The organism is Methanobacterium subterraneum, assembly GCF_002813695.1.
GTDB lineage: Archaea > Methanobacteriota > Methanobacteria > Methanobacteriales > Methanobacteriaceae > Methanobacterium > Methanobacterium subterraneum.
The window spans coordinates 1-461,373 of record NZ_CP017768.1; the positions used below are offsets into that span (position 1 = coordinate 1).

Sequence of the window (461,373 nt, forward strand, 5' to 3'; positions counted from 1 at the left end):
ATGGGAAATGAACACCTAAAATTCATGATAGAGGCTCAAAAAGAGGCTGAGAAGAGTTTAAGTGATGGTGGAATTCCAATTGGTTCGGTTCTTGTAAAAAATGATGATATAATAGGCAGAGGGCATAATAAAAGGATTCAAATGGGGTCCAGTATTCTCCATGCTGAGATGGATTGCCTGGAAAACGCAGGTAGGCTGAAATCAACAGATTATAAAGACTGTGTAATTTATACCACCCTCTCACCATGTGCCATGTGTTCCGGGGCAATAATTCTCTATAACATCCCAGTGGTAGTTATGGGGGAGAATGAAAACTTTCAAGGACCTGAACAGTATTTAACAGACTCCGAAGTGGAGTTGATAAATCTAGACCTAGATTCGTGTAAAGATCTGCTGGGAAACTTTATTGAAAACAATTCTGAATTATGGGATGAGGACATTGGGGTATGATTTGAAATTCATTAATGGGCGTAAGTGGATCCAAGGTAGGTTTTTTTTTGTTTGGATTTTTTTCGGAACTATCTATATTAATATTAATAAAGGAAAATTATTTTACAAAAAAATAACAACAATATATTATTGTAATGAATGTTTGGTATGCCTTGAATTTCAGTAAAAAAGTTTCATTAAAAGAAATATGAAAAAACCGAGATTTGGGACAACTAAAAAAAGGGCATAGAAAAATATGGGGTGATAGAAATGGTTAAATGGGGACCAGTAATTGTGGGATTTATTTTAGCAATTATTCTGGGTAACTTATTTGGGGTTTATGTGAATCAGTACTGGGGTGTGAACCTGGGATTATTCATTGCAGGATTCATCGTTGGATACTGGGTACACGAGGGGACAATTGGTGGTTTGTGGAATGCTACTGTAGCTGGTGCACTCGGATCCATAATACTGGCCATTCTACTCATTGTGGGAGGAACTATCTTTGGTGGTATTGCTGGATTTGCAGCAGGAGCAGTAACTGGTTTCACCATTGTTATTGTATCTCTAATCGCCAACATTGTTTTCATGGGTGTTGGTGGTGCCATTGGCGGATTGATCAGTGGAAGTTAAGAAAACTAATCAATTTAATTATTTTCTTTATTTTGTTTGGTCGTGATATTCTTGGATCGCTTATAAATCGTTTTAAAAGTTAATACAGCCTATATTCACGATTTATATATTGAAATTAAAATTTTGGGGTATTGAGATTTCATCAGAGATTTTCAAGGCATTCGTCCATTAAAATCTGTGCATCTTCATTTTCAGGGTTTATAATAAGGGTTTTTCTGAAACATTTTGCTGCGTCTTCGAACTGGTTTAGTTCCATGAATGCCACGCCTTTGTTACTCAGGAAGATCTCGTTATCGGGTTCCAGGAGTAATGCTTTGTTATAACATTCCACAGCTTCATTGAAACGGTTTAATTCCATTAAAGCGTTACCCTTACGATTCCAAGTGGAAGAATCTGTTTCATCATCCAGGCACAGTTCAAGGGAACGATCGTAACAGTCCAAAGCATCTTCGGCCCGGTCAATTTGGGATAAGAGGTTTCCTTTAGCGTTCCATGCTTCGGAGTCCTGTGGGTTTAATTTCAGAATTTTATTATAGCAGTTCAATGCATCACTGAAACGTCCCAGCATCTCAAAAATGAAACCCCTCCAGTACAATACCAACACATTTTCATCGTTGATCTCCAGAGCCCTATCACTGGTTTTAAGTGCTTCTTCTGGGCGGTTGGAGTTTAAAAGAGCTATGGCCTTATTATTTAACACATATTCGTTATCTGGTTCCAGTTCCAGGGCCTGATCATAACATCTCATGGCTTCAGGAAACTTCCCAAGTCTTGAAAGATTATCTCCCTTTCGATTAAGGAGGTAAACATCGTTAGGGTCAATCTTTAAAGCAGCACTGTAACATACCACTGATTTATCGAATTTACCTACATCAAAGAGTATGTCTGCTCTTTTGGTTATCATTGCCTTCTCATTTATTTTAGCCCCTTCCCATTCATCCATGGGAAGTTTACGGAATCTTATAACTTGAAAAAGGGACTCTGCGCTGGTATGTTCGGGATACATCTTGCGGAATTCGGCTTCAAGTTCCGAAGCATCATGGAAACCTTCTTCACGGGCGAGTTCATCATTTTTGATTAAATCAGAGAATTTAATCACATCCACTTCGGTGACTTCTGCTTCAAATAGTTTTTTACGCTCTTTGGAAATTAGATTCCAGTAACAGTGCAGACGGTCTCCATGGGATAGTGGGTTTTTCCATAACTTGCGGATGGTGGTGGTTTTCTGACCGGTAATAAGGTCCAAATGACGGCTTCCAAATAGCAGGATCGGTATTTAACACCCTCCATAAGGTTATTCATGAGAAATGTAAAATTTTAAAGTTTTATTTTGAAATAAATAGATTGTTAATAATTATCTAAAGTTTTGCTTAGAATTCTTTGACTAATACTCTTTTTCATGGGTAAATATCATTAATTTATTATTTATATTATCTCATCACCAAATTCGGAGGATTTAATCTTTACTTTTCCTAATATTGGTTTAATTTTTTGAGCTATTTCTCGGAGTTCTTGGGGGTCAGTGTTTGGTGTTTTTTTCAACTTATCATCAAGGACAGTTTTGTTACGGAATTGCTGTAGGGTGTAAATGTCGCATTTTATGTTTTCAGCAATATTCTTCACATCTCCAGGTTCCAGGAGTCCTGGTACGAAGGTGGTTCTGCATTCCAGGAAACAGGTTGAATTGGCCACCACTTCCATACTTTTTTCCACTTTTTCACCAATCCGGGCACCAATAACTTCCTGGTATTTGTGGAAGGGGGCTTTAACATCCAGGGCAACGTAGTCCACTAATTCAATTATTTCAGAGAGCCGTTCGGGGTAACATCCATTGGTGTCCAATTTGGTTTTCAAACCTTTCTGCTGGGAATACTCCAAAATTTGGCGGACATCTTCAATCTGCATCATTGGTTCTCCCCCGGTAACCACCACGGCATCAATGAAGTCCTGGGCGTTATCAATCTCACTTTTTATATTTGATAATGAAACACTCTCTCCCCCATCAATAATCTCTGGATTGTGACAGTATGGGCATCTTAATTGACAACCACCGGTAAATATAACCAGGGACATTTTACCGGGATATTCAACCGAAGAGAATATTACCCCTCCAATTATCATGAAATCTCCCCATAGGCACTTATTTCCTGAGATCTGCCTGTGTTATGATCTTTTATATTCATTAATCCCTTAATCCATTTTTCCGATAATGCTTGTGTATCTTTGGTTTTTCTTGAAAATTTCACCCTTTCATCCCCTAACTCATAATTCAAATTAACGAATCCGTTAGCAGTTTTCACAGAATTTAAACCTCTACTGGACTGTTAGTGTAATACTTATATTAGAATGTCCCTTAACACATTTATAAATCGTTCATCCTCTTCCAGAGTGGCTACACTCACTCTTATATAATAATCATCCAACCCACGGAACGAACTACAATCCCTGACTATTATACCATTTTTCATGAGTTCCTCTGAGATTTCCTTGGAATTCATCCCGGTCCCACGAACATCTACTAAGATATAGTTGGCCCGGGACGGGAAAACCTTCAACTCTGGGAATTTGGACATTTTCTGGTAAAGGTAATCCCTGCTCTGGATGGAAAGCTGGGTGGATTTAGCGATGTAACCAGGATCATCTAGGGTGGCTGCTGCAGCGATGTAAGATAGTCTAATAAGGCTGAAAACAGGTTTAACACGGTGCATGTACTGGATGAATTTTTCATCTCCAATTCCATAACCAATTCTCATACCTGCCAGTCCCATTACCTTGGAAAAGGTTCGGAGGATGAATAGGTTGTCATAGTCTGCCAGGAGTTCCAGATTGTTAACACCGGAAAACTCCCAGTAAGCTTCATCAACCACTACTAGAGCATCGGTACTCTCTAAAATGGTTTTAATATCCTTTTTATCAATCAAACCTCCGGTGGGGTTGTTGGGAGTGCACAGAAAGATTACTTTTGTCTGGGGAGTGATAGCTTCCAGTACTGAATCAACATCCAACTGGTTTTTGCCAATATCCCAGCGGGCATAAACTGGAACTGCCCCGTGTATGTTGAAGGTGAATTCATAATACATGTAGGATGGTGGATGGATAATGTACTCATCACCGGGTTCCATCAGAGTTTTGGCCAGAACATCCAGGATCTCATCTGCACCGTCTCCCCCTATGATAATATTTTCAGAATCCACACCGGCATATTCTGCGATCTTACCCTTCAAATCATCAATATTGGATTCAGGATAGGTGTGAATTCTGTGGAGATTCTCTTCCAGGGCTTTAATAGCTTTGGGTGAGGGTCCCATGGGGTTTTCATTGGAACCCATTCTAATTATTTTAATAGGATCAAGACCGTAAGCACGGGCCAGATCTGCATTGGACCGGCCAGGAACATATGGATCAAGTTCATTAACTGTTTTTTTCACATTAACCATTAAAATCAATCCAGCAACGTTTTTGTCATTTATACCATTGTTATTAATGTAAATGATGATATTCCATTAAATATCATCCATTATTGACAACCTACTTTTATAGGTCCACAATTATTCTTTACTTTGACGAGACAGCTTTAAATAACGTAGGGCATTTTCTTTAATCTGTTCTATTTCTTCTTCGGTAAGTTCGCGCACAACCTTGGCAGGAACACCCATTATTAAACTCCCCTCCGGGAAAACCTTCCCTCCAGACACTAATGATCCCGCAGCCACTATACTGTTTTTATGGATGTGGCTACCATTGAGTAAAGTGGCATTCATGCCAATAATGCAGTTATCATCAACACTGCAACCATGAAGCACTGCTGCATGTCCCACTGAAACATAATCTCCTAATTTAAGGGGGAAATCTATTGAAGAGTGCAGCACAGAGTTATCCTGTACATTGGAAAACTTACCAATGGTTATGCTTTCTATATCTCCCCTGATCACCGCATTATACCAGATGGAAGATTTCTCACCTATATCCACGTTTCCAATGGTGTGAACACCAGGAAAAATCTGAACACTGGGATGTATCATAGTCTAAATTATGATTTCTACTCATAAAAACATTTCACAAAAGGGGTAGTGATTGTAATTATTATTCTTAGAATTCATTTAATAGTATTTCAGTATTCTAGTTTGTAATATTCATTGAATTCATGAGTATCCATAAATTTCATTAAGTATTCGTATATTATCAGTTAAAAAAAATTACTGGAATTTTATCGTATATACACACTTTAAATGAAATCCCCTTCTTAAAATTGATACAAGATACGTAAAAAAATATAAATATTTAATGATGTGGTTTACAGGAGAAATCTACTACTTTTTATCCTTTATTTCCTGTTTCTGATGGTGTATGACTATCTTATTATCGGGTATGTCACGGTAGATTATAGCCCCAGATCCAACTGAGGTGTTTAAGCCAATGGTCACCCCTGGATTGAAACTGGAATTTATACCAGTTTTAACACCATCTGCAAAGATAACACCCATTTTACGCCTTCCACTATTGATTCTTTTTCCCTTAACCGTTACCTTCACCCCTCCATCATCGAAACGGAGGTTGGCAATGTTAGTACCTGCAGCCAGGTTGCAATCGGCTCCAATAATAGAATCTCCAACGTATGAAAGGTGGTTTACATTTGTTCCATCCATTATTATCGAATTTTTGATTTCAACAGCGTTTCCAACGTTAACATCGTTACCGATGGAGGTGTGTTTACGGAGGAAGGTGTTAGGGCCAATATCGCAGTTTTCTCCAATGTAAACCGGGCCCATTATGTAGGTTCCAGAACGGATGATACTTCCTTTTTTGATTATTACCGGACCGTGAATAGTAACTCCTTCCTCAATTTCACCCTCAACCTGTTTTGGGGATGCCTCTAAGTAGTGTTCATTTAATTCCAGGAATTCCCAGGGACGTCCCACATCGATCCATTTATCCTGGGACACCAGGCCCAAAACCCGTTTATCCTCTTTGATCTGGATTTTAAGGGAATCTGTTATCTCATATTCACCCCGTTCAGATTTTTCGGTTTTTTCAATAGCCTGGAAGATACTGTGGTCAAACAGATAAATTCCCGCGTTTATAAGATTACTGGGGGCCTCACCAGGGTTGGGTTTTTCTACTATATCTTTAATACAGTCTCCTTCCAGTTTTACCACTCCAAAAGCAGAAGGATCCTCGACTTCAGTGAGAACCAGAATTGATTGGGCCTGGGATTGGTGATATTTATCCATCAAACTTTTTATTAATTCATTTTCCAGGATTATATCTCCATTGGTAACAATAATGGCATCGCTATCTTCTCCTACCAGATCTGCCACCTGCCCTATGGCATGGGCAGTGCCCAGACGTTTTTCCTGAGTTACATAGTTAATGTTAACTCCTATGTTCTTTCCATCCTTAAAGTGTTCCATAACAGCTTCTTTCTGGTAACCCACTATCATGGTAATGTTTTTTATACCCGCATCTCGCAATGCTTCCACATTATACTCCAGGAGAGGTTTTCCACCTACGGGGAGCATTGTTTTTGGCCGGGTGAGTGTCAGAGGCCTCATACGGGTCCCTTCACCTGCTGTAAGTATAACTGCCCTCATTCAAACTCCTCTTTAAATTCTTTCTATTTTCAAATGCTCTTTTTAGCTGGTCTTTCCAGTTAATCTGAAACATCAAATAATATTTATAAGATCATTGATGAAATTTGCTGCTTTTCCATGTATCATCATTGCATTGTCTTCGGTTTTCCCTTCTAAAGTAATCCGGATGAATGATTCAGTTCCGGAAGGTCTTACCAGAACCCAGCTTCCATCGGTGAATGATATTCTAACTCCATCTTTAAGGTTAATATCTGCCACATCTTCGTAGACAAGGGAAAGATCAGTTTCGGCTTTCTGCATTATTGGATCCTTTTGATCTTCCTTGCAGTCGATTTTATCCCTTATGGTGGGATAACTGGGAACCTGGTCTAAAAGTTGGGAGAGGGGTCCTTTACTTTGAACCAATTGTATAACCCTCAGGGCGGATAATATTCCATCAGGACACATGCAGAACTGGGGATGTAACCATGTGCCGGATGGTTCACCTCCGAAGTTGGCATTAATGGTGTGGATCATCTCAGCCACATGCACATCGCCTACTTTGGTTCTTTCTACTTTCCCCCCTACTTCTTCCATGGCACGGTCAATACAGGCCGAGGCATCCACGGTTGTAACCACACAGCCACCTATTTCTGCTGATACCAGTGCCAATATTTTGTCAAAATCAGCCATTCTTCCCTTATCATCCACGGCTATCATGCGGTCGGCATCACCATCATGGGCTATCCCCAGGTCTGCTTCAGTGACCTTTACCACCTTCATTAATTCCTGGAGGTTGGCTTCTGATGGTTCTGGTTTCCGTCCAGGGAAGAAACCGTCTGGCTGAGCATTAAGACTAATAACCTTACAACCGGCCTTTCGGAGGATGAGTGGAGATAGGTGTGATGCAGCGCCATTGGCACAGTCAACAACCACCTTCAATCCAGGTTTAATATCAATTAAACCCAGGAGATCTTCAATATAATCATTAACAACTGGACTTATATCGGTGATTTTGCCGATATTTTCCCAGGATGTTTTATAAAAATTATTTTCATGGATTATTTTCTCGATAGTCCTTTCTTGTTCCTGAAGGTATGCCATTCCATCAGGGTTCCATAGTTTAATCCCATTATCTGGTGAGGGATTGTGAGAAGCAGTGATCATTACTCCGGCATCGGCATTCAGTTTCATGGTGGCGTAGCCCACCACTGGTGTGGGTACCATTCCCACTGTTAAGACTTGGCAGCCACCCTGTAGGATACCTGCAGTGACTGCTCTTTCCAGCATCAGGTTGGAAGTTCGGGTGTCATATCCCACTACTACTTTATGTCCTTTTCCCAGGTAAGTTGAAATGGCTTTCCCGACATTTAAGGCCAGTTCGGGGTTATTTCTTCTGCTATTTTTCCCCGTATTCCAGAGGTGCCGAAGAGTTTGGGAATCTCCTGATCCATGTCGTTACGCTCCGAATTTGGTGGATCGGTTCATGAGATCCATAAGTATATTCATAATATCGCTGCCTCTGATCCTGGAAAGACCACCACTGGCAGCGGCCCGTTCATTGAACTCTTGAACCTGGTCCACCCGCACATCCGGACCTTTGATCACCAGGGGAACCGGGTCTCCAGTGTGATCCATCACTGAGATGGGAGTGGAGTGATCGGCAGTTAGGATGAAGTAAACATCCTCCAGTTCCATTACCTTGCCAATAACTACATCAACCTTTTCAATAAATTCAACCTTCTCCTTCAAGTTACCATCATGGCCTGCTTCATCAGCACCATCAATGTTTATGAGTAGGAAATCATATTCAAGGGAAGCATTTTCCAGAATGCTGCTGGTGATACTATTCAGATCAGTGTCCACTCCACCAGTTGCCCCTTCTACTTCTATTATATCCATGCCTGCTATCAGGGCAATGCCCTGAATAAGGCCGGTTTCAGCTATACATGCCGATTTAACACCATATTTTGCATTGAATGGTTCTGCATTTGGCACGGCACCAGCACCCCGGGGTAAGGTGATGTTGGCAGGGGGTTCTCCATTTTCCATACGTTTAATATTAACCGGATGATCCTTTAATATTTCATAGGATTTCAGGATCACTTTATTAAGGATTCGGGCGGTTTTATCAGCCTCAGGAGAGCCATCCAGACCCACCACTACTTTAGGTTTCTTTCCATCATGTTTAGGGTCAGCATCAGAGATCTGATCCGATAGTCCTTCTCCCCTTAAGACCAGAACTGCACGGTGACCAGTGGATTCTTTAAATATGATCTCCACGTCTTCTTCCAATTCCATTGAGTTTAAGGTTTCTGCCAGTTCAGGGGTACCTTCCCTGATTCTTCCTGCTCTGCGGTCAGTGATGATGCCTTCTTCATTGGCGGTGGAGAAGTTACAGCGGAAGGCTATATCTCCAGGCATTACTTCCACTCCCACTCCTGCAGCCTCGAAGGGACCTCTGCCGGTGTAAACTTGATAGGGATCATAACCCAGAATGGACAGGTGGGCTGTGTCACTACCTGGCCTTATTCCTGGTCTTATGGAGTCCATAATTCCATTAACCCCTAACTGCGCCATTCGATCCATGTTTGGGGTTTGAGCTGCTTCTAGGGGGGTTTTATCTCCTAGTTCCTTAAGGGGGCGGTCTGCCATCCCATCAATTATCATTATGATTCCCTTCATGCTATCACCATACCATGATATTGCCTATTAAAGCTCCTGCCATAGTGGCCAGAAGATTCACATGCTCGTTAGTGAGATATTTTGATTCGAGGACTGCACCCAAGATACTATCCACAAAACAACCAACAGTACCTGCAATAATTGCAATTTCCATTGTCTTAACAAGATCAGGATATATGCCCAGAATGTAGGCTGCCAGTCCAATTAAACCTGCGCCCATAATCCCTGCAAAGGTTCCCAGAACTGAAATTCCTCCATCAGTACCTGGGGGAACTTTTTTAAGGTTGGTTATAAGACGAGGAGTAGTAGCTACTCCTATCTCACTGGCCATGGTGTCAGCAGTGGCAGTGGCTATGGAACCTATGAATCCGGCGTAGTTACCGAAGGCAGCCATTACAAAGGCCACGATTCCATTGGAGACCACGTTTTTGATGGTTCGGGTCCCTTCATAAATTCCGATTTCCTTTTTGTAATGGTGTTTGTACCGGGTGAATGCAACTCCCAGAATGAGAAATAAAAATATTAATAAAAGCCAGTTTACACCGGCGGCGAAGATGATGATCACACCCATTATGATCATGAAAATGGATCCCAGGAGATCCAGGGCTTTTCTCACATAAGTGATGAGCCCTATGATCACCAGGAGGACCACATATTCCCAGCTAATCATCTATCTCCCAGATTTAGGACTTTTTTTCGTCAACTACTTTAGTTTTAATTACTTCCACCCTTTTAAGGGGGTAGATTTTCTTGGTTTCATGGTAAACATAGGAGGCCATTTTTCCACCGATTATGTCTTCCACCAGTTCCACGAAGTTTTTCTGAGCTGCGGCATCCACAACCAGTTTTTCAACGGTTTCCCGGATGTAACGCTGTTGGGATGATTTTGCCCTTTTAATGGTTATGGCCAGGACGTGGATCTTCATTTTCTGCCCATCTTTACTCTCAGCCTTTACTATGGAGTCGATACGACTGGTTCCTCTCCTGATCATACTTCTTACATAGTCACTGGTAACCTGGTGACCTATGAAACGGGTGGTAGCGGTGTCTCCAGCAACTTCACTAATCTGGAATTTAAGTTTCACATACTGTTTACTAAAGTCACCAGTAAGCTCTCTCATGGTGGATTCCACTCTTCTTTTAAGAAGCATATCCGGTTCCCGGGCAGGGGTGGTGCCTATCTCAGCATCTCCGAATTCTTTAGGAGTAGTAATAGTGTACCATTGTTTATCTTTCCATGTATCTCGTACTCTTCTGCGTCTTGCTTTAGCCATACTAATCACTTATTATTACGTATTATATTTGCGTATTATCTCGTAAGATTTCTATTTTTATAGAACTCGCAGTTCTAGATAAATTCGAAAAATCACAAACTAGTCTAAAAGTTTAGAATCATTTATTATAAATCTCATTCATGGTTTATAAATATTGCCAAAGGTTGATGGATGCATAAAAATCATTCATCTAGGGGTTACTATTGATAGTACCAATGCTTCACATGCCTTTCATTCACTTTTTATATTAATTTTAGATTTTTCTCCATCTATACTATAATTTCACCGTTCAATTTCTGAGAAAGAGATTTTATAATTTCGGGGGAAAAACTAGTATAAATTCATTGTAACCCGGAAGGTAAAATGTTTTCGGTGAGAAGTTTTTCAAAATTGTTTCTCTAAATTCCTTCCTACTTACATAGTCCTTGGTGAGATAATAACCTTCGGAGTAGATGGCCATATAGGATATCATGATTGGTATTTTTATCATTTCCATAGAGATGAAGATGTTCGGTGGATACCACCCATATTCCCTTCAGATCATTTCACCCCTGCATAATATTGTCATGATAGATAAGTAAAAGTTTTTATCTAAGCAATAATAAAATCTTATTTGATATTTAACTTAATTCAATCCTGGAAATTTAATCTGAAATAAGAAATTATTTGAAATCTTTATTGTGATTGATATTTTTCAAAACTGGAAGTTTTTGTTGGCAGAATTTGGGGGGACAGGGGTATGTGGAAAACATCCAATAAAATATGGATAATAACCACTGCACCACTGGTGATAGTGGGGTTGGGGTTTATTATTTTTGGAGTTATGGCCTCTCCAGAGGCTCTTACTGATGATGGATATTCTCTTAAAAATTTCTACTACTTCATGGGTGGTTCTTTTATTATTTTCCCACTTGTAGCTGCTCTTGGAGTTTATTACTACTACAAAAGGATTAATGATCGTGAAGTTTTCCTTATAAATGAGGGTATAAGGGGTGAAGCAGAGATATTAAGCAGGGAACAAACTGGAACTTACATTAATGAACAGCCACAAGTTAAATTCAAACTCCTAATCACCACTCCCGACATGGCACCATACGAGTTGGAACATAAAGAAATAGTAAATTTACTGGACATGGGTTCAATCCCGGAGGGTAAGAAAATGCAAGTAGTAGTGAATCCCAATAATCCCCAGGATATCATGTTGATTTTTGATTGATTGGAGCAAATATTGGTCAATTTAGATTAATATGAATTTCTTTTATGGGTATAATCAAGTTAGTTTAAAATATAATTCATAGATTACCCATGAACCTTTCATGTTTAATGAAACGCTCTAAAACCTCTTCCACAGTTCCTTCATCCTCAACTAATTTCAGATTAGCTTTTTTTATCCCGTATTTGGCTTTCATCCCTGCTTGAGCTACTATAACAACTTCACAGTCCTCCAGGGTGCTGAGATTCTTAGACCATTGGTGTTTTTCCTCAGGGTTAATGTTGGTTTCAATGTATTCTACAAAATCCGCTTCATCTCCATTCCACTGGTATATGATGAATCCTTTAGCCCGGCCGAAGTGTTCAGTGTTTATCCGGTCTGATGTTCCAATTGCAATCCGCATGATGAATTCCTCCTCCTATCTAAATTTGATTTGGACCATTAATGGTAGTGATATTCTTATTTGAATAGAATATGGATTTTTTCATGGTTTTTTACATACAAAAACTGGTCTTTCATCAGATTCTGCATCCCATGGAAGGTCGTTGTAGTTACTGTAAATACGGGTTTCAAAGCCAGTTTTTTCCAGTATACTTTCAACATCAATGGTTTTGAACACGCCAAGCTGGTGTTGGTCAACTTCAAAATCCATTATACCATTTTCCTTAATCAGAAAAACGAAGTTGGCATTGAAAACACCATCGTATAATCTGCTCTGGGATATCCGGGCCAGTTGAAGATCACCATCCACCACCGCATCCACCAGCATCCTCCCTTCTTCCCAGTTCTCAGTGCAAAAGCCCAAGTCGAATATGAGAACTCCTCCCTGCTTCAAGTGGTCGTGAAATCTTCTAATGGTTGATTCCAGCTCTCTAAGGTTGGTGTGATAATTGATAGATGAGAATAGGCAGATAATAACGTCAAAATCCTTTTCCAGATTCATTTCCTTCATATTTCCCTGGATTAATTCCATTTCTGGGACCTTTTCATTGGCTATTTCCATCATTTCAAGATTTAAATCCAAACCCACCACTTGGAAGGAGTTCGTAAGGTATTGGGCGTGGTTACCAGTACCGCAGGCCACATCCAGAAGATCATTTCCACCAGAACCTTGGTACAGATCAACCATCTTTTCAACGAATTCCACTTCACCAGGGTAATCCATCCACTGGTAGATTAAGTCATAGTAACGGGCGAATTTACGATAAAGTTCTTGTTCTGGCATTTTTAGGATCCTTCTATTTTAATAGGTATTTTGGGGGAAAGGGGGCTTTTTCACCCTTTATTAATGTTTTGTTGTTTTCATTTTATTATTCTTTTATTTAATCTTTAATATGAGTTTAGAAACATTATCTGCAAAACGGGTTGCTGTTTGGATTCCTTCGGTGTCTTCTTCTGCCTTTCCGGGCTGATTGGCAAAGACCATGTTCCAGTAAGTACTTCCCGGGACGATCATGTCATTGATGAAGAAGAACATGAGCATTTCCTGTATGGTGGCGGTGTGTCCACCTCTCCTGGCCACAGCTATGGGACCGCCTACTTTCCAGGATAGGAAGTTTCCGGAGTTCATGCTGACCATTCCAATCCTCTGCAGGGCAGACATCAAATCACCACGGGCAGTTCCAAAGTACACCGGGGAGCCAATTATAAAACCATCAGCGACCTTTAACTTTTCTATTATGTCGTTAAGACCGTCCTTAAGGGCACACTGGTGCAATTCGGCACACTTGCCACAGGCAATGCAGGAACGGATTTTCATCTGACGCAGGGATACTATTTCAGCTTCCAAACCATTTTCTGCAATGGTTCTAGCACATTCTTCCAGAACTTGCATGGTATTACTCTCTTTCCGCGGACTGGCACATAAAATTAATACTTTTTTCATAATAGATTACCTCCTAACTAGATTAATAAAATTCAAGGAATACAGTTAATGGAATGTTACGATTAATTCAATTTATTCCCTTTATTCCCTTTATTCCCTTTATTTTGGATGGTTTCCAAATTTCCTTTTATCTCAACATTTTTGTATCCATGATAAAGTAGTTAAATTGGTTATTTGGGCTATTGGGTAAGTTTGGGTTATTTAGGCTAAATAGGGTCTATTTAGGATTATCATATTGTAATCTAGGTGAAATCACCCGTCCTTTGGCATCAAATGTGATTCCCTCTTTTTCAAGCAGGGCCTGCTTCATCTCCACTCCTCCCTGAAAACCACCAACGTAACCATCGGACCTGATTGCCCGGTGACAGGGAATTACAATGGGGAATGGGTTTCCTGCCAGAGCATTACCCACTGCCCGCGCTCCCCCAACCCTACCAATATGCTGTGCAATGAGCTTATATGTGCTGACATTTCCTCGTCGGATTCCATATTCGGCAATTAGGACTGCTTTTTGAAATGGAGAACAGCTATCCATGGCTACAATATCAAGGGGGAACTGGATGTTTTCTCCTTCAAGAAAAGCATGGATTGAAGTGGCTAATTCGTCAACTTCTTCGCAGGAAGAAAGCTCATAATTAGGATACGCACTGATTAACTGATATTCAGCAGATAAATCTGGTTTGGATATAATTATCTTGAGGATCTGAGGATATCCATTTAACCAGGACCATACTAATGCTACAGGGCCGAAAGGGGTGGTTTTAATTATTTTTACATTCATTTTTGAAATCTCTCTATTAATCTCTATATTAAATCATATTCTATTCTAACACACCTTCCTATTCTTCCATTAACAATCGTCCAATATCTTTCTTTATTTCATTATTTTCCCTTCTGATTATTGAATAAAATAATTTAGTATTTCCCCACGGGTGCTAAATAAATGCTGAATTCATCTTTCCCATCTAGACGTAATAGTTCATCCAGATATTCCTGGTCATAGGCCCCTATGGCACAGGTTCCAGCTCCAATGGCCTCACAGGCCAGATACATGTTCTGACCCACATGACCTGCGTCCATGGCAATGACCTTATGGGAGTCCAATCCATAGCGCCATTCCATACGATAGGGTATTGCACTCCAGATGAAGGTCACTGCAGACTGCCCGGCAAAGTTCTGACCAAAGGTGGCCATGATCATCTCATCTGACAAGTTTTCTTTTGAAAATTCAAAGAGAAGTTCATGGGTTAGGGGGAGGTAACGGTATAACCCTGGTTCAAGTTCCTTCCCAGTTTGAGAACTTTCCACATTAAAGACTGCCAGATAAGTCTCCAATGCATGGCGACAACCAGCTGAAGGCACATTACGGAAAGCATAGTTACCCGCGTAAAGGCGCACTCCCTGGGTTGCCCATAGAAGAAATGACAACTCCATAAGTGTGAGGGGGTCTTGATTATATTTCCTCCGACTTTCACGATTCTTAATCGCTTCCGAGAGGGTAATATCATATATTTCATGCCAATCTGTGGTAATCAGTTCTATTCTTTTAGCATCCGGGGAGTAAGGCTTCTCAATAGGTGGTGTGTCTATTCCCTTATTCTGGTCAGTTTTTGAAAAATCTATGGTTTTTCTAATGGAGTCCTTTAGAAAATAACGATATTGATTTAAGTCCATTTTCCCATCCCTCTAATTGGTTTTTTCCAAATCTACAATCTATTACAAAAATTATCTATTTCCCATATTTCGTACTTTTATATTCCAAAGCTAATGCAGTAATTCTTATTCAAAACTTAACCCCTTAACAAAATCCCCAATACTCCTCAATGATCCTTCACTCTCAGGTAGGTGGGAATAAAATAATTGCCAGGAGTGGAACATGCCCTGCCAAACCTCCAGATTTACTTTAACATCTTTTTCAATCGCTAAATCTCTGAAACGATTCACATCACACAGAAGAAGTTCACGGCTACCGCATTGCATTAATAAAGGTGGGCTTCCCTCTAAATTTCCATATATTGGTGAAGCCAGTGGATTGGATGGATTTTGCCCTTTAAGGTATGATTTTTTAAAGTTTTCTAACATTTCATAGTTGATCCAATCATTAACATCCTTCAGATGATTGTAAACAACTGGAAACTTCAAGTCCACCACTGGTGACATGCAAACTCCACATAGGGGTAGTTTTTCACCCATCTTTTTCAGGGCGAGTAGGGTGGATAGGGCTAAATTTCCCCCGAAAGATATCCCTACAATCACCAGTTCACTGGATTTAAAACCTTCGTCTCGTAACCAGAGATATGATTGGATGCAATCTTCCACTACTGCAGGGAAGGGATTTTCAGAGGCTAAACTGTAATCCACACTGAACACTGAGAAACCAGTGTGTCGGGATAGCCGCTGGCAGAGATCCCGGTGTCCGTGACTGGTTCCGTGGTTTAAAACACCACCATGGAAAAATAAAATAATCTTCTGGGGGCTACTTTGTGGGGTTACAATCCAGTAAGAATCTACCGGAGCATCTGGTTCTTCAATGATCTTCAGGGGACCATTGGAACTGAAAGAAAGATAAAATTCATCAAAATCTGGATTAACATGGTCCAGTTCCTGGTTGAATTGGTTGGTTATGATCTTAAGCAAATCATCAACTTTTCCGGCCATTTTTTTTTATCCTATATTACGTTAATTAATATGTTAATTTTCATTCAATGGGTTGATTCTATTGAGAATTTGATGGGAATTATATTGATTGTATCTTCATTTTTTGTCATACCTACTTACTAACCATATGATTCTTGGATAATTTTAGTTTTTCCCAGAAAATGATGATTAAATCTCTTAATTGGATTTTCCCTGTTTTTCATACCTATGTTTTTCATATTTTTAGAACAAAGATTTTTGCAGAAATTTTCAATTAGTCTTTGGATTAATTTCAAATAAGATTATTTCTGTGTAATAGAAATTAATAATTTATAGGGATGACAAATATTACACAACCATGACTTTCATCCAAGTAGATCACTTTAAGATCCCTTCCATTATTTCAGGAAACCTGAAAGTTTATCATTATAAAATGATTAGGGAATAGAATAAGGATGATAAATTCACTGGAGTAAAATGAAAAAGGATATAATCCATATTTAGCCATTTATATAATATGAAATTGAATATAATCATTAATATTCAGTCATTTATATAAATAAATGAAGTTTTAATATTAAGGGGGAACTGGATGCCCGATACAAGTATCATGCTGGTGGAAGACGAGATTATCGTTGCTGCTGATGTAAAAAATCGACTGGAAAATATGGGATATGAAGTTCTGGGGATTTTTGACACAGGTGAGGAAGCCATTGAAAAGGCAGGAGAACTGAAACCCAACTTGGTTTTGATGGATATTGTACTCAAAGGAGATATGGATGGGATAGATGCAGCCCAGAAGATACGGGAGCTATTTGACATCCCTATAATCTATTTAACAGCTTATTCTGATGAAAAAACTCTGCAAAGGGCTAAAGTCACTGAGCCGTTTGGTTACGTCCTCAAACCATTTGAGGATCGTGAAATCCAGAGTGCCATAGAGATGGCCATATACAAACACAAGATGGAACAACAGTTAAAGGAAAGCGAAGAGAAATATCGTAAATTAATCGAAAAGTTCCTGCAGGTCTCCACTGAGATATTAAATGAGCTAAGCAAGCCTAAATAAGGTCTATTTTTGGTTAATACTCTATTTTTAATTTATTTAATAATTTATTCCTATTTTTAATTATTTTTAACTTTTAATTCATTTATTTTAATTCTTTTTTTGAAATAAATTTTTTAAACGGTCTTAATTGGGAGGGGGTATATTAATTTAGATTTATTTTAGGTAAAAGATTGTTAAAAACATGTTTTTATGGGAACAAATAATATGTAAATCATTATTTACTTTTAGTAAAGTTTATATAACATAATGTATAGTTTACTTTACATCAGATGGTATTGTGATATTTAAAATTTCGAAGTAACCTTAGAATTCTCAAATCATGTGTACAAGGATACATTGAATGGTTGAGGGAAAATAAATGAATAAAGTTCTTAAAATGAACAAAAAGAAAATTTTTATAATTTATATAGTTCTAGATATGTTCTATGTTGGAATAGGGATGGGTGTACCCGTATTTTGCATATTGTTTGGATTTCCAGTGGGTTGGTATCTATCTGAACGATTAACTCTCCCTGAAAAAAATTTAAATAACATATTTAACCAAATTTTAAAATGTGCATTTTATACTTCTCTTTTCACATTTATCTTAATGCTGGTTATTTGGGTGCCGGTAAGTGCAACGTTATTTGATCCTGCTGCAGATTTTGCAAATTTTGGAATTCCAATGATTCTTTATGATCCTAAAATAAGTTTCATTGGATGGATAATTCTTATGATATTTATATCTCCATTTTTACAGTTACTTACCACAGTTTTTGCTTCAAATATGGTTTTGTGGAGATTATCTAAAAAAATTGAAGAAGGAGGGAAATTATGAAACCAAGTGGAATTGTGATGAAAATACTGTCAATTTTTGAGTCCGGTTTATTTATTAAGATATTATCAGTCTTTACAACCGGTTTATGGATTGCAGGGTTAATATTAGCGAATATTTATGTTATTATAGTGGCAGTTATACTTTTAAGTGCCATTGGTATTGTTTTGTACATAAAAAGAGATAATTTAGAAGTAATATTTAAAGGTGATAGTTCGGTTATTGTTGAAGATGAAAGAACTCAATTAATTAACGAAAAAGCATCTACAATGACTTTAGGAATCCTTATTGCTGTTACGATATATGTGGGGATAATTTTAGTTGCTTTACGGAGTAGTTATCCTCAACTCTTACAAGCGGGGTACACAATGTTTGCAGTAGCAGTATTCTGTTTTACTCTGTACTTCACATCTCGTGCCTACTACACGCGGAAATATTAACCTTAAGGAAACTAATGAAGGGGATATAATGAAAAATTATCAGATTTTAAGAATAACTGTTGCCATGTTTGTGGCAATAGTAGTGGGACTATCGGTTACCATTGGAACCATCCTCCCAGCCATCCTGGCAATCGTAATTGGAGCTATGGTATCTTATATTTATAAAAAGAGTACTGACGAAATTTTGGAAGATGAAAGAATAACTAAAGTTAGTGAAAAAGCATCTCGCATCGCAATAGTGGTGTTTTCCATTTCTATAACTTTTATTGGAATGTTCCTGATCACCTTGAGAAGTGAGTATCCGGATTATACTCAGGCAGGTTTTACTCTTTCTTATTCGTCAGTTGTCCTCTTAACTCCATATTACATCTTCTACGGATATTATGATAAAAAATACGGATCCTGATTTATATGAAGAACAATCTCAAGGTTTATCGAGCTATGCAGGATTTAACTCAGGAAGAACTCGCCAGGGAATTGGACGTAACCCGACAAACCATCATCGCCATAGAAAAAGAAAAATACGATCCTTCACTGATTTTAGCTTTTAAGATAGCTGAATTCTTCAAAGTGCAGATTGAGAATATTTTTATCTATAAAGGTGATTGAGGTGTCATGTGAGGATGAAAGTCCCTCTGAGAATATTCCTCCTCTTAAAGGTAAAAAACCCTTTCTAATATCGTATTCTTATTCAATATGGGCTGATAATGTGATTGGTATAAAAAATAGAATTAAAAATAGAAGATATTGGACAACTTATCTCAAAAACAGATTATATATTGCTGCCTTTATTCTAGCCCTAGTGGGATGGTTCATATTGTTTGTTTATCTCTTTGGCCCATTTTTTGAAAAAGAACTTCTGGCTTTAGAAGTAACCATAGAATCTCCTTTATTTACATGGGGGTTGCGAATTTTTATCATCGCACTTGCAATTATCTTAATTAAAGGGAAGGAAAGAATACAAATATTCTTTGCCCATAGAAGTATTCAATGGGTGATATATCTTATACTTTCTGTAGGTGCCGTAGAATGGCTGGCTTGGTTTATAAGTCTCTTCTTATAAGTTAAAAAGCCAATATTTAACTTTTAAAAATTATTTGATCTTATTTTTTAACACCAGTGATCTTCTTTATATATCTAGAAATATCCTCTTTTATCAGGATCTTGACTGCAGGAACTTTTTGGTGCCAGTTTTTTAGCTTCTTTAAGTCTCACACCCATTTTTTCCAGAACCGCACGGCTGTCTACTTTAGTATTAACACAGCCATCCCTGAGGAGAGGTACTCCCTGACAGGAGAAGTTGGAGAGTTTCATCATGGCTAGATTAAGGTCCTGGAAGCAAGCCACACCAATAACTGCCTTGAAACTGTTTTGTTCCACTATTTTTGTGAGGAAGGTTGAACCTGGGATTATGAACACCTTGTAACCCATTTCTTCACCTTTGTTTTTTAAAACACCGATCACGCAACGGTTACAGTTTTCACAAACCAGGCCTGATGTGTCCAGTTTCGCTTCGCACTCAGTATTGCGAAGACAGTGAGGTAAAACCAGAATGGTATCTTTAGGTTTAATTTTATTGAAATCCTTTTCATTAACCTTATTTCGAACTTCTACTCCAATGTTGTCCACAATTTTGGCGTCAACACCCACATTCTCAGCGAATTTTTTGAAAAGCCCATAAAACACGTCCATGGTGAAAAGCAGCAGTTTGGGAAATACAAGGCGGTCTTTTTCAATTAGCATGCGACCCAGTATAAGGGTCACTGATAAAAGAATCAGAAGGAGAATTCCAGCCACTAAAACAACTTGGCCAAATATCTGGTAAAATGCGGAAATAGTCATATCAATCATCTAATATTTATCTCTTGTTAGATTTTTTTAGGAAATTTTTTAAGAAATTATCATTCTTGCACTCTTTTTTAGAATGTAATTTGTTTAAGGATTAATTGGGAATATCCTATATCAGGAGACACTGCCTCCTAAATCCATTGTCTATATTTAATCCTGGAAAAAATATGAAATTAAATTAGAATTTTTAGTAACTTATTTTCTATTTATTATGTTATATTAAACTGCTTATTAACTAACCTTCAATTTGTAACATAATAAATTGGAAGGGTTACCGGTGGATAAATGGTGATTATAGTCAATTTCCAGTGATTATAGGTTAATCTAAAATTTTTCTTTTTTAAATTCATTCAAATAGCCATTTATTTCTAATCCACCTTCAATTGCTTTAATTTCCACGCCAGAGAGATCATTACCGGCACATAGTATGTCCTGTTCAGGATGTGTCCCGGGGGTAATGTTACAATCTAGCCGTACCGTTTCCCCACAACTGGCCACCATAGGAAGTCTTTTGGAAGTGGGATGATCAGAAGGTAAGACCACTAAAGGTGTCCCCACGTCCCTTAATAAGAAAATCAATGATTTTATTCCATCTTCACTATGAGGGCTATCTTTTAAAGAAGAAACGGCTATAATATCTTTAGATTCTAAAAAAATAACAATTTCATCTTCATCGGGAGTTCCAATAAATATTTGTCCGTTTTTTGCAAATTTAGCCACTCCCACGGTCCCTGATTTCCCCTTTAAAAAAATTATTTCATTGTACTGAAGGGGAATTTTTACCATGCTTACAGATTCCAACCTGATTAATTATAGTTCTTCCACATTATCTGACTGACATGATGGGCAAACGATTCGCCTACCAATCCCTTTAAACTCGTTATCACAGTCCAAACAACGATATCTCTTGGTTTTAAGTTCTTTCATTTTAATGTCAGCCATTGGTCCGCCTACAGTGCACATTAATATCACCAATCTTGTTATGTTTCTCTATGTATATTTAGTTTTTTGGATTCAGGGATAACTCTGGAAAAAGTATTAAAAATGAGAAATAAGTATTAAAATCCATGATACATATTTATCCTATTAAATCAAATATTAATAACAATTTAAACAGTTCAATATTCAATAAATTTAATTAATAGAACTTATATTCCTGTTGTGATGGTGAGACTATTGAAAAACCTGATTTTCCCATTTTCAGCTATTGTTGGTCAAGAAAGAGTTAAAAAAGCCCTGGTATTAAATGCTATTAATCCATCCATTGGTGGGGTGTTGATTAAGGGGGATAAAGGTACTGGAAAGACCACAGCGGTAAGGGCCCTTGCCGACCTTTTACCTCCGCTAAAGGTTATAAAGGGATGTTCATTTAACTGTGATCCTGATGATCCTGTTTCTTTCTGTGATTCATGTAAAGCTGATGAATCCGGAGAAATCCAATTTGAGGAGAAAAAAATGAGGGTGGTGGAATTGCCCCTAGGAGCCACCGAAGACAGGGTGGTTGGGTCAATCAACATTGAAAAAGCACTTAAAGAGGGAACAAAAGCGTTGGAGCCAGGTATACTTGCGGATGCCAATCGAAATATCTTATATGTTGATGAAATAAATCTGCTGGATGATAACTTGGTTGATGTCCTTTTAGATGCTGCTGCCTACGGAATAAACACGGTGGAGCGCGAGGGTATTTCATTAGCCCACCCTTCCAACTTCATACTGGTGGGAACCATGAACCCTGCCGAAGGAGAACTTCGCCCTCAATTGTCAGATAGGATCGGTCTGCAGATATCGGTTCAGAGTATCATGGATATTGGGGACCGGGTGAAGATCATGGGACGAAGAGAGGCCTTTGAAAATAATCCCAATGCTTTCCGGGAAGAATTCAGTGAATATCAGAATCAGATACTGGAGAATATCATTGAAGCCAGGAAACTCCTCCCTAAGGTTAAGGTTTCACCAGACATGATGAAAGTAATAGCTCAACTCTGTGTTGATATGGGGGTAGATGGTCACCGGGCGGATATTGCCATTTTAAAAACTTCAAAAACCCTTGCAGCATATTACAAGCATGAGGAAGTTGAATCAGTAGATGTGGAAGAAGCCGCAGCTCTGGTTCTGGGCGAGAGGTTCCATAAAAAATCATTGGACGAAGAAAAAATAAAAAAACAAATAAAAAACGCTGAAAATGAGATTTCACAGGAAAATACTGGGGATGATAAAAAAAAGCCCCAAAAAATGAGGAAGGTGAACAAAAAAAGAGGGGAATGAAACTTAAAACTCTTAAAAAAGATGAACAGGATGTTGAACCTCAGGAAGAAGATGTGGATGTGAAAAAACTCCTCAAAATAAAGGGAAAAAAGAAAAAGCGCATCTACGGTAAAAGAATAGATTCCAAGACTGAAAAAGGTCGTTATATTAAAAGTAAACTTCCAAAGGATTATTATGGGGATATAGCCATTGATGCAACGCTTAGAGCAGCTGCTTTAAGTTCTGATGGGGAAATAAGTGTTAAAGGTGAGGATTTACGTCATAAAATTCGTAAACATGGTGCCAGGGCATCTATTGTTATGGTGGTGGATATCAGTGGATCCATGTTCTCCGATAGAAAGGCAAACCGGTTGAAGGGTATATTAAACAGTGTTATTGAGGATACTAACCGTCATCAGGATCGAATAAGTGTTATTGGCTTTAAGGGGGAGGAAGCAGAGATAATTATTCCAACAACCCGTAGGGCTACCTCTTTCCGTGAGCAAGTGGATAATATTAAGGTGGGAGGAACCACTCCTCTGGCTGCCGGGATGAAGAAAGGTTTAGAAATTCTAAAGAAAGAGAAATTAAGGGCAGAATTTGTACCCCTCCTTTTAATACTCTCTGACGGCATGCCTAATGTTGGATTGGAAGGAGGGCCAATGAAAGATGCCATCATGATGGCGGAGAAGATTAAAGAAAAGGAAATACACACTGTGATCATAAACTTTGAAAAATCAGTGCGTTATGGGCATGAAGTGAATATGGAGATTGCCCTGGCCTCAGGGGGACGTTACTATGATCTGGAAGAATTAAAGGATCCTGGTGGGGTTATGGCCAAAATACTGGATTATGAAAGGGAGGAAATTTAATATTTATTTTAGGTCTATTCTTTTTAATTTTCCTTTGGGATGCATTTGTTTTTTTTAAATAAGAAATTAAAGGTTAAAAAGAAGAATAATATTTGGTTTCAAAGAACAATTGTTTACAATTCTGGTTAAACAATTCTAAATGTCTTTAAAATCTGGTTATATGCTTCTTCGGTCTGATTCAATGAGGAAGGAAGGCATATGTACTCAACAGTGTAGTAGTAGTTATTTTTTTCAATAACTGTTGTTTTCTGGGCTATGTTGGGACTGTAACTTCCTATCTGGATGGCTGTAAGATTAGATACTCCCACAGAAACTTGTGACGAATTGCTGGTATTGGTTACCAAGGATGTTGCATTGGGTGTGTTAATTAAACCCTGAGATTTTGGTCGCATGTTCAGTATAATAAAAGCAGGTTGATCTTGTCCATTGGTACCGGGGAAACTGGATTTTAATGTAACCTCTGAATAAAAGGTATCATTACTGAAATTTCCAATAACATGGTCTTGACTCCAGGCACGGGGGTATTCAAAGTACAACTGACCATTCTGGAAGCTGTTATTTCCAGATAGACTCATGGCAATAATAAAAGCCAATAATATCACCAGTATAACCACACCTGCCATTATAATATTTTTTCGTTCCATGTTATCCCCTATCCCTTTATAAACACATGATTCTTCTATACTTTCCTAAATACTAATTATTTATTTTGTGTTTTAAGTTGGAAATACCTTTGGGATGAAACAGGTAACATCCTTTAACATAAACTAAAATAGGATTAACAACATATATTACATAGAATTAGTGGATTGGGGTTTTGATTGGAAGATAATTAAAAAAAATCGGTTAAGGGATTAAATCTGGAGATTACTGGTTCATTAATAGTTGAAAGTCATTGATCTGCGGATAATTATAAATCAACTGGTTGTAATCTGGGCGGTGGTTTTTTTTGGTAAGAAAAAAAATTCTCCTGGTGGAAGATGATGGGATAGAAGCCATGGATATTAAGCGCACCCTGGAATCTTTTGATTATGAAGTTCCATATGTTGCTTCTAGTGGTGGGGAAGCCATAAAAAAAGCTTTAGAAATACAGCCTGATCTTATTTTGATGGATATAGTTCTCAAAGGGGAAATTAATGGTATCGATGCTGCGCATAAAATAAAAGAATTATCAATACCATTGATTTATTTAACTGCTCATTCTGAGGATTCAACAGTACAAAAAGCTAAATTCACCGAGCCTTATGGATATATCATAAAGCCATATGATTCTTCTGAACTCAAGTATGCAATAGAACTCGCTCTTTATAAAAGTAAGATGGAAAAAAGGTTAAAAGAAAGTGAAATGCGTTATAGGTTTATTGTTGAGGCTGCTAATGAAGGCATATGGAGTATGGGTGCTGATTTTAATACCACTTATGTTAACCAAAAAATGGCGGAAATGCTGGGCTATAATGCAGAAGAAATGCTGGGAAAACCTGTAACATCATTCATGTTTGAAGAAGATATCCCTGACCATGAAGAACATATAAAATCACGTCTTGAAGGAGTTTCTGAGAATTATGAACGACGATTAAAGCATAAAGATGGTTCAGAAGTTTTCACACTAGTCGCGGCCACTGTTTTGAAGGATATTAATGGGAATTTTAATGGTTCGTTTGGAATGTTCACCGACATCACCCATCGCAAGGAAATGGAAAAACAGCTTAACGATAGTACAAGTCAATTATTTCACATAATTGATAATTCTCCCATTTTACAGTTTGTAATTGATAAAAATCACCGTGTTCTTTACTGGAACCAAGCCATGGCATCTTACAGTGGAATTTCTCCTGAAGAAATTATCGGCACCGACCAGCACTGGAAGGCATTTTACAATGGTAAAAGACCTTGTTTGGCCGATTTAATATTGGATGGGGATATTTTACCCGTTGAAAAATGGTATTCTGGGAAATATAAAGAATCAGAATATTTAAAAGGAGTATATGAAGTTGAAGATTATTTCCCATCCATGGGAGAAACTGGGAAATGGTTGCATTTCACTGCTGCACCTATAAAAGATTCTGAGGGAAAAATAATTTGGGTTTTGGAAACATTAGAAGATATTACTGAACGTAAAAAGGCGGAATATGCATTAAGGGAAAGTGAAGAAAAGTTCCGAGTGTTGGCTGAGAATGCCCCGGTATCAATTGTTGTTTATCAGGATGATAAAACAGTATATGTCAATGACTATGCTGCTAAAATAAGCGGATACAGTAAAGAAGAATTATATGTCATGAATTTTTGGGATGCTTTCCATCCTGATGACCAGAAATTAATAAAGCGTAGAGGGAAGGCTAGATTACGGGGAGCAGAAGTATCTAAAAAATATGAGGTTAGATATATCACTAAATCTGGTGAACTACGTTATATTGTTCTCTCCGCAGGAAAAATCATATATGGGGGAAAACCTGCAGTTTTAGCTATTTTGGTGGATATTACTGAGCACAAAATAGTTGAAAATAGGCTTAAAAAGAGTGAAGAATGTTTGATGATGGGTATGGGTATGGCAAAACTGGTTTACTGGGAATATGACATTAAAAATGACCTATTTACTTTTGACGACCAGTTTTACTCCCTTTACGGCACCAGCACGAAGCAGGAGGGTGGTAACAAAATGTCCTCCCAGGAATATGCCAATCGTTTTGTTCCTACTGAAGAACGTGCTCTGGTGGGAGAAGAAGTGGCCAAAGCTCTGGAAACAGATGATCCTAACTACTCCAGCGCCATCCAACACAGTATAATACGTTCTGATGGAGAAAGAAGATTCATAATAGTCCGTATAAGAATGTTACTTGATGATAATGGTCAAAAAATCGGAACTAGGGGTGTTAATCAAGATATCACTGAACTTATACTGGCAGAGGAAAAATTGGCTAGATCTGAAAGTAAATATCGGGCTATATTTGATAATATTAAAAGTGCAGTGGCAGTTTATAACGCTATTGATGGTGGTTCCGACTTTGTCTTTAAAGATTTTAATCATGCTGCAGAAGAAATTGAAAAAATCAAGATGGAAAATGTTGTGGGTAAAAAAGTTACCGAAGTTTTCCCTGCAGTTGTTGAATTTGGGCTTATGGAAGTCTTCAAAAGGGTATGGGAGACAGGAAAACCAGAAAAACACCCTGTTTCCATTTATAAGGATGAAAGAATTGGGGGATGGAGGGAAAACTACGTATACAAACTGCCCTCTGATGACATTGTGGCAGTTTATGATGATTTGACTGAAATTAAACAGTACGAAGAGGAACTCGAGCAAAACCAGAATCGTTTAAGGAGTTTAGTAAGGATACTTCAGTACCGGGCAGAATCTGTGCAGGACTTCCTGGACTATGCAGTGGAAGAGGCAATAGGATTGACTGGGAGTAAAATTGGATATATCTACCACTACCATGAAGAAAGGGAGGAATTTATTCTTAACACCTGGTCTAAGGATGTAATGGATGAGTGCAGCATCACGGATCAACCAACAGTATATAAACTGGAAAAAACTGGTATTTGGGGAGAAGCAGTGCGCCAAAGAAAACCCATCATGTTAAACGATTTTCAGGCCGAAAATCCTCTTAAAAAGGGTTACCCTAAAGGTCATGCTCCTATACATAAATTCATGACTCTACCATTATTCGCTGGTGGTAAAATTGTTGCCGTGGTAGGGATGGCCAATAAAGAGACAAATTATACAGAAACGGATATACTACAACTGGAACTATTAATGGATGGGGTCTGGAAGGTCGTGGATACGCAAAGAGCTGAAGAAGCTTTAAAAAAGTCTGAAATTAGGTATAGAGCTATTTTTGAGAATACTGGCACTGCTACTGCAATCAGTGAAGATAATACTATTCTATCCCTAGTAAATGAAGAATTTGCTAATCTCACCGGATTTTCAAAGAAAGAAATTGAAAATAAAATGACATGGGTCCATTTTTTTGTAGAAGAAGAAATACCTCGAATGAAAGAATACCATAAACTCCGCAGAGTCGACCCCAACGCGGTTCCCCGAAATTACGAGACTGTTTTCAAGGATAGGTGGGGAAATACCAAGGAAGTGTACATGAGTGTGGCTATGTTACCGGATACCAAAAAGAGTCTGGTTTCAGTCCTGGATATAACTGAAAAAAAAGAGTCACGGAAAAAATTAAGACAGGAATTAAAAATCAATCAATCTCTGGCTAATGTATATGTTCCATTAATTTCACCCTTAACCACTATTCAAGATATTTCTATTGTAATCTTAAAGGAAGTCTTATCCCTTACTGGGAGTGAGCATGGTTTTGTGGCCACAATTGATCCTGAAAACCAGGATCTTCTCAATCAAACACTCACCAGAATGATGCACGGGTGTGAAGTATACGCTGATGGGGAAATCCCTGAAGAAATAAGATTCCATGTAGGGGTAGATGGGAAGTATCCGGGCCTTTGGGGGCATTGTTTAAATATAAAAGAAGCATTCTACACCAATAACGCTCAAAAACATCCATCATCCAAGGGGGCACCTTCCGGTCATGTGAAAATTGATAAATTCCTGGCTGTCCCTGTATTTATTGATGATGAGCCGATGGGTGAGATTGCCCTGGCAAACCCGCTGAAAAAAGATTACTCAAAACATGACTTGAAAGCAGTGAAAAGAATTGCCGACTTTTTTGCCTTAGCCATTCAACGTAAAGGATACGAAGAACAGATCAACCGATCCCTTGATGAAAAAGACCTGTTACTTCGAGAAATACACCACCGGGTAAAAAACAATATGCAGATCATATCCAGTATTTTAAATCTACAATCTTTCACTGTAACTGACCCTGAATTGTTGGATATACTGAAACAGAATCAGAACCGTATCAAATCCATGGCCATGATCCATGAAAAACTGTACCAATCCCCCAACTTATTACAGATCGACTTCAGTGATTATCTTAACAGTTTAACTGCAGATTTGGTTTACACCTACCTTATTAAAGATAGGGGTATTGAGATAGATTTTAGACCTGGAGAAAGATATCATGTTAAATATTGAAACATCTATTCCATGTGGCCTGATCTACAGTGAATTACTGTCTAACAGTATAAAACATGCATTTCCCGATATAAAAGGAAGGATAAAAGTTAAATTAAAACGATTAGATGATTATATAATGCTTAACGTGAGTGATAATGGTATTGGTTTACCACAAGAAATTGATTTCATTAAAACAGACACATTAGGGCTTCAACTAATTAATAGCTTGGTTAAACAGATAGATGGGACCATAAAACTTGATAGGGTCAACGGTACATCATTCACAGTCAAGTTTCAAGAACTTAAATATAAAGATAGAATGTAACTTGATAATTGGAAAAGTAATTTTGATAATATTTTTTTTGACTTTTTTTTAAAAGACTAAATACCAGTAGTTTCAAAATACATAAATCAAGGTTGTTATTGAAAATTTATTTAATGAACTATTGGTAACTCCCTTTAAAATAATAATCCAATAATAGTTAAAATCTTTAAATTTTGATTCTATGCCTCATAAAATAGTTATATACCACGCAGAACAGTGCGATCCCAAAAAATGCACCACAAAAAAATTAGCAAGGCAGAAACAGATCCGAATGGTCAACCGCCTTAACCATATCCCTAGAGGGGCTTTGGTGCTGGATCCATTCTCACCCCAATCAGTGTCACCTGAAGACCATGATTTGGTGGTTGAGAAAGGTATTGTCGGCCTTGATTGTTCCTGGAAACGTATTAACAAGTCCTCAGCCATGTTCAGGGGTACTGCAACTCATCGTTCCCTTCCTTTCCTGGTGGCAGCCAATCCCACCAACTATGGTAAACCCTGTATTCTGTCCACTGCTGAAGCTGTGGCAGCAACCTTATATATAGTGGGGCTTAAAGATAATGCTATTCAGATTATGTCCCACTTCAAGTGGGGACCTCATTTTCTGGAGCTCAACCATGAGCTCTTAGAGGCTTATTCTCAGGCTAGTAATAGTCGGGAAGTTGTAAATATTCAAAATGAATTCATAGGAGGCTAAATAATGGCTAGATTTGAAGAAGCAGAGAACAGGATATTCAAGATTAAAATTTGTCTCAAATGTAACGCTCGAAACCCCCCAACCGCTAAAACATGTCGTAAGTGCGGATACAAGGGATTGAGGTTCAAAGCCAAAGAACCAAGAGGATAATTTTTTCCCTCCTATCCTCCTTAAGTCATTAATTCTCGAGGATTGGGAAAATACATAATATTATTTTTTTATAAATTGTTGAAGTAAAAATCGTTTTATAAAGTTTCAAGTGAAGATTATTATAATTTTCATTGTATAATTATCTGTTTAGGGTGTGATCTTGATGAAAGTAGAAGAATATTTAAGAGAATCCCTGAAAAGGGGGAAGGTTCATTTAACTCTTCTTGATCCAGAGGAACAGAACCCTCAAAAGGCCCTGGAAATTGCTACCGAAGCGGTTGCTGGGGGTACTGATGGCATTATGCTGGGTGGATCCACCACTGACTCTCAGGATCTGGATGCTACTGCGAAAATACTCCAGGAAAACCTGGATGTTCCCATCATACTATTTCCGGGTAACACTACCGGGGTGAGTAGTTATGCTGATGCCATATTATTCATGAGCCTACTGAACTCCAACAATCCCTACTGGATTATTGGTGCCCAGGCTTTGGGTTCACCGAAAGTTAAAAAAATCGGAATCGAAACCATACCCATGGGCTATGTCATTGTACAGCCTGGTGGAACCGCTGGATGGGTGGGTGATGCTAAATTAATCCCCAGAAACAAGCCAGATATTGCCACGGCTTATGCAATGGCTGCAGAGTTTTTAGGAATGAGATTCTTCTATTTGGAGGCAGGTTCCGGGGCAGAACAGGTGATACCTGGTGAAATGATTCAGAAAGTAAAAATGTTTACCAACCATGTGGTAATAGTTGGTGGGGGTATCAGAGCCGGTGAAGACGCTAAAAAAGTAGCTCAAGCCGGTGCAGATATCATTGTCACCGGTACGGTAGTTGAGAACACATCTCATATAAAGGAGAAGATAGCTGGAATTGTGGAAGGTATTAACTCCATCTGATCCTTTTATCCATTTATTTATTTATTTATTTATTTATTTATTTATTTCTGATTCTATTTTTTTTCTTATTTTTCCAAGTTTTTTCGAATATTTTCAACATCAATACCCAATTGAAAAATTATATTTTCTATGAACTCGTATACCAATAAATTAGAGGTGAATTATATGTGTGAGTCAAATGGATACGATTTCATAGCTGATAAGTTAAAGGAATATTTGGGTCTTAAGAAATCCCCGGTTGCCATAAAATTTGTTTTAAGAGAAGATGATATTCCGGAAGGTGTTCCTAAGGCGGATGAAAAATTACGTCACTGTCAACTGGTGCAAAAAGCCAGTGGAGGAAGTGTTTTCTACGCCACTGCAGAAGAACAGATGTGTAAAGGGGGAGCAGCTGCGCTCGGTCTTCAAGAAGCACCTGAAAAGGTAAAAACTGGGGAATTTTATTATGGATTGGGAAGATTTTCCAGTCTAGGATCAGCCAGAAAAACCATGGAATCCATACCTAAAATAGACCCAATAATGTATGCCCTGGTATACGCACCTCTGGAAAAGGCGAACTTTGACCCGGATGTAATTATAGTCATCGCTAACCCGGCCCAGGCACTGAAATTATCTCAGGCACTTGTTTACACCATGGGTGGTCGTGTAGAAGCTGATTTTGCAGGTATCCAGTCCATATGTGCTGATGCTGTTGCAGGCCCATTCCTTCGCCGCAGACCTAACATTACCCTAGGATGTAGTGGATCCCGTCAGTACGCAGATATAAAAGAGGATGATGTTATTGTGGGACTCACTGGGGAAAATATTGGTTGCGTGATCAATGCACTGGAAAATATGAGTTAAAAGGATATTATCCCCACTTAAGATATAATCCCATTTAATATTTTTATAAAACTTCTATTCAAATTATCTTATTCTAATCCCTATCTATTTCTAATCCCTATCTATTTACTGTCCATTCTTTTTTCCCACATTTTTAGAACTTTAAGATAATCATTGTAGCGATTAATGTTAATTAATTCCAATTCATTCTGTCCAGACACACCATAAAGTTCTACTCCATCTGATACCATCCTCCTCAAAATAGGATTCAAGTTGTCTTCTTCACCGTGAAGATAACGTTTCAAGAGTGAGGAGTGACAGGCAAAGGGCATGCCCAGTCCCAGAGCACTATCCAAGTATCCGGTTTTGCCACGGGAGAGAATAGTCACTGTGTTCTCGGGATGGGGGCTATTTATCAATTGGTCCATCAGGTTTTGCATAGTTTTAATGGTAATTGTGGGCTGATCACCTGCCAGACACAAACAATAATCATATTTGGAGTTAGCAACTCCATTTAGAAGGGTTTGGGATAGCTCCACATCCACATCAGGGTTTTCAATGATATGAAGTCTATTGTCATTTACATCATTTAATGCAGGGTATAACTCATCCATGAAATGTCCAAGAACTACTATACATTCCTTTAAATCGGTTTGGAGCGCATTTTTAACGGTGAAATTGATTAGGGGATCTTCGTTGATTTCAAGGAGTAGTTTATGTTTTATTTCCATTCCTTTACTTTTAAGGTCTTCCCTCATCCGCCGGTTCTTACCGGCTGCAGTTATAATACACGATACTCCTTTCATGGGTTAATCTCCTGTAAAAAAGAAAATAAATATGGAAAAGGGCAATTAACTGAGTTTAACTACTCTGGAGTTAATCACCAATCCTGCTCCACTTCCTTCAGTCCACATCACCAGTTTAATGGGGTAATTATGGTTGTTATAAACCTTAACTCCCACAGTGGGGCTGGTGTCGTAGGCAATGGACAGTTCACCCCATCTAATTCCACTGGGTAATGGTAAACCAGCAGCAGCAGTGGCTCCCCGGAGTGACCTGCCAGCAGGACAAACCCCGTGAACTGCGGATCCACCGGTGGCATTGGGATCTGGGCATGGATCAAAACCAATATTCTCCTTTCCATTGGATCCTGTTTTGGGGGGTATTATGGTGCCATTCCAAGCCCTGGCAAATTGCATGGCATTGTAAGCCCTGGCTGCATCACCATATTCTGGATGGGAACCTAAAGATTCAGCAGAACTGGCAGTAACATTTTCAGAGTGGGGCCCCATATAGGCCATCACTGGTGAACCAGAAGGATAATTTTTCATATAGGTAACCACTGACTCTCCGAAAAAGGTTTTTATCTGGCTAGGGGGAACCTGGTTCCGACCATCATTGAATCCAGTTAGGGAATAATCCAGATTGATATAATCTCCCACATCTGATCTGTTGTACCATTTCTTGAAGGTGGTGATGGTAACGTATTCATGGGGAATGGTTTCATTTTTAATATCTGAGGAGGATACAGTTTTCACCAATTCACCTGATTTACCCCCTTCCCTTATCTCCAGGCCATCTTTAGTTTTAACTCCCACAGTGTAACCGGTCTTGTAACCCCACACAAATGTTTGAGGGGGTTAACTACCAGTTGTTGTCCCTGTACACTTAAAAAGCCTGGACCTTCAAATCCATGGGCCACTCCCTGGGCTGAGATACTGCCACTGGCCAGCTTAGCCAGAGGTGTTTCCACTGATCCAGTTAAGAGTCCGTTAATGATTTGCAGGTACTTTTCTTCCTGTAATAAATTCTTTAAATATTCAAAATTATACAAAACTGGCACTTTCCTGATTTTGGTATCATCAACCACTTTCATACCAGAAACTACAGTATCTCCAATGGACATGGCGGTGATTTCTTCTGGTTTTTGGGGAGGGAAATAGCCTTCAATGGTGTCACCAATATAAATAAAACCCATCATCAATATTATCAAAACACCAAAGGCCAGTATCGGATTCAACAAAGATCTACGCATTTTCTTAATCCTCCAAATAGTATATTATTTTTATTTTGCCGAAATGGCCTCCTTTAAACTGTCAGTTATTTCAATGATCTTGCGTTGTCCATTGCCGCCAATGAATACATTAGGATACTTTTCTGAGCATTTGAGTGCAAATTCGACCACTTTTTTCACATCGTCCAAATTATGAATTGTTCCCGTGTAGTTTTCTTCCTCCAGCACCCTTCGAACTTCATCCCGAGTATCTTCCAGGCCCGGGAAAATAGCAATGATCTCTGAATTTGTTTTAGAAGCTTCTCTGAATATGTCTAAACGACACATTTCACCTTTACGTGGAGTTCCAAGAATTATGACTGGAAAATCTGCTTCGTTAAATACTGCTGCTGCAGCATCTGCATTATCAGTTTTACCTACCACTATCTGGGAGTGGGGGAGATCAATGATTGTAGCCCTGCCAGGTAAAACATTGAAATTTTTAAGGCTAGTTTCAATGGTATTATTTGATATTCCCACTATATCCGCAGCTTTTGAAGCAGCAGCTGCATTTTTGCGGTTGAAATCTCCGAATAAATTCAATTCATACGGAACTCTGGTGAAAAAGTGAATTTCATCTGCTTTTCCTTTGAAATAACCTAAATTTTCAGTTTCCTGGTTTAGAACAACCCTCTTACCCTCAACAAATTTTCCCAGGGATTTAAGATAGTTCTCGAGTGATTGGTGGAATTCAAGGTGATCCCGACCCACATTGGTCACCACAACCAAGTTAAAATCAAAATTATCCTTACAGAAATCCAGAGTCATATCACAGACTTCCACCAGGAGAATATCATAATCCATGGATGCAGCTTCTAAAATTACCTCAGTGTAACCCTTAAAACCTCCACCAGCATTTCCTCCAGTTAGAACTTTCATACCTGCCTTCTGCAGTATGCTGGCAATCATCATGGTGGTGGTGGTTTTACCGTTGGTACCAGTGACTCCTATGGTAAACAAAGAGCGATGAGAAGTTATAATGTCTGATAAAAGTTTTCCATTAGACTTAATTTTATTAAAAACAGGTCTATTCCATAATCCCGGACTTAAAACAATCACATCAGCATTCTCTATTTTTTGAAAATCGTGAAATCCCAGATCAACATCCAGGCATCTATCAACCTTTAATTCAACGTTGAAATTAATATCTGAAGCATAAACTTCATAACCATGATTAAGAAGAGATTCAACGGCATTCATGCCTTCTACTCCCAGCCCAACCACAGCAGCCTTCATTTTAACAACCATTATCCGATTTTCCAAAAGTACATCATTCAATTGTAACCTTAAAAATAAGTTGATAGTTTACATATATAACTATAACCCTAATACTCCCCTTCCCTTTTGAATAATTATTTCAAGGGATTATAAGCTTATTTGGGGTTTAATAGACATTTATATTGGAATAATAGTTTTATTAATTCTTCAATTTCATAAAATAATCATTTAAAGCCGATAATAATAGTGGTTTTGTTGTTTTTAGAAGTTAATGTATTATCCTTAATTTTGTAACTAGATTCATACTAAAATTTTAATGTTATTGTTCCCATAACCATAATAACAGTATCAAACCTATATTTCAAACAGATATGGGAATATATCACTGGTAAATAATATTGTTTAAAGCCATTAACATTTTTAAATGGATTAATACGTACTCATAGTCGGTATCAAGAGTATCAGGTGTCACTCATGAACACAATGAAAGACCTCTCCAAGGAAATAGTAAAACGCATCGAAAACATAGCCCAACCCGTAAAGATAATGCACGTATGTGGATCACACGAACATACCATAATGCAGCACGGTCTCCGAACCCTATTACCTCCAGAGGTAGAAGTGGTTGCTGGGCCAGGATGTCCAGTATGCTGCGTACCAGCACGTGAAGTGGAAGAATGCCTGGAACTAGCCCGGCAGGGAGTAACCATCGCAACCTTTGGGGACATGTTAAGAGTCCCGGGTGGAAGTGGATCCCTGGCAGAGGCAAAGGCAGAAGGAGCAGATGTCCGGATCGTTTATGGTGTGAATAATGCAGTGGAACTGGCTCAAAACATTGATAATGAAGTGGTATTCATGGCAGCGGGATTTGAAACCACCGCACCAACCACCGCCGCGGAGATAGTTTCTGGCCCCCCAGAAAACTTTTCAGTCTTATCTTGTCACCGGATGATACCCCCAGCTCTCAAATTCCTTATTGAATCGGGTGAAGTGAATCTTAATGCCCTCATAGAACCGGGGCATGTTTCAACCATCATTGGGAACAGACCTTATGATCTTTTCTCAGAAAAATACGGAATTCCCCAAGTAGTAACGGGCTTCAACCCCATGGACGTTTTAATAGCTGTATATTTGATACTTAAACAGCTTGATGAGGGTAAGGCATTTGTTCAGAACGAATATAAACGAGCAGTGAGGGAAGAAGGGAATATAAAAGCCCAAAAACTTCTTGAAGAAGTGTTTTACATCACTACTAAAGAATGGAGGGGCTTCCCACCCATACCGGACTCAGTTATGGATATAAAAGATGAATTCAGTGATTTCAATGCTCGGGAGAAGTTTGACATTGAAGTGGGCAGTATCCCAGAGGTAGTTTCGGGTTGTATCTGTGGAGCCATACTCCGGGGAGTGTCCCGACCAGAAGACTGTAAATTATTCAGAAAAGAATGTAATCCCACCAACCCCATTGGTGCATGCATGGTTAGTAAAGAAGGAACCTGTAACATTGCCCATAGATATGGTTCATTTTAAACCATTTAATCTACCTATAGGAATCTATTAACTGTGGAATAATGGCAATAAAGTATTAACTGTGGAATTATGGAAATAATGTAATAACTGGTGGAATAACTTGATTAAAGCAGTAGCAGTAGATGTTGATGGCACCATAACTGATGGTAAGAGGAGGTTATGTTGCAGTGCCATGGAATCAATCCGAGCAGCAGAAGAAAAGGGCATAACAGTTATCATCGTGACTGGTAATATCCTACCAGTTACCAAAACCCTTTCTATATTCATTGGAACTTCAGGTGGGCTGGTTGCAGAAAACGGAGGAGTTATAGAATCATCTAAGGGTAGGATGGTGCTTGGAGATATTCATAAGTGTAAAGAGGCCTATGATTTCTTACTAACTAAGCATCCCGTTGAAAAAGTTGATTTTTCCCATCAGAGGATTTCAGAAATTGCATTCTACAGAACCATTCCTGTGAAGACGGTTAAAGAAGCCCTGAAAGATTTTGATGTGAAAATATACGACACCAATTTTGCACTACACATCACTGATCCTGCAGTGAACAAAGGAACTTCCCTGGTGCGAGTGGCGGGAGATATGGGTATACTGCCTGAGGAGATCCTGGCAGTGGGGGATAGTGAAAACGATCTGGAATTTCTTAAAGTAGCGGGAGTGAAAGTGGCAGTGGCCAACGCAGAACCTGAACTAAAGGCCATTGCAGATTATGTAACAAAGAAACCATACGGAGACGGAGTTAAAGAGGCATTAGAGAGGTTTTTATCATGATAAAAGATTTAGCCAACCAGGCACTGGATCAGGCTCTTAAAGGCGCTGATCAGGCTGAAATATATTTGGAAATCACGGAAAATGTGGATGCCACCATACAGAATGACCAGGTGGACTTTGCCAAGGAAGCCTATTCTATGGGTGTGGGCATCCGGGTTATCTGTGGGGATAGAATGGGTTTTGCCTACACCACCCAAACGGAAAGAATAACAGAAACAGTTGCCCGGGCAGTTTCCAATGCCCAGTCCAATCTTGTTGATGAAAACTTTGCATTCGCATCTAAATCGAAATACCCTCAAATTAAAGGTGTTTTTGATAAAAAAATTGATACCCTAGAACTGGAAAATACCATTGAACTGGGAAAAGTAATGATTGGAACAGTTATCGACAATAAATGTCAGCCAACATCCGGTGGGGTCTCTGCTGGATGTGCTAAAACTCTGATCATGAACTCAGAGGGAGTGAACTGTGAAGATACTTCCACCTATTTCTCGGGCTTCGTAGCAGTAAACATTCCTGATGGGGAAGGTGTCTCCACTGCCAGTGAATCCGATTCATCCCGAAAACTGGACATAGATCCAGAGAAAGTTGCCAATAAAGCCTGTGAAATTGCTTTAAATTCCAGGGGAGGTAAATCAGTCCAAACCGGTGACATGGAGGTTATTATGGATCACCATGCCGCAGCAGGTCTTCTTTCAACGTTCTCCCAAGCAATAAATGGTGACAATGTCCAGAGGGGAAGATCAATCTACTTTGATAAAATGGATACCAAGGTTTCATCATCTTCCCTGAGCATCTATGATGACGGGACCCTCAAAGGAGGCCTTTACTCTTCCCAATGTGATGGAGAAGGAACACCCACCCAGAAAACAGCCATAATCGAAGATGGAATCTTACGAAACTTTTTGTATGACATACACACTGCTAACAAGGGAAATGTACAGAGTACGGGTAATGGGATGCGGGCTTCCTTCAACGACATGCCTTCAGTAAGTTTGTCAAATCTTATCGTTAATTTTAAAGATTTTAAAGAAATTTCAGAAATAAAAGATGGTCTGTTGGTTACCGATGTTCTGGGAGCGCACACTGCCAATCCCATATCTGGAGATTTTTCAGTGGAAGCAATGAACGCCTTTAAAATTGAAAACGGGGAATTAGTTTATCCAATTAAAAATGCCATGCTCTCAGGGAATATTTTTTCACTTTTGAAGGATTCAAAGGCAGCTTCCCAGCAAACACGGCAGTTAGGGCCTTTTGTTGTACCTCCTCTTAATGTGTCCAGTCTACGGGTTGTTGGGTAATGTTTTGTAAGTTAATTTTACCAACTATATGATAAGCGGTGCCAGAGGGATAAGTCAACAAAGGGTTAATAAGAATTTATGAACCAGTTGGATTATAATTAGTTGAAAATGATGGAAAGGAGTAAAAAATCAGCTATCCCTAACTACATGGCTGTGATGGCTAATCAGCAGTTATCAAGGTGTAAAATAGCTTCTATGATGGCTGTTGAGGATAGTGATGAGGATGATGTTATATGGGCTGAACATGAAATTCTGAGAAAGGATTTCAACAAATTTTATGAGGAAAATTCTCAACTAAATAAAATTACTGCCAATAAAGAGTTTAATACTGTTCTAGATGCTCTTAAAATTAACTCCACTCAAATAAATAATTATAAACCCTCCTTCTCCTACTTGGATCTCAAGGTGAAACTCGCCGAGAGAGTGTCAAGATACTGTCATTTCTGTGAAAAGGCGTGTGGTGTTGATAGAAGATATGAAAAGGGTGGATGTGGCGTGGGTGATCCTTTAATTGCATCAGAGTTCCTGCATGTGGGTGAAGAACCACCATTGGTCCCCAGCCATACTGTTTTTTTTGCAGGGTGCAATTTCAACTGTGTTTACTGTCAAAACTGGGATATCAGTCAGCAACCAAACCGGGGCATCCCCATAAGTGAGGAAAACCTGGCTTTGATCGTTGGAAAAAGGAGAAGTGAAGGCTCCCGGAATGTAAATTTTGTAGGGGGCGATCCCACTCCCAATCTGCCCTACGTCATCCGCACCATGCAACTGGTAAAGGAAAACATACCTGTGGTATGGAACAGTAACTTGTACCTCTCCCTGGATGCCATGCATATTCTGGATGGATTTGCTGATCTTTATCTGACGGATTTCAAATATGGTAATAATGAATGTGCCCAGAGACTTTCTGGAATCCCGGACTATTTGGGTCGTAATCACCAGATGGCCTGGAAGGCAGGGGATATGATAATCCGCCATTTAGTTCTACCCAACCATATGGAATGTTGTTCAAAACCCATCTTAAATTGGATATCCGAAAATCTGGGGCTGGAGGTAGTGCTTAATTATTATGGGACAGTATCGTCCAGTTTACCATGCATCCGATTATGGAGAAATCTCCCGACATCTCCTTCAAAGTGAATTAGGGGAAGTGATTCAGCATGCTCAGGATTTAGGATTTAAAAATCTTATTTAGAATATAATTGCCTTTACTACTGGTATTAATCTTACTAATACCATTATTTTTGTTTTTACTATTGCCATTATTCTTACTATTTCCATTATATTTCCATTACCTTCATATGGTTTAATAAAATGGAAGATAATAGTATTAAGATATTAAATTGAAATTAAAAGATTATATTAGTAAATAAAATAAATTTAATTTAAATTAATTAAAACCATTAATGTTTAAGAAATCAATTTTATAATATTTCTAAGGATATTTTAGGGGATTTATATGGAAAAAATTGAAAGTAACAAACCAGTTTCGGCTGATGACATTTTTAATGATATTAAGGAAGATTTCCCGGGTGTGGAAAGGGTAGTTATGGAAGACGAGAATGAAACAGTTTTTTGTATCTACGCAGCAGACGATGTACTCTGGGAAATATTTGAAGATTGGTTGGAACTGGTGAGCAGTATTGAGTTCAACGCTGGAACCAATGAAGAACATTACTTGCGAGTGATACCATAAATCTAATATTCACTTTATTAAATGTATTATTTTCAAGTTTAGTTTATTTTAATTAATTAGCTCTAGATTATTTTCAAATTCTAGTCAAATTTTTCAAATTGGGTTGATTTTGGCTGTTCATAATTGTTTATCCACAAATCAAATGGTTTTGAGAAATTGAAGTATGGCCTTAATGGTCTGATTCTGTTGCTCTTCTCGGGTTATGGTACTGTTGTTATCTCCTGCCTGGATCCCGTAATCCCCATAGTTGTAATGATTTCCACCCTCAATGGTGATGAAAGTGGTGTTAACCGGGAATTTACCAAGATTAGCAGAAATATCCTCAGACAGGGTAAACCCATCCAGTGATCCTCTAATTGACAGAGCTTTAAATGTAGCGTTTGATGCATTTGATGAGGGATAAGCCGCTAAATAAATGACTCCATTAATTTTATCCGGATTATTCACTGCATAATCGGATGCAAAAACACCACCTAACGAATGACCACCAATCACCCAGGAACTTATCTCCTGATAATTTTTGATTACATCATCTGCTTTGTTCGTACCAAAAAATGCTAAATTAAATGGCATTTTCACAATTATAGTAGTATAACCATTATTAGCTAGTTGGGATGCTATTACAGAGTAAGATTCTGCTTGTACCTTGGCCCCGGGATAAATTATTACCCCTGTGGTGCTCTGGTTACTGTTGGGGGTGAATGTAATAAAATCAACGGTATTCTGTACAATGTAAGTGTCGGTTGAGTTTAATGCAACCATTGCCCGGCTATCTGCATGATAATAATCAGAAACATAATAGGTAAAGGCACCTACCCCAATAAAAATAATTATTAAAAGGGTAATAATGATTATTTTCTTTTTATATTGCAACATACTCATTTAATTGACCGTTTATTATTTTTTTAGATTAAATTCAAAAAAATAGGTTAGTAATCTAGTTTTATTATCCACCAGATTACTATTCCCAATTCACATTTTTTTCATGGTGCGAAAACCCCCACAAACGCCAGCCAGGCCAGTGCAGTTTTGGCAATCAGACTGAGGATGATGTACACCCTTTCACCGTAGAGATAGTCCTTCCATTTCCCAACACCCTTGTACTGCAGTACCATGTTAATGGAGAATGTGTTGAACATGATAAAGTAGATGGCCAGTATGGCGTAAACAAATGTGGGCGGGTTGGTCTCAGTGGATCCCAGAGCAGCTATGAAGTAGGCAGCCAGGACCACCCATGGGGTGAATCCAGCGAGGGCTCCAAGTAGATATGCGGACCAGTCAGTTTTTTTGGTGTAATAGTTGATCTTTTCCATTAAAAAGCCGCACATGATCATCACGGCATTCAGGACGAAGATCATTACCAAGGACCATAAATCCCAAACTCCCACGAAGGTGGCGATTATAACCAGCATGATGGAGCTGGAAAAGAAATACTCATACCAACGGTAGGGATTCATACCCTTCATCAGATTATCATTGTAATTTTTAGTCTTTACAAAGGCAATGGTAAAATGGGCAATGGCTGAAATCAACAGGAATGAAGAAAGTATCACTCCCAAGTAACCAACAGTATATGCCACCGTGGGATCTGGCACGATCTCGGCTACAAAGGGTCTAACTGATATTATATTAAATTTGATGTAAAATGTGTAGATATTCTGGGTCCAGGTAAGCCACAAACCCAGGGCGATCATGATTATTCCCTGGATGAAGTGCAGTGCACCTGCTCCAATGTTAAGTTTTCTCAACCCCTTCAAACTTATGGAAGACTTGGCAATAAGTTCCCTTCTCATTTCATTATCCATTATCAACCCCCCTTTGTTACTATAATATTTATCCAGTAATGTTATTAAATCATGTGGGGGGTGGGAATTAAAGAAAATAGAACAGCAGATATCTATGTGATGATCCAACATTACTTCATTTCCCAATCAGAATTTCTTTTGCCACATATTTTTCTTTATTTGCACTGGAAAATCATTTAAGTAAGTTTAGAGAAAGTAATAATCTGATTATAGTATCAAACAGTGAAGGGGGCCTGTTAGAATAACTGAAAGTCCAGCATATACTGTTGAAAGTAAGGATGGTGACATTGAAATCAGAGTATATCCGGGTTATATCTTAGCCCAGGTGGATGTGGTGGCAGATTATGATCAGGCCATTGGTATGGGATTTTCCATACTGGCAACCTATATTTTTGGAGGGAATAAAAAAAGTTCCAAAATACCCATGACTGCACCAGTATCGGGGGAAAACATATCTAATTCTGAAAAAATTCCCATGACTGCCCCGGTTACAGAGGAAGCTGTTGAAGAAGTAGATGATGAATCTGAAAATATTCCACTGTATGCCCCAGTAAATGGGGAATCAGGGGAGCATACTTATAGAATATCATTTACCATGCCTTCCAAGTACACCCTGGATACACTCCCTATTCCTGATGATGAGCGGATCAAATTTAAGGAAATACGTAACCAGAAGATGGCTGTTTTAAGGTTCAAAGGCCGGGTGAATCATAAGTTAGCCAATGAAGAGATGGTAGAGTTAAAGGAATGGCTTAATAAAAATAATATCAAACCGAAATCAAATTTCATAGTGGCACAATATAATAATCCCGCAGTACCCGGATTTTTTAGAAGAAATGAGGTCATGGTTGAAGTTTAGGATTGCTGTGATACAAATTAAGATTAAGAGTAATGATTGAGATTCAATTGGGGTTTAATCAAATGATATGTGAAAATTGTGGTGCTCGAATAGATAAAGGGGAGAGTCAATGTCCTAAGTGTGGGATGGAACTATTTAATCCCAACCACAAACCCCTGCAGAAGAAGTATTTAAGGGGAGAATACTTGCAAGGGGATGAAAGCTCACCAGAACCCTACTACTTGGAAGAGGAAAACCTTTCCAGGGACACATATCAACCGGAACCATACCAGAATTGGGATGATTATGATAAGGATCCTCATGAAGAAAACCATCAAAAAAAGGATTATGAGGGGGTAAATGATCCAGAAACTGCGTATGATAATGAATTTGAACCTAATAATAACCCTAATCCTAATGTGGCGGATATAAACCATAATCAAGATATTAGTAGGGATACTAATCACAGTAAGCATTACTCTGAAAGGAGTTATAATAAAAAATATGATAGGGAGAGGGGTTACGATAATAAATATGGTAAAAGTAAAGGTTATAAAGGGAAATTTAATCAAGAAAATTACCATCAGAAAAACAAATCAGTGAGAAGAGGGTATGATCTAGATGCATATTATGGATCTGAGGAAAAAAAAAGTTCAATACTGACAACTGCCATCCTCTTTTTAGTTCTGGCACTGATCATAGGATTCGTTATGGGATTCATTTTCTTTTCAGGGAAAATTCAGAATCTCCTCACCTGAAACACTCTTTTTTTAATTTGGACTTAGAAGTCTTAAAATATCATTAACCAAATTTTAAACCATTTAACCGAGGTTAAACCATTTTAAAACTCAGATTAATATATCCTCCAGTGATATTATGAATATTTTGATAACCGGACCACCGGGTATTGGCAAAACCACTATCTTGAAACAGATAGAACGGAAAATTCAGGATCAGGGACATGCTATTGGGGGGATGTATTGTCCGGAAATAAGAGAAAATGGTCGGAGAACTGGTTTCAACATCATCGATATTGCATCCGGTCAGAAAGGAATCCTGGCAAGCATACACAATACCACAGGTCCGATGGTGGGCAGATATAAGGTTAGTCTCAATGACATCCAAGAAATAGGCATATACTCCCTGGAAAACGCCATGGAAACCTCTGATTACGTATTGATTGATGAGATTGCACCCATGGAACTTAAAAGTAGTAACTTCTCCCAAACTGTCTGGAGGGTGATGGAAAGTGAAAAACTGGTAATTGCAGTTATTCATCAGCGTTCCAATCACCCATTTATTTTAAAGGTTAAAAGTAGGAAAGATGTGATGATTTTCTGTTTAACCCGGGAAAATAGGGATAACGTTCTGGAAAATATTATGGAATCATTAGGATTGTAAAAAAAACATTGAGATGGTTAAAAAATTCTATTTATTAATCTAATAAAAAATTTTTCCTCAAATAAAATTAATAGGAGGATTAAAAAGAGTCAAGTAGGAATGTTCCATTTTCAATCCTCTTCTTAAGTTCACGAGCCATTTCACGAGCCCTTTTAATATCCGATTGTCGGCAGCTCACTTCCAACTCCTTCACCCCACCTTCCCAGTCCATTACGACCTGTCCCCTTTCCATCCGGAAGGTGCCGAAGGGACAGGAGTAGGCACACATACCACAACCGAAACACTGAATAGTGTTCAATTCATGGTTAGTGAAGGCCATGGTGGGACATCTTTTTTCAACCAGACAAGTAGTACATTTTTGGCATAGTTCCTTTTCATAGGTTGGTCGCTCATCAGTACCCCTCCAAACTCCATAGTTTGTCTGGCTCAGGATACTGTGACGACCCCGTATATCGGCAACAGGAAGACTTATGTCCTCATTTTTGATGAAAGTTTTTTGGAGGATTTCATCATCCAGTATGGGTATGGATGTGGCCACACTGTTATAAACCTCTGGGCCGGCTCCGGTACGGAATCCACCCAGATAATGGGGATCCATATCCTTCATATCTGCAGTAATCATCATATTAGGTTTTTGAGGACTACTTCTGGTGCCGACGTTAATGAACAATCCTTCTGAATTGTTGATAAGTAGTCGGGTACCTTTACCAATGGAATTTAATAGGGGGTCATTCTGGAGTGGGTTGAGTTCACCGCAGCCTGAGAATGAAATTCCTTTAAAGGGCCCATCCATATCAACTGCATTGAATATGGATGAAACAGGTTCTGATGCTGGATTGGTGAATGCAGTATAATTTTTAAAGGCAAAACGGGTTCCGATCAGTTGAGCAGTTCCAAACTCATCCATTGAAACACTGGATTTGATAATTTTACCCTCAATATCTTCCACTACTATTTCAATTTCTTCACCACGCAGAAGGTCCTTGAACAGGAACCCTCCACCGTACTGGGGGTCAGTTATGCTGTGGGAAGTTCCGTAAACCATGAGATCCACTGAACCTAACCATTCATTGGGGCAGGGTCCGGGGAATCCTGGAACGCCGTTTAGGGTTATCTTATGGGCTTTTTTGAATGTTCCGGGTTCTGCAACTGGTAGGTGGAATATGGCTGCTGTTCCAGACATTATACCGCAGGTGCCGGTGGTCACCACATCCACGTCTTTTACAGTAGGTTCTTCACCATCCATCACCAGATGGGTTACTTCCTCTGCGGTGAGGATGGTGGCTTCACCTTGCTTGATCTTCTGATTTATATCCTGGATGCTCTTTTTCAATTAGATTCCCCTTAATTCCAAGCAATTGGATAATTATGATATATAACTGAGTTTAGTGTTGATTATACTTTAATTGGATTAGGTTGAATTTTCAGGGTATTATCCGAATCCATTAAGGTTTTTCTGGGCCATTTTATCCTTGACGGTGGCACGTACAAATTCCAGGGCGTCATTGATCTTATCCGCATCGCTTCCTGCTCCCTGTGCCAGGTTAGGTCTTCCACCACCCCCACCACCCATGATGGCAGCGGCTTCTTTGATGATCTCGTTGATCTTGATATCTCTCTTTATTGCCTTAGATGATGCGGCACCGGCAATTTTACCCTCTCCATTACCCAGAACAACCAGATCCACTCCCCCATCATCAGTAAGCTGGGTTACCATTTTAACCAGTTCACCTATCTCTGCATCTACCTTATCTGATAAGAAGGACAGTGAATTTATTTCTTCGGTCTGATTAACCAGGGATTCAGTTTTAAGTTTGGCCACCTCTTTTTGCAAACGTTTAATATCATTTTTGAAGGCCTTCCATTCACTGAAGAACCTTTCACTGGTTTTGGGAAGCTGATTGGCTTCCACCTTAAACACGGCAGCACTGTCATGTAGCAGAACATCGTTGGTCTGCATGGACTCCACTGCTGCTTCACCAGCTGAAAACTCCAGACGTTCCACTCCGTCCTGTATCCTTTCGGTTCGGTTAACTTTCACCAGGCCGATTTCTCCTGTGTAGTCGCAGTGTGTTCCAGCACAGGCCTGCACATCCACACCATGTATCTGAACTACCCTGATGCTTGTTCCCGGCACAACTCCACCCTGGTACAGTATGAATCCATATTTCTTTTCAGCATCAGTACGGTCCATCCACTGGGTTTTGAGGGGGATGTTCTCCATCACCCAGCGGTTAGCTATAATTTCTATTTTATGGAGTTCTTCTTGGCTGATGCGCTGATAATGGGATAGATCTATCCGGGACTTTTTAACACCTTTCTGTGCTCCAGCCTGCCAGATATGATCTCCTAAGACTTTACGGGCAGCTGCCACCAGAAGGTGGGTGGCGGTGTGATTACGGGCCAGAGCAATCCTACGCTCCCAGTCAATTTTCCCTTTAAGTGTTGATCCGGTGCGATGTTTAAGTTTCTCCAATTTTCCTTCTTCCACACGGTGCAAAACGACTCCATCCAGTTTTTCGGAATGAAGTACCCTGATCTTCTCTTCCCCAGTGTCTATGTGTCCAATGTCGGAGGGTTGTCCTCCTCCTTCCGGGTAGAAGAGGGTCTGATCCAGTATGATATTGTTCTGGTATGATCCCAGGTATCGGGCTTTGAATTCTGTTTCCAGAGGTTCATCATAGAAGGTGAGGATGGTTTCTGGAAAGTCCAGTTCAACTGGTGTTTCCTCTTCCACTGCTTCTTCTGAGTGTTCGGCTGCTACCAGGGTGTAGAAGTTATCTGGTACATTCACGTTGAAGTCCATTTCCCGGGCCACTTCTTCCACAGTATCCGGGGGTAATCCCTGGGAATCATACAGTTTAATGAGCATGTCCAGGGGCATTTCATCCTTTTTATCCTTTTTCAAGTATTTGATACTTTTTTTAACCATCTGATGTCCTTTTCTGATGGTTTTCTGGTATCGTTTTTCTTCCAGTTCGATGACACGAAGAATGTGTTCCTGGTGGTTGCGGATTTCGGGGTAGGTCTGGGAGAGGAAGTTCAGTTGAATGTTCATGATGTCTCCCAGTGACTGGTTAAGCCCCAGTTTTTTTATGAAACGGATGGTCCTCCTGAGGATTAAACGGGCCAGATAACCTTCTTTGACATTGGATGGTATGACTCCATCGGCCAGCATAAAGGCCAGGCAGCGGGTGTGATCAGCAATGACGTAGATGGCTTCCATGGGTTCAGTTGCTTCTTTCAGCTCTTCCAATGTGATTCCCAGTCTCTCTGCCACCTTGGTGCGCAGAACCTTTAGATCAGCGATGTCTTCAATATCCATCATCCCGGCAACCTGGGCGTTTTCACCCAGTATCAGGTGGTTAAGTTCTACTCCAGCCATTTCCTGTAATTCTTCTATGACCGGTCCGAATGAAGCATCATAGGCAGTGGGTGTGCCCTGGCTTATCCAGGCGAATCTTTCCAAACCATAACCAGTGTCCACGATCTTTAGGGGTATCTCTTCCTTCTCCCCTCCAGGTAGGGTGCGGTACTGTATGAACACCAGGGTGGCCAGTTCCACCCCCCTTACACAAACCTCATAGCAGGGCCCAGAGTTACCTCCACCTTCCCACCAGGATTCAATGAAGGTGATCTCCTCTTCATCTATCCCCAGGTGAGTTATGAAATCGTGGCAGTGTTTAACGGTTTCGTCTTCCCAGTATACCTGGTTGTCTTCAGAATTAAATGCATGGTGTCCGCCCATGGTGAAACAGGTCATGTGTCTGCCGGTTCGTCCCACATTATCCACGTCGTTTAATCGGATGGATGGTTGGGCCACTACCAGTGGGTTGGCAGGGGGTTTAACCTGTCCGGAGGTTACCCATGGCTGGAAATTGTAGATGGATGCTCCAACCAGGAAAACATCATCTCTCCAGCGTTTGGCCAGCACGGGGTATCTTCTGATGGGTGTGTGACCCCTTTCCTGGAAAAATCGTATGAAAAGATCATGTATGGAAAATAGATCATAGCTTTCTTTAGTGGCTGGATTTCCAATGAACTGGTATTCATCACAGGGTGCATCGCCACAAGTTTCACGTTCACCTATGGACCAGAAATCATTACCACAGGTTTTACATACTTTTTTGGTGTAACCAAGTTTTTCCAACTGGACAGACATAGTAATCATCAATATAATTTCTAAAAAACTTTGTTGTAAACTTAATAATGGAGGTATGATATAAATATGGTTAAATGTCCCTCGTTTAAGCTTATATTATAATATAAACTTTGTTTGCCTTTGATTGGATATAAGTTTAATCAATAAATAATTATAAATAATGATTAAAGTATTATTTGCGTGGTAAAAAAAATATTAAAAAGCCAAAGCCCCGAAGGGGCTATTGGCTTAGAAAAGAATTTATCCGAAGAGTGCGCCGAGACCGGCGGCAGCTTCTTCTTCAGCTTCTTCTTCGTCTTCTTCTTCTTCAGCTTCTTCTTCAGCTTCTTCAGCTGCAGCTGGAGCTGCTGCTGCAGGGGCTGCTGCTGCTACAGCAGTTTTTTCCATAGCTTCTTCGATGTCAACGTCTTCTAGGGCTGCAATTAATGCTTTTACCCTTGCGTCGTCTGCATCTGAACCTGCTGCTTCTAAGATTTTCTTTACACTTTCTTCATTAACTTCCTGACCTGCTGTGTGCAATAACATTGCTGCGTATATGTATTCCATGAGATCACCTCAAATTATATCCGTTTTAACTTCAAACCACTTGAATCGATTTTCAATTCAATTCGAGTTTTATTCAATGTATTAAGTCAATCAGATGACTGATTATCCGAAGAGAGCACCTAAACCAGCGGCCGCATCCTCTTCGTTATCTTCTTCCTCTTCTTCCTCTTCTTCTTCCTCTTTTTCTTCTTCAGCTGGTTGGGCTGCTGCTGCACTGGCTGTTGCATTTAACTTCTCGCGAAGTTCATCATCAACAGACTCCGCATTTTGTGCTGATGCTTCAGAGGCCACTGCCAGCATCTGTGAGTAGGCTTTGGCCAGTAAGAGGTCGGTTGTTTTGGAGGTGAGAACTTCTGCATTGAAAGCCAGATTCAGTGCTTCTCCTGCTGCTTTGGATATGATAACAGGTGTGGATGCACTGTTGAACACCACGGCATTCACTGAAAGGTTCAGTGCCCGGGTGTATGCTTTCTGAATGTCAGATATGGTTTCTTCCTCATCTATGAATAGGATGTCAGAGGTGTAAACTGTTTCATCTTCATAAGCTGCTTTAAGGTCGATTCCCACTTCCATGGGGTAGATGTCCAGACGGGTTAACATGCTGGCCACATCCCTTGAGATTTCCTCTCCCTCTGCAACTATGGTTTTGTCTTCAGTTATAACTATTTTACCCTTTTCTATCTTGGCAGGGATACCGACTTTTTGCAGTTCTCCCAGTATGGGACCAGGCATGAAACCAGTATCACCTTTGGGTACTACAATATCTGCAATGGCTATACTCCCAGCTTTAGCAGGAGCCGGAGTTTTACTGCCCTCTAAGATTTTGTAGAGCTTGAAAGGGTTCATATCTGTGAATATTAATGCTGGTTGACCATCCATATGATCTATAAGCACTTCAACATTGGATTTTCCCGAGTCATTCAGGGCCAGATCCATCAGGGTCTTCCTGGACATCTTGAGCTTTGCACTTCCGCGCAGGCTCTGACGCATTTTCTGGAGCTGAGGAGCTGGTATATCGGAAAGATCAGCCATTCCTACTACAGGATGGCTTTCGATCATGTCTTTAAGCTCTTTAACCTCTTCCTTTTTCCATTCGGCTACATGTGGCATTTTAGATCACCCGCGTTACAGGGCCCATGGTGGTTTTCACGTACATGGATTTAATCTGGCTACGCCCTTTCTCCAGTTTCTGATCCAGCACTGCCAGAACTGATTCTATGTTGGCTGCAATGAGCTCATCATCCATGTCCTGTGTGCCGACTAATGCCTGTATAACTGGTTGGTCTTTTATTCTCACTTTTACTGTGCTTTTAAGCCTCTCCATGATGGGTTCGGGTTTGATGGTGGCTGGAACTGGTTTAGGCATTTTCTTCCGTGGTCCCAGTACAGGTCCCAGGAATCTTCCTACCAGGGGCATCATATCGGCCTGAGCAACAAAGAAATCATGCCGGTTGGCAATCTTCTTGGCTTCTTTTCGATCTTTGCCCATTTCTTCCAGTTCTCCTTTGTTGATCACCAGGTCTGCTCCGGCGTTTTTGGCCAGCAGGGCCAGTTCACCGTCGGCAATAAAGGCGATTTTAACATCTTTACCCCGTCCATTAGGGAGAAGAACTTCCTCGTCTATGCGGTTTTCAGGTTTTTTCACGTCTAAATCCTTGATGGTTATAACCACATCAACGGATTGTGTGAAGTTTCTCGGCTTGGATTCCTCCTTAGCCTTCTTCACCGCTTCTAAGATCTCTTGTTTCACGTAAATTCCTCCGAACTCTTCTAATTGTGAAAAGTTCAATCTAATGGTTTGGATTTCGTTGTGTTTGTATCTAAGTCGTGTTTACTTTTTTAGAATATAATTGGTGATGTATTGTCACCAGAATTATAAATTTAACAAGTCATCAAATCAGGTTTTTTCTACTAACTGTTCGTCGTAGATTCCCTGACTGATTTCTTTCTGCACTTCCCGTGGATCTTTACCTTCCACAGTGATACCCATACTTACACAGGTACCCACAACTTCTTTGGTGGCATGTTTGTAGTCTGCGGAAAGAAGAGCATCGAATTTCATCCGGGCGACTTTAAGAGCTTGTTCTATTTTTAGATCAGCTACTTTGTCCATTCCAGGATCCTGGGAGCCCTTCTCTATTTTTAGCTCGTCCATGATCAGTGCGGTGGTTGGTGGTGTTCCCACTGTAACCTCGAACTCTTTGGTGGAGGTGTCCACTATGATCTTCACCGGTACTTTCATGCCTTCGAAGTCTGCTGTTTTTTGGTTAATCTCTTCCACCACTTGCATCATGTTGATACCTAGGGGTCCGATTGCTGGACCTAATGGTGGGCCGGGAGTGGCTTTACCGCCATCTATGAGTATTTCAACGGTTTCTGTTGCCATTAATCTGCCTCCTTCTGTATTAATCTAATCTGATCACCTTTAACGGTAACTGGGATGGGAACTGCTGCTTCAATAAGTTCCAGAACCACATCTTCTCTGGATTCATCAATACGAACCACTTTGGCTTTTTCTCCTTTGAATGGTCCGGATATCAATTCCACAATACTTCCCTTCTGTATGGAAGCTATTATTGGTTCCGGCTTTAAAAAGCTTTTTATCTCTTCGTATGGGATGTCTCCTTCTATGGCTCCTTTCATATGAGGCACTTTAAAGGCCGGATTCTGCAGATCAAGCTTGGTGGATGATTCAACAAGGATATATCCACGTAAACTTTCTGGAACCAGCACGGCACTCACTCCAATCCCACTGTCTTTAACATTCCTGGCAATTATTCGGGCCACGTTTTTTTCCTGACCAACCAGGGTTCTTATTGCATAGATCAAAATATCACTAACCTGACAAAGCTTTATCCAGTACCTTGAATCAGTTGACCAATTATACTGATAATGAAACCGATAACTCCAATGAGGATGATTCCAATACCGGTTACTTTAGCCACATTTATGTACTCTTCTCTATCTGGTTTTTTAGAGACTTTTAGTACTCTTTGGCACTGTTTTATAAAATTTGCCATTGATTCTTTGTTTAAATTCATAAAAATCCCACTTCACATAGTTATCAATAGAAGGAGAAAGTAAAAATTTAGATTATATTAAAAATAGGTTATTGCCCTGAGGACATATAAACCTTTGCATGGGGAAGACAGAACAGACTAGGGTCAATGTTGGGGGGTTAGAGAAAGATTAAACTCCCTAATCAATTACTTCCCCTTTTAGAAAGGATTTGTTTAAAAAACACCGTCGATGAATTCTTCCAGGGATGATTCTGGTACTTTTTCTTTTTGTCTTTCTTCAATGTACTCTGGTTCACCATGTATACCAAATATGTATGGTGATTTAACTCCGGCTACCACAATGGTGGTGCGTATGGTGTTTTGCAGTTCTTCCTGGATCTGGGTACCCCAGATGATGTTGGCATCAGGGTCCAGTTCATCGGCCACGATCTGCACTACCTTTTCAGCTTCGTTCAAGGTCAGGTCAGAGCTTCCGGAAATATTTATCAGGGCTCCTTTAGCATTGGATATGTCCAGATCTAGGAGAGGACTGTTTAGAGCTTCGTGTACAGATTCTATGGCTCGGTCTCCTGAATCTGATTCACCCATTCCAATCATGGCCATGCCGGACCCCATCATAATACTCCGGATGTCAGCAAAGTCCAGACTAACCAGTCCGGGTTTGGTGATGAGTTCAGTTATTCCCTTAACTGCCCTTCCCAGGAGTTCGTCAGCCACCATAAATGCTTTGTTAATAGGTAGGTTGGGAGCTACTTCCAGGAGTTTATCATTAGGGATGACTATGACTGTATCTGCGGCGTTCTGGAGTTTTTCCAGTCCTTTTTCCGCATTTTCCCTGCGACGCAGTCCTTCTGCACTGAAGGGCATGGTTGCCACGGCAATGGTCAGTGCACCGATCTTTTTGGCCATTTTTGCAATGACTGGTGCAGAACCAGTTCCAGTTCCACCACCCATACCACAGGTCACAAAGACCATATCTGCTCCGTCGAGTTTTTCCTTTATTTCCTCGTCACTTTCTTCGGCGCATTCTTCTCCGACTTCTGGCATTCCTCCGGCACCCAGTCCTCCGCAGGTACTTCTACCTATTAATATTTTTTTATCGGCGACTGAGTAAAAGAGATCTTGAGCATCAGTGTTCATGGAAATGGTTTCGGCACCTTCGATACCGATCTCAGTTAATCTGGAAACGGTATTGTTTCCACCTCCTCCAGTTCCAACTACACAGATCTTAGCTCGACTTCGTTGAATGATGTCTTCTAACTCTTGGTCGATGCTACCATCATATCCACGACGCTCTTCGGATGCCTTCCTATCCCTTCTTTTTTCGGATTCCTTTATGGTATTGTCTATAATAGATTTCAATCTCTACCCCCACAGCAAATGTTGGTTATCTTAAATGTGTTATTGTACTAACTTATATTTAAAAGCAACGGTTATTTAACCAATAATTCATCACCAAGCAAAGAATTTTTGACTAATATCCAAAGATCATCTCCAACATCCAACCATGAAGTGATTGTGAACTCACCCATTTCATAACCTTGGCAATGGAACCAGTGGGGGTCAACATCACCAGTTGGAATCATTAGAATTTAAGGTCGGGGCATAGCAATGATTTCATTTATCTTTAGGTCAAAGAAGTTTCCCATGTGTGCGGGCTTCAAAACCACAGCAGTATCAACACCTTTAGCAGTACCACCTATGGCTATAACTTCTTTATCTGTGGGTAAAAGTCCTGCATCAGCTGCCATGACACTTATCTCCACACAGACCTTCACTCCCTGTGAAAATAGTCTTAAAGTACCGGCAATAATTTCAACAGGGGTGATGCCTCCAAATTTATTACTTATTCCCCTACCCACACCGCTGAGGGAATGGGATCCTATGTATATGGGTACACCTGCATCTTCCAGCTTTTGGGCATGTTCTCTTTCCAGTTCTAACTCATCTCCGCCCCTGAATCCCGCATGGTGAGTGACACTTACTATCTTTGCATCAGGCATGCTTTCCAAGACTTTCACAGTGGTTAGTCCAGATACTGAGGCTACAACAATGTTTTCAATTCCCAGTTCTTCTTTCCTTTCCTTAACCAGTTCTATTACTTTATCTGTATTTTCTGCACCGGAATTTTTGAAGTAAACTATTTTCTTTTCCATTATTTCCCTCCGTTAATCAATTTTTCAGTAATTATTATGATCTGTGTATATTTTGATATATTAGTCTGATCTTCATTATATTAGTCTGATCTTCTTACAACAATTGCCTTTTTTAAAGTTGTGGGATTTAATGGAATTGGAAGGCTCCTTGGTTAAAAATTCATATTTTTTCCATCCTTTTTTCGGTGTTTAAAATACTTTAAATATAAACGACTATTAATTATGTGATGAATTGATAGTGAGAGTGAAATGTGGATGAAAATAAATTAAATCATCTAAATTGAATAAAAAAAATCTGAGGTATTATTAATTAAATCATGTAATTAGGAATTATTAATGATTGACATGAGTAAAGATTAATAAAAAAACCTGTTTAAAAAAACGTGATGTTTATGAATGCTTTTGATTTTCTAACCCCTCAAAGAAACCCTAAAATTGGCACTGGAATTACTATGATGCTAGACAAGGGAATGGGCCCGGTTCATGTTATAGATCTCCTTGAAATATCTGGCCAATACGTGGATCTGGCTAAGTTTGGATGGGGAACTTCTGCCATCCACAACCGGGAAATCATCCAGGAAAAAGTGGAAATATACCAATCCTATGATGTTAATCCTTACCCTGGTGGTACTTTATTTGAAATTGCCTATCTTCAGAATAAATTCGATGAATTTTTGAATGAAGTAGATGAACTGGGATTTGGTGCGGTGGAAATATCCGATGGAACCATTGAAATTTCTCCAGATGAAAGGGAAAGAATCATATCAGTGGTGAAGGACAATGGATTCCTGGCAATAACTGAAGTGGGAAAGAAGGATCCTGCTAAAGATCATTTACTTACTCCTGAAAAACGGCTTGAAATTGTTAACCGTGACCTGGAATATGGGGCTGACCTGGTAATTATGGAAGCCAGGGAAGGGGGGAAAGGAATAGGTCTTTTTGATAGTCATGGGGAAGTTAAAGAAGATGATTTACAAATATTAATTGAAGGCACTGATGTGGAAAAAATAATATGGGAGGCTCCCCAGAAAAATCAGCAAGCATATTTTATTCTAAAGTTCGGTGCCAATGTTAATTTAGGTAACATACCTCCTGATGAAATCACGGCCCTGGAAACCATGAGACTGGGACTAAGGGGAGACACTTTAGGAAAGGTGAATCTGGGATGATAGAAGAAATAACCATTTTAGGGGGTTTTGATAAGCAGGAAACCCCCGAGCCCGTGAAGAAAGTAGTAATAAAGAAGGGTGAAATATTTGGGGTGGTAGGACCCACTGGAAGTGGAAAAAGCTCCCTTATAGGGGATATTGAACAACTCTCCCAGGAAGACACCTTCTCCCGTAGAAGAATTCTGGTAAATGGTGAAGAACCCAGCTATGAGGATCGAACCAACCCCCGAAAAAAGATGGTGGCCCAGCTATCTCAAAACATGAATTTCCTGGCAGATATGACAGTTGGAGACTTTTTAAGCTTACACGCCAAATGCCGTGGGGCCAGCAGTAAATGTGTAAATGCAGTCATTGATCTGGCCAATACTTTAACTGGGGAACCCATAAAAAAGGACCATGATCTCACCATATTAAGTGGAGGTCAATCAAGAGCCCTCATGGTGGCAGACGTGGCCATAATCAGCAACTCCCCAATTGTACTCATTGATGAAATTGAAAATGCAGGAATACGAAAACACGATGCCCTGGAAGCACTGGCTGGTCACGGTAAGATAGTAATGGTGGTAACTCATGACCCGGTACTGGCCCTGATGACTGATAAAAGAATTGTAATGAAAAATGGGGGAATGCAGACAGTAGTAGCTACCAGTGAAGGAGAGAAAGCAATATCTCAGAAATTAAATAAGATAGATGAGTTGATGTTAAATTTACGTGATAAAGTCCGTAATGGGGAAATTATTCAGGATATTGGAATGGAAGATCTGGAATTTTAAATGGAATTATTGTAATTGGGGTGCCAACCAAGGAATTCTTGGAATTCAGCACCCTAAAATCACGATAATTAAAAATAATTCCCATCTAAGTTTCAATTGTCATTTATTTGTTCATTTTTAACTTTATAATAAGAATGTCTAACAGGGATCAATCATTATTTTCTCGAAAAAAACTTTAAGCACTTCATTCTACTTAGTTGTATAAAATTTATTCTTTTAGAAAAACTTACTTTACATAACCTGAATTACAGATCAATTGTAATGATATAACGCTTTAAATTCAATATATAATTGAAATCAAATGTGAATTGAATCCTTACAATAAAATTGAGTTAATTAATAAATTAAAATTAAATATATAAATGGTGATTTTTCATGAGAATGGTAATTGTTGCCGGAACACCTGGTTCTGGAAAAACAGCTGTTTTAATCCATGCATTGCGCAGCTTAAATGAAATGGGATTAAAATCAGCTGTGGTGAAAGTGGACTGCCTCTACACTGATGATGATCGTAAATTTGCAAAGATAGGAGTACCAACCAAGGTTGGATTATCCATGGACATGTGCCCTGATCACTATGCCATCTACAATCTGGAGGAAATGGTTGACTGGGCAGATGAAAATGAGGCAGAACTCTTAGTAGTTGAAACTGCTGGCCTATGCCACCGCTGTGCACCGTTCACAGTGAATTCACTGGGAGTTTGTGTTATAGATGCCACCAGCGGACCTAACACTCCCCTCAAGGTAGGGCCGTTTTTGAGTACTGCCGATATAGCAGTAATTACTAAGGGAGACATGATATCCCAGGCAGAAAGGGAAATATTCCGTGAAAGAATCCTGGAAGTAAACCCTAAATGTAAAATAATAGAAGCTAACGGTTTAAGCGGACAAGGATGCGCTGAACTAGCAGATGAAATTATAAAATCCCCGGACGTCACCCTGGAAGGTGAGAAGCTCCGACACTCCGCACCATTAGCAGTGTGCACCCTGTGTGTAGGAGAGACCAAGGTGAACAAAAAATACCACCGGGGTATCCTGCGCCGTATTGATGGATTCCAGAGCTACGAAGGAGAATAATTGGCTGATAAAGGGTGTTATGTGATGAGTAAAGTTCCCATTGATATTGGTCAGAAAAACGAAGTCTTAATGCTGCTTCCCGGTTACAACTGTGGGATCTGTGGATATGCACGCTGCGATGAATTTGCAGGAGCACTCCTCAGAAAAAGAGCACCACTTGAAAAATGCCGTTTCATGTACCAGGAGATGTTTCAGGATGATCTGGCCAAACTCAAGGAAATATTAAAGGAAACCAAAGTAATTCCTGAGAAAGAGAAAATTGTAGGGGTTATGGATGGATATGAGGCGGATATCATCCTTAAACCAATTCCCGGGGAAGATTCATGCCGGGAAACCCTATTTCCATTCACCAGGGAAAAGATAAAACCTGGGGAAATCATAAGGTACCGTCCCCTGGGCTGCCCAGTCACCCATTTTGCCAAAGTCTTAGATGAAAACCATGGATTAATCACTGTCCACCTTGTGGGACCATGTCACCGCCTGGATCCAGAGGCTGACTTTGAATATAGGGAGGTAGGTGTCTGTATGGTGGGTGGATTTGAAGGATTTATTGAAGGTGAACTACCTCGGGTAGGTGAAACAGTCCGGTTTCTACCCTACCACTGTATGATGCAGAAAGTTCATTCCGGAGTAGTAGTTCAACTGGAAGGTAGAAGGGCTATTATTGAAGGTATTGACCTAAAAGTTTGGGCTCCTCCAGTTAAGGGATAAAAAAACCTTAACTGGGTTTACCTAGTTTCTATAAAAATTTCCCATGTTACTAAAAAATTTTTATTATCTTTATTTTTAGATATCATGAATCAATCAAAACCTGAAATCTTTCAGAAACAGGAATATATGGAATATTCCATAGATAAAAGCAGTTATAAACTAATACCTGTTCAATCAGGTTATATTAAACCTGGAGAACCCTATGATGTTATAATTGAAAATGCTGTGGATTTTTTGGAGGATGGTGATTTTTTGGTGGTTTCTGAAACTCCTCTGGCTGTGTCCCAGGGGCGACTGGTGGATGAAGCTGAATTTAAACCATCCTTCAGTGCTTATATCTTGGCGGACCTATGGTCCAAGTATTTATGGGGTTACATCCTGGGTCCATTATTGGGCATAAAAAAAAGAACCATTAAAAATCTTAGAAAACTTCCTCCTGAGGCTCGTTCTCATAAAGAAGTAATCTTAAATTACTATGGTTGGAAACACGCTCTTAAACCAGCTTCTGAGGCTGGTGTTGATTTGAGTAATGCACCTGGAACTTGTGTTTCACTTTTACCCCATGATCCTCAGAGTCTTTCAGAGGATATGGCTGCTAAAATTAAGAGCATATGCAATAAAAATGTTACTGTGATGGTTATTGACACCGATGCAACTTATAAAATTGGGAAAATGAAATTCACATCCCTTCCCATTTCTATAAAGGAGATTAGAAATAATTGGGGAATATTCGGCTATTTGTTAGGTCGATTGGGCAATATAATTGGCCCCACTCCATTGGGTGTTTCCAAACACCATGAACTTGATGAAATTTTTCAAATTGCTCAGGCAGCAGAAGAATGCCAGAAAATCCATGAAAACAGTATGGAAACAGTTTATGAAATGCAAGAACTACTTGATGGCGACGTGACTACCATAACCATAGATATGTTAGATTCAATAATTCACAGCCCTGCAATTATAGTTAGAAAATCATAATAAAACGATTTTAAAGTTTTTATCAATATTAGTTAAAGGAATGATTCGGTTTTGTAGGGACATTAACAAAATATAAATACTATCTTGGCCCATATAGATAGTTAACCCAAGATATTTTTAACACCCAAAGATAAGCTCTATTTCAGTGATAACTAGCTAAAGCGTGGGTATTGTTATAACCCGAAGGGGTTTTGGGGGCGGAGAAAGACATTTTAGCTTTTCAAATTTAGGCGGCTACTTTACACCACGGCGGGTGATATTTAGCATTGCTTGGTTTGACCTATCAGTTTTATGGTTGATTACTTTCTCTAATTTGAGGAATTGATTGCTTTAACTGAGAAGATTGATTGCTTAAAATTATTAGATCCCGAAACTTAATAGATCCCCGAAAATATAAGAGCTGCTAAAAATGTCAAAATATGAAGGAGGAGACGAGATGCTTGCAGATCCTAACGTGCAGGAGATTCTCATTGATGTTACTAAAGATGATGAGAATAGCATCCCCATTATTCAATGTTTATTGAATGGCAAAACAACCGATGAGGAAATTGCTGAAGAAACTGAAATTCGACTTAACATTGTAAGGAGAATACTCTACAAACTATACGATGCTGGTGTGGCCAGTTACAAGAGAAGTAAGGATCCTGAAACTCAATGGTATACTTACAGTTGGAAGTTTGAGGAAGATAAAATCGCTGAGATTATATCGGAGAAATTTGAGAAATTCTCCATGGAAATCCACCAATCTCTGGAATATGAAGAGGACAACATGTTTTTTGTCTGCCCCAATGGTTGTCGATATAATTTCGAAGAAGCTTCTGAAAGAAACTTCATATGCCCTGACTGCAATACAAACATGGAATTCCAGGACAATTCATCAATAATAACTGAGTTAAAGGAGTTAAAGGAAAGAATGAGTTAATTACTCTCCCTATACTTCCCATATCCTGCAATTATAAATCCTAAAATTAAGATTTTAATCATTTTTCATGATTTAAATCGTACAATCTCCATATATTGTTTTAGTAGATAAATTAATTTTAGAATATAGAAATCATGTGGTTATGATTAAATTTTTACTCCCACTAATGTGTATCTACCAGTGATTGTTAATTATGCCAAAAAAAGTTTAGGTGAATACTTGATTTTGAATGAATATCCATCTTCTGATATTTTAGAAGAATTTAATTGTTCTTTTTTTGTGATTGAACATTCTCAAGCAGTCATGTTAAAGGCAAACCAGCTTGCAATGGATTTTGAATTGGAAGTAGACTTGGACCTGGTTAAAAAAGGAGCTATTCTCCATGATGTCGGGCGTTCCAAGACAAATGGCATAAAACACGCCATTGTGGGAGCAAAAATCCTTAAAAATGAAGGTTTCCCCCCAGAAGTTATCAAAATTGTGGAAAGACACATCGGGGCTGGGATTACTAAAGAAGAAGCTTTAATTCTAGGATTACCCCCTAAAGATTATGTTCCAATCACTTTAGAAGAAAAACTTGTAGCCCATGCCGATAACCTGATACATGGCACTAAAGAGGTTGACTTGGATTTTGTGATAAAGAAATGGAAAAAAAACTTGGGAGAACACCATCCCTCAATACCTAAATTAATGAAACTACACTATGAAGTTACCGGAAAAATCCAGTACCCTATTTAACAATCGTTAATTAAACCTTTCTTGTTTTTAGCTATACTTTAAACTTCTGATTTATTTAAATAAGATTTATTAATACCTATTTTGTCATATTAAAATATATATTTGATTGGAGTGTTTTCAGGGGTTATCAAATTTAATCTTTATATCCTAATTGATACCTTATAAGATTGATACCTAAGGATAACCTTCTGAGAAAAATGGGACCAAGTGTACTAAACGTATAATCCAATTAATAATATTAAATCAGAATGAAATTTTATATAGCTGTGATTTTTAAAAAGTTAATATACACATTTAAGTAGAATATTTGGTGGTAATTTGGATAAAAAACGAATAGTGGTGTTTATTGGACCTTCACTTTCTTTAAATCAGGCCCGGAAGATTTTGGATGCTGAATATCACCCCCCAGTAGCTAGGGATGATGTGGCTATCCTTTTAAACGATCCTCCAGATATCATTGGAATAATTGATGGTGTTTTCCACCAGCAGCCTGCAGTATCCCACCGGGAAATACTTCATGCCCTGGAAGCAGGGGTAATAATTGTAGGGGGATCCAGCATGGGGGCCCTTAGATCGGCAGAACTAGATTATGCTGGCATGATTGGAATTGGAAAGGTTTACCAGAATTATCGGGATGGAGTAATAGAATCTGATGATGATGTGGCCATTGTTTTTAATCCAGAAACCCATGAACTCCTGTCTGAAGCTCTGGTTAGCATGAATCACAACTTCCAAATGGCTGAAAAAGATGGCATAATCACATCTAGTGATGTAAAAAACTTATACGAAACAGCAAAAAAAATTTATTACCCTCAAAGGACATACACTCGTGTTTTAAAGGATTCTAAGCTGGATAAAGAAAAGAAAAAAACGCTTAATAGTTATTTGGACAATAAAGGAATTGATATCAAGGAAGAGGATGCTAAGAAAGTTTTGGAGTATATTAAAGAATTAATTTAATGAACCCCCAGACTCCATCTTTCAGACCGGTGATGGGTTTAATTATTCAATAGAATCTATCCGCAGTCAGGTTGATGTTTCTCTGCACATAATTGCTGTATTATAATATTAGGGAATTCGTGATGTTTTATGGATATCCAAAGAAAAATTGACAGTTTAAGGAACTATCTGAATGGTAAGAAGGTTCTTGTTGCATTTTCCGGGGGTGCTGACAGCACACTTCTGGCTTTGATTGCTAAAGAAGAGGCAAAAGATGCCCTGGCAGTCACTATTGATAATGGGGTTATGCCTGATGAATGTATCCAGGAAGCAGAACAGATCGCCCAAAAAATAGGAATCAAACACCGTATTGTACGTGAAAACTATTTAAACGATCCTGCCTTTGAATTAAATCCGCCTAATCGTTGTTACATCTGTAAGAAAAAGATGTACCAAAAGATGGAGAAAATTGCAAGGGATGAGCAGTACGATGGGGTGATTGATGGGACCAACATCAGTGATCTAATGGAAGACCGACCAGGAATAAGGTTTAACTTGGAAAAGAATATAGAAATGCCATTGATAAAGTCTGAAATCACTTCTAAAGATGTGAGAAAAGTTTTAAATCAGTTAAATATTGATTATAATCCTTCAACCACCTGTCTTGCCACTCGCATCCCTACTGGGAAGACTATAACTCCCCATAAGATCAACCGTATAAGTTATGCTGAAAATCTCATTAAAAACCTCACCAGTTTAGATGTAGTTAGGGTGAGAGATGATGAAGGATTGGCCCTTATTGAAGTGAAAGATATTGATAAACTTATTGACAAGGATTTACTAGATCATATAGTTTCAGAACTCAAGGCAGTGGGCTTTAAGAGAGTTACCCTAAATATAGGTGGTTATGGGGATGTTAAGGATGAAATGGTAATATATAAGCCGTGTAAAGATGGGAAAAATAAAATAATGTTTGAAACAGAACTTCCGTACCAGTTAAACATCCCTCTCACTTGTCAGGAACTGGGAAAATTGGGAAAGGTTAACTGCTCTAGGGAGATGGGTATTGCAACGCTGGAAATGGGAGAGAAAAATATTACCATTTCCTCCAATGGCCAAATTGTGGCCCGCAGAGTCAAAGACCGTGAGGATGCACAAGAATTACTGTTGAAGGTTTTACCCTGCCTTCGCAGATAAAAATGAATAAAGTCGGAATTTAAAGTTAAATTAAAGATTTCAAAAAAATGGTGTGGAAATATTCCTGGATTAAAACTGATGGAATATTGATTAAATTGATTAAAAAAGGATTTGAATATATGATGATTAAATAGTGGGAATATTAAAGTGTAAATTGAATTTTTTCCCATTAAACAGTTCTTTTCAATCAAACAATAATCAAATAATATAATTAAATTTCATGGTGCACATTTTCTTTAACTTTACGTCTGGAGGCGGTGAGTTTCTTGAAAAAGCCCCGGTTATCGTTTCCAGAAAGGACAATAATATCCCCTTCCACTTCCAGTACTGCCCCATCAGCTTCAATGTTCTCAATCTCAACCATGATCTGGGAAGCATCTTCCAGTGTGTCATTAGCAGTGTAGGAATAATCTATTACCATTTTTTCATGGGGATGAACCTCTTGTAAGGCTCTTTTAATGGTTAATTCCAATATCTGGAAGAATGTTTCCAGTTGAGGTTCTCCTTCCCACCACAATGTGGCCAGGATGAGTTTAGTGTTAATATCCTGGAGGGAGACCTCCCCACCTTTTTTACCCACGATACGGACAATTTCAGGATCTGCTTTTATTTTAACAATTGGTTTAACTATGGGGGTTGTTTCTGACATTTTAATCTTTCATTCGTGTTTTTAGTTATATCTAGTTGAATCTTTAAGTAAAGGACCTGATTGAAACTAATTCTGGTAAAAAATAAGGAATAATTAATCTATTTATTTTAATCAATGATTGATTTAATGAGGTCACCTGCTCTTATCAGCCCAACCAGCTCTCCTTCCACATCAATGACTGGCATCTGTTCAATGCCTCTTTGCCTCATCTTATTGGCACAATCCTTAACCGGAGTTTTGGTGGTCACGATAGCCAAGTCACTGGTGGCCACATCTCGCACTTCCTTATCCGCGAACTGTAAGTGGTTTTTAATTACGTAAAGGACGTTTTTACTATCCCATGACCATTTATCCCCTTCGGTACCCACAGAAGTGTTGTGCACAGTTTGTTCTGATACCACTTCACTTTCATCCAGGAAATCGGTTTCAGTTAATATTCCTGATGGTTTTCCTTCGTTATTAAGGGCTAATAGTACCTTAAGGTTGAAGTAACGCATTATGGGGAAGGCAACGTTCAGGGGAGTTCTCTCCCAAGTGGTGGGCACATTACGGAGTATGTAGTTCTCAGCAGGGTCATTAAGATCCATCTTCCACAAAGCCTTGTTAATGAGATCGGATGCAGTTACCAAACCCACTAACTCTTCCTTCTCCACTACAGGAACTCTTCGAATATTATTTTCAACCATTTTTTTGGCTGCATCCCTAATATCATCATCAGGACTAACAGTTATCATGTCCCTAGTCATTATAAGGGCAATCTGCTCTTCATCGGGGTTTTCTACCAGATCAGTTCTGGTGAGTATACCTACCAGTTTATTGGTGCCTTTTTTCACCACTGGTAAACCTGATACATTGGTTTTTCTCATGAGGTCCAGTGCATTAGCACGGTTTCCAGGTACTTGGATGTAGTGTATTTCCTCTGACATTATGTCCTTTATCTGCATTGTCTCACCAGCTATTAGCTGCAAACTAAGAAATATAAAAATAGATTATTCAGTGAACGGCTAAGACCGGGCACTTTGCTGATCTAACCACTTTTTCAGTTACACTGCCCAGTAAAAATCGGTCTAAACCGTGTTTTCCGGAGGTTCCCATAACCACCAGATCCACATCTTCTTTTTCCACAGTTTTCAAGATGGCATCAGCAGGGGATCCTTCCTCAGTTTTAAGGGTTATTTTGATATCTTCTATGTTGTGTTCCTTTTCTTCCTCGGTAACCATTTCTGAAATTCTTTCCAGGGATCTTCGCCCTTCTTCTTTGAGCATTTCCTTGATTCGTACGATGAGGTCTTCTGCAGGGAGCCCCACTAGTGATGATGTTTCGATTACGTTTAGAACGATAATTTCAGCGTTGCTTTTGCTTGCTATCCAGATGGCGTGTTCAGCTGCCTTTTCAGCAAATTTTGAGCCATCGGTAGGCAATAATATTTTGTGGTACATAGTTTCACCTAAGGTATACTAAGTTACCATCTGTCATGAGACCTATTATGTTTTTCGATTCAGTGCGGTTAATCAGGGACAGTATGGGATTGTCAGATAACTGTTCCACCATCATAATGTCGGCCAGCATACCTTCTTCAATACACCCAATTTTTTGGTTCAGAGTCTGTCCAGCATTCACAGTGGCCATCTTCAGTATTTCCACTGGGGGAAAATATTCCTGATAGTGTCCTCGGGTAACCTTTAAGGCGTATTCCATTTCTCTAAACATGTTGGGTGAATTGAACATTAAGTTATCAGTGCCCAGTAAAATGTTTATTCCCTTATCCCACATATCTCTTATGGGTGGTATTCCAACGGAAAGCGCACCATTGGAACGTGGACAACAAACAACAGATTTACCAGTTTCGGTTATTAAATCCAGGTCCTGGTTTAGGGGTGCTGTGACATGGATAAGAATATCAAAACCAGCTTCCAGGGCCCTTTGAACTTCAGTTTTACCGGTGCAATCAAGTGAATTATGTTGTACTTCTTGGTATTCTGCAACATGAATTGCGGATAGTTTTCCAGCACCGGCACAGGTCGCGGTGATAATATCCACTACATCATCGTTGATTTCACCAAAACCACTCAAACCAATACCATCTGAGGATTCAAGTATTTTCTGGGTGTTTTTCATTATTTCAGTCTCAATATTCTGAGTCAGAGGATGGGGTAATGGTTGGAAAAAGGAATCATGACGTCCTAAAATTACCTTCCGCATGGGAATTTTTTCACCCGCTTCTTTAAGTAGGGATACTCCCCTAACCCCTCCTTCTCTGAAATCAACTAGGGTGGTGGTTCCAGTGTCCATCATTTCATGGAGAGCGTTTTTCATGGAGTTAATAATATCCTGAGGGTTGGCATTGGCAAGTAGTTGATGTTTCAGGCCATGGGGTGGTTTTACAATAGTTTCAATGGACTTCCCGTCACCAATATCTTTAACCACCGAGTCCCCAATGTGTACATGGCTGTTTATTAATGAAGGGGAGACAATACAACCGTTAGCATCAATTTCTTTACCTCCTGACGCATGGGGGGAAACTTCTACAATTTGATTACCTTCAATTAGGATATTAGCCTTCGTGGGTTCCATTTGAGGACCGTATAATACCAGGCCATTTTTGATGTTAAGCATACAGGGAAAAGTATGTTCAAGTGGTTATTTAATTTTTCGAACAAACAAAAATTCATTCTTTAATATTTCATCCTGGTAAAAAAATCAACATCTTAATAAAAAAAATTCTGGATAATGTTAAATCTCCAAATAATCAATAATCCCTTTTATTCAATAAATCGCTTGAAATGAAAAACAATAATTAAATTTAAAAAGATTAAAAATATGGTGAAAATTAAAATCAGGTAGGTTTATGGTATTCGTTGAGGGATTTAACTCCAATTTTTCCTTTCTCAACATTTTCAATGGCATTTAAAGCTGCCCTTGCCCCGGCAAGGGTGGTGACATAGGGTATTCCCAGTTCAACTGCCATTCTACGGATGTAATATCCGTCATCTGCTGATTGTTTGCCAGAGGGAGTGTTGATGATCATGTCAACTTCCTTGTTGAGGATGGCATCACGTATATTAGGGGAACCTTGGCTGACTTTGCGAATAATATCAATCTCCACCTGATCCTGAATTGCTAGTGCAGTTCCACGAGTCGCGATGAGCTTGAAACCCAATTCTTCGGCTTTTTCAGCTATATCCTGAATTTTATTCTTATCTGCATCACGAACACTAATAAATATGGTGCCTTTCTGAGGTAAGTCCATTCCTGCAGAAAGCTGTGCTTTGTAGTAAGATACTCCAAAATTTTCATCAATTCCCATACTTTCCCCGGTTGACTTCATTTCGGGACCAAGTACTGAGTCTGCTTCTGGTAATTTTATAAAGGGGAAAATGGATTCTTTAACAGCCACGTGGTTTATCTTTACTTCATGGGATAGTCCGAAATCTTTGAGTTTTTTACCCATCATCAATTCCGCTGCGATTTTGGCCAGGGGCACACCCATGGCTTTACTAACAAAAGGAACAGTTCGACTAGCCCGGGGGTTGGCTTCCAGTATGTAAACCTTAGGATTATCTTCATCCATTTTAAATGCATACTGAATGTTCATGAGACCCACTACATCCAGTTCCAGTGCTAACTTCATAGTATATTCTTTGATGGTTTTAAGCACCTCTTCAGGGATGCTCTGTGGGGGTATAACGCAGGCAGAATCTCCGGAGTGTACTCCAGCTTCTTCAATATGTTCCATTATTCCCCCAATGAAAACATCTTCCCCATCAGAGAGGGCATCCACATCAATTTCAATGGCATCTTCCAGGAATTTATCCACTAATATGGGGTGTTCTGGTGAGATACGTACTGCTTCCTTCATGTACTCCCGGAGTTCGTCATCATCATACACTATTTGCATGGCCCGACCACCCAGAACATAGGAGGGTCGTACCAGCACCGGGAATCCAATATGCTCAGCTACTTTACTGGCATCTTTGAAGGAATGGGCAATACCATAATCTGCCTGTGGTATTTCCAGTTTATTTAATACTTCAGTGAATCGTTCCCGATCTTCAACCCGGTCTATGCTTTCGTGGGGTGTTCCCAGTATACGCACTCCCTCCTTGGCCAGGGGAACTGCCAGGTTAATGGAAGTCTGGCCTCCGAACTGTACCACCACTCCGTAGGGTTTTTCCTTATTGATTATGCCCATAACATCTTCCAGGGTAAGTGGTTCAAAGTATAGTTTGCTGGAGATATCGTAATCAGTACTAACAGTCTCCGGGTTATTGTTCACGATGATGGTTTCAATACCAGCATCTTTTAGAGCCATAGCTGCATGAACACAGCAGTAATCAAACTCAATACCCTGACCAATCCTGATGGGTCCAGCACCAATTATTATAACCTTTTTCTCATCAGAAACAGTTACTTCATCTTCATTCTCATAACAACTATAATAATATGGAGTTTTAGCTTCAAATTCCGCTGCACAGGTGTCAACCATTTTATATGAAGGTATTATTCCATCCTTTTCCCTAGTCTTTCTAATGGTGTTTTCTTCTAAGCCAGTTATCTGGGATATTTTACGGTCAGAAAAGCCCATCTTCTTGGTTTCGAGCATTAGGGGAGGTTGGAGGATGTTTTCAGCGTTTATCTCTTTTTCCCATTCCACTATGTTCAGTATTTTATGGAGGAAAAATGGATCAATTTGGGTTATCTCCAGGATACGTTCCACACTCATCCCGGACTTTAAGGCACTGTAAACTTGGAATAAACGTTCATCAGTGGCATTTTTTAGTTTTCCTTCATCGAATTCCACGGTGTCAAATCCAAAGCTTCCCACATCCAGACTTCGTATGGCTTTGTGCAGGGATTCCTCCAGGGTACGGCCAATGGCCATAACCTCACCAGTGGATTTCATCTGCACTCCTATCTCCCTGCTGATGCCTTTGAATTTGTCGAAGGGCCAGCGCGGTATTTTGGTGATTATGTAATCTAGGCTGGGCTCGAATGATGCCGGTGTTTCCTTGGTAATATCGTTCTGAATCTCATCCAGGGTCATGCCCACTGCGATTTTAGAGGATATTTTGGCGATTGGGTATCCGGTGGCCTTGGAAGCCAGGGCACTGCTCCTGCTCACCCGTGGGTTCACTTCAATGACCTTGTATTCTCCAGTTATAGGATGTACCGCAAACTGTATGTTACAGCCGCCCTGTATCTCCAGGGCGCGTATGATCTTAATGGATGCATTCCGGAGGCGCTGATTATCCACATCAGACAGGGTCTGTGAAGGGGCCACCACAATACTTTCTCCAGTGTGGATGCCCATGGGATCCAGGTTCTCCATGTTACAAACAATGATACAAGTATCATTCTTATCCCGCATCACTTCATACTCAAATTCCTTCCAACCCATTACAGACTGGTCAATGAGCACTTGGTTAATGTAACTCATATCCAGCCCCCTGGTAGCGATTTCTTCCAGTTCCTGGCGATTATGGGCCACACCGCCACCAGTTCCACCTAAGGTAAATGCTGGTCTGACAATAACCGGGTATCCTATCTTTTTAACCGCTTCCAAGGCTTCTTCTAAAGTTGACACTGCTTTGGCTTTGGGTACTGGTTCATTGAGCTTCTTCATGAAACTGTCAAATAGATCCCGATCCTCAACATTTTTAATGGTCTGGACTGATGATCCAATTACTTTAATTCCTTCCAGTGCACCTATTTGTTCCAGTCCTGTGGCTACGTTCAGACCAGTCTGCCCCCCCATAGTGGGGAGCACAGCATCAGGTTTCTCTTTTTCAATGATCTGAGCCACAATTTCCGGTGTGAGTGGTTCCACGTAAACTGAATCAGCCATGTCCACATCAGTTTGTATGGTGGCGGGGTTGCTGTTAACCAGCACAGTTTCAATACCCTCTTCCTGGAGGGATTTACAGGCTTGAGAGCCCGAATAATCAAATTCTGCGGCCTGGCCAATCTGGATGGGGCCTGATCCAATGATGAGTACCTTGTTAATGTCTTTGTCCCGTGGCATTTCTAATCCTCTTTGTCATTATGTCACTTCTATAAATTTAAGCAAATATTTAATATATCTGAATCCATCTGGACACTTAAAATTAAACAACATCCATTTCAATATTTTTTAAGAGTTTCCAGGAAGTTGTCAAAGTAGTAGTCAGTGTCATGGGGTCCTGGCCCTGCTTCGGGATGGTACTGTACACTGGAAATAGGGAGTTCTTGATGTTCTATTCCTTCTACCGTACCATCGTTAAGGTTTATCTGGGTAACATCGATGGGTAAATCTGCACAAGTATCCAGATCAATGCTAAAACCATGATTCTGGGAGGTTATGGAAACTTTACCAGATTGGAGATCCTTAACTGGCTGGTTAATTCCCCGGTGACCAAATTTCATTTTGTAGATCCTGGCACCAAAGGCCCGAGCAATAATCTGCTGACCTAAACAAATACCAAAGATAGGAAGTCTATTTGAAAGTTTCTGCACAGTTTGGATGGCCTCTTTCACCCGACTGGGATTTCCAGGTCCGCTTGAAACTAAGAGCGCTCCTGGTTCGTAGTCCATAACTTCCTGGGGTGAAGTGTTATATGGGAGGAGAACAACACCAATTTCTCTTTTAAGAAGGGCGTTGATACTGTTATTTTTTATCCCACAGTCCAGGATAACCGCCCGGCTTTTATATTCTTCACCTAAAATTTTAGGTTGGGTTACTGATACTTTATCCACCAAGTCTATATCTTCAATTCCTGGCTGATTTTGGGCCATGGCCATAAGTTCATCATCATCAATCTCTTCAGTAGACAGGGCTCCTTTCAGAGCTCCATATTTCCTGATTTTTAGTGTAAGGGAACGGGTGTCGATTTTACTGATCCCAGGGATTTTATATTCCTCTAAAAAACCGGATAAACTATTTTCAGAGTGACTATGTGATGGGTATGGGTTTTCTTCTCTCACCACGTATCCTTCGGCTTTTATCCCCTTGGACTGGAACCATTCCTCTGATACCCCATAATTTCCCTGTAACGGGTAGGTTGACATGAGGATCTGGCCCTTATAGGAGGGATCAGTAAGGGATTCCACATAACCAGTCATTCCAGTGGCAAAAACTACTTCACCTGTCTTAATTGTTTGGTAACCGAATCCTTCTCCTTTAAGTATTGTACCATCCTCTAAAGCTAATTTGGCCTCTTCTTGCATTCAATCACCATGTTATTAAATATCTTAGGCATTATTCTTTTACTTAATATATTATATTCCAGTTATTTCCAATTTTGGCTAAAATGGGTAAGACTAATTTTACGCTAATTTATTTAGATTCAATGCTTCTCAATTAATATGCCAGTTCTAGTATTTTATCATTATGAATTTCACAATCTGATGTATCTTTATTCTAGATATGATTTGGCTAGTCTATGATATGTAACTGATTATTTATTCAAATTACCCACATGGGATAAAATGTTTAAAAATTCTAAAACTCAACCAGTATATGATGACTTCATATTGGATCTGGTATCAATATCGGGGTTCTTTATATCTGGATTTTTTATGTTTTTAGGAATTTTTTTAAGCGGCGGTTAAATCATCAAAATCTTCCATTAACTTTTCCATAATTACCGCATCTTCCCCATCCTCATAATAATCAATTAAAGGAGTTTTTTCAATAAAACCTAATTTTCTATAAAATTTACGAGCTTTACGATTTCCCTTCCTTACTTCAAGGTGAATGTTTTTTACATTATATTTTTTGAAGATTTCCAGTGCTGTCCCCACCAGCTGGGATCCAATTTTCCTTCTATGGTATTTTTGGTCTACAGCGATGGAAATGATATGACCTTCATCTTCAAATCTGATCCAAAATATAATATACCCCACCACAATATTATCTTCCTGAGCCACTAGAAAACCAGCCCCTAAATTGTAAATATCCACCAGAACATTGGCTGGGTAAGGGTCATTAAAGGATGATAATTCAATTTCCAGGACTCTCTTTAGATCTGGACGTTTGAACTCTCTTATTATCATGAAATTCTCCATTTTGAAGTGATAAAAAATGTGGAGTGACTTTACAGAATACATTATAAAACATTATTCCCAATCTTCCCGTATTGTGGAAGTGGCAGTGGGACGCTTCCCCGAAGTGGGATGTAAGTTAAAGAAGCATCTTAAAGGGGATATTATTTTAACTGATATTAAACCTTACCATGATTGGATCATCCTAGATGATATTAGACAACCTGACTTAAAAATATATAAGGATGCCGGACTTATCTATTCCATAAGACCCCCTGAAGAATTACACCCTTATCTGGAGAACCTTTCTAGAGAAACAGGGGCTGATTTAATCATTAAACCCCTTTCCACGGATTCTATCAATACTAAAGAGAAAATGAATCTAGTTAATTTTAAAAAAGCAGTTTTTTATAAAAAATCTTTTAAATAGAGTTTATAAAGGTAGAACTAATAAAATATAATGTTCAGTTCAAGTCCAAATTATTGCATAAAATAATAAACTTAACATTATAAATCATAATACTAAAAAAATAATATTAATTTTATATTAGATGTTTAGGTGCATTTCCCATGAAATGGAAAAAATTAAGTGCAGATGAAACTTTAAAAACCCTTAATACAAGTATTAATGGTTTAAGCAGTTCTGAAGTTCAAAAACGTATATCAGAACATGGTAAAAACGAACTGGTTGAGGAAAAAAAGGCCGGACCCATCCAGATATTCCTGGGGCAGTTCAAGGACATACTCATAGTGATCCTGCTTATCGCCGCTGTTGCAGCATATTTCGTTGGAGACACCCTCGATGCAATTGTAATACTTATCGTGGTGTTTATAAATGCAGTGGTCGGATTCATCCAGGAATACCGTGCTGAAAAAGCAATGGAAAAGCTTAAAGGCCTTATTTCCACAGAAGCGGTGGTTTTGAGGGATGGTCAGGAGAAGAAGGTACCGGCAGGAGAACTCACCCCTGGAGATATTGTCCTTTTAGAGGAAGGGGATAAAGTACCGGCTGATCTCAGGATAATTGAAAGCTACGATCTTCTGGTGGATGAATCAAGCATGACTGGAGAATCCCTACCAGTTGAAAAACATCCCAACACCCTATCCACTGATGATCACGGCACGGAGAACATGGCCTTCATGGAGACTAATGTTGCATCTGGCCGTGGGAAAGGTGTAGTTGTAGAGATTGGTATGGACACCGAGATTGGTAAAATCGCGGAGATGATTCAGGGAGAAGAAGAACAAACTCCCCTACAACAAAAAATAGCTGGTCTCGGTAAGACTTTGGGGTTATTGGCAGTTTTAGTCTGTTCAGTGGTGTTTGTACTGGAGTACCTGCAGGGAATACCTCTGGTGGAAACATTCATGACTGCGGTTTCCCTCGCAGTGGCCGCGGTTCCCGAAGGGCTTCCCGCTATTTTAACACTAACTCTGGCCCTGGGAATGCAGAGAATGGCTAAAAGTAATGCCATTGTCCGAAAATTACTGGCAGTAGAAACACTGGGCTCATGTAATGTGATCTGTACTGATAAAACCGGAACACTAACCCTGAACCAGATGACAGTTAGGGACGTCCGTGTAAATGACCCAGAAATGGTTTACACCATATCTGCCCTCTGTAACAATGCCACTCAATCAGAGGGGAAACTCTTAGGAGATCCCACCGATGCATCACTCTTACTCTATGCTGATGAAAATGGTCACAACCGGAAGGAACTGGAGGAAAAATATCCCCGTTTACTGGAGATACCATTAGACAGCACACGAAAAAGGATGACCACAGTCAATCAGATAGGTGCGGACAGATACATCCTGATAAAAGGAGCACCCGAGGTTCTTCTCCAAAAATGTTCCCAGATAAAGGGGGATAAAGGAGTTTTTTCCATCAAACCTGAAGACGTGGATAATGCAATGAGAGACCTTAAGGCAATGACTGGAAACGCACTCCGTGTTCTTGGATTTGCCTACCGCAAACTGGGTCCTGACGAAGATTTGGAAGATAAAGAGGCACTGGAAAAAGACCTCATATTCGTGGGATTGGTGGGCATGATGGACCCACCAAGGGAAGAAGCCAAACAAGCCATTGCCCAGGCTAAAAAGGCAGGCATAAAGGTAGTGATGATCACTGGAGATCACAAGGATACTGCGGTGGCCATAGCCCGTGAAATAGGTATTACTGAAGGTGAAATCGTTGCACTCACTGGCAGTGATCTAGACCAGCTCAGTGATCAGGAATTTGAAAACCTGGTGGATGATGTCAGTGTGTACGCCCGTGTGTTCCCAGAACAGAAGGTCAGAATTGTGGAAACTTTAAAGAAAAAGGGACATGTTGCCTCTATGACTGGAGATGGGGTAAACGATGCCCCTGCCCTCAAAAAAGCTGCTATTGGTGTGGCCATGGGAAGTGGTACTGATGTAGCTAAGGAATCCTCAGACATGCTCCTTCAGGATGATAACTTCGCCACCATAGTCAAGGCAGTGGGTGAAGGTCGTACCATATTTGATAACATTCGCAGGTTTGTTCGATTCCAGCTTTCCACCAACATTGGAGCCATACTAACCATAACCTCAGCCTCGGTAATGGGACTGCCAATTCCCTTTAACCCTATCCAGGTTTTGTGGATAAACATCATTATGGACGGACCTCCAGCCCAGTCTTTAGGTGTGGAACCACCTGAAAAGGGTGTTATGGAACGCCCACCCCTCAAGGAGGAAATCATTCCCCGGAAAAACCTAATTAAAATAGTAGTGGCCGGGGTGGTCATGACTTTAGGTACACTGGCCCTGTATTATTACCTGTTATCTGGTGGTGCCGACTTAACCAAGGCCATGACCATGGCTTTCACAGTCTTTGTAATGTACCAAATATTCAACGTGTTCAACTGCCGTTCTGATGGAGGATTCTCCAACAAATTCCTCTTCATAGCAGTAGGGGCTTCATTCCTGCTACAACTGGGAGTAATATATTTACCATTCCTCCAGGGAATCTTCCGCACCACTTCACTCGGTGCATTTGACTGGGTTTTAGTCCTGCTGATTTCCTGTACCATATTCATCAGTGACTGGCTGGTTGGAAAGTTCCTTAAATGAATCAATCCATTCAGGGTGTTTTATTCCTTTGAGTAGAGTCCAGAAATTTATAAAATCAGGTAAATATTCTAAAATTAAAAGAATCCAGGTTTAGAGGTTAAATATGAATGTGTTGGTAATGGCAGGAACCAGTGATGCCCGGAAGATCATCACCGATCTTTCAATGGCCGGAGGGATCAGTGTTCTAGCCACTGCCACCACACCTCATGGGGTGGAGCTGGCAAAAAGTTCCGGGGCAAAACAAGTTATGGAAGGATTCTTTGATGATGAAAAACTGGCAAATATCATAAAGGAAAATGATATTGAACTTTTAATTGACGCCACCCACCCTTTTGCATCAACAGCCACTAAAAACGCTATTAAAGCTTCAGATGTTGAGGGTGTTGATTATATTCGTTTTGAAAGACCTTCTACTTTAATTCCAGATAGCCAACTCATTCATCAGGTTAATTCTTTTGAAGAGGCTGCCGTAGTTGTCCGGGAGATTCTTAATATAAATGACAGTCTTAAGGAGGAAAATCCTTTAACTGGTAATGTGTCTCCAAAGGGTAAAATTTCTTCAAAGGGTAAAGTTTTACACCTGGCAGGGGTGAACACTCTCCATCATCTTACCAAGGTAATATCTCCAGATCTGATTGTGGCCAGAGTACTTCCAATGGTTTATTCAGTAAGGAAGTCTCTGGAACTGGGCATACCTTATGTTAATATATTGGCCATGGAGGGAACCTTTTCCCGCCGCTTCAATGGCATTCTTATGGAAGAATTCCAGATAAAAGTAGTGTTAACCAAGGAAAGTGGTCCAAGCGGGGGGACCATGTCCAAGATCCAGGCGGCACTAGACTTGGAGGTGCCGGTGGTGATTGTGATGCGCCCGGAAATAGATGAATTGAATGGGAAGATGGTGTTTGGTGAGGTGGAACTTCTCATTGGTGAGGTCTTTTCCAGATGTCAGACTCAATCAGAATCTGGTTAAAAATATTTTTTTTATGGGATTTCTTTTAAAGGAAATTTTAGGTAACTAAGTAGTTGAAAAATCGATAAGAAATTAATGTAAGCCTCAGCTCGCCCATCAGTCATCATCAGTTCAGAGCTCATAGGGTTCATCATTGGCTTGTATACTAATTTAATGTTTATTTTTTATTAGTTTTATATTCTTTCAATGAAAAAATTAATTAATATAAACATGGAATTCACATTTAAAACAGCAGACCCACAAATAGGAGATTGTAATAGCAAAACTATATTATCAAGTATAAACTGGGCAGCAGAGGTCTATGGCGCTAAATAGTAAATATTTTCCTTTTATTTTTCCTTCATTTTCATGCAATAATTTATATTCCAATATTTCTTATTTAATATGGTTCATTCAACAATCACTTTATCGCCTAGAATGAGGGGTATACTCTGTTGGAATTGTTTGTATTTGTTGTAATCCATAACTATAAAAGTGTAATCAGCGGAGGTGGTCTCAACTTTTATTGAAGGGGCTAAAAGCATTCTTTTTTTCCCCATTACTACGTTTATTATTTCATTATACGGTATGGTAATTACATTTGAATTTCTAGCTGCCATTTCCTTGAAGTTCATGGTACGAGCTGCTTTTTCTCTGTCAGAAAGGCTCTTTTTTTCCACATAATGGCCTATAATTCCTCCGAATGCAAATCCCATTCCACCAGTTAAAAAAGATCCTTCAGCAACGTAGAGGTTTTTATCAGTGAAGTAGAGAGTTTTCCGGTTGGTAAGACCAGATTTCCATGTAACGTTAATCATTTCCTGAAGTAATTCGTTTTCACCATGGGAAACTTGTGGTTCGCTTTGACTCTGAGATTTTAGAGTTTCGTTTTGATCATCTGATATTTTTTGCAATTTCTGACCACAATTAGAACAGTAAACTGCACTATCCCCATTTTTATTACCACAATTGGTGCAAAAAACCATTTTTTTATACACTCCTATTAATATTAAATTACTCTCTTTTTGAAGGTATGATTATTTGTTATATTTTATTATAACAGCGTCAATATAAGTCCTAAAATCATGCTTATGCCCGCTATGATAACTATGTTCCGACCGTGAAACTTTGAGCTGGGGTTATCTTTAGATAATAAATACAAACCAATTAAAATCCCAAAAAGTCCACCTAAAATAGCTAATATGTATCCCAAAATTACAATCAAAATAGAAGGTTTTTTTGCATCATAATAATCAAATGATTGGTCTTCAGTGTTATTTAATATTTTACCGCAATTTTGACAATACTGGGCATTTTCAAGGTTTTCAGTTCCACAATTCGTACAGAACATGCTCAAGTACCTCCTTAAAGTTAATTATACATAGAAATCAAGGGACTGCAGTGATTTTAAACTATTTATTAATCTTTTTTATTTCTCATTTACACCTTACCTTTATTATTGGATTAACCCGCCCAATCAAAAGATTTTATTTATAATCTAATTTTTGGATTAATAAAATTTATAGGATAGATATTATCCTCCCCTTAAGTGAAATTAGTATACATTCCATTGGCAGGGGAGGAATTATACCATTATCCAAATTCAGTTAATATACTAACTCCCAGTCTTCAGTGGTTCCATCACCATCTACATCATAATCAATACCAGTTTCTTTGTGGGCAGAACTTGATTTCGTCTCTGTGCCTTGAGTTGGGGTCTGAGTCGCTGTTTCAGTTGCAGTCGTTGTTTCAGTTGTGGGTGGTGCTTCAGGTAAAACTCCAGGTGTTACTATCACAATAGTGCCAACACCCTGGGTATTGCTGGAAATATCTATGGTGGCACCATTGGGCAAAGTTAATGTGACCTGAATCTGACCATTGGCATCTTTGGTACCTCTTGTTGGTATAAAAACACTTTTTCCATTGAATACGCTGGCAATATTTGGATTTGTCCCAATGTATTTCACAGGAACTTGCCATACGGTTTTCCCATTTTGTTTAACCTTCGTTGGTTTACTGACCACAAAATTTTTGGCCTCCCCTGGATAATTGTTGGTGGTATTGTTCACAATATTGTTCACAATATTAACAGCACCCTCCTCTGAAATGGCTTCCTGGGCAAACACGTCTGTTCCAAATATAATGTATGCTCCAAAAACAGATACAAGCAGGATAATCACACCTATCAAAATAAAAACAGTACCTGAAACTGGATTCTTATCATTCGATGAGTGTCCAGATGAATTTTGTGCATACGGTCTTTTTACAGGTTTTTCAACACCCGAATCCATTCTATAGCCACAACTTTCACAAAATTGGGCATTTTTTTGGTTTTGAGTTCCACATTTCGGACAGAACATTTCCTAACAATCCCCTAATTATTATTAACCAATAACTTAATTCAATCTCAATATTTATCCTGCTGTTGATTATTATTATAAAAATTATCTGTGAAAATAAAACAAAATTATGTTATTTTATGATTTCTGGGGGGGGGAATAAACTTTCAAATGAATCCAATTTTGAATATTAAATTTAGAAAAAGTAAATAGGGAGATTTAATTTGTATGTAGTCCAGAAAAATATTTTTACTAGGTGCTGAACTTTTCTGATACTAAAAAGAAGGAATAAATGGATATAAGTTCCTAAAAATGGAACTTTATCCGTACATCACTCCAGCTTCTTTTCGCATTTCCTCGTCACGTTCCATGCCGATGATCTTATCCACTGCATCCAGGAAGTCGTTCATAACCACAATGGGTCTTTCCTCCCTTATGGCGAACATACCTGCCTCGGTACAGATTGCTTTAAGATCTGCTCCGGATGCACCTTCACTGAGGCTGGAGACGAGTTCAACGTCCACATCTTCTTCTAAATTCATGTTTTTAGTGTGGATCTTAAGTATTTCTCTCCTACCATCCTCGTTGGGTATGGGCACTTCGATGAAACGGTCGAACCTTCCGGGACGGAGTAGAGCAGGGTCCAGTATGTCAGGTCGGTTGGTGGCAGCAACTATTCCCACATCTCCCCTTCCCTCAAACCCATCCATTTCTGCTAAAAGCTGCATTAGGGTTCTTTGAACCTCACGATCACCGCTGGTGGAACTTTTAAGTCTTTTAGCTGCAATGGCGTCTATTTCGTCTATGAATATTATGCTTGGGGCTTTTTCCTTGGCCAGTTCAAATACACCACGCACCAGGCGGGCTCCTTCTCCAATATATTTCTTCACGAATTCAGAGGCCACGATTTTAATGAAGGTAGCATTGGTTTCATGGGCCACGGCTTTAGCCAGTAAAGTTTTACCAGTACCTGGAGGCCCGTAGAGGAGCACTCCTTTTGGTGGTTCTATTCCGATATCGGTGAATAGCTCTGGTTTTTTAAGTGGTAATTCAACGGTCTCCTTGATCTCCACGATCTGTTCTTCGAGTCCGCCGATCTGTTCGTAACTTACATTTGGTTTTTCTTCAACTTCCATACCAGTTACGAGTGGATCTTTTTCAGATGGTAAAACACTGACGATGCTGAATGTCTGCTGGTTAAGGGCCACTCTGGCTCCGGGTTCCAGTGACTTTTCATCTAAGAAACGAGAATAACCAATTACAAAGTGGGGTCCGGTACTGCTTTTTACCACAACTTTCCCCTCATCTAAAACTTCAGTTACAGTTGCAATTACCAGTGGTGGTGATCTAAACCTTTCGATTTCCCCACGTAGGGATTTCACTTCACGGTCCAGTCTCATCTTCTCGTTTTCAATCAGGAGCTTGTCTTTTTCCAGTTTCCTGACCTTCCACATCAAATTTCTCTTAGTTTTGGCGTTATCCTCTTTCAGGATTTTTATCTCTTTTTTTAGGTCTTCTATCTTTTTTAAGATGTTTTGGGATGTTTTTTCCATCTTACAAGTTCACTCCTCATTAGGTTGGTGAAGAATAATATCAGCTTATATTGATATTATTTATTGGGTTTATTGTCTCTAATAATATTTAAGTATTGAGGTATTCAAATATATACCAATTAAACTATAAAGATTACCAATTAAAACTAAAGGGATCAGCATGAGATGTGAGATATGCGGAAAAAAGGTTATTGGAAAGCCAATTAGAACGAAAATCGAAAATTCAATTATGTTAACCTGTAATGATTGTTCAAAATTTGGTAAAGTACAGAGAGAACCCCCAAAACCACAACGTGGCCCTGGAAGCAGGGCTCCGGCAGGTAGAAGACGATCATATAGATCTCAGGAACCAACACATGAGGTTATTGAGGACTACCAGACTGTTATAAGGGAAGCCCGTGAGAAAAAGGGTTGGTCCCGTGAAGATCTTGGTGAAAAAATATATGAAAAGGTTTCAGTGATACACCGTCTTGAATCAGGGAAAATGGTTCCTGATCTGAAACTGGCGAGGAAACTGGAAAGAATCTTAAAGGTAACTCTCCTGGAAAAAACAGAACAGGCACAAATGGATGACCAGAATGCTGCCCATATACGAAGAGCTACTATTGGTGATATAGCAAGGATCAAAAAGGGTTGAAAGACTTTTATCATTCATTTTTTTTTATTTTTTTATTCGTCTAACCATATTTTTTCATGACTAAAATCTCCCCAAATCTAAGTAAATTTTATTTTTACTGGTAGTTTTTTCTTCATATAATAGTCAGTTAAAAATAAGACAGTATAAAAAATAGAAGGATTTAAAAAAAATAATTCTAAACAAAAATATCTTCCTTTCATTTATAATCTTATTTATGCGATGGAGGATTTTTTGCACTGTTTGTTTTCTTCTTGGAAGAGTAATATCCTTTGAGTGGGGGGAGAGTGTTGAATATTTTCTTAATCTCTTCCCACTGACGGTATTCTTCGCTTATAACCACTAAATGTGCAGGGGGGTGTATCTTTCTAATCTGGAGAATACTAAGGGTAGCATCTTCCTTTACAGATACTAAAACTGCAATTTTAGATTTTGACCTTAATCTGTCTTTCATTATGCTTTTAGCATATTTATCGGCTAGATTATTGTCAATAATCCTCGGGGTTCCGTTAATCTTAAGTCCGGCGTGTCTTTCAATATCTGCCAGACTGTTAAGGATTTTTGTCTGGTTTTCAGCACGAATAAGTACAATGGTCATGGGTTATCGCCTTTTTTTAAGGAATGAACTGATTAGTGTGCTTCTGAATAGAACTAGAATTATTAGTATCAGTCCAATTGCAGTTTGTATACTTCCCACAATGTCCAGTATGGATGTGCTTATTGGCAGGTTCCATGGTGGTGAAGTTCGGTGGTCTGGTAGGGGTTTGAAGTAAACTCCCACGGAACGTGTGTTTTCCACTATGTTTATGTCTTTGGGTTCGATGTAATTCACTCCCACTAAAAGACCATTATCAATGGCATTGTTTATGGACTTGGCGATGGTTGCACTGTTGTAGCCGGTTTTCTTAACGGAATACTGGACAATTTCTTGGGTTGTTTCATAAACACCAGGAGCATCAGTTCCGTACACAGATACAGTGGTGCTGTTACTGGTGACCGTTATTTTGTTCGCCAGAGCCTCATAGGCGTAAACAGTTTTTAGTGCGGTGCCATCGTAGGGACAGGTCTGATAGTTCTCTGCTGCTGGGTATGCAATGCTCCAGCCATCTACAGGACATTCTTTAGAATAGGGTTCATCCATAGGGTAACCGGTGGTGTTTAGTTTGGAAGGAGTGAACATATCACCACTGGTAATGGAAGATACCAGGTTATTTCCCCCTCCACCATATTTTTCACCTGAATCCTTAGCCACTTCCTCAAATGCCGCACCTAAAATCTCAGTGGCAGGGTAACCGTCACGAATCATTTTACCAATCATGATTGCAGTTTCCTGACGCACAGTTTCAGCAGTCCCGTACTGGGGGTTACCATGAGTGTTACGTAGGTGTATAATGGCTCCTTTCTGTCCTGCGGGAAGTGTGGCCAGTCCTCCAGAAGCTGGAGTGGCGGTTATGGTTCCGTCACCAGCAACTGAAACAACATAAACATCAAAGGATCCTCCTACTGCAGCCCCAATGGTGGGTCCTCCGGTCATTACCCTTATGCCTGAGTAACTACTGGCTGCACTGGCAGCTTCGGATGCTGTTGCACCATTATTAAGTCGTTTAATAGTTTCTACAATGGCTGCCAGTCGAGGAGTTTCATTTCCTTCACCTCCAGAGAGAACGGTGAAATGTTTCTCTTTGGACATGATGAATGTTGATTGGAACATGTTATCTGCAAAGGACATACTACCTGCTGCTGCTCCATTGGGGTCTGTTCCAGTGGGGTCGGTGATAATCACCATGTTACAGGTTGCGGCTGAGGTGTTAACCAGTAACACCAGGGTTACCAGAAGCACCAGAATTCTCTGTAAATTGTTCTGAATCATCTCGGTTTCACCTTAAAATTATTTTTACCATTTTCCTCAAGCTCAATTTCAGCCAACCTGATTTATCTCTACAGTAGAAAAATCTTCGATAACGTTAACCGTCAATATACCAGTTTGTTTATCCAGTTTCACATCAACCGCTTTAATGGGAGTTGCTTTTGTTCCCGGAACTGTGGAAAGCATGGCTGCCTGACGGGCATTTTCCAGAGCTTCATTCAAGGGGACCTTTCGTTTACTGGTTATAAGAGTATCTCCCTGGATATAACTACCAGTTCTAAAACCAACATTGGCAATGTTGGTCCGGATGGAATCTGTGGGAACAATATCATTCCCTTTCACTATAACCCCTGCAATGGGAATACCCTGTTCTGATTCTGTTGAAGAAGCGTAGGACATGTATGACATCAGTCTTCCAGATGTGATAAGAATAAATGCCAACATTAGAATTATCAGGGTATCTCTTCTTACCTTAATGAACATGTTTTTCACCTGTATTCAATAATCTCATAAATTATCTTTTGAATCTGTTAATATCCTCTGAATTTACAAAAATTTTTATATTTTCTTTATATTTAACGGCAGCTTCGCCAATGCATACTAGTGCATCCGCATCACATCTTAATCCTTTTTTAAGGCCTTCAATTACCTGTTCAGCAGTGGCTCCCAAGGTGCCATCACGGAATTTCTCAGGTTCAACTGGGGGTAATATGATCTTCCCTGATGAAATAAATTTTTCTGAAGCCAGTCTGGAATAATAGGATGCTGGTATAATAAAATCCGCGTAATCAATGGTTCTTTCTATAATATCCAAATCTCCAGTTTCTCCAGATTCTGATGAAATGGTTATTACCACTGCTAATTTATCATAGGTTTTATTAAGTTCTCTGAGTACTGTTTCAACTCCTGAAGGATTGTGAGCATAATCTACAATTAAGTTCATATCTTTATCCTTGTGAATGTATTCTAAACGTCCTGGAACTCCTTTAAATGTTTTAAGATATTTTTTAATATCTTCAAGAGGTATTTTTAATATTTCATGCCCGGTAGCAATGGCTCCCAGGGCATTGTAGACATTGTGTAATCCTGTGATGCTCATTTCCATTTCAATTTTATTGTTATCAGTTTCCAGGATGAAACTATTACCCTCTACATTGGTGGCTAAATAATTTGGAATCGGACGTTTCAAACCACATTCACAGAGGTAATACCCTACTCCTGAGATTGTTTCATTTAGATCGATTTCTCTTCCACAACAGCATTCTTTTTTACTTTTACCCTGAGGAGGATGGTCAACTCCAAAGCTTACTACTTTCCCGTCATAATTCTTATTGGATACCAGTCCCCATACTGCAGGATCATCTCCATTAATCACCACAGTTCTTCCCCTAAGCTCTTCTAATAATTCACCTTTGATAAGGCGATAATGCATGAAGTCCTGGTTGTGGTTCAAGTGATCTGGATTTATATTGGTTATCAAACCACAGGAAGGATGACAACGGTCTAATATGAACTTCAAATCTCCCTTATTCCCTTCAGTTCCGGTTTCTACCACAGCAACATCCCCATCCAACCTGCACTGTAATGGGGGTATGTAATCCACATTCCCCTGGAGAGTCATGAATCCATGTTCGGTGGGTTTAAATCCTGCGTTGTAACAGAAATGCTTTAGTAGAGTGGTGGTGGTTGTTTTACCATTGGTTCCAGTTATACAAATCACTGGTTTATTGGGGGTGATCTCCAGTATAAGATCATCCACCTCCATCAGTTGCGCAGGGCTGTCTTCTATTTTCTGGAACAACTTCGAAGATCTTTTGAGGCTGGGGGGTGGGATGATATAATCTGATGATTTAAAAAAGGATTCCGGATGTTCATTCAGACAGATTTGGGTATTATAACCATTCAGAGTATAAAGGAAGGGGCAATTATCCGAACTGTGGATGTCTGTACATATTACTTGATGACCATGGTCCATCAGAACCCTGGCAACCAGGTTTCCCACAACTCCACATACACCAATGACTCCATAGGTTTTCATTCTCTTTTGAGGAATCTTATCAACCTCAGATGAATGCTTATCCATATCAGTACTCATTTTATTTAACACCAGTTTATTATAATACAGTTATACCAGTTAACATGTCTAATCATCAGATTTTAACTTGTATTATCTCTCTAAAATTTCAGCTTTTACGATAAGATCATTTTTTTTCAAATCTTAATTGAGGTTCAGTAAATGTTTAATGTAAAATCCTTGAATTAAACACTGTAATTAATCAGAAGGTTAATCTGGACTATTAGTTAATGTTTTTGATTTTTAGTCTTACAGGAAGTTATCAAGGCTATTTTTATTATTTAACCTTAATAAATTCATTTATAATTTATTAATAAGATGAATGGAATTTGGATAAATCTACATCATTTTTCAAGTTAAATGATGTGACTTAAGAAGGCATAATGAATGATAATCAATTATTTTGATAAAATGTATAGGTACGTGATTAAATATTGGGGAATTTCAAGTATGGGATTATTATCTGATCGTTTATCAGCAATGTTTTAATTTTTTAACATCCCAAGTTATAATACCATTAACTAAAATATCAGGACTATTCTTAAGTTATATTCTGTAAAACATCTGATGCGGGGTCCATACCTTGGGCACCAATAAGTAGTATGGTTTCATTATTTTTCGCTGATTTTAAAGCCTTTTTTAATGCTTCAATCAGGGTGTCATAATGGATGTAATTAATTCCTTCCTTTTGCAGTACCTCTATAAATACCTTTTTCTCAGAGGGTTTAACCCAGTTAGCATTATCCACCACATCTTGACTACTGGTTATTATCAAGTTATATTTCACCTCTTTAATGGACTTAGCAACAGCCTGGGCATTTAATTGGTTAAGGGATTCACCTCTGGAACCTCTAATGGCACAGACCAGGTGAAATTTTCCTGATGCTAAACCAGCAGCACTTTTTATGGTGGCTTTAATACCCTCAGGATTATGGGCAAAATCATCAATGATCAAAGGATCAGTACCCAGCACAGTGAACCTGCGTTTTAATGGTTGGTATGATGACACAGCTCTTCGAATAACTTCTGGCGTGATTTTAAGGGCCAGGGCCGTACTAACCGCGGCTAGAGTGTTCTGGATGAAATGTGGGCTCTTAAATGGTAGGTCTTCCAGGGGGATAAGCAGTTTTCCTTGGAAAAATATTCCTTCTTTCCTAAATTCAACGTTGGTTCTGGAACCATAGAATACAACTTTTGAAGTTGATGGAACCATACTCTGCATATCCCTTATTAATGGATCATCATGATTTAAAACAACACAATCTCCTTTGAATCCCTTTAATGCACTTGAAATTTCGCGGGATGCTTCTTCCAGTGAATTAACCAGCCCAATGTGGTCCAGGGCCACGTTAGTGAGAACCACTACCTGGGGCTGGATGGCCCTGGTCATAAGATGGGCATGATCCTCCATGTTCCTATCATCCCATCCTTGCACCTCAGAAACCTCCAAAACAACGGCCTCTAAATCTCCCTCAAACTCTGCAATCTGCTTGGCTACCATGGGATCTATTAGGGTGTTGAACTCTGATTCTGAATCAGTATTGGTGTGGGCAGTGTAACCTGCTTCTTTAAGAATAGTATGGATCATATGGGTGGTTGTGGATTTACCGTTAGTCCCAGTTACCACTATTCTAAGGGTATTTGGGGCATAGGTCTCAAGAGCCCAGCGAATGGCTAAGGCATTGATCAATTCAATCCTTTCAGTTAAAATAATGGGAATTTTGAATTTTTCAGCTATCTGAAGGGCATTCCCACGTGTATTCTGGGTTATAATGCAGGAAGCACCATTACGCGAGGCTATCTCCACACCAGTTTCATCAATCCAGTGGCGGACTACCATATCTCCTTTTCCAGCATCCTTCAAGATGTTAAATTTACCATTCACAATTTGATTAATACCAATTAACTTTCCCTGACACTTTTGAGCGAGTTTAAGGGTGGTGAGTTCTTTCATTATCCTATTCCTGTCCTTTAGATTTATCCCATTATGTTAAATGCATATTAATTTTCCTAGTCCTAAATTTATTGGCATATATGGGTTATTGAGTAAATTTTAAAATATGGCTACCACATGAATTGGTAGACTAAAATAGCTGCTAAGCATATTATAAATGTGATTGACCAGTAAAGAGCTATTATCTTTTTCTCAGAGAGGCCCTTGTAATGTAAAGTATGGTGTAATGGTTCAACAGGTAATTTTATAATATGGGAGCGATGCATGAGACTGACCACCACTGAGATAATCGGTATGGCCAGGGCGATAACTGCAAAGTAGATAACGTCCCCTAGGAAACCAGCAGTTATGTATCCGGCTCCCAAGGCAAAGGATCCGGTGTCCCCCATGATAATACTAGCAGGGTAATGGTTGAAAACCAGGAAACCAAGAGATACTCCGGTTAAAACTCCGAAAGGAATGGTCGCATTAGGATTACCGTTGATCAGTGAAAAAATAGCACAGGAAGCTGATGCAATGGTTAGTATGCCTGCTGCTAGACCATCCATTCCATCGATGAGGTTTACGGAGTTAATGGAACCGATTACTCCGAAGATCACCAGGGGGATTATGAAGATCCCTGCTTCAAATCCTAAAACAGTACTGCTCACTGCACCGGTGGCTGCCAGGAAAATTCCAAGAACTATTTGGGCAATTATTTTATTTCTTTCTTTTCCTTCGGTTTTTATGGGAGTTGCACCGGTAATTTCGACTTTGCCATTGCCTAATAACTTTGGAAGATCTTCTTTAGCTTTTGGTGTTGCAACCCGCGCTTCTTCACCCGGATTAAGGGTCAGTCTGCCAATGTTTAGGGGTTGGGTGGTGATGTTACGTGCTACCTTCTGCACTTCCTTGATCTTCAATCCTAGAAGATCATCCAGTAATCCCACTAAACCTGCACTTAACATTATCAGCACGGTTAGTACCAGGTTTTTTTCATTAAAATAGACTGATGCAGCCAGTGCTGCACCCAGAAGCATGGCCAAACCTCCCATGGTGGGGGTTCCGGTTTTATGTTTGTGTTCAGTTACTATGGGGCTGTCAGTTACATCGGCATCCTTCAATATCTTACGTACGAAGTAAGTGAAGAATATCGTTGCTAAAACGGTTAGAATAAATGCTAAAATCAGTGTCTCTACTATGCTCAATGTACCACCTTATAATAACGAAATATGCATGAATTTCAGTAAATGATTCATTTAACTAATAAACTATGGCTGTGAATTCATCAGATTGTAAATTGATATTTGAATATCTTTATTATGAATATCTCTTTTTAAAGATTACTTGTATTTAAGCAGTCTATTTATTTTAAGTTTTTCATGGATTGAAATATATCTTAGCCCCAATTTGTGGTAATTTATAAGTCCTTAAAACATCAGAAAAATCTTGATCCATACTGATTTCTAACCCTTAATTTATTATGGAATATTAGAGTTTACCAAACTCAATATCTAGATTTTCCGCAGTTTTAAAGGCATCTTCTTCATCTTTACCCCTGATCGTTATTCTTTGATGGTTTTCAGGGCCGTGAATTATCCAGTCATTATCTGCCTGGAATTCTCGGAACTGGTAGTTGTTCCTAGCGCTCGTATAATCCCCTACAGGTATTTCCAGGGCGAAATAGTTCTTCATCCGTTTAGCCACATTACGGGCATTCCAGGAACCAGTGGCCATTTCCACCATTTCCCATAATGGATTTATGTCACAGGAGGCTGTGGTAAGGTAACGGGTGCCGCTAGGGCGGGTGTTTATTTCTAAAACATAAGTTGCACTGTCTTCTTTATTCAGTATGAGATCCAGGTCGGATGTACCCTCAACACCCATTAGTTCACCAATATCCTGAGCAATCTTTCTGATGGCATCCTGAATTTCACTACTGCCATGGTCATCATTTAAAGTGAGTGGTGCTTTCTTTAATTTATGAAGGGGATGAATACATTCGAGGGTGGTTCTGCCTTTGTATACAGGGACCAGAGGGATGGATTTTCCTTTCCACCTTAAGATTTCCACAGATATTTCAACCCCCTCTAGGAACCTTTCCGCCAGGGCACGGTCATAGTTTTCCAGGTAGGTGTGCACATCTTCACTGGATAATGCAATTTTAATATCTTTCCCACCCTGTCCCTGAGCCTGTTTAAGAACCATGGGGAACTCGTTCAACTCTGTTTGATTTGATTTGATTATGCTATATTCTGGGGTTTTTATATTGTTCTCCACCAGAAATTTTTTGGTCTTAATTTTATCTCCTGATATTGAAACGGCAGCAGGGGGTGATGCTACTACAGGTAAACCATAATCTCGTTCCAACTCCTCCTTAAGCAAAGCCACATCAATAAGAGGGCCATCAATCCCTATAAGGGGAACTACTCCATCCACATCTTCTTTAATAGCAATATCTTTAGGTTGATCCATACCACGGGGGACAATATAATGGGAATCCGCCAGACTCAAATTTGATGATTCAGGGTTGGATTCTGTGAGAACAGTGGTTATTCCATTATTTTTAGTATAAAGAGCCACATCATCAAATAGACGTGCCCCAATAAACAGTAACTTCATTTTATAGCCTATTTTTTACTTAATAATGTTTGTATAATAGAGTTATTGAATGTAATGACTTAATTAAGGAAGTAATAAGGTTAAGTGTTTTCTAGTTTAGATTGTTATGATTATTTGATTGTGCTTAATAAAATTTTGTTTATATTACTTTTTATATATCAACCTTTCATCCAGATCTTCGATTAAAATATTACAATGGTTCGGTTAGTATTATGAACTATTTAAACACAGAATTATTGAAAATATAGGGTTCTGGATATCAAAATAAATTTAATATAGGATTTTTTTAACTCATTATCATTTCACTATTTATCTTATTATCACTAATTTATCTTGAATTGGATATCTTAAAATTTTCTAGAGTATATTTAAATAACTCTAAAACCTTATTTAGGCTTTCCTGAATTTCAGGAGATATTTTGTCAATTAAATCCATATTTTTGGGCTGTATCCCCATTAACATAATCTTGGCAGAAGTGGTTGTTTCAAGATAATTAATGAGGAATGATAGGGGCATGGCATGGGTGGATATGCTGTAATTGGCAATTTCTTCTTTAAACACCAGTTTCACATGTCCGGGGGGTTCATCCATTTCCACGGCATCTAAAATGATTATATGGCTGGGATTTTCTCTTTTTATGGCACCTGTGAAATTTTCAGGTACAGTTTTCCCATCAAAAATAGTGATATTGTTGTCTTCGAGGTTGGACAATTCCTGGGCCAGAACCGATCCCAGACCATCATCCCCCCTTATTTCATTACCAATTCCCAGTATCACTATTTTCTCTGCTTTATTAAGAAAATGCTTCAAATGACGCTCTAATTGTATCTAACCCACCTCCCATGATATATTTTAATTTTAGAATAATATTCTCTCCCCCTTTAACCTTCAAATGGTTAGTGGGGATTAGAAGAGGAGGATTCATCATGGGTGTTGGTCCGCAGATAAAGTCAGGTGTTAAAAGAGTGAAAGTAGTGATTTTGATAGCTGAAACTGTTCCTTCATTTTTAACCGGTATAATGATATCGTAATCAATTTCAGGTTCAATATATTTTTTAAAATCAATTTTATCATATATAATTAGTTTGCTCATTAATTCAGTGTGTGGAGTCTCTTCCTCCTGGTAACAGGGATGGTTAATGTTTGTGTTTACAGCTTCCACTCCGTTAAACACTCCACAGGGGATGATATCCCCATCTTTTTTCAGATATTCTCTTACAGAATTAATTACTGGGACCTGGTCCTCATCGATCAGGGCGGTGTCCATCATTTCACAGATTATAATATCTGCTTTCTCAGGGAAAAAAATAGATTTTGCATCGTTTACCATTAGGGAAACGTTTTTAAATTGGCTTAGATTTTTTTGGGCTATCTGGGCCGTTAATGGATCTTTTTCTACGGCATAGACAAAACGAGACAGTGGAGCAGCCCAGGAGCTGAGTACTCCTGAACCAGTCCCCAGATCGTAAATAATACCCTTGGATTTCTCACTTATTACTTGGTGAAATGCTGTCAGTCGTTCACTGTCTGAGAGCAAGTTCTGTTGATAGGATGTGATTTTCATCCTGTTAATCTTGGTTTGGAATTATATTATTATTTATGGATTAATTTTGTCCGCTGGCAGTACTGGTTAGTTTAACGTGTTCTACTCCTTTGAGTCTCATGATTTTTTCGGTGAGGTCTCGGATGTATTTAACGTCTCCTTTAACAACTACTACTTCCAGGCAGTGTTTTTCAGTCATGTGCACGTGCATAACAGCGTTGATGTATTCTCGGAAGTCGTGCTGGATGTCAGTAAGGTCTTCCATTACTCCGGTATAGTGGTGGTCGTAGATCACGGCGATAATTCCGATACGGTCCCCTTCCATTTCTTTCATCCACTGGTATCTGACGATATAATCTTTTAATGCGTCTCTGATGCCTTTGGATCGGGATTGGTATCCTCTATCTTTTAATACTTCATCGAATTCGTTTAACAACTTTTTGGGTAATGACATGCTTATTCTCATCAATTTATTCCCTCCGGATTTTTTTAATATTATATTACAGTTTTATAGTATTTAAATGTTGCAGAATACTTTAAATATTGTTCATGGTCAACAATTTTTAAGAGTAAAACATAAACTTTTTAGTTTTATATAAAAATCTTGATATATAAACCTTAGCATAACTTAATAACTTCATACTCTGCCTCCCTGATTTTAGGCCTTAAATCCGTTTGGAGTCTATCCGCTGGTTATGAGGAGTTTTTTGACTTTAAAATAGTTATCATGCCTGAAAATTTAATTTAATAATCCTTATTGTTGTCCTGATCTTTTTTAATGGAATAATATTAAAATTAGATCATTTTCAAGCTGAATTAGGGAAATTTTTTTAAAAACTATTTCATACTAAATTTGCATACTATTGATTTTCGGGGGAATTATCTAATTTCATCAGACGTAGTATTCACCAAGGATTTATTAGTTATATTTAATTAAGTTATTTCGTGTTCTCTTCGACGATAATTTAATAACTTAATTTTTTAAAATATTAATGTTTTTTTAAAGAATATCTTTCCTCAAATTAATTTGTAACTGAACTTCTACATACTAAACTTTACCAATAATGTAATGCATAGTAAACATAATTAAAAATGATGGATAAATTAAGAGTAATTATCTAATTAGTAATATTCTGTCAAATGGTGAAAAAATGAAAGTTAAAGAGGCAATGAACCAGGATGTTATAACCATCACTTCCAGTACCCGTCCACCAGAAGCCTTTCAAAAGATGTACAAGGAAGGGGTGCGGAGACTTTTTGTTATGGATGATAATGGTGAACCGTTGGGTGTAGTTTCTTATTCAGATCTTATTGGAGTTCTGGGAACTATCAAACCTTCAGCCAAAGATGCAGTTTCACTCCAGATCACGGATATAATGTCCAAGGAAGTCATCACCATTTCTGCTAATGATGGTATTGAAGATGCAGCAAACCTTATGTTAAGGGCAGACATATCTGGTTTATTGGTACTTGACGATGATAAACCAGTGGGAGTAATTACCAAAACGGATATTTGCCGAATGGTAGCGGCAGAACTTTTAATACCAGTTTAAAAAACATTTTTTTCTAACATTTTTGTGATTTTTTTTTATTCTCTTCAGATTCGTAATTTTTTTTATTCTCTTCTTTATTGTTAGAATCATCAATGATTGTTCCACATGAATAATAACTGGGGCTTTGTAGAAACCCTTTTTTTAGTTGATTTGTGTTGTTCTGTAGATGTTGTATATTGTGTTTTTGAGTTTGGTTTCTTTGTTTGATAGTTGTGTGCTTCTGCTGTGGTTTGTGCCATTGAATTTTCTTTTTATTGTTGAAAATATGCTTTCTATGTTGTTTCTTTTTTTGTATATTTTGTGTCGGAATATTGTTGGGCTTTTTAGTCTGTATTGTCCTTTTTTTGCTCTTTTTTTGAGGGGTATTTGGTCAAATGCTTTGAGTTCTTCATTTATGCATTTTCTTATTGGTTCTGTGTCATATGCTTTGTCTGCTACTATGTAATCTGGTTTATATTTTTTGATTTGTCTTAATGCAGGTTTTGCAAATTGTGTATCATATTTTGGTCCGCGCGAAGTTTGATAATATAAAATAAGACGTGTTTTCACGTCTATTGTTAAATGGTTTTTTATGTAGCTTTTTCTTTCTTTTTGCCGTATTTTTGCATAATATTTGTCTGCATAATCATTCGTAAAACCAGAGCCGTCTAATGCTATTATATCTGCTTTAATATCGTTTAATAATAGTATTAATTGGTTAATTTCCCTAATTTGTTCTGAAGGTAATCGTTTGAAGAATTTTTGGATTGTTGTAAAGTGTGGAACCTTTTTTATTCTCAAATATCTCTTAATTACGTCCGATACATCAATAACATCAGTGATTTCACGATATGTTGATTTTGTGTAAATTTTCATTGCTAATATCGTGAATAAAGTATGTTGTGAATATAAATGGTTTGAAAAGGCATTAGAATACTTGTTTATCGCTATTTTAACATAATAGTATGTCCTTTCAATGAATTCCACCAGTTTATTTTCTTTAAATTTGCTATTCTTGTTTAAAAATCTTTTTAAACATTGAATATTAGAATTTTTAAAACCAAAATCCGAAAGATTTAACTGCTTTGAAACCCCAATATGAACAGGGGAATAATAGATTTTGCGAATCATAATAATATTATTCCCCTTTATCATTATAAATACTTTAGCAACCGTATTTAAAAATATGCAAGAGTAATTTCAAGTGAAAACTGGAAAACACAACTTAAAACTTACAAATTTTTTTTATTACAAAAAAAAATCCAAAAAAAACCTGTCTTCAAATAAAAAAAAATATGGTTTCTACAAAGCCATAACTGGAATATTTTGTATCACTGAATTGATCTTGGTTCTGAACCATAGTTACTAATCATTAAGATAAAAATTGATATTAAAAAAAAACTTTGATGATTAAAATCTTTTGATGATTTTCGTTAGTAAAACAGTCGATCAATCATTCAATGTAAATTGCACTTTTTTAAAATAGAGGAAACAGTGGGATCCTTAAAATAAATGTTAAAGCTCTTTAGAGTGGTAATTATTATAACAATAAGGGGGTAATGCGGCTGCCGGGATTTGAACCCGGGTCGTAGGCTTGGAAGGCCCAAGTCCTAACCAGACTAGACTACAGCCGCGATGCGGCGTCCGGGATTTGAACCCGGGTCGCTGGCGTGGCAGGCCAGAGTCTTAACCAGGCTGGACTAACGCCGCATGCTGTGTGCATACCGTGATTTTCCGTTCATCCTATTTATATCTTTAGGTTTAATGTGGGGTCCTCCTGAAAATTTTAAGTGATTGTTAACTCAGGGACAGGTAGTGACACCTTCAAATTTAACTTTGATAATTCTTAGAAGGATTATTGGAATTATTAATATTATATAATCTATTTGATCTTATAAAATTTAATTTGCACTGTTTATACAACTTTATCTTGTTAATAATTGATTTTAATCATTTAAAATTTATAAAATTTGAATTTTACCATAAAAATTAGTTATGATCATTTATGGTTAAAGAAATGGGAAATAAAGACATTATTTTTATCCAAAGCGTTATAATGGATTATATCATATTTCATAAAATTTTATAATTAAGTGGGTTAAGACTATAAATCCTTAAGAGTTACACATTACTATCAGGAGGAATGGTCCGTGTATAAAAAAATATTAATACCCACCGATGGCTCGGAATATTCTGAAAAAGCTGGAGAGTATGCTATATGGATTGCTAATCAAAGTTTTTCCCAGATTATGGTTTTAAATGTAATTGATACTTCTTACCTTAGATCTATACCTCAGAAAGATCTAGAATTGAGTTTGGAAGATCAATTTAAGGCAGAGGGTAACATGGCAGTGCAAAAATTTTCCAAAAAACTGGAAGAAAGTGAATGTAATGGTAAATGTAAAAATATCCTGTTTAATACACTGATTAAAAAGGGTAAACCTGCTGATGAAATATTAAAAACTATCAAAGAAGAAAAAATTGATCTGGTGGTTATAGGAGCTTCGGGTAAACACGGATTGAACCGCTTATACCCGGGAAGTGTTACTGAAAGTGTAGTAAGATCTGCCAGTTGTCCAGTTTTAGTGGTAAAGTAATAAGGAGGGGGGTGTGATATCAATTCACTTTCTTTTTTTAACTTTAATAAAGCAATTAAATTGTTACATTTGAGAATGTATAATTATCCCTATTTTTTCTCTTAATTAATTTTTAAAACTATATCAACCACCAAAAACCATAAAAATAAACATATTGACTCTAAAAATTGATGAAAAGGAAATTATGTTTTAATGTAATAATTTTATTCAATTTATTTTTTCTACTTCCGTAATCTTTATATTATAGATGTTTCTATCAATACAAGTTGAATTAGAATTATGTTAGAAGTTCCGATGTGGCTTAAAATGTTTATTGCTGTTTAAAATATAGGCCACGGGAAAAATCAGTTCCAGATATGAATTCATGAATTTACATATGAATTATAAAAATTAAACAAATCAATTATTTCAACAAATAGAATCAATTAATCCGTAGAATCAATTAATTTGTAATATCGTGTAAAGGAAATGATTAGTAGGATGTTATTATTATGTACATAGTTATAATGGGAGCCGGAAGGGTTGGTTTAACCCTGGCCAATTACCTGGTGGGATCTGGAAATGATGTATCTCTTATAGACAGTGACAGTGGATTATGTGGAAATGCAGCTGCAGAATTAGATGCCTTGGTGATCTGTGGAAGTGGTACTGATGTAAAAACGCTTGAGGAGGCGAATATCTCTGATGCAGATGTTTTTGTTGCTGCCACAGGTCATGATGAGGCTAACTTACTCTCCTGTATCCTGGTAAAAGAGTACCAGGTTCCCAAGATTATTGCCAGGGTAAGTAATCCTGATCATGAAGAGGCATTCAAAAAAGTGGGCATAAATCATGTAATAAGTCCAGAACTCACTGCTGCAGGTTACTTGGAAAAACTTATTAACCGCCCGAAAATTGCAGATTTAATAGTAGTGGGTAAGGGAAATGCAGAGCTCCTAGATATCAGTATTAAGAATTCCCGAATTGTGGGCAAGAGAGTGAGTGATCTGAGCCCCACTGATGATTATATTATCGCGGCCATCCATCAGAATGGTGAAATGTACATCCCTCGAGATGATTGGGTTCTAGAAGAAAACGAAAAAATATCAGTACTGGTGAAAACCAAGTCAGTTAAGAAAGTTACTTCCATTTTTATTTAATTCATTCAATTTTCATTTTCCCATGTTGTATTATCTCTCTATAAAATCTTAAATTTTTATTTACAATCTTATATTTATTTGATTATAATGTCTTTAAAATCTTCTTTTGATGTAGATATCCCTCTTATTATATAAAAGCATTAAAATCCTATCTAAACATTTTAATCAATCAAATCAGGTTATTATACGCATATTGGACTTAGGGGCTTTGGTCATAATATAAAGAAAATCTGAAAAAAATAGAAGGGAAAAAATAGATATCCGGATTTAGATCATGGATTATTTCGGGATTACTATTCCTGAATTATTCTGGAATTAGATTCATGGTTTATTCCCGGATACTGGTTTGATGTTGTAAAAAAGTTCAGATATTTAAATGCAATACGTCCTGGAATGAATCCATATCCAGATTATCTTCAACCAGGTCTGATAAACGTTGGATTGAGAATTTTTTCAGCTCCTGGAAATGGTCCTCCTGGTATCCTATGGTTTCCAGACCCTTAACTTCCCTTAGATAATCTGTGAATGATCTGCGGAAATGGAAATTGTGGAATATTCCATGGAAATAGGTCCCGGCAGTTAAACCGTACTGGGCACCATCAAAACCAGATTGAGGGTAGTTTCCACAACCCTGCAGAACCCTGAGGAGGGGTTTGGATTCCCCCAATTTTGAAATTCCTTCATGGAGTTCGTAACCCCGCAATATTTCACCTTCAGATCCTTTGAAAATTCCATTACCTCTAATTAAAGTACCCTGGCTCTGGCTGATGATTTTTTCAATTTCCCCAAAGCTGGTTTTAACATCCAGAATCCCCATACCATCAATACTACCAATACTGGATTCTTTAAGGGAATTATCCATGATCTTCGACCCTAACATCTGGTATCCTCCGCAAATACCAAAAACAGGTATTTCCATGGCCAGGTCCTTGATTTCATGGGCAAGCCCGGCTTCATCCAGGGTCACCATATCACTGATACTGTTACGTGTCCCCGGGATGATCAGGGCATCAACCTTACCTATCTCATCCCCTATCTCAATAAGTTTCACCCCCACTTCAGGTTCGTATTCCAGGGGATCAATGTCAGTGAAGTTGGAAATACGGGGCAATCTCATCACCCCAATGGTAATCTTTCCACTGCTACGGTATTTACGTTCTGAAAGTGATGCTGAATCTTCTTCAGGGAGTTTAAGCTCCTGATCGTAGGGTAACACCCCTAGCACTGGAACACCAACAATATCTTCGATCTGCCTGATTCCAGGCATTAGAATCTCCAAATTACCTCTGAATTTGTTTATGATAATTCCTTTGATCCTCTGACGATCTTCTGGGGGTAATAACTGGAAAGTCCCGGCTATTGATGCGAAAACCCCTCCCTTATCTATATCCGCAACCAGAATCACGTCAGCATCAGCCAGGCGGGCGATCTGCATATTGGCCAGATCCACATCCAGCATGTTTATCTCCGCAGGTGAACCTGCCCCTTCCATAACAATAATATCATAATCTTTCTTCAGAGCATCTAGAGATTCTTTAATGGCTTTGAGAGCTTGATTCCTGAAGTTATGCTGGTAATGGTAGAAGTTCATGTCACCAGCGGGTTTACCCTGAACTATAACTTGGGAGGTGAAATCCTCTTTGGGCTTAAGTAAAACTGGATTCATATGGTGGTGGGGTTCTACTCCGGCAGCTTCGGCTTGTAAGACTTGTGCCATGGCTATTTCCCTGTTTTCCCTGGTGGTGAATGAATTCAGGGACATATTCTGTGATTTGAAAGGACTAACGCGGTATCCTCGCTGGGCGAACATCCGACAGAGTGCAGCCACCACCACACTTTTACCTGCATTTGAAGCAGTTCCCTGAACCATTATGCATTTAGTTTTATCTGAAGACACCATTTTTCATCACTAAATTCCTATGAAGTCTGTTTATTATAACCCGATTAATTTTATTAAACTCAATTAATACAGTTATTCCGAGAATTATGTTGGGGGCATATGTTTTCATAAGTTAATTGTCTTTTGGTGTAACTAATCGTCGATTTATACTTTTTTTCAATTTTCTTTTCTGAAGCATAACGTAACCTTAAAGTGTATGCAAGTAATTTTTAGGTAACTCTTATATTTTTTAAGGAAACTTTTATATTACATGAAAAGATGAGATTTAATGCAACCAAAGCAAATGTTCTTATACAACTTTTACTATAGTCATTAGAGTATATACCATTTTAAAAACAGGTTGATTTTTTATAAATCTAAAATTATGGAGGTTACAAAAGCCTATGGCAAATTATAACCCAGATTCTGAGGTTTCTCCCGATGAAACCCTCAAACTTCGCAGTTACAAAACTTCAGGAGACATTGAGGTCCCTGATAGAATCATAGATCAGATCATTGGCCAGAAAGAGGCCGTGGAAACAGTTAAAAAGGCAGCAAAACAACGCCGTAACGTTCTTCTAATTGGAGAACCTGGTGTTGGAAAATCCATGCTTGCCAAGGGAATGGCTGAACTACTTCCCCCTGAAGAACTTCAGGACATATTAGTATATCCCAACATGGAAGACAACCACAACCCCCTGATTGGTGTAATGCCGGCTGGTGAAGGAAAAAATGTGGTGACCAATTACAAGGTCAAGGCCAAAGGACAGGAAGAACGTAAAAACATGTTCATGATCGCTATAATCAGCCTGATACTGGTTATCGGTTTTGTAATGCAACAATTCCTGGCAGCCATCATCGCCGCGGGCATAGTATTCCTGGCCCTGCAGCAGATGAAACCCCGCAGCACAGTAATGGTGCCCAAACTACTCATTAACAACAACAAAAATAACATGGCCCCATTCATTGATGCCACTGGAGCCCATGCTGGGGCCCTTTTAGGGGATGTCCGACACGATCCTTACCAGTCTGGTGGATTGGGAACCCCTGCCCACGAACGGGTGGAAGCAGGAATGATTCACAAGGCTAATAAGGGAGTGCTTTACGTTGATGAAATAGGTTCCATGCATATGAAAACCCAGCAGGAACTATTAACTGCAATGCAGGAGAAGAAATACCAGATTACGGGTCAGAGTGAGACCAGCAGTGGTGCAATGGTTCGTTCCCAGGAGGTCCCCTGTGACTTTGTATTGGTGGCTTCTGGAAACCTGCACGTACTGGAAGGAATGCACCCTGCACTCCGAAGCAGGATCAGAGGTTACGGTTACGAAGTGTTCATGAAGGACTCCATGAAGGACACTGAAGAAAACCGTGATAAACTGGTTCAATTCGTGGCCCAAGAAGTTAAAAAGGATGGAAGAATACCTCACTTCAGTAAAGAAGCTGTAGCTGAGATAATCCACGAGGCCCAGCGCCGAGCTGGTAAAAAAGACTCTTTAACTCTAAAACTAAGGGATCTCGGTGGCCTGGTAAGGGCTGCTGGTGACATAGCCAAAGGGGAAAAAGCAGATTACGTAACTGTAGATCACGTTCTCAGTGCGAAAAAACTGGCTAGAACCCTGGAGCAGCAAATAGCCGATCGTTACATTGTCCAGAAGAAACGTTACCGGGTTTTCAAATCTGAAGGTGGTGAAGTGGGTAAAGTTAACGGTCTTGCAATCATTGGCGACCGTAGTGGTATTATCATGCCCATTGCAGCTGAAGCAGCACCAGCCCAAAGTAAAGATGAAGGTAAAATCATAGCCACAGGTAAACTGGGAGAAATTGCCAAGGAAGCAGTTCAAAACGTCAGTGCCCTGGTTAAAAAGCACACTGGAACCGACATATCCAATTACGATATTCACATTCAGTTCCTCCAGTCCTACGAAGGAGTGGAAGGTGACAGTGCCAGTGTCTCAGTGGCCACTGCAGTTGTATCTGCACTGGAAAACATACCAGTTGACCAGTCAGTAGCCCTAACTGGATCATTAAGTATTCGTGGGGATGTGCTACCTGTAGGTGGTGTAACCGGTAAAATCGAAGCTGCGGCCGAGGCAGGAATTCGTAAAGTTTTAATTCCTAAATCTAACATGGAAGACGTGCTCATAGAAGAACGGTACCGTGAAAAGATAGAAATCGTACCAGTGGAAACTTTAAGCGAGGTACTGGAACACACCCTCAGTGGTAAGGGTAAAAAAAGCCTCATGGACAAAATGCAGAAGATCACAGACATGGTACCTCATGGTATCCTGCAAAAACCTGCAACCCACTAAAGAGATCAGTAGAATTTTTTAGGGATATTTTTTTCCCTAATTATTTCAATTTCTTTTAAATTGCTATTTTTTTGAAAACTTTTTTTTAAGAATTATGGTAAGATTAGGTGTTGACCCTTCAAAATACTGAAGTTTTATATAGTAGTTAGGACCATATTTATACTTAAGGGGATGTGTTTTTATGGGTGTTCGTGGTCCTAAACCTGGTTTTGTGGATGTGGCTTGTCCTAACAAGAGCTGTGCAGATTACGGGAAAACTGAAAACGGTAATATTGTGGGTAATGGAACCTACCAGACAAAAAATGGTCCTGTTCACAAATTTATTTGTCGAACATGCTCTAAAAGTTTCACTTCACATTCAAATACAATATTACACGATTTAAGAACAAATGAAGAGACAGTTTTTTTGGCTTTGAAAATGATTTTAAAAGGCATGAGTTTACGGAGCACAGCAGAAGTTTTAGGTGTTAAACTGGATACTGTGCGCAGATGGCTGCGCATAGCTTCTGAACACAGCGAAGAAATAAACAAAGTCCTTATGAAAGACATAAAAGTTGATAAAGTGGAGTTAGATGAGTTGTGGACTTTTGTTAAAAAAAAACAGTTCCGAGAATGGAGCATGAATCAGAAGATGAAAGATGGATCTGGTTAAGCTTCGCACCTGAACACAGACTAATCCTAGCAGCCTACGCAGGTGCCATGACTCAAGATGCGGCTGATGAGATTGTTAAACAAACATGTGATCGAATAAACGAAGAGGAATTACCTTTATTTGTCACCGACGGAAGAAAATACTACGCACAAGCACTATTGGACAGATACAGCTATACAAAGGAGTTTTCAAGGACCGATAAACGAGGACGTCCACGAAAACCGAAACAAATGCCATTGCCTGAGTTAAAATATGCTCAAGTAGTGAAGGAGCGAGAGGGAAGTAAAGTGGTTAATATTGAAAAACGCATTATATATGGTATGGAAGAAGATATTGACTTTAGTTTCATCTCTACTTCTTACATAGAACGAGAAAATTTGACTTTAAGACAAGATAACAACAGATTAACAAGAAAAACATTAGGATATTCCAAAAAAGACGAATGGCTCCAACACCACGCCACACTACAAATGACAGACCATAACTTCGTACGAACACACGATTCCCTGAAAAAACCTTGCAAAACACATTTAAATGGTAAATTGTGGAGAAAATATCAAAAAAGAACACCTATGATGTCCGTAGGAATCACAGACCATATCTGGACCCTGGAAGAATTACTAACATTCCCATACCACAAAAACATCAACACATAAAAGGGTCAACACCTAAGATTAGAATAAGGGAAAATAACAGATTACTATAAATGTCAATAAAGACAAAGAATATCTAAGAAAAGTAAATGTGGATTTTTTGATTATTTCAGCTATTTTTTTACGTGACTGATTGTATAGCGTTATAATTGGATAGCCTGATTTTACTTATGTATTTGTTAAATTAATTTAGAATATTTCTTAATTGAATATTTTAGTTGATAAAACAAGGAAAACAACTAAATAAAGAAGATAAAGTAAGGAAGATACCATGGAAAGTTTATTATTTGAAGATTTGAAATTATCCCGTGAAATGAAACGAGCCATTGCTGATATGGGTTTTGAAGAAGCAACCCCTATACAATCACTGGCTTTACCCCACATATTAGATGGTAAGGACGTTATTGGCCAGGCACAGACCGGAACCGGTAAAACTGCAGCATTTGGAATACCCGTGCTGGAAAACCTGGACTCCTCGGTTAAAGGTGTGCAAGCAGTAATCCTCTGCCCCACCAGAGAACTGGCCATTCAAGTGGCAGAAGAGATTAAAAAGTTATCTAAATACAAAAAAACCACAGTTCTACCTGTCTACGGGGGACAACCCATCGAAAGACAGATTAAAGCTTTGAAAAGAGGAGTGCAGATCGTTATTGGGACTCCGGGGAGGATGATGGATCACATCCATCGACGTACCCTTAAATTAGATCAAGTGAAGATGATCATCTTGGATGAGGCCGATGAAATGCTGGACATGGGTTTCAGAGATGATATAGAATTTATACTACAACAGATACCTCATGAGAGGCAGATGTTACTATTTTCAGCCACTATGTCTCGGGAGATTCTTGCTTTAACCAGAAAATACCAGAACAAGCCTGAAATGCTTAAAGTAGCCCATCAGGAATTAACTGTTCCTGAAATCGAACAGATCTATTTCGAAGTCAAAGAACAGATGAAACTGGATGTTCTGACCAGACTTATAGATATGCACAACCTTAAACTTGCACTGGTCTTCTGTAACACCAAAAGAAGGGTAGATCGTCTTGTAGGCCACCTTCAGACCAGAGGATACTTTGCTGATGGACTGCACGGAGACATGAGTCAGAACCAGCGGGACAGAGTCATGAATAAGTTCCGGAAGGGTCAGATAGAAATATTGGTAGCTACTGACGTGGCAGCCCGAGGAATAGATGTGGATGATGTGGAAGCAGTTTTCAACTACGATGTTCCTAACAATGATGAGTACTATGTCCACAGGATAGGTAGAACCGGCCGTGCAGGCAAGAAGGGACAGGCATTCACCTTTGTATCTGGAAAAGAAATCTACCAGTTACGGGATATCCAGCGTTACACCAAGGTCAGAATTGAACAACAGAAGATCCCATCCCTCCGGGAAGTGGAAGAAGTCAAAAGAGACCTGTTCCTGGAAAGACTCCGGAAAGAGATAGATGAAGGAAATATCGATCGGGAAATTCACCTGATAGAACGATTAATGGAAGAAGATTACAGTTCAGTGGACATAGCTGCTGCCCTCCTGAAGCTTTACGTGGGAGGAAAGGATGATTCTTCTTCCAGCCAAACTTCTGACTCTAAATATGGAGAAACTGGAGCACAACCCGGAATGGTCAGATTCTTCGTAAATGTGGGCCGTAAACAGAAAGTTAAAGCAAAGGATATAGTAAAGGCAATTGGAGAAGCCTCAGGACTATCTTCAACCAGTATTGGACGTATCGATGTTTTAGAAAAGTTTTCATTTGTTGAACTCCCTCAACAACACGCCCGAGAAGTAGTCGGTGCTCTGCAGAGAAAAGGAATAAAAGGACTCCGGGTTAATGTGGAACCTGCCAATAAGAAGATGTAATTTCTAAAAATCTTCTTATACTTTTTATTTCATTTTACTTTTTCATTCTACTCAATTCATTCCCATAATTATTATTTTTTTAAGATCATTTGTTATTTTACTGAGTTTAGTTAAAACTGTTAGTTGCTTCCTGTTCATCATTGTAGATCTGGAAAAGTTTGGTGAAACCAGCAATTTTAAAGACTTCCATAACGTATGGCTGTAGGGATGACAATTTTAGATTTCCTCCCATTGCATTCAACTTTTTCAGGGATGAAAGCATCACCCTTAGGCCGGAACTGCTGATATATTCCACTCCGGATAGATCCGCAACAATATTGGTCTTACCAGAATCAATAAGTTTATCTAACTTTTCTTCAACTAGGTTTGAGTTGTAGGCATCCAGCCGACCATTTATAAACACTATTTCCACATCTCGCACTGTTTTTCCAGATATTTCCATTTCCACACCAATCCTTAATAACTTAAATCATTTAACCAGTTTATTAGAACTATTCTTTATTATTACCATTTTGATAATGTTTACTCCACTCACCCACCACGTAATTAAATATTTCCCAAGCAAATTCTGAATAAACATCCACGCTTTCAGGATCAAAGGCCACATTATTGAGGTACTGTAGTCGAATTGAATCTCCATCCAAGTATTCTGGCATTATGCCGCAGAAGAAAAAGTTCAACTTCTCAATCTCAGGACATAAAATAGCAGTGCTGGGATCTTTCAGTGGTAGATCCAGGACTATTAATTCAATTTTTCTCAGGCTTAAATCCTGGACCTGGAGTCTCAGTTCATCAATAAAATCCACACCATATTCATTAACCCTCAAAAATGCACTGGCCATCTCTGGTAAAACATGAGAATAAATATGGGAATGTGGGGCTAACTTCACATCACCAGGATTTGCTTTTTTGAATAAACGTGGTATTTTGGCGTGTTTGTAAATTTTGTTAATGGTTTTTTTGTGTGAGTAGGGTAAAAAGACAGTTTGCTCCCTGTCTGGAACCACTGGCACGTAGAAGAGAGCCACAGTTCTGCGGATGTTGGCAGTTTCAGTTTTCATTTTCTTGAAAATCGCGGTGGGAGGAGAATGTGCTAGTACAAAACCGGTTTCTTTAGCACCCATTTTAACATTGGATTTTTGGGATGCCACATGAACAGTAACCGCCCGGCTGTAAAGGCCAAGCATGCCTTTTGATGCTACTTCTTCCATCATCATCTTTTTCATCTTGGGGAACAATCCCCTTCCCCTGTAACGGGGGTCAACTGCGGCTAGAGCAGATTCTCCCACATGATCTGTAGGGGTTTCCAGGAAAACTCCCAGATGGCCAACGATTTCATCTAGTTCATTCACTGCCACACAGGAGGTTACCAGTCCTGATTCTATAAGGGAGGCGAATTTTTCAGGATAGTATATGTCTTCATGGGGATAGCTGTAACCGTAAACCCGGTATATCAGACGGGCCAGTGATACTGTTTCATCTGAACGCATCAATCGCAGGGTTACTATTTCAGATGGAGGTGCCAGATCCAAGGAACTGGATTGGATCTTGGTGGGTGATTTTTCCATGTTATTCACGGATTCAAAGGGGAAATTTTTAACCAGTTCCACCACTTTTCCTCTTTTCCCCAGATATTTACTTCTAATTTCATCAGTACACGCTCTCATTAACCGGACACCAATGTCTGAGGGTTCTTCTTCATTTAAACGATTTAGGTTGAAGGGTATTCCTTGGTCTCGTACTGTTATCCGGAAACAGGTTGGTTCTCGATGAATTTTTACCTTATAATAACCCTCTTCACCTGGTTCATAGGCATGTTCAATAACATTATGACAGGCTTCCTCAGTAGCCAGTTCTAAATCCCTCACTGAATCCTCATCAAGACCATACCTGCAAGTAACATCTCTCACTGCCTTTAAGACTATGGGAAGTAATTTAAGTTCAGCTTTGAACTTTAATGAAGCCAGAGTCTCTTTATCTACTTTTTCTTTGCCAACTGCATCAGGGTTCATGATTTAAGCCCCGGTTAATCCATTATTAATTCATTTAACCATCATTTTAATTCTTCATTTAACCCTTTAATTTGAAATTGTTTTGAAATTGTAAAAAATGGGGGAAGTAGTGGTGCTAATTTGTAATTCTGAGTAGGGATTTGGATTGTAAAATTCATAAAACTCTTTTTCATAGCAAAAAATTCCAAAAATAAGGTATTTCCTAAAAAGTTCCATTTTCACACTCCCATGGATAGCTATTGTCCTCAAAAATAGGCCTCATCAAGACAACCCCTCCATATATTTACTTTGAGACATGTTTTATAATATAATTTTGGATTTTCTCTGTAGGATAATAAATGCTTACTCAATGGACAATGTATCTTAATTTATGGTCTATATCGATGTTTAAATAGTGTATAATAAATTGGGTCTGGAATGATCAAGAAGGGGAAAACTGATATTATTTGATGTTTCCTTAAAATATGGAAAATTAAAATAAGGAAAGTAATGAATAGATTAAAAAAAGACAATAAATAATAAATAATTAAATAAATAATTGACTTGTTTTTTGCACGCCAAGAGTCTCAATTTATTCCGGAGAAGGTTCATCTTTGCCTTTAGGTTTTCCTTTGGCCAATATTCCTATTAAACCACCAATAATGCCCAGTATTCCACTGGTAATAAAGCTAATCACGGCATTTTCTGCGATAAACATTAAACTTCCGGGGAGGAAGATAATGGCTGCTATTAAAGAACCCAATCCACCGGCAAGCCCACCATTTATAATACCTTCTTTATAAATTCCGCCAGCCCAGTATGCTGCTATGAAACCCCCTATTATAGGTGCAAAAATGCTTATAAATATAGAAACTGCGGTATCCATAGATATGAAAAGAATTCCAATTGTTTCCAGTACAACCGTTGCCACAAAACCAATAGCCACTGCTGTCCAATTGACCATTATTTTATCCCTCCATCACCATTTTATTTTATAAAAATTTGTATAGGATATTAAGTATAGGTTATTCAATTAATTCCCATATTCCTAAGCCCCAAAACTTCCTTTAACTACAATTCCAATTGTTCCTCCGATAATTCCAAGTATAAGGCCAAATATAAACCCTATGGTTAGACCGCCAATAATTGCGGTGAATGCACCTAATAAAACCAATCCCAAGATCGCTCCTCCGAAGGCACCGGCAATTCCACCATTAACCGCACCATCTTTGTAGTCCCCACCTACCATATAAGCTGCAACAAAACCCCCTATTATAGGGGCTAAAATGCCTAAAAATGGTAAGAAAATCCCAATTAATCCGATAATCACAGTTATAACAATTCCGATAATTACAGGGGTCCAATTGGTCATGATAATCACCAATTAATGAATTATCAGTAACTTTCAGTAGATGTTACTGTATGTGAATGTTTATGTTGCGATAATAATATTATGGTAATTTTATCCATTAATTATTATTCTTTTTTTTGGAGGGTCATGATCCTATCCCAGATTATTATCCATTTTCAATGCATCAGCCACCAAACTGGCCACAGAAACATTACTAACTTCAGATTTAAGGGTGTTTGTTCCCACCACATCATCTGCTCCGGCAGAGAATATTTTAAGCAGGGCATCACCCACCAGCACCGGGTGCACACAGCCAACTATAATCTTACTGGCATGGTGTTCAGTTAGGATCCCACAGGCATTAACAATGGTTCCACCAGTACTAATTATATCATCGATGATAACCGCGTCTCTACCATCCACATCCAGATTTTTGGGTTTCGTCTCCACCTTCTCCGGGGATAAGCGTATTTTCTCCAAATAATCTGATTCACAGTTAAGGATTTGTGCTATTTCCTGGGCAAAGCCTAGAGCGCCTTTATCTGGAGCTATAATTACTGGGTCTTCCACATTATTCTTCACATAATCCGCAATGGCAGGCATAGCTGATAGATTGTAGGCGGGAATGTTAAATAGATCACAGATGCCTTGTTCATGGAGGTTCATACTGTAAACCGAACTAGCACCAGCAAATTCTATTAACTGGCAGACCACCCTGGCAGAGACTGCTTCACCTTTATTAAAACTTTTTTCCTGCCTACCGTAACCAAAATAGGGGATCACGGTGCGTATGTTAGTAATATCCATTTCACGGAGGGTTTTCAAAATGAGGAAGAGTTCCATGAGGTTTTCATCCTGAGGGTAGCCAGTGGACTGTACCACCACCACATCATCCTCCACATCTCCCTTAATTCTTAAGTAACGTTCCCCGTCAGGGAATTTCCGGGTTTCTATTGGGCAAAGTACATCATCCATTTCATGGGCAATATTAGCAGCCAGTTTCTGGGAAGAAGATCCTCCAATTATCATTAAAATCACCATAAATTTATTTAAAATATTACTAAAGATTTCAAATAGCTTATTTCAACTTCCGGGGCGATAATCGCCATGGGAAGAAACTACTAGTTTTTTACTTTCACTTTTAATTATTTGTTAACTTTATTAATAAGCTTCCCATAACATAGGTTAAATACAAGCTTAGAGAGGTAGTCCAATGCACGAATTATCCATGGCCCAGGCCATAGTGGACACAGTACTAGATGCTGCAGAGAAAAACAACGCCACAGAGGTAGTGGAAGTCACTATTGAAGTGGGAATGCTCACTATGTTAAATCCTGAGCAGTTAAAATTTTTATTAGATGTCATAGTTGAGGATACAATTCTTAAAAACGCAGAAATCATTATCGAAGATGTACCTGTGGAAATTGAATGCCGAGGCTGTGAATTTACAGGACTGGCCAATACTGATGGTTCTGACCATTATCTGGCCATAGTAGTATGCCCTGAATGTGGGGAAAGAAATGTGGAAGTTTTAACTGGAAAAGAATGTAACGTTAAAACCATTAAAATAGAGAAGAGTGATGAGGATGCATAAAGTTGCAGAAGTGGAAGTTCAACACGATATAATGGTGGCTAACCGTAAATTAGCCCGGAGAAATCAAAGAATACTTGATAAGGACCGAGTTTTCTCAGTGGATGTGGTGGGAGCCATAGGATCCGGAAAAACATCCCTTATCGAAGCTATAATTGATGCGGTGGACTATAGGATAGGGGTTATTGCCGGGGATGTCATCAGCAAATACGATGCCGGCCGGTTTGAAAAACATGGTGTGCCTGTGGTGGGATTAAACACTGGTAAAGAATGCCATTTAGATGCTCACCTGGTGGAACATGCCCTGCATGATTTGCCCCTGGAAGATATTGATGTATTGTTCATTGAAAATGTGGGTAACCTCATATGTCCAGTGGACTTTGACCTGGGCAGCCATATGCGTATGGTGGTAATCAGTGTCACCGAAGGAGACGACACCGTGGAAAAACATCCATTGATATTCCAGGATGCAGACCTGGTGGTTATCAACAAGGTGGACCTGGCTGATGCAGTGGGTGCTGATTCTGATAAAATGGTCAGTGATGTGGCAGAGATAAACCCTGAAGTTCAAGTTATCAAAACCAGTCTTAAGACTGGAAAAGGCTTTGATGATGTCATTGGGGCCATTAATATATTTATAAACGAAAATTAATAGTAAAATGTTGGATTGTTAAAGATAAAACGGTTAAAATCAGGAAATCAATTCAAGGATATATTCGAAGGGATTCACATTAAATAAAGGGATTTTAAAAAGTCAAAATTTTGTTAGCTGGTGATGGGTTGAAGATTTGGATAGACATTGTTAACGCCCCCCATGTGCGGTTTTTCCACAGTATAATCCGCTACCTGGAGAATCAGGGTGAAGAAGTTTTTATAACTGCTCGCCGCTTTGGTGATGTGCACCGACTACTTGATCTATTCGGGATCGAGTACAACCTGGTGGGATGGCACGGGGTGAGTCTGGAGGAGAAACTCATCCGAAGTACTCAGAGAGCCTACGAGCTTTCTCAGATCATAAGCAGGGAAAAACCAGATGTTGCTGTTTCCAAACATTCCATTGAACTTCCCCGTGTTTCTTATGGTCTTAAAATCCCCAGTGTCTATGTTCTGGATAATGAACATGCCATAGCTGCTAACAAACTGACCTTACCCCTCTGTGACCATATTATATTGCCAGAAGTAATTGAAAAAGAGGCAGTGGTTGGTTGTGGTGCAGACCCCAATCACCTGTACCCTTATAATGGAACATCAGAGATCACTCATCTGGTGGATTTCCAGTACAACCCCAATATATTTCAGGACCTTAAATTAGATCTTGACAAAGAAAAAACAATATTGATGAGGCCAGAACCTGCATTGGCTTCTTATTTGGATGCTGACTGCCGTAAAACGGTCCTGTCTCCCATCGTTGATGCCCTGGAAGATCAGGCCAACATCCTGGTGATTCCACGTTTCAGGGAACAGCAGCAAATATTTGAGGATGATGAACAGATTACCTTGATAAAACCTCCTGTGGATACATTTAGCCTTATGAAGGCTTGTGACCTGGTGATAGGGGCTGGTGGAACCATGAACCGGGAAGCCGCTCTGCTGGGAACTCCGGTGATATCATGTTATCCTGGTAAACTGCTCTCTGTGGATTCTTATTACATTGAAAAAGGACTTATGAAACGATCCACCCGTCCTGAGGAAATAGTGGGGATGGCCCGGGAGCTACTCAAAGATGACCATCAACATGGTAAACTTCCAACTGATGACCTGTTTAAGATCATCATTGACCACATTTACCAGATTGTCACGGGTTAAAACATGTAAAAGCCTATTATAAATGGGATAACCCGTTATAATCCATTAAATTCATTATTTTTTTTTTTATTCTTATGATCTTTTATCATCATTTAAACATTCTAATTATTGGCTAAATGATTTTTATCTAATAAATTATCTAATAAATTTTAATTCTATAATTAATTTCCATCAATCATTAAATTTTTAATATGTTATACAAATCATAAAAATAGATTTTAAAATAAATGGATTATTGTGGTTAATATAATGAGAAAAATAAGATTATTGATAACGTTTTCAACAACGTTTTATTCCACAGCTTAAGGATCAATTAGAAATATACAATATCAAAAATTCTACAAACAAAAAAAATATACGATTAAAGTACTTTAATGCTAAAAATAATCTCTAAATAATGGACTGGCCGGGATTTGAACCCGGGGCCTCCGCCATGCCAAGGCGACGCTCTACCAACCTGAGCTACCAGCCCTCTACTACACTTATCTTTTCCGGTATTTAAACTTAATGCTGTTTTTTTCAAGGAAAAGTATTACTGGGTGCATTGGGTTATTGGTAGTATGTCTAATGAGTTCTGGATCAAATTGTTATTTTTCAATGTTGGCACTTCACAAAGATTTTAAATACATGCCTTATAAAGTATATAAAAATAGGATTAGATTTGCAATAGACGAAATTTTATAGACTTAAAAATAATACATAACAAATTGTTATAGAAATTAATAGATGTACAAACCACTTACAGATTAATCCTAATTGATATAATATATACTGAATTTATTAATATATGAAAAAAATAATCAGATTTATCTAGAAATTAACTCAAAATCAGGTATTTGAAATATGAAATTATCCTGATATGATTTTTTATGAAATTTCGAAACTAGAAAATATCCTTAGAACTATCCTTTTGGTAAATAAAGTCTAAAATTGGAGGAATTATATAATATGGCTTTAATTGCTCAGAATCACCTACAGTACATTATAGAAATCGCGGTCATACTTCAACTGGCGGTTTTCTTCATATTAAACCTGGCACCCATGGGTTTGAATCTGGTTCTCCTGGTGGCCATGATCGTGGCGGCAGGATTTGCCCTAATGTTCGGAGTTGATGCTCTGTTCCTTTTTGTACCTGGATTTACCCATTCGGAATTCACCCATCCCTATGGGCCCCTGGCTTTACTGGCAGTGGTAACCATAATGGCCGCCATTCCCATTATGAAAAAGTCAGGAATAAACACCCGAAGTCTTCAACTGTATATGGGTGGGATAATACTTTTCATCACCATTGCTGGGGGATTGATGCACCGGTCTTTCCTTTTGTTTTGGATATTTGGACTTTTCATAGGATTTTTCATAATTTCCAAATCCTTTAGGCAAAAATCCATGTTTACCGTCCGTCGAATTGCTCTGGTTGTGGTGGCAGCCCTGGTTGGTTTTGGATCTTTGGAACTACTTTCAAGGGCCTTGGACATGAGCGTGTTAAGCCCGCTCCTCAGATTTTCCAGGATAGAAAATTATGCCACCGCCAGTATTGAAATGGTGATTAAAAACACCACACTCACAGGACACCAGTTAGGGTCCTGTTTCTGGCAGGATGCCTGCCTGGCAGGATCTGACGGTTACATATCATTACCAATAGCCTTAATCACGCTTTTTAGCTTACCTTACCCTGTATTTTACGGAATACTGGTAACAAAAAAGGATGTTATCGACTACATGCTCCCAGGTATATTCGGTGTAGCATTTGATTTCGGCTATTTATTCCTGGTATTTTTATTAGGATGGTGTGCACTGGTGATGTACCTGGGTTTCAGAATCCTACGAACTTACCGCAGACGCAGGGAAGACGGAGATAAAAGTTGTTTAGGTAGAGAAGCCCTATTGATTGGATCTTTAACGGCTTTCATTGCCCAGGCTACCATGGGGCTCTTCCTAATGAACAGATCCATGAATGGAACCGCTCTATTAACCTTCCTACTCCTGAGTGCCCTGGTAGTGGGACACGTGGTACTTGTCAGGAAAAAATAAGGACATTATTCGGAATAAATCACAAGATAATTGGGGAACCAACTATGAAAAAAGCCATAATATTATTGGGATGTCCAGAATCACCTTCACAAACTCCCTTAGCAATTTATGCCACTCAAAAATTAACTGGAATAGGATACCAAGTCACAGTGGCCAGCACACCATCAGCCAAGAAACTGTTAGAAGTATCCGACCCTCAAGAATACTATGTCCAGAACAAAACGGACATAGAATCATGCCTGGATGGGTTAGAAGAGGGTGATTATGATTTTCTCTTAGGTTTTGTGGCTAAAGATGCGGCGGTTAGTTATTTCGTAACTTTTTACCACATCCTTAATACACAGAGCTTGGCATTAGTGTTCCACCGTGATCAGGAAAAACTGGAACACTTCGAGAATGCGGTCAGGGAAAGTACACAGGCAGACATTACCTCGGCAAGAGCATACCACAATCCAACACCGCTCAGGGTACGTTTGGACCGAGCACTGGATAAATTAATAGACCCTGGGCCTAACAAACAAGATAAAAAAGATAATGTGGATGAACCGGAGAAAAATCCTAAACTGGATGAACAGGAGGATTCCTGAATGTTTTGCCTTGAAACTTACCTTCGCGAATCAGAAGACTATGAAATACACATGACTCGGTCCGGGTTCAAGGACTGTGCCCGTTTTATAGAAAATAATGCCCCGGAAGTGGTGCATGTTAAACCGGGTGAAAAAATAGTGGGAGCCCGTATCATAGGCGTACCTCCCGTCCCCATTGGCATTAATGATGAGAAGGGCACTATAATGTTACCCTACACCAAACCATGTTACGGATCAGCCACAGTGGAAATACCAGTTCCAGTGGAGGAAAGAGAGAAAATAAGGGCCGTGGGTATTGATTAATATATTTTTAATAGTTAATATTCCCCTCCAAAAAATACCATTCAGGGTTAAAAATTTAAAAATTTAGATTAAAAAAAAATAAAGATAATAAAGATTCAAAAATGATTTTGGGGTAATATTAACATTTTGAATCATTTAAAAGAATTTAATTAATCGCCAATTTAATCCCCAAACTCAATGATCTCTTTTGGTTTAAGATTACTCTCCCAGTCCCAGAAGTGAGCTTCACCATTGGTTATTCGGAATACTACCAGTTCTGGGCCTTCAGCAGTCAAACCAAACTCAGCTAAGAATGGGCGGTCAGCTAAAACTCTCTTTTTAACTTCCACATCATCCAAGAATTCAACCTCACCAGTAACCCTTAACATGGTCCCCACTGCATCATCAGGACGGTAGAATGCAAATTCTACTTTACCATTATCAGTAATCTGGCGGACCAGATCCTTCATGGTTGCAGTCTGGAAGTAAAAACCAGTTTCATCTGCATACCACATCCCCATACCCCTCACACGGGGCTGTTTCCCATCGGCAGTTGCCAGCCAGGCAACCGGGTTTTCATTGGCAAATTCAATACAATCTACAAAATCCATGTAATTCATCCCTCCTGAATATTCTAATACCCATATTCTTACTTAATATATTAATGACTGAGTTTATAATCATTTTCTGAGATTTATTTATGGGAATATTTACTTCAGATTATAGTAGTGGGAATGAGGGGGGAATTGGTATATGGCGTGTTATTATATATGTCCCAAAAACCATATTCAGTGATTGAACAATAATAAAAAGACCATAAATAAAGATATAAGATGATTTTATGTTAACTACTGTCGTTGGAAGTTACCCTTCACCACCACAGGAACCCCAATCCCTCGGTTCCAAAATCTCTGCTTTAATGGGGAATTACGACCCCTACAAGTCTGCTGTGGAATATGCTGTTTCTAAACAGATAAAAGCAGGTGTGAACATCATATCCACTGGACAAGTACGGGGGGATATGGTGGAAATATTCGCACGTGACATCACGGGAATGGCCTGGGAAGAGGGAACATCGAAAATCAAGGGCAAAATCCTCCCCCTAACCTATTCAATAGGTGCAAATGACGTTAAAATCGCCTTAAAAATTGCAAATAACATGTCTGAAGAGTTTAAGGCAGGGGGGGCTATTCTCTTCGATGGTAATTTCCAGGAAGATGTTCGGGGTGTTAAGGGTATCATTACTGGTCCCACTACACTGGTTCTATCATCAAGAATGGAAGGATTTTATACCCTGGATAAACGTGATAAAGCAATTATGGACTTGGCACAGGCCCTTAAACGTGAAGCTAAATACTTGGAAAATGCTGGGGTGGCCATGATCCAGTTTGACGAACCATTCCTCTCCACCGGAATGGCCAATATCAAAACTGCCTACAGAGCCATAAAAATAGTTCAAGATGGCTTGAAGGTGCCATTGTCCATGCACGTATGTGGAGATGTAAGTCATGTACTGGGAGAACTCCTTAAATTCCCGGTGGACATTATTGACTGTGAATTTGCAGGAATTGGTAAGAATCTTGAGATTCTCCAAAACACAGATCTTAAGGGTAAGAAGATTGGTTTTGGGTGTGTGGATACCAAGACAGAGAGAGTAGAAAGTCCAGAGGAAATTCTCACCCTGATTAAAAAAGGAATAGAATTAATTGGAGTAGAAAACATGATTGTTGACCCTGACTGTGGAATGCGCATGCTACCATCAGATGTGGCTTATCAAAAACTTAAAAACATGACGGAGGCAGTCCGATGGCTATCCTGATAAAAACATCCACTATAAAAAATGGATGGGAAACCCTGGTTAAGCGAGTAATGCAAAAAGGTGCGGAAATAAAGGATGAAAGAGGATCACTAACCCTGGAACTTCGCAACACTGTGGTTACCATGAACCGACCACTGGACCTGGAGATTCCCCCTGGGTATTTCTGGAGTGGAGAAAAACTGGAAATATACGCTGAACAATTCCTGAGTGATGATAAACAGGGATTCGTCTACACCTATGGCAACCGCCTGCGAAAACATTTCAAGGGCATCGACCAGATAGGAGAAGCTATAGGGCGCCTTAAAAATTGTAAAGAGTCCAGAAGAGCCATATCTGTTACTTGGGACCCTCCCACCGACACCCAACATGAGGAAGTGCCCTGTATGATCCTGGTAGACTTTAAAATAAGGGATGGCAAACTTCACACCACCGGGTTATGGCGTTCCCATGACATTTACGGTGCATGGTTCCCCAATGCAGTGGGATTAACTCACCTTTCCAAGTATGTTGCCGGGGAAGTGGGGGTAGATGTGGGAACTCTTACCATACACTCCATCAGTGCTCACATATATCAGGTGAACTTTGAAGAAGCTTTAAAGGTGTAAAAAGACTATCCACAGTGTATATGGTGATAATCTTTTTTTTCTGTAAGTTTGGATGTTGAAATATCCATGGTTACAGATTGTTTAATGGCTCGTAGAGGGTCGTAAAAAAATCAAATAAAAAAACTTAAAAATCCATACGGATTAAAGGAATTTAATGGATAACTTTCAGTGGATATCCATTGGATCTCACTTTCATTGGAGATGATCAGATGGTAAGTGTTAATTTAGAAGCTAAAAAAACAGTAGATTTAATGATTGAGAACGCAGACGACCTTAATATTGCAGTTCACAAATTGGAAAACGGTTCAACAGTTATAGATGCGGGAGTAAATGTAGCTGGAAGTTTTAAAGCAGGAGAACTCTACACTAAAGTTTGTCTTGGTGGGCTGGCTGAAGTGGGAATATCCATACCTGGTGACCTCTCTGAGAACTTTGCAATACCCTCAGTGAAGATAAAAACTCACCAACCAGCAATTTCAACCCTAGGATCACAGAAAGCAGGATGGTCTGTAAGTGTGGGTGACTACTTTGCCCTGGGCTCGGGTCCGGCAAGAGCACTGGCCCTGAAACCAGAGGAAACCTATGAAGAAATTGGTTACATGGATGAAGCAGATCTGGCCATTATCACTCTGGAATCAGACCAGCTTCCGGGTGCAGATGTGATGGATTACGTGGCTAAAGAATGTAAAGTAGCACCTGACAATGTTTACGCCCTGGTGGCTCCCACATCCTCTCTGGTTGGTTCCATTCAGATAGCTGGAAGGGTGATAGAAAACGGAACTTACAAGATGCTGGAAGCACTGCACTTTGATGTTAACAAGGTTAAACATGCAGCAGGTATAGCCCCTATAGCACCTGTGGATCCTGATGGTATGAAAGCCATGGGAAAAACCAATGATGCCGTTTTATTCGGTGGTCGGACTTACTACTACATTGAATCCGAGACCAAAGATAACCTTAAAGAACTGGCAGAAAAATTACCATCATCTGCTGCGGATGGATATGGAAAACCATTCTACGATGTCTTTAAAGAAGCCAACTTTGACTTCTTCCAGATTGACAAGGGAATGTTCGCACCAGCAGAAGTAGTCATAAACGACCTCACCACCGGAGAATTATTCAGAGGTGGATACGTCAATGTGGAATTATTGAAAAAATCCTTTGGATTGTAGGGCGAATTAACTCTCTCCCTATTTTTTTATATTTTTCTATCCTTTTCTGATTATCCCTCACGATGTCGGGGGTTTTTTAGAAACTCGATTTTAGAGTTATGTTATCCTATCTTTCTCCTTTTGATGAATTTCACCAAAAATTTTTCCACTTCTATCACTAAAAACCCGGGAAGTGCGAATAAGATGATGAGTGGCCACCAATCCAGGGGTATGGCAGTAGTTCTGAAGATGAATTCCAGTGGTTCTAAGTAAATAATCATTAGAAGGGATGCTAAAATAGCAGTTATCCCTAATAAAATCCATTTATTTGAGAAGGGACTGAAGTTGAATGCAGAGTCATGTATGGATCTGGCAGTGACCAGATAGAAGACATGAACCAGTATAACTGTGGCAAAGGCAGCAGTTTGCGCCTGATTTATCAGGAGTTCATTCATGGAATTATTTAAAGCTGGCATTCCGAATATCAGGAATATGGATAGAGCTCCGGCAGTCATGGCCAGAGAAACTAAACCCACCTTTCTCAGGAATAATAAGTTAACAATCTGTTCATCAGGATCCCTAGGGGGATTATTAAGTAAACCTGGTTCTTTAGGCTCTTTAATCAAAGGCAAAGCCAGAAATAATGAGTCGAAAAGGTTAATCCATAAAATCTGCACAGGTTCTAGGGGTAATGTGACTAAAAAGAGGGGTATGAATGGTGTTAAAAGTACGGAGCCTACAATTATCAGGCCTTGCCCTCCATTGGCTGCCAGGGCGTATAGAATAACCTTTCGTATGTTTTCAAAGATATGACGTCCTTCTTCTATGGCCTTCACTATACTGGCAAAATTATCATCTGCTAAAACCATATCTGAAGCTTCTTTACTCACATCAGTTCCAGTGATTCCCATGGCAATACCTATATCTGCCGCTTTCAATGCAGGAGCATCATTAACTCCATCCCCGGTAACCGCCACAATTTCTCCCCGTTTTTGCAGTTGGGTGGTTATACGGTATTTGTGTTCAGGGGCTACCCTGGCATAAACTGAAACATGTTCCACATTATCATAAAGATCTTCATCACTCATTTTCGATAATCTTTTACCATTAACCACTTCTTCCTCTTGTGAAGCAATACCTAGTTTTTGGCTAATGGCCTGGGCAGTTAGGGTATGATCCCCGGTGATCATCACTGTCCGTATCCCAGCCCCCCTTGATCGTTCGATGGCATTCTTAACCTCTTCTCGAGGAGGATCCATCATTCCCTGCAGCCCTAAAAAAGTCAGATCTTCCAGATATTCTGATCTGATCTTAGTTACATCTGATGGGAATGGTTTATAAGCAAAACCAAGTACTCTTAATGCCTCACCGGCCATTTCATCCGCTACAGTAGAAACCGCCGCCGATAATTCCTGTAGTTCTCCTTCAACCATTTGGGTTTTACACATTTTCAGTATTTTTTCTGGAGATCCCTTGACATATAACCAGTTTTCATTATTCCCTTTATTCAGAGTAGCCATATACTGGTTTTCAGATTGGAAAGGTATCTCATCCATCCTGGTAGATTTTTCAGTGACACCGGCCTTGTAAGCAGAAACAATCAACGCACCCTCAGTGGGATCTCCAATGATCTTATAATGACCATCTTCCTTAACTAGGGATGCATTGTTACACATTAAACCGGCTTTAAGTGTTTCTGAAAGTTCTTCACCTTCCTCAGAAACTTTGACCACTTTATCCTTAAGAATGTAATCTCCTTCAGGCTCATATCCTGTTTTACTGATGTGGTATGTTTTATTACCGCAGAAGATGTTTAAAACCGTCATCTCATTCTTGGTAAGGGTCCCGGTTTTATCGGAGCATATTACTGTAGCCCGGCCCAGAGCCTCCACTGAAGGAAGTTTCCTTATTAATGCTTTATGTTGGGCCATTTTTTTAACTCCCAGGGCCAGGGTGATGGTTAAAACAGCGGGAAGACCTTCAGGGATAACAGCAACTGCCAGGGAAGCTGAAGCCATAAAAGAATAGATGAATCCGAAACCAAACCACATAGAAAATGCAAAGTTTACAATGGCAATAATAATGATACTGACCACCAGGATCTCCGTGAATTTTTCAATTTTTTTGGTAAGGGGAGTTACTATTTCACGGGTTCCCTTCATAATTTCTGCAATCTTACCCATTTCCGTGGATTCGCCTGTGGCTACCACCACTCCCCGACCTGAACCCTGGGTAATGAATGTTCCACTGAAAACCATTGATTTTTGATCAGCAGGGGGAAGATCAGAGTCAGATAATGCCTTAGAATTTTTATGCACCGGTAGAGACTCACCAGTAAGTGGAGCTTCATCTGCATGTAAATTTTTAGACTGAATAATCCGTAGATCAGCCGGTATTTTGGTACCACTTTCCACTAATACCATATCACCTGGAACCAGAAGACGGGAGTTAACAACTACCTTTTCACCATCCCGCAAAACAGTGCACTCCTGGACCATCATTTCCTCCAGAGCTTTAATGGAAGATTCAGCTTTACCCTCCTGTATAAATCCAATGGAAGCATTTACAATTACCACACCAACAATGACAACGACATCAATTATATCACCTAGAAAAGCTGTGACTATGGCGGCAACAATTAAGACGTAAATCAGGGGATTATTAAAATGTTTTAAAAATCTGAAAAATGGGTTAATCTTCTTAAAACTCAACTCATTGTAACCATATTCTCTAAGCCTATCTTTAGCCTCTTCTGAGGTAAGTCCATTTAAATTTGATTTAAGTATTTCAAAGGTCTCCGCTGATGACAATTGATACCATTCATCTTCATTGGACATGATATTCTATTTGTCAATTGGTTGTAATATTTTTATAGGTAGTATTATTTTTTGCAATGAAATCTGATATTTGAAGTAAAATCTCAAATAAACTCTTAATAATTATTCTTGTAGACATATATGGATGAATTTATTGTATCATTAAAAATAGACCATATTCCATCGCAATAACCATTTTTTTTATCAGAAGCCAGTTATCCCTAAACAGTAACTTTTATATCAGTAAAAATTTTCGTAAGAAAAGAGTGAATAAAAAAATAAGAAATTGGGGATTTTTAAGAGGTTATCTGTTTCACTGAACTGCCGCTACTGATTTGCTGATTGACCTGGGGGCTTCCTAAATAATTCAGATTCCCTGCACCATTTATCATTGCGTTGAGAACTTTGCTAACGTTTACGGTGCCTTTGCCAGCTCCGTCAATGTTTATGGTGGTGGTTTCAGTTGCCAGTTCTTTGGCTTCGTAGTTACCAGCTCCACTGATAGTCACGGTCTGTTCAGTGGCTTTACCTGCTAAAACCATCTTTCCAGCTCCAGATATGATTACGGTGAGTTTTTCCAGATTCAGCCCTGCCAGGTTACCATCTCCTGCACCCTCCATGTTTATGCTCATGGTTTTGGTGTTGAAACCAGTGGACTGGATCTTCCCGGCACCAGAAATACCTATGGAAGTCATGTCTTTGACAGTTAGATAGAATTTAACATCCTTGGTGGGTGTAGGGGTGTTGGTATCATAACTTATAATAAGTTTATTACCTTCCACCTTGCTCTGGATGTGAGGCAGGATATTATCCTCAGCTTCAATAGTCAATGCTTCCTGGTCTCCCTGCTGAAGTACAATGGTCCCAATTCCATTAAGTGTCACCTGGTTAACTCCATTAACCTCTTTTGTCTGGTTAATCATATTCCCCGAACCCCAACCACTCATGGTACATCCCGATGCAGCAACAACCAGGCCAAGAATGAAAACTAAAAACACGTATATTTTCACTTCAATACTCCCTCCTAATCATTTTTTAGAGTAAATTAAGCATTATTATAGACTTAATGGTTAATATAATTATTGAAATAATCTCTGAAAATAGGGATTAGTCCTAAGGGGCTGGGCACTATGGCTCAATGTGCTCACAGATTCATATTCATCATCACCTACTGATTCACATTCAGTTAAATAATTCATTTCTACAAAAAAATTCATATGAAGCCAGTGCCAACAAATATGCAAAGAATAAAATTAATTCAATATCCAGAAAAATCCATACCTTCTAAAATCGAAAACTTAAGTTAAAATCAAAAAGACATAACTTTCATAATCTTACAGTGTGATAAACATGAAAATTGGAATCTGCGATACTACCTTTGCCCGTTACGACATGGCCTCTGCAGCTATTAATGAGATAAAACAACATGTGGGCAACAATAAAATAATCAGAAGAACTGTTCCTGGTGTTAAGGACCTTCCGGTGGCCTGTAAAAAGCTCATTGAAGAAGAGGGTTGTGAAGTGGTTATGGCACTGGGAATGCCCGGACCTGAGGTTATGGATAAAACATGTGCCCATGAGGCATCAACTGGACTTATACAGGCTCAACTCATAACCAACACCCATATACTGGAAGTATTCGTCCACGAGGATGAGGGAGTTGATGAAAAGGACCTTAAATTCCTGGCTGATAACCGGGCCCGTGAACACGCCCAGAACCTGGTTAAAATGTTCTTTAAAAAAGGTGCACTGGAAAAAGAAGCAGGAATGGGAATGAGGGAGGGGCATCCTGATAAAGGGCCATTATAACTGTTTAGACCATAATCCTTTTACATCGAACTAGAAGAAAAAAATAGGGAAAATAAATATATTCTAAAATTATCAAGCTGGACTTTATTTTTCTCAATTTCGGACTTATTTCATCAAATTCTGTTTTAATTTCCATTAAGTTTTTATTTTCCCATCCAAGACTTCAATGGTCCTTTCAGCCAATGCAGCCACATTCAGGTCATGGGTGACCATGATCAAGGTGACTTTCTCTTTATCATGGAGATCCTTGAGTAGTTTCAGGATCATTTGGCCGTTTTTAGAGTCCAGGGATCCAGTGGGCTCATCAGCCAGAATTATGGATGGATCATTGGCTAGGGATCGGGCAATGGCCACCCTCTGCCTTTCACCACCGGATAATTCAGTGGGTTTTCTACTGGCTTTATCCGAGAGATTCATGTTCTCCAAAAGCTTCAAAGCTTTTTCTCTCATATTTTTACCAGATAATCCACTTTCAAACATGGGTATCTCCACATTCTCCACCACACTAAGATTGGGAATTAGGTTGTGAAGTTGGAAAATGAAACCAATCTCCCTGGAACGAAATTCACTCAGATCCTTTTTACCCTTGAGATCATATCCAGCCACTTTTATCGTACCTTCATCAGGCCGGTCCAGGGCGCCGATCATGTTAAGGAGAGTGGATTTCCCAGATCCTGAGGGGCCAATAATGGAAATGAATTCTCCTCTTTTTATATTAAGGTCAATACCATTTAAGGCAGTTATCTTTCCTTTATCAAACCCTTTTTTGAGATTTTTAATCTCCACAATGTTCTCATCATTCATAGCGCAACGCCTCGGTTGGTGCCAGTCTGGATGCCCTGTATGCGGGGTAGAGTCCTCCTATCACTCCCACCAGGAATGCGATTCCCAGTGCTTTCAGGAAAAGTTCTGCAGAGTAAACTGGCTGGATAAAACTTCCCATGGAAGGTGATGATAAGATGAGTTCAACCACCCCCACCCCAATAATTAATCCTATGATATAAGATACCAGGGTTAAAACCACGGATTCGCCAATGATCATCATCATTATCCTATGATTCTTCCATCCTGATGCTTTTAAGACACCTATCTCTCGGGTGCGTTCGTAAACTGACATTACCATGGTGTTAATCACGCCAATACCTCCTATTAGGATTGCTAGGAGTGATATGGCCCACGCTGCACTGTCAATGGTTTCAAGTCCCTTGTTCACCCGGTTGAAGTCTTCAATGGTTTTAATGGTTACCAGTTCATCAGTATAATTACCCTCCACCTTACTGGTAATTTCCTCCAGATTAGAGTCTGGTTTTATTTTTACAAAGATCATGGAAACCTCATCTGGCTTTTCAGCAAGCTCCTGGAGAAGGGGAAGAGACATGAAGGATCCGGCATCTTCCCACATACTACCAGTTTCAAAGATACCAACGATTTTGAATTCCTGGCTGAAGAGTTTAACTGTATCCCCCACAGTTTTGTTAAGACTTGGGGATGCTCGTTTACCGATTATAATCTCATCACCATTTTCTGAAAATTCATTACCATCAATGATGTTGATCTCTCCCACTGTGAGGCTCTGCTTCTCAATTCCCATCACTGTGAACAGATCTCCACCCACCACCCGATTGACTATGAGCACTCCCACTGCATCATCCACCCCTTGAAAATTTTTTAGATCATTCACCCTGCTTTCATTGATCTTACTGGATCCCAGGCCTGGAGAGTTGGCTTCAGTAACTGTGAAATCAGATCCACCCGATTTGAGGGTGCTTTGAGTGGATTCCTTTAAACCATCTGTTACTATTCCCAGGGCAATGATGGTGGCAATTCCAATGGCAATTCCAACAATGGCCAGAGCACTGCGAGTCTTGTTGCGGAAAGGATTTTTAAGGATGAAGGTTAGAAATGACATACTACTTTTTTTTTTGTTCATAAAGTTTATAGATGATGAACCTGAGAAAATAGGAATTTTTTGTAAATATTTTTCTTTGACATCTCTTTTTTTGGATATCTCCAACTTTTTTTAGATATCCTCCAATAATTTTGAAGATACTTGATAAGGACGGGATAAGGACGGCAATTTTAGAAAATTCGGAAGTTATATATGAAAAAAATTACATATTTTAAAGGTGATAAAGTTATATTCGGAGGGAAAAAGATGAAAGAAGACGTTTTTTATGGTAAAGGAATGGCCCATGTTAAAAAAGACTATCCAGATATCTTTAAAGCAGTAGTTCAGCTTAATGAAGCAGCTTACACGGGAAAAGTATTAGACTATCGCACACAGAAACTCATAGCCTTAGGGATAACTGCAGCTGCCTCTGATGACCGGGCCATGAAGAAGCAGATGATAAGTGCCATGAAAGAATTTGATATAACCAGGGATGAGATTGTGGATGTTTTGCGGGTGGTTCTTTTAACTTCAGGAAACCCTCCATTCACTAAGGCCATGAAAATACTCTACGACATCACTGAATAATTTTTATCTTTTTTTGGGACTGTAAAGTTATTGGGTGTTGATATTTTTTCCATGTTTAGCTGTCCATTTTTTCATTTTTTGGTTTAGGTAGCTGAGTATTCCTTTTATTGTTTTGTAAATTTTCTTTATTTGGTTGGGGTCTGTTTGTCTGTAGTAATTTTCTACTTTGTTGGATGTTCGTTGTATGAATGGGCTTATCATGAAGTGTGTGAGTCTTTGAAAGTCTGGAAGTATCTTTTTAGTGAGGTATCGTTGTAAAACTTTTGGAATATCTTTGAATTTGTCCAGTAGTGTTTCTAGTCTGTTTATTGATGTTTCTTCGTTGTATGTGCGGAATATGTTTTTTATGTCGGTGAAATAAAGGCATAATGTTATTTTTTCACGTTTGGAGACATTTTTGGACTTTAATATTTTGTGTACACTGTTTCCTATCATTTTAAATAGGTGAAATATGCATAATTGGTGTTTCACACCAATTTTGTCCATTATTCTTTTGTATCTTCGGAAATGATCGGTTGTAATTGCTATCAGTGGTTGATTTTTTGTGGATTCTTCAATAAATCTTTTTATGGCTTCTGTAGTTCTTTTAGGAGCTATTTCTTCTGCTATTGGTATGTTGAGTATGGTGTCGTATAATGTTAAACGGTAGTGTCTTTTACCGTTAAGTCGAATATACTGCTCATCATACGCGTAGTAACCTGAATAAAGTGTTATTGTGTTGGTTATTCGTTTTTCAACTTCTATGGTTTGCCATTTTTTAATGGTTGTGTGTGATGGTGAGTTTCCAAAGAACGTTTGAAAGTCTTCCCCCAATTTACGCAGCGAACGATAGCCTGTTTGAATCAAAGACTCTAATTTATCACTGTAAATATTAACGTATCTGTGATGAGGTTTTATAACTGAATCTAAGCTTGTTGTGAACTTTTTACTGCAACTTTTACATTTATATCGTCGCAAATAAATTTTTTGAGGTCCTGAATCAGCCAATATGGGGTTTCTTTCATGATATTCCTGTTTAATCACATGATTTGAATTACAATTAGGACAAATTGGGTTTAAATATTCGAAATGATTGTTTGAAAGTAAATTCAGGTTTTTATTCACGTTTCGAGTGATTTCAGACCTTTGAAATCTTCGTGTTAAAACTTCATCAAATTTTGGTTTTTCCACAACAAAATCGAAAAGATTAAGTTGCATGGACGCAATACTAGAACTGAGAGTAGTTATAATTTCATTAGGCATGTTATTATATCTATTCTCACTTTATACTTAATTTTAACGGTTTATAACTGGAATTTGATTTAAATCTGAAGTTTTTTAAATTTTTGTGAAATTTGCTTCAACACCCAAAAACTTTACAGCCACCTTTTTTTATTTCAATTTCTATTTTTTGGTGAGAGAATTAAGTTAAGGATTAAGTTATTAGGGATTAAGAGTTATCCTGACTAACTCCTAATTTAATCTGCTAATAATGAGGGCTTTATTTAAATTATCTGCTTAAATATCACATTAAAAATAAGATTAATCCTTCTTTTTGTTTCGTTCTAAAAAGGACATTGAGAGATTTTTACGTTTTTTTGATTCAGTTATCTGCATTCCTAACATTTGGCTGGTTTTATAAGCATTTCCAATGGTTTTTAAGTATTTTTCTCCATCTTCAGTGAGGCAGTAGGTTCCGTGCTGGATTTTTTCAATTAGTCCGGTGTTCATTAGTCTGCTGAGATGGTTAGCCAGGGCAGATTTTTTTAAATCTGTTTCATCAAGGAGCATTTGGAAGCTTGAAGGACCATCTAACAAGTAAATAAGAATTTTAAATCGATTGAGGTTTCCAATGGCCTTTAAAATAGTTACTATCCCTTCTGTGGAATTCAATAGAAACTCTTTCGAGAGGTTTGAATCTATTTCTTTATCCATAAACTTCTTTTATCCTTTTTTAAAATAAATAATTTTCTTTAAACTCATCAATTTCTTTAACCTATCATTAAAAGAATCAATAATTGGTATTTTATTCACAGTTTTCCCAGATTTATTGGTTTACTTTTCTTTTTGGTGTTTCGAATGTTTTTTTTTTGATTTTAGGTTTCTTTGATCCATAATTGTTCATTAAAACATGGAATACTATTCCGTAAAAAATTAAATATATATGGGGTGGTATCCAAATTATACTAAAAGGCAGTTAGGAGAAAAACCATGAAAATTGATTCAAAAACCATTGAGGAAAAGCAAGTGGCCAGTATATCCTATGTAGGGTCAGTGGAAGATATGGGGGAACTTATCGGTGAATTAGCTGATTGGGTGATGAACAGAGGGCTCCAAATCACCGAACCACCCTTTGTTGTTTATTACACCAGTCCCATGGAGGTTGCTCCAGAAAAAATGGAATACGATGTGGGAATACCCTTTGAGGGGGAGGTGAAAGGTGAAGGGAGGATTAGCATAAAAGTAATGCCCCAACACCAGGTTCTTTCCACCCTTCACCAGGGACCCTATCATGAAGTGGGCTCTGCCTATGGAATGATGATGGAGCACATCATGAAAGATGGCTATGAAATGATCGGTGTCCCTCGAGAAATTTACCTTAACAGCCCCCAAGAAGTACCTGAAACCGAACTATTAACTGAAATACAGTTTCCCATCATTCCAGAGTCATGCATGGATGAGTCCGGCTCAGGCATAGAATTCTTCGACATTGAACAAGAACCGGAAAATTTTAAGATCTTTAAAATTGGCCAGGTATCAATAAAAAATTCCAAAACCTATCTTGAAATTTCAGGATCCTATCGTCCTGGGTTAAAGAGTTTAGGTGAATTCAGTCATGTCATGGTGTTTTGGTGGGCTGATAAGTTTGATAATGCCCATTACAGAACTGCATTGCGCACTAATCCACCATATGCTACCAATCACCCTACCGGGGTTTTTGCCACCCGGGCAGAGTACCGGCCTAATCCACTGGCACTGACCACCTGCAAAATAGTTGAGGTTAATGAAGAAGAAGGGATTATAGAAGTTTCGGGTATGGATGCCTTTAATGGCACACCTATTATCGATCTAAAGCCATACACGCCGTCATTTGACCGAGTGAAAGAAGTTGAGATACCAGTATGGCTTTCTTTCCTATGGCCTCAATGGAAAGGAGAATATTAAAATTAAATGAAAAACAGGATTAGAGTTAATCTACTCCAGGATTACTTTTTAGAAATCAATCTTTAGATCAACTGTGAGAACAAGATTTAGATCTAACCTTTGAGAATAAAATAATAAAGGAGATGAAAATAAATACTATTTATATCAAAGTTCCCTAATCAAAATTCGTTTTCATGACTGATTATGGGATTTTACAGATGATTGGCCACACAAAAAAACTTTTAAGGGCAGAAAAGATGAACTCCAACCAGGACCAGCCAAAACCTCAAAAAATCAAGATAACCGGGGAAATCAGTTTAAAATTAGTTGGTTGTGTCTATTATGGGGATCCTTTTCATTCAAATGAAGAATGGAGCGTAAATAACGAAATTGGGGTTTTATGGGGTCGTTTTTATAAATTATATGGGGAATTAGGGGATGTACTGCAGAAAGGGGCTGTAGGTGATGTGGCCTATGAACTCCACCTACAACCAGAAGATTACCCTGAAACTGGGAAATTCTATGTGTACGTGGGGATCGAGGTTGAAAATCTGGATGAAATGCCAATTGAAATGTTCTGCAAGGCTTTACCCCCAACAAAATATGCAGTTTTCACCTTCAAAGGAGAAGACATGTTCAGTGGCGGGGAATACATCTGGAATGAATGGCTTTCCCGCTCCAAGTATGATGAAGCCCATCCATTCATGATACTTGCCTACCATAAAAACCGATATAAGGGCATGGAGGATCCTGAATCTGAAGTTGATTTTTTGGTACCTATAAAGAATAAACCTGATGAATAGCAGGAACAATAATTAACAAGAATGACATGAATTTCAACAAAAATCTTTTGGTGTGCTCTTTTAATGGTTCAGATAAATAAATGATTAAATATTTAGGGGGGATTTTATCGGTCTTGAATTACCTGAAATATTATGTTTGTCTCTTCAGATGGAAAAAACCCTAAAAGGTAAAGTTATAACCCAAATCGTACTGGGGGATAGTTCCAAAAGCCTAATTAAACAGGGAATGTGCAACCTGAATGAAAGGAGTGGGGAAATATTAAATACACCCCTAAAATCCATTAAAAATCAGGGTAAATGGATTTTTTTGGAATTTAAGAATGGAAAATTCCTGTTATTGGGGGAAATAATTGGAAAATTTATTTATCACCTGGAAAATGACCATGTACCCTCAAAATTCCACATTCTTTTTAAATTCCAAGATGGGACATTTTTAACATTCCACTCGTCTCTTTACGCATTTTTACTCGTAGCAGACAAAAAACAGTTAGAAGAACATAAATACGCGGGAAATCAGGGATTAACTCCTATTAGTGGGGAATTCACCTATGATTATTTTGCTGATATCCTGTCCCGCTATAAAAACCGGGGAATAAAGGGAGTTCTTAACCTGCAGAGTGAAATTTCAGGATTGGGTAATGCATACATCAACGATATTTTATACCAAGCTCAGATACACCCCAAAACTAAAGTTTATGCCCTGGATGAGGATAAAAAAAAGAAAATATATCAATGTATTATCAGTACCATCAACCAGGCCGTGAAAAATAGGGGAAGTTCCAGTGAATATGATTTATTTGGCAAAAAGGGAAATTACATCCGGATAATGGATCGAAAAACTGAAAACAGGAAATGTGAGCGATGCGGTGTGAAAATCGTGAAGATGAATGTTTTAGGATCTTCTTCCTATCTGTGTCCAGAGTGTCAAAAACTGTAAAAGACCTTTCCAAAATAGAAAATAGGGATACAGACAAATATTTGGTCTAAATGGTGGAAAAAGAACAGTAGATAACTTTAAATGAAGATTATCGGCTCAGAATACATATGCAGTGCAATAGGTAATGATAAAAAGAATCAAAAACGTTCCAGTGTTAAGAAAGCCCGGTTAAAAGATTAGATTACTCCATTAAGGGATTAAATTTCAGATAATCTTTGAAGAAAAATTAGAATATTCAATAATAATAGTTATTATTAATTTATTCCTTTAAATATAATCAATTTTCTTTTAATATCCATTGGTACAGGTTTTTACCTTTCTACAAATTATGATAATGGTAATCTGGTAATTATACCCTTTAGTTGTGGTGACAATTGTTGCATTGACAACATATTTATATGGCATATGATCCAATGTTAATGAAGATAAGGAATATTCGATTCTCCTTGATAATCCATATTTTCATGCTTTTATACTCATTTCTAACATCTTTTGGGTTTATAATTCTCTTTAGGATATTTTAAGTTTGTAATAATCCCTAAGGACGTTTTTGAATAGTCCTGAACAATTATTCTTATTCATAAAGGTTTAATTATTGAATTTTTTAAAAAAAGTATTGGGTGAAATTATGTCTTTAAACATTCCATTTAGAGGAATTCTATCAATCATAATCCGAAATCATTTCATATTCATGAACCGGGAGTTAAAACATCTGGAACTTACTGAAGGGCAGGTACCCTGTATTATAGCCATTTCCAAGCGGCCTGGAATTACCCAGGATGACCTGGCCAGAATGTTCCACATTGACAAAGGAACTATAGCCCGTGCAATCAGGAAATTAGAGGAAAAAAATCGAGTTAGTAAGGTTCCGGATCCGGAAAATCGTCGAAGATATCTACTTTCCCTAACCAAAGAAGGGGAAGAATTAATACCTGAAATCCTCCTAGCTGAGAAAAAATGGGAAAATATAATCTTTAAAGGCTTTTCAGATGAAGAACGTGGGGAACTATTAAAGGGAATGGAAAAAATGGCTGAAAATAGTCTTGAAACATGTAAAAATCAATGCAAAGAGAGTGAAAATTGTGAAAAAGGATAAATTATCTTTATCAAATGATAAATCATCATCAAAGGACAAACCTTCATCATCAAATCCTAGTGGGAGTTGGGGAGATGAAAAAAAAGAAACAGATGAAGACTTAGTGGAAAAAACTGAAGGTGTGGCCTTAATCACCGGCGAACCTAAAAAAGCCATAATAAAACTATCCGGACCACTCATTGTGGCCATGATACTCATGTCTGCCTATAATCTGGTGGACGCCATCTGGGTATCCGGCCTTGGTGGAAATGCCCTGGCGGCAGTGGGATTTGTAACACCACTATTCATGATACTGGTTGGTCTGTCCAACGGTATAGGTGCCGGTGCAACCTCAGCTATCTCCCGCTGCATAGGTGCCCGAAACACCCAAGGTGTCAACAACACTGCCATGCATACTTTGGTTATCACTATTATTATTTCCGTGATCCTCACGATTCTACTGGAGCTATTTTTACATCCTCTTCTTTCAGTTCTAGGGGCAGGGAACACCATTGACCTGGCAGTTTCATATGGTAGAGTCACTTTTGCCGGTACCATACTCATGCTTTTCACTGGTGCTGCCTACGGAATCCTACGCTCAGAAGGAGATACCAAGAGGACCATGCATGCCATGATCATATCTTCAGTGGTAAACATGGTTCTGGACCCCATACTCATCTACCTGGCAGGTTGGGGCATTGCCGGAGCAGCATGGGCCACCCTCATCTCCCAGGCAATAGTTGCAGTGATTATACTCTACTGGTTCCTTAAAAAGAAGGATACCTTTGCCACTTTATCCTGGAAATACTTCAAACCAGATTTAAATGTTTCTAAATCTATTTTAGGAGTTGGACTGCCTGCCAGTGCCGAATTCATGGTTATGTCTGCAGTAACTGCCATTTTAAATGTAATACTGGTTAAAGTTGCCGGAACTGATGCCGTGGCCGTGTATTCAGCCGGGTGGAGGGTGGTGATGATGGCCATAATACCAATGGCTGCAGTGGGAACCGCAGTGGTCACGGTTAGTGGTGTGGCCTACGGAGCGCGAAAATATAAAAACCTGCGCATAGCTCACAACTACTCTATAAAGGTGGGGTTAGTGGTGGCAATTATCACCAGTATCATAACTTATGTATTTGCACCCCAAATCTCCAAAATATTCGCCTACTCACCAGAAACAGCCTACCTAGCACCTACCATTGCCGCTTTCCTACAAGTGATGTGTTTATTTTACATATTCGTACCCCCAGGACTCATGTCCAGTTCCGTTTTCCAGGGAGTGGGAAAGGGAATCACATCCCTCATCTTCACCGTGCTGAGACAGTTACTCTTTGTAGCCCTATTTGCCTACATTCTAGCCATAACCCTTAATTTTGGCCAGCAGGGTGTATGGTGGGGTATTGTTGCAGGAGATATTGCTGGAAGCGCAGTTGCCTATACTTGGGCACGATTGTATATAAGCCGGATTCAGAAACAAGTTTAACAGTGTGGGGATCATCATCACCAATTATTTTCACCCCTGGGAGCACAACCTTTTTAAGGACATATGATCAACATTGTGTTACCGCCAATCTGGCGAGTGTGACCTACTTTTTTTGGGACCAATTATGATCCCATGGATGTGGCGAAAGCTGAACAAAAGAGGTGTATATTAAATGTACAGTTATATAAAAGAAGCCTGGAAAAATCCAGATAAATCTTACGTAAAAGAATTAATGCAACAGCGAGCTCCCCAGTGGAGAAAAGAAAGCGTAATTACCCGGGTCGAACGACCAACCCGACTAGACCGTGCACGATCCCTTGGATACAAAGCTAAAAAGGGATACGTAGTTGCTAGAATCCGTGTACGTCGTGGTGGGAGGCGAAAAAGCCGATTCACTGCAGGTCGCCGGCCTAAAAGGCAGGGTGTTAAAAAAATAACCCCTAAAAAATCCATCCAACGCATAGCTGAAGAAAGGGTAGCTCGCAGATACCCCAACCTGGAAGTTCTAAACTCCTACTGGCTCTGGGAAGATGGGAAGTTCAAATTTTTCGAAGTGATCCTGGTGGATCCTAACCACCCGGTAATCAAGAACGACCCTAAAATCAACTGGATCTGTGATAAACACCACCGTGGAAGAGTATTCCGTGGATTAACCAGTGAAGGTAAGAAAAACCGGGGTCTCAGGAATAAAGGTAAGGGAGCGGAGAAATTAAGGTAATGATACATAACCTCTCCTACCGGGTCTTTGTTTACGGAACAGAAAACGAAGAGAAGGTGAGGGAGGCTTTATTTACCCTCCTCCCCACAGCCCAACCAACCAAGGAAATAACCGAAGGTTACCACAAAAACCAGGTTACCATTCTCCAGGGAAAAATCACCAAAAAACGGGAAATAAAAGATTTCCTGGAAAAACTAGGTGCACTAAAACCCACATCTAAAAAAAGGATTTTAAGAGAACTTGAACACCGAATGGATGATAGAGGAAACCTTTTTCTAAGATTTGATAAACAAAGCGCCTACCTTGGTGATTTGAAAATAGTGGAGCATGGTGATTCCCTGCACCTGAAGCTGAAAATAGCTGCCTACCCTGCTCGTAAGGAAGAGGCCCTGAAAGTAGCCAGGCAGATATTCCAGGAATAAGGTGGAAAGGATGTTTTTTGATTTTCACATCCACGGAGGCCCTGAAGTTGCCCTAAATGCGGGGAAACTGGGATACCGTGGAGTGGTGTTGACGGTCTGTTCACGAGATTGTATTAATCAGCCGGAAACCATTAAAAATCTGCGTAAACGCGTGGAAAAAATAAAATCTGATAATGGGGAAAACCTCCCATCTATCCAGATTGGTGTGGAAATTGAGGCCCGAAATCCGGAAGACTTTAAAAAACAGGTTAGTAAATTCCGTAAGAAGGCCGATGTTATCCTGGTTCATGGTGGAGATCTTAAAATAAACCGAGCAGCCACAGAGGACCCTAGAGTTGATATTTTAAGCCATCCCTACCGTACCCGCTTTGACAGTGGCATAAACCACGTTTTAGCAGTTAAAGCCACTGAAAATAGTGTTGCGGTAGAATTAAACCTGAAATATTTCCTTTTAACCAGTCCAAACCACCGTTACCGAGTTTTAACCCAGTTCAGACAGATAATGAAATTGCATCGCAAATACAAGTTCCCGACCATAATAACCAGTGATGCCGGTACCAATTATGATCTACGCAACCCACTGGATGTGATGGCACTGGCTGCATGTTTTGGGATGACGAAAGAGGAGGCCTTTGAGGCGCTGTCCAAAACTCCACAGGAAATCATCAAAAGAAATGGAATCCGGGGTAAAATCATAGTTCCAGGGGCACGTTTTGTAAAATGATATCCATGATATTCAATAAATTCATGTCAATCTGCAGATCTTTCATGGGAATTAGAAAGAATTCTGGATGAATATCCAAATGAAAAATAATTATTAGGGATCAAATCACCTATTATGGAGAAATAAGGGTTCATGAAGCTCAAAATATTACCCACCCACCTTCGGGATAAAAAAAGATATCTGGCATTCCAGGCATTCTCAGAAATTCCACTGGAGAGGGATGACGTGATATCTATGTTCACAGAGTCATCCGGAAATCTTTACGGGGCATGTGGAACCAGCCAACTGGGATTGTGGGTGGTTAAAGTTTGGAATTATCCTGCACCTGAAAAGAACATGGTCAGGGGGATCATCCGCTGTAATCGGGAAGAAGTTGACCGAGCAAGAGCTGTCATTCCCACCATAACCAACTTCCGGGGAAAAAGGGTGGTTTTTCAAACCCTGGGAATTTCCGGAACCATCAGAGCTGCAATAACAAACTTTATTAAATTGAAGGCATCAGATGATTAAAATGTATAAATGGGTTTTAAATTCCAAACTAATAATTTTACTTAACTTCATTATTTTATCAAAAAATTAAAAGAGGTATAAGATATGCAACCGTTCCCAGCAGCAGGATATGATAAAGGTATATCTATTTTCAGCCCAGATGGAAGGCTATTTCAGGTTGAATATGCGAGAGAAGCTGTAAAGAGAGGTACAACTTCATTAGGTGTCAAATCATCAGAGGGGATTGTGCTGGTGGTAGATAAAAGACCCAGCAGCAAACTGGTGGAACCCACCTCCATTGAAAAGATATTCCAGATCGACGAACACATAGGGGCCGCCACATCAGGACTGGTGGCTGACGCCAGGAAACTCATTGAACAGGCCCGGATGGAGTCCCAGATCAACAAGATCACCTTCAACGAACCCATACCAGTTGAAATGCTGGCCAAAAAGATCTGTGACATGAAACAGATGTACACCCAGCACGGTGGTGTTCGACCATTCGGTTCAGCACTGATAATTGGGGGAGTCAACGATAGCGGATGCCGATTATTCGAAACAGACCCCAGCGGTGCTTTAATAGAATACAAGGCCACTGCCATCGGGGCAGGAAGAGCCATGGCCATGGAAGTCTTTGAAAAAAGTTACAGTGAAGACATGAAAATCAACGAAGCCATGGAACTAGCCCTTGATGCCATCTACGAAGCAACCGAAGGCAAAACCACCAAAGAAAGTGTTGAAATCGCGGTCATTGAAGAAGCCAATCATAAATACCGCAAAATCACAGAAGATGAAATTGAAGAACATGTAGAAGAACTCCTCATCCGCAAATCCAAGGAGGGTGAGGAAGAAGAGGAATAATCATGGTCACCCTGGAAGATGCTGTTATAGCCCGCCTGGAATACTACGGGGAACGATTCGAGATACTGGTGGATCCAGATCTAGCATCTGATTTTAAAAGGGGAGAAGATATCAAAATTGAAGAGATATTGGCTGTTGAAGAGGTTTTCAAGGATGCCAAAAAGGGGGATAAAGCATCAGAAGAGGCAATGAATAAAGCCTTTGACACCACTGATCCACTGGAAGCTGCCGTCCTCATCATCCGCAAGGGACAGGTCCAACTCACTGCCCAACAACGTAGGGATATGCAGGAGGATAAAAGGAGGATGGTGGTGGCTAAAATAGCTCGTGATGCTATAAATCCCCAGACAAAGCTTCCTCACCCTGCAAGAAGGATTGAAATAGCTATGGAAGAGGCTAAGGTCAGGATAGATCCCTTTAAAAGTGTGGATGAACAGGTGAACATCACGCTAAAAGCCATCCGCAGGTTAATACCCATCAAACTTGAAAAAGTACGTGTAGCCATCCACATACCTGGAGAAGACACGGGGAAGGTCTATGGGGTCATACCCGAATTTGGAAAAACCCTGAAAGAAGAATGGCAACAGGATGGATCATGGGTTGCTGTAGTGGAGATCCCTGGAGGTATGCAGGATAATTTCTATCAAAAACTTTCAGAGATTACCCACGGACAGGTGGAAACCAAACTCTTATAATTAAAACTTCTTTTAGCCTATAAAGGAGGCAAAACGTGTTACTAGTAGAAGATAAACAGATAGTAGTTCCAGGTGAGATACTGGCAGAAGGGGACTATCACTCCGGAAGAGGAACTTTCAAGGAAGAAGACAAAGTATGCTCTTCCCTGGTTGGTCTGGTGGCTGTTAGGGATAAAAAAATTAGTGTAATACCCTTACAGAGTAAATACATTCCTAAACGAGGAGATGTGGTCATTGGTGAGGTAACTGACATTCGATTCTCCATGTGGAATCTGGACATAAACTCACCTTACTCCGGGATATTGCCTGCAGCAGAAGTCTTTGGTAAGGAAAAAAGAGAACTGAACCGGGCATTCAATGTGGGGGATGTGCTTTTCCTGCGAGTTGTGGATGTTGACGAAGTGAAAAAGGTGAAACTGGGTCTTAAAGGAAGAGGACTAGGTAAATTCCGTGGCGGAATTCTGATTAACATAACTCCCACCAAGGTACCCCGACTCATAGGTAAGAAAGGATCCATGATCAACATGATCAAAGACCAAACCCGCTGTGAAGTAGTGGTAGGTCAAAACGGAGTGGTCTGGGTTAAAGGAAAACCAGAAATGGAAAGAGTGGTGCAAAAAGTTGTTAAAACCATTGAAAACGAAGCACACACCTCCGGCCTCACTGACAGAATAAGGGACATGTTACTGGAACTTCTCGGAGAAAAAACCGAAAAGACAACAGAACAACAAGAAAATAAAGAAGAAGATGAATTTGAGGAAAAATTGATTCAGTAAGGGGTGATTATTATTCTAACCAGCAGATTAATTGGAGATAGTAATAAAGGAAGTCTAATAACTTCTGGCACTAAAAAAAGACCAGATGGAAGAGCTTTCGATGAACTGAGACCCTTGAAAATAGAAGCCGGAGTTCTGGAAAGAGCCGATGGATCTTCCTATGTGGAAATTGGTGACAACAAAGTTTTAGCAGCTGTTTACGGGCCCAGGGAATTGCACGTCCGTCGATTGTTAAAACCTAATATGGCCATCCTCCGTTGCCGTTACAATATGGCACCATTCTCAGTGGAAGACCGTAAAAGACCAGGACCAGATCGTAGATCAGTGGAAATATCCAAGATCACTGCAGAAGCACTTAACCCTGCAGTATTCCTGGAAAAATTCCCAAGATCAACCATTGATATTTCCATAGAAGTCCTGCAAGCAGAAGGAGGAACCAGGTGTGCCGGTATCACAGCAGCCTCAGTGGCCCTGGCCGATGCAGGTATACCTATGAGGGACATGGTGGCAGCCTGTGCCGCTGGTAAAGCCGATGGTCAAGTGGTAATGGACCTCTCTGAATGGGAGGATAAGGAAGGAGAAGCTGACTTACCCATTGCCATGATGCCCCGAACAGGGGACATAACCTTGTTACAAATGGATGGACACCTAACCTCTGATGAATTCGAGAAAGCACTGGATCTGGCCATTAAAGGATGCAAGATCATCAGTGAAGAACAGAAAAATGCCATAAAGAACAGGTACGGTGATTAAAATGGTGCAGAGCATAGTACCACAGATCATAAAGGAAAGTGTTGCCAACCTCATCAAAAATGGAGATAGGGCAGATGGAAGAGCCCTGGACCAGTACCGGGAAATAAGTCTGGAAACAAGTGTAATCAAGAAAGCAGAAGGTTCTGCCCGGGTGAAAATAGGCAACACCCAGATAGTGGTGGGTGCCAAACCCCAGATTGGTGAACCATTCCCAGACACACCCAATGTAGGTGTTCTAATAACCAACTCCGAACTCCTTCCAATGGCCGCTCCTAACTTTGAAGCAGGACCACCCAATGAAACTTCAGTGGAACTTTCCAGGGTAACTGACCGTTGCATCCGAGAAGGAAAAGTGGTGGACCTGGAAAAACTGGTGATCATACCTGGTAAGAAGGTCTGGATGATCTTCCTGGATCTACACATTGTGGATTACGATGGCAACCTCATGGATGCCGCAGTTCTGGGTAGTTTAGCTGCCCTCATGAACACTAAAATACCAAGCACCACCATTGAGGGTGATGAAGTTGTAATTGACTACGAAACAATGGTCCCTATTCCCATAAAGGAACAACCCCTCATGTGTACCCTGGCCAAGATCGGCGGAGAACTGGTGGCAGATCCTTCCCTGGAGGAAGATGATGTGTTGGATGCCAGAATATCCATTGGAGTGCGTACAGATGGAAGCATATGTGCCATGCAAAAAGGAGGATCAGTCCCCCTCACACGTGAGGAAGTCTTAAAAGCGGTTGGAATGGCTCAAACGAAAACTAAAGAACTTCGAGTGAATATTTCCAAACTCTAGACAAGACATTCTATAGTCTGGAGACATTTTATAGTCAAACAAGACCTTCCACAAAAATCAAAAATATTACAGTAAACTATAGAGTTACAGTAACTAGGTAATTAGGGTGATATCATCCCTATTCCTTTCAATTTCAATAAAAAAAATTCAATATAACAAAAACAATAAGGTGATAATTATGGCAAGAACTAAAAAAGTAGGTATAACCGGAAGATTCGGTGCCCGGTACGGTAGGAAAGCAAAGAGAACCGTGAAGTCCATCGAAGAAAACATGAAAAAAGATCACACCTGTCCTAAATGTGACCGTCCTGGAGTTAAAAGGACTGCCGCCGGAATATGGAAGTGCCGTAAATGTGGTGCTGTATTCACTGGTGGAGCATACCTTCCCCACACCCCAATGGGTAAAACCGCTACCAGGAATATAAAGAGGATCGTTGGAGGTTTATAATTGTACAAATGTGATAAGTGTGGCACACTGGTAGATATCAAAGGTTACACCGAGTCTAAATGTCCCAGCTGCCGTTACAGGATACTCTTCAAGGAGATCCCCACGGTTCGGCGACAAGTTAAAGCTCGATAAAATCCTTTTTTTGATGGTGTCTTCTTTGAAGATATCTTTTTCATAGGAGATCCTCTCCATAAGAGGCACCCCTTCATAAAATACTGGTAAATGTATGTTGATCACCACTTCACGAAAACCATCCCAAAGAACCAGAACCTTCTGCCGCGGTCTGGAACGAGCATTGGATGCTCATGTTGTAAACCGGGGAAAAATGAGCCTTCGGGATGTCTTTTTAAAGGCAAAAGAAATGGAAAAAGACCGAGTGGCAGTTGTGTCTGAAAGGGATGGAAACCCCAATGGAATTGAGATTTATCACCATGGAGAACTCTTTATCAGCCTCCAATTAACAGTGGACTTCTCCCTTCCCAAGGGAAGCATGAACAAGGATAAAATTCACCTAAGATGTGAAGTGGATGAATTAACAACCCTAGCACCTAAGATTTTCCCCATTCCCCTGGAAGACTCCAAGAAACCATCTGATCAAAATCTGGTAATCATCAGGAGCAGTATGAAAAAATCCATACCTCTAGTGGAGTTTTTCGATAAAAATGGTCAAGCCACCGGACCACGCATTTACCTCCAGGGATGGAAACTAACAGGTGATGATGATACTTAAACAAGTTGAAAGTCAGATAGAAATTGAATTCGATTCTAAAAAAGAAGCAGAAATCATTTTAAGATCGATAGAACCTGAATTAATGGATTCACCTTCGGAGAGAACCCAGACTTTGGTGGAATGTCAGGAAAACATTCTAAAGATTACTATCACTGCCATGGATTCTCCATCCATTAGAGCATCCCTGAATTCCTACCTGCGATGGATAATGCTTTCCCAGCAGATTATAGAATTGAAAAATTAAACTCCAGATTCATTGAATACTTCTAATTAAGTGAGTAAAGGATTTAAAATTCATTGAATTATAAATTAAATAGGTATCATAGATTATATTTAATAAGAGGTGAAAATATGGAAGTTCCCCAAAATATCCAACATCAACTAGCACAATTCCAGCAGATGCAACAACAGGCCCAGGCCATAACCATGCAGAAACAGAGCGTGGATCTCCAGATAAGAGAAACTGAAAAGGCCCTGGAAGAACTGGAAAATGTGGAAGATGATGCTGAAGTTTACAAAACAGCAGGAAATTTGTTAATCAAAGTACCCAAACCGGAATTGACCGAAGAATTGACCGAAAAACTGGAAACCCTGCAGCTAAGGGAAAAAACTGTCGCACGGCAGGAAGAAAGGGTCATGAAAAGGTTACAGGAAATGCAGGAAACCTTACAAGGTGCCATGCAGATGCAACAGCCGGGTATGGGCAATTAAGTCTATGAATTGAACTAAGGTTAAACTGAGGTTACCAGTTTGAGAAAATTAACTGACCAGGAGATGGAAACCATCTCCGAAGCTGCGGCAGTAGCCGCAGAAAACTATATTTTTTCCAAGATATCCAAAAAAGAAGTCCTGGACATGGAAGTAAGGGTAGAATTCCTTGAAGAAGACGTTCTTGATGTGGATGTTGAGGTAGAACTCTTTTTAGATGAGTTATCCCAGGCAGAAGATAGTTTAGCAGACGAAGCAGCTGAAGCTGCCTTAGAAGAGATTGACAGACAGGTTGAAAAGTTGTCTGAGTAATTTTTTTTATTTTTTTATTTTGATTGTAATATAATAATTATCATTATTTGTCACTTAATATAATTATATTTTAGAATGCGTCTTTACTTTCCTATATTATCGCTAAGAAAAAACTAAGGTATATGTAAACCAATAATCTTTTCCCTTTAGGGGGCTATTTATACTGATTTTTGACAAAAGAAAAAAAGATTTCTGTAATCATCTTATGTTTTTTCAATATAACCCGCTTTTATTCCTACCAAATCTTGGTTAGATAGTTCTGGGAGTGAATTGATACTGGTGGGGAACATGTATTCTCCGTAAACAGTTACCGTATCATTGGTATTGTAAGGTAGGGTCCCAGTATATGAAATAATCATATAAGGTTCTGAAAGCCCTGCAACTTTAAGAATGATGTTACTTCTCGTTTTGTCGAATTGGATATATTCTTCTTTTTGATATATTTGGCCTGTTACTTTTACATTTTTGCCATTTAAAGCATTATAATTTTTAGATAGATCCGTTAATTTAAGTTCAGCGCATGAATTTTTATATGCTGAGATATTATCTCCCGTAACCGGGGTGGCATAAAAATCACTCTCTTTGCCTTCAAAAACTAATCCAAATCCAGAAACAAGAAGACAACTTATAGTACTCACGGCTATGATCAATAGCACGATTATAATTTTGTGTTATTATTCATGGTATCACATTTTTCCTTTAAAAAGTAAAAAGAGATTGTCAATTGTGGATCATTGGTGTTATTCATTAATACTATTGCATTCCCACTATAAGTTGCATTGAATCCTCTATTCTTTTAATGTTCCCAAGAATGGGGGGGTCTGCGAGATACACTGGGGTATTAGTTTTGTTCTGTATAATGTATTTATTTTCTCCATTCATCACTAAAAACACGATTTTATTAGGTCTAAGCTTATTAATGTGGATTGTTTTATTCCTTTTGCAATTAAACCTTTTGGTTGTGCTGTTGGGCAAGTCTATACATGGTAATTCCACTTTCGTCTGTTCCAGATAGAGTTGCAAGCTCTTCTTGTGTTGTTCGGTATTATATTGTTTGTTGAATTTACAAGGTATATTACATAGCTGTTACTGGATATGTTGTTACCAGTGATAATGTAACTATTAGTGGATAGATTGTTATAATAGTATATTTATATAAATCAGTATGATAGAAAAGTATATAAGCATATACTTATATAACATGTGTTATGCTTAGGATTAATTCCAAGTCAACATTGGAGTCTACCGAAGAACTGGAGGAAGTGCTTAAAGCCCTGGCTAATGTCAACCGGTTACTTCTGATTTATTCACTAGCCTCAGGAGAAGTGGATAAAATCAGTGTAACGGAAATGTCGCAGAATATGGGCATAACCCAACCCGCAGCATCGCAGCATCTGAAAATCCTAAAGAATGCCAACATACTTGTTGCCAAAAAAGAGGGGAACTACATTTACTACCGATTCAACAGACCCTCCATGGAAAAACACCAGAAAAGAATTGATTTTATATTTACATGTGCATTTGCCAAGTGTAGTCAGCTGGAAAGATCCAGTTGTAAACATTTGGAAAAAAAGGAAGAATAAAGGGCCAATAATTTTGGTCTGGATTTTTTAAAGTTCTTCCCTTAAATCTTTCCAAATTTAATCCAACATTTGGATAAATTCAATATTTGGATAATTTAAAGCAAAATTATGAGTATTTAAGTCATTATTAAAATTTAAATCATTTAACCAAGCTCTATGAGTGATAAAATGAACGAAATAAACGCAAATGAAGAATTATCTGTGTTAGTTTTACCAGACATGGTTTTATTACACGAAACTAACATGAACCTTAAAATTGGTAAAAAACATGGGAGTGAAGTACACAACCGAGTTAAAGACGATGATTACTACGGTATCGCCGTAGCCTCAAAAGAAGGAACACCTGCCCGGTACTATGCTGAATCTGATATTTACAAAATAGGAACACTAATCAGGGTGGAAAATGCCAAGGAAATGAGAGACTTCTGCCATCTGAAGGTAGAAATCCTGGAAAGAGTCCAGATCACAGAATTGATTCCGGATGGTATAAACTACCGTGCTAAATATGAGTTAATCCCTGATGAAATAGACATCGACCCGGAAGACCAGGCAGAAATGATGAAACATGTCCGGTACCTGGTTTCTGAAATCAGTGAAAATTTCAAAGACTCCCAATCATTCGTGGACCAGATGAACCAACTGGATGATCTTCGGAAGATTATTGCTAACATATATCCCTACATGAGACTCACCCATGAAGAAAAACAGACCCTACTGGAAACCCGTTCCCTGAAAGAGAAGAGCCTGAAATTCCTGGAAATCCTCATTGAACAGAAGGAATCCATAAAATTCCAGATGGAAATGGCTGCCAAATTCAACGAGGAAATGAACAAGAAAAACCGGGAAAACATGCTCAAAGAACAGTTAAGAGTGATACAGGATGAATTAACTGACTCTGAAGGAGGGCATGGTAAGAAGGATTATCGGGAGTTAATTGAAGAAGCAAACATGCCCTCTGAGGTTAAGGAGATTGCCCTGGAAGAAGTGCACAAACTGGAACGCCAGGGACCACACAGCTCAGAAGAAAACGTCATCCGCAATTACCTTGATCTTTTAACCAGCCTACCATGGGGTGAAAGCCAGGTCAAGGACATTGACATTGAAGCCGCACGAAAAATCCTTAACCAGGAGCACTACGGTCTGGACAAGGTCAAAGACCGTATCATCCAGCACCTCACGGTGATGAAACTCAAACAGAACAAACAGGGCTCCATACTCCTACTGGTAGGCCCACCAGGAACCGGTAAAACCAGTCTGGGTAAAAGCATTGCCGAAGCCCTGGAAAGAGAATACGTTCGCATCAGCCTGGGTGGTGTGAAGGATGAATCCGAAATCCGAGGACACCGCAGAACCTACGTGGGGGCACTACCCGGCCGGATAATCAAGGGAATGAAACGTGCCGGTACCCGAAACCCAGTATTTATCATGGATGAAGTGGATAAACTAATGGCCTCCTACAGCGGAGACCCGGCCAGCGCCCTATTAGAGGTCCTGGACCCTGAACAGAACAACACCTTCTCTGACCATTACCTGGAAGTGCCCTACGACCTTTCTGATGTATTCTTCATAGCCACCGCCAACTCCCTCAAGGGAATACCCGGACCTCTACGTGACCGTATGGAGATCATAGAAATAGGCAGTTACACCAGCCACGAAAAATTTCACATCGCCCGAAACCACCTCATAGACGAGGTCTTAGAAGACAATGGTCTGGATGAAACCCAACTACAGTTTGATGATGGAGCAGTAAAAACCATCATTGAAAAGTACACCAGAGAAGCAGGGGTACGTGGACTCAAACGTCAACTGGCCACAGTGGCCAGGGTGGCCACCGAAAAAATCGTACTGGGCAAAGTGGACTTACCATACCTGGTTAAAGAAGACATGCTCTACGACCTCCTGGGCCATGAACTCATCCAAGTGCACCTGGCCGGTCAAAAGAACCCGCCAGGAGTGGTAACTGGACTGGCCTGGACACCGGTGGGTGGAGACATACTGTTCATCGAAGGTGCCTTCATGCCCGGAACCGGTAAACTACTCCTCACTGGACAGTTAGGGGATGTGATGAAGGAATCCGCCAAGATATCCCAGAGCCTCATCCGCTCCAGACTGGCCTTCAACCTGAAACAGGTGGAATTCGATAAACAGGACCTGCACATACACGTACCCTCCGGAGCCATACCCAAAGACGGGCCATCCGCTGGAGTGGCCCTACTCACCACCATAGCCTCCCTGGTAACTGGTCTTAAAGTAGACCCCAAACTGGCAATGACCGGTGAAATCTCCCTACGGGGAGCAGTGCTACCGGTGGGAGGTATCAAAGAAAAGATACTGGCCGCCCACCGAGCCGGAATAAAAAAGGTGATACTACCTGAAGAAAACCTGAAGGACCTGGACGATGTTCCAGACGATGTCAAGAAAGAAATGGAATTCCTACCAGTTAAAACCGTGGAAGATGTTATAAAAGAAACCATCGGCATTGAACTACCCAAACCGTTGCTGATGGAGATGTCTACCGACACTTTAACTGGGGGAGCAGGTACTTAAACCAAGTATAACAGAGTACTATAAAGGCTCTAAAATAATATACCCTAATCTACGAGGACTTCCCCTATCTTCAGGGGACCTCAGGATTATTCCACTTCCCACCCCTTCCTGGGATGGGATGTAAACTTTTTTTCTATTTATTTTCCATTTTTTTAGAATTTAAACGATTTTTACAAACTTCTCATTTAACCCAAATTTTATATTTCAGAATAAAGAAACAATAGAACAACAGGGGGGGTTGTAATGCCAGCAGAAGGTGCTCATTATTATATTGAAAAAGGCATAGAGACTTGGTTGGATCATAAAAACTATTTTGAAGCCATTGACCTTTTTTCCAGAGCATTGGACTTCGAACCCCACAATCCAGATGCACATCTATTACGGGGAGCAGTATACGTTGATGTTGGTGACCTGCACCTGGCACTGAAGGATTATAATAAAGCTTTAGAGTACAGTCCTGAAAATATTGGACTATTTTTTGATAAAGGAACAGTTTTATTCTATTTAGGGGAATATAATGAGGCTATACGTTCTTATGAACAATTTCTCAAAGAAGAACCCACCGATGTTGATGCACTGTATTTCAATGGTTTGGCCTATCATTTCCTAGGAAAAAACGAAACTGCCCAGAAATTCATTGACAATGCCCTGGATTTGATTGACAGATCTGATGATCTGTACCCTGATCTGTGTAATGCCAAGGGAGAAATACTTTTTGATCTTAAGGATTATCAGGGTGCCATTGATTATTTTAACAAGGCTGCTGAATCAGATCCCACATCATTTATTGCCCTCTACAATATAGGGCGTGCCTTGTATGAAATGGGAAAACTCAAAGAGGCACTGGAATACATTGATGATGCCCTAAAAATAGAGCCGAAAGAGTGGGATCTCCTTAATTACAAAGGACTTATATTGATGGATATGGGTCGGGAGGAAGAATCTATTCAATGCTTTGATAAGATCATAGAATTACATCCCATTTACTTCCCAGCATGGTACAATAAAGGAGTGGCTTTAAGACAACTTAAAAGAACTGAAGAAGCCCTGGAACACTTCGATGAGGCAATAAAACTCCTCCTGGATAAAAAACCCGGCATAACCCTGGGTATGTGTTTGAAAAACTTAGAATAAATAGGGGCAGTTAAAAAAGAATAAATTAAGGAATAAAATTGCCTTAAGAGTAGATTAATAATATTACCTTAAAAATTCGTTTTTCTTCACATAAACTCCTAATTATTTGATTATTTCTTTTTCAATTCCACCACAATGATCTGGGGTCTAGCAAAGAACCTTACTGGAAGTATGGTAGTTCCCAGACCATTGCTCACGATCAGGGTGCTGTTATTTTCGGTGATAACTCCAGTCCGGTAATCATTACCATAATCCGAATGAGTGGTGGGTGCCCATAATCCGAAGAAAGTCACCTGTCCTCCGTGGGTATGTCCAGAGAAAACCAGATCAACCTTGGATTTATTTACTTCAGGGAAGTAATCAGGGTTATGAGTGAGTAGAATAACAAAGTCCTGTGGAGTAACCACTGAGGTGGTGGCACTCTGGATCTGCATACCATTATTGTAGTCCCCTACTCCACCCAGACGAATACGGGAACCATTCTCTTCAATCCAGGTTCCCTTATTCCCAATGTAAGTAATTCCATACTGAGGGATTGCATCCAAAGTCTCGTATTGCGGATCCTTATTCCCTAGAACTGCGTAAACACCTAGAGGTGCTTTCAATTTGGAAAGGGATTCAAAAGTTGATGAAATGTATTGGTTATCCCCATCGATATAATCTCCTCCCAGAAGGATAAGATCAGGGTTCAGGGCATTGACCTGGCTAACCACACTATCAACTCTTTCCGGACTAAAGCTAGGGCTGGCGTGGATATCGGTGAGAAAAACAATTTTTTTACCATCGAACTCGGCAGGGATCTGGTTTGATTCAATGGTTATTTGTTTAGTTTCAATCCAGTAGGGCTCAATGAACATGTAAGCAAGTATCAGGAATACTATTCCCAGGAATAAGTAACGTTTTTTGAGCAAAATAACACCTATAAATGAGTTTATTTTATTTAAGCAAAATGTGATTATATACAATTGGATTTGAAAAATATTGTATTGATTTTATAAAGAGTTGTACTTGGAATAGATAAGATTTTCAAGTAAATAAGGGTTTCGACTTCCCAGAGATGATTTAGAATATTTATCTAACAAATCTAATTTCAATGAACTATTCATAAGAATATTTTTAGGGACAAACACTAAAAATTCACAGTATAATATGTTAATTAAGTAATTAATCTGGTTATGCTTTGTATATGCTATTCCCATGCCGGATGTGTATCGAATTGTTTATAAAAACTCGTTTATCACATTTAACTAGTAATACTTTAATTTAAAAAATTATTTATACTAAGGGGATCATATTATTATCAATAAAAGTAGGAGGTCAAAAATATGGAAAAAGATCTAAAAAATCTGGTTTTAGGATTCAGGAAACACACAGGAAAAACTCAACATGAACTTGCCCATGAACTGGAAGTACCCATGGACATCGAAACTGCCCTGGAAATGGGAACCTACCGACAACCCACGGAACGCCTTAAAAGAAAAATAAACAATTTAATCACTGGTTTTGATGAAAATGAATTGATTAACATTGGAAAGGGTTACCGGATCATGGATGAATTGGGCCCAGACTTCAAATACTACATTCGTGGCCTGGAACAGGCACGGGGTATCAACTCAGAGGAACTCCACAGCCTACCAGAAGAAGAATTCTACCGGATTATAGGAAGTGTTAATCTGGATGAGTTTGAAGTGGTTGATGTGGGTAGAAAGGCTTAATTATATATTAAGAACTTTTATTTTTCTTTTCTTCTTCAAGGATGTGGAGCATCTGGTGATATTTCTCCTCCCCCAGGGCATGTAGTAATTTATGGTGGCACTGATCTTTAACCATATGCAGTAGATTGTGATAGGCATCTTCACCCATACCGTGAAGGATCTCATGATAGGCTTCTTCAACAGTTAATTTAACACCAACTGACATACCATTGGTCTTAAGACGATGTAAAAGGGCGGCAGCAGTGGGCTGTTTCAGCTGGGCTCGTTTAATGGTTTTTGGATCATTGAATATATCCTCGGGAGTGCCCTGGTGGATGATCTCACCCCCGTGGAGTACGAAGATCTTGGTTGCAAATTCAGTTACCATCTCCACGTCATGGGAGGATATGATAATACTCATATTCTTCTTCAAGTTAAGATCGTAAAGGATGTCCATAACCTGTTCCACTCCATGGGGGTCCAATCCGGTGGTTGGTTCGTCCAAAACCATTATATCTGGCTTCATGGCCAGAATACCGGCAATAGCCACTCTCTTCTTCTGACCGCCACTGAGGTGGTGGGGAGCCTTTCTCTCTGATCCCATCATCCCCACAGCTTCCAGGGATTCTTCCACTCTTTTTTCTACTTCCTCATCAGGAAGACCCAAATTCATGGGTCCAAATGCCACATCTTCTTCTACTGTTGGTGAGAAAAGCTGGTCATCTGGGTTCTGGAATACCATGCCCACTTTCTGTCTGATCTTTATGAGATCATCCTTCTTGTAACTGGCTGGTTCACCATCAATTTTAATTAAACCGGAGGTGGGTCTTAAAATACCGTTAAAATGAGAAAATAATGTTGATTTACCCGCACCATTGGATCCAATGATGGCTGCTCTTTCACCCTCTAATATTTCCATGTTTATGTTTTGGAGTGCAGGAGTCCCATCGGGATAGGCGAAACTCATATTTTCAGTTTTAATAACTACTCTGGTCATTGAAATTTCCTCAAATAATAGACAAATTAAAGTACCATTGTAGTCAGTAATTGTAAAGATAATAATATAAATATGGTGGTTCCCATAAAAGCAAAATCTTTCTTATCTAACTTAACTTTAGCCCGGTAAATACGAGTATTTTCAGAATAACCTCGACACATCATACTCAGGTAAACAGTCTCTCCCTGTTCAAAAGCCCTGAGAAACATCATAGTGATTGTTTCTCCTACTTTTCTCAACCTCCACTTGTATGGGGTTTTTTTACTGAATATGTCAAAACAACGGGTGGACTGGGCATTTAAGATGTTCATCAGTTGATCGTAAAAGAAGAACAAATAACGAACTGTTAGGTTTAACAGCATGGCTAACTGATGTGGTACTCCCAGTTTTTGGGCAGAAGCCACCAGATCCTGCATGGATGTGGATGAAGATAAGAAAACAATGGAGGTGACTGAAACCGTAACTCTGAAGAGGAGTAATGCTCCGAAGTAGAGACCATAATCAGTCATGTGTAACAAACCGAATGCCCCGGTCCAGATCACATTCCCTGGTTGGAAGAATGGTTGAATAAGAGCAACAAAACCTCCAAATGGTATAATGAGGGCTATACGTTTGAGTGCATAGATGGGGGTTACATTGGATAGTGAAATCAGGATTAAAAGGTACATCTCCATTATGACCAGTATCATAAGGTTAGTACTGGAAACTGCGTAAATGATGATCAGCAGGGAGGATATTAGTTTTATCCTTCCGTCTAAACTGTTCATGAAACTGTCTTTACTTGCTTCCCTATCGATTTCAGCTAGTCCTTGCATATTGTGGTTCCCAATTAATTAGTCTTTATTATCCCCATTGATTGTTAGTTTTAATATGTTTAATCTTTTAAAATAAGGAAAGTTGGAGCTTAAAAAAAAGCTCCTTATTTAATTTTATTCATTGGTCCCGTTTTTCTTTCGTTTCCCAATTATGGTTGCCACTCCAAGTACCACTAGGAGAACTACAATAGTTCCCACTATCAGGGCAACAACACCCCCTAAGGGGTTATCTTCCATTCCAGGTATGGCATAGTCAGGTAATGGTGCTGTATAAGCGGCTTCTGATTCTGGTACTTCGAGGCTTTCTGCTGAACTTTCCAATCCATCCGGATTACTGGATGCCAGGAAAGGTGCCATAACAGCGATTATCAGGGCAATGATCAGCCCACCAATAATCAGGTTCCGATTTTTGGTGTTCATTCTACTGCCTCCTGCTTTCTACTGCTTACCCATGCCGGTAACAGATCAGGTCGCACATTATCAATACCCAGAATCACCACTACGGTGATGATACCTTCGATACAGCCGATCACTGCATGGTATAATCCCATGAATATGAGTCCTTCCACCAGGGGGAAAGTACCAGCCAGGGACATTTCAATGGAACAGGCTAGTGCTGCCAGGAATATGGATGCCCAAGCTGCAACAAAGACTGCCGGTATCCTACCAATTCCTTTAAGGACCTTATAGGCATAAAATCCAACAAAACCACCTATAATCCCCATGTTAACTATGTTGGCTCCGAGGGCGGTCATTCCACCGTCCCCAAATATTAATCCTTGTAGTATCAGTACTATAGATAAAACCAGCACTGCAGCCCATGGGCTGACGAATATAATTGCTATTAATGCTGCGCCTACCATATGTCCACTGGTTCCCCAAGGTATAGGTATGTTCATGGCCTGAATGGCGAATATACCTGCTGCCAGTACAGACATAAGGGGTATGTTTTTTTCATCCAAGTTTTTACTCGCCCACTTTAGAGAATAACCAAGTGCTATTAGGGCAATGATCCAGTATATGGCGCACTGCCATAGTGGGATAAAACCATCGGGTATATGCATATTTTGCCTCCTTTCTTCAATAATGGCTAATGCTATTGTTAGTATTATTTTACTTTTGTTTTCCAGGCAGAAAGTAATACTAGTTTTAGTTTAAGCCTTAAATTCTATAATTGTGTACGAAGACTTATAATATAAACGTTTGCATCAGTATTACAAATAATCTGATTTTTTACTTGTTGGTAATAAAAATGACTAATTTGTATTCTTATAACTGGTTGTTAGTTTGAATACGGTGCATCTTGTTACTCATTTACCATCAGAAGATCACTACTTAGAGAGGGAGTGTTAGAGTTAATGTTAGGTGAATTTTAAGAGGGCATCATGTGGTTGATACATTTGAGCGGTTTGTACAAGGGAGTTTGATGCCCTCTATAAAGTGCCGGAGGGATCTTGAGGATCCCTCTGGGGACGTCTTGCAGGAGGAAAATGGCAAGTTCATCACTTTTAATACAAAAACACCGTTTAGCACCCATTTAGTAATACTTTATTTGGCGTTATTCGTACAATCATGGGATGAGACTTGCTTCTATTTAAGACTTTCTATTTGTTTTTTATTATTATTATTCCTGGAGTGTTCAGACTACTTCCAAAAAAATATAAGGTTATCATGTACTATCTGGGCCTCAGGTCTGGAAGTTCCATTTAAACCAGAACCTACTGGACATGAGGGACTTAAGGTAAGGATAATCTCATTTTAAACTATATGGAATTTCATTATGTTTCTTTAATCTGCGTTATGAATTTATTTTGACTTTAACTCCACCAATAATATGTTTGATAATACTTTTTTGCTGATTTTAAGGATTACAGTAATAACACAAATCATATATATGATATTACTATTATTTTTTTATACACAAATTGAAGGAGATGATGATGATTAAACAAGTAAAAAAAGAACTGATTCTTCTGATATTGATTATTTCCATTCCTTTAATGGTCTGCGGAGTAGTTACAGCGCACCCGGGACATGGAACTCCCATAGAAGAACCTTCAGATCCTGGAACTGGCACTTCAACTGATACTGGCACTACTAACAAGGGATCAACTAGTTCTTCAGGAACTTCTTCAGCCTCAAGTTCATCGGGTTCAGATTATACTTCTACTTCATCCAGCAGTAATTCAAAGCCTTATGGGAGCACAAATGGGGGAAGTGGTACAGAACAAACAGTAACCGACACATCGACAACTATCAACAATGCCACCACTACTTCTAAAAGTGGTCCTGAAAAAGTTACAGGAAATACTAGATCTTCAAATAATTCACCTGGGGGGCCAGTTGCTATGATTGGTTTAATGGTGGTTGTTGGTTTAATTGCAATGTCTTTCCCTTACCAAGAAGGTGGTACTTTAAAAAAGTTACAACTGAGTCTATTTGGAAGATAATATTCTATTTATATGATTCTTTAGGTACTGGAATGACTAATTGTCCGAATACTGGGAGTAAAAATTATCAAAGGAGGTTATAACTTTGCATTTACCTGATGGTCTGTTAACATTGTGGCAGGCTGCAATCTACTGGATTTTAACCATTGTCTTTATGGCAGTGTACATGTACAAACTTTCAAAAACCGAGGAAAAGGAAAAAATAATCGTAAACACTTCCATCCTGGCAGCAGTAACTATAGCTGCATCATCAATATCCATACCCTCACCATTCGGGGTTCCCATACACCTATTCCTAATACCACTGGTGGTGATTATATTAGGGCCTCTAAGTGGGGTTACAGTGGCGTTTTTATGTTTCCTACTACAGTTTTTCATACTGGGAATGGGAGGTATCACCTCTTTAGGTGCCAATGTAGTGACCATGGGAATTGTGATGAGTTTTACAACCTACTACTTCTACAAATTCACAGCTGAACTGGATGATCGGCTGAGCATATTCTCGGGAACCTTCATGGGAATCATCATGGCCACCATAGCCCAGGTTCTAATAATGTTAGTGGCAGGTGTTGCCACTCTGGAAGTTTTAATAGCCACTCTTTTGCCGTTTTATCTATTTGTAGGGGTGATAGAAGGTGTTATAAATGTTTTCATCATCCTGTCACTATTTAAACTAAAACCAGAACTGGCACAGGTGGAACAAATTTAAAGTGAGGTTACTTAAGATGATTAATCTAAAATCAAGCGGTATATCCATTGGTATCTTCATTCTGATAATAGTGGCATTCATAGTTCCGGTGAGCGCTCATGGCGTGCATGTAACCACCAATGAATCAGCATTTATCATAGCTGATGACTCCACAGGTAAACTGGCCAGATCCGTGGTGGATGACTTGGGAGTTAACGTTACTGTCTATAAATTTGTCTCAGCCGAAGATGTGGCCCACGAATTGGAAAGCACGCTGACCAACCCTAATCAGAAGATTCTGGCAGTGTCTTACACTGGCACGGTTCAAAACTTTATAAACCAGCATCCTGAAGTTTCCAGCCGAATTGTAGTTGCCAGCGCCAATGAAAATGCCATACAACAGGGGTTATCCAAGTTAAATCTTGTGGGATATAATAGTGCAGGGTTTATGACTCCTTTATTGTCTGGTCTTCTAATTGGTTTAGTGTTCGGTCTGGGAATCGGTGCAGTGTGGATGAAAAGGAAACTTAGTTGAATCTGACTTTAACTTGACCCTATTGTTCAAATTTTTATTCTATTTTGTTATTATTGGAAATATTTCTTTTAGTATTAAAGAATCAACGCTCAAACTGTTTTTATAATAATTTTATTTAAAGTATTACGATAATTTGGAGATATCGTCCTTCAGTAATAACACAAAACATATATATGGTATTACTACAAATCTGGTTTGACAGCAATCTGTCAAAAAATGAAAAAGGAGGTGAAAAGATGAGAAAACAAGGAGTAATACTTGTAATAGCGACATTGATGGCAGTAATTTTATGTGGGGCTGCATCAGCTGCAGATTCATCTACAACTGGGGGTGAAGGATTAAGTGACGTTAATGGATCAGATGCATCACCAGCAGAAGCAATAGATCCCACTATCTGGGTCCAGGTTAACTATGAATATGCTCAGGATGATATTAATCCGGGCATAACTGTTAAGGACTCCAGCAACAATAGTGTGGTGTTTGACAAAACTGAGTACCCAAATAATCATTTTAAGATTAATTTCACTTCTCCGGGGGTGGCCAATGGTACCAAGTTTCTTTTGACTGTGACTGCACCGGGTTACATCACTCAGACTCAGAAAGTGGATGTAAACCAGGCAGGCACTGATCCAATGTTCTATGGGGATGTAACCTTTGATATGAAGGCTACCGAGAACTACAAACTGGGCCGCGAAGTCACTGCAGCCGCCGACAACCTACTGAACTTTGCAAACGCAGATGAAGTGCTGTGCATAACCACAGCTGGTTTGGCTTACCGTAACGGTACCACCACTGAAGACTGTTTGGAAGGTGTTTTAAACGGTTTGCATGGTAAAATCAGTTATGGGCAGGGTAACATTTTGACATTCCAGTCAACACGAACAGATCCTGTGGATTTCTGTTTCATTGTAAGAAATGGCAGTGCACTCACTGCTGCGTTCTTCAAAAACGGTTCACTAACCCCTGCTTACCTGGGCACGTTCTCGGCTATAAACCAAGCCTTATGGGACAACACCATAAAACCAACTTTAGGTGACAATGCCTTTGGATATGTCAGTCTGGCCAACGCCTGGAAAGAAGGACTCTCCACAGATATACTAAGACAAGCCGCCTATCACGGCCACGTTTGTCTGGGAACCATCAGTGGACAGGCTATGATCAGTCTTCTCTTGAAGTACTACCCACATGGGGTGTATGGAAATGCCGGAGAACTGGAAGCAACAAGTTATAGGGCTGTAGGTGTGCCTGGTAACTCAGATGACGATGCATACATCTACTCTCTGGACTTGACCACTGGAAAACGTTCATGGGTAGGTTACAACACTGCTGAAGACAACATGGTTGGATTCATCCGATGGTGTCCATCAACCAATCTAGGAACTCTCATAATAATGAGGTTCAATGAAGAAGCAGTGGTCCAGTTATACAAACAACAAACTGGCAATACTGCTTATTCAGGTATAGCTGGTGAATTAGCTTTCAATACCTGGTTAATCAACAAGTTAGAAACTGACCCCGACTCCCTGGTGGAGATCCTGTACGTCTTTGACAACATAACCCCTGCAATTCACAACAACTTAACTGGAGGAGTTGACTCCAAAAAAGTTGTATGTGATGCACTGGGACTGGACATGGACTACATACTGGGCCTAGGTTTAACCAACATTGCAAGCCAGAGAGTTGCCACTAACTACGCCACTGGAAACCTGACTCCTGAGCAGATCAAACAGATCGGTATCGATGCTGCCAACCAAGCCATTGCACTATTCGCCGTGGAGGGAATAAACTTGGAAAAAGATGACTATGACCTTACAGTCTTCACCACTGCAGGTTACGTACGAGTAAATGAGCAGGTAATGGATATGGCCATGGATGGAATCTACCAGATCTTAGGATCCAGACTATCCAGAGCAACCCTACTACCAGTGCACAACGCCCGATACAACCCATTATACTTCCAGTTCAGTCTGGAAACTTTGGTGAACGGAACTAAAACTGTCATCAGTAAAACCCTAACTTACAATCCAGAAAATGGCACATTCACAGCCAAAAACGAATCTTCATGTATCATTGACCAGGTAATACTGTACGACCCACCTTACGATGCTTTAATGGCTTGGTTATGGCATAACCACGTTTGTGGTGGTAGTTCACCAGGATACTTAATCACCAATTACATCTACGATAACTTCCCAATTGGGGAAGACGAAAGTTACGCACTTATTGGTACTTCCATCAGCTGCAGAGATGACATATATTCCTACCTCTTAGGGATTTCCCCAGGAGCAGGAACCTATTTCAGCCAGAGAATGACCAGTGATACCAATGGTAAGTCCGTCCTAATTCTAAGTGTCTTTGACAGTGCAACCAACACCCGAAGAGTAGCCATCATAGACTGGGAAGGTCCCTCATTTGCTAAAGGTTCTAACTCTTATGAAGAATACATCAAACTGTATAAGGGAGATTATTCCTCACCGAACCTGATTTCTGCACCGACAATTACTCTGTCTGCAGATACTTGGGTAACTGAAGAGGAGTGGCAAAGAATTATAGCTGGAGGAGATGCAAGAGGTGATTCCTTGAATTATATTAAAGGATTACCTGTACGTACTAAGGATGACCTGATAAAAATCCAGGGCGGTACTGAAACTCAAGATGGAGATTCAAACCAGGGAACTTCAACTGGAACTTCAAATGGATCAGTACTGGTAACTTCAACTGGAACTGGTGGAACTGGTGGAACTGGAAGGTTCTCCACAGGATCTGTAGGTACTACTGGTGCTGCAGTGAATGCTGCAACCGAGACCACCACCACCGAAGCTGGAGCTCAGCCTGCAGGTGATACTGGAAAATCCTACGAAGTAACTCAGGCTGGAACCGAGAACAATGACAACACCCCGTGGGGTACCTACGCAATTGTGGGAATTGTATCTGTCCTGGCATTAGGTGCAGTTGGATTCTTCTTCAAGGGCAGTCTGTTTGGTAGATAATGAAAAAACTTTTTCCCCATTTTTTCTTTTTTTTAATTCAGTCTTCTGTTGATTATTTTTCGGAATAAGTGTAAACATATTTTGTGCCGATAAATTATTAAAAAATAGATATTTTTAATATGCTTGTTTTTTCAGATTAAAAGCTCTTAGTGGCTTCCTTGAGTAATTGGTTACCCTTGGTGGTAATAAAAAACCGCCATGAATCATGATCTTTGTATTAATTATTAATTTTTTATTACTATTAAGTTCAAATTACATTCATTTGTAATAACACAAATGTTATATATAGTATTATTATAAATTCAGTCTGACAATTAATTTGTCATGATAAAAAATGTAAAAGGAGGTGAAAAGGATGAGAAAACAAGTGACAAAACGAATAGTTCTAATAACAACGTGTCTTGTTTTTGCATTGGTGCTATCAGGAACTGTAGCGGCAGAAGATACTACGCGGGTAGGTGATTCAGGAGGAGCTGCAGAACTTTCAGAAACTCAAAACCAGAAATATTTAGAACAACAGAATTCAAGCTCTGAAAATGAATCTCAGACCATGAAGGATCCGCAAGTGTTAATTATACACTCTTCTGAAAGTACAAGGATGACTAACGATGCAGCTCATCATATCATGGACCTTATCAATCCAACTCAATTGGGTTATAAACCTAATGATAAGAGTACATGGCTTGTAAAATTCGATATAAGAACTACAACTCAGATAGGGCAAATGTCAACTGTTGATCTCAAGGCATTAATCGAAAACGCAGACATAATAATAGCGGAATGGATATTTGAACCCGGAATGAGTAATTTCAAAAATGTAATATCCGCAAACCCAGAAATACTCAAGAATAAACCCAACAAAATATTCCTAATATTGGAAAGTGACCCCTCTGTAACAAAACTTAGCCAGATAAATGGACAGTATATATTCCAGAAATCTGATGGAACTTGGATATCTGATGGAGTTATTGGGGATACAAGCACTAAAAATACTATTCTTTATGACCTTAAGAATGGAAACATTCAGAGAATAAATCAGTATAAAGCAACTTATTCTAAAGCCAACGGATATCTCTGGTTTGAAGAATGGATTGATTCGGGAATTTATTATGCCAATAAAGGTACAGAAAACTATGAAAATCAGTATAAGTGGGTCTTAAAGAAGTTTGCGGATTTGAATGGTAATCCATGGACTTGGACACCTGCCCCTGCAAGAATATTCTCAAAGGAGATGCTATATAGGGATGGAGTTATTTACACCACTTTAAAAAGTTACTTGGCACAATACCCCCTGGATCCATCTAAACCTACTGTTGGTTTGGTATCCAGTGAAGGATCATTACTTTCAGGTAACATGGATTTCTTCCAGACAACTATCGAAAAAATGGTGGCACAGGGTATGAATGTAATACCTGTAGTTGGTTACTATTCCGGAACTAATGGAACATTACCGACCAATGTTTATTCGGCAATGATCAAATTCTTTGTTTACGATCCGGCAGAAACAACCCATGTAGTAACAAACACAGATTACGAAGCTAACCCATCCAAATACAAGTATAGAATAGATGCTCTGGTGAGTTTTTATACCTTCACTCTTGGTTCAGGCTTCCTAGAACAGACCAACAGTTTCTTAAGCAACATGAACGTACCAGTATTCCGTGCCATGACTTCCACTAAAAGAAGTGAGGGGGAATGGCTTACTTCAGATGATGGTCTAATGTGGAGTGATAGTTACTATCAAATAGCCATACCTGAAACACAGGGAATAGTAGAGCCCATATTTGTCGCTACCACTGAAACAGAGATGGACACAGTTACCGGAGCAATGATCGGAAGTTACAAAGCCATAACAGAAAGAATAGAAAAATTAGCCAGCAGAGTAAAAAACTGGACTGATCTAAAATACATGGATAATGCCAATAAAAAGATCGCTTTGGTTTACTACAACTACCCACCAGGAAAACAAAACATTGGAGCTTCCTACCTGAACGTCCCGGACACCATAGTTGGAATTTTAAATAGATTAAAATTGGACGGATACACTGTAGAGGACATTCCACAGAATGGTGATGCTCTAGTTAGCTTAATGATCGAACGCGGAATTAACGTTGCAAATTGGGCTCCAGGAGTCTTGGAAGAACTGGCTAATAATCCTAACACCATCCTCTGGGATGCCGACGAGTACATAGCTTGGTTTAATACACTACACCCGCTAGCCCAAAAACAGGTAACTGAAGGACCAGTAGGATACATCGAAGAAGTAACTAAACTGGGAGTATCTTATGGGGCAAACAATGATGTTGTAAAGGCTATGACCATTAAAACCATTGATAAATGGACTGAGGAAATGATCTCCCTGGCCAACACATATCCTGAAAAGGCAACACAAGCGATTGGATTCATAAAAGACATGGGCAATGCCTTGAAAGAGGTAATAGGTGGAAATACAGATGCTTGGATGGCATTTTTCAATGCAAAAACAGCATTCCAGTCTCTGTCTATCCCTGGACTAAATGGATGGGGGCAGGCACCAGGAAATATAATGACAGTTACTCGTAACGGTAAAAAATATATTGTTATTCCTGGACTTCGGTTTGGAAATGTTTTCATAGGTCCTGAACCACAGAGAGGATGGGAAGCAGACGCCAGCAAATTCTATCATAGTACCGTAGTTCCCCCAACTCACCAGTATCTAGCGTGGTATGCTTACATCAACCAGCAGTTTAATGCCGATGCACAAGTACACGTGGGAAGGCACGCCAGCTATGAATGGTTGCCCACTAAACAAGTGGCACTATCTCAGTTTGATTACTCAGACATAATGGCCGGAGACATACCCTCTGTCTATCTGTACATCATGGATGGAGTTGGTGAAGGAACACAGGCTAAAAGAAGAGGTCTGGCTGTGATTGTCGATCACCTGACTCCACCACTTAAAACTGTAGTTTTATATGGAGGATTACTAGAGTTAAAGGATCTTCTAAATCTTTATGAAACAGCAGCTCAAGATATGAAGGAACATTACCGAAAGGCTATTGCAGATAAAGTAAAAGAGATGAATCTGGCTACAGATCTGGGAATCATCAATCCAGATAACATCAACGATGCAGACATAGAAGAGATCCATGACTACTTGGTGAATTTGCAGGATACCCTGTTACCCTATGGTCTTCACACTTTCGGACAATCATGGACTGACCAGGAAATAGCACTTCTGGCAACTTCCATTGTTTCAGTTGACAGTTCCACCAGTTCATCACTTCAGAAACTAATCTGTCAGGTTATGCATCCTACCTGGAACTATAATGATCTAACCATAGAACAGGCAGGACAACTGAACCAGGAAGCACAGAATTGGATACTGCAGATCATTACCGGCCAAAAAACGGCAGCAGAATTAACTACAGATGCTACCTTACAAGCAAAACTCAATGATGCAAAGTCATACGCTGATAAAATCAGGAACAGTTTCACATCAGAGATGGATTCCCTGGTTGAGGCACTTTCTGGAGGATATGTTACTCCAGGCAAAGGAAACGATCCCATTAAGTCTCCTGAATCACTCCCAACTGGTATAAACTTTTATGCCTTAGATGAGAGTAAAATGCCTACCCAGGTTGCCTGGGATCTTGGTAAAAAACTGGCAGATATGGCCTTAGCCCAACTGGATAATATTCCGGAGAAGATAGCAGCGGTAGTATGGTGTGTGGAAACAGCCCGTGATGATGGTACCATGGTATCGTTTGTGCTTAGAATGCTGGGGATACAGCCCTGGACGTACAACACAGTCAGTAAGAAGTGGGAAATGAAATACACCGCCACTCCAATGGCAACCCTTTTAAGCGATCTCAATGCAGTAAGGACTGCTAATGGTTTAGCAGCAGTAACCAAAAGACCAAGAGTTGACGTGGTTGTAACTACCAGCGGCTTATTCCGTGATCTATTCCCCAGACTCTTGACCAACATGGACCGTTCCTATCGACTTGCTCTAGCAGCATCATACAACCAGATCGTTGTACAGTATCCTCAACTGACTACTGCCCTTGATTATGTGCTGCTAACACTGGTAGATGCCAAATACACCAACTTCAAAGGAGATGAATCCCTGGATCAGAACTATATAGCCAAACACTGGATTGAATCCACTTTAGGATTTATAGGTCAGGGAATATCATCTAATGAGTCTGGAGAACTCGCCATAACTCGAATATTCGCACCACCTGTGGGTGAATACGGTGCTGGTGTTAACAAGGCAGTTGAACAGAGCTGGACTTGGGAGAACAGGGAAGAAGTAGCGGATGTTTATATCAACCGTATGAGTCACTCCTACACCGAGCGAAACTGGGGCATCAGCAACCCTGATTTATTCAGAGAACTTCTTAAAGGCATCGAAATAGCATACCACAGTCGATGCACAAACTTATATGGTGTACTCGACAACGACGACTACTACGATTACTATGGTGGATTATCTATGGCCATTGAGATGATGAACAATGGAAAAGCACCAAACCTCAACGTACTGTACTATGCCAACACCAACAACCCTCAAATATACTCACTGCAACAGTTCATGGCGCAGGAAATGAGGAGTCGGTACTTCAACCCTGAATGGATACAGGGAATGATGGGTGAAGGTTACAGTGGGGCTAGATACATTTCCAACAAGTTTGTATCATACTTGTGGGGGTGGCAAGTTACCAGTCCAAGCACAGTCAAGAACTGGATGTGGGAGGAAGTAGCCAATACCTATGTTAAGGATCAGTACAATTTAGGAGTTACTAAATGGCTTTCCACGGGAAACAATGCCTATTCTATGATCAGCATCACAGGAACTTTGCTCACAGCAGCATACGAGGGTTACTGGAAAACTGATCAAGCTACTCTAAATATGGTGAAAAATACTTGGGCTCAGTTGATAGCCACCAATGGTGTGGCCTGTTGTGACTGTAGCTGCGGAAACCTGGCCATGATAGAATGGGCTTCTAAAAACTTGAATCCTGATCTTCTAGCCAAGTTGAATTCGGAGATTTATAAAGCAACAGGTAATTCTCAGTTTGCACCCGGCCAAATTCCAAGTCAAACCCAACAACCTGCCACCCGGTCTCAAACTACTGGTTCAACTGCCAGTGCAACATCTCAGAGTATTAGTGATTCTGATGGTTCTAGTGAGCGGCCCAAGTCCGAAGAAAGTACCAGCCCTGGTGATATTGGACATGCTAAGGCATATGAGGTTAGTGATGGGGGTAATTCGGGATCATCAGATTCGGGATTGCCTTTAGCTGCAATAGTTGGGGTCATTGCTTTGGTTTGTCTAATTGGATATGGATATTTCCGAGGCCGGTAAATAATATCTCCCCTATTTATTTTTTCGGGGTATATCATTTTTTTAAATATTTTTCTTTGCATAGTTTTTGAACTCATATCTGGTTTTTGGGGAATAAGGCGACTTATGATGTATAATTCCATCAATTCGGCACTGTTAGGAAAAATAAGGAGCTTTAATGGATTAATGGTTTTAATATGTTGTAGTTGTTTTCGATTATCCATTGAGTTATTTAATTTTACTTGATTAATAATAAAGTAAAATGGAAATATTTATATTCTGAGAAATCAGATAAAATAATGATCATTTAATCTAGACACGGAGGTGTTATATTGGTTGAAAAGAAAGAACCAGCAGAAGGATGGCCAGTTATAAATGGAGATTACATAGTGGGGGATCCAAAAAGTTGTGTGGCTGGTGCTACCCTTGCTTCCCATATTGAAGAAGTGCTGGTGGATGGAGGGGCAGCAATTGCCGGGCCCTGTAAAACCGAAAACCTGGGAATTGAAAAGATGGTGGCTAACCTTATTTCCAATCCCAACATCAGATTCCTGATCCTTTGCGGTTCAGAGGTGCAGGGGCACATCACCGGTCAAAGTATTGAGGCCCTCCATTCCAGTGCTGTGGATCCGGAAAAAAGGAAGATAGTAGGGGCCACTGGTGCCATCCCTTTTATAGAAAACTTACCGGATGATGCTATAGAACGTTTCCAGCAGCAGTTGGAGATAGTGAGCATGATCGATGTGGAAGATGCAACGACAATCCAGTCAAAGGTCAAGGAGTGCATTGAAAAGGATCCCGGAGCTGTAGAGTCTGAAACAATGGTTATAGAATTGGAAGAAGAGGGGAGTGATGTTGGAATGATTACCCAAATAGAAGATGGATGTGAAGGGGTTGGATCACTCTATCCCAAACCGGTTTTAAAGATATGTATGGAGGAAAAAACATGAAAAAAGAACATTATTTTTTAACATTAATTTTTTTTAAATAGTATTTACTTCTATTTTCTCTGTAATTAGTACAATACATCATGAACTAACTATAATACAGTTTGGATAATAGACTCATTTTGATTCACCACTTCACTGAAAACTGGATTATATACATTTAATGTGATATTATGCCAATTTAAGCATTTAAATTTATTTAAATAACCTTAATTTTTGTTATTTTTATAAATACAAGTGTTTGGTTAAATTTTGTGCAATGTTTTTAAGAGTCAAAACATTTATAAAGGATGAAAAAGTTAGGTATACCTAAGAAAGTTAGGTAATCCTAATAAAGTTAGGGTTTCCTAACTTTAGACTTGGTTACAAATAACAAAAAAAAGTGAGGCACTTTAACATGATTAAATCGTTAAATAATTTAAAACAAGGCGAAATCGGAGTAATAAAAGCCTTTAAAGGTAAAGGTGAAGTCAGAAAACATTTAATGGAAATGGGTTTTGTTCGTGGGTCTGACATTAAGGTGGAAAGAGTAGCACCTCTGGGAGATCCAATTGAAGTAAAAATAAAGGGATATTCCCTTTCCCTACGGAAGGAAGACGCAAAACAAATTGAGATCGAGATAAAATGATGAGCTTAGCAATGGCTACTGAAAATGATAATCTGAGAATCGTCCAGGTATGGCACGGTGGAAAATTTAAAAAGAAACTCTCAGAGATGGGGATATACAAAGATTCCCAGATAAAGGTCATAAAAAATGACATCCCAGGACCATTAATTGTGGATGTTAAGGGGTCACGACTTATCATTGGACGAGGACAGGCACAGAAGATAATGGTCGATTTTAGTTAAAATAATCTCATGAATGACTAAAGGTAGTTAAAATGGATAAAATAAGAATAGCCCTAGCAGGAAACCCCAATGTGGGAAAAAGTACCCTTTTCAACCGTTGGACTGGGATGAGACAGCATGTTGGGAACTGGCCTGGTAAAACCGTGGAAAAAAAGAAAGGAACCTTCCAATACAACCAGCAGGAAATAGAAGTGGTTGATCTTCCAGGAAACTACAGCCTCACTGCCTACTCAGTGGAAGAACTGGTTTCCAGAGATTACATTGTGGGTGAAAAGCCCGATGTCATTGTTAATGTTATTGATGCTGCTAATATTGAGAGAAATCTTTATTTAACTGTTCAAATGATGGAATTAGGTGCCAACCTGGTTCTGGCACTTAACATGAATAAATTCGCCCGGGAAAAAGGGCTGAAAATCAACAAAAAACAACTTTCACAACTTTTAGGAGTACCAGTAATTGAAATTGAAGCAGTGGATGAAACTGGTAGTGAAGAACTCCTTAAAACTATATTAAAAATTTCAAAATCTCCAAACATTGTCTTGGGTAGATTAGAATACGGGAATGAAGTATCTGAACACGTAAAACAGATTGAAAATATCATTAACCAGGACCTCACTGGAGCAGATAATAAATCAATGTTTGATGCTCCTTCAAGCTGGATCGCCCTTAAATTACTGGAGGATGATCCAGAAATCATTAAAAAAGTTGAAGAATCTGGTAAGGGGCAGCGGGTTCTGAAAAGTGTTAAAAAGATCCAGAGGCATTTTAATAATGTTTTTGGGGATGATGCCGATGCTGCCATAACCGATGCCCGCTATGGATTTATAGCTGGTCTGGTTTCAGAATCAGTTAAAAAACCCAAGATCGATAAAGTCACCCGATCTGATCTAATAGACAGAATCGTGACCCATAAATATTTGGGAATACCCATATTTCTCCTGATAATGTGGTTAACATTCCAGATAACCTTTACTGTAGGTGATCCGTTAGGTGGCTACATTGAAGGGGCTTTCGTCTGGCTGGGGGAAACAGTATCTGCCAGTCTGGGAGAGGGATTCTTAACTTCATTTATTGTGGATGGAATAATTGGTGGGGTTGGTGGTGTACTGGTATTCGTGCCCATAATTTTCATCTTATTCCTGGTACTCAGTTTACTTGAAGACAGTGGTTATCTAGCCCGAGCAGCATTTGTAATGGATCGTTTCATGCACAAACTGGTGGGTTTACATGGAAAATCTTTCATACCCATGATACTGGGTTTTGGATGTGCAGTGCCGGGAATAATGGCAACCCGGACACTGGAAAATGAGAGAGATCGGTTTTTAACCATGTTAATCGTCCCCTTCATGTCCTGCAGTGCACGGTTACCAGTTTATGCCCTGTTAGCCGCAGCATTCTTCTCCGCATACCAGGGATGGGTTATCTTTTCCCTATACATCCTGGGAATAGTGGTGGCGATTGTAATGGCAGCTATATTCAAAAAAACAATATTCAAGGGAATGTCCGCACCATTTGTAATGGAACTTCCCCCTTATCGAATACCTACGGCTAAAGGGGCCATCATCCACATGTGGGAAAGGGGAGTGCTCTTCTTGAAAAAGGCAGGAACCCTCATTCTAGCACTATCTGTGGTGATATGGGCATTGAGTAGTTTACCCGTGGGAGTGGAATATGCTTCACAGGAAAGTATCACTGGACAAATAGGCACTGTATTATCCCCAGTATTCGCACCCCTTGGATTTGGTGAATGGCAAGCCACAGTGGCCATAATTTATGGTTTCGTGGCCAAGGAGGTGGTGGTAAGTACATTTGGTATTCTGTATGGTGTGGGGGAAGATGGATCTGGGGGAACAGCTGATGAAGCAGCTACTGCGGAATCTTCTGGTGAAATATCAAGTAAACCCGCATCTGGTGAAGTTTCTGTTGAATCTTCTGATGAAACAGCATCTGCTGAAGCTGTTGAAGAAGTAGCACCTGAAGAAGATCCAGGGTTCATTGCAGCCATACAGGAAGTATTCACACCCCTGTCGGCATATGCTTACATGGTATTCATCCTGTTGTACATACCCTGTCTGGCCACCCTGGCCACCATCAGGAGGGAAACCAACTCCTGGAAATGGCCGGCATTTGCTGCAGGATATACCTTTGTTGTGGCATATGTAGTCTCATTCGCTGTGTACCAGGGAGGATTAGTCCTGGGATTCTGAAGAATATGATTAATAAAAATTATGTTAAATATTTAGGAGGTGATTTCGTGAGTTGTCGATGTGGAATTCGTGGTAAGAGTTGCAAGGAAGATAAGGATGTTAAATCTTCCAGTGTAGATCCAGACCGGAAAAAAGAAAAATAAACCTTTTTTCCCATTTTAATATCAGTTAGGGGGTTAATATATTACATCATCCTCTGCCAATTGAAAACCTCTTAGTTACCCCCTAACTGTGCTTTTTTTATTTAAATCTTTAATTAATCTTTAATTGAACTTTTAAATCTTTTCAAGGAGTTCAATTTTTAGGAGTGTAATACATGAAATGTAAAATTTGTGGATATGTGTTTGATGAGAATGAAAAAAATGCCACTTGCCAGGGATGCCCCACCCATAACTGTAATATGATAAGATGTCCTAACTGCGGTTTTGAACATTTACCGGAAAGGAAAACCGAATCAAAAATATTTAAATTTTTAAAAAAGGGTTTTAATTTGGTAAAAAATTAAAATTAAATCCATCTGGATATTCCTAGTTTTTTCACATCTAAGGTAATGAATATAAATTGAGTGTAACATAATTAAATATATCAATTTAAAATATTAAATGTATGTTATAATAGCTTTAGATATCATTTAAAACGTTTTAATATCATAATTTTTAGAGATAGGGTCTTAATTGGGGTAATGGTGAACTATGGATTTCTTGGTTACGTTCTTCTATTTTTTCTACCAGATACTCCTTGAGAATTCCTTTTTCATTCTCTTAGGTTTTTCACTGGCTGGTTTCATTCACGTACTTCTCCCTACCCATTTACTTGAAAAACTGGTGGGAACTTCAACCTTTGGCGGAATATTAAAGGGGATTCTTATTGGTCTACCTATCCCCATATGTGCCTGTGGGATTGTACCAGCACTCATAATACTTAAAGTTAAGGGGATACGGGATTCAGTTGCAGCATCTTTTCTGGTTTCAACATCTGGATTCAGTGTGAGTTCGATTATACCCTCATACTCCTTTTTAGGTTTACCTTTAACACTCATGCGACCAGTTTTAGCTGCATTTTCTGGTTTAACTGCGGGAATTCTGGTACATCTACTTGGAGATAATCATTCCGCATATCGAAATACAACACATTCTAAGGATTCTATTAATAAAATTCACAATGATCATAATGGTTACTGCTCAATTGAAGATTTAGATGGAGTTTATTGTGGGGTTTGTAATCCAAAGGTCATTAATTCTAGTGAAAAAACGGCCGATAATTCTTTTCGGGGGGCATATAAATCTACGGAACATGATCAGGATTGGACGGATGAGATATATGATAAAGTTAAAGAAGCCATTAGATACTCTTTTAAAGATACATTCCTGGAAATATCCGCCTCAATTTTCATCGGACTGCTTTTTGCTGCATTGGCCGGTACTTTGGTGAGTATGGGGATGCCCTGGGACTTTTTAAGAACATTTGCATCTGATCCTGTGTTATCCCTCTTTATACTGCTTTTGGTTGCTATTCCACTTTACGTCTGCCCAACAGCTTCCTTACCTCTGGCATTGGCATTTATTTTCATGGGGTTCACCCCAGGTAGTATACTGGTTTTTGTCTATGTTGGTCCGGCCACCAACATGGTGGCAATGTCCATGATACTTAGTAAATTTAAAAAAAGATTTTTCACAATCTACCTATCATCAATTGTAGGTATGTCGCTTATTGTGGGATATATCGTTAATTTATCCAGCGATTTCTTCGTGCACGCAGTTAACATAACTGATTTGGATTTATGCATTGAATTTATTCCATTTTCAGCCAAACTTTTATCGGCGGCCTTGCTGGTAGTGTTGTTGGTATATGGAATGTACCGGAGTAAATTTTCTATTGGATTGAATTGTAAAAAGAAAGATTCCCGTTAAATAATGATTATTATGATTTTAGATTATTCTGATTATTTTATAGATGGATTTAAGTTTATTAATATAACTAATTTTGAAAACTCCTATTGTTTATAATTAAGCTAAAATTAGATTTAAAGGACCTATTGGGTAATAGGTCCCCTTTTGGCACCTTTAGGAAAACTACGGAGGTTTACTGGACCCTATTGGTGTCAATTTTATAGGTGTATGGATTGTCAACCATTCTTTGAACTTCATCTTATATAAAGTTTACTTGATTTATTTTAAACCATTATGGAAAAATTTATATTAAATTATATTTTAATTAATTTCAAGCATTATTGAATTTATTCAGTTATGCTCAAAAAAACAAAAAGGAGGTGAAAATATGAGAAAACAAGCGATTTTAATAGTAACAACAATTGTTTTCTCATTGCTCCTGTGTGGAGCGGTATCAGCAGAAGATTCACAGGAGGTAAATCTAACTATAGACTCAAATCCCAATTCCAATGAAAATTGTTCAGTAATTGATCCAGAAATAACTCTAAACATTAACTTGGAACATCCAGAAGCTCTCTCAGGAGATAAACTCCCTGATGTAACGGTGGAAGATACTGGTGGAAATGTTATTAATCAGATAGCAGTCACAAAAAATGGAAATAAACAGTATAAAGTGAATTTTATCAGTGATAAAACCCTCTTCAAACTTACAGTTGGTGCACTGGGGCATGTTAATCAAACAGTGACTATCCCAGTTAGTCAAATAAATCCTATGAGTCCAGTTTTATATGGAAATGCAACTGTAAATCTTAGGGCTTACAATCTACTGATAATCAGCAGCTCAGAAACTTTCGTTCAAAATTTTGTGGACTCCTATAAAAAACTCAAAAATGAGGGTTACTACTTTAACCTGTATTATTTTGGCTTGGATGAAGTAACTGACACCGAAAAACAGGAAAAAATCAGAGCAGCGGCAAACAAAGCAGACCTCATAGCGCTGCAGATGATAAGCAGCTCTTCGAAAGTTGATATTATCAAAGACCTGATTTCCGCCTCTCCAGCTCAAAAAATCTTGGGAATTCGCAGTTCCAATCTGAACATACCTGGAATTGACCTCAATGATACAGTAACCAAACAGTACTGGGTTCAGGCCGGTGAAGAAAATGTACGTAGATTCCAGTTATACCTTTTACAATCCGTGGGAATGAAATTAAAACCTGGTGAAAATGTGACAGTTGTAACCTGGCCAGAACAGGTGGTTTTCCATCCGGAAGCAACCTTCCATGATGCATCTTTAATTGGAGGGATACCTCTTTTTAAAACATGGGATGAGTACCTGACCTGGTACCAGAACAAAGGTCTTTACAAGGAAAATGCCCCATGGGTGGGGATCGTTGCTTATGATTCCAGTCTTAAGGGAGGCAACTGCCAAATGCAAGTAGAACTCTTGAAAAGTCTGGAAAGCAAAGGACTTAATGTTATATTAATCTTTGCAACCACCAATGGGAGGCTTAACCTGGCTAAAATGTTCTTCAAAGATGGTAACAACAACACCCGAATTGATGCACTTATCACCAGTTTAGGTTTTACCTACGTGTCTGGAAACTCAAGCAAGTCCATATTACTATTTGAAGACTTGAATGTTCCAATATTTGCTCCAGTATACACTTCCGACCTGGAAGGATGGGAAGACAGTTCCACTGGTATCACCAGTGAAGTTTACTGGCAGATTGCCCAGCCAGAACTGGAAGGCAGAATAGAACCCGTCATCATGGGCGGTATAGAAACATTGGGAATAGATCCAGAGACTGGAATTGTCCTGAAAAGTTATAAAGCCCTACCTGACAGGATCGACCGAGTAGCTGGACGAGTGGCCAACTGGGTGCAACTGAGAACTTTGCTGAACTCAGATAAGAAGCTGGCACTCATCTATTACAATATCGGCGGGGGTAAAGATGGAGTAGCTGCATCCTATCTGGATGTGGTCAGCAGCATTGATAACATCATTAAATCCCTTAACTCTGCTGGTTACAATGTACCAGCCAATTTCTCGTCACAGGATATTGTTAACCTGATGCTCAACGCCGGAAACAATGTAGGCTCCTGGGCTCCAGGGGAACTTGAAAAACTGGTGAATGCCGGGGCAATAACCATACCTCTGGAAACCTATCTGGCCTGGTTCAACACCCTACCTGAAACTCTCCGGAATGAAGTAATTGCAGAATGGGGGCCCGCGCCGGGAAATGTAATGGTCTACAATAATTCCATTGTAATCCCTGGAATAATGTTGGGGAACCTATTTTTAGGGCCGCAACCTATGCGTGGTTGGGGTGAGGATCCCGATAAGATCACCCACTCTCCAAGTTTACCACCAACCCACCAGTACATTGCATTTTACATGTGGTTACAGAACCAGTTCGATGCCAATGCAGTGATCCACCTGGGAACACACGGAACCCTGGAATGGCTTCCAGGAAGAAGTGTGGGGCTGGGGATTGATGACTGGCCAGATGTTCTACTGGGAAACATCCCCAATATCTACCCTTACATTGTAGAAAACCCTGGAGAAGGAACACAAGCTAAAAGAAGAAGTTATGCAGTAATCATAGACCATATGATACCACCAATGGTATTGTCGGAACTCTACGGTGATCTGGCAAGCCTCAGTGATCAGATAAAGTTCTACCACGATGCTACCACTGACCAAAGACGACAGGAACTTGAAAACATCATGATGGGAATGATCAAGGATATGCACCTGGATGAAGATCTCCAGTTAGACTTGGAATCAACACCATTCAATGAAGTAGTGGACAAAGTGGAACACTACTTGGAAGAACTGGCCAAGACCATGATGCCTTATGGTCTTCACACATTTGGACAGGCTCTGGAGGGAGATTTACTGGAGCAAATGATAGAATCCATCGTGAGTTTTGACCCGGTTAACCGGGATAACCAGGCTTACCGAGATGAGCTACGTCAGAAGCTCAGCCAGAACTATGAAATGGAAAATTTATTAAGGGCTTTAAATGGGGAGTACATCTCCGCATCTCTTGCAGGAAGCCCCATACGTAAAACTGATGTCATACCAACTGGTATGAACTTTTACTCCTTCGACCCACGTTATGCGCCGGATAAAGCTTCATGGGAGATTGGAAAGAAAATGGCAGATGATCTGTTACAGGATTTCTACAACGCCAATGGCCATTACCCTGAAAGCGTGGGGGTGGTTTTATGGGCTATTGAGACCATGCGTACCAATGGACAAACCATAGCCATGATCCTACGATTAATGGGTCTTGAACCGACTTATGCCTCTTCAGGATACTTCAATGGAGTCAAAGCTACACCTTTATCAGAACTCAACCGCCCACGGGTGGATGTAATGGTATCCATGAGCGGTCTATTCAGAGACACCTTCTCCTACACGGTAGAACTTTTAGATGATGCTTTCAGAATGGTTTCCAAACTCGATGAAAGTAACACCGACAATTACGTCCGGAAACACTACCTTGAAGATCTTGAAAAGTACCTAGCTCAAGGAATGAATACAGAGGACGCTGAATTATATGCTATGGCCCGTATTTTCGGACCACCGGCAGAAGCCTATGGAACTGGTTTAAGTGAATTAACCACCACCACCTCGGGGTGGGATGATTTGTCAGATCTGGTGGACACCTACTTAGCACGGAATTCCTACTTCTACGGGCGGAACATCCAAGCCAAGAGTGGGTTAAACGCATTTATAAACCAGTTAACCCGTATTGAAGCAACAGTCCAGGTTAGGGATGGTTTATATGGTGTATTTGACAATGATGATGTTGTCCAGTATTTGGGGGGCCTTACTATGGCTGCTAAATATTTATCAGGCCGTGATGTGCAAGTATATATTGCCAACACTAGAACGACACCCAAAATCGAGACTCTCTCCACTTTCATCAACAATGAAATAAGAACACGCCTTTTAAACCCTAAATGGGCAGAAGGCATGCTCAAAAATGGTTTCTCGGGTGCTCATGAAATCACCGACCATATGGAAAATATGTTCCGATGGAATGCCATACAACCGGATTCAGTGAAAGAGTGGATGTGGCAATCGACAGTTGAAACCTACATGTTTGATTCAGCCATCAGGAGCCAGTTTTTAAGTGCCAATCCCTATGCTTTTGCTTCTGCAGCTGCTTGGGCTTTGGAAGCTATCCGCAGAGGTATGTGGGCGCCAGATGCTGCAACCACCACCCAGCTCAAGGACATTTATATGAATGCCATTCGTGAGTACGGTGTTGTCTGCTGTCACCACACTTGTGGTAACGTTGATTTCACCAATTTTGTGGTAGTGGGTTCTTCTTTGAGTTCAGAACAGCTTCAAGAGTTTGCTGCTATTATGGAAGCGGCTACTGGTGAACCTGTAACTTTGGGTTCTACTGGAACTCCTTCTCAGCCAACAGCTTCAGCATCTTCCAGCGGGGCATCATCTTCAGTTGGTGGATCATCTGGGGGTGAACCAGCCACTGAAAGTGGAACTCAGAGTGCATCTGAATCACAATCCTCATCTGATGAATCTGCAGGTACTGATGGATCTTCCAAGTCTTATGAGGTGTCTGAAACCAGTTCTTCATCCCCTCAGTCCAGCATGCCTATTGCAGCTATTGTGGGAGTGTTGATACTGGTTGGTCTGGTAGGATTTGGTTACTTCCGTGGAGCTATCTTCAAGAGATAAAAATATTTTTAACCCATTTTCTTTTTTTGGGAAATCCCATTTTTGGGAAAAATTAAGTTTTCACATTAAAAAAATTTCTAATGGTGATCCAATGTGTATTACATTTTCGATTCAAAATGGCCATAAAGTCCTAAATTCATTTAAAGTATTACATAATGTTTGGATTTATTCTGAAAAGTAATAATACTTAATAGATCGAAAATATTATAAGTTATTTGACTACAATTCTTAGTGTGGTTAACATGAGGCAGTGTGATTGAAATGATGGAATTATTATGGAAACTGGGAATACTCTCAGTAGTAATGGTTTTTGGAATTAAAATAGGACTAGCAATGGGTTTTGCAGGTCTTTCCAAGAAAGTAACTGCAGCTATAATTCTGGGTTATGGTGGTGGAATATTATTGTTGACCTTTATTGCGGGTAATTTTGTGGATCAGATCCAGGGGTTTGTTTATGATTACAGTTCTGTTTTAGGTATTGTAATGGCAGCTGTTATTCTTTATGCTGGATTCCACACCCTCAAGGAATTTAAAATACACCAAAAGGATAGTATAACTGCAACCTGCATGGCAATGATTGCTCCTTGTCCCTGTTGTTTTGGGGCAGCAGTAGCGGCTATTATTATTGCCGCACCCATGATTGGTGCTTCTGCTTTTGCTGTTGGAGAGTATGCGGCAGTTTTTCTAATGATAACCATGACCGTATGTTACCTGATTTCGGGAATGATTGGGCGTGCATTGAACCAGCCTTATCCTGTTTTGTTGGGCAATTTTATGTTGTTTGCTGGTTTTTACTTTTTAACTTCAGCTATAGTTATTCCTAATATTAGCACAGTTTTAACTCAACAGATGAGTCCTATAGATATTCCTGATATATGGACATTTGCTTATGCTCTGATAACGGTTGTTGTGCTTACAGTAGCTGGTTATTACATAGCTCGCAATCGAAGTCCTTTTGTAGATCAGACATCAGGGACTGACTCAAAATAACAGATAGATATCAATAATTTCAAAAAAAAAAATTAGGTGAATGAACATGGTAGCGATTCCAGGAAGTGAAATGTTAAGTTCAGTGTTGCACGTTATATCACAAAGCCTTCTCATACCGGTTATTGTAGGGCTTTTGGCTTTTATGCTTTATGCCATCATAAGCTTTGGGGGTCTTATATCTGAGTATACCAGTAGAATACGGATAAGTACAGATCAGATAGAAAAAATTATCAGTGATTTTACTAATGTCGGCACATCTGAAGGAATTAAGGAAATAATGGAGAAAAGTGATGTTCCAACTGGTTATAAGAATATCATTATCAAAATTGCATCCCATCCTGATATGGGCAGTAAATCCAGGGAGGCTTTAGCCCGGAAACTCATTGAACAGGAGGAAACCCTGGCAGCTAAAAGTTTGGAAAAAACAGATATCGTGACTCGTTTAGGTCCAACCTTAGGTTTGATGGGTACATTAATTCCTATGGGTCCTGGTCTGGCAGCACTTGGAGCAGGAGACATAAACACACTGGCCAATGCACTTATAATAGCATTTGATACAACAGTTGTTGGGTTGGGAGCAGGAGCCATAGCTTATGTTATATCAAAAGTCAGAAGAAGATGGTACGAGGAATACTTATCTAATGTAGATGCTCTTTGCGAAGCTGCACTGGAGGTGATGGATCATGGTAAGGCGCAGACGCCGTATGTTGGATGATAGCCAGGGAGAAGACCCCGCAGCAGGATCCGCCAACCTGGTGGATGCAATGTTAGTACTGGCAGTTGGATTTCTGATATTTCTGGTAATGTCCTGGAACATGCAAAGCGTGGTTTTTGCGGACATGTCTCAGGAAGAACGCCAGAAGACCATGGAAGCCATGAAGAATGTGGCGGAAGTCCAGCAGGGCCGTGAACTTAATGATACGCCTCAGTCTCAGTCTGGCTCAGGACAGGGATATGCCAAGAAGGGAACGGTTTATCAGGATCCCCAGACTGGAAAATTGATAATGGTAGAGGGTTGACCATTAGGTGGGCTTACCATCCCACCAAATACTCTCTAATTTTTCCTTTTTTCTTAAATCATGGTTATGCCTATTATTCGCATTATTTTTAAGGCAATGTCCTCCTTATTCAATTAGTTTCAATTATCCCAAATATTATAGCATGGGATAATATTTCTTAATCTCATAATCAGTTACCTGCCGGTTGAATTCAGCACACTCCATTTTCTTCAGGGTTATAAAGCGTTTAAATGAGTGGGGGCCTAAAGTTTCCTTCATTAAGTCTGATTCTTCAGTGTAGCTGATTGCTTCCTGTAGACTGGAAGGTAAGGTTTCTATTCCCTTTCTCATTCTCTCTTCCTCATTTAAATCATACAGATTTAGTTCCATTGGCTCGGAGAGATCACATTTTTCTTCAATTCCATGTAATCCTGCCATGAGGGTGACTGCGAGCTGTAGGTAGGGGTTACCGGAAGGATCGGGGCAGCGGATCTCTATACGGGTGGCTTCTTCTCTCCCTGGCTGGTACTGGGGAACTCTAACCAGTGCCGAGCGGTTACTACGTGACCAGGCAATGTAGACCGGGGCTTCAAAACCAGGCACCAGTCGTTTATATGAATTGACCCAAGGGTTTAGTATGGATGTTATCTCCTTGGAATATTTCAGTACTCCTCCCAGATATGCTCGAGCATATTCTGAGAGATGGTATGGATCTTCTGCATCGAAGAAAACATTCTTATCCCCATTGAAGAGGGATTGGTGGGTGTGCATTCCAGAACCATATTCATCATTGAGGGGTTTGGGCATAAATGTAGCGTAAACTCCGTGTTTAGTGGCTATCTCCTTAACAGTGAGGCGGTAGGTGACCATGTTATCTGCCATACGCAGGGCATCATCATAGCGTATGTCTATCTCGTGCTGGGAAACTGCGGCCTCGTGATGGGAATATTCCACCCGAATTCCCAGCTTTTTCAGTGCCAGGACAGTGTCTCTTCTGAGATCCGATGCCAGATCAAGGGGTGTGAGGTCAAAGTACCCACCGGTGTCCAGTGGTTCCGGTTTAACTGGTGATTTGAAGTAGAAATATTCCAGTTCCGGGCCAACATAGAAATGGTCAAAACCCATTTTTTCCATCTTATCCAGCGCCCTCCTCAGGACGTAACGAGGATCCCCTTCATAGGGTTGGCCATCGGGCTTCAGGATGTCACAGATCATCCTAGCCACTGATTTTTCCTGGGGCCTCCATGGTAAAATAGCGAAGGTTTCCGGATCAGGCATGGCAATCATGTCTGATTCTTCAATATCCTGGAAACCAGTGATACTGGACCCATCAAAACCCATCCCTCTTTCAAGTGCGTTTTCAAGCTCTTCATTGGTGATGGCGAAACTTTTGAGGATACCATTTATATCGGTGAACCACAAACGGATGAATTCAACGTCTTTATCCTGAACCTGTTTGATTACTTCATCTTTACCCAACATATTAATTCCCACAGAGTTTAATGTTTTTATCCTGTAAATTATCTAATAATACAAATCCTTAATGGTTAGAACTATTTATTTTAGATGGACACCAATAAATTATTTACATTACAATAATTTATATCCTTATTGGTGTACTGGTCCAATTAATAGTATATTTGGACTCATATTTTTTAAAGTTATGGTATTTTATATGAACAAAATTTAATAAACTTATTAAAAAAATGAAAGAATGGTGACTTCAGTGATTATACCAGTTTTAGATATAAAAAAAGGTTTAGCAGTTTCTGGAAAATCTGGAAACAGGGAGACTTACCAACCACTCCAAACAGTTTTTCATCGCTCCTCGGATCCGGTTGAAATTGCGGGTTCTCTTCGTAGTGCCGGGGCCAATGAAATATACATTGCTGATTTGGATGCCATTGAAAAAAGGGGTTCAAATATGGATATTGTGCATGAGGTTAACCAGATTATTCCAGTGATGCTGGATTGTGGTGCCAGTGATCTTGATTCAGTAACTGAAGCCCTCCAATTTGCGGATAAAGTGATCGTGGCCACTGAAACCCTGAAAAGATTGGAAGACCTTTACGAAATATTTTCCAGGTTTGATGGGGAACAGATTGTTATAAGCATTGATGTTCTCCAGAATAAAGTTCTAAGCAAATACATGGAACTTGATTTTAGCATATTGAGGGAGAATTTAGTAAAACTACAACCCACCCAGATAATTCTTCTGGATATTTCCAATGTAGGAACCGAAGGTGGGGTTAACTGGGAACTAGTAGATGAGTTTCCTGGCCTGGAAAGTTCTTTCATTTTAGGGGGAGGTATAACTGGGGAAGATATGGGTCAGCTGGATAAAAGAGGTGCGGGTAAAGTTCTGGTGGGCACCGCACTCCACAACGGTCAGATAAAACCTATTTTTTGATTTTAGTTAATTTTTTGACCATATTCATCCTTACATATTTTTCACCCTCATTTTTTATCCCTTTTTGTCTCAGTCATTACCCCATTATATTTTATGCACCATTTAGGGGGTGAATCCGTTTAATTGACTCAAAAGACCGGCACAAATCAACAGAATTAAATGTATATTGTTATCCCTAAACTTATTAATTCATCACACCAAGATAATCTATGGTTAAATTTTTGATTATGGGGCCGGTGACCCGTGACACCATCTTAAAAAGTGGTTCAACTTGCAAAGGGATTGGAGGTCCGGTTTATTATCAAGCTGCAGTCTTATCCGCCCTTAAAGCAGATGTAACAGCGTTAATAACTATGGGAAAAGATGATAGGGAGTTACTTGATCATTTTCCTCAAGATATAGGTTTAAAACCTATATGGGGTGGGGAAACCATGCAATTTGAGAATTTTTATCCGGATGATGATCCTAACCACCGGTTGCAGAGGGCCTGCATACCCTCCAATCCCCTTGAAGTTTCCCATTTATCATCCATGGACTGGGATACCTTCGATGCAGCGCTGGTCTCACCACTCTCACCAGATGATGTACCTTTGAAATCCCTAAAATATATATCAAATCAGGGGTTACCAGTTTATTTGGGAGTTCAAGGGTATCTCCGTCATCTTGACGGTCAAAAAGTTGTTTTAAAACCCTTAAGTAATTATAATAAATTTTTATCCTGTGTTGATTTCCTTTTTCTGGATGAAGTCGAGGCTGGTGTGATAATCGGGGATTCATCCCTTTCTCTGGATGAGATCTCCCGGAGACTTTCTCTTCTTGGTCCGGGGGAGGTTATTATCACCCAGGGAGATAGGGGATCCCTTATTTACTCCAGTGACCAGGATGATGTCTGGAATATCCCTGCTTTCCCTTCCAAGGAAAGGGTGGATCCCACTGGTCTTGGTGATAGTTACCTGGCGGCCTATGCATTTAGAAGACAGGAAACATCAGATCCCCATGAATGTGGAATTTTTGCTTCTCTGGTATCATCCCTGAAACTTGAAAAAAAAGGAGCCTTCCAGGGTGATAGGGAATTAATAGAAAATAAACGCGCACATTTCATCGAATAATGGGATGATTTGTTGTTAAAAAAGAGGTTTATAGTACTTTGGAATAATTAAAGGATTAAAAGGTTAAAAAAGAATGATTAAAAAAGAATTTTTTTATTCAAAAAAAATATTTAAATGAACTGTACTCCCTAAATCCATTATGTGCCTAAAATCACCGGCAGTATCAGGAAGGGCAGTAGGCCCGCGGCAAAGAAAAATACAATTCCTGCAATGGTGTAATTTCTTTTACGGTCCATAATTCCACTACAAAGTAGAATCACTCCTATAAACGCCAGTACTGGTGGAATTATGTGGGAATAAAGTAGTGATCCAAATATAACTGTATCCGCCATGTTTATCAAATCTCCATCTGGATTCTAGATTTAAGTAATTAGCCTAATTGTGATTAATCCTAATTGTGATTAATTATTTTTTTATACCCCAACTATTAACAACTTTTGGTGAACTTCTCCACTTGGGTAATTCCTTTATTTCAAAATGAATTTTCACCAATTGAATTAAACACCCTAATTCAGGTAGTAAATTCTCTCCGGACCGATACTGTATAAACCACTACTGTAGGGATAAAATGTATTGAGAATGGTATGTATATTGTAGTAAACCTGAAATGCACTTTTCTTTTTGGCAGCGTATTTATTAACGTTTATATCAGCGTAGTTCTTGGTTAACGCAGTGGTGGTTGCTCTATTATAATGGTAATAGTAGATAGGAAATTGTCTGTATTTCAAGTCCGGATATTTCTCTTTCATCTTCTGCATTCCCTGTTGACAGGCCAGATGGTCCCGGTTCCCATCTCCAGTGGTGGTGTAAAACACGGTGTAACCCTCCTTGAGATATAGATTCTCCATGGTGGTAAATACAACGTCAGAGTTCAAGGCACCATCATTAAAACTATGTATATTGTAACTACATCCCAGAATGGCCATAACTCGTTTAAAGGAGTCTTCTCGGATTAATTTCTTCCGGTAATCTGCAGTGGCATTTGAAGGAATTTCTATATTGTAATAATTAGTTACCGCGAGTAATTCGGCTGTTATGGCATCACCAGCGGTCATAAGCTCGCAATGAACCGTAGAACCGTTTTCCATGATTCTTTGGATTGTTCCCCCTACACCTATGGTTTCATCATCAGGGTGGGGAATTATGAAGGCCACCTTTTCAGGGGAAGATGCATTAGCCGTCCCATTTTGACTTTCATTAACCGCGGATCTATTGGTATCGTTCACTGAGAATATGGGATATAATGCAATAAATAAAATCAAGGGTATTGTTAAGAGTAAAATGATCTTTGTTTTCTTCATTTTCATAACCTTAAATTTATGTCAATCTAAACTATCTAGAGCCAATTAAATATAAATAAGTTATTATATTCATTCTAAGATGCATATTCTTTTGATACCCATCGATTACCTTCTGATTATCATATAAACTATTTTCTAGAAATAAAAAAAATATAAAAAATAGTTATGATCCCCTCTAATTCAGGGGATCTACTGCACTTAATTGGCAGTGGGTATATCTCTCGGCTGCGGTAAATCCTTCTGGCCAGCAGGTTCCAAGTACCAGTTCCTTATTTCCAGCCGGGAACTGGATTAAATTGGTGGTGTAATCATATCGTATATCGTTATTTGAGACCACCTTGTAAGTGTACTTCTTCTGGGTTAGATGATCATTGATAATTACAATATCACCGGTTTGAAGCTTATCTATATCGTCAAATGGTGCTGAGAAACGAGTGTGGTGTCCTAATAGTCCCATCGATCCTTTTTCACCAGGATAGAAGCTTTTTGGCAGGGAACTTTCTGGTGCGGAATAATGGTAAACAGCACCCATTGCATTTAAAGTGTCGGAGCGTATATTCCAGGTTATTCCCAGTTTAGGTATGGTTACTGTTCCAAAGGTAGGCATACTGGCCAGTTTGGTGGAGTTGATCTTCAAACTGTTTCTAACCGCATCGAAGGCCGCACTACTCTCGGATCCTTTAAAACCTTTCATTAATGATTCTATCTTAAATCCTTCCTGAGGATAATTGAATATAACACTGTAAAGAGCTCCATTGGTGTTCACCCATACTTCCCTCTGCTCGGCATTGGAACCATTTTTCTGGATTTGGTAAGTGTTGGCGTAACCCTCGTTCCCGTTAACATCGATTTTATTGCTGGAGGTGAGTTTAATATTACTCTCAGACTCCTTAGTAAGCTCGGGTACAAAATCTTTGGCAACATTGTATCCAGGGGGTGTAACCTGGCGGTTAACAGTGACATTCATGCCAGTTTCCGGGTCTTTAAAGGCAGCTACTTGAGCCCCCTGGGGGGAAACCTGTTGCCAGTTAGCCGGATAATCAAAAGAGATCTCACCATTCTGATAATGTTTAGTTTCGATATTGGCACTGCCAAATGGCACGTTGAGGACCAATAAAACTACTGCCAGAATAGCAATCCCCATAATAATGTATTTCTTCAAATAAAAATCTCCTTAAAACTTTTTTAAAATATTTAATAATTTGAATTATCTGTAAATTGAGAAATTAACTTAAATAAAAATCCCTTTACTTATCTAATGTTTTGTATTGTAGTACCATATTGGATTAAAAAGTATAATTGATGTGGTATTGATGTGGTGTCTTTTTGCCATATTCAATAATACTATTTGTGTGAAGTAATATTAACTTAGCGTGTTTTTCCCTCAATTTGAGTTTTACTTATATTAAAAAACAATTCCTTATAAATGTGTTGTTATTCCACATCTGCTATTGGTCTTAATCAAACTTACTTTCAATGTATTTTTTCATACCATTTTACGACTTATCCCTTACATTTTTTTCTCTTTTTCGTACGACATTTACCAGCATTATAATTATAAATTGTAAAAAATGTGCCACCTATAAGTCTAAATTTGATATAAAAAATATTTAAAAATTATTAATCCTTACCTTTCGGTTTATCTCCACTAATCATACTTACTCTTTGTATTTCTACATCCTTTCAATCATTTAAAAATCTCTCTTGAAGCTTTTCGGAAACTTGATAAGTGTTACCGGTGTATGAATGGACTATAATTCCTATTTTAATTTAAATCCCTCCTTTTTTGTCTAGCAATATCCTTTGCCGTGGCATAAGGATGAGGATACCTTCCATTTTCTCGGGTATATGATTTAACAAATGGTATGTCATTTACTTGTATTGATTCAGCGGGACAAAGATTAACACATGCGAAACACATGTAACAGAAGACATTTTTCTGCCATGTCGGTTTGCCATCAACCATTTTAATCTTCCCTGATAAACAGATCTTTTCACAGGTTCCGCATCCATTACACTTGGAGTCTGAACAAAAGTAATTAACCCCTCCTGTATACTCGGAAAATGACATACCTAAAAGAACCAGTTTCTCTGATATAAAATTGAATAAACGATTGTAAGGGAATTCAATAAAGTATTCTGAGTCTTTTTCTCTCGAAATTTTCTTATTAACTACGATTTTTTCAATTGCATCCAATCGCTCCTGAATTACCGATTCTATTCCTGAAAGCTCTCTTTGGGATGGAACAACATAGCCTTTCTGTGCTCGTGGTGCCTCGTTGTGGCCCATATTCAGTATGAAATGCGAATTAAGATGCTTATTTTTTTTCTTTAATATTTGATCTATTTTTTCAAAACCTCTAAATATAGTGCCGTACCGTGTTGCTACTGCAAAAATATATTCTGCTGAGTTTAAATCAATTTTCATCAAGAATTTTTTCACGGCTATGGGAATAGTCAAGGCATGCACCGGGAAAACAAAGCCTACAGTTTTTGCACTGGTTTTTATAACATCAGTATTTAAAAGACTTACTATTGGTATGAGATCTGTTTCTGGGATTCTCTTTTGCAGTTCTTTCGCCACGTGTAGTGAATTTCCAGTGCCTGAAAAATAATAAATTTCTGTACTCATATGCCCCACCACATTTTTAACTTAATTTGTTTCCTCCTCAATTTTTATAGCTTCTAACAGGAATCGTGTATGGTTAATCATTTTCTCCAAACCGAGATTCATGAAAGAGTCAAAATCTTCATCATATTTCAAGATAAAATATTCAAAAACTAGGAAAATTGCATAAGACCAGTATTCATAGGCTAGTGTTCTGGGGTTTACTGGTTTAATCATCTTTTTTTCCATCATAATACTGAATATATTTTCCCATCCTGCCAGTGGTTCTTCTAGTAGTTCTTTCTTGAAAAATTCCCTTATTTTTGCATTGTGATAGATTTCGATGCAAACTAAGCGCCATATTTTTTCCATTTGGGGGATGTTGATGCGTGCCATGAACATTTTGACACCACCCTCAAAATATGCTTCAGGGCCTTTATCTATTAAATTTGTGGTTTCTTCCGCTGGAATGTTGCTTTGGGTGATTTCTGATTTGAAATAGTCTATTATGGCATCTAAAATGGCTTCTTTGTTTTTATAATGATTGTATATTGAACCTTCTCTTATTCTGGCTTCTTTAGCGATTTCTCGTACTGTTACATCGTTAAAACCTTTTTTAGAGAAAAGATCAACTGAAGCATCAAATATTTTTTCTTTGGTGGTTTTTTTAGCTTCATTTTCGGAATTTGAAGATTTTATTTCTTGATTTGCCATATGATGAATTACTCCTCAAATTAATTTTTTGAACAAACATTTGCTCAATCTTGCAATACTATGCAAATTCTACTATAAAAAACTAACGTTTGTTCAGAATTAGGAATGCTACGAATGCGCTGTCTTTGGTAAACCTACAAAAAATGAAGTCAGGATTGTAACTAAACCAGCTTTAAGAGCACTAATGATATCTGGAAGATCATTCCACTGCTTGCTATTGTTAATATGATGGCAGTCATCCGAGGTTTGGCAAACTGAAGAGCGTATTTAATTTCATTTATACCAGGAGATCGCTTACTGACTACTTTGGAAGCGGTTTCGATTTCCACGTACTGAAAACAGCATTCTAGGTAGTGGTATTTCAAAATGAGAATAAAATGTCTAACTGCAGTCACAGCTTCCTTAACTGTGGACTCACTATACTTTTTTTCTTTAAGGTTTTCTTTGAATCCTTTAATTTTTCCCTTAAAGCTCCGTTTCCATGGTGGAAGGTCGTTTTTTGACTTTTTACAGACTTATTTTATAAGTTTGGCTGGCTTTGTTCTGTGTATTTGCAATAGTTTTGTATATGGATTCTGGTTCTTTTTTTTAGCAGATTTTGTTCGTTTTTAAGATAAAAACTCTTGAATTAATGGGTCTGAAAATATTTCTATGATTTATTGGCTTGTTTAACCAATATTTATAGTTAACCACACTAAAAGAAAAAGTATGAAGTGGGTACTCCACATTTAAATAAGTTCTGATCATCACCAGTTCAACAGGGTTTTCCTAAGTTCCTTCTCTGATTCTGCGATTAATTCTATTTTTTCAACGTTAATGCCTCTCTCATGTAGGTAATCTGCTAATTCCACGGGACTGGTGCTCTCATCCACATCGACAATTATTGAATTATTTTCCCGACATATCATGCTGGCCCCATAGTGGGATAATTCCTGGTAAGTTTTTTCCTTATCATCAGTATTCAAACGGAAAGAACGTGTTTTATGGGAAATCTGGGCTAGGTCAATATTCATTCTTTGTAAAACTATCAGAACGTGCTTATCTAGGGCTGCCTCCAGAACTTCAACATCTATGGTGCCTTTTCCCATGTTAATCCGGACAGATTGGCATATCTGGGCCAAATCACGAGAGTGGGCAAAGCTAGGTTGCAAGCCTTCACCATCTTCCTTTTTAGGCTGGTACACTTTCATGAATCTGCCCAGGACATCCGGTTGGAAACTTTCTTCAAGATCCTCCAGATTTCTACGGAAAACCTCGGTAACTTCTTCCACTTTTGGATTTTTAAGGAAAATATGAAGGGGGGCACGTCTAAGGTGGGCTTCATCCATGATACTGATGTCCAGGTTGGTGGAGAATGCCGGTATGAAATGTGTGTGTAGGATAACCGGGATACCACGCACATAAACCACGTCTTTCTTGTTTTCCATGGGCACAATTAGCCGGTTTAGGATGAGTTCATGATCATCACGCTGTCTTCCCAAATCGTCAATAAGCAGTATCCCTCCATTGGCTTTAATCAGTGGTGATGTTTCATAAACACCCTTATTTGGGTCGTAATTAGTTTCCAACTTGTTTAAATTAAGTTCAGCACCAGTTAAAACAAAAGGAGCGTGAATTTTAACCCAACGTGGGTCGTGGGGCTGTTCTTCGCACAGCTTATGGAAATCAGGATCATAGAGTTGTATGATCTTCCCACCGAACTCTATGTACTTGGGCATTACCAGTGGAGGTAAAAGGTCAGGCATGGTGCTAACGATAAATGTTTTACCGGTTCCTGGGGGGCCGTACACGAAGATTCCCTTACCAATTATGCAGGATTCAATAATGGATTCTTTAGCATAATCCACTCCCACCACTTGATGGAAAGTTTCCTCAATTACTTCCGGGGGTATTTTGAGAGGATAACGATGGTGAAGCTGTATTTTCATGATCTGAAAGTATTCTTCATAGGGTACTGGGGCAATACCAATATAAGGATTATCTTCAGCAATCCCCCTTACCTTCTCTCGTCCTTTCTTGGTTATGGTGTATTCAACACTGGAAAAGAGGAACCCTCCACTTACCGGCGCGCAAAAACCGCTCTTTTCCATTTGACTTAAATTTTCCTCGAGAATATCCCAGTGGATACCTGTTAATTCATTAATGGTACTGGTTTTCACAGTACCGTAGCTACTGATGATTTTAAGTATTAATCCCTTGACAAAGCTGTCTGAAAGTTGCAGATCATCCAGGTTTTTAGGTTGTTTCAGTGCTTTGAAAATCTTTTCCATCTTTTCATCGTGATAATAACTCATTCTTAACCACCGAAAGTTTTATTCGGATTTTTCCAGATTTAGTATTTTTAGATTTATTTAGCTTAATATTTAGCTTCGGTTATCGTGATCTGTCCAATTAAAGGATAGTATTCACCTGGCCAATATCTGAAATCACATCAACTTTTAAACCTTCTATTTCAATAATTTCCTTTTCATTTTCGGTCAATTCCGAATTTACCAGTATAGCTGACATACCTACCTCAGTTGCCCCTAATATGTCTTCACTAAATTTGTTTCCAACCATAACTGATTCTTCAGCCTTACATCCCATACGTTCCAATGCCAGTTGGAATATTTCACTGTCTGGTTTCTCAGACCCTGCTTCCTGGGATGTCACCACCTCATCAAAAAAATGGTAGAGACCTAAGCGAATGAGCTTTTCCCACTGTTTAATGGTTAAGCCATTGGAAATAACTCCCATCTGATAATCTTTTTTTTTCAGGTATATGAGGGTGGACATGGTATCAGGGAAAAGTCTTAAAAGTGCAAATTTAACGTTATGGTATGTAATCATTCCCACAGCAATGAGCAGTGGGTTTTCATCCCCCATAACTCTTTTGGTTAAAATGTTGAAGTGTTTATCGTAGTTGGATCCCTTCTCTTTGATGATCTCCCTCAGAAGAAGGTAGGCTTCCTGTTGAGATAATGGTAAACCAGCATCTATCATGGCTTGTAAGGCAGCCTTACGGGCTAACTTGGCAAAACCTGATGTATCATACAGCGTATCATCTATGTCAAAAAAAACAGCCTTGATCATTTACCCACTACCTCTTTACCATCATTTGCACTAATACCCATTTTTATTTTACTTAAATTTAAACCAATTCATGATAGTTCATAACAACATATAATAATAATGATTTTAAGGTTGGGATTTGAATAAAAGCCATCAGTTGAAAAAGGCATCTAAACTACTCTGCTTTTCCTGATGAACAATTTCATCCTGGGAATAGCCCAGTGAGTCAATTATTCTGGAAACTGCAGGCAGGACCTGGTTATCAATATAATAATTTGGATCGTAGTTGGCCACATCAGCATCTTCCAGGGGCTCTGCTCGTTGGCTTATGGGTCCTTTCCCCTTAATAACAATATAACGTATTATGGAGCCACGTCCAACCTTTCGCCCTCTTTCAATGGCTTTTTTAGCAGCAAGAACATGTGGTGCTCTCTGCTTGTATTTATCTGGATTTTTGGTAAGCTGGGTGTGAATCACCAGATCTTCCAGGGGTGTTTCCCCTTTTTTAATCTGGTCAATAACTTCTTTAATTATTTTAGCAGCTTTATCCGGAGATGCGTCCTTCAAAATGGCCATCATCACCTTTTCCTGAGTTTTTTTGGCTACTGGGGCCCAATCTCTCCGAACTAACTCCAAACCCTTAACTACAATTTTATCATCCTGGATAAGGGCGTACCGTTTTTTGGTGACAAAAAAACCCCTCTCATAGAATCCTTCAAATTCCAGTTCCATCCCCGGGGGTAATTCCTTATTAACTGAAAGTAGAAATTTGTCCACGTTCTCTTTAATTGATTCGTGCAATGGTCACACCCAATAATTAAAATTCAAGTTCACCTCAAATCATGAGGCAGTGTATAAGTATAAATGATAATTTGGTCAGTTAATTCACTAAAATTATAGTTTAAAAAAAAGTATCAAATAGGATTAAACCTATTCTTCAACAATAATACCGTTGATGATACCATCCTGCCCAGGTCGGGAGGTTACTTTAACCTTACCTGCGCTGGTTTCAACAACAGCACCCTTGGTGATAATATTTCTCCTCACAAAGTGAGTGTTGGCATGGTTTTCCACCACACTGGTAATCTCAGCTACTTCCACCTTTTGGGTTTTAGGATCAACCACGTTGATCTTCTGTTCATTGGTGAGACGTATTTTTTCATTACCACCTTTGGTTCTTATGGTTTTGATTTTACGGTCTCCGATTTTGGTTTCTGCAGCTTCCCTACCGAATTCCATTTTTCTCTTGTTACGATTACTCTTAGCCCGTGCACCAGTAGCTTTTCTCACGGATCTTCCTTGCCAAATTGCCATTTAAATTCACCTCTATTAGCTTAATCTCTATCTATTCTACAATAAGTTACGGAAATATCATATTATAATATGTTTCCTATTGGAGCGTAAAAAAGTCTCAACTTAAGTCTTCATCTCCAGATGTAATGATTTTACAGAGTATGATATATTAACCTTTCCCCTATATTATATCCTTGATTTACACCAACATCAAAAACAATCGTTGAAACAATACATTTCCACTAACAATTAAGTATCCGTCAAATGGATTAAAAAGAATATTAGTATGTATCTATAAAACTATTGTTAATTCACAGTTTAAGTAAGATCGTTAGAATAATTTTAATTCATTTGAATAATATTTTAAATAAAAATAACGATAACATTGATTTATTTTGGGTTGGGATAACCATGGAACGGGTATTGGAATTACGGAAATTTGTGGCCCCAGAATTTATTTTTGGTTCAGGTGCACGATTACTGGTAGGAAGATATGCTAAAAATTTCGGAGCTCGCAAAGTGTTGATTGTAACTGACCCTCAGGTGATGGATGTAGGTCTGGTTGCTCCGGTTATCAATGCTCTGAAAGAGGAGGGGATTGATTACCAGATATATTCTGACATTAAATCAAATCCCACAGCTTATCAAGTTACTGAAGGTGCTGATCTATATTTAAATGAAAATTGCAACTTCATAGTGGCAGTTGGTGGTGGTAGTCCCATGGACTGCGCCAAAGCTATAGGGATAGTCAGCTCCAACCAAAAAGAGGTTCACGAATTTGAAGGTGTGGATAAGGTTGCTGTTCCATCCCCACCCTTAATCTGCATCCCCACCACAGCCGGAAGTGCCGCAGATGTCTCTCAATTTGCCATTATAACTGATTCAAGGCGTAAATTAAAAATGGCCATAGTCAGCAAAACTGTGGTGCCTGATGTGGCCCTGATTGACCCTGAAACAACACTTACCTTGGATAAATCTTTAACCATTGCCACAGGCTTTGATGTTTTAAGCCACGCTGTTGAGGCATATGTCTCCAATGCCAGTTCTCCCATCACTGATCTTCATGCGCTGGAAGCTATTAGGTTGGCTTCACAGAACCTGATCCCCACCAGCAATGATTTGGAAAACATTTATTTAAGGGGTAAAATGATGTTCAGCTCTTTAAATGCAGGATTAGCCTTTTCTAATGCTAGTTTGGGGTTGGTGCATGCAATGGCCCATAGTCTCGGCGGATTTCTGGATTTACCACATGGTGAATGCAATGCATTACTCCTGGATCATGTGGTTGAATTTAACTTTGAGGCAGAAAGCGGGAAGTACAGAGAAATTGCCAAAGTTTTTAACCTGAAAATTACTGGAATGGATGATAACGAAGTTCAATCGGCCTTAATAAAGAAAATTAGGGATTTGAAGGCTGAAGCTGAAGTTGATTATTCCCTCCACGATGTTGGGGTTACCTCCAGTGACATTCCAGAACTTGCAGCTAAAGCCATGAATGATGCATGTATAATAACTAATCCTCGGAGACCAACCCCGCAGGATGTAGAGGAGATCTTTAAAAATGCACTCTAATTCTGAGGATAATTGGGATTCCATACGTGAGAAAATAATAGGATTAGGTGAACAATCAATCCGAAAGAGTTACTATCCTGAATTACAGGAGAGACTTTCTGAACTGGAAAGATTCAGGGCACTCCTGGATGAAACTAATGAAGCAATATTCCTTTCAGAAGTCCCATCTGGCCATTTCACCGATGTTAATAATTCGGCCTGTCAACAACTGGGATATTCAGCTGGAAAAATGCTGGAAATGAATGTGGAAGATATAATAGCCCCGGATAAACTGGATGAAATGAGAACAATAATATTCAGTTTATTTGATGGGAAACATCTCCAGAACCGTAAAACTATTGAAACAGTTCTACAGGGGAGTGATGGATCTCAAATCAATGTGGAGATGAGTATCAGTCTGGTGAAGTTTAGTGATGCATTTTACACTGTAATGGTGGCCCGTGATATTACCGAGCGAAAATTATTCGAAGATGCCCTGAAATCTTCACTTAAGGAAAAAGAAGTTCTAATCCAGGAAATCCACCATCGGGTTAAAAATAACATGCAGATCATTTCCAGTTTACTCAACCTCCAGAAGCAGTATGTTAACGATGAAGAAGCCGTTAATGTCCTTAAAGAAAGTCAGAACCGGGTTAAATCCATGGCCATGATCCATGAAAAGCTCTATAAGTCCCGTAATTTCTCGGAAATCAACTTCGCAGAATACATCCGCAGTCTAGTTTCTGATATTTTCTATTCCTATGGCGTGGATTCCAACCGGATAAAAACCATCATTGTACTGGAGGAAGTGATGATGGGGCTGGAAACAGCCATCCCCTGTGGCCTGATCATCAGTGAACTGGTAACCAACACTTTAAAATATGCATTTCCCCATACTGAGCCGGGTGAATTCAAGATAGAACTTCATTCTTCCAGTGATAGGTGTTACAATTTGATTATCAGTGATAATGGTGTGGGAATACCGGAAAACATCGATTTTGACGAGACTGATACATTAGGCCTGCAACTGGTGAACAGTTTGGTGAATCAACTGGAAGGTACCATTGAATTGACCAGAAAGAATGGTACTGAGTTTAAAATTAAATTTAAAGAATTGCAATATGAAGAAAGAATGTAATTGGATTAAAAAAAAAGAATGAGTACACTATGTGGACTAGCCTAATTAAAAAAAGGTAGTTCCTGTATAATTACAGGTTGTCTGGATTAATCAAACTTCTTCTTTAGTTTTACCTTTTATTTCCCCTTCCTTTTCCTTAGATTTTCCTTTAAGTTCTCCCTTTAACTCTTTAATTTTACCCTTAACTTCCCCTTCTTTTTCTTTAATTTTACCCTTTAGTTCCCCCATAATCCTCACCTCATTAATTAAAATAATTTCCCTTTAATCAGTAATTTATCGCCAATGGCTTCGATCATATCGTAACTTACAATCTTCTTATCACCCAGACCTATTTTGGCAGATATGCCCCCTTCTTTAAGGATTATGGCTTCAACTTGGTTACTTTTAAAATTCCATTCAACATCGTCTACTATGCCTACTTGGTCTCCTGATTCATCTACAACTTCTTTTCCAATTAAGTCGTTTTTTATTTTCATTTAAAACCCCCGAGGTCATCAATCTAAATAATTAATTATAATTATATTTTTAATAACTTAAATATATTTTGAATTATTAAGATAAACTAAAATTTTATATCATTAATTCGTATAAAATATGAATATTGTTCAATATTTCCATGTTTTGTTAAAATTTATTACTAAATTGTATGCATATAAATCGGGTAATGCATGTAAACCGAACCCTCTAATCAGGGAGTAATTCCAGGAAATCAATCTAAAATATCCCAGTCTCTAGTTTCCAGGTTCAAACCTTTTAGCTGATCTTCAACAGAGTCTTCACTACTGTAGGGGAGTATCTGCCCATTCATGTATGGTTTGGATTGTTTTAATGATCTTAAGTTCTTATTAGCAACTTTTTGCCAGAGTTTCAACCAGCTATTGTCTGCTCCTGTGATGGGGGCATCTTCCGTCCCCAGATGTTCTCCCCACAGGGTGTTTCGCAGTTTCACAATCTCTTCACCGGAATTTTGGTGCAGAATGGCATTCATTTCCATGTTTCTGTGGAATTCCATGTCAAAAACTCCTTCCAGTTCATTGACGTAGGTGAGGGAGGAACCATCCAGGTTTGCTGTGCCCACCGTGGCCCAGATATCATCTACAATAGCCACCTTGGTGTGCACATAAATGGGTTGTATTCTGAATTTTTCTTTCTCACACCGGGTAGACCATAGGGTGAAAAAGCCAATTTGAGGATGGTCCAAAATATCTTGAAATGTGGTTATTCCCATTTTCTTCAGGCACTGGTTTTGCCATCTCTTATATCCAGGGTTATCCGGATTCTCGTTCATCACCACGATGACTTCCAAGTCATGGTTACCATTCATCACATTTTTCAAAGCTTTAATTATGCTTTTATTGGTTAAAAACTGGTTTTCAAGGTATATGAATTGTTGGGCTTTTGCAAATGCCTTACGGTAACCTTCGAAGATCCCCAATTCACCATCCCCAGTAAATGTTTCGGGAGTAACTGATCGGACAATTTGAACCGGTGTTTTCCCGGCCGGACTTGAAACTGGATTCCTGGTGTGGGGTTCTATTTTTCCCTGTCCATGGTATTCTTCCTGGGTAATGTAATTCCACATCTGGCAGAAAAATTCTTCCACATGGTAAACAGCCCCTCCCTTCAGTTTAATGGACACATCGTGAACTGGTCGAACACCAAGGGGTTTTCGCCGAGAGTCATGAATTCTATGCTGTGCTGAGTCCCAGTAATCCTTTTTAAAAGGGGATCCTATCACGTAAGCCTCTTCACCATCAATTACCAGGGTTTTGGCGTGCATCACATGTAGGCCATGGGACTTAAATTCACGGATCTCAACTGGACTATCCTGGAAAAATTCTTCCATTTGTGAGAAACTATCAGGCACTGCCAAGTTTTCATTTAAAATTATTTTAACATCCACTCCCCTTTCTGCTGCTTCCTGAAAGTTACGGGTTAAAACACTTTGAGGACGAAAACCATCCCCTTCGCTGGTGAAAGTGGCGGTGAAATCCGTCTCAAACTCAAATTGGGTGAGGTAAATGTGGGACTGTGCCTTTTCAATGGATTCAACCACACTTTCCAGTTCTATCTGGTTATCAACCAGGACCTCAACCTGATTATCATCCGTGAACCGTGACTTCCGGGAGCCTCCCAGGGTAACGTACCATCCCTCTGCCCAGTTACGGGGGATGATAATATCCTCCATGTCCTTTAAGGTTTTAGATACAATGGTGTACTTATCTGTCCTTTTAAGCTCTGAAACCCCCAATACATCCTTAACTAACACTTGGATGGTGGGTTCATCATCCAGAATGTTTTGGTAACTGCTGGGGGGATACAGCACTTCATAAAAACCATTTTCATCAGTTTCAGACTCACCTAACACTGGATAGTCTTTAAGTGAAACAGGGGATATTTTATCCAGTACTTCCAGGGCATGACTATCTTTCAGGATTGATTTCCTCTTTCCAGCACCCTCCACCTGAACCACCAGGCCCTCCATGGGATGACTATCCCTATCTAAAACCCTTCCTCTAATCCCTATATTTGGCTTTTTAACATTCATTCAAACCACCTGAACTTTTTATGCATTGAAGCCATGTTCATTCCCCCTCATTTTTCATAAAAATCAAATTTAACAATACATATTTATGTTCATTCCAGTTGTTAAATGGTAATATTTCACTCTTAATCCGTGAAATTTCATTCTTTTTCCATTTAAGACTCACTAAATGACTCTAGGGGGCCTTTGAATAAAGGGGTATATTTAAATAGGCTAACCTCCCAACTCTCTACTAGAATAATTCCAATTCTATTCGCATTAGATGCTTTTAGAATGGCTTAAAATAGCTTTAATTATTTAGTATTAAACCGAGCAAGGGTGAATCAATGAAAATCGGAATGTCACATGGGGCTGGCGGAGAGATAATGCAGGACCTCATTTCAGATATAATACTGGGAAACCTTAAGAACAAGACCGTGAATGGTGGAGTGGGTCTGGAAGACCTGGATGATGGGGCCACCATTCCCCTGGGTGAACATGAAATTGTAATCAGCACCGACAGCCACACCATTGACCCATTATTTTTCCCGGGAGGAGATATTGGTAGAATCTCAATGGCCGGTACAGTCAATGATGTTGCGGTAATGGGGGCCCGTCCCCTGGCTATAGCCAACGCAATGGTAATCAGTGAAGGATTCAATGTGGATGAACTGGAACTTATCATCAAATCCATGGATGAAGTATGTCAAGAAACCGGTGTAGCCATCGTAACCGGGGACACCAAGGTAATGGAGAATGATAAACTGGATAAAATGATCATCTCCACCACGGGAATTGGTATTGCCCCTAAAGGTGCCATCACCCGTGACTCCGGATTAAAAGTGGGAGATAAGGTCATACTCACTGGTAGTGTGGGAGACCATGGAATATCCCTGATGAGCTACCGTGAAGGGTTTGGCTTTGAAACCGACCTGAAATCAGACGTAGCTCCAGTCTGGGGCATGGTGGGAGCAGCCCTGGATATTGGCGGAGTTCACGCCATGAAAGACCCAACCCGTGGGGGAATAGCCAACGCCCTCAATGAGATGGCCTCCAAGTCCGGTGTGGGAATGTTCCTGGATGAAGAGAAGATACCCATTAAAAGGGAAGTTCACGCCGCATCAGAGATGCTGGGAATTGACCCTTACGAAGTGGCCAATGAGGGTAAAGTGATCATGGGAGTGGCCCCTGAAAAAGCTGATGAAATCCTGGAAGCCATCCGCAAAAACAAGTATGGTGTGGAGGCCCAGATTATTGGTGAGGTAACAACGGACAAACATGTGATCCTGGAAACAATGATGGGTGGAAAACGGATACTGGAAGCACCCATTGCTGATCCAGTGCCCAGAGTCTGTTAATATTATTCATTCATTGGGAATAAGAAAGTAAATAACTATCATGAATACACCCAACAATTAACTATTGAAAAAAAATCTTTCAGGTAAAAAAGTGAATCTCTGGGATTAATAAAATATCTCTGTAATTTAGAGATGGAATATCAGTTTGAATCAATTAATTGAAAAAACCCTTGAAGTATAATTATAAATAGGTGATCTAGAATGCAGGAATTTTGGGGTGAAAGACTGGCTGCTTTAATAGTTGATGCGATTTTCATCACTCTGCTTATGTGGGTTGTGACTGCTATTCTTTACCCGCTAATAGCTTGGGTTAATCTATACTCAATTTTGAACTATTGGGTCATTCTATGGGGTGTTCTGATCCTATTATACTTCACAGTAATGGAGGGTAAATGGTCCACTACCCTGGGTAAGGGTTTGTTTAAATTAAAAGTACATGCAGTTGATGGGACTATGAACTACAAAAAGGCATTCCTGCGTAATATCTCTAAATTCCTGTGGATCCCCCTGGTGGTGGATATTGCAATAGGATTTTCCCGTGGTGAAACCGGGACCAGAAAAAGATACTTGGATCAGTTTGCCGGAACCACTGTGGTTAAAGCAGAATAACTAAAAATAACTTTTTTTATCCTTAAATTCTAATTTTTTCTATAATATTTTCCCAAATTCTTATTGTTTCTAAAAAATTCATAATTTAAATCCGTAAAACTAAAAAATATAAATTGGAAAAATGGATATATTTTTGTTATATGCTGGTTCCAATTTTTTTAAGGATTCAGTTTCTAGGGATTAGCAATGATTTTTGACCAGCTATTCATCCACGATTTTAACCAGCTGAATTTCTTCTGGTTGGGCTATGGCTCTACCAATTAGTATGGTTGCAACTACGGCTATGATTGTAATCAAAACTGCGTATATTAGTAAACCTGTTAAATCGCTTCCTTTTGGTAAAAACTGTAATATAATTGCCTTAATTGCTTCGTTCCATGCCAAAGCTGCTATTAAACCAAACGCGGTGGTGATTAGTGTGGCAATGGTTTGGAGTACTTGTCCCTTAACTTGGTTTTTCATATTTTTCCCTCCTAAATAATATAACTGTTTATTATTTTTGTATAACAATTTATATAAATTTTAATAAACGAACAGTTTGGAGGTGTTATTAGGGGGAATTTTTCCCAAGGAATGTTCATAGAGGTCAATGGTCAGAATATTGGTATTGAATAATTAATTCAACCCACTCAAAATTCCATTATTCTCAATTAAATAATAATAAAAGTCGGAATAGATTTATAGCACACAATAGTTATGATAAACCTTTAATTAGGAAAAATTCACTTAAATAAAAACCCATGAACGGTATACTTCATCGGTTCTATAAGGAAACACTTAGGAGAAATTAAAACTTGCTTTTGAGTTGAGGGGTTGATTTTCTTGCTGAATTTCTAACTTCTCTGTTTATAAGGCCGCTTAATTCATTAAAAAAGTAAATTATTGATTGAAGGTGTTATTTTCGCATGAAAAGAAGTGCTGAAATGGGGTACAACTAATTTCCTATAATTTTTTTTGGGGGGGTTAATTTAATTAAATTTTCTTAATTTATAAGAATTAAAATATTAGAATAGAGAAAATATGTTAGAAGATATTTTAGATGATTGAGATTAGGTTAATGTAAATTCTAAATAAGAACTATAATGAATTAAGTCCACAAAAGGACACGGAAAGATACTATGAAACCAACGTTCAATAATACAAACCGTACCATTTATATTACTTAATCAATATACTATTTTTTATGAAAGTGGAAAATGATCCTCTTTTTAAAGATTTTTGCCTAGTTAGGAATCTTGCGTCACCTTCGGTTAAATTGTATAGATTAGCACTAGAAAAATACACAGATTTCACAGAAATGTCTTTGGATAATTTAATTACCGAAGCCGAAGATGAGGAGGATACTGTTCCGCGTTTAAGAAAGAGAAAAATCACGAAATATTTATCTGGATTTAAAGAACACCTAAACCAGGGAGATCTTTCAAGTTACTACACTAATCATCAAGTAGGTCTAGTCAGAACATTTTATGGTGAGTTTGACATACAATTACCTAAGTCTCACTGGAGAAAATCACGTAGCGACAAAAAACAGGAAAATATTGAAGATCTTCCAACTAAAGATGATATTAAGAGAAGTCTTGATCACTCAAAAACCACATATCGGGCTATTATTTTATTAATGCTATCTTCAGGAATGTCTAGATCGGAAATAGCTTCATTAACATTCAAACATTATTATGATGCTATTCCATTAGATATATCTCCTAAAACATTAAATGAACTCATTAAAAAGGTTGAAGTGGATAATCTTATTCTTTATTGGAAATTAAAACGGGTTAAAACAGGTAAATACTATTTTACCTTCAGCAGTCCAGAAACTTCTGATTATATTCTACGGTATTTGAAAGAGCTTTATAGGGGGCACCCAAATTATATTCCAAAACCTGAAGATACTTTCTTTAGGCTCGATAATCATCCAATAAACCCTGATAATCTTTCTCAAATGTTCAAACGAATTAATCAAAGGGCAGGACTAAAGAGAGCTAATGGTAATTTAACGGTTAGACCTCATTTACTTAGAAAGTTTTTTTCAACCACTCTTGAAAGAAATAGATTCCCTCACTTATACACAAGGTGGTTAATGGGTCATAGTGTGGACAGTACCACAGAAGCATATTTCAAGGCAGATCCTGAAGCAGTAAAAGAGGAATATAAGCAAGTTGTAGATCATTTAACAATAACTCAAGATATTAAATTTAAACCTGTAACCACTGAAGGATATGATCAGCTTCTAAAAGAGTTACGGGAGAAAGACAAGGATTATAAAATATTAGAGAATAGATTAGAGATTCTTGAAGGGATTGTTCAAGATAAGGCAGTTCAGAATGAATTAAATAAAAGGTAAACTTTTTTTCTTATAAATTTATTTTTAAATTTTCACATTTTTTTATTAATAACAAAATTTTTTTATTATATTAATAACTATTAGTAATATTTATTAGGTATTACTTTTATACTAAATTATACTACAAAAAGAGGTGATTGATAAATGATGGTTGCAAAATGCGTGTCTATGGACTTAGAAGACTTGACAGAGATTCAAGAGAAAATAAAAAAAGGCGAATCCAATAGTGTAAGCGAATTTGTTAGAAATGCCATACGAAAGGAGCTTAAAAGGTGATTTGTATGAGTGGATTGAATGACAAATTAAAAGATATCTACCAGACTTACAAAGACCATGAAAACCCCCCAGTACCTGTTAAGAAGATTAAAGAGTACTTAAAGCTTTCGGGTGTTAAATTAGAAGAGGATGAAGCTGTTTAGGAGTTTTTAAATGTCAGAAGAAAGGGAGAAGGGGGATTTTGGTGGAACCCCTCTAAGTAATACTTTATTTTCAAATAATAAATACTTACCGGATGCAGATCCGTCCATGGTCACACTTCCCGAGAAGCTGGAAAAACCACCCATTCCACACTTCAGAGAAAAACCAGTTCAAATTTTAGTTGATGGGTTCAGCCTTATTTTTAAAGAGTTTAATGATTGTGAGTATTGGATATGTGAAGAACAGAAAAAAGGCTCTTATTTTGTTCAATGGCTGGAATTCAGGGACTCTAAACCTCAAAAATTTCACCGTATGCTTTCCAATAGAAATGGCCTTGATGTGGAAAACAAAAACCGGGACCAGTCCCTGGTGAAATATTTACACAACAGGACCGGTATTGAAAAAACTGAAATCTCAGAATATTTAGAGAAAGTAGGAATCTTTATTGGTGAAAATAGGCATTCTTTATCTCCAGAGTATGAAGAAAATCCTGAAGATGGAGCTGATACACTTGAAGACCATGACAAGAGTGATGAAATTTCTGAAGAAAAGAAGAAAGAACTGATTGAAATCCTGAAAAAACCGGACCTTTTAAGTTTTATAGATGAAGCCCTTTATGAAAGATCCCCCGATGACGGTTTTATCATAGGTGAGGTGGAATCAAAGCATACTCTTAATTTTAACTGCGTAGGTGCCAGATTAGGCTTATCAACTATCAACACCTTAAAAGGTGCTTCTTCAATTGGTAAAACCAACACTGCCAATGTGGTAACAGGATTGCACCGTACCAAGAAGGTGGGTAGTCTTTCTGACACCGCCCTAAAGTATGCTGAAGATCTGGGAAATATTGACATCCTATATATTCAGGAGACCCTGGAGGAAGAGTTCAAAAATAAGGAAACCCGGCTAATGTCAGCAGATGACGGTGGATTTATCGCAGAAACCACAATAAAAAACCCAAAAACAGGCGAATTCGAGGTTCAACAGACCACCATACCGGTGAAAACACTAGTAACAACCACCACTGCAATTGAACTGGATCCTGAGTTTGCCAGCAGGAACTTCATAATACCAGTTGATGATAGTGAGGAACAGACTAAAAGGATCCTGGAGGAGAATTTCAAATCAACAGAGAAGAAACTTCAGGAAATTAAGGGTGAAATGGATTTTAACACCAAATACATGGATCTTAAGGACTCATATAATCTGTTAAAAATATTCACGGTTTTAATTCCCTATGAATCTGATCTCCTTGAAATATTTCCCACATCCAACCCCCGAGCCCGCCGGGACTCTAAAAAACTCATGCAACTCATAAAAGAGAGTGCCCTATTATTCCAGTTTCAGCGCTGCAATGCAAAATTAAATGATGAGCCTGTACTAGTTGCATCATGGGCAGACCTGGCACATGCCATTATTTTAGGTGGTCCTATACTAGAAGCCACGCTCACTGGTTTTGATAAAAGGTTAATAGAAGCCCTACCTGTAATTTATGAGTTAATTGATGAAAACGGATATGTCACTACTAAAACCTTGCAGAAAAAACTCAAAAAATCATCTAAATATGCATGGCAGATCTTGAACTTTTTTGAGGATAACGGCTACATCTACCATGACAGCGAAACTAAGAGAAATATGGAAATTAAGGGCAAGGCCAAAGTATACATAAAAACTGGAGCCAGGGAATATAAAAATCTACTTTTAGCCATCGGAAATATAGACTGGTCTGATATTAAAAATAAGGAAGAAACATTCATAAAAGAACAAATTCCAAATTCCTCCCACCAAGTAGGGGATTACATATACCTACCACACTTCAACCCCACAGCCCCCAACAAAGTGGTGTATAAACAAACTCCTATACATTCTGAGGAATTTGGAATTTACCAAAATACGAGCATAGAATGCAATAAAACCCCTGAAAATAACTCAGAAATTCTGAAAAGTGAAAGTAGAAATAATGAACGTGAAAAACTAGTGAAACAGTCCCCAAACGTTGAGATTGACTACAGAAACCTGACTAATATTGAAAAAGCAATACTCACTGAACTGGCAAGTTTCCGTAAACACACCATCGGTTCACTTATCAACGAACTTAAAACCAGGTTCCAGGCAGTTGAGATCCAAAAAACCATAAACGATATGGAGGGCCATGGATGGCTGTCATAAAACACCAGACCAAGCTTTCCCAACTTCCCAAAAGATGTCCACACAAACCATTAAAACCCAATCACCTACTGAAATGGGATAAACACAAACCAGAGTTTAAAAAATTCATTTTACTACATTTAATACAAGCTGCAGACACCTGTAAAAGCCCAACATCTAAAATTACAACTGAAAAGCTAATTAATCAATTAAGTACCAACATGGGTGGAGTTGTCAAATTACAAGTCATATTGTACGTTGAGAACTTGATTTATCAAGGATATCTTCTAGAATCTTATTTAGGTGGGGCCGTCACCTGCACCGATAAAGTTTATGCTGAGCTCCAAAAAATTGACAAGATTATTGCTGAGAAAAACCTGAAAAAACACTACAATAATGGTGAGGCTGGAAAATGAGGGGTATCCAGTCTTTCTTTGAGTCTTTTTATGGTCCTATTTTTTACAGGCACTTCAGGAGACCAACTTATTTTGAAAAAATTAAATTCAGGATCCAATTTAATGTAGAAACTCCTAAAAGTTTGTACCTTCATGTGCACCATAACAGTGGTAATCATCCATGTCTTATTCATACTTATGATCATGGGAGCAGGGGTAACTTAAAAAGAAATAGTTCAGAGAAGATGGTGTTTGACAGGGTCTTCCTTGACTTTGATGTAAGCAATCATGAAGTTAAAAAAATCAAAAATGAACTTACCAGTTTGAGAAGCCTTGGCTTGAAACATGAAAAGTCCAGGCAGGATGAATTGAAGGACCAGCTGCAGGATCTGATCACCAATGAGAAAATTGCAGAACAGGCCATTGATGAAGCTAAATATTTTTCAGTTAAGTTTAAAGAGACTTTTGGTAAATACCCTGCCCTTTTTTTCAGTGGTTGCAAAGGATGCCATGCATACACTTTTTTTAAGGCCACTGGATTTAAAAACCTTAACCTAGCTGTTTCATGGTTTGCCGAAAACGTTAAAAAATCATATAATCAACAAACCATGGACTTATCTGTTGCTCAAGATGCCCAGGCGAGACTTTCCAGAATACCCTACAGTAAACATCAACTCACTGGACTTACTGTGGTCCCATTCTCAATTGAAGATGATTATGATGAAATAATAATGAAATCACTGCATCCACACATTGAAGACTTTGATCGGGTAGATTTCCAGACTGATTTTCATAAACATCTTCAAAAGATAGATCTGGTTGAAACATACAATTCCAGGGTAAAAAGTGCCAATAGAACTACAAATAAGGCCAGATTAGGTGGTTCTAAGAATTTTAAAGGTGTTCATGATCATAGGGCATTCTTTAAGTCCATTCTAGGAAAACCTGTAAGAGAATATCCAAATAAAGAGTATGTGATGTATAGTTGTCCTTTTCAGGATCATGATGATAAAAAACCATCATTTCGTGTACATAAAAAGGGTTATTATTGCTATGGGTGTCAAAAGAAGGGTAATTATTGGCAGTTCTTTAAGGATTATCATGGATGGAATGATGAACAAGTACGACAACATTTCAAAACAGAAATCAAAAAAAATATTATTGATAACAATTAAATAAGATTTTAAATACGCATTCAAGCTTTTAGGGGGGATTTGGTGTATAAAGTAGATATTGAAAATAAAAACCTAATAAAATTATCAAAAACAAATTTTAGTCAGCTTAATCTGAAAGAAAGATATGATATTGAAGAATGGATCGAGAAAACACCAGAAATACTAGGTGAAGAACTTTTAATTATTAATAAAGAACTTATTCTCCCATCAGGCATTAGACTAGATTTATTAGCAATAGATAAAAAAGCAAATTTAGTTGTCATAGAATTAAAAAGGGATGATTCTGGTAGAAATTTAGAATGGCAATCCATAAAGTATGTTTCATATTGTTCTAATTTTTTAGTAGAAGACATCTTCAAATATTTTGCAGAATATTTAGGATCTGATGAAGACGAAGCACAACTACTCATTGAAGAGTTCATTGATGAAGAAATGGATAAACTCAATGAAAATCAGCGCATAATATTAGTCTCGAAAGAATTTCATTCTGATGTTGTTTCTGCCGTATTGTGGCTTAGAGACTATAAAATTGACATAGAATGTGTAAGATTCATACCATATATAGATCAAGATAGAGAACTCTTCATAACTACAGATATGATTATTCCCCTTCCTGAAGCAAAAGATTACATCGAGAAAAAGGAAATTAAGCAAAAAGAAGCTAAATCCTACCAAAGTTCTTATTCTCTAGAAAAAACTAATTATGGTCCTGAAGAGTTGGATAAGCTAGAAAACCGCCTTATAAAAACTTTAGAAAGGGAATCTGATCTAATTCCTCGTTTTATAGTCTTCTTGGAAATTATTTCATCAGAAAATAGGGTTTTCAAAAGAGATGAAGTTAAAACTAAGTTATTTGAAGAAGGGATTGGATCGAATATAGGTCAAACTGGCAGATATTTAAGTAATATTTCTCAGTTTTTAACTAAAAAATCTAATCCACATTTGCGACAAATCATCGATTTTAAAATTGGCGGTTCTTCAGGAGAAACAAAAGATGATTATTTTGTTATAGAAGGTTATAGGGACTTATTGAAGAATGTTTTGCAAAAAGTAAAAAACGAAAGTGAAAGTCAAAATATCTAGTTTAATCTGATAAATTGTTTAGGGTGTTTGGATGAATGATGAAATAACTCGAGAGAAATTGAACAATACAGTAAACTATTACATGGAAAATGGAGACTTTGAAACTGCAAGAAACATTATAAAATCATGGGGTGAAAAAATAGATGGATTCAACATAAACGAGGAGCTTGAAAAGTTTGATAACGGCGATTATCTTCCAGGATTTTGGCCTTGGATCCATCAGGATATTATCAAAGTCTCTAAACAATTATTTGAAGATAAACATTATGCTCATTCTGTAGAATCCGCTTTTAAAGAAGTTAATAGTCGTGTGAAAATAATTTATAAAAATAAGACCGGCGATGAAATAGATGGTTATGATCTGATGATGAAGGCTTTTAAGTATAACAAGAATAGAAACACAGGGCAAATTACTGAGTGGCCTATTATTCAATTAACTGATTTAAATTCTATTTCTGATAGAAATATTCAAGATGGTTACAGACTGGTTTTTGCTGGTTCAATCCAGGCATTCAGAAATCCAAAGGCACATGAAAATCAAGATATCACCCAAAAAACAGCTGCACATTCAATCTTTGTTGCAAGTAAATTAATGCACAGATTAGATGATTCTAATTATTAAAATTAACATATTAATCGGCTCAAAATTGAGATTAATTCACACAATTTCTTTATTAAAAATATTTGATTGAAGGTGTATCTATGATTGAATTAAATCCTGAGTTTAAATGTGAAAAAACATATAAGGAGCTAAATCCATTAATCAGAGATATTTTGGATACACGCAAAGATGATGGCACATTTCAATCAAAAGCATTTCTTCAATTTGACGAATTTGAAAATTTACTTTTTAATCATTTATTTGAGAAAACAAATCTTAAGAATGAGTTGAATAATCTAAAAATTTCTTTTGAATCAATTCCATATTTAAATATACTAAAAAAGATTGATTATGATGATAATTATTTTGAAAAGTTTATAGAACTTTTAAATGATGATATAAATCGTTTAAGAAATTTAAATCTGAAAGAATATTCATTTTTATTTCCCCTTAATATTAAAGAGTTAAAATGTGAAGAAACATCTGGTTTAACAGGGGAAAGGTTAAAATTTGTTAAAAATAAGTGTGAAACCTTAGATATTTTTGAAAAGATTATGGAACCGTTTGATATACAATCAATTGAGAAAAAGAATCATTACAATGAAAAAATTATGGATTATGATAAGCTATCTGGTAATGAGAAAATTTTAGACATAGTTAGTTGTTATCAGGGGAAAGTTCTGAAGATAAGTTGTGATGCAAGAGATTCTACATATGCATGGAATAGGGCTAATTTTAGGTTTGAATCTTTTTTAGGACTTTTATCATTCATTTGCAATCGTTTTCGTTTAAGGAGGAGCAAAGGTAGAAATATAGATTTTAGGTTTTTTAAAGTGAAAACAGGGACTCCTTTCATGTTTGATGATGAAAGTGATATTTCATATAAGTTTTTCTTAGATGAAGATGACTCAGAAGAATTTAAAAGAGAACTGAGTGAATTAACATTAATAGATTTGGATTCAGATTTAGAGATAAGAAGTTATTCCAAAATTTGCAACCATTTTCATGATATAATTAAAGGAATAGAAAATTCCAAATTGTTAGAAGTATTATATGGTGCTTTTTCATTATATTATCTTGCTACTTCCGAAAAAAAGTTGGAGTACTCTTTTTTTAAGTTTTGGATAATTAGTGAGTATCTTATTAAAGGTTCAAGTAAAAGAAAAGATGAAGAGCTTTTAAGATTAATAAAAAGAATAGTCAAATTTTATAAAAAAGACGAATTATTAAATAAAAGAATAGATTTTCTATATAAAAAAAGGAATAAATTAGTTCATGAAGGCGAAACAGATAGTATCCAGCAGGATGATAGAAACTTATCAAAATTAATTGCGGATTGTCTTTTGGATTTCTATTTATATTCCATCTATCATTTTAAAGTGAATAATTTAAATGATTTTAATTTTTTGATTACAAATATTGGAAAAGAAGCGAATAATTTAGATAACGACTTAAAAATATTAGATCAAATTAAAGAATGGAAGAATCCTAAAGTACTGAGGTAACAGGTGGAACCTTATTCATCGTCAATGCATCTATGACAAATAGTTTATTTGTTTCTGTAGATGTTGTTGAATCATAAACTTTAAAAAATAATACAAATTAAAATAAAACTATTTTTGATTTCATTCATTTTTCCAGATATAATTATTTCGACAAAAATCTAACTCTTTTTTATCTAGTAAATAAGAAGAGGGATTATCTTCAATCTTTTTGTTTGATACGAACATATCTATTATAGTTTTGTACGTTTCATTGACAATAAAACTGTTTCGAGTATTGCTAAATAATCCAGCAATAGCTAGTTTTTCGTCACTATTTAAGTCATCTTGATTTTTTAAAATCAAATTTATAAGTTTATTATTTTCGTTGATAATGAGATATTGACCAAAATCAATTAAAATGAGTCTGTTATCCTTACATTTAGTAGAATTTGCTATAAAGATTTTTTTGTCGCCAAAAGGGGATATAATCTCGTGTAAAGTTAAATTGTTTTGATACTTCTGTAACAATATGCTCTCTAATGTTTCAGGAATATACTCTAAAAATGATTCTAACATATTTTTAGGAATAAAACTAGGTTCAATAATATATACAAATTCTTCATCTAAATCAACGGACTTAAATAAATGTTCTAAGTATTCTAATAAACTATTCCTATCAACAAACCCTTTTAAATCAAGGTTTATATAAATAACTTTTTTATTTAAAAGTTTTTTAGTATTTACAAAAGATAAACCCTTTCTAGAGATATGCGTAAATTTATAAAAATCTAAAAACAGGTTTAAATAGCCTTTGGGTAATACAATTAGTTCTTTATCATAAAATAACCATTTAGATTTTTCAAAAAAGCTGTTAATGGTAGTAAATTTACTCCATGGTTCATTATAAAAATTTTTCTTCCAACCAATATAAAATGTATTGAAAAGGATTTTTTTCTTTGTATCTTTTAAATCTAAGAAAAGATTTCTAATTTTGTCAAATATTATTGATTCTAATTTATCTAGGAATTCTTCATACTTATCATTATATTGTATTCTATTTCTAGCTATATTCAAATCTAATAAGTTTTTTTTCAAGTTAATTTCAAACCTACATAAAGATCCAATTATGATATGTTCTAAATCAATATTATCATTAATAAGTATTCCTTGGTTGCATAAGACGTTATTATCGTTTAATTTATTAAAAACAATATCTTTATGGCTGTAAAAATCTTCTCCATATTCAAAACAAATGGAACCTTCAAAATCATCTTCTTCAAGTTTTATTATAAATTTACCCTTTTCTTTAAGATTAGAACAGGGTCTAAATTCTTGTTTTTCAATTTTAATTTTATTGTTATCATGTGAATTTACATATATTGGAAATTCTAAATAACGTGCGTAATTTTTGATAATTTTTCCTAAATTTAAAGTTCCCTTAATATTTTCTTTTAAAAAGAGGGTTATATCAGTGCCAGTAGATTCTTTTTTACTTTTTCTAACTATAAAATAATCTGAAGTATCATCAATTTCTATATTTAAAGGATCGCTAGTTTCAGTTCTTGTATCAATAATTATTTTATCAGCAATCATAAAACATGACAAAAACCCAATACCCAGTTCATTTAATGGATGAAAACCTAATTCATGATTCGAAACGTCTTCTGAACTATAAAAACTCCTTCCAATTTTAGTTAAATATTCTTCAATAATTAATTCATTCATACCCATTCCGTTATCTGTGACTACTAATTTTTCATTATTAGATGTCAATTCGAAGGTTATTTCAGGCTTGTAAGATTTTTTTATAGTTTCTTGCCTAAATCTACATGCATCTATTGAATTTTTAAGTAACTCTCTAATACATTCATCTTTAGATGCATACAAGTTTTCTCCCATTAATAAGGTTAAAATAGATTTATTATCAACTGAAAATTTGAAATTATGATATTCATAACCAACATTTTCGATTATCATAATGAATTCTCTTGGTAATTCCTTAGTTAATTTATACTCCTTGATATGGTATGGCAACTCTCTTAATTGATTATTAATTTTCGTTTCTAACATTTTTAGAGTTCTATGGATATCAGGGTTTTCACACCTTGCATTACATTGTATAAATGGACTATTATTAGTAGAAATCACTCCATGTATTTTCAAATGCTTTTGCCATTCCTCCCTACTTTTTTCATCACTAATATCAAAATTATCATATATTAGTCGGGGAGTTCTTTCAAAAGTAATATCTAATTCATCAGCAACCCTTAACAATGAAGCTAATAACGGAATATTAATTTTATGATTTTTGTAAGCATAAGTTGGAGGGAATAAATCAGTATCGTGTAAATCTTCTTTTCTATGCCCCAAGCATATTTTACCAATAATATACCCTTGTGTGTCATCTTGCAATCCAGCTTCGCCGAAGTAATCCTTAACAAAAAGGCATGTTCTTTTATGATGATTTTCACGTATTATATCCGCATTATCACCACAATAATCTTTAATATGCTTTAAATTTGCCATTCCTACATCATGAAGATATGCGGAACATAAAAGGAAAAATATTTCATATTCATCTAGTTTTTCTTTCAAATTATCAGGGATAATTGTATCTAATCTGGTTATAACAAGTTCAGAGTGTTTTATGTCATGTGAAGTATATTGTGGAAAGTCAATTACTATTCGTGAGAGTAATAATTCTGCTTTTTCGGCAACTGACTCTAAAACATAACATAACTTCTTATTTTTAGATTCCAATACAGATTTTAATGTCATAATACTCCCCTCTATGATATGTTATATGCATTTCTACTCCTTCCATGGATTCTATCATGATAAAATATCACAAGCAAATTTATGATCTTCTATGAAATTTAATAGATCATCTTTACTCTCAAATCTATGAGAATTTTGAGTCATCCAAAAAATTAAACCCAAAATGATATTTTTTAGAGTGTTAACATCATCTTCAGTAGAAATATCATCTAACCTACCATGAACAATGGAACTTCTTTTACTGTACAAAGTTTTAATATTACTTTTAAGTTTTTTCCTGTTTTCAATACCGATCTCATTGATTATTGAAGCACCTTCAGCAATATAATTAGTTATCGGTTCTCCAGATCCGGGGGTTAAAAATATTTCTAAAGCAATCATTAAACTTAAATACTGGTTTTCAATCTCTCTTTGGCTTGAAAAGTTAGCAAACCAATGTATCCCTAGTAAGAAGGTTTTTTCAAAATCAGTTAAATCTTTTAGAGGTTTTTCCAGTATTTCTGATAAAATAAATATGCCAAAGTATTTCATTTTTTTAATTAATTCATCTGAAATTTCGAGATCAATGGGAGATCCTTTAAATTCATTTGCCATTTTATAATGTTTGAAATTTGATTTGAAAATGATTGCATTTTGATAACCCCTTACAGTTTCACCTTCAAGAGAGATACAAATATTATGATCTCTACTTTGTAGATAGATATCTAAAAGCCGTAATAAGTCTAAAGATCTTTCACATTCTTCTTTGGCAACTTTTAATGCTATATCTTCTTCACCAATCATTTTAAATTCGGCACAGACCTTACCCCTAAATTGAGCATATAAATCCGTCACAAACTTAATACCTTCTTCTTTTTCTTTGGGGAAAAAATATGGATTTTGACGAAGAAGTGACTCTAAATTAGATGTTATCCCATCAACTGTTTCATCAGTCATTTTTTTAATTACAATCTTACCTATCTTTAGCTCCTCTTTAATCATTTTAATTCCTGAAAGTGGAACATATATGGTTACTTCATGGAAAACATCATCAAAAGTATCAATAATTAGGGGGTTAGTTTTTACATTTTCAAATCCCATTTTTAAAGTATCTGAAATTAAATCATCAATAAACTCTCTTACATAATTACTAGAAAAATTTTTTTTTAAACCCATATCCCTAAATATATCCCCAACTATTGGATTATAATAATGTTCACGATTATTAACATAGAAACACAATTCCTTAGCTTTAACAGGCTTTGAAATAGGTGATTCCCGAAAAAGTACAACATATTTTTCTGCAATATCAATAATTTTATTAATTATTTCAATTTTCTTTTTATCATTCATACTTTTCCCCCATCCACTTAGATTATTACTTTGATATATAATTCTTAAACTGGAGATAAATAATTAATATAAATCTATTCTATTTTTTTTTAATCTCAGTACGTGTAATATTAACGTGTTCCACTCCTCTAAGGCTCATAACTTTCTCTGTGATTTCTTGAATGTTGTTTACATCACCTTTCACAACAATGACTTCCAGGTACTGTTTTTTGGTCGTGTGAAAATGCATGACTGCAGTGATGTATTCCCCGAGGTCCTGCTGGACGTTAGTAAGATCCTCCATGGCACCGGCAAAATGACGATCTTGAATTACAGTTATTATTGCAATTCTTTCACCTTCAATCTCATTTATCTCCTGGTAACGGAGTATATAATCTTTTAATGCATGCCTTATACCTTTAGATCTTGATTTATATCCCTGGTCATGAATTACTTCATCAAATTCTTCTAATAGTTTTGAGGATATTTTCACACTTGCCTTCATCTGAGAAATGCTCCCAACTAAGTTTTGTTAATAATATTATTGTTATGATATATTATTATTAACGGTAAAATAAAATTAATTTTTCCTAAATCATTCGTGAGGAGCCCACCAATCAAAATTAAATAAAAAAATATTAAATAAGTTTTTTCTGTAACTCGTTGCTTATAATTTCAGCTAAATCTTTTCCTTCTAGGCAAGCAGTATTATAATCTATCGTATACATTTTTTCATGCTCAGTGAAGTCACTAGGTTTTACAAACAGAAAATCTATCATTCTATTTACAAAAAAAACTGCTATAAATGCCTTTGCATTAAAATTATGGGCAAAATTGTTTAAAGTGTGTATCTGCCTTTTATAAATCTTTATGTTATTTGTTCTCGTAGACTTGACTTCAAAAACAAAATTAGTTTCAGAATCCCCAGCTATTACATCAGGTAAACTTACTCCTGAACTTTGCAACCTGGCAGCCATATAACCACGCTTTTTAAGGGAATTAACCAGGTTTCGTTCGTGTTCAATGCCTTTATCTTTTATTTTTTGCACACTTTGTAACATTTTTTCACCTTTTAGTAACACAAGTTATATATAATATTTATTTTTAATATTAAAGTATTACTAATTAGTGTGAGGTGAAGAAATTGAAAAGACCGAAATTCACAGAAAAAATTAAAACTGAAGCCGTCGTTGCTTCCTTTTTGCTCGTTTTTTTAATCGGCTGCGGTTTGTTTTTCGTTTCAGGTTCGAATAACACGGGTGAACCCCTAGCACTTTCAGATCCCACTTCAGAACCCCAACCAGCCGGAAATGTTGTTCAACCTGGAAACGAAACTGGTTTTGCCGAAGAAAGTCTCGGATCTGTAGGATCTTGGTATCTTGTCAAAGTCCCTGGAATGACCATGACTCTTGTTCCTAAACAATACAGAACTACTTATTCAGTTTCAGAGCTGTCCAATACGGTTGTAAATGCTGCTGATAACGTTCCTAGTTCTGAAAATTCGGACACAGGGTCATTACAAATCATTGAAGGTGACAACGGGGAGATATCATTAGTTGATGATAATGGGGAAACTATTGACTGGAATGATCTACCTGATGACGTTAAAGATGACCTTAAAAAGTTATTCCCAGAACTCTTTGACGATATCGACGATCAGATTTCTGAAAACAACGAAACCACTGAAAACAACGAAACTGTTGCAAATAATGAAACTGAAGACGAAAACAGTGCATTTAACTACACTGAAGCAGAAGAAGAGGACTTGAACATATCTAACGTTGAATACGGTGACGATGATGGTTTTTCAGATGATTTTGATGATGAAATAGTCCCTGATGAAAATGAGACCCACGATGACACTCAGGATCCAACTCAAAATGAAACTGAAAATAACACAAATACCACAATCGACACTGGAAACAATGAAGTCGGCCAGGTTGAAGAAGTTAATCCACTGGATGATGAAGAAGAGTTCCCTGAAGACGTTCCAAGTGACCTCCCAGATGAAGACTGGATAAATGACTGGATAAATGGATGAAATTTAAATAAGCTCGAATATGGGAGCAGTTACCACCATCAACTTTCCCCCACCCATAACTCTCCCATATTTTTTGCTTAAATGCCATTTAAATGCCGTGGAGATGCATATGAAAGAAAATATAAAAACTGAAGAGAAATTTATTGTTTTTAAGTCACTTTTTAACATGAATACATGCACACCTGCAGATTTAAGCTCATCTAACAATGAGAGGAGGTGAAAATATCGAAAAGCTATACCGAGTATTTATATGCCTTTTAGTCGCTGCCATGGGCTTAGGTGCTTCTGTACCCGCTGTTTCTGCTGTGAACGCAACCTATGATGACTACTACATCACTGGGGGTGAACTCGTAAGCAACGACACCGGTATATGTTACCAGATCACCAAATCAGATAACACCACATCCGTGAAGTGGAATAGGTCCATAACTACTGATGGAGCTGTTGGTTTACAGAGATACACAGCACTAGTACAGTCAAACAGAGCCGATGAGTACAGATTAAACGCTATAAATAAATACACTGGTAACAATCGTTGGAGCATGTCATTAGACCAGGCATATAACAGATTGCAGTTCATTGGAGGTAAATACGCTGTTTTGATGAACGCCAATAAATTCATACAGCTCAACCTGTACACGCATAAGATCGTAACAGGAAAAACCTACGAGAACCCTGCCGACACTTTCTTTGGTCTGATTAAGTCAAAAAAGAACGGAAACTACTACGTTATGACAATAACGAATGAAACCGACTTCAAGTTCTTTAAACTTAATCCGTACTAGTGCCCAGTACCTGCGAAGACACTTTTTTTTATTTTTTTTAAAAGAAAAAATAGTTAGGTAATGCATCAAAGGAGGCTTATACATGCATAGCATCACACAATTCATAACTAAAGTTGTTAAAAAGACTGTTTCGGGTGATAATACAAATTTTTTAACTATAATGAACCGTCTGACTCGCCAAGTGAAAGATGTGAAGATAGATTTCTCCAAACTTGTTAAAATGGAAGCACCTGGATGGTTCTGGAGTGATGAACTATCCGGTTATCTGATTTTTACCAACCGAGGATACTATCCTCCCACCTGCGGTAACGTCGATGAGATAGTTTGGATCGTACTCAACAGTGATAGAGAAGCGGGTGATTAAATGTACCATGTTTATATTTTATTGTTAATCAGTGCGGTTTTAAACATTTTAATGAAGGTGTATCCCCCATGAAGAAAAGAATATTTGTTTTCCGGGTATTTTTAACACCAGATACCAGTTCTGCTGCAAATCAATATTATGGTCTAATAAATCAAAAAAAGAACGGAAACTATTATGTTACGGCAATAACTGGCAAAATATTTAAATTTTATAAATTGAAGGTGATAAAATGAAAAAAATCCTACTTCTCCTATTTTTTGTTTTAATAGTCTGTGTCCTGGTCCCTGCTTCCTCAGCATCTGATGCACTCTATGCACCTGACTTGAAAATCTCCAGATATACTCAGGACACCGGTTCTTTTACAGTTGCCAACGAAGGTAAAAAAAATACACCTGCAGAAGGCTTTGACGTTTTAATTTATTATAAAAAGTTTGATAATACATCTTATAAGGCTGTTTACCACACCAACGATGTCATTGCTCCAGGTTATTCTAAAAATTTTAAAAGTTCTTCAGCTGCATCAAAAAAAATTAAATATGGTTTGATTCGGGTAAATCCCTACAAAAAATTCCAAGAACAGGACTACACTAACAATATACGAATTTTTTCACTGATACCACGTAAAATCATTAATTATACTGCCACAGAACAATCCTACTATTATGATGGTGGCTATTACTGGACCACCTATCTCAGTGAGAACAATGGCAATGCCTGGGCAGATGGAAACTCAACAACATGTGCAAATGGCCAATATTCCCCCTTACTATCCACAAACCCAATTGCAACTGGCTATAATTATTATCTAGGCTACTGGGCCAGACAACATCACTGGACATGGGTAAATAACCCCTTATATGTCAACGGAGTTGAAATTCTAGGGGATTACGGGGGAAAACAATACAGAAGCAACTATGTAGCTGTTTCAGGAGTAACAAACAACCCCCACATGCATATATATGTTGATGTAGGTTATGCAAAACAACTGGTTTATAACGCTGCTAAAAACCTTTGGGAAGGCTATATAGGTTATACAAGTGCAAAACTCAGAAACAATCTATTAATCAAGATTTACAGCGACCGAACTGGAGAAGATGCAACTCAGGACATCATTGACTATGTTTCAAATGTTGAAGTTTACACTTGTTACATAAAAAATTCCTGGAGTTGGTTTTACTAAAAAAATTTTTTAACTTCAGGATCGGGGGCAATGATTCAAAAATTAAACAATTCTTATTTTTTTTATAAATTGGATTCACATACTGAAATTGTGTGTAATCTTATGTAATCAGGAAACTTTTTTTTAGGCTTATGTTTCACCCATGTATTTATTTCTATAAGTTTGTTTTTTTGATTAAACACCCTAACTGTGTCATATGGAACAATAATCATTAATTTATCTCCCTTACAATAATATTACTCTCGTTCTGACTGTTCTTGATAGAAATGTTCTTGTTCAACATACTCTCATCCACCTGAACCTGCACGTTAATGTACGTCTTCGCGTTAGATGCGTTAGTCGTGTTATTTTCTACCGTAGTTATCGATCCTGTTGCCGCTGTTGAATCAATCAATGAAAAAACCTGATAGTTCATAAGCACACCCCCTGCCACCAGTATCACCAGAAAGAAAAACAAAGCCTTCTCCCGGTTCGTGCCCGTTTTTATTCTGTTCTTCTCTTTCATACAGACAAATTTGGTTTTCTTGAGAGGATACAGGAGCCGGACACCATGGGAAGTTAAAAGATCCAGAATTATATGTGAGAAGTACGCAGCTGCAATGATGATGAAGATCTGATTTACCAGGCACAATGCCATGAGGACCAGGAGGATCCAGATGTTGTGAGTTTCCCGGTTGTGCTTTTCCATGAACATGTAATCCAGGAGATCCGGGATCACAGCCACTGCACCTGCTAAAAAAATATAGAATGCACTCAGAGGAATATTCAAAATATACGTTATCAAGATGGTGAAAATTATTCCACCTGCAATATGTGTGTAACTCCTCATTTCTAGCCCCTCCCAACAAATATAAATGTTCTAAATACAATCAGACCGAACCAGATGCCAGCCAGGAGCATTGATGCAATGTATGCATTATTGGCGGTTGCTAATTTGATATACGAAAAAAGTCCCAAAACTGTAATTATCGCAAAAATTGAATATTTAATGTCTATCTCTTCGTGCATTTCTTCCCTAATGTGTTCCATCTGTCTGAAAAGTGTGTATGCAGCTGCTTTGAAATTTTTTGAATAACTCGCCACAATTACAATGCTATCCAGATTAATTAAGAAACCCCATGTGTCTGCTGCTAGCTGAGTCGTTCTTTCAAAATGATTAAAAAGAATCACTATTTTTTTGTTTTTTGTTTTTTCCTTAATCAGTTCCTTGAGCTCCTCAATGGTTTTCCTCCTGAGTCTCTCCCTTTTTGCGAATCCCAGTTTTTCAGCAATATCTATTAATTTTTGTTTGGGTGGTACAGGGTCCTTTACGAATATTGCAGTCCACCGGTTCGCCAGGTCTGGTAAAAACTTGTGAACGTCTTCCCGATACACCAGTACGCTTTTGTTGCTGTTAACGCAGTCAAAAACTTTATGCTGAATCATATATTTTAATATTATTTTATGTGTTTTTTATGTTTTTCCCCCATATTAAAAGAAGAGGGGGAGAGAGCAAGCTGTAACACAGAGATGTAGTACACATGTTCCCCACCTCCAACAAAATATAATCTGTTCTATAATCCGTTAATCAGCCCTTCCACAGCCAGAATATTTTTTTCTCTCCAGAATTGTAAAAAAGCCAGCCCGCAAAAATTCGACAGCCCTGGTGAGCGAATCAGCCCTGAAGGTTTGATCCTCTCCCCCGTTCCGTTAAAGGTTGGGGTCGGGGGCCAACAAGCCACAAAACATAACCCTCATCCTACCCCCTCTCCTTTGTTTTTTCGTTCCCGCGAACGGAGTGAGCGCCTGAAATTTCCTTAAAAAAGTAATCACCACCAGCCACCTAAGAAGCGTAAGCCTACGAAACCCCGCCAGCCTCCTAAGAACCACCAACCTACGAAACCCCGCCAGTCTCCTAAGAACCACCAACCTACGAAACCCCGCCAGCCTCCTAAGAACCACCAACCTATAAATCCCTGCCAGCCACCTAAGAAGCGTAAACCTCTGCAGCCCCGCCAGTTGAACCGGTGAAAATAAACACCTGGAGCAGTCTGATTGTAACGCTTTGAGATCAATATTGCTATTGTAAAACAGGTGCTTCCGGTTAAAACCCAAACTCTGCCGGGCGGAGTCCTAATGCCAGCTTGTGTTTTGTGTAATAAATTTGGATAGCGTTCGTGGGTTAGCTTCGCATAACTAGGGCCCTGGCCACGGCCTCAAAAAACAAATTACATGGCCAGCAATTTCTCTACCCCATTGCCCTGGCCTGCGCGCAAAGGCCGTTAGGCCAGCGCGCCACCGCCGTACGCCCCAGGGTAGGAAATCGTCAAGGCCCATACTAATTTGTTTTTTGGCCCTGCCACCGCCAAACGTCCACTTATGCAGAATAGGCCCCTCGATAGGGTCCTCAATTTGCCATTCTCTGCAGGTTATCGGCGGTTGGTGGGGCCGGTGCGGGTGTTGATATCTATGTGGCTACCAGTGGTACTTGCGGTATACTTAGTTATATCCCGTGTATGACGAAATGTCTGGTCTAGGCATCATGAAAAATCGTGCCCAAAGCGATGAAGTTTCTCTACCCAAAAACTGGCCTGACCACCGCGCCAAGGCCGCTAGGCCAGCGCGCTAAGGTCGTGCGCCACTAAATTTAAGGTAGGAAACTTCACACCCGCTGGGTCGATTTTTCAGATGCCAGCCATCCCCCATTTTGTTATACACGGATATAACGAAGTATTCTGCATGGTCAGCAGCCGATAGTGCTGTTTAAACTAAGAAACGTAAGCCTGCGTGCAAATAAATGGATAGCGCTCGTGGGTAAGCTTCGCCAGGCAAGGGGGTAAGCAAGCCATGGCCACCAAAAAATAAATTCAACCGGCACCAATTTTTTCTACCCCACTACCCCGGCATTCGCGCCAAGGCCGCTAGGCCAGCGCCTCCGGTAAGGTGGCAAAGGGTAGAAAAATTGCAATCCCCAAGAATTATTTTTTGCAAACGCCATAAGGCCAAATCCTCCCCCATCCTGGCAGAATAGGCCCCTCGATAGGCTCCTCCATATAGCCCTACTCGCTGGGAATGAAACAATAACAATACAAAAAGCGGCCGGGCGAAGTCCTCATGCCAGCTCGTGTTTTGTAAAATAAATCCGGATAGCGTTCGTGGGTAAGCTTCGCATAACTAGGGCCCTGGCCACGGCCTCAAAAAACAAATTACAAGGCCCTCAATTTCTCTACCCCATTGACCTGGCCAGCGCGCCAAGGCCGTTAGGCCAGCGCGCCACCGCCGTCCGCCCCAGGGTAGGAAATTGTTAAGGCCCATACTAATTTGTTTTTTGGCCCGCCACTGCCAAACGTCCATTTATGCAGAATGGGTCCCTCGATAGGGTCCTCAATCTATCTAATAGCACCCAAGAAGAAACACCACGACCAACACCGCCAGAACGACGTACAATAGCAATATCGATCACAAAGATTCAATCAGACTGCTCCAAGTGTTTTATTTTACCGGTTCAACTACGCACCGATTCTGATATTACACTAATAATGACCATAACACAAGCAGACTTAACAGCCAGGGCATTAAAACGCAGCAGTAATAAATCTTAAAGTATTAAATCTCTACAACATTTATGCCAACTTGTTGGTGAGCTGCATCTGGAAGGTGTGAATAATTGAAATCTTCGCTGCCCAGGAAAGGATATGCAAGTCTTTAAAAATAATTAAAAGCTCTATAAAAGCCTTAATAACTTGATATTTAGGGTTTTAATTATTCAAGGAAAAATCGATTTCCATCATCCTTAAATGCTTTTGTTAATTCTTCAAAATTTTTGGGCCGATACTTAGCAAATGAAGTCTCATGTACATAAAGGTAATTGTAAATAATTTCTGCTTGTTGGGAATTTACGTCGTCACACCATTGTTTTAGTCTTTTTAACTTCAAAGGGACATTAACATCTTCTAATCCCTTAGTTTCAATTATATATATCTCCTTTTCAGATTTTTTGACTATAAAATCAGGAAAATAATTTGATATTTCTCCCTTAAAATTTTGATATTCGATTTTGAAACCAATAGCAAAATAATTCTTTACATAAGAAACTATGTCATCACAATTGTCTAAAAACTCAGAGAAATCGAGTTCTAAACTACTGTCGCCAATTATTTTATTGAAAACGCTTTTATAGGGTTTTAGAAAGCCTTGTTGTTTGGTAATAAAGGGTTTGGTATCTTTAACGGATATATTGTCTAATATCATAGCCCTAGGAATATTTTGAACTGTTATGAGGTTAATTTCCTGTTTAAATGTTTCAATAATTGCTTTTGAAATTTCCAACTCTGCAACATTTCTTAATACATTAGGATCCTCAAGATTGACTTTTTGAATAAATAAATAATTAATAATGAAATCTTTAACCTTTTCATAAATTACATGATATCCTGAGTTCAATTTAAGATCTTCAATAATATTCTGCGCAAACCAACCAACCATTGATCTATAATCAACATCTTCATCATTCATTTTTAGGATGTGGTCAATTTTATTAGATACAATATCTCTAAAAACGATCTGTTTAAGTTGTTCCGAGTTGAATTTTTTTAGTTTTAATTTTGTAATGTTAAATCTGGATACATCTAATGAGTTCAACTGGTCGTATCTCCGATACATTCTAGTAGACAATATTGGAATTTCAATGTTAAGATTATTAATATCTTTTTTAGGATTTTCATAATCAACTTCAATTATCAATGGTTTATAAGATTTTTTTTCACCCATAGGCCCCACACCAATTTCCACTCCCTCAATTTTGATATTTTCAATAAAGTTAATGAATGCATCAGTACCAATAATACTCACCTTTTCTTCTTGGTTTCCTAAATACATTCTTCTTAAGCCTCTACCTAAAGTTTGTTCGGGTAAAATTTTAGCTTTCGAACTAAATGATCTCAATCCAACAATAGTAGTAACGTTTTTGACATCCCATCCTTCTTTTAAAACTAAGACTGAAACAATGGCTTTGTATTTGTTATCTAAACTATCTATTTCATTAGCTGCCTTTCTCAAATACTCTAATTCATTTAATTTCTTTTTATTCCGCATACTTTGTTTTTCATTTAATTCACCATGGGTATTTGTATGAATTACTAGAACTGAATCTTTAAATTCAGGATATGTTTTCTCTAAATATTTTCCGATTTCATCACATTTTTTTGTGTCCTCAACCATGAAAAAAATAACTGCCTTTTTATTTACCTTTAAATGCTCATTGTATGCTTTTTTCCATTCAAGATAGCCTAAATGAATATGATCGCTATAAATTTCTTCAATTTTAACCGATTTTCTTTCTTTAAGCTTTTTTCTACTTTCTTTATCGGGTAATATTGGACGTTTTACAATATTTTGATGTATAGCTTCGACTAATGGATAATCAACTACTGTTTGTGGAAATATAACTCCGTTAGTCTTTTTAGGTGTTGCTGTAAAATCAATTTGCAAAGATAATTTTTTACCTTTTTGTAAGAGGCTGTTATGAATATCTTCAATCGATTTGAACCATGCTAATTTTTTTTCATGAATGTGGTGAGCTTCATCATTCAAAACTAATAATTCATCTACATTTCGGACAATGCTGCTTAAATCTACTCTAGAATGGTTTGTAGATGTTACGGCTTTTTCACCTAAAAAATAGGCCATTCTATTATTGTCTTCAAAACTAGGATCTTGATGATGACTATCATAAACTCTATGGATATTGGTCAAAAATATGTTTCCAGTTTTTCGAATGAAATTAACGTTATCTTGTATATGTAATGTTAATTGAAAATCATCTTGCCAATTACGTCCTTCAAATCCATTTTGAGGTAGAATCGGATCTTTAAAAAATATTTGGAGACCATCAAAATCTGATCTTATTCTATCTAAGACTATTATATTGGGCGTGATAACTAAAAAATTCCGTGATAATGCGGAATTAGGTTCGTATAATTTGTGAAAATAGGACCAGGCGAGTATTAAGCTTAAAACTTTAGTTTTTCCACTTCCTGTTGCCATTTTTATTACAAAACGAGCCCAAGTTTCATCAAACATTTTTTCTCTAACTATACCACTGTTATCATATCTCAAAAGATCATGTTTGTCTTTGACGCCCCGGATTTCATGAAGATAAATTATGGTTTCTACAGCTTCTCTTTGAGCAAAGTAATATCTAAACTCAAAAAGGGACCGATCCTCTGTTGGAATCATATGGACTGTGTCAAACCAGTAGTTTAGAAGCGCCTTACTGGTTTCAGAAGATCCTTTATAATTATTTTCTCGCCATTCTTTAACTTCCATTCTTATTTTATGAACTAATGGCGGGATCAGCTTGTAATTCTCTGACAATGTTTGTTGATCAGGAATCCATCTTTGGTCAGGATCTAAAATATCATAAGGAGAATTAGGGAAATTTTTAGGGAGAGGCATTTATTTCCCTCCAAACTTAACTTCAATAACTTTCATAGTGTCATTGCCAAAAATGTCCACAACTTTTACAGCTATTTTTGTTTTTCCGCGTTTGATCGGATGGTAAGCACTGATTAAATCTAGTTTCCTATTTCTCTTTGTTCTAAAACTTTGCCATTCATTCTCAAAGATAAAGTTACCAGTATTTCTTTGGATTATTTCTCCTTCTTCATTTTTTTCGCGAACATATTCTTTTTTACTTTCATAATCATAATCTACAGACCAGTAATCAATCCAATCTGTCCAAGATTTCGTGATTGGGGTTTGCTTTAAATGTCCATCCCGATCTACTGATACTTTTATTATTTGACCATTTTGAACTTTTATTTTGCTCTGATTCTTTTTTAAAGTTTTTTCAATATTTTCATCTTGATTGTAATAAACAGAAAAATCTGTGAGTTCGATTGCCACAGAACTGTCTTTGAAACGAGGCACAGCTTCAACATATGCCACATCATAGAATTTTACCTGGTTTTGTTCTACTGCTCTTTTATCAAAGACGTCACGTGGGATGCATTTAAGTGCTAAATCGATCCCTTTATTTTTTGCTGTCTCCTGAATATCTGGGAATAAACCCATTTCAAACTCAAAACCTAAAATATCTACCTTAGTAATTCCCTTTTCTAAACATTCTTTAATGATCTCTTCAACAAATAACCTAGAAACGGGTAAGTCGATTGGCCCAATAGATACGAATCTAGAAACTTTCTTACCTTTGAAAGTTTTAAATCCTTGTGTTTGTTCTGCATTATAAGCACTCAAAATCATCCCGGTAAATTCATCCTCTTTTTTCGCAAGGATTCTTTCTTTTTGTTTATCGTCATCAGTATTGATAGTACTCATATAATGTTGGCGTTCATACTTGCCTAAATTAAGGATTTCAAAGGCCCTATAATCTTTCCCTGACTTTTTAAGTAGCCGCTGAGTATCAATCATCCTTTTTCTGGAAGTATGAATAGCGAATTTACCTAGATCTGAACCGATCCATTTTCTACCTAATTTTTCAGCTACTGCTAATGTAGTTCCGGAACCACAGAAAAAATCAGCAATCACATCTCCCTTTTTTGAAGATGCTTTAATTATCCTTTCAAGTAGTTTTTCTGGTTTTTGAGTAGGATAACCTACTAATTCCTTTCCAGTTTTACTTGGTAAAATGTCATGCCAAATAGATTGCACTCTACGACCTTTATCTATGTATTCATCCATATATTGCTTCAAGTAGGGAGTACCCGTTTTGGAATAATAGATTAAATTATTTTTTTCTAATTCATCAATCTTTTTTTGGTTATAAGACCAATGGCGTCCTTTAGGTGGGTATATCTCTTTGCCATTAAACATTCTTGGAGGGCCATCTCCTGGAGCGGTAATAGGACCTGCAAAAAATTTTCTCCCAGTACTCTCTTCTACTTGATTAAATCGTGTTTTCAAATGATCATCAGATAGTGGGACATATATCGGTTCAAAAAAGTAATTATCGGTTTTACTATAGAAAAAGATACTATCATGAACGACTCCAAATCTTCCTGCATCATTATGTGCTCCCGTACGTTGCCAAATAATCTCATTACGAAATAGGTTTTTACCAAATATTTCATCTAGTACCAGCCTAATATAATTATTAACTCTCCAATCACAATGAACGTAAATATTACCATCTTCGGCTAGTAAGTCTTTCATTAGAGAAAGACGTTCATATATCATTGCAATAAAACTATCAGCGCCCTTACCCCACGTATCACGATAAGCTAACTCTTCAAGAACTCCTGCTTCTTTAGTAAAAGAATCATCACCAACGTCAATTTTCATTGAAAAATCTGCACCTACATCAAAGGGGGGATCAATATAAATCAGTTTTATGCCACCCACAGATTCTATTTCATCTCTTAATGGTCCATTTTTTAGGCTACTTAAAATTAGCTTATTATCTCCCCAAATAAGCTTGTTATTCCATCCTTTTAGCTGTCGCCCACGTTTGTCAATGGCAAAAGAAAAAATGTCAGATTGTTTGTCTGTTATCACACCGGATTTCCGAGGTTCATCTACTTGTTCAATTGTTTGAAATGGTAAAACAACATTTGAAACTTCATTAGTCTTTCCATTCCATACTAATTCAATTTCTCGTTTCTCTTCAAAAATTAAAAATCTATATTTTTCTGGGATTGGCTGCCCTTTTTCTAATAATTCTGTTATTTCTCTAATTTCATTATCAGACAGGTTTATTGTAACACCCCTAATTGAATATAACACTATAATTAATATAAAAGTATTATATATTAATTAATAGTCTAATCTAAATACTTTAGATAATTAATTGTTAATTAGTCTACTTAATTTAATTTCAAGTCCAATTTTTATTCTAAGGCACATTCCAAAATTTACGTAATTCAGTAAATTATAATAAACATATTGATATCTTTCAATCATCTTCTATTTTTAAGTTCTTTTGAAACATTTTTGTAGGTTAATTAATTCATCTATTAATTTTGTGCTTCAATATAATCGTATCTATGTCTTTCTAATTCTTTAATCCGCTCAATTGCTATCTGACAGCTTCATAATAGTGAGGTATGATGAAGTAATGATTTGATAGTACTACTGGAAAATAGTTTTTAATGACTTATTTTTCCAGTTCAGGCCATATTATTGGTTTTTTAATTTTATTTAAAATCAGTTCTAATTGAACACATATTCAAAGATTTTAATTTTCATTAATTTATGTCCAATACCATAAACAATTGTTTAATTATTGAAAAGAAAATGATTCGATTCCTCCGAAGAATTAAATTTTGAAATGTCAAGTTTTATTATAATGATGATTAATACAATTAATTATGTTACGAGCTAATGTTCCAGATAGAAGGATTGTTAGAAAACTAACTGAACAAAATTTAAATGTGATTGGCTATTCTGCTATAGGTACATCTATGAATGGGTTTAAGACAAATCCAGCTAGCAATAGAAAATTATTCTCTTTTTTAATTGAAAATAATTTAAACAGATACTTATTTGGAGTTTTATTGAGGATTGGGAATCTTGATATAGACAACATTGCATTTCAAGAAGAATTATTTAATCCTAACCAAATAAAACAGATAGTCAAAGAAAGTTTTATAAAAAAATTTAGTTGTAATACTTGTGATCATTTACTTTTCAGAAGACATCTTCCAGAGATAAAATATAATTACGACTATGAATTTACGTGCCCCATATGCGATAAAATTTATAAATTTAACTATCATGATTTAGAGGACGATTTTGATATTAACCGCAATGATTTGACTAAGTTTTTGGAAAGGCTACATAAAATTGGAATAATTGATAAAAATCTTAAATATGTTTGTCCAAGTTGTAAACACGAAGAAGAATTTAGTGATGATGGTTTAGAAATTGAATGTGAATGTGGCTCAACTAGAGAATTAAAATTTCAATATTCTTTTTTAGATGATTTTTTTGGAACGAATTTAAGGTTTAGAGATGGGAGATGGTTTGAATGGTATGTGTATGAAATTTGTCAATCTATATATGACCATGTCGACCATAATCTGTTAATTAAATATGAAAAATCCGGTTTAGAACGACAAGCTGAACTGGATGTTGTATTTTTAGCCGAAAATGACGATTTAACTGTTTATGAATGTAAAGATTACCTTAAAGGAAACTTAACTTTACGTGAATTACAAAATTTACCAAAAATATCGTCTTTCCTTGATAACATTTCTGTAGTGAGTTCCAGTAAGCACCTCAAAAACCAGATGAAAATTGATATCAATGAATTATGTGATAATGAAATTAAATTTATTGAAGGTGTAGATTTAGAAGAACTTTTTTTAAGTGAAAAACGAGTTTTAGATGTTTTTGATACAAGTGGAGTAGAAAAAGGTATTTTTTTATTTCAAAAGTTAAACGACATTAAAAAGATGAACATATCAACAACCGTACTTGATAGAATTATCTCTTCAAATGCTGAAGATGCAGATCAAATCAATTTAATGTCCGAAATTATTGGTAAAACTAAAAATATTTGTACTTTATTAGATTCAGAAATTGATAAATTAAAAATTTCTACCAGTTATTGCTTTGAAAATATAAAAAATGACCGTTTTGTTGCAGATTCTACAATATACCTTCGATCAATTTTCACGATATTCAAAGAAGATTTATTTGAAATTATTGATCTGAATGAATTTTTTGAAAACGCTACTAGATACTTATCACCAATCCCAGAGGTAGGATACAACAAACGAAGACCCTTCTATTATTTTTTATGTGCAATAGTAAACTCAACGGGGATTGATGTTTCATTCTTAAAACAAGAAACAATGGAATCTTTTATTCTGAAGTTTATACCAATGTTAGATGTTTATTATGGTAATATAAGCCGAGAAAATACATTAATGGTTATTAAAGATTTATGGTCATTTAAAACAGAAGAAATTGAGATTAAATTAATTGAACAGATCGAAACATTACTATCTGATACATCCACCAGCCGAAATAGTAAATTGATTATGAGTCGCTTTTTAGAGAGGAACTATCCCCATTTTTCAATAAATGCGCAAAACAAAATAGACACAGTAATAAATTAAGAAAGTATTAGCAAATATGGAGTTAAAGGATAATCCAAAAGAATCCTCTTGATTAATATCTCAAAAATATGTAAATTACGAAATTAAAAAATTTGGTGATAACTTGCTTCCAGATTTTACCTCTACAAAAAAAAGGCTAGAAAATTCTATTTTTTCAACTGTTACGAATAAAGTTCATGATAGTCCATTACTTTCCCAAATGCCTAAAAAATTGCGTTTGGAAGGTAAAAAACATTCATTTGTTAACTCAACAGGAGAATATGTCGAACGAGAATATAAAAAAATTGAAAGTAAATTTTCCGTTGAAAATGAGGAAGTTTTAGAAAAAGGAATCCTTTTGTTGGTTGAAAGATCTATACAAGCAACTGATGAACTGAATGAAAAAATGACTCATGGAGCTCTTGAAGAGATGGAAATAGCTGCGACTAAAGCAGGTAATAACATAGATGCTGAAGGAAAATTGCTGACTGATGCTTATTTGGATGCAGTAGAAAAAATCCAAGTTGATTTTGATGATCAAGGTTCTCCCTACTTACCTAGCTTTCTTATGCATCCAAGTGATGTCTTAAGGCAAGAAAAACGGTTAGATGACTATATGTACAAAAATCCCAAACATGAACATGAATTCAATGAAAAACTTGATAAAATAATCGAAAAAAAGAGGAAAGAATGGTATGATCGAGAAAGCAATAGAAAATTGGTTGATTAATACTAATGAAACCAATTATAGGACTCCTTTTTTCCAATTAATTCTGAATAAATATGAATTAGTTAAAAATACTCATGGTCCTCTTGAAGATGGTAAAGATATCGTTGCTAAGGATTCCGATGGAAATTATATTGCTTTCCAATTAAAAAGTGGTAATATCAACACCACAGAATGGAGAAAAATAAAGTCCCAAATAGACGAATTGATTGAACTCGATATTAGACACCCTTCTTTCGAATCCAGAAGACCAGATGAAACGTACTTAGTAATAAATGGTAGTGTAGATAGTTTTGCAAATGAAAAAATTAAAAGTTACAATAAAAGCAAGGTCGATCGTGGGTTTAATAAATTAAAAATTATCGATAAAGATGAATTACTTCAAATGTTTAAAGAAGCCCAAGGGAAATTTACTCCAGATGAATATGATGACTTTTACTTGTTCCTTGATATTTTGACTAGTGATGGCTCTGATTTATTGCCAAAAGAAAAAATCATTGAATTTTTAAATAAAATTATTTTTAATAAGAAATTTACTAGAGAATCTAATAGAATAAATGCAATTTCTAGTAGTCTTATAATTGTCAGTTACTTATTAGACCCATTTCAAAATAAAAACAATTATTTTGCAATATTCGAAGCTTGGACATGCCTCTGTGCTTTAATACTCAATTTCTCTTATAAATCCAAAATAAAAAGTGAAAAATGGAAAGAATCTATTTATCTCATTCTTTCTGAAATTGAAAGGAATCTAATCTTACTAAAAAATGAAACCTTAATGAAGAAAAAATTCTTTGAAGGTAGTATAGCAGGAGAAACACGGACTGTGTACGATTCAAGAGCTTTAATGGTACTGGGAACATTATCTGTGCTTGAAATATTCTTATCCTGCTCAGATGAAGATTATCATCGGGATGAAGATTTGATAGAGTTGATTAAAGAAAATAAGGATAATTTATACTTTTGGGGAGAATCCGCATTTCCTTATGTATTTAGTATAATTAAGTATTTAGAAAGAGAAGGAGAAAGAGATATAGCTATTTCTTTGCTGGAAGAAATATTTAATATTTTAATTGAAAGGAATCAACCAAGAAAACAATTTGGACTTCCAGATCCTTATTGTGATGTTAAAAAGGTTCTTGAAGGTCTTTTAAGGCTGGACTTCGATCTGAAAAGGTATGAATATATTATATCAGACATATTAGCAATAGATTCGTCCAAAGAATTTAAAGAAATTTATCCTGAAATCATGAGAGTAAGAAGAATAAGGCCCGGGAGAACAGAACAAATAATGGATGAAATATTACACAACTCTCATCTTCTAAAAATTGATTTTAAAGATTTTAATGGCAGTTCTTTTATATTAGAATCTCTAATCTTGATGTTAACTAGACGGGACAAAAAAGATTTATTAACGAAAAAATGGCGTGAAATATCCCATATACGAATGGAAACATTTGATTTTGATAATAAAGAAGATATTTTTAGTTGGCGCACCCGTGATGGGAAATTTCATGACGAATTACCAAAAAGTCCTCAAAAATGGGATGATTTAGTTACAAAATCAAAAATCATTGATACTGATGAAATGCATCTTGAAAATTCATTATTTATGCTTTTTTTAATATTGGTGTTTCCACACAGAGCTAATACTACAATCATAAACTTTTTGGATGACCACTTTTAAAGTCAAATAATGGAGTTTTCTTATTAAGGAATGGAAAGATAATATGAAATCGATGTTCTTTTTGAATTACTGTCGTACTAAAAAGAAAAAAATGTAGGGATAGGTAGAAAAATGGTACGAAAAAATCAAATCAAAGTAGGTTTTTCAGATTACCTCTTTACTATAAACTAGTAATGATATTAATATAATGAATAAGTTCAAAAAATTGTATGAGATCAACATATGAAAACGATAAGTTTTTATTAAATTTGTTTTGATTAAAAAAATCAAAAATATAAGGAATAAGTCTAAAAAATGGTACGGAAAGGTAATATGAAACCAACGTTCATGGGCGCATCTACAAAACAAGGTTATGATATTGCTGCTAGAAGTAGGGAGATTGTTCGGTCTCTCATTGATGAAAAAACCAAGGATCTGACAGCCGAGGAGAAATCTATCGTGGAAAGGATAGTGCACTCCACCGCCGACCCGGAGTATGCAGATATAACTTGCATGAGTAATGATTTTGTGTTGAGGGGTCTGGAAGCAGTTTCCCAGGGGAAAGACATCTTGACCGATATTAGCATGGTGAAAGCAGGTATCAACAGATATACTGGGGATGTTAAATGCTACATAAATCACGAAAAAACCATTGAACTGGCGGGAAACACGGAAGTAACCAGGGCTGCAGCAGCCATAGAAGTAGCAGCTAGTGAAGGTTTTGATGGAGTAGTGGTTATTGGAAACGCCCCTACTGCACTGTGGAAAGTCATGAAAATGGTTGAAACAGGATCAATGAATGTATCTGCAGTTATAGGTGTTCCGGTGGGATTTGTGGGCGCTGCAGAATCCAAAAAAGCATTGGAGGGAACATCCATCCCCCACCTGGTTACACAGGGCCCTAAAGGAGGAACTCCTGTGGCAGTAGCTGCAATAAATTCACTGATCAATATTTCAAAGAACCAATGACATGCCAAATAAATCATATTATGAATCAATGATTTTTAAGATTAAATTGGTAATATAATGATAAATGACGGGATATTAATGATAATAGGAGAGTATGTTGATGAAATCTGAAGACCTGTTTAAAGAAGCTAAAAATTATCTTCCCGGAGGGGTTGACAGCCCAGTAAGGGCCATAAAACCATACCCATTCTTTGCCATCAAGGGAGAAGGCCCCCGATTATTCGATGTGGATGGAAATAGTTACCTAGATTACTGCCTAGCCTACGGGCCACTGGTACTGGGTCACGCCTATCCTCCGGTGATGGAAGCAGTTTCCAAACAACTATCAATGGGTACTGCCTACGGTGTGCCCACCGAGAACGAGATAAAACTGGCCAAGGAAGTGGTAAGAAGAGTGCCCTGTGCAGAGATGGTTCGATTTGTAAACTCCGGCACCGAAGCCACCATGAGTGCCATCCGTCTGGCCCGGGCAGTCACTGGTAAAAGTAAGATCGTGAAGTTTGAAGGAGCCTACCACGGTGCACATGACTATGTCCTGGTAAAATCAGGTTCAGGTGCCTTTGGATTACCTGATTCCCCTGGGGTTCCAGAAGAAACCACCAAAAACACGTTACTGGTACCATTCAATGATGAAGAAGCCATCACCAGTCTGGTGGGAAAGGAAAAAGAGGAACTGGCTGCCATCATCCTGGAACCAGTTATGGGGAACGTGGGTTGCATACCTCCTAAAAAAGGGTTCCTGGAATTTTTAAGGAAAATAACAGCTGAAAATAATATTATACTCATATTTGACGAGGTTATAACTGGTTTTAGAATAGCTGAAGGTGGAGCTCAGGAATATTTCGGTGTCACTCCGGACCTGGTAACCTTTGGAAAAATACTAGGGGGAGGATTCCCAATAGGTGCTTTAGCCGGTAAAAGAGAATTCATGGAACGCATAGCTCCTGCAGGGGATGTTTACCAGGCTGGAACATTCAATGGAAATCCTATTTCAATCACAGCCGGCCTTGAAACCATGAAACATCTTGATAAAGATTTTTACCAGGCAATGAACGTTAAGGGGCTGGAAATGCGCAGAGGCCTAGAGAACATACTGGAAGATGCTTCCCTAAACTATCCGGTGGCTGGTTTATCCTCCATGTTCCAAATATACTTCACTGACAATGAAGTTTGGGATTATTCCCAGGCAAAATCAGCGGACACAGAAAAATTCAACTCCTATTTCCAGACTTTACTTGGAAGTGGAGTTTTCATTCCACCTTCCCAGTTTGAGTGCTGTTTCCTGTCCCAAGCCCATTCGTCAGAGGACATTCAGAAAACATTAGAAGCAATGGAAAAGGGAATTAAAACACTTTAAAAAGTTAAAGATCGCTTTTAAAAAGTCTTAAATTCTCATGATTTTGGATAAATCACTATTTTTCCCATTCTTTTTATTTTAAAATAGATTTCAAATTTAAAAATAGATCTTTACCAAATTTCTTACTCTCACTAACTATTCATAATCTTGCTAAATTATCTTTAAATTATTTCTAAATTTCTCTATAAAATCTGGGATCAGTTAAAATACCCTTAATACCATAGTCAAGGCTAAAACTACTACAATTAAAACTATCACCACAACAATAATCATGATGGGGGGTTTGCCCTGGTCAGATTTTGAGGTAAATCTTTTTTCTTTCTCTTTGAAAGTTCTTTTATGGTCCACCATTACCATCAAACGGTCTATATCAATATTATGATCATCACTGGCTTGTTGTGGTTGGTGATTATTTTTAGAATTTAGATCATCTAAATTGCCCCATAAATCCTTCCCTTCCTGCCTTCGGCGGGTTAAAACATCATCAGAAACAGTTGTTTGGGCAGAAAGACGATTTACTGCAGATTTCTTAGCAGATACTGCCGATTTATTATAATAATTTGCTTTTTTATCAGAATTAGGTGCAGTTTCTATATTACGGGGTTTTTTTACCTTTTTAACCTTCTCTGAATTTTTATTATTAGAAATCTCTTTATTATTAGAAATCTTTTCTTCAAAAGCAGACTCTCTAGCAAGTAATTTTTCAAGTGATGATTCTTTAGCAGACGTTTTTATAAGAGTTTTTTCAAGGATTGGTTTTTCTGCAGGGGGTTTTTTTATGGTTTCTTCTGGGATTGGTTTTTCTGCAGGGGTTTTTTCAAGAGATTCTTCAACAGGGGATTCATTGGAATCAATTACTTCTAAATTATTATTATAACTACTTTTTAACCTGTTTTCCAATTCTTCTTTTGTTTTATAGTAAACTAAAGGGCTTCCACATTCACATTTATCAAAATCTTCTGGGGTTTCATCTTCCTGTAATTCATAAAATCCATTACATCCTGAGCAAACCAGGTATCCTGCAGATTTATTTGATAATTGAATGGAGTCACGGTTTTCTTCACGGTCTAAAACCATTAAAGCACCTTCACTTTTTTTATCAGATCAAAGAATGTGTAAATTTAAAAAAATTCTATCTAAAGCTAAATTATCAGTATCCACTACTATCCTACGCTGTTAATCATTCATATTGGGCTCATCTTTCTTACAATCTGGATGTTACCATTTGTAGACAATTTTCTTAGATTATAGCTATATTTTTATTATTTATATTATTTGTTAAATCATTTTAGCAGGTCCTAAAAAATTCCATTAATCTATGGAAATTAATAAATGAAAACTGGAAACTTCTTTTTCAGCTTTATGTATTTACATTTTAAATATGTTTAAATGAAGAATATTAACAATGAAAATCGCAGCAGGTGTGGGTGAAAATCAGGCCATAATAAAGGCAGCCAATAAGGTTGATTTCAAGGTAATTTTGACTGAATCAGAAGAGGAACTATTGGACCTTTTATTAACCGGGAAAGTCGATGCAGCAGTGCGAGGGTCACTCAGCGCATCCCATTTAATGGCAAAGTTCCGGGAAAGATATGAGGTCTACCGGGCATCATTACTGGAATACAATGGTCACCAATTTCTCCTGGCTCCAGTGGGGATTGATGAAGGCGATAAAATTCAACAGAAAAGGGAAATCGTGGAGTACGGTGCACAATTCCTTGAACAGTTGGGTTTAACTCCTAAAATAGGAATTTTATCCGGGGGAAGACCTCAGGACAAGGGTCGAAGCGTCAAAATTGATACTTCAATCCGGGAAGGGGAAGAGTTAACCCGGATCACAAGGGATAAATATACGGTTAAACATTACTTTATATTGATAGAAGATGCCATTGCTGATGGGGCTAATCTAATACTGGCACCGGATGGTATCACTGGAAATCTGATTTTTCGCAGTCTTGTTTTCCTGGGTTCTCTTGAAAGCCATGGGGCTGTGGCCCTGGGTATTAATGATATATTCATTGACACTTCCCGATCCCAGAGTGAAGAAGGTTACCTGCGAGCTCTTAAACTGGCGGAAAAACTGGTTAAAACAAGATAATTATAATGATAGGCAAAGTAATCAAATAGAAAATCTATAATTCATAATAGATCAAATACTCACGAATTCAAACTCTGTTTTGGAATATAGGGTATCCTACTTATTTATGATAATACAGTGAGTTTGATAATACAGTGAGTCAGGTTCGTTACTTAAGATAAATCTCAAATATCAATATCATCTAATTATTAAATCGGATATAATAAAATAAATCAAGATAAAGAATAAAGGAATCTAAAATGTCAGCATTAACACCACTTTACAGGCTGTATGAATGGTACATCTCCCGTAACCTCCGACCGGAACTCATGCCAAAACACGTAGCTATCATTATGGATGGAAATCGACGTTTTTCCAAGATGCAAGGGAACCTTGGTGCTGTTGAAGGTCATAAAAAAGGGATTAGCACCTTAGAAAGAGTTCTGGACTGGTGTGTAGATTTGGGTATTGAAATTGTAACTGCCTATGCCTTCTCCACAGAAAACTTCAACAGACCACCGGAGGAAGTAGATGGCTTGATGCGACTATTCAAGGAAAACTTTGAGGGAATAGCTCGTAACAAAAAAATACACAACAACGAGGTCAGAGTAAAGGCCGTGGGTAAACTGGAACTATTACCTGAAGATGTGAGGGAAGCCATCCGCATAGCCGAAAAATCAACTGCCAACTATAACAAAAGGTTAGTAAACATCGCTATTGGATATGATGGGCGTATGGAGATTGTTGATGCCATAAAAAAGATAGCTAACGAAGTTCAGGAAGGGAAAATAACCACTGATGACATTAATGAGGAACTGGTGAACGAAAACCTCTACACCGCTGGTCTGGAGGATCCCAATTTGATCATCAGAACCAGTGGGGAGGAGCGGCTCAGCGGGTTCCTGTTATGGCAATCATCCTACTCAGAACTCTACTTCTGCGATAGTTTATGGCCACAACTAAGGAAAGTTGACTTTTTAAGGGCTTTACGTTCCTATCAACAGAGAGAAAGGCGGTTTGGAGTTTAGGTAGATGCTCCTTAAGTTGGCCTATGATTATTTAACGTGTTAAGCAGGGATTGACTATGATTCAGCTTAATTCTATCTAACGCAGTAACTTTGATTAAATATTCATTTTTTTACAATTTTTGGATTTACTATAAGCTTAGGTGATCAGATGATTGACAGCCACTGTCATGTTGACTTTAAAGTCTACAATAAAAACCGGCAAGAAGTAATGGAACGTGCGCAGGAGAAACTCACAGCCCTAGTAAATTCTGGTGCCACATTGGGAGGTAACCGGCGGACACTCAAACTGGCCGAAGAATATAAAAATTTTGTCTATCCCACCCTGGGATTTCATCCTTCAAATGCATACAAATCAGATGAAGCAGTTATAAAACAGGCTTTATCAGAGATTGAATCCCATATTGATGTGGCAGTTGCCCTGGGTGAAACTGGTCTGGATTTCAATGGTTTGGATAGTGAAACTGAAAAAAATAAGCAGATTGAACTTTTTGAAACTTTCCTGGGAATGACAACCGATTACCAGATGCCACTGGTGATACATGCCAGGGATGCAGAGGAAAAAGCTTTGGAAATGGTTAAAAAACATCCTTCCATCCCTCAAATAATTTTCCATTGTTACGGTGGAGGTCTGGAGACTGCCCGGGAAATAATTGAGGAAGGATATTACATCTCCCTCTCCACCATTGTATGCTTTTCCGAACACCACCAGCAACTGGCTCGTGAACTACCATTATCCCAGCTCTTAACAGAGACAGACAGCCCTTACCTTTCCCCATTCAAAGGTCAGAGAAATGAACCGGCATATGTGGAGGAAACAGTGAAGACCATTGCGGAAGTTAAATCAATTTCAAAAGAAGAAGTATCCAGTGTAACTGAATTAAATGCACGGAAAATCTTCCATATTTAACATTAAAAACCCCATATTTTTTTTATGAACATATTCATTAGTGTATACCAAAACATTCAAGTAAAATTTAGTAAATTTATATTCCAGATAAGCATATTTCGGAGTGAATATATTCCAAGTAAAATATTTTCTCAGAAAACTATTTTCAGAAGAACTTAATTAATAAGAGGTAAAAAAAATAGGATATTATTTTTCGAATTCTTCATTTCTTTCCTCAAAAACCTCTTTAGCTGCGATTAGGCCATTAATTGAGATTGGGAAACCTGCATAAACGGCCATTTGGATAATAACTTCAATTATCTCACGTGGAGTGCAACCCACATTTAAAGCACCGTGAATATGGCTTTTAAGCTGTGCCTGGGCACATCCCATGGTGGTGACCGAGGCAACAGTTACCAGTTCCCGGGTCTTAAGATCCAAACCTGGCCGGGAATAAATATCTCCGTAGGGGAATTCAGCGATATAACGGGCCATATCAGGGGCTATACTATTTAATAGTTTTTCAAGGTCCCTGTAAGAATCTGGATTCATTTTTTTCAAATTTTCCATGCCTATTTGGTATCTATCGTCGCTCATTATAACACTTACCTTTAGTAATTTCTATTTCCATGACATTAGGATGTATTTTATTTTTTAAAGTATCCATTTTCTAGGATAACCTCTTTCTAAGGTAGTTTAGGTATACATTTAATATCTAATCTCCCATATAATCTATTATTATATAATATTCTGAGATAGGAATAAATACGAATTAGGTGGTGGTTACTGTGAAAAAGTTATTTATGGGGATTTTAATATCACTGGCAGTTTTTATGATGTTACAGCCAGTTATAGCTGCAGAAGAGTCAGGCTTGAGTGATATGAAAAACAATGCCGATGAGGCACTTCACAACGCAAGTAAAGCTACCAATGATACTGCACAGGAAGTACAAAAAACACTGGATCCCATACAGGATATTGTAAACACAATCAATTCCATTATACAGCAGATACAACAGATTTTCCAGGACGTATCCTACATATTGGGTGGAGGAAACCAGTAAGTCCTCAAAATGAATATTTTCTTGTATTTCAGAATATATAAACTTGGGAGGGTTCATCATAAAACCTAAAGTGATTTTAAATGCAGCCATGACCCTTGATGGAAAGATAGCCACCAAAACTGGTAGTTCTGAGATTTCGGGTCCAGAAGATCTTTTAAGGGTTCACAGGATTCGCAAGGAGATGGACGCGATAATGGTGGGGATAAACACTGTACTGGAGGACGATCCTCGGCTCACAATACATAAAATCCCATCAAAACCAGAAGACAATCCTGTGAGGGTGGTGGTGGATAGTAAAGCACGCACGCCTCCTGAATACCGGATCCTAAGCCATGACGCTCCTACCATTATTGCTGTTTCCAAAGAAGCACCGTTGCTTAGAGTAAAGGTCCTTGAAGAGGATGGCAAAGCCGAGGTGATAACTTGTGGAGATACACAAGTTGATTTGGGTTGTTTGATGAATCAACTGGGGGATAAAGGGATCAAAACATTAATGCTGGAGGGAGGTTCCACCCTGAATTATTCCATGCTCAAAGCAGGGCTGGTAAGTGAAGTAAGGGTGTGTATAGCGCCTATGATTGCCGGGGGAAATCAGGCCAAAACACTGGTAGAGGGGGACGGTGTGGATTATATGAAAGATGCTTTCCGTTTAAAGTTCAAAAAGAGTTATAATCTGGGAGAAGACCTTATAGTAGAATATGGGGTATTATGAGTTATGTGGCTAAAAATTCTCATTAAATAAAAAAATAGGTAGGTATATAAAAATAGGTAGGTATTTGGAAGGTTTAAACCTCCCAATCCAAGGTCATTTTGAATTTTGTATATCTATAATATTCCCTTTTTCTGGAGTATACTAACCGGATTATCCCTTAAAACTTTTTTAAGATCCTTGCCAGGTAAACCTGCTCCTAGTGCTATCTTTTCGGCCATTTCATAGCTTATAAGATCTCCGGGTGCATGGGTGTCAGTGTCCACCACCAGATGGGCACCTACTTCCTGGGCAACCTGCACCACATGTCCATTACCCAGACTATGGCCTCTCCTGGCACTTATTTCCAGGGCTATATCATTTTCTTTAGCTATTTGTGCTTCTTCATGGGTTATAAGTCCCGGGTGTGCTAAGACATCCACATCAAGGCAGTTAACCGCACTCCAGTTGGTTCCCTCAATCACTGGTTCCACCAGTGTTTCACCATGCACCACAATGATCTCAGCCCCCAATTCCCTGGCCTTTTTGGCTAGTTTGGGAATTATTTCGGCTGGAGCATGGGTTATCTCGGCTCCAGGAACTATCTCAATGTCCCAGTTATCCCTAATGTCTAAAACGGCGTTAATCACACGGCCCACACAGTCCAAGTTAGTTGCATCCACATGGTCGGTTATCGCCACTGCTTGATGACCTAAAACGCATGCTCGACGTGCAATTTCTGATGGTAGGAGTTCACCATCACTGAATATGCTGTGGGTGTGTAAGTCTATTCGTTTTCCCATAACGTGGTTCTCCATATTTTATAAACCTGTAAATTTAGTATTTGACTGTTACTGGTCTTTTATTCCTTAATATTATTTGATACTCTTTATTAACATCCTTTATTTAGAAATTCACTTATAACTGTCTTTATGGGGGATGTTAATACTGGGGATATCCCTGTTTTCAATGAATCTTGGTTGATTAACTTGTAATGGCTTTAGCTTACCCTTATTATTTATTTATCAGAGGATATAATAAATGTGGTGATAAATTGCAATCATTAGTTTTCGCCCCCTCCCATATAACCGGGTTTTTTGAGGTAATTAACCATTCCAATCCCCTAATCAGAGGATCTAGGGGGGCTGGAGTGGTTCTGGACCAGGGAGTCCTAACCCAAGTTGATGTATGTGAAGGAAATGGCGAGATCATTACTAAAACCAATGGAAAGAACCATGATCAAAAATACCATCTGGAAGACTCAGTAACCTATAAAACACTGAATTTGCTGAAAAAACAATTTCCCAAAATAAAATGGGATGAGATTAAAATAACCATTCAACACGAGATTAACGTGCCAGTGGAGGCAGGGTTCGGTGCTTCTGCTGGTTTTGCCCTGGGCACGTCTATCGGGGTTTCAAAACTACTTAAACTACCCTTAACATTTAACCGGGCTGCAGCGGTTGCTCACAATGCAGAAGTTGAACTGAAAACAGGCATGGGGGATGTGATGGGGTCAGTAGTTGGAGGATTCCCAGTTAGACTAGAACCTGGTGCTCCAGGATATGGGGATGCAGATAAACTTCTTAATGGTCATGAATATGCTGAAAAGGAGTATGGGGGTCTTTTTGTAATATCAAAAACGTTAGGAACCATTGAAACAGCGTCTATCCTCACTGATCCAGATATGACTCTTAAAGTAAACAGTGTAGCCCGGGAAATGCTTAAAAAATTACTACTCAACCCTCAGATCACCAATTTCATGGACTTATCCCTGGAGTTTTCCCAGAAAACAGGTCTCATTGACCCTGAGATCATGGAAATCGTGGATGTGATGAAGGATGAGACCATGGGCGCTTCCATGGCCATGCTTGGAAAAACAGCCTTTGCTATTTCAACTACACCTGATTCCAATGTGGAGGATGTAATGGTGGCCAGGATCGACCACAGTGGTTGTAGAATTCTTTAAACTTAATTAAGTTCTAATTTTTAGTTCATTTTTTCATGGGTTTATTCGACCTCTTTAATATTGGATCAGGTCAGAATATCTTAATTTTGGATTAGATTTAAAAATCTTTATCTCGGATTTAAGCCAGAACATCTTCAATGATGTAGGTGATCCCTTCTTCATCCATTCTGTTGCTTAAAGTGCGGGTCATCTTACCCACTGCAAATATCAGTACATTCAAACCTCGATTGGCAGCTGCAACTGCTGATTGGGGGGTGGCAAATTCAAAATCAGGTTTGATTCCCAGTTTATCCACCATGGAACGGGATACTGTTCCCATGACACCCACCCGCTGGAAACGATCCTCATATTTCTTTAGAATTTCCTGGACATGGTCAAGTTCACAGGCACGGGTGCCTCCCTGGTTAATGGTGGGCAGTTTAATGATAACTACAAATCCGGGTTCAAGTTCAATTGTCCCCCCTAAACTCACCAGGGCCACATCTTCACCCTTCCGGGCATGGTGAAGTACTTCAGCATGGGCGGGAGTCTTTTCCTTACCTGCATATAATGTTCCTTCTTCCATTTTAAGCCATACGGCTTCTCCTTCATTGAGATCTTCCCGGGCAATGGCAGGCCACACTGATTTATAGGTGTTCATGATATCTAAGACCTGATCCGCATATTTACGGAGGTCATTAGCTCCAGTTTTCACTTTTTCAATCCCACGTTTCGTGATTTTGTAACGTGCCTGGCCACTGCCAGTTTCAACCCATCCTTCATCCACCAGAGTCTTTAAATTCTCAGAAACTGCCTGAACTGTGATACCCAGCTCATCAGCGATGTCTTTCTGACGCAGATGGGGCTGGCCTTTGGCAATCTCCGCTAGAATCTGAAACTTGGTGAGTTCCCCTTTTTTCTTGAAAACTTTCATAGATACACCATTAAAGACCTGTAATAATATTAGAGATTTTTTTATAATATTTTAAGTATATATTTAAGTTATTGTATTGTTAAATTATTTTAACTAGTTATGTTTAATGGATCTGCAGAGCTTATAATTTTACAGGATCCCGTTCAGTGTTTCATCAAAGAGTTTAAGGAATTCATCCTGTTTTCCTCCTGGAATGTAGGCACCACAGGCCATGGAATGGCCACCACCACTTCCCCCTACCTTGGCTGCTACTTTATTGATGATATGGCCAAAGTGGATACCATCAAATGCTAAAAGTCGTGAACAGCGCAGAGAAACCTTCAAACCACCACTTTCATCATTGGTGTGTGTGAAACCAATCATGGGTTTTCTCCAGTCACCGTAGCTGAGGATCATGCCGGCTATGGTTCCAATAACCTCACTTTTTATCCCGTTACCTTGGAAGTACTGCAAGTTCTTCAAATGTATGATCCGGTCTTCCTCCTGGATCCAACTCATCTTCTGGGCAAGGTACTGTCGGTGTTCCTTTCCCTGCATTTCCATTTCATCCAGAGCCATACCCCTATCTCCTTTGAGGACCTTTAAAGCCACATTGGGATTTTTATGCCTACTGCAAGCGTTGATGGCTGTTGAAAATTCACTGGCATCACGGAGGGGTGAGTACTCCTCCTCTTTTAAAAATTCATAGGCATCCCCGGCAACCAGGCGGGGAATGTACCTAACGTAACGGGGAGGAACTTCCCGGCTCATCATCCTCACCAGTTCGGTGAAGATCCGGCCCTTTTCCGCGGAGCTTAAATCGTAAAGTGTTCGTTGTTTTTTACCATTCCTAATGGGTATGTCCAGGTTTTTTAGGAATTGAATTGCTTCGTTTCGATTATTGGTGATGGGAAGCTTCACATCGCCAAAGTAGGACAAGGCCACAAATAATGGTCTGGTTTGCCTTCCGTAGATGGCTAAGTCATTAACTGATCCCACCAGTCCCTTATTGACACCATCTTCTAGTATGCCTGCATTTATCCCGGTTAACTTACCTGATAGACTGTTTTGCATGTCGCCAACTGCACTTAAAACACCAATCCAGCTTAAATCATGATAACCAAAGGTTTTAGCTAGAAGATAGCACATACCTCCTCCTGAAACCTGGAAGGAACCATCAATACCATGATGATTGGGATTTATCTCCAGAAAACCGTTTTCTCCTGAGGATATTTTCCTTACCGGGGGGTGATGGTCCAGGATGAGAACTTTGGACTGGGATGTCTGGAAGTTATCTAATTTTTGTCCTGAACCAAGATCAGAGAATATGGTGAGTTCATTTTCTTTTTCCAACTCAGGGATCTGGTCCAGGTTTATGAATTCTATTTCATGGTCTATTTCCAGACGATCCATGGTTAAAGATAGTATTGCTCCGGCGGATATCCCGTCACAGTCTATGTGGCTGTATATTTTAACATCCTCAGACTCTTTGACCATTTCATTAGCTTTAGCTAAAGATTTATCCATATCTTTTCCATTCACAGCCATTTATTATTCCTTCCCAAGTGAAATATAATCCAATTATATAATATATTAATTGTATTGATCAACTCATCTTCTGATTTTATTCTTTTGGATTTCTGGATTAATTTTTAATCCTCTATTTTATCTATATTTGATTTGTATAGATTGATTCTAAATAATAAATCTACTTAAAATAAATTATGGGAATTAATTACTACTGATAATCCTAGAATCAATTCTTATTTGATGATCCTTAAAATGATCCGATTTGTAATTCTTAGAATGCCAGTTGATTAATTCTCAAAAGGTGGATTAATCCTTAAAAATGAAAAATTCTAGTTGAAAATTCTATTTATCTTTCCGGGAACTATTGATTAAGTTGCTTAGTTTAATGAGAATTTCCTTTTTACTCATTTTTTTATCCACAATTATCCTTCCGGATCCTTCCCACCATGAAGCAGGGTATGATTTATATTTCTCCACTGAAGGATTGAGTCTCAGTTTTTTAGCTGCCTGGGTGATTTCACGTATTTTGGGTGAACTAACAGCCTGTTCTTTGGGAATCTTTCTTCCCTCGGATTTGGTCTTTTTGGAATCCAGATAAACCGGCCAGATGATGGTTCTGTTTTCATCCTTCATAGTTACCGCTCCTTTAAATATTGCCTCTTATAAGTTATTTATATTACATTTAGGATGATTTCTGTTATATTAAGTCATGATTTTTTCCATTTAGTTATATTCCAAATTCAAGACTTCAAGTCAATAACTCATTTCTTCCTTTAACTGCATTAACATGGCCTTCACAGTGTACTTGGATGGAATTATTGATTTTATCCCCCTCTCAGCCAGTGGTTTCTGGGTGATGGGGCCAATGGCCGCCACCAGAACCTTCCCGTCTTTAAAAGAGTTAATTAACTCTTCTTCTTTATCTCCGGCTATTTCAAATAGATTGGTGGCTGTAAGGGGGCTGGTGAAGGTTATTGCATCTATTTTTCCCTTGATTATATCCTCTACCAGTAACTGTACCTTACTGGTATCTTTGGGTTTGGTGGATTTGTAGGCCTCGGCCAGATAGACAGTGGCTCCCATTTTCTTCAAACCTTCCGGGAGAACATCTCTTGCTTTAAATGTGCGGGGAACTCCTATCCTCTTTTTATCCAAGTCAATATCATGGAATTCTTCCAGAAGACCTTCGGCAGTGTAATTTTCGGGCACAATATCGGCAGTGATACCATAATCATTTAAAACCCGTTCTGTGCGTGGTCCAATAACTGCTACCTCACACTGTGGATTGAGGTTTTCCCTAAAATCAGGACAGTATTTGAATAATGATTCCAGTGATGCAGGAGAAGTGAATATTATCCAATCCAGTTTACTGGCTCTTTGACAGAGATCCAGGAGAGATTCACTGGCAAAGGATTCCAGTTCAAGGGTGGGGGCTACTAATGGAATCCCACCGTGTTGGGTTACTATCTCTACTGCAGCATGGGACCGCTCCACTGGCCGGGTTATGCCAATAATTTTACCCTCAAATCCCTTCATAATTTATCCTCAAGTTTTTTGATGGATTTGAAAACATCAACCACCGGTCCAATAATCACCAGGGCTGGTGGATTAATATCTTTTTGGGCTATGTTTTCCAGAGTACCGGTTATAATCCTCTCATCTGGCATGGTTCCATTTTCAATGACACAGACCGGGGTTTGGGGATCTTTGTGTTTCTTAATCTCCCTCATATTCTCCTCCAAGTGTCCCACACCCATGAGGATCACTATGGTGTCGGTATTGTAGTTCCACTGAACTTGCTTCTCTTTCTTGGTAGGATCTTCATGTCCAGTAACCACTGTAAGGGAAGTGGCCACTCCCCGGTGGGTTACTGGCAGTCCTACTGTGGTGGGAACACCAATGGCAGAGGTTACACCTGGTACCAGTTCCACGGGAATCCCTTCCCCCAGCAGGGCCATCATTTCTTCACCACCCCTACCAAAGACAAAGGGGTCACCTCCCTTGAGGCGGACTACAGTGTCATGTTTTTTGCCCTGTTCAATGAGTATTTCATTTATTTCTTCCTGCTTTTTGGAGTGAGCTCCAGCCCTTTTACCAACGTAGATCATTTCCGATCCATTGGCGTACTTTAAGATCTCTTCATTGGCCAGACGATCGTAAACCACCACATCTGCCATTTCCAGGGCTTTAATAGCTTTAAGGGTCACCAAATCAGGATCCCCTGGTCCTGCACCTACTAGATAAACTACCATTAATTCACCGTGTGACAATTTTTTATAATAAAGTTATTTAATGAATATTCCCAAACTTAGGGTATTTCTAACTAAGTATTTTTTGTAAAAAATATGTAAGTTATCCATTTTCTAGAAATCAAGGATTCCCTTAAAGAACTTCAAACCATCATCTGATCCTAAGATTGATTCTGAGGCCCTTTCGGGGTGGGGCATAACTGCACAAACCCGTCCTTCCAGGTCACATACTCCGGTAATGGCATCCAACGAGCCATTAGGGTTATTCCCTGCAAATCCCAGCACGATCTGATCCTGATCACCAAGTTCATCAATGTATTCAGTATAGTAACGCCCTTCTGCATGGGCAATGGGCATTTTGATTACCTCATTTTCCTGGTAAAGATGGGTAAATGGAGTCCTATTGGTTCTAACCTCTAACTCGGCCCATTCACAGATGAACTGGGCTTTTTCATTGAGGGTGAACACCCCGGGAACCAGACCCACTTCTGCCAGTATCTGGGCACCATTACATATACCTAAAACTGGTTTTTCCTCTTTAACTATCTCCTTGATCCCATCAATAACTGGGGTGATGGCGGCAATTGCCCCTGCACGGAGGTAATCTCCATAAGAGAATCCTCCGGGGATAACGATTGCTTCAAATTGGGATAGGTCCCTCTGGTTCCACCAGACATAATCAGGTTCGGCCCCAGCCAGTTCCAGGGCGTGGAAAACGTCCCGGTCACAGTTGGATCCGGGGAAGCGTATGATCCCCACTTTCATCTTAGTCACCTGCTGTTTCAATCTGGATCTGGTAGTCGTGGATCACCGGGTTACAGAGCAGTCGCTCGCACATCTGGACCACTTCTTCATGGGCCACATCTGGATCTTTTGCTTCTAAAGTGAATTTAACTATTTCAATGGTGGCGGTGTCTTCCACCTGATAGTCTAAAAGGGCCAGTGCCCTCTGGATGGTGGAAGCTTCTGGATTGAGCATTCCTTTTTTGAGACTTATTTCAACTTGCGCATGGTATTTCATTGCATCACCAAGGGATTAATTTCTTAAATGGATACTTTTCATCAGTGTTAGTTCAGTTTTTTCTAAATTACAGTTTTTTTTATTAGAAATCTAAATTCCATCTTTCTTTATCTTCATCATCCAGTATTATGTTGGCCACCTTTTGGTAAGCTTCAATAACACCAGACTCGCCCTTTCGGAAAAGATCCTTATCCAGAATGTCACAGGTTTCACTATCCCAGAACCTACAGGTGTCTGGGCTGATTTCATCACCAAGGACAATGTTCCCATCATCATCTCGGCCAAATTCTATTTTAAAGTCCGGGAAGATGAGTCCCCTGCTTTCCAAGAAACTTTTCAGGACTGCGTTGATTTGGAGGGTTATTTCCCGGATGGTTTCCAGATCTTCGCTACTAGCCAGTTCCAGGGCCAGAATGATGTCATCGTTGAGCATAGGGTCATGATATTCATCATTTTTATAATCCATCTGGATGATCGGTGGATTGAATGTTTGACCTTCCTGGAAGGGGTACTTTCTAAGCAGACTCCCGGCGGCTATATTTCGAGTGATCACTTCCAGGGGTATCATATCCAGTTTATGGGATAGCATGTATCCGGGTTTTGGTAAATCAATGTACTGGGTTTTTATCCCTGCATCTTCCAGTAGTTCAAAAAGCTTAGCAGAGATCAGGGAGTTGTAATAACCCTTCAAACTCATAACTTCCTTCTTTTCTCCATCCCCGGCGGTAATGTCATCTCTGAATTCCACTAAAACTTGCTGGGGCTGGCTGGTCTGGTAAACGTCCTTGGCTTTACCCCTGTATAGGAGATTTCCCTTATCAAGATTCATGTTAAACTCCATTTCATTTTTATTTATTGTCAAATGTTTATATAGATATTAAACTACATCAAGATAAAACACTATTAGAAATTATTATAGCTTAGGATTATAATAGATTGGCATTAGTATGTACAGATTGGTGCACATTTAATCAAATATTATTACCACAATCACGATAAATGATGGTTGGTATCCCCTTTAAATGGATTCCCACTGCAAAAAACTAGTGACCGCAAATTAAATGCAATTAAATACTTCTTAAAATTCCAACCACAAAAAAAATCGCAAATTAACTTAAACACAGTCATAAACTGCCAGTTGCCATTCTTAAAATATATTTCACCATTTCGATATTGGAATTTTTAAAATGATGACTGCCCGGGCTTTTAAAGTCATACTCGTGAATCAGATCACTTTAATGAATATTCCTTTTTAATGATTACTCCCTCTCTTTAGAAGTTATTTTTTTCATTTCCCATGATAATGGTTTAAAATGTATTCCTGATATTCTAAATGGATGAATCATGGTAAGGCTACATTGTCCAAATTACTTTAATGGATGCCCACTGGTTTTAGGGCACTAGGAGTTAGCATTAATTTAGAAGTTCGAGTTGTCAGATTCCAAGACTAGGGGATGTTTGTGAGTTAATGAAAAATATATTCATATCCTATTTGTTTACAGATTTATTGATGGAACAATAATGCCCTTCTTCTTTGAAGAGATCACTTATCTTGGGATGTTCATCGTTTTCACTGCAGGTTCCTACAGTACACATATAGGTTCTTATTATTTCTTTAAAATTTGTTTTATCTGCATCAGTTTCTATTACGTAGCTTGTAGAACCCTTCTCTGAACTCATAGTAAATAGGAATGTATTCAAAGGCCTAATGGCAATCATTTCATCTACAGCCCCTTCTATATCCTCTATTTTCATATCTGGCATTATGTCTTCCTCCTTATTATATTTCATGTCATTATATGTGGTGTATAATATTGATTTAATAGTTTATGTATTTTTTGTATTTTAATTATACTGGCCATTAGAAAAATTGTTTGAAGGTGAAATTATTGACTAAACCTAAGAAAACTGATTTTGTATTGATTAAGTTCATATTTTTAAGTTGAAAGCAAAAGATGGAGGATAGTTTTTACCGGAACAGTCTTGGTATATTTGAGAATTTGACTGTGATCTGGTGAAATCATGAATCCTAATAAACCGTGAATCCTAATAAACCGTGGTTAAATTGATAAATTATAGGAATTAGGTTCTTTTTCTTGGTTTAGATCAAGTTGGTTTAGATCAAAATATAAATGCGTTTGATTAAAATTACAGATTAAAATATTAAGGCTTCAATTATCAAAGTGGAATCTCTTAATGGCAAAATCTGGGGATTATCCTTGGTCTAGGGGGGAGATCCTCACTTATTATGGGTTACCTATATGTTATGAATTAATAATTTCTTGATGGGGATTGTATTATAAGTGATAAATGTAGATGTTATAAATATCTGGTACGCCTTAACAAATTTATTTAACAAATGAAGGTCTTCAATAAAGATATGAACTGTGCCAATCAGGTAATTAATTGGCATTATCATTTACTTAAACTTATGAAAACACTTTTTGGGTGAAATTAATATGTGTGGAATTGTGGGATGTATACTTAAAACTGATAAAGCAGCACCGGTGCTCCTGGATTGTGTGCAACGCCTGGAATACAGGGGTTATGATTCGGTGGGCATTGCCACCTATTCATCATCAGGAATTAAGATCAGAAAAGACAAGGGAAAGATTGATGAGGTTTCAGAGGAACTGCATTTGGAAGAACTTCCGGGAGAAGTGGGCATTGGTCATGTTCGCTGGGCCACCCATGGACTTCCAACCCGGGAAAATGCTCATCCCCATACTGATTGTGAGGGGAAAATAGCAGTAGTCCATAATGGTATCATTGAAAACTACAAGGAACTTAAAGACCAGCTGGTGAGTGAAGGGCACCAATTCTTATCTCAAACTGATACTGAGGTCATAGCTCATCTCATTGAAAAATATCATAAAGAAGGATTCAATCTGGAAGGGGCCATTAATAAGGCCATCAGCAAGTTACATGGTTCATATGCCTTTGCAGTTATCAGTACTGATGAACCTAACAAGATAATGGGGGTTCGTAAAGAAAGCCCCCTCATACTGGGACTGGGAGACGGGGAATACTTCCTGGCTTCCGATGCTCCGGCCATACTGCAACACACCCGCCGGATCATCTACCTGGCTGACCATGAAACCTTCACCATGGACGAGGATGGTATCACTGTGAAGGACCGTAATGGTCAGATAGTGGATAAGAAGGTAGAAACCATTAAATGGACTCCTGAAATGGCCCAAAAGGGCGGATACTCTCATTTCATGCTGAAGGAAATCCATGAACAACCTGAAGCAGTAAAAAACACCCTTTCTGAAGTTTCAGATATTGAGAATATAGTCAGCCAGTTCCCCCAGTTTAAACGGATCACCTTTGTGGCCTGTGGAACATCCCATCATGCATCTTTAGTGGGGAAATACCTATTTGAAGCTCTTTTAGGCCTACCCACTGATGTGGTGCTGGCTTCTGAGTTTGAGTTCTCAGAAGGGGCCATTGACCCTGATTCACTGGTGATATTCATCAGTCAATCTGGAGAAACTGCTGACACCCTTAAAGCCCTTAAAATAGCCAATAAAAAGGCAAAAACCCTGGCAATTGTTAATGTGCTGGGAAGTACTGCTACCAGGGAAGCGGACTACGTTATATTCACCAGGGCCGGTCCTGAAATAGGGGTGGCAGCCACCAAGACTTATATAAGTCAATTAACTTGTATTTATCTCTTGGCAGCATGTATGGGTAAAAATAGGGAACTTTTAGATGAACTTCAACAGATACCAGATTACATGAAAACCGTGCTCCTGTTGGAAGAGGATATCAAAGAAATGGCGGCTAAATACAAGGATGCCCAGGATTTCTTCTTTATTGGCAGGGGATTCTCATACCCCACTGCGATGGAGGGGGCATTAAAGCTCAAAGAAATAACCTATATACACGGCGAGGGATACGCTGCCGGTGAACTTAAACACGGCCCACTGGCACTTATAGATGATGATGTACCGGTGGTGGCAGTGGTACCTCCGGGTAAGAGTCACGACCGGACCCTGAGCAATGTGGAAGAAGTGAAAGCCCGGGGAGCACGGGTCATAGGCCTCGGATCCGAGGATGATCAGGTTTTAAGTTACGAGGCCAGTGATATGATAAAATTCCCCTCACAAATCAGGGAATTAATATCCCCCCTCCTCTACGTGGTACCATTACAGTTACTATCCTACCATATGAGTGTACAGCGGGGTATTGACCCGGATAAACCTAAAAACCTGGCAAAGTGTGTGACTGTGGAATAAATACCTATATTCTTTTATTTTTATTCCTTTTCATTAATTAGTCTGGTTTTTGTGGATTGAATCCATAAATGGGGGGTTTAAAATCACTAAATTGGACTCCTCTAACATTTTACATAATAGAACATGATTCATTAACATCAATTGAATGCTAATATAAATTATGTCCAATAGGCCATTCTATTTAAAGGTGTTTTGAGATATTAGTGAATAGAACATTCTTATAGAAGGTACTGAAATGACTCCTAAAAAATCAGGAACTCTGTTCATTGTTTTCATGATTGCACTGGTTGCCTATGGGGCTGCATCAGGTGCTAATGCCCTAAATATAGGTACTGATATTGGTTTGGGATTAATTCCATCTAATTTCAATTTAAATGGTGATCAGAAGATCAGTGAGATCGGTGATTCCAATTTCACCCCGGTTCATATTGTAAGACACATCCAGATCAACACCACCAATACCACTAACACCACCAACAACACCACAGTTAACACCACTCCCACCAATGGAACTAATAATCCCTGATATAAATTAAACCAGCGAATCTAAAGTTTAACAAGAGAATCTACATTTTTAACATCCAATCCATTAATCAATCAATATACTAACCTTTTTTTAATTGAGTCTGGGATGTTAAAATATTTAATACTCATCACTAAAGATTTTGTATTTGCTAAATATTCCCATTTACTACAATCCTCAAATTCCAATTTGCCACCATCTCCTAACATCGTATAAATGGCGCTAATAGAAGGGTGGGGCGGTGGTACTAAAAAAATGTTTAAATGATTGGGTATAATTTTTGAGTATAGTGAAACTTTTACTTGCAATAATAAATGATATTGAATGAAAACATAATATTTATAAATAAGGTGATTTGGTATGCCCGAGGAGAACAAAGTTGGAGCGAAAATCCGTCAGATAAGGGAAGATCGCAAAATGTCAATTGAAGAGCTGGCAGATGCCAGTTTTAGCAGTGTTGAACTCATTGAAGACCTGGAAAGCGGAGCACTGGTACCCTCACTAACTCCTCTTTTAAAAATAGCCAGGGCACTGGGGGTGCGCCTGGGCACTTTCCTGGACGATGCCCCACATAGTGGTCCTTTCATGGTTAAATCAGGAAAATCTGATAATGTAATACGTTTTTCAGGTCAGGGGCTGGGTGAACACAGCAACAAGAGTGCACTTGAATTCTACTCCCTAGCCTACGGGAAGGGGGACCGGCACATGGAACCATTCATCATCGACGTCCACCCCACTGACAATCAGGGTTATGAACTGGCATCCCACGAGGGTGAAGAATTCCTGTACGTGATCCAGGGAAAGATAGAGGTGCTTTACGGGCAGGAAAGCTACGTTCTAGAGTCAGAGGACAGTATCTACTATGATTCAGTGGTCCCTCACCATGTACATGCCAAAGAAAAGGATTCCAAGATGCTGGCAGTGGTTTACACCCCATTTTAAGTTGAAGGGGATTATTTTAAAATATGTCAAATAAATATCTGGAGAAAAAAAGTTTCTATATGGAAAATAGTTCTAAAGATAGGACATGTTGTAAGTAGTACATGTTTCTAAAGTTTTAAAAATACTGGAGATATTCATAATATGTATGCGATTACAGTAACACCCCGATTTGGAGATTCAGATGGCTTAAGACACATAAACAATATAGTTCTTGCTGAATGGTTTGAACTGGCAAGAAACAAGATTTATCGATTATTCACCCCAGACCTTGACCTCAGCTACGAGAAATGGAAACTGATCATGGTTAAAACTGATTTCGAATTCCTGGGACAGATGTACTACAACGGTGATGTGGACATAAAAACTAGCATTATCCGTATTGGTAACAGCTCCTACACCACTTACCATGAGGCCTGGCAAGCCGGACACCTTAAAGCAAGGGGAACAGCTGTTCTGGTGAATTATGATTTCATACAACAGAAATCAAGACCCATACCTGATGACGTGAGGGAAAAACTGGAAGAACATCTAGAAGAAGATCCACGGTAAGCAGGGAAACTAAAACTTAAGGATAATCAATTGGGAAGATGGGAATTAAAGACAGTTGGGGATACAGGACTTAAAGGTACCAATATCTAAAAAAATAATCTAATAATGGTTGGAATTATTTAAATAAGCTAAAAAATGGGTTTTTGATCATAAACATAATATATGGGAGTTTTTAAAATGGTTTTTAGTGAGCTTACTATTGGTGATTTCCTGGAGGAAATGGTGGAAAAGGATCCTAATCATGAATTCATGGTCTATCCCGACCGTGATCTCCGTTTTACCTACCAGCAGTTTGATGAAAGAGTGAACCTCTTGGCCAAGGGCCTCCTGGAAATTGGGATCGGGAAGGGAGATCATGTGGGTATCTGGGCCAAAAACGTACCAGACTGGCTTACTCTGCTTTTTGCCACCTCCAAGATCGGAGCGGTCCTGGTTACAGTTAACACAGCTTACAAAAGCCATGAACTGGCTTATGTGCTGGAACAATCTGATATGAAGGCCCTGGCAATCATTGATGGATACCAGGATGTGGATTACATTGAAATAGTTTACGAACTCATCCCTGAACTTAAAACCCAGGAAAGGGGTAAACTTAAAAGTGAAAAATTCCCATTCCTGGACAGTGTTATCTATGTGGGGCCGGAAAAACACCGTGGAATGTACAACACCAATGAACTCCTACTCCTGGGAAAACACGGAGATGAAACCGAATTCCAAAAAATCAAAGCCTCAGTTGATTGCAACGATGTGGTTAATATGCAGTACACCTCGGGAACCACAGGATTTCCCAAGGGGGTTATGTTAACCCATCGTAACATACTCAACAATGGTTACTACATTGGTGAAAGGCAGAAATTCACGGAAGAAGACCGACTATGCATATGTGTGCCTCTTTTCCATTGTTTTGGTATTGTGCTTGCGGTAATGGCCACTTTCAGTCACGGAGCAACCATGGTAATGGTGGAACTCTTCGACCCCCTGATGGTCCTGGCCGCAGTCCAGAAGGAACGCTGCACAGCACTCTACGGAGTGCCCACCATGTTCATTGCCGAGTACAGCCATCCCATGTTTGACATGTTCGATCTATCCAGCCTCCGAACCGGGATCATGGCTGGTTCCACCCCACCTATTGAAGCCATGAAAAAGGTGGTCAACGACATGAACATGACCCAGATAACCAGTGTCTACGGTTTAACTGAAGGTTCACCAGGATTCACCCAGACCAGTGTGGACGACCCCCTGGAAAAACGGGTGGAAACAGTGGGCAAACCCTTACCCGAATGTGAAGTTAAAATCGTGGACCCCGAGACTGGAGAAACCCTGGGACCCCACGAAACCGGTGAAATATGCTGTAAGGGATACAATGTAATGAAGGGCTACTTCAAAATGCCCGAGAAAACCCGGGAAGTTATAGATGAAGATGGTTGGCTCCATAGTGGAGATCTAGCCACCGTGGATAAAGAGGGATACTACTCCATTGTGGGCCGTATCAAGGATATGATCATCCGTGGAGGGGAAAACATCTACCCCCGGGAAATTGAAGAATTCCTCTACACCATGCCTGGAGTCCTCGACGTCCAAGTGGTGGGGATCTCCGATGAAAAGTACGGTGAAATTGTAGGCGCTTGCATCATCCTGGAGGAAGGAGCCGAACTCACCGAGGAAGATGTCCGTGACTATGCCCGGACCAAGATCGCCCGTTTCAAGGTACCGAAACATGTCTTTTTTGTGGATGAATTCCCCCTCACTGCCAGTGGAAAGATACAGAAATTCATTCTAAGGGAACAGGCAGAAAAAATGTTAAAGGAAAAACTGGCAAAAGAGGAGGAATCCCTTTAGGGAAACTCCCTCTTTACTTCTTATCTCCAGTTTTCCTAAATTCACATACTTCTCCCATTAATTTACATACATACTTCTTAATTCACGATATATAACCGATTCAAATGGAGACTAATTAAAAATGTCACTATTAGCCCTAACATACCCCCAAATCTGTAATGAGGATTACCAGTGGATTCAGGAATTTAGGGAAGAAAATGACGAACTTTACCACGGCCGAATGGAACCCCATTTTACCCTGGTATTCCCAGTATTCAACCAGAGACCAGAAACATTCATTGAAGAAATCAAAAGAAGAGCTGCCGATCATCAAAGAATAGAATTCGCAATAAGATGTGCAGTAATGGAAAAAGATGCCTTCACCCCTTACTGGCATGTTTTACTGGTGCCTGATGAGGGTTACAGTCAGATATTAAAACTCCATGACCAGCTTTACTCCGGGAAATTAGCGGACGAACTCCGGATGGACCTACCATTCATCCCCCACATTGGTATTGGTAACTCCATAGAAAAATGGACCTGTAAAGAACTGGTTGACCAGATCAACTACTCCAACCTAGAAATAAAGGGCAGTATAAATGAGATCAACGTGGTGGAATACCATGAAGAAAGGGCGGAAACCATAGAACAGATAAAATTGACACAATGATCTATTTTTTCTGTTCTTTATTTCATATTACTTTAAAACCATATTTTCCCTTTATTTGGTTGTGGGGCTAATTTTCACAGGAGAATGTTATTTACCGGATTAAATAGTGATAAAGAGATTTACCTATCACCCTTAAAGTCAGTTTAATTTTAATGAAATAAATATATGATGAATGGATATAAACTAAAACAATGTATTTTAATTGAATATATTTGACATATCTTATTAATAATAACTGTAAGATAAATACACTGGATTTTTAATATAATTAAGGGTAAAATGATAATTTTAAGACGTAAAAAGAAGATTGTGGAACTTTTTCCCATTGGAAGTTCGAAGGGTGCTCTGAACAGCCGGAGAAAACCATTTTTCCATGGTTACCTTAAGTTTCGCCGGGTGGATGGGCAGCTGAAGATCCACAAATTCATAGTTAAAAAGGATAAGGAAACCATCCTACCTCCCAGTGAAGCAGTGAAGGTCCTGCGGAAACAGAACATATTCCTGGTGGGCAGTGACCCGGACACTGAAGAATTCCTCCAATCATTGAATATAAAATACAATCACACTCTTATATGCAGACACTGTACCTTTGACGGTTTCATAACACTGATTCGGCGAGAAAAATCCTATTTTTATCACGGAGATCATCTCTGCCGGTTGTGTGCAGAAGGTGAGATAAAAAGGGAATTAAAAGCCCGTTCCTATGACATGAGTACTTTTCCCCGGTTTAGGAAAATGCTGGATGAGACCGGAGATCTGGCCAAAGTACTCAGTGTTTTTGATCCACGCTTCGACCCATTAAAAAATCAGGAACTTACCTTATACGATAAGGTATCCACCAAGAAGGATGATAATTTCCCTAAAATCAGGATTGATAGTCTGGAAATTCCGGGAGAATTTAAAAAATCATTAAAAAGCCAGGGAACTCATCTTCTGCCAGTTCAGGTATTAGCACTTCAGGCGGGACTCCTGGAGGGGGAAAACCTCCTGGTGGTATCCGCCACTGCCAGTGGAAAAACACTCATCGGTGAACTGGCAGGAATACCCCACGCCCTAGAAGGGGGTAAATTCCTATTTTTAACCCCCCTGGTGGCGCTGGCCAATCAAAAATATCGGGATTTCAAGAAAAGATACCAGAAACTGGGCTTAAATGTTTCCATACGTGTGGGCATGAGCCGGATAAAGGCCAAGGAAGAACTGACCCTCCCTGATGATAAAGTAGATGCTGCAGATATTGTGGTGGGAACCTACGAAGGCCTGGATTTCCTACTACGTGCGGGTAGATCATCCCAATTAGGTGATCTTAAAACCGTGGTGGTGGATGAAATCCACATGCTGGGAGATGATGAACGTGGCCCCAGACTCCGTGGGCTTATACACCGCCTGAAAGCAATCTTCCCCAATCTACAGGTAATCGGCCTTTCTGCTACAGTTCGAAACCCCCGGGAAATTGCAGCGGAGTTTGGGATGAAACTGGTTGAATATCCCCTGCGCCCGGTTCCCCTGGAGCGACATCTAATATTCACCCGGACTGAGGAAGAAAAAAACCATTTACTAACCCAGCTAGCCCGTAATGAATACCAGAACCGATCCAAAAAGGGATACCACGGGCAGAGCATTATTTTCACCAATTCCCGCCGGAAAACCCATACTGTGGCTGATTATCTGGCGCGAAGAGGTGTTAAAGCCGGAGCTTACCATGCAGGGTTATCCTATGCTAAAAAGAACCGTATTGAAAAGGAATTTGGGGAGCAGAAATTGGGGGCAGTGGTAACCACTGCAGCTTTAGCAGCAGGAGTGGATTTCCCAGCATCCCAAGTGCTTTTTGAAAGTTTGACCATGGGGAATAAAACACTCACTCCCAACGAGTTTTCCCAGATGCTCGGCCGTGCAGGGAGACCTACATACCATGATCAGGGAAAGGTATACCTTCTACCAGAGGTTGGCCGGAGTTATGGTGATGAAACTGAGGAAATGCAGGCCATGGAACTCCTCTCCAGTGATGTGGAATCAGTCAATGTAACCTATTCCGAGGACAGTCAGGTTGAACAGTTCCTGGCTGATATTTGCGCTGGACGTGTGGAAACCTTCCGAGAGATAAGCCATGAATACCGGGATGAAGAATTACCACTGGAATTTGAAGAAGCCTTCAATATCATGGTGGATTATGGGCTGGTTAATGAAAGAGATGATAAGGTAACCCCCACCCCCTATGGAAGGGCAGTTTCCATGTCATTTTTGGCTTATCCCTGTGCAGACTACATCCGGAAGAACATGAACCGGATGAACCCCCTGGACATAGCCCTTAAACTGGAACCCTTTGAAAGCGCATACCTCTCTAACCGGATCACCACTCAAATAGGTCGCATCCTAAAAATAAACATGTCCACCCGGCTATTTGCCGACAGCACCCTGGATATTTTAAGTTCAGGTACTGCCATAAATAAACTGGAGCCCAGTCTCAGGGAACGATTGATGAAATTACAAATGGACTTTTATACTTGCCGATGTAAGGAAAGACCATTCTGTGGCTGTTTCCAGCGGGAACTATCTCGGAAGATGGTTAAACAGCGCCTGGCAAAACGGGACCCTGTGGATATAAGCCGGAAGTTAATGCGTGATTATGAGATACACGCCTATGCAGGAGATATATTCAGCTGGCTGGACTCACTTATCAGGATGCTTGAGGCAGTGCGTAGAATTGCCAATGCTTTTGATAAGAAAAAAGTAGTTGGGGAATGCAACCGGTTGATAAGACAGATTGAAAACTGACCATATCCATCTTGTGATTTTTCTTTCATTTATTTTCATCAAAAAATATGTATTGATCTGGATTCTGGGAACTTGTCTAATTTTATGTCACATGCTCTGTTATTCTGATTTGATTATTCCTATCTTAATTCTAGTGAATCATTGCATCGATTTGAACAATGGTGTTGTGGGGTAGTAAGATAATCCCGAGCAGATATATATTCCTGTTTACAGATTTTCTGGTTAAAAAATAGTTTAAATATCTTGATGTGGTTGGAATACAAAAAAGCCTTCTTAATATTTTAAACTTGAAATAAAAGGAAGAAAATGGTAAATAGGGTAAAAAAAATGAGGTAATTAATTACCAAATTTACCATTGCTCCAGCTATATAGTATCCTAAACTCAGCATATAAATTTTTTGAAAAGCATTCCATTATTACCTTTGAGGATGACATGATATCAAAAATCGTTATGTGAAAAACAATGAAATAGGAATTAATTTTAGATTACAATATCTTAAAATTCAGTATAAGTAAAATGTAATATTAAAAATTAGTAAAAATGGGCCCGCTGGGATTCGAACCCAGGACCTCACGGTTATCAGCCGTGCGCTCTACCGCCTGAGCCACGGGCCCCCTAAATGTTAGTAACAGCTTTTAGAACATGAATTTCATGAACAAATCCAAAAACCACAGGGGTAGATTCATGATTTAGAATTCATCCTATATATACCTTTGCGGTGGGAGTTTCACCAAATTAGTATTAACTTTTTGTTAATATTCAGACACAATCTAACCTATTTTCATCAAGAACCTAAAATAATTTCAAATGTAAATAGAAATTAGGGGAGCGGCGCTTACAGTGTGATTTACTTACAAATAAATTGATTTACTTACAAATAAATTAGATCTGTAGCAAATCCGCTTCCAAGAACTCTTATTTCACACATTTAAAGAATGAAAAGATCAATCGAAGGTTATTTGTTAACCATTTCATTGATGGCATCAGCCATCATATGGCCGTCAATTTCAATTTCTGCCTTTTCAATACCATCCACTTTCTCAGCAGCCACACGAGCCTGCATAGCCATGTTAGCAGCACTCATACAACCCGGGTTGGTTGGTTTTATAACGATTTTGGCAGTTTTATCAGTTTCATCAACTTGTATATCAGCCACAAGGCCCATTTCCACAATGCTGATACCCATGTGGGGATCAGCCACCTGGGTTAAAGCTTCTCTAACCTTTCCTACTAATTCTTCACTCATAATCATACCTCAAAATTGGTTTTTTTTTATTTACCACTTTTTAGTGTGGTTATAATGTATAATCACTTTAAAAATCCTTCATATACATTAAATAATGGTATTCTTTTATTTCCATATTTGTGCTATTTATACTTATTTATAATCCTGTGGGGGGTTCACAGTTTAACTCAACCGATGACGTACCCGGACAGCTACACCTTTTTCCCCTTTCTTCATCTCGGAACCATTCATGATGGCCTTTCCCACACCAACAACTTCTCCTTTTCGGATGATAACTACTTCATCCTTGGGAATTATATGGGGGTAGGCATCCACCACTCCTGGGGCAAAGAGAGTGTTGGTCTTCAGATCAAAATCTATTTCCACCCAGTTAACACCAATTTCACTCAAAATAGTCCCACCCTTAATATTCAAACTGTAAAGCCCATTATTATGGTGTAGGACTGCTATCTGTTCCTCACCCTGCATTAGTCTCCGATCAAATCTTCCCCGTAACCTATAGTCATCAGGTACCAGAAGATCAGCATCAACAGTGTTAAACTGGTAACGGGCTATTGAACGAAGCATATGGAGTTGCCGGGCATGACTTTTGAGTTTATTATATTTTTTAACCTCCTTTTTGAGGTTAACCATTGATTCTGCGGACGTGGCCCTACCATCATGGCAGGTGAAAGTAGCGTGGGGTAAATATTCCTGGCAAACAGTTAGGTAACCATGGGCCACATGGGCCACCACTTCGTGATCTCCCACATATTCTTTAAGACACTCTCCGGTGAGCTTTATCTCTTCACGGGACCAGTCCCCCACAGTGGAAACATCATAGGACTGGATGGGGTAGGTTTGTTCCAGTTCACGGGGGCAAACACCAAAGGGGGATGTTAAAATCGCTTCCTGCAATCCCTTGGTTGCTGTGGTGAATACCTGATGAGATTTACTTGCAGAGTATGGTTTACGCATACTGCAGGGTAAGACCACCACCAACTCTCCCATGGGTTCTAAAAGTTTCATCCTCTCCCTCCAGCGACGTGCTTCAGGACGATTAAGTGAAGTTTCAGTAGTACATAATACTTTAATCATTATTTTACTCCTTAAATTTCTCATGAATTATTGATCTATACATTTCTTGTGAATCTTGAGATGAATTTTATTTTGTCCAGTGATTGGATTATAATCTATTTATTATCAGTGGGATTAATATTCCATCCATTTATCAATGAGACTAATCAATTTATTCATTTATCAGTATTTATCCCCGTCTAACCATTTCACCCCAGTGATCATGGCTAGTTCCCGGGTTAAACTCACCAGATCCTCCTTCTTTAGAAGTTTAACATCATCTTTACCCACCATACGTGTTATATTCTTCACCTCTTCCATTGAAATCTGGAGGAAATTGGAAAGTTTGCCTACACCCTCCTCAACATCTAACTGTTGCATAAGTTGTGGGTTCGCCGTAGCCACACCAGTAGGGCACAGTCCACTGTAACAGACACGATACTGTTGACAGTTAATAGCTATTAAGGCGGCCGTTCCAATGTAAACTGCATCCACCCCCAGGGCAAGACATTTGGCAAAATCCGCTGAATTTCGCAGACCACCGCCTGTAATAAGGCTGACTTGGTCCCGGACCCCCATTTCTTCCAGTTTCCTATGGGCACGGGGCAGGGCGGCTATGATGGGAATCCCGGTATTGTCCCGAGCATAACTGGCAGTGGCCCCAGTACCCCCACCAAACCCGTCCAGGGCAATGAAGTCCACCCCAGCTTCTGCCAGAATCTTTACATCATCCTCAACATCACCACAACCAATTTTAGCACCTATGGGCACTCCACCAGTGAGTTTCCTCAGTTGTGATATTTTTTCCCCCAACTCCTGAGGACTGGTAATGTCCGGGTGATGTGCTGGTGAATAGGCTGCCTCTCCCTTTTCAAGGCCCCTTACTTGTGCTACTTCCGGGCTGATCTTTTCACCAGGAAGGTAACTGCCTTTACCCGGGTAAGCTCCCTGCCCAAACCGTATCTCCACTGCAGCAGCAGATTGAAGTAACTGATCATCCACACCAAAACGTCCAGTGGAGTACTGCACTATCATCATCTCCGGAGCAGTACTTCTCTCCTCATCCAGAACTCCTCCCTCACCGGTGTTAAAACCAACATCCAGTTTCTGGGCGGTTTTAGATATCACCAGGCGCACGTTACGGGAAACAGCCCCAAAACTCATACCTGAGATTAGGATGGGTGATGAAACCGTAAGGGGTTTTTTAGACCCGGGTCCAATGGTTACTGATGTATTAACTGGATCCTCCTGGTTAAGGGGTATCCGCTTAATTTGAGCAGGTACAAAGTGTATATCATCAAAGCTGAATGGTATTCTCTTGGTCGAACCCATAGAGGTAACCGCACTTATATTGTGAGTTTTATCCTTTATTTCAACCATTTTCTGGTAAAATAGGGGATCTTCTCCCTTACCCTGCTTTCGAAGGAATGTTTTACCCTCACCGGTTACTTCTTTACCGCAGAAATAGATGTCCTGAAGATGGTACTCATAATAGAGTGGGCAGGTGTTACAGATACAGCCCTTTACTGGAATTTCACAGGCACTGGAACCGGTAACACAGTAAAGCAGTTCACCTTCACACTTTTCAGGGTAACTGGGACAGTAGTGGCAGTGACATTTTGCTCTGTTTTCAGGGTTGTCTTCCATTACCTTTTTTTCCTCACCATCTGGAACCATTGCTCATTACCTCTTTTTCAATCTAATCCTCATATTAATTATAACCCGAGAGTTCAATATACTTTTATATAATACTTTGAGGTTGACCATGAAAGAATTTAAGATAAGGGATCGGGGAGAAAACCAGACTTTCGTAACCACCAGATCCTATCAGAATCTTATTTCAGCCTTCCAAAAATTACCCCATAAAAGAGGTCGAATCCTGCATGTGGTAGGGGCCCCTGGAACTGGTAAATCCACTAACATATACTCTGCAGTGGAAGAACTGGGCTTGAATTTTTATGAAGCCAAATTACCAATCCCTTCTCTAGATTTGAATTCACGAGATATATTTAATTTAATGATAGAATCCATGAAAAAGGATCTCCGAATCACATCCCATGATACTTTGTTGGATCTTCTGAAAGAATATGATGCAATTTTATTCGCAGACCAGTTCCATGATTACCATGTTATAAATGATGATTACACAGGATTCAGCCAGTGGACCGCCCACAAAGGTTTTAGATCATTCAATTTTTATTTCACATGCATTTATGAGTATTTTAGGCACAGAAATGAATTTAAGGATGTAAACATGGTATTACAGACTGCTTGGAGAGTTCACAGTGGGGGTGAGAAGAAGGATCTGTTCACTGACCTGGGAGGCCTCTCACGATTGGCAGTAACACTACTGGAAATTCCATTTGAAATGGTGGAGATATCTTACTCTGAGGAGGAAACCATAAATATAGTAAAAAGCCATTTAAGTGATGTTACCAATGATGAAATAGTGCGTTACATAAAAAAATATGGTAATAAACCTCGTTTTATATGTCAGGCTATAAAAACAGGTTTTTAGAATTAGGTACATTATGGATAGCTTCACCAATTTACCTTTGAATACAAGTTATTGGTTAGTTTCCTTTGAATACAAGTTATTGGCTAATTCACTTACGAATATCCCATTGACCAATCATTTTCTAACATGGAGTTTTATAGATGATAAAGACCCTGATCAAGTCCACTCGTATGACTTGGGCATCTAAAAATGCCAATATGTTTTTACTGGCACTAACCTATGCCTACTTTTCCAACACCCCTATTGATAATCCTCTGCAGATATTGGGGGGATTGGTACTGGTATCTGTTCTGTGGGGTGCTCTTTACACCCTTAACGATCTGACGGATCTGGATGTGGACCGGAGGGATCGTCAAAAACAGAATCGTGCCTTTATCGAGAACCTGGTGGAGAAAGAGTTCATACTCCTTTTTGTGGGAATTTTAACTTCAGCAGTATTCATAGTATCATTCCTGGCATTCCCACCTGCTTTCACCGTTATAATGTTTCTGATGTTGATTAATCAGCTGATCTACACGCTTCCGCCCATTCGTCTTAAGGAAACAGGTTTGGCTCCTTTTTTCAGCACTGCCACCAATTCAGTGTTGCGCCTGGCATCTGGTGCAGTGCTACTGGGGAATGTTTTCCTGGTGCCCCTCTCAGTTTACCTCTTCATGTACCTGGCTGGCATGGGCACCTACCTCATGTACAAATCACACTCCAAAGATGCCAGTCTGGTGGCCATCATGGGGGGTGGAGTACTCATATACATGCTCTACTCAGGGGACATAAATTTAATTCAGTTTGTAGTGGCTATTTTACCATCCTTCCTGGCAGCGGTGCCACTTTATTTATCACTATTCACCAATAAAGACACCATGTTCCATCTGGCAGATATACTATACCACCAAGTGGCAATGGTCTTTTTTATTATATGTATAATAGTGATTATTTTCTAAATCATCCCTTTTCAAATCCAAAAAAAAAACTCGTCTCAGGAGGATTATCTTTTGAAAGAATTTTGGGTATTAGTTTTATAAAGAATTAATCTTTGGAAAACTGAAGTATTTGAAATTATGGTAAATTAGAAAAATAGGAAATAAAAAAGTAGGTAAAAAAACTTTGAAAATCCCTTAGAACAATTTACCCAACTTTAAAAGAGCTTTTGGGGAGATTCTAATCAGTTTTTTAACCATTTCTGCAGTATTAATGGTTTCAAAGTCGCTGTCCTTGAAAACATCAGCAATTTCATCTAATTCTTCATCAGACAGACTTAAAAGGTATTCTTTAGCCTTCAGGTACTTTTTGAACGATTCTCCCAGTTCATCTTCACAGAGTTTATCATAAACCTTAAGGTTTTCATGGGAGTAATCTCCATCAGCCACAGCTTGGGCAGCCACCTGACCAGCTATACGGCCTCCCAGCATACCACTAATTATACCTCCACCCGTGAGGGGGTTAACCATACTGGCAGCATCTCCAGTGACCAGAACATTATCTGTCACTTTTTTCTTCAGTAATCCGCCCACTGGATCTCCACCAACATTGAGTTCCACTGGCTGGGCATTCTTGGTGGCAGGGTTGCTTTCCACAAACTCTAAAAGGTGTTCATATGCAGTTTTATCGGTTATGGTGGTTAAAACACCAAGTCCCACGTTAGCTATGTCATCTCCTTTAGGGAATATCCATGCATAACCTCCAGGAGCCACACTACCAAAGTGGAATTCAATACAGTCTGGTTCAGCCATCTGGACTCCGGACATTTCAAACTGGGCACAGGATTCCATATCCTTAGGTTTAAGGGCGGTTTTAAGTCCACCCCACCTACCAACACGGGATTCAGGACCATCAGCAGCAATGACGATTTTGGCTTTGATCTCCATTTCCTGACCCATACTCTCAACAGTAACCACCAACTGGTCATCTTCCCTTCTCATGCCAGTAGCCAGGGTTTTCACCATGATCTTGGCACCGGCACGACCGGCGTCCATGGCCATGAACTTGTCAAATACCTTACGTTCCAGGATGTAACCCGCTTCAGGGAGTTTTACCTTGTCCTCGGTGAGGTTCACGGCAGTGCCGTTAGGTGAGACCATTCGCACTCCAGTGGCTTCCTTAGCTATCCATCGGGGGGATGGTTTGATTCCCAATTCTTTAAGACCATCCTTGGAGACTCCTTCTGCACATCGTTTGGGAGTCCCAATTTCTGATTTTTTATCAATTACAATTACCTTGGCACCACCCATGGCAGCGTGTTTAGCTGCAGTTGAACCGGCTGGACCGGCACCTATAACCAGAACATCAGTTTTTATCATTTAATCATCTCTTTTTTCCAGGGCCTGCACTGGACACACCTGGACACATATGTTACATTCTTTGCATTTGTCTTCATCGAATTTTAAGCTGATTTCCCGTACTTCTATAAGGTTACGGGGACAAACACCAGCACATTCCCCGCAGTACATGCACCATTCCTTAACTATCATATTATCAGTCCATTATTCTTATTTTTACAAATTAAGATTCTTACAAATTAGTGATTGAAATTATTAAAAACCTAACTATTATCAAACCTTTTTCTTTCTTACATATTAGTTTTACTTTTTTAAACCTTTTAGTATTATGTCCCTACTGGTTATACATGTCCTTAAAAGATTGTCAAATCCCCCTGAAATCAATTGTACTCCTACTTTGAAGAATTTATTTTGATAGTAAGATTGGATTATGATAATGAAATAATCCTCTTAAATAAATTTATCTGAGATTCAATAATAGACATGAATCAAAAATGGAACTTTTCAAAAATGGAACTTGAATTAATATTAAAAATTGGAAGAAAATGGATTTAGGTTGTCTCGTTGTCAGTTTCATCAGAAGGATTTTCTCCAGTCTCCTGTGTTTGTGTATTGGTTTGTTGGGTTCTGGAGCCACTGCGGATTGTTCTTCGGGTGCTGGTTGTGGTAGTAGATTTCTGTGATGTTGATGGTTGTTCAGTGCTTTGATTACTTTGAACTTTGGCTGGTGTGGGTGTATTTGTTGATATATTATTATTTGAAATCTGGTTCTGGTCTGGGGACTCATCAGGACTGTAACCCATTCCCACCACGGATCCAGCTATCACTCCCACCAGGAGTATAGGTATGATTATCAAATCGTTCCTTATCATCCAATCCCCTCTTTTTAATAATCTGATTATTATTATATTTATATTTTTGCAGGGTTATAGGGAATTAAGCTTAAAATATCTTGCTACAGTAACATAATTCTTGATTAAATCAATTTTTTGTCCTTTTAATGAGTAATTCTGCCTTTATAGTACTTCATAAAATAATATTATATCTAAGGATAATCTCAAAATAACGTTTATACGTATAATTTTTAATGCAAAAGATAGGCATTTATTAAACAATGATAACAATTAAGTGAGTATAATTTCAATTAGAATAGGGGTGTCTTAAATTAAAAAGATTCCAATTTGTTATCTGGCTTTCCCTTCCCTGCAAAAATAACCAGGTGGTTCGCCACTGAACAGGTTGTTCTCCTTCCAGACTAGACAGTTATCGCATTGACATTCCTGACTGAATTCTAAATCACTCGGAACTTCCTTTTCTTTGGCACAGTATAATGCAGGTATTCTTTCTTCTTCAATCATCATTCGGGAGTCCAGATCTTCCTGGGCAATTTCTTGCATCATTTTCATCTTATCCAGGACACATTTCGATCTATTCTGAACAGGACAGCAGTTACAAAGGCATTCAGTTAGGTTTTCCAAATTGAATTCCACTTCCATTTCAAACATCCTCCATATTGCTCCCTAATTATTTATTATTTCTTCCCCATCCACTGGGTTATGTTATTTAATTTATGGATTTTCTGTCTTAAAATTCTGTTCAAGATCAAGAATAAACTATTTTTCTCATTATCGCTTCGTATAGGTGAGTATAGGTTCAAGATCATTCAAGAACAAACAGAGAACATTACTATTTGTTGTTAAAATCAACTTGAAAAGGTATTTAACAGGTTTGAAATATTTCAGGCAGTTAAAAACTTTTCTCTTAGTTAAACGTATTATTTAAATTGTTAAAGATATTAAATAGTTTTGGATTATTCAAACCTTGAATTATCCAGGATATTCTAAAGGAGGAGTGGTGATCCGCAGTAAAAAAGTAGTGAGTTTTTAAATATGATTATTGAACAAGATATAAAAAGGATTTAAGAGGTTAAAGTTCCTTACTTAATCCTCTTTTTCCTTTTCTTTTTCATCTTCAGGTTTTTTAAATACATAGCCGCAGTCACTGCATTCAAATGATTGGGTTGTGCCAAAAGCACGATGTTCTCTATCTAACTGTCTTCTAAGGGTTTTATCCTTCGAACCACATTTAGGGCATTTTTCATTTAATTTACCTAAATTCATGTATGATAACCTCCATTACAAATCGCGTTGAATATTCTACAGATCAAGGGAATATTATATTAAATGGTTATGTTTTTTGAATTCAAACTGTAGATGTTTCAGTAACTGTTGTCTGATTCTGAGTGTTATTCTGGGTATTATTGTTAGTGGTGGCATCAGTTGTTGGTGTTTGCTGGCTTTCAACTGGAAAACTAGGCTGTGTCTGGTCAGTGAAGTTTGGTTTTTTCAAAAGCGTGTATTGGCTGGAATTATTATTAGTAGTATTATTATTTCCGTTGTTTGATTCAGCGAAGTAACCTAAGGCAACCACTCCTAGTATAAGTAGAACGCCTATAATTACTGGTGTACTTCTTTTCATAGTAGGTCATCTCGTTATTTTTTTTTACTGTTTCTATTTTTCTTATCCAGGGAGAGTTTATTTCCCTGAAAATTTTATTCTGGAAATGGGAGTTGATTTATTTGAAAATAATTTTTAATTAATCTTTTGATCTCAATCAAAAATTTACTATTTACATTTAGTATTTAAAGTATTAAATCATGGAATCTGTGGATTAACCAGGTTAAATTTTATTTTCCTGATAAAAATTAGGACTGTTTCAGCATTATGGACATTATTCCCCTCTTTGTTTGTGGGTTATTATCGCTCACGCCCTGAATCATGCCCATGCCGGATCCCAGCATTTCCTTGGTGGCCCGCTTGGTTATTTCCTTGAATATCATTTTATAGGCAGTGCAGTGGGGGTCCACTCCATTTATTTCAGCTTTACCGGTCTTTTCATTGATAGAAAGGGCGTTGTAGGGGCATCCACCACGGCAGAATTTGATGTAGGAACACTTCTTGCATTCTGTGTCCACATAGTCTTTGAAGTCATGGAGGAGCTTCCAGGCATCAGACTGGGCCAGATCATCCATGCTGGGATGGTCCTGAACATTACCCATAACGTACTCGGGCATGCCCACGAAACGGTAACATGGGTAGATGCTTCCATCGGGGCCCACGGCGAAGGTGTCACCCATGCAGTCAACAAAGGTGCAGACTACCCCTCTGCGGATGAAAACACATTTACAGAGGTGGTCAATGTTTTTAAGCTCAATTTCATCCATGTGTTCAAGGTACTGGTCCAGAAGATAGATCAAAAGTTCTCCATACTCTTCTGAGGATAAAGCCCATTTTTCAGGGTTTTCATCACGTAGGGATGGGAGTGCGGGGTGTAACTTGAGGTTCAGACCATTTTCCAGGAAGAAGTTAAATATGTCCTCTTTGTACTGGATGGAATAAGAAGTGAAGGTGGAGATAAAACTTACCTGAAGATCCTCTTCTCGTGCAATTTCATATCCCTTCATGGTCCTCTGGTAATAGCCTTTTCCCCTCTGCAGGTCGTTAAGTTCCTCAGGACCGTCCAGACTGGAACCAATGGGTATGTTGTACTCTTTAAATAGTCGGGCCAGTTCAGGGGTCATGTTCCACAGGTTGGTCTGCAGGGCGAAGGCTGGTTTAAGATGGGATAACTCATTTGCCAGGAGGGGCAGTGCTTCTAGGAAGAAATCATATCCTGCCAGGAGTGGTTCTCCACCGTGGAAGGTGAAGGTTACTGGTTCCTCCCGGAAGTTTTTAAGCCATTCAACAGTTTCTTTGATGATGTCAACACCCATAACTGGAGATCCTTCCTCAGAACTCCAGCAATACTTACAGTCTGAAGGGCAGCCCAGGGTAGGGACTAGCATAACATGAAAAGCCATAAATAATTCACCCGCTTCGGTTTTTTTTATATCTTGAACTATCATTAATTTAGTATTTTCCGAGGATATTCTGTGAAAAATGTATCCATTACACAAGTTATCCTTTGACAATTAAAATTCAAACAATCATATTTAGATGGGTCATGTTTTTTATACATTGCTCTATTAAACAGAGGAGTTTTAAGGAGTTTCCTTAAATTGGTTTATAATTGGTTTATGCTCCCGACTTGGTAAATAATGTGTATTGGAATAAATCTTAACCCTTCTCTATGCTCTTATGGATCTCCTGGCAACTTGGAACCCTTAAAGGCCTAACAGTAGGGGTTTAAAGACAGCTAATTTAGTATTACTGGATTGGTTTCATCGCTGGTACTTCTCAAGTGCACTCTCTACCCCAATAGCCATGACTCATCAGGGGTATAATCATTTCACCCCAAGGAGGTAGGTGATCGAATATGAGGTTAAGTCAGGGAGTACTTTGCGGACGGAGAATAGAACTTTATCATCCGGAATTCTTTGAGGAACATGAAGAAGTTATTATTTTCACCAGGGAAGAATTCAGGAGAATGTACCAGTCCATGGACACCCAGATAAACCATATCCACCGATTGGACATGGGTCTGGATCGTGGGGAGGAATGGAATTCCATGGGGGTATGGCCTAGAATCATGGAATGCATCCACATTTTGACTTTGAATTTAGAGAGTGTTTTCAACAATAACGCCATACAAACATATCTGGATTCATATATCTATGATGGCATGAATATAGGTGAAAAAACAGGTAATAATTCGTTAAATGAGGTTTTAACGCCTGAATCATTGGAATTTACTTGGTCTAAGTAGTTTTATCAGGAATTTGAGGATTTACCTGGACTAGTGGTGTTAACCCCTCCTCTGGTTTTTGATCTCATATTAAAACACGATGAGGATGAGATACAGTTATGGAATTAGGGACCGGAAGAGTATATTGGCTTACCAGCCCCACCTATTCCATAAAACCAGTGACTTGCTCATTTTCCCCGGGAAAGATTTCAGAAAATGGCACGGTGACCTCACTGAATACCTGGATGGAATCTATCAGATCAACGCACAAACACAGAAGAAGGGAGGATCCATAACTATCCTTGATTTTAACCTGGCCATGGGTATGGTAACTGGAATTCACCAGGAAATGGAAGACATCTTCAACACAAAAAAAGAGACTGATCTATCTTATTTTTATGTTTCAACTATGGATGATAGTTATAAAAAGGTTAAAACTAATTTTTATGGGAGATATCGGCATAAAATCGATCGAAAAGTAGTTAACATCACACCAGAGTTGAAGTACAGGCACCTACTGGAAATTGTGGATTACGCCCATAAATTATGGGATCAAGAAAAAAATAGGAACCGTAAACTGATCAAAAAAGGATTAAAAGATGGGAAAGGATCCTGAAATTATAATGTCCCATGTTTTTTGCAGGTTGGATATTCTTATTTTCATAAACGTACTACCTTGGACAGTATTCTTTTTTTTGTAGGATATAGCTCCATGTAACCTACTAAATTTTTTTTAGAACTGATATTCCTTTTAGGGATTCACTCTTTTTAGAACTTATTATCCCTTTTTAAAGATCATCCTCCTTTTTAATAACAAACTATTACCCTCTCTTACAACATATATAACAAAAGGAGATGGTTTTTTTATGAGATCTATCTGGTCAGGCTCTTTAAAATTCGGAACTATTTTTATACCCATCAGACTGTACGCTGCCAGTGAAAACCTCCACATAGGGTTTCATCTGGTTCATAAAACCGATTGTGGTAGGGTACATTATAAAAAGGTTTGTGCAAAGGACGGTAAGGAATTGGAAGCCCATGAAATTGCCAAGGCAATAAACATTGCCGGGGAATGCATCCAGTTCACCGATGAGGAGATTAAAAACCTCCACACCTTCTCCACCAGGACCATGGAGATAATGGGATTCTGCCATCCAAATGAGATCCCCCTGATCTGTCTTTTTAAACCCTACTATCTTGGAACTGAAAACCCCAAAAAGAGTGGTAGTGGTCAGAGTTTCCATTTAATCAAGGAAGTAATGGAGAAGAAGGAAAAGGTGGCAGTGGTGAAATGGGTTCAACGCAACAACGAATACATTGGAATGTTACAATCATATGAAGAGGGGTTTCTCCTGAAACAGTTACTGTACTTTGAACAGGTAAGATCACTGGAGGAAGTTGAGATAATCAAGGCCCCGGTTGATGAAGACCTCCTTAAAAAGGCATTTCAAGTGGTGGATAATATGACCTTTGATTTTGACTGGACCCAATACTCTGAAACCTACAACCAACAGTTAAGGGAACTAATTGAGAAAAAAGCAGCCGGTGAAGAGTTAATACCAGAGATAAAACCTCCTGAAACCAGATCCCTTGAAAAAGAACTGGAAAAAATGCTGGCCATGATGGAAGAATAAGATGGATGGTGTGTGTTCATTATGGAAATGATAGAACCCATGCTCAGCAAGCTGGTAGAAGTGGATGTGCACTTGTCGGGAGTGTGGAACAGCGAACCCAAACTGGATGGTGAGCGGATCATAGCAGTGGGTGAAGGGGATAAAATCAGTCTCTGGACTCGCAGACACATTGAAAGCTCATACAAATTCCCTGAAATTACAAATGATCTTAAAAAAAATATAAAGGGGGATAACTGGATTCTTGATGGGGAGCTCACGGTTCCCGGAGGATTCAGAAAGCTTTTAAAACGTAACACCGAGGATAAGACGAAAATTTCCATTTTATCCCGGAAATTACCGGCAACCTTTAACCTTTTTGACATCACCCGTTTTCAGGGTGAAGATCTCACCAGCAAACCCCTGGCACAGAGGAAAAAGATCCTGTTAGATGTTTCAAGTCCGGGGGAATACCTTAGAATCATCCCCTTTAAAATAGTAACCACAGAAACAGTCAAGGATCATTTTGAAAAATCCCTTAAAGATGGTTATGAGGGGCTGATCCTTAAAAATGCCAGTTCTAGATATGAATCAGGTAAAAGATCAGATAATTGGTTGAAAATCAAAAGAACAGAGACCATAGATGTTAACGTGGTAGGGGTAACCCGGAGTACAGGAAGCATAGCATTTGGGGCACTGATCCTGGAAAAAGATGGTCAATACTTTGGTAAAGTGGGTACCGGGTTCAGTGATATGGATCGAAGAGAAATACTGGACTTTTTAGAAAAAAACAGGGAAGAAACACCTATCTTATTACCGGAGAATGTGGATGTTCTTTTCACCACCCGTCCCTTGCCTGCAGAGATAAAAGCCAATGAGATTGTAGGGGGTAAACCCCGGGCTCCGGTATGGGTTCGGTTCAGATGGGGTTAATTTTCAGCAAATCCCCTTATTCATAGTGTCTTCAGGGGGTAAATCAACCCTTATTCAGATATTTTGGATAATTGTCAATTTTAAATTACTGTTCTCCACCGGAGGTAGTGGTGAGTTTGACGTGTTCCACTCCCTTTAGTCGCATGATCTTTTCGGAGAGGGATCGGATTTTCTGGGCGTCTCCTTTAACTACTATAACTTCCAGGCAATTTTTTTCAGTCATGTGCAGGTGCATGTTGGCGTTTATAAAGTCCCGGTACTGGTGTTGGATATCGGTAAGGTCTTCCATCACCCCAGTGTAATGGTGGTCGTAGATAACGGCCAGTATCCCCACACGATCCCCTTCCATGTCTTTCATCCATTGATAACGCACTATATAGTCCTTCAAGGCATCTCTGATACCTTTAGATCTGGAATTATATCCTCTATCTTTTAAAACCTCATCAAAATCGTTTAAAAGTTTTTTTGGCAATGACATGCTTATTCTCATCATTTATCCCACCCGTTAATATGCTTGTTATAACTATTATTAAATTATTAAGTAATAAATATTTCTCTTCATTGGCAAAAATTATTATTAACTTACCCTCATTAAGGGGTGAATAAACATTATCAACAGCCTAATAGGGGCTTAATTCATGATGAACTTTAAATAAATAAGTTAAAAATAATAAAAATATACATGGTCTAAATATATATGCTGGAAAAGTATTGAAAATGATTCCTTTATTTTTTAATTGTGAAAAGGGTCACATTAACTAGCATCCAACTTATCTTAATGTGAAATCATAGTATAACAACAGTGAATGGGTTCAAAAGAAGGGAGTTATAATGGGTGAAAACGGTTTTATAGAAAAATATAACGGGCAAAATGTGTTTAAAATAGCTATCTTTTTTACCTTACTCTTTTTGATGGTTGCACCGGCTACTGCCTGGGAGTGGACTGCCCATAAAAAAATCGTAGACGAAATTAACATTAACCTACCCTCTGACGTGCAGAACAATCTTAAACCATACATTGGAGTGATGAAGGAAGGATCTACCTATCCGGACACCATCCCTAACGATAAAGTTAATCACGGATACCCTGGTAGTTATCCTCAGGCCAATAACTGGCTGGACAAGGGGAAAGTTGCCTATGAAAAGAGAGATTATAAGGAAGCAGCCTGGTGTTTTGGTGTTGCATCTCACTATATTACTGACACCTACTCTGCACCCCACTGCGGATGGATCAAAGATAAGGAAAAATACTGGCAAATAGGAAACCAACTAACCCCTAAAAAACATGACTTCCACTATTCCAATCTCAACACCATGCTCAAATATGGGAATGAAAAGGGAAAGGAAAGTATCACGGGCTGGAACAAAACCGAGGACCATGGAATAGTTCAACAGGACCTGAACCGGGGAGTATCCGCGGCATATATAGCTATCCTTTACCATGCCCACCCCTCCATGCTTCAAAGCCCTGAATATTATCCGGATTAATGAACCAATAAAATCAACTCTTTCCGGATTAAATCATTGAATTTCACCCAGTTAGTCAGTTAAATTTTTTGGGTAATTTAAAGGGTCGAGATAAAAAAATAACAGTGAATGAAAAATCTATTGATAAAATTATAGGGGATGCTTTAGTGATCTGAATGGGGGATTCTTATAAAATAATTTCCTATCTTTAAATGGCTATTATTGCACCCTGGAGTTCTGCTTGCACTGATTTATTGGTTGATAGGTATTTCTGCAATGCTTCCACTGCATGCACATCTAACTGGTTCCTATTTACACCATACTTATCCGGAACACCCTGGCTGGTGACAAAAGCTGCCTGATAGGTTTCATCCATTTTGATTTTCCTCCCCTTTACAAATAATTCCTGAATACGTTGTCCAGGAGGATTTTCCACCTTAAAGTATAAATTGAGGCCCATGCATCGTTTGAGATATCCTCCCATCTGATTATAAGGATCTCTTGAAAATAAATGCTCTAAATTCTCTTCCATCATTATCCAAATTTCCTTCCCAGTGAGTTCCACAGTGGAAACTGGAGGATTTACTGGAATAATATTGTAAAGATCGTTTAGGGTAATTTCACCGGGAGGTACTGGTGCACCATATCTCCAACCATTAGAAAAAGCTATCTGAGCACCTGTTTTATTCAAAAGACTTTTTAAAAGAAAATTATCCATGGTTGATTCCAGTACCGTGTTACGATTAAGACCGGTATCTGTATAACCTACCAACTGACTTAATTCATCCCTATATGGATTTAAAACCTGATTAACAAGATCACCAGCCTCAGGATCCGGTTTAATATCCTCAGATACGGTGATAAGGTTGTGTTGGAATTTGATTACCTTTCCTTGCGACAGGGTTAGGTCCAGTCTCCCAATAAAAGAACCGTGGCATCCGGATTGGATTAGAATGGTATTATTCACAAGAGCAGGTTCATAAAGTCGATTATGGGTATGTGCACTTAATAATACATCTACACCATCCACTTCCTGGGCTAACTTCATTTCCTGGGGGAACCCTAGATGTGAAATAACTACAATTAGATCAACTTTTTCCTCGTTTCGCAATTTCTGGATGTAATATGGTAATTCTTGGTTACCTATGGTGAAATATATTCCTTTGCTGAAATGTGCAGGCATGACTTTATCAACTATGGTTGCAGCTATGCCTATAACACCGATCCGTGTTCTACCAAGCTCTTTTATTATCCATGGCTTGAAAAATAGCTTATCATTGGTCTCATGGTAGCAGTTAATAGCTATCATGGGATAGTTCAATTTTTTGGTTAGTTTTTGGAAATGTTCCGGTCCGTATGCAAATTCCCAGTGTGCAGTCATGGCATCAAAGTCTAAATAATTCAAGATGGGTATCAAAGCTTCCCCTTTGGTTTTCACCGCAGCATAAGTCCCGTGAATGGTATCACCACAATCAAAAACCAGTGTTTTAGGATTCTCCTCTCTAATTTGGTTGAATATAGTGGCAATTCTGGCGAAACCTCCGGCTAACTTATATTTAGCATGATCCCCATCCCAAAATAATTCCTGATGTATATCTAGATAAGCATGGCTATCGTTTAATTGTAAAATAGTTAAATTTTCATCCATCAGTTCACCTCCATCACTTCTATTTATTATAGTCAATCCTATGAATTTTTTTCCAAAAATAAAAAAATAAATGCTAAAAAATAACTAAAAAAACAGGTCAATAACTATTTCATATGATTTTAAGTTGAATTAAAATTAAAAAACTGAAATATTTGTTTAGACTTTTTGGGCATGATCTTTCAACCCTGAAAATTTATTGTTTCAATAGTTCCATATTTTATATTATAACTCCTATTTTGAAAGGAAAACCTGTCATGAAAGTCACTGAACAACAGAAAATTAAGGATGGAGGTTTGGGTCGAAAACTCTACTCCGTCAGGGAATCCTACTGGATTTCCTATAATGGGATACGAACCCTGAGATACATGTTCAAGGCTAAAAAGAATAAGGAAATGAGTTCAAAATTTATTGAAAGGCTAATGCTCACGGTGACTGAAGTTAATGGCTGTGCCATATGTTCCTACGCCCACTCCAAAAGGGCTCTGGAAAGTGGAATGAACAGTGGAGAGATCCAGAATATGCTCAGTGGAATCATGGATGATGTGCCCTCTGATGAATTGGCAGCAGTCATGTTCGCCCAGCATTACGCTGACACCCGGGGAAACCCTACCCACGAGTCATGGCAGCGTATTGTAGAAATATATGGGATGAATAGGGCCATGGGCATCCTGGGATCCATCCGCACCATAATGATGGGAAATACCTATGGAATTCCCTGGAGTTCATTCTTCAACCGGCTGAGGGGCAGAGCAGATCCAAGGAGCAGTTTACTCTACGAAGTAGAGATGATGTTAGGAACCATTCTAGTGCCGTTTTCAGTTATCCATGCTTTAATCTCTGGTTTGTTTGGAAGGGCGATTATTAGTTTTTAATCTTCAAATGAGTGGGAACAGTCTGAGATCTGCATGATAACCAAATTCTGGTTCCTACCATTAATATCTCAGATGGATAGGTGGGAACTCAAAGTTTATTATTTTTAAATGATAATAGAGGGTTAAATGGAAAATTCACTGATCTAATGTCTATATGTTGTGCTTGGTCTTGATTATTCCGGAATTATTGCCATTGCATCTATCTCAACCAACCAATCCGGATTTCCAAGTCCCGCTACAAATAAAACAGTTATGATTGGATAATTCGGATTATCTCCCCATTTCTCCTGGAAAACCTGGAATCCCTCCTGAGGGTCCTGCCCCTGAACCAGGTAAATGTTGAACTTAACCACATGCTCCAGTTTAGCATCTGATTCTTCTAAGATCTTCTCAATATTGATTAAAACCTGTTCGGTCTGTTTTTTGAGACTACCCTTACCTACCAGGCCCCTGTTTTTATCCGCCGCATTTTGACCACCAATGTAAATGGTCTGGTGATTCCCAGTAACGGATATAGCATGGGAATACCCTCTAGGTTTCATCATACTCTCCGGATTGATGTAATTTATTTTTTTTCATAGTGAAATCTCTTGTTATTATGGAGAATCTCCTTTTCACTTTTTTTTACCATAATCCCAATGGCTCCACCCAGGGCACCTAGAATTATACTAATGATTATGGATAACTGGAAAATAATGTAGGCTGCCACCAATGTATTGGCTCCAGGTATCATGCCAATTTCAAGGGAAATTAAATTTATAATCACTTCTATGGCCTCAAAGCCCATTATCAATATTATGGTGATGATTAAACCACCAATCATTCCAGAAATTATCCCAGCAATTGCCCCATCCTTTAAATCCATCTTAGCGTAATCTTCATATCTCTGACTAAAGTAAGAGGCTAAAAACCCTCCGGTTAAAGGACCTAAAAAGAAGAGCGGGAAGAAGATAACAATGAAAATGATACTTAGAACTGCGTTAAACAGTCCACCTAGTCCGATAATTTTCCAATCCGCCATTTTAATCACCAGAAAAAGGAGAATATTTGGATGATTCTCCAAATAAAATATATTAATTGGTTTTATAGGGTTATAGAACCCGATTAAATGTTTTTGTTATTGTTTATATTATCTTAAAACTGCTGATTACAATTTCAAGATCTTTTTCGATACTGGTAAGATTTTTATCGGGACCGGGAACAGCGTGAATGGTGTACATAGTTCCATTTTGTATAAACCATGTTTTTATCAGTGGTTTATTTTCCTGGTTAAGTGCTGAAATCTGGTATGCTGGAAGACCACCAACCGTAAGTTCTTTTTCAGATAACATGGTCCATTTCCTCAGTGGAATTTCCTTCTTCTCAGAACTGATATGTTCTGATAAAGTACGATCGTATTTGCCAGCATGGAAATGAATAAAGTCCCTTTCTTCACCGTTTCCTCGCCCTATGGAAAACAAATAGTCCCCTTCATTATTATCCATTTTATAATAAGTCCAATTATTGGGGGAATCAAAAGATATGCCATCACTTGCAAAATGTTTCAAACCATCAGATTCAGTTTTATATACATTATCCAGTTCATTATCCGAGGTGCATCCTGAAACAACCACAACACTAAAAATAAGGAACACTAATCCCATTGAACTAATTATTCTTGGCAACATATATTCTACAATAATACCATCTGTCTAAAATATCTTTTTCCTGCCTATGAATAATCCCAGTCCAGTTTATTCTTAACTAATTATAATCAATTATGGGAAGTTAAAAAAAACCGTGCACACGAAGTTTTATTACACCACCTAATAGTTATTTGCTGTTTGGTGGTATCGTTAAAGCATTATAATTCTGCCTTTTTTTGAACCGGAAAATTGAGAAAGATAAAATGTGGGATCAATATACAAAAATTAACTGATTCGTATTCAAATGCATAAATTCAATAATATTCTTTTGATTATATAATAATAATCTCATATAAGGAGGTATGGTTTTGTGGATTTGGCAGAGTATTCTAAGTGTGATGGTGTTGCTCTAGCTGATTTGGTCAGAAGGGGAGATGTGACACCCAAAGAACTTGCACATCTTTTGGTTGAAGCAGTTGAAAAGGTCAACCCAACAATCAATGCAGTCTTAGAGGTCTACTTGGACCGTGTCGAAGTTTCAGATGATAAATCAATCTCTGATGGCCCTTTCTTAGGGGTGCCATTCTTGATGAAGGACATTGGTGCCGGTGAAAAAGGAAGGCATCAGGAGAGCGGATCTAAGCTCATGCAGGGGCATGTTGCAGATAATGACTCATTCCTGACAACATTTTTCAAGAAAGCTGGTTTGACTCTATTGGGCCGTACAACAACACCTGAATTCGCGTTGGGAATTTCAACAGAATCCGAATTGGTGGGTGTGACTCATAATCCCTGGAATCCTAATATCACGAGTGGTGGTTCCAGTGGTGGGGCTGCAGCCAGTGTAGCAGCAGGTATTGTGCCCATAGCGCATGGTAGTGATAACGGGGGTTCGATTCGAATCCCAGCAAGTGCTTGTGGCCTCGTGGGATTGAAACCCTCCCGTGGACGCGTTACCCTTGGCCCGGATATTGGAGAGCTGTGGCCGGGGATGTTACAGGAGTTTGTTTTGAGCAGGACTGTTCGGGACACCGCAGTGATGTTAGACGCGGTTTCAAAACCAGTACTTGGAGATCCTTTTATCATAAAGCAGCCTGATAGTCCTTATGTGCACGAATTGAATGCTCCAACTGGGAAAATGCGCATAGCGTGGACCACTGATCCCTGGCAACCAGGCGGCTTCGTGGATTCCGAAGTGGTAAACTGTGTGGAGCAGGTAGTTTCCCAATGTGAAGAGGCAGGTCATGAAATGGTTCAGGTCAGCCCTACCTTTGACTATGAAGAATACCTCCACGCGGTATGTGTAGCATGGGCATTTGGAGTGCATATGGGGATGGATATGTTCGCATCAATAATGGGCAGAAAAGTAAGCGAGGAGACAGTTGAACCAGTGATGCTATCATTTTATGAATACTCCCGGAGGCTTACGGCAGTGGACATGTTCATGGCTGAATTCGCCCTGAACCAATTCCGACGAAACTTTGGGGAATTCTTCCAACAATATGACCTGTTGCTAACACCCACCTTGAACAAATTACCTGAACCACACGGAAAGTACTCGAAAATGAGGAAAGACCTTGGCTATGAGGAGTATATGCGTCTCTGCGAGGAAACCAAAGTGCACACAACAGCGGCTAATGTCACTGGACAACCAGCAATAACCTTGCCTCTCGGGCAGAGCAGGTCAGGTTTACCCATAGGGATCCAGTTCATGGCCCGGTTTGGGGAGGAAGATACACTAATACGACTGTCAAGTTCTCTTGAAAAAGAAATGCCCTGGCATCATCGAATTCCACCCATCCATGCCAGCCGGTAGCAGGAAAATCCATTGGAGTGATTTATTACCCTCTAATCATTGGTACGGAACGAATAATTTATAACCTTTTTAGGGCATTTTTCTATGCATTCACCGCATAATATGCAGTTTGAGTTATCCATATTGTTAGTTATAACCATGTTGCTGATATTTAATCCCACCGGGCAAAATTTGTCACATAATTTACAATCTGAACAATTATCTTGATCTGATTTTAAATGTAAGGATGGTATTTTAATTTTTCTACCTAATTTTGCCCCTATGGTTAAGAATACTCCTTGTGGACATAGATACCGGCAGAATGCTCTACTTCCTAAAAGTACAGATAAAAGACCGATTGCTATTATGAAGATGGCAACTAAAATAATTAATTGAAAATTACCATTTGAAGCGAATAAATCCACTCCTTTAACGCCCCCAGCTTTTAAAATAGAATATGAGACCATTATAAGGAAACCTATAAAAACAAGATACCTAATTATATCTGCTTTTTCAGATTTAGGTTTCTTTTTCAATATTTGCAAGCCTATTATTTCTTGTAGTGCTCCATAGGGACATGTGTAACCACAAGACGCCGATCTCCCCAGGAATAATGATAAAATAAACCATGCTGCAAAAACAAGAGTACTTGCAGTGATTATCCCGTTTCTAATACCCCAGGACATCAAAATAGGGGAATAAAACTTAAATAGAATTGGCAGCATTATGACTAGTAAAAGTAATATATGGATTCTAAGCCTATTTTTGTTTTTCATTAATAATTATCTCCAATTTTTAGAGCTCTCGCTAATTAAATTCTGAAATGACAGGGGATTTCTAAAAAATGACTGTATTTTCCGATTTTTTTGAATTACTCTGTCTTTATGATGATCATAGAAATCGTTATATTTAAATTTTTTTTCACTAAATAGATATAAAATGAAAAAATTAGGAGGGATTTCTTATTCCAATAAAAAAATCCACAATTAACGCACTAAAAATAATGGGACTTACAGAGTATGAATCTAAAGCATATCTATCTTTAGCTTCTTTAATATCTGCTACTGCTTTACAAATCAATGAAATTTCAGGTGTGCCTCTTTCTAGATTATACGATGTATTGAAGAATCTTCATAAAAAAGGTTTTATTGAAATTATCAGGGGAAAACCATTGAAATATAGTGTGGTGCCTCCTCAGGAGGTTTTTAAGAAGGTTAGGATGGAAATTAAAGAGGAGCTTGATGAAGCTGAATTGGAAGTTAAAAACATTTATGAAAGTCATATATCTAAATCTCCAGCCCCTATATGGTTAATTTATGGTGCAGATAAAATTGTAAAAAAAGAGATGGAGATCATTGGACGTGCTCAAGATACATTGCACATTGCAGCAGGATTCATGTTTCATGGAGAACTTGAAAAAATAAATGTTGCTTTACATAAACCATTGAAAAAAGGAGTTCAAACCAGGATAATAGCAGCACCCTATAATATTACAGATGAAAAGAGAATAGACATTTCAGAAGGTCTTAATGAGCTAGATTGTCAGATCAAAACATTCCAAATACCCTTCATAAAGGCCATAATTAGGGATAAAAAAGAAATGATGTTAATATTTTCCAAATTTGAAGATGAAGGGGTAATATCTCAAACAGCAATAGGTGTATGGAACCAATACACAGAATTCGTTGAAACAATCACGGATTTATATAATCTAGTGTGGAACATGAATCTATTCATCCCCCACCTCCATTAATAAATATTTTATCCATGAAAATCCCGGAACTTCAACAGACAGAATAAATTAAGATGTACAGCAAAAATGGAAAAATATTAACACCCCAATAAATTTAAAACCACTAAAACCAGAAAAAATTAATAGTAAAATTAGGATAGTGTTATCCATGCCTCAGATAGCTAAAGGGGGAAAATTTGTTTTCGGATGGTCCCAAGTAGGAAAAAAGGACTGTATACAAATCCCAGAGGAAGTAATGCTTGAATATCATCTTTTTAAGGAAGATAAGGTGATACTCATATCGGGAAGTAAAAGTTCCGGTGGATTCGTAGTATCAACACTAAATCTATTAAACCAATCAATTATGAAAGGTTTAATGGAAGATTATCCTGAATTTGAGGATTACTCCCTGCCTGAAGGAAAACCAGTTAAATGGAAAGGTAGGTACTACTGTTGGGCGGGTATAAACCAGCAGGGGATCATAAAATTATCCCCAGAAACAGCTGGCTGTTTTGACATTGAAGAAAATGACAAACTGTTATCAATTAGGGGAAGCAATATTGGTTTTGTTCTGGCGGTTAAGGGTCCCATTATAGAAGCAGCAAAAAAGTATAAGGGAAATATTAAAGAATTTATCTGTTGATTATTCTGATTACCATGTCTTTGAAGTTCAAATCTGTTTACCCTGATTTTTAAGGTCAATTTCACAGTACTGGGCCAGTAATTTTTCTTCTTCCTCTTTTTTGGGAAACTTAAAGAATACTAGGGCCGCTCCAATCAGGATGGCAACGATCCCGGCCAGGTAAGCCCAATGATCCCCGGTTAAAAATGAATACTTTGCCGCGGATATGATCTGCGCTGAATACTGGGGGTGCTGCTGGGCAAGGGTGGCTGCACTGGAGAATGATTTTTGAAGGGTTGCTTCTATGCCACTGGTTATCTGCTGCTGAGCAGATGCGGGTAAATTATCAATTTGTGAAGCAATTGACCGGGTATAACCAGCTGTAAGCAGTGCCCCGAATATGGAAGTCATTATGGCCCCTCCGAAATCACGTTGCAAGTCTGCAGTACCTGAAGCCATACCCACCCTTTCAACTGGAACAGAACCGGTGAGAGAATGGGAAGCTGGAGTTCCAGCCAATCCAACACCAATCCCTACAAAGGCGTAAGCCAAACCCACCTTCCAGTAGGGTATATTATCCTGCCATAAGAATAACATGGTCAGAAAACCCAGCAAACAGAACAGGTAACCTGCCAGGAGAGTGAACCTTGATCCACGGGACTCAATGAGCCTGGCAGATTGTGGTGCTACTAAAATCATGAATACTGCTGCTGGTAAAATCGCCAGTCCAGAATCCAGGGTTGAATAGCTGAGAACGTTTTGTAAAAACTGCTGACCGATATACATGGCACCCATCAAGGCACCAAAAACTATTATCCCTGCACAAGAGGCTACCCAGAAGATGCTGCGACTGGCAACTTTAAGATCGTAAAGGGGATTATCCACCCTGCGCTGGCGCATTATGAACAAGATTCCCGAAAGAGCGGCGACGACCATGAAACTAATTATCAGGATTCCAGAGTTGGGTACCGGGGCGAAGTTAATGGCCAGGGTCAATGTTCCCAAAAGCAGAAGAGACAGTAAACCTCCCATGTTATCCACTGGAGCTTTTGTCTCGCTGACGTGATCCGGGATGAACTTCATGGCCATGATGAGAGCTACCACGGCCAGAGGCAGTGTGATCAGAAATACAGAACCCCAATCATTAAATGTTAACAGGTATCCTGAGATTATGGGTCCCATGGCGGCAATGGCAGCCCCTATACCAGACCATAATGCAATGGACTTGGTTCGTTTCTGCCCGGACCACAAAGCAGTTATAAGGGCCAAAGTGGTTGGGAAAGCCATTCCTGCAGCTAAACCTCCAATGATACGGGCAAAGATCAGGATCTCAATGGAGGAGGCAAAACCAGCAAGGATAGATGCGGGTATGGCCAGTAGAGTACCAATAATTAACATCATCTTTCTACCGTGGTGGTCACCCAGGGCACCGAACCATAACACTGATGCCGCCAGACCCAGGGAGTAGCCCACAGCCACCAGATTAATCTGGACCTGGGAAGCATTAAAAACCAAACCTATGGAAGGAAGCGCCACATTAGCCACTGATAAATTCAAATTTGCAACAGCTGCCACTAAGATAAGGGTAGCTAGAGCGATCATTCCCGGTTCAGTTTTTTCCTCAGATGTTTGTGTTGTATCCATTTTCATAGCCGCCCGTATCATCCTATTTATAGATATTATGTTGTAAGATGATTTATATAACCACCCAGTATCAGAATTATTAATAACATGAGGATTTCCATAAACCCTGAATGATAATTCCGCCAATAATCTGCTGATAAACAAGGGAATTATAGGGCATAAGGGGTGTTTTATTTTTGTTCAAAATTATTCAAATTCATTTACCAAGGGGATGATGAAATTTAAGGATTCACAGATTTACACCCATATTAGATTTATACAATCTGACAATAATACCCCTACTTGTTAAAACCTTTAAAAAATTAAATTTAGACTTTTTAGAAAAATATTCGGAAGAAATATAACTTACTTGAAAAATAAATAATAACAGTTAGGGGGGAATGATTTATGAGTGCAGATGATAAGAAACATTATGTAACTTCAGAATACACCGGCCGTTACAAATCTCAAGGTAAAATAAAAAATACCAAAAAGTTTGTTAACCGTAACATCTCAAGAAGAACATAATATAACAATCAAAACAATATTATAATTGTTTAATTATCTTACGGCTGATTTTTAGGCTTATTTTTGAATATTTATAAATAGAGCATTAATTTAAGTCCCATGCGGTTACTCAAGCGACTCACTTCAGGGGTTTGGGAGTTCCTAGCGCACTGCTTTCTTCAGGAGATCAGTGATATTTGCCTCTTCGGTGGCAGTTAACTCCTTCAGAGCGAAGGAGGTAGGCCACAGGTTGCCTTGGTCGAGGTTTGCCTCCTCGGTGAAGGCAAAGGTCATGTACCTCTCGTTCTTGGCACCACGGAAGAAGCAGACTACCTTACCGTCCCGGGCATAGGCAGGCATCCCGTACCAGAGTTTTGGTGAGAGGACTGGTGAGTTGGCTTTGATGAGAGTATGTAACCGTTCACCAATTGCGCGATAGGGTCCTGGCATCTCAGCGATCTTCGCGAGCACCACACTTTCCCCGTCGGCATGCTTACCGGGCCTTTTTTGATTGGGAGTTGTTTTTTTCATAATTCACCTAGTTATTATTTCTTTATTTACAGATAAAAAAAACTTCCTGAAACTTTAACCAATAGATAAATAAACATTAATTTGAGTGGTATTTCACGGGGAGATGAAAAATCATGCCTCAACCAGAAAAAAATAAAAAAGTAATAAAAGAGCTTCCCATTTTCTCCTTTAAATCTGCCAATGAATTAAGGGAGTGGCTTATGGGGAATCATGCAGTATCAGAGGGAATATGGCTCAGAATTTATAAAAAGAATTCTGGAGTTGAAAGTGTTACATTTGAAGAAGTCCTTGATGAGGGGCTCTCTTTTGGTTGGAGTGAGAGTAAAAGGATTAACGGTGATGAAAAATCATATTTGCAACGATTCACCCCACGCACAATAGGTACAACCTCTAAACGTAATCTGGAACATGTGAAGAGACTCATCCGTGAAAATAAGATGATGCCCTCTGGCTTAAAAGCTCTTGGACTGGATAATCTTGGAAAAATGAAAAAAAGATGAAGTTAACATGATGCTATTTTTAGGGATTTAGATAGAACAATTAAGAAATAAAATAATTTATGGTGTTCCATGAATATAAAAACAGGCTGCGCTGCTTTTTTTTGGTTAATAACATGTATATCCTTATTTTTAATGAACCCTATGAAATTAGGTTAATTCCTTAAATTCTTTTTTTGTATTTTAATTCTTTAAATACTATTTTAAAACGAGTTCCGTGGTTTTGGTTGAGGGTGATTTTTCCGTCTAATTGCTTTAATAGGATATTCACCAGTTGTAAGCCTAAGGTTTTAGAGTCTTCCAGGTTAAATTTTTCTGGGAATCCTACCCCATCATCACTGATTACCAGTTCATTCCATTCAGTTCTGGTTTTTAGTGCAACAGTTAATGTGCCCTTTTTCCCACTTGGAAAAGCATGTTTTAAGCTGTTAGATACCAGTTCCGTTATTATGAGCCCACATGGTACTGCTGTTTCGATGTTGAATCTCACATTTTCTACATTAATAACTGGTGTAACTTGTCGGGCGGAAATTGCATAAGAAATATAAAGATCACTTACCAGTGTTTCAATATATTCTGCAAAGTTGATTCTTGTTAAATCACCAGAATGATAGAGTTTTTCATGTATCATGGCCATTGATTTTATCCGGTTCTGACTTTCTGTAAGAATATTGACAAATTCATCACTGTCCACATGTTGTTTCTGGAGGTTAAGAAGGCTGGAAATTATTTGTATATTATTTTTAACCCTGTGGTGGATTTCTTTCAGCAAAAGATCCTTTTCATTAATGGATTTTATTAACTGATCTGTAGCTTTTTTCTTAGAGGTGATATCTTCAGCAATAACCATAATTGAATAAACTTTACCATCTTTCATTATGGGAACCAATTGTGTTTCAACCCAGCTGATATTGGCTTCTTTACTCACTAATCTGTTTTGGAATGGTCCAATTATTTCTCCTTTTAGAACATCAGCAAAACTCTCCATTAGTAAATTGAGGTCTTTTTTTGGAAATAATTCTAGTTCTGCATATGTTCTCCCGATAATTTCTTCTTTGGATCGATTTGTAAATTTAACTGCGGAAGAATTCACATCCAAAATCACACCGTCTAAACCAATTAATATGGTGTAATCAGGATTTGATTCAAAAAGAGTCTTGTATTTTTCTTCATTATCCTGAAGTTCTTTTACTGCTTTCATACGTTCTGAAACGTCTTCACTAAAAATTACAATGCCACCGATATCACCTGAGGATAAATACCATGGACGTACTTCCCATCTAACATATTGAATACTCCCATCTGCACGAATAAATTCATCATCATCAACACTAATAATAGAACCCGCAAGAGCACGCTGATGAACTTCTTTCAATTCGTCAGTAATCTCCGGAAAAATATCATAATGTGATGCACCGTGAAGTTTCATCCCCTGAATATTATAATCTTTAATCCAACGTGAACTAGCGGCAATATACCTCATGTGGGTGTCAAACATTGCAATAGCAACAGGTGCATTTTCAATAAAATACTTTAATTCTTCGTCACGTTTTTTCAAAGCTTTATTAAGAGTTTTTAATTCTTTTTCAGCTTTCTTACATTCAGTGACATCGTTGTATATGGCTATTATTTCTCCAGTAGGTAGTTTATATATCCAGATTTCCCTCCAGCTTCCAGGGTCTTTTCCATCTTTATACCTGTTTTCTGGAAAATATTCTGGGTTTCCTGTCTCCCAGACTCTTTTAAACGCATCCAAAACACCAAAATCTTTAACTTCAGGAAATATTTCTGTCACACGTTTTCCTATAAAAACATCTTCTTTCTCAATGTGTTCTATGTTTTCCACAGCCTGCTTGAAATCTTTGAAAATAAAGTCTTTTCCATTGTCAACAGCTTCATAAACTGCCATAACATTACTCATATGGTTAAAAAAATTTGTATATTTATTTTCACTTATTTTTAATTCTTTCCAGATCCTATTTTTTTGAACTGCTAGGTCTATGGCATATTTAAGTTCTGTGGAGTTATAAGGTTTAATTATGTATCGTTCAGGTTCTGTAACTTTGGTTTTTTCAATTGTTGACTCTTCAGGATGAGCAGTTAAATAAATAAAAGGTATATCAAGTTCTTTAATTTTAGAAATAGCCTCAAAACCATCAATTTCTCCTTCCAGATTGATGTCTATTAAAATAAGATCTGGTTTGAGTTCCAATGCTTTATATATTGCTTCTTGACCATTAGGGGCTACATATGGAACTTGGTAACCAAAGGATTCCAGGGTGCGTTTAATATCAATGGATTCTACGCTTTCATCTTCTACCAATAGAATTGTAATATCACCCATATTTTTCCCCGTATAATTAATGGTTGTTTAAGATATTTGTTTTTTATTGAATGAGCGGATTAAGAGAAAGAAAAATAAGAAAGAGTCCGAAGAAAGAATTACTAGCTCTGCAGGGATATATTCCCAAAAAAAGGTTATAATTAAGTTATTTATGATTTAAATGATATGTGCTTGAATGGACAACCTCAACCTTAATACTTCTTCCATAAATCTTTCCCTTGACCATTTCCTCCAGTCTTTCCAGAGCTGGTAGTTCTCCATCCCCTATGACCCGTAGAAGTACATTTTTGTCAGATGTAATTTCAGTGGAGATCACCTCATACCCACTATCAACCAACCAAACATTTGATGCATCGTTTACAGTTTTAGTTATGCCGTGGTCAATGGAAATATTGTAACCAGTAAATCCCAGAGGGACTGAAATCAGTAGCACCATTACTAAGGCCAGGGCAATACCTTTTCTTTTAACACTTAAAGATTGCTCTAGAATTGATATCTTCGAAAAGCCCATAACTCCAAAAAGGACAGCTCCGGTAATTATTATGGCAAAATAGTTGGTCATAAATAGTAGCATGCTGCCCATAGCCAGGGAATAATTGGAGCTTGCAAGTAGAATCCCCACATTTGCCAGTGGAGGAACAAGGGATATGGCAATAGCTACCCCCGGTAATGTATCAGAAACATCATGACGGGACATGGCAAAAGCACCGGCAAAACCAGTAACCAGGGCCGCAAGAAGATCCAAAAGTCGTGGTGCAGTCCGAACCATAACCTGTTCAATGCTTTCAGGCTGGTAAAAGTGACTCAGGGGTAAGGTCAAAAAGAACCCCACTGCAATGGCAGTTATAATCCCTCCAATGCTTAACAGTAATGAATGTTTCATTGAACTACTATCACCCGCGCTTATGCTAAAAGCCAGCCCCATAATTGGTAACATGAGTGGTGTGATGATCATAGCTCCAATAACCACAGCTACTGAATCTCCCAGAAGTCCATAGGTGGCAATACCTGAAGAAAGAATGAGCAAGAAGAAAAATTTCACTATCTTTTTGTTACGTTCCCTACCTTCAAATAATACAAGATCCCGCATCCGTTTTACTTCTGCCTTATCAACTGGATCACCATGCAGAAGAGTGCCAATAGATTCCCACATTGTTAAATTCTCCTTATCCAAATAATAGAATGAAATATATTTATTATCATTTATCTCTAAAGAACATCTATAAAAACATTTTTTCCTTAAACATGGAAAGAGTTGGTGTTCTGAAAGAATAAAATGGGCATAAATATTGATTTATTATCTGATATTTGCTGTTAGCGTAGGGATAAGATTAAAATTGTGTATAAATAAGATAATTTCGCCATGAGGAATAGGTATGGTTCTCAAAAAAGAAAGAATAGTTTAAATCTATTCTTGTTTGGTTGGATACTTGAAACCTATTTTTTTGGAAGTCCAGAACCATAAAACGGCCATGAACAGGATACCACAGGCCAATCCTAACAAACCACTTTCTGGACTAAAAATATTGGTCATTTTAATCCCTAAAATACCAATGCCACTACCTATGCCAAATAGGCTGTAAACAAGGGTATTCCAAAGGGCATGGGAGAATGATGATACAATTATAGATCCTGAAATGTACCGGAGTAGCCCGAAGATTAACCCACTGACAATGCCACCAGTAATGTATATGGGAAGCATACTCCAGGTGAAGGATGGATCCAGGAAGAAGAGAGGTAAATGCCATGAGGAAAATGCTACTGCAGTGAGTAGGAGAATTAATTTGGGATCCATTTTATCCCGTTTCAGTATTCCATAGAGCCACCCTCTGAAGAAACCTTCTTCAGTAGCAAATGCCAGTATAAGTGTATAGAAAAAGAGGTAAACAATTTTCCCGGTCATTTCGTTAGGGTATTTAATTTCCCCCATGTTCCCAGTTACCAGGGCAATAATTATAATGATTAGACAAATGCTCAGGGGATACAGAATAGCCCAAACATAATCTCTTAAACTTCCAAACTCCAAACCCAACTCTTTACCATTTATTTTAGTCCAGTAGGCTAAAATTATGATTAGGGGGAATATTACCATTGCCTGGAGTTGTTCATTATTGAATATTATCGGGATTAGTGTACTGCAGATCATAACCAGGACATATCCAATTAAACCATATTTGTAAGCTTTTTTCATGTTTCACGCTCCTAATTCAATTTAAACAGGTGAAAAAGAAATTAATTCCCTAAATAACTTATTTTAACACCCTTTTTAACCCACTTAAGAGGAAATATCAATTTCTTTTAAAAAATCACCTTCTCATAGTAACAATATTGCTTCTAGTACTACGTTAGTGATGACTCTCTTTTAAATATTACTATTTAGTTTCTACTTCCTTAACTGGGGCCAAATGAAGGTGGTTTCAAGGTCCCAGTCACATGATGCGGAAGTTACGCAGTTCTATAAATGAGGCTCCTGAAAAAGTACAATTAGAAAAGTCAAATAGGGGAATTTTACTAGGAATTTTATACATAATATGGGGTTTAAGCTCTCTATTTAACAGCAGATTCAATCCATTTAGTATAATTTTGTTAGGCGGTGGTTTAGTCATATTTACAGCCAGTATGTTTGAAATTAAACAGTATCACAAATAATAAGCTTTATTTAACCATTATGGCTGCAATTAAAATATCTATGCTAATTTTAACCCATATACAAATGTCTTTATCTAGTGTAAAGTGGTGTTATAGATTTAAATAAATTAGCATTAGAAAAACATTATTTAAAGACAGAGTACGTTATACAGACTTCTTCCCAACCCCGATGAACTTAGAAAAAGTCTACATCAAATATATGGGACAGGTGAATATTTGAAAGACTACCAATATCCAATGGAAGAGATCCGAGAACTCAGACGTAAACAGTCGTCTATGTGATATGGTTTTGGAGATGAAGAAGGAGTTAAAAGAGTTGGGGGGTGTGGTTTAATTTTTTAAATTAATAATTTTTAAGGAAAGGCGAGTTTATTGGGGTGAAATGTAAGTTAATGCTTAAATTGTTTTTTATAAGTGGAAAAAGACTGGTTTTCCTATCTTTTTCCTTTTCTCTTTTCCTGTATCATGGTTGGAACATACATCACTGCAAAACCAATGATTATGGACAATACTAGGTCCAAGTTGTTTAACATTCCAGATACTAAAAAGTTGTAGTAAATATACAATGAAACTGGAACATATATTGCACTGGCAGTCACAACCCCTGGAGAATATTCACCGGTACGTAGGGTGTAGTATGCATGGATTAAGAAGTTTGAAAATATCCATGCAGCAGCGGATAAACCGATAACCAGGGTTAATTCGCTGGGATAAAATATTGCCAGAGAAGTGGCTATGATAACGTAAGCCATGAAAATAACATTTCCCACAACGAACTGCCCAAATGTTTCAGGAGCACCAATATATTTAATGGCCCACGGAACGAAACGTGGTGTCTCTTCTAAAATATGTACAAAATATGCTACAGGCACCAGCCATAAAATAGTTAAATCCATAGTAATCTCCCCTATTATTCATTACGTTATTATTGACTATTTAAATATGAAAAGTTCCCCTGTAATTTCCCCCTTGATGAGATCAGCGGAATACAAGACATCCTGTTGTGTGATATTATCTTGGATATGGGGTTAAAAGAGTTGAAGGGTGAGCTTAGAGGGGTTATCTTTTCTAATAGTTCCATATGTTTAAATTATTTAGATCTGGAGTGCTTCTGACTTTAATTTTTTGATATTCCCACTTGGAGTGTATTGATAAAGATTTACATAAGTTAAAGTTGAATCCTCGCTTTTTGGAGGTATAATGACTACAAAGGTCATGGTACACTTATTTTTATCTATCCATGTGCCAGAATTTACATAGACCTGTTTTTCCTGGTTTTCATTGAAAGACGTTATCACTCGCGCCTCATGAGAATGTCCAAATATAACAATTTTTTTATCTGAATCAGGATTGTTGAAGAATTGTAAACTTGATTGGTCATCTAGATGACTTGCAAAAGCCCCTTTAAGTACTGCTTCGTTGGTTGGAATCTTAACCGGAACTAAATTTTTATTTTGCCTCTCATCCCAGGTTTCAATAATTCCCTTATACAAGTTAACATCAATGTAACCATCTTCTGAGTTTTGGTAGGGTAAAACATCATTTATGGCATAAAATTCAGTGAATCCGTCTATCTGTGTGTTTATGACTTTTGCATCCAGCCCCTCTTTTATTGGGAAATCAGTTATAAGGCCTTTCCAAACATTCCAGTAAAGGAAGTAGAGAAATTGGATCTCTCCCAGTTCATTTTTATTAACCGGGGGAAATGCAACCTCTATCTGGGGGTGACCCTGCACCACTGAACTGGTTGCCACCCTGGTAAAAAAGTACCCTGGGGGTAGTATGGTGTCGGTTTGGGATAAAGACTGGTTGGAATAATCCGGGGCACAGTAAAAATTGTATCTATGTCCGTGTTCTATGAGTAGTTCAGGCAAATCCAGTGGAACATATGCTCCCAGACCTCGCACATCACGAGCTTCAGATATCCCTGTCAGAATACTTTGAATATCCTCAGAATTTATCAATAAATCATGATTTCCAGGCACATAAGTCACTTTTACCTTGCCTTCTTTTATTATATTATTAAATGCATCCATTACTGGTTTATTGTTAGAAGCTACGGCTTTTGTGAAGTCCAACTGCGTTTTCCCATTGAATGTGTCTAAATGCATTGGTATGAACCATTCATCAATCAAGTCACCGGCTATAACCAGTTCTTTTACATTTGGGGAATCTTTAACCTGTTCCAGGAAATTAACCAGTGCCACCCGGTTCTGGGTAAGTTCGGCGTAGCTATCATTTGCACCTAAATGGAGGTCACTAATACAGATTATCAAGGTTCTTTCACTGTTCAAATCTGAAATACCCTCTAATTCCAGATTAAATGAATAATCAACAGCAAAAAAGCTCGTAAATTCTTCTTTTAGAGATGTTCCATTCATGGATTTTACTTTGCTGGTTACGGAAAGTTTATACTCTTCGCCTTCTGAAATGGATTCAGATTTATTAATATAAAGAACAGATGGTGAATTATTATCAACATTTATTTTAACATCCACATCTTGTTTGTTCCCATCAGGTTTAATTCTGTAAAGTTTTATTCCATCTGGAACAGTGCTCATATCCACATCTTCACTAAACTGTAGAGTTATGCGGCCTTCTGGGTCAATGACCGATGGATCTTCTTTTTTTTCAGAGAAAGGAATGTCTGTTTTCATGCTTAATGTTTTCACGATTTTTTCAGAATTCAAAGAGTAAACCCCCAAGAAAATATTGTCAATTTCAGTAAATATTGTTAATTAAATTTATTGACAGATGAATTATTTATCTTAACCGATTTATCCACAAGCCACATGTTAAGGAATATCCCATGTGCTGTTGCTTACACATAAGCTTCTCCGACCGTATAACTGGTTAGCAGAGGGCTCAGCTGATTGTATTTGGTGGCTGAATTGGAATATTACAGCAAATTACGTTCCCGGGTGCTCTTATCGCGGTTATTCTTATCGTGCAGTTATTTTTGTATTAAATTCAATAGATTCATATGTTAAAAATAACTTATGTTAGTTTTAACCTATGTTAATTAACCTAACAAAACCATTTTGAATATTAACAAGTTGAGGGTGCAAAGTCGATAAAATGGCAAACAACGATTTAATAATACTGGGTATGATTTTTCTTTTACCTAGCCATGGATACCAATTGAAGAAAAATATTCGAGAAACTGTAAATCCTTACTTCAAAATTAATAACAATGTTTTATACCCTGCACTGGCAAAAATGGAGAAAAAGGGATTAATTGAAGGAAAGGAGATGCCTGGAAAAGGCATTAACAAAAAAGTTTATCACATCACTCCAAAAGGTAGAAAACACTTGCTGGAGATAGTAGCTCAGCCTATCGAGCCAGATATTGATAATTTTGAATTTATGGTAAAGGCTGTTTTTTTTGACTACATATCTAAAGAGAAACGTCTGGGTGTAATTAAACCATTGTATGAATCAAAAAAACAGGAACTACAGGATACACTGGAGAAAAAACAGAAATATGGTGAAAATCTGTCCCCTATTGCCTTGGCGGTTTTAGAACAGGGGATAAGTGAAATTAAAAATTCTATAGGGTTTTTAGAGAATTTAATGGAGTTATAATTAGTTAATGGAGTTATAATTAAATATTTACCATTTTATATGTAAATTTCTTGATATTGATAAAAAAAAGAACGCTGAGAAGGTATTATGGTGGACGAGTTTATAATCGAGGCGAACAACCTCTTTAAATCTTTTGGAGATTTTGTAGCAGTAGATAATCTAAATTTAAAAATAAAAAAAGGGGAAGTATTTGGATTTTTAGGTCCTAATGGAGCTGGAAAAACCACTTCCATCAAGATGATGGTAGGTTTACTTCGCCCAACTGGTGGTCAAATACTGGTTGATGGCAAAGACATTGCCCAAGCAGATAGACTTAAAATTGGAATATGTCCTCAGGATATAGTTTTATGGGAAAGCCTTACATGTAAAGAGAGTTTGAAGTTCATGGGGGAAATGTACGAAGTTCCAGATGACATATTGAAAACTAGGGTAGAAAACCTATTAGAAGACCTCATACTAATGGATAAAGCAAACACGCTGGTTTCTAACTTATCAGGGGGTATGAAACGCAGATTAAATTTAGCTATGGCATTAATACACTCTCCAGAGATAGTGGTTCTGGATGAACCTTCAGAAGGACTTGATCCTCAATCAAGGAGGGTTCTGTGGAATTATATCCGCTCATTGAGGGATAAAGAAGGAAAAACAGTTATTTTAACCACACATCTAATGGATGAAGCAGACGGGCTTTCAGATCGCATTGCCATAATTGATCATGGAAAACTGTTACGACTGGATACTCCTAAAAATCTTAAAAAAGAGTTTGGTGAGGGAGATATAGTGGAGATACACTTGGCTGATTCTAAAATGAATCAGGAAGTGATTTCTAAACTTAAAACCATGGAAAATATTGATTCAGTTACTGAAGTTGATGGTAAAATAAATATAAGGACTTTAAATGGGGTTGGAAAACTTCCAGAGATAATGAGTAAAGTTCAGGACATGAATACTGAGGTCGCTGATTTATCACTGCATCCCAATACATTGGAGGATGTTTTCATTGAATTAACTGGAACCAGTTTGAGGGAATAACATGAAATTCATTAGTGTAGCTATTAAAGATTTTAAAGAACTTATAAGAGACCGCAGAGGTCTTTTCATGATACTGCTCTTTCCAATGTTCTTCATGATTATTTTTGGAATTGTCTATGGGAATATGGGTCAGACTAATGAAACTTATAATCTAGTAGTTGTTAACCTTGATGAAGGTGCAAAGATGCCTTTAACCAATGAAGAGGTTAATTTTGGGGATAATCTGACAGAAATTTTCCGTGATTCTGAATATGAAGATAGTGATGTAAAGTTATTTAATGTTATAAATGCTTCAGAATCTTCTGCAAATAAGCTTATACAGCTTAAAGAAGCTGATGCAATGATTGTAATTCCTAAAAATTTTTCACAAACTATTGTAGATGAAATGGAGAATTCAATTGCTGCACAGACAACAGGAACAACATCATCTAATAATAATGACACCCTTAAACTAAGTATTAGCGGAGATTCATCCAGTATGGGCTTTGGAGTTTCTCAAGTAGTATTAATTAAAATAATAGAGGACTATCAAGATAATTTGGTGGCCAATATTCAAAGCCAGACATCAGGATCTTCGGTTAAACCTCTAAAATTGTTTGAGGGAGATGTAGGATCAGTCTCTGGGACGGAATCTTTTTCCCAGTTTGACTTTCTGGCTCCGGGAATGATGCTATTTGCTATCTTACTTCTAGCCACTACAGTGGCAGCCAGTTTGACCCGGGAAGTGGAAAAAGGTACTTTAGCTCGTTTAAGGATATCTAAAATGCGTTCATTTGACATGTTATTTGGTGCACTCATTCCATGGTCAATAGTGGCAGCTATTCAGGTTTTAATTCTACTTACCGTTGCTCTGATAATGGGTTTCAACTGGCAAGGAGGTTTAAACTCCATTGTGTTGGCCATGTTTATAGGGGTCATTGGAGGAATCGGTTCTATTGCATTAGGAATGATTATCGCCTCTTTTGCAAAAAATGACACTCAAGCATTTAATTTAGGGATAATGGTTGTGGTACCTACCAGCTTCGTGGTTGGAGCATTTTTCCAGCTTCCCCAAGTAGTCGTAGGTGAAATCATGGGTCGATCTTTCCAGATATATGATATACTTCCCTGGACTCATATTTTAAATGCATTAAAATCAGTTTTGATATATGGAAATGGATTGAGCGCCATTACTTATGACCTGGCCTGGAGCGCAGTCCTAACTGCCATAATATTTGTCATAGGTATGGGATTGTTTTCCAGATTCAGATTAAGTCCTGAAAATTAATTTATGACTTAATCAGCTAATCTAATTAGTAAATACAAGTAGCAGACCCTGAAGAGTTAAATTTTCTACTCCACAAATTATAGTAATAGAGTTTAATCATCTATTACACTGGATGATGATTTTACTTTAATCTTTATTTCTGCACCAATGCCTCCAAAAATTGAGCCCACCAAGGAACGCACGATTAATGTAAGAATTAGTGCATAACTTGCTGCGATAATAACTGCCATTGCTGAAGCCTCAGGGGGATAAATTAAATCGTAGATAATTTCTACTACCCATAATATCATGGCAGTGGTGATGCCCACCAATATCCCGTGTTTTGCTCCTGCCACATAGGTTTCTCCGACCATATAACCGGTTACCAGAGCACCGATTATGAATCCAAGGTATATTCCATAGGAATAAATCGGAGATAACATCAATAAAAAGGAAGAAAAAACACCCAGCACTATTGCTGTAGCAGAACCAGCTATAATTGCTTTCCAATCAGCTATTACTACTTTCCTATAAATATTTTCCATTTTGAATTACTCCCCATCATCCCTCATATTAAAATTTTCCAGATAATCTTAGATTACTATGATTATCCTGTTTATTAATATTGTAAGTTGATTAAATTTCTAATATAATTACGATTGGCATGCAAAATCTTTCTTTAATGTCCGGTAAATTCCCCTACCATGTGCTATAAACATATTTATTCAATTTATGGGATTCGTAGATAAAACTGAAGGATAAAAGGATTTTTGATGTAGTTATAAGGGGAATAATGGAGTTAAAAGAGATTAAGGGTGAGTTTAGAGGTTATTTTTTTGATTGATAAGATTATAAAATTAAGTTTTTATATTACTTTGATCAATTCATCATAAAGATGGTAAAACCGTGTAAATCCTCATTAGAATTTAAGTTATCCATTTATTAAAAATTTAAAGAGAATGGTAAAATGAAGCATGGAAACCCCCTGTTTTTCCTACTTATTGGCATTTCTCTCATAGCTCCATCCATATCTACTCATTACATCCTTCTTGGAGGTATGGGTCTATTTTCCATAATAATTAGTATATTTGAACGTAAAGAATATGATAATGATAAAATTCTTATTTTAATTGCTACATTAATTCTGGTAATCTCCTTAATATTAACCTACTTTCAGCTATCTTCACCATCATATTCGGGAAATAGGCTGGGTAATTACATTTTAGCAATATTATTCACATTATCAATTATTATAGGCGCATATGACGTCACTCATGATTATAAACTTTCGAAAATTAGTAGAATGGAACATGTGGGTCAAAAAATGAAGGATATTATAGCTATCCTCCTTTTGATAGTAGGTATAATTGTAGGATTGTTGATGGGGATATACATATTTAATATTTAATCTAAACCCCCTACTGATTCCATTTTTATCCAAAAACTTGCCATCCTCAACTTTTTATTTTTTTCTTCAAAAAATAATACATAAAAATCTTGAATTTTTTACTTAGCCTACATTTTTTCCTTTCCCTGCGCCGAAAGGGGATATTTAGTTTGAAAATAATCAAATAGATACTTTAACAAATTAATAAAATAAAAAAATTAGTATTTATTCTTCTTTACGTTTACTGGTGGTTTTTAGAAGCAAAATCCCTATAAAACCAACACCTAATATTAATGCAAGTAGCCAGTCTAGGGAGTTTAAAGCATGGGCATAGTATGCATAGAATATGGTTACCACACAAAATGGGTTTAAAACCAACCAGGTGGTTAAAAATCCGGGATTGTATCCTGGTTTTTTTATCTGGAAGATAATGGTATGTTGTATGCCATTTATGAGTAACTGGAAGAATATTAACCCCATACCAACCCATGGTAAAACAGTAACCAGTAATGCACCCAGTACAGCCCAGATCCATATGGACATGTTTACGAATAATTTGTAAGCCGGGGATAGTGGTGAGTCTTCCTCTGGTGGATCTTTACTTAACACCGTGTAATAATTGGCAAATTTTTCAAACCCGATTGGGGAGAGAATATATTCTTCTGTTTCATGGATCATGACCAGTGGTAAATGAATCCAGTATAAAAAAGCCAGCCATGAAAAATTAGGGTCTGTAAATTTGAAGCAGATAAAAATAGTTATTAATATTGGCCCTAGGAAAGCCCCTAATCTTTGCCAGATGTTATTATAAGTCTTATACATGTTTTACTCCCCCATTTATAATCTATTTCCATGGGCTTATAAGTAGTTATGGTGTACAATGCCATCCCGCACTCCTATCGTGACATAAACAAATTCCTGAACTGGAAACCGGATGAGGACGGCTACCACAGAGCAACCAGTCACATGTTACGGAAGTTCTCACAACACCCAGCTGATAAATGCAGGAATCCACGTGGAAATCCTGGAGCACGTGTGGGTCACAAGTTTAAAGACAGGGTCCGGGATGCATACTACCTAGCAGACCCAGATGACCTCCGGAAAACTTACCTGAGGTATGAAAAGTTCCCCTGTTAATTATTCGATGGATGAGATAAGGGAACTGCAAATATTAGTATTGGAAATGAAAAAAGAGTTTAAAGAACTCAAAGGTGAGGCTTGGAAGGGGGTTATTTTTTCTGCATTTTTTAAACAAAAAGCTACTTTTTAATATAAAAAAAGGAAGGGAATATAATTCCATTTTCAACAAGTAATTAGTTTTGATAATTTATATCCTGTGTTGTTAGATAATGGCATTTTATTAATTCGTCACCATTCAAGTCTTCTTTATGCATATTAACGGCATTTATTCGACTATTTCCATAATTTTTGTAATAATAGATGCCGTTTTGTTGATCCATACAAGCAGAATATGTTGTTTTTTCTTCCATTCCCTCAGTTAAAACCCCTGCTTTTACCATTTTTACATAATCAAGCATGTGCATACATTGGGTCACAGCACTGATATCATCCTCCAGAAATGGCATATGAGCTCTGGCATAGGCAATTCTCACAAATCTGGTAACGCTATGAGAATCTCCTGGAAGTCCCAGAGTACCAGCTCCAACACCATGAATCTGCAATAATTGGTCACTCCACTTCACTGGTTCGGGTTGATTAGGACTAATAGACAGGTATCTGTTTAGATTCATCAAATGCCAGTCAAAGGTTGGTTGATTGGTCATCACTCCCACGGGGTTATCAAAGACTGCAAGTTGTTCTTTAGTTTTTTCAACTACAATTGACCTACCGGTTTTATCAGTTATCATCCAGTGGAGTGTGGGTACTGGTGTCTGGTCATTTAAGGGCACATCTACTAAATCTATGTTAGAAAGAGCACTTTTAACTTCATTAATTGTATCGTAGTTGGAGACTACCCAGTAAATGAAGTCGTAAGGTGTGATATTTGTTTTTCCAGGTACTGGTTTTTCTTCAAAATGTGCGAATCCTTCAAAATTCAGACCAGCACAGACTAATCCATTTTCATTCATGGCATCAACCAGGGACGGATGGTCATCAATTACAGTCCCAATGCCAATAAGGGCTTTGTCAGTCGTTTGCATATTTCCAGTAACTTTATCTTCCAGCAAGTAATTTCTCGGAAGAATTATGGGACATTCATTTACATTATATGCCAAGTCCAAATTTCGTCCAACAAAATTATTTCCATCTTTTGTTTGTATACTAAATGTTGTACACATTTGTTTCACCCCAATCTTATTATCTTTTTTAAAATACATATTTTTTTTTAAAGGGGGATTGAGTAAATAGGGGCATGTTTGGGCCATAAGCTTAAGGATAGGGTCCGGGATGCATGCTTCCTAGCCGACCCAGATGACCTCCAAAAAAGTTACCTGAGACGTATCGACTACTTAAATATCAAAAGTTCACCAGTTAATTTTTCCATGGATGGAATCAGGGAACTACAAATACTAGTAGTGGAAATGAAAAAGGAGTTGCGGGAATTGAAGGGTGGGGCCTGAAGTGCTTTTTTTTGACGAATTTTTACTCAGAAAACGATAACATTATAGCCATTAATGCTTAAGGAAATGTTATGAAAGTATATTTATACATATTAAATACATTAGCCGATTGGGAAATCGGTTATTTAACTGCTGAACTCAATAGTGGCAGATATTTGGATAAAAAAAGACCTCCGGTTGAGCTTATAAAAATTGGGAATACCACAGAACCCATAAAAACAATGGGCGGTATTACAATTACTCCAGATGAGAATATTGATAATATCAAGTTTGAGGAAGATGATTTACTTATGTTACCCGGAGCCGACACATGGGCAGAAGAGGAAAATAAAAAAATAATAGATATTGTTTCCAGTATTATAGATGAAAAAGTAATTATTGCCGCAGTTTGTGGAGCCACAATAGCCCTTGCAAATAAAGGAATATTAAACAATAGAAAACATACCAGCAATGACCTAGAAGTTTTAAAAATGTTTTGTCCTGAATACATCGGAGAAAATTTCTATATAAATCAACCAGCAGTTACAGACGACAATCTAATAACCGCTAGTGGTATTGCCCCATTAGAGTTTTCATATGAAATATTAAAAAGAACAAATTTAATGAAAACCGAAACACTGGAAGCATGGTACCAATTATATAAAACTAATGAACCAAAGTATTTTTATGCCCTAATGGAATCCATTGAAGGGGCATAGGGTAATTTTTAAAATTAAATATTAATTTTATTGAAATTTTTTTATCTTAAAAAAGAGAGATTAAAAATTTAGTTTTTAAGTATATTCAAAAGCAATAATTGGCCATCACAGCAATTGGCGGATAATGAAAAAATTATTCAGATAACTATTTTATCGGGTGGAGACCATATAACAACTATGGCCATCTAGCACTCCTAACGTGAAATAAATAAATTTATGAACTGAGAACCCAACAAGGACGGCTTCAACAAAGCAACCAACCACATGCTCAGGAAATAAAAGGGTAAGGGATATTTATTGGTGGGAAGAATATATTTTTATGGATTTATTAGTCAAATTAGATAAAAATAACAAGAAAAAAAATAATTGAAGATTGGAGATTAATTAGACTATAATTCCAATAAATTTAAAGCCATTTCGTTAATTTCTTTCATTTCCTGAGTCCTGGATTCTTCGACATAATTAAGAGTGGTTACCAATTTATCTCCAGAGGTTATTGCCCCTATAACTAATGGGAAACGCTCATCTGTGGATGGTGCAAAATACATTTTTTCAATTTTCATATCCCCGTAAACATCAGGAATATCCGGCTTGCCGAGATTTGTCATCACTGTTCCTGGACTTAATTTTAAAAAGCGGTGGGCTAATTTAATGGCTTCGTTTTTCTTTTTATGGGCAAATGTGGATAGTTTTTCATACCGGGTGAAATCAGGAGGCACAATTTCTGCAAGGACTCCAAAACTTGCTATAGCATCAATAAGCGTAGGATCCATTTTTTCTATAGTAATGAATGGTTCAAATAGATTCGCTGATTCGATTTCTTTGATTGCAGTGTTATGGAACTTTTCAACGTTCTCCCAGAACTTTTTTTTAGGATTATAATCGAATTTAAACATAACTCGGGTTATATAAAGGCATAAAACATCATGAACCTTCATTCGACTCCTTAAATCAATGGGTAAAGCCACGTTCCTCTTTTTACCCTTAAATGGTCTGGATATATTTTGATATGCGGCTAAAAATGCAGTGCTTAATGCTGAATTCACCGTTACGTTATGTTTCCTACATTTTGTCACCAGGTTATTTGTTTGCTCTTCTGATAGTTCTATACATTCAATACGGTATTCATTTTCCTGCCAGTATGCTCTGTGGATATTTTCAAAGTCCTCCTGATCAAAAGTAGTTATGTCTTTTTGCCAATTCTTATTCATCCGGTTAATCATGAATTTCTTAAAAAATTTGCTAAAAGATTCTTTAAAAGACCCTGATGATGTAACATATGGAGAAAGACCTTCAGATGAAAGCATAGGTGGAATTGGTAATTGAATTATTTCCCTTTCTGGTTCTGCAGTGTGCATTAAAATATCCCTGATGAGATAAACGAGTCCCCGGCCATCGCATATTGCGTGCTGACCAAACACCATAAAATCTGAAACCTCAGGTGATTTTAATAAAACAAAACGAATTAAAGGACCTTCAAATATCTTAAATGGAATTCTGTTTTCATACATTAGTTCCTCCTGCCATTGATCTTCAGATTTCCATTCTACCACACGAAAAGGTATTTCGGGAACATGGTCATTGTGAAACCATGCTTTATTATTTTGATCATATACTACTCTTGATGATAGGAGGGGATGCATCTTTTTTGCCTTATTAATTGCTCTTTGTAGCTTTTTTCCCGATACATGTCCCCTTATTCTTGCAACTAGAATTACATTGGATAGTGGATTCCATAGGAATTTTCTTTCATCTCCCACTAATTCTCGAACTCTCCCTAAATCGGATTTTCCATTTTGATCCATCATAATCCTCTTTTTTAGTTTTTATCATGATATGACATTTTCTTTTAAGCAAAACACCTTTTACCGTATCATGGATATGATACTATTTGCTTATATATTTTACTGACCAGTCAGTAATGAATGTGTTAAAATTATTTTTTCTGAGCCTCAAACTGCTCTACAAAGAAATCAATGTATATAGATTTCATAACGTTAAAAAATCGTTTATTTAGCTCTTCACGGTCTATTTTGTAAAATTCACAGAATTTATCCCCATATAACATCAAAATTAAAATTGGGGCTGTTCCAAAGAAAAAAGTGGATACAATTAAATCCATTCTATCTTCAATATCAACACCCATCTGTTCTATTTTCGGGATAGCAGTATCAAAGAGAGGATTAATCATACTCAATATAGATTCGTTTTCTGGGGTTTCCTTAAGTAGTTCCATAGCAATAACTTTCAATGCTTTATCATTCTGACTGAAGAAGCTCATTCTCTCATCAAGGCGTTGGTAAAGGTCCTCTTTATTTATACTAGTAATTTTATGGATATACTCCTCTTTTTCTGGAATATAACTTTTTATGTATCTTTTTATCAGTTCTTCCAGGATATTTTTTTTACTTTTAAAGTAATAATAGATAAGGGGCTTGGATACATTTGCTTTACTAGCTATTTCATCCACACTGGTAGCATCATAGCCCTTAAGAGCAAAAAGTTCAGTAGCTGCTTCAAGAATCCTTTCCTTATTATTTAAAGGACTTCCCTCAATATCTTCAATCTCTCTAGCCAATTCTTTTCCCACCTTGTCTTAATCCTGATTATTTATTTAATTTAGTAGTAATTAATTATCTGCTATATTGGAAACTTAAATGTGAAAAGTTCCCGAGTAAATTTCTCCTTGGATGAAATCCGGGATTTACAAAAACAGGTCTTGGAGATGAAAAAAAAGAGTTTGTTAGTGAAATGTTCTTTAACCTCTTTTGATGTGAATTTAATGTCATGTTTTTGCTTCGTATTCTTCATCTGCCAAAACAATTAATAATTCGTTTAATTAACCGGTATTTGAAATGGGAACAAGAAGAATCGGGGAAGTTTAGAAAATCCACCAGCCACATGATGAAGAAGTTCTTCAACACCCAACTAATAAACGCAAGTATGCCCGAAGAAATCCAGGAGCACATGATGGGTCATAAATATCATGATCCAGTACGTGCAGCACATATTATACACCTGACCCTGAAGACCTAAAAAATGTTTATATAACCTAATGGAACACGTGACCATCACCGAAAGACTACCAATAACCATGGAAGAATTCCAAAAACTCAAAATAGAAAATCACCGGCTTTCTGATAGGGGTTCTGAGATGCAAAAAGAGTTGAAAGAGTTGAAAGGTGAGGCTTAGAGGGTTATTTTTTTTTGAATATGAAAGTATTTATTTTCGGTATTCTTATGTTATATTAATGAATAAGAAGTTGTTGGGGAATAATAAAATATTAGAAATTCTCGTTGATTCAGAATCAATTGATAATGCTCTTCATGATGACAATGAAGATGCAAAAAGAGTTTTGAAGTATTTAAAATCTGATTTTTTAAATATAATTAGGTCACCTTTCCCTACTTCATTTAAAGAACTTCAATTAATTCCAAAATTCATTGAAAATTATGATAAAAAAGACAATCTGCACGAAATTGAAATTATTAAATATTCTAAACGTTCTAAAATCTTAGCAGATCATGATTTTAACTACATTAAAAGAGTTGGGCAAAAATTATTCGATAAAAAATCATTAAATGAACATGAAATTAATGCTTTGAATTTATTTTTTGTTCATGTAACTGTGAATAAGTTTAATAGAGAGAATATAGGCATTTTATTAACTAATAATGGACTTTTACTTAAAAATAGATTAGAATTGTATCATCATGCCAGTCATCTTTCTGAAGAAATAAAGGATCATTTAGATATTTTATCTGCTAATGAATCAAGGGAATTAATTGGTTTGTTTTTAAGGTATCATCATAAGTATCTGTTGTCGGCAAAGCCTGAATCAAATCCACAATATGGCTGTAATAGAGGTAGTTGGTATTGGTATTTATTTAGATCCAAAATTCCTCACTTTCATGTAGGTGTTCTCATTGATGAGCCCTTTTTAGATGCTTTTTCAACAAGATTTGTTTATCTTTTGAGGAGTGTAGATGAAATAGGGTTCCAATATTATAAAGGAGTAAATAATGATACATTAGATGATATGATGTATCATTTTAATTATGCTATCTCTCTAATAACGGGTATTTTTGATTCATTAGCTTTAATTACTAAAAATAAATATAATTTAGAATTTAAAGGAGACAAATATCCGCATACGACTTCATTGAATCCTAAAGCAGGTAGAAACTTTTTAAAAGCAGTTAGAGAAACAAATCCAGAACTACGCAATTTAACTATCCAAAATGTTGAATTCATTAAGAATATTTATTTTTTACGAGAACTGATTATCCACCGTGAAACAACAATAAATCGTCCATTTTCAGTTGAAAATGGGCTGAAAATGGGTGGTTTTGAAATTAATAAAGAATTAAAGAGCCATATTCGTTCTTGTGGTGATAAAAAACTGCCTTACATCTCTTTAACAAACTGGGGAGTTCACGAAACCCAGAGAGGAACCTTAAATTTGGAACCATTTCATTTTATTAAGGCGGCCACGAATTTGTTAGCTGAATTTTCAAATAGATATCTAGAATTATTGGGATTCAATAATTTCCTAGAAGATTTGAAAAGTAAAAATCCTAATGATCGGTTTTTAGTGGATATTAGATTAATTAAAGAGGATGGTTTGACTTTATTTTAGATTCAAGCAATAAATTTAAAAGGGGTATAAGATGGACAATCAGAAAATTAGAAGAAAAATCTTAGAGTTTTTGTATAATCGTGCGAGAGAGACTTATAGAAAAATACCACAGGGAATATTAAAGCAAGAATTAGGTATTGAATATAATGAATTGAATTTCAATATTGATTATTTAGAAAAATGAGGGTTATATCGATGTAGAAAGAACCATGCAAGTTTATTTTGTTAAAATTAAAAGTAAAGGGATTAATCTAGTTGAGAACCCTATTGAATTCAATAATTTATTTCCTGCTTTATACATTGAAAAGGTTGAAAACTTCGCTTTAGGCGATATAAACAATTACAATACCACAATTTACTTAAATGCTTTAATACATGTTATTGGAGAATCTGAAGAGATTCCTGATAATGAAAAGAAAAATTTGATAGATAAAATTAAAAATATTGTTAATGATCCTTATGTTTCAGGAATTGGTGTTGGTCTTATTGTAAAAGCTATAAAAACAGGTGTTTAGTTGGATAAGGTGTAAATTATGACAATAGATCCTTTTACTTCATCTGTAATTGGTGGAGCTATTGGTGGTTTTTCTCAAGAAATCGTGAGAAGGTCATGGAGTTATGGAGAAAAATGGCTTAAAAATTATTTCAAAGACCATAATCCTCAAGCACAACAAAAAGCTAATGCAAATGGCCTCGATTTTATGGTAGAGTTAGGTAATAGACTTCAAATACTTGAAGATAAGATAAATGATGATGAAGAGATGAAAAAATGCATGGAACATGCACTTTCAGACCCTGATTTTTCTGCAATTTTATATAAAGCATTTATATCATCTGCAAGAACTTCTTCTAAAGAAAAACACAAACTATTAGCACAAATAGTTTCAAGTAGGCTTCAAGCAGAAGAAGATTCATTAAAAGCCATAGTTTATAGTATGGGTGTTGATGCTGTTCCACACCTTTCCCTTAAACATCTGCGAATATTAGGAATTATGGGTTTTTTTATGTATATTTCAAAGAAAATAAAAATACCCAAATTATCTGAAGAAGAAGCCGATAAGTGGTGGACTAAATGTCTTTTAGATAATCTCTCACAATTGACTCCAATTGGAAATGTAGGTGAAATTGATGTTAATCATCTATCTTCTGTTTCTTGTATAATTCCACCTTCTAATACGATTATTGTAGGACATAGTGCTTATTTGACACATTTAGGCCATAAAGAAAATTTAAAGAGTTGGCATTCTGGGGAATTTACGAGTACTTATACTGGTCAAGAAATCCATAATATGTGGCAACCTATTGCAGATGCGCGTTTAACTTCAGTTGGTTTATTAATTGGTATTTCTGTATATGGAGATTTATCTGGGAATAAAGTTGATGTTGACGAATATTTGAATATGGATTAAATTATAGCTTTATTCCAATTATATTTGTATTTATGATAACCCCCATCCCAAAACTCCTTTCCAACTTACATTTTAACTAAAAATAAGAATAAAATAGGGGCTAGTTGCCCCCTAACAATTTATTACTTCTTCAACAAAATTCATATGGAAAATCCACAAGTTTTTACTCCGAGTAATGAATGTTCTTTTGTAAGACTAAAAAATAAGGCGTAATACCAAAGATTTATATATACTCAAAAATGACAATTAATGATAATTATTTATAATGGTAAATTATAACTAATATCATATTGCATAATAAAACTTTGATATATTGTGTTTAGCCCCCGGTGATTACAATGCTCACATCAGTTCAGAAAGAAATACTCCAGAGTCTCATAAACCTATACCGCAATTCAGAAGGCATGTCTGTAAAAGGAGAGGAAATAGCGGATATAATGAACCGTAATCCCGGAACCATCCGTAATCAGATGCAGTCCCTTCGTAGTTTGGGGTTGGTTAAAGGAGTACCCGGACCTAGGGGAGGCTACAAACCAACTATCAAAGCTTACCATACATTAAATATTCAGGACACGGATAAAAAGAGCATGGTACCCATCTATAAAGGTGGAAAACTGGTAAAAGATATATCAGTGGCTAAAATTGAGTTCACCAGTATCCCTCACCCGGGGGAATGTGAAGCCGCCATTAAAGCAGTGGGGAACATTAAAATCCTGGATCTGGGGGATAAAATCCGTGTGGGTCCTACACCAGTAAATAAACTGGTAGTAGACGGTGTGGTGGTTGGAAGGGATGATATGGACAATATACTTCTCCTGGACACCACTGGGATCCGCAGCATCCCCAAAAGGAAAGTAATGGAAGTAGCCACACCCAACCCCATAACCCTGGATGGATTAACCACAATCAGAGACGCAGCTCGGGTTTTATCCACAAAAGGCATAGAAGGAGCTCCAGTAATGGATGATGGGGAAATCATGGGTATGGTAACCCTCTCAGACATCAGCAAAGCACTGGCAGAATCCCGTGAAGATATGAAAGTGGTGGATATAATGACCAAAAACGCCATCACTGTGAGCGAAGATGTGGTCATCGCCGACGCCATTGAAATCATGAACAAAAACCAGATCGGCCGCTTAATCGTAGTGGATAAACCTGGAAATGTGATCGGAATCGTCACCCGCACTGATCTACTGGATAAAATCGCTGGATTGAAATAAAACCTTAAAAATAATTCTTTTAAATCTATGGAATATAATCCCATATTCTTTTTAATAAATGTTGATAATTTTCGCTGTCAAGAGATGTTTTGTTGGAGCTAAATCACTGAATCTATCATGATTGATCTATACATTTATAAAGATCTTTTAAGAATTCTCTCTGGATTGGTTAAGGTTTTAATGAATCTCACCTAAAAATTAATTTTAAATAAGTCGTCGAATAAACTAAAAAGAGAATCAAATATTTTTACAATTCTCAAATTATTGAATTAGATCTACTTCACAGGTTTAGATCTATTTTTATTCCATTTATAATCAATTAAAAAGTCTTTACAACCAATAAAAACCTTTAATCAATTGAAAAGGGTTTTATAATAATTAAGAATTCATAATCATTGATAAGGTTTTTATAACAATTAAAATCACGAAAAGGTTTTCATAACCAATAATAACTTTATAATCATTTAGGAAGTCTGAGAAACTGAAGATTGAACATATGAACATAGAACCGGGAATGACTACCCTACAATTAATAGAGGAAATGGGTAAAAGCGGAGTTCTCGGAGCAGGCAGAATCTACCGGGCCACCAAACTCCTGGCAGAACTCATCAGTGATGAGGAAACCACCATCTTCCTGAGCATTGCCGGACCCATGGTACCCGGCGGTCTCCGAAAAATAATCCGGGACCTGATAGACGCCGGACACGTGGACGTGCTCATAAGCAGCGGCGCCAATCTCACCCACGACCTTCTAGAATCATTCGGGGGTTCACACTACCGTGACCATGATGAAACTGATGAAGAACTCTGCCAGATGGGCATGGGTCGTATCGGAGACATATACACAAAATCCGAGGATTTCGAAATCTTCGAAAAGAAGATCAGCACCATTCTAGAGGAAATCGCCGGTAAAAGGGATCAACTGAATATCCGGGAATTCATCACCGAGATCGGGAACCATGTGGATGACCCGGAATCCATAATCCACACTGCCAACAAGAAAAACGTCCCTATATACGCCCCGGGCATTATAGACTGCATGCTGGGATTGCAGCTGTGGATGTTCACCCAGGAAAACCAGTTAACCCTGGATGCAGCAGGAGACATGCACGAACTATCGGACATAGTCTTCGGATCCAAGAAGGTGGCCGCAGTGATACTGGGAGGAGGACTCCCCAAACATTACGCCCTGGCCTCCAACCTCCTCACCGGCGGTGTAGACTCTGCCATACAGGTAACCCTGGACCGCAGTGAAGCAGGAAGCCTGGGAGGGGCACCCTTAGAAGAAGCCAAATCATGGGCCAAGGCCAAATGTGAATCCCGACTGGTCTCAGTGATTGGGGACGCCACCATAATCTTCCCCATGATGGTTGCCGGAGCCCTGGAAATGGTTAATAAGGAAAAAGGAGTTTAAGATTTAATGATTTTAGAGGCAATTCTATACGCATCATCTGGGTTTTTCATGAAATTCTCTGACGATGCCCTGGACACGGAGAACAACACCCTCCTGGGTGTTATCAGTGGATTAATCTGTGTAGCAGGGATCGGTTACCTATCAGTGAATTTCCCTGATGCTGCTACCATATTCCTGGCCATACTCATGGGAACACTCTTCTCGGGTAAAGTGGATAAACTGGGCCACATTGTAACTCTGGTGATCTTCCTGGCTATCCTGGTCATATTCGGTTTACCTTCCATTGGGCTGGGTGCACTTATAATCTGTACACTGGCAGCCTGGGTGGATGAGGTGGGAAATGACCGGGAAAGTTTAAAAGGGAAAAAAATAGTGGAAACATTCTTCAATTACCGTTTCACCATGAAAATAGTGGTCCTGGCCTTGGCCCTGTTGGGGGCATTTTACCCTGTCCAGTTTCAGGGATTCCAGCCAGTAACCTTCATCTACTTCATACTATTCGATCTCTCCTATGAACTGGCTGGTTTAAAGTTCAATAGAATCTATGATGGAATTAAGGGCATTTACGGGGTCATTGTCTAGGTATATGCTCCGGCCCACAATAATTGCGTTGGCAAATTCCAGAGTATCCTGGGGATCTCCTCCTTGCACACCCACACCGGGGGATATGAGGAATGAGTCTTCACCAATGATATTTCTTATTTTCTTCAGACGGTCCAGACGGGTAGAAGGACCAACGTAGTTATGGATACCCATCTTTACACCCATGCGGGCTATGTCCATGGAAACTGGTTGCAGGAACTGGGCTGCACCGGGATGTGACATTTCAGTGAGTAGAAAGATCTCCCCACCGTGTTTGGTGGCAGTTTCAAGACAGCTGGCTGCACTGTCCTCCCCTACAAATCCATGTACGATAAGGGCATCGGCACCAGCCTTGAATGTCGCATCAGCAATCTTCTCATTGGTGGCTGGTATGTCCGCCACTTTAAAGTCACAGATCACCCTACAACCATACTCTTCTTTAATCCGGGTTACAGATTCCAATCCTTCAGCTAAGACCAGGGGATAACCAATCTTAACTGTGTTCAGGTTATCTGAAAGATTATCCATTATTTCTATGGCTTTTCTAGTGGTGGGAACATCCAGGGCCAGGATGATTTTGTTTTTAACCTCCATGGGGGTAGTATGTTTTTGATCTTTAAATTAATTTTGCAAATTTTTTAAATTCAGTAAATTCTACAAATTAAATTTTACAGAGATCTTTATGATCTATGCAAATAATCCGCTAGGGGGTAATGATTTTCAATGTAAGTAACCTGACTATGGGGAACTGTTTATTCATGGTAGGTGCAGAATCATTTATTGGTTATTTCATTCCTAATGTTAGTATTCAGTCTACCCCAAATTACCATGACTTACTGAAAAATTAGTCAAAATGGCTTTGAAATTAAACATACCTTTATAAGTCCTCAAATCAATATTAAAGACAGCCATTCTTAATGGCAAATTTGGAAGTGAATAAATGTTCGGAAATAGTTACGGAAGAGATGAAAGGGAAAATTCCTCCCCCATCAGTGAAGGGGAAGAATACGATGTTAAAATTGAAGATTTAGGTAGAGATGGTGACGGCATTACCCGTATTGAAGGGTTTGTAGTTTTCGTTTCAGGAGCTAAAGTTGGAGATGAAGTTAAAATCAAAGTTAACTCTGTTAGGAGAAACTTCGGTTTTGCTGAAATAGTAGAATAGATACAATGAAGTAATTCTTGAAGCGAAATAAAAATCAGTTTTATTAGTTTTTTAAGAATTCACATTTTTAGAGCCATTTAAGGCAATTATTTGGAAGTGAATATATATGTTCGGAAGTAATTACGGAAGAGATGAAAGGGAAAATTCCTCCCCCATCAGTGAAGGGGAAGAATACGATGTTAAAATTGAAGATTTAGGTAGAGATGGTGACGGCATTACCCGTATTGAAGGGTTTGTTGTCTTTGTTTCAGGAGCCAAAGTCGGTGACGAAGTTAAAATCAGAATTAACTCCGTACGCAGGAACTTCGGTTTCGCAGAAGTAGTAGAATAAGGTCATTACCTTATTTGAACAATCTTCGAAATATTTTTTTTAAGGGAATATTAATCTGATTTTATTCCCTTTTCGAATTATTTTTTCTTAAATTCTATTTCAATTTATCAACTCTTTTTACCTTTATCTGGTTTCAGGTAACCTCCTGATTTTATATGGGTCAATAATTTTTATATTTAAATCATTTTTTTCATCATGTAAAATTTTTCTCAAAAAGATTTTATGAAAAAATATTAATCTAATTTTATTAATTACACGAGTAATACTCAGTATTTCATTTCATGGTGAAAATTTATCTTATTAATGTATTAATTCGTTTAGGGAGTGCATTGTGATATTTCCCTCAATTTGTGAATGAATTTGGTTTAAATTGGGACAAATTTGGGACAATTCATTTAAATGATAAATGGGAATCTAGTTAATGTGTGGTGTGTTTTACACTACACGCCCCCCCCCAATTTTTATCAGATGAACTTGGGATCATCAATTAGAAACTATTTTTTCCCGGTTAAATGATACTCAAGTTATCTCTAAACTGGATATTTTTTTTATAATGAACTCTTTTTTAAATGAAACTTAGTTTAAGTGCATTCTGTCTATTTTTTTAATGGTGATGTTTAGGTTTTAATGGTGATCTATTGGGGGGACTTCCAGCACAACACTAAAATATCAATTTTTCCTGATTTTTTTTAAACTAAAAGTGAAAAGTTTATAAAGGGCTTATTCTAAAGTGAACTAGTAGAAGGTATTGTGGATAGTGTTTGTATTATACGATGTTACTAACTCAATACTCTTCACCTGTCTTGAATTAAAAAAGATTATGATTGGGGAATATAATCCTATAATTGGAAAATTCCTTCAAATGTAAACTAATGTTAGGAATAAAGGAGGATTTAAATGCATATTATGGAAGGTTTCCTGCCCTGGCAATGGTGCCTGTTATGGTACATAATATCCCTGCCAGTGGTGGCTTATGGAGTAGTACAAATCAAAAAGATAACTGATAAACATCCAGAATCAAAACCATTATTGGCAGTTTCAGGAGCATTTGTTTTTGTTTTATCATCGTTAAAACTACCTTCAGTAACTGGTAGTTGTTCTCATCCCACTGGTACTGGTTTAGGGGCAGTTCTCTTTGGACCGGCTGTAGCCAGTGTTTTGGGAGCTATAGTCCTGGTTTTCCAGGCCCTGCTTCTGGCTCACGGTGGTCTCACCACTTTAGGTGCTAACATATTCTCCATGGGAATTGTAGGGCCAATGGTGGCCTGGTTGGTTTATAAAGGTGTACAGAAAGCAGGATGGTCTCCACTCATCGGTGTGTTCCTGGCAGCATCCCTGGCTGATCTCATGACCTATGTAACCACAGCCATCCAGCTATCCCTGGCATTCCCTGTACCCAGTTTTGCAGTGGCTTTCAACAACTTCATGTGGATCTTCGCCATCACTCAGATACCACTGGCCATAGCTGAAGGGCTGTTAACTGTGGTGATATTCGATTACATCATGAAACTTCGACCGGATATCCTGGAGAACTTGAAAGTAATTGGTCCTAAAATAAAGGAAAAAGTGCAGGCGGTGGTCTAAATGGATAGTAAATACTACATCGTCTTACTGGCCCTGGTTGCCATAATTGCAATTCTCCCTCTGGCCATGTACAGTGGGATGGGTGAAGATGAGGGTTACTTCGGTGGGGCTGACACTTCTGCCGGTACTGTAGTGGAAGAAACTGGATACGAACCATGGTTCAACTCTTTCTGGGAACCACCCAGTGGTGAAATTGAAAGCCTCCTTTTTGCACTTCAAGCAGCCATAGGGGCTATAATAATTGGTTATATCCTGGGGTACTTCCAGGGTCAAGCTAAAGAGCGTAAGAGAATCGAAAAAGAAATTAAAGCAGAGTCCAAATCTGATTTGAAACATGAAAATTAAGTAAACCTGGTGAAGGTATTTACTGTGTGATGTGAAAATGGACTAAAGTAAACTAGAATATATATAAAGTAAAATATAAGATATGTTAAAGAAAAATTGAACATGTCTAAAGTAAACTTTGGTTCGTTGATAAATTACAGGTGAAACTGGAAATGTTTGAAAACACACTGGATAACTACGCACATTCCAATGGCCTTAAAGATATGAATACCTTCTTTAAGGTTTTGTTTGCAATTTCAACCATGCTAGTGAGCCTGATATCAACATCACCCGCAGTACCTTTACTGGTAACTTTCCTCATGTCTGCTTTAATCATCTTCCAGGCTAAAATCCCCTGGAAGTTCTATCTTAAATTTTTAGCCATACCCTTCACTTTTGGATTTTTATCTTTCATTTTCATGTCCCTATTTTTTGGAGTGGGTGCTCATATACTGGATCTGGGAATATTCAACCTGGCAGTTACCGAGGATGGTTTCAACCTGGGACTATTGGTTTTTTCCCGTGTAATGGGTGGTTTCACCTGCATGGCCTTTTTAGCCCTAACCATACCCATGACTGAACTTTTCAGTGAACTGGAACGCTTCCGGATCCCACAGATAGTCACAGAAATAGCCATGTTAATGTACCGTTACATATTCCTATTCCTTGATGAGGGTATTAACATGTACCACGCCCAGGAAACACGTTTAGGCTATTCATCCTACCGGAAATCCTTCAAATCCCTGGGGATGTTGGGGAGCAACCTGTTCATAAGAACCTGGGTTAAGGGTGAACAGGCCCATATTGCCATGGAATCAAGGGGTTACAATGGTTCCATGAGAACACTTAAACCACCGGAAAGCATACGAAGCATAGGAATCCTCAATCTGGCATTACTGGTTTCTTTTGAAGTGTTCCTGCTTATTGGCGTATATTTCACCTGGAACATGAGAATAATTTAGATATAATCTATTCCAAAAAACTTTTTTTATGGTGAAAACCTGTTTTTTATGTTGAAATAATGGTGGGAATAATCTTCAAATAGTTCCTTTTTTAAATAATTCCAATACTCCCATATTGGTACAGTAACTTAGATAATCTTCTTATTTGATAAAGAATAGTGTGAAGAACAATTTTATATCTTTAATGAGTAATAGGTATTTGAGTGAATCCAATGAACGTCCTAGAAACTAAAGAAGTGAGTTATAAATATCCCGATGGCACACCAGCCCTTAAAGATGTGAACTTCCATGCATCTAAAGGTGAAATAGTAGCCTTACTGGGTCCTAACGGGGCCGGTAAATCCACCCTCTTTTTACATTTTAACGGAATTTTAAGACCATCATCCGGCAAAATTATGGTGGAGGAAGTTCCCCTCAACTACAATAAGAAGGCTATCATGAATGTCCGGCAGAAAGTGGGTATTGTGTTCCAGAACCCGGATGACCAGCTCTTCGCACCTACAGTTGCCGAAGACGTGGCTTTCGGACCACTGAACATTGGACTCGAACAGGATGAAGTGGAAAAAAGAGTAACTGAATCCCTGGAAAGGGTGGGAATGGCCGGGTTCGAGAGGAAACCACCACACCATTTGAGTGGAGGGCAAAAGAAAAGGGTGGCCATTGCCGGTATACTGGCCATGCGTCCAGGGATAATGGTCCTGGATGAACCCACCAGTGGCCTGGATCCCAAGGGAGCCTCCCAGATCCTGCACATCCTGCACCAGCTCAATCAGGAAGGAATGACTATTGTAATATCCACCCACGATGTTGACTTGGTTCCTCTTTACGCATCCCAGGTTTACATAATCAGTGATGGTCATATAATTAAGGAGGGAACACCACAAGATGTCTTTGGTGATGTGGAAACCATCAGAAAGGCCAATCTCCGCCTACCTCGGATTGCACATCTCATGGAAATACTCCAAAAAAAGGATGAACTCCCCTTTGACAAACCATATCCTTTAACCATTGGAGAAGCCCGGAGAAAGCTTTTAAAACATCTTTAAGAGTGATTAATCTATTTATTATCCCTTTTTTAGCCAAAATTTTAATATTATAAGTTTATCGTTAATCGAATCTTTTAATTCAAGTAAGTATTTGATTCGAGTATTGAATATAACATCTCAAAAGTTGAATCTTTAGTTACAATAACCCCTATTCTTCAAAAACATAGAGGGTATTATTCATGGTGGAAAAATCAGAAGTTGCGGTGGCTAAATGCCAATATTATTCTTTAAATGACGTACAAAGTGCCGTCAAAACTTGTATGGATGCCCTTGGTGGTCTTCAATCATACATCAATCCCGGGGACACTGTACTCCTTAAACCCAACCTGCTCCAGGCTAAACCTCCGGAAGAATACATAACCACCCACCCGGTCCTGGTGGAAGCAGTAATCAACCTGGTAAGGGATGCTGGAGGAATACCTCAGGTAGGGGACAGTCCTGGGGCTTTTGATAGGGGTTTAGAGAAGTACTGGAATATTACGGGCCTTAGTGATGTATGCGGGAGGTTGGATGTGGAACTGGTGAACTTTGAAACTGCTGGGAGTTACCGTAAAACCAGGAATGGCCGTGATTACCACATAGCCAAACCAGTTCTGGATGCTGATCTAGTGATCAACCTTCCCAAGATCAAAACCCACAGCTCACCACCTTCACGTGTGCAATTAAAAACCTTTACGGCACGGTACCAGGATTCACCAAGGTGGAATACCATAAACAGTCCCCACAACCATCCCAGTTCGCTGAAAGGGTGGTGGATATTTTTGCAGTGAACCAGCCCTGCCTGCATATTGTGGATGGTGTGGTGGGAATGGAAGGTTCCGGACCTTCATCAGGTGATCCCCGGAAACTGGGTATGATTCTGGCGGGTGAGGATGGGGTGGCTCTGGACAGTTTCATCACCCATAAACTGGGACGCAACCCACTGGAGGTACCCACCAACCGCATTGCCTATGAACAAGGGTTGGGGGAAGTGGATATAGATAAGATAAACATCATAGGAGTGGCACCGGTTATTGATAATTTTAAATGGCCACCAAAACTGTCTTCCACACTGGAAATGATCCCCGGCCCTCTGGCCAGGGCTCTGATGAAGTTCTGGTGGGTCAGACCAGCCATTGACCCTGAAAAATGCAACCAATGCCTGAAATGTCAGGGAAGCTGCCCCACCCATGCCCTTAAAAAACCAGGAACTTTAACTAAGGATCAGCGGGCTTACATCCCTGAATTTGATTATGAGAAATGTATCAACTGCCTGTGTTGTATGGAAATGTGCCCCCAAAAGGCGATTTACCATGATCAGAGTTTGATTTACAGGCTCATTTCAAAGTTTTCAAATTCATAATAAGTCTAAAAACGGTTTTTTTCATAAAAAAAATAATCAATGGGGAATAAATGAAAAAAAATATTCTCTAAACACTTTATTTAACAATCTATTGTTATTCGCTTGGATTTTCTGTTGTTTGCCCTCCAATTTCTCCAATCCGGGTTATCTGCTGCAGGATATATCCTAATAGTAAAAGGAGTATTCCGTTGATGATGAGGATTACCGGAACAATCATGGCTGGAATGAGGCCCGGTGTGAGCATGGATAAACCAAAGGCAATGGAGACCACATTTAACACGGTCTGGGTGATCATCAGTTTACGCATAACCGGGGGAACATGCACTGGTTCTGCAGGAGGATTCCTCATTCCCTGCACTATGGGAATGAACCGTTTAAGGAGTAGTATGCCTCCGCCCAGTATGTTCAAAACCCCGATAAGCATCTGAACCAGTCCAGTGAGAATTCCCGGCACAATGCAGGAGAAAATTCCCAGGGAAGCAAATACAATTCCGATAATGATCATTAACCAGGAGCGTTTGAACTGACCCATGGGAGTGTCTCCCAGAGCCATCATCTGGATAGCCATGACCACCAGGAGTAGGCCCAGCTGACCATCGGGAGAAAATGGAAGCAAACCCATATTAACCGGGAAAAGCAGGAATCCCAGGAGGCTTAGGAGAACCCCTAACATGATCAGTACGGCCAGTGATAAAGGGATAGAAGCCTCCTGTAAAAACTTAAAACGACTTCCAGATTCTTTTTTTAACCCACCGGTTTCCTCGGGATAAACTCTAGACACCTTATGAATACACCATGATAGGTAGAAGAAACTGATTCCATAGGCAATTAACACTATTCCAGTCTGTGGATCATTTTTAATCATTGGAAAGAGTGTTATCAGTCCAGAGATAATGGTGATCGCGTATATCAGGCCACAGGCAATGGTAAGGTGTTGTAATACTCTGGGGACTTTCATCCAGATTCTGGCTTTTTCTTCAGAAAAAAATAGTTGTAATAGGAGGGATATTCCTCCTGCTAATAGTAAAACACCCACCAGCACGCGGACCAGCCAGCTAAGTGTTCCGGGGATGTAACAGGCCACCATTCCCAGGATAGCAGCACAGATTCCAACAATGACGAGCAGCAATGATCTGCGGAGATCACCGAAGGGTGTTTTCCCCATAGTAATTATCTGGAAGGAAACGATGACCAGGAAGAGCCCGTAAGTACTGTCCGGGTTGTAAGGCAGTTCTCCGGTGTGTATTCTAAAAAGAAGAATGCCAAAGAGGAACATGAATACTCCCAGAATCAGCAGTATGATAACTTCTAAGGAGAGATCAGTTTCTTCACGCATTTTCATGTAATTAGGTTTCCTAGATGCTGGCAAAGGAAATATCCTCCTAAGGCATATAATTTGAACTAAATAAAATATCTGGTTAAGCAATGATCAGTAATAATTTCCACCTTTTTCATAGGCAGCCCTACGATCACGTGCCATTTGCATCATAACCTCTTCCATTTCCTTATCTCCCAGGATATATCTATGCCACTGATCAGTGTAGGGTTCTTCAGGAATGATGATGATACCCTTCTGCTCTGCCACGCGGTCAAGGATAAGTTTTGCTGCTTTATCAACTGGATAAGCATCATCAGGGATCTTCAACTCATCATGGGTGGTGCCATCAATTGATTTTTTAAAGATGGGAGTGGCAATGTTGGCCGGACAGATGGTTGAAAAGTGAAGGCCCTTTTCCGCATACTCGTATCTTAAACATTCGGTGAGGCCAGTAACCCCGTATTTGGTAAGGGAGTATAATGCCTGGAATGGTGGTGGGACTATACCGGCAATAGAACTGGTATTGATGATATGACCAGATCCCTGTTCAAGCATGATGGGTACCGCAGCGTGAACACCGTAAATAACACTCCATAGATTAACATCAATGATATTCTTCCAGTCATCCATGGTGGCAGTCTCAAATTGCAGGGTTCCTCCGACTCCAGCATTGTTGAATAAAAAGTCCAGCCTGCCAGCTTCCTCTACAGTGCCATTAATGGCATTTTCTACCTGTTCCTGGACAGTAACGTCTACGATAATGGTATGCACCCGATCATCATATTCTGATAATTGCTCAGCGGCTTCCGAAACCTTTTCCGGGTTACGTCCTGCCATGTAAACTATTGCCCCTCTTTTTAAGAGTTCCTCACTCAAAGCATATCCAATACCAGAATTTGCACCGGTCACAATACATACTTTATCCTGATAGTACTCAGAATTACTCATATCATCAACTCCATTCTATCCTTTATCCCATTTCTTTCACACATTTTAGCATGACAGTTTCATTTCTCTATTACCAGACTTATTTTCCCATTCCCTTTCAACCCCTAGCCTCATTCAATTACTCTGGCCCCCATGGCACGAAGTATTGCTCTTCCTTCTATCATGATACTCTGGGTTACCTTTTTAATGGGCAAAGCCGCTAGACTGTTAATAATCCAGTACTGATTGGGGTTTTGCATGGGTGTCATTTCAGTCCATTTAAGACTACCCGTACCAGCCTGTGCTCTTTCCACTTCAACACCCTGAGGATACAGTACAAACTGACTTAGCTCTGCCCCAGGAGCTCCAACCTTGGGAATGTATCTCCATCCAAGGGTATTTTGGGATATGAATGCGGATTTCAAATTTTCCAAGTCATCCCCAGATATATCTCCTTCTTCTTCAAAATCCATGTTCAAGAAAGTGTTACCCTCGTAACTCACGGTGGTGGCATAGTTAGGTTTTAAAACATGCAGGTCTTCAATATCCGCAAATATCTTTGGAATTCCAGTCTGTTCCCTTCCCCCCAGTATGGGAGCAGTTTTATTCTCCCAGACCACCAGGGTGTAGGATCCGTCCAGTTCATCCTTTTCTCCCTGGAAATGAACCGGCGCTGCCACGTTAATCAGATTGTATTGCCCCCCGTGCAACCAATTTATCTCAGTAAATTTACTGAAAACAACCTGAACTTCCGGTGCCAGTAACTCAAAACCTTCTGGAATGTAATTTTCAAGAAGTTTCTGGTCAGTCTCGTAACTGATGGCCAGAGACGTTGCCTTCTGGATGATTTTAGTCTCCGAGTCGAACTTACCCCCACCAAAATGTACAGGCATTAAATACGTGAAATCGCTTTGCATTTTAAACATTAATATTCACCTTTTTTTTATTCATATTTTCAATGATATAATTGTATTGATCTAAAAACCCTTAAAGATAAGTGTATAATCACCGGAGGATGGCTACCTGGTGGTAGGTGTACATAATATTAATTTATATCTTCAAAACCATTATCATCCATTAAAATTGGGCTTTTTAATTTAAACATTCAAATGATTTTAAATTTCAAATTAGGAATGGGATTCTTAAAATAACATTGGCTGATTAACACATTAAAGGCTTTAAAATTCTTAAATAGCTTTTAAATTAATTGATGAGTTCTAAACTCAGATTTTAGAAGTAATAAAAAAGAAGATACTGACTTAAAAAAAAGAATGAGGTATTATTGGTTTATTAATCAGCAATCTTAATGGCCTTGGTAGGGCAGGAAGTTGTGCAGAATCCGCAGCCAATACATTTCTGGTTATCCAGTTCCACAGTCCAATCTTCCCCCATTTTAATGGCTTCCACTGGACAGAGGCTGATGCATTCGCCACAATCCATACATTTATCTTCATCCTTTTTAACCACTTTTTTAATGGGGTTAAGCTGGATGCCCTCCTTTTCCATGTACTTTATTCCTTCTTCCGCTTCACTGCCACTGATTTCAATGAGCATCTTACCACCCTTAGGGGTGATATTAGCCTTGTGGATGTTGAAGGTCACATCGTAGTTTTTGATGAGATCTGAAATCACAGTTTTATTCACGATAGTAGGGGAGAATTTAAGCCAGGCTTTCATTTAGAACCACCTTCCTTGTTATTCTGGGAACAAATTAGTCTGGAAATATCCTCAGCAGTAATCATACCCTTAACCCGGTTTTCCCGGTCAACTATGGGCACACCTGATATTTCGTGTTTATCAATGCGCCGGGCAATTAACTCCACTGGCTCATCTTCCATGGCCACAATCACCTTCTTGGTCATTACCTCGGTGAGTTTTCGACTGTCCTTGGCCACAGCATGGGCAATATCCCAGCTAGTCACAATACCCATGAGCCGGTCTGCATGGTCCACCACTGGCAAATGGTTGACGTTGTTATCCACCATCTTCCGGGCCACACCAGAAATGGCTTCTTCTGCCCGGGCAGTGATCACTGGTTTGATTTTCAGATCCCGTACCATAATGGATGGTCGTTTAATCTGTAAGGGTTTCACTGTGCATCCTGATGAGGGGAGACTTTTAACCGGACTGGTTAAAAAGAATTCACCCCTATCAATCCATTTTTTAAGCTCTTCAGCCACCTGCAATGCCTTTTTGAAGGAGGAAAGTGGGGATGTTTGCACTTCATTACCATTGATTTCAATCTTCCCGGTTCTAAGCTCCTGATAGTTGGTTTCCCTCACTGCAGGGCGGCTCCGGCGAGGAACACCGTAATCATAAATATTGCATGATATATCCTGATCACTGACACCAGTTCGCTGTGCAATATCCTCATTTAAAACTGGAATGGGGATACCGGCACCCACATATAGGGTGGGCCCGTACTTGTGCATGGTAGCTCCCCGGACATACTCTGCATCCATCTTCTTCATATCACCCTTGAGCATCAGTGTCCCGGATGAATCTACAGGAACACCGTTTTTCCGTTCCCCCTCTGTGGCGTGTTGGGTTCCCTCACCTATGATATAACCCTGACTTCCGCACAGGAATATCCTGGTGCCCATTCCAATGGTCTGGAAGAAGGGATCATTTAGGAGAGGGCTGAGTTCCCCGGCACTGGAAAAACTCACATTACCCATCTGGGGTAGGAGAGTGCCCATGTAAGTGTAAAGGGTTTCCTCAGTGGAGTTGGTAGCTGCAGCGTAGTTCTGGTAACAGTTTCTGGGGTTAACCATCACTGCCTGGTTAAGGTCTTCCAGACTGAGGAATGTATGAACATCAGTACGGGGATAACAATCAGTTCCGTAGGCCTCTGCCACCAGTTCAACCTCTTTACCCCTGATAAGATCCTCCAGCAAATGGGCACCTCCATAATCCAAACCTATATCTGGGTTACGGTGTGGCTGTGTGGCTCCAAGATAGGCGTCCACAGCAGCCAGACCAGAGTAGGCTTCTACACCATTCAGGTAGGTGCGACTCATCTTAATGGGTGGATCTGAATGTCCAAAGTTGAAAAATGCGCCAGAGGAACACATAGCACCGAATGTTCCGGTGGTAACAACATCCACCTCTCTTGCAGCTTCTCCTGCACCATTTTCCTGCACTATACGGGTCATCTCACCCGCAGTAACCACTACTGCGTCCCCGTCTTTAATTTTTTGGTTTATTTCCTCTATGGTCTTCACTCTTTTCACATCCGGTGCTTTTTTGTAATAATAATCCTGTGATAGGAAAGAAATAATAATATTAATGATTTCTAAGCTATTTAACCCGCACATTATATATTTATTTTTCGGAGATTATAACTGAACTTCAAGATAAAAATCTTCTGGTCGATAAGATTTTTAATATAATCATAATTTTACTATAAATCATAATCTATCATCAGAACTAATAAATCAAATCATCAGAACTAATAAATCAATAATCTTATAGAAGTAATCAATTCAATAATCTGTGGTTAAAATATTTTGTGTTTAGATACTAATTAATTCTTAACCTCCTGAAATTAGTAGGGGTCTGAATTTATTAATCTGTAGAATTATATGTCATGAAGATCATATTATAAGTGGAGATAACATGAAATCAGAGCTTGATCTTGACTTACTAGGAAAAACACTGGAATCAGTGGAAAAACATGTTGACTATGCCGATATACGGGTCAGTGAAAGTCAAAACACAGTCATTGTTATGAAGGATGGGAAAATCCAGGAAATCAGATCAGGTTGTGATCTTGGAGCCTGCATCCGGGTATTGAAGCAGGGTGCATGGGGATTCTCCTACACCACTCAACTGGACCGCCTGGACCGCGTGGCTGAATCTGCATTAAAACTGGCCAGTGCCCTATCCAGTGATGTGGAACTGGCACCTGCCGAAATAAAAACCGATAAAGTACCATCCAATGCCCGCATCAAACTATCGGATGTATCTCTGGAAGATAAGAAGATGGTGATGACCGAGGTGGAACAGGCTGCTAACCTGGATAAAGTGGTGAGCACCACTGTTAACTACGTGGATGCGGAGGGAACCACTTTATTCTTAAACTCAGATGGAACATCCATTTCCATGGAAGAAAACCGGGTGGCCCTGTTTTTAAACGCAGTTGCCGCCTCCGAAAATGGCATACAATTCGGACACAAGAGTACTGGTGGGGCCCGGGGTTTTGAAGTTATTGAAAAGGAAGATCTGGAACTCATGGGAAGAACTGCCGCTTCAAAGGCAGTTAGGTTACTGGATGCCAACCTACCACCATCTGGACGTTATCCCATAATTATGGACCCAGAATTAACCGGAGTCTTCATCCACGAAGCAGTGGGCCATGCTTCAGAGGCTGATCTGATACTGCAGAATGACTCCATTTTAAAGGATAAAATGGGAACACCTATTGGCTCTCCACTGGTTACTATTGTTGATGATGCAAGTATGGATGCCTTTGGTTACTATGCCTACGATGCAGAGGGAATAAAAACCAGTGAAAACGTACTGGTAACGGACGGTACCCTGACCTCCCTTTTAAGCTCCAGGGAAACCGCAGCCAAACTCAATATCCACTCCAGTGGTAACGCACGTTCCGGTGTGGGGGATCAGCCCATAGTACGCATGAGCAACACCTATCTCAAACCGGGCCAGATGAACTTTGAAGAGTTAATTGAAGATATAGATCACGGAATATACCTTAAAGGATCCCGCGGGGGGCAGGTAGATACTGGTAAAGGAGTTTTCCAGTTCAACGCTGCTGAATCATTCTTAATTGAAAATGGTGAGGTTAAAGATCCACTACGTGATGTTTCCCTTTCAGGTAACATTCTGGAGATACTGCAGAAAGTGGATGCAGTGGGTTCTGACTTCCATTTAGGGGTGGGATTCTGTGGTAAAGCCGGTCAAACCGCCCCGGTGGGTGATGGAGGACCCCACACCAGGGTAAGCGAGGCCACAGTAGGTGGTGCCAGTTGATGATAAGCGAGGAAGAAGGAGATTTCCTGGTAAAGTTAGCCAGAAAATCAATTGAAAACTACGTCAGGGAAGGGAAGATCATCCAGGTTCCCGATGATGTTAACCCTATCTTAAGGGAGGACCGGGGAGCATTTGTAACCTTACATCGTAATGGAGACTTAAGGGGATGTATTGGTTACCCGGAACCAGTGAAACCCCTGGCCCAGGCAGTGGTGGAAGTGGCGGTCAGTGCAGCCACACAAGATCCACGATTTCCCCCAGTCACCCAAGCAGAACTTGACCAAATCCTGGTGGAAGTCAGTGTACTCACCAAACCAGAGTTAATTGAAGTTCAAAAACCATCCGAGTACATGGAAAAGATAGAAGTGGGCAGAGACGGACTTATAATTGAAATGGGGATATACAGGGGCCTCCTACTTCCCCAGGTTCCTGTGGAATGGAACTGGGATATTGAAGACTTCCTGGCCAACACTTGCATGAAGGCAGGTTTATCCCCTGATTGCTGGCTCCAGGAAGGTGTTAAAATATATAGTTTCAAATCCCAAATATTTGAAGAATAATTAATTTTTGAGGAAAAAATTAATGTTGAAATTATGGTATTCTTTAAAAATTAAAGGTATTCTTTTATTAAGACCAATTTATAAAGTATATTTAAATAAAGCAAGAACTATATTTTAATAATTATGACTATTATTCAGATTATATGAATATTTTTTCAGGAATTTTCAGAAGATAAGTAAAGATTCATTACTGATTATAACTTCATTCTACTATTCCAGATTCATAAATTGAGGATTAACAAAATTAAGGAAAAAAATGTGATTTTAATGTTTTTACCCAACATACCAACCTCCGAGGAAGTCATTGACAAGGCATTCCGTCGGGCTAAAAAAGCTGCAGCCAAGGTCCGAACATCCAAGATCCACCGCCAGCATAAATCAAAACGAATAGAAGAGGTCCGAGTCCAGACTGCCTGCCAAGTGATTAAAGACACCTTTGAAGAAATCCTGGAGAAAACACCCCACGTGGAAGAACTACCCATGTTCTACCAGGACTACATTGACGTGGCCGTGGGTGTTGATGACCTTAAAAGATCACTGGGGGCATTGAACTGGGCTAACGGAGTTATAGAAAAACTTCAAAATCAATATACCTTCAAAATAAGAAGATCACCACCTGAAAATGCGGCAAGCGTGAGAAAAGCCGCTTTTGGCAGGATATCATCAGTGATTAAGCGTATTGATGATGAACTTGACTTTTTAAACTACGCCAAACAGAAACTGCGTAACGTGCCTACCGTGGATACTGAAGCCACCACTGCGGTAATTGCCGGGTTCCCCAATGTGGGAAAATCCACCCTCTTACGACAGATCACCAATGCCGAACCAGAAGTAGCTGATTACCCTTTCACCACTAAGGGGATTCAGATTGGACACTTCGAACGTCGCTGGCAGAAATACCAGATCATTGACACCCCCGGTCTTCTGGACCGGCCGGTGGATGAGATGAACCAGATAGAACTTAACGCCATGGTAGCCCTGGAGCACCTGGCAGATCTCATCCTTTTCATATTTGACCCATCCCAAACCTCCGGGTACCCTGTGGAAAACCAGGTGAATCTGTACTGGGAGATAAACAAGATCTTCAGGAAAACTCCAGTTCTTTCCATCTTCAATAAAATGGACCTGGCCGATGATGAAGAAAACATTAAGTACATTGAAGAACATATTAATACTGAGGATGAGCCCCTGATGGTCGCTGCATCTGAAGGTAGTGGCATATCAGAGATAATCAAAAAATTAGAGGAATTCAACAGAGAAAATAAGATTAACCAGGGAGATTAATTTTCTCTGGAACGTTAGTGTAACGTTAATTTCTTTAATTGGGTTAAATTCTCAACTTATATAATTAGTGAATCTCCCTGTATATTTGGATATTTTAGGGTATGTGAGGGATTTCTATGGATGAAAAGAAAACAAAACTAGAACCCAAAGGCAAAGACACCAAAGAAGAAATTATATCCAAAGCTTCCGAAGTTAAAGATTCTGTTTCCGAGAAAGGGGAGGAAGTTAAAGTTAAAGCTTCCGAGGTTAAGGATTCTGTTTCCGAGAAAGGGGAGGAAGTTAAAGTTAAAGCTTCCGAGGTTAAGGATTCTGTTTCCGAGAAAGGGGAGGAAGTTAAAGTTAAAGCTTCCGAGGTTAAGGATTCTGTTTCCGAGAAAGGGGAGGAAGTTAAAGTTAAAGCTACTGAAGCTAAAGACACAGTCTCTGATAAAGGTAAAGAATTCAGGGAAAGTGCATCTGAAAAAACAGAAGAATTACGAACCACTGCAGAAAAGATGGTTAATGATGTTCTTAAAACGCTGCGTGAGAAACAGGAAGATCTGGGGAAAACCATAACTGATTACACTGCACCAACCACACCTTACCTGGACCTCGTTGAGACTCCTGATGAGTTCATACTCATAGCAGACCTTCCAGGAGTTGAAAAGGAATCTTTATCTGTGGATGTTACCAGTGATTCAGTAACCATCACCGTCACTTTCCCGGTAGGAATGGAAGATGAAGGGGTAAATTACGTAAAAAGGGAAAGAGGTTCTGGTGAAGTTACCCGTACCATTAAATTACCAGCAGAAATCAAGATCAAAAAGGCCAATGCCAATTTTGAGGAAGCAATTCTCACCATAAAACTTCCCAAAAAGATTGCAGAAACCCATAAATTAGAGATCAAATAAAACTGGGGATAAAAATAATAAATCTGGGATAATAAATATTTTTCCCAGAAATTTTTTATTTTTAAAAATTATAATTAATCAGACTGTACTCTACCAGATTCTTAATTTAGACAGTAGTATCCTATACAGTAGTCATCCTTAAAATTTACACAATATTTAAATTCTATTTTTAATCAAATCCAAATTTAATCTTTATTTGATTTTAATACCCTATTATAAAGATATTTCTAAACCCGAAATTTAATATCTTTAATTGGTCTGTTTTAATCAGGATTATTCTAAAAAATAAGAATAAGTATAATTTGGCCTTTAATTAATATGGCCATCTAATTTAAAGTTTATTAACGGGGAAGATAGTCAAAGTCAATTGTTTAGTACCGAACCTTCCCAATGTGCCGGGTTCTTCCAGGATCTTCGTTGTTGTAGTGAGCTAGGTAATAGATGAACCATTCCAGGGGCACTACCAGTACGAATGGTGCCAGTAAAGGGTTGATGTCGGTGTAATCCTGCATTTTGTAGATTATGTTTTTGGCCCCGATTTTCCGAGAGAATTCTATTGATTTGCGGGTGAACTCATCTCCAGGGTAATCAGCGTCTAGGAATATTACTGGGATGTTTTTTTCCACACGCTCGATAAGTCCGTGGCGGAATTCCCCAGAATATAATGGGCAGGCGTGTTTAAGTGCTCCTTCCATGAACATGGTCATGGCCAGTTTGTAGGATAATCCATAGTTGGGACCGCTTCCCATGCAATAGAAAATGTCATAATCTGCGTATTGTTGTGCAAGGGTTTTGTTATCTTCTTCACTATTTTTTAGAAGGTCCTGGGTAATATTTGGGATTTTTTTCAGGTCTTTAAGGACATTTTTAGCTTCAGATGAGTCTTCCAGGGTGAATAGTGTCTGGTATAGGCACATTAATTGAGTCATGTAGGTTTTGGTTCCTAGTATGGCCGTTTCTCTGCCACACCGGGTTAATACAACGTCATCAGACTCCTGCATCATGGTGCTTTCTGATTCGTTTATGATGGATACGGTGTACATTCCTTCATCCTGTGCTCTTCGGAGTGCTGCCAGGGTGTCGGCGGTTTCTCCTGATTGGGATGTTAAGATTACTCCTGCATTTTTTTCCCGGAGTTTTTTATGGTAAAAGAATTCGTAACCGGTGAAAACCTCCAGATCCCTGTTTGAAACGATGTTCATGGCATCTTTAGATGAAAAACATGTTGAAAGGGAGCTTCCACATCCTACCAAATATATCTTGTCGAATTCCTGAAATTTCTCACTTATTTCTTTCATGTGAGATTTTTCCATTTCCATGGTGTCTTTTAAAGAGCGAGGTTGCTCCATCATCTCGTCATACATCTTATAATGCATTGTAGTCCCTCAAATATTCATATAATCATAAATAGATAGGTGCGAATTGGCACCAAACATGATAATTTTCTTTTAACTAACTTGTTATTATTAACTGGCAATGATTTGGATAATTCATCCATCAATTAGTCATTTTTCTATTATATATTGTAATTGTTATTATAATAACTTCTTATTCTAATTGGACTCTCCACTTTAAGGTTTTAAAATGGCACCTTTAATGGTGTTTGATATGCTAATTCTAGCAATGGATGATTTAAAATTTTTAATGGTTTTTATGAATCAGTATTTTATTATTTATACATTTTACTCTCACTGGCCAGAAATAGCTTAGCTAGGCACACAGCCATATCTGCTAGTTCTTCAGGTTGGGCTCCCACCAGTACAATCATGGGCTCTTTTCCCCAGGCACCTTTGTGGAAGATAACATCTGGAACCGCACCTAAATTTTCCACAGCCACTTCAACCCCCCATGATATGGAGTTACCCTCTTTTTCCTCTACTTCTGATGGTTCCTGATTTCGATCATAGCTGGAAACCCTTAAACCCAATTTTTGGCAGGTTTCAATTAGATCTGGATGATATTTAATGTTCAGGGCGCTGCGCTTTCCAGGTTCATGTTTCATTACACTTAAAACCAGACGGGCCATATGTGATGAAGCACCGAAATCAGGCTTGGAAACAGCCAGGGGGCTACCTTTAACTGCTGTTATACGTCCAGGGATCCCTGCAACATCTTCTGTGCCTTGAGCATTCTCCCGTGCCATTACAATGTTACTCCGGACCTCGGGGATTAGATGTGCAAATTCAGGTGAGTCTTCCAAAATTTGCACTGCCCTTTTCAGCTTCTCTATTATCATGTAAATGACTTTAAAATCAATGGAATATAAATATAAGTTTTGTTGTAGGAGACTCATGAATCATTGATTTTTTTAATCAAGGGAATTTATCAAGTATATATTTATTTCTGTGAAATATCATCATTATTAGCCTAATCACACCTTTATAGCGCTCTCCATCTTTCGTATTCCTTATTATTATCTTTATTTATACTAATCATTCAGGTTAGTATGATCAATTCTTCATTGAAAATCATGGCTGTTGCATTGATATAACACCTCCGTAGTTACTTCGCGGGATAATCTAAAAATACGATGAATTAATCTTTTAAGGCTATTTAAAGTAATTTAGAATATTTTAATTTATTTATTCTTATTCTGGGAGGTGTAAACTGTATTTGGTGCTATATAAGGTATTAATAATACGTCAAAAAAAATATGGGACTCCATTATGGGATTATTTCCATATTATTCTAATAAAATTGATTTTAATCTTCGTTGCCACTTTATCACATTCTTCAGGTACTTTTACCTGTAATAATCACTATTTTTCTTTGTTTAATATTTGTATAACGTCTAGAATCTGAGTGGGGATTTGGAATATTGTTTTAAGACAACATCACTCCTAAATTTAGGGGTACACTAGGGAGCGGGCTTCAGATGATAAGGGGTGTCACCAAAGGAAGATCATCAATGGGAATCATCATCACCAATTCCAATTCTGAGGGTTTTAATTATAAAAAACCCAGATTTAAGGGATTTTTAGCCAAAAATAAATGAAAAGATTTATATGCAGAAAAGGACGATCTTATTGTGTCAGGAACCAATCTATCTGTGTTCAACTGACATGCAAACAAATGAGGGGGCATAATACTGAAGCAACAATGGTCGCTGGCTATGCTACTCTTACTCGCAGTAGTCATGCTGGCATCGAGTATTACCTATGCTACCCCAAATCAATCAGATTCAGATAATTTCACGAACACAACCAACATCAGCGAAATTGCAGAAAACACCACAATCCCAATTACTATTCAGAATACAACCACCACGGTGGTTAATGATACAGGAACCAATCAACAAGAAAACCAGACATCAGAACTTACCAATAACACTCAAAATAGTTCATCCCAAAACAGCAACCAAACAGATACCATTCAAAATTGCACTGCGGCAGCAGCAGATGGAACCTATAATAATGTCCACGGGTTATGGTTGAATGTGGACGACGTAAACAACGTCGATGTCAACGAATTAATAAGCGCCGGAATTACGGACGTATTCGTCAAGGCAAACCGCATATCATATCCTACATATCAGAATGTCCTGACGACCATAATAAACAAACTACAAGGTACAGAAATACGGATCCATGCCTGGATAACCTGTTTCGTAGATGCAAACGGGAATTGGGTTGATCCTAAAGACAGTAATACCACTGACGCACTGGTAAAAGCCGTAAAAGATATCACAACAAACTACAACATTGTTGGAATTCACTTAGACTATGTCCGCTACCCTGGAACAGCCTATAAACACTCCGGAGGCACTGAAGCAATAACTAGCTTCGTCCAGAGAGTGTACAACACTGTAAAATCCATAAAGGCAAAGGTAGCTGTTTCAGCTGCACTCATGCCTGAAGGAGCAGCTAATGCCTATTACTATGGGCAAGATTATGTCCAGTTATCCAACTATCTTGACTTCCTGGTCCCCATGATCTATGAGGGAAACTATAATGAAGACAATGATTGGATAACTTCGGCCACAGCTTACATAGTAAGCCACTCCACCAAACCGGTGGTGGCAGGATTGCAAACTTACAAGAGCGACAGTAACTTAGTAGCACTATCAGTAAAAGAAATCAACCAAGACATACAATCCGCCCTATCTGGAGGGTCATCAGGATTTGCACTCTTCAGATACGGATGGTTGGATAAAGATTTCTTCAAAACATCAAACTCTAACAACAACACATCCACCACCCAGTTTACTACTGCACAGATTGCTAAGGCTGCTAAGGATGTGAAGCTGTTCATTGAGGGTAACAAGTATCTGCCTACCTGGATTACGGTGGCAGGTGTTTTGGTTAACCAGGGACAGTTCATGTATTTACTCACTGAAGCCACTGTGCATATTCAGAACGGTGATGGTAGTGCAATTAGTTTGGTTGATTGTGCTGTGCCGTCTGTTAGTGGTGAGAGTCTTAGTGGGGGTACTTTGTCTTTGAGTGCCTATGTGAAGCTTGCGAATGAAATTGCTTGTTTCATTGAGGGTAATCATCAGTCACCTTCGCTTTGCAGGAGTTCTCTGGGTTTGCAGAGTTATCAATCGGTGATCTACATGTACAGTAGGATTTTATCTAATTATCTTACTGGTGGTAGTTTACAGAGCTCTGCTGTGGTTAAGGCTTGGTCTCCTAGTAACCTCCCGGTGAAAGATTCCAATACTTTCACTGCTGCAGAGATTGCTAGGGCTGCTAAGGATGTGAAGCTGTTCATTGAGGGTAACAAGTATCTGCCTACCTGGATTACGGTGGCAGGTGTTTTGGTTAACCAGGGACAGTTCATGTATTTACTCACTGAAGCCACTGTGCATATTCAGAACGGTGATGGTAGTGCAATTAGTTTGGTTGATTGTGCTGTGCCGTCTGTTAGTGGTGAGAGTCTTAGTGGGGGTACTTTGTCTTTGAGTGCCTATGTGAAGCTTGCGAATGAAATTGCTTGTTTCATTGAGGGTAATCATCAGTCACCTTCGCTTTGCAGGAGTTCTCTGGGTTTGCAGAGTTATCAATCGGTGATCTACATGTACAGTAGGATTTTATCTAATTATCTTACTGGTGGTAGTTTACAGAGCTCTGCTGTGGTTAAGGCTTGGTCTCCTAGTAACCTCCCGGTGAAAGATTCCAATACTTTCACTGCTGCAGAGATTGCTAGGGCTGCTAAGGATGTGAAGCTGTTCATTGAGGGTAACAAGTATCTGCCTACCTGGATTACGGTGGGTGGTGTGGCAGTTAACCAGGGCCAGTTCCTGTATTTACTCACCACATGCACATCTCAATTAAATAGCGGTATCACAAGCCTCATAGCTTTACCTAGTGTTTCAGTAGCATCAAGTCCTCAAGAGCAAATGACCAGTGGAAACTTGGATAAAACTGAGTATGTTGACCTTGCTATACGAGTAAAATCATTCATTGATTCCAATGGTATAGCACCCAATTATGGGTCATCATCCCTGGGAAATTTACGATTTGAATCACTGCTCTACCTTTACAGTAGAGTGGTTGCATTCTACGGAGAAAACCAGAACCTACCAAACTATGCAACCATGAAACCATGGAATAGTGTGGTGGCTAAAGAACCCTCTGTACCAGCTGAACTTCAACAGTACCTGCAGGCAACTACAAATTGCCAGGTTAACGACCCCCGTATAATTGCATTGGCCCAGAGTATAACCTCTGGTGCAACTTCCAGCTATCAAAAGGCCACTCTCGTCTATAACTGGGTGAGAGACAACATAAATTATTCATACTACTACAACTCTCAGAAGGGAGCGGTGGAAACTCTCACTTCTGGAAGTGCCAATTGCTGTGACCATTCACATTTAGTCGTGGCCCTTGCCAGAGCAGCTGGATTACCTGCAAGATACGAGCATGGATACTGTTATTTCACTACTAGTGGTAATTGGTATGGTCATGTTTGGGCTCAGATATATGTAAACGGACAATGGTACAATGCGGATGCTACTAGCTCCAGAAATTCGCTAGGAGTAATCAACAACTGGAATACCAACACGTGGACTTATAAAGGCACCTATGCTTCGCTGCCATTTTAAACACTTATTTTTTTTCTTTTTTTATATTCCCTTAGCGATAGCTCTGTTAATTTTAAAAAACATTAGGGGTTAAGATAAATCATTATGGGTTAAATAAACATTAAAGTTATGATAACTTTTAATGAATGGTTTTTGGACAGATATTGGTTAAGTAACACTAAAAACTGGATGGTAGAAAAAATTAAAATTATTAATCAAGTTATAATGGAAAAATCACTAGAAATTTAATTTTAAATTATTAAAGTCATTACAGATCTTTTTAAAGATCTTTTTTAAGCATTAACATATCCTTAAGCATCTTCCCATTTTCGTAAATGGGTTCTGGATAACTATCTGGGAAAAATCCTTCTTAATATCAAATATTTCAAAACCTTCCCCTTGGTACAAGTGTAACTGTTTAGTTGCACCCTCTGCTCTTCCAATGAGAAGTGATTAATATCATCTTCCCTTCACTCTGGCGGTAGCATCTTTTAATAAAATTTTCCTATTGCCTGTCCCTGAAATCTTTCATGCACCGCAATATTTTTTATCTCCATCTCTAATAGTCCGATGATTTGAAGAACATAGATCCCTATAATTTTATCTTCTTTTTCTAATATGAATATTTCAGAATCTTTAATATAATTGTTGATGGCTTCAACAGTTTCATCTGCGAGTAAGAGTAAATCATAGGGGGTTTTATAGTGTTGGGGGAGTAATTTACCATCCCTATATCGGAGGCAGTGATTTCCATTTAAAACTCCAGCCCCCTACTTCCGGCTTAACAAGTAATTAACAGTGTTTAAAACTACCTGGAGGGAAATCAGACTCTTTAATCTTCCTGATAATCTTACAGGAACTATCCAATGTGGACCGGTGGTAACGTTCTATCTTAACCACTTCCGCTTCAATACTCCTTTTCTTGAGTTCTTCCCTTAAATGGTCCAGGTTGAAGTTCTGGTCCGGGCCAATGGCAATGATATCTGGTTTAATCTTGAGGACCGTGCTGAACATGTCGGTTTCACTACCCAGCACTGCTTCATCCACCATTTTAAGCATCTGAACCACTTCCAGGCGCTGTTTTTCAGGGATAATTGGTACCCTTTTCCTGGCACGCACAGTGGACTCCCTGGCAATAACCACCACCAGACGAGCACCTTCCCCTCCTAACTTTTTTGCCTCTTCAAGGTAAAATCCATGACCTGGATGTATTAAATCAAATGTTCCAGTAGCCATTACAGTTTTAATAATTACACTTCTCCTAAAAACCTATTTTAATAATTATATGTTAAATTAAATATACAAATAAGGTAATTCCAGTAAAAGTTCAGTTTTATTCAATCATTTATAACTATTTCTCCAGTGATAAAAACCTATTTACTGAAACTATATTTTAACTGTTGTGGGAGGGGCACTGACTTTTTTTACCTTCCCACCTTAAGGTCAGTTGTAGGGGTATGTGCGTGATCAGTACATAGTTGGGTTTAATAAACGTTAGTTTTATAAATAAGAAATTAGTGAATTGAATCCTTAAGATAAAAAAAAATCTCTCGGGTAATAGATGAAATAAGTCTAGATAACTTTTATTTGAAAACTAATATTAATCGGTAATTATAATGAGTTCAAAAATCGCCAGAGGAAGCCTGATCATGCTGATTGGGTATTTCATATTCCGTGTTGGGGGCTATATTTACCGTTTTGTCACCGCCAACCTATTAGGTCCAGCTGGTTTTGGTATACTAAATCTAGCCCTCCCAACACAGAGTATATTGATACAAATAGCTTCAGGAGGTATGCCACCAGCCATTGCCAAGCACGTGTCTGAGTATTCAGCTCAAGGCGATGAAGAAATGGTGAAACAAGTAATCCACACCTCCCTTAAGATTGTAATTGTTCTGGGATTATTTTTCAGTTTAATAATCTTTTTACTGGCAGATCCATTGGCATATGGTTATTTTCATAAACCAGAAGCTGCACTTCCCCTAAAGTTGGTAGCTTTGATCACTCCCTTCAGTGTAGTGGTGGGTGTTTTCCGGGGTGCATTTCAAGGTGTTTTCCAGATGGGAAACATTGTTATCACCAAGGCCTTTGAACAGGTTTTCATGATCAGCAGTGCCATAATCCTTATTTGGGTGGGATTTCAGGTGGCTGGAGCAGTTACAGGTACAGCCATAGGTTTCTTATTCTCAGCACTAGCTGGATATTACCTTTACCGGAGGGGGCTGGGCAAACGTCTTAAAGATGTGAAGCTGTCATTCACCCTAAAACAGGAATTATCATTAGCTAAAGTGCTTATTATTTTCGCATTACCCGTTCTCATAACCGGGCTCGCTGAAACCGCCCTATTTGATGCCATTGGAAATTTCATTGTGGGAAGATATCTAGCCAGTGAACAACTGGGATTTTACGGTGCCGCCACCCCTGTGGCTCGTTTACCGCTCATAATTTCCATGTCAGTTGCCACCGCGGTACTCCCGGCAACTGCAGAAGCAATGGGCTTAAAAAACCGGCACGTACTTAAAGGTTATGTGAACCAGTCCTATCGTTACGTTAGTTTAGTAGTGCTTCCCATGTGCGTGGGAACCTTTGTATTCGCCACACCCATAATGAAATTACTTTACGTAAATTCAGCTTACATGAATGGTGCAGCCGCCCTACAACTACTATCAATTGGAATGTTGTTTTTCACCATTTACACAGTCTCCTCCAGTATAGCTCAGGGATTGGGAAAACCATACCTCCCCATGGTAATTTTAATTGCAGGAGTTATATTGGATGTTGCATTGAGCATGTACCTAGTTCCTCTTTATGGTATAACCGGCGCTGCAGCAGCTACAACCATCACTGCCCTTTTCATAATGTCCACTATTGTCTGGAAAACGTTACAAGTAGCCGATGTAAAACTAGAGTACAAAGATTTGGGTAGAATTGTACTGGCCGCAGGGATAATGGGAGCGGTATTACTATTAATACCTCAAAGCCTCTTAATTAGCTCTGCAACTTTAAGCTCCTCACTTTCCAACTCTATTACCTTCTTTTCCAAATACTTTGTTTTCTTGCTGGTTATGATATTGGCTGCCACTGTTTACGTGGTTGCTCTTATACTGGTGGGAGGGCTTAAAAAAAGTGATATAAGTGCTATTCGCAAATTAAGCAACAAAACTGGGCCGTTAAAAGGGAAATTAGAGAAAATTATTTCATTCATTGAAAGATTCGCCCATTAAATTGGATAATTCATTTAATTAGGGTTTATATAGGGCTGGGATGTTTTCCTCTAAAATAATGAATTCCTCATATTTTTTCCTTTCCCCTATTTTTTTTTTAAAATATAATCTTTAGACCTATAATGACGTGCAACATGTTTAAATTACTTTTATTCATTTTTAACTCCCAGTATTATTTCTACAACATAATTTTCCCAAATTATTTCCATAACCATTACACATAGTTATATCACATGATTATTTTAAGGGGAATTGGGACCGGGCCCTACGTGGGAGTAGGGCATGTTAAAAAGATAGGAAATGATGAAGATCTCCGGGATTTGAAGGGAGGGGAGATAGTGGTGGTATCCCGGGCTTCCAGAGACATGTTATCCTATCTTCACCAGGCCGGGGGTGTGGTGACAGATTACGGTGGTATCACCAGCCACGTGGCCATAATACTCAGGGAGATGAAAGTACCCTGCATTGTGGGAACTGGCAGTGGAAGTACAAAACTAAAAGAAGGTACCCTTGTAACGGTGGACGGAAAAACCGGTAATATATATGAAGGTTTCATGGAAAGGGACGATAAAACAGATTCTTCCGAAGTGCACTATCCTGCCACCCCAATCAAGGTCAACCTCAATATCCCGGAAATAGCCTGGAAAGTGGCACCCTGGTCTGAGGGGGTGGGATCCATCCGAATTGAAAACAGCATCATCCGTACTGGAAAACACCCCCAGGTACTCCTGGATGAGGGAAGACTAAGTAAAGTCATTGCTGACTCGGTTAGATTGATAGCCCATGCATTCCATCCTAAACCCGTATGGTTCCGTACCTTTGACATAGCCACCGATGAATTGAAACGTTTAGATGGTGGTAGCATTGAACCAGACGAACATAACCCCTTACTGGGATTGAGAGGTATCCATAAAGATCTTGAAAATCCTGAAATCCTGAAGGCAGAATTTGAAGCCATATCAAAACTTTTGGATGAGGGTTATGATAATTTAGGGGTTAAAGTACCATTAGTAAGGGATGTTTCTGAATACCGGGAAGCCAAGAACATCATGTGTGAGGTTGGAATCCGACCACACCGTGACTTACCTGTAGGGGTCTCCATTGAAACCCCTTCTGCAGTTTTCACTCTGGATGAGTTCATAAAGGAAGGGCTGGACTTTGTGACATTGGGGATGAGTGATCTGGCCATGTGTACCCTGGCAGTGGACAGGAGAGGGGTGAAAGTGGCAAAACACTTTAACCTAACTCACAAGTCAGTTTTACATATGATTGAAATGGTGATTAAGAAATGCAACCAGAATCATATTGAAACTTGCATCTGTGGCCATGCCGGATCGGATCCAGCTATTGTCAGATGGCTGGTGGAAACTGGTATCAGTTCCATATCCACCAATCCAGATCAGATTCTGAAAATACGTAAAGTAGTTTTTATTGCTGAAAAAACTATGATTAACCGGGGATTTGCTGATAAAGTAAAATAATACTTCTAACTATGGAGAATTTAATTTTCACATTAATTTACTAGTCATTATCAGTTTGTTAGATATTTTAATGTTTTAATTGAATTAGATAATAAGAAAAAAATGAAAGGATTAGGGAAAAATACGGAAAAAGTAAGGATTACTTTTTCTCGTAATTGAGGGCATCTTCAAGGTTCAGGGTCCCTTTGTAAAGTGCGGAGCCAATCACCACACCATAGGCACCGGTCTGACTGAGGACTGCTAGGTCTTCCAGGGTACTCACACCACCAGAATAAACCACAGGTATATCCACAGCTTCCAATAGTTCCAGGAGAGGTTCAACCTTAAATCCACCCAATAGGCCTTCATGATCCACATTGGTGAATAATATTCCACTTGCTCCTTTTTCTTCCATGATTTTCCCCAACTGGGGTGCGGTCTGGGCTGTTTTTTCAGTCCACCCCCGGACCACTACTTGGGAGTCCTTACTATCCAGGGCCACCATAATTCTTTCACTGCCAAATTCACCAGATAATACTTCAACAGTTTCCGGGTTTTCAATGGCTAGGGTTCCCAGTATAATCCTATCCACACCCATATCCAATAAACAGGTGGCATCATCCATGCTACGAATACCTCCACCCATCTGAACCGGCACTGAAACTTTTTTAAGGATTTCCTCAACCACGGAGATGTTCCCACCTTCTTCCAAAGCCCCGCCCAGATCAATCACGTGTAAAACACTGGCTCCTTTTTCTTCCCATTCCAGGGCAACTTCAGCAGGATTATCCAGGACAATCTGCTCGGTTCCGGGTTTACCCTGCACTAACTGCACACATTTACCGTTTTTAATATCAACAGCAGGCATAATTATCATAAATTCACCTTAACCCATTTTTCAATAATATTCTTATTTATAATTCAAATTTTTTCCTATTAGTATCAATAAATTTTCATCCAAAGTCATCCCTAAATCATCGGATAAGGGAATAGTAATCTAATAGTATAGTAAAATGAGAATATTAATTATCGCTTAGAAATATAGCATTCACAAATACTTAACGAGATTTTTAGATATTTTCACAACAGGGTATTTACAAATTAAGGGCCATATTTTTATTTACAGGGGAGTTAGGAGAATTAATAGAGGATGATGTTATGATTAGGGTAGCTTTAAAAGTTGCTTATTTGGGAACAGATTTTTACGGATTTCAGAGACAACCAAACCTGCGCACTGTTGAAGGTGAGCTAATCAGTGCCCTTAAAGAATCAGGTGCCATTGAAAATCTGGGACAATCTAATTACTCCATTGCAGGGCGCACTGACCGGGGAGTCCATGCCCTGGGGAATGTGGTTTCATTCTGCACAGATAAAGAGCCAATAATTAATCAAATAAACGATCTCCTCCCGCAGGATGTAAGGATTTTAGGATCCGCCAGGGTGCCAATGGGATTCAAAACCCGATTCGCCCATAAAAGACACTATCGATATGTATTGTGCAACCAACAGGAAGATGAGTGGGATATAAATAAAATGCAGGAAGCAGCCCATTTGATGGAGGGAACCCACAATTTCATAAATTTTTCTAGAAGAAATGAACGTAATCCCATTAGGAAAGTGGATAGAGTTGCTATCGTACCCAAAAATCAGTTGTGCCTAGTGGAGGTTGAGGGTGAGAGTTTCCTGTGGAATATGGTTAGAAAGATGGTAACAGTTTTGGATAGGGTGGGAAAAGGAGAGCTGGGAGTAAAAGATGTACAGAAATGTCTGGATCCTGATTATCAGGCCGCCATCACACCAATGACTCCGGAGAGTCTCATTCTTGTGGATGTTTTCTATCTGGGTGTGGTGTTTAATGAAGATAATTATGCCCGGACACGGTTTATCAAGGCCCTGGGGGTGGAATGTTTTAACCATCAGAAGATGGTTGCCGCAACAAAGGAGATGATGGGAGTATTGGGGTGGAAATGAAATTATTTAGGTTTTATACTACTCCTTTTTAAAAAATTAACCCAGTCTACTTCTACAAACTTATTCTAAGTAATGAATCGGGGGAAATAATAAATAGTAACAAAAACATAAAATTGTTCAGAGTAAGTACTAAGATAGTATCCCAAAGGAGGAAATCGTCTGGTTCACCGGTACCCTCATAATTTTAAAGATAAGCTTATTCTAGACACATCTGAATATTCAGGGTCTTCTAAAAGTCAAAGAGGGATCATAGTTGGCCTTGACCCTGGGATGACTGTAGGGGTAGCTATTCTAGATTTATCAGGAGAAATATTAAGTGTTAACAGTTGTAAGGAAGTTTCCCGTGCAGAGATTACCAAACACATCATCAGTTTCGGGAAAACAGTCTTAGTGGCCACTGATGTTCACCAACCCCCGAAGATGGTGAAAAAGATGGCTGCGGCCCTTAATTCTAAGATATATGCTCCTTACCGTGATCTGGCGGTGAGTGCCAAGACTGGGATGGTGGATGATTACATTCATTACGATAATCGTTTTTTAGTGCATAGGTCCGGGGATGTTGAACCAGTTTCTTTACCAAGAAATGCTCATGAACGGGATGCACTTGCAGCTGCCATTCAGGGCTATAAAAAATACCAGAAGAAACTGGAACAGATTGAAAGAAGGGCACTAGATCTGGATATACCTCAGTCCATGGTTGATGGTGTGAAAATTATGGTTATAAATGAGGTTCCGATTACCAAGGCCCTAAATGCCATTATTGAAAAAATAAAACATGACAGCATATCAACCACCGCCACTAATGAGAAGGAATCTTATCCTAAAAAGAGAGATTCCAATGGGATATCTTCTATTTCATCGTCAAAAAACGGTTCTGAAATTATTTATGGTTTAAAAAACAAATTAAAATCCCAACAAAAGCAGATCAGAAATTTACAAAATAAAAACAGCATAATGGACAATGATCTCCAGAAATATCAGAATGAGATATCTCAACTGGAACATAAACTGGAACGATTACAGTATGAATACTCCCAGAATATCTTACATCAGAAGGAAATTGCCACTAAAAAAGCAATCATAAGGGGACTTCAAGAGAAATACAATTATGAAAAAGGTTTAAGACAGGAATTAGAGGATCAATTAAAATCTATAAAACGCATAAGGGCTATGGAACTTTCCAGGGAAGCATCACCAGTTAAAATCGTAGAATCATTCTCAAAAGATGCCATAAGGGAAGCAACTGGATCATGGAACATTAAAAGGGGAGATGTAGTTCTATTAAAGAGTTCTGAAGGTGGAGGCTCCCAAACTGCTGCATTACTGGTTGGTTTGGGGGTAAAGGCAGTTCTGACAACTGATAAAATGTCTCATCAGGCTAAAGAGGAATTTGAAAAACACATGGTCCCCTTAATTGAACTGGATAGGGTGGATCTGGAAATGGCTGATGACTTTGCTGTTATCCGTTCCCAGGATTTGGAAAGGGAAATTGCCCAATGGAAACAAAATCAGGAAGAAAGGAAGAAAAAAGAAGAACAAAATAAGCTTTTAAAGATAATGGATGACTATAGGGCTCAAAGAAAAAGATCAACCAATAACTATTAGTCCATTGGCTAAATTATACTCTAAACTGAAGAAATCATTGATTAACTTAAGTTAATCAATTAAGACCATCACTTAAGGTTTATCCCTTATGTTCACTATTTTTCCTTAACTAGTTCCGTCATTAAACTTACCAATGATTTTATCCCCGGATAATTGGTATGATTTAAGATTTTTGGGCCCCCTGATTTTATGGAATCTTTATTAATGAATCCCATCTATATTTAGATATCAAATTATAATACATTGAATTTACCTTTTTAATAATCAGAACAAGGATGGTTGTGGATTTATGAAAATAGCGTTTATAATAGGCACCAGACCCGAAATCATCAAAATGTCCCCTTTAATTGATGAAGTGGATAAAAGGGGAATTGATTACATTTTAATACATACTGGTCAGCATTACGATCATGAAATGTCCCAGCAGTTTTTCCTGGATCTAGAACTCTCCCAACCCCACTACAACATAGGGGTGGGTTCAGATTCCCATGGGAAACAAACCGCGGTTATGATGGAGGGCATTGAAAAAGTTCTCCTTTCTGAAAAACCAGACATTGTCCTGGTGCAGGGTGATACCAATGCGGTTCTAGCCGGGGCCCTGGTTGCAGCTAAACTACACATAGCAGTGGGACACGTGGAGGCCGGACTCCGCTCCTATGATAAGACCATGCCGGAGGAGATAAACCGTATGGTGGCAGATGTGTGCACCAACCTCTTCTTTGTGCCCACCGAGGAAACTGCCATAAATCTGTTATTTGAGGGAATATCTCCTACAAATATTTTCATCACGGGCAATACTGTGGTGGATGCCTGTTACCGGAACCTTAAAATTGCTGGTAAAACCTCCCAGATCATGCCCCAACTGGAACTTGATGGTGACATCTTGTTATTAACTTTACATCGTGCCGAGAATGTTGATGACCGGGAAAGACTGGAAAACATAGTAGAAGCTCTCCTTAAAGTTGAAGGCCTTAACATTGTCTTCCCGGTACATCCCCGTACTATGAAAACCCTCAAAGAATTTGGAATGTTTTCTCAACTTGAAAAAGCCCCGCACATTAAGATGATAAAGCCCATTGGTTATCTTGACTTCCTGATCCTCCAGTCCAATTCCAAGTTAATAATGACTGATTCCGGTGGAATCCAGGAAGAAGCCATAACCCTTGATATACCATGCTTAACCCTTCGGTACAACACCGAACGACCAGAAACAGTCCATGCAGGGGGTAATATCCTGGTGGGTTCCGATACTGAAAAAATAACCGAAACTGTCTCCATGATACTGGGTGATGAGGGACTTTATCAAAGGATGAAGGAAGCACCTAATCCATATGGTGATGGCACTACTTCTAAACAGATTGTCGATGCTATACAGAATGCGCACGACCAGGGAAAGCTGGAAATCAAACCTCCTGAAAGTATAACTGGAAGACAGGTGAAGAAACTTTTGTTGGTGGATGAACCAGTTACTGTGGCCCAATTCGAGGAAAAAAATCCAAAATGTATTGTAAATATCGTATTTAATGGTGATAATACTGAATATCCAAGATCGGATCTTCTCCTAAATGGTAAAACCATAATGGTTACCCAATTAAGTGATCCTGATTTATAATCATCCTTTTCTCTCTTTTTTCCAATTTATGGAAAACGAAAATATAATTAAACTAAAAAAGTAAAGAGATTAAAAAAAAGATTTAAATGATTTTTAATTTAAAGACTTTCAATGCCTGAAGTTTTTTTCAAATCCTTTCCAATAAATTTTAAATAATTGTCCAAGTGTTTAATGTGTACCCAGTCTAAAATAGATTACCAAACGTTCATAGGTATTAAATGATTAAACTCCATTTACATTTTGAATTTTTAAGGATTTTTGTTAGACAATTTAATAAGATCCATTACTGGAACTAATCAAGGTTAAAAAAATTTATCTTACAACAGAAAAATCTTCAACAAAAATAATGGTTTAATTTAGGGGATAGAGAATGATTAAAGAAAATTCACCTATAGCAATATTCGGTTTAGGCCACATGGGGCTTCCCACAGCTGCTCTTCTGGCAAAGAGTGGCTTGAAAGTGGTGGGGGTTGATATCAACAATGAAACTGTGGAAATGGTTAACAAGGGAAGATCTCCAATTATGGAACCTGGCCTGGAAGATATGGTTAAACAAGCAGTGGGAAATGGCTGTTTATCCGCTACTAATGACTCTTTAAGCGCACTAGTAAAGGCTAAAACCATCATGATCATCGTTCCCACTCCAGTGGATGAACACAAAAAATCGGATCTCACTGCAGTTAACTCGGCATCCAGATCCATCTCAAAAGGTTTAAAAAAGGATGATCTGGTTATTGTTGAAAGCACAGTGCCACCAGGAACCTGTGAAAATCTGGTAATCCCTTTACTGGAGGAAAGCGGGCTTAAAGCAGGAGAAGACTTTAAAGTGGCTTACACCCCTGAAAGAGCCCTACCTAACAATACATTATATGAAATGACCCACAATGCGCGGGTGATAGGTGGAATTAACCCTGAAAGTACTCAAATGGCAGCAGCATTGTACCAGAGGATCACCGGGGGTGAAATCATTATGGTGCAGGATCTGGTAACTGCAGAAATGGTTAAACTAATGGAAAACACCTATCGTGATACCAACATAGCCCTGGCCAATGAAATGGCTCTGGTTTGCAATGCTTTAGGAGTGGATGCCATTGAAGCTATCCAGGCTGCCAACCACCATCCTCGGGTGAACATACACACACCAGGACCAGGAGTGGGCGGCCACTGCCTATCCATAGACCCCTACTTCATTGTGGAAATCGCTCGGGAAAGGGGAGTGGAAACACCCCTGATCCAGACCTCCCGACAGGTAAACGAAGACATGCCTGGAGAAGTAGTTCAAATTGTGGAACAAGCTCTGGAAGATAAGGGTAAAATTATCTCCGCATCTAAAATTGGAGTATTAGGTGTGGCTTACAAAGGAAACGTTGCTGATGCAAGGGAAACACCTGCAAAACCATTAATCATGAAACTGGATGGTAAAGGGGCTGAAGTTCTGGTCAATGACCCTTATGTTCCCTCTGAGTCCATTGAACTCTGGGGGGCTAAAGTTGTAGACCTGGAAACTGCCCTTTCTACCGATTGTGTGGTTTTAGTAACTGATCATGATCTTTACCGGAACATTAGGCCGGAAATGATTAAAAACAGATTATTAGTATGTACTCGCCCTATTCTTGACCGGGAAACATTCCAGAAGAAGGGAGTAGTTTTCAAGGGAGTTGGAAGGTCTTGAACCTCTTAATTTTTGAATACGCCAGTGCACTGGGGATCAAGGACCCTGCTTTAACTGCAGAAGGTAAAGCAATGCTCCGTGGCCTTACCTGTGACCTGGAATGTTTACCTGCCAGCTATCTCATATCCAAAAATATAGATTCAATCGAAGGAAGCCAATGTAAGCCAGTAGTTATAGAAGGATCCATTGACGACTGGATTTTGGATAACATCTCTCAGTATGATTACTGTTTACCTATAGCTCCTGAGGAAGACTTCATACTATGTGGATTAACCAGAGCCATTGAGAAAAGTGGGGTTCAGGTGGTAGGATCAGATTCCGATGCAGTACGCATTTGTTCGGATAAATATCTCACCTACCGGATCCTCAAGGATAAAGTCCCAGTTATCCCCACTCATCGTGTGGCCTGGGAAGATATTGGATTATATGCCCCGGGAATATCTGGAGAAAAGGTGGTTAAACCTTCAGATGGGGTTTCCTGTTCAGCGGTGCAAATTGTGGACTCTGAAGAATCTTTTAAATCTGCAACCCGGAAAGTGAGAGCGATAAGCAGTCTCCCCTACTTCCTGGTGCAGGATTACATAGAAGGAGATAGCGCCAGTGTAAGTTTACTCAGTAACGGTAAAAGAGCAATACCCCTCAGCCTAAATCAACAGAATATCAGCACTGAAAATGGAACCATTAATTATAATGGTGGAAAAGTCCCCATGACTCATCCCCTGGAAAAGGAAGCTAAAAAGGTAGCTAAAAAAGCAGTTGAATCCATCAGTGGACTGAAGGGTTATGTGGGGGTGGACATGATCCTGGATGATGATGAGGTTTATCTGGTGGAGATTAACTCAAGGATAACTACACCCTACGTGGCCCTTAGAAATATGCTCAACTTTAATTTAGGGGAAGCCATAGTTCAATCTACACAGGGTAAACTTCCCGGGGAATTCACCCTGGAAAGAGAGATAGAAATTCAAAAAAAGGGGAACAGACTCAATTTAAATGTGATTAGTTGAAGGACATGATTCCATAAGTTATAAATTTAGTTTGTTTGGAACTAAGATGGTTATAATAATAACATGAATAATAAATTCACTCTTTTAAATCTTTTATTGGATTGTAAAAATTTCTCATTCAAGGTGATTAATTGAAAATTGCAGGTTTTGATATTGGAGGAGCAAATACCGACTTGGCTGTGGTTGAATTTGATGAAAAGGGAAAAATCATCAACATAAGAACTGATTTTTCCTACCTGCCCATGTGGAATAAAAAAGATGAGCTATCCCGAACCCTCTTAGAACTTTTAGATAAAGATATCGATGAGATCGATGCAGTAGGTATTTCCATGACTGCCGAACTAGCTGATAGTTACCAGAGTAAGAGTGAAGGCGTGTTGGATATTTCGGGGATGGTTATGGAAACATTCAACCTTCCAGTTGCCTTTGTTGGTCTTAATGGTATGATGGATTATGAATCAGTTCAAAAAAATCCCCAGGAACTGGCTGCCGCTAACTGGATTGCCACCGCACCACTAGCAGCCTTCATGGCCCCTGATTGTATATTCATCGATACTGGAAGTACCACCACCGATATAATTCCCATTAAAAATGGTACTGAATGTGCCAAGGGAAGAACTGATCTGGAGAGGCTGGCAACTGGGGAACTGGTATACACCGGGACTCTCCGTACTAACGTGGCCACTCTGGTGGATAAAGTACCATTAAAAGATGAACTGGTGCGCATTGCCTCGGAAATTTTCGCAGTAACTGCCGATGTGCATCTGGTCTTGGGAAACATCACCATGGAAGACTACACCTCAGAAACCCCTGATGGGGAGGATAAATCCCGGGAAAATTCACTTTTAAGACTAGCACGGGTGGTATGTGGAGATCTGGATCTGTTGAGTCCGGATGATGTGGAGGAAATTGCCAGGTTCATCTACCAGAAACAGGTGGAACAGGTGGCTGAAGCCCTTGAAGAAGTCAGTGGCCGAGAAAATATTGAACTGGTAATTGTCACTGGTTTGGGAATGAACATCATTGGATGTGAAGCTGCAAAACTCCTGGGTCTGGAGGTTAGAACCATGGAAGAAATCCTCAGCAAGGAGGATTGTGTAGTGGCACCAGCAGTGGGAACTGCTATTCTAATGGAAAAGTTTCTAGAAAGAGGAAAATAAATCATATACTACTAAAATATAAACCTAAATCAATTATAGGGTTTTCATCGGAAGATATTGGGTAAATTAGCATTAAATAAGGAATATGGATTTGCATCACATGACAACATATAAATCTGATTAAATAGGGAATCATGATTCTATGAAAAAGAGTTGGATAATCTTGGCTATAATCCTGGGGATTGTAGCAATATTCTTATTTGCTAACTCCAGTCAACACTCCATTTTAGGTTCTGATCAGCAGGGATACGTTACCAGAGAAGTTTATTCCCATTATGGGAATCCTGCTGCAAAGATTGCAGTGGTGACGGGTATGCATCCCCGGGAGGATCTCTCAACCAACCTGGTGCCCCATGTGGTGAAACTTTTCGCTCTCCTGAATAACGTGGAGATGGTTGATTATCATGTGACGGTAACTGACCAGGCCCAGGACTTTGATATTGGTCGTAGCAATGGACAGGACCTGGTTGAAAAATATGCCATTCCAGATATTAAAAAATCAAATTACCAGCTGGTGATCATTGCCCATGACCATGAACAGGGCTATGGTGAAGGGTACTACATTGCCACCCCCACTCATGACTCCAAATCAGTCACCCTGGGTAAGGCAGTTCACCAGTTACTCCCTCAATTCAATTATTATCCGGGTTCATCCAGTACCCGTGAGAAGAGTAGTTCCATATCCCAGATTGACAGGCCCCTGACTAATGCAGGGTACCCTGTTTTTGTCTATGAAATTCCGGAGTGGAATAACCAGCTTCAAGCAGCACAGATGACATATCAACTTTTCAGTACCAGTTTCAAAGTTCTTCAGTCTTCAAGTTAATAAAGGAATACTAAAAATAATCAAAAATTTGAAAAATCCAATTTAAAGAATAACTAAATGATTAAAAAGATCTCTAATACCTATAAGGTAAATTAAGAAAAATCATTATTCGATAAAAGATTATGGGGGGGAAAAGTTTTCTATACTATTTAGAAAGATTATTAAAAAAAGAAGGGGATATTGGGAGACTTAAACCTTGTGTAATTTTTTATATTAGTATATGACTGGATGAAAATCAATTTACAACAATATCAGTACCAAACGTTTTTCATACCCAGTAAATAAGCGATTATGTTAGCTCCCAAATGAAGAAAGATGCTTATTACAATTATAAGGATTATTAAATTAAGGGGAATGACTATTACCAAAGATGCGAATATTATTGCACCTACCACAAAATCCAACTGATCCATTAGGGGTACTGGTCGTCCGCGTTCCACATTAAACCTTCTCTTAATAAAACTCCCACAAGCATCTCCTATAATCGCACCACTACCCAGTGCAAAGCCTAATAATGTGCCCTGCAGTGTGTTAGTGGTTATAGTTCCTTGAACCAGCTGAGCTATTCCTGGATCTCCAATTATCAGAAGATCCTGTACCATGTTACCAGTTACAGCACCTTGAAGCAGGCCTATGCCCATCCCAATCAGGATACCAATAATAGTCCCCTTCCATGTTACACCATCTCCAAGTATTCTGCGGCCGTCATTCATTGATCGGCCCATATCAAGGGGTGTTCCTCCCCCAAAGGTCAGAGCACTGGCATTGGCTAGGTAAGCCGGTAACATAAAGTATATAGCATAAGCGGATAAAATCAAAACACTGAAAATACTCGGGTCCATAGTTTACCTCCGATTTAAAACAGGATAATAAGTTATGTGTTAACCATAAAATACTATAAAGCTGATTGATCCCTCAAGTATATATAATCAATTATGCTTGACTACATGAGTTTCAATACTAATAATAAGGTGAGATAATGGTCATAAAGAAAACAAAGAGCCTGTGTCCTGAATGTCTTCGAGTAGTGGATGCAGAAGTCTTCGAGGACCAGGACAAGATAATGATTAGGAAAACGTGCCCAGAGCACGGTGAATTCGAAAATACTTATTGGCAGAGTTCAGAAGCTTACCACTATGCTGCTGATTATGATTATTGTGGTGAGGGGATTGATAATCCTCGCACCACCTTGGAAGGTGAATGCCCTCTTAACTGTGGTTTGTGCCCGGAACATGAGAGTCAGACTATATTAGGCCTTATTGATGTTACTAATCGTTGTAATCTTCGTTGTCCTATTTGTTTTGCTAATGCAGCTGTATCTAAATCCATATATGAGCCTAGTTATGAGGAAATACGGGAGATGTTACAAAATCTCCGTGCAAACCAGCCAGTACCCACCCCTGCCATCCAGTATGCTGGTGGTGAGCCCACGGTACGAAAGGACCTTGTGGAACTGGTGAAGCTAGCCCGGGAAGAGGGATTCAGCCACACTCAGATAGCTACCAATGGAATTAAATTGGCTAAAGACCCAGAACTGGCTCAGAAACTTAAAGATGCCAGTTTAAACACAGTTTACCTCCAGTTCGATGGAGTTACTGAAGAACCCTACCTAAAGTCCAGGGGCCGTAACCTTCTGCCTATTAAACTGGAAGCCATTGAAAACTGCCGTAAAGCAGATCTGGGAATTGTTCTGGTTCCCACCCTGGTTAAGGGAATTAATGATGACCAGGTGGGGGCTATCATACGGTTTGCCATTGAAAACCTGGACATTATCCGGGGGGTGAATTTCCAGCCAGTGTCATTTGCTGGCCGAACACCTGCCGATGAAGTGGAAGAACAGAGAATAACCATACCCACCTTCCAGAAATTAGTGGATGAGCAGACAGATGGTCAGATTGGTCGTGATGATTTTTATCCTGCCTCTTCAGTCATACCCATCACCGATTTTGTGGAGGCCATCGAAGGCGAAGACCAAGTATCATTCACCTGCCACCCTCACTGCGGTGCCGCGACCTATATTTTCATTAATGATGGCGAAATCACTCCCATAACTAAGTTTGTAGATGTGGATAGGTTTTTCAACCTCCTTTCCCGCAGTAGTGATGATATAAAGGACGGAGGAATAGTGGGCAAAGCCAAAGTCATAAGCAGAGCCACTAGGGAACTTCCCAAAACCATTGACCGGGATAAAAAACCTGATTCACTGGATATAACTGGAATACTGACCAAAGTCTTCAAGGAAAGATCATACAGTGCTCTGGGAGATTTCCATCATAAAACATTACTCATATCATGCATGCACTTCATGGATCCCTGGAACTTCGACCAGGACCGGGTTAAAAGATGCGTGATCCACTACGCAGTTCCTGATGGGCGTATAATACCATTCTGTTCCATGAATGCAATTCACCGTCCAGAGGTTGAGAAGAAATTCGCCAAACCAATGAAAAAATAACTTTTCCCCAACTCCACGATCTCTAAAATCACTCAAAATGTAAAAACTTTCAGAAAAATATAAAAATGGTATCAGAATTGATAATCAAAACTCCCTCACGGCTGCATCTAACCTTGATTGATCTAAACGGTTCACTGGGCCGAATAGATGGTGGTGTTGGTCTCACACTTGAAAAACCAGCATTGGTTTTGGAAATGGAGCGAAATAATGGTGAAATATCCGTTGAGTTTCAAAATCGTGAAAGCATACCGGTTAAGGTAATATCTGATTATGAGGATAAAATAAAAACCTCTGCTCGGCGGATGATGGACTACCTTGAATTAGATGGTGGATACAGTTTCACTATTTGCGAAACCTATCCCTCCCATTCTGGTCTGGGTTCTGGGACGCAACTGTCACTGGCCACTGCTAAACTCATTTCTGAAGCGGATAACCAGCAGATAACTGTGCCTGAGATTGCTAATATCGTGGGTCGGGGAGGTACATCTGGTATAGGGGTGGCATCCTTTGATAAAGGAGGTTTCATTGTTGACGGCGGCCACCCTCAAGATGAAAAACCTGATTTTCTACCTTCCTCAGCTTCACCAGCATCACCCCCACCTATTATTGCACGGTACGATTTTCCGCATGATTGGAAGGTGGTACTGGTTATCCCCCAAGTTGAAAAGAATGTTTCTGGAGAGAAAGAGGTTAACATATTCCAGGAGTACTGCCCCATACCCGTGGAAGAAGTTCAACAACTTTCACATCTACTCTTAATGAAAATGATGCCAGCGGTATTGGAAAAAGACCTGGATGGATTTGGAGAAGCAGTAAACTCCATACAAAATATTGGTTTTAAAAAAGTAGAGAATCAATTGCAAAAACCGATTATAGGTGATATAATGCAGTTGCTCCGGGATGCCGGTGCGCCGGGTGTGGGAATGAGTTCATTCGGACCAACCATTTATGCAGTAAATGACAACACTCAGGATATAGTAAGTGCAGCTCGTGATGCCCTAAGAGATATTGGTGGTAGTATAATTGAAACCAGGGCTCAGAATAGTGGTGCTGTGCTGGAACACATTCACTAAAATCAAGGAAACTGGTGTTTTAATCAACGGATTCCTGATGTGAAAATCAGAAATTCTGGGATATTATAAAAATTCTGGTATACAATCACAATTAATTGGATATTTTCTAAAAAAAATCTTTTGCACTGATTACCATGAAAGATGAAATAAAAGGTAAAGTTTGGAAGTTCAGGGATAGTATAGACACTGATGTAATCATACCTGGACGATACTTAAGAACTTTCAGTTTAGACGAGTTATCAAGCCATGTTATGGAAGGGGAAGATCCTAAGTTTGCGGAAAATGTGGAACAGGGGGATATTATCGTGGCTGGGTGGAACTTTGGCTGCGGATCTTCCAGGGAACAGGCCCCAGTAGCCTTGAAACATGCTGGGGTGGATGCGATTATTGCCAAATCTTTTGCACGTATATTTTACCGTAATGCCATAAATGTTGGTTTACCTGTCATAGTAGCGGATATTGAAGCAGATAAGGGTGACCAGCTAAGAATAGATCTGGCAGAGGGAATGATCCAAAACCTCAGCACAGGTAATAAATTCAACATACAACCATTCCACGATTTCATGCTGGGAATACTGGAAGATGGAGGTTTGGTTAAACATTATTTACATGAAAAAAAGGAAAACCAGTCTTAATGAAGTTCATATTCCCAAAAAAATGAGTGTGATGGTTATATTTCCTAATTTTTTATACCCCCCAATTCCAATTCACTAAAAATTAGACTATTCATATTCATTCCCGGCAATTATTTTAATAGTTACTTGTTAAAATTCATATCCCGACCAATCATATTTATAAATATTCCAAAGTACATAAAAATTCTTATCAATATTACAATATTTTTTACTTATTCTTATCGAAGCGAGGTTAAGAAAATGAAATGTCCAGTATGTGATTCTGAATCTTATGAAATACTCAAATCAAAGGGTAAAAATATCAAAGAAGTCCTTTTAAAATGTAATGAATGTGGAAACACATTTAGGGAGACAATAAAGATCCCTAAAATGGTTGAAATTAGGGTGATCATCAGCAAATTTGAGGAATCACTGAAAAAAACCATTAAATTATATCCTGATGAAATCCTGGAAATTGGGGAAGTACTGATGGTGGATGATGAGGAAGTGGAAATAACTTCACTGGAAAATACCAGGGGTGGTCGCGTTTCAAAAAGCATGGTATCGGAACTGGTAACCATCTGGGCCACATCCCTTACCGGACCTACCAGGGTAGGAATATCCATAGATTACGGTGGAAGAATACTTTCCCAGAAAGTGGATGTTGAAAGGGATTTCCAGTTTAATGTGGGAGATACTGTTAAACTGGGGAAGGCAGTATTCACCATAAAATCCATGAAGACTATCACCTCCAAGATCAGAAAGGGAGGAGCTCCTGCAGATCAAATTAAAAGAATATACGGGCGGCCTGCTGATCGCAGGGATAGATTTCAGTATGATTTAACTTCCAAAATAGTTGAAACAGTAGAACCCGAAGATGAAAGTTGAAACCTAATGAAATATTGTTAATCCCAAAATTCCTTTATATTCGTTAAATCACCTGAATCTTGACATCAACCATTAGTCAAGTTAATACCGCTATAAAATTATTCATTTATTAAAATAAATCCATCAAGTCCAGTTTACCTTTATAGGTGCCAAAACTGGATTCTTTGGAGAAGCATCACGTGGTTGGATGAAAGAAAAAAGGAAAGATCTGGTGGAAAAACTCTTTAACCAGGGATATATAAACACTGAAAAGGTTAAAGAAGCCATGCTTAAGGTTCCCCGTGAGGAATTTATGCCTCCAGAGAACAGTTCCTATGCCTACCTAGATCGTCCATTTCCCATTGGTAAGGGCCAAACCATATCCGCACCCCATATGGTAGCGATTATTGCCGAAAAGTTAGAATTAACAGATGGAATGAGAATTTTGGAAATTGGAACTGGTTTGGGATATAATGCTGCAGTGGTAGCAGAAATCGCGGGTAACGAAGGGCATGTCTATACCATAGAACGAATCCCAGCACTGGTAGAAAAGTCTAGAGAAAACCTAAACAAGACTGGCTACTCCGATAGAGTAACGGTAATTGAGGGAGATGGGACCATAGGATACCCAGATAAAGCTCCATATGACCGCATATATGGAACAGCAAGTGCACCGAAAATTCCAGAACCCCTTAAAAAACAACTGAAAATTGGTGGAAAACTGATCATGCCCATGGGATCAGACTATTACCAGGAACTGGTGTTAGTAATGCGAATTTCAGATGATGATTTCCAGACCCGGAATCTGGGAGGGGTTGTTTTTGTCCCCATGATCGGAAAACATGGTTGGCCTGAAAATAAATAAAAGAATTCACGTTAAAACCTAACATTTTAGTATTATATTAAACCCTTTTTGATTATTCAATGTATAAATCCCTAGATATCCTATCTAAAATCCTTCCTTTGAACTATCTAAATATATCCCATTGCATACTTTTAAGTTATATCCTATTAAACAACTTAATCGAACACCAATGTAATTAGTAATCTAAAAACCCTGATTAACATGAAAATCTATATTGAAACTTTTGGTTGCACATTCAATCAGGCGGATTCCCAGATAATGGCCGGTTTATTAGAGGAAACTGGTGGAGAAATTGTAACATCCCTTGAAGATGCTGATGTTATTGTCATTAACACCTGTTATGTTAAACAACCCACTGAACAGAAGATAACCAATCACATTCAGAAAATCCAGACCCAGTTCCCACAGAAAAAACTGTTAATTGCTGGTTGTATGGTGGATATTGATCCTGAAAAACTAAAAAAACTGGCACCTAAAGCAGGATGGATTGGTGCTCGTCGCATAAACTCCATCCCCAATGTAGTCAAATCTATTATGGATAATCACATTATCCGGGAAACCGGTCATGGTCATGATATTAAGACCGGCCTTCCACGAAAACGTTCCAATCCCCGGGTACATATTCTCCAGATATGTGAGGGATGCCTGGGTAGATGCAGTTACTGCTGCACCAGATTTGCACGTGGAGACCTACAGAGTTATCCTTCATCTCTTCTAAAGGCTGAATCAGAACAGGCAGTGGAGGATGGTTGTATTGAAATCCAGCTCACTGCCCAGGACACTGCTGCTTACGGGAAAGACAGTGGAGAAAACCTCGCTGATCTCATCAACCAGATAACATCAATAGAAGGTGATTTCAGGGTAAGGGTAGGAATGATGCACCCCAAAAACATTAAAGAGGACCTGGCATCTATTACAAATTCATTTAAAAATGAAAAGGTCTATAATTTCCTTCACCTTCCATTGCAAAGTGGAAGTAACCGGATACTTTCGGATATGAAACGGGGACACAGTGTGGAAGAATACAAGGCCATTGTGAAACAGTTCCAAATGGAAATACCAGAACTATCCCTGGCAACAGATATTATTGTGGGATACCCCACCGAGGAGGAAGATGATTTCAACGCCACGTTAAATGTTATCAGTGAAATTCGCCCGGATTTCCTGCATATCTCCAAATATCATCATCGTCCGGGCACACGATCATCTTTACTTCCCCCTATTGATCATGCAATCATGAAAAAACGTTCCCGAGACTTGAATGATCTCAAGGTGGCTATTGCCATTAAGAATAATCAGAGGTTCATGGGTACCAATCAAAAAATACTGATTACGGATAGAGGGAGTAAAGGTGGTTATATTGGTCGCACCAATTCCTATAAAACGGTAGTAGTTGAGAAAGCTCATCTGGGAACCTTTCAGGATGTGGAGATCACCCAGGCCCTGAGCACCTATTTGAAGGGAAATCTTAAACGTTAATTGTGTGAGCTACTGGCTATTTCTTAGAGTGCTCACTATTACTCTTATTTTTAAATTTCATTTGAGGTCGTGATTATTATCGTCAGTGTAGGTTAATATCATTTTAGGCAATATATTTCCTTTTAATAACATTTTTGTCTATGAATTCTGCTTCTTTATAAAAAATCCGATTTTTAATGCCATAGTAAATCATATATGGGCTCATATAGAGACCAGTATTAGATAATATGCAATATTTAATATGCGAAAACTGCGGCGGTTACTATGCATTAATGGATGGAGAATCCCCCAGTGATTTTGATTCATGCCAATGCGGTGGTAAATTTTATCTGGTTGAAGATGATGGCCTCCACATCAAATCTCCCATGATCCTTTGCCAATATTGTGGAAATCCAAACCCCACAAACACGGCCTTCTGCAGCGAATGTGGTCAAATATTAATTCCTGCCAAGGAATTATCTGCAGTTATAAGAGGTGAAAAATTTAAACCCTTGGGAATATTCGCCGGGGTTGCATTTATTCTAGTTTCTATATTTATTCTAGGTTTATTTGTTTGAATGCAGATTCGATATTTTTAATTTGCATTTTTTTTGAAGAAGGAGCAATTATAGGCTTATAATAGTTTTAGTAAAAAATAAACTTAAAATTTCCAAGGAGTCTAATTTTTCACTTATTTCAAGAAAAATGGATTTATTGTACAGATTATATCTCCGCTATCCTGATCCATTTTAAAAATTTAAATTACTAGGGGAATACAATTCTTCTTTTATTATTGAATAGTAATATTTAAATATTATTACTAAAAATATAAAAAGTATAATTTTATTGATAAAAATTCGTGCTAAGGGTATTATGACTTATCTTCTTTGCCATGAATGTGGGGGATATTACAAACTCCAGGAAGGAGAATCACCTGATGATTTTGCCTGTTGTCAGTGTGGAGGGGAGTTATTTCCGGCATCTTTGAATGAGATTCTTTTTCAAAAAACTTCCCTAAAATGTCCGGGCTGTGGTGAAGTTTCTGATGGTAAAACATTCTGCCCTTATTGTGGCACAATATTGGATACCCATGAAAGTTCCAGATATAATGAACATTTCCATTTTCATGTAGTTGAAGCTAAAACCAGTAAAAACATCTATGCCGGTAGAAAAGTTAAAACAACTGATCCTGAAGATTGGTTTTTGCGGGATCGGCTTAGAATCGATACTGATGGTAATTATTTCCGACAGGAACTACCATCCATGTTTGATAGGCATGGAGAAAAAGGTAGTGGTCTTAATCATCTATGGGAATTTGGGTTTCTAATTCAAGATCTCCTCTCAGGAAGTGAAAATAGGGTTACAAGATTTTCGAAACTTAAATCCCCAGTTGAATTAGGATTATTAATTTATCTAGGTTCATGTTTGGTCTTTTATTATTTTGGAGGTGATGTTGCATTCCAAATATCTATAATTTTCATGTTAATTGCAAGCACAATAACCTCTTTCATGTTAAATAAGAAAGATTACAGTGATATTTTTATTGACATTAACCTTTTAGCAGGATTGTCCATCTTTGCAGTGATTCTGTTAATCTTTTTATTCATCAGATATTCAATTTTCCAATCACTTCCACATGAAACTCCCGGAAGTGGGTTATCTAACACTCGCTTAATCTTAATCCTCCTGTTGACAGTCACAGTGGCCAATATTGGTGGTTTAACAGGTGTTTTTATCCGTAAAAAAATATTGTAATTTAGTTTAACAAACCAAGGAAATTTCTATGATAAATTAGCATTTTGGTAAAATTCCTGGTGAAAAATTATTTAAAATCAAAGTAGCGGCTGATATTCAATAAGGGTGGGGTTTTAAATGAAATATATAATTTGTGATGAATGCAATGGATTTTACGAACTTGAAACCGGAGAATCAATAGAAGACTTTGAAAGTTGTCTGTGTGGTGGAACCTTAAGTTACGCTGAACTAACACCCAAAGGTGTTAAAAAAACGGCCAGAAATATGGGTAAATCTCAGTCCCACAGTCATCAGATCAGTGATCAACATATAAATAAACACCAAATTATTAACCTTCATTCTGAAAATATATGTCCATTATGTGGGCAGATAAACAAAGTAAAATCAGCATTTTGTTCTAAATGCGGGAAGATACTTAAAACCGGAGGACCTGCTAACTGGTATGACTATGGTTATGTTTTAGAAGAGCGGCAGAAAAGGAAAAAGAGTTTAAGGGGATTATATGAACGTATTGATCTGTGGGGTGTGGGGTGTGGAATCATATTCCTGATAGGAATGACCATCCTCAGTAACATCATCATCTTTTTTGGACTGGTACGATTAACAGTTCAAAATGCAAATGAACCTACATTATTCTCATTTTTAGGTGGAGCATCCCTGATTTCTTTATCAATATTCTCACTATCCGGATTTGTCTCGGCAGCGGCTATTGGCACCAGAAGTTATATTGAAGGAATTGTAAACGGGGCCTTGGTAGGAATTTGTGTAGCAGTGGTAATTTCAATCATTCCCGGAGTATTTGTTTTGGCTTATGTGGGAATCATCCCCTGGGTGACTATCCTCCTGGGAGGATCCATTGTATACGGAATATTGACTGGGCTGGGGGGTTTGATTGCTGTCTCCTTACGTAGATACACTGGGATAATCTAATTCTTTAAATCATCCATTTAAGTTAATCCCTGTAACTAAACATCTCCTTTAATGTATAATGGAATGAAAATAATATTCAATTACGGGAATTAAATGATGATAAATTAAGATATGGACAAAATAAAAAATTAAGGCAATTAATCTAAACTGGAAAAACTTATACTTTATTTTAATAAGGATATTTCAGAGAGCACTAAAAATAATAAGTAAAGGGAGTGCCGTGGGCCGGACTTGAACCAGCGACATCCAGATCTTCAGTCTGGCGTTCTCCCAACTGAACTACCACGGCAAATGGGCCCGACGAGATTCGAACTCGTGATCACCTCCGTGTCAGGGAGGTATCATACCCCTAGACCACGGGCCCGCATTCAAACATTCGTGTCCTATACTATATAAACCTTTCTCTAGCTGGGGTAATTTCTCAAAGTATAAAAGTCTACTCTGGAAATATTAAATAATACTTTCGTAAAATGTATATGCCTCAAAAACAATATTATATACAATTATATACTTTATAAAACGTAGGGGTGAACTATAATGGATATCCAGGATCCCATAAAAACAACTGTAGAAGAAATTCGAAAGGTTTTAAACATAGAAAACGTTATTGGGGAAGTAATTGAAAGCGAAGACAAAATCTTGATTCCGGTTACCCGAATGGGGATGGCATTTGGAGCAGGTATGGGTGAAGGAAAAAGTTCTACTGATGAAGGAGGTTCTGCAGCTGCTGCTGGTGGAGGTGCAGGTATAGAACCAGTGGCCATGGTAGTGGTTTTCAAAGGTCAAAGTGGACCGGAAGGGGTAAAAGTAATGCCTCTTAAAAATCCAGACCCATTAACCCGGGCCATAGGGGAAGTCAGCAATGCCATTGTTGATGTTATGGCTGAAGGCCGGAAAATGGGGATGAGTAAATCCAAAAAACACCATAAAAAAGAAGAGAAAAAAACCGAAGTACAGGCTGAAGGAGAAATAAAAATTTAAGACCATAAAAAGTTTCTTAAGAATATTAGAGCCATCAAACAGTATTAAATAACCTTAGAGCGGGTTAAATTTGATATACACTATAATAGGCATCATAATAATTATTTTGGTGCTTATTTTATTGTCTTTTCTTTTGATTCCCCTAAAATTTTCCCTGGACCTTAAAAAAAATGGATCTGAAATTAAGGGTCATTTCATTCTCAAATTTTTAGGGATACGCATTTTCTCAAAGGAAATACCTGGAGATGAAAAGGGCCAGGATGATAAAGAGGAAGACAAAAAGGAAGGGAAAAAAGATGAATTTGATCTTAAACGTATTTTAAAGATTCTGAAATTAGTTAAAAATTCCTGGCCTCACCTATATAGGCTGATAATTGTTTTTTATCATTCTGTGAATTTGGAAAAATTTTCCCTTAACATGACCCTGGGAATGGAAAGTCCAGCGGACACTGCACTTTTTACCGGATATATATGGTCATTTACCTATCCCCTTAATGCCATCACTCGAATCCATGCGGTTATAACGCCGGATTTCCAGAGAAGGGTTTTGGATGGAGATCTACAGGTCGATGTAAGTTTAAAGCTATTCTGGATAGTGGCAGAAGCCATACGCGCCTACACTAAAAAACCAGTAAGGGAACTGATTCAGGAAGCACGTAGCTAACTGGTGGAATCATGAAAAATCAAGAAATAAAGGTTGGTAACTCTGTAAAAATAGAGAATAGAATTTTTTATCCTATCCTTAAGATTTTTCACTGGAAACACCATGAAAGTGAAGTATATTCAATATCACCACTGGCCCTGGTGGTGGTTGAGGGAGAAATGAAATACATACTTCCCATGGAAGAGTTTGATGACCCTGAAAAGCTGGAGAGTTTAATGGATATGGTTTAGGTCAAGTCCTATTTTTATTATTAATTCCTCACTTTTTGATTATTTAGTATTTACTAATTTTTCAGTCATTATTTTGAACTAAAATCTCCAGAATGATTAAGATTTATAATCCTGATGGGACGTGATAAACTTCCCGTTAAGAAAATAATTTATGCTTCATTCAATAGAAAAATAATTAGAAGTTGAATTTCGTCCTTTGGGGTTTCAAATATGCAGTTAGAATTGAAAGGATCAAGATCAGAATATGAAACATTCATGGTTCTGGCTTTAATTGCCTTATCCTGCATCCTAACCTATTACTTCCATTCTGTTCTAAGATCCGGTGTTCTTTTCACTCATTTTTATTATATACCCATAGTATTAGCTGCTGTCTGGTGGAAACGGAAGGGATTATGGGTCCCGGTTTTCCTGGCCGGGGTGCTTATTTTTGTTAGTTCTATAAGTCCCATTGAAAGTAATTACATTTATTATAATCTTTTTAGATCTGCTATCTTTATCTCAGTTAGTGTGATAACTGTTATTCTAAGTGAAAGAATAGAAAAGTCACAGATAAAGTTAAAAACCAGCGAAGAAATGTTTCGTTCAGTGGTTGAATCTGCCATTGATGGAATCATTACCACGGACATGTCTGGTAAAGTGGTTTTTACCAATAAAAGTTTCCAAAAAATTTTCCAGTACTCTGAAGATGAGGTAATGGGAGAAAATGTGGAAAAATTCATCCCGTCACGTTTGAGGGATAAATACCATCAACAAATGGATCAATTCCGCAGAACCGGTGAACACCAACTGCTTGGAACTTTTGAGTCAGTGGGTTTGAGGAAGGATGGTAAAGAATTCCCCTTTGAAATATCCATCACCAACTGGGAAGGATATGGGCAAATATTCACCACTTCCATCATCAGGGAAATAAGCTATCGTAAAAATGCTGAAAAGACCAGGGCTATACTTTCAGCCATTGTGGAAAGTTCAACTGAATCCATTATTGGAATGGATCTGGATGGTAAGGTGTTGAGTTGGAATAAGGGATCAGAACAAACTTATGGGCACCTGGCAGAGGAAGTCCTCGGAAAATCAGGTTCTGTTATATTTCCCCCTGATTCCGATGAATTCAAGCAGATACTGGAGATAATTGCTTCTGGGGAAAAAATTGATCACTATGAAACCAATAGAATAACTAAAGAAGGAAAAATTATTGATGTATCCCTCACAGTCTCCCCAATAAAAGATAAATCAGGAAAGATTATTGGATTATCAGCCATAGCAAGGGATATAACTCGAGAAAAGGCTGCTGAAGAGGCTTTAACCCGGAGCGAAGCTCAATTATCAATGATCACTGCCAACATGGCTGATATTATATGTCAAGCTGATAAAGATGGCACATATCTCTACGTCAGTCCTTCGGTAAAATCAGTCCTCGGGTTTGAACCACAGGACCTCGTTGGAAAATCAATGTTCGAAGGGGTGCACCCTGATGATCGGAAAAGGGTCACCTCTTGCATGAAGGATGCCTTCGGGAAATGCCTGACCCAGTTTGTTCAGTACCGTTACATGAAAGCCGATGGTAGTTACGTATGGTTGGGTACCAAGGGTACACCAATATTTGATGATGGTGTGGCTATAAGTGGATTTGTTTGTAACAGTCGTGACATAACCAACCAAAAAAATGCAGAAGATGCCTTGCGTGAGAGTGAGGAGAAATACAGAACTCTCATTGAATCAGCTAAGGACCCTATTTCTTTGTATGATGAGAATGGTATTTTTTTAATGGCCAATAAGGCAGGGGCACATAGTATGGGTAAGGAACCTGCTGATATGTTGGGACATTCTCTCCGGGATTTTTTCCCTCCTGAAATTGCTGAAAAACAGATGGAATTAATAAGAGAAGTGTTCCACACAGAAGAAGGTTTAGATATGGAAATGTTTGTACCCGATGGTGAGAGAGACCAATGGTTCAGTACAAGTCTACAACCCCTATACGGTCCTGATAATCGAGTTCGCAGTGTGCAGGTAATTTCAAGGGATATAAGTGACCTTAAAGAAACTCAAATTAAACTGGAACAAGCCCTTGATGAGAAGGATATGCTCATGAAGGAGGTATATCACCGGGTAAAGAACAACTTGATGGTGATCTCCAGTCTCCTGAATCTTCAGTCACGATATATTAAAGATGAAGAAGCCCGGGGAATATTCAAGGAAAGCCAGGAAAGAGCTCATTCCATGGCCTTAATTCACGAAAGACTCTACCGCTCCACTGACCTTAAACATATTGATTATGGGGATTACATCCGCACCCTGACCCGGGATCTATTCCGGACCTACGTTTCTGATCCCTCCCGGATTAATCTGGAACTGGAAGTGGAGGATGTGATGATTGACATCAACACTGCCATACCATTGGGACTTATAATCAACGAACTAGTTTCAAATTCTATGAAACACGCATTCCCAGGGGATAAAAAAGGGGAAATCACAGTTAATTTCAGTGAAGTGGAAGATCAGTGCCTATTGGAAGTTAGTGATAATGGTATAGGATTCCCCCCAGAACTTGAACTGGGTAAAATAGATTCCCTAGGACTCCAACTGGTTACCAGCCTCACCCAACAAATCAGAGGGGAACTGGAACTGGAAAGAAGTCCAGGAACCACCTTTCGCATAACTTTTAAGGAAAAAAAGATGGATAACTCCGATTAATTTTATGTGATCTAATGCTTATAGAAAATTATCCAATCTAATTTTTCAAATATTTAAAAAAAAATTAATTTTTTTAATAAAATAAAAAAATGAATTAATAAATTTAGATTCATTAAATGGGTTAATCTACTTTGAAGAAATCAGATTTCAATGCTCCGCAGATGGGGCAAACATCTGGAGCCTCATTTTCCACAGTGTTACCACAGTGTCCGCAGACATAATAATCCACTTCTTCGTTATTACCCAGTGCTTCCAGAGCTTTTTTGTAAAGTCCGGCGTGGAGTTCTTCCACCTGGTTGGCCACATCAAAGGTCCACACTGCATTATCGTTACCCACTTCTTTTGCTTCTTTGATGAAGTCAGGGTACATTGCTTCAAATTCTTCAATTTCGCCTTCAATAGCCCCTTTCAGGTTCTCTTCAGTGCTACCAATACCTCCCATCACCAGTAGATGGTTGTGGGCGTGAACAGTTTCCGCTTCAGCAGCTGCCCTGAAAAGTTTAGCCACCTGTGAGTATCCTTCTTCATCTGCTTTTTTAGCAAAGGCTAGATATGTACGATTAGCTTTAGATTCGCCTGCAAATGCTTCTTTTAAGTTATCTATAGTGCTCATTTTCTATCTCCTTTCAATCAATGTACTATCCTTTATTGGAGTTTTTGTATAAAAAGATTGAGTTATTTTTTGAATTATCTCTAATGAACAGCTACCCTTAAAGAAACTGTGGTAAGAGATAGGTATGGTTTAAAGCATTTTATACCCAGTCTCTATTGGAGATCACAAATGATCATGGGTGGGTAAAAATAGATCATTATCCTAAAAAATAAGAAAAATAAGAAATAAAAAAATTTAAGCGGATTTGACGGCCATTTCGATGTCTTCGGCTTTGACAGTCTTTCTTCCGGCGTGTTTTGCAAGTTCGACGGCTTTTTTAGCTAGCTCTTCGCCATTTTCTTCCAGAGCTTTGGCTAAAGCCTCCTTTGCATCATCGCTTATCCTTTGAGCACCAGCATTTTTTATGATTCTTCCAACTGGAGCAATTGGTAATTCAGCCATATTTTCACCTCCTATTCTAGCTAGAACTCTATAATATTTAAAGATATCGGTTTTCATGCTATGAGCAGCCATGCCACTTAACATGCACACTCACCGAGTGTGATCATCAACCTACCAAAACTTTAAAGGTTATAAACACCCATAGGAATTCCCATGTATAAGAGTCCGGACATTGAACCCACCATAGGAGAGATACTAAATAAAGCCAGGAAAAAGCCTATATCTAATGGGGAAGCACTTAAGCTTATGAAAACAACTGGTAATGAATATCAAGCCCTTATTCGTGCGGCAGATTTGCGAAGGCGGGAATTGGTTGGTGATAAGGTTACCTATATTCAAAACTGGAACATCAACTTCACAGATATATGCACTGGCACATGTGGGTTCTGTGCCTTTCGCAAAGACCCTGGACAGGGAGGTGCCTACTTTTTGAGTGTGGATGAAATAGTGGCAAGGGCGAAAAATGCATGGGATGATGGTGCAGTGGAAATATGTATCCAGGGAGGACTCCATCCTGATGTTGACGCCCACTTCTATGAAAAAATAGTACGCAGTGTTAAGGAAGAAATCCCGGACATCCACATACACGCATTTTCTCCAATGGAAATATATTACGGAGCATCAAAGTCTGGAATGTCCCTCGGAGAAACTCTGAAAATGTTGAAAGATGCAGGGTTAGGTTCCATGCCAGGGACAGCTGCTGAAATCCTCAACGATGAAGTCCGGAAGGTTATCTGCCCGGGTAAACTCACCACCAATGAATGGGTGGAGGTTATTGAAACCGCCCACCAGATGGGTGTGCCCACCACCTGTACCATGATGTATGGTCATGTGGAAGGGGTGGAGCACCGGGTGGAGCACCTGGAAATCCTGCGGAACATCCAGAAAAAAACAGGGGGCTTCACAGAATTCGTACCCCTCACCTTCATGCACATGAATGCTCCCATTTACCACCAGGGAATCTCTAGTCCTGGAACCACCGGTACTGAGGACCTGAAACTCTATGCTGTGGCCCGGTTAATGTTTGGTGACTTATTAAATAATATACAGGTTTCCTGGGTGAAGTTGGGGTTCAAATTCGCCCAGGTATGTCTGACTGCCGGCTGCAATGATATGGGTGGAACCCTGGGGGAAGAGAACATCTCCCGATCTGCCGGGGCACAGCACGGTGTTTACACGCCTCCTGAAGAATTACAACGGATAATAAGGGATCTGGGGCGTGTTCCTGCCGAGAGGGATACTCTTTATAAGACTATAAAACCAGTGTAATCTTAAAAAACCATTGTACTAATTTTTAAAGATATGCTCTTTTTAGAGATGATTTTGGTTAATTAAAATAATTTGGGAATATTATATATCTGGTGCTAAACTGTTCGAATAACCACCCAATCCCCTTCCTCAACACTCCCCATAACCTCCAAACCTTCAACCACCCTTCCAACATGATTCACATCAGAAGCAGGCTGTGAATCTCCGAAGAATATGCAGAAAGCCTTTCCGGGAGGCCAGTAGGATACATCCCCCTTATCAGAGGATGGTGAGGGATTTTCATAGTCATGTTCAAGGGGTATGGGGAAGAAAATCTCTTCCTGCCATAACTGGGCTTCACCTTCCATGGGAAGGTTTTCATAGAACTTCTGGGCGGTGGATGGGTTTCGATCATCCAGGATTACCTTTAGTTTTCCTTTTTCCAGTATTTCAATTTCAATCTCCATTTTCAAATCCCCTTCTCCGATTTTTTAAATTGATTATTTTGAATGTTAGAAGATGGCTATCATTTAAATGTTGGAAATATCATCTGGTTCGCCCTGTTTTAGGAGGTCTTCCATGATCTGGACTCCGGTGGAAGTTCCGATTTTACTGGCCCCGGCATTGATCATGGCTATGGCTGCTTCCAGGTCCCGGATGCCCCCCGCTGCTTTCACGCCCATCTCCATGCCCACAGTCTCCCGCATTAGTTTAACATCTTCCGCTGTGGCTCCATCCACTCCGAAACCAGTGGATGTTTTCACATAATGGGCTCCGGCTTCCCGGGCTAGCTGGCAGGCAGTGATCTTCTCATCCCTGCTTAAGAGGGCTGTCTCCAGGATAACTTTGACCACATGCCCCCTTGCTGCCCCCACCACTGCGGCGATATCTGCCTGGACCAGGGGGTAATGCCCTGACTTGAGGGCGCCTATATTCATCACCATATCCAGTTCAGAGGCCCCACTGGCCACTGCTTCCTCTGCCTCAAAGGCCTTGGCATGGGGTGTTTGCACCCCGAATGGGAAACCTATAACCACACATACATTAGTGTTGGAGTTTTCCAGGAGTTCACTTGCCAGGGAAGCCTGGGTGGGTGTTACACAGACACAACTAAAATCATAATCATCCGCCTCTTGACAGAGCTCCCTAATATCATCTTCCATCGCATCCCTCTGTACATTGGTATGGTCAATCATTCCAGCCAGTTCTTCTATGGATATCATTTATTAAATCCCTCCATTTGATGGTATTCTAATATTTTAAACAATTTACTGGTATTCTAAGTATTAATCATCTTTCTATTTCAAATTCCTAACATTACTATTATATCTAATTAACATTCTTTGGTATTTTAATTCTAAGAAATTTTTATAAAAGAACTGATTTTTAAATTAATACTAATATTAAATCTATTATCCACATTAACTTTGTTAAACTAATTTTTTAGCCATGTAAGGTCCTTTTCGCTTGTAACCAAATTTACGGTAATAGTTACGGGCCCCGATTCCACTGATAATCAGAATTTCCTTTTTATCATATTCTTCACGGCTGATTTCTTCGGCCTTTTTCAGTAACTCTTCACCATAGCCACGGTGCTGCCACAGGTCATCTTCCCTTTCACCTAAAGGTATCATGGGTCCGTAAACATGCAATTCACGAACCAGTGCACTTTTATGGCTAATTTCCGGACGATGAGCCTGTTCTGATGGCATTCGTAGCCTTAAAAATCCCAGGAGAACATCAGCAGGAGCATCTTCCATGGACAGGAATATTTCCTCCCCTTCACTGGCACGGTATTTTTCCATCAGGAGTTGCACATTGTCTTTATTGGTATAAGTTCCATGGGCAGCCTGGTGTCCTACTTCCCGGCAGCGAATGCACTGACACTGAACTTTCTCTCTTTTAAGTTGATTATAAACCAGTTCTCCCAGGTTTGACTTCTGGACTCCCGCTTCTATGAGTTGAGATGGTATGTCCCGCTGTATACGCATGGTACGCACCCATTTGGGGAGAATCTTCTTAACTTCCACAATTAATTTCACGGCTTCTTCACTGGTATAGGGAGTGTACTCCCCTTTTTCCCATAGTTCATAGAGTTTGGATCCTTTGGTTACCAGGCAGGGGTAGATCTTCAGCATGTCTGGTTTGAAACGTTCATCAGAGAATAATCGTTTGAATATTCGAAGATCACGTTCCTGGTCACTGAAAAGACCCGGCATGAGGTGCATGGCTACCTTGATCCCAGAGTCCTTTAAAACACGGGTAGCTTTTATGGTGTCTTCTACCCGGTGGCCCCGCTCTACCCTGTGGTAGATGAAGTTGTAGATGGTCTGCACACCCAGTTCTACCCGGGTTACACCCATCTGCAACATTCGGTCCACATCTTCCCTACGTGAGTAGTCTGGCCTGGTTTCGAAGGTCATACCCACACAGCGGACACTGGAATTCTCATTTTCCTGTTGAACATTTTCCAGGTATTGGAATCCCTGCAAATCAAGGTTGCCCCCGGTGTACTCATCATCAGAATTTAATTTATATTCTTTAACTCCAAAATCAGTCATGGCTTGGAGACACTGGGTGATGAACCATTCCTGGAAGCATAAAAACCGTGAGGGAAAAGTACCACCCATAATTATGAGTTCCACCTTATCCAGGGGATGACCGATGCTCTCCAACTGCTGGAGACGATTGTATACCTGTTTATACGGGCTAAAATCGTACATTCTGGCCCTTAATGCTGCGGGTTCTTCTCCCGTGTAACTGGGAGGGGCTATTGTACTCTCGGGACAGTAAAGGCATCTTCCGTGGGGACAGTTATGGGGCGGGCACATCACCGCCACTACCGCCACACCTGAAATTGTTCTGGTTGGTTTTTTCTTCAAAATAGGGATAACAAGTTCTTTTTCCTCTTCTCGGGCTGTTTGAAGTATTTCCGAGTTACGGGGAAACCGGTCCAGTTTGTAATCACGGCACACCTGAAACTTTGCCTTCTCCAGATCCTTCCTGTTTTTTATCTTTCCAGACTGTATATCTTTAATTATGGATCTTCCCGCTTCTTCCATATCTTTTTCTCCCACAAAACTCCATTTTTATCTTAAAAATTGTATTCATAAAATTATTCTAATAAAATTTTATTTCTACTAATTAATGATTTAGACAATTCTGGCAAATACACACTTGATTATTATTTGGTTTTAAAACAGTATAAATGACTGGGGGAGATGCCTAATAAATATATTGACATAGGGGAGTTATTAGCCTTTTTAAATCCATCCAGAAAATTAAGGGGATATGGAGGCTCGTTAAATGGACAATAATTTATATACATCAAAAAACAGAGTATAAACTGGTGTTTAAATGAAAGTAAGTGACTTTTTCGGGCGAAGAGTTTTGGATAAAAAGGCCAATGAAATAGGTAAAATTGCAGACATGGTCATAAAACCAAAAGAGGGCATTATAACCAGCATGATCATATCAACCAGTGATTTCGGACTCACCCGGAAAGATCTGGAAATCGTAACTGCAGACATAGAAGAAGTTGGGGATTACGTACTTTTAAATATTGAAAAGGAAGAACTGAAAGCAAGGGCAGAATCCGGTCAGAAGAAAGAGAAATTACGACTGGACATTAAAAAATAATATCATTTATCCATCAAATACTTAAAAAAATACTATAAATGATTTCATTTACCAGTAAATTGGGGGTGAGAATGTGGAAGCTGCAAACAAACGGAATAAAGAGATTTTCATAGGTTCTCATGTGAGATACAGTGGTACTGGCAGTGCCGGGGAAGTTTTAGGTCTTAAAAGTGATGAAGATGGAATTTGGGTGAAGGTAGACACCACCCAGTTATGGTACAATAGCCGCTACCTGGAACTCATGGATGAAAAAGAATACAATAGGCTTAAAAAACGAGAATCCAAAAGAAAAACAAAAGTATCCAGTGAAAAAACGGATGAAAAGGAATCCACTAAGAAAAAAGTGGATAAACTTAAACAGAACCTGGAAGACATTGACATGAGCTCTGAACTATGTGATGGTGGAGGTTAAAAATCCGCCTCAAATCTCTTTTTTTAGGATATTACTCGGTAAAATATTTTTAATTTCTTAATGAAAGATCACCAGATTCCTTTTTTTGAATAGGTAGAATCCTTTTTTGGAAATCATTAGGTACTAATTCTTTAATCCTTTGAAAATCTATTATATTTACTCTAACTACTTCAAATTCTGGATGCACTCCTGGAATGATTCCTCCACCAGTGATTTATCTACATTAAGACCATCCAGAACATTGGTGTGGTAAGATTCCCCCTGAATTGACTGGTGAACCGGGTCGCACACAGTTTGATTATTAGCCGGAATATGTACCGGGTCACAAATAATGGGTTCGGTCATCATTTTATAGAAAACATAAACAATAATTAAAGATGTTATCCCGGAGATAAGGGCAATAACTATTTTTATTTTCTCATTGGCTATGTAACAATCAATAACACAGCTTAATAAGTAGCTTAAAACTAGACCGATTACAATGGAAAGGAAAATACTTATTAAAAAGACAAGGGCATCAACTGTTAGGGATAATGAGAGAGAATCAAGATAAATGATATTATCAATCAGCAGAGTGGTAAGTGCGATGCAGGGAATGGCTAACACTAAAAATAGGGTTACCTTGTATTTTAGGGGATACAAAAATTCTTTAATACTCACCATGAAATTATTTCTTATTTTTTCTGATATTTATTTTTTTATAATATCTGTGGGGGGTTATTCACAGGTTTAGGATAGGTAAACTGTATTTGAAGTTGTTGGTTTTTAGCAAATAACGATTTCATTAATTATATCCTGAAAATCCTGCCCAGAGTAGTTGAGTTTTGAAAATAATCACCCACTCCCTTTTCCTGGAATTTCTTTTCCACCACCTGAAACCTCCCCATTTTCTCACCCAATTTAGATGCCCTCTCAGCGTAATTTCCATAAAAAACGTCCATTTCATGTGATAAATGGTTTAATTTTTCTTTAATCTCTGATTCACTCACAAAACTGTAGATCTGGATTAATGATTCCAATGTAAAGGTGTTTACCTTGGATATGAGCCTTTCTGTTTCATCCTTTAAATTTCCTGATTTTTTCCCGGGATAGAAATGTTGCAGTAGCTGTGAACGGTAGGATAGGGCGATTAGCTTATGGGATAACTCTGGATAAAGGGAATTCTCCCGGTAAAAGGTGAGACTGTTAAGACGGAACAATTTTTCCACGGCATTATCCTGAATTCTGTAATCCCAGTGTGGCCAATTGCCCTTTAAAAGTCCTTTTCGTTTAACCAGCTTCTCCAGAGGAGAACCGGCTACAATTTCCGCTCTTCCAAAATCAAAGGCCAAATTCTTATTCTTATTCATGCAGTAGATGTTCTCATTTATCTCTTTAAGAGTGGCCCGGGGGTGGAACATCAGTAGGTTAAAGGTAACACCCATATCAAAATTTTCCAGGAGTTCTATGGAGCTATTAATCTCTTCCACACTGGAAGACCGGACCAGTGCTTTCAATCCAGTCTCACTAGCATTTTCAACTCCTAAAAAAACACCCACAGTTCCCATTTCTTCTAAAAGAACTAATATATCTTCATCAACACCATCTTGTCTGGTTTTAATGAGAAGTGCAATATCTGCCAGTTCAACTTTTTCTTTTAACAATGATTTTTTCAAACTATTCAAACGGGCGTAGGATGATTCTTTGGTAGGTAGGAGGAAATTATCATCGTGAAACTGGAATAACCTCACCTTCTGATCATGGTAAAGTTTTCCCATTTCCTGGGCAACATTCTCTGGAGATCTTAATGCGTAGGGAAGTTCTGTTTTTTGTTTGTGGAATGCCCCTATGCAGCAGTAAATACACTTGGAATGAAAACATCCTCTGCTGGTGACCAGGGTGGCAAACCGCTCACCCAACCTGGTATGTGGTTTTTTATTCCGAAGAGGGAATTTCAGACGGTTTAAATCAGGGAATTCTGTGATTAAATGATTTTGCATCAGCCCATCTTTTTTTGACTTATAAACCAGGTTAGGAACACTGGATAGGTTTTCATTATTTACCAGAACATCTATGAGGCTAGAAATTGGGGCTTCCCCTTCAAAACGAATAACAGAATCAACAGTTTTATAGTCCAGTATTTTCTCAAATTCAAAGGTGGGGAAGTGCCCTCCCACAGTTACGTGGACATGGGGGTTTGTTTCTTTTATTTTATGTATTAATTCCAGGAAAATGGGAGCTAGGGACTGGAAGGCCATTGAAACCGCTACCATATCTGGATGGAATGATCTTAGTTCTTTTAGAACTCCTGAAAATTCATTCTGATTGGAACATGGAACAATTCTAACGGTGTGTCCGTTTTCCTGGAGTTGGGCTCCCAGGTACCTGATGGCCAGGTTTTCTTCATCTTCTGCACCCACCAACAAGACTTTTCCTTTCATATGAATCCAAGTTTTATGGAATATTATGTAATTTTAGTTTAAATCCCTATTTTTATGGTAATAGTATAGTACTACACGCAGATAATGGTACCTAAAAACAAGGGGTTGATGTTATGACTGTTATGGGGGTTAATGAGAAATAGTACTGGATGCTGGAATTTTTAGGATCCAGGGCTTTCTGGGTATTTCAGGTTTCACCACCAGTGACCAATGGTAGTTTTTCCTCATTCTATAATTTTAATTTACTGGAATTTTTCACCTACAAGTACCCGAGCAAATCATAGTGGTATTGGCTCTTTAAGAGCGGTTTCAGGGCTTATAAATGGGAATACTTTGTATTGTGCGGATAATTTAAGTATAATTTAATATTAATTGGATTGAGATAATTTTAATTCATTATGTTCCATTTTTTCATTATTTTTAATTCCTTAACCAAAGATTTTCTAGGGGTATGTTTATATCGCATGACTCCAATAAAAAATTACAAACCGACGGTCGGTTTGCAGGTGGTTATGATGGTTCCCAGAAAACCCCGTGAAGAAAGAATAAATGAAATAATAAAAGCAGCAATTGAAGTTTTCCTGGAAAAAGGCTACGAAAACACTACAATGGAGGCCATTGCCCAGAAAGCAGGGGTAAGTAAAGGTGGACTTTACCATTACTTCCCCAGCAAAGACATGGTACTGGTATTTGCCAATGAAAAAATAAGTGAAAAAGTTACGGGAATAATGGAGAGTGCCCAGAAATGTTCATCAATGCGGGAAGGAATCATGCACTACATTAAAAGCTATATTCGTTACTGGCTTGAAAATCCCAAAGAAACTGCATTTTTATTCCTTTCAATTGCCAAGATTCTGGAAAAACCGGAACTTTTAAAGTACTACCAGCAGTACACTGTGGATTATGTTGCATTTCTGGAAGGTGCCTTCACCATGGGAGTTCAGCAGGGGGAATTCAAAGAACACGATGTAAGGACCAGTGCCATAACCCTGATGGCAGCACTGGACGGTATCTTGAGTTACATGATCTTTGATGAGGTTCTGCAACTGGAAGAAGTTCTTCAAAATTTTGAGGAAAAATTCATCAAATCCATTGAAATAGTAAAATAAATTTATAATAACATTATTTTATTCAAACAATAAATTTAAACAAATAATGGTAGAAATGCCAGTGGGTAACATTAATTTAAAATCCTCTGATAATTAAAGAAAGCAGTGAATAGTGGGAGGTGTTCTATGGTTAAAGATGTAATTGATTTTTATTATTTCTCTGGAACTGGAAACACCCTTTTAGTGGTAAAAAAGATGAAAGATATCTTCACGGAAAACGGGGTTCCGGTTAATCTGCACAAAATTGAAAAATCAAAACCGGAAGATGTGAATTTAAACCATACCCTCGGCCTGGGATTTCCCATAGCAGAATTATCCACCTACAATTTCGTATGGAAATTCATCAGGGCACTGCCTGAAACTGACCAGGACACCGAGATCTTCATGGTGGACACACTGGCCGGATTTTCCGGTGGTATTGTGGGGCCAGTGCATGAAATAGTGAGAAAGAAGGGATACAATCCCATAGGGGTTGAAGAAATTGTAATGCCTCCCAACATCTTTTATATTCAGGATGGGAAGACCTGTAATGAAAAGGTTCAAAGAGGGATGATGAAGGCTGAAAGATATGCTCTGGACATTGTCTCTGGAAGATCTAAATGGGGGAGAGTACCGTTGATTTCAGATGCAGTTTACTATTACATCCCTTGCCGGTTTAAAGGTCACAAAATCCAATCTCAATCAGAAACTCCTACGTCTGGAGACCAATCATGAAGAATGCCGCCGGTGTGGTATATGTGTGAAACTATGTCCAGTGAACAACATAACCCTGTCTGAAGATAAGTATCCTGTGCATGGTTTTAACTGTGAGTACTGTTTAAGATGCACCTCCCTCTGTCCCCGTGGTGCAGTTTCCTGCCCCATAAACTACAAAGGAAAAACATATCGGGCAGTTAAAGCCAGAGAATTTCTGGAATGAAACTAACTTAAAAAAGAATTACAATTTAAAAAATACTAAAAATAATTATTTCAAAATATTTAAAATAAATCCATAATCAAAATTAGAGTGTTATTAAACTAGAGGGATGGTTATGGTAAGTTTAGATGAAAAAAATATAGACGTGGAAAAACTGGCCAGGAAGGCATTGAATAGCCAAGATCTATTCCAGGAACTGAAAGAAGGAGTCCGATCTAAAGATAACACTACCCGTCAAAACAGTTTTAAAGCCGTGCAAGTTATAGCTCAAGAAGATCCAGACTTTCTCTATAAAGAATGGGACTACTTTCAGGAAATGCTTAAAAGCCCCAACAACTACCATAAATACATAGCCATATACATATTAGCCAGTTTAACCCGCGTAGATATGGATACTAAATTTGAAAGGATATTTAATGATTATTACGGAGTGCTGGCTGGTGATAAGGCTATGACTGCATCCCACGTGGCTTTAAATTCAAGTATCATTGCACATAACAAACCAGATCTCAGGTCCCGGATTGTGGATATATTAATGAGTATTGATGACATCCACCAGGGTAACCAAAAGGAACTAATTAAAGCCTACGCCATTGAGGCCCTGGGGAAAATCTACTTGGAAGCAGATGATAAGCAACTCATTGAAAATTTTATAAAATCTCAGCTGGATAGTAAAAGTCCCAAGACCCGCAAGATGGCCCAGTGTTTTCTGGAGCAGTGTTAAAAGATATATTAATATACTATGAACCCTCACAATTGATTAAGGGATAAACATGGTTGATATTAGCAAGGTTACCGGGTCCCATCACTTCCCTCAGAGGAAGAATAAATTCAAAGAAATGGTGGGTAAGATATGTTCCAGTGGTGCATCCAATAAGTCCAGTAAGGAATCAAAGGGAGCACTACTAACATCCTCTATACAAACTAGAGAATCAACCAACTGGTTATCTAAAAATCCTAAACGCTGGAATAATTTTCAGAAACAATACCAGAATGAATTTGATGAGAAAATCAAACTCATGGGTGAGATTAGGGGTAAGAAAAAAGATAATGAAGTAATTCAATCCTTATTCTCTTTTGAAGATTCTGATTTTTAAACTTAAGAACGATGGGTAGTAAATGAATAAAATCCTAATTCTATACTCTCTGCAACTGCCTAATTTTAAGTCGTCTAAAAATCATATATATTTTTATAGATACTCTTTCAACGGGTAAGGCTGAAAAATTAGTTAATTAACTTATTTATTAGCTAACTTAGTGTATTGTTTATGAAATTCAACTAGTTGGCACTCAGCGGAATAAAAACTAACCAAAAAGTATTACTTTTTCTCCAGTCCATTTACGATCAATCTGCGTATAATGTATGATCTGGACCGGTCCTCCTTCTTGGCTATCCCATCAATTCTTTCAATGTACTCCTGCTCCAGGCGGATGTACACACTCTTCTTTTTTGTCATGTATAACATTACGATTCAATACGAATATATACTTTACTGATAAATGGAGTTCTCTGTTGATTTAAGTTCTATCATTTGGAAATGTGGTTCTAATTAAAAAAAGATTAAAAAAGGGATAAAACATTAAATACCGTCTATGGTTGGAATGATGCATTAAAGAATTTTGTCAAATAATCCCCAGATTACAAAAGGTTTTCTGGGATTATAAAAGATTTCCTGGGATTACTTAAGATATCCTTAAAAGATATTTGGGGGATGAATTAAGATATCCTAAAGATTGTAAAAGATTTTGGGAATTGCTAACTAAAGATTACAAAGATTTTAAAGACTGGGTTTGATAATCTTTATATCAATGGAGAATGTCTAATGAGAAAAATCAGATTTTCAGATCTTAGTGTGAGGGTTATTAATATAACCTTCAACACCCGTTTTGTTTTGGCTCGGGCCTGTCAGAAACTCCCTCCCTTGGAATGGATGATAGATAAAATGTTCTTTGAGGGTGATGATATACAGGTACTTCCCCGGGATGCTGCAATCAAAAACCACCAATCAGGAGATGTGATGGAACTGGAAGTAAATGCCATAGTTCCCACATATAATGAAAATACACTAGTCCCTAGTCAGGTATTGAAGGAGATGATCAAAAGGTCAAAATACCATTTTATCATGGATAACTGCATCTGCCGCACTTCCAACAACTGCCAGGATTACCCCCATGATCTGGGATGTTTATTTTTAGGGAAAGGATCCCAGAGAATATCATCCAAACTGGGAAGAACAGTTTCAGCTTCTGAGGCAATTCAACACGTAGAAAGGGGTCAAAAAGCAGGTCTGGTGCCAATCATTGGCAGGAACAAGATAGACAGTGTTTGGTTAAGCACAGGCCCGAAAGAGGAATTACTCTCAATCTGTCACTGTTGCCAGTGTTGCTGTCTGTGGAAAATGACCCCCAACCTCCCGGAGGATATGAGCAGTAGTTTCTCCCCAATGGAAGGAGTTGAAATAAACTTCAACCCGGAACTCTGCAATGGATGTGGAATATGTGCCCATGAAACCTGTTTTGTGGATGCAATTACAATAATAAATGGAAAAGTAAAAAGAAACCAGAATGATTGCAGAATCTGTGGGCGGTGTGTTGAAATATGTCCAAGGGGGGCCTTAAATATTGTAATGCATGATGATGCAATTAAGAATTCATTGAAAAGAGTGGAACACTTGGTTGATGTTGAACAGGAATGAATGGGAAAATCTTTAAAGTTAAATTATTAGCTACATATTTTCAGAGGATCATATCTCTTTTTTATAATTTTATTCCCCAGTGTGCTTGGTTTTAGCCCATCTCCTCTCCTTACGTGTCAACATGTGAACGAAGGCTGCAAAGAAGAGGGGTATAAGATAAAGGCAGTAAGCCCAGTACTCCACACCTCTGATGAGAGATCTTAAAATACCCACCTTATCCCTCCGCATTCCCAGAAGAACTCCTGGAAAGAAAGCCGCTGTTGATATCAATCCAATAATAACTGGTGCTTCCATTGAAAACCTTATCACATTTCCCAGGTTTAAAATAGCCACAATATAACCGAGCATCACAAAAACGGTGAACAGGAGAAAAACCAGGTACTGTATGGAATCAATCTTCTTGTAAAGTGGTATTTTAGCATCAATTATAGGGGCCAGATACACGAATAAGGTCTCCAGATTACCAGTAGCCCAACGAACCCTCTGCCGGAAAAAAGCCTTCCATTCAGGCACTGCTTCCTGCCAGACCACTGCCTCGGGGCAGTAACGTATTTTATTTCCATCCAGCATCAGCTTAATGCTCATATTCAGATCTTCGGTAACTGCAAAACCATCCCAACCCTCAATATCTTCCACGAATTTTTTCCGGGTTAACTGACCATTACCTCCCAGGAAACCGGATTTCCCCATGATATCCCGTGCTCTGAGTATTACGTTGCCAAAAATTGAGAACTCAACCTCCTGCATCTTGGTAAGCAGGTTCCGGTCGGCATTGTACATACGCACCCTAGCTTGAACCCCAGCTACATCATCATCGTCCAAGTAAGGGATGATTTTATTTAAAAAATCAGATTCTATACGGGCATCCGCATCAAAAACAGCGATAACATCCCCCTGACATACCCTAACCCCATCGTTAAGAACATATCCCTTACCTTTACCGGCTCGTGGTGGTTTACGGGTGACAATACGCAGGTAATTAAATTCACCCTTTAAATTACCAAGAACTTCCCTGGTTTTATCGGTGGAACCATCGTTAATTACTATGATCTCATAATTACGCTTTCCATCTTTATAATAATCTAACTCCGCCAGGGAACGAACACAACGCCCGATGGTGAGCTCTTCATTGTGTGCAGGGATAAGAATGCTGATAAAGGGTAGTTCCGTCCCTCCGGGGGGTGAAGGTTTCTTTAAACTCACGGCGATAATGAATAAGTTGTAAAATGCCGGTATGAATAGGAGGTACATAAGCCAGGTCATACTTCTGGTGGCCAGACTGTAAACAATCAATGAAATGATAATGGCACTGATGAAGAACACTGCGGTCTTTTCAATAACCATTTCCCCTTCCTTAACAGTGATCTTATGGTCTATCTCTTCTATCCTCTGAGTTTCTGATTGGTGTTGTTGAAGGGCGGTTTCTAGGGTGATGTAAAGTTCATCAATCTGGTAAGGTTTGGGCAGGTAACCAAAGGGGGATGTTTTAAGAGCTCTTTCTATAGTAACATCATCGGTGTAGGCACTGAGGTAAACCACTGGGATGTCCAGGTCATGGATATGTTCGGCAACATTGATGCCGTCCAGTTCTCCACTCAAGACGATGTCCATAAGTATCAGATCCGGACGGAATAATTCTGCCTTTTTTATAGCATCCTGGCCATTGGCCACAGTATCCACTACCAGGTAACCCATATCCTCCAGCTGGGCCGCAAGATCCATGGCAGTGATGATCTCATCTTCCACAATCAATATCTTGGGACGTTCTTCCCATGGGACCTCATCCTCATAACTGGTTAGAGGTACACCGTCACCCAGACCTTTATAACGGATTGATTCAACTTTATCACGGTATTCATGATGTTTTTGGAGGGTGGTTTCCAGGGTTAACTGCAGTTCTTTATCTGGGTAGGGTTTGATAATGTAACCATAAGGGCTGGTGGATTTAGCCCTCTGCAATGTCACCTCATCAGAATAAGCAGTTAAAAAGACCACCGGGATGTCGAGGGAGCTTATTTTCCGCGCAGCTTGGATTCCATCCATTTCACCCTGAAGCACGATATCCATGAGCACCACATCGGGCCGAAATTCTGCTGCAGCGTCAATTGCCTCTTCACCACTGGCCGCAATTGCCGGAACTATAAACCCAGCATTCACCAGTTTATCCTTAAGATCCAAGGCAGTTACCATTTCATCTTCCACGATGAGTACTGATGCTGGCTTCATATCCCTTTTCTCCACAAAATAATTATCAGGTATTGACTGTAAATGGGATATTTACGGGAAAGATTACAGTAGATATGTAAATTTAATATAATCTTTCCAATAAACTTCTAAATCCTTTTTTTTGTTATTTAGTTGTTATTAATTTTATTAAAATAAGAATAAAAATATTTTGATTAATTTGGGGTTTAATCAATCTACACTCTTATCCTGGACTGATACACAGAATCTGCACAGTGCACTGGGGGTTTCTTTTTGTTTATCCTTAACCGGGCAGAGATAAACACCACCTACCAGTCGCAGGGTGAAACCACCAGGGAACCGGGTTCCCATAGGGTGTATGGATTCTTCCCTTACAAATGCAGTGTAGGCAGAAACCAAACGGGCTATGAGGTGGAAACATCGCTCATCATCAGTGCTTGAGTTTAGGGCCTGTTCGTCCTGAACTTCTAAAAATTCACTAAGTTTAGTCGGGTTCACCTCTCCCTGATAAGAGGATTGGTCATCCTTTATATCCTTGATCCGGGTGAAAAATGCCCTGGTGAACCTGGCAATATATTCATCCCTTTCACGGGGTGGCATGAAAGTGGCATCTTCCCTGAGGAAGTGGGAGGCCTTCATTATATCCTGTATATAGATGGATCTGGCTTCCTTTTTCAGTACTTTCAATAGATCATTTTTACTCAGGGCCTGGTTTAAATCAATTTCATCCAGTTTCTTCACCATATTTAGCTTCCCAAATGGTTTTTTTTTAATCATTACCAATGTTTTTTTAATCAAATTCATAAATTTTATCCCTTACATTTAATCCTTAAATTACAACCATTAGGTTAAATTCTTAATCATTAAGTTAAAGCCTTCATTATTGGGCTAAGTCTTAATCACATCTGTATTTGATTAATTGGCATGTGGGGTTTAAAATTTTGTCTGTAATCTAAAAATAAAAAAAAATTCCTGGAAAAATTACATATCTGGTTCCTGCTCTGCAATGCAAAATCCACAAACTGCCAGTGGGTTGTTCTCGTTATTCTTTTTTACTGGGCAGTAATAGATATCATTATCTTTGCGTACCTTCAAACCACCAGGGAATGGTGTACCCATCGGATGGATTGGTTCTTCCAGTATGAATGTGGTATAAATGGACATGATCAGATAGGGCTTAAATGATCGGTTATTTTCACCAAACTCTGTTTCCATTATTTTTTCCTGTTTTTCCAGGAGCTGGATGGATTCTTCCAGCTCAACAAGATCAACATGTCCGGTGTAGGATGTTTTATCATTTTTAACATCTCGGTAACCCTTTAAATACCCTTCGGTGTACATTTTAATGTACTCTTCCTTGTAATGGGGGTTTACATGTTCCATATTCTTCTTGAGGAAGCTGCAGGTTTTGATGAAATCATGGATATGCACATGATTGGCTTCACCCTTCAACGCCTTCAGGAGATCATTTTTTGAAATTTCCCGGGAAAAATCCAGTTCTTTGATAATCATGTTCCCAATTACTTTATTTTCATTCTCCAGCTCAACGGGTTACCTTAATCAAAGCCACTTTATATCAGTAATCTCCTTAAATAGAATATTCCATGGGGGTTAATCATGCGAATGATACTTTTTAAGTATACTCTCCGCAGTTTTAGGCCCTATACCTTCAATCCGTAGTAGTTCCTCTCGGGAAACGTAACGAAGGTCTGTTCCGAAGGCATCTACCAGTGCCCGTGCACGTCTGCGGCCCAGACGCTTGATTCCCACCACCAGTGGGAGTAACTCCTCCTTCACCCCGTAATAGAGTCTGGCGGTGAGGGTTTCCATGGAATCTAGTCCGCTATAGACACCCAGAACTTGGCATATTTCCCGGTGGAACTTCACCAGTCGGGATGCCTCATAGGCTGCTCTCCGGGTGGATGCCGCATAAACATTGAAGGCATTTTCAATCTCATACTCGCTCCGTTCATCCATCCATTCCATAAGGGTGGCAGCAGTGGCCTCATCGTTACCCACATCCACCACAAACAAACCTGCACGGTTGAGCCGATCCCGGACCGGGTCTCGGCTTTTACGGCCTTTAAAGGAGATGGGGATCAGATCAGGGGTGCGGCATATCTCATAGATTAAACGGGACATTTCCACTTCTCCACCAGAACGGGCAAATTCCTTAAGACGCACCGCAGTCTGCACTGCATAGTTACTTTTGGCAATTAACATGCCAAAGGCAGTGGCCCTCAGACCATCCGGAACTGCCTGGATCATTCCGTGTTCCATCAGAAAATCCAGTGCCTCCTTAACTTGAAACTGAATGGTATCCGAGGCAAATAAAGAAGAATACTCCGAGTGGGTCATCTGGAAACCAGAAAAAGTGTCTTTGAAAAATTCCAGGAGTTCATCCAGATTCCGAGCCATCCCAGCTGCCACCTGTGAAATGATCTGGCGGTAAACTGCATCCCGGTTTTCCAGTAACTTGGAGTTGGTGGCTTCAATCTCCCCGTAGATGTACTGATACTGGAGTTGTTCAGCTTCAGAGAGGGTTTTACCAATCAGGTAGGAGTAACCCTCCTTATCATACCCCGGACGCCCGGCACGGCCTGACATTTGCAGGTAATCGAACACCGGTATGGGTTGAGGTCCCTGACTGGTCCAGCGGGTGTAATCCCGGATAACCACGTTCTTAGAGGGGAGGTTCACCCCGTACATCAGGCTGGGGGTGGCGGTGATCATCAGAAGGTTCCCGGCACGGAACTCCTCCTCAATGATCTCCTTCTGACGATCAAATAGGCCTGCATGGTGGAAGGCCATCCCATTCTCCGCGCATTCTGCTAGTTTCAGGCACACTTCAGTGGGTAGGGATCCGCGTCTCTTGGGAACATCCAGGATCTTTTCAGCCACCCTTTTAAATGCCTTTTTCTTCTCCGCGGGCAGAGTCCTTTTTATTTTACCTGCCAGGTAGTTGGCCAGTGATTCAGTGAAACGGCGAGTGGAAACAAATACCAGGGCCTGGCTGGATTCCTCCATGGAATCCTTAAGAATTCGAAGTATAACATCATTCTTGTTTTTGATACCGAATTCTTCAGTGTTCAGAACTTCTTTAAAAAGGGGAACTGGCCGATAATCATGTTCCACCACCCGGGCACCCAGCCAGGTGGAAAGTTCCTCCATGTTCTGCAGGGTGGCCGATAGGGCGATTAACCTCATCCCGGGATGGAGCATACGGGAACGGGTGATGGCGCATTCAATGGTGGGGCCACGACTATACTCCCCGATCATATGGAATTCATCCACAATGAGGAGATCCACATCAGAAAGGGCGTTCAAGTTGAAACGGGTCAGTGCATCGTAGGATTCGAAGACCATCACTGCCAAATCCGATGAAGAGGGATGTTTACCCACCTTGATACCGTGTTCTTCGAATTTTTTAAATTCCTTAACCTTCTCATTCTGGATGGATAAAAGGGGAACTGCATAAACCACTTTACCCCCATCGAGGATTGTCCGGAGGGCGGCCATCACTCCCAGGAGGGTTTTACCACTGGCAGTGGGTATGGCAATGATGTAATTTTCCTTTTCATCCAGAAGCCCGGCATCTACCACTGCATTCTGGGCAGGGTTAAGCTCCTTAATCTGGGGGTAAGACTCCTTTATTATCTTCCTGATAGCTGGATCCACAGATTCAAGACTCATATTTCCTTCCTTTTCTTCGAACTTCTAATAAATTAAATTTTATATAATCCGTTGTTGATTATAATTCGATTTTTTCCTTGCGGATTACTTCAATATCAGTGATAGCGGTGGAAGGGTACTGTCCATTTTCATCCTTTTCCACACTCTTAACCATGTCCCAGATGGTCAAAAGACCCACACTGACCCCTGTGATGGCTTCCATTTCCACACCAGTCTTCCCGGTGCTGCTCACCTGCACTGTAACCTCAATAGATTCAGGGTTCACTTCAAATTCCACTTCCACCCCTCCGATGGGTATTGGATGGCATAGGGGTATCATCTGGGGAGTATTTTTAACAGCTTGGATGGCTGCTATTTGGGCAGTGGTGAGCACGTTACCCTTTTTAAGTTCTCCCTTTTCAATGAGATCAATGGTCTCTTTTTGCAGTTTTATTCTTCCCTGGGCAAGGGCGGTTCTTTTGATGATTGGCTTATCCCCTACTTCTACCATGTGCACCCCACTCTGGGTGAGGTGTGTGAATTCTTTTTCATCCATATCCATTCATCTCCATCTATTAGTGTGTTATCATGTATTTACAAAACCCTTTTAATTATTTTAAACGCCTAAGTTCTTCTAAAATCTCCAGATTTTAAACTCAGATAAACTATTAATTATTATTCTATTTTGATTCTAATTATTTCTTAGAGTATGATGGTTTGCTTTGTTTATTATAATGTTGGATAGAGCGAGTGATAAATAATAATTTAAATTGAAATAAAACTTGAAATTTCCATTATGATTTACTTTCAGAGTAAGTGTAATTGTTTCATCAAGAGTTAACTAACGAACGGTAATTAAATAGTTTAAAACCTTATAACTAGTGGATTAATAAGGTATCTTTACGGTACTGTATTTCATGGCATGTTCCCGGGCAGCAACTATCTTCTCTTCCAGTAATGTTTTGTTTTCTAGGATTTCATCCAACGCAGTTGCCATTTCCAGGGGATTTTCAGGTTCAACTACTCGTCCTACTTTATCATTTATTAAATCAGTGATTCCCCCTACACTGGTGGCCACCACTGGCAGACCACTGGCCATGGCCTCCAGGATAGTGATGGGAGACCCTTCAGACACACTGGGGAGAACAAAAACATCAGCAGATGGCATAATTTTCTCCACGTCACGACGGGCACCAACGAAAACCACGTCACTGATCTCTTCATTTTGAACTTTCATCTCCAGCTCCTGGCGGAGGGGACCATCACCCACCACTACCAGCTCTGCAGGGGTATTCATTAACATCTTAGCATCCAGGAGATATTTAACACCCTTCTGGAACACCAGATTTCCCACAAATAGTAGCACTGGCTTATCAGAACTCATCTCTATATCAGGGGGGAGTTCCTTATTCTGGGGGGTGAATTTTTCTACATCCACTGCATTGGGAGTTATGTAAATTTTATCCGGATTTATACCCAACTCCAACACTTTTTCCTGCAGTGTCTGGTTAACCACCAGCACATAATCAGCTCTTTTAAGGGTAAACTTGATTAGTCCCCTTAGAAGGGGATTTTTAGCCTGTATCATGAGATCGGATCCATGGGCGGTTACTGCAGTTTTTTTACCCATGATGGAACCCACACAAACTCCGATAAGCCCTGGGGGTAGTAGGAAGTGGGCGTGGATAAGGTCAATCTTTAAACGGTGTACCATGCCTATCAGTTTGAAAAAAGAGGATATGGAAAAGAATAAACCCCTTAAACCTTTAATGTTGGGTGCGGAGGCTGTTTCTACTTTAACTCCTCCAACATCCCTAATATCCTGGTGGGGATAGGTTAACACGTAAACTTCATCTCCTCGTTTTACCAGTTCCCTGGATAGAAGATAAGTGTGGGATGAAACACCTCCAATATGGGGGGGGTATTGTCCTAATATGCACACACGCATGATTTCACCATAAACTTTGAGTTGGAATGTAAATAAGACATTGAATTGACTATATAATCATTGAATCCACTAATAAAATAATATATTTCATATATTCCTTTTATAAAATGTGTTTTCGTAAATCTATAAATATCTAAAAATCTAAAAATCTAAAAATCTAAAAATCCGAAACATCTGAGTATCTGTTCTAATCATCGAAGTTAGGATTGATGATTAAGTAATTCAACCCGGTAATTACTGTTGAGTACAGTGCCATCCATCTTTAAAATAATCACTTCTGGCTTTAGATCAAACCTGTCCTGGCAACGTTCCTTGATGGAACTGGCTATGGAGTTGAAAACCATATCCACCATACCTTCTCTTTCCAGGATTTCAATCATGTCCTCGGTGGTGTTGGAGTTGAAAACTTCCTCCATTACTTTTTTATTCCCACCTCTTAGTCCGGTGTGGGTGGTTATTATCTCCCTGCGACCATCTGCCAGGCGATGCTCTGTCTGGAAGATACCTCCGGCTATTTTAACCAGTTTACCAGCATGGCCCATGATTATTAATTTGGATAAGTCACTTTTACTTGCTTCTTCCAGCATGTAACCCACCAGGTTACCCATTTGGATTATCTGGTCATCTTCCACATCCAGCAACTGACGGGCCAGTTTTTCTCCAATATTCCCGGGAACGAAAACCAGTTCCTGATATCCTTCGGCCAGTGCCACATCCAGCTGACATTTCTTGGCCTTCTGGAAACTTTCTGAATTCATGGAACGGGCAATTCCAGTGGTTCCCAGTATGGAAATGCCATCCACAATACCCAGACGGGGATTCATAGTCCTACGGGCAATTTTCCTACCCTGAGGTATGGTGATCAAGACTTGGGCACCTTTACCTGGTGGCAGTGCAGCCTCCAGGTTGGACTGGATCATCTTCCTTGGAACCGGGTTTATAGCTACTTCTCCCACTGGTAGTTGTAATCCTGGTTTGGTTATCCGGCCTACCCCTTCCCCACCAGTGATTATTATGCTTGGTTTATCTGTAAGATGAACCTCGGCATGCACTTCTAAATTGATGGTGACATCAGGGTCATGGTAAGGCATTTTAACAACTGAAGCCCTCCCAGAGTGGTCACTTATTTTATGAGAACTCTTAACTGAAATATCCAGACATCCCAGGGGTGTTTGGATATTAACCCCGGAAACTTTTTCCCCTTTTATGGATTGTAATGCGGCTAAAGCTGCGGCAGTGGCTGCACTTCCTGTGGTTATTCCATAATTGTCACTTTCAACTGGTAAAGAAACAGATGGGGGGGATGATTTATTGTTCTCCCTGCCAGGTTTAGAATTAGCATAAGATAAATTCTGGTCTTTTAAATTGGAATGATTTTCTTCCATGGTAATAAAAAAAAATAAGGGATTATTTATTCTTTTCTTCTTCTATGGCACTTGTCAGTTCTTCTTTAGATGGAGCGCCCACAAAACGCACAACTCCGTTTAAAGCAATAGCAGGCACGGCCATTAACCCATATTCAACTGCTTTTTCCCGATCAACCATGATGTCAATTTTTTCAACTTCCATAGTGCCAGGCATTTCTTTTTCAACTTCATTTACAACTTCAATAGCCATAGGACAGTAAGGACAGGAAGGAGATGTGAACACCTCAACTTTTACAACCATATTTTCACCTCATTTTTTAAAACTATGTTCGAAAGTAAATCTTATTGATTAGAATTCTATGATTATTTATTTAAATTCTTTTTTATGGAATCTTATTTTTATAAATTTCGAGATGGATTTTTTGAGGATTACACTTTTTATATAATCAAAAGATTGTCACCGGAAACCCAGGTAAGGGATCCGGTTATCATCTTAAACTGTAATCCACAGAGCTTTCTACAGAACCCTCATTCAATAAACTTCCAATTCCCTTACCTAGTGCATAGGCAAAGTTGGTGGAGTAACCCTTAATAATATCCGCCAGGGTCTCGGTAGGGGTGATGGTTATTACCTCATAGTCTCCCTTTATTCCCCCCAGTCGGGCTGCTGATTCAATGGCCTTTTCCCGGTCACCAGTTTCATCTATTAACTTCAATTCCTTGGCCTGGGTTCCGGTGTATATTTTTCCCTCGGCAATGCTCCGCACATAGTCCAAATCCAGTTTACGGTTTTCAGCCACCTGCTTAATGAAGTACTCATAATCCTGATTAACCATCTCCTGCAACATCCGCTCTTCTTCAGGGGTTAAATTACGGTAGGAAGCACCCATATCTTTATACTCCCCTGCTTTAATTGCGTACTGGTTAACACCGATCTTCTGGTAAAGTCCAGAAAGATCAGTTAGGCTGAGTATAACTCCAATACTACCCACAATGGATGATGGGCTGGCCATGATCTTATCGGCAGGTGAGGCAACCAGGTAGGCTCCGGAGGCACCAATATCACTGATCCAAACCACCACTGGTTTTTTAGCAGTTTTAACCACATTCATGATCTCTTCACTGGCCACTGGTGAACCACCGGGGCTGTTAACATCTAGGACAATGGCACTCACAGAACCATCTTTTTCGGCCTGTTTAATACCCTCAGTTATGGTTTGGGGTGATGCTACTCCTCCTCCTCCCAGAATGTTAGATTGGCTGTAGGCAATTTCACCCTGGACCGGTACAATTGCCACGGTGTTTCCGAAGCTGGTGCCATTGGTGAACTGGTCACTACTCCCTAAAAGGGATATGATGGCTATAAAAAGAACTAGAAGGATTAAAAATCCTCCTCCCACAATACCCAAAACTAGTCTGGTATCTTTACTCATATTATTACCTAGTGTTTCTTGATTATTACTTTTACATTATAATATTAATTATATTCTATTTTTTATTTATTCCATCGATGTATTTATTAGTCTTTTTATTTCTATGTATATAAAATAAGTGCAATACTCCATAGGAGTTAACTTTTACAGGTGATAATTTGAAAGCAATTGTCCGGTCACCCGGATCAGCAACGGTAATTAATGCCATATCCACGGGTTGCGGATCTGCATTTGGTATCCAACTTTATGTAACTGCCAAAGCCAGTTTAAAGTCATCAAAACGAATATTCAAAGCAGATAAGGATGTTGACACCACACTTATGGAAATTTGTGTGAGAAATGTACTTGATAAATTTAATGTGGACACCGGGATAGAAATAAAGACCAGTTCCACCTTACCTGTGGCCTCGGGACTATCAAGCAGCAGTGCCACTTCCAATGCAGTGGTTCTGGCCACATACCAGGCCATGATTAATGATGGTTTAATACCTGAGGGTAGTTTAAATGATTCAGATATACTTAATCTGGCCATTGATTCCTCTCTGGAGGCAGGGGTTACCATTACCGGGGCATTTGATGATGCCAGTGCCTCCTTTTTCGGAGGTCTAACCATCACCCACAATCCTCGACGTGAGATCTTCCACCGAGGCCCCATGGAGGAGCAAAATATATTAATATACATGCCCAATAGAAAGTCACCTACTGCCCAATCTGATGTCGGTAGGATGAAACTCCTGGCCCCCTGGGTGAAACTCGCATTCCAGGAAGCACTCAAAGGCAACGTATATGGAGCTCTGACATTAAACGGAATTTTATATAGCGCTGCGCTTAGTTTTGATGCTGGAATTGCTTTGGATGCCTTAAATTCAGGTGCACTGGCCGCAGGTCTTTCAGGAACTGGCCCCTCATTTGTAGCCATAGTTCCTGAAGAGAATATAAGCGGTGTTCAGGAAGCATGGAGTTCGTATCCTGGGCGGGTAATATTAACTCAGGCGGATAATATGGGAACCAAGGTGGTTGACCATGGATAGGGCAGAAGCGTTACAACTCTTGGAAAGCTCTCGGAAAAAAATTGATTTACTGGATGAAAAGATAATAAAGCTCATAAAAGAGCGAACTTCCCTGGCCACTGATATTTACCAGGCCAAGATTGTTCTGGGAATGAAAATTCATGATCCAGAAAGGGAAGAGTTTATCCACCATAAGATCCGAGAAATAGCTAAAGAGCAGGAAATAGATAAAGACAGTCTCACCCAGATCACTATGATACTGACGGATTTGAGCAAAAAAGAACAACAGAAAATACAAGGAGGTAAAAAGCATGGGTAACATTAGAACATCATTCGTTAAAAGAACATCCAAAGAACTGATTGAAACTTATCCCGGTAAATTCACCACAGATTTCGATGAAAATAAGAAGTTAGTGCAGGAATTCTCCACTGTAAGTACCAAGCATCTGCGGAACAAAATCGCAGGTTACGTAACTCGATTGGTTAGAAATAATTACTTCTAAGGTTGGTTGCTATGGGAATAATAGTGGCCAAGTTTGGAGGAACATCCATCGGAGATGGGAAAAGGATCAAAAAAGCAGCCCGTGCAGTGGTTAAAGAGTACATGCAGGGCAAGAAGGTGGTGGTTGTGGTTTCAGCCATCAACAAGACCACCGATGACATCCTGGAAATTGTAAACAGATCCATAGGAGAAGCCATCACTGAAAAACAAATGGCAGACATAATATCCATGGGGGAAATAACCAGTGTAAGGGTTTTTTCGTCCACAATAGAATCCCTGGGTGTCAAGTCAGAGTACGTTGATCCTCACATGGAAATTTGGCCAGTTATAACTGACAGCAACTATCTAAATGCCAAAATTGACTTTGCAGAGACTGAAATCAGATCCAGGGAGATCTTAAAACTCCTGGATCAGGGAGTCATCCCCGTTATCTGCGGTTTCCTAGGAAAAGACAAAGAAGGTAACATCACCACCCTGGGAAGGGGTGGAAGTGACATAACTGCCTTCCTGATGGGACACTGCCTCCATGCAGAAGAGGTGATCATTGTCACCGATGTTGGAGGAGTAATGTCCACTGATCCCAATAAATTACAGACTGCCAGAAAACTGGACAAAATCAGTGTTGAAGAAATGAGGGATCTGGCAACCCACGGAGCCCAGGTATTACACCCCCATGCTCTGCGCTATAAAGACCCTAAAATCAACGCTAAAATCATAGGATTTGAACATGGTGATCTTTCAGTACCAGGCACAGAGATAATGGGTCCCTCCAAGGATAAAATGCTAAGATCAACCACCCTAAACAATGAACCCATTTCAGTCATTGCCGTGGTCGGTGAAGAGATGCTGACCAAAGTGGGAATACTAGCCGAACTCACCAAAACTCTTCAGGATAATGATATCAATATTTATGGTATATCCACCGGTCAAAACTCAATAACCCTTTTCATTGATAAATCAGTGGCTGATGCTGCCCATGAAATCCTTCATGAGGTAGTGGTGAAAAATCCGGATATGAGTTCCCTGTCACTGGGTCGGGAGATCGCCATGATCACCGTCAACAGCCAGGATTTCATAGACACCCCAGGAATAATCACCAAAATCACCGCACCTTTACGTCAGAATAAAATAAACATAGTGGAAATTTCATCAAGTCAAACTTCAGTTGTTATATTCGTGGACTGGAATGATGGTAAGAGAGCTTATGAAATGGTAAGGAGAGTCTTGGAATGAAATTGGAAGGTACCACAGTTGCTATGGTAACCCCCTTCACCCGGGAAGATACCGTGGATGAAGAGGGCATGCGGGAGAACATGAATTATCTCCTAGAACGAGGTGTAAATGGCCTACTGGCCGCCGGAACCACCGGTGAGTCCGCCACCATAACCCACCATGAACAGAAGAAGATGATGGAAATCATGGTGGATGAAGTGAAGGGCAAGGCAGCTGCAGTGGCCGGAGCAGGTAGCAACTCCTCCAAGGAAGCACTTGACCTGGTGAAATACGCAGAAGACGTAGGTGCAGACTACGCACTGGTAATAACTCCTTACTATAACAAACCCCAACAGCATGGGCTTTATGAACACTATAAAATGTTATCTGAATCTGTGGATATTCCCATAATCGTCTACAATGTCCCCTCCCGTACCGGTACTGATATTGATGTGGAAACCATTGGACGAGTTGCTCAGCTGGATAACATAGTGGCTATTAAAGAGGCAAACCCCGACCTGGACAAGGTCTCACAGACCATTCATAAACTGAAAAGTTTGGGACAGGAAGATTTCCTGGTCTTGTCTGGAAATGACAACCTCACCCTCCCCATGATTTCCCAGGGATGTAAAGGTGTTATCAGTGTGGTGGGTAATGTTGACCCGGCACGCATGAGTGAAATGGTGAATAAAGCCCTGGAAGGAGACTTCAAAGGAGCTCAGGATCTCCATTATGAGTTATATGATCTTATGAAGGTCCTCTTTGTGGAATCCAATCCCGTGCCTGCTAAGGAAGCACTTAACATGATGGGCAGACCTTCAGGTCATGTGCGCATGCCCCTGGCCCCACTTAAAAAGGAAAGCCAGGATGAACTCAGGAAGGTACTCCTGGACCTGCAGTTGATCTAAATATATTAAGCTTTTTTAAGCTATACTCATTATTTATTAATTAACTGCCTGGATCCAGGGCACAAATACTTTTTAACATTTTTTTCTCTTATTTTATTTTTTTAAAGGATTATTAATCTTAGGAGATGATATATCATGATAAATGTGGCAGTAACCGGAGCCGGTGGAAGAATGGGATCCATGATCATCAACACCATCCTGGAACAGGATGACCTGAATGTAGTGGCAGCCATTGAAGCCCCTAACACACCACTGGAAGGAAGGGACGTAGGGGAAGTTATGGGGATTGGGCCCATCAACGTGCCAATAGTGGGAGCAGAAAAACTGGCAGAAACACTGAAGGAGAAAAAACCAGACGTTCTTGTGGATTTCACCATAAGGGAGGCAGCAGTGAGCACCATAAAAACCACAGCCGAATGTGGTGTTAACTTGGTGGTGGGAACCACTGGCTTCACTGAGGAGCAGATGAAATCTAACCAGTCAGTAATAGAACATAACCAAGTCAGGGCAGTTATCTCCCCTAACATGGCAGTGGGAGTTAACGTCTTCTTCAAGGTAGTGGAAGAACTGGCCGGAATCCTCACAGATTACGATGTGGAAATCATAGAAGCACACCACAAACACAAAAAAGACGCCCCATCTGGAACTGCAGTGAAGGCCGCAGAACTCATAGCCGGAGCTCTAAACCGTAAAATGGATGAAGTAGGAGTCTATGGTAGAGAAGGGATGGTGGGTGAGCGAACACCGGAAGAAATCGGAATCCACGCTGTACGGGGTGGGGACATTGTGGGCGACCACACAGTTCTATTCGCCGGTGATGGGGAACGACTGGAAATCACACACCGCGCCAGCAGCAGACAGGCATTTGTTAATGGTGTTATTAAGTCCATCCGTTACGTGGTAAGTGCTGAAAAGGGCAAAGTAAGTAATATGGATGATGTTCTGGGATTGTAAATAAGGCAGATAATTATCGGAACTTATTCAAAACCAGGTAATTAACAAGAGGAAAATAGGGATAGTATTATAATGGGAAGATTAGATTAGTAATTAATAAACAGTATATGAAAAAGGTGGTTTATATGGTAAATGTAGGTATTTTAGGAGCAACAGGAATGGTAGGGCAGCGATTCATACAACTTCTTGAAGATCATCCCAAATTCGAGATAACAGCCCTCACTGCTTCGGCGCGTTCTGCTGGAAAAAAATATCAGGATGCAGTGACCTGGCACATGGATACACCCATCCCCGAAGCAGTGAAAGACACTGTGGTGGTGGACACCGACCCCAGCCAAGTGAAGGATGTGGAGATAGTCTTCTCAGCACTACCTGCTGAAAACGCGCTAATTGCAGAACCTAAATTCGCTGAAGCAGGTATGAAAGTTGCTTCCAATGCCAGTGCCATGCGTATGGAACCAGATGTGCCCCTGGTTATACCCGAGGTTAACCCGGAACACCTGGACTTAATAGAAACCCAGCAGAAAAACAGGGGATGGGATGGATTCATTGTCACCAACCCCAACTGTTCCACCATAGCCCTGGTACTTACCCTGAAACCCATATACGACCAGTACGATATCAACCGGGTCTACGTGTCCACAATGCAGGCTGTTTCCGGAGCTGGCTACAATGGAGTGCCCTCCATGGCCATGCTGGACAACCTGGTACCCTTCATTGGAGGGGAAGAGGAGAAAATGGAAGAAGAAACACTGTACCTTCTGGGTGACTTTGATGGGGATAATGTGGAACCTGCAACCTTCGGAGTCAGCACCTCCTGCCACCGCGTCCCGGTGGTGGATGGTCACACCGAAGCAGTTTTCATGGAAATGGATGAAGAATTTGACCTGGAAGACATTAAAAAATCCCTCCAGAATTTCCAGGCACTCCCTCAAAAATTAAACCTTTTCTCCGCTCCGGAACATCCGGTTATTGTCCGGGAAGAGGACAACCGACCCCAACCAAGAATGGACCGTATGATGGGAAAAGGAATGACCGTCACGGTGGGAAGACTCAGACAGGATGCAACATTCCCTCAGAGCCTGAAATACGTTCTTTTAGGCCATAATACTGTTAGGGGTGCTGCGGGAGCATCCATACTTAATGCGGAACTTATTGCGGAGATAATGTAGAGTTAATAGTTAATGAACCCTTAATATCTCCTTTTTTCTTATTATTTTTTTCTTTATCTGTCTTTTTCTCTTAATAGTTCAAGTTTATTCTTTAATTTTTTATTCTATGATTTTTCACACATTGATTCCTAATTATGGTTTAATCCATGATTTGAATAATCTCATTTGTATTAATAAGTTCTACAAACCCAGATCATTATAAATAATGGGTTCATATTTTATTCACCTGGCCTCTGGAAGATTTTGGTTGAATATTAAGAATCTGTTCACCTCTTTCCGAAAACTAATTATTATAATAACACCAATATTAACACAAGTTTTCTTAAATTAGAGGAGGGTGTCTAAATAATGAATTTGTCGAAAAAAATGATCTGTTTAGTGGTTCTAGTTTGTTTGGTGGTTGTAGTATCGGGATGTACTTCCAATAACAACACGTCCAATACTACTAGTTCCAACACGTCAGCTAATAACACATCTACCAATGCTTCTGCTTCTAATGATGTTAATGTTGTTGTGAGTTATCCTGGAAATTGGGCTGCTGATGTGAGCGGTAACTTTGGATATCGTGCATTATCCGGTACTGGTGATCAAACAACTAATTTAGGTCCGGTGACGGGTTCTGTAACAATTTCTGCCCGTAAAACAGAGGGTGGCTCTGGAACCCTAACCGCTTCCATAACCAAGGGTGGAAAAACTCTGGGCTCTGCAAGTACCGCTGCACCCTGGGGAGGAACTGCTACAACCGCTATTATTTAATTCCTTTTTCTTTTTTTTTATCCATAAACTCAGCGGATATTTAAGTCCATAAAATTACTGAATTTAAGTCCATAAACTCAGTGGAGATTAATTCACTGTTTATAAGCTGTTTGGTGATGTTAAGAATTTATTTATTTGACAGGGTGTCTGTTTTAAGTGAAATTTTGCATGGTGTAAATTTCTTTGATTTCGTTTTGGCCATTGGATATTAGTATTCCTAGTAAAAGTACATTTAGATATGCTTTTTTATAGACGGATCGTTTGGTATATGCGTGTATATGTCCTAAGCCTAAATTTTCTTTTAGGAATTCGAATACTTTCTCGATTTTCCATCTTGTTCGGCGTGAATCTTCCCATTTAGGAAGTAATTCGAATAATCGGTTTCGTAATTCCTGATATATTGTTCCGGATTTATTTTCATAGTTAAAATAATCTAACGGATTGATTATTTTGTCTTTTAACACTTCTAATGTTGGTTTTTTCCTTGGAAATACTAACGGAACGATTTTGTATTTGTTTATTCCGGTTAAGTAATTGCAGGCACTATAAAATCCTTTATCTGCAATTACTAATTGTCCTTTTCTGAGTAATCTTCTTCTTTTCAGTTCATACATAATTTTGTCAAATATTTTTGCGTCGTTTGGTGAACCTGGATAGATTAGTATTGCTAGGGGTCTTAATGTTTCGTGTTCTACTGCTATTGTCATCTGAAAGCCTGCATAATGGCCTTTAGAGGTAGAAAAGCCTCTTTTGTAGTCTTTATCAAGGCATGTTTGCTTTGAAATATACTTTCCATTAAACTTCAAATCAATGATTATCGCGGTTGAATCGAGTAAAATAGTTTTAAGACCTCGTATTTTTTTAAATTCTAGTTTGTTAAGTGTTTTTAATGCTAATTCTAGGTATTTTTGTTCATTTTTTCGTGAATAAACCTCTCTGATTTGTTTTAATGTTAATGGGTTGTTTATATTTAGGAATTTCCGGAGCTTTTCACGGTTTTCTACCTCAGAGTGAACATGTGATACTTCTAAATTAAAATATGATGCTAATAATATTATTTTTAGCATAGTTTGATATCGTTCTATGCTTTGTAGCTTGTTTCGAGCCAATTCTTGCTGAAAACTTCTACTATCGATAAGTTTAATTACTTTACCAAACAGAGTCCAAATAGGGTCTTTTGAATCGGGATTTAACGGGATATTCATTTTTATCAGCCAATAAAATATTATATCCCATTATTAATAAATATTCCGATTCTTAAGGCCTATTTTTAATATATAGTCAATATTCAATTGTACTTTTATCCGGGAAATCCAAATACTTGTTTGTGTTTGAAATCAAAGTCATAAAGTTGGTGAATTTTCACACTAGATCAGACACCCTGTTATTTGATTTAATACAATTTTAAATTATTTCTTTGATTTTTAGTAATTGGGTGTTTTGGTGGTGATGGATTTTCTAGATATTGTTTACTCAGGTTATGATGGTGATTGTAATCATTGATGGTGATTATGGGGATTGTTATCTCAAAACTTAAAAGGAGATTGATGCATAAATAAGATTAGAATTAGTTAAGATTAGAATTAGTGTTTATATCCATAATAAAAATTCTACTATTCAAGTGATACTATGGCCTTTTTGAAGGATACCGAGAGAGAACAGTTACGGCAGCTGGTTAAGGCCTGCCTATTAGAGATCAGTAAGTTGAAGATCGAACTTAAAAAGTGCCAGAAAGAATCTTCCAGATCCCTGGTTCAGGAGCACAGTAAACTTCAGGAGCAACAGAAAGAACAGGATATATCCATCCAGAAAAAAGAAGAAGAAATCAAGGAATTAGTCAAAAAACTTGAAGTAAAGGATCTGAAAATAAAGGAACTGGAAAAAATTAAGGATCAGTTTAAACTGCTTACCCAAAAACCAAAAAAGGATTTAACTTCCTTCCAATCCAACGTCTACCTGTTACTCCCAGATTCAGAAGATACACTGGATAATCTTTATAAATGGATTATTAATATGGGATTCACTGAACTCACAATCCAAAACTTTGAACACGCCCTCCGAAACCTGGAAAGGAAGGGTTACTTCCGATCCAGGGAAAGTCATGGTAACGTATTCTGGAAAAAATTAGATAAGGATTAAAAAAGACATTATTTTAAAAAAAGACATTATTTTTTTTGGTTATAATAGTTTAAAAAGCTATATAGGTTTAAAAAAGCTATATACTTTATAATACGATGATATGTTTGGTAGGATCTCTTAAATCTCCTTAAATAATCTCCAGAGCCTCATGTCTTTTTAAATATTGGGTGTGTATTAATAAATCCCATTTAAACTCCAGATGAATATGACAATAGCAAAGTATTTATATAATCGCTAACCTACTGATCATTTACATAAAAAAATAGAGGTGATTATTGTGGCACAATTAGGACAAGGACAAGGACAACCTATTATTATAATGCCTGAGGGCTCTTCTAGAGTTTTAGGACGAGATGCTCAGAGAATGAACATATTAGCAGGAAAAGTCTTAGCAGAAACCGTAAGGACCACTTTAGGTCCTAAGGGAATGGACAAAATGCTTGTAGATGGATTAGGTGACATCGTAGTAACCAACGATGGAGTAACCATCCTCAAAGAAATGGATATCGAGCACCCTGCAGCAAAAATGCTGGTGGAAGTAGCCAAAACCCAGGAAGACGAAGTGGGAGACGGAACCACCACCGCAGTTATTATTGCTGGTGAATTACTCAAAAAAGCAGAAAGCCTCCTGGACATGGACATTCACCCAACCATAATAGCTATGGGATACAGGCAAGCAGCTGAAAAAGCCCAGGAAATCTTAAGCGTCATATCAATCGATGCAGAAGACCGGGAAACCCTCATGAAAGTGGCAATGACAGCCATGACCGGGAAAGGAACCGAAAAGGCACGAGAACCATTAGCAGAACTGGTGGTAGGTGCAGTCAAACAGGTGGAAGACGACGGGGAAATCGACCAAGACCACATCAAAATCGAGAAAAAAGACGGAGCAACCATCGATGACTCCCAACTCGTAAACGGTGTCATAATCGACAAAGAACCAGTACACCCTGGCATGCCTAAAAAGATGGAAGATGCAAGAATAGCATTACTAAACAGTGCCATTGAAGTTAAAGAAACCGAAGTGGACGCTGAAATCCGAATCACTGACCCTGCCCAGATGCAGGCCTTCATTGAACAAGAAGAACAGATGATCCGTGACATGGTAAACAAAATCGCCGATGCCGGAGCAACTGTACTCTTCTGTCAAAAAGGAATTGACGACCTGGCACAGCACTACCTGGCCAAAGCAGGAATTATGGCAGTACGCAGAGTCAAAAAATCCGACATGGAAAAACTGGCCCGTGCAACCGGAGCTACAGTAGTTTCCAACATAGAAGACCTATCCATCGATGACCTGGGACTGGCTGGATCCGTAGCTGAGAAGAAAATCTCCGGCGAAGCAATGATCTTCGTGGAAGACTGCAAAGACCCAAAATCAGTAACCCTCCTCATCCGTGGTTCAACCCAACACGTGGTAGACGAAATCGAAAGAGCAATTGAAGATGCCATTGGTGTAGTTGCTGCAACCATTGAAGACGGTAAAGTAGTTGCTGGTGGAGGAGCTGCAGAAATATCCATCGCCAAAGGACTCAAAGAATACGCTGACACCATCAGCGGCCGTGAACAACTAGCTGTTAATGCATTTGCAGAAGCACTGGAAGTTGTACCTAAAACCCTGGCTGAAAACGCAGGACTGGACAGTATTGATGCTCTCGTGGATCTACGAGCAGCCCATGAAAAATCATTATACATGGGACTTAACGTATTCACAGGCGAAGTCACCGACATGTACCGTGCCGGAGTCATTGAACCTCACCGAGTCAAAAAACAGGCCATCCAATCCGCAGCAGAAGCCGCAGAAATGATCCTAAGGATCGATGACGTCATTGCATCCACTGGTGCAGGTAAAGAACCTGACATGGGTGACATGGGTGGAATGGGCGGAATGCCTGGTGGAATGCCACCAATGATGTAAGTCCCCAGTGACTTACATTTTTTTAACTTTTTTTGAAACGTTCTTTTTTTGAATAAAACATTCAAATTATTTTTTTTTATCTCGAAATACTATCTGAATCCTTAAGATTGATATATCGGAATCCTCTTGGATTATATTCAAAGCCTTAGATGATCTGAATTATCACGTATCCAAGAATATTCTTTAATTTCGCAAAAACTAATTTTCTCCTAAATTATTGAGAATGATATTAATTCGTTATATGTCCTTTATTATTGAAGAATCTCTAAAGTGTTTAATGATACTCTAAACATAATCAATAATGACACCAATATCATTGTTTCTTCGCATTAATGGTGGTGCGACATTTGCAGGAATACAAAATATTTCTAAAGAAAATAGGAATTCTGGGCATAACCACAATCCTGGTAAGTTTTAATCAGCTAATTTTACTACCAATCCTCACCCAAAGCTTAAGCATTCTAGAGTATGGTGTTTGGGTACAGTACACAATCACCATAACCATAGTACCGGCAATTGCAGTTTTAGGACTACCCTACACCATGGTTCGTTTTTTATCCCCACATAAAAGTAGGGAAGAAATTCAGGAAGTATTCTATTCCCTGGGATTTACTGTAGTTTTGGGAAGCCTGTTAATGGCCATTATTTTTATGTTAAGTGCAACTTTCCTGGCTAAAAATTTGTTCAATGGCAACCTCTTTGTGGCCATGTTTCTACCCCTCAGCCTATTCTTAAACGGCTTAACACTCCTATTTTTTGATTTTTTCCGAACATTTCAGGAAATGAAAAGATATTCACTGTTTTCATTCATTCAAGCATACCTTGTAGTTTTCCTGGTGGCTGCACTGGTTTTTAAGGGTTACGGGATTAACGGTGCAATCATAGGCCTAATCATAAGTCAGTTAATACTCATCATTGCCATGTACATCCCAATATTGAGAAAAATTGGCTTTAAAATACCTCTATTTTCTAACTTAAAGGAATACCTTAATTTTGGACTACCCACCATCCCCACCAATCTTTCATTCTGGATACTGGACATCACCGACCGTTATTTAATAGGTTTATTCCTGGGATTATCCTTTGTCAGTTACTACTCGGCAGCATATCTCCTGGGTAATCTCATTTCCATTATCATGTCCCCCTTCTACACCCTCCTGTTACCCAACCTTGCCCTTTACCATGCTCAGGGCAGAATCCAGAAGATCAAAACTCTAATCAATTATTCTCTTAAACTCTTCCTTATAATAGCCATCCCTCTCTTTTTTTTACTATCAGTCCTCTCACTGCCAATTTTAAAGGTATTATCTAATCCGGAGATCGCCTTTGGAGGTTATTTCATAACTCCCATACTGGCTTTAGGAGGTGTTTTCTTTGGATTGTACGGGATCATGTCCCAGGTGATTATTTTAGAAAAGAAAACCCGCATAACCGGCAACATATGGATAATATGTGCAGTTTCCAATCTATTGATGGACATTACCTTTGGATTCTTCTGGGGAATAATAGGCATTGCCCTAACATCACTGGCCGTATACATCTTTGCATTCATTATCTCCCTCTATTACTCCCTCAACTATATTCGCCTCGAATTATACCCTTGGTTTTTGATCAAGAGTATATTAACTGGATTCTTAATGTGTATTATTATAATCATCCTGAACCCTCATAAACCATTGGATATAGTCTTAACTGCTATTTTAGGGTTAAGTTTATACTACCTGGTTTTATGGAAGTTGGGTGGAATCCAGGAAAAAGAGTTAATCTTTGTAAAGAGCTTTTTTGAAGATATCCAATATTCACTGAAACAATTAATTTACCGATTGAAGATTTAAAGCGTTAAATTTGATTTAATTAATTCAAGATTCCCATCTATTGAACAGGGATATTTAGGAATTATATTATAATAAACGAACAGTCCGTGAAACAGTCAAGTTTATGAGCTTAATCAACATAAACTTAAATCAACATAATATAAACCTTAACTGGAGATTTATTTAAAATGTTTGGAAGCAAAACCTCTAAAATCAATGATATTGTCCCTGAAAAGTCATATGAACTGATAATGGAAAATAAAGACAACCCTGATTTTGTTATTCTTGATGTGAGAACCCCTGGAGAATTCTCTGAATCACATCTTGAGGGGGCTGAACTTCTAAACTACCAATCACCAGACTTCAAGGATAAAGTTCAGGAACTGGATAAAAACAAGACCTACCTGGTTTACTGCCGGTCCGGAATGAGGAGTGCTGCCGGTGCTGATCTAATGGTGAAACTGGGTTTTGAAAACCTATACAATCTGGTTGGTGGAATAATGGGTTGGGAAAGCTGTGGCCTGCCAGTTAAATAAATAATGTATTTAGAAAAACCCAAACATACAGATTAAAATAGGTGAAGGTAATTATAACTGATTATTCTTTTTTTAAATAAATTGAATTACATTTAAATAGCTCTAAAAAGCAAAAAAAATAAAATTTGGATGGCCTTTCAAATAAATTTTAAATAAATAGTTATGGGATATTATTAAATTCTTTAATCCCTAACTTATTTATTTTTTAATGTTTCTAACGACCGAAAATATGCACGGCAGCAGTACCACCGGTACCGCCTATGTTATGGGTCATACCCACTTCAATACCGTCAACCTGTCTTTTACCAGCATCTCCTCTGAGTTGCCAGACCATCTCAGCAGCCTGGGCGATTCCAGTGGCCCCTAAGGGGTGTCCACGTGCTTTAAGCCCTCCAGAGGGGTTCACGGGTAGGTCACCGTCACGCTGGATAAAACCATCCTCTACAGCCTGACCACCCTGTCCTTTTTCCACAAATCCCAGGTCCTCAATGGCTAAGATACCATTGATGCTAAAGCAATCGTGCACTTCCACAGCCTGTATATCCTTTGGTCCCAGCCCGGCCATGTCATATGCAGTGCGGGAAGCATGTACTGTGGAGTCAATGGTGGTTATATCCCTTCGGTCATGCAGGGCAATGGTTCCGGAAGCCTGGGCCGAGGCCTTAACATAAACCGGGGTGTCAGTGTATTTACGGGCGTCTTCAGCAGGGCAGAGTATAACTGCCGCTGCACCATCAGTCACCGGAGAACAGTCCAGTAATCTTAGGGGATCAGCCACCATAGTTGAGTTTAAAACCTGATCCACACCAATTTCGAAGGGGTACTGGGCCAGTGGGTTTAGGGCACCGTTTTTATGATTGTTAACACTGAACATGGCCAGTTGTTCCCTGGTGGTTCCGTACTGGTGCATGTGACGACGGGCCATCATGGCGTAGAGTGATGGGAAGGTAACTCCCTGTTGGGCTTCCCATTCCTGGTCCGATGCAGTGGCAATGGCCGGAGTAGGATCCACAACGTCCGTCATTTTTTCAACTCCTGCAGAGATGACCACATCATGATAACCAGAGGCCACAGCCATTATCCCGCTTCTAAGGGCTAAACCACCTGATGCACAGGCTGCTTCCACCCGGGTACATGGTATGGGTGTTAGACCTGAATGGTCTGCAATAAGAGAGGCTATATGCTCCTGCTGTATAAACAGACCCGCAGTCATGTTTCCCACATACATGGCTTCCAGATCTCCCCCTTCAATATCTGCATCGGCAACAGCCTTCATTCCAGCTTCAGTAATCAGATCCCTAAAGGATATATCCCACATTTCACCAAATTTGGTTTGTGAAACTCCAATAATTGCAACATCTCTCAATTTAACATTCCTCCATTAATACTATCCATAAATGTTTAACGTGGAGTTAGACCTGCCATCCTCATTTTTCCTTTGAACTTGGCGTATATGGCGTAGTTCACGTATTCTTTATTTTTGATCATATCCTTAACTTTAGGTGCCAGGTCACGTTTTTCTTCTATTTGCTCATTAACTGTGATACTGAAAGCATCACTACCTGCACCGGAACCGTATGAAACTGCGAATATACGTTCACCCGGTTGAGCAATGTCTAAGATGGCTGCCAGCCCCAGTGGTGTTGCCCCGGAGTAGGTGTTACCAATTACCGGTGTTAAAAGCCCAGTTTTGTACTGTTCTTCAGTGAATCCGAGTTTTTTGGCAGCTCTTATATAGAATTTGCCGTTGGGCTGGTGGAAAACTGCATGGTCATAATCAGAGGCTTCTGTGCCCATTTTTTCCATCATTCCTTTAGCCCCGGCGAGCACGTGTTTGAAGTAGGCTGGTTCCCCGGTGAAACGTCCTCCGTGACGGGGGTAAGGTTTTCCCTCCCTACGGTAAAAGTCAGGTGTATCAGTGGTGAAACTGTAGGTTCCTTCAAAGTCAGCTATAGTGTTTTCTTTTCCAATTATATATGCTGCTCCACCTGCAGATGCAGTGTACTCCAGCGCATCACTGGGAGCTCCCTGAGCAGTGTCTGCCCCAACCGCAAGACCATATTCCACGTTTCCCGCATCTACCAGCCCCATACAAATTTGCATACCTGCAGTACCTGCTTTGCATGCAAATTCCAGGTCAGCTGCAGTCAGATCAGGGCTTGCTTCCACAGCTTCAGCCACAATGGTTGCAGTGGGTTTAACTGCATATGGGTGTGATTCTGAGCCAACGTAAACTGCTCCGATTTTTTGTGGATCAATACCTGCTCTTTTAAGTGAATTACGAGCTGCCTCCACTGATATGGTGGCGGTGTCTTCGTCGGGGGCTGGTACTGATTTTTCGTTAACTACCAGTCCTCTGGAAACTGCCTGGGCATTGTCTCCCCAGACCTTTGCAATCTCTTCAACCTTTATACGGTATGAAGGTATGTAAACTCCATATCCTACTATTCCTGCCATATTAAATCACAACCGTCTTAATAGTATTACTGATTTTTTTGTTAGGTCAATTATCTATTTCTAAACATATACAGATTTATAAATTGGGTTAATCAGGGTTTACCTTATATTTTCCTTTATAATCCTTCTGTATATTAAAAAAAATTAAGTAATTAATTTAAGGCTGAAACCAGTTTATATATTTATGTATCCCTTGAACTTATGTAGGTCATTAATATACAAATCTAAAAGTATTAGTCCCGGCAGAGCCTGAGAATCTGTGATCTAAAATTGATGGAGACTAATTTTTGAAAAAGATAATATTAATCTCTAATGTTCCATCTCTTGAATTAACCTTTATTAAGGTTTTAATCCTCGTGGCTCAGGTAAAGTTTGGAAAAGGGTAATGCTGTTATTCCATGGGCAATCACACTAAAAAAGACGGTTATGAAAACAGTGAGGATGAAAGTCTCCTGACCCTGGAAAGGGCTTAGTCTTTCCAAAGCTATAAGGGCTAACACTACCGATGCCAGTCCACGTGGGCCGAACCATCCCATGAAAAGTGTTGAATCCCATTTAATATTGCTACCTATAAGAGAGAGGGTCACCGGCAATATGCGGATAACTGTAAGGCTTAAAATGGCATAGAGAATAATATGCCATGTGATCTGGGGAATTAGATCGGATATCACGATTCCTAATATGAAGAACACTGCTAAATTCAAGAACTGACCCTCTGCTTCTGCAAAGTCCATGAGCACCTTCCGCGCATCGAGGGTAACATATGCTGTGGCTAGCCCTCCTACAAATGCTGCTATAAATCCACTTCCACCAGTCTGATCGGCAATGACAAATGATAGGAGTGCCAGGGCTAAAAATGCTATTCTTTGATATTCTGGAGTTATCCATCCCTTATCCCTGGATTTTATAACTATTTTGGAGCCAACAATTCCCACAGCAATCCCCACCAGCACTCCCACTCCGATCTGCATGATGGCAACCTCAAGAAAATATCCAACTGGGCTGAAACTCTCCTCTGCTAATCCTATGGCCACAAAAACCAGTAGAAATGGAACGCACAATCCATCATTCAAACCACTTTCCACTTCCAGTGATTTCCTGATCAATTGGGGTATTCTTTTATTTTGAACCACAACCTGGCCCAGAGCCGCATCAGTGGGTGCCAAAACCACCCCTATGATAGCTGTTTCCCAGAAGGTTAAATCAGTGAAAATAAAAATAGCAGTGGCAATTCCCAACACAATAGTCAAGGGTAAGCCAATCACCAGTAGGCGGGAAGTTAAACTATCCAGTTCAATTGAACCCAATCTAATCTGGGATGCATCAGAAAACAGTACCAGTACCAGTGCAATTTCTGCTATTAACAATATAATGGTGGATGTTGGGGGTTGTATAATATCCACATAACCAGTAAATAACCATCCTACTACAATTCCTGCAAAAATGAAGATCATCTGAGGAGTTAAAGGGATTGAATCAATTCTTCGCGAAAGAATTGCCACTATAAAAAGCATTAGAATAAAGAAAAGCAGTTCTATCATTATAATCTCCATTCAAAACTATATATTGCAATAAATAAAATTCTTTCTATGAATTTATAGCTCATGCCATGGATAAAACCAGTAAAAGAAAGGAGGAGATGACCTAAAAATATGATGGGGAATACTATTCACTTCTAACTATGGGATCAGATATTATATCATCCATAATTAATCCATTATCATATTCCTGGGATGAAATAAGTTTCATTGAATGATCTCACAGATTTTCCGCGGGAAATAACAATAATATCATTCTTTCGGAGTTTAAAATCAAAGTTGGGATTATTAAATGTTTCAGAACCTCTTATTATTGTCGTTAATTTATAATACAAGGTTCTAAAAAACATTGCAGTTACAAAAGTTCTAAAAGACTTTCCAAATCGAGCTTACCCACATCTTCAGAGGTTTTCATCCCGTACTTTTTGTATAAGAAACTCCAATCATGATTTATGAGGAATTCATGGAACTCGGAGGGGTTGAATGATTTTCCGTCGCCTTTCATCTCTTCCAATTCCATTATACAATTTTTTAAAAGTTCCTCAGCATCATCCAGTTCCATGAGTTTGTATACCATGCCCTGATCACTATGGATATTCTCTTTAACATCTATTCCCTGGTAATAAAAGTTTTTAAACCTTTTTTCCTGGGAAATGAACCGGTGAACAATTAATAATTTCTCTTGAAGTTCCTCTACTTCCCTAGGGGTAAATTCCATATTTTCACCTATCTAATATTAAATTAAATATTATAATTCCGCTGATTAATCCTTCTAAATAACTACTATTGCTCCTCCAGGTACTTAGGGCATTCATATTAACCCTTTAGCATCTCTTTAATCCCGGAATTCCTATTAATCCATAAATTATCCCTTATTAATCCGTTAGTTTATCTAGCCTTTCACGGAATTCTTTGCGATGACGTCTTTCTTCATCCCTGATGTGCTTTAAAACTCCCACTACCTCTTCATCATCAATGATCTCAATCTGATGAGTGTATCTATCAATACCTTCTGATTCAAGCTGGATCTGCCGCTGGAGCATTTCTTCCAGGTTTTCACCGCCAAAGTCCAGTTCTTTATGCTTCATGGTGGGCTTACCACCTCTTTTGGTTATTAGATCTGCCAGCCACCACATATGGCGCATTTCATCCACAGATATGGCTTCAGTTACCCTGCTGGGATCACATTCTTCCATTAAAAATGAATTCTGCACGTAAACCAGGGTTGCTTCCAATTCTCTCACGAAATCCTCATTTAACAGGCCAATTATCTCTTCTGTATCCATAATTACACCTCATCTCAATAGAATATTCTCTCCTAATTTGAAATATCCCCAATTGGATATCCCCCTTCTTATTTAAACACTCCTCCCATGGAATACCCTTCATAAATCACTGATCTTCTCCCGCTTACGATAGGCCATACCCTGGAAGACTGCCACCAGGTCACGTCCCTCATCGTATATGTCCACGGTGTAACTGGCAATCCTACCTCCACTAGAGAGCTCACGAGCTTCAGCAGTTAACAAACCCTCACTAACTGCCTTGAAGTATGAGATATTGGCGTTAATAGCCACGGTAACTGTTCCGTGTGAGTTAGCTGCCAGTGCAAAGGTGAAATCCGCCAGAGTAAACAGAGCCCCTCCATGAACAGTTCCCACTCCGTTAAGATGCATCTCCTCCACTTCCATCTGGGTGGTGGCCTTTCCCGGGGAAATACTGACCACTTCAATATTACTTAGATCTGCGAAACGGTCATTTTCAAAGAATTTCAGAATTTTTTCCATTTTAAAAACCTAACCTTCCACTGTATTAAAGAATCATTAAATGTATTATTCCCCTTTTATAATAATAAAATGTTTTTAACAATAACAGATCACAGTGGATAACAGACACATTTAAGGTAGCCATGAAAGCCATGTTGTTAAGGGTGGGGATTGACAAATCCAGTGACGGAGTTTTATCTCCCATATTCCCGGATGGAAGTTTTGAATATATACCATTATCCGAATCAGATGAAAAATCAGTTGAAAAACGTACCTATGATGATTTAATTGGAATTAAAGGAAAAAAACTCTCCATTTACCTTCCAAAAGCTTTAGCTGACTGTAAAGTGCACTTTGATCCCGAGTTTACCACCTTTACCTATGGTGATGTTGGTCGTAAGGCTGGTTATTTGCTGAAACTTGAACCTGGTGACATTCTAGTTTTCTATGCTGGCCTTACTCCTCAAAAAGAATCAGAGCATCCAGAAGCTCTTTACATAATTGGTTATTTCACGGTAAAGGAAATTCTGGATTTTAAAAAACATTCCCTTAATGAAATCCTGGGGTTCAGAAAAAAATACCCGGATAATTCCCATCCCAAACGAGATTCAGGTCTAGGTGAAATGGTGCTGGTTGTAGGTGACCCTGAAAAAAGTAAATTACTTGAAAAAGGAATTTTAATCAGTGCAAAAAAGTTAAATAAGATAGACAGGGCTTACCATGCTGTTTCACCCCAGATGGAAGAACTGTTGGGAATAAAAGGTTCCATCCAGAGGAGCATACCGCCCAGATTTATCAATGAAAAGGGTAAGATCATTAATTTAAAGATATTGTTGGGATTATGATTATTTTTATCAAATCAAGGTTAAAAAAGAAGTTTAAACTAATGTACTGAAATCTACAGATTAAGGTTCTAAAATCTTAGCGATTATGGTTCTTAAATTAACCTTTAAGATTCTAAAATCTAAACCTTTAAAAATGACAACCTTTCCGACCTGTTTTTTCAATGTACTGTTGATGGTACTCTTCTGCCCTCCAAAAGGTGGGAGCTGGTTTGATCTCCGTCACAATCTTACCAGAGTAACGTCCAGAGGAATCCATCTTCCCCATACTCGCCCTGGCTAACTTTTCCTGTTCAGGGTTATGGTAAAATATAACTGACCTATACTGTGCCCCAATATCAGGTCCCTGGCGGTTTAAGGTGGTGGGATTATGGATCTCCCAGAAAAGATTCAAAAGATCAGTGTATGATAAGATTTCTGGATTGTATATAACTTCAACCACCTCTGCATGGCCAGTTACCCCCGAACAAACATCTTCATAGGAAGGATTATCAAAATCTCCCCCTGCATAGCCTACTGCAGTTTCAATCACTCCTTCCAATTTCCGAAAGGCATCTTCCACACCCCAGAAACAACCAGCACCAAAAGTAGCTTTCATAAGCCTATTTTTTTCAGTCACAATCTCACCACAACAGTTAGATTCATTTACTATGCCATTTGGATTTATTCAATAAACATTTGGATTTATTCAATATATTTTATCAACTAAAAAAGATAAACACTCAATTATATTTATGTTTTTGAAGATGAAATAACACTTTCGGTAACCTACATGTCTCCTAAAAAATATGCCCTCATGGTGGCTGTTTTAACCTCCTTTTTAACCCCCTTCGTTGGGTCATCCATTAATATAGCCTTGCCTTCCATTGGAAATGAATTTGCAGCCAATGCCATACTTTTGGGTTGGATTCCAACCGCCTATCTACTGGCCCTGGCAGTTTGTCTGGTTCCATTTGGTAGGCTTGCAGATATCTATGGTAGAAAAAGGATTTTCACCTGGGGAATAATATTATTCACAGTATCATCATTCATAGCCACCATGTCTGTTTCAATTGACATGCTCCTACTATTCCGGGTTTTACAGGGCGCAGGCAGTGCCATGATATTCGGCAACCTCTTTGCCATCATAGCCTCTATTTTTCCCACCAGTGAACGGGGAAAAGCACTGGGAATAACTATTACCGGAGCATTTCTGGGACTTTTCCTGGGCCCGGTTTTAGGAGGTTTCTTAACTGGATATTTCGGATGGAGGAGTATATTTTTCTTTAACGTGCCACTGGGGATCCTGGCCATCATTGCAGTAACCAGGGTAGAAGGTGAATGGGCTGAAGCCAGTGGAAAATCATTTGATATTTTAGGTTCAATTATTTTAGGATTTTCTCTGGTAACCCTGATGTATGGGCTGTCAATTTTACCAGAAACCTCCGGGATTTTTCTAATTTTAGGAGGTTTAATTGGGTTAGCTTTGTTTTATCTAGTTGAAGTCAGGATAGAAAGTCCGGTTCTGGATGTGAAGATTTTCAAAAACAGGAGCTTCACTCTCCACAATCTGGCAGCATTCATCAGTTACTGTTCCGCAGCGCCAATTGTATTCATTCTAAGTTTATATCTGCAGTATATCAAAGGACTGGATCCTCAGTGGGCAGGGATTGTGCTATCTGTGCAACCCGTGATGATGACTATATTTTCACCCCTGGCTGGGAAAGCATCAGATATAATCGAACCGAGAAAGATGGCAGCGTTGGGAATGTCCCTGAATACTATTGGTTGTGCCATATTTGCATTTCTGGGGGAGGAAACCAGTATGATCATCATCATTATTGGATTAGGTTTTCTGGGGTTGGGGTTTGCTAATTTTTCTTCCCCCAACACCAATGCCATAATGGGCACTGTAGAATCCCGTCTTTACGGAGTGGCATCCACCACCGTAACCACCATGCGTGTACTGGGGCAGATGTCTGGTATGGGAGTGGTATTACTGGTGTTAGTCCTGGTTATGGGCAGTTCCACCATAAACCCTCAGATATATCCAGAATTCATTACCAGCATCAGAATAGCATTTTTAATATTTGCTTTACTCAGTTTTCTAGGGGTACTGGCCTCCCTAGCTGGTGGGAATAGGGATGAAAATCAATCATAAACCCCGTATTTTAAAAAAAACTTTAGGGCAAGATATACATAATATTATTTATGCAGAATCAGAAAGTGGCATCTATTCTAAACCGAGTGGCGGATTATCTGGAAATGGATGGGCCGGATTTTCGTACCAAAGCCTACCGCAGAGCAGCTCACACCATTGAAACACTCAGTGTGGATATTGCTGATATTAAGAAACAGGGAAAACTGGAGGAACTTCCAGGGATAGGTAAACATATTCATGCGAAAATTGAGGAGATACTGGATACTGGAAGTCTGGAATACCTGGAAAATTTAAAGAAAGAGTTTCCTCTGGATCTGGATGCGTTAATGTCAGTGGAGGGATTGGGTCCTAAGAAAATAAAACTCCTCTACCAGGAGTTGGGGATAAAGAATTTAGACGATTTGGAGAAAGAGGCTAAAAGGCATCATATTCGCAGATTGAAGGGAATGGGTGCTAAAACAGAGGCTAAAATTCTCCAAAACTTGGAATTTGCCCGTAAAAGCACGGGAAGACAGTTACTGGGTGAAGTTCTACCCCTGTCATCTTTAATCAAACAGAGGATAAGTGCCCTGGATTTGGTGGAACAGGTGGAAATCGCTGGCTCCATCCGCCGCAGAAAAGAAACAGTGGGAGATATCGACGTACTAACTGTAACCCAACATCCGGATGAGGTGATGGATTTCTTCAACCGAATGGATCTGGTTGAAGAGGTAATAGTTAAGGGACATTCCAAATCAACAGTGAGACTATTCAATGGAATGGACGCCGATATCCGGGTTTTCAAGGAGGATGACTTTGGTTCAGCAATGGTTTACTTTACTGGTTCTCGTGAGTTAAACATCAGTCTGAGGAAAATAGCCATATCCCAGGGTATGAAACTCAATGAATACGGAGTATTCCATGATGAAAAAAGACTGGCTGGTAAAACCGAAGTTGATGTTTTCCAGGCATTGGGTATGGATTACATTCCACCAGAACTCCGGGAAAACACCGGTGAGATAGAAGCTGCCCAGGAAGGCAAACTCCCCCTACTGGTGGATTATGGGGATATAAAGGGCGATCTGCACATACACACCAACTGGAGTGATGGGAAAAGCAGCATCATGGAAATGGCCCTGGAAGCATCCCAGAGGGATTATGAGTACCTGGCCATCACCGATCATACTTGCATCCCAGTGGCCAGAGGTATGGATGAAAATAGATTAATTAAACAGATGGGTGAAATTGACAGGGTAAACCATGAACTGGAGGACATCACCCTGCTAAAGGGTGCAGAGGTTAACCTGGATTCTTATGGTAACCTGGATATGCCGAGGGATTTGTTGGAAGAGTTGGATATAGTTATAGCAGCTGTACACTCCGATCTTCGCCAGGATCCGGAAAAAATGAATGAAAGAATTCTAAGGGCCCTGGAAAATGATTATGTGGATATATTAGCTCATCCTACCGGGCGGAAGCTTAAAGAAAGAAAGCCGTACCAATTAAATATTGAAAATTTATTCAGTAAGGCCCGGGAAACAGAAACCATTCTTGAAATTAATTCCCAACCTAAAAGGCTTGATTTGAAGGATATGCATGTTAAAATGGCTGTAGAATATGGTTGCCAGTTGTCAGTGAGTACAGATAGTCATCATACTCATGATCTAAGTTTTATGGAACTGGGGGTGGCCACCGCACGCAGGGGCTGGGCTGAGAAGAAGGATATTGTAAACACTTTCTCCCTTAAAAAGTTGTTAAAACTGATTAGTTGACTATTCTCCAATTATAAAGTTGTTATAACTGATTAGTTGACTATTCTCCAATTATAAAGTTGTTATAACTGATTAGTTGACTATTCTCCAATTATAAAGTTGTTATAACTGATTAGTTGACTATTCTCCAATTATAAAGTTGTTAAAACTGATCAGTTAATTATACACTAATCTTTCAAATCAGAGCAGTGATGAAGTAAGGATAGAATTTTGGCCAAGGTAACCACGTCCTCCCGATTGTGTTCAATTATAGGAACCAGAGGGCCGATATTACCTGTTTCACGGTAGGTTAAGTAGAACTCAGGAACCTTGCTGCTGGGAACATCATCACATCTTTCAAAACCGAAAAAATGTTTCTCCAGTGTTTGCAGTCGGCAATTAGGGAGCTGGTCATTCCACTGACGTCTTGAAAAGTGGAGTAGATCCAGATGCTGGCTGTTGATCTTCTCATCCATATGATGGAAACGCATTCGGCTTTTAATGAATGGTACATCAAAACTACGGCCGTTAAATGTAACATAAACATTATCACTATTCTGATGGGATAAGAAACCATCCAGTGTTGCTTTCTCCTCCTTCAAGTTCCTTAAAAGGTACTGATTTATAGTCAAACCATCCTTATTTCCTTCAGCAACACCAATGAGTATCAAGGGCACATCCTTAAGTCCCAGGGTTTCAATATCCATGAAAAGCATCTTCTCAGCACCAGATAGGGAGGATAGGAGGAGGTTTAGGTGATGGGAAGCAGAATATCTGGTTGATATCCAATCAGAAAGGCTACACACATCCCGGCTTTCCAGTTTCTCCAGTAATTCACAGGCACTGGTACCATAACTGGGATGATCTCTAAGATCATCCAGGGTGATGAAACCGTTTTCTTTAAGTTTCCGCTCCTTGGACGGGCCAATTCCTTTGATTAATTTTAAATCACCGATTAAACACTCATTAACCTTTTTTTCTTTCAGAGTTTTTATTTCTACCTTTTCATGGGTGGTGAAACGATAACATGAACCGCGTTTTGTTTCGATTTCTTCCCCGTAATCTAAGTCTTCCAGGGTTTTATCCTGATATTCTTCCAGGAGTTTTTGTTTAAGTTTTTGAGGATTATTCTCATGTTCATTAGTCATAAGGTGACTCCGAAAATTAATTATGGGTGGTAGTGACACCGAAAATTGATTGTGGTGGATAGTATTTCAAATATTTATTTCAGGACCATCATTATTTATGGTTGTTAAGACCATATATAGCTATAATTATTAATTTATAAATGAGGAGGGTAATAATTTGAAAAAATATTTGATCATTTTAGCTGTACTAGCAGTGGTTGTCATGATTTCTGGATGCACCACTACCTCAACCATTAACACCAAAAATTTCTCGACCAGCGGGATGTCTTTCCAGTACCCGGAAACCTGGAATGTCTCCAGTCAGGTAAATAACAATTCCACTCAAGTAATGGTTGCCAGCCCTGAATTTATATCCAGCAACGCTACCAAGGGAAGTGTTTTGTTGATCCTTAAACTATCCAAGAGTGGGGATAATAACATGTCACAGACCAGGCAGGAGCTAATGACCCAGGCCCAGCAATCCGGTCAGAATGCAACCAATGCAACCATAAACATTGCAGGAGTCACTGCCAGTGATATAAGTTACACTGGAAAAGACACCACTGGAAACAATACTTATGGTCGGCTCATCGACTTTGAAAAGAATAATTCTCTCTACCTGCTCTTATTTGCCTCTGGTGGGGGTGCAGACATTGATGCAGTTAAACCCTACTTTGATGTGATTGTCAAGAGCTTCAATGTAGAGTAAAGGGTCATATTTCCCCTTTAGGGGTATATTCCCTTTTTTTTTAGCAGACATACATTGGAAAGAATTCCATCGTGGGAGGGGGGTGTTGTTAGTTGATAAAAACTCTTATTCTATATGAAAGTCGGTACGGATCCACCTGGGAGGCCGCCAATATAATTTCACTCATATTGGGCCCTTCCCGCCGCATTCCAGTATCCCAGTTTTCTGAAAAACACCGGGGCTATGATTTTATAGTACTGGGAACACCCATCTATAATGGGAAGATCCACCCAAAAATGCAGATTTTTCTGGATAACGAGGCTGAATGGTTAGATGGTAAAAACATAGCCCTCTTCTGCACGTGTCTTAATGGATCTGAAGGTCTTCGTGTTCTTCGGGAAGTGGAGGACACTCTGGAGGGTAACATTCTTGAACTGGGTGTTCTGGGCGGTCGCCTGGAGATGGATCGTTTAAACGAAAGGGATTACCAGGCCCTGAAGGAATACATTTCCCGGGAAGGACTACCATCTCAGGGAATGAACTTATTCAATCGTGAAGAAGTTGTAGATTTGGCGTTACGTCTTATGGGGATTAGGGATACTCTTTTAGTTGAAGTTTCATCTTCCCAACTTCGAAGTGAAGTTGAGGAGTTCTTAAAGGAGCATAACACTTGTACATTGGCTACCAATGCCCAGGGTAGGGTACGGGCCACTCCACTGGAGTATCAATACAGTCAGGGACATATCTATATTTTAAGTGAGGGTGGTAGGAAGTTCGCTAATTTATTATCCAATCCACAGGTTTCAGTGGCAATATATGAAGATTACACTGGCATGGGTAATCTTAAGGGTATGCAGATCACAGGGCAGGCTATTATTGTGGAAGATATGGTGGAATATGAGCAGGCAATTAAGATGAAGGGTCTTACTATGGATTATATCCGGTCACTGCCAGTGGATCTCAAACTCATCCGGGTGGATATGGAGAAGGTGGAATTTTTAAACTCCCAGTTTGAAAAAGAGGGTTACTCATCCCGACAGGTTTTAAAGTTCTAGATTGTTTTCCAGAATAAGTTTAATATTATTTATGGATAAGAGTATGGAATTATGGGTGTTAATGGAAAATCATCGAAATTACTCTAAATTATTAACCACATGTATACTGGTTGGTTGAAAAACAGATGTTTTGGGGAAATTGGAAATTGGGTGAGATTTACCCTGATTTTTTTAATATGATCTAATTATTTGTTATGAGTGAAACATGGTCTACTTTTTGATTGTTCTTATACATCATCCCCATAACTGGCTGGTGTCAATTACTTTTATAAATTCACGGGCATGTTCTTTAGTGGTGGTGTTGGAATCATCTTTGTACGCTTCGTAGACAATGGAAGGTATACCATTCTGTATCAGGGGTAGGGTTACATATTCTATGCTGGATGGGTTGGGAGGATAGTAATATTTCAGCCAGGATATTTTATCATCCAGTTCCAGGGCTATGGAAATGGATTTATTTCCCCGTGCCGGGGCAAATATGAATCTGTTAAACGGGTAACTGCCATTACTGGAATGAACATCCACTGCTAACTGGTAACTGTTGTTAATTATATCTGGCACTACGTACTTGTTGGTCAGTAACTGGCCGTTCATCCGTTCCTGGGGATAATTATTCTGATAAAGCGGTGCATTGATAATGTAGAGGTAATATCTCTTTTCAAGGGATGAATCACTATCATGTATGGATTCAATTATGGCCTGGTGTGATGCAGATTCACGGGGGTGCACCCCTACAATGTAGGCTACAGTGATATTGGAGCTGGTATTTCCGTAAGGTCCTTCTTTAACCACGGTGGAATCATTGGTAGTGGCTAAGGTAGTGGAAGATACCTCGGTAGAGCCAGTGGTGTTAGCCGCAGGACTCCAGTTAAATGATAATGCAAATATAGCACTCAAAGAAACTATTAAAAGAACTCCGAGGATGAAAATATTTTTATTACCTTTTATAATCTTCAATTTTCCTTTTAATTCATTTAAATTATCCCGAAATTCCCTGGATGCGGCCTGTTTTTCCCCAGGCTGTTCTTTATGTTCTTTGTCTGGTTTTAATGAAGGAACCCTCATATTTTACCCTGGAAGTCTTAAAATCTTAAATATTTATGATTTTTTGGAATTAATCAAATTAATGGTTTTTAGTATTCAGTTAATATTTTATAGATTTACATTTGCCCAACTATTATATTAAAATAAAGGTGGGTTTTATGTGAAAATAAGATACTTCGCTATACATTGATATGACGAAGTTGGTGGTATTGATTTTTTTCATAAATTTCAAAGTGATGAACTGTTTAAGTTATATCTTTGAATTAAAAATGAAAGTGTCATGATATTTAGAAAGTTTTATATGTTTGTCATGTATATAATAACCTTGATGGTGGGGTTGTCGAATATTTTAGTTAAATTTATATATGATAATAATAATACGCATTATCAACAATATTCCCCTAATAACTTGAAGGTACTTCCGGTTATTTTATTTTTTGATAGGGGTCCGGGATAGGGGGTTGTTTGAATAAGACTTAAAATATCTTTAAAAGCACCAAAAAATGATTATTTGATCCAATATAATTATAATCATATTCTTTCTGCCATCATATATCGTAAAATTGCTGATCTTGACCTGGCCAGTCAGCTTCATGGATCACAGGACTTTAAACATTTCACTTTTTCTCAGATAAACATTCCACGCCGCAAACCTTCCAAAAATGGTTTGATCTCTAAGGATGGCAAGTTCAACTTTTACATCTCTTCACCCCATGACTATCTAATTCAGACCATGGTGGAAGGATACCTGGAAGACCCTAATGTTATTTTTAAGGGAGATAACCTTATGGTGGAACAGGTGGAACTTTTAAAACAACCTGATTTTAAAAAGAAGATGAAAATGAAAACCATGTCCCCGGTGATAACCCGAATAAAACGTGAAGATGGTCGGATATGGGATCTTAATCCTGGAGACTTAAGATTTTTCACTGCACTGCAGCAGAACCTCATTCGTAAGTACAATTCATTCTATGATGATGTTTATGATGGTGATGAGTACGTTAAAATCGTTCCTGACATGGAATCAGTGAAAAGGAAAAGGATTACTATTGATAAGAATGGTACTCCGACGTATCATAGGGCTTATTTGATGCATTTTGACATGGAGGCAGATGAAAAACTGGTGAAGTTTGCTTATGACTGTGGATTGGGTGAGAAGAATAGTATGGGGTTTGGTATGCTCAATTTTGTCGAAGATAATTCAAATAGAGGTTCAAAATGAAAGAAATAACGTTTTATTCTACAAATAATGCATGGACTAACAACGGTCTTGTAACCATGGCTCAAATCATGGAAAATTTCGAGGAAAAGGTCGATGTTATGTGGTCTGACGATAATATCTCATTCAAATCAGTTGATAAACCAATAACGGATTATATTGCTCAAGCAATGCAAATATTAGCTGGAAAAGGAACTTACAATTTTTCAACTACTTTTAAATTACTCAATAATAATGATGAACTTGGATCTAGTTATCAACCTCCTAAAGAATATCCTACCCAAAAAGGTGAAGCTAAAGAAGAAATCATAGTAATTACTGATAATGAAAGAGAATTCTTGAAAAAAAAGAAATTTGATAACAAAAAGAAACAACAAGTTTGGAAAATGAGAATGAGCTATTTCGGCAAGGATGATAAAAGCTATTTGGATTTAGGTATTAACCTCAAAGATAATTCCTCATTTAAAAGATTAATTTCTTTTGAAAACGGTAAAAACACGTGCCCACTTTGTGGAATGTCATCCAAGACTATGGAAGATGTTAAAAATTTTTTTAACCCACTTTTTGGTGAACATCATAACAATGAAATAGACGGTGTTGGTGCTACTCGAAAAAAAGCTAAAATATGTCCTAAATGTGTTATATTGTCCTATTTTGCTTTATTTGATTATTATATTCCATTTTATAGAACAAAAGGAAACAAAGGAGTATCTTATCTTTCAATACCCAATACCCTGGAACTGGGGATTTTAAGAAAAGTATTCAATAACTTATCATTAAAAGGTCAATTCATTGATTTTTCTGATGCTTTTTGTACTTCTTATGGCACGAACATAAAGAATTTATCAAGTACATCAAAGTCCGCTTCATTGATCACTCTGTTACATAATATAAAAAACAAATATCACTCCGAAGATGAAATTGAAGAATTAACCATGTCTTTTGAGCCCATAGAAAAAGAAGAATTTAAAGAAATTAATGAATGGTTAATTATCTCTTCAAATAATCGAATTATCCATATGGACTCTAATGAAAAAATATATAATATATTAGAGCCTTTTAAAGATCCAAAAAACAATTTAGATGTTTATTTAGTTCCACATTTTTTAAATAGTTTATCATTTAGTATTTTTAATGAAAATGACGTTGAAAAATTCTTTAATGGAATTTTAACTCTCGATCCTAAAAAAATTTCAGAAGGTCTTTTTCGAATAGCTAAGGAAAGCATTTCAAATTTAAACAAAATACGGGTAAAATATCATGCACAGAACAGTTCACCACTCTACCTTTTTACAGAAATATTCTTAGAAAAAATTATGGGAGAATCTACAATGTTGGATGATAATTTAAAAGATGCTTGCAAAAGTATTGGAAAAACAATCGGCAGAGGGTTCAGTGAAGATGTAGGAATGTTAACTAAGTTTGCTTACTCTTCAGGACCAGAAGAGTTTAAAAAAGCTTTAGAAGATGCTTCATTTAGATTAGCTAAGATTAGTGCCCTTGATAATAAGAAAAGTTTTTATTTAGATGCCAATCATCTTGAAACTTTGATGAATTCCATTGATCAAAACAATTTCAGCGACATGAAAACTTATTTTGTTTCATTTATGAGTGCATATGTGCTATCTGAAAATTACAGGAAAAAACAAAGAAAGGAATAAAAGGGGATTTAAGAATGAATGAAAAATGTGTAATTGCAACTTGGTTGTTTAAAACAGACCTATCAAATATGAATGCGGGAGAGGGAAGTACCAATCTAAAAGAGCTTAAAACCTATAACAATGGCCTGCCATATATTTCAGGTCAATCCGTAAGACATGCTTTAAGGAAATCTATACAAAGAGAGCACCCAGAAGCTTTCAAATGCACCCCTGAGTTCCCATGTGGCCAGATTGATGAATGTTGGCTTTGTGACATGTTTGGTTATTTACTACCCAAAGAAGGTGCGAAAAGGTGGAGTCCAATTAAAGCTTCACCAGCAATGGGACAAATACGTAGCACGATAACTACTGACCTTATATTTAGAATGGTTCAGGATATTGAATGTCCGAAGTGTAATGAAAAGATATATCCATTGGCTGCTAGGGGGAAAAGTGAAGAAGGTTCAGTAAAAGATAAAAATATAAAACAAGGTGGTAAACTAACATGCCCTAAATGTAAGGAAGACTTTGAAGCACCATATGATATAAGGCAGGCTTTAGCCTACAAGCAGTTAACAGATAACATTTATCGGGCCAATATATCTCTGGATATAGGTGCCCTTGGAGTTGACGAAATTCCAAAAATAGTGGGTGAAGGAAAAGATGCTAAAATGGATGGTACTGATTATAAAACAAGTTATGATGATGATGAAAGGAAAAAAAGGACTATTTCGGTATTAAATGCAATTTCCAATATAAGTGATTTTGCAAATCAAAGTCGAGAAATGACCAACGCATCCCCTGATGTTGTATTGATAAGTGTCCAGAATCAATACAACCATAAGCTTTCTTCTGCTTTGAGAATGGATGAAAATGGCAATATTGATAAAAGAACTTTTGAAGATGTCCTGAATGATTGTCTAACATTGCCAGATACTAAACTATTTGCAGGAATGATTTCAGGAATTATCAGCAACGAACCCGATATTAAAGGAGTTCTTGAGGATCTTAAAGGAGATAACCTTGAAATCTCTGGAACTCCCAGACAAGCCATAGATGCGGCAATTAAACATTTGAATGGGGATTAAAATGAGAGTAATTAGGGCAGATCTAGAAGTTCCATTTTGGTGTTCTTTCAGTGAGTATGGGACTGTGAACATCCGTCCTACTTATCCCTTTCCACCACCCACAACTCTCTTTGGTCTTATCCAAAATGCTTTGCAAAAACCAGCGTTACATGACTTAACTGATAATGATCGTAAAGGAATTGGGTTACAATATATTGAAGACTATTCCAAATTAAATTTTGCAATAATAATCAATGAAAGTGGTGAAAAGATAGATGATTATCTTAATATCCATAAAGGGAGCCGAGAAATTGAAGGAATTGAAAGTTCTTTAAAAGAGGAATTACAAAACAGGTTAGATGACTTAAATTTACATGAAAATGATGAAAAAAAACTAAAAAAAGAATTAAATAAGCTAAAACGAAAAAATTTCTCGGAAAACTTTCTTAAGATAACTAACAACCAAAAAATAAGTGAAAAGGATGAAAAACAAATATTGGCTTTATTAGAACTAATTAAAGCTGCTGGAGCTGATGAATTATTAATCTTTATTCAAAGTTTTTGGAATTCATTTAAAGGGGGAATTAATGGGTATAACTTGAATAAAAAGTGGATTAGTACTCAAATAAACCGTCAAAGGATAATAACTCCTAAATATACTATTTATGTAACTTCAACAGACTCTGCTGGTGAATACTCAATAGACAATATGTATAGTTGTTTGAAAAGCCCTAAACGCCCGTTATATCTGGGGGAAAGTGATGATATTGTGATTGTGAGTAAACTCGCGATAAAAGAAGTGAATGATGAATTAATTAAATCTGTTAAGATAGATTCTGTCATTCCAGGAGTTCGTACTAATTGCCAATTGGTCAAAATTCCCTGTAAACTAAAAAATGATTTTCCAGATGAAAAAGGACACAATTTAATTTGTTCAATACCTCAGGGAGATTTAGATCAAGAACTGTCTTGTCTTGATGTAGAAGGTGAACATATTGTCTTCTTACGAAACGATAGCTAAAAGTAATGGTACTACTCTAAAAAAACATACTGAAGATGCTCTGGATATTTCAAATTATTTGATCTCTTCGAATAAAGCGGTTTTAGAAAATTGGGGTAAATTAAATGAAATAGATGTCAGTTTGCTAGAAGAAAATATCCATTCAGCCTTATTTTTCCATGACTTTGGTAAGGGTGCAATTAAATGGCAGGAAGAAGCCCTAAAAAATGAACCGCATCTACCACCACATGCACCATATTCGGGCTATTTCCTGTTTCAAAACGAAGGTGATTTTTGTTCACGTCTTGCTTGCATATCACACCATTCTCTCCTTACAGAATACTCTTTTGATAAAGTTCCTTACCCTGGAAGTTTTAATGAAAAATATCTCATGGAATTTGCAACTAAGAATAACTATAAAATTTCATTAAATGTTCCATGGGCAAATTATTTTGAGGGTTTAAAAAAATTCAAAATAAGCAGTCAATCGCCAAATTTTAGAAACAAGTGGAACAATCAAATTGATACAAAGTTTAAAGCCAAATACTGTTTAATTTTATCATATCTGACAACTTCAGATGGTATTGCAAGTAAAATTGAAGAAGAAAATACTCTGGGACTAGATGTTACTAATATTTTAACAAAATGGTTTCCATCTCCCTCAGATATTTACAAAGGGATAAGTAAAATAAAAGGGAATAAAAAATTAACCGATATTCAGAATAGAGTTCTAAATGTTATGTCTCAATCATCAAATATTTTTGACTATTCAAAACCCTTCCGAATAGAAGCTCCTTGCGGTGAAGGAAAAACGTTAGCAGCTCTTTTAGTAGCTAAAGAACTTATAAATCAGAATATTATTAATAAAGTTATTTTTACCCTTCCCACACAAGTAACGAGTAATAATATGGTTCAGGAATTTGAGGATGAATATAGAATACCTCGTGATTGGATCGGTATTTATCATTCAGAAGTAATGAGTTTTTTAATTGAAAATACAGACGAAGAAGAGGAATCCGATTTTTCAATTTCAAGTCAGAAATTCTGGAATTTGATTTATTCTAAACCATTTAATATCTCAACCATAGATCATCTGTTACTTTCCCTGGTAAATGGATTTAAATATGCTCCAAGAGCATTTGGAAATATTCTTAATAGTTTAATTGTGATAGATGAGCTCCATTACTATGATTCGCATACCATAGGTATGGTGGAGTGTTTGTGTGAAGTATTAAGGCGCTTAAAAATTCCACATATTATCATGAGTGCTACCATACCGAGTCAAATAAAACATAAATTTGACGATTCTTATCAGAAGATTCAGAGTAGTGGCAGGGATAATGAATGCAAAGAAAAGAATCCCTTTACTTTTGAGTATCATAACAGTGAAATTGACGAGGATGAAACTGTTTCTGATGAATTTATAAAACTTTTAATGGAATCTGATGGTCAAAATGTCGGAATAATAGTGAATACTGTCCCGAAATCAAAAATGATATTCAGTGAATTGAAACAGAGATTTCCTGAAAGACAAATTTTGCTTTATAATTCTCAATTTATGAGAAAAGATAGACCTAAAAAAGAGAAAATCCTTAGAATATTTGGTAAAAGGTTATTTGAAGAACCAGGTGAAGAAGAAATTCAATTCTGTAAACAATATGGGTTTGATCCGGATTTACCCTTTATTTTTGTTGGGACGCAAGTTGCAGAAATTAGTTTGAACATTTCGTTTGATGTATTGATATCAGAATTAGCTCCTTTAGATGCATTGATACAGAGAGGTGGACGTCTTCACAGGAAAATGAGTTTTAATAATAGTGAAGAATGTAATTGCCCTCAATGTAAACGTTTTGATAATGAACATACTTATAAATTCCATATTTTTGACACTGGGGAATTTTGTTATCCTTATTACACTCATGAAGATAAAAATGGGGTAATGAAAGAAATTATAGAGAATACACGAAAACAGATATTCAAAAATACTCTTTTTACGTTTAAAATAGGTATTAAAATGATGGATAATGTTTATACGAATGAAAAAATGTTTTCGGAGTTTAATGCGGATATCAGTTTTTGGGGGGCCTATGTTGAAGATTTAATTTTTGGAAAAAGGCCAAATAAAAGCGAAGAAGAAGGGGGGCAATTAAGGATACAAACAAGAAATATAGGGATGAATACTTTTGATGTATTGCCGGAACAATTTGAATATAAAGATGGTCACATTCAAGCGCAAGATTTCATAAAGAAAATTTGTTCAAATCCTCAATTTGCAAAAAATAATGAATTAAATTTTAATGGAATTAACGAAATTTCTAAGTATTTAATCAAAGTATCAAATAAATTTTATTTCGCCAATGAAGGGAATAAAAATGGTCTTAAAATAAAAATGGGAAAAATGGAAAGGTATGTGAAGGAAATAAACCTTGAATATGATTTTGAGAAGGGGTTATATGCATTTAATAATTTTGACTGATGCCGATTATCTAATCAATTTTCCTTAATTTTACAGAATAACAGTTGTAAGCCCATTTTACCTTAATAATTAAGGATTTTTAATAATCATCTTCAAATGCCTCTTTACATATTCTTTGAGAATTTCTCCCTTCAGAAGAAATTTAAGGTGAACCGGATTTTTATACGGCTACACCCAGAAAAAGAAGGATAAAAAATATTTTTATGATGGTGTACTGGAGCATTTGAATGGTGAAAGAATTCGTTCAGGTATTATGGTCTCGCAGGATCATGAACATGATGTGGAACGCTTTATGAGGGAGAATAACTTAAATTACAAGAAAAAGGTTATTTTCGCATAATCTTTTTGAAATTATAAGCGTGTAGATAAACTTTGAAAAACCCAAAACTTTGAAAACATAAATACTTTGATAACTAATATTTCAATAGGTGATCTAAATGGCTGAAACTAAAATCTCAAAGGGTTTCCAGACAGTTGTTCCTGCGGAAATAAGAAAGAAGTTCAATGTGGGTCCTGGGGATATACTTGAATGGGTTTCTACAGAAGAAGGTGTGGAATTAAAGTTCCGGAAAAAGGTAAACATTGGGGATATACTGGGCATGGTTGACGGACCAGAAACTGATGCAGTAGAACTTAAAAAGAAAGCTCAGAGGGGAGAAAAGATTTGATTTTCATTGATGCTTCTTTTTTCATAGCTGCATCTATTAAAAAGGACCAATGGCATACCAGGGTTCTGGAAATACTTCCTGAAGTTACAAAACAGGATAAAATAACATCTATTGTTGTTCTTTCAGAGGCAGTGACCATGGTTGGGAGTCTGGCCGGGGGTAAGATGGGAGCCTGCCTATACAATTACATAATAGATAATCATGAAGTAAAATTCATAGATAAAGATTTAAGCACACAGGCCATGAATTTTTTCTTAAAATATGATGGAGTCCTTTCTTTTGCTGATTCTATTTCATTAGAACTCATGAAACAGGATAAAATAGATACCATTGTTTCATTTGATTCTGATTTTGATAAAGTAAATGGAATCTCAAGGATACATTAAATGGTGGGGGGTTATGTCTATCCACATTAGAAAATGGGGTTGTGTTTATTGATGTCGCATTAGTTCTAAAGGCAGATGTTGGTAAATTTCTGGAAATCGAGAGGATGAACAATGTTATTTATCAAATTGTACTGGAATATGGTGAGTTAGTTGTATTCTATCCTCTCTCAAAAGACGAATTTTCGGATTTGCAGTGGCCTCTCCATTATCATATTCAAATGGATGGGATAAAGGTTTGATTAGAAAAAGGATAATGAACCACTTTCAAAAACAATGTTTAATGCTTCAAGCGTATCCCTTTCCAGCAAGTAAATTGGATTTATCCGGTATTTCCAATTTAATCTATTTTGGTTCTTTCCTCTGTTGGACTTAGATTATCCACTTCGATCATCCCAAAACCCATACTATTCTTTTCCCCAAGTCCACAGTCATAAGCAAACTCAATGAGGCTTGGATCAGTTTCAATCCCGAATTCCATCATGTAACCCCGATGAAAGTCTCCTTTAATCTCAATCCTGCGCCTTTTGGCTGTTTTCATGTTGGGTTTTATTCTCACCCATTTATCACCATTGTAATCTCCATAAAAGGAAACATATTTATTTATAAGATTTTTCTGAACACTTTCATAGAATCTTTCGTCTCCAGGACCCAGATCCCATATCTTAAGCTTACCATCAATTTCCCTTTTTATACTGGCTGCCACGGGGGACATGGTTTTCATCTTCATTTTGCTCTTAAATTCAGGTTTTTTCAGAAGCTCAATATTTTCAACCAGTAATTTATTCCCTTTAAAATCTACCTGACTATTCTCCAGATGGCCTTCCACAAGACTCTTTATCAAGTGATCATTGGGAGAAGAGATGTATAATGAAAGTTTCCCGTCAAGAGAAACAATACCCTGTTTAGTAAGTTTCCATTTTGAAAAATAAATTTGAGAAAAAGTAAAAAACTTAAAATCCTTTGAAAAATGGAGTTTAGCTGCCAAATCAAGATCAGATATCTTGCGATAAATAATTGCAGAGAGTATGTGGTTGTAATTATATGGAATTAAATAGTTACCCCGGGGTGATGTTAAACTGATTTTTAATCGCATGTGTTTCTCCGCCTGATATATTTTCTTAACTTTTGAGTCAAAAAATTCTATTTCACCAAATGGAACTTTCTTCCCTATCTAATCTCAGCCCCAGCTTTTCGTCGTATACCATGTTCACAAAATATGTGCCCATATCATATTCAACGTTATTTTCCGTTTCCAACTTTTTAAACTGCCCCACGCTGATAGAAAGAATGTAACTCATTGCCTCAAAATATCTTTTTTCTTTCAATTCTCTCAGATAGTTCAGTTTGTATTTGAGGGGAACAACTTCATAGGAGTTAAAAAGTGAATAAAACTCCACTTCGCTTTCTTTATCATTTATGAATGGAACTATCCGCCTGTTGAATGATTCAAAATACTTTTGAACAATTTCGAATTCTTCTTTATCCTTTCCGACATATCCATCACCATATATATTGTCTACAATGTTCTGGATAATATCTTCCTCTAAAATCCCTACATTTTCAAGGCTTTGAACGGTTTTAGCGACTATTTCTGGAGTATATATGTATTTATCGCTTTCGGAGCCTTCAGAAAATACATTAACCGGAGCTATTTTTTTCCTCCTTTTCCTGTTTACCCGTCCGAATCTCTGGATCAACGCATCAATGGGGGCAGGTTCTGAATATAAAACATCATAATCAATATCTAAAGAAACTTCAATTGCCTGAGTTCCCACCAGTAAATCAAGATTATCCAAAGATTTTTCAATTTTTTCCCTATCTCGAAGCATAAACCGACTATGTAAAAGCGCACTATTTTCTATTTCATCAGATAATTCTTCAAAAACTTCTTGAGCCCTTAAAACAGTGTTACAAACTATTAGAGCCCTTTTACCATTTTCAAGATCTTCAAGTATCAGATCAAGATTATCTATTATACTTCCAGAGACAACATTAACTTTGTGTCTTGTGAATTCCTTAAGTTCTATTTTTCCCATCTTTATTTCTGTTGAAATTCCTAAATTATCCTTAAAAAGATTTTTAATAAAGGAGGGAAGGGTTGCAGACATCACAAGCATTTCTGCGTTGTAATTGTTTTTCAGAATTTTCAGGATCTCCAGGATAAGTGAGGTGGTATGGGCATCATAGGCATGGATTTCGTCAAGAATAAATAATCCATTGCTCATCTCTGATATCTGCATTTCAAATCCTCTGGATCCAAAAAATGCCTTCAGTATTTGGAAAGGAGTTAAAATTTTATAAGGCCGGTAAATCTTTTTACTTAAACCTTTAATGTCTCTGACATTACTTTTTACGTTATCGTAATTTACATTATCATCCGATAACTCTTTATAAAGGAAATAGGATGCTTTACCATGTAACAATCCAACCAGATCCTCATTTTCAAAGTCCTTCTGGAGTCTTTTATACATTGCATTTATGCTTGCTGTATAGGGGAGTAGATAGAATACACGTTTTGATTTATTTGAGTTCTGGTTGTTATCACTCCATAAAAGAGATGCTTCTGTTTTACCACTTCCAGTGGGTGATGTTAAAAATGCACTACCTTTAACCTTTGCAGTGTCTTCCTGGACTTTTCGAAATTCTGGAAAGTTATAAACCGATCGCATGTCCGAAATTCCAGTTAAAATCTCATATTTAGAACCAGAAGCTAGATGATCGCATGCATTTACAAAACCCTTTAAAAAAATTCCATATTTTCCATGTAAGGGTGTATATTTTTCATCTTCCCATTCATTGTAGTAAATACGTGCTGAGTTTTTGTAAACATCTTCTAAATCATCAATTGAGGAAATTATTTTATAATTATCCCGTTTATATCCTAAATACTCCTTACTCCATTTTTCTATAAGTTCAAAATAACTTAAAAGTTCTTCAAAATTGGGTTCAAGTTCTGATAATTTCTTATGATATAATTTTTTCCCTGGAGGGCTTGGGAATGTATTGTAACGTTCCCTAAGTTTATTTATATCTTTATGATGGGTAATTATGGCCAGTCCAATTGCATCTTTGTACTGTTGATCATAGTTTAAAGTTGATATGAATCCTGCAGAAAGGATTTCATGCCGATATTTCCAGGGGGCTTTTTGATGACCTACTTTAAGCATTTCCTGAAATCCAGTTGCTCCCTTTCCGAAATCATGGAAAAATAAAGAATAAAATAGGTGTTCCCAAAAATCTTCCACACCACATAACTGGGGAACATTATGATAAGCTTCTTTAATACTTTTAAAAACTTTTAAAGCATTTTCCGTATGTTCCAATAGTGTTTCATCTGGTTTTGCCAGTAACTTACCCATTTCATTCATGGAACCAAACACCCCAGTCCATCTCATCATCGTAGTGACATTCATCAGAGTATTTGAAGAACTGGTTCATCAGGATAAATGGTTTTGTACCTGCTGCTTTCCGTGGTATGGTGTCTGTGAAATGTGTTGGAAGCGCCTGAATAGTTCCATATGCCCCGTTTAAACCCAGAGGCAGGATAGTTTTTCCAAGTTTAACATTTTCTTTTTGTTCCAGTTCCACTTCTTTGATTTCGCTGATATGTACGAGATCTGTGGAACGTCCAAGCAGGACAGGATAGTGTGGATGTTTGAAGTATTTCCAGTATTTCAGATCATCCAGATATAGATAAATTTCAGGATCCACAAGGAATTCCCTTTTCATGACATTTGATTTCCCAGTCAAACCTGATAACTCGTATATGGTCTCAAGATCAATTGCCTTTCCATTATGCTTAAAAACATATCCAACTGAAACATCTTCTGGAGTGACTAAGTCTCCTTTAACTGCAGATATAAGACCATAAATTGTACTTAATGGTGGAACCGGTAGAGTGGGTTGAAAACCACTGATAAAAGCAGGGTATCGGAATGAGGTTACCCAACCTTTAATCAGGATTCTTAACGCTTTCATACATGCATCAACTCAGGAATTTTATTTGAAAATTGATCCGTAGCTTCTTTAATTGTGCCCACATGTATCTTACTGTTTTCTTCAGATAATTCTTTTATTAGTGGTTCTAACTCGTCCATAAATCCTTTTCTGAGTCCTATGTAAACATCAGTAAGTAACGAATCATCATATTCATTCAGGACTTCTTTAAGCGCTTCAATATCCATTATTGCTTCACCATTTTCTTCTTTTACTATGTTCATGAAGATGTGGTTTCCGCCGTCAATTGCAGCAAGAATCACGAGTTTTGGGGAAACATCAGTTAAATGGGATGTTAGTTTGGCACCACCCTGAAGATAAGGAAGAGCTTTGATTACATCTTGGGTTCTTTTTATTCGTATATCTTCAGGCATTGTCCATTTTTTGTTCTCTTCTTCGAGAGATAATCCTTTTTCTTCGGCTAATGCCTCCAGTTTAGGGTACATATTTTTGTAACCGGTTTTTTCGGCCCCATAAAAGACACCTAAACTATCCAGATCAACGGAAAATATGCCTTTTAAGATGGTGGAATAAAATTCATGTTCGTAGGGTACAGGATCACCTTCATGTCTTGCCATAACACCAAAATCCTGTGTCGGAATTTGTTCTATAACTGAGATTAGGGGTGAGTTCTTCAGTGGAGATATGCGTGTTACAGTTCCTCCTTCTTTTGCTTTTAAAGCCCTCATATAACCAAAAACATCATCGTCATCATAATCAATGGGATTTGCACTGGTAAAAGCTATTTTCTTTTCCCGACTTATGGGGGACATTTTCCAGTCAAATCTCTCTTGTAGTGTGTCTCTCCACCAGTACCTCAGGGCTTGTCCTGAAACATAAGGATAAACTTTTCTTCCTCTTCGGATTGATTTCACCCTTACAATGTTATCTGTTCTATCTCCTGCATCTGCTCCGGCGTTGTTAAGTGCGGAGTGTGGTGCATCCACTAACATAAATCCTACTACTGTTTTTGACATTTATTCTGCCTCCTGAAGTTCTTCTTCTATTTCAGACGATGTTACTATTTCATCCTCTTTACCCTGTTCGATTATCCATTTCTGTAATTTTTCATATATTCTAAATAGGATCAGATCCTGAGTTTCTCTCCAAGTTAAATTACCCTCTGGAAACAGGTAATTAACGTATTCCTCAAATGTGAATAATGGGTCTTCAATACCATTTTCTATTCTCTTTTTGATTATGATTCTAAGCAAATTACGATAATTTCTGTAGTTAGTGGCTGTTTCCAGTTTTTGCAATGTTTTCATATCATCAACAGTTTCTATATAATCTGCAAGCTCGTTCCCAACCCTTTTTATTGCATTTATTCTATTTTCATCCATATTTCGCACCTCTTCAAGATAATGTGTAATTAAATCCCATCCTCCTATTGCTTCCTTGTTTCTTCTATCAATGAAAAACTTAATAATGGATTTTCCTTCTAAAAGATTGTTATAAACCATATTAGGATTGTTTTTATATTCTCCACCTTCTTTTACCTTTTCCCAGTTCACACGCCAATAACCACTTCTGACTATCTTTAACCAATCATCATATTTCTCATGATGAGGGATATACGCTAGAAATGTAAAAACAGGAGTGGGAACATGGTAAATATTCAAATTTGGACCCTGATTGTAATTGGTAAAGTGATAAAAAGATATTGAAGGTTTTTCAAGATACCATTTTTCATCGTAATGTAGGATCACATCCTGAATTACATGGAAAAGAGCATTAACAGGGTTCTTATATCCCTCATTGTAGCATCCTGTAAATTCACCGGCTACAATCTGTTTTTTCACATTTTCAACAGCTCGCCTAGACCAGTATTTCATCACTTTTGCAGAATTTGAATGTAAAAGTAACATATTTCCACAGGCATACATTACCAGGGGAACGAATTGAACAGCAAAAGTGCATGCAGGACAGTAATCAGCACCATCTGTGCCATAAGAGAAGTAATTTATAAATTTCTTTGAACCTGTCAATGGTATTTTGTCTTTACCCCATCTTTCTATCTTGTTTCTCCGACCACAGGAGATACAGTCACCGGTCACATCCGGAACATCTATTGCATCTATTAATTCTAATAAAAACTTAGAATAACGTTCTTTTTTGTCCTTTACAGAAGGGTTGGTTAGTGGATTGTTTGGGAAAACTGAAAATAAGTTTTTGGACCATTTTTTATTCAAATAAACGTAGGTTAAATCGTCTACTACCCCTTTTAAATCTTCTTTATTTAACTCTTCTGGTTTTTTATTTATCCATTGGCTTAATGCCCAGATCCCCGCATCTACGAATGGATTTCCTGTGAATTCATACAATTTTACACCAGACATTTCTAATCCTTCTTTTATTTTTGAATCTCATTTGAATTCTATCGGTTGGATATGTTAATATCTTTAATACTATCAATGAGTTTCATACCATATAATCTTTTTGTTTGGGTTTCATTTCAATTTATAGGACAATATTCGTTCTATAAACTTTTAATATAATTAACAATAGAGTAATTAACAATAGAGTAATTTACAATAGAAATTGATTAGTTTTTGAAACTAAAAATAAAAATCAGACTAACTTAGGATCGAAATATAAAATGAAATGAAACCAATTTGGACAGAGCATCCTGTTAATCAGACTATTTTAGGATTTAATAAATTTCATGTGTTTAAAAGTTCATGAAATTTTTATTATATGGGATTGTTAAAGATCCAAATTAGTTTACCATATTAAATTACTTGGACTTTTCAAAATGATTTTAATGTATAAAAATGGTCTGATGATATGAATAAAAGAAAAATAGCTGAAAAATTCTCAAAATCTTTGGATTACCCTGGAATAGAGAGGGTGATTTTATTTGGTTCAGTGGCTCGCAGGGAAGATAAAGAGGATTCTGATATTGATCTACTCATTATTTCCGCTAATAAAATTGAAGCCAAAAATGAGGTAATGAGAAAAGTTACTGACGTACTGCTTGAGACTGGAATTTATGTATCAGCTAAAGTTATTTCTCCAGATGAATTTGAACGGTTACAAAATACTCATTTCATCTCTCAAGTTAAAAAAGAGGGTGTCCCCATTGGATGATGTGCAAATCTTAATGGGGAATGCTCACCACAAATTAAAAGTGGCTAAAAACCTGTTGGGGAACGGTTTCTATGGGGATGCTGTAAGCAGGGCTTATTATGCAATGTTTTTCGCAGCAAGAGCCTTATTATCCAAAAAGAACATGTATCCAAAAACACACAGAGGATTAATTTCACAGTTCGGATTGGAATTAGTAAAGACGGGTAAATTTGACAACAAAGTTTTTGATATACTTAACAGGGCCCAAGAAGATAGGGAAGAGGCAGATTATGGACTTCTACCTGAAATAGGTAAAAAAGAAGCTGAAATTATAATTTCTGGTGCTGAGGCCTTTTTAGCAGAATGCGAAACCAACTTGCGAAAATAACTATAAACATAACTCTGTAGTTCAATATGGCTCCAAAAAATATAAGGTGAAAATTCAGGTAATGTATCTTCTTCATCTGCAGGAAGTTCCTTAAAAAATCTATGTAAATAATTTAGAGATTTATTTAACCAGATGGGCCAGTAACGTGTTGAAGAAATGGATGAGGTTATAGTTTCCCTGTATGACTTTAGATCTTTTCCATCTGATCTCTTTTTTTAAAAAATCATTAATTCTCTGCTTCTTCCCTCCACCTGGCAAATTCATCTGGAAACTTGGGGTAATTTTCCTCAAACCATTCCCAAACGATTTCATCATTGCCACATTCCACCACCCATTTTATGAAGTCATAATAATCCCTACCCATGGAAATGGCCAGGATATAATGCCTCACACCAAATAAATCATGGGGATTGGTTTTAAGGAGTTTTCTGAATAAATTCAGGGCAGCATAAGTTTTATCGTGTTCCCATAACCACATTGCTTTTCTTAATATGGCATTTATAATATGCCAGTTTGGAATCCAGCTATCCTCCAGTTTAGCTGGCCAGCAATCTTTTTCATCGGTCATTAAATTCAAAGCTCGGTGGTAAGCAATATCAAGTGTTTTTTCAGCTTCAGATTCCTTTCCCTCCCCTATAAATATCTTGGAAAGGATTAAATATGAATCAAGAAAATCAGGATCTTCTTTAATTAACTTCTCCAGTTCTTTTTTAATGATAGATTCATCCGAATATGTTTCCAGTAAAAGTTCACATGATTTGGCCACACGACGTGGTTTGTCCTGGAATTCTCTTTCAGATTTTGTCGGAAAGATCCCCTGATAGTTATCATCAGGAAGTAATGTGATCTGTTTTGAAAAATTATTAGCTTTATTTTCAGGGGGATTAATCATTATAAAACGGTCAGGTTCCTCTTCCGGTTCTTCAAGTTCCCCACCAGATTCTTCAAGTTCCTCATTTAAAGCCTGTATCAACTCCTCTCTCATTGAATCTGGAAGGGTCCCTTCTTCCAGTAATTCCATAAGTTTCCCATTTTCCACCATTTCCCGGAATGATTCATCCTCCATTATTCCTTCCAGTACCTGAATAACCGGATCGTCCATGGATGTATCCAGAATATACTCCCTGGCATCATCAAGTACATCTAAACCAGTCGCCATGGATAATTCAATATCCAATTTGGAGGTGATGTTTTCCATTAGATCATAGATTTCCACTTTCTGGACCTGTATCTTGTGGGGTAAGGATCCTCTGGATTCAGTTACTTCCTGAAATGACTTTAATAAACTGGGCACCCATTCATTGGGTTCACTTAAAGTGGTGTTCAGTAGGAGACCACTTTCATGATCAGCCCAGAGTATGGTGTGGGGGAAGTAGGGCCTTTGATCTGTTTCTTCCTGAACCGGTTCCGGGTAAAAATAGTAATCCACCTCCAAAACACCCTTATGGGAAAATTTCAGAATCTCCTCCAGATCCTCTTCCTTAACAAATCTCCCCGTCACTTCCTTTTCTTCCAGATCCCAGGGTTCAAGCCATTCATCATGCCAGGTGTCACCATCGAGTACCCGAACCAGTAACTGGGTCATCATGGGCGGTTTGAGCACCTCTGGATTTTCATAATATTGTCTGCAAACCTGAATGGCCTGTTCCAGTGCCAGAGTCAGGAATCTTGCTTCATCATCAGTCACATACCATGGAACGTAACCGGGCTGGTAACTCCGGAATAATGGCCAGGCATTTTTCCCTCTGAATCTTAATCCCAGTTTCCTTAATATTTGATAATCTTCATCTTCTATGAATTCCCGGTTTTCAAAGGAGGCCATGAGACATTTCTGTACAAACAAAGCTTCTGGTTCATCTGGCAAAATCTCTCCAGATCTTATGCGGGATAATCCATCCAAACCTTCACTACCCTGATATAAACCAAGGGCAAAATGTTCACCACCACCTCCCATCACACAACAGAATCCTGTTTCTCCAGTTTCTGGATTTTTAACCCCAAATATATCATCATCCCACATCCACTCCCATGGTTTGAGTTTTTTAAACTCCACTGCAGCAGAATACAGGTTTTCCCACTCTTGAATTGATGGTGATTTATCTTTCATCAGATCCCCAAATTTTTGTTGAATTTATAATCTTCATTTAAGTTTCACCCGATTCTATTAGAAATAATTTATCATTATGAGAAAATATTAATACTCAAATAATTAATATTATAAAAAGATGAGGGAATAAGCTGCAGATAGTTATCATTCAATAGTATCATGGGGAAATATTCAAGTCCGCCCTGAAGATCATATTGAATGGCTAATCACCGATAAACGTGTTTAAATAACTTATTCTACAGAAAATCAGGGTTTTTATCATGCTTTCCAACAGTGAAAAACACCTACAAATTATGGGAACCCAGATCAACTACTACTTCATATGCCACACTAAGTTATGGTTCTTTTCGCACCATATCCAGATGGAACAGGAATCAGATCTGGTTTCCATGGGAAAACAACTCCACCAGGGCACCTACCAGAAAGAAAAAAGGGATTACACAATTGACAACCTCATAAGCATAGATTTCATCAAGAAAGGAGATATGCTAGAGGTTCATGAGGTTAAAAAGAGTAAAAAAATGGAGAAAGCCCATGAATATCAGCTTTTATACTACCTTTACTACTTGAGTGTGGTTAAAGGTGTGGAAAATCTGGTGGGGATGATAAACTATCCTAAAATAAGAAAAAAAGTCACTCTAGAATGGGACGGTTCAAGAAAAGATGAATTAAAAGAATTAACTAATAAAGTAGCTAACTTAGTCGATGGAAATATGCCTAAACCTCTGAAAACACCTACTTGTAGGAAATGTGCATATTATGAGCTTTGTTGGGTTTAAACCACACTATTCATCTTTAAGTTACGTTAAACAATAAGTATAATATAGTGTTCAAAAAGATGAACATTTTCAATGGGCTTTTCCTACGTATTCACAATTTTTAGGTAGAAACTACATGGAAGATTATCACACTCGAAACTTGGTGTGAAGATGGGAATTTCACTAGGCATTGCCAACTATCTTCAAAAACTCTAAATGAGGAAAATTTGCCATAAAAAGGGAAAGAGGCCGATTAAGAAAAATCAGAACATGGAAAATCCAATGTTAAGGGAATTAAAAGTCCTCTTCACTCTCCTGGACCTTGAGGACATTAATCAGAGAACTTAGAAAAGAATCTGATCGAATAATGCTCTACGGAAGCTGTTCCATCGGGGAAGATCTGAAAGTGACCTATACTAACTGAAAATCCTAAATCAGCCCATAAAATCATAAAATATGAAAAAGAAATTTTTCGCAATAGTTATTGAGTCATCTTAACAAAAATGAATTCAGGCAGTTAAAAAAGGAAGATCAGACATTTTACACTCAAGTAATGAAAGAAAAGTCTCTTCATGAAGTTTCGCTTTGAAAGATGTATAACTGGGTAAAATAGTAAGTAAATGACATAAACACAGTGATGGTAAAAAAGAAATTAAAGAAGTTTATAATGATTAAATTTTACTCTAGGGGTATTTATGAATCTGATCATAAATGGACTATTATTTCAGTGTTATTATGCCATGTTCCACTCTTTCAGTCCCCTTATTTTAGTAAAGGTTAGGGGGAGAAAAAGTCATGTAAATTGGAACATTATGTAGAGGCATTGTTTGTAGATGAGGAATAATAGATTCTGATCTACTCGATGATTGATTTTGCAAGGAATAGCAGGTTAAAAGCGTGCTAGTTATTTTTACAGTAATGAAGTACCAATAAATAACCTAAGCTCTGTAACTCAATTATTATCAATGGTAGGAATTCAGTTTTATGGTGAGAAAATGAAAAGAAATTACTATGTAATGTCAGACGGAATTCTAAAACGAAAGGAAAACACAGTTTATTTTGTAAACAAACAGGGTAAGAAACCTTTACCTATAAATAAAATATATTCCATCTATGCCTATGGATCTTTAACCTTTTCTTCCCAGGTAGTTCACTTACTGGCCAAGGAAGGTATACCCATCCACTTTTTCAACTATTATGGGTTTTATGATGGTAGTTTTTATCCCCGGGAAACTCTTCTCTCTGGAGATCTTCTGATTAAACAGGCCGAACACTACCTTGACCATGACAAACGGATGATCGTTGCTAAAAAGTTCGTGGAAGGTGCAGGGCAGAATATGGGAAAAGTACTATCATATTACAAAATAGAAAATACTATTGGAAACACAATGGAGGATCTCAGTGATTGTGATGTCATCACCGAAGTAATGAATGTGGAAGGTAGGATGCGTTCAGCTTATTACACCCACATGGATGAAATATTACCAGATGGCTTTAAAATGGAAGGTCGCAGTCGTCGACCACCAGAAAATATGATAAATGCCCTTATTAGTTTCGGAAACTCTCTTCTTTACTCGACGGTGTTAAGTGAAATTTACCATACTCAACTCAATCCAACTATTTCTTACCTGCATGAACCATTTGAACGTCGTTACTCCCTTGCACTGGACTTGAGTGAAATATTTAAACCTATATTGGTAGATCGGCTTATCTTTTACCTGGTTAACAAAAGAATGCTTAAAGAGGAAGATTTTGAGAGGGACATAAATTACTGTCTCTTAAATGACCAAGGTCGCAAAATATTCCTTAAAGAATATGATGAACGCCTCAAAAAGACCATAAAACATCGAGAACTTAACCGTAAAGTTTCTTATCGACGATTAATACGTTTAGAGGCGTATAAACTCATAAAACATTTGTTGGGCTCTAAGGAGTACAATCCATTTGTGATATGGTGGTGAACTATATGTATGTAATCATTGTTTATGATATCAAGGTGGAAAGAGTGAATAAAGTCAAAGGATATCTCCGCACACAGCTCAACTGGATTCAGAACTCAGTATTTGAAGGGGAAGTTACCCCCAGTGAATTAGTAGATATAAAAAAGAATTTAAAAGAGATTATGAATAAAAATGAGGATTCAATAATAATTTACACCCTAAGAACAGAAAAAGCAATGAAAAGAGATGTGATGGGGATTGAGAAGGCGCCTATTGATGGGATACTATGATCAAATATTCTTTTTAACCTTTAACTTCCTTCATCTCTTTTTAAAAAACATGATACCTCCTGATTAGGGGTCGTTTTTGAATGAGTTTCAAGTGAACCTTTAAAATAACTTAATTTTATTTTATTCTCTGATCAATAATTATTCATTTTGTTGTTGTTTTTTTGAGTCATAGCTCACCTAAAAGTGTTGAATGTTAATTATGAGTGTGGATGCTGAATAATTTCATGAAAAATCTTTAATTTTAACCTCGTCTTCCCATATAAAAGAATTGACTAATCTGGGAACGACAAATATATGTATACAATCGGGGAGATAATATTAAATATTGGGTAGAATAGGGCAAATTTCGACCCTACTAAAATCAGACCATTTTGGGATTGAAACGGGGCCACTGAGTATGCAAGGAGCCTGGGTGTTACCAACTAAAATCAGACCATTTTGGGATTGAAACTCATAGAAGATTTGAATTATATTTGTCAGCCCTGATACTAAAATCAGACCATTTTGGGATTGAAACCTGGCCACTTCGGAGTTTTATCGACCTTTAATATTGACTAAAATCAGACCATTTTGGGATTGAAACTATATCTGCCATTGATGATCTCCCCTGGCTCAAAGGACTAAAATCAGACCATTTTGGGATTGAAACTGTCCCCAAGACTGAAATATTTACCATCTAACCACCACTAAAATCAGACCATTTTGGGATTGAAACCACTGTGACAAATTACAGTCAGGCGGAAATGACAGACACTAAAATCAGACCATTTTGGGATTGAAACCCCTTTGACACGATCAATTATATCCAGGTGCACCTTACTAAAATCAGACCATTTTGGGATTGAAACAATATTTTCACAGGACATTATGGAGAATATAATTATACTAAAATCAGACCATTTTGGGATTGAAACGAAAATATGGAACAATACCTCTACAAATGCAGCTGCGACTAAAATCAGACCATTTTGGGATTGAAACTAATGTTTAATTTATGGGATGTTTTGAAGTCTTTGTACTAAAATCAGACCATTTTGGGATTGAAACGATGATGTGTGGGATCCGGATTGTACCTCGATCACTACTAAAATCAGACCATTTTGGGATTGAAACACTACATACATACCATCCGTTTTCAAATTTAAGGTTACTAAAATCAGACCATTTTGGGATTGAAACTCTAACTTGTCTGCATCAAGACCACTGCCAGGGCCAACTAAAATCAGACCATTTTGGGATTGAAACTATAATATTCTCACAGAAAACCAGTATGATGTTGAAACTAAAATCAGACCATTTTGGGATTGAAACTTTCAGTAGTAGTATAGTAGTATAGTAGTAGAATAAACTAAAATCAGACCATTTTGGGATTGAAACTAACAAAAATCACCTTACACTAACTAAGACATTTAAAACTAAAATCAGACCATTTTGGGATTGAAACGTGGCTATTCACAAAGTGCAATGCATAGAGTGGAAACTAAAATCAGACCATTTTGGGATTGAAACGATGGTTTTCAGTGCCCTTGGATATAGTTTCAGTGAACTAAAATCAGACCATTTTGGGATTGAAACTTGCACTGGAAACCTTTTATTTCGGTGCGTATAATAACTAAAATCAGACCATTTTGGGATTGAAACCACAATTAAAAGGTATGATTCAGAAGAGGATTTTTGGACTAAAATCAGACCATTTTGGGATTGAAACACTGTTGCAGAAAATGCAACTAGTGCAAATATTGCACACTAAAATCAGACCATTTTGGGATTGAAACGTTGGGGCTGTTACATCTGTTTTAATTAGTGTTGCACTAAAATCAGACCATTTTGGGATTGAAACTTTATTGTGATATTTGCAGTTTTAACTGAAATTATGACTAAAATCAGACCATTTTGGGATTGAAACTCAACAACTGCCGGTTAGCAATGGAACTATGCCCCAACTAAAATCAGACCATTTTGGGATTGAAACAGATTAAGGAAATTGGATGATTAAAAAGTGGAGGGACTAAAATCAGACCATTTTGGGATTGAAACTGGAACCTTCAAATGTGGCGGTCACGTATGGGTAACACTAAAATCAGACCATTTTGGGATTGAAACAATGGTACAAGTGAACTAATAAATGAAAGTCTTGTAACTAAAATCAGACCATTTTGGGATTGAAACTACCTCTTTAAATGTAGTTACTGTCTGAATTGCTGTACTAAAATCAGACCATTTTGGGATTGAAACTACAAACAACCACTCATAACAACATTAGTGTAATCTACTAAAATCAGACCATTTTGGGATTGAAACGTCACATACCTAGGACATTACCTTAAATGCAGATAATACTAAAATCAGACCATTTTGGGATTGAAACTTTTCAGTTATCGTTAGGGGGCTAATAGGTTTCTAAACTAAAATCAGACCATTTTGGGATTGAAACCGCTGATGGTGATGACGACAGTGCAACCGTAGCAATACTAAAATCAGACCATTTTGGGATTGAAACCTGAAAACAGTGTAATTCCCTATCATTAAGTTAAAGACTAAAATCAGACCATTTTGGGATTGAAACCTGTATAGGGGTAATGGAAAAAACGGAAGGATGATAACTAAAATCAGACCATTTTGGGATTGAAACTATCTCTGCTGCAACATGGCAACCACCACCGCTGATACTAAAATCAGACCATTTTGGGATTGAAACTACTTCATCATACCCGCAGCATCAAATACTGTATTATACTAAAATCAGACCATTTTGGGATTGAAACATGGTTCAATGAAGTTTAATTTGAAAGCTGATTTTAACTAAAATCAGACCATTTTGGGATTGAAACATCGTAGTAGAATAAATTTAATCAATTTTTAATGGAGACTAAAATCAGACCATTTTGGGATTGAAACTACACTGATGAATAGGGTGTGCTGACACGATAAGCACTAAAATCAGACCATTTTGGGATTGAAACTTCAATATCACCAATATATTATATTGTGTTGATGATAACTAAAATCAGACCATTTTGGGATTGAAACGGACTTTACCGGCTGCATCTACTGGGACAGTGGTTAACTAAAATCAGACCATTTTGGGATTGAAACATGTATGGTGAAGAATTAGGATGGATGAAAATCACAACTAAAATCAGACCATTTTGGGATTGAAACACGCTTAGCCATACTCATTCGCTTATGCCTCCTGCACTAAAATCAGACCATTTTGGGATTGAAACCTAAAAAAGATTAAAATTGTTGTTGTAATCAATAGCACTAAAATCAGACCATTTTGGGATTGAAACGGATAACCAGGCCCCCTTAACTTTTTGTATTTTGATACTAAAATCAGACCATTTTGGGATTGAAACCATACATGCATACCTCGAAAACATAATCACAAACAAACTAAAATCAGACCATTTTGGGATTGAAACCCTCATTACTCTGATTGAAAAACTTCCCTTATCCTCACTAAAATCAGACCATTTTGGGATTGAAACTAATTTAATGCCTTACAACATTTTAACGGACAATCAAACTAAAATCAGACCATTTTGGGATTGAAACTGTTGAAACTAAGCCAGAACGAAATAGATTTTTGTGGACTAAAATCAGACCATTTTGGGATTGAAACACTACAACCCCCTAACAGTAACAACTATTATTTATCACTAAAATCAGACCATTTTGGGATTGAAACTATACTGACATTAGTTACACGAGGATGGCAGGAGGACTAAAATCAGACCATTTTGGGATTGAAACTACAGAGGACCCTTATGTGACAGTGGAAATATGGGACTAAAATCAGACCATTTTGGGATTGAAACTCGTCATAACAAGCATAGAGGTTGTAATCCTTCCCTGACTAAAATCAGACCATTTTGGGATTGAAACAAATAAATACTTTGCTTATTGTTTTTAATTTATTCAACTAAAATCAGACCATTTTGGGATTGAAACGACCTGGCGAATGAACTATTAGAAGAATTACAAGAAACTAAAATCAGACCATTTTGGGATTGAAACCGTTCTACACGTTTTAAACTAAGTCCCCGTGGGGTTTACTAAAATCAGACCATTTTGGGATTGAAACACTAGTAAAACAAACCCTCCAGCTAAGCCAACCACACTAAAATCAGACCATTTTGGGATTGAAACTTCTTTCTTTTATTAAAATAATGGAAGGGGGTCGTACTAAAATCAGACCATTTTGGGATTGAAACGTGGGGTTAAACTAGCCTTTGGAGTAAGTGTTACATCACTAAAATCAGACCATTTTGGGATTGAAACATGGTTACGCTCCAAAACTATACACCACTAGATATGGACTAAAATCAGACCATTTTGGGATTGAAACATTAAACTCAATAAAAAAGAACACAATAGTACCAAAACTAAAATCAGACCATTTTGGGATTGAAACAACATTGCACCGGTCACTGCTTCCATCTGTGGGGACACTAAAATCAGACCATTTTGGGATTGAAACCTTTCTCCAAGGGCAAATAGTCCTCCGGCGGTCCAGACTAAAATCAGACCATTTTGGGATTGAAACAAATCCTCATAGCATAATGATATTTCATTATCAATGACTAAAATCAGACCATTTTGGGATTGAAACACTGTTTTTATATAATTTATTTTTCTTTGATTTTAAGACTAAAATCAGACCATTTTGGGATTGAAACGTTAGAAAATCCCGGAAACCTAAAAAGAAATAGGAGACTAAAATCAGACCATTTTGGGATTGAAACATACTAAGGCCATCTTTGTCAATATTCATCAATGGTACTAAAATCAGACCATTTTGGGATTGAAACTTATTTATGATGTCATTGTTTGAAATCATCAACCGAACTAAAATCAGACCATTTTGGGATTGAAACGCCAGGATATAATAATCACTGCTAATAATTATTGGTCACTAAAATCAGACCATTTTGGGATTGAAACTGGAGAACCTGTCGAAGTACAGGAACAGTATGTTGAACTAAAATCAGACCATTTTGGGATTGAAACTTGCATTTTCCCACGCTGCAGCGGTGTTATGGGCGGACTAAAATCAGACCATTTTGGGATTGAAACCTAATATCACCTCAAAAAAGAGTTTAAATAAATAATACTAAAATCAGACCATTTTGGGATTGAAACCCAGAATGGGCCTTCTTCTTCTTGTATTGTGGCCATACTAAAATCAGACCATTTTGGGATTGAAACAACAATGCAAAATATGAAGGCGTGACATGGACGGTACTAAAATCAGACCATTTTGGGATTGAAACAGTGAAAGTTGGGACAGGATCAACACTAGCTCCGCCAACTAAAATCAGACCATTTTGGGATTGAAACGTTTATACATGGCCTCATAAGTATCCGCATCACCATACTAAAATCAGACCATTTTGGGATTGAAACTGAGAAAGGCCGTGGCCCTATCTATCCAAAGCTCCGGACTAAAATCAGACCATTTTGGGATTGAAACTTTCTTCATCTTCCATCTCATTAGCAAAAAATGTCACTAAAATCAGACCATTTTGGGATTGAAACTACTTATACAAACTTCCTTTACTTCCAGGAAGATCATACTAAAATCAGACCATTTTGGGATTGAAACGTACAAACCATGCAACCGTATAATTCATAAAAAAACACTAAAATCAGACCATTTTGGGATTGAAACCTGTAGATGGGAACATACCCATCTAGGAGTATTGGACTAAAATCAGACCATTTTGGGATTGAAACAGTGCTATGAGTACGGTATCACCAGGCCACATGCTGACTAAAATCAGACCATTTTGGGATTGAAACAGTAATATTAGAAGAAAAGCTCCTTGCGAATTTGAACTAAAATCAGACCATTTTGGGATTGAAACGGGAGATGAAAACTAAATCTGAAACCATCAAGAAAGACTAAAATCAGACCATTTTGGGATTGAAACGATGTAGATCCATCTACAGTTTTTAATTTCGTGAGAACTAAAATCAGACCATTTTGGGATTGAAACTTCGTGGAACCAACCAGGCGGTCAATGAGGGTAATGTACTAAAATCAGACCATTTTGGGATTGAAACTATTTACAGGGAATACTATGTTTAGTTATTTCTTCTACTAAAATCAGACCATTTTGGGATTGAAACGAACATCAAAACTACCATCAAGCAGAGTTAGATACTTACTAAAATCAGACCATTTTGGGATTGAAACACGTATATACTGACACCTATAATGACAGACCGAGGAACTAAAATCAGACCATTTTGGGATTGAAACAAACTAGAACTATTAACATCAGTTGGACTCAAACTAACTAAAATCAGACCATTTTGGGATTGAAACTGACTACCCCATAAGTATCATATAATGGTTTGTTAAAACTAAAATCAGACCATTTTGGGATTGAAACAGAATATTTTGGGGAAACTCAAGATATGGCATATTTACTAAAATCAGACCATTTTGGGATTGAAACAGAGGACGCTATTTCAAAATATTTATTAGCAGTACAACACTAAAATCAGACCATTTTGGGATTGAAACACATAATAATAACGTTGGGAGATAAAAGGAACAAGTACTAAAATCAGACCATTTTGGGATTGAAACTGGGGATAAACCCCAAACTCTTTTTGAGGTGAGAAAACTAAAATCAGACCATTTTGGGATTGAAACAAGAACAAGGCATGGAAGAACGATTTAAAGATGCTTACTAAAATCAGACCATTTTGGGATTGAAACTGATTGGCTCTACCAGTGATGGGTCTGCTAGTATTGACTAAAATCAGACCATTTTGGGATTGAAACAAAGAACTGTCAGCTTCTATGGCTGCAGCTAGACGGACTAAAATCAGACCATTTTGGGATTGAAACTTGGCTGATTTAAGCCCTGATGGGATGCGTAACTATACTAAAATCAGACCATTTTGGGATTGAAACACTTCAAGGGAGAAAATATTGTGACGACGAAGCAAAACTAAAATCAGACCATTTTGGGATTGAAACTACGTTTTTTCAACCGTTACACCATATTTTGAACTACTAAAATCAGACCATTTTGGGATTGAAACTTCGCTTATTATCTGATTATAATCTATGTAACTGATACTAAAATCAGACCATTTTGGGATTGAAACTAAATATACATGGTGATTAAATGGGACAAATAAAACACTAAAATCAGACCATTTTGGGATTGAAACTCTTAATCACCTCTTATTTTTCATCTTTAGGTCTGCACTAAAATCAGACCATTTTGGGATTGAAACTTTAGTGACAATATCATTTTGTAATAAGGCCATCCGGACTAAAATCAGACCATTTTGGGATTGAAACAATGATGATGATGCGGAACTTTTAAGTTTATCAAAACTAAAATCAGACCATTTTGGGATTGAAACGATGATAATCCAGTGGAAGAAGGTAAAGGAGTACCAACTAAAATCAGACCATTTTGGGATTGAAACTGATGTATTGGGCTTAATGCTTCAATGTTTCCTTTTACTAAAATCAGACCATTTTGGGATTGAAACGAAAACCTATAAGTCACGTTTGTTAAAAGTTATTCCCACTAAAATCAGACCATTTTGGGATTGAAACCTTTACTCACCTCTACACCTGCTAAGGTCCTAACAAACTAAAATCAGACCATTTTGGGATTGAAACGAAATACTAGGAATACTAAAAAAATAAAAAAGTGTTACTAAAATCAGACCATTTTGGGATTGAAACAACGTCATCTGGTTTTAAGACTTTTGCTTTATCGGTACTAAAATCAGACCATTTTGGGATTGAAACTATACAACATACCCTGTATCTGGATCGGTTACGGTTACTAAAATCAGACCATTTTGGGATTGAAACCCCATAAACCATGTTATGAGGTTAATGCGGCCTTCAAACTAAAATCAGACCATTTTGGGATTGAAACTACCTTACACAGATCTATGAAAACGATGGGGACAATACTAAAATCAGACCATTTTGGGATTGAAACGTCATGAAGGTCTGATAGGTTAATCCGAGTAGGAATAACTAAAATCAGACCATTTTGGGATTGAAACCACATGGTCCTCATAGTAAATCTGGTAAGATATTGCGACTAAAATCAGACCATTTTGGGATTGAAACTTGATGGAACTGGTAGGCCATGCTATGTATTATATGGACTAAAATCAGACCATTTTGGGATTGAAACTTCTTTGTTTGCAGTTGGTGATTTACATCCTACTTTACTAAAATCAGACCATTTTGGGATTGAAACAAAAGCAAACGTAAAGTAGACTTCTCATTTAAAGCAACTAAAATCAGACCATTTTGGGATTGAAACACTACATGAGATTAGTAAAGATAAAGAAGAAGAGGCACTAAAATCAGACCATTTTGGGATTGAAACTTCGTTATCCTTGGAACCGGTGAACATTGGATAGGTACTAAAATCAGACCATTTTGGGATTGAAACACTCAATCCTTGTTTTCGTAATTGATAGGCAACACCACTAAAATCAGACCATTTTGGGATTGAAACGAACTTGATGATATTAAGTTGGCAATCACCAGGAGCAACTAAAATCAGACCATTTTGGGATTGAAACCTCGGATCAAGATCTTCAACTTTTCAAAAAATGATCACTAAAATCAGACCATTTTGGGATTGAAACTCATGAATGTTATGTTACTTTAGTAAGAAAGTGGAAACTAAAATCAGACCATTTTGGGATTGAAACTTCATGAGTTGACCTGTCTTCTGGTTCATAATCAAAACTAAAATCAGACCATTTTGGGATTGAAACCTGCTTATCATGGGGAAGGTAGTGGGCTGTTTCTTACTAAAATCAGACCATTTTGGGATTGAAACTTCATTAGCTATGCAGAACTTGATGATATTTTCTACACTAAAATCAGACCATTTTGGGATTGAAACGAACCCGAACCAGTACGTGCAGAAAATACAACAGTTACTAAAATCAGACCATTTTGGGATTGAAACATCAGATTATGATTGATAATATTAGTCAGACTGTGGGACTAAAATCAGACCATTTTGGGATTGAAACTCATTACTCTAAAAAATCTACTAGTGGAACCAAAATACTAAAATCAGACCATTTTGGGATTGAAACCCTTAAAAGTTTGTGTATTTGTGTAAGGGATTATAAGACTAAAATCAGACCATTTTGGGATTGAAACCCAACCCATCATCTTGATGGACCACGAGGAAACACACTAAAATCAGACCATTTTGGGATTGAAACTTGTGTTTTGTGTGTTTGTTCTGTGTCAGTTGTGTTACTAAAATCAGACCATTTTGGGATTGAAACTGAAATACACCACCTTGGGGGGTGTGTGGGGTTTTCAACTAAAATCAGACCATTTTGGGATTGAAACAAACAACTCAATACTCTAAAGTGATACAAAATGAAAGACTAAAATCAGACCATTTTGGGATTGAAACACCGTTATTATGTCCGGGGCCGTCCCGGTCCGCATAACTAAAATCAGACCATTTTGGGATTGAAACGCCGTACATACGGATAGTTGGGATGTTGATAGTACACTAAAATCAGACCATTTTGGGATTGAAACACATTTATTAGGTATTTAATTGTCCTCTCCTTCGTCTACTAAAATCAGACCATTTTGGGATTGAAACCCTGGAAGTCATGGCAGAAGCAGGAAGAATCCAGTTACTAAAATCAGACCATTTTGGGATTGAAACTCTTCATGGATGGGTGAATGTTCTGGGAACTGTTCAACTAAAATCAGACCATTTTGGGATTGAAACGGCAATATCATCCTCAATCTTCAGATAAGCATCAGTTACTAAAATCAGACCATTTTGGGATTGAAACTTTAGTCACAATATCATTTTGAAGTAACGCCATCCGGACTAAAATCAGACCATTTTGGGATTGAAACCCTATCACCATCCAGAGGGTGCTCTGTCCCTGTGTTTACTAAAATCAGACCATTTTGGGATTGAAACTAGATCTGAAATTTAAAGGAGGCATCTAATTGGTTAAACTAAAATCAGACCATTTTGGGATTGAAACCAAGAATTATCGTCATTGATGGTAGTGGATTATCATGACTAAAATCAGACCATTTTGGGATTGAAACAGACGGAACAACAACATTAGGCGAAGCCAAAGAAGACTAAAATCAGACCATTTTGGGATTGAAACATATATGAGTCGGTCTTTTCTGTGGAGTCCTGATGAACTAAAATCAGACCATTTTGGGATTGAAACTTGTCACAGGTCCGGAGGTATACATTATGCGCTGAAACTAAAATCAGACCATTTTGGGATTGAAACGCTAGCTAATTTGGAAGGTAAAGAGTTCTTTGTGAAACTAAAATCAGACCATTTTGGGATTGAAACGGGTTGTTTCGTTGGCTGTTAGTAAGAATCTGCTGTACTAAAATCAGACCATTTTGGGATTGAAACGTTCCAGGTTGTCTTCGAGGGTATCATAGTCAATCCACTAAAATCAGACCATTTTGGGATTGAAACCTGGCTATGACTCTGATGAAAGGAAAGTATTCTACATACTAAAATCAGACCATTTTGGGATTGAAACTCTGGGATGTTGGACAGGTCTTAACACTGGTAAAAAACTAAAATCAGACCATTTTGGGATTGAAACGTGCAAACGTTAAATCACAGCTCGAAACTATCCTCTACTAAAATCAGACCATTTTGGGATTGAAACCCTTTATCAGTGATTTAGCTACGGAAAATTTAGATAACTAAAATCAGACCATTTTGGGATTGAAACAAACTATGTTAAAAGAAATAGCTTTGGAATATCTTCACATAATTATAGGCCATATGGTCTAGACCACTGGGTTTATATATAATAACTGCTATACACTTAAAATCGTGAATATTAAACATTAGGGGGAGATTGTTCAGGAACTATACTACTTGGCATTTGAATAATGAGTCATAAGGGGATTAAAATGAAAGAAAAATCATTTAAAAGAAAGAAAGAACTTATTGAGGCTGCTTTAGATGAATTTACAACCAATCGCTATGAAAATGCTTCTTTAAATAAAATCATCAAAAATGCAGGCATCAGTAAAGGTACTTTTTACTATCACTTCCAGGACAAACAGGCAATTTACATTTTCCTGCTTAAAACAGCTTATGAAAAAGAATGGGAATACATTAATAAACGTGTTAAAGAACGCGCCATAGATTTTGAAGGAAAAGACTTTTTTGAAAAATTCAAGTTACAATCTCAAATTGGGATGGAATTCGGCATAACATACCCTAAATACATGAAATTAGCCACGATGTTTAGAAAAGAAGAGGAAAATGATGAAATGCATAGAATCTTCCAGTATGTAAACAGTGCTCGTGAAAATACTGCAGAAACATGGCTTGTAAAAATGATAACCCATGGAATAGAAGATGGAGATTTTAATAACAGGTTCCCTAAGGATTTTATCATGAAAATTATGAAATGTCTATTCATTCATTTTGATGAAATGTTCGATGTGGGGGAAGATTACGAGAAAGGAAAGCTTCTTGAAGATATTAATGATTTAATAGACTTTTTGAAATATGGATTTGGTAAATCAAGCTCAAAAAAAATAATTTAGAATAGTATAAACGAAAAAACAATCCAGGTGCCGGAGATGGAAGAACCAGATATTGTTGATAGGATTGGAACACCTCTGCGGCGGTTGCAGGGCCCGAGCATACAATTATTTCAATGATATCCTAGCACCCGACCCTGGCTGCATAAACAACCAGAAGAATGGAACAAATTCCAAATTTCCAGGAAAATTACCTGAAAATTTAACTTAAGTATGGGGGGTTAAAAATTGAATGATATTGATGTCTTGTTGATAAATCCCATAGACGATACAGCAGTTAAAAATGGATTGGGCCTTAAAATCCCTCCCTTAAATTTGATGTACCTCGCTGCTGCGCTTGAAAACGCTTCAATAACGGTTAAAATTATTGATGATGATTTGTATCAGGCTGGGTTCGATAAAATTACAAATTTAGCCTCAAAAATTGATCCTAAAGTTGTGGGAATTACTGCAACTACAGCAACAATAAAAAACGCTTTAGAATATATTAAAAACATTAAAAAAGCTTTACCCAATACATTAACTGTAATTGGAGGTCCACATCCCACTTTCATGCCATATGAAACATTAAAAAGTGAGAAAACATTGGATGCAGTTGTAATTGGGGAAGGGGAAGAAACTATAGTGGACATCGCTGACAATGCCAGAAAAAATCTTTCTGGAATTAAAGGAATTTCATACCGAAACGATGATAAAATCAGGAAAACACCATCAAGACCCCTAATAAAGGATCTAGATAGTTTACCCTTTCCTGCAAGACACCTCGTTCCTTTTAAGTCCTATGAACTCTCAAGCCAGGCAGGAGGGATGATTACAAGCAGAGGGTGTGTTTTTTCATGTAATTACTGTTCTTCATCCCTTATTATGGGTAAAAAATTCAGAACACGCAGTCCTGAAAATGTTGTGGATGAACTGGAAGAACTCTCCTACAAATATGGTTTAAAGGAAGTAGCATTCTTAGACGATATATTCATGTTAAATAAAAAAAGAGCAGGAATGATAGCAGATGAAATCAAATGCAGAGACATAGATGTAAGTTTTATAGCTTCCTCACGTGTTAACAATGTAGATAAGCGGCTACTAGAATCTCTTAAGGATTCAGGTATGAGTACATTGTACTGTGGTGTTGAATCAGGTTCGCAGCGTGTTTTGGATCTTATGGGAAAAGGCATCACCCTAAAACAAGCTGAAAACGCCTTCAAAATCGCTAAAAATGTCGGTATTGATGTTGTAGGCTCTTTTATCCTGGGTTATCCTGGAGAAACAGTTGAAGAGATGAATCAAACCATAGATTTTTCCATAAAACTTGATCCGGATTATTGTCAGTATTCCATATTAACACCCTTCCCAGGAACGCCAATATACTATGAACTGAAACATAAAGGGCTGCTGGATACAGAAAATTGGGATAGATATACAGTTATTAATTCTGTTATAAATTACGAAAAACTCGGATTAAGCAAAAAATTAGTTGAAAAAAAACTGGCCCGTGCTTATCTTAAATTCTATACCCGGCCAAAGTATGTTCTGAGTCACAGTAACATGTTTAAAGTTTTAATAAAGACCCTGTTTAGAAGCTATGTAATGCCAAAAATAAGGGGAGGAACACCTGAAGGATGGTATAACACACTAGAAAGTATAGAATAATAAATTAAAATATTTGATTACCTTAATTGTTTTTTTAAAAATTTTATAACCTATTATAACTAATAATGGTGAGATCATGGTCCTAAAAAAAATCAAAAGTCTCTGTCCTGAATGTCTCCAGGTAATCGATGCAGAAATTTATGAAGATGAAGACAATGTTGAAATAAGAAAAGAATGCAAAAATCATGGAAAATTTGAAAACACATACTGGAGCAGCAATGAACTTTACAAAGAGGCATCACAGTATGATCATAAAGGCAATGGAATTGAGAATCCTCAGACTTATTCAAATAAAGAATGCCCTTCAAATTGCGGACTATGTAGGGAACACGAAAGCCATACCATCCTTGGACTTATCGATGTAACCAATAGATGCAATTTGAAGTGCCCTGTTTGTTTTGCAAATGCTGCCACTGCAAAATATATTTACGAACCATCATATGAAGAAATAAGGAAAATGCTCCGGACATTAAGGGCTAATGAGCCAGTCCCAGCCCCTGCAATCCAATATGCTGGAGGAGAACCCACAGTACGGAAAGATATTGTTGAACTGGTAAAACTTGCAAAGGGGGAGGGATTTACACACACCCAGATTGCCACAAATGGAATAAAGCTTGCAAAAAACCCCGAACTAGCAGAAGAGCTTAAAGAAGCTGGTTTAAACACGGTTTATCTTCAGTTTGATGGAGTTACAGAGGAACCGTATATCAAAGCAAGGGGTAGAAATTTGCTTCCTACTAAATTAGAGGCAATCGAAAACTGTAGAAAAGTAGAATTAGGAATTGTTTTAGTCCCAACTCTTGTAAAAGGAGTGAATGATGGTCAGATAGGGGATATAATTAAATTTGCTATTGATAATATTGATATAATACGAGGGATCAACTTCCAGCCAGTTTCCTTTGCAGGAAGAACTCCATCTGATGAAGTAGAAGGGCAAAGAGTAACTATTCCTTACTTTGAAAATTTAGTGGAAGAACAGACAGAATCCCAGATAAAAGTTGAAGATTTTTACCCGGCATCATCAGTTATCCCCATTTCAGAGTTTATAGAAGCCATTGAAGGTGAAAAACAGGTTACATTTACCTGCCATCCTCATTGTGGCACTGCAACCTATGTTTTTGTTGAAGATGATGAAATCATTCCAGTCACCCAGTTTATAGATGTGGACCGGTTCTTTAATCTCCTATCAAAAAGTGCTGAAGATATTAAAGAAGGTAACATAACAGGGAAAGCAAAAACAATAGCAAGAGCCACAGTTGAGCTTCCCAGAGTAATAGACAGATCCAAAGCACCGAAATCGATTGATGTAAAGAATATTTTGACTTCAGTATTTAAAGAGAGGTCTTATGCAGCACTTGGTGAATTCCATAATAAATCAATGCTTATTGCATGCATGCACTTCATGGACCCATGGAACTTCGATCAAGATAGGGTTAAAAGGTGTGTAATTCACTATGCAGTTCCAGATGGGAGGATTATACCTTTCTGTTCCATGAATACAATCTACAGGGAAGAAATTGAGAAAAAGTTCGCTATTTCAAGTGGAAAATAAAACATCAAAGAGAATCAACCTTTTCCCTCCCATGATCATTGATTCCCCTTAAGAATTGGCTTTCCAGTTCACCCCGCTTTATGACTTGCTTATCTGTCTAAAAGCATGGAGGATCCCCATATTATTCTTCAAATGACTTTATGGCTCATTTCATCTACCATGAGGCCTTCATAACCTAAAAATCATGGGAACGGATTAAAGAAAGGTGTTAATTTAAGATGTAAATGAACACCACGTAGAATATGATCACAAATATAATGAAAACCAGAATATTTTTTAGAGAGCTTTTCCACCCTTTAGAACTTTCAACAACTTCCGCTCCTGGTTCATCATCTCCAGTTTCCATGGTTCCTATTTTACCAGCTGCTTCAGCATTTTCCTGGTCTATAATTTTTTGGGCTTCGGCAGCAAGTTCGTCATTTTTACGTTCCTCATTTTCTTTTTTAAGTTTTATCAGTGCTGTGCCTTCTTTGAATCCTAAATCTTTAGCAGGACTTCCACACTCAGGACAGACTCCTTCAACCCGTCTGACATTACCACAATCTGGATTTGTACACATTGATGCCATCTTTTTGATCCCCTATTATTTTTTTTCTGTTAAATAGTTCCTTAGTTATACTCCAGTTTCAAATTTAGTATAATATTGAATGTAGTATTTAATGATTTATAATAGATGTAATGAACATGGGAGGTTTGGGGTTTTTACTGAAATTAATTCAATGGAAGTAAGCCCAATAACATTAAATGAAGGATGATATGTATTTAGTATAAGGTGACTAATTTGCGATGTCCAAAATGTGGAGTAGAATATCCAGAAAACTCAGACCGATGCCAGTTTTGTGGTAATCCAAAGAACCCCTTTCCGGTAAATGACCGGAAGAAGGGCCAAAAAGTAAACTCAAGCGAACTAAAACATGAACCAGAGACTAACAAGTCACACTTTGTAGCCAAACTCCTGGGATTCATTGGTATAATATTTTTCATTCCCTTAACCCTGGCCTCTGGAATCTACCTGTTAACCCGGGGAGAAAAAAAGGCCAAATACTGGGGAATAGCCTATATAGTAATTGGAGTAATATTCTGGGCAATAGGAGCTTACCTGGTTTATACCATGGGATACGATAAAGTCCTGGCAACCTACAACCTGACCAATTATTCCTACAACTTTACTAACTATGGTCTTAAGTTCTAGGTTAAAACCCCCATTTACTTCTAATTTTTTAAAATCTCCTTTATTTTTTACCAGAAAGTTCCATGATGAAAACCAATAATAAGGTTAAACTGGAGATAAAATGGCACTGTCCCTGTTTAAATAATAATGGGACCTGTAAAAGTATAAGAAGAATAATTATATTAGAATGTTTTAGTTAAACTATAAACTAAGTTCAAGCAGATTATAAAAGGCCTAAATAGGATTATAAGCGAAATAGGAGTTATTTATAATGGAAAAAATAATACTCGGCCTTCCTAAAGGAAGTTTAAACAATGTTAACCGGGGTAACACTTACCAGTTATTTGTTGATGCAGGTTATGAGGTTCGGGGATACGAACCCGGTAAGGAAGAGAACGAAATCACCATCCTCAATGACCCTGAAATTAAGGGATTTCTAACCAGACCCCAGAGTGCACCAGTGGAACTCAATCGACAGATTCTTGACCTGGCAATTATCGGAGAAGACTGGGTCCGGGAAGAATCAGTGAATCTAAAAGAACAACTCATAAAAAAAGTTGGAGATCTGGATTACGGTCAAACCAGGCTCATCGTGGCCGTCCCCAGCGATGATCCTTATGAATCTCTGTCTGAATTTTTCAGGGCCAATAAGGGTCGGGAAAATCCCATACTCTGTTTCACCGAGTACCCCAACCTCACCCGTCAGTTCTTCATGGAAAACGATGGTTACCAGGAATTATTCGGTGAAAGCAAACCTTTAGTTCAGGTACGTGGTCTGTGGGATGGGGACAATGAAATGGTCCAGATAATTAACTCCGACGGCGCCACCGAGGTTTACATAGCAAAAGGAGCCGACCTGGTTGTGGACAACACCCAAACTGGTAGTAGCCTCCGGAAAGCAGGACTCAAAATCCTGGAAACCATTATGGAATCCAGTGCAGGATTATACGCTGGTCCCAGCTGCACACAGGAAAAGGCAGAAAAGGCAAGGATTATATTTGAACAATTATTCGGAGCAATAAAGGCAAGGAAATACTTCGATGTTAAATTTAATATTGCTAACCAGAAACTGGACAATGTAAAGGATTTCTTAATGTCCAATGAATACTGTTCTGATGAACCCACCGCAGTTAAAGGAAGCAGTTTCTCCCAAGTTAATGTCTTGATTCCTAAAAATAAATTCCCAGAAATGTTAAAAGGAATAAAAACCTTCGGAGCCTCTGCTATTGTCCGGGAAAATGTTAAACAGTATGTGCAGTAAATCAGGATTAGATTTATCCATTAAAATAGAGTACTTTCAGAAAAAAATTAACTAAATAATTTTTTAAAGTATTTGGAAGTTCTCTTATACATTTTTTTTCATCAAATATAATAGGACCTCTCAGTTATATTTTGAAGACTTAACTCTATCAATAGACTTATTCACTTTAATTTCACATATCCTTATCTATTGAGACCTTATTACTGTGCAGGAACCGTGTAATCTCCGATTTAACCTTTTCATAATGGCCTAATAACAGATGACCGCCATCAGGCAAAGCCAACAGACGAGATTGGGGAATTCTTTCAACCAGGCTCTGTGCATTTTCATGGAGTGCTAGTGGATCATCTTGAGCACTGATCACCAATGTTGGAATCGCAATATCTTCAAAGGGATAGTTTTCGTTATTAGAACTGTTAAAAATCTCAGGAGATGAAGTGTAGATATCAAAAAAACTCCCATCAACCCTTGCACTAACTGGCAGTATGTGGTACAGTAGATCTCTAACTTCAGCCTCATATTCTTGTGTAAGTGTAAATTCCTTAGGCACACCAATCCAGGCATCCTGAACCCACGACCCGAAATAGGTGATGGTTGCCCAGTATATAAAATCATTTTTAAAGAAGATATTGAATATGGCTTTGGACATGACCGGACCCTTTCCAGGGGCCGCAGGAGAAACAAGAATAAGTGCTGAAACGCGCTCAGGGTAGCGCAGGGTGAACTGGATGGATGATGCTGAACCAGCAGAATAACCAACAACAGCAATCTTCTCCATATTCAATGAGTCCAAAAGGGAAGCGTAGGCATCAGCTTGCATTCCTACACTGGGTTTCTCTGGTATAGAGGAGCGTAGATAACCAAACCGTGAAACAGATATAACTTGGAACTGGGGGTCAATGGTCTTATTAGTCATCATTAAACCCTGATCAAAGCCACCAGCATTGCCATGCACGGCTAGTATGGGGTAACCATTCCCGGTTCTAGCATACTCGATGGATCCACAGTTTGTCTCAATTACCCTGCTATCCAGGTTACGGATATACTTTCTTATAGCTTGCATCTCGTTACGGTAACGTGTCATTTACTAACACCACCAATACACAAATTTTTGCTACTTTTACGGCAATCTAGAAAACATTTAAGGTAATCTGAAATTTTAACAATTGGATCTAAGGGTAAAATATATCATGGTCTATTATCCCATTAAATCTGGATTGGATGTTGGAAGAAATGGGGTCGGATTAGGGTATGCCTTCATCAGATGGTAAAGTGTCCGGGTTAAAGGTCAATCTCCTGGAGGCGCTTCAGTAAATATCTGGAAACTCACGATTCTTCTGCCAGTTTTTTTAATATATTTAGAGCTTTAGGCCAGGTTTTCTCCAACATTTCCAACATCTCTTGATCTACACCCATATCTGAATTTAAATCCACCCGTAGTTCAGTTTTACCATCCAAATCCTTAAATGTGTAATTTTCAAGTGAACCTGCCCATTCTTTAGCTTCCTGGCTTGAGGTATCTTCTTCGCCGTTAGACACTATGCCAACACTTTCGATGGAAATATACTCATATTTACGGTTCTCTTTGATTCGGCTCACCATTCCAGACAATTTACCGGTCTCATCTGGTGCAAGGAAAAGTATTTTACTTCCCTCAGCCCAATCACCGACGTAACTTGAACCAGGCATAAACACGTCAGTCCATTTTTCATAAGTATCCTTATTGAGCATGGCCTTCCAGACCTTTTCTTTAGGTGCATTTATAACAATTGAATAATGCAGGGTTTCCATATAATCTTCCCCCATTTTTATTTTTCAACCAGTTCTTTAAGCTTTTCCAGTGCTTCCTGCCACATGCCATGGTATATTTCTTTATAATCCTCGGGTATATCCATAACTGGAAATAGTTCCACCAGTACCTCAGTGGAGCCATCTAACTCTTTTAACGTGTAATTTTCAAGCGCACCAGCATACACCGTTGCTTCTTTACTGGTGATATCTTCTTGTTCATCCTTTACCATACCAATATTTTCGATTGATACAAATTCATATGGTTTATAATCCTTTATTCGATTGACTGTACCAGATATTTTCCCGGTTTCATCCGGTGCGAGGAAAAGTATTTTACTGCCTTTACTCCAGTCACCCGTATAATATATTTCCGGGATAAATACGTCTGCCCATTTTCCGTATGTATCCTTACCGAGCATGGTTTCCCAGACCTTTTTTTTAGGTGCATTTATAATGATTGAGAAATGTAGTTTTTCCATATTAAACACTCCTTGTACAAAACACATTTTATTTATCTTTTTATTGGTCTATCTTCCCTCATACGCCTGCTTTAACTTATCTATGTCAAGTTTATTCATTTGCATCATGGACTTCATCACTCTCTGGGATTTCTCTGGGTCTGGATCATTTAAGAATTCAAATAAAAAACTGGGAACGATCTGCCAGGCTAAACCAAATTTATCCTTAACCCAACCGGGTCCCAGTTCCATTCCTCCCTCTTTGAGTTTTTCCCACAACTCATCAACCTCTTTCTGAGTATCACAGTTCACGAATAACGATAAAGCTTCAGTAAATTTGAATTGTGGATTATCATTTAATGCATAAAAATCCTGTCCTTCGAGTTGGAAGTTAACAGACATAACTGATCCTTCCGGGCCGGGGCCGGATTTCCCGTATCGCATAGTATTTATTATCTTTGAATTTTTAAAGATGGATGTATAGAACTTAGCTGCCTCTTCAGCTTTACTGTCTTCAAACCATAAGAATGGTACTATTTTTTGCATTTCAATCATTCCTTTAGACAAGATATTCTGCGAGTTTATCAAGGGATTCATTCCAACCGGCCTCTGCTGAGGTTTTATTTTCATTATCAGGGAAGCCGGTGTGCTGCAAGGTGATTCTGGTCTTACCATCCTCTTCATGGAAGGTTACCATCACTTTTAACTCTAAAGGCCAGTCACCACTTATTCCATAGTCTGAAGCCGGAACCACATTACCATCTTCATTAGCGAAGCTATCGGTGGACACAATCCGCTCCATGGGAATTATCTCCTTATAAATACCGGTGCTCCAGATATCCTGGCCTTCAGGGGATCGCATGCAGTAGAGGGAAGAGCCTCCCACTCTAAAGTCATTTTTAACTACGGGTGTTGTGTAGCCTTTTGGACCCCACCACTTTTTAATAGATTCAGGGTCGGTCCATGCCGCCCATACCTTCCCCAGCGGTGCATGGAAGGTACGAGTTATAAATAACATGGTAATTTCTATTATTGCCATAACATTTCCCTCGGTGTCCTGGAAGGATCCGGTGTAACCCATATCTGGGATGGTCATCTTCTCTGTCAACATCTTCCCACCCTCAGCTTCTATTTTTAGGGCAAATTCATCATAGGAATCAACACTTATGACATCACTAATCATAGAACCAGATTCTTTTGGTTTAATAGCCCCATTAATCCCTGGTTCATCTTCCTCACCAGCTTCCACCAGCCAGTAATCAAATTCACCCTGCCATTTATTTATTTTCCATCCGAAAACATTCTTATAGAATTTTATTGCTCTTTCTGGCTTTCCTGCAGGAATCTCAAAATGTATAACTTTCGCCATAATCTAACACCTCTTTTTAACTGAATAAATGAATAAAAAAAATTTTAAATTGTTAAAATTATTTTAAATCCTTTCTCAATGCATTGATGAAGTGAAATCTTATCTAATATATCATAATCTTAAATCACCCTAAATCATATTTTCTCACCTTAATACAGTATATTTTATTACTTTTAGAATAATAATATTCCTATCATCTGAACATATAAGCATGGTCCAAACATTAAATAGAAATACAAAAAATTAGTAAATGAGAAATGATGAAAATTCTAATATCTGTATTATTGTAAGGGAAAATTTTAATTAAAAAGGGGATAAAAGATGAAACAGTTTTTGATCACTCCGGCAGCAGGTAAAAGACTCATTGCCAGGGCACTAAAGGATCATTCGGCCATTAAAGATGCCATTAAATCTGGGGTCGTGGTTATCATTGCCGGGACAACCAACGGATACGTGGCTGAGGAGATACTGTCCTCTGTCAATCAACTGGAAGGTTTTTCCAGGAAAAGGTTCTTCCGAGGTATTGTACTACCTCCAGTTGGTCTTACCAGTGAATCGGGACGTTTGAAGGATGAAAGTGGATTTCCAGGAGACGTGGTCCTGGTGGATGGTGTCTGGAAGAAGGGCCTCACTATATTCGATGTTATAGATGACCTTAAAGAAGGGGATGTTATCCTGAAAGGGGCAAATGCCCTGGATGTCTCCGATAAAAAAGCTGCCATTTATATTGGTCATCCCCAGGGAGGGACTATTGGGGCGGCTTTACAGGCAGTGGTGGGTCGCAGGGTGCGTTTAATCCTCCCGGTTGGTCTTGAAAAACGAGTCACTAATGATCTGGATGACCTCGCCCTATGCCTTAACTCCCCGGGAGCAAAGGGACCGCGACTTTTACCAGTGGTAGGGGAAGTTTTCACAGAAATAGAAGCCCTGGCCAGTTTAACCGGTGCCCATGCAGAAATGGTGGCTGCCGGGGGAGTTGCCGGTGCAGAAGGTTCAATATGGCTGGCTGTCAGTGGGAAATCAGTAGAAGTGGAAGCTGCTCAGGAATTGATAAAATCCATATCAAAAGAACCTCAATTCACCTTTTAAATTTCAATTATTAAATTTATTCTCTTTTTCAATACTTTTCAAGCAATAATTCAACTTCTTTGGCAGATGGTAAGTTTTTCAGGGTTTCGTATTCTGTTTTTTTAACTGCTAAATATGATCTGGAAAGATTCTCCCCCATGGCATTTAAAATAACTTCATCCTTTTCAAGATTATCCAGTGTTTCCCCCATATTCCCTGGGAGTGGTTTAACTCCCATCTCATCCATCTCCCTGGTTGAAAGGGTAGCAGGATCAAGTTGCACAGGTTTTTCCAGCACCATTTTTTCCTGAATACCATCCAGTCCCGCTGCAATCACTACCCCCAGGGCCAGGTAGGGATTGGCAGATGCATCCACAGTTTTAAGTTCAAAATGCCTTACTTTACCATCATCCTCCCTGATCACCCTGATGGCAGCTTCCCGGTTATTCAAACCCCATACCTGATATGCCCCACTCCACATCTGGGGACGTATCCTGCGGTAAGATCGGGGGATGGGGGTGGTGATGGCCATCAACGCCGGCAAATGATACAGAATCCCGGCTATGAATTGTTTTCCAGTTTCGCTAAGGCCATATTTACATTCAGGGTCATGTAAAATGTTTTTATCATCCTTCCACAGGCTGAGGTGGAGATGACATCCATTAGCTGCCTTATCCGGGAATATCTTCGGAAGGAATGATCCCCTAAGATTGTGCTTACTGGCTATGGCCTTCACTGTCTCCCGGAAGACGATCTGATTACTGGCAGCCCCCAACGCATCGGTGTATCCCACGGTTATTTCGTGCTGGCCCGGACCAGACTCTGGATAGTACTGTTCAACCGTTATGTTCTGGACAATTAAGGCCTCAACTATATCCATTATGATATTGTGGTTTAAATCCATGGAAAATGAAGAAGAAAAAGGGGTAAAATCTGAGGGTTCTACTGATAAACCATTTCTGATGTTTTTATGGTTATTTTTCCATTTCTGTTTTAGGAGATAAAATTCATTTTCAAAGGCTGCTTTAACCTCTAAACCTTCCTTCTGGAGTTTGGTGATCATTCTTTTCAAAAATCCACGTGGACAGTTCTCCCAAACCTTGTCTTCAATGAACATGTCACCCATAACCCGAGCATGTCCTGGAGCATAGGGTATTGGTGTTAAAGTTGACATATCACCCTTCAATGTTATTTCTCCCACAGGATCCAATCCACATCCGGCTACAACACCGTCGTACATCACTGGAACTCCCTGCTGACCACGGGAAATACCCACGGCAACCTCCTGATCATTCACCGAGTCCACGCAAACTGCCTTCGCCCGGATGATATTAGCATTGTCACACCATAATACGCGTATAAAACGGATTTGGGAATTTGATATGTCTTTTATTTTATTCATAACGTCACCAATGGCCTTATAATTAATGATTATGACTTCAGATTATTTAACTGTGATGATTTTTCAGGCAGCTGTAATGAAAATTGCTAATGTCCTATCTGTGGATAATTAAAAATGAGTCCGTTAGAAATTAATGAGTCCGGTTAAATTTAATGAGTCCGGATTGAAATTAAGAAAATTTAACTATTTAAAAAATCAAATTGTTTTGATTAATAATTATTACCCATCAATCTCTTTAATTATAGCCTCATGCATTCTGCGGATGAATTCTATTCGCTCTTCATACTTTAAAACATCCAGATACCCTTGTGATACTAAGTTAAAGGCAAATGGTGATGGAATTTTAGTATTTATCTGTTTGATCTCCATTTTGCCATTTTCAATCAATTCTAAAACTTTCCGTGCATTTTTAACATCCATGAAGTCTTCGGTAACCTCTCGACGGGCTTCTTTGAGTATGGGGAAGTTGGGATCCAGTTCCTTAACGAACTTTAAGAGTATTTTACCCTTCACCTGCTGACGGCCAACAGACTTTTCCTGACCTTTATAGCGCCGGAGGATCATTAGAGAACGTCCAGCACAGTGGCGGAAACGCCCGGCTAATGTTTCAGTGCGGTCAATTGCCTCTTTAAGGAATTCTTCCAGGTTTTCAGTGGTAAGCTCCTTGAAAGCCTCAAGGGCACCGATTTTGCCTTCACTGGAAAGGTAAAATCCATTATCGGAGATGGATATCATCACATCGTGCCGGTATCTCCGGGCAATAACGTAGGCCAGGGCACGGCTGAGTGCATCGTTAACCCTTCTCCCGAAGAGTGAATGGAACACCACGAACTTACGGCCACCAAAACCGGTGTAATACTCCACAAGGAGGGTTTTAAGGTTGGGAACCACTGCGTAGAGGTACTGCTCCCGGAAGTACTGGTATATTGAATTGGCAGCATTATGATCAAGGTAGAGGTAGTCGTGTATGAATTCAATGATCTCCTCCTTACTCCGGCCCTTTTTAAACTCCCACTCCAGAATCCCCCGGAACTTCTGGATGGACAGCGCCAGGTCAAAGGACAATGGGAGTTGTTCTGAAAACCAGGAGGGGATGGTAGGGGGGCCGGAAGCTGGACTCACATTAACGCTCATTCCCCGGGCGTAGTTGAAACGGTAGATCCGCCCGCCCAGAACGAAACTGTCTCCTTTTTTCAGTTTTTCCATGAAGTCCTCTTCAATACGACCCACCACCTCACCACTGCATTTCACCACAGCAGCGCTGCGGTCGGGTATGGTTCCGATGTTGGTGGAATATAACATACGGGCCAGTTTACCTCGTTTCCCCATACGGTTTTCATCCCAGTCCACCCAGATCTTGGCATAAACGTAACGATCCTCCAGACGGGTGTACTCCCCTGCAAGGTAACTTAAAACACTTTTGTAATCTTCATCTTTAAGTTCACGGTAGGGATAACTCCTCCGGATAAGTTGGAGGGCTTCGTCCAGGTTCCAGCGTTGTTCAATGGCCATACCATAGATTTGCTGGCTTAAAACATCCAAACAGTTCTCGGGGATGTGTATTTCATCGATCTTACCTTCTAAAGCGTTTTTTAGGATGAGAGCACATTCCACCAGGTCATCCCGATCCACCACCATCATCCGCCCCTTGGATTTCTCATGGAGCTGATGACCACTCCTACCTATCCTCTGCAGAGCCCGGGAAACAGATTTGGGACTGGAAACCAGCACTACCAGGTCAATATAACCTATATCAATTCCCAGCTCCAGGCTGGTGGAGGAAACAACCACCTTCAGTTCTCCCTCCTTTAATTTGTTCTCTGCTTCCAGGCGGTGTTCCCGGGAGAGACTGGAATGGTGGGCCATGATGTTCTGGTCATGGTAACTATTTGGATACCTCTTTTTAAGGTTGAAAACCACACTCTCGGTACCACTACGGGTGTTGGTGAAAATCAGTGTGGTCTGATGCTCCTGGATAAGGTCATGGAGCATACGGTACATGGCCTTATTGGTTTCATCAGGTGAAGTGGCTATTATATCCTTAACCGGGCAGATAACTTCCATGTCCAACTGTTTCAAGTAATTAACATCCACAATGAGACAGTCCCGTGGCTGGCCATAATGGTAACCCACCAGGAATTCGGCCATCCTCTCCAAAGGGTGTACGGTGGCACTGAGCCCAATGCGCACAAAACCGCCGGTGAGGTTTTCCAGTCTCTCCAGGCTGAGACTGAGGTGCACTCCACGTTTGTTCTCAGCCAGGGAGTGTATCTCGTCTATTATAACGTAGCGAATTTTGGATAACTTTTCCCGGAATTTGGGTGCGCAGAGCAGGATGGAAAGAGATTCAGGGGTGGTAATCAAAATGTGAGGGGGGTTTTTGAGCATTTTAGACCGTTCATACTGGCTGGTGTCCCCGGTACGCACTGCCTTACGGATGCCCAGTTCCCTTCCTGATATTTGCTCAATCTCAGTTAAGGGTTCTTCCAGGTTCTTCTCAATATCATTATCCAAGGCCTTCAGGGGTGATATGTAAAGGCAGTAGACCCTGTCCTCCAGGATTTCCTGGTCTGCCAGGCGGGTGAGTTCACTGATAATGGACAGGAAGGCAGTGAGGGTTTTACCAGAACCAGTGGGTGATGAGACCAGCACATTTTTCCCCTGGTGTATGTCCACAATGGACTGGCGCTGTGCCTCGGAAAAGGTTTCAAACTTCCCCTGGAACCATTTCCTGGCCCAGGGATGTAAAATTTTATAAATATCCTTATCAGAATATTTTTTATCCTGTTTTACTATCATCTTATCGGTAAATTTGATTTTTATACTTTCTTTAATTTTCATAGACTTCTATCAAATTATTCAATTACACTTTCTTTAAAATACCCATTATGCCTTCTTTAATGAATAAATTAGTTCTTTTCTTTTGATGATTTAATTAGGTGAATTTAGTCAAAATCTATAAAATGGGCGTCATAGGGGTATGGTTCCTGTTGAACATTCAAAAGATGTTTTATAGTGCCAAAGTAGAAGGTTTCAAAGTTTTCAACACCGAAAACCTCCATAGCATTATTATTAGCTTCTTTCAGGAAGGGGGAGAGAAGTTTCTCGTGGAGAACATCGGATCCTTCGGTAATGAAGTTGAAAGATGGCATTACAATGATTTTTTTATCCCGAAAATCTCCTTTCAGGTAACATTTAATTTTTTCCATCCTCTCACCACTTCTTATTCCCACTGAAGGGTGTTCATGTCCAATTATAATGGTTTTTTCCGTGATGTCATCCCATTTTGTAGGTATCTTATCTCCGTGAATCATCAGAAAATTACCAGTTGAATAATGGGGATATACTTCTAATCCTGTTTTCTGGGCAATTATGGGTGTTAGGGGGTCGTGGTTACCTTTGATAAGTATTATGTCCTGAAAGCGTTCCTTAAGGTAGTCAATGAATTTCAGGGTTTCCTCCCACTCCTGGCGATTAATCTTACCAAACTCGTGTTTCAGGTCACCGTTTATAATTATTTTGGTGCAATCACTCCTGGAGCGAATTTCTTCCATTCTTTTGATGATCTTGGGGTACTGGAATTTAGGTATCATTATGCCCTGGTAATTGAGGGCTTCTTCATATCCCAGGTGAAGATCAGATATTATCAGGTGATCTTCAACTTCCAGGGCTAGATCCAGAATTTTAGCACCTAAAATATTATTTTGAACCATATTTGTCCTCAAAATGTGCAAATATTTTTAGTAAGGTTGATTTGTTAAAATAGTTAAAAACTAATAAAAAATATCTTAAAAATTGTAAATTGATTAATGGGGGTATAATCTCATTGGAAAACTTGAATCAACCTATTGGATATCATTTGTAAATAAATTGGATACAATCATGTTAGGTATCATTTGGTAAATTCAATATTAGGGATCAAAAACTACCTTAATTATGGTCATACTCTTTTATGATATTAGTTTAGGTGGTTAATTGTTTTATATTTTATTGTTATCCTAACTTTTTTTAGGCCACAACCATGAAAAAAAGATGTGAATAAGGAGTATAAATAGAAATGGTAAAAACAGATAGGTGTGTAACTGGAATGAAAGGTTTTTACTTAACAAACCTCCGGTTATGCCTTCTATAGTCTGATAATAACTTATTCCCAGACCTGAAACTATAATTATGACTATTAGAATCAACAAAATCAGTTGAACAGTTCTTTTAACGGGTTTCCTGTCCATGTGATCAGCTCAGATGGTTAGTATGATGTCATTTATACATCAGCCTTATTTACAATAAATATTCTCCCAAAACATTCCATTGAATGAACAAGGTTTGAATTATTTAAAGAAACTTTCATTAAGGTTTCCACTTAGAGAATAACCTCTGCTCTCCCAGTAGCCCTGGTAATTAGGATTATCAGAAAGTTCTATCTTGTTTATCCATTTGATCCACTTGTACCCCCATTTACTCTCTGCCACCAGTTGAAATGGAAATCCCCTCTCCGGGGGTAGGGTGGCATTGTTCATCTTGTATGCCATTAATATCTGATTATTCTGGATGTATTCCAGTGGGAAAGATGTGGAATAACCATCAACGGCGTAAAAGATCACCGTGTTTGCTGTGGGTAATGGTTTAACCTCATTAAGGATGTCTTTTACCAGTACACCTTGCCAGAGTATATTAACACTCCATCCTTCAACACAGTCTAGTTTAACCACTTTTTGATAATTTTGGAAATTTTTAACTTGATCGTAGGTGTAATTCTGGGGATTAGTTACCTGACCAGTTACTTCCAGATGATAACTTGAAATATCCACCTTTTGGGGTCCTTTAATGGAATTTTCACGGAAATCATTGACCGAAGATAATTCCTGACCCTGATATTCTGTAACTTCAACAGAATCCAGTGGTATGGTGGAGGATGGTAATAAATCCAGACTAATTACAATGGCCAGTACCATGATAATAGCAATTGCTGCCATGGCAATATACTGTTTTATCATTTATTCCCTCCTAGTACTTGGATCATGAAAGTAAGATATTTCAGGGAGTAGTTATCTTTATGTTTAGGGTTAAACTCAAATTATGCGTTTACGGTTAATTTTCCTATTTTTGACTGTAAGTCTGGGTTACTGGTAATTTACGCAGCCATCCCAAGTCGCTCTGGTATAACATACGTATATCCTTAATTCCGAGGCGTATCATGGCCAGTCGTTCAATTCCCAGTCCAAAGGCAGCTACTGGTGTTTCGATTCCCAGTGGTTCCAGTACCTCGGGACGGAACATTCCAGATCCACCCAGTTCAATCCAGCTTTCCTTCTCTGGCAGGTAGATCTCACACTCGGTGGATAGGTAAGTGTAAGGGAAGTAGGCTGGACGGAAACGGACCTCGAATCCCAGCTGATGGTAAAATTCTTTCAGGATTCCCAGGAGGTTTTTGAAGTTTATTTCCTCAGCAGCCACAATTCCTTCCACCTGATGGAATTCAGGGAGGTGTTTGTATGTTATGGTTTCCCGGCGGAATACCCGGCCAACCGAGAACATCTTTAAAGGAGGTTCATTTTCAGCCAGGTGGCGGGCTGAAACACAGGTGGTATGGGTTCTGAGCACTGATTGGCGAGCCACATCCACGTCCCACTGGTATCCCCAACCTTCACTACCAGTTTGACCACCATCTTCATGGGCCTGGCCTACCCTTCCCACCAGATCATCAGAGGGTAACTGGGTGTGCAGTGGGGATTTAACATAGAAAGTATCCTGCATTTCCCTGGCAGCATGGTCCTGGGGCTGGAAGAGGCAGTCGAAGTTCCAGAATGCAGATTCAAGGACAGTTCCCCTGGATTCTGTGAAACCCAGGTTCAGGAATATGCGACGAATCTCCTGAATAGTCCGCTGCAGGGGATGCATCTTACCTGGAAATATCAGGGGATGTTCAGCCTGGATATCATAGCCACGGTAGTGTAAGTTTTTCCATGAATCGGTTTTAAGTTGCTCATGGGTGAGCTGAGTGGCTTCTTCACGTATCTCGAAGCCATGATCTAAAATTTCCTGGCCCTTTTTAGTAGGAAATAGGGTGTAACTTGAATTTTTATTTAAATTAATTAATCCCTTCCTCTTTTTCAGAAGTTGGAATCCTTCGTTAAGGGAATTGGATAAACCGCCCAGGGTTAACATTTTAGTGGAATCCATAATGGTTTTGAGGAGGATCTCATCAATACCTGGTTTTGCCAGGGCTTTTTCACCATCATCAGTTATGGTGACGTTTCCTTTATCCAGAACTGCCCATCCCTTTTTCATGATCCAACCAATGGCTATTTTAACCTCAGAAGGTTCGATCCCTGATTTATGAGCCAGATCCTTCATGTGGATGGTGTGATCTTTATGGAGAGCTTCTAAGATCTTCCTTTCTGGTAATCCTTCCTGGGCATAGGCAGACCCTGATGGGCCCAGACTCAACACTTCCTCCACGTCACGCTCTATTTCTATGATTCCCTTGGATTCCAGTGCTCCAGCAGCACTCATAACCTGTTTAATATCCAATTCAGTAGTTTTAGCCACATCTTCAGGTATGGCTGGGCCTCCTGCTTCCCCTAACGCTTTTAAGACTTTTTTCTCGTAGAGGTGCATTTCATTGATGATCTTATCTAGCATTTTTCGAAACCTCGATGGATCCTTAACTTAATCAAATAATCTTTTTATCCCTAGTTATTATCATTAATAATCCTATTTTATTTCCACATTATTTTCTTTTGTTGTAATCATTTTTTGTTGTAATGATTTATTATAGCAATCATTTATCAAATATTCATTGGATCTTTCATTTAAAATTTTTATTCTAATGAACTTTGGCCTTATACTCCCTGTAACCATCAAGATAAGCCACCATGATGGATGAGGCAGTGAAATCTGCAGTGGTCCCAGGATTTAAACCACCTTTAATTAGTTCCTGGTCGAATTTTCCCACTATGGATGTACCCTTCCTGGTTAATATTCCACCTTCTTCTAGTATAGCCTGGGCACGGGCTGAAACTTCCCCTGCCTTCGCATCAGTGAACTTCCGACTGATAAGGGTGTCGGGAACCCGGGATAAAATGGTGAGGAAAGTCTGCACTGTGGCTTCATTTATGCCCTTTTCTGATTTAACTCGTTGAAAAACAGGATACCCAAGTTCAAATGTCACTGGCATTTTATGGGTGAGTTCATAGGATAATTTATCCCAGGCCGATGACATCTCCAGCACACGGAACATGTTAACATTATCATCCCGCAGTTTCTGGAGGGAACTTTCATTAGCCACGTCCAGGTCATCCTGCTCACCCATCCCCCCTGCATCGGCAATGTTAATAGCCTTATAAAGGTTAACTGCATCTTCAGAAGTTGTTAACCTTATTAATTCATCAATAATTTCCCTGAAACCATCCCACTTTTCAGTTAACCCTCCAGATCTGATTTTGAAACCATCCCAATTTTTAGTTTCCTCTTCAGTTCTGGTTCTGGGAATATCAATTTTCCCCCTGTTTTCAAGATCGAACATCCCGGCAACCACTGATATGGGGGTTAGTAACATTACAATGCCTAGATTGGTGTTGTTGGCCACCCAGTGGTCAGTTTCTCGAACTGCTTCCAGGATCATCTTTCCCAATCCTATTTTATCCCATTTTTCTGGTTTGTTTTTGTATTTAAACCCCTTCCTGGCAGCTTTCTCCATGGTTTCGCCAATGGCTATTCCACTTAGAAGAAAATCTTCAAAGACCATATCCGGGAAGTTATGGGTACGGTGCACGTTACCTGGTTTAGGGTGCCCACTCACCTCAAGCACCGAGGCTATTTGTGCGCATTTAGAAACATAACTGGGATTCAACGAATTTCACCTCATTAAGTTGCATCATTCTTTAAACATCTTTATCTAACGATAAAATTGACATTAATAATGATTGAGTCATTATATGGTAGAATTTTCTTAAGGGATTTATTATTAGGGAGTTTAACATGAAAATCCCCATTAAAAATTTAATTTTTAACAGATTTCATCCAGTTTTCCTTCCAAAAAGTCAGGGACAAAGTGGGAGATGATTAGATCAGCACCGGCCCGTTTAATGGATAATAATGACTCATATATAGCTTCAGTGGTAAGGTATTCTGCTTCAATCCCTGCCCTGAGCATGGAATATTCACCACTAACCTGATAAGCAGCGGTGGGCATTCTGAACTCCTCTTTAACTGCTCGAATCACATCCAGGTAGGCCATGGCAGGTTTAATCATTATAATATCTGCTCCTTCCTTAAGATCCAACTCCACTTCCAGGAGAGCCTCTTCCACATTGGCCGGGTTCATCTGGTGGGTTTTACGATCCCCAAATGACGGAGCTGAGCAAACTGCATCCCGGAAAGGTGCATAGAAACTGGATGCATATTTGGCAGCGTAGGACATGATCAGCGTATCCTGAAAACCCCCATCATCTAACATTTCACGAATAGCTTCCACCCGACCATCCATCATATCAGAGGGGGCCACTATGTCCGCACCTGCTTCAGCATGCGAGAGGGCAGTTTTAGCTAACAGTCGCAGGCTTTCATCGTTGATGATCTCGCCGTTTTCCACTATTCCACAGTGACCATGGGTGGTGTACTGGCATAGGCAGACATCGGTGATAACTACCAGATCAGTTTCAGACTTCAGGCGTCGGACAGTCTGCTGGACTATGCCATCATCTGCATAGGCGGCTGTGCCCATTTCATCCTTCTCTTCAGGCATCCCAAATAATAGAACTGATTGAAGGCCTAATTTTTCCAACCGTTTTGCTTCCTCCACCGCGTCCTCCAGACTGTAACGGTACTGGCCAGGCATGGTGTCGATGTGTTCTCCAGCACCTTCCTCCAAATCTTCCTTTATAAACAGGGGGTAAATGAAGTCTTCAGCATTTAAAGTTGTTTCTCGAAGGATTTTCCTTATTTGGGAGGTTTTTCTTAGTCTACGCATTCGGCGGGTTGGGAAATGCATGTTATCACCATATTTCAGCTATTTATACTAATAAATTATGGATTGTTCCCTCTTATTGGATTATCCACTTAAATTATAACTCATAAAATATTTAATCCACTGATTAATTCAACAATAGGGGGATAATAATTGATAATCTGGTAAGTTCACCAGAAAATTCCTTATTCAATCAACTATTATCCTAATTTTTATTTAATTATATTTATTTTTAGCCATCATACCAACATTCAGGATTTTTTTTTAAATTAAAGGTTATTTATAAAATTAAAAAAATATAACTCATTAAAATAGTTTTATACTAATTTAATCTTTTCTGGATGTAAATGGCCATAGGAAAATCCTAAAAACCCGGACATACACTATTAATAAAACATCTAACATAATTAAATGGGGTATAAGAATGGGTGATATTAAAATTCTGGTGGTAGAGGATGATTCCATTGAGGCCCTGGATATTAAAAAAACTTTAGAATCCTTTGGTTACTCAGTTCCCCATGTGGCCAGCAAAGGGGAAGATGCCATCAGAAAGGCATATGAAGTAATGCCGGATCTAGTTTTGATGGATATAGTCTTGAAGGGAGATCTTAATGGTATTGAAGTTGCCCGGGAAATAAAAAAACTGGACATACCTATTATATTCTTAACAGCTCATTCCGAAGAAGGTATGGTTAAAAAAGCAATGTTCACAGGTCCTTATGGATATTTAATTAAACCATATAGTGCTATAGAGTTAAAATATGGTATTGAACTTGCTATTTATAAAAGTAATGCTGAAAAGGAACTTAAAGCTAGTGAATCCAAATATAATTCATTATTTGATAACCTGTTAAATGGGTTTGCCTACCATCAAATAATTGTTGATGATGAAAACTTTCCAGTTGATTTTGTCTTCCTTCGTATCAATAAAGCTTTTGAAAGATTAATCAAACTAAAAAGAAAAGATATTATTGGAAAACGAATTACCGAACTAATTCCTGACATTAAAGATACTAATCCTGAATTAATCGAATTTTGTGGGCAAGTGGCTTTAACTGGTGAAAGCAACGTTTTCGAAATGTATTTCGAGCAATTTAAAAAATTTTATTCCATTACTACGTACAGTGAAGAGAAGGGTTATTTTGCCACAATTTTTGAAGATATTTCCCAGCGTAGGATTGCTGAAGAATCGTTAAAAGAAAGTGAAAGAAGATACCGCACAATTTTAGAAAATGTTCAGGATGCCTATCTTCGGGGGATAAGGAAGGTCGTATAGTAATGGCCAGCCCCTCTGCTTCGCGTATGTACCGATTTGACTCTCCTCAAGAAATGAAGGGCATATCTTCCATTTCCCTTTACAAATCTCCGGAAGACAGACAGATCATACTGGAGAAACTTAAATCAGAGGGTAAAGTTGAAAATATGGAGGGTGAAGCCTTAAGAAAAGATGGGACATCATTCTGGGTATCCATGAATGCCCAATATTATTATGGTGAAAATGGAGAAATAAAGGGTACTGAGGCCTTCATACGTGATATCACCCAAAATAAAAAAGTGGAAAGGGCATTGGAAAAATCTGAATCTTATTACCGGGCAATTTTTAACCACACTGGAACTGCCACAGTGATCATTGAAGAAGATACCATCATTTCTCTGGCAAATGCTGAATTTGAAAAACTCAGTGGTTACCGGCGGGAAGAATTAGAGGGTAAAAAAAGCTGGACAGAATTTGTTTTAAAGGATGACCTGGAAAGGATGAGGGAATATCATCGTGTCCGCCGAAGCGATCCCCAAAGTGCCCCAGAAATATATGATTTCAGGTTCATTGACCGTGAAAGAAACCTTAAATACATTCATTTAGAAGTAGGTATGATTCCAGGAACCAAAAAGAGTGTTGCTTCTCTTCTGGATATAACTGGGCGTAAAACTGCAGAAGAGAGAATAAATCGATTGTACAGGTTATATGCTACACTTAGCCAGGTTAATCAGGCTGTGGTGAGAATTGATAATACTGAAGAATTATTCACACGAATATGTCAAATCTGTGTTGATTATGGTAAATTTAAGATGGCCTGGATGGGTATGATTGACCATGACACCGGTAACCTCACACCAGTAAGTCATTACGGATACGAGGATGGTTATCTTGAGAAGATATCCATAAACATTCATGAAAAACCAACCTCGGATAAACCTGCAAGTATAGTGGGAGAAACTGGTGAATTGGTTGTAATTGAAGATATAAAAAATGAACCAAATCTCGCATGGGGTCCAGAAGCTTTGAAAAGAGGTTATAAATCTTTAGCTTTGATTCCGGTTAAATTTAGGGATAAC

441 protein-coding genes, 6 tRNA genes, 2 pseudogenes and 1 CRISPR repeat array (1 of these 450 only partly in view) are annotated in these 461,373 nt (G+C 38.6%); of the genes and pseudogenes, 244 read left to right on the forward strand and 205 right to left on the reverse strand.

Going from position 1 to position 461,373, the window contains the following annotated elements:
- Entirely contained in the window at positions 1-450 is a 450-nt protein-coding gene (locus tag BK009_RS00005) for a nucleoside deaminase (protein WP_100908729.1), read from the forward strand.
- Between the two features lie 249 nt (positions 451-699).
- The gene (locus BK009_RS00010) at positions 700-1,062 is read left to right on the forward strand and encodes a DUF5518 domain-containing protein (RefSeq protein ID WP_100904762.1); all 363 of its coding nucleotides are present in this window, start codon (positions 700-702) and stop codon (positions 1,060-1,062) included.
- A 142-nt stretch (positions 1,063-1,204) separates the two neighbouring features.
- On the opposite strand, the gene BK009_RS00015 is transcribed toward BK009_RS00010, so the two are convergent.
- The 10 genes and pseudogenes from BK009_RS00015 to BK009_RS00060 form a co-directional block, all read right to left on the reverse strand.
- Positions 1,205-2,338 (reverse strand): tetratricopeptide repeat protein, encoded by a 1,134-nt coding sequence (locus tag BK009_RS00015; protein ID WP_100904761.1) that lies wholly within the window; start codon positions 2,336-2,338, stop codon positions 1,205-1,207.
- Positions 2,339-2,487: 149 nt separating this feature from the next.
- Complete coding sequence (locus BK009_RS00020; protein ID WP_100908730.1) at positions 2,488-3,183, reverse strand: anaerobic ribonucleoside-triphosphate reductase activating protein; 696 nt, start codon at positions 3,181-3,183, stop codon at positions 2,488-2,490.
- Entirely contained in the window at positions 3,180-3,308 is a 129-nt protein-coding gene (locus BK009_RS12765; RefSeq protein ID WP_255553818.1) for a hypothetical protein, read from the reverse strand. The genes BK009_RS00020 and BK009_RS12765 overlap by 4 nt, the downstream gene beginning before the upstream one ends.
- A 90-nt stretch (positions 3,309-3,398) precedes the next feature.
- Positions 3,399-4,499: a histidinol-phosphate transaminase gene (gene hisC / locus BK009_RS00030; RefSeq protein WP_100908732.1), complete on the reverse strand. Its 1,101-nt coding sequence runs from the start codon at positions 4,497-4,499 to the stop codon at positions 3,399-3,401.
- A gap of 111 nt (positions 4,500-4,610) precedes the next feature.
- Positions 4,611-5,084: a gamma carbonic anhydrase family protein gene (locus BK009_RS00035; protein ID WP_100908733.1), complete on the reverse strand. Its 474-nt coding sequence runs from the start codon at positions 5,082-5,084 to the stop codon at positions 4,611-4,613.
- A gap of 288 nt (positions 5,085-5,372) precedes the next feature.
- Positions 5,373-6,653 (reverse strand): bifunctional sugar-1-phosphate nucleotidylyltransferase/acetyltransferase, encoded by a 1,281-nt coding sequence (glmU, locus tag BK009_RS00040; protein WP_100908734.1) that lies wholly within the window; start codon positions 6,651-6,653, stop codon positions 5,373-5,375.
- Positions 6,654-6,725: 72 nt separating this feature from the next.
- Positions 6,726-8,086: pseudogene (glmM, locus tag BK009_RS00045) on the reverse strand (phosphoglucosamine mutase).
- Positions 8,087-8,090: 4 nt separating this feature from the next.
- A complete protein-coding gene (locus BK009_RS00050; RefSeq protein WP_100907495.1) occupies positions 8,091-9,317 on the reverse strand; it encodes a 2,3-bisphosphoglycerate-independent phosphoglycerate mutase in 1,227 nt (408 codons plus the stop codon).
- Positions 9,318-9,321: 4 nt separating this feature from the next.
- A complete protein-coding gene (locus BK009_RS00055) occupies positions 9,322-9,987 on the reverse strand; it encodes a TIGR00297 family protein (protein ID WP_100907496.1) in 666 nt (221 codons plus the stop codon).
- Between the two features lie 13 nt (positions 9,988-10,000).
- A complete protein-coding gene (locus BK009_RS00060) occupies positions 10,001-10,591 on the reverse strand; it encodes a 30S ribosomal protein S3ae (RefSeq protein WP_100904753.1) in 591 nt (196 codons plus the stop codon).
- 739 nt (positions 10,592-11,330) lie between these two features.
- Between BK009_RS00060 and BK009_RS00070 the strand changes: the two genes are divergently transcribed.
- Positions 11,331-11,807, forward strand: a complete 477-nt coding sequence (locus tag BK009_RS00070) for a hypothetical protein (RefSeq protein ID WP_100907498.1) — start codon at positions 11,331-11,333, stop codon at positions 11,805-11,807.
- A gap of 76 nt (positions 11,808-11,883) precedes the next feature.
- Here the strand turns inward: BK009_RS00070 and BK009_RS00075 are convergent, their stop codons facing one another.
- The 6 genes from BK009_RS00075 to BK009_RS00100 all read right to left on the reverse strand — a co-directional run bounded on the left by BK009_RS00075 (position 11,884) and on the right by BK009_RS00100 (position 16,347).
- Entirely contained in the window at positions 11,884-12,207 is a 324-nt protein-coding gene (locus BK009_RS00075) for a NifB/NifX family molybdenum-iron cluster-binding protein (protein ID WP_100907499.1), read from the reverse strand.
- Positions 12,208-12,288: 81 nt separating this feature from the next.
- Complete coding sequence (locus BK009_RS00080) at positions 12,289-13,029, reverse strand: class I SAM-dependent DNA methyltransferase (RefSeq protein ID WP_100908735.1); 741 nt, start codon at positions 13,027-13,029, stop codon at positions 12,289-12,291.
- Positions 13,030-13,122: 93 nt separating this feature from the next.
- Positions 13,123-13,689, reverse strand: a complete 567-nt coding sequence (locus BK009_RS00085) for a flavodoxin family protein (protein ID WP_100907501.1) — start codon at positions 13,687-13,689, stop codon at positions 13,123-13,125.
- Between the two features lie 217 nt (positions 13,690-13,906).
- Entirely contained in the window at positions 13,907-14,470 is a 564-nt protein-coding gene (locus tag BK009_RS00090) for a methylated-DNA--[protein]-cysteine S-methyltransferase (RefSeq protein ID WP_100907502.1), read from the reverse strand.
- Positions 14,471-14,604: 134 nt separating this feature from the next.
- Complete coding sequence (locus BK009_RS00095; RefSeq protein WP_100907503.1) at positions 14,605-15,363, reverse strand: SagB/ThcOx family dehydrogenase; 759 nt, start codon at positions 15,361-15,363, stop codon at positions 14,605-14,607.
- Between the two features lie 105 nt (positions 15,364-15,468).
- Positions 15,469-16,347 (reverse strand): alpha/beta hydrolase, encoded by an 879-nt coding sequence (locus tag BK009_RS00100; RefSeq protein WP_100908736.1) that lies wholly within the window; start codon positions 16,345-16,347, stop codon positions 15,469-15,471.
- Positions 16,348-16,918: 571 nt separating this feature from the next.
- Between BK009_RS00100 and BK009_RS00105 the strand changes: the two genes are divergently transcribed.
- The 6 genes from BK009_RS00105 (at position 16,919) to BK009_RS00130 (ending at position 19,712) form a co-directional block, all read left to right on the forward strand.
- A complete protein-coding gene (locus BK009_RS00105) occupies positions 16,919-17,395 on the forward strand; it encodes a response regulator (protein ID WP_232727978.1) in 477 nt (158 codons plus the stop codon).
- A 358-nt stretch (positions 17,396-17,753) separates the two neighbouring features.
- On the forward strand, positions 17,754-18,212 hold the full coding sequence (locus BK009_RS00110; RefSeq protein WP_100907505.1) for a hypothetical protein: 459 nt from the start codon (positions 17,754-17,756) through the stop codon (positions 18,210-18,212).
- The gene (locus tag BK009_RS00115) at positions 18,209-18,649 is read left to right on the forward strand and encodes a DUF2178 domain-containing protein (protein WP_205835896.1); all 441 of its coding nucleotides are present in this window, start codon (positions 18,209-18,211) and stop codon (positions 18,647-18,649) included. Before BK009_RS00110 ends, BK009_RS00115 begins: the two co-directional genes overlap by 4 nt.
- A gap of 28 nt (positions 18,650-18,677) precedes the next feature.
- Positions 18,678-19,055, forward strand: coding sequence for a DUF2178 domain-containing protein (locus BK009_RS00120; protein WP_100907507.1), 378 nt, complete (start codon positions 18,678-18,680; stop codon positions 19,053-19,055).
- 5 nt (positions 19,056-19,060) lie between these two features.
- Entirely contained in the window at positions 19,061-19,258 is a 198-nt protein-coding gene (locus BK009_RS00125) for a helix-turn-helix transcriptional regulator (protein WP_100904742.1), read from the forward strand.
- A 1-nt stretch (position 19,259) separates the two neighbouring features.
- Positions 19,260-19,712: a hypothetical protein gene (locus BK009_RS00130; RefSeq protein WP_100907508.1), complete on the forward strand. Its 453-nt coding sequence runs from the start codon at positions 19,260-19,262 to the stop codon at positions 19,710-19,712.
- A 74-nt stretch (positions 19,713-19,786) separates the two neighbouring features.
- Here BK009_RS00130 and BK009_RS00135 read toward each other — a convergent pair whose 3' ends face one another.
- From BK009_RS00135 to BK009_RS12465, 3 genes are all read right to left on the reverse strand, one after another.
- Positions 19,787-20,491, reverse strand: a complete 705-nt coding sequence (locus BK009_RS00135; RefSeq protein ID WP_100906666.1) for a DUF116 domain-containing protein — start codon at positions 20,489-20,491, stop codon at positions 19,787-19,789.
- A gap of 330 nt (positions 20,492-20,821) precedes the next feature.
- Complete coding sequence (locus BK009_RS00140) at positions 20,822-21,283, reverse strand: hypothetical protein (RefSeq protein ID WP_100908737.1); 462 nt, start codon at positions 21,281-21,283, stop codon at positions 20,822-20,824.
- 24 nt (positions 21,284-21,307) lie between these two features.
- A complete protein-coding gene (locus BK009_RS12465; RefSeq protein ID WP_162295431.1) occupies positions 21,308-21,460 on the reverse strand; it encodes a hydrogenase maturation nickel metallochaperone HypA in 153 nt (50 codons plus the stop codon).
- A 204-nt stretch (positions 21,461-21,664) separates the two neighbouring features.
- On the opposite strand from BK009_RS12465, the gene BK009_RS00145 reads away from it, so the two are divergent.
- Positions 21,665-22,762 (forward strand): ATP-binding protein, encoded by a 1,098-nt coding sequence (locus BK009_RS00145; protein WP_232728105.1) that lies wholly within the window; start codon positions 21,665-21,667, stop codon positions 22,760-22,762.
- Complete coding sequence (locus tag BK009_RS00150) at positions 22,759-23,613, forward strand: vWA domain-containing protein (protein WP_100907511.1); 855 nt, start codon at positions 22,759-22,761, stop codon at positions 23,611-23,613. The genes BK009_RS00145 and BK009_RS00150 overlap by 4 nt, the downstream gene beginning before the upstream one ends.
- 125 nt (positions 23,614-23,738) lie before the next feature.
- On the opposite strand, the gene BK009_RS00155 is transcribed toward BK009_RS00150, so the two are convergent.
- On the reverse strand, positions 23,739-24,257 hold the full coding sequence (locus BK009_RS00155; protein ID WP_100907512.1) for a hypothetical protein: 519 nt from the start codon (positions 24,255-24,257) through the stop codon (positions 23,739-23,741).
- A 305-nt stretch (positions 24,258-24,562) separates the two neighbouring features.
- Between BK009_RS00155 and BK009_RS00160 the strand changes: the two genes are divergently transcribed.
- The 6 genes from BK009_RS00160 to BK009_RS00185 all read left to right on the forward strand — a co-directional run bounded on the left by BK009_RS00160 (position 24,563) and on the right by BK009_RS00185 (position 31,561).
- A complete protein-coding gene (locus BK009_RS00160; protein ID WP_100908738.1) occupies positions 24,563-28,663 on the forward strand; it encodes a PAS domain S-box protein in 4,101 nt (1,366 codons plus the stop codon).
- Positions 28,650-28,970 carry a sensor histidine kinase gene (locus BK009_RS00165; RefSeq protein ID WP_100908739.1) on the forward strand — a complete coding sequence of 107 codons (321 nt, stop codon included), beginning with the start codon at positions 28,650-28,652 and terminating at the stop codon, positions 28,968-28,970. The genes BK009_RS00160 and BK009_RS00165 overlap by 14 nt, the downstream gene beginning before the upstream one ends.
- A gap of 181 nt (positions 28,971-29,151) precedes the next feature.
- Positions 29,152-29,667 (forward strand): DUF367 family protein, encoded by a 516-nt coding sequence (locus tag BK009_RS00170; RefSeq protein ID WP_100904736.1) that lies wholly within the window; start codon positions 29,152-29,154, stop codon positions 29,665-29,667.
- A gap of 3 nt (positions 29,668-29,670) precedes the next feature.
- Complete coding sequence (locus BK009_RS00175) at positions 29,671-29,817, forward strand: 50S ribosomal protein L40e (protein WP_004031438.1); 147 nt, start codon at positions 29,671-29,673, stop codon at positions 29,815-29,817.
- A 163-nt stretch (positions 29,818-29,980) separates the two neighbouring features.
- On the forward strand, positions 29,981-30,718 hold the full coding sequence (locus BK009_RS00180) for a phosphoglycerol geranylgeranyltransferase (RefSeq protein ID WP_394340065.1): 738 nt from the start codon (positions 29,981-29,983) through the stop codon (positions 30,716-30,718).
- Positions 30,719-30,883: 165 nt separating this feature from the next.
- Positions 30,884-31,561: a DUF169 domain-containing protein gene (locus BK009_RS00185; protein ID WP_100907515.1), complete on the forward strand. Its 678-nt coding sequence runs from the start codon at positions 30,884-30,886 to the stop codon at positions 31,559-31,561.
- Positions 31,562-31,662: 101 nt separating this feature from the next.
- Here the strand turns inward: BK009_RS00185 and BK009_RS00190 are convergent, their stop codons facing one another.
- From BK009_RS00190 to BK009_RS00200, 4 genes are read right to left on the reverse strand one after another with little or no spacing between them, the layout of a single operon-like run.
- On the reverse strand, positions 31,663-32,346 hold the full coding sequence (locus BK009_RS00190; protein ID WP_100908740.1) for a nucleotidyltransferase family protein: 684 nt from the start codon (positions 32,344-32,346) through the stop codon (positions 31,663-31,665).
- Positions 32,347-32,391: 45 nt separating this feature from the next.
- Complete coding sequence (locus BK009_RS12570) at positions 32,392-33,138, reverse strand: hypothetical protein (protein WP_236950996.1); 747 nt, start codon at positions 33,136-33,138, stop codon at positions 32,392-32,394.
- The gene (locus BK009_RS12575) at positions 33,105-33,575 is read right to left on the reverse strand and encodes a hypothetical protein (RefSeq protein WP_236950997.1); all 471 of its coding nucleotides are present in this window, start codon (positions 33,573-33,575) and stop codon (positions 33,105-33,107) included. Before BK009_RS12575 ends, BK009_RS12570 begins: the two co-directional genes overlap by 34 nt.
- A gap of 30 nt (positions 33,576-33,605) precedes the next feature.
- Positions 33,606-34,841 (reverse strand): Mur ligase family protein, encoded by a 1,236-nt coding sequence (locus BK009_RS00200; protein ID WP_232727979.1) that lies wholly within the window; start codon positions 34,839-34,841, stop codon positions 33,606-33,608.
- A 453-nt stretch (positions 34,842-35,294) separates the two neighbouring features.
- On the opposite strand from BK009_RS00200, the gene hypD reads away from it, so the two are divergent.
- The 5 genes from hypD (at position 35,295) to BK009_RS00225 (ending at position 40,104) form a co-directional block, all read left to right on the forward strand.
- Positions 35,295-36,341 carry a hydrogenase formation protein HypD gene (gene hypD / locus BK009_RS00205; protein WP_100907963.1) on the forward strand — a complete coding sequence of 349 codons (1,047 nt, stop codon included), beginning with the start codon at positions 35,295-35,297 and terminating at the stop codon, positions 36,339-36,341.
- A 100-nt stretch (positions 36,342-36,441) separates the two neighbouring features.
- Positions 36,442-37,107, forward strand: coding sequence for a phosphoglycolate phosphatase (locus BK009_RS00210; protein WP_100907519.1), 666 nt, complete (start codon positions 36,442-36,444; stop codon positions 37,105-37,107).
- A complete protein-coding gene (locus tag BK009_RS00215; protein ID WP_100908741.1) occupies positions 37,104-38,408 on the forward strand; it encodes a TldD/PmbA family protein in 1,305 nt (434 codons plus the stop codon). Before BK009_RS00210 ends, BK009_RS00215 begins: the two co-directional genes overlap by 4 nt.
- A 111-nt stretch (positions 38,409-38,519) precedes the next feature.
- Positions 38,520-39,548, forward strand: coding sequence for a radical SAM protein (locus BK009_RS00220; protein ID WP_157809672.1), 1,029 nt, complete (start codon positions 38,520-38,522; stop codon positions 39,546-39,548).
- 319 nt (positions 39,549-39,867) lie between these two features.
- Positions 39,868-40,104 (forward strand): hypothetical protein, encoded by a 237-nt coding sequence (locus tag BK009_RS00225; RefSeq protein ID WP_100907522.1) that lies wholly within the window; start codon positions 39,868-39,870, stop codon positions 40,102-40,104.
- A gap of 138 nt (positions 40,105-40,242) precedes the next feature.
- On the opposite strand, the gene BK009_RS00230 is transcribed toward BK009_RS00225, so the two are convergent.
- Both BK009_RS00230 and heR read right to left on the reverse strand, forming a co-directional pair.
- Positions 40,243-40,986 (reverse strand): alpha/beta hydrolase, encoded by a 744-nt coding sequence (locus BK009_RS00230; RefSeq protein WP_100907523.1) that lies wholly within the window; start codon positions 40,984-40,986, stop codon positions 40,243-40,245.
- 101 nt (positions 40,987-41,087) lie between these two features.
- Positions 41,088-41,909: a heliorhodopsin HeR gene (gene heR, locus BK009_RS00235; protein ID WP_100908743.1), complete on the reverse strand. Its 822-nt coding sequence runs from the start codon at positions 41,907-41,909 to the stop codon at positions 41,088-41,090.
- 241 nt (positions 41,910-42,150) lie between these two features.
- On the opposite strand from heR, the gene BK009_RS00240 reads away from it, so the two are divergent.
- The 3 genes from BK009_RS00240 (at position 42,151) to BK009_RS00250 (ending at position 44,148) form a co-directional block, all read left to right on the forward strand.
- The gene (locus BK009_RS00240) at positions 42,151-42,768 is read left to right on the forward strand and encodes an SOUL family heme-binding protein (protein ID WP_100908744.1); all 618 of its coding nucleotides are present in this window, start codon (positions 42,151-42,153) and stop codon (positions 42,766-42,768) included.
- 62 nt (positions 42,769-42,830) lie between these two features.
- Positions 42,831-43,505: a zinc ribbon domain-containing protein gene (locus tag BK009_RS00245; protein WP_100907525.1), complete on the forward strand. Its 675-nt coding sequence runs from the start codon at positions 42,831-42,833 to the stop codon at positions 43,503-43,505.
- Positions 43,506-43,623: 118 nt separating this feature from the next.
- Positions 43,624-44,148 carry an NTPase gene (locus BK009_RS00250; RefSeq protein WP_100908745.1) on the forward strand — a complete coding sequence of 175 codons (525 nt, stop codon included), beginning with the start codon at positions 43,624-43,626 and terminating at the stop codon, positions 44,146-44,148.
- A gap of 79 nt (positions 44,149-44,227) precedes the next feature.
- Here BK009_RS00250 and BK009_RS00255 read toward each other — a convergent pair whose 3' ends face one another.
- The 10 genes from BK009_RS00255 to BK009_RS00300 form a co-directional block, all read right to left on the reverse strand.
- Positions 44,228-45,481, reverse strand: a complete 1,254-nt coding sequence (locus BK009_RS00255; RefSeq protein WP_100907527.1) for a methanogenesis marker 16 metalloprotein — start codon at positions 45,479-45,481, stop codon at positions 44,228-44,230.
- Positions 45,482-45,580: 99 nt separating this feature from the next.
- On the reverse strand, positions 45,581-48,319 hold the full coding sequence (alaS, locus tag BK009_RS00260; protein ID WP_394340091.1) for an alanine--tRNA ligase: 2,739 nt from the start codon (positions 48,317-48,319) through the stop codon (positions 45,581-45,583).
- A 231-nt stretch (positions 48,320-48,550) separates the two neighbouring features.
- Positions 48,551-48,856 carry a 50S ribosomal protein P1 gene (gene rpl12p, locus BK009_RS00265; protein ID WP_100904723.1) on the reverse strand — a complete coding sequence of 102 codons (306 nt, stop codon included), beginning with the start codon at positions 48,854-48,856 and terminating at the stop codon, positions 48,551-48,553.
- Positions 48,857-48,958: 102 nt separating this feature from the next.
- Positions 48,959-49,966 (reverse strand): 50S ribosomal protein L10, encoded by a 1,008-nt coding sequence (locus BK009_RS00270; protein WP_100907530.1) that lies wholly within the window; start codon positions 49,964-49,966, stop codon positions 48,959-48,961.
- A 1-nt stretch (position 49,967) separates the two neighbouring features.
- Positions 49,968-50,606 (reverse strand): 50S ribosomal protein L1, encoded by a 639-nt coding sequence (locus tag BK009_RS00275; RefSeq protein WP_100904721.1) that lies wholly within the window; start codon positions 50,604-50,606, stop codon positions 49,968-49,970.
- Between the two features lie 147 nt (positions 50,607-50,753).
- Entirely contained in the window at positions 50,754-51,242 is a 489-nt protein-coding gene (locus BK009_RS00280) for a 50S ribosomal protein L11 (RefSeq protein WP_100907531.1), read from the reverse strand.
- Complete coding sequence (locus tag BK009_RS00285) at positions 51,242-51,685, reverse strand: transcription elongation factor Spt5 (protein ID WP_004031406.1); 444 nt, start codon at positions 51,683-51,685, stop codon at positions 51,242-51,244. Before BK009_RS00285 ends, BK009_RS00280 begins: the two co-directional genes overlap by 1 nt.
- 23 nt (positions 51,686-51,708) lie before the next feature.
- Positions 51,709-51,897 (reverse strand): protein translocase SEC61 complex subunit gamma, encoded by a 189-nt coding sequence (locus BK009_RS00290; RefSeq protein ID WP_100904719.1) that lies wholly within the window; start codon positions 51,895-51,897, stop codon positions 51,709-51,711.
- Between the two features lie 192 nt (positions 51,898-52,089).
- Positions 52,090-53,238: a cell division protein FtsZ gene (gene ftsZ / locus BK009_RS00295; protein WP_100904718.1), complete on the reverse strand. Its 1,149-nt coding sequence runs from the start codon at positions 53,236-53,238 to the stop codon at positions 52,090-52,092.
- Positions 53,239-53,468: 230 nt separating this feature from the next.
- Positions 53,469-54,032, reverse strand: a complete 564-nt coding sequence (locus tag BK009_RS00300; RefSeq protein WP_100907532.1) for a pyruvate kinase alpha/beta domain-containing protein — start codon at positions 54,030-54,032, stop codon at positions 53,469-53,471.
- 392 nt (positions 54,033-54,424) lie between these two features.
- On the opposite strand from BK009_RS00300, the gene comA reads away from it, so the two are divergent.
- The 9 genes from comA to larE all read left to right on the forward strand — a co-directional run bounded on the left by comA (position 54,425) and on the right by larE (position 62,536).
- Positions 54,425-55,201 carry a phosphosulfolactate synthase gene (gene comA / locus BK009_RS00305; protein WP_100904716.1) on the forward strand — a complete coding sequence of 259 codons (777 nt, stop codon included), beginning with the start codon at positions 54,425-54,427 and terminating at the stop codon, positions 55,199-55,201.
- Complete coding sequence (locus BK009_RS00310; RefSeq protein WP_100904715.1) at positions 55,198-55,974, forward strand: ATP-binding cassette domain-containing protein; 777 nt, start codon at positions 55,198-55,200, stop codon at positions 55,972-55,974. Before comA ends, BK009_RS00310 begins: the two co-directional genes overlap by 4 nt.
- A gap of 375 nt (positions 55,975-56,349) precedes the next feature.
- Positions 56,350-57,051: a GTP-binding protein gene (locus BK009_RS00315; RefSeq protein WP_100904714.1), complete on the forward strand. Its 702-nt coding sequence runs from the start codon at positions 56,350-56,352 to the stop codon at positions 57,049-57,051.
- A gap of 24 nt (positions 57,052-57,075) precedes the next feature.
- Positions 57,076-57,762 carry a (Fe-S)-binding protein gene (locus BK009_RS00320; protein WP_100906661.1) on the forward strand — a complete coding sequence of 229 codons (687 nt, stop codon included), beginning with the start codon at positions 57,076-57,078 and terminating at the stop codon, positions 57,760-57,762.
- Positions 57,763-57,888: 126 nt separating this feature from the next.
- Positions 57,889-58,740 (forward strand): coenzyme F420-0:L-glutamate ligase, encoded by an 852-nt coding sequence (locus BK009_RS00325; protein ID WP_100906660.1) that lies wholly within the window; start codon positions 57,889-57,891, stop codon positions 58,738-58,740.
- A 436-nt stretch (positions 58,741-59,176) separates the two neighbouring features.
- On the forward strand, positions 59,177-59,662 hold the full coding sequence (gene tfe, locus BK009_RS00330; RefSeq protein WP_100907533.1) for a transcription factor E: 486 nt from the start codon (positions 59,177-59,179) through the stop codon (positions 59,660-59,662).
- A 219-nt stretch (positions 59,663-59,881) separates the two neighbouring features.
- Complete coding sequence (locus BK009_RS00335; protein WP_100904712.1) at positions 59,882-60,400, forward strand: TIGR00295 family protein; 519 nt, start codon at positions 59,882-59,884, stop codon at positions 60,398-60,400.
- A gap of 318 nt (positions 60,401-60,718) precedes the next feature.
- On the forward strand, positions 60,719-61,360 hold the full coding sequence (locus tag BK009_RS00340) for a TfuA-related McrA-glycine thioamidation protein (RefSeq protein ID WP_100907534.1): 642 nt from the start codon (positions 60,719-60,721) through the stop codon (positions 61,358-61,360).
- 129 nt (positions 61,361-61,489) lie between these two features.
- On the forward strand, positions 61,490-62,536 hold the full coding sequence (gene larE / locus BK009_RS00345) for an ATP-dependent sacrificial sulfur transferase LarE (protein WP_100907535.1): 1,047 nt from the start codon (positions 61,490-61,492) through the stop codon (positions 62,534-62,536).
- Positions 62,537-62,747: 211 nt separating this feature from the next.
- On the opposite strand, the gene BK009_RS00350 is transcribed toward larE, so the two are convergent.
- The 7 genes from BK009_RS00350 to rimI form a co-directional block, all read right to left on the reverse strand.
- Positions 62,748-63,185 carry a hypothetical protein gene (locus tag BK009_RS00350; protein WP_100904709.1) on the reverse strand — a complete coding sequence of 146 codons (438 nt, stop codon included), beginning with the start codon at positions 63,183-63,185 and terminating at the stop codon, positions 62,748-62,750.
- A gap of 107 nt (positions 63,186-63,292) precedes the next feature.
- Complete coding sequence (locus BK009_RS00355) at positions 63,293-64,129, reverse strand: CBS domain-containing protein (RefSeq protein ID WP_100907536.1); 837 nt, start codon at positions 64,127-64,129, stop codon at positions 63,293-63,295.
- Between the two features lie 49 nt (positions 64,130-64,178).
- Entirely contained in the window at positions 64,179-64,625 is a 447-nt protein-coding gene (locus BK009_RS00360; RefSeq protein ID WP_100904707.1) for a universal stress protein, read from the reverse strand.
- Positions 64,626-64,629: 4 nt separating this feature from the next.
- Positions 64,630-65,802 (reverse strand): amidohydrolase family protein, encoded by a 1,173-nt coding sequence (locus BK009_RS00365; RefSeq protein ID WP_100907537.1) that lies wholly within the window; start codon positions 65,800-65,802, stop codon positions 64,630-64,632.
- Between the two features lie 220 nt (positions 65,803-66,022).
- Positions 66,023-69,208 (reverse strand): carbamoyl-phosphate synthase large subunit, encoded by a 3,186-nt coding sequence (gene carB / locus BK009_RS00370; protein WP_100907538.1) that lies wholly within the window; start codon positions 69,206-69,208, stop codon positions 66,023-66,025.
- A gap of 98 nt (positions 69,209-69,306) precedes the next feature.
- Positions 69,307-70,389: a glutamine-hydrolyzing carbamoyl-phosphate synthase small subunit gene (gene carA, locus BK009_RS00375; RefSeq protein WP_100907539.1), complete on the reverse strand. Its 1,083-nt coding sequence runs from the start codon at positions 70,387-70,389 to the stop codon at positions 69,307-69,309.
- Positions 70,390-70,758: 369 nt separating this feature from the next.
- Entirely contained in the window at positions 70,759-71,217 is a 459-nt protein-coding gene (rimI, locus tag BK009_RS00380; protein WP_100904704.1) for a ribosomal protein S18-alanine N-acetyltransferase, read from the reverse strand.
- A gap of 28 nt (positions 71,218-71,245) precedes the next feature.
- Between rimI and BK009_RS00385 the strand changes: the two genes are divergently transcribed.
- The 3 genes from BK009_RS00385 to BK009_RS00395 all read left to right on the forward strand — a co-directional run bounded on the left by BK009_RS00385 (position 71,246) and on the right by BK009_RS00395 (position 75,271).
- Positions 71,246-71,635 (forward strand): UPF0146 family protein, encoded by a 390-nt coding sequence (locus BK009_RS00385; protein ID WP_100904703.1) that lies wholly within the window; start codon positions 71,246-71,248, stop codon positions 71,633-71,635.
- A 140-nt stretch (positions 71,636-71,775) separates the two neighbouring features.
- Entirely contained in the window at positions 71,776-74,298 is a 2,523-nt protein-coding gene (locus BK009_RS00390) for a calcium-transporting P-type ATPase, PMR1-type (RefSeq protein WP_100907540.1), read from the forward strand.
- 103 nt (positions 74,299-74,401) lie between these two features.
- On the forward strand, positions 74,402-75,271 hold the full coding sequence (locus tag BK009_RS00395; protein ID WP_100907541.1) for a precorrin-6A/cobalt-precorrin-6A reductase: 870 nt from the start codon (positions 74,402-74,404) through the stop codon (positions 75,269-75,271).
- 389 nt (positions 75,272-75,660) lie between these two features.
- Here BK009_RS00395 and BK009_RS00400 read toward each other — a convergent pair whose 3' ends face one another.
- The 4 genes from BK009_RS00400 to BK009_RS00415 all read right to left on the reverse strand — a co-directional run bounded on the left by BK009_RS00400 (position 75,661) and on the right by BK009_RS00415 (position 79,142).
- The gene (locus BK009_RS00400) at positions 75,661-76,236 is read right to left on the reverse strand and encodes a zinc ribbon domain-containing protein (protein ID WP_100907542.1); all 576 of its coding nucleotides are present in this window, start codon (positions 76,234-76,236) and stop codon (positions 75,661-75,663) included.
- A gap of 68 nt (positions 76,237-76,304) precedes the next feature.
- Complete coding sequence (locus BK009_RS00405; protein WP_100904698.1) at positions 76,305-76,601, reverse strand: zinc-ribbon domain-containing protein; 297 nt, start codon at positions 76,599-76,601, stop codon at positions 76,305-76,307.
- A 256-nt stretch (positions 76,602-76,857) separates the two neighbouring features.
- The gene (locus BK009_RS00410; RefSeq protein ID WP_100904697.1) at positions 76,858-77,610 is read right to left on the reverse strand and encodes a zinc-ribbon domain-containing protein; all 753 of its coding nucleotides are present in this window, start codon (positions 77,608-77,610) and stop codon (positions 76,858-76,860) included.
- Between the two features lie 299 nt (positions 77,611-77,909).
- Entirely contained in the window at positions 77,910-79,142 is a 1,233-nt protein-coding gene (locus BK009_RS00415; protein WP_100904695.1) for a proteasome-activating nucleotidase, read from the reverse strand.
- Positions 79,143-79,302: 160 nt separating this feature from the next.
- Here BK009_RS00415 and BK009_RS00420 point away from each other — a divergent pair, with 160 nt between their 5' ends.
- Positions 79,303-79,779: a multiprotein bridging factor aMBF1 gene (locus BK009_RS00420; protein ID WP_100904694.1), complete on the forward strand. Its 477-nt coding sequence runs from the start codon at positions 79,303-79,305 to the stop codon at positions 79,777-79,779.
- A gap of 208 nt (positions 79,780-79,987) precedes the next feature.
- Here BK009_RS00420 and BK009_RS00425 read toward each other — a convergent pair whose 3' ends face one another.
- The 10 genes from BK009_RS00425 to nikR (BK009_RS00470) form a co-directional block, all read right to left on the reverse strand.
- The gene (locus tag BK009_RS00425) at positions 79,988-80,374 is read right to left on the reverse strand and encodes a DUF356 domain-containing protein (protein WP_100907543.1); all 387 of its coding nucleotides are present in this window, start codon (positions 80,372-80,374) and stop codon (positions 79,988-79,990) included.
- A 3-nt stretch (positions 80,375-80,377) separates the two neighbouring features.
- Positions 80,378-81,598, reverse strand: a complete 1,221-nt coding sequence (locus BK009_RS00430) for a hypothetical protein (protein ID WP_198517227.1) — start codon at positions 81,596-81,598, stop codon at positions 80,378-80,380.
- Positions 81,599-81,694: 96 nt separating this feature from the next.
- Positions 81,695-82,126 (reverse strand): hypothetical protein, encoded by a 432-nt coding sequence (locus BK009_RS00435; RefSeq protein WP_100904692.1) that lies wholly within the window; start codon positions 82,124-82,126, stop codon positions 81,695-81,697.
- A gap of 31 nt (positions 82,127-82,157) precedes the next feature.
- Complete coding sequence (locus tag BK009_RS00440) at positions 82,158-83,738, reverse strand: Mur ligase family protein (RefSeq protein ID WP_232727981.1); 1,581 nt, start codon at positions 83,736-83,738, stop codon at positions 82,158-82,160.
- Positions 83,739-84,258: 520 nt separating this feature from the next.
- On the reverse strand, positions 84,259-85,671 hold the full coding sequence (locus BK009_RS00445) for a Mur ligase family protein (RefSeq protein ID WP_100908747.1): 1,413 nt from the start codon (positions 85,669-85,671) through the stop codon (positions 84,259-84,261).
- A 110-nt stretch (positions 85,672-85,781) separates the two neighbouring features.
- On the reverse strand, positions 85,782-86,858 hold the full coding sequence (locus BK009_RS00450) for a glycosyltransferase family 4 protein (RefSeq protein WP_100904690.1): 1,077 nt from the start codon (positions 86,856-86,858) through the stop codon (positions 85,782-85,784).
- 283 nt (positions 86,859-87,141) lie between these two features.
- On the reverse strand, positions 87,142-88,272 hold the full coding sequence (locus BK009_RS00455; protein WP_100907545.1) for an ATP-grasp domain-containing protein: 1,131 nt from the start codon (positions 88,270-88,272) through the stop codon (positions 87,142-87,144).
- A gap of 328 nt (positions 88,273-88,600) precedes the next feature.
- A complete protein-coding gene (gene hycI, locus BK009_RS00460) occupies positions 88,601-89,083 on the reverse strand; it encodes a hydrogenase maturation peptidase HycI (protein WP_100907546.1) in 483 nt (160 codons plus the stop codon).
- On the reverse strand, positions 89,067-89,837 hold the full coding sequence (locus BK009_RS00465; RefSeq protein WP_100904687.1) for a 50S ribosomal protein L11 methyltransferase: 771 nt from the start codon (positions 89,835-89,837) through the stop codon (positions 89,067-89,069). The genes hycI and BK009_RS00465 overlap by 17 nt, the downstream gene beginning before the upstream one ends.
- 40 nt (positions 89,838-89,877) lie before the next feature.
- Positions 89,878-90,282 (reverse strand): nickel-responsive transcriptional regulator NikR, encoded by a 405-nt coding sequence (gene nikR / locus BK009_RS00470; RefSeq protein ID WP_008516387.1) that lies wholly within the window; start codon positions 90,280-90,282, stop codon positions 89,878-89,880.
- Between the two features lie 685 nt (positions 90,283-90,967).
- Here nikR (BK009_RS00470) and BK009_RS00475 point away from each other — a divergent pair.
- Positions 90,968-91,369, forward strand: coding sequence for a CBS domain-containing protein (locus BK009_RS00475; RefSeq protein ID WP_100904686.1), 402 nt, complete (start codon positions 90,968-90,970; stop codon positions 91,367-91,369).
- Positions 91,370-91,510: 141 nt separating this feature from the next.
- Here the strand turns inward: BK009_RS00475 and BK009_RS12580 are convergent, their stop codons facing one another.
- The 3 genes from BK009_RS12580 to BK009_RS00490 all read right to left on the reverse strand — a co-directional run bounded on the left by BK009_RS12580 (position 91,511) and on the right by BK009_RS00490 (position 93,058).
- Entirely contained in the window at positions 91,511-92,479 is a 969-nt protein-coding gene (locus BK009_RS12580; RefSeq protein ID WP_236950998.1) for a transposase, read from the reverse strand.
- Positions 92,480-92,908: 429 nt separating this feature from the next.
- A tRNA-Gly gene (locus BK009_RS00485) sits at positions 92,909-92,982 on the reverse strand.
- A gap of 2 nt (positions 92,983-92,984) precedes the next feature.
- Positions 92,985-93,058: transfer RNA gene (locus tag BK009_RS00490), tRNA-Gly, on the reverse strand.
- Between the two features lie 440 nt (positions 93,059-93,498).
- On the opposite strand from BK009_RS00490, the gene BK009_RS00495 reads away from it, so the two are divergent.
- Positions 93,499-93,945 carry a universal stress protein gene (locus tag BK009_RS00495; protein WP_100908748.1) on the forward strand — a complete coding sequence of 149 codons (447 nt, stop codon included), beginning with the start codon at positions 93,499-93,501 and terminating at the stop codon, positions 93,943-93,945.
- 491 nt (positions 93,946-94,436) lie between these two features.
- Positions 94,437-95,084 (forward strand): potassium channel family protein, encoded by a 648-nt coding sequence (locus tag BK009_RS00500; RefSeq protein ID WP_100904684.1) that lies wholly within the window; start codon positions 94,437-94,439, stop codon positions 95,082-95,084.
- A gap of 364 nt (positions 95,085-95,448) precedes the next feature.
- Here the strand turns inward: BK009_RS00500 and cobQ are convergent, their stop codons facing one another.
- Positions 95,449-96,984 (reverse strand): cobyric acid synthase CobQ, encoded by a 1,536-nt coding sequence (gene cobQ, locus BK009_RS00505; protein ID WP_100908749.1) that lies wholly within the window; start codon positions 96,982-96,984, stop codon positions 95,449-95,451.
- Between the two features lie 383 nt (positions 96,985-97,367).
- Here cobQ and lonB point away from each other — a divergent pair, with 383 nt between their 5' ends.
- From lonB to BK009_RS00525, 4 genes are all read left to right on the forward strand, one after another.
- On the forward strand, positions 97,368-99,275 hold the full coding sequence (gene lonB / locus BK009_RS00510) for an ATP-dependent protease LonB (RefSeq protein WP_100904682.1): 1,908 nt from the start codon (positions 97,368-97,370) through the stop codon (positions 99,273-99,275).
- A gap of 181 nt (positions 99,276-99,456) precedes the next feature.
- Positions 99,457-99,927, forward strand: a complete 471-nt coding sequence (locus tag BK009_RS00515; protein ID WP_100907200.1) for a helix-turn-helix domain-containing protein — start codon at positions 99,457-99,459, stop codon at positions 99,925-99,927.
- On the forward strand, positions 99,888-100,583 hold the full coding sequence (locus tag BK009_RS00520; protein ID WP_100907199.1) for a hypothetical protein: 696 nt from the start codon (positions 99,888-99,890) through the stop codon (positions 100,581-100,583). Before BK009_RS00515 ends, BK009_RS00520 begins: the two co-directional genes overlap by 40 nt.
- 268 nt (positions 100,584-100,851) lie before the next feature.
- Entirely contained in the window at positions 100,852-102,441 is a 1,590-nt protein-coding gene (locus BK009_RS00525; protein ID WP_100904681.1) for a DEAD/DEAH box helicase, read from the forward strand.
- Between the two features lie 106 nt (positions 102,442-102,547).
- Here the strand turns inward: BK009_RS00525 and BK009_RS00530 are convergent, their stop codons facing one another.
- From BK009_RS00530 to BK009_RS00550, 5 genes are all read right to left on the reverse strand, one after another.
- Complete coding sequence (locus tag BK009_RS00530; protein WP_100904680.1) at positions 102,548-102,883, reverse strand: STAS domain-containing protein; 336 nt, start codon at positions 102,881-102,883, stop codon at positions 102,548-102,550.
- A 49-nt stretch (positions 102,884-102,932) separates the two neighbouring features.
- Positions 102,933-104,453, reverse strand: coding sequence for a GNAT family N-acetyltransferase (locus BK009_RS00535; protein ID WP_100908750.1), 1,521 nt, complete (start codon positions 104,451-104,453; stop codon positions 102,933-102,935).
- 571 nt (positions 104,454-105,024) lie between these two features.
- The gene (locus BK009_RS00540; RefSeq protein WP_100904678.1) at positions 105,025-105,396 is read right to left on the reverse strand and encodes a DUF5518 domain-containing protein; all 372 of its coding nucleotides are present in this window, start codon (positions 105,394-105,396) and stop codon (positions 105,025-105,027) included.
- 84 nt (positions 105,397-105,480) lie between these two features.
- On the reverse strand, positions 105,481-105,804 hold the full coding sequence (locus tag BK009_RS00545) for a DUF5518 domain-containing protein (RefSeq protein WP_100904677.1): 324 nt from the start codon (positions 105,802-105,804) through the stop codon (positions 105,481-105,483).
- A 132-nt stretch (positions 105,805-105,936) separates the two neighbouring features.
- Positions 105,937-106,812 (reverse strand): ribose-phosphate diphosphokinase, encoded by an 876-nt coding sequence (locus tag BK009_RS00550; protein ID WP_100904676.1) that lies wholly within the window; start codon positions 106,810-106,812, stop codon positions 105,937-105,939.
- A 184-nt stretch (positions 106,813-106,996) separates the two neighbouring features.
- Here BK009_RS00550 and hypA point away from each other — a divergent pair, with 184 nt between their 5' ends.
- The 3 genes from hypA (at position 106,997) to BK009_RS00565 (ending at position 109,180) form a co-directional block, all read left to right on the forward strand.
- Positions 106,997-107,377: a hydrogenase maturation nickel metallochaperone HypA gene (gene hypA / locus BK009_RS00555; protein WP_100904675.1), complete on the forward strand. Its 381-nt coding sequence runs from the start codon at positions 106,997-106,999 to the stop codon at positions 107,375-107,377.
- On the forward strand, positions 107,370-108,026 hold the full coding sequence (hypB, locus tag BK009_RS00560; protein WP_100904674.1) for a hydrogenase nickel incorporation protein HypB: 657 nt from the start codon (positions 107,370-107,372) through the stop codon (positions 108,024-108,026). The genes hypA and hypB overlap by 8 nt, the downstream gene beginning before the upstream one ends.
- Positions 108,027-108,154: 128 nt before the next feature.
- Entirely contained in the window at positions 108,155-109,180 is a 1,026-nt protein-coding gene (locus BK009_RS00565; protein ID WP_100904673.1) for a DUF354 domain-containing protein, read from the forward strand.
- Positions 109,181-109,578: 398 nt separating this feature from the next.
- On the opposite strand, the gene BK009_RS00570 is transcribed toward BK009_RS00565, so the two are convergent.
- A tRNA-Ala gene (locus BK009_RS00570) sits at positions 109,579-109,652 on the reverse strand.
- Positions 109,653-110,128: 476 nt separating this feature from the next.
- On the opposite strand from BK009_RS00570, the gene BK009_RS00575 reads away from it, so the two are divergent.
- The 3 genes from BK009_RS00575 to BK009_RS00585 are packed head-to-tail and all read left to right on the forward strand — an operon-like array spanning position 110,129 to position 112,101.
- Positions 110,129-111,211, forward strand: coding sequence for a hypothetical protein (locus tag BK009_RS00575; protein ID WP_100907550.1), 1,083 nt, complete (start codon positions 110,129-110,131; stop codon positions 111,209-111,211).
- Between the two features lie 44 nt (positions 111,212-111,255).
- Positions 111,256-111,798, forward strand: coding sequence for a DUF1890 domain-containing protein (locus BK009_RS00580; RefSeq protein WP_100908751.1), 543 nt, complete (start codon positions 111,256-111,258; stop codon positions 111,796-111,798).
- Complete coding sequence (locus BK009_RS00585) at positions 111,799-112,101, forward strand: DUF1894 domain-containing protein (protein ID WP_100904671.1); 303 nt, start codon at positions 111,799-111,801, stop codon at positions 112,099-112,101.
- A gap of 161 nt (positions 112,102-112,262) precedes the next feature.
- On the opposite strand, the gene BK009_RS00590 is transcribed toward BK009_RS00585, so the two are convergent.
- Positions 112,263-112,691, reverse strand: coding sequence for a pyridoxamine 5'-phosphate oxidase family protein (locus BK009_RS00590; protein WP_100908752.1), 429 nt, complete (start codon positions 112,689-112,691; stop codon positions 112,263-112,265).
- A gap of 230 nt (positions 112,692-112,921) precedes the next feature.
- Here BK009_RS00590 and BK009_RS00595 point away from each other — a divergent pair, with 230 nt between their 5' ends.
- From BK009_RS00595 to mch, 3 genes are all read left to right on the forward strand, one after another.
- Positions 112,922-113,899 carry a methionine synthase gene (locus BK009_RS00595; protein WP_100908753.1) on the forward strand — a complete coding sequence of 326 codons (978 nt, stop codon included), beginning with the start codon at positions 112,922-112,924 and terminating at the stop codon, positions 113,897-113,899.
- Complete coding sequence (locus tag BK009_RS00600) at positions 113,887-114,504, forward strand: thymidylate synthase (RefSeq protein WP_100908754.1); 618 nt, start codon at positions 113,887-113,889, stop codon at positions 114,502-114,504. The genes BK009_RS00595 and BK009_RS00600 overlap by 13 nt, the downstream gene beginning before the upstream one ends.
- Before the next feature lie 209 nt (positions 114,505-114,713).
- The gene (gene mch, locus BK009_RS00605) at positions 114,714-115,676 is read left to right on the forward strand and encodes a methenyltetrahydromethanopterin cyclohydrolase (RefSeq protein WP_100906658.1); all 963 of its coding nucleotides are present in this window, start codon (positions 114,714-114,716) and stop codon (positions 115,674-115,676) included.
- A gap of 101 nt (positions 115,677-115,777) precedes the next feature.
- Here mch and BK009_RS00610 read toward each other — a convergent pair whose 3' ends face one another.
- Both BK009_RS00610 and BK009_RS00615 read right to left on the reverse strand, forming a co-directional pair.
- Complete coding sequence (locus BK009_RS00610; RefSeq protein ID WP_100908755.1) at positions 115,778-118,492, reverse strand: cation-translocating P-type ATPase; 2,715 nt, start codon at positions 118,490-118,492, stop codon at positions 115,778-115,780.
- Between the two features lie 275 nt (positions 118,493-118,767).
- Positions 118,768-119,481 carry a head GIN domain-containing protein gene (locus BK009_RS00615; RefSeq protein ID WP_100904663.1) on the reverse strand — a complete coding sequence of 238 codons (714 nt, stop codon included), beginning with the start codon at positions 119,479-119,481 and terminating at the stop codon, positions 118,768-118,770.
- A 340-nt stretch (positions 119,482-119,821) separates the two neighbouring features.
- Between BK009_RS00615 and ribC the strand changes: the two genes are divergently transcribed.
- Positions 119,822-120,280, forward strand: coding sequence for a riboflavin synthase (gene ribC, locus BK009_RS00620; protein WP_100907553.1), 459 nt, complete (start codon positions 119,822-119,824; stop codon positions 120,278-120,280).
- Between the two features lie 135 nt (positions 120,281-120,415).
- On the opposite strand, the gene BK009_RS00625 is transcribed toward ribC, so the two are convergent.
- Positions 120,416-121,084, reverse strand: coding sequence for an ABC transporter ATP-binding protein (locus BK009_RS00625; RefSeq protein ID WP_100904662.1), 669 nt, complete (start codon positions 121,082-121,084; stop codon positions 120,416-120,418).
- Positions 121,077-122,294: an ABC transporter permease gene (locus BK009_RS00630; protein ID WP_335645298.1), complete on the reverse strand. Its 1,218-nt coding sequence runs from the start codon at positions 122,292-122,294 to the stop codon at positions 121,077-121,079. The genes BK009_RS00625 and BK009_RS00630 overlap by 8 nt, the downstream gene beginning before the upstream one ends.
- A gap of 141 nt (positions 122,295-122,435) precedes the next feature.
- Here BK009_RS00630 and BK009_RS00635 point away from each other — a divergent pair, with 141 nt between their 5' ends.
- Positions 122,436-122,756 (forward strand): carboxymuconolactone decarboxylase family protein, encoded by a 321-nt coding sequence (locus tag BK009_RS00635; RefSeq protein WP_100909694.1) that lies wholly within the window; start codon positions 122,436-122,438, stop codon positions 122,754-122,756.
- A 27-nt stretch (positions 122,757-122,783) separates the two neighbouring features.
- Here BK009_RS00635 and BK009_RS12285 read toward each other — a convergent pair whose 3' ends face one another.
- Positions 122,784-123,998: a transposase gene (locus BK009_RS12285; RefSeq protein ID WP_157809673.1), complete on the reverse strand. Its 1,215-nt coding sequence runs from the start codon at positions 123,996-123,998 to the stop codon at positions 122,784-122,786.
- Between the two features lie 279 nt (positions 123,999-124,277).
- Positions 124,278-124,670, reverse strand: a complete 393-nt coding sequence (locus tag BK009_RS00645; RefSeq protein WP_100908757.1) for an ArsR/SmtB family transcription factor — start codon at positions 124,668-124,670, stop codon at positions 124,278-124,280.
- Positions 124,671-124,946: 276 nt separating this feature from the next.
- On the opposite strand from BK009_RS00645, the gene BK009_RS12290 reads away from it, so the two are divergent.
- The 20 genes from BK009_RS12290 (at position 124,947) to BK009_RS00745 (ending at position 138,615) form a co-directional block, all read left to right on the forward strand.
- Positions 124,947-125,900, forward strand: a complete 954-nt coding sequence (locus BK009_RS12290; protein WP_157809674.1) for a TrmO family methyltransferase domain-containing protein — start codon at positions 124,947-124,949, stop codon at positions 125,898-125,900.
- Between the two features lie 197 nt (positions 125,901-126,097).
- The gene (locus tag BK009_RS00655; protein WP_236950999.1) at positions 126,098-126,682 is read left to right on the forward strand and encodes a GyrI-like domain-containing protein; all 585 of its coding nucleotides are present in this window, start codon (positions 126,098-126,100) and stop codon (positions 126,680-126,682) included.
- 127 nt (positions 126,683-126,809) lie between these two features.
- Complete coding sequence (locus BK009_RS00660) at positions 126,810-127,619, forward strand: zinc finger domain-containing protein (protein ID WP_335645306.1); 810 nt, start codon at positions 126,810-126,812, stop codon at positions 127,617-127,619.
- A 628-nt stretch (positions 127,620-128,247) separates the two neighbouring features.
- Positions 128,248-128,715 carry a MarR family winged helix-turn-helix transcriptional regulator gene (locus BK009_RS00665; protein ID WP_100907555.1) on the forward strand — a complete coding sequence of 156 codons (468 nt, stop codon included), beginning with the start codon at positions 128,248-128,250 and terminating at the stop codon, positions 128,713-128,715.
- Positions 128,702-130,177, forward strand: a complete 1,476-nt coding sequence (locus BK009_RS00670; RefSeq protein ID WP_100908759.1) for an MATE family efflux transporter — start codon at positions 128,702-128,704, stop codon at positions 130,175-130,177. Before BK009_RS00665 ends, BK009_RS00670 begins: the two co-directional genes overlap by 14 nt.
- 172 nt (positions 130,178-130,349) lie before the next feature.
- On the forward strand, positions 130,350-130,895 hold the full coding sequence (locus BK009_RS00675) for a 50S ribosomal protein L15e (RefSeq protein WP_100908760.1): 546 nt from the start codon (positions 130,350-130,352) through the stop codon (positions 130,893-130,895).
- Complete coding sequence (locus BK009_RS00680; protein WP_100908761.1) at positions 130,895-131,317, forward strand: RNA-binding protein; 423 nt, start codon at positions 130,895-130,897, stop codon at positions 131,315-131,317. The genes BK009_RS00675 and BK009_RS00680 overlap by 1 nt, the downstream gene beginning before the upstream one ends.
- 10 nt (positions 131,318-131,327) lie before the next feature.
- The gene (rnp3, locus tag BK009_RS00685) at positions 131,328-132,041 is read left to right on the forward strand and encodes a ribonuclease P protein component 3 (protein ID WP_100908762.1); all 714 of its coding nucleotides are present in this window, start codon (positions 131,328-131,330) and stop codon (positions 132,039-132,041) included.
- Between the two features lie 132 nt (positions 132,042-132,173).
- Complete coding sequence (locus BK009_RS00690; protein ID WP_100908763.1) at positions 132,174-132,551, forward strand: Rpp14/Pop5 family protein; 378 nt, start codon at positions 132,174-132,176, stop codon at positions 132,549-132,551.
- Between the two features lie 84 nt (positions 132,552-132,635).
- A complete protein-coding gene (psmA, locus tag BK009_RS00695) occupies positions 132,636-133,391 on the forward strand; it encodes an archaeal proteasome endopeptidase complex subunit alpha (RefSeq protein WP_100904654.1) in 756 nt (251 codons plus the stop codon).
- A 2-nt stretch (positions 133,392-133,393) separates the two neighbouring features.
- Positions 133,394-134,086: a ribosome assembly factor SBDS gene (locus BK009_RS00700; RefSeq protein WP_100904653.1), complete on the forward strand. Its 693-nt coding sequence runs from the start codon at positions 133,394-133,396 to the stop codon at positions 134,084-134,086.
- Positions 134,087-134,121: 35 nt separating this feature from the next.
- Positions 134,122-134,862, forward strand: a complete 741-nt coding sequence (gene rrp4, locus BK009_RS00705) for an exosome complex RNA-binding protein Rrp4 (protein WP_100904652.1) — start codon at positions 134,122-134,124, stop codon at positions 134,860-134,862.
- A gap of 57 nt (positions 134,863-134,919) precedes the next feature.
- Entirely contained in the window at positions 134,920-135,615 is a 696-nt protein-coding gene (gene rrp41, locus BK009_RS00710; protein WP_198517229.1) for an exosome complex exonuclease Rrp41, read from the forward strand.
- 1 nt (position 135,616) lies between these two features.
- Positions 135,617-136,417 carry an exosome complex protein Rrp42 gene (gene rrp42, locus BK009_RS00715; RefSeq protein ID WP_100908764.1) on the forward strand — a complete coding sequence of 267 codons (801 nt, stop codon included), beginning with the start codon at positions 135,617-135,619 and terminating at the stop codon, positions 136,415-136,417.
- Between the two features lie 178 nt (positions 136,418-136,595).
- Positions 136,596-136,865: a 50S ribosomal protein L37Ae gene (gene rpl37A, locus BK009_RS00720; protein ID WP_100907556.1), complete on the forward strand. Its 270-nt coding sequence runs from the start codon at positions 136,596-136,598 to the stop codon at positions 136,863-136,865.
- The gene (locus tag BK009_RS00725) at positions 136,866-136,997 is read left to right on the forward strand and encodes an Rpo12/RPC10 RNA polymerase subunit family protein (protein ID WP_100904648.1); all 132 of its coding nucleotides are present in this window, start codon (positions 136,866-136,868) and stop codon (positions 136,995-136,997) included. It abuts the gene before it with no gap.
- Positions 136,998-137,091: 94 nt separating this feature from the next.
- Positions 137,092-137,595, forward strand: a complete 504-nt coding sequence (locus BK009_RS00730; protein ID WP_100907557.1) for a Brix domain-containing protein — start codon at positions 137,092-137,094, stop codon at positions 137,593-137,595.
- Positions 137,585-137,839, forward strand: coding sequence for a KEOPS complex subunit Pcc1 (locus tag BK009_RS00735; protein ID WP_232727983.1), 255 nt, complete (start codon positions 137,585-137,587; stop codon positions 137,837-137,839). Before BK009_RS00730 ends, BK009_RS00735 begins: the two co-directional genes overlap by 11 nt.
- A 107-nt stretch (positions 137,840-137,946) precedes the next feature.
- Positions 137,947-138,306: a prefoldin subunit beta gene (locus BK009_RS00740; RefSeq protein ID WP_100907559.1), complete on the forward strand. Its 360-nt coding sequence runs from the start codon at positions 137,947-137,949 to the stop codon at positions 138,304-138,306.
- 39 nt (positions 138,307-138,345) lie between these two features.
- Positions 138,346-138,615, forward strand: a complete 270-nt coding sequence (locus BK009_RS00745) for a DUF3194 domain-containing protein (RefSeq protein ID WP_100907560.1) — start codon at positions 138,346-138,348, stop codon at positions 138,613-138,615.
- Between the two features lie 203 nt (positions 138,616-138,818).
- Here BK009_RS00745 and BK009_RS00750 read toward each other — a convergent pair whose 3' ends face one another.
- Positions 138,819-139,253, reverse strand: a complete 435-nt coding sequence (locus BK009_RS00750) for a hypothetical protein (protein ID WP_157809465.1) — start codon at positions 139,251-139,253, stop codon at positions 138,819-138,821.
- Positions 139,254-139,823: 570 nt separating this feature from the next.
- Here BK009_RS00750 and BK009_RS00760 point away from each other — a divergent pair.
- The 3 genes from BK009_RS00760 to BK009_RS00770 all read left to right on the forward strand — a co-directional run bounded on the left by BK009_RS00760 (position 139,824) and on the right by BK009_RS00770 (position 143,879).
- Positions 139,824-140,198, forward strand: coding sequence for an ArsR/SmtB family transcription factor (locus tag BK009_RS00760; RefSeq protein WP_100904641.1), 375 nt, complete (start codon positions 139,824-139,826; stop codon positions 140,196-140,198).
- A 168-nt stretch (positions 140,199-140,366) separates the two neighbouring features.
- The gene (gene lon, locus BK009_RS00765; protein WP_100908766.1) at positions 140,367-142,745 is read left to right on the forward strand and encodes an endopeptidase La; all 2,379 of its coding nucleotides are present in this window, start codon (positions 140,367-140,369) and stop codon (positions 142,743-142,745) included.
- A 243-nt stretch (positions 142,746-142,988) separates the two neighbouring features.
- Positions 142,989-143,879: a tetratricopeptide repeat protein gene (locus BK009_RS00770; RefSeq protein ID WP_100907563.1), complete on the forward strand. Its 891-nt coding sequence runs from the start codon at positions 142,989-142,991 to the stop codon at positions 143,877-143,879.
- Positions 143,880-143,989: 110 nt separating this feature from the next.
- On the opposite strand, the gene BK009_RS00775 is transcribed toward BK009_RS00770, so the two are convergent.
- Positions 143,990-144,790 carry a metallophosphoesterase gene (locus tag BK009_RS00775; protein ID WP_169923150.1) on the reverse strand — a complete coding sequence of 267 codons (801 nt, stop codon included), beginning with the start codon at positions 144,788-144,790 and terminating at the stop codon, positions 143,990-143,992.
- Between the two features lie 414 nt (positions 144,791-145,204).
- Here BK009_RS00775 and BK009_RS00780 point away from each other — a divergent pair, with 414 nt between their 5' ends.
- The gene (locus BK009_RS00780; protein WP_100908767.1) at positions 145,205-145,594 is read left to right on the forward strand and encodes a hypothetical protein; all 390 of its coding nucleotides are present in this window, start codon (positions 145,205-145,207) and stop codon (positions 145,592-145,594) included.
- A gap of 7 nt (positions 145,595-145,601) precedes the next feature.
- On the opposite strand, the gene BK009_RS00785 is transcribed toward BK009_RS00780, so the two are convergent.
- The 4 genes from BK009_RS00785 to cbiM (BK009_RS00800) form a co-directional block, all read right to left on the reverse strand.
- Positions 145,602-146,570, reverse strand: coding sequence for an ATP-binding cassette domain-containing protein (locus BK009_RS00785; protein ID WP_100908768.1), 969 nt, complete (start codon positions 146,568-146,570; stop codon positions 145,602-145,604).
- Positions 146,571-146,596: 26 nt separating this feature from the next.
- Positions 146,597-147,385, reverse strand: a complete 789-nt coding sequence (cbiQ, locus tag BK009_RS00790; protein ID WP_100904636.1) for a cobalt ECF transporter T component CbiQ — start codon at positions 147,383-147,385, stop codon at positions 146,597-146,599.
- 114 nt (positions 147,386-147,499) lie between these two features.
- Positions 147,500-147,805, reverse strand: a complete 306-nt coding sequence (locus tag BK009_RS00795; protein WP_100904635.1) for a PDGLE domain-containing protein — start codon at positions 147,803-147,805, stop codon at positions 147,500-147,502.
- The gene (gene cbiM / locus BK009_RS00800) at positions 147,802-148,449 is read right to left on the reverse strand and encodes a cobalt transporter CbiM (RefSeq protein WP_100904634.1); all 648 of its coding nucleotides are present in this window, start codon (positions 148,447-148,449) and stop codon (positions 147,802-147,804) included. Before cbiM (BK009_RS00800) ends, BK009_RS00795 begins: the two co-directional genes overlap by 4 nt.
- A 362-nt stretch (positions 148,450-148,811) precedes the next feature.
- Here cbiM (BK009_RS00800) and BK009_RS00805 point away from each other — a divergent pair, with 362 nt between their 5' ends.
- The 15 genes from BK009_RS00805 to BK009_RS00880 all read left to right on the forward strand — a co-directional run bounded on the left by BK009_RS00805 (position 148,812) and on the right by BK009_RS00880 (position 171,998).
- Complete coding sequence (locus tag BK009_RS00805; protein ID WP_100908769.1) at positions 148,812-149,147, forward strand: hypothetical protein; 336 nt, start codon at positions 148,812-148,814, stop codon at positions 149,145-149,147.
- Between the two features lie 178 nt (positions 149,148-149,325).
- Positions 149,326-149,835, forward strand: coding sequence for a hypothetical protein (locus BK009_RS00810; protein ID WP_100908770.1), 510 nt, complete (start codon positions 149,326-149,328; stop codon positions 149,833-149,835).
- Between the two features lie 85 nt (positions 149,836-149,920).
- Positions 149,921-150,544: an energy-coupling factor ABC transporter permease gene (locus BK009_RS00815; protein WP_100908771.1), complete on the forward strand. Its 624-nt coding sequence runs from the start codon at positions 149,921-149,923 to the stop codon at positions 150,542-150,544.
- Positions 150,545-150,560: 16 nt separating this feature from the next.
- Entirely contained in the window at positions 150,561-151,058 is a 498-nt protein-coding gene (locus BK009_RS00820) for a hypothetical protein (protein ID WP_100908772.1), read from the forward strand.
- 236 nt (positions 151,059-151,294) lie between these two features.
- Positions 151,295-154,048: an FmdE family protein gene (locus tag BK009_RS00825; protein WP_100909697.1), complete on the forward strand. Its 2,754-nt coding sequence runs from the start codon at positions 151,295-151,297 to the stop codon at positions 154,046-154,048.
- Between the two features lie 355 nt (positions 154,049-154,403).
- Positions 154,404-159,398 (forward strand): cobaltochelatase subunit CobN, encoded by a 4,995-nt coding sequence (locus BK009_RS00830; RefSeq protein WP_100908773.1) that lies wholly within the window; start codon positions 154,404-154,406, stop codon positions 159,396-159,398.
- 311 nt (positions 159,399-159,709) lie between these two features.
- A complete protein-coding gene (gene mtrA, locus BK009_RS00835) occupies positions 159,710-160,327 on the forward strand; it encodes a tetrahydromethanopterin S-methyltransferase subunit A (RefSeq protein ID WP_100908774.1) in 618 nt (205 codons plus the stop codon).
- Between the two features lie 394 nt (positions 160,328-160,721).
- Positions 160,722-160,952, forward strand: a complete 231-nt coding sequence (locus BK009_RS00840) for a FeoA family protein (protein WP_100908775.1) — start codon at positions 160,722-160,724, stop codon at positions 160,950-160,952.
- Positions 160,952-161,173 (forward strand): FeoA family protein, encoded by a 222-nt coding sequence (locus tag BK009_RS00845; RefSeq protein WP_157809675.1) that lies wholly within the window; start codon positions 160,952-160,954, stop codon positions 161,171-161,173. Before BK009_RS00840 ends, BK009_RS00845 begins: the two co-directional genes overlap by 1 nt.
- A 32-nt stretch (positions 161,174-161,205) precedes the next feature.
- Entirely contained in the window at positions 161,206-163,380 is a 2,175-nt protein-coding gene (gene feoB / locus BK009_RS00850) for a ferrous iron transport protein B (RefSeq protein WP_100908777.1), read from the forward strand.
- A gap of 692 nt (positions 163,381-164,072) precedes the next feature.
- Complete coding sequence (locus BK009_RS00860; RefSeq protein ID WP_100908779.1) at positions 164,073-165,290, forward strand: permease; 1,218 nt, start codon at positions 164,073-164,075, stop codon at positions 165,288-165,290.
- 367 nt (positions 165,291-165,657) lie between these two features.
- Positions 165,658-169,989, forward strand: coding sequence for a cobaltochelatase subunit CobN (locus tag BK009_RS00865; RefSeq protein WP_100908780.1), 4,332 nt, complete (start codon positions 165,658-165,660; stop codon positions 169,987-169,989).
- A 261-nt stretch (positions 169,990-170,250) separates the two neighbouring features.
- Positions 170,251-170,979 carry a DUF2162 domain-containing protein gene (locus tag BK009_RS00870; RefSeq protein WP_100908781.1) on the forward strand — a complete coding sequence of 243 codons (729 nt, stop codon included), beginning with the start codon at positions 170,251-170,253 and terminating at the stop codon, positions 170,977-170,979.
- A 46-nt stretch (positions 170,980-171,025) separates the two neighbouring features.
- Positions 171,026-171,694, forward strand: a complete 669-nt coding sequence (locus BK009_RS00875) for a MotA/TolQ/ExbB proton channel family protein (RefSeq protein WP_100904613.1) — start codon at positions 171,026-171,028, stop codon at positions 171,692-171,694.
- Positions 171,663-171,998, forward strand: coding sequence for a DUF2149 domain-containing protein (locus BK009_RS00880; RefSeq protein WP_100904612.1), 336 nt, complete (start codon positions 171,663-171,665; stop codon positions 171,996-171,998). Before BK009_RS00875 ends, BK009_RS00880 begins: the two co-directional genes overlap by 32 nt.
- Before the next feature lie 135 nt (positions 171,999-172,133).
- Here the strand turns inward: BK009_RS00880 and BK009_RS00885 are convergent, their stop codons facing one another.
- The gene (locus BK009_RS00885) at positions 172,134-173,459 is read right to left on the reverse strand and encodes a glutamine synthetase family protein (RefSeq protein ID WP_100904611.1); all 1,326 of its coding nucleotides are present in this window, start codon (positions 173,457-173,459) and stop codon (positions 172,134-172,136) included.
- A 244-nt stretch (positions 173,460-173,703) separates the two neighbouring features.
- Here BK009_RS00885 and BK009_RS00890 point away from each other — a divergent pair, with 244 nt between their 5' ends.
- Complete coding sequence (locus tag BK009_RS00890) at positions 173,704-174,387, forward strand: HisA/HisF family protein (RefSeq protein ID WP_100904610.1); 684 nt, start codon at positions 173,704-173,706, stop codon at positions 174,385-174,387.
- A gap of 209 nt (positions 174,388-174,596) precedes the next feature.
- A complete protein-coding gene (locus BK009_RS00895; protein ID WP_100904609.1) occupies positions 174,597-175,496 on the forward strand; it encodes a PfkB family carbohydrate kinase in 900 nt (299 codons plus the stop codon).
- Positions 175,497-175,633: 137 nt separating this feature from the next.
- Here the strand turns inward: BK009_RS00895 and BK009_RS00900 are convergent, their stop codons facing one another.
- From BK009_RS00900 to BK009_RS00945, 10 genes are all read right to left on the reverse strand, one after another.
- Entirely contained in the window at positions 175,634-175,828 is a 195-nt protein-coding gene (locus BK009_RS00900; RefSeq protein WP_100904608.1) for a hypothetical protein, read from the reverse strand.
- A gap of 174 nt (positions 175,829-176,002) precedes the next feature.
- Positions 176,003-176,797, reverse strand: coding sequence for a PIG-L family deacetylase (locus tag BK009_RS00905; RefSeq protein WP_100907571.1), 795 nt, complete (start codon positions 176,795-176,797; stop codon positions 176,003-176,005).
- A 175-nt stretch (positions 176,798-176,972) separates the two neighbouring features.
- The gene (locus BK009_RS00910; RefSeq protein ID WP_100908782.1) at positions 176,973-177,959 is read right to left on the reverse strand and encodes a sortase domain-containing protein; all 987 of its coding nucleotides are present in this window, start codon (positions 177,957-177,959) and stop codon (positions 176,973-176,975) included.
- A gap of 603 nt (positions 177,960-178,562) precedes the next feature.
- On the reverse strand, positions 178,563-179,429 hold the full coding sequence (locus tag BK009_RS00915; RefSeq protein WP_100904606.1) for an EFR1 family ferrodoxin: 867 nt from the start codon (positions 179,427-179,429) through the stop codon (positions 178,563-178,565).
- 21 nt (positions 179,430-179,450) lie between these two features.
- Positions 179,451-180,119: a TetR/AcrR family transcriptional regulator gene (locus BK009_RS00920; protein WP_100904605.1), complete on the reverse strand. Its 669-nt coding sequence runs from the start codon at positions 180,117-180,119 to the stop codon at positions 179,451-179,453.
- A 161-nt stretch (positions 180,120-180,280) separates the two neighbouring features.
- Positions 180,281-180,514: a hypothetical protein gene (locus BK009_RS00925; RefSeq protein WP_100908783.1), complete on the reverse strand. Its 234-nt coding sequence runs from the start codon at positions 180,512-180,514 to the stop codon at positions 180,281-180,283.
- Positions 180,515-180,865: 351 nt separating this feature from the next.
- Entirely contained in the window at positions 180,866-182,413 is a 1,548-nt protein-coding gene (locus tag BK009_RS00930; RefSeq protein WP_100908784.1) for an ATP-binding protein, read from the reverse strand.
- 97 nt (positions 182,414-182,510) lie between these two features.
- Positions 182,511-183,191 carry a TIGR02253 family HAD-type hydrolase gene (locus BK009_RS00935; RefSeq protein ID WP_100907574.1) on the reverse strand — a complete coding sequence of 227 codons (681 nt, stop codon included), beginning with the start codon at positions 183,189-183,191 and terminating at the stop codon, positions 182,511-182,513.
- Between the two features lie 132 nt (positions 183,192-183,323).
- Positions 183,324-183,971: a DNA polymerase domain-containing protein gene (locus BK009_RS00940; RefSeq protein ID WP_100904602.1), complete on the reverse strand. Its 648-nt coding sequence runs from the start codon at positions 183,969-183,971 to the stop codon at positions 183,324-183,326.
- Positions 183,972-184,100: 129 nt separating this feature from the next.
- Positions 184,101-184,484 (reverse strand): 30S ribosomal protein S8e, encoded by a 384-nt coding sequence (locus BK009_RS00945; RefSeq protein WP_100904601.1) that lies wholly within the window; start codon positions 184,482-184,484, stop codon positions 184,101-184,103.
- A 390-nt stretch (positions 184,485-184,874) separates the two neighbouring features.
- Here BK009_RS00945 and ercA point away from each other — a divergent pair, with 390 nt between their 5' ends.
- Positions 184,875-186,035, forward strand: coding sequence for an alcohol dehydrogenase-like regulatory protein ErcA (ercA, locus tag BK009_RS00950; RefSeq protein WP_100908785.1), 1,161 nt, complete (start codon positions 184,875-184,877; stop codon positions 186,033-186,035).
- Positions 186,025-187,152, forward strand: coding sequence for a sensor histidine kinase (locus BK009_RS00955; protein WP_100907576.1), 1,128 nt, complete (start codon positions 186,025-186,027; stop codon positions 187,150-187,152). Before ercA ends, BK009_RS00955 begins: the two co-directional genes overlap by 11 nt.
- Before the next feature lie 90 nt (positions 187,153-187,242).
- Here BK009_RS00955 and BK009_RS00960 read toward each other — a convergent pair whose 3' ends face one another.
- The 3 genes from BK009_RS00960 to BK009_RS00970 form a co-directional block, all read right to left on the reverse strand.
- The gene (locus tag BK009_RS00960) at positions 187,243-187,380 is read right to left on the reverse strand and encodes an LEA domain-containing protein (protein ID WP_100904598.1); all 138 of its coding nucleotides are present in this window, start codon (positions 187,378-187,380) and stop codon (positions 187,243-187,245) included.
- Positions 187,381-187,397: 17 nt separating this feature from the next.
- Positions 187,398-187,628, reverse strand: coding sequence for a PRC-barrel domain-containing protein (locus BK009_RS00965; RefSeq protein ID WP_100907577.1), 231 nt, complete (start codon positions 187,626-187,628; stop codon positions 187,398-187,400).
- 233 nt (positions 187,629-187,861) lie between these two features.
- Positions 187,862-189,700 carry a phospholipase D-like domain-containing protein gene (locus BK009_RS00970; protein ID WP_100907578.1) on the reverse strand — a complete coding sequence of 613 codons (1,839 nt, stop codon included), beginning with the start codon at positions 189,698-189,700 and terminating at the stop codon, positions 187,862-187,864.
- Between the two features lie 323 nt (positions 189,701-190,023).
- Between BK009_RS00970 and hypE the strand changes: the two genes are divergently transcribed.
- Complete coding sequence (gene hypE / locus BK009_RS00975; protein WP_100904594.1) at positions 190,024-191,034, forward strand: hydrogenase expression/formation protein HypE; 1,011 nt, start codon at positions 190,024-190,026, stop codon at positions 191,032-191,034.
- A 201-nt stretch (positions 191,035-191,235) separates the two neighbouring features.
- Positions 191,236-191,643, forward strand: a complete 408-nt coding sequence (locus BK009_RS00980; protein WP_100904593.1) for an RDD family protein — start codon at positions 191,236-191,238, stop codon at positions 191,641-191,643.
- 201 nt (positions 191,644-191,844) lie between these two features.
- Here the strand turns inward: BK009_RS00980 and BK009_RS00985 are convergent, their stop codons facing one another.
- Positions 191,845-192,105, reverse strand: a complete 261-nt coding sequence (locus tag BK009_RS00985) for a DUF5654 family protein (RefSeq protein ID WP_100904592.1) — start codon at positions 192,103-192,105, stop codon at positions 191,845-191,847.
- A gap of 721 nt (positions 192,106-192,826) precedes the next feature.
- Here BK009_RS00985 and BK009_RS00990 point away from each other — a divergent pair.
- The 9 genes from BK009_RS00990 to BK009_RS01025 all read left to right on the forward strand — a co-directional run bounded on the left by BK009_RS00990 (position 192,827) and on the right by BK009_RS01025 (position 201,311).
- Positions 192,827-193,987: a tyrosine-type recombinase/integrase gene (locus tag BK009_RS00990; protein ID WP_100908786.1), complete on the forward strand. Its 1,161-nt coding sequence runs from the start codon at positions 192,827-192,829 to the stop codon at positions 193,985-193,987.
- A gap of 144 nt (positions 193,988-194,131) precedes the next feature.
- Positions 194,132-194,263, forward strand: a complete 132-nt coding sequence (locus tag BK009_RS00995; protein ID WP_100908787.1) for a ribbon-helix-helix protein, CopG family — start codon at positions 194,132-194,134, stop codon at positions 194,261-194,263.
- Between the two features lie 5 nt (positions 194,264-194,268).
- Positions 194,269-194,406 (forward strand): hypothetical protein, encoded by a 138-nt coding sequence (locus tag BK009_RS12295; protein ID WP_157809676.1) that lies wholly within the window; start codon positions 194,269-194,271, stop codon positions 194,404-194,406.
- A 10-nt stretch (positions 194,407-194,416) separates the two neighbouring features.
- A complete protein-coding gene (locus BK009_RS01000) occupies positions 194,417-196,573 on the forward strand; it encodes a hypothetical protein (RefSeq protein WP_100908788.1) in 2,157 nt (718 codons plus the stop codon).
- On the forward strand, positions 196,561-196,968 hold the full coding sequence (locus tag BK009_RS01005; RefSeq protein WP_100908789.1) for a hypothetical protein: 408 nt from the start codon (positions 196,561-196,563) through the stop codon (positions 196,966-196,968). Before BK009_RS01000 ends, BK009_RS01005 begins: the two co-directional genes overlap by 13 nt.
- Positions 196,965-198,122, forward strand: coding sequence for a CHC2 zinc finger domain-containing protein (locus BK009_RS12530; protein WP_211290138.1), 1,158 nt, complete (start codon positions 196,965-196,967; stop codon positions 198,120-198,122). The genes BK009_RS01005 and BK009_RS12530 overlap by 4 nt, the downstream gene beginning before the upstream one ends.
- Positions 198,123-198,164: 42 nt before the next feature.
- On the forward strand, positions 198,165-199,205 hold the full coding sequence (locus tag BK009_RS01015; protein WP_100908790.1) for an endonuclease NucS domain-containing protein: 1,041 nt from the start codon (positions 198,165-198,167) through the stop codon (positions 199,203-199,205).
- 31 nt (positions 199,206-199,236) lie between these two features.
- A complete protein-coding gene (locus tag BK009_RS01020) occupies positions 199,237-199,827 on the forward strand; it encodes a TIGR02391 family protein (protein WP_100908791.1) in 591 nt (196 codons plus the stop codon).
- A gap of 80 nt (positions 199,828-199,907) precedes the next feature.
- Positions 199,908-201,311, forward strand: a complete 1,404-nt coding sequence (locus tag BK009_RS01025) for a HEPN domain-containing protein (RefSeq protein ID WP_100908792.1) — start codon at positions 199,908-199,910, stop codon at positions 201,309-201,311.
- A gap of 120 nt (positions 201,312-201,431) precedes the next feature.
- Here BK009_RS01025 and BK009_RS01030 read toward each other — a convergent pair whose 3' ends face one another.
- The 4 genes from BK009_RS01030 to hjc form a co-directional block, all read right to left on the reverse strand.
- On the reverse strand, positions 201,432-204,068 hold the full coding sequence (locus tag BK009_RS01030) for an HD domain-containing protein (RefSeq protein ID WP_100908793.1): 2,637 nt from the start codon (positions 204,066-204,068) through the stop codon (positions 201,432-201,434).
- Between the two features lie 54 nt (positions 204,069-204,122).
- Positions 204,123-205,400 carry a HEPN domain-containing protein gene (locus BK009_RS01035; RefSeq protein ID WP_100908794.1) on the reverse strand — a complete coding sequence of 426 codons (1,278 nt, stop codon included), beginning with the start codon at positions 205,398-205,400 and terminating at the stop codon, positions 204,123-204,125.
- Between the two features lie 79 nt (positions 205,401-205,479).
- Positions 205,480-205,884 (reverse strand): ribbon-helix-helix protein, CopG family, encoded by a 405-nt coding sequence (locus tag BK009_RS01040; RefSeq protein WP_100908795.1) that lies wholly within the window; start codon positions 205,882-205,884, stop codon positions 205,480-205,482.
- A 133-nt stretch (positions 205,885-206,017) separates the two neighbouring features.
- Positions 206,018-206,440, reverse strand: a complete 423-nt coding sequence (gene hjc, locus BK009_RS01045) for a Holliday junction resolvase Hjc (protein ID WP_100908796.1) — start codon at positions 206,438-206,440, stop codon at positions 206,018-206,020.
- Positions 206,441-206,580: 140 nt separating this feature from the next.
- On the opposite strand from hjc, the gene BK009_RS01050 reads away from it, so the two are divergent.
- The 5 genes from BK009_RS01050 to BK009_RS01070 all read left to right on the forward strand — a co-directional run bounded on the left by BK009_RS01050 (position 206,581) and on the right by BK009_RS01070 (position 209,749).
- Positions 206,581-207,420, forward strand: coding sequence for a hypothetical protein (locus BK009_RS01050; RefSeq protein WP_157809677.1), 840 nt, complete (start codon positions 206,581-206,583; stop codon positions 207,418-207,420).
- Between the two features lie 206 nt (positions 207,421-207,626).
- A complete protein-coding gene (locus BK009_RS01060; RefSeq protein ID WP_100908799.1) occupies positions 207,627-208,205 on the forward strand; it encodes a hypothetical protein in 579 nt (192 codons plus the stop codon).
- 82 nt (positions 208,206-208,287) lie between these two features.
- Positions 208,288-208,569 carry a hypothetical protein gene (locus tag BK009_RS01065; protein WP_100908800.1) on the forward strand — a complete coding sequence of 94 codons (282 nt, stop codon included), beginning with the start codon at positions 208,288-208,290 and terminating at the stop codon, positions 208,567-208,569.
- Between the two features lie 68 nt (positions 208,570-208,637).
- Complete coding sequence (locus BK009_RS12300; protein WP_157809678.1) at positions 208,638-208,802, forward strand: hypothetical protein; 165 nt, start codon at positions 208,638-208,640, stop codon at positions 208,800-208,802.
- Positions 208,799-209,749, forward strand: coding sequence for a hypothetical protein (locus BK009_RS01070; protein ID WP_100908801.1), 951 nt, complete (start codon positions 208,799-208,801; stop codon positions 209,747-209,749). The genes BK009_RS12300 and BK009_RS01070 overlap by 4 nt, the downstream gene beginning before the upstream one ends.
- A gap of 211 nt (positions 209,750-209,960) precedes the next feature.
- Here the strand turns inward: BK009_RS01070 and BK009_RS01075 are convergent, their stop codons facing one another.
- From BK009_RS01075 to BK009_RS01100, 4 genes are all read right to left on the reverse strand, one after another.
- On the reverse strand, positions 209,961-210,578 hold the full coding sequence (locus BK009_RS01075) for a metal-dependent hydrolase (RefSeq protein ID WP_100908802.1): 618 nt from the start codon (positions 210,576-210,578) through the stop codon (positions 209,961-209,963).
- Positions 210,579-210,580: 2 nt separating this feature from the next.
- Positions 210,581-211,123, reverse strand: a complete 543-nt coding sequence (locus BK009_RS01080) for a hypothetical protein (protein ID WP_157809679.1) — start codon at positions 211,121-211,123, stop codon at positions 210,581-210,583.
- Between the two features lie 2,367 nt (positions 211,124-213,490).
- Positions 213,491-216,184, reverse strand: a complete 2,694-nt coding sequence (locus BK009_RS01095; RefSeq protein WP_100908806.1) for a DEAD/DEAH box helicase family protein — start codon at positions 216,182-216,184, stop codon at positions 213,491-213,493.
- A complete protein-coding gene (locus BK009_RS01100; protein WP_211290139.1) occupies positions 216,185-218,470 on the reverse strand; it encodes a site-specific DNA-methyltransferase in 2,286 nt (761 codons plus the stop codon). It abuts the gene before it with no gap.
- A 584-nt stretch (positions 218,471-219,054) separates the two neighbouring features.
- Here BK009_RS01100 and BK009_RS01105 point away from each other — a divergent pair.
- The 5 genes from BK009_RS01105 (at position 219,055) to hemL (ending at position 225,507) form a co-directional block, all read left to right on the forward strand.
- Positions 219,055-220,809: a Card1-like endonuclease domain-containing protein gene (locus tag BK009_RS01105; RefSeq protein ID WP_100908807.1), complete on the forward strand. Its 1,755-nt coding sequence runs from the start codon at positions 219,055-219,057 to the stop codon at positions 220,807-220,809.
- 103 nt (positions 220,810-220,912) lie between these two features.
- A complete protein-coding gene (locus BK009_RS01110; RefSeq protein ID WP_100908808.1) occupies positions 220,913-221,518 on the forward strand; it encodes a hypothetical protein in 606 nt (201 codons plus the stop codon).
- On the forward strand, positions 221,484-223,202 hold the full coding sequence (locus BK009_RS01115) for a hypothetical protein (RefSeq protein WP_100908809.1): 1,719 nt from the start codon (positions 221,484-221,486) through the stop codon (positions 223,200-223,202). The genes BK009_RS01110 and BK009_RS01115 overlap by 35 nt, the downstream gene beginning before the upstream one ends.
- Positions 223,203-223,514: 312 nt before the next feature.
- Positions 223,515-224,150 carry a cobalt-precorrin-8 methylmutase gene (locus BK009_RS01120; protein WP_100904591.1) on the forward strand — a complete coding sequence of 212 codons (636 nt, stop codon included), beginning with the start codon at positions 223,515-223,517 and terminating at the stop codon, positions 224,148-224,150.
- 100 nt (positions 224,151-224,250) lie between these two features.
- Positions 224,251-225,507: a glutamate-1-semialdehyde 2,1-aminomutase gene (hemL, locus tag BK009_RS01125; RefSeq protein ID WP_100907579.1), complete on the forward strand. Its 1,257-nt coding sequence runs from the start codon at positions 224,251-224,253 to the stop codon at positions 225,505-225,507.
- 201 nt (positions 225,508-225,708) lie between these two features.
- Here the strand turns inward: hemL and BK009_RS01130 are convergent, their stop codons facing one another.
- Positions 225,709-226,584: a hypothetical protein gene (locus BK009_RS01130; RefSeq protein WP_100907580.1), complete on the reverse strand. Its 876-nt coding sequence runs from the start codon at positions 226,582-226,584 to the stop codon at positions 225,709-225,711.
- 328 nt (positions 226,585-226,912) lie between these two features.
- Between BK009_RS01130 and mtxX the strand changes: the two genes are divergently transcribed.
- From mtxX to BK009_RS01145, 3 genes are all read left to right on the forward strand, one after another.
- The gene (mtxX, locus tag BK009_RS01135; protein WP_100907581.1) at positions 226,913-227,605 is read left to right on the forward strand and encodes a methanogenesis marker protein Mmp4/MtxX; all 693 of its coding nucleotides are present in this window, start codon (positions 226,913-226,915) and stop codon (positions 227,603-227,605) included.
- A gap of 239 nt (positions 227,606-227,844) precedes the next feature.
- Positions 227,845-228,612 (forward strand): polyprenyl diphosphate synthase, encoded by a 768-nt coding sequence (uppS, locus tag BK009_RS01140; RefSeq protein ID WP_100904588.1) that lies wholly within the window; start codon positions 227,845-227,847, stop codon positions 228,610-228,612.
- A 148-nt stretch (positions 228,613-228,760) separates the two neighbouring features.
- Positions 228,761-229,519, forward strand: a complete 759-nt coding sequence (locus BK009_RS01145) for a TatD family hydrolase (RefSeq protein WP_100907582.1) — start codon at positions 228,761-228,763, stop codon at positions 229,517-229,519.
- A 186-nt stretch (positions 229,520-229,705) separates the two neighbouring features.
- Here the strand turns inward: BK009_RS01145 and BK009_RS01150 are convergent, their stop codons facing one another.
- Positions 229,706-230,095 (reverse strand): carboxymuconolactone decarboxylase family protein, encoded by a 390-nt coding sequence (locus tag BK009_RS01150; RefSeq protein ID WP_100907583.1) that lies wholly within the window; start codon positions 230,093-230,095, stop codon positions 229,706-229,708.
- Between the two features lie 191 nt (positions 230,096-230,286).
- On the opposite strand from BK009_RS01150, the gene BK009_RS01155 reads away from it, so the two are divergent.
- Together BK009_RS01155 and BK009_RS01160 are read left to right on the forward strand one after the other, a co-directional pair.
- Positions 230,287-230,562, forward strand: coding sequence for a hypothetical protein (locus tag BK009_RS01155; RefSeq protein WP_232727986.1), 276 nt, complete (start codon positions 230,287-230,289; stop codon positions 230,560-230,562).
- Positions 230,563-230,620: 58 nt separating this feature from the next.
- On the forward strand, positions 230,621-231,274 hold the full coding sequence (locus BK009_RS01160; RefSeq protein WP_100907970.1) for a 2,5-diamino-6-(ribosylamino)-4(3H)-pyrimidinone 5'-phosphate reductase: 654 nt from the start codon (positions 230,621-230,623) through the stop codon (positions 231,272-231,274).
- A gap of 113 nt (positions 231,275-231,387) precedes the next feature.
- On the opposite strand, the gene BK009_RS01165 is transcribed toward BK009_RS01160, so the two are convergent.
- Positions 231,388-232,053, reverse strand: a complete 666-nt coding sequence (locus BK009_RS01165) for a histidinol phosphate phosphatase domain-containing protein (protein ID WP_100908810.1) — start codon at positions 232,051-232,053, stop codon at positions 231,388-231,390.
- Between the two features lie 251 nt (positions 232,054-232,304).
- Between BK009_RS01165 and BK009_RS01170 the strand changes: the two genes are divergently transcribed.
- Positions 232,305-233,219, forward strand: coding sequence for a pantoate kinase (locus BK009_RS01170; RefSeq protein ID WP_100907585.1), 915 nt, complete (start codon positions 232,305-232,307; stop codon positions 233,217-233,219).
- Positions 233,220-233,337: 118 nt separating this feature from the next.
- On the opposite strand, the gene BK009_RS01175 is transcribed toward BK009_RS01170, so the two are convergent.
- From BK009_RS01175 to BK009_RS01215, 9 genes are all read right to left on the reverse strand, one after another.
- The gene (locus BK009_RS01175; protein ID WP_100908811.1) at positions 233,338-234,132 is read right to left on the reverse strand and encodes a DUF7839 domain-containing protein; all 795 of its coding nucleotides are present in this window, start codon (positions 234,130-234,132) and stop codon (positions 233,338-233,340) included.
- Positions 234,133-234,261: 129 nt separating this feature from the next.
- On the reverse strand, positions 234,262-235,659 hold the full coding sequence (gene recJ, locus BK009_RS01180) for a single-stranded-DNA-specific exonuclease RecJ (protein ID WP_100907587.1): 1,398 nt from the start codon (positions 235,657-235,659) through the stop codon (positions 234,262-234,264).
- Between the two features lie 324 nt (positions 235,660-235,983).
- Entirely contained in the window at positions 235,984-236,274 is a 291-nt protein-coding gene (locus BK009_RS01185) for a signal recognition particle protein Srp19 (protein WP_100907588.1), read from the reverse strand.
- Positions 236,275-236,394: 120 nt separating this feature from the next.
- A complete protein-coding gene (locus tag BK009_RS01190) occupies positions 236,395-237,177 on the reverse strand; it encodes a uroporphyrinogen-III synthase (protein WP_100907589.1) in 783 nt (260 codons plus the stop codon).
- Positions 237,174-237,893, reverse strand: a complete 720-nt coding sequence (gene cobA, locus BK009_RS01195; protein WP_100908812.1) for a uroporphyrinogen-III C-methyltransferase — start codon at positions 237,891-237,893, stop codon at positions 237,174-237,176. Before cobA ends, BK009_RS01190 begins: the two co-directional genes overlap by 4 nt.
- A gap of 111 nt (positions 237,894-238,004) precedes the next feature.
- Positions 238,005-238,655, reverse strand: coding sequence for a phosphoribosylformylglycinamidine synthase subunit PurQ (gene purQ, locus BK009_RS01200; protein ID WP_100904578.1), 651 nt, complete (start codon positions 238,653-238,655; stop codon positions 238,005-238,007).
- Position 238,656: 1 nt separating this feature from the next.
- A complete protein-coding gene (gene purS / locus BK009_RS01205) occupies positions 238,657-238,911 on the reverse strand; it encodes a phosphoribosylformylglycinamidine synthase subunit PurS (protein ID WP_100904577.1) in 255 nt (84 codons plus the stop codon).
- An 82-nt stretch (positions 238,912-238,993) separates the two neighbouring features.
- Entirely contained in the window at positions 238,994-239,740 is a 747-nt protein-coding gene (gene purC, locus BK009_RS01210) for a phosphoribosylaminoimidazolesuccinocarboxamide synthase (protein ID WP_100907590.1), read from the reverse strand.
- Between the two features lie 659 nt (positions 239,741-240,399).
- Positions 240,400-240,675, reverse strand: coding sequence for a hypothetical protein (locus tag BK009_RS01215; RefSeq protein WP_100907591.1), 276 nt, complete (start codon positions 240,673-240,675; stop codon positions 240,400-240,402).
- 695 nt (positions 240,676-241,370) lie between these two features.
- Here BK009_RS01215 and glmS point away from each other — a divergent pair.
- The 7 genes from glmS (at position 241,371) to BK009_RS01250 (ending at position 250,426) form a co-directional block, all read left to right on the forward strand.
- The gene (glmS, locus tag BK009_RS01220; protein WP_100908813.1) at positions 241,371-243,152 is read left to right on the forward strand and encodes a glutamine--fructose-6-phosphate transaminase (isomerizing); all 1,782 of its coding nucleotides are present in this window, start codon (positions 241,371-241,373) and stop codon (positions 243,150-243,152) included.
- Between the two features lie 235 nt (positions 243,153-243,387).
- A complete protein-coding gene (locus BK009_RS01225; RefSeq protein WP_100904573.1) occupies positions 243,388-243,678 on the forward strand; it encodes a hypothetical protein in 291 nt (96 codons plus the stop codon).
- Positions 243,679-244,035: 357 nt separating this feature from the next.
- The gene (locus BK009_RS01230; protein ID WP_100904572.1) at positions 244,036-244,617 is read left to right on the forward strand and encodes a helix-turn-helix domain-containing protein; all 582 of its coding nucleotides are present in this window, start codon (positions 244,036-244,038) and stop codon (positions 244,615-244,617) included.
- Between the two features lie 141 nt (positions 244,618-244,758).
- Positions 244,759-245,166, forward strand: a complete 408-nt coding sequence (locus BK009_RS01235) for an acyl-CoA thioesterase (protein ID WP_100907659.1) — start codon at positions 244,759-244,761, stop codon at positions 245,164-245,166.
- Between the two features lie 177 nt (positions 245,167-245,343).
- Positions 245,344-247,005: an AMP-binding protein gene (locus BK009_RS01240; protein WP_100908814.1), complete on the forward strand. Its 1,662-nt coding sequence runs from the start codon at positions 245,344-245,346 to the stop codon at positions 247,003-247,005.
- 121 nt (positions 247,006-247,126) lie between these two features.
- Positions 247,127-247,654, forward strand: coding sequence for a 2'-5' RNA ligase family protein (locus BK009_RS01245; RefSeq protein ID WP_100904569.1), 528 nt, complete (start codon positions 247,127-247,129; stop codon positions 247,652-247,654).
- A gap of 279 nt (positions 247,655-247,933) precedes the next feature.
- Positions 247,934-250,426 (forward strand): DUF5814 domain-containing protein, encoded by a 2,493-nt coding sequence (locus BK009_RS01250; protein ID WP_100907657.1) that lies wholly within the window; start codon positions 247,934-247,936, stop codon positions 250,424-250,426.
- 542 nt (positions 250,427-250,968) lie between these two features.
- On the opposite strand, the gene BK009_RS01255 is transcribed toward BK009_RS01250, so the two are convergent.
- The 4 genes from BK009_RS01255 to BK009_RS01270 all read right to left on the reverse strand — a co-directional run bounded on the left by BK009_RS01255 (position 250,969) and on the right by BK009_RS01270 (position 254,406).
- Positions 250,969-251,041, reverse strand: a tRNA-Ile gene (locus BK009_RS01255).
- Positions 251,042-251,382: 341 nt separating this feature from the next.
- A complete protein-coding gene (locus BK009_RS01260) occupies positions 251,383-251,673 on the reverse strand; it encodes a metal-sulfur cluster assembly factor (RefSeq protein ID WP_100904567.1) in 291 nt (96 codons plus the stop codon).
- Positions 251,674-251,835: 162 nt separating this feature from the next.
- Positions 251,836-252,747, reverse strand: coding sequence for a DUF5591 domain-containing protein (locus BK009_RS01265; RefSeq protein ID WP_169923176.1), 912 nt, complete (start codon positions 252,745-252,747; stop codon positions 251,836-251,838).
- Between the two features lie 165 nt (positions 252,748-252,912).
- A complete protein-coding gene (locus tag BK009_RS01270; protein WP_100904565.1) occupies positions 252,913-254,406 on the reverse strand; it encodes a glutamate synthase-related protein in 1,494 nt (497 codons plus the stop codon).
- An 88-nt stretch (positions 254,407-254,494) separates the two neighbouring features.
- Between BK009_RS01270 and BK009_RS01275 the strand changes: the two genes are divergently transcribed.
- A complete protein-coding gene (locus tag BK009_RS01275; protein ID WP_100904564.1) occupies positions 254,495-255,247 on the forward strand; it encodes a hypothetical protein in 753 nt (250 codons plus the stop codon).
- A gap of 140 nt (positions 255,248-255,387) precedes the next feature.
- Positions 255,388-256,185 carry a UbiA family prenyltransferase gene (locus BK009_RS01280; RefSeq protein WP_100904563.1) on the forward strand — a complete coding sequence of 266 codons (798 nt, stop codon included), beginning with the start codon at positions 255,388-255,390 and terminating at the stop codon, positions 256,183-256,185.
- A 174-nt stretch (positions 256,186-256,359) separates the two neighbouring features.
- Here BK009_RS01280 and BK009_RS01285 read toward each other — a convergent pair whose 3' ends face one another.
- The 7 genes from BK009_RS01285 to BK009_RS01315 form a co-directional block, all read right to left on the reverse strand.
- Positions 256,360-257,541, reverse strand: coding sequence for an NAD(P)/FAD-dependent oxidoreductase (locus BK009_RS01285; RefSeq protein WP_100904562.1), 1,182 nt, complete (start codon positions 257,539-257,541; stop codon positions 256,360-256,362).
- Positions 257,542-257,712, reverse strand: a complete 171-nt coding sequence (locus BK009_RS01290) for a DUF362 domain-containing protein (RefSeq protein ID WP_100904561.1) — start codon at positions 257,710-257,712, stop codon at positions 257,542-257,544.
- 359 nt (positions 257,713-258,071) lie between these two features.
- Positions 258,072-258,392, reverse strand: a complete 321-nt coding sequence (locus BK009_RS01295) for a hypothetical protein (RefSeq protein WP_100904560.1) — start codon at positions 258,390-258,392, stop codon at positions 258,072-258,074.
- A gap of 312 nt (positions 258,393-258,704) precedes the next feature.
- Positions 258,705-259,016, reverse strand: a complete 312-nt coding sequence (locus BK009_RS01300) for a DUF2769 domain-containing protein (RefSeq protein ID WP_100906652.1) — start codon at positions 259,014-259,016, stop codon at positions 258,705-258,707.
- 444 nt (positions 259,017-259,460) lie between these two features.
- A complete protein-coding gene (locus BK009_RS01305) occupies positions 259,461-259,640 on the reverse strand; it encodes a TIGR04165 family Cys-rich peptide (protein WP_100904558.1) in 180 nt (59 codons plus the stop codon).
- An 82-nt stretch (positions 259,641-259,722) separates the two neighbouring features.
- Entirely contained in the window at positions 259,723-259,998 is a 276-nt protein-coding gene (locus tag BK009_RS01310; protein WP_100904557.1) for a hypothetical protein, read from the reverse strand.
- A gap of 227 nt (positions 259,999-260,225) precedes the next feature.
- A complete protein-coding gene (locus BK009_RS01315; RefSeq protein WP_100906651.1) occupies positions 260,226-261,380 on the reverse strand; it encodes a TIGR04083 family peptide-modifying radical SAM enzyme in 1,155 nt (384 codons plus the stop codon).
- A gap of 455 nt (positions 261,381-261,835) precedes the next feature.
- Here BK009_RS01315 and BK009_RS01320 point away from each other — a divergent pair, with 455 nt between their 5' ends.
- The 4 genes from BK009_RS01320 to BK009_RS01335 all read left to right on the forward strand — a co-directional run bounded on the left by BK009_RS01320 (position 261,836) and on the right by BK009_RS01335 (position 264,747).
- Positions 261,836-262,225: a hypothetical protein gene (locus tag BK009_RS01320; protein WP_100904556.1), complete on the forward strand. Its 390-nt coding sequence runs from the start codon at positions 261,836-261,838 to the stop codon at positions 262,223-262,225.
- An 85-nt stretch (positions 262,226-262,310) separates the two neighbouring features.
- Positions 262,311-262,820, forward strand: coding sequence for a hypothetical protein (locus BK009_RS01325; RefSeq protein ID WP_100904555.1), 510 nt, complete (start codon positions 262,311-262,313; stop codon positions 262,818-262,820).
- A gap of 250 nt (positions 262,821-263,070) precedes the next feature.
- Positions 263,071-263,838 (forward strand): non-homologous end joining protein Ku, encoded by a 768-nt coding sequence (ku, locus tag BK009_RS01330; RefSeq protein ID WP_100907650.1) that lies wholly within the window; start codon positions 263,071-263,073, stop codon positions 263,836-263,838.
- A gap of 21 nt (positions 263,839-263,859) precedes the next feature.
- Positions 263,860-264,747: an ATP-dependent DNA ligase gene (locus tag BK009_RS01335; protein WP_100908815.1), complete on the forward strand. Its 888-nt coding sequence runs from the start codon at positions 263,860-263,862 to the stop codon at positions 264,745-264,747.
- 85 nt (positions 264,748-264,832) lie between these two features.
- On the opposite strand, the gene nikR (BK009_RS01340) is transcribed toward BK009_RS01335, so the two are convergent.
- Positions 264,833-265,240, reverse strand: a complete 408-nt coding sequence (gene nikR / locus BK009_RS01340; RefSeq protein ID WP_100904553.1) for a nickel-responsive transcriptional regulator NikR — start codon at positions 265,238-265,240, stop codon at positions 264,833-264,835.
- Between the two features lie 338 nt (positions 265,241-265,578).
- Here nikR (BK009_RS01340) and BK009_RS01345 point away from each other — a divergent pair, with 338 nt between their 5' ends.
- The gene (locus BK009_RS01345; protein WP_100904552.1) at positions 265,579-266,235 is read left to right on the forward strand and encodes a zinc dependent phospholipase C family protein; all 657 of its coding nucleotides are present in this window, start codon (positions 265,579-265,581) and stop codon (positions 266,233-266,235) included.
- Between the two features lie 187 nt (positions 266,236-266,422).
- Here BK009_RS01345 and BK009_RS01350 read toward each other — a convergent pair whose 3' ends face one another.
- A complete protein-coding gene (locus BK009_RS01350) occupies positions 266,423-267,862 on the reverse strand; it encodes a bifunctional metallophosphatase/5'-nucleotidase (protein WP_100904551.1) in 1,440 nt (479 codons plus the stop codon).
- A gap of 254 nt (positions 267,863-268,116) precedes the next feature.
- On the opposite strand from BK009_RS01350, the gene BK009_RS01355 reads away from it, so the two are divergent.
- Positions 268,117-268,734 (forward strand): carboxymuconolactone decarboxylase family protein, encoded by a 618-nt coding sequence (locus BK009_RS01355; RefSeq protein ID WP_100904550.1) that lies wholly within the window; start codon positions 268,117-268,119, stop codon positions 268,732-268,734.
- 173 nt (positions 268,735-268,907) lie between these two features.
- Here the strand turns inward: BK009_RS01355 and BK009_RS01360 are convergent, their stop codons facing one another.
- The 3 genes from BK009_RS01360 to BK009_RS01370 all read right to left on the reverse strand — a co-directional run bounded on the left by BK009_RS01360 (position 268,908) and on the right by BK009_RS01370 (position 270,401).
- The gene (locus BK009_RS01360) at positions 268,908-269,276 is read right to left on the reverse strand and encodes a RidA family protein (protein ID WP_236951000.1); all 369 of its coding nucleotides are present in this window, start codon (positions 269,274-269,276) and stop codon (positions 268,908-268,910) included.
- 23 nt (positions 269,277-269,299) lie between these two features.
- Positions 269,300-269,755 (reverse strand): DUF5518 domain-containing protein, encoded by a 456-nt coding sequence (locus BK009_RS01365; RefSeq protein ID WP_100908817.1) that lies wholly within the window; start codon positions 269,753-269,755, stop codon positions 269,300-269,302.
- Between the two features lie 103 nt (positions 269,756-269,858).
- Complete coding sequence (locus BK009_RS01370) at positions 269,859-270,401, reverse strand: PsbP-related protein (RefSeq protein ID WP_100907647.1); 543 nt, start codon at positions 270,399-270,401, stop codon at positions 269,859-269,861.
- A gap of 328 nt (positions 270,402-270,729) precedes the next feature.
- Here BK009_RS01370 and BK009_RS01375 point away from each other — a divergent pair, with 328 nt between their 5' ends.
- Positions 270,730-272,175 carry an amidase gene (locus tag BK009_RS01375; protein WP_157809476.1) on the forward strand — a complete coding sequence of 482 codons (1,446 nt, stop codon included), beginning with the start codon at positions 270,730-270,732 and terminating at the stop codon, positions 272,173-272,175.
- Positions 272,176-272,207: 32 nt separating this feature from the next.
- On the opposite strand, the gene BK009_RS01380 is transcribed toward BK009_RS01375, so the two are convergent.
- Positions 272,208-272,930: a 4Fe-4S binding protein gene (locus BK009_RS01380; RefSeq protein ID WP_100904542.1), complete on the reverse strand. Its 723-nt coding sequence runs from the start codon at positions 272,928-272,930 to the stop codon at positions 272,208-272,210.
- Positions 272,931-273,157: 227 nt separating this feature from the next.
- On the opposite strand from BK009_RS01380, the gene BK009_RS01385 reads away from it, so the two are divergent.
- A complete protein-coding gene (locus BK009_RS01385) occupies positions 273,158-273,907 on the forward strand; it encodes a TrmB family transcriptional regulator (RefSeq protein ID WP_205835902.1) in 750 nt (249 codons plus the stop codon).
- Positions 273,908-274,055: 148 nt separating this feature from the next.
- A complete protein-coding gene (locus BK009_RS01390) occupies positions 274,056-274,529 on the forward strand; it encodes a hypothetical protein (protein ID WP_100904540.1) in 474 nt (157 codons plus the stop codon).
- Positions 274,530-274,556: 27 nt separating this feature from the next.
- Here the strand turns inward: BK009_RS01390 and BK009_RS01395 are convergent, their stop codons facing one another.
- A complete protein-coding gene (locus BK009_RS01395) occupies positions 274,557-276,152 on the reverse strand; it encodes an MFS transporter (RefSeq protein ID WP_100906650.1) in 1,596 nt (531 codons plus the stop codon).
- A 648-nt stretch (positions 276,153-276,800) separates the two neighbouring features.
- Positions 276,801-277,169 (reverse strand): iron chaperone, encoded by a 369-nt coding sequence (locus BK009_RS01400; protein WP_204249870.1) that lies wholly within the window; start codon positions 277,167-277,169, stop codon positions 276,801-276,803.
- Between the two features lie 113 nt (positions 277,170-277,282).
- On the opposite strand from BK009_RS01400, the gene BK009_RS01405 reads away from it, so the two are divergent.
- The gene (locus BK009_RS01405) at positions 277,283-277,669 is read left to right on the forward strand and encodes a YdeI/OmpD-associated family protein (RefSeq protein WP_100904539.1); all 387 of its coding nucleotides are present in this window, start codon (positions 277,283-277,285) and stop codon (positions 277,667-277,669) included.
- A gap of 160 nt (positions 277,670-277,829) precedes the next feature.
- On the opposite strand, the gene BK009_RS01410 is transcribed toward BK009_RS01405, so the two are convergent.
- From BK009_RS01410 to BK009_RS01435, 5 genes are all read right to left on the reverse strand, one after another.
- Positions 277,830-280,010, reverse strand: a complete 2,181-nt coding sequence (locus BK009_RS01410) for a PAS domain S-box protein (protein WP_100908818.1) — start codon at positions 280,008-280,010, stop codon at positions 277,830-277,832.
- A 145-nt stretch (positions 280,011-280,155) separates the two neighbouring features.
- A complete protein-coding gene (locus BK009_RS01415) occupies positions 280,156-281,163 on the reverse strand; it encodes a DUF389 domain-containing protein (protein ID WP_100908819.1) in 1,008 nt (335 codons plus the stop codon).
- A 255-nt stretch (positions 281,164-281,418) separates the two neighbouring features.
- Positions 281,419-282,201 carry a CPBP family intramembrane glutamic endopeptidase gene (locus tag BK009_RS01420; RefSeq protein ID WP_100906647.1) on the reverse strand — a complete coding sequence of 261 codons (783 nt, stop codon included), beginning with the start codon at positions 282,199-282,201 and terminating at the stop codon, positions 281,419-281,421.
- 892 nt (positions 282,202-283,093) lie between these two features.
- On the reverse strand, positions 283,094-283,555 hold the full coding sequence (locus tag BK009_RS01430) for an HXXEE domain-containing protein (RefSeq protein WP_100907633.1): 462 nt from the start codon (positions 283,553-283,555) through the stop codon (positions 283,094-283,096).
- A 198-nt stretch (positions 283,556-283,753) separates the two neighbouring features.
- On the reverse strand, positions 283,754-285,349 hold the full coding sequence (locus BK009_RS01435; protein WP_100907632.1) for a metallophosphoesterase: 1,596 nt from the start codon (positions 285,347-285,349) through the stop codon (positions 283,754-283,756).
- A 388-nt stretch (positions 285,350-285,737) separates the two neighbouring features.
- Here BK009_RS01435 and BK009_RS01440 point away from each other — a divergent pair, with 388 nt between their 5' ends.
- From BK009_RS01440 to BK009_RS01450, 3 genes are all read left to right on the forward strand, one after another.
- Positions 285,738-286,244: a PadR family transcriptional regulator gene (locus BK009_RS01440; protein WP_100907631.1), complete on the forward strand. Its 507-nt coding sequence runs from the start codon at positions 285,738-285,740 to the stop codon at positions 286,242-286,244.
- 90 nt (positions 286,245-286,334) lie between these two features.
- Entirely contained in the window at positions 286,335-287,276 is a 942-nt protein-coding gene (locus BK009_RS01445; RefSeq protein WP_198517231.1) for an ABC transporter ATP-binding protein, read from the forward strand.
- A gap of 1 nt (position 287,277) precedes the next feature.
- Positions 287,278-288,543: an ABC transporter permease gene (locus BK009_RS01450; protein ID WP_100906641.1), complete on the forward strand. Its 1,266-nt coding sequence runs from the start codon at positions 287,278-287,280 to the stop codon at positions 288,541-288,543.
- A 92-nt stretch (positions 288,544-288,635) separates the two neighbouring features.
- On the opposite strand, the gene BK009_RS01455 is transcribed toward BK009_RS01450, so the two are convergent.
- Complete coding sequence (locus BK009_RS01455) at positions 288,636-289,067, reverse strand: DUF5518 domain-containing protein (RefSeq protein WP_100907630.1); 432 nt, start codon at positions 289,065-289,067, stop codon at positions 288,636-288,638.
- Between the two features lie 422 nt (positions 289,068-289,489).
- Here BK009_RS01455 and BK009_RS01460 point away from each other — a divergent pair, with 422 nt between their 5' ends.
- The gene (locus tag BK009_RS01460; RefSeq protein WP_100907629.1) at positions 289,490-289,930 is read left to right on the forward strand and encodes a hypothetical protein; all 441 of its coding nucleotides are present in this window, start codon (positions 289,490-289,492) and stop codon (positions 289,928-289,930) included.
- Positions 289,931-290,134: 204 nt separating this feature from the next.
- Here the strand turns inward: BK009_RS01460 and BK009_RS01465 are convergent, their stop codons facing one another.
- A complete protein-coding gene (locus tag BK009_RS01465; protein WP_100907628.1) occupies positions 290,135-290,731 on the reverse strand; it encodes an HXXEE domain-containing protein in 597 nt (198 codons plus the stop codon).
- A gap of 144 nt (positions 290,732-290,875) precedes the next feature.
- Here BK009_RS01465 and BK009_RS12585 point away from each other — a divergent pair, with 144 nt between their 5' ends.
- The gene (locus BK009_RS12585; protein WP_232727995.1) at positions 290,876-291,046 is read left to right on the forward strand and encodes a hypothetical protein; all 171 of its coding nucleotides are present in this window, start codon (positions 290,876-290,878) and stop codon (positions 291,044-291,046) included.
- Between the two features lie 176 nt (positions 291,047-291,222).
- Here BK009_RS12585 and bsh read toward each other — a convergent pair whose 3' ends face one another.
- A complete protein-coding gene (bsh, locus tag BK009_RS01475) occupies positions 291,223-292,209 on the reverse strand; it encodes a choloylglycine hydrolase (RefSeq protein WP_100906637.1) in 987 nt (328 codons plus the stop codon).
- Between the two features lie 78 nt (positions 292,210-292,287).
- Between bsh and BK009_RS01480 the strand changes: the two genes are divergently transcribed.
- Together BK009_RS01480 and BK009_RS01485 are read left to right on the forward strand one after the other, a co-directional pair.
- The gene (locus BK009_RS01480; protein ID WP_100906636.1) at positions 292,288-292,491 is read left to right on the forward strand and encodes a hypothetical protein; all 204 of its coding nucleotides are present in this window, start codon (positions 292,288-292,290) and stop codon (positions 292,489-292,491) included.
- Positions 292,492-292,562: 71 nt separating this feature from the next.
- Positions 292,563-293,189 (forward strand): type 1 glutamine amidotransferase family protein, encoded by a 627-nt coding sequence (locus BK009_RS01485; RefSeq protein ID WP_100906635.1) that lies wholly within the window; start codon positions 292,563-292,565, stop codon positions 293,187-293,189.
- Positions 293,190-293,578: 389 nt separating this feature from the next.
- Here BK009_RS01485 and BK009_RS01490 read toward each other — a convergent pair whose 3' ends face one another.
- Both BK009_RS01490 and BK009_RS01495 read right to left on the reverse strand, forming a co-directional pair.
- Positions 293,579-294,994, reverse strand: coding sequence for a condensation domain-containing protein (locus BK009_RS01490; RefSeq protein ID WP_157809475.1), 1,416 nt, complete (start codon positions 294,992-294,994; stop codon positions 293,579-293,581).
- 131 nt (positions 294,995-295,125) lie between these two features.
- Positions 295,126-295,767 (reverse strand): TetR/AcrR family transcriptional regulator, encoded by a 642-nt coding sequence (locus BK009_RS01495; RefSeq protein WP_157809474.1) that lies wholly within the window; start codon positions 295,765-295,767, stop codon positions 295,126-295,128.
- A 272-nt stretch (positions 295,768-296,039) separates the two neighbouring features.
- Here BK009_RS01495 and BK009_RS12305 point away from each other — a divergent pair, with 272 nt between their 5' ends.
- The 9 genes from BK009_RS12305 (at position 296,040) to BK009_RS01525 (ending at position 302,454) form a co-directional block, all read left to right on the forward strand.
- The gene (locus BK009_RS12305) at positions 296,040-296,225 is read left to right on the forward strand and encodes a hypothetical protein (RefSeq protein WP_157809473.1); all 186 of its coding nucleotides are present in this window, start codon (positions 296,040-296,042) and stop codon (positions 296,223-296,225) included.
- Between the two features lie 19 nt (positions 296,226-296,244).
- On the forward strand, positions 296,245-296,382 hold the full coding sequence (locus BK009_RS12310) for a hypothetical protein (protein WP_157809472.1): 138 nt from the start codon (positions 296,245-296,247) through the stop codon (positions 296,380-296,382).
- Positions 296,383-296,440: 58 nt separating this feature from the next.
- Positions 296,441-297,829, forward strand: coding sequence for a hypothetical protein (locus BK009_RS01500; RefSeq protein ID WP_157809471.1), 1,389 nt, complete (start codon positions 296,441-296,443; stop codon positions 297,827-297,829).
- 31 nt (positions 297,830-297,860) lie between these two features.
- Positions 297,861-298,013: a hypothetical protein gene (locus tag BK009_RS12315; RefSeq protein WP_157809470.1), complete on the forward strand. Its 153-nt coding sequence runs from the start codon at positions 297,861-297,863 to the stop codon at positions 298,011-298,013.
- Positions 298,014-298,038: 25 nt separating this feature from the next.
- Positions 298,039-298,344, forward strand: coding sequence for a hypothetical protein (locus BK009_RS01505; protein WP_100906631.1), 306 nt, complete (start codon positions 298,039-298,041; stop codon positions 298,342-298,344).
- 18 nt (positions 298,345-298,362) lie between these two features.
- Complete coding sequence (locus tag BK009_RS01510; RefSeq protein ID WP_100906630.1) at positions 298,363-299,238, forward strand: LPO_1073/Vpar_1526 family protein; 876 nt, start codon at positions 298,363-298,365, stop codon at positions 299,236-299,238.
- A gap of 338 nt (positions 299,239-299,576) precedes the next feature.
- Positions 299,577-300,458, forward strand: coding sequence for a CBS domain-containing protein (locus BK009_RS01515; protein ID WP_100906629.1), 882 nt, complete (start codon positions 299,577-299,579; stop codon positions 300,456-300,458).
- Positions 300,459-300,954: 496 nt separating this feature from the next.
- Complete coding sequence (locus BK009_RS01520; RefSeq protein ID WP_100907627.1) at positions 300,955-301,872, forward strand: deoxyhypusine synthase; 918 nt, start codon at positions 300,955-300,957, stop codon at positions 301,870-301,872.
- Positions 301,873-301,878: 6 nt separating this feature from the next.
- Positions 301,879-302,454, forward strand: coding sequence for a hypothetical protein (locus BK009_RS01525; RefSeq protein WP_100906628.1), 576 nt, complete (start codon positions 301,879-301,881; stop codon positions 302,452-302,454).
- Here the strand turns inward: BK009_RS01525 and pyrF are convergent.
- Entirely contained in the window at positions 302,398-303,048 is a 651-nt protein-coding gene (gene pyrF / locus BK009_RS01530; RefSeq protein ID WP_100906627.1) for an orotidine-5'-phosphate decarboxylase, read from the reverse strand. The genes BK009_RS01525 and pyrF overlap by 57 nt on opposite strands.
- A 346-nt stretch (positions 303,049-303,394) precedes the next feature.
- Here pyrF and BK009_RS01535 point away from each other — a divergent pair, with 346 nt between their 5' ends.
- The 8 genes and pseudogenes from BK009_RS01535 to BK009_RS12595 all read left to right on the forward strand — a co-directional run bounded on the left by BK009_RS01535 (position 303,395) and on the right by BK009_RS12595 (position 309,208).
- Positions 303,395-303,619, forward strand: a complete 225-nt coding sequence (locus BK009_RS01535; RefSeq protein WP_100906626.1) for a TRAM domain-containing protein — start codon at positions 303,395-303,397, stop codon at positions 303,617-303,619.
- 106 nt (positions 303,620-303,725) lie between these two features.
- The gene (locus tag BK009_RS01540; protein ID WP_100906625.1) at positions 303,726-303,950 is read left to right on the forward strand and encodes a TRAM domain-containing protein; all 225 of its coding nucleotides are present in this window, start codon (positions 303,726-303,728) and stop codon (positions 303,948-303,950) included.
- A gap of 897 nt (positions 303,951-304,847) precedes the next feature.
- The gene (gene cbiM / locus BK009_RS01545) at positions 304,848-305,534 is read left to right on the forward strand and encodes a cobalt ECF transporter S component CbiM (protein ID WP_100906624.1); all 687 of its coding nucleotides are present in this window, start codon (positions 304,848-304,850) and stop codon (positions 305,532-305,534) included.
- Positions 305,535-305,879, forward strand: coding sequence for an energy-coupling factor ABC transporter substrate-binding protein (locus BK009_RS01550; protein WP_100906623.1), 345 nt, complete (start codon positions 305,535-305,537; stop codon positions 305,877-305,879).
- 152 nt (positions 305,880-306,031) lie between these two features.
- Positions 306,032-306,820 (forward strand): cobalt ECF transporter T component CbiQ, encoded by a 789-nt coding sequence (gene cbiQ / locus BK009_RS01555; RefSeq protein WP_100908820.1) that lies wholly within the window; start codon positions 306,032-306,034, stop codon positions 306,818-306,820.
- Positions 306,821-307,032: 212 nt separating this feature from the next.
- Complete coding sequence (locus BK009_RS01560; RefSeq protein ID WP_100908821.1) at positions 307,033-307,866, forward strand: ATP-binding cassette domain-containing protein; 834 nt, start codon at positions 307,033-307,035, stop codon at positions 307,864-307,866.
- 260 nt (positions 307,867-308,126) lie between these two features.
- Positions 308,127-308,707 (forward strand): annotated as a pseudogene (locus tag BK009_RS12590) (DUF362 domain-containing protein); the annotation flags it as partial.
- 246 nt (positions 308,708-308,953) lie between these two features.
- Positions 308,954-309,208, forward strand: coding sequence for a 4Fe-4S binding protein (locus BK009_RS12595; protein WP_236951058.1), 255 nt, complete (start codon positions 308,954-308,956; stop codon positions 309,206-309,208).
- 94 nt (positions 309,209-309,302) lie between these two features.
- On the opposite strand, the gene BK009_RS01570 is transcribed toward BK009_RS12595, so the two are convergent.
- The 5 genes from BK009_RS01570 to BK009_RS01590 form a co-directional block, all read right to left on the reverse strand.
- Positions 309,303-310,577 carry a hypothetical protein gene (locus BK009_RS01570; RefSeq protein ID WP_211290140.1) on the reverse strand — a complete coding sequence of 425 codons (1,275 nt, stop codon included), beginning with the start codon at positions 310,575-310,577 and terminating at the stop codon, positions 309,303-309,305.
- Positions 310,578-310,637: 60 nt separating this feature from the next.
- A complete protein-coding gene (locus BK009_RS01575; protein WP_100908822.1) occupies positions 310,638-311,474 on the reverse strand; it encodes an SDR family NAD(P)-dependent oxidoreductase in 837 nt (278 codons plus the stop codon).
- 110 nt (positions 311,475-311,584) lie between these two features.
- Complete coding sequence (locus tag BK009_RS01580; protein WP_100907624.1) at positions 311,585-312,379, reverse strand: acetoacetate decarboxylase family protein; 795 nt, start codon at positions 312,377-312,379, stop codon at positions 311,585-311,587.
- Between the two features lie 364 nt (positions 312,380-312,743).
- Positions 312,744-313,130 (reverse strand): 4Fe-4S dicluster domain-containing protein, encoded by a 387-nt coding sequence (locus BK009_RS01585; protein ID WP_100906619.1) that lies wholly within the window; start codon positions 313,128-313,130, stop codon positions 312,744-312,746.
- Positions 313,127-314,677: a homocysteine biosynthesis protein gene (locus tag BK009_RS01590; protein ID WP_100906786.1), complete on the reverse strand. Its 1,551-nt coding sequence runs from the start codon at positions 314,675-314,677 to the stop codon at positions 313,127-313,129. The genes BK009_RS01585 and BK009_RS01590 overlap by 4 nt, the downstream gene beginning before the upstream one ends.
- A gap of 394 nt (positions 314,678-315,071) precedes the next feature.
- Here BK009_RS01590 and BK009_RS01595 point away from each other — a divergent pair, with 394 nt between their 5' ends.
- From BK009_RS01595 to BK009_RS01610, 4 genes are all read left to right on the forward strand, one after another.
- The gene (locus tag BK009_RS01595) at positions 315,072-316,445 is read left to right on the forward strand and encodes a TldD/PmbA family protein (RefSeq protein WP_100906618.1); all 1,374 of its coding nucleotides are present in this window, start codon (positions 315,072-315,074) and stop codon (positions 316,443-316,445) included.
- Positions 316,445-317,005, forward strand: a complete 561-nt coding sequence (locus BK009_RS01600; protein WP_100906617.1) for a TIGR00296 family protein — start codon at positions 316,445-316,447, stop codon at positions 317,003-317,005. Before BK009_RS01595 ends, BK009_RS01600 begins: the two co-directional genes overlap by 1 nt.
- A gap of 267 nt (positions 317,006-317,272) precedes the next feature.
- Positions 317,273-318,289, forward strand: coding sequence for an NOG1 family protein (locus BK009_RS01605; protein WP_100906616.1), 1,017 nt, complete (start codon positions 317,273-317,275; stop codon positions 318,287-318,289).
- 116 nt (positions 318,290-318,405) lie between these two features.
- Positions 318,406-319,179 carry an Hsp20 family protein gene (locus BK009_RS01610; RefSeq protein ID WP_100908823.1) on the forward strand — a complete coding sequence of 258 codons (774 nt, stop codon included), beginning with the start codon at positions 318,406-318,408 and terminating at the stop codon, positions 319,177-319,179.
- A 371-nt stretch (positions 319,180-319,550) separates the two neighbouring features.
- Here the strand turns inward: BK009_RS01610 and BK009_RS01615 are convergent, their stop codons facing one another.
- Entirely contained in the window at positions 319,551-320,555 is a 1,005-nt protein-coding gene (locus BK009_RS01615) for an SIS domain-containing protein (protein ID WP_100908824.1), read from the reverse strand.
- 293 nt (positions 320,556-320,848) lie between these two features.
- Positions 320,849-321,415 carry a thiamine-phosphate synthase family protein gene (locus BK009_RS01620; protein ID WP_100909701.1) on the reverse strand — a complete coding sequence of 189 codons (567 nt, stop codon included), beginning with the start codon at positions 321,413-321,415 and terminating at the stop codon, positions 320,849-320,851.
- 876 nt (positions 321,416-322,291) lie between these two features.
- Between BK009_RS01620 and BK009_RS01625 the strand changes: the two genes are divergently transcribed.
- On the forward strand, positions 322,292-325,225 hold the full coding sequence (locus tag BK009_RS01625; RefSeq protein WP_100908825.1) for a pseudomurein-binding repeat-containing protein: 2,934 nt from the start codon (positions 322,292-322,294) through the stop codon (positions 325,223-325,225).
- A 470-nt stretch (positions 325,226-325,695) separates the two neighbouring features.
- Here BK009_RS01625 and BK009_RS12850 read toward each other — a convergent pair whose 3' ends face one another.
- Both BK009_RS12850 and BK009_RS01635 read right to left on the reverse strand, forming a co-directional pair.
- Complete coding sequence (locus BK009_RS12850; protein WP_211290144.1) at positions 325,696-325,857, reverse strand: GNAT family N-acetyltransferase; 162 nt, start codon at positions 325,855-325,857, stop codon at positions 325,696-325,698.
- 139 nt (positions 325,858-325,996) lie between these two features.
- Complete coding sequence (locus BK009_RS01635; RefSeq protein WP_100908826.1) at positions 325,997-326,440, reverse strand: adenylyltransferase/cytidyltransferase family protein; 444 nt, start codon at positions 326,438-326,440, stop codon at positions 325,997-325,999.
- Positions 326,441-326,820: 380 nt separating this feature from the next.
- On the opposite strand from BK009_RS01635, the gene BK009_RS01640 reads away from it, so the two are divergent.
- Positions 326,821-328,428, forward strand: a complete 1,608-nt coding sequence (locus BK009_RS01640) for an oligosaccharide flippase family protein (protein WP_100908827.1) — start codon at positions 326,821-326,823, stop codon at positions 328,426-328,428.
- Positions 328,429-328,661: 233 nt separating this feature from the next.
- A complete protein-coding gene (locus BK009_RS01645) occupies positions 328,662-329,909 on the forward strand; it encodes a putative PEP-binding protein (RefSeq protein ID WP_100908828.1) in 1,248 nt (415 codons plus the stop codon).
- Between the two features lie 139 nt (positions 329,910-330,048).
- On the opposite strand, the gene hisA is transcribed toward BK009_RS01645, so the two are convergent.
- On the reverse strand, positions 330,049-330,765 hold the full coding sequence (hisA, locus tag BK009_RS01650) for a 1-(5-phosphoribosyl)-5-[(5-phosphoribosylamino)methylideneamino]imidazole-4-carboxamide isomerase (RefSeq protein WP_100908829.1): 717 nt from the start codon (positions 330,763-330,765) through the stop codon (positions 330,049-330,051).
- Positions 330,766-331,046: 281 nt separating this feature from the next.
- Here hisA and truA point away from each other — a divergent pair, with 281 nt between their 5' ends.
- From truA to BK009_RS01685, 7 genes are all read left to right on the forward strand, one after another.
- Positions 331,047-331,859: a tRNA pseudouridine(38-40) synthase TruA gene (truA, locus tag BK009_RS01655; RefSeq protein ID WP_100908830.1), complete on the forward strand. Its 813-nt coding sequence runs from the start codon at positions 331,047-331,049 to the stop codon at positions 331,857-331,859.
- A gap of 270 nt (positions 331,860-332,129) precedes the next feature.
- On the forward strand, positions 332,130-333,464 hold the full coding sequence (locus BK009_RS01660) for a DUF460 domain-containing protein (protein WP_236951001.1): 1,335 nt from the start codon (positions 332,130-332,132) through the stop codon (positions 333,462-333,464).
- A gap of 289 nt (positions 333,465-333,753) precedes the next feature.
- Positions 333,754-335,076 carry a non-hydrolyzing UDP-N-acetylglucosamine 2-epimerase gene (wecB, locus tag BK009_RS01665; protein WP_100908832.1) on the forward strand — a complete coding sequence of 441 codons (1,323 nt, stop codon included), beginning with the start codon at positions 333,754-333,756 and terminating at the stop codon, positions 335,074-335,076.
- Positions 335,077-335,446: 370 nt separating this feature from the next.
- Positions 335,447-336,748 carry a nucleotide sugar dehydrogenase gene (locus BK009_RS01670; protein WP_100908833.1) on the forward strand — a complete coding sequence of 434 codons (1,302 nt, stop codon included), beginning with the start codon at positions 335,447-335,449 and terminating at the stop codon, positions 336,746-336,748.
- Positions 336,745-337,755 carry an ATP-grasp domain-containing protein gene (locus BK009_RS01675; RefSeq protein WP_100908834.1) on the forward strand — a complete coding sequence of 337 codons (1,011 nt, stop codon included), beginning with the start codon at positions 336,745-336,747 and terminating at the stop codon, positions 337,753-337,755. The genes BK009_RS01670 and BK009_RS01675 overlap by 4 nt, the downstream gene beginning before the upstream one ends.
- A gap of 131 nt (positions 337,756-337,886) precedes the next feature.
- Entirely contained in the window at positions 337,887-338,915 is a 1,029-nt protein-coding gene (locus BK009_RS01680) for a hydantoinase/oxoprolinase family protein (RefSeq protein ID WP_100908835.1), read from the forward strand.
- A gap of 142 nt (positions 338,916-339,057) precedes the next feature.
- The gene (locus tag BK009_RS01685) at positions 339,058-339,741 is read left to right on the forward strand and encodes a hypothetical protein (protein WP_100908836.1); all 684 of its coding nucleotides are present in this window, start codon (positions 339,058-339,060) and stop codon (positions 339,739-339,741) included.
- 251 nt (positions 339,742-339,992) lie between these two features.
- Here the strand turns inward: BK009_RS01685 and BK009_RS01690 are convergent, their stop codons facing one another.
- Positions 339,993-340,583, reverse strand: coding sequence for a CDP-2,3-bis-(O-geranylgeranyl)-sn-glycerol synthase (locus tag BK009_RS01690; protein ID WP_100908837.1), 591 nt, complete (start codon positions 340,581-340,583; stop codon positions 339,993-339,995).
- A gap of 137 nt (positions 340,584-340,720) precedes the next feature.
- Between BK009_RS01690 and tes (BK009_RS01695) the strand changes: the two genes are divergently transcribed.
- From tes (BK009_RS01695) to BK009_RS01735, 9 genes are all read left to right on the forward strand, one after another.
- On the forward strand, positions 340,721-342,196 hold the full coding sequence (gene tes / locus BK009_RS01695) for a tetraether lipid synthase Tes (protein WP_100908838.1): 1,476 nt from the start codon (positions 340,721-340,723) through the stop codon (positions 342,194-342,196).
- A 77-nt stretch (positions 342,197-342,273) separates the two neighbouring features.
- Positions 342,274-343,269: a beta-ribofuranosylaminobenzene 5'-phosphate synthase gene (locus tag BK009_RS01700; RefSeq protein WP_100909702.1), complete on the forward strand. Its 996-nt coding sequence runs from the start codon at positions 342,274-342,276 to the stop codon at positions 343,267-343,269.
- Positions 343,270-343,403: 134 nt separating this feature from the next.
- Entirely contained in the window at positions 343,404-343,904 is a 501-nt protein-coding gene (gene hacB / locus BK009_RS01705) for a homoaconitase small subunit (protein WP_100908839.1), read from the forward strand.
- 126 nt (positions 343,905-344,030) lie between these two features.
- Complete coding sequence (locus tag BK009_RS01710; RefSeq protein ID WP_455324363.1) at positions 344,031-344,771, forward strand: HVO_0476 family zinc finger protein; 741 nt, start codon at positions 344,031-344,033, stop codon at positions 344,769-344,771.
- Positions 344,772-344,958: 187 nt separating this feature from the next.
- Positions 344,959-345,615, forward strand: a complete 657-nt coding sequence (locus BK009_RS01715) for a protein-L-isoaspartate O-methyltransferase (protein ID WP_100908841.1) — start codon at positions 344,959-344,961, stop codon at positions 345,613-345,615.
- Between the two features lie 201 nt (positions 345,616-345,816).
- A complete protein-coding gene (locus tag BK009_RS01720; RefSeq protein ID WP_100908842.1) occupies positions 345,817-347,094 on the forward strand; it encodes a tRNA (N(6)-L-threonylcarbamoyladenosine(37)-C(2))-methylthiotransferase in 1,278 nt (425 codons plus the stop codon).
- 227 nt (positions 347,095-347,321) lie between these two features.
- Positions 347,322-347,651, forward strand: coding sequence for a zinc-ribbon domain-containing protein (locus BK009_RS01725; RefSeq protein ID WP_100907613.1), 330 nt, complete (start codon positions 347,322-347,324; stop codon positions 347,649-347,651).
- Between the two features lie 295 nt (positions 347,652-347,946).
- Entirely contained in the window at positions 347,947-348,828 is an 882-nt protein-coding gene (locus BK009_RS01730; protein WP_100908843.1) for a zinc ribbon domain-containing protein, read from the forward strand.
- Positions 348,829-348,945: 117 nt separating this feature from the next.
- Entirely contained in the window at positions 348,946-349,758 is an 813-nt protein-coding gene (locus tag BK009_RS01735) for a hypothetical protein (RefSeq protein WP_100906595.1), read from the forward strand.
- 216 nt (positions 349,759-349,974) lie between these two features.
- On the opposite strand, the gene BK009_RS01740 is transcribed toward BK009_RS01735, so the two are convergent.
- Together BK009_RS01740 and BK009_RS01745 are read right to left on the reverse strand one after the other, a co-directional pair.
- A tRNA-Phe gene (locus BK009_RS01740) sits at positions 349,975-350,047 on the reverse strand.
- 3 nt (positions 350,048-350,050) lie between these two features.
- A tRNA-Val gene (locus BK009_RS01745) sits at positions 350,051-350,122 on the reverse strand.
- Between the two features lie 173 nt (positions 350,123-350,295).
- On the opposite strand from BK009_RS01745, the gene BK009_RS01750 reads away from it, so the two are divergent.
- The 4 genes from BK009_RS01750 to BK009_RS01765 all read left to right on the forward strand — a co-directional run bounded on the left by BK009_RS01750 (position 350,296) and on the right by BK009_RS01765 (position 354,324).
- Entirely contained in the window at positions 350,296-350,739 is a 444-nt protein-coding gene (locus tag BK009_RS01750; RefSeq protein ID WP_205835931.1) for a GerW family sporulation protein, read from the forward strand.
- A gap of 121 nt (positions 350,740-350,860) precedes the next feature.
- Positions 350,861-351,403 (forward strand): DUF2953 domain-containing protein, encoded by a 543-nt coding sequence (locus BK009_RS01755; protein WP_236951002.1) that lies wholly within the window; start codon positions 350,861-350,863, stop codon positions 351,401-351,403.
- Between the two features lie 11 nt (positions 351,404-351,414).
- Positions 351,415-351,633 carry a hypothetical protein gene (locus BK009_RS01760; protein ID WP_100908845.1) on the forward strand — a complete coding sequence of 73 codons (219 nt, stop codon included), beginning with the start codon at positions 351,415-351,417 and terminating at the stop codon, positions 351,631-351,633.
- Between the two features lie 210 nt (positions 351,634-351,843).
- Positions 351,844-354,324, forward strand: coding sequence for a PAS domain S-box protein (locus tag BK009_RS01765; protein ID WP_100908846.1), 2,481 nt, complete (start codon positions 351,844-351,846; stop codon positions 354,322-354,324).
- 121 nt (positions 354,325-354,445) lie between these two features.
- On the opposite strand, the gene BK009_RS01770 is transcribed toward BK009_RS01765, so the two are convergent.
- Together BK009_RS01770 and hfoA2 are read right to left on the reverse strand one after the other, a co-directional pair.
- Positions 354,446-354,937, reverse strand: coding sequence for a rubrerythrin family protein (locus BK009_RS01770; RefSeq protein WP_100906590.1), 492 nt, complete (start codon positions 354,935-354,937; stop codon positions 354,446-354,448).
- Between the two features lie 234 nt (positions 354,938-355,171).
- A complete protein-coding gene (hfoA2, locus tag BK009_RS01775) occupies positions 355,172-355,378 on the reverse strand; it encodes a histone HfoA2 (RefSeq protein WP_004031856.1) in 207 nt (68 codons plus the stop codon).
- Positions 355,379-355,531: 153 nt separating this feature from the next.
- On the opposite strand from hfoA2, the gene cofH reads away from it, so the two are divergent.
- Complete coding sequence (cofH, locus tag BK009_RS01780) at positions 355,532-356,647, forward strand: 5-amino-6-(D-ribitylamino)uracil--L-tyrosine 4-hydroxyphenyl transferase CofH (protein ID WP_100908847.1); 1,116 nt, start codon at positions 355,532-355,534, stop codon at positions 356,645-356,647.
- A gap of 95 nt (positions 356,648-356,742) precedes the next feature.
- On the opposite strand, the gene BK009_RS01785 is transcribed toward cofH, so the two are convergent.
- The 3 genes from BK009_RS01785 to BK009_RS01795 form a co-directional block, all read right to left on the reverse strand.
- Positions 356,743-357,093: a cyclophilin-like fold protein gene (locus BK009_RS01785; RefSeq protein WP_100908848.1), complete on the reverse strand. Its 351-nt coding sequence runs from the start codon at positions 357,091-357,093 to the stop codon at positions 356,743-356,745.
- 63 nt (positions 357,094-357,156) lie between these two features.
- Positions 357,157-357,849, reverse strand: a complete 693-nt coding sequence (deoC, locus tag BK009_RS01790) for a deoxyribose-phosphate aldolase (RefSeq protein WP_100908849.1) — start codon at positions 357,847-357,849, stop codon at positions 357,157-357,159.
- A 207-nt stretch (positions 357,850-358,056) separates the two neighbouring features.
- Entirely contained in the window at positions 358,057-359,688 is a 1,632-nt protein-coding gene (locus tag BK009_RS01795) for a tRNA uridine(34) 5-carboxymethylaminomethyl modification radical SAM/GNAT enzyme Elp3 (RefSeq protein WP_100908850.1), read from the reverse strand.
- Positions 359,689-359,983: 295 nt separating this feature from the next.
- On the opposite strand from BK009_RS01795, the gene BK009_RS01800 reads away from it, so the two are divergent.
- The gene (locus BK009_RS01800) at positions 359,984-360,265 is read left to right on the forward strand and encodes a PRC-barrel domain-containing protein (protein ID WP_100908851.1); all 282 of its coding nucleotides are present in this window, start codon (positions 359,984-359,986) and stop codon (positions 360,263-360,265) included.
- Between the two features lie 73 nt (positions 360,266-360,338).
- Positions 360,339-360,677 carry a DUF2098 domain-containing protein gene (locus BK009_RS01805; RefSeq protein WP_100906585.1) on the forward strand — a complete coding sequence of 113 codons (339 nt, stop codon included), beginning with the start codon at positions 360,339-360,341 and terminating at the stop codon, positions 360,675-360,677.
- A 165-nt stretch (positions 360,678-360,842) separates the two neighbouring features.
- On the opposite strand, the gene BK009_RS01810 is transcribed toward BK009_RS01805, so the two are convergent.
- Complete coding sequence (locus BK009_RS01810) at positions 360,843-361,319, reverse strand: hypothetical protein (protein ID WP_157809680.1); 477 nt, start codon at positions 361,317-361,319, stop codon at positions 360,843-360,845.
- Between the two features lie 146 nt (positions 361,320-361,465).
- Positions 361,466-363,097, reverse strand: a complete 1,632-nt coding sequence (locus BK009_RS01815) for a B12-binding domain-containing radical SAM protein (protein WP_100908853.1) — start codon at positions 363,095-363,097, stop codon at positions 361,466-361,468.
- Between the two features lie 515 nt (positions 363,098-363,612).
- Here BK009_RS01815 and BK009_RS01820 point away from each other — a divergent pair.
- From BK009_RS01820 to BK009_RS01835, 5 genes are all read left to right on the forward strand, one after another.
- Positions 363,613-364,206 carry a TetR/AcrR family transcriptional regulator gene (locus BK009_RS01820; protein ID WP_100907609.1) on the forward strand — a complete coding sequence of 198 codons (594 nt, stop codon included), beginning with the start codon at positions 363,613-363,615 and terminating at the stop codon, positions 364,204-364,206.
- 126 nt (positions 364,207-364,332) lie between these two features.
- Entirely contained in the window at positions 364,333-364,920 is a 588-nt protein-coding gene (locus BK009_RS01825; protein ID WP_236951003.1) for a hypothetical protein, read from the forward strand.
- Positions 364,832-365,125, forward strand: a complete 294-nt coding sequence (locus tag BK009_RS12600) for a 4Fe-4S dicluster domain-containing protein (protein WP_236951004.1) — start codon at positions 364,832-364,834, stop codon at positions 365,123-365,125. Before BK009_RS01825 ends, BK009_RS12600 begins: the two co-directional genes overlap by 89 nt.
- Positions 365,126-365,237: 112 nt before the next feature.
- Positions 365,238-365,846, forward strand: coding sequence for a hypothetical protein (locus BK009_RS01830; RefSeq protein ID WP_100906580.1), 609 nt, complete (start codon positions 365,238-365,240; stop codon positions 365,844-365,846).
- 49 nt (positions 365,847-365,895) lie between these two features.
- The gene (locus BK009_RS01835; protein WP_100906579.1) at positions 365,896-366,219 is read left to right on the forward strand and encodes a hypothetical protein; all 324 of its coding nucleotides are present in this window, start codon (positions 365,896-365,898) and stop codon (positions 366,217-366,219) included.
- Positions 366,220-366,441: 222 nt separating this feature from the next.
- Here BK009_RS01835 and BK009_RS01840 read toward each other — a convergent pair whose 3' ends face one another.
- Positions 366,442-366,579 (reverse strand): ribbon-helix-helix protein, CopG family, encoded by a 138-nt coding sequence (locus BK009_RS01840; RefSeq protein ID WP_100906578.1) that lies wholly within the window; start codon positions 366,577-366,579, stop codon positions 366,442-366,444.
- A gap of 366 nt (positions 366,580-366,945) precedes the next feature.
- Here BK009_RS01840 and BK009_RS01845 point away from each other — a divergent pair, with 366 nt between their 5' ends.
- A complete protein-coding gene (locus BK009_RS01845; protein WP_100908854.1) occupies positions 366,946-367,818 on the forward strand; it encodes a 4Fe-4S binding protein in 873 nt (290 codons plus the stop codon).
- A gap of 69 nt (positions 367,819-367,887) precedes the next feature.
- Here BK009_RS01845 and BK009_RS01850 read toward each other — a convergent pair whose 3' ends face one another.
- The 9 genes from BK009_RS01850 to sppA form a co-directional block, all read right to left on the reverse strand.
- Positions 367,888-370,044: a response regulator gene (locus BK009_RS01850; protein WP_100908855.1), complete on the reverse strand. Its 2,157-nt coding sequence runs from the start codon at positions 370,042-370,044 to the stop codon at positions 367,888-367,890.
- 189 nt (positions 370,045-370,233) lie between these two features.
- Positions 370,234-370,827 (reverse strand): DUF2115 domain-containing protein, encoded by a 594-nt coding sequence (locus BK009_RS01855; RefSeq protein WP_236951005.1) that lies wholly within the window; start codon positions 370,825-370,827, stop codon positions 370,234-370,236.
- Between the two features lie 177 nt (positions 370,828-371,004).
- Positions 371,005-371,535 (reverse strand): DUF2115 domain-containing protein, encoded by a 531-nt coding sequence (locus BK009_RS01860; RefSeq protein ID WP_100908856.1) that lies wholly within the window; start codon positions 371,533-371,535, stop codon positions 371,005-371,007.
- A 99-nt stretch (positions 371,536-371,634) separates the two neighbouring features.
- Positions 371,635-373,716: a DEAD/DEAH box helicase gene (locus BK009_RS01865; RefSeq protein WP_100908857.1), complete on the reverse strand. Its 2,082-nt coding sequence runs from the start codon at positions 373,714-373,716 to the stop codon at positions 371,635-371,637.
- Between the two features lie 58 nt (positions 373,717-373,774).
- Positions 373,775-374,251, reverse strand: coding sequence for a cyclic pyranopterin monophosphate synthase MoaC (gene moaC / locus BK009_RS01870; protein WP_100909704.1), 477 nt, complete (start codon positions 374,249-374,251; stop codon positions 373,775-373,777).
- A 330-nt stretch (positions 374,252-374,581) separates the two neighbouring features.
- Positions 374,582-375,643, reverse strand: a complete 1,062-nt coding sequence (locus BK009_RS01875) for a glycosyltransferase (protein WP_100908858.1) — start codon at positions 375,641-375,643, stop codon at positions 374,582-374,584.
- 200 nt (positions 375,644-375,843) lie between these two features.
- Positions 375,844-377,028 (reverse strand): cobalt-precorrin-5B (C(1))-methyltransferase CbiD, encoded by a 1,185-nt coding sequence (gene cbiD / locus BK009_RS01880; protein ID WP_100908859.1) that lies wholly within the window; start codon positions 377,026-377,028, stop codon positions 375,844-375,846.
- Between the two features lie 22 nt (positions 377,029-377,050).
- Positions 377,051-377,311 (reverse strand): MJ0307 family thioredoxin, encoded by a 261-nt coding sequence (locus BK009_RS01885; RefSeq protein WP_100906571.1) that lies wholly within the window; start codon positions 377,309-377,311, stop codon positions 377,051-377,053.
- A gap of 187 nt (positions 377,312-377,498) precedes the next feature.
- Positions 377,499-378,443, reverse strand: coding sequence for a signal peptide peptidase SppA (gene sppA, locus BK009_RS01890; protein ID WP_100908860.1), 945 nt, complete (start codon positions 378,441-378,443; stop codon positions 377,499-377,501).
- A gap of 158 nt (positions 378,444-378,601) precedes the next feature.
- Here sppA and BK009_RS01895 point away from each other — a divergent pair, with 158 nt between their 5' ends.
- The 8 genes from BK009_RS01895 (at position 378,602) to BK009_RS01930 (ending at position 384,957) form a co-directional block, all read left to right on the forward strand.
- Entirely contained in the window at positions 378,602-379,474 is an 873-nt protein-coding gene (locus BK009_RS01895; protein WP_100908861.1) for a shikimate kinase, read from the forward strand.
- Positions 379,467-379,772, forward strand: a complete 306-nt coding sequence (locus BK009_RS01900) for a chorismate mutase (RefSeq protein WP_100906568.1) — start codon at positions 379,467-379,469, stop codon at positions 379,770-379,772. Before BK009_RS01895 ends, BK009_RS01900 begins: the two co-directional genes overlap by 8 nt.
- Positions 379,765-379,956: a 30S ribosomal protein S17e gene (locus BK009_RS01905; protein WP_008513808.1), complete on the forward strand. Its 192-nt coding sequence runs from the start codon at positions 379,765-379,767 to the stop codon at positions 379,954-379,956. Before BK009_RS01900 ends, BK009_RS01905 begins: the two co-directional genes overlap by 8 nt.
- Positions 379,957-379,967: 11 nt before the next feature.
- Positions 379,968-381,188 (forward strand): aspartate kinase, encoded by a 1,221-nt coding sequence (locus BK009_RS01910; protein WP_100906567.1) that lies wholly within the window; start codon positions 379,968-379,970, stop codon positions 381,186-381,188.
- Positions 381,185-382,075 carry a 4-hydroxy-tetrahydrodipicolinate synthase gene (gene dapA / locus BK009_RS01915; RefSeq protein ID WP_100906566.1) on the forward strand — a complete coding sequence of 297 codons (891 nt, stop codon included), beginning with the start codon at positions 381,185-381,187 and terminating at the stop codon, positions 382,073-382,075. Before BK009_RS01910 ends, dapA begins: the two co-directional genes overlap by 4 nt.
- 135 nt (positions 382,076-382,210) lie before the next feature.
- Positions 382,211-383,029 carry a 4-hydroxy-tetrahydrodipicolinate reductase gene (gene dapB, locus BK009_RS01920; RefSeq protein ID WP_100908862.1) on the forward strand — a complete coding sequence of 273 codons (819 nt, stop codon included), beginning with the start codon at positions 382,211-382,213 and terminating at the stop codon, positions 383,027-383,029.
- 125 nt (positions 383,030-383,154) lie between these two features.
- Positions 383,155-384,201 (forward strand): aspartate-semialdehyde dehydrogenase, encoded by a 1,047-nt coding sequence (asd, locus tag BK009_RS01925; protein WP_100908863.1) that lies wholly within the window; start codon positions 383,155-383,157, stop codon positions 384,199-384,201.
- 348 nt (positions 384,202-384,549) lie between these two features.
- Complete coding sequence (locus tag BK009_RS01930) at positions 384,550-384,957, forward strand: hypothetical protein (RefSeq protein ID WP_232727988.1); 408 nt, start codon at positions 384,550-384,552, stop codon at positions 384,955-384,957.
- A 152-nt stretch (positions 384,958-385,109) separates the two neighbouring features.
- Here the strand turns inward: BK009_RS01930 and BK009_RS01935 are convergent, their stop codons facing one another.
- Complete coding sequence (locus tag BK009_RS01935) at positions 385,110-386,162, reverse strand: transposase (RefSeq protein WP_100907055.1); 1,053 nt, start codon at positions 386,160-386,162, stop codon at positions 385,110-385,112.
- A gap of 424 nt (positions 386,163-386,586) precedes the next feature.
- On the opposite strand from BK009_RS01935, the gene BK009_RS01940 reads away from it, so the two are divergent.
- The 4 genes from BK009_RS01940 (at position 386,587) to BK009_RS01955 (ending at position 391,364) form a co-directional block, all read left to right on the forward strand.
- A complete protein-coding gene (locus tag BK009_RS01940; protein ID WP_100906562.1) occupies positions 386,587-387,096 on the forward strand; it encodes a hypothetical protein in 510 nt (169 codons plus the stop codon).
- A gap of 319 nt (positions 387,097-387,415) precedes the next feature.
- Entirely contained in the window at positions 387,416-389,014 is a 1,599-nt protein-coding gene (gene thsA / locus BK009_RS01945; protein ID WP_100906781.1) for a thermosome subunit alpha, read from the forward strand.
- A gap of 347 nt (positions 389,015-389,361) precedes the next feature.
- Positions 389,362-390,849, forward strand: a complete 1,488-nt coding sequence (locus BK009_RS01950; RefSeq protein ID WP_157809468.1) for an oligosaccharide flippase family protein — start codon at positions 389,362-389,364, stop codon at positions 390,847-390,849.
- A gap of 167 nt (positions 390,850-391,016) precedes the next feature.
- Positions 391,017-391,364: a rhodanese-like domain-containing protein gene (locus tag BK009_RS01955; RefSeq protein WP_100906560.1), complete on the forward strand. Its 348-nt coding sequence runs from the start codon at positions 391,017-391,019 to the stop codon at positions 391,362-391,364.
- Positions 391,365-391,578: 214 nt separating this feature from the next.
- Here BK009_RS01955 and BK009_RS01960 read toward each other — a convergent pair whose 3' ends face one another.
- From BK009_RS01960 to BK009_RS01985, 6 genes are all read right to left on the reverse strand, one after another.
- The gene (locus tag BK009_RS01960; protein WP_100906559.1) at positions 391,579-392,730 is read right to left on the reverse strand and encodes a thiolase domain-containing protein; all 1,152 of its coding nucleotides are present in this window, start codon (positions 392,728-392,730) and stop codon (positions 391,579-391,581) included.
- Positions 392,731-392,765: 35 nt separating this feature from the next.
- The gene (locus BK009_RS01965) at positions 392,766-393,821 is read right to left on the reverse strand and encodes a hydroxymethylglutaryl-CoA synthase (RefSeq protein WP_100906558.1); all 1,056 of its coding nucleotides are present in this window, start codon (positions 393,819-393,821) and stop codon (positions 392,766-392,768) included.
- 347 nt (positions 393,822-394,168) lie between these two features.
- The gene (locus tag BK009_RS01970; protein ID WP_100906557.1) at positions 394,169-395,362 is read right to left on the reverse strand and encodes a cation:proton antiporter; all 1,194 of its coding nucleotides are present in this window, start codon (positions 395,360-395,362) and stop codon (positions 394,169-394,171) included.
- 352 nt (positions 395,363-395,714) lie between these two features.
- Positions 395,715-396,077, reverse strand: coding sequence for a hypothetical protein (locus BK009_RS01975; protein ID WP_100906556.1), 363 nt, complete (start codon positions 396,075-396,077; stop codon positions 395,715-395,717).
- 157 nt (positions 396,078-396,234) lie between these two features.
- Positions 396,235-396,645, reverse strand: a complete 411-nt coding sequence (locus BK009_RS01980) for a ferritin-like domain-containing protein (RefSeq protein WP_100906555.1) — start codon at positions 396,643-396,645, stop codon at positions 396,235-396,237.
- Between the two features lie 99 nt (positions 396,646-396,744).
- The gene (locus BK009_RS01985; RefSeq protein WP_100906554.1) at positions 396,745-397,146 is read right to left on the reverse strand and encodes a PaaI family thioesterase; all 402 of its coding nucleotides are present in this window, start codon (positions 397,144-397,146) and stop codon (positions 396,745-396,747) included.
- Between the two features lie 122 nt (positions 397,147-397,268).
- On the opposite strand from BK009_RS01985, the gene BK009_RS01990 reads away from it, so the two are divergent.
- The gene (locus tag BK009_RS01990; RefSeq protein WP_100907596.1) at positions 397,269-397,970 is read left to right on the forward strand and encodes an Nmad3 family putative nucleotide modification protein; all 702 of its coding nucleotides are present in this window, start codon (positions 397,269-397,271) and stop codon (positions 397,968-397,970) included.
- A gap of 127 nt (positions 397,971-398,097) precedes the next feature.
- On the opposite strand, the gene msrA is transcribed toward BK009_RS01990, so the two are convergent.
- Positions 398,098-398,586 (reverse strand): peptide-methionine (S)-S-oxide reductase MsrA, encoded by a 489-nt coding sequence (msrA, locus tag BK009_RS01995; RefSeq protein WP_232727987.1) that lies wholly within the window; start codon positions 398,584-398,586, stop codon positions 398,098-398,100.
- A 153-nt stretch (positions 398,587-398,739) separates the two neighbouring features.
- Here msrA and BK009_RS02000 point away from each other — a divergent pair, with 153 nt between their 5' ends.
- Both BK009_RS02000 and polX read left to right on the forward strand, forming a co-directional pair.
- Positions 398,740-400,107: an MFS transporter gene (locus BK009_RS02000; protein ID WP_100907595.1), complete on the forward strand. Its 1,368-nt coding sequence runs from the start codon at positions 398,740-398,742 to the stop codon at positions 400,105-400,107.
- 50 nt (positions 400,108-400,157) lie between these two features.
- Complete coding sequence (gene polX, locus BK009_RS02005; RefSeq protein WP_100908864.1) at positions 400,158-401,858, forward strand: DNA polymerase/3'-5' exonuclease PolX; 1,701 nt, start codon at positions 400,158-400,160, stop codon at positions 401,856-401,858.
- A gap of 167 nt (positions 401,859-402,025) precedes the next feature.
- Here the strand turns inward: polX and BK009_RS02010 are convergent, their stop codons facing one another.
- Positions 402,026-402,985 (reverse strand): ribonuclease H-like domain-containing protein, encoded by a 960-nt coding sequence (locus tag BK009_RS02010; RefSeq protein WP_100908865.1) that lies wholly within the window; start codon positions 402,983-402,985, stop codon positions 402,026-402,028.
- A 157-nt stretch (positions 402,986-403,142) separates the two neighbouring features.
- Between BK009_RS02010 and BK009_RS02015 the strand changes: the two genes are divergently transcribed.
- Together BK009_RS02015 and BK009_RS02020 are read left to right on the forward strand one after the other, a co-directional pair.
- Positions 403,143-403,673: a PsbP-related protein gene (locus BK009_RS02015; RefSeq protein WP_100906550.1), complete on the forward strand. Its 531-nt coding sequence runs from the start codon at positions 403,143-403,145 to the stop codon at positions 403,671-403,673.
- Positions 403,674-403,765: 92 nt separating this feature from the next.
- A complete protein-coding gene (locus tag BK009_RS02020; RefSeq protein WP_100906549.1) occupies positions 403,766-404,707 on the forward strand; it encodes a pyridoxamine 5'-phosphate oxidase family protein in 942 nt (313 codons plus the stop codon).
- 234 nt (positions 404,708-404,941) lie between these two features.
- Here the strand turns inward: BK009_RS02020 and BK009_RS02025 are convergent, their stop codons facing one another.
- Positions 404,942-405,772: a hypothetical protein gene (locus tag BK009_RS02025; protein WP_100908866.1), complete on the reverse strand. Its 831-nt coding sequence runs from the start codon at positions 405,770-405,772 to the stop codon at positions 404,942-404,944.
- 490 nt (positions 405,773-406,262) lie between these two features.
- Here BK009_RS02025 and cas6 (BK009_RS02030) point away from each other — a divergent pair, with 490 nt between their 5' ends.
- The 8 genes from cas6 (BK009_RS02030) to BK009_RS02065 all read left to right on the forward strand — a co-directional run bounded on the left by cas6 (BK009_RS02030) (position 406,263) and on the right by BK009_RS02065 (position 414,446).
- Positions 406,263-406,973, forward strand: coding sequence for a CRISPR-associated endoribonuclease Cas6 (cas6, locus tag BK009_RS02030; protein WP_236951006.1), 711 nt, complete (start codon positions 406,263-406,265; stop codon positions 406,971-406,973).
- The gene (locus BK009_RS02035; protein WP_100908867.1) at positions 406,970-408,631 is read left to right on the forward strand and encodes a hypothetical protein; all 1,662 of its coding nucleotides are present in this window, start codon (positions 406,970-406,972) and stop codon (positions 408,629-408,631) included. Before cas6 (BK009_RS02030) ends, BK009_RS02035 begins: the two co-directional genes overlap by 4 nt.
- Before the next feature lie 14 nt (positions 408,632-408,645).
- Positions 408,646-409,698: a hypothetical protein gene (locus tag BK009_RS02040; RefSeq protein WP_100908868.1), complete on the forward strand. Its 1,053-nt coding sequence runs from the start codon at positions 408,646-408,648 to the stop codon at positions 409,696-409,698.
- Position 409,699: 1 nt separating this feature from the next.
- Positions 409,700-410,698 carry a CRISPR-associated protein Cas5 gene (cas5, locus tag BK009_RS02045; protein WP_157809681.1) on the forward strand — a complete coding sequence of 333 codons (999 nt, stop codon included), beginning with the start codon at positions 409,700-409,702 and terminating at the stop codon, positions 410,696-410,698.
- Positions 410,673-413,153 (forward strand): CRISPR-associated helicase Cas3', encoded by a 2,481-nt coding sequence (gene cas3, locus BK009_RS02050; protein ID WP_100908870.1) that lies wholly within the window; start codon positions 410,673-410,675, stop codon positions 413,151-413,153. The genes cas5 and cas3 (BK009_RS02050) overlap by 26 nt, the downstream gene beginning before the upstream one ends.
- 437 nt (positions 413,154-413,590) lie before the next feature.
- Complete coding sequence (locus tag BK009_RS02055; RefSeq protein ID WP_100908871.1) at positions 413,591-413,821, forward strand: AbrB/MazE/SpoVT family DNA-binding domain-containing protein; 231 nt, start codon at positions 413,591-413,593, stop codon at positions 413,819-413,821.
- Positions 413,818-414,207 carry a type II toxin-antitoxin system VapC family toxin gene (locus BK009_RS02060; RefSeq protein WP_100908872.1) on the forward strand — a complete coding sequence of 130 codons (390 nt, stop codon included), beginning with the start codon at positions 413,818-413,820 and terminating at the stop codon, positions 414,205-414,207. The genes BK009_RS02055 and BK009_RS02060 overlap by 4 nt, the downstream gene beginning before the upstream one ends.
- A 41-nt stretch (positions 414,208-414,248) precedes the next feature.
- The gene (locus BK009_RS02065; protein WP_100908873.1) at positions 414,249-414,446 is read left to right on the forward strand and encodes a hypothetical protein; all 198 of its coding nucleotides are present in this window, start codon (positions 414,249-414,251) and stop codon (positions 414,444-414,446) included.
- 98 nt (positions 414,447-414,544) lie between these two features.
- Here BK009_RS02065 and cas6 (BK009_RS02070) read toward each other — a convergent pair whose 3' ends face one another.
- From cas6 (BK009_RS02070) to cas8a1, 5 genes are read right to left on the reverse strand one after another with little or no spacing between them, the layout of a single operon-like run.
- Positions 414,545-415,300, reverse strand: a complete 756-nt coding sequence (cas6, locus tag BK009_RS02070; protein ID WP_100908874.1) for a CRISPR-associated endoribonuclease Cas6 — start codon at positions 415,298-415,300, stop codon at positions 414,545-414,547.
- Between the two features lie 52 nt (positions 415,301-415,352).
- Positions 415,353-417,575, reverse strand: coding sequence for a CRISPR-associated helicase Cas3' (cas3, locus tag BK009_RS02075; protein ID WP_236951007.1), 2,223 nt, complete (start codon positions 417,573-417,575; stop codon positions 415,353-415,355).
- On the reverse strand, positions 417,568-418,185 hold the full coding sequence (cas5b, locus tag BK009_RS02080) for a type I-B CRISPR-associated protein Cas5b (protein ID WP_100908875.1): 618 nt from the start codon (positions 418,183-418,185) through the stop codon (positions 417,568-417,570). The genes cas3 (BK009_RS02075) and cas5b overlap by 8 nt, the downstream gene beginning before the upstream one ends.
- The gene (cas7i, locus tag BK009_RS02085) at positions 418,182-419,180 is read right to left on the reverse strand and encodes a type I-B CRISPR-associated protein Cas7/Cst2/DevR (RefSeq protein ID WP_100908876.1); all 999 of its coding nucleotides are present in this window, start codon (positions 419,178-419,180) and stop codon (positions 418,182-418,184) included. Before cas7i ends, cas5b begins: the two co-directional genes overlap by 4 nt.
- Positions 419,181-420,542, reverse strand: a complete 1,362-nt coding sequence (gene cas8a1 / locus BK009_RS02090; protein WP_100908877.1) for a type I-B CRISPR-associated protein Cas8b1/Cst1 — start codon at positions 420,540-420,542, stop codon at positions 419,181-419,183. It lies immediately after the preceding gene.
- Between the two features lie 448 nt (positions 420,543-420,990).
- On the opposite strand from cas8a1, the gene BK009_RS02095 reads away from it, so the two are divergent.
- Both BK009_RS02095 and BK009_RS02100 read left to right on the forward strand, forming a co-directional pair.
- Positions 420,991-421,293: a nucleotidyltransferase domain-containing protein gene (locus BK009_RS02095; protein ID WP_100908878.1), complete on the forward strand. Its 303-nt coding sequence runs from the start codon at positions 420,991-420,993 to the stop codon at positions 421,291-421,293.
- A 1-nt stretch (position 421,294) separates the two neighbouring features.
- On the forward strand, positions 421,295-421,660 hold the full coding sequence (locus tag BK009_RS02100; RefSeq protein WP_236951059.1) for a HEPN domain-containing protein: 366 nt from the start codon (positions 421,295-421,297) through the stop codon (positions 421,658-421,660).
- Positions 421,661-421,886: 226 nt separating this feature from the next.
- On the opposite strand, the gene BK009_RS02105 is transcribed toward BK009_RS02100, so the two are convergent.
- The gene (locus BK009_RS02105) at positions 421,887-423,767 is read right to left on the reverse strand and encodes a tetratricopeptide repeat protein (protein WP_100908880.1); all 1,881 of its coding nucleotides are present in this window, start codon (positions 423,765-423,767) and stop codon (positions 421,887-421,889) included.
- 260 nt (positions 423,768-424,027) lie between these two features.
- On the opposite strand from BK009_RS02105, the gene cas4 reads away from it, so the two are divergent.
- The 7 genes from cas4 (at position 424,028) to tes (BK009_RS02135) (ending at position 441,551) form a co-directional block, all read left to right on the forward strand.
- Positions 424,028-424,546 carry a CRISPR-associated protein Cas4 gene (cas4, locus tag BK009_RS02110; RefSeq protein WP_100908881.1) on the forward strand — a complete coding sequence of 173 codons (519 nt, stop codon included), beginning with the start codon at positions 424,028-424,030 and terminating at the stop codon, positions 424,544-424,546.
- 974 nt (positions 424,547-425,520) lie between these two features.
- A complete protein-coding gene (gene cas1b / locus BK009_RS02115; RefSeq protein ID WP_100908882.1) occupies positions 425,521-426,486 on the forward strand; it encodes a type I-B CRISPR-associated endonuclease Cas1b in 966 nt (321 codons plus the stop codon).
- Positions 426,487-426,491: 5 nt separating this feature from the next.
- A complete protein-coding gene (gene cas2, locus BK009_RS02120; protein ID WP_100908883.1) occupies positions 426,492-426,755 on the forward strand; it encodes a CRISPR-associated endonuclease Cas2 in 264 nt (87 codons plus the stop codon).
- 354 nt (positions 426,756-427,109) lie between these two features.
- Positions 427,110-437,526: direct repeats of the CRISPR family, unit length 30 nt; unit sequence ACTAAAATCAGACCATTTTGGGATTGAAAC.
- A gap of 184 nt (positions 437,527-437,710) precedes the next feature.
- Positions 437,711-438,355 carry a TetR/AcrR family transcriptional regulator gene (locus tag BK009_RS02125; RefSeq protein ID WP_157809682.1) on the forward strand — a complete coding sequence of 215 codons (645 nt, stop codon included), beginning with the start codon at positions 437,711-437,713 and terminating at the stop codon, positions 438,353-438,355.
- Between the two features lie 52 nt (positions 438,356-438,407).
- Positions 438,408-438,563, forward strand: a complete 156-nt coding sequence (locus tag BK009_RS12325; protein ID WP_157809683.1) for a hypothetical protein — start codon at positions 438,408-438,410, stop codon at positions 438,561-438,563.
- A 17-nt stretch (positions 438,564-438,580) separates the two neighbouring features.
- A complete protein-coding gene (locus tag BK009_RS02130) occupies positions 438,581-439,999 on the forward strand; it encodes a B12-binding domain-containing radical SAM protein (RefSeq protein WP_236951008.1) in 1,419 nt (472 codons plus the stop codon).
- A 76-nt stretch (positions 440,000-440,075) separates the two neighbouring features.
- Positions 440,076-441,551, forward strand: coding sequence for a tetraether lipid synthase Tes (tes, locus tag BK009_RS02135; protein WP_100908885.1), 1,476 nt, complete (start codon positions 440,076-440,078; stop codon positions 441,549-441,551).
- A 208-nt stretch (positions 441,552-441,759) separates the two neighbouring features.
- Here the strand turns inward: tes (BK009_RS02135) and BK009_RS02140 are convergent, their stop codons facing one another.
- The gene (locus tag BK009_RS02140; protein WP_100907671.1) at positions 441,760-442,119 is read right to left on the reverse strand and encodes a hypothetical protein; all 360 of its coding nucleotides are present in this window, start codon (positions 442,117-442,119) and stop codon (positions 441,760-441,762) included.
- 204 nt (positions 442,120-442,323) lie between these two features.
- Here BK009_RS02140 and BK009_RS02145 point away from each other — a divergent pair, with 204 nt between their 5' ends.
- Together BK009_RS02145 and hisG are read left to right on the forward strand one after the other, a co-directional pair.
- Positions 442,324-442,743, forward strand: a complete 420-nt coding sequence (locus tag BK009_RS02145) for a hypothetical protein (RefSeq protein WP_236951009.1) — start codon at positions 442,324-442,326, stop codon at positions 442,741-442,743.
- 250 nt (positions 442,744-442,993) lie between these two features.
- Positions 442,994-443,983, forward strand: a complete 990-nt coding sequence (gene hisG, locus BK009_RS02150; protein WP_100908887.1) for an ATP phosphoribosyltransferase — start codon at positions 442,994-442,996, stop codon at positions 443,981-443,983.
- A gap of 172 nt (positions 443,984-444,155) precedes the next feature.
- Here the strand turns inward: hisG and BK009_RS02155 are convergent, their stop codons facing one another.
- The 5 genes from BK009_RS02155 to BK009_RS12605 all read right to left on the reverse strand — a co-directional run bounded on the left by BK009_RS02155 (position 444,156) and on the right by BK009_RS12605 (position 447,601).
- A complete protein-coding gene (locus BK009_RS02155; protein WP_100906530.1) occupies positions 444,156-445,067 on the reverse strand; it encodes an alpha/beta fold hydrolase in 912 nt (303 codons plus the stop codon).
- Between the two features lie 242 nt (positions 445,068-445,309).
- Positions 445,310-445,774 carry an SRPBCC family protein gene (locus BK009_RS02160; protein WP_100909708.1) on the reverse strand — a complete coding sequence of 155 codons (465 nt, stop codon included), beginning with the start codon at positions 445,772-445,774 and terminating at the stop codon, positions 445,310-445,312.
- A gap of 17 nt (positions 445,775-445,791) precedes the next feature.
- Positions 445,792-446,253 carry an SRPBCC family protein gene (locus BK009_RS02165; RefSeq protein WP_100908888.1) on the reverse strand — a complete coding sequence of 154 codons (462 nt, stop codon included), beginning with the start codon at positions 446,251-446,253 and terminating at the stop codon, positions 445,792-445,794.
- 48 nt (positions 446,254-446,301) lie between these two features.
- Entirely contained in the window at positions 446,302-446,799 is a 498-nt protein-coding gene (locus BK009_RS02170) for a VOC family protein (RefSeq protein ID WP_236951010.1), read from the reverse strand.
- Positions 446,792-447,601 carry an SRPBCC domain-containing protein gene (locus tag BK009_RS12605; protein WP_236951011.1) on the reverse strand — a complete coding sequence of 270 codons (810 nt, stop codon included), beginning with the start codon at positions 447,599-447,601 and terminating at the stop codon, positions 446,792-446,794. The genes BK009_RS02170 and BK009_RS12605 overlap by 8 nt, the downstream gene beginning before the upstream one ends.
- A 321-nt stretch (positions 447,602-447,922) precedes the next feature.
- Between BK009_RS12605 and BK009_RS02180 the strand changes: the two genes are divergently transcribed.
- A complete protein-coding gene (locus BK009_RS02180; RefSeq protein ID WP_100908889.1) occupies positions 447,923-448,690 on the forward strand; it encodes a hypothetical protein in 768 nt (255 codons plus the stop codon).
- A gap of 28 nt (positions 448,691-448,718) precedes the next feature.
- On the opposite strand, the gene BK009_RS02185 is transcribed toward BK009_RS02180, so the two are convergent.
- The 8 genes from BK009_RS02185 to hemB all read right to left on the reverse strand — a co-directional run bounded on the left by BK009_RS02185 (position 448,719) and on the right by hemB (position 459,063).
- Positions 448,719-450,071 (reverse strand): glutamine synthetase family protein, encoded by a 1,353-nt coding sequence (locus BK009_RS02185; RefSeq protein WP_100908890.1) that lies wholly within the window; start codon positions 450,069-450,071, stop codon positions 448,719-448,721.
- Positions 450,072-450,290: 219 nt separating this feature from the next.
- Positions 450,291-452,870, reverse strand: a complete 2,580-nt coding sequence (locus tag BK009_RS02190) for an ATP-dependent helicase (RefSeq protein ID WP_100909711.1) — start codon at positions 452,868-452,870, stop codon at positions 450,291-450,293.
- A gap of 146 nt (positions 452,871-453,016) precedes the next feature.
- Entirely contained in the window at positions 453,017-453,784 is a 768-nt protein-coding gene (locus BK009_RS02195) for a metallophosphoesterase (RefSeq protein WP_100908891.1), read from the reverse strand.
- A 285-nt stretch (positions 453,785-454,069) separates the two neighbouring features.
- The gene (locus BK009_RS02200) at positions 454,070-454,300 is read right to left on the reverse strand and encodes a hypothetical protein (protein ID WP_100907675.1); all 231 of its coding nucleotides are present in this window, start codon (positions 454,298-454,300) and stop codon (positions 454,070-454,072) included.
- 99 nt (positions 454,301-454,399) lie between these two features.
- Positions 454,400-455,065, reverse strand: a complete 666-nt coding sequence (locus tag BK009_RS02205) for a molybdopterin-dependent oxidoreductase (protein ID WP_100908892.1) — start codon at positions 455,063-455,065, stop codon at positions 454,400-454,402.
- 103 nt (positions 455,066-455,168) lie between these two features.
- On the reverse strand, positions 455,169-456,713 hold the full coding sequence (gene pheS, locus BK009_RS02210; protein ID WP_100908893.1) for a phenylalanine--tRNA ligase subunit alpha: 1,545 nt from the start codon (positions 456,711-456,713) through the stop codon (positions 455,169-455,171).
- Positions 456,714-456,897: 184 nt separating this feature from the next.
- Entirely contained in the window at positions 456,898-457,923 is a 1,026-nt protein-coding gene (locus tag BK009_RS02215) for a triphosphoribosyl-dephospho-CoA synthase (RefSeq protein ID WP_100908894.1), read from the reverse strand.
- 156 nt (positions 457,924-458,079) lie between these two features.
- On the reverse strand, positions 458,080-459,063 hold the full coding sequence (hemB, locus tag BK009_RS02220; protein WP_100908895.1) for a porphobilinogen synthase: 984 nt from the start codon (positions 459,061-459,063) through the stop codon (positions 458,080-458,082).
- A 400-nt stretch (positions 459,064-459,463) separates the two neighbouring features.
- Between hemB and BK009_RS02225 the strand changes: the two genes are divergently transcribed.
- Positions 459,464-460,315, forward strand: a complete 852-nt coding sequence (locus tag BK009_RS02225; RefSeq protein ID WP_100908896.1) for a response regulator — start codon at positions 459,464-459,466, stop codon at positions 460,313-460,315.
- A gap of 2 nt (positions 460,316-460,317) precedes the next feature.
- Positions 460,318-461,373: the 5' end (the start) of a PAS domain S-box protein gene (locus BK009_RS02230; protein WP_100908897.1), read on the forward strand. 3,255 nt of this gene lie beyond the right edge of the window; the window shows 1,056 of its 4,311 coding nt (coding positions 1-1,056); its start codon is at positions 460,318-460,320; the stop codon falls past the right edge of the window.

What these genes read in the sequence shown, in the direction of transcription:
- mtxX (WP_100907581.1), top strand. Translation starts at nt 226,913, where the DNA reads ATGAAAATCGCAGCAGGTGTGGGTGAAAATCAGGCCATAATAAAGGCA.
- BK009_RS00590 (WP_100908752.1), bottom strand. Translation starts at nt 112,691, where the DNA reads ATGGATTTTGTAGATTGTATTGAATTTGCCAATGAAAACCCGGTTGCC.
- glmU (WP_100908734.1), bottom strand. Translation starts at nt 6,653, where the DNA reads ATGAGGGCAGTTATACTTACAGCAGGTGAAGGGACCCGTATGAGGCCT.
- BK009_RS00150 (WP_100907511.1), top strand. Translation starts at nt 22,759, where the DNA reads ATGAAACTTAAAACTCTTAAAAAAGATGAACAGGATGTTGAACCTCAG.
- BK009_RS00980 (WP_100904593.1), top strand. Translation starts at nt 191,236, where the DNA reads ATGCAGGAATTTTGGGGTGAAAGACTGGCTGCTTTAATAGTTGATGCG.
- BK009_RS01235 (WP_100907659.1), top strand. Translation starts at nt 244,759, where the DNA reads ATGTATGCGATTACAGTAACACCCCGATTTGGAGATTCAGATGGCTTA.
- BK009_RS00155 (WP_100907512.1), bottom strand. Translation starts at nt 24,257, where the DNA reads ATGGAACGAAAAAATATTATAATGGCAGGTGTGGTTATACTGGTGATA.
- BK009_RS02040 (WP_100908868.1), top strand. Translation starts at nt 408,646, where the DNA reads ATGAATGAAAAATGTGTAATTGCAACTTGGTTGTTTAAAACAGACCTA.
- cbiM (WP_100904634.1), bottom strand. Translation starts at nt 148,449, where the DNA reads ATGCATATACCCGATGGTTTTATCCCACTATGGCAGTGCGCCATATAC.
- cbiQ (WP_100904636.1), bottom strand. Translation starts at nt 147,385, where the DNA reads ATGCAAGGACTAGCTGAAATCGATAGGGAAGCAAGTAAAGACAGTTTC.
- purC (WP_100907590.1), bottom strand. Translation starts at nt 239,740, where the DNA reads ATGAATCTTGATAAGGGAAATCTCCTATACAGGGGTAAAGCCAAGGAC.
- BK009_RS02035 (WP_100908867.1), top strand. Translation starts at nt 406,970, where the DNA reads ATGAAAGAAATAACGTTTTATTCTACAAATAATGCATGGACTAACAAC.
- BK009_RS01525 (WP_100906628.1), top strand. Translation starts at nt 301,879, where the DNA reads ATGATTTTAGAGGCAATTCTATACGCATCATCTGGGTTTTTCATGAAA.
- BK009_RS00085 (WP_100907501.1), bottom strand. Translation starts at nt 13,689, where the DNA reads ATGAAAAAAGTATTAATTTTATGTGCCAGTCCGCGGAAAGAGAGTAAT.
- BK009_RS01335 (WP_100908815.1), top strand. Translation starts at nt 263,860, where the DNA reads ATGGAAATGATAGAACCCATGCTCAGCAAGCTGGTAGAAGTGGATGTG.
- BK009_RS01580 (WP_100907624.1), bottom strand. Translation starts at nt 312,379, where the DNA reads ATGTTTAAAATGCAAAGCGATTTCACGTATTTAATGCCTGTACATTTT.
- BK009_RS12465 (WP_162295431.1), bottom strand. Translation starts at nt 21,460, where the DNA reads ATGTGCACTGTAGGCGGACCAATGGCTGACATTAAAATGAAAGAACTT.
- BK009_RS01865 (WP_100908857.1), bottom strand. Translation starts at nt 373,716, where the DNA reads ATGAGTCTTGAATCTGTGGATCCAGCTATCAGGAAGATAATAAAGGAG.
- BK009_RS01955 (WP_100906560.1), top strand. Translation starts at nt 391,017, where the DNA reads ATGTTTGGAAGCAAAACCTCTAAAATCAATGATATTGTCCCTGAAAAG.
- sppA (WP_100908860.1), bottom strand. Translation starts at nt 378,443, where the DNA reads ATGAGTAAAGATACCAGACTAGTTTTGGGTATTGTGGGAGGAGGATTT.
- BK009_RS01490 (WP_157809475.1), bottom strand. Translation starts at nt 294,994, where the DNA reads ATGGATCAAAATGGAAAATCCGATTTAGGGAGAGTTCGAGAATTAGTG.
- BK009_RS00020 (WP_100908730.1), bottom strand. Translation starts at nt 3,183, where the DNA reads ATGATAATTGGAGGGGTAATATTCTCTTCGGTTGAATATCCCGGTAAA.
- BK009_RS01550 (WP_100906623.1), top strand. Translation starts at nt 305,535, where the DNA reads ATGGATAGTAAATACTACATCGTCTTACTGGCCCTGGTTGCCATAATT.
- BK009_RS00385 (WP_100904703.1), top strand. Translation starts at nt 71,246, where the DNA reads ATGTGGAGTGACTTTACAGAATACATTATAAAACATTATTCCCAATCT.
- BK009_RS01725 (WP_100907613.1), top strand. Translation starts at nt 347,322, where the DNA reads ATGCAATATTTAATATGCGAAAACTGCGGCGGTTACTATGCATTAATG.
- BK009_RS01465 (WP_100907628.1), bottom strand. Translation starts at nt 290,731, where the DNA reads ATGTATAAGACTTATAATAACATCTGGCAAAGATTAGGGGCTTTCCTA.
- BK009_RS02125 (WP_157809682.1), top strand. Translation starts at nt 437,711, where the DNA reads ATGAAAGAAAAATCATTTAAAAGAAAGAAAGAACTTATTGAGGCTGCT.
- BK009_RS12315 (WP_157809470.1), top strand. Translation starts at nt 297,861, where the DNA reads ATGGACAATCAGAAAATTAGAAGAAAAATCTTAGAGTTTTTGTATAAT.
- BK009_RS01365 (WP_100908817.1), bottom strand. Translation starts at nt 269,755, where the DNA reads ATGGCGGATTGGAAAATTATCGGACTAGGTGGACTGTTTAACGCAGTT.
- BK009_RS00135 (WP_100906666.1), bottom strand. Translation starts at nt 20,491, where the DNA reads ATGACTATTTCCGCATTTTACCAGATATTTGGCCAAGTTGTTTTAGTG.
- BK009_RS01405 (WP_100904539.1), top strand. Translation starts at nt 277,283, where the DNA reads ATGCCTCAACCAGAAAAAAATAAAAAAGTAATAAAAGAGCTTCCCATT.
- BK009_RS01620 (WP_100909701.1), bottom strand. Translation starts at nt 321,415, where the DNA reads ATGATAATAGAGAAGCTGAAAAGGGCAGTGCAAATTTTGGAAGACTCA.
- lon (WP_100908766.1), top strand. Translation starts at nt 140,367, where the DNA reads ATGAACGAAATAAACGCAAATGAAGAATTATCTGTGTTAGTTTTACCA.
- BK009_RS00795 (WP_100904635.1), bottom strand. Translation starts at nt 147,805, where the DNA reads ATGAACACCAAAAATCGGAACCTGATTATTGGTGGGCTGATCATTGCC.
- BK009_RS00585 (WP_100904671.1), top strand. Translation starts at nt 111,799, where the DNA reads ATGTTTTGCCTTGAAACTTACCTTCGCGAATCAGAAGACTATGAAATA.
- BK009_RS01030 (WP_100908793.1), bottom strand. Translation starts at nt 204,068, where the DNA reads ATGACATTAAAATCTGTATTGGAATCTAAAAATAAGAAGTTATGTTAT.
- feoB (WP_100908777.1), top strand. Translation starts at nt 161,206, where the DNA reads ATGGATAAAATAAGAATAGCCCTAGCAGGAAACCCCAATGTGGGAAAA.
- BK009_RS01660 (WP_236951001.1), top strand. Translation starts at nt 332,130, where the DNA reads ATGACTGTAGGGGTAGCTATTCTAGATTTATCAGGAGAAATATTAAGT.
- BK009_RS01515 (WP_100906629.1), top strand. Translation starts at nt 299,577, where the DNA reads ATGCTCACATCAGTTCAGAAAGAAATACTCCAGAGTCTCATAAACCTA.
- BK009_RS01350 (WP_100904551.1), bottom strand. Translation starts at nt 267,862, where the DNA reads ATGGATGAAAATTTAACTATTTTACAATTAAACGATAGCCATGCTTAT.
- BK009_RS00700 (WP_100904653.1), top strand. Translation starts at nt 133,394, where the DNA reads ATGGTCACCCTGGAAGATGCTGTTATAGCCCGCCTGGAATACTACGGG.
- hypD (WP_100907963.1), top strand. Translation starts at nt 35,295, where the DNA reads ATGAAAGACCTCTCCAAGGAAATAGTAAAACGCATCGAAAACATAGCC.
- BK009_RS00970 (WP_100907578.1), bottom strand. Translation starts at nt 189,700, where the DNA reads ATGAATGTTAAAAAGCCAAATATAGGGATTAGAGGAAGGGTTTTAGAT.
- BK009_RS00760 (WP_100904641.1), top strand. Translation starts at nt 139,824, where the DNA reads ATGCTTAGGATTAATTCCAAGTCAACATTGGAGTCTACCGAAGAACTG.
- BK009_RS00540 (WP_100904678.1), bottom strand. Translation starts at nt 105,396, where the DNA reads ATGGTCAATTGGACAGCAGTGGCTATTGGTTTTGTGGCAACGGTTGTA.
- BK009_RS01485 (WP_100906635.1), top strand. Translation starts at nt 292,563, where the DNA reads ATGAAAGTATATTTATACATATTAAATACATTAGCCGATTGGGAAATC.
- BK009_RS01625 (WP_100908825.1), top strand. Translation starts at nt 322,292, where the DNA reads ATGCTACTCTTACTCGCAGTAGTCATGCTGGCATCGAGTATTACCTAT.
- BK009_RS01040 (WP_100908795.1), bottom strand. Translation starts at nt 205,884, where the DNA reads ATGAAGGCAAGTGTGAAAATATCCTCAAAACTATTAGAAGAATTTGAT.
- BK009_RS01540 (WP_100906625.1), top strand. Translation starts at nt 303,726, where the DNA reads ATGTTCGGAAGTAATTACGGAAGAGATGAAAGGGAAAATTCCTCCCCC.
- BK009_RS01060 (WP_100908799.1), top strand. Translation starts at nt 207,627, where the DNA reads ATGAGAGGAGGTGAAAATATCGAAAAGCTATACCGAGTATTTATATGC.
- BK009_RS01150 (WP_100907583.1), bottom strand. Translation starts at nt 230,095, where the DNA reads ATGAGCGACGATAGATACCAAATAGGCATGGAAAATTTGAAAAAAATG.
- larE (WP_100907535.1), top strand. Translation starts at nt 61,490, where the DNA reads ATGGATATCCAAAGAAAAATTGACAGTTTAAGGAACTATCTGAATGGT.
- BK009_RS01070 (WP_100908801.1), top strand. Translation starts at nt 208,799, where the DNA reads ATGAAAAAAATCCTACTTCTCCTATTTTTTGTTTTAATAGTCTGTGTC.
- pheS (WP_100908893.1), bottom strand. Translation starts at nt 456,713, where the DNA reads ATGCTAGATAAGATCATCAATGAAATGCACCTCTACGAGAAAAAAGTC.
- cas4 (WP_100908881.1), top strand. Translation starts at nt 424,028, where the DNA reads ATGCTTTCCAACAGTGAAAAACACCTACAAATTATGGGAACCCAGATC.
- BK009_RS00805 (WP_100908769.1), top strand. Translation starts at nt 148,812, where the DNA reads ATGCCCTCTATAAAGTGCCGGAGGGATCTTGAGGATCCCTCTGGGGAC.
- purS (WP_100904577.1), bottom strand. Translation starts at nt 238,911, where the DNA reads ATGAAATACCATGCGCAAGTTGAAATAAGTCTCAAAAAAGGAATGCTC.
- hypB (WP_100904674.1), top strand. Translation starts at nt 107,370, where the DNA reads ATGCATAAAGTTGCAGAAGTGGAAGTTCAACACGATATAATGGTGGCT.
- BK009_RS00435 (WP_100904692.1), bottom strand. Translation starts at nt 82,126, where the DNA reads ATGTTCATTAAGGTAAGAAGAGATACCCTGATAATTCTAATGTTGGCA.
- ku (WP_100907650.1), top strand. Translation starts at nt 263,071, where the DNA reads ATGAGATCTATCTGGTCAGGCTCTTTAAAATTCGGAACTATTTTTATA.
- BK009_RS00645 (WP_100908757.1), bottom strand. Translation starts at nt 124,670, where the DNA reads ATGGATAAAGAAATAGATTCAAACCTCTCGAAAGAGTTTCTATTGAAT.
- BK009_RS01390 (WP_100904540.1), top strand. Translation starts at nt 274,056, where the DNA reads ATGCCTCAGATAGCTAAAGGGGGAAAATTTGTTTTCGGATGGTCCCAA.
- BK009_RS01395 (WP_100906650.1), bottom strand. Translation starts at nt 276,152, where the DNA reads ATGGATACAACACAAACATCTGAGGAAAAAACTGAACCGGGAATGATC.
- BK009_RS00865 (WP_100908780.1), top strand. Translation starts at nt 165,658, where the DNA reads ATGAGAAAACAAGCGATTTTAATAGTAACAACAATTGTTTTCTCATTG.
- BK009_RS00405 (WP_100904698.1), bottom strand. Translation starts at nt 76,601, where the DNA reads ATGTTCTGTACGAATTGTGGAACTGAAAACCTTGAAAATGCCCAGTAT.
- BK009_RS00415 (WP_100904695.1), bottom strand. Translation starts at nt 79,142, where the DNA reads ATGGAAAAAACATCCCAAAACATCTTAAAAAAGATAGAAGACCTAAAA.
- BK009_RS01270 (WP_100904565.1), bottom strand. Translation starts at nt 254,406, where the DNA reads ATGGTTCCAGATGGTGAGGAAAAAAAGGTAATGGAAGACAACCCTGAA.
- mch (WP_100906658.1), top strand. Translation starts at nt 114,714, where the DNA reads ATGGTAAGTGTTAATTTAGAAGCTAAAAAAACAGTAGATTTAATGATT.
- BK009_RS01095 (WP_100908806.1), bottom strand. Translation starts at nt 216,184, where the DNA reads ATGCCTCTCCCTAAAAATTTCCCTAATTCTCCTTATGATATTTTAGAT.
- deoC (WP_100908849.1), bottom strand. Translation starts at nt 357,849, where the DNA reads ATGATATCCATAGAAGAACTGGCTGGAATGATTGACCATACCAATGTA.
- BK009_RS01965 (WP_100906558.1), bottom strand. Translation starts at nt 393,821, where the DNA reads ATGGCAGGAATAGTAGGATATGGAGTTTACATACCTTCATACCGTATA.
- BK009_RS00955 (WP_100907576.1), top strand. Translation starts at nt 186,025, where the DNA reads ATGCACTCTAATTCTGAGGATAATTGGGATTCCATACGTGAGAAAATA.
- BK009_RS00820 (WP_100908772.1), top strand. Translation starts at nt 150,561, where the DNA reads ATGATTAATCTAAAATCAAGCGGTATATCCATTGGTATCTTCATTCTG.
- BK009_RS12575 (WP_236950997.1), bottom strand. Translation starts at nt 33,575, where the DNA reads ATGCGTAGATCTTTGTTGAATCCGATACTGGCCTTTGGTGTTTTGATA.
- BK009_RS01185 (WP_100907588.1), bottom strand. Translation starts at nt 236,274, where the DNA reads ATGAAGGATGAAAACAGAACCATCATCTGGCCGGTTTATCTGGATTCC.
- BK009_RS12530 (WP_211290138.1), top strand. Translation starts at nt 196,965, where the DNA reads ATGAGGGGTATCCAGTCTTTCTTTGAGTCTTTTTATGGTCCTATTTTT.
- BK009_RS00125 (WP_100904742.1), top strand. Translation starts at nt 19,061, where the DNA reads ATGAAGAACAATCTCAAGGTTTATCGAGCTATGCAGGATTTAACTCAG.
- truA (WP_100908830.1), top strand. Translation starts at nt 331,047, where the DNA reads ATGATTAGGGTAGCTTTAAAAGTTGCTTATTTGGGAACAGATTTTTAC.
- BK009_RS01320 (WP_100904556.1), top strand. Translation starts at nt 261,836, where the DNA reads ATGAGGTTAAGTCAGGGAGTACTTTGCGGACGGAGAATAGAACTTTAT.
- BK009_RS00500 (WP_100904684.1), top strand. Translation starts at nt 94,437, where the DNA reads ATGTACATAGTTATAATGGGAGCCGGAAGGGTTGGTTTAACCCTGGCC.
- BK009_RS02055 (WP_100908871.1), top strand. Translation starts at nt 413,591, where the DNA reads ATGGCTGAAACTAAAATCTCAAAGGGTTTCCAGACAGTTGTTCCTGCG.
- BK009_RS00870 (WP_100908781.1), top strand. Translation starts at nt 170,251, where the DNA reads ATGATGGAATTATTATGGAAACTGGGAATACTCTCAGTAGTAATGGTT.
- BK009_RS01505 (WP_100906631.1), top strand. Translation starts at nt 298,039, where the DNA reads ATGCAAGTTTATTTTGTTAAAATTAAAAGTAAAGGGATTAATCTAGTT.
- hypA (WP_100904675.1), top strand. Translation starts at nt 106,997, where the DNA reads ATGCACGAATTATCCATGGCCCAGGCCATAGTGGACACAGTACTAGAT.
- nikR (WP_100904553.1), bottom strand. Translation starts at nt 265,240, where the DNA reads ATGATGAGAATAAGCATGTCATTGCCAAAAAAACTTTTAAACGATTTT.
- BK009_RS01290 (WP_100904561.1), bottom strand. Translation starts at nt 257,712, where the DNA reads ATGATAGTTAAGGAATGGTGCATGTACTGCGGGGAATGTGCTGGTGTT.
- BK009_RS02165 (WP_100908888.1), bottom strand. Translation starts at nt 446,253, where the DNA reads ATGGAAAAACTACATTTCTCAATCATTATAAATGCACCTAAAAAAAAG.
- BK009_RS00180 (WP_394340065.1), top strand. Translation starts at nt 29,981, where the DNA reads ATGAAAGTAGAAGAATATTTAAGAGAATCCCTGAAAAGGGGGAAGGTT.
- BK009_RS02160 (WP_100909708.1), bottom strand. Translation starts at nt 445,774, where the DNA reads ATGGAAACCCTGCATTATTCAATTGTTATAAATGCACCTAAAGAAAAG.
- BK009_RS00885 (WP_100904611.1), bottom strand. Translation starts at nt 173,459, where the DNA reads ATGTTGGGTAAAGATGAAGTAATCAAACAGGTTCAGGATAAAGACGTT.
- BK009_RS01670 (WP_100908833.1), top strand. Translation starts at nt 335,447, where the DNA reads ATGATTAAAGAAAATTCACCTATAGCAATATTCGGTTTAGGCCACATG.
- BK009_RS00245 (WP_100907525.1), top strand. Translation starts at nt 42,831, where the DNA reads ATGATATGTGAAAATTGTGGTGCTCGAATAGATAAAGGGGAGAGTCAA.
- BK009_RS00360 (WP_100904707.1), bottom strand. Translation starts at nt 64,625, where the DNA reads ATGTACCACAAAATATTATTGCCTACCGATGGCTCAAAATTTGCTGAA.
- BK009_RS00280 (WP_100907531.1), bottom strand. Translation starts at nt 51,242, where the DNA reads ATGGCAACAGAAACCGTTGAAATACTCATAGATGGCGGTAAAGCCACT.
- tes (WP_100908838.1), top strand. Translation starts at nt 340,721, where the DNA reads ATGGTCATAAAGAAAACAAAGAGCCTGTGTCCTGAATGTCTTCGAGTA.
- BK009_RS00810 (WP_100908770.1), top strand. Translation starts at nt 149,326, where the DNA reads ATGATTAAACAAGTAAAAAAAGAACTGATTCTTCTGATATTGATTATT.
- BK009_RS00315 (WP_100904714.1), top strand. Translation starts at nt 56,350, where the DNA reads ATGAGAATGGTAATTGTTGCCGGAACACCTGGTTCTGGAAAAACAGCT.
- comA (WP_100904716.1), top strand. Translation starts at nt 54,425, where the DNA reads ATGAATGCTTTTGATTTTCTAACCCCTCAAAGAAACCCTAAAATTGGC.
- hemL (WP_100907579.1), top strand. Translation starts at nt 224,251, where the DNA reads ATGAAATCTGAAGACCTGTTTAAAGAAGCTAAAAATTATCTTCCCGGA.
- hisC (WP_100908732.1), bottom strand. Translation starts at nt 4,499, where the DNA reads ATGGTTAATGTGAAAAAAACAGTTAATGAACTTGATCCATATGTTCCT.
- psmA (WP_100904654.1), top strand. Translation starts at nt 132,636, where the DNA reads ATGCAACCGTTCCCAGCAGCAGGATATGATAAAGGTATATCTATTTTC.
- BK009_RS02025 (WP_100908866.1), bottom strand. Translation starts at nt 405,772, where the DNA reads ATGAGGGTTCCTTCATTAAAACCAGACAAAGAACATAAAGAACAGCCT.
- ercA (WP_100908785.1), top strand. Translation starts at nt 184,875, where the DNA reads ATGGAACGGGTATTGGAATTACGGAAATTTGTGGCCCCAGAATTTATT.
- BK009_RS00550 (WP_100904676.1), bottom strand. Translation starts at nt 106,812, where the DNA reads ATGATAATTGGAGGATCTTCTTCCCAGAAACTGGCTGCTAATATTGCC.
- tfe (WP_100907533.1), top strand. Translation starts at nt 59,177, where the DNA reads ATGCTTGCAGATCCTAACGTGCAGGAGATTCTCATTGATGTTACTAAA.
- BK009_RS01230 (WP_100904572.1), top strand. Translation starts at nt 244,036, where the DNA reads ATGCCCGAGGAGAACAAAGTTGGAGCGAAAATCCGTCAGATAAGGGAA.
- BK009_RS01975 (WP_100906556.1), bottom strand. Translation starts at nt 396,077, where the DNA reads ATGGAATTTACCCCTAGGGAAGTAGAGGAACTTCAAGAGAAATTATTA.
- BK009_RS01860 (WP_100908856.1), bottom strand. Translation starts at nt 371,535, where the DNA reads ATGATTATCAAAGAACTGGATTTTTCCCGGGAAATTTCAAAAAATGAT.
- BK009_RS01575 (WP_100908822.1), bottom strand. Translation starts at nt 311,474, where the DNA reads ATGAGTAATTCTGAGTACTATCAGGATAAAGTATGTATTGTGACCGGT.
- BK009_RS00595 (WP_100908753.1), top strand. Translation starts at nt 112,922, where the DNA reads ATGTTAACTACTGTCGTTGGAAGTTACCCTTCACCACCACAGGAACCC.
- BK009_RS00465 (WP_100904687.1), bottom strand. Translation starts at nt 89,837, where the DNA reads ATGAAAATCACATCCTATCAACAGAACTTGCTCTCAGACAGTGAACGA.
- BK009_RS00840 (WP_100908775.1), top strand. Translation starts at nt 160,722, where the DNA reads ATGATTAAATCGTTAAATAATTTAAAACAAGGCGAAATCGGAGTAATA.
- BK009_RS12585 (WP_232727995.1), top strand. Translation starts at nt 290,876, where the DNA reads ATGTTACGGAAGTTCTCACAACACCCAGCTGATAAATGCAGGAATCCA.
- BK009_RS01250 (WP_100907657.1), top strand. Translation starts at nt 247,934, where the DNA reads ATGATAATTTTAAGACGTAAAAAGAAGATTGTGGAACTTTTTCCCATT.
- nikR (WP_008516387.1), bottom strand. Translation starts at nt 90,282, where the DNA reads ATGAGAATAAGCATGTCATTACCCAAAAAGTTGTTAAACGAATTCGAT.
- thsA (WP_100906781.1), top strand. Translation starts at nt 387,416, where the DNA reads ATGCCTGAGGGCTCTTCTAGAGTTTTAGGACGAGATGCTCAGAGAATG.
- BK009_RS00830 (WP_100908773.1), top strand. Translation starts at nt 154,404, where the DNA reads ATGAGAAAACAAGTGACAAAACGAATAGTTCTAATAACAACGTGTCTT.
- BK009_RS02095 (WP_100908878.1), top strand. Translation starts at nt 420,991, where the DNA reads ATGAATAAAAGAAAAATAGCTGAAAAATTCTCAAAATCTTTGGATTAC.
- BK009_RS00035 (WP_100908733.1), bottom strand. Translation starts at nt 5,084, where the DNA reads ATGATACATCCCAGTGTTCAGATTTTTCCTGGTGTTCACACCATTGGA.
- BK009_RS00905 (WP_100907571.1), bottom strand. Translation starts at nt 176,797, where the DNA reads ATGAAGAAAACAAAGATCATTTTACTCTTAACAATACCCTTGATTTTA.
- BK009_RS00440 (WP_232727981.1), bottom strand. Translation starts at nt 83,738, where the DNA reads ATGAGTACTGATATGGATAAGCATTCATCTGAGGTTGATAAGATTCCT.
- BK009_RS12300 (WP_157809678.1), top strand. Translation starts at nt 208,638, where the DNA reads ATGAAGAAAAGAATATTTGTTTTCCGGGTATTTTTAACACCAGATACC.
- BK009_RS01190 (WP_100907589.1), bottom strand. Translation starts at nt 237,177, where the DNA reads ATGAAGGGATTTGAGGGTAAAATTATTGGCATAACCCGGCCAGTGGAG.
- BK009_RS00425 (WP_100907543.1), bottom strand. Translation starts at nt 80,374, where the DNA reads ATGACCATTGTACTTATTCGTGCTGAAAACCAGACAAAAATCCTTAAC.
- BK009_RS01835 (WP_100906579.1), top strand. Translation starts at nt 365,896, where the DNA reads ATGGTTGATATTAGCAAGGTTACCGGGTCCCATCACTTCCCTCAGAGG.
- BK009_RS12290 (WP_157809674.1), top strand. Translation starts at nt 124,947, where the DNA reads ATGAAAATTGATTCAAAAACCATTGAGGAAAAGCAAGTGGCCAGTATA.
- BK009_RS01795 (WP_100908850.1), bottom strand. Translation starts at nt 359,688, where the DNA reads ATGGAAGAAGCGGGAAGATCCATAATTAAAGATATACAGTCTGGAAAG.
- BK009_RS01415 (WP_100908819.1), bottom strand. Translation starts at nt 281,163, where the DNA reads ATGTGGGAATCTATTGGCACTCTTCTGCATGGTGATCCAGTTGATAAG.
- BK009_RS02190 (WP_100909711.1), bottom strand. Translation starts at nt 452,870, where the DNA reads ATGATAGTAAAACAGGATAAAAAATATTCTGATAAGGATATTTATAAA.
- BK009_RS12580 (WP_236950998.1), bottom strand. Translation starts at nt 92,479, where the DNA reads ATGATTCGCAAAATCTATTATTCCCCTGTTCATATTGGGGTTTCAAAG.
- rimI (WP_100904704.1), bottom strand. Translation starts at nt 71,217, where the DNA reads ATGATAATAAGAGAGTTCAAACGTCCAGATCTAAAGAGAGTCCTGGAA.
- BK009_RS00860 (WP_100908779.1), top strand. Translation starts at nt 164,073, where the DNA reads ATGGATTTCTTGGTTACGTTCTTCTATTTTTTCTACCAGATACTCCTT.
- BK009_RS01770 (WP_100906590.1), bottom strand. Translation starts at nt 354,937, where the DNA reads ATGAGCACTATAGATAACTTAAAAGAAGCATTTGCAGGCGAATCTAAA.
- BK009_RS01380 (WP_100904542.1), bottom strand. Translation starts at nt 272,930, where the DNA reads ATGAAAAACAAAAATAGGCTTAGAATCCATATATTACTTTTACTAGTC.
- BK009_RS02180 (WP_100908889.1), top strand. Translation starts at nt 447,923, where the DNA reads ATGAAACAGTTTTTGATCACTCCGGCAGCAGGTAAAAGACTCATTGCC.
- BK009_RS01240 (WP_100908814.1), top strand. Translation starts at nt 245,344, where the DNA reads ATGGTTTTTAGTGAGCTTACTATTGGTGATTTCCTGGAGGAAATGGTG.
- BK009_RS00875 (WP_100904613.1), top strand. Translation starts at nt 171,026, where the DNA reads ATGGTAGCGATTCCAGGAAGTGAAATGTTAAGTTCAGTGTTGCACGTT.
- BK009_RS01910 (WP_100906567.1), top strand. Translation starts at nt 379,968, where the DNA reads ATGGGAATAATAGTGGCCAAGTTTGGAGGAACATCCATCGGAGATGGG.
- BK009_RS01385 (WP_205835902.1), top strand. Translation starts at nt 273,158, where the DNA reads ATGGGACTTACAGAGTATGAATCTAAAGCATATCTATCTTTAGCTTCT.
- recJ (WP_100907587.1), bottom strand. Translation starts at nt 235,659, where the DNA reads ATGGCTGTGAATGGAAAAGATATGGATAAATCTTTAGCTAAAGCTAAT.
- BK009_RS00170 (WP_100904736.1), top strand. Translation starts at nt 29,152, where the DNA reads ATGCCTCATAAAATAGTTATATACCACGCAGAACAGTGCGATCCCAAA.
- BK009_RS00095 (WP_100907503.1), bottom strand. Translation starts at nt 15,363, where the DNA reads ATGGACTTAAATCAATATCGTTATTTTCTAAAGGACTCCATTAGAAAA.
- BK009_RS01690 (WP_100908837.1), bottom strand. Translation starts at nt 340,583, where the DNA reads ATGGACCCGAGTATTTTCAGTGTTTTGATTTTATCCGCTTATGCTATA.
- BK009_RS12600 (WP_236951004.1), top strand. Translation starts at nt 364,832, where the DNA reads ATGCAGTTTACTATTACATCCCTTGCCGGTTTAAAGGTCACAAAATCC.
- BK009_RS01355 (WP_100904550.1), top strand. Translation starts at nt 268,117, where the DNA reads ATGAAAGTCACTGAACAACAGAAAATTAAGGATGGAGGTTTGGGTCGA.
- BK009_RS00735 (WP_232727983.1), top strand. Translation starts at nt 137,585, where the DNA reads ATGATACTTAAACAAGTTGAAAGTCAGATAGAAATTGAATTCGATTCT.
- BK009_RS01245 (WP_100904569.1), top strand. Translation starts at nt 247,127, where the DNA reads ATGTCACTATTAGCCCTAACATACCCCCAAATCTGTAATGAGGATTAC.
- BK009_RS00140 (WP_100908737.1), bottom strand. Translation starts at nt 21,283, where the DNA reads ATGGTAAAAATTCCCCTTCAGTACAATGAAATAATTTTTTTAAAGGGG.
- BK009_RS01165 (WP_100908810.1), bottom strand. Translation starts at nt 232,053, where the DNA reads ATGGGAAAACGAATAGACTTACACACCCACAGCATATTCAGTGATGGT.
- carA (WP_100907539.1), bottom strand. Translation starts at nt 70,389, where the DNA reads ATGCAAGAAGAGGCCAAATTAGCTTTAGAGGATGGTACAATACTTAAA.
- BK009_RS00270 (WP_100907530.1), bottom strand. Translation starts at nt 49,966, where the DNA reads ATGCCACATGTAGCCGAATGGAAAAAGGAAGAGGTTAAAGAGCTTAAA.
- BK009_RS00190 (WP_100908740.1), bottom strand. Translation starts at nt 32,346, where the DNA reads ATGAAAGGAGTATCGTGTATTATAACTGCAGCCGGTAAGAACCGGCGG.
- BK009_RS01855 (WP_236951005.1), bottom strand. Translation starts at nt 370,827, where the DNA reads ATGAATTTGATTAAAAAAACATTGGTAATGATTAAAAAAAAACCATTT.
- cas3 (WP_236951007.1), bottom strand. Translation starts at nt 417,575, where the DNA reads ATGAATGAAATGGGTAAGTTACTGGCAAAACCAGATGAAACACTATTG.
- BK009_RS01850 (WP_100908855.1), bottom strand. Translation starts at nt 370,044, where the DNA reads ATGAAGCCAGCATCAGTACTCATCGTGGAAGATGAAATGGTAACTGCC.
- BK009_RS00455 (WP_100907545.1), bottom strand. Translation starts at nt 88,272, where the DNA reads ATGAAGTTACTGTTTATTGGGGCACGTCTATTTGATGATGTGGCTCTT.
- BK009_RS01410 (WP_100908818.1), bottom strand. Translation starts at nt 280,010, where the DNA reads ATGGGTGATATTACAATTCTATTGGTAGAAGATGAAAGCGTAGAATCC.
- BK009_RS00310 (WP_100904715.1), top strand. Translation starts at nt 55,198, where the DNA reads ATGATAGAAGAAATAACCATTTTAGGGGGTTTTGATAAGCAGGAAACC.
- BK009_RS01905 (WP_008513808.1), top strand. Translation starts at nt 379,765, where the DNA reads ATGGGTAACATTAGAACATCATTCGTTAAAAGAACATCCAAAGAACTG.
- lonB (WP_100904682.1), top strand. Translation starts at nt 97,368, where the DNA reads ATGGCAAATTATAACCCAGATTCTGAGGTTTCTCCCGATGAAACCCTC.
- rrp42 (WP_100908764.1), top strand. Translation starts at nt 135,617, where the DNA reads ATGGTGCAGAGCATAGTACCACAGATCATAAAGGAAAGTGTTGCCAAC.
- BK009_RS00945 (WP_100904601.1), bottom strand. Translation starts at nt 184,484, where the DNA reads ATGGCAATTTGGCAAGGAAGATCCGTGAGAAAAGCTACTGGTGCACGG.
- BK009_RS00060 (WP_100904753.1), bottom strand. Translation starts at nt 10,591, where the DNA reads ATGGCTAAAGCAAGACGCAGAAGAGTACGAGATACATGGAAAGATAAA.
- BK009_RS01400 (WP_204249870.1), bottom strand. Translation starts at nt 277,169, where the DNA reads ATGAAAAAAACAACTCCCAATCAAAAAAGGCCCGGTAAGCATGCCGAC.
- BK009_RS00225 (WP_100907522.1), top strand. Translation starts at nt 39,868, where the DNA reads ATGGAAAAAATTGAAAGTAACAAACCAGTTTCGGCTGATGACATTTTT.
- dapB (WP_100908862.1), top strand. Translation starts at nt 382,211, where the DNA reads ATGATAAATGTGGCAGTAACCGGAGCCGGTGGAAGAATGGGATCCATG.
- BK009_RS00005 (WP_100908729.1), top strand. Translation starts at nt 1, where the DNA reads ATGGGAAATGAACACCTAAAATTCATGATAGAGGCTCAAAAAGAGGCT.
- BK009_RS00655 (WP_236950999.1), top strand. Translation starts at nt 126,098, where the DNA reads ATGATTGGCCACACAAAAAAACTTTTAAGGGCAGAAAAGATGAACTCC.
- alaS (WP_394340091.1), bottom strand. Translation starts at nt 48,319, where the DNA reads ATGATTACTATGTCTGTCCAGTTGGAAAAACTTGGTTACACCAAAAAA.
- BK009_RS01940 (WP_100906562.1), top strand. Translation starts at nt 386,587, where the DNA reads ATGGCCTTTTTGAAGGATACCGAGAGAGAACAGTTACGGCAGCTGGTT.
- BK009_RS00915 (WP_100904606.1), bottom strand. Translation starts at nt 179,429, where the DNA reads ATGAGTACAGAAATTTATTATTTTTCAGGCACTGGAAATTCACTACAC.
- BK009_RS12285 (WP_157809673.1), bottom strand. Translation starts at nt 123,998, where the DNA reads ATGCCTAATGAAATTATAACTACTCTCAGTTCTAGTATTGCGTCCATG.
- purQ (WP_100904578.1), bottom strand. Translation starts at nt 238,655, where the DNA reads ATGAAAGTGGGGATCATACGCTTCCCCGGATCCAACTGTGACCGGGAC.
- BK009_RS00110 (WP_100907505.1), top strand. Translation starts at nt 17,754, where the DNA reads ATGAATAAAGTTCTTAAAATGAACAAAAAGAAAATTTTTATAATTTAT.
- BK009_RS01105 (WP_100908807.1), top strand. Translation starts at nt 219,055, where the DNA reads ATGTTACGAGCTAATGTTCCAGATAGAAGGATTGTTAGAAAACTAACT.
- BK009_RS01130 (WP_100907580.1), bottom strand. Translation starts at nt 226,584, where the DNA reads ATGGTTTTAGACCGTGAAGAAAACCGTGACTCCATTCAATTATCAAAT.
- cas5 (WP_157809681.1), top strand. Translation starts at nt 409,700, where the DNA reads ATGAGAGTAATTAGGGCAGATCTAGAAGTTCCATTTTGGTGTTCTTTC.
- BK009_RS00230 (WP_100907523.1), bottom strand. Translation starts at nt 40,986, where the DNA reads ATGAGTATGTTGCAATATAAAAAGAAAATAATCATTATTACCCTTTTA.
- BK009_RS00120 (WP_100907507.1), top strand. Translation starts at nt 18,678, where the DNA reads ATGAAAAATTATCAGATTTTAAGAATAACTGTTGCCATGTTTGTGGCA.
- BK009_RS01875 (WP_100908858.1), bottom strand. Translation starts at nt 375,643, where the DNA reads ATGCGTGTGTGCATATTAGGACAATACCCCCCCCATATTGGAGGTGTT.
- BK009_RS01970 (WP_100906557.1), bottom strand. Translation starts at nt 395,362, where the DNA reads ATGATAGAACTGCTTTTCTTTATTCTAATGCTTTTTATAGTGGCAATT.
- BK009_RS01345 (WP_100904552.1), top strand. Translation starts at nt 265,579, where the DNA reads ATGGGTGAAAACGGTTTTATAGAAAAATATAACGGGCAAAATGTGTTT.
- BK009_RS01840 (WP_100906578.1), bottom strand. Translation starts at nt 366,579, where the DNA reads ATGACAAAAAAGAAGAGTGTGTACATCCGCCTGGAGCAGGAGTACATT.
- BK009_RS00785 (WP_100908768.1), bottom strand. Translation starts at nt 146,570, where the DNA reads ATGACCAGAGTAGTTATTAAAACTGAAAATATGAGTTTCGCCTATCCC.
- cas1b (WP_100908882.1), top strand. Translation starts at nt 425,521, where the DNA reads ATGAAAAGAAATTACTATGTAATGTCAGACGGAATTCTAAAACGAAAG.
- BK009_RS01605 (WP_100906616.1), top strand. Translation starts at nt 317,273, where the DNA reads ATGTTTTTACCCAACATACCAACCTCCGAGGAAGTCATTGACAAGGCA.
- BK009_RS00525 (WP_100904681.1), top strand. Translation starts at nt 100,852, where the DNA reads ATGGAAAGTTTATTATTTGAAGATTTGAAATTATCCCGTGAAATGAAA.
- wecB (WP_100908832.1), top strand. Translation starts at nt 333,754, where the DNA reads ATGAAAATAGCGTTTATAATAGGCACCAGACCCGAAATCATCAAAATG.
- BK009_RS01685 (WP_100908836.1), top strand. Translation starts at nt 339,058, where the DNA reads ATGAAAAAGAGTTGGATAATCTTGGCTATAATCCTGGGGATTGTAGCA.
- cas6 (WP_100908874.1), bottom strand. Translation starts at nt 415,300, where the DNA reads ATGCGATTAAAAATCAGTTTAACATCACCCCGGGGTAACTATTTAATT.
- BK009_RS01275 (WP_100904564.1), top strand. Translation starts at nt 254,495, where the DNA reads ATGAAAGAATTTAAGATAAGGGATCGGGGAGAAAACCAGACTTTCGTA.
- BK009_RS00090 (WP_100907502.1), bottom strand. Translation starts at nt 14,470, where the DNA reads ATGAATGTAAAAATAATTAAAACCACCCCTTTCGGCCCTGTAGCATTA.
- uppS (WP_100904588.1), top strand. Translation starts at nt 227,845, where the DNA reads ATGTCAGCATTAACACCACTTTACAGGCTGTATGAATGGTACATCTCC.
- BK009_RS01825 (WP_236951003.1), top strand. Translation starts at nt 364,333, where the DNA reads ATGGTTAAAGATGTAATTGATTTTTATTATTTCTCTGGAACTGGAAAC.
- BK009_RS01765 (WP_100908846.1), top strand. Translation starts at nt 351,844, where the DNA reads ATGCAGTTAGAATTGAAAGGATCAAGATCAGAATATGAAACATTCATG.
- BK009_RS02105 (WP_100908880.1), bottom strand. Translation starts at nt 423,767, where the DNA reads ATGAAAGATAAATCACCATCAATTCAAGAGTGGGAAAACCTGTATTCT.
- BK009_RS00960 (WP_100904598.1), bottom strand. Translation starts at nt 187,380, where the DNA reads ATGGGGGAACTAAAGGGTAAAATTAAAGAAAAAGAAGGGGAAGTTAAG.
- BK009_RS02185 (WP_100908890.1), bottom strand. Translation starts at nt 450,071, where the DNA reads ATGAATAAAATAAAAGACATATCAAATTCCCAAATCCGTTTTATACGC.
- BK009_RS01785 (WP_100908848.1), bottom strand. Translation starts at nt 357,093, where the DNA reads ATGGAGATTGAAATTGAAATACTGGAAAAAGGAAAACTAAAGGTAATC.
- BK009_RS00475 (WP_100904686.1), top strand. Translation starts at nt 90,968, where the DNA reads ATGAAAGTTAAAGAGGCAATGAACCAGGATGTTATAACCATCACTTCC.
- BK009_RS00175 (WP_004031438.1), top strand. Translation starts at nt 29,671, where the DNA reads ATGGCTAGATTTGAAGAAGCAGAGAACAGGATATTCAAGATTAAAATT.
- BK009_RS00680 (WP_100908761.1), top strand. Translation starts at nt 130,895, where the DNA reads ATGATACATAACCTCTCCTACCGGGTCTTTGTTTACGGAACAGAAAAC.
- BK009_RS00665 (WP_100907555.1), top strand. Translation starts at nt 128,248, where the DNA reads ATGTCTTTAAACATTCCATTTAGAGGAATTCTATCAATCATAATCCGA.
- glmS (WP_100908813.1), top strand. Translation starts at nt 241,371, where the DNA reads ATGTGTGGAATTGTGGGATGTATACTTAAAACTGATAAAGCAGCACCG.
- BK009_RS01020 (WP_100908791.1), top strand. Translation starts at nt 199,237, where the DNA reads ATGAATGATGAAATAACTCGAGAGAAATTGAACAATACAGTAAACTAT.
- BK009_RS01800 (WP_100908851.1), top strand. Translation starts at nt 359,984, where the DNA reads ATGAAAGTAAGTGACTTTTTCGGGCGAAGAGTTTTGGATAAAAAGGCC.
- BK009_RS01990 (WP_100907596.1), top strand. Translation starts at nt 397,269, where the DNA reads ATGAAAGCCATGTTGTTAAGGGTGGGGATTGACAAATCCAGTGACGGA.
- BK009_RS00935 (WP_100907574.1), bottom strand. Translation starts at nt 183,191, where the DNA reads ATGATCAAGGCTGTTTTTTTTGACATAGATGATACGCTGTATGATACA.
- BK009_RS00395 (WP_100907541.1), top strand. Translation starts at nt 74,402, where the DNA reads ATGAATGTGTTGGTAATGGCAGGAACCAGTGATGCCCGGAAGATCATC.
- BK009_RS01610 (WP_100908823.1), top strand. Translation starts at nt 318,406, where the DNA reads ATGGATGAAAAGAAAACAAAACTAGAACCCAAAGGCAAAGACACCAAA.
- BK009_RS02195 (WP_100908891.1), bottom strand. Translation starts at nt 453,784, where the DNA reads ATGGTTCAAAATAATATTTTAGGTGCTAAAATTCTGGATCTAGCCCTG.
- BK009_RS01025 (WP_100908792.1), top strand. Translation starts at nt 199,908, where the DNA reads ATGATTGAATTAAATCCTGAGTTTAAATGTGAAAAAACATATAAGGAG.
- BK009_RS01830 (WP_100906580.1), top strand. Translation starts at nt 365,238, where the DNA reads ATGGTAAGTTTAGATGAAAAAAATATAGACGTGGAAAAACTGGCCAGG.
- BK009_RS01980 (WP_100906555.1), bottom strand. Translation starts at nt 396,645, where the DNA reads ATGGATACAGAAGAGATAATTGGCCTGTTAAATGAGGATTTCGTGAGA.
- BK009_RS00165 (WP_100908739.1), top strand. Translation starts at nt 28,650, where the DNA reads ATGTTAAATATTGAAACATCTATTCCATGTGGCCTGATCTACAGTGAA.
- BK009_RS01510 (WP_100906630.1), top strand. Translation starts at nt 298,363, where the DNA reads ATGACAATAGATCCTTTTACTTCATCTGTAATTGGTGGAGCTATTGGT.
- BK009_RS00880 (WP_100904612.1), top strand. Translation starts at nt 171,663, where the DNA reads ATGGTAAGGCGCAGACGCCGTATGTTGGATGATAGCCAGGGAGAAGAC.
- BK009_RS00420 (WP_100904694.1), top strand. Translation starts at nt 79,303, where the DNA reads ATGAGATGTGAGATATGCGGAAAAAAGGTTATTGGAAAGCCAATTAGA.
- moaC (WP_100909704.1), bottom strand. Translation starts at nt 374,251, where the DNA reads ATGGATGAAAAAGAATTCACACACCTCACCCAGAGTGGGGTGCACATG.
- BK009_RS00740 (WP_100907559.1), top strand. Translation starts at nt 137,947, where the DNA reads ATGGAAGTTCCCCAAAATATCCAACATCAACTAGCACAATTCCAGCAG.
- BK009_RS02200 (WP_100907675.1), bottom strand. Translation starts at nt 454,300, where the DNA reads ATGGACAGGAAACCCGTTAAAAGAACTGTTCAACTGATTTTGTTGATT.
- BK009_RS01300 (WP_100906652.1), bottom strand. Translation starts at nt 259,016, where the DNA reads ATGGAAGTGGAATTCAATTTGGAAAACCTAACTGAATGCCTTTGTAAC.
- BK009_RS01615 (WP_100908824.1), bottom strand. Translation starts at nt 320,555, where the DNA reads ATGCATTATAAGATGTATGACGAGATGATGGAGCAACCTCGCTCTTTA.
- BK009_RS02225 (WP_100908896.1), top strand. Translation starts at nt 459,464, where the DNA reads ATGGGTGATATTAAAATTCTGGTGGTAGAGGATGATTCCATTGAGGCC.
- BK009_RS00400 (WP_100907542.1), bottom strand. Translation starts at nt 76,236, where the DNA reads ATGGTTTTTTGCACCAATTGTGGTAATAAAAATGGGGATAGTGCAGTT.
- hacB (WP_100908839.1), top strand. Translation starts at nt 343,404, where the DNA reads ATGAAAGATGAAATAAAAGGTAAAGTTTGGAAGTTCAGGGATAGTATA.
- hjc (WP_100908796.1), bottom strand. Translation starts at nt 206,440, where the DNA reads ATGTTACAAAGTGTGCAAAAAATAAAAGATAAAGGCATTGAACACGAA.
- asd (WP_100908863.1), top strand. Translation starts at nt 383,155, where the DNA reads ATGGTAAATGTAGGTATTTTAGGAGCAACAGGAATGGTAGGGCAGCGA.
- BK009_RS00250 (WP_100908745.1), top strand. Translation starts at nt 43,624, where the DNA reads ATGAATATTTTGATAACCGGACCACCGGGTATTGGCAAAACCACTATC.
- BK009_RS00920 (WP_100904605.1), bottom strand. Translation starts at nt 180,119, where the DNA reads ATGGCAAATCAAGAAATAAAATCTTCAAATTCCGAAAATGAAGCTAAA.
- BK009_RS01935 (WP_100907055.1), bottom strand. Translation starts at nt 386,162, where the DNA reads ATGAATATCCCGTTAAATCCCGATTCAAAAGACCCTATTTGGACTCTG.
- BK009_RS01450 (WP_100906641.1), top strand. Translation starts at nt 287,278, where the DNA reads ATGAAATTCATTAGTGTAGCTATTAAAGATTTTAAAGAACTTATAAGA.
- BK009_RS00355 (WP_100907536.1), bottom strand. Translation starts at nt 64,129, where the DNA reads ATGCAGATAAAGGACATAATGTCAGAGGAAATACACTACATCCAAGTA.
- cbiQ (WP_100908820.1), top strand. Translation starts at nt 306,032, where the DNA reads ATGTTTGAAAACACACTGGATAACTACGCACATTCCAATGGCCTTAAA.
- BK009_RS00070 (WP_100907498.1), top strand. Translation starts at nt 11,331, where the DNA reads ATGTGGAAAACATCCAATAAAATATGGATAATAACCACTGCACCACTG.
- BK009_RS01885 (WP_100906571.1), bottom strand. Translation starts at nt 377,311, where the DNA reads ATGGTTGTAAAAGTTGAGGTGTTCACATCTCCTTCCTGTCCTTACTGT.
- BK009_RS01000 (WP_100908788.1), top strand. Translation starts at nt 194,417, where the DNA reads ATGTCAGAAGAAAGGGAGAAGGGGGATTTTGGTGGAACCCCTCTAAGT.
- BK009_RS12295 (WP_157809676.1), top strand. Translation starts at nt 194,269, where the DNA reads ATGAGTGGATTGAATGACAAATTAAAAGATATCTACCAGACTTACAAA.
- cbiM (WP_100906624.1), top strand. Translation starts at nt 304,848, where the DNA reads ATGCATATTATGGAAGGTTTCCTGCCCTGGCAATGGTGCCTGTTATGG.
- BK009_RS01315 (WP_100906651.1), bottom strand. Translation starts at nt 261,380, where the DNA reads ATGGCTTTTCATGTTATGCTAGTCCCTACCCTGGGCTGCCCTTCAGAC.
- BK009_RS01310 (WP_100904557.1), bottom strand. Translation starts at nt 259,998, where the DNA reads ATGAAAAGAAGTACACCAGTAATTATAGGCGTTCTACTTATACTAGGA.
- BK009_RS00410 (WP_100904697.1), bottom strand. Translation starts at nt 77,610, where the DNA reads ATGTTCTGTCCGAAATGTGGAACTCAAAACCAAAAAAATGCCCAATTT.
- rnp3 (WP_100908762.1), top strand. Translation starts at nt 131,328, where the DNA reads ATGTTTTTTGATTTTCACATCCACGGAGGCCCTGAAGTTGCCCTAAAT.
- BK009_RS01225 (WP_100904573.1), top strand. Translation starts at nt 243,388, where the DNA reads ATGACTCCTAAAAAATCAGGAACTCTGTTCATTGTTTTCATGATTGCA.
- hemB (WP_100908895.1), bottom strand. Translation starts at nt 459,063, where the DNA reads ATGCATTTCCCAACCCGCCGAATGCGTAGACTAAGAAAAACCTCCCAA.
- BK009_RS00530 (WP_100904680.1), bottom strand. Translation starts at nt 102,883, where the DNA reads ATGGAAATATCTGGAAAAACAGTGCGAGATGTGGAAATAGTGTTTATA.
- BK009_RS00215 (WP_100908741.1), top strand. Translation starts at nt 37,104, where the DNA reads ATGATAAAAGATTTAGCCAACCAGGCACTGGATCAGGCTCTTAAAGGC.
- BK009_RS01370 (WP_100907647.1), bottom strand. Translation starts at nt 270,401, where the DNA reads ATGTTGCCAAGAATAATTAGTTCAATGGGATTAGTGTTCCTTATTTTT.
- BK009_RS00625 (WP_100904662.1), bottom strand. Translation starts at nt 121,084, where the DNA reads ATGAATGATGAGAACATTGTGGAGATTAAAAATCTCAAAAAAGGGTTT.
- BK009_RS00200 (WP_232727979.1), bottom strand. Translation starts at nt 34,841, where the DNA reads ATGGTTGTTAAAATGAAGGCTGCTGTGGTTGGGCTGGGAGTAGAAGGC.
- BK009_RS00990 (WP_100908786.1), top strand. Translation starts at nt 192,827, where the DNA reads ATGAAAGTGGAAAATGATCCTCTTTTTAAAGATTTTTGCCTAGTTAGG.
- BK009_RS01145 (WP_100907582.1), top strand. Translation starts at nt 228,761, where the DNA reads ATGATTGACAGCCACTGTCATGTTGACTTTAAAGTCTACAATAAAAAC.
- BK009_RS00895 (WP_100904609.1), top strand. Translation starts at nt 174,597, where the DNA reads ATGGTTAAATTTTTGATTATGGGGCCGGTGACCCGTGACACCATCTTA.
- ribC (WP_100907553.1), top strand. Translation starts at nt 119,822, where the DNA reads ATGAAAATTGGAATCTGCGATACTACCTTTGCCCGTTACGACATGGCC.
- BK009_RS01600 (WP_100906617.1), top strand. Translation starts at nt 316,445, where the DNA reads ATGATAAGCGAGGAAGAAGGAGATTTCCTGGTAAAGTTAGCCAGAAAA.
- BK009_RS00185 (WP_100907515.1), top strand. Translation starts at nt 30,884, where the DNA reads ATGTGTGAGTCAAATGGATACGATTTCATAGCTGATAAGTTAAAGGAA.
- BK009_RS01215 (WP_100907591.1), bottom strand. Translation starts at nt 240,675, where the DNA reads ATGCCAGATATGAAAATAGAGGATATAGAAGGGGCTGTAGATGAAATG.
- BK009_RS02155 (WP_100906530.1), bottom strand. Translation starts at nt 445,067, where the DNA reads ATGACACGTTACCGTAACGAGATGCAAGCTATAAGAAAGTATATCCGT.
- BK009_RS00635 (WP_100909694.1), top strand. Translation starts at nt 122,436, where the DNA reads ATGAAAGAAGACGTTTTTTATGGTAAAGGAATGGCCCATGTTAAAAAA.
- BK009_RS02000 (WP_100907595.1), top strand. Translation starts at nt 398,740, where the DNA reads ATGTCTCCTAAAAAATATGCCCTCATGGTGGCTGTTTTAACCTCCTTT.
- BK009_RS00055 (WP_100907496.1), bottom strand. Translation starts at nt 9,987, where the DNA reads ATGATTAGCTGGGAATATGTGGTCCTCCTGGTGATCATAGGGCTCATC.
- rpl12p (WP_100904723.1), bottom strand. Translation starts at nt 48,856, where the DNA reads ATGGAATACATATACGCAGCAATGTTATTGCACACAGCAGGTCAGGAA.
- BK009_RS01720 (WP_100908842.1), top strand. Translation starts at nt 345,817, where the DNA reads ATGAAAATCTATATTGAAACTTTTGGTTGCACATTCAATCAGGCGGAT.
- BK009_RS00545 (WP_100904677.1), bottom strand. Translation starts at nt 105,804, where the DNA reads ATGACCAATTGGACCCCTGTAATTATCGGAATTGTTATAACTGTGATT.
- BK009_RS01820 (WP_100907609.1), top strand. Translation starts at nt 363,613, where the DNA reads ATGGTTCCCAGAAAACCCCGTGAAGAAAGAATAAATGAAATAATAAAA.
- BK009_RS01440 (WP_100907631.1), top strand. Translation starts at nt 285,738, where the DNA reads ATGGCAAACAACGATTTAATAATACTGGGTATGATTTTTCTTTTACCT.
- BK009_RS12310 (WP_157809472.1), top strand. Translation starts at nt 296,245, where the DNA reads ATGGAACACGTGACCATCACCGAAAGACTACCAATAACCATGGAAGAA.
- BK009_RS00985 (WP_100904592.1), bottom strand. Translation starts at nt 192,105, where the DNA reads ATGAAAAACCAAGTTAAGGGACAAGTACTCCAAACCATTGCCACACTA.
- BK009_RS00520 (WP_100907199.1), top strand. Translation starts at nt 99,888, where the DNA reads ATGGAGCATGAATCAGAAGATGAAAGATGGATCTGGTTAAGCTTCGCA.
- BK009_RS00010 (WP_100904762.1), top strand. Translation starts at nt 700, where the DNA reads ATGGTTAAATGGGGACCAGTAATTGTGGGATTTATTTTAGCAATTATT.
- BK009_RS01520 (WP_100907627.1), top strand. Translation starts at nt 300,955, where the DNA reads ATGAACATAGAACCGGGAATGACTACCCTACAATTAATAGAGGAAATG.
- BK009_RS01635 (WP_100908826.1), bottom strand. Translation starts at nt 326,440, where the DNA reads ATGGCTACTGGAACATTTGATTTAATACATCCAGGTCATGGATTTTAC.
- BK009_RS00445 (WP_100908747.1), bottom strand. Translation starts at nt 85,671, where the DNA reads ATGAAAGAACTCACCACCCTTAAACTCGCTCAAAAGTGTCAGGGAAAG.
- BK009_RS00390 (WP_100907540.1), top strand. Translation starts at nt 71,776, where the DNA reads ATGAAATGGAAAAAATTAAGTGCAGATGAAACTTTAAAAACCCTTAAT.
- BK009_RS01325 (WP_100904555.1), top strand. Translation starts at nt 262,311, where the DNA reads ATGAGATACAGTTATGGAATTAGGGACCGGAAGAGTATATTGGCTTAC.
- BK009_RS01715 (WP_100908841.1), top strand. Translation starts at nt 344,959, where the DNA reads ATGAAAGAAAAAAGGAAAGATCTGGTGGAAAAACTCTTTAACCAGGGA.
- BK009_RS00365 (WP_100907537.1), bottom strand. Translation starts at nt 65,802, where the DNA reads ATGCTTAACATCAAAAATGGCCTGGTATTATACGGTCCTCAAATGGAA.
- BK009_RS01120 (WP_100904591.1), top strand. Translation starts at nt 223,515, where the DNA reads ATGAAACCAACGTTCATGGGCGCATCTACAAAACAAGGTTATGATATT.
- BK009_RS01005 (WP_100908789.1), top strand. Translation starts at nt 196,561, where the DNA reads ATGGCTGTCATAAAACACCAGACCAAGCTTTCCCAACTTCCCAAAAGA.
- cas8a1 (WP_100908877.1), bottom strand. Translation starts at nt 420,542, where the DNA reads ATGTCTGGTGTAAAATTGTATGAATTCACAGGAAATCCATTCGTAGAT.
- BK009_RS01075 (WP_100908802.1), bottom strand. Translation starts at nt 210,578, where the DNA reads ATGAGGAGTTACACACATATTGCAGGTGGAATAATTTTCACCATCTTG.
- BK009_RS00600 (WP_100908754.1), top strand. Translation starts at nt 113,887, where the DNA reads ATGGCTATCCTGATAAAAACATCCACTATAAAAAATGGATGGGAAACC.
- hfoA2 (WP_004031856.1), bottom strand. Translation starts at nt 355,378, where the DNA reads ATGGCTGAATTACCAATTGCTCCAGTTGGAAGAATCATAAAAAATGCT.
- BK009_RS00105 (WP_232727978.1), top strand. Translation starts at nt 16,919, where the DNA reads ATGCCCGATACAAGTATCATGCTGGTGGAAGACGAGATTATCGTTGCT.
- BK009_RS01585 (WP_100906619.1), bottom strand. Translation starts at nt 313,130, where the DNA reads ATGAAAGCCTGGCTTAAATTCTCCCCTACTATCGTGAATAAAACTGTG.
- BK009_RS01305 (WP_100904558.1), bottom strand. Translation starts at nt 259,640, where the DNA reads ATGAATTTAGGTAAATTAAATGAAAAATGCCCTAAATGTGGTTCGAAG.
- BK009_RS01360 (WP_236951000.1), bottom strand. Translation starts at nt 269,276, where the DNA reads ATGAAACCTAGAGGGTATTCCCATGCTATATCCGTTACTGGGAATCAC.
- hypE (WP_100904594.1), top strand. Translation starts at nt 190,024, where the DNA reads ATGAAAATCGGAATGTCACATGGGGCTGGCGGAGAGATAATGCAGGAC.
- BK009_RS00075 (WP_100907499.1), bottom strand. Translation starts at nt 12,207, where the DNA reads ATGCGGATTGCAATTGGAACATCAGACCGGATAAACACTGAACACTTC.
- BK009_RS00080 (WP_100908735.1), bottom strand. Translation starts at nt 13,029, where the DNA reads ATGCCAGAACAAGAACTTTATCGTAAATTCGCCCGTTACTATGACTTA.
- BK009_RS01295 (WP_100904560.1), bottom strand. Translation starts at nt 258,392, where the DNA reads ATGATAAGGAACGATTTGATAATCATACCTATACTCCTGGTGGGAGTG.
- hisG (WP_100908887.1), top strand. Translation starts at nt 442,994, where the DNA reads ATGGAAAAAATAATACTCGGCCTTCCTAAAGGAAGTTTAAACAATGTT.
- BK009_RS00325 (WP_100906660.1), top strand. Translation starts at nt 57,889, where the DNA reads ATGGAATATTCCATAGATAAAAGCAGTTATAAACTAATACCTGTTCAA.
- BK009_RS00900 (WP_100904608.1), bottom strand. Translation starts at nt 175,828, where the DNA reads ATGGCGGATACAGTTATATTTGGATCACTACTTTATTCCCACATAATT.
- heR (WP_100908743.1), bottom strand. Translation starts at nt 41,909, where the DNA reads ATGGATAATGAAATGAGAAGGGAACTTATTGCCAAGTCTTCCATAAGT.
- tes (WP_100908885.1), top strand. Translation starts at nt 440,076, where the DNA reads ATGGTCCTAAAAAAAATCAAAAGTCTCTGTCCTGAATGTCTCCAGGTA.
- BK009_RS00100 (WP_100908736.1), bottom strand. Translation starts at nt 16,347, where the DNA reads ATGGCCGGAAAAGTTGATGATTTGCTTAAGATCATAACCAACCAATTC.
- cas7i (WP_100908876.1), bottom strand. Translation starts at nt 419,180, where the DNA reads ATGTCAAAAACAGTAGTAGGATTTATGTTAGTGGATGCACCACACTCC.
- BK009_RS01175 (WP_100908811.1), bottom strand. Translation starts at nt 234,132, where the DNA reads ATGAAAGTTTTCAAGAAAAAAGGGGAACTCACCAAGTTTCAGATTCTA.
- BK009_RS00580 (WP_100908751.1), top strand. Translation starts at nt 111,256, where the DNA reads ATGAAAAAAGCCATAATATTATTGGGATGTCCAGAATCACCTTCACAA.
- BK009_RS00290 (WP_100904719.1), bottom strand. Translation starts at nt 51,897, where the DNA reads ATGAATTTAAACAAAGAATCAATGGCAAATTTTATAAAACAGTGCCAA.
- BK009_RS00115 (WP_205835896.1), top strand. Translation starts at nt 18,209, where the DNA reads ATGAAACCAAGTGGAATTGTGATGAAAATACTGTCAATTTTTGAGTCC.
- BK009_RS01985 (WP_100906554.1), bottom strand. Translation starts at nt 397,146, where the DNA reads ATGGAAAAAATTCTGAAATTCTTTGAAAATGACCGTTTCGCAGATCTA.
- BK009_RS01420 (WP_100906647.1), bottom strand. Translation starts at nt 282,201, where the DNA reads ATGAAAAAAGCTTACAAATATGGTTTAATTGGATATGTCCTGGTTATG.
- BK009_RS01750 (WP_205835931.1), top strand. Translation starts at nt 350,296, where the DNA reads ATGGATATCCAGGATCCCATAAAAACAACTGTAGAAGAAATTCGAAAG.
- BK009_RS01115 (WP_100908809.1), top strand. Translation starts at nt 221,484, where the DNA reads ATGATCGAGAAAGCAATAGAAAATTGGTTGATTAATACTAATGAAACC.
- BK009_RS01735 (WP_100906595.1), top strand. Translation starts at nt 348,946, where the DNA reads ATGAAATATATAATTTGTGATGAATGCAATGGATTTTACGAACTTGAA.
- BK009_RS12605 (WP_236951011.1), bottom strand. Translation starts at nt 447,601, where the DNA reads ATGGCGAAAGTTATACATTTTGAGATTCCTGCAGGAAAGCCAGAAAGA.
- polX (WP_100908864.1), top strand. Translation starts at nt 400,158, where the DNA reads ATGCAGAATCAGAAAGTGGCATCTATTCTAAACCGAGTGGCGGATTAT.
- BK009_RS00320 (WP_100906661.1), top strand. Translation starts at nt 57,076, where the DNA reads ATGAGTAAAGTTCCCATTGATATTGGTCAGAAAAACGAAGTCTTAATG.
- BK009_RS00350 (WP_100904709.1), bottom strand. Translation starts at nt 63,185, where the DNA reads ATGTCAGAAACAACCCCCATAGTTAAACCAATTGTTAAAATAAAAGCA.
- BK009_RS00845 (WP_157809675.1), top strand. Translation starts at nt 160,952, where the DNA reads ATGAGCTTAGCAATGGCTACTGAAAATGATAATCTGAGAATCGTCCAG.
- BK009_RS00930 (WP_100908784.1), bottom strand. Translation starts at nt 182,413, where the DNA reads ATGAGTTATTATCACGATGAAAAGATGGAAAAGATTTTCAAAGCACTG.
- BK009_RS00535 (WP_100908750.1), bottom strand. Translation starts at nt 104,453, where the DNA reads ATGAACCCTGATGCAGTTGGCAAAGAAAAAGTAGATAAAGAGACTCTG.
- BK009_RS00575 (WP_100907550.1), top strand. Translation starts at nt 110,129, where the DNA reads ATGGCTTTAATTGCTCAGAATCACCTACAGTACATTATAGAAATCGCG.
- BK009_RS01285 (WP_100904562.1), bottom strand. Translation starts at nt 257,541, where the DNA reads ATGATAAAAACTGATGTTCTGGTTATAGGTGCCGGTCCAGCCGGTTCA.
- BK009_RS02140 (WP_100907671.1), bottom strand. Translation starts at nt 442,119, where the DNA reads ATGGCATCAATGTGTACAAATCCAGATTGTGGTAATGTCAGACGGGTT.
- BK009_RS01645 (WP_100908828.1), top strand. Translation starts at nt 328,662, where the DNA reads ATGATTATTTTAAGGGGAATTGGGACCGGGCCCTACGTGGGAGTAGGG.
- BK009_RS00050 (WP_100907495.1), bottom strand. Translation starts at nt 9,317, where the DNA reads ATGAAGGGAATCATAATGATAATTGATGGGATGGCAGACCGCCCCCTT.
- cobQ (WP_100908749.1), bottom strand. Translation starts at nt 96,984, where the DNA reads ATGGTGTCTTCAGATAAAACTAAATGCATAATGGTTCAGGGAACTGCT.
- bsh (WP_100906637.1), bottom strand. Translation starts at nt 292,209, where the DNA reads ATGTGTACAACATTTAGTATACAAACAAAAGATGGAAATAATTTTGTT.
- hisA (WP_100908829.1), bottom strand. Translation starts at nt 330,765, where the DNA reads ATGATAATTATGCCTGCTGTTGATATTAAAAACGGTAAATGTGTGCAG.
- BK009_RS00780 (WP_100908767.1), top strand. Translation starts at nt 145,205, where the DNA reads ATGGAAAAAGATCTAAAAAATCTGGTTTTAGGATTCAGGAAACACACA.
- BK009_RS01065 (WP_100908800.1), top strand. Translation starts at nt 208,288, where the DNA reads ATGCATAGCATCACACAATTCATAACTAAAGTTGTTAAAAAGACTGTT.
- BK009_RS01560 (WP_100908821.1), top strand. Translation starts at nt 307,033, where the DNA reads ATGAACGTCCTAGAAACTAAAGAAGTGAGTTATAAATATCCCGATGGC.
- BK009_RS00995 (WP_100908787.1), top strand. Translation starts at nt 194,132, where the DNA reads ATGATGGTTGCAAAATGCGTGTCTATGGACTTAGAAGACTTGACAGAG.
- BK009_RS00675 (WP_100908760.1), top strand. Translation starts at nt 130,350, where the DNA reads ATGTACAGTTATATAAAAGAAGCCTGGAAAAATCCAGATAAATCTTAC.
- BK009_RS02205 (WP_100908892.1), bottom strand. Translation starts at nt 455,065, where the DNA reads ATGATAAAACAGTATATTGCCATGGCAGCAATTGCTATTATCATGGTA.
- BK009_RS01900 (WP_100906568.1), top strand. Translation starts at nt 379,467, where the DNA reads ATGGATAGGGCAGAAGCGTTACAACTCTTGGAAAGCTCTCGGAAAAAA.
- BK009_RS01730 (WP_100908843.1), top strand. Translation starts at nt 347,947, where the DNA reads ATGACTTATCTTCTTTGCCATGAATGTGGGGGATATTACAAACTCCAG.
- BK009_RS00690 (WP_100908763.1), top strand. Translation starts at nt 132,174, where the DNA reads ATGAAGCTCAAAATATTACCCACCCACCTTCGGGATAAAAAAAGATAT.
- carB (WP_100907538.1), bottom strand. Translation starts at nt 69,208, where the DNA reads ATGCCACGGGACAAAGACATTAACAAGGTACTCATCATTGGATCAGGC.
- dapA (WP_100906566.1), top strand. Translation starts at nt 381,185, where the DNA reads ATGAAATTGGAAGGTACCACAGTTGCTATGGTAACCCCCTTCACCCGG.
- cas5b (WP_100908875.1), bottom strand. Translation starts at nt 418,185, where the DNA reads ATGAAAGCGTTAAGAATCCTGATTAAAGGTTGGGTAACCTCATTCCGA.
- BK009_RS01500 (WP_157809471.1), top strand. Translation starts at nt 296,441, where the DNA reads ATGAATAAGAAGTTGTTGGGGAATAATAAAATATTAGAAATTCTCGTT.
- BK009_RS00730 (WP_100907557.1), top strand. Translation starts at nt 137,092, where the DNA reads ATGTTGATCACCACTTCACGAAAACCATCCCAAAGAACCAGAACCTTC.
- cobA (WP_100908812.1), bottom strand. Translation starts at nt 237,893, where the DNA reads ATGGTAGTTTATCTAGTAGGTGCAGGACCAGGGGATCCTGATTTGGTG.
- BK009_RS01845 (WP_100908854.1), top strand. Translation starts at nt 366,946, where the DNA reads ATGAGAAAAATCAGATTTTCAGATCTTAGTGTGAGGGTTATTAATATA.
- BK009_RS01815 (WP_100908853.1), bottom strand. Translation starts at nt 363,097, where the DNA reads ATGAAAGGAAAAGTCTTGTTGGTGGGTGCAGAAGATGAAGAAAACCTG.
- cbiD (WP_100908859.1), bottom strand. Translation starts at nt 377,028, where the DNA reads ATGGAAGAAAATCATTCCAATTTAAAAGACCAGAATTTATCTTATGCT.
- BK009_RS00825 (WP_100909697.1), top strand. Translation starts at nt 151,295, where the DNA reads ATGAGAAAACAAGGAGTAATACTTGTAATAGCGACATTGATGGCAGTA.
- BK009_RS01595 (WP_100906618.1), top strand. Translation starts at nt 315,072, where the DNA reads ATGAAATCAGAGCTTGATCTTGACTTACTAGGAAAAACACTGGAATCA.
- BK009_RS01260 (WP_100904567.1), bottom strand. Translation starts at nt 251,673, where the DNA reads ATGAGTGAAGAATTAGTAGGAAAGGTTAGAGAAGCTTTAACCCAGGTG.
- BK009_RS01640 (WP_100908827.1), top strand. Translation starts at nt 326,821, where the DNA reads ATGAGTTCAAAAATCGCCAGAGGAAGCCTGATCATGCTGATTGGGTAT.
- BK009_RS01280 (WP_100904563.1), top strand. Translation starts at nt 255,388, where the DNA reads ATGATAAAGACCCTGATCAAGTCCACTCGTATGACTTGGGCATCTAAA.
- BK009_RS00610 (WP_100908755.1), bottom strand. Translation starts at nt 118,492, where the DNA reads ATGTCCAATGAAGATGAATGGTATCAATTGTCATCAGCGGAGACCTTT.
- BK009_RS00220 (WP_157809672.1), top strand. Translation starts at nt 38,520, where the DNA reads ATGGAAAGGAGTAAAAAATCAGCTATCCCTAACTACATGGCTGTGATG.
- pyrF (WP_100906627.1), bottom strand. Translation starts at nt 303,048, where the DNA reads ATGGAGGTTAAAAACAAAATCATCCTGGCCCTGGATGTTCCCACCACT.
- BK009_RS02010 (WP_100908865.1), bottom strand. Translation starts at nt 402,985, where the DNA reads ATGACTAATGAACATGAGAATAATCCTCAAAAACTTAAACAAAAACTC.
- rpl37A (WP_100907556.1), top strand. Translation starts at nt 136,596, where the DNA reads ATGGCAAGAACTAAAAAAGTAGGTATAACCGGAAGATTCGGTGCCCGG.
- cofH (WP_100908847.1), top strand. Translation starts at nt 355,532, where the DNA reads ATGTATAAGAGTCCGGACATTGAACCCACCATAGGAGAGATACTAAAT.
- BK009_RS00965 (WP_100907577.1), bottom strand. Translation starts at nt 187,628, where the DNA reads ATGAAAATAAAAAACGACTTAATTGGAAAAGAAGTTGTAGATGAATCA.
- BK009_RS01430 (WP_100907633.1), bottom strand. Translation starts at nt 283,555, where the DNA reads ATGGATTTAACTATTTTATGGCTGGTGCCTGTAGCATATTTTGTACAT.
- BK009_RS01930 (WP_232727988.1), top strand. Translation starts at nt 384,550, where the DNA reads ATGAATTTGTCGAAAAAAATGATCTGTTTAGTGGTTCTAGTTTGTTTG.
- cas2 (WP_100908883.1), top strand. Translation starts at nt 426,492, where the DNA reads ATGTATGTAATCATTGTTTATGATATCAAGGTGGAAAGAGTGAATAAA.
- BK009_RS01455 (WP_100907630.1), bottom strand. Translation starts at nt 289,067, where the DNA reads ATGGAAAATATTTATAGGAAAGTAGTAATAGCTGATTGGAAAGCAATT.
- BK009_RS00300 (WP_100907532.1), bottom strand. Translation starts at nt 54,032, where the DNA reads ATGGAAAAGAAAATAGTTTACTTCAAAAATTCCGGTGCAGAAAATACA.
- BK009_RS01760 (WP_100908845.1), top strand. Translation starts at nt 351,415, where the DNA reads ATGAAAAATCAAGAAATAAAGGTTGGTAACTCTGTAAAAATAGAGAAT.
- BK009_RS00770 (WP_100907563.1), top strand. Translation starts at nt 142,989, where the DNA reads ATGCCAGCAGAAGGTGCTCATTATTATATTGAAAAAGGCATAGAGACT.
- BK009_RS00515 (WP_100907200.1), top strand. Translation starts at nt 99,457, where the DNA reads ATGGGTGTTCGTGGTCCTAAACCTGGTTTTGTGGATGTGGCTTGTCCT.
- BK009_RS01535 (WP_100906626.1), top strand. Translation starts at nt 303,395, where the DNA reads ATGTTCGGAAATAGTTACGGAAGAGATGAAAGGGAAAATTCCTCCCCC.
- BK009_RS01460 (WP_100907629.1), top strand. Translation starts at nt 289,490, where the DNA reads ATGAAGCATGGAAACCCCCTGTTTTTCCTACTTATTGGCATTTCTCTC.
- BK009_RS12595 (WP_236951058.1), top strand. Translation starts at nt 308,954, where the DNA reads ATGAAGTTCTGGTGGGTCAGACCAGCCATTGACCCTGAAAAATGCAAC.
- BK009_RS01035 (WP_100908794.1), bottom strand. Translation starts at nt 205,400, where the DNA reads ATGAATGATAAAAAGAAAATTGAAATAATTAATAAAATTATTGATATT.